468 protein-coding genes, 6 tRNA genes, 1 other RNA gene and 3 pseudogenes (1 of these 478 running past the window's edge) are annotated in these 449666 nt (G+C 63.0%); 258 read left to right on the top strand and 220 right to left on the bottom strand.

The features are described 5' to 3' along the window. The coding region (locus tag C440_RS12590; protein WP_008320875.1) for a phosphotransferase family protein at window positions 1-886 on the top strand (886 nt) is incomplete at its 5' end. A gap of 21 nt (window positions 887-907) precedes the next feature. Here the strand turns inward: C440_RS12590 and C440_RS12595 are convergent. Together C440_RS12595 and C440_RS12600 are read right to left on the bottom strand one after the other, a co-directional pair. Further along, window positions 908-1267, bottom strand: coding sequence for a hypothetical protein (locus C440_RS12595; protein WP_008320876.1), 360 nt, complete (start codon window positions 1265-1267; stop codon window positions 908-910). A gap of 20 nt (window positions 1268-1287) precedes the next feature. Then, window positions 1288-1605, bottom strand: a complete 318-nt coding sequence (locus C440_RS12600; protein ID WP_008320877.1) for a YbjQ family protein — start codon at window positions 1603-1605, stop codon at window positions 1288-1290. A gap of 54 nt (window positions 1606-1659) precedes the next feature. Here C440_RS12600 and mce point away from each other — a divergent pair, with 54 nt between their 5' ends. The 6 genes from mce to C440_RS12630 all read left to right on the top strand — a co-directional run bounded on the left by mce (window position 1660) and on the right by C440_RS12630 (window position 9176). Next, window positions 1660-2043: a methylmalonyl-CoA epimerase gene (mce, locus tag C440_RS12605; RefSeq protein ID WP_008320878.1), complete on the top strand. Its 384-nt coding sequence runs from the start codon at window positions 1660-1662 to the stop codon at window positions 2041-2043. A gap of 78 nt (window positions 2044-2121) precedes the next feature. Further along, the gene (gene menE / locus C440_RS12610) at window positions 2122-4422 is read left to right on the top strand and encodes an o-succinylbenzoate--CoA ligase (protein WP_008320879.1); all 2301 of its coding nucleotides are present in this window, start codon (window positions 2122-2124) and stop codon (window positions 4420-4422) included. Window positions 4423-4509: 87 nt separating this feature from the next. After that, the gene (locus C440_RS12615) at window positions 4510-6171 is read left to right on the top strand and encodes a long-chain fatty acid--CoA ligase (protein ID WP_008320880.1); all 1662 of its coding nucleotides are present in this window, start codon (window positions 4510-4512) and stop codon (window positions 6169-6171) included. A gap of 90 nt (window positions 6172-6261) precedes the next feature. Further along, a complete protein-coding gene (locus C440_RS12620) occupies window positions 6262-7413 on the top strand; it encodes an acyl-CoA dehydrogenase family protein (protein WP_008320881.1) in 1152 nt (383 codons plus the stop codon). Between the two features lie 96 nt (window positions 7414-7509). After that, window positions 7510-8172: an AIM24 family protein gene (locus C440_RS12625; RefSeq protein ID WP_008320882.1), complete on the top strand. Its 663-nt coding sequence runs from the start codon at window positions 7510-7512 to the stop codon at window positions 8170-8172. Window positions 8173-8372: 200 nt separating this feature from the next. Then, complete coding sequence (locus C440_RS12630) at window positions 8373-9176, top strand: N-acyl homoserine lactonase family protein (protein ID WP_008320883.1); 804 nt, start codon at window positions 8373-8375, stop codon at window positions 9174-9176. A 96-nt stretch (window positions 9177-9272) separates the two neighbouring features. Here C440_RS12630 and C440_RS12635 read toward each other — a convergent pair whose 3' ends face one another. Next, window positions 9273-9848: a DsrE/DsrF/DrsH-like family protein gene (locus C440_RS12635; protein WP_008320884.1), complete on the bottom strand. Its 576-nt coding sequence runs from the start codon at window positions 9846-9848 to the stop codon at window positions 9273-9275. Continuing rightward, the gene (locus C440_RS12640; RefSeq protein ID WP_049915821.1) at window positions 9845-10096 is read right to left on the bottom strand and encodes a sulfurtransferase TusA family protein; all 252 of its coding nucleotides are present in this window, start codon (window positions 10094-10096) and stop codon (window positions 9845-9847) included. The genes C440_RS12635 and C440_RS12640 overlap by 4 nt, the downstream gene beginning before the upstream one ends. Window positions 10097-10365: 269 nt before the next feature. Between C440_RS12640 and C440_RS12645 the strand changes: the two genes are divergently transcribed. The 8 genes from C440_RS12645 (at window position 10366) to C440_RS12675 (ending at window position 15332) form a co-directional block, all read left to right on the top strand. After that, window positions 10366-11553, top strand: a complete 1188-nt coding sequence (locus C440_RS12645) for an MBL fold metallo-hydrolase (RefSeq protein ID WP_008320886.1) — start codon at window positions 10366-10368, stop codon at window positions 11551-11553. Then, the gene (locus tag C440_RS12650; RefSeq protein ID WP_008320887.1) at window positions 11554-12045 is read left to right on the top strand and encodes a YeeE/YedE family protein; all 492 of its coding nucleotides are present in this window, start codon (window positions 11554-11556) and stop codon (window positions 12043-12045) included. It begins immediately after the preceding gene. Then, the gene (locus C440_RS12655) at window positions 12042-12506 is read left to right on the top strand and encodes a YeeE/YedE family protein (protein ID WP_008320888.1); all 465 of its coding nucleotides are present in this window, start codon (window positions 12042-12044) and stop codon (window positions 12504-12506) included. The genes C440_RS12650 and C440_RS12655 overlap by 4 nt, the downstream gene beginning before the upstream one ends. A 389-nt stretch (window positions 12507-12895) precedes the next feature. After that, window positions 12896-13045, top strand: a complete 150-nt coding sequence (locus tag C440_RS17830; RefSeq protein WP_008320889.1) for a DUF7512 family protein — start codon at window positions 12896-12898, stop codon at window positions 13043-13045. A gap of 2 nt (window positions 13046-13047) precedes the next feature. Beyond that, window positions 13048-14091 (top strand): sulfite exporter TauE/SafE family protein, encoded by a 1044-nt coding sequence (locus C440_RS12660; RefSeq protein ID WP_008320890.1) that lies wholly within the window; start codon window positions 13048-13050, stop codon window positions 14089-14091. 83 nt (window positions 14092-14174) lie between these two features. Next, complete coding sequence (locus tag C440_RS12665) at window positions 14175-14555, top strand: helix-turn-helix domain-containing protein (RefSeq protein WP_008320891.1); 381 nt, start codon at window positions 14175-14177, stop codon at window positions 14553-14555. Window positions 14556-14655: 100 nt separating this feature from the next. Continuing rightward, window positions 14656-14862 carry a DUF7835 family putative zinc beta-ribbon protein gene (locus C440_RS12670; RefSeq protein ID WP_008320892.1) on the top strand — a complete coding sequence of 69 codons (207 nt, stop codon included), beginning with the start codon at window positions 14656-14658 and terminating at the stop codon, window positions 14860-14862. Between the two features lie 77 nt (window positions 14863-14939). Continuing rightward, on the top strand, window positions 14940-15332 hold the full coding sequence (locus tag C440_RS12675; protein ID WP_008320893.1) for a response regulator: 393 nt from the start codon (window positions 14940-14942) through the stop codon (window positions 15330-15332). Here the strand turns inward: C440_RS12675 and C440_RS12680 are convergent. Next, window positions 15329-17074, bottom strand: coding sequence for a bacterio-opsin activator domain-containing protein (locus tag C440_RS12680; protein WP_008320894.1), 1746 nt, complete (start codon window positions 17072-17074; stop codon window positions 15329-15331). The two genes, C440_RS12675 and C440_RS12680, sit on opposite strands and share 4 nt — an antisense overlap. A 104-nt stretch (window positions 17075-17178) precedes the next feature. Further along, on the bottom strand, window positions 17179-19197 hold the full coding sequence (locus tag C440_RS12685; RefSeq protein ID WP_008320895.1) for a sensor histidine kinase: 2019 nt from the start codon (window positions 19195-19197) through the stop codon (window positions 17179-17181). A gap of 402 nt (window positions 19198-19599) precedes the next feature. Between C440_RS12685 and C440_RS12690 the strand changes: the two genes are divergently transcribed. Next, entirely contained in the window at window positions 19600-19902 is a 303-nt protein-coding gene (locus C440_RS12690) for a UPF0058 family protein (protein WP_008320896.1), read from the top strand. A gap of 91 nt (window positions 19903-19993) precedes the next feature. Then, window positions 19994-21736, top strand: a complete 1743-nt coding sequence (locus C440_RS12695; protein WP_008320897.1) for a DNA mismatch repair protein — start codon at window positions 19994-19996, stop codon at window positions 21734-21736. A gap of 48 nt (window positions 21737-21784) precedes the next feature. Here the strand turns inward: C440_RS12695 and C440_RS12700 are convergent, their stop codons facing one another. After that, entirely contained in the window at window positions 21785-22006 is a 222-nt protein-coding gene (locus C440_RS12700; protein ID WP_049915825.1) for a DUF7511 domain-containing protein, read from the bottom strand. A gap of 195 nt (window positions 22007-22201) precedes the next feature. On the opposite strand from C440_RS12700, the gene C440_RS12705 reads away from it, so the two are divergent. Continuing rightward, on the top strand, window positions 22202-22390 hold the full coding sequence (locus C440_RS12705) for a DUF7576 family protein (protein ID WP_008320898.1): 189 nt from the start codon (window positions 22202-22204) through the stop codon (window positions 22388-22390). A gap of 199 nt (window positions 22391-22589) precedes the next feature. Here the strand turns inward: C440_RS12705 and C440_RS12710 are convergent, their stop codons facing one another. The 3 genes from C440_RS12710 to C440_RS12720 all read right to left on the bottom strand — a co-directional run bounded on the left by C440_RS12710 (window position 22590) and on the right by C440_RS12720 (window position 26697). After that, window positions 22590-24944 (bottom strand): ATP-dependent DNA helicase, encoded by a 2355-nt coding sequence (locus C440_RS12710; RefSeq protein ID WP_008320899.1) that lies wholly within the window; start codon window positions 24942-24944, stop codon window positions 22590-22592. Window positions 24945-25058: 114 nt separating this feature from the next. Continuing rightward, the gene (locus C440_RS12715; RefSeq protein WP_008320901.1) at window positions 25059-25448 is read right to left on the bottom strand and encodes an ArsR/SmtB family transcription factor; all 390 of its coding nucleotides are present in this window, start codon (window positions 25446-25448) and stop codon (window positions 25059-25061) included. Between the two features lie 58 nt (window positions 25449-25506). After that, the gene (locus C440_RS12720; protein ID WP_008320902.1) at window positions 25507-26697 is read right to left on the bottom strand and encodes an MFS transporter; all 1191 of its coding nucleotides are present in this window, start codon (window positions 26695-26697) and stop codon (window positions 25507-25509) included. Between the two features lie 314 nt (window positions 26698-27011). Here C440_RS12720 and C440_RS12725 point away from each other — a divergent pair, with 314 nt between their 5' ends. Together C440_RS12725 and moaC are read left to right on the top strand one after the other, a co-directional pair. Further along, on the top strand, window positions 27012-28448 hold the full coding sequence (locus tag C440_RS12725) for an NAD(P)H-hydrate dehydratase (protein WP_083894020.1): 1437 nt from the start codon (window positions 27012-27014) through the stop codon (window positions 28446-28448). Beyond that, window positions 28445-29014, top strand: a complete 570-nt coding sequence (gene moaC, locus C440_RS12730; protein ID WP_008320905.1) for a cyclic pyranopterin monophosphate synthase MoaC — start codon at window positions 28445-28447, stop codon at window positions 29012-29014. Before C440_RS12725 ends, moaC begins: the two co-directional genes overlap by 4 nt. 20 nt (window positions 29015-29034) lie before the next feature. On the opposite strand, the gene hflX is transcribed toward moaC, so the two are convergent. Then, window positions 29035-30336, bottom strand: a complete 1302-nt coding sequence (gene hflX / locus C440_RS12735; protein WP_008320907.1) for a GTPase HflX — start codon at window positions 30334-30336, stop codon at window positions 29035-29037. A 240-nt stretch (window positions 30337-30576) separates the two neighbouring features. Here hflX and C440_RS12740 point away from each other — a divergent pair, with 240 nt between their 5' ends. Together C440_RS12740 and C440_RS12745 are read left to right on the top strand one after the other, a co-directional pair. Continuing rightward, complete coding sequence (locus C440_RS12740) at window positions 30577-30906, top strand: FUN14 domain-containing protein (protein ID WP_049915827.1); 330 nt, start codon at window positions 30577-30579, stop codon at window positions 30904-30906. A 338-nt stretch (window positions 30907-31244) separates the two neighbouring features. Further along, entirely contained in the window at window positions 31245-31514 is a 270-nt protein-coding gene (locus C440_RS12745) for a hypothetical protein (RefSeq protein WP_049915829.1), read from the top strand. A gap of 71 nt (window positions 31515-31585) precedes the next feature. Here C440_RS12745 and C440_RS12750 read toward each other — a convergent pair whose 3' ends face one another. Beyond that, window positions 31586-32302 (bottom strand): ribosome assembly factor SBDS, encoded by a 717-nt coding sequence (locus C440_RS12750; protein ID WP_008320910.1) that lies wholly within the window; start codon window positions 32300-32302, stop codon window positions 31586-31588. 126 nt (window positions 32303-32428) lie between these two features. Between C440_RS12750 and C440_RS12755 the strand changes: the two genes are divergently transcribed. Next, window positions 32429-32743 (top strand): NifU family protein, encoded by a 315-nt coding sequence (locus C440_RS12755; RefSeq protein ID WP_083894021.1) that lies wholly within the window; start codon window positions 32429-32431, stop codon window positions 32741-32743. A gap of 63 nt (window positions 32744-32806) precedes the next feature. Here the strand turns inward: C440_RS12755 and trxA (C440_RS12760) are convergent, their stop codons facing one another. After that, entirely contained in the window at window positions 32807-33142 is a 336-nt protein-coding gene (gene trxA / locus C440_RS12760; RefSeq protein ID WP_049915944.1) for a thioredoxin, read from the bottom strand. A 194-nt stretch (window positions 33143-33336) separates the two neighbouring features. Then, window positions 33337-33996: a 2,5-diamino-6-(ribosylamino)-4(3H)-pyrimidinone 5'-phosphate reductase gene (locus C440_RS12765; RefSeq protein WP_008320914.1), complete on the bottom strand. Its 660-nt coding sequence runs from the start codon at window positions 33994-33996 to the stop codon at window positions 33337-33339. A 122-nt stretch (window positions 33997-34118) separates the two neighbouring features. Here C440_RS12765 and C440_RS12770 point away from each other — a divergent pair, with 122 nt between their 5' ends. Continuing rightward, entirely contained in the window at window positions 34119-35159 is a 1041-nt protein-coding gene (locus C440_RS12770) for a glycosyltransferase family 4 protein (protein WP_049915946.1), read from the top strand. Window positions 35160-35190: 31 nt separating this feature from the next. Here C440_RS12770 and C440_RS12775 read toward each other — a convergent pair whose 3' ends face one another. After that, on the bottom strand, window positions 35191-35577 hold the full coding sequence (locus tag C440_RS12775) for a DUF7510 family protein (RefSeq protein ID WP_008320917.1): 387 nt from the start codon (window positions 35575-35577) through the stop codon (window positions 35191-35193). Between the two features lie 173 nt (window positions 35578-35750). On the opposite strand from C440_RS12775, the gene C440_RS12780 reads away from it, so the two are divergent. The 3 genes from C440_RS12780 to C440_RS12790 are packed head-to-tail and all read left to right on the top strand — an operon-like array spanning window position 35751 to window position 39721. Continuing rightward, window positions 35751-37031, top strand: coding sequence for a Single-stranded DNA binding protein (locus tag C440_RS12780; RefSeq protein WP_008320918.1), 1281 nt, complete (start codon window positions 35751-35753; stop codon window positions 37029-37031). After that, entirely contained in the window at window positions 37028-38935 is a 1908-nt protein-coding gene (locus C440_RS12785) for a hypothetical protein (protein WP_008320919.1), read from the top strand. The genes C440_RS12780 and C440_RS12785 overlap by 4 nt, the downstream gene beginning before the upstream one ends. Window positions 38936-38938: 3 nt before the next feature. After that, the gene (locus tag C440_RS12790; RefSeq protein ID WP_008320920.1) at window positions 38939-39721 is read left to right on the top strand and encodes a metallophosphoesterase; all 783 of its coding nucleotides are present in this window, start codon (window positions 38939-38941) and stop codon (window positions 39719-39721) included. A gap of 50 nt (window positions 39722-39771) precedes the next feature. Here C440_RS12790 and C440_RS12795 read toward each other — a convergent pair whose 3' ends face one another. The 3 genes from C440_RS12795 to C440_RS12805 are packed head-to-tail and all read right to left on the bottom strand — an operon-like array spanning window position 39772 to window position 40618. Then, window positions 39772-40050, bottom strand: a complete 279-nt coding sequence (locus tag C440_RS12795; RefSeq protein ID WP_008320921.1) for a hypothetical protein — start codon at window positions 40048-40050, stop codon at window positions 39772-39774. After that, window positions 40047-40337 carry a hypothetical protein gene (locus C440_RS12800; protein ID WP_008320922.1) on the bottom strand — a complete coding sequence of 97 codons (291 nt, stop codon included), beginning with the start codon at window positions 40335-40337 and terminating at the stop codon, window positions 40047-40049. The genes C440_RS12795 and C440_RS12800 overlap by 4 nt, the downstream gene beginning before the upstream one ends. After that, window positions 40337-40618, bottom strand: a complete 282-nt coding sequence (locus C440_RS12805; RefSeq protein WP_008320924.1) for a hypothetical protein — start codon at window positions 40616-40618, stop codon at window positions 40337-40339. Before C440_RS12805 ends, C440_RS12800 begins: the two co-directional genes overlap by 1 nt. A gap of 90 nt (window positions 40619-40708) precedes the next feature. Between C440_RS12805 and C440_RS12810 the strand changes: the two genes are divergently transcribed. Continuing rightward, window positions 40709-43549 (top strand): DEAD/DEAH box helicase, encoded by a 2841-nt coding sequence (locus tag C440_RS12810; protein ID WP_008320925.1) that lies wholly within the window; start codon window positions 40709-40711, stop codon window positions 43547-43549. A gap of 27 nt (window positions 43550-43576) precedes the next feature. Here C440_RS12810 and C440_RS12815 read toward each other — a convergent pair whose 3' ends face one another. Then, window positions 43577-43966, bottom strand: coding sequence for a DUF7522 family protein (locus C440_RS12815; protein ID WP_049915831.1), 390 nt, complete (start codon window positions 43964-43966; stop codon window positions 43577-43579). A 166-nt stretch (window positions 43967-44132) separates the two neighbouring features. Between C440_RS12815 and C440_RS12820 the strand changes: the two genes are divergently transcribed. Then, window positions 44133-44840: a class I SAM-dependent methyltransferase gene (locus C440_RS12820; protein ID WP_008320927.1), complete on the top strand. Its 708-nt coding sequence runs from the start codon at window positions 44133-44135 to the stop codon at window positions 44838-44840. 64 nt (window positions 44841-44904) lie between these two features. On the opposite strand, the gene C440_RS12825 is transcribed toward C440_RS12820, so the two are convergent. Together C440_RS12825 and C440_RS12830 are read right to left on the bottom strand one after the other, a co-directional pair. Beyond that, entirely contained in the window at window positions 44905-45222 is a 318-nt protein-coding gene (locus C440_RS12825; protein ID WP_193788408.1) for a hypothetical protein, read from the bottom strand. A gap of 67 nt (window positions 45223-45289) precedes the next feature. Continuing rightward, entirely contained in the window at window positions 45290-47470 is a 2181-nt protein-coding gene (locus tag C440_RS12830; protein ID WP_008320930.1) for a CDC48 family AAA ATPase, read from the bottom strand. A 78-nt stretch (window positions 47471-47548) separates the two neighbouring features. On the opposite strand from C440_RS12830, the gene C440_RS18145 reads away from it, so the two are divergent. Then, window positions 47549-47683, top strand: coding sequence for a DUF7128 family protein (locus C440_RS18145; protein WP_008320931.1), 135 nt, complete (start codon window positions 47549-47551; stop codon window positions 47681-47683). A gap of 50 nt (window positions 47684-47733) precedes the next feature. On the opposite strand, the gene C440_RS12840 is transcribed toward C440_RS18145, so the two are convergent. Both C440_RS12840 and C440_RS12845 read right to left on the bottom strand, forming a co-directional pair. Continuing rightward, entirely contained in the window at window positions 47734-47970 is a 237-nt protein-coding gene (locus C440_RS12840; protein WP_008320932.1) for a DUF7508 domain-containing protein, read from the bottom strand. Next, window positions 47970-48398, bottom strand: coding sequence for a DUF5796 family protein (locus tag C440_RS12845; RefSeq protein WP_008320933.1), 429 nt, complete (start codon window positions 48396-48398; stop codon window positions 47970-47972). The genes C440_RS12840 and C440_RS12845 overlap by 1 nt, the downstream gene beginning before the upstream one ends. 136 nt (window positions 48399-48534) lie before the next feature. Here C440_RS12845 and C440_RS12850 point away from each other — a divergent pair, with 136 nt between their 5' ends. The 4 genes from C440_RS12850 to C440_RS12865 all read left to right on the top strand — a co-directional run bounded on the left by C440_RS12850 (window position 48535) and on the right by C440_RS12865 (window position 51644). After that, window positions 48535-49425 carry a shikimate kinase gene (locus C440_RS12850; protein ID WP_008320934.1) on the top strand — a complete coding sequence of 297 codons (891 nt, stop codon included), beginning with the start codon at window positions 48535-48537 and terminating at the stop codon, window positions 49423-49425. Then, window positions 49422-49730 carry a chorismate mutase gene (locus C440_RS12855; protein WP_008320935.1) on the top strand — a complete coding sequence of 103 codons (309 nt, stop codon included), beginning with the start codon at window positions 49422-49424 and terminating at the stop codon, window positions 49728-49730. Before C440_RS12850 ends, C440_RS12855 begins: the two co-directional genes overlap by 4 nt. Before the next feature lie 121 nt (window positions 49731-49851). After that, window positions 49852-50454, top strand: a complete 603-nt coding sequence (locus C440_RS12860; protein ID WP_049915833.1) for a class I SAM-dependent methyltransferase — start codon at window positions 49852-49854, stop codon at window positions 50452-50454. A gap of 317 nt (window positions 50455-50771) precedes the next feature. Then, window positions 50772-51644 (top strand): oxidoreductase, encoded by an 873-nt coding sequence (locus C440_RS12865; RefSeq protein ID WP_008320938.1) that lies wholly within the window; start codon window positions 50772-50774, stop codon window positions 51642-51644. Window positions 51645-51679: 35 nt separating this feature from the next. Here the strand turns inward: C440_RS12865 and C440_RS12870 are convergent, their stop codons facing one another. After that, window positions 51680-52081 (bottom strand): cupin, encoded by a 402-nt coding sequence (locus C440_RS12870; RefSeq protein ID WP_008320939.1) that lies wholly within the window; start codon window positions 52079-52081, stop codon window positions 51680-51682. A gap of 275 nt (window positions 52082-52356) precedes the next feature. Here C440_RS12870 and C440_RS12875 point away from each other — a divergent pair, with 275 nt between their 5' ends. Both C440_RS12875 and C440_RS12880 read left to right on the top strand, forming a co-directional pair. Beyond that, a complete protein-coding gene (locus C440_RS12875) occupies window positions 52357-53061 on the top strand; it encodes a helix-turn-helix domain-containing protein (protein WP_241432044.1) in 705 nt (234 codons plus the stop codon). 87 nt (window positions 53062-53148) lie between these two features. After that, window positions 53149-53616, top strand: a complete 468-nt coding sequence (locus tag C440_RS12880) for a GNAT family N-acetyltransferase (RefSeq protein WP_008320941.1) — start codon at window positions 53149-53151, stop codon at window positions 53614-53616. Between the two features lie 98 nt (window positions 53617-53714). On the opposite strand, the gene C440_RS12885 is transcribed toward C440_RS12880, so the two are convergent. Beyond that, entirely contained in the window at window positions 53715-54110 is a 396-nt protein-coding gene (locus tag C440_RS12885; RefSeq protein WP_008320942.1) for a CopG family ribbon-helix-helix protein, read from the bottom strand. A gap of 124 nt (window positions 54111-54234) precedes the next feature. Between C440_RS12885 and C440_RS12890 the strand changes: the two genes are divergently transcribed. Then, window positions 54235-55194, top strand: a complete 960-nt coding sequence (locus C440_RS12890) for a hypothetical protein (RefSeq protein ID WP_049915836.1) — start codon at window positions 54235-54237, stop codon at window positions 55192-55194. Window positions 55195-55304: 110 nt separating this feature from the next. Next, complete coding sequence (locus C440_RS12895) at window positions 55305-55526, top strand: hypothetical protein (protein ID WP_008320945.1); 222 nt, start codon at window positions 55305-55307, stop codon at window positions 55524-55526. 75 nt (window positions 55527-55601) lie between these two features. On the opposite strand, the gene C440_RS12900 is transcribed toward C440_RS12895, so the two are convergent. After that, window positions 55602-56039, bottom strand: coding sequence for a hypothetical protein (locus tag C440_RS12900; RefSeq protein ID WP_008320946.1), 438 nt, complete (start codon window positions 56037-56039; stop codon window positions 55602-55604). Between the two features lie 212 nt (window positions 56040-56251). On the opposite strand from C440_RS12900, the gene C440_RS12905 reads away from it, so the two are divergent. After that, entirely contained in the window at window positions 56252-56677 is a 426-nt protein-coding gene (locus C440_RS12905; RefSeq protein ID WP_008320948.1) for an OsmC family protein, read from the top strand. Window positions 56678-56760: 83 nt separating this feature from the next. Here C440_RS12905 and C440_RS12910 read toward each other — a convergent pair whose 3' ends face one another. Both C440_RS12910 and C440_RS12915 read right to left on the bottom strand, forming a co-directional pair. After that, complete coding sequence (locus C440_RS12910) at window positions 56761-57192, bottom strand: OsmC family protein (protein WP_008320949.1); 432 nt, start codon at window positions 57190-57192, stop codon at window positions 56761-56763. A 54-nt stretch (window positions 57193-57246) separates the two neighbouring features. After that, window positions 57247-58053, bottom strand: coding sequence for an aminoglycoside N(3)-acetyltransferase (locus tag C440_RS12915; protein ID WP_008320950.1), 807 nt, complete (start codon window positions 58051-58053; stop codon window positions 57247-57249). A gap of 136 nt (window positions 58054-58189) precedes the next feature. Between C440_RS12915 and C440_RS12920 the strand changes: the two genes are divergently transcribed. Then, complete coding sequence (locus C440_RS12920; RefSeq protein WP_008320951.1) at window positions 58190-58432, top strand: hypothetical protein; 243 nt, start codon at window positions 58190-58192, stop codon at window positions 58430-58432. 38 nt (window positions 58433-58470) lie between these two features. On the opposite strand, the gene surE is transcribed toward C440_RS12920, so the two are convergent. From surE to C440_RS12935, 3 genes are all read right to left on the bottom strand, one after another. Continuing rightward, window positions 58471-59262 carry a 5'/3'-nucleotidase SurE gene (gene surE, locus C440_RS12925; protein WP_008320952.1) on the bottom strand — a complete coding sequence of 264 codons (792 nt, stop codon included), beginning with the start codon at window positions 59260-59262 and terminating at the stop codon, window positions 58471-58473. 72 nt (window positions 59263-59334) lie between these two features. Beyond that, window positions 59335-60738, bottom strand: coding sequence for a small ribosomal subunit Rsm22 family protein (locus C440_RS12930; protein ID WP_008320954.1), 1404 nt, complete (start codon window positions 60736-60738; stop codon window positions 59335-59337). A gap of 82 nt (window positions 60739-60820) precedes the next feature. Continuing rightward, window positions 60821-61606 carry a prephenate dehydrogenase/arogenate dehydrogenase family protein gene (locus C440_RS12935; RefSeq protein ID WP_008320955.1) on the bottom strand — a complete coding sequence of 262 codons (786 nt, stop codon included), beginning with the start codon at window positions 61604-61606 and terminating at the stop codon, window positions 60821-60823. A gap of 165 nt (window positions 61607-61771) precedes the next feature. On the opposite strand from C440_RS12935, the gene C440_RS12940 reads away from it, so the two are divergent. Both C440_RS12940 and C440_RS12945 read left to right on the top strand, forming a co-directional pair. Beyond that, window positions 61772-62617, top strand: a complete 846-nt coding sequence (locus C440_RS12940) for an SDR family oxidoreductase (protein WP_008320956.1) — start codon at window positions 61772-61774, stop codon at window positions 62615-62617. A 169-nt stretch (window positions 62618-62786) separates the two neighbouring features. Then, window positions 62787-63305, top strand: coding sequence for a hypothetical protein (locus tag C440_RS12945; RefSeq protein ID WP_008320957.1), 519 nt, complete (start codon window positions 62787-62789; stop codon window positions 63303-63305). Between the two features lie 176 nt (window positions 63306-63481). Here C440_RS12945 and C440_RS12950 read toward each other — a convergent pair whose 3' ends face one another. Then, on the bottom strand, window positions 63482-64657 hold the full coding sequence (locus C440_RS12950; RefSeq protein ID WP_008320958.1) for a M24 family metallopeptidase: 1176 nt from the start codon (window positions 64655-64657) through the stop codon (window positions 63482-63484). Between the two features lie 325 nt (window positions 64658-64982). On the opposite strand from C440_RS12950, the gene aroA reads away from it, so the two are divergent. Then, window positions 64983-66275, top strand: a complete 1293-nt coding sequence (gene aroA / locus C440_RS12955) for a 3-phosphoshikimate 1-carboxyvinyltransferase (RefSeq protein ID WP_008320959.1) — start codon at window positions 64983-64985, stop codon at window positions 66273-66275. A gap of 69 nt (window positions 66276-66344) precedes the next feature. Next, a complete protein-coding gene (locus C440_RS12960; RefSeq protein WP_008320961.1) occupies window positions 66345-67583 on the top strand; it encodes an alkaline phosphatase family protein in 1239 nt (412 codons plus the stop codon). Here C440_RS12960 and C440_RS12965 read toward each other — a convergent pair. After that, a complete protein-coding gene (locus C440_RS12965; RefSeq protein ID WP_008320962.1) occupies window positions 67572-68069 on the bottom strand; it encodes a DUF6653 family protein in 498 nt (165 codons plus the stop codon). The two genes, C440_RS12960 and C440_RS12965, sit on opposite strands and share 12 nt — an antisense overlap. A gap of 124 nt (window positions 68070-68193) precedes the next feature. Between C440_RS12965 and aroC the strand changes: the two genes are divergently transcribed. The 5 genes from aroC (at window position 68194) to dinB (ending at window position 74458) form a co-directional block, all read left to right on the top strand. Beyond that, complete coding sequence (aroC, locus tag C440_RS12970) at window positions 68194-69351, top strand: chorismate synthase (RefSeq protein WP_008320963.1); 1158 nt, start codon at window positions 68194-68196, stop codon at window positions 69349-69351. A 205-nt stretch (window positions 69352-69556) separates the two neighbouring features. Beyond that, the gene (locus C440_RS12975) at window positions 69557-71452 is read left to right on the top strand and encodes a 2-oxoacid:acceptor oxidoreductase subunit alpha (RefSeq protein WP_008320964.1); all 1896 of its coding nucleotides are present in this window, start codon (window positions 69557-69559) and stop codon (window positions 71450-71452) included. A 3-nt stretch (window positions 71453-71455) separates the two neighbouring features. Then, on the top strand, window positions 71456-72394 hold the full coding sequence (locus C440_RS12980) for a thiamine pyrophosphate-dependent enzyme (protein ID WP_008320965.1): 939 nt from the start codon (window positions 71456-71458) through the stop codon (window positions 72392-72394). A 118-nt stretch (window positions 72395-72512) separates the two neighbouring features. Further along, on the top strand, window positions 72513-72941 hold the full coding sequence (gene lrpA1 / locus C440_RS12985) for an HTH-type transcriptional regulator LrpA1 (protein ID WP_008320966.1): 429 nt from the start codon (window positions 72513-72515) through the stop codon (window positions 72939-72941). A 149-nt stretch (window positions 72942-73090) separates the two neighbouring features. Continuing rightward, complete coding sequence (dinB, locus tag C440_RS12990) at window positions 73091-74458, top strand: DNA polymerase IV (protein ID WP_008320967.1); 1368 nt, start codon at window positions 73091-73093, stop codon at window positions 74456-74458. Here dinB and C440_RS12995 read toward each other — a convergent pair. Continuing rightward, a complete protein-coding gene (locus tag C440_RS12995; RefSeq protein WP_008320968.1) occupies window positions 74431-76272 on the bottom strand; it encodes a hybrid sensor histidine kinase/response regulator in 1842 nt (613 codons plus the stop codon). The two genes, dinB and C440_RS12995, sit on opposite strands and share 28 nt — an antisense overlap. A gap of 148 nt (window positions 76273-76420) precedes the next feature. Between C440_RS12995 and C440_RS13000 the strand changes: the two genes are divergently transcribed. Further along, on the top strand, window positions 76421-78271 hold the full coding sequence (locus tag C440_RS13000; RefSeq protein WP_008320969.1) for a helicase HerA domain-containing protein: 1851 nt from the start codon (window positions 76421-76423) through the stop codon (window positions 78269-78271). A 39-nt stretch (window positions 78272-78310) separates the two neighbouring features. On the opposite strand, the gene tpiA is transcribed toward C440_RS13000, so the two are convergent. The 10 genes from tpiA to C440_RS13055 form a co-directional block, all read right to left on the bottom strand. Next, on the bottom strand, window positions 78311-78955 hold the full coding sequence (gene tpiA, locus C440_RS13005; protein ID WP_008320970.1) for a triose-phosphate isomerase: 645 nt from the start codon (window positions 78953-78955) through the stop codon (window positions 78311-78313). Between the two features lie 131 nt (window positions 78956-79086). After that, a complete protein-coding gene (locus C440_RS17155) occupies window positions 79087-79614 on the bottom strand; it encodes a multiprotein bridging factor aMBF1 (RefSeq protein WP_083894022.1) in 528 nt (175 codons plus the stop codon). An 83-nt stretch (window positions 79615-79697) separates the two neighbouring features. Further along, a complete protein-coding gene (locus C440_RS13020) occupies window positions 79698-80135 on the bottom strand; it encodes a hypothetical protein (protein WP_049915841.1) in 438 nt (145 codons plus the stop codon). A gap of 35 nt (window positions 80136-80170) precedes the next feature. Beyond that, window positions 80171-80773, bottom strand: coding sequence for a CDP-alcohol phosphatidyltransferase family protein (locus C440_RS13025; RefSeq protein WP_008320976.1), 603 nt, complete (start codon window positions 80771-80773; stop codon window positions 80171-80173). After that, window positions 80770-81279 carry an adenylate kinase family protein gene (locus C440_RS13030; protein WP_008320977.1) on the bottom strand — a complete coding sequence of 170 codons (510 nt, stop codon included), beginning with the start codon at window positions 81277-81279 and terminating at the stop codon, window positions 80770-80772. The genes C440_RS13025 and C440_RS13030 overlap by 4 nt, the downstream gene beginning before the upstream one ends. After that, the gene (gene hisC / locus C440_RS13035; protein ID WP_008320978.1) at window positions 81276-82361 is read right to left on the bottom strand and encodes a histidinol-phosphate transaminase; all 1086 of its coding nucleotides are present in this window, start codon (window positions 82359-82361) and stop codon (window positions 81276-81278) included. Before hisC ends, C440_RS13030 begins: the two co-directional genes overlap by 4 nt. A 45-nt stretch (window positions 82362-82406) precedes the next feature. Next, window positions 82407-83375: a substrate-binding domain-containing protein gene (locus C440_RS13040; RefSeq protein ID WP_049915843.1), complete on the bottom strand. Its 969-nt coding sequence runs from the start codon at window positions 83373-83375 to the stop codon at window positions 82407-82409. Window positions 83376-83445: 70 nt separating this feature from the next. Next, window positions 83446-85038 (bottom strand): GMC family oxidoreductase, encoded by a 1593-nt coding sequence (locus C440_RS13045; protein ID WP_008320981.1) that lies wholly within the window; start codon window positions 85036-85038, stop codon window positions 83446-83448. After that, window positions 85031-85618 carry a gluconate 2-dehydrogenase subunit 3 family protein gene (locus tag C440_RS13050; protein ID WP_008320982.1) on the bottom strand — a complete coding sequence of 196 codons (588 nt, stop codon included), beginning with the start codon at window positions 85616-85618 and terminating at the stop codon, window positions 85031-85033. Before C440_RS13050 ends, C440_RS13045 begins: the two co-directional genes overlap by 8 nt. A gap of 356 nt (window positions 85619-85974) precedes the next feature. Next, window positions 85975-86706, bottom strand: coding sequence for a fumarylacetoacetate hydrolase family protein (locus tag C440_RS13055; protein WP_008320984.1), 732 nt, complete (start codon window positions 86704-86706; stop codon window positions 85975-85977). Window positions 86707-87014: 308 nt separating this feature from the next. Here C440_RS13055 and C440_RS13060 point away from each other — a divergent pair, with 308 nt between their 5' ends. The 3 genes from C440_RS13060 (at window position 87015) to C440_RS13070 (ending at window position 88525) form a co-directional block, all read left to right on the top strand. Beyond that, the gene (locus C440_RS13060) at window positions 87015-87236 is read left to right on the top strand and encodes a hypothetical protein (RefSeq protein WP_008320985.1); all 222 of its coding nucleotides are present in this window, start codon (window positions 87015-87017) and stop codon (window positions 87234-87236) included. A gap of 73 nt (window positions 87237-87309) precedes the next feature. Then, window positions 87310-88026 carry a metal-dependent hydrolase gene (locus C440_RS13065; RefSeq protein ID WP_008320986.1) on the top strand — a complete coding sequence of 239 codons (717 nt, stop codon included), beginning with the start codon at window positions 87310-87312 and terminating at the stop codon, window positions 88024-88026. Between the two features lie 100 nt (window positions 88027-88126). Beyond that, window positions 88127-88525 carry an OsmC family protein gene (locus C440_RS13070; protein WP_008320987.1) on the top strand — a complete coding sequence of 133 codons (399 nt, stop codon included), beginning with the start codon at window positions 88127-88129 and terminating at the stop codon, window positions 88523-88525. Window positions 88526-88649: 124 nt separating this feature from the next. On the opposite strand, the gene C440_RS18150 is transcribed toward C440_RS13070, so the two are convergent. From C440_RS18150 to C440_RS13080, 3 genes are all read right to left on the bottom strand, one after another. Then, window positions 88650-88784, bottom strand: a complete 135-nt coding sequence (locus C440_RS18150; protein WP_008320989.1) for a hypothetical protein — start codon at window positions 88782-88784, stop codon at window positions 88650-88652. 75 nt (window positions 88785-88859) lie between these two features. Continuing rightward, entirely contained in the window at window positions 88860-89456 is a 597-nt protein-coding gene (locus C440_RS13075; RefSeq protein ID WP_008320990.1) for a DJ-1/PfpI family protein, read from the bottom strand. Window positions 89457-89583: 127 nt separating this feature from the next. Continuing rightward, a complete protein-coding gene (locus tag C440_RS13080) occupies window positions 89584-90363 on the bottom strand; it encodes an HAD-IIA family hydrolase (RefSeq protein ID WP_008320991.1) in 780 nt (259 codons plus the stop codon). Window positions 90364-90441: 78 nt separating this feature from the next. On the opposite strand from C440_RS13080, the gene C440_RS13085 reads away from it, so the two are divergent. The 5 genes from C440_RS13085 (at window position 90442) to C440_RS13105 (ending at window position 94058) form a co-directional block, all read left to right on the top strand. Then, complete coding sequence (locus tag C440_RS13085) at window positions 90442-90699, top strand: hypothetical protein (protein WP_008320992.1); 258 nt, start codon at window positions 90442-90444, stop codon at window positions 90697-90699. A 121-nt stretch (window positions 90700-90820) separates the two neighbouring features. After that, window positions 90821-91606: a GTP cyclohydrolase III gene (locus C440_RS13090; RefSeq protein WP_008320994.1), complete on the top strand. Its 786-nt coding sequence runs from the start codon at window positions 90821-90823 to the stop codon at window positions 91604-91606. Window positions 91607-91609: 3 nt separating this feature from the next. Then, window positions 91610-92608 (top strand): zinc-binding dehydrogenase, encoded by a 999-nt coding sequence (locus tag C440_RS13095; RefSeq protein ID WP_008320996.1) that lies wholly within the window; start codon window positions 91610-91612, stop codon window positions 92606-92608. Window positions 92609-92614: 6 nt separating this feature from the next. Continuing rightward, window positions 92615-92992, top strand: a complete 378-nt coding sequence (locus tag C440_RS13100) for a 6-pyruvoyl trahydropterin synthase family protein (RefSeq protein WP_008320998.1) — start codon at window positions 92615-92617, stop codon at window positions 92990-92992. A 1-nt stretch (window position 92993) separates the two neighbouring features. Further along, complete coding sequence (locus C440_RS13105; RefSeq protein WP_008320999.1) at window positions 92994-94058, top strand: glycosyltransferase family 4 protein; 1065 nt, start codon at window positions 92994-92996, stop codon at window positions 94056-94058. Between the two features lie 59 nt (window positions 94059-94117). On the opposite strand, the gene C440_RS13110 is transcribed toward C440_RS13105, so the two are convergent. Together C440_RS13110 and C440_RS13115 are read right to left on the bottom strand one after the other, a co-directional pair. Then, complete coding sequence (locus tag C440_RS13110) at window positions 94118-95398, bottom strand: MFS transporter (protein WP_008321001.1); 1281 nt, start codon at window positions 95396-95398, stop codon at window positions 94118-94120. Window positions 95399-95479: 81 nt separating this feature from the next. Next, window positions 95480-95965, bottom strand: a complete 486-nt coding sequence (locus tag C440_RS13115) for a dihydrofolate reductase (protein WP_049915848.1) — start codon at window positions 95963-95965, stop codon at window positions 95480-95482. A gap of 196 nt (window positions 95966-96161) precedes the next feature. On the opposite strand from C440_RS13115, the gene C440_RS13120 reads away from it, so the two are divergent. From C440_RS13120 to C440_RS17160, 3 genes are read left to right on the top strand one after another with little or no spacing between them, the layout of a single operon-like run. Continuing rightward, window positions 96162-96635 carry a hypothetical protein gene (locus C440_RS13120; protein ID WP_008321003.1) on the top strand — a complete coding sequence of 158 codons (474 nt, stop codon included), beginning with the start codon at window positions 96162-96164 and terminating at the stop codon, window positions 96633-96635. Further along, window positions 96632-97474, top strand: coding sequence for a hypothetical protein (locus C440_RS13125; RefSeq protein ID WP_008321004.1), 843 nt, complete (start codon window positions 96632-96634; stop codon window positions 97472-97474). The genes C440_RS13120 and C440_RS13125 overlap by 4 nt, the downstream gene beginning before the upstream one ends. Next, a complete protein-coding gene (locus C440_RS17160) occupies window positions 97471-98739 on the top strand; it encodes an outer membrane protein assembly factor BamB family protein (protein ID WP_083894023.1) in 1269 nt (422 codons plus the stop codon). The genes C440_RS13125 and C440_RS17160 overlap by 4 nt, the downstream gene beginning before the upstream one ends. Before the next feature lie 258 nt (window positions 98740-98997). Here C440_RS17160 and C440_RS13140 read toward each other — a convergent pair whose 3' ends face one another. Next, window positions 98998-99267: a DUF7571 family protein gene (locus C440_RS13140; RefSeq protein WP_008321009.1), complete on the bottom strand. Its 270-nt coding sequence runs from the start codon at window positions 99265-99267 to the stop codon at window positions 98998-99000. A gap of 255 nt (window positions 99268-99522) precedes the next feature. Between C440_RS13140 and C440_RS13145 the strand changes: the two genes are divergently transcribed. Further along, a complete protein-coding gene (locus C440_RS13145; protein ID WP_008321011.1) occupies window positions 99523-99747 on the top strand; it encodes a hypothetical protein in 225 nt (74 codons plus the stop codon). A gap of 291 nt (window positions 99748-100038) precedes the next feature. Further along, complete coding sequence (locus C440_RS13150; RefSeq protein ID WP_008321014.1) at window positions 100039-100233, top strand: hypothetical protein; 195 nt, start codon at window positions 100039-100041, stop codon at window positions 100231-100233. 703 nt (window positions 100234-100936) lie between these two features. On the opposite strand, the gene C440_RS17430 is transcribed toward C440_RS13150, so the two are convergent. The 4 genes from C440_RS17430 to C440_RS13165 form a co-directional block, all read right to left on the bottom strand. Next, a tRNA-Trp gene (locus tag C440_RS17430) sits at window positions 100937-101113 on the bottom strand. 56 nt (window positions 101114-101169) lie between these two features. Then, window positions 101170-101397: a DUF5795 family protein gene (locus tag C440_RS13155; RefSeq protein WP_275040245.1), complete on the bottom strand. Its 228-nt coding sequence runs from the start codon at window positions 101395-101397 to the stop codon at window positions 101170-101172. 103 nt (window positions 101398-101500) lie between these two features. Then, complete coding sequence (locus C440_RS13160; RefSeq protein ID WP_008321018.1) at window positions 101501-101887, bottom strand: secondary thiamine-phosphate synthase enzyme YjbQ; 387 nt, start codon at window positions 101885-101887, stop codon at window positions 101501-101503. A 40-nt stretch (window positions 101888-101927) separates the two neighbouring features. Next, on the bottom strand, window positions 101928-102857 hold the full coding sequence (locus C440_RS13165; protein WP_008321020.1) for a DUF5794 domain-containing protein: 930 nt from the start codon (window positions 102855-102857) through the stop codon (window positions 101928-101930). Between the two features lie 751 nt (window positions 102858-103608). Between C440_RS13165 and guaB the strand changes: the two genes are divergently transcribed. From guaB to C440_RS17835, 4 genes are all read left to right on the top strand, one after another. Then, window positions 103609-105105 (top strand): IMP dehydrogenase, encoded by a 1497-nt coding sequence (gene guaB, locus C440_RS13175; RefSeq protein WP_008321023.1) that lies wholly within the window; start codon window positions 103609-103611, stop codon window positions 105103-105105. Window positions 105106-105367: 262 nt separating this feature from the next. Continuing rightward, window positions 105368-106441, top strand: a complete 1074-nt coding sequence (locus tag C440_RS13180) for a TrmB family transcriptional regulator (RefSeq protein ID WP_008321025.1) — start codon at window positions 105368-105370, stop codon at window positions 106439-106441. Window positions 106442-106628: 187 nt separating this feature from the next. After that, window positions 106629-107210 carry a HalX domain-containing protein gene (locus C440_RS13185; protein WP_008321027.1) on the top strand — a complete coding sequence of 194 codons (582 nt, stop codon included), beginning with the start codon at window positions 106629-106631 and terminating at the stop codon, window positions 107208-107210. 170 nt (window positions 107211-107380) lie between these two features. Next, the gene (locus C440_RS17835; RefSeq protein WP_169317797.1) at window positions 107381-107521 is read left to right on the top strand and encodes a DUF7503 family protein; all 141 of its coding nucleotides are present in this window, start codon (window positions 107381-107383) and stop codon (window positions 107519-107521) included. Here C440_RS17835 and C440_RS13190 read toward each other — a convergent pair whose 3' ends face one another. From C440_RS13190 to C440_RS13210, 5 genes are all read right to left on the bottom strand, one after another. Next, window positions 107522-109624 carry a CHAT domain-containing protein gene (locus C440_RS13190; protein WP_008321030.1) on the bottom strand — a complete coding sequence of 701 codons (2103 nt, stop codon included), beginning with the start codon at window positions 109622-109624 and terminating at the stop codon, window positions 107522-107524. A 50-nt stretch (window positions 109625-109674) separates the two neighbouring features. Continuing rightward, window positions 109675-110382 (bottom strand): DUF7504 family protein, encoded by a 708-nt coding sequence (locus C440_RS13195; RefSeq protein ID WP_008321032.1) that lies wholly within the window; start codon window positions 110380-110382, stop codon window positions 109675-109677. 137 nt (window positions 110383-110519) lie between these two features. Beyond that, complete coding sequence (locus C440_RS13200; protein WP_008321034.1) at window positions 110520-110945, bottom strand: universal stress protein; 426 nt, start codon at window positions 110943-110945, stop codon at window positions 110520-110522. Window positions 110946-111075: 130 nt separating this feature from the next. After that, window positions 111076-112227: a pyridoxal phosphate-dependent aminotransferase gene (locus tag C440_RS13205; RefSeq protein WP_008321036.1), complete on the bottom strand. Its 1152-nt coding sequence runs from the start codon at window positions 112225-112227 to the stop codon at window positions 111076-111078. Further along, entirely contained in the window at window positions 112224-112709 is a 486-nt protein-coding gene (locus tag C440_RS13210; RefSeq protein ID WP_008321038.1) for an Lrp/AsnC family transcriptional regulator, read from the bottom strand. Before C440_RS13210 ends, C440_RS13205 begins: the two co-directional genes overlap by 4 nt. 152 nt (window positions 112710-112861) lie before the next feature. On the opposite strand from C440_RS13210, the gene C440_RS13215 reads away from it, so the two are divergent. Beyond that, on the top strand, window positions 112862-113581 hold the full coding sequence (locus C440_RS13215; RefSeq protein ID WP_008321039.1) for a PH domain-containing protein: 720 nt from the start codon (window positions 112862-112864) through the stop codon (window positions 113579-113581). Beyond that, window positions 113578-114165: a PH domain-containing protein gene (locus tag C440_RS13220; protein ID WP_008321042.1), complete on the top strand. Its 588-nt coding sequence runs from the start codon at window positions 113578-113580 to the stop codon at window positions 114163-114165. Before C440_RS13215 ends, C440_RS13220 begins: the two co-directional genes overlap by 4 nt. A gap of 30 nt (window positions 114166-114195) precedes the next feature. Here the strand turns inward: C440_RS13220 and arcD are convergent, their stop codons facing one another. Next, entirely contained in the window at window positions 114196-115653 is a 1458-nt protein-coding gene (gene arcD, locus C440_RS13225) for an arginine/ornithine antiporter ArcD (protein ID WP_008321045.1), read from the bottom strand. A 205-nt stretch (window positions 115654-115858) separates the two neighbouring features. On the opposite strand from arcD, the gene C440_RS13230 reads away from it, so the two are divergent. The 7 genes from C440_RS13230 to C440_RS13260 all read left to right on the top strand — a co-directional run bounded on the left by C440_RS13230 (window position 115859) and on the right by C440_RS13260 (window position 124851). Next, on the top strand, window positions 115859-117658 hold the full coding sequence (locus C440_RS13230; protein WP_008321047.1) for a vWA domain-containing protein: 1800 nt from the start codon (window positions 115859-115861) through the stop codon (window positions 117656-117658). Beyond that, window positions 117658-120060, top strand: coding sequence for a vWA domain-containing protein (locus C440_RS13235; RefSeq protein WP_008321050.1), 2403 nt, complete (start codon window positions 117658-117660; stop codon window positions 120058-120060). The genes C440_RS13230 and C440_RS13235 overlap by 1 nt, the downstream gene beginning before the upstream one ends. Continuing rightward, window positions 120057-120656: a chromosome partition protein gene (locus tag C440_RS13240; protein WP_008321051.1), complete on the top strand. Its 600-nt coding sequence runs from the start codon at window positions 120057-120059 to the stop codon at window positions 120654-120656. Before C440_RS13235 ends, C440_RS13240 begins: the two co-directional genes overlap by 4 nt. Continuing rightward, window positions 120646-121614, top strand: a complete 969-nt coding sequence (locus tag C440_RS13245) for a DUF7502 family protein (protein WP_008321053.1) — start codon at window positions 120646-120648, stop codon at window positions 121612-121614. Before C440_RS13240 ends, C440_RS13245 begins: the two co-directional genes overlap by 11 nt. Beyond that, on the top strand, window positions 121607-122629 hold the full coding sequence (locus tag C440_RS13250) for an AAA family ATPase (protein ID WP_008321054.1): 1023 nt from the start codon (window positions 121607-121609) through the stop codon (window positions 122627-122629). The genes C440_RS13245 and C440_RS13250 overlap by 8 nt, the downstream gene beginning before the upstream one ends. Next, window positions 122626-123516, top strand: coding sequence for a DUF58 domain-containing protein (locus C440_RS13255; protein ID WP_008321056.1), 891 nt, complete (start codon window positions 122626-122628; stop codon window positions 123514-123516). The genes C440_RS13250 and C440_RS13255 overlap by 4 nt, the downstream gene beginning before the upstream one ends. 96 nt (window positions 123517-123612) lie before the next feature. Continuing rightward, window positions 123613-124851 carry an MFS transporter gene (locus tag C440_RS13260; RefSeq protein ID WP_049915854.1) on the top strand — a complete coding sequence of 413 codons (1239 nt, stop codon included), beginning with the start codon at window positions 123613-123615 and terminating at the stop codon, window positions 124849-124851. Between the two features lie 27 nt (window positions 124852-124878). On the opposite strand, the gene C440_RS13265 is transcribed toward C440_RS13260, so the two are convergent. Next, window positions 124879-125058 (bottom strand): hypothetical protein, encoded by a 180-nt coding sequence (locus C440_RS13265; RefSeq protein WP_008321060.1) that lies wholly within the window; start codon window positions 125056-125058, stop codon window positions 124879-124881. A gap of 165 nt (window positions 125059-125223) precedes the next feature. Here C440_RS13265 and C440_RS13270 point away from each other — a divergent pair, with 165 nt between their 5' ends. Further along, a complete protein-coding gene (locus C440_RS13270; protein ID WP_008321062.1) occupies window positions 125224-125673 on the top strand; it encodes an ester cyclase in 450 nt (149 codons plus the stop codon). Between the two features lie 80 nt (window positions 125674-125753). Here C440_RS13270 and C440_RS13275 read toward each other — a convergent pair whose 3' ends face one another. Next, the gene (locus tag C440_RS13275; RefSeq protein WP_008321063.1) at window positions 125754-125951 is read right to left on the bottom strand and encodes a DUF7501 family protein; all 198 of its coding nucleotides are present in this window, start codon (window positions 125949-125951) and stop codon (window positions 125754-125756) included. Window positions 125952-126160: 209 nt separating this feature from the next. Between C440_RS13275 and C440_RS13280 the strand changes: the two genes are divergently transcribed. Together C440_RS13280 and C440_RS13285 are read left to right on the top strand one after the other, a co-directional pair. Further along, entirely contained in the window at window positions 126161-126586 is a 426-nt protein-coding gene (locus C440_RS13280; protein WP_049915951.1) for an EamA family transporter, read from the top strand. Window positions 126587-126652: 66 nt separating this feature from the next. After that, window positions 126653-127216, top strand: coding sequence for a thioredoxin family protein (locus tag C440_RS13285; RefSeq protein WP_008321067.1), 564 nt, complete (start codon window positions 126653-126655; stop codon window positions 127214-127216). Between the two features lie 70 nt (window positions 127217-127286). Here the strand turns inward: C440_RS13285 and C440_RS13290 are convergent, their stop codons facing one another. Both C440_RS13290 and C440_RS13295 read right to left on the bottom strand, forming a co-directional pair. Further along, window positions 127287-127715, bottom strand: coding sequence for an RNA-binding protein (locus C440_RS13290; protein ID WP_008321068.1), 429 nt, complete (start codon window positions 127713-127715; stop codon window positions 127287-127289). Window positions 127716-127748: 33 nt separating this feature from the next. Further along, complete coding sequence (locus tag C440_RS13295) at window positions 127749-127955, bottom strand: hypothetical protein (protein WP_049915859.1); 207 nt, start codon at window positions 127953-127955, stop codon at window positions 127749-127751. 159 nt (window positions 127956-128114) lie between these two features. Here C440_RS13295 and C440_RS13300 point away from each other — a divergent pair, with 159 nt between their 5' ends. Continuing rightward, window positions 128115-128684 carry an NUDIX hydrolase gene (locus tag C440_RS13300; protein WP_008321071.1) on the top strand — a complete coding sequence of 190 codons (570 nt, stop codon included), beginning with the start codon at window positions 128115-128117 and terminating at the stop codon, window positions 128682-128684. A gap of 67 nt (window positions 128685-128751) precedes the next feature. Here the strand turns inward: C440_RS13300 and C440_RS13305 are convergent, their stop codons facing one another. Further along, window positions 128752-129222, bottom strand: a complete 471-nt coding sequence (locus C440_RS13305) for a 2Fe-2S iron-sulfur cluster-binding protein (protein WP_008321073.1) — start codon at window positions 129220-129222, stop codon at window positions 128752-128754. 108 nt (window positions 129223-129330) lie between these two features. Here C440_RS13305 and C440_RS13310 point away from each other — a divergent pair, with 108 nt between their 5' ends. The 3 genes from C440_RS13310 (at window position 129331) to C440_RS13320 (ending at window position 131473) form a co-directional block, all read left to right on the top strand. Then, window positions 129331-130050 (top strand): DsbA family protein, encoded by a 720-nt coding sequence (locus C440_RS13310; protein ID WP_008321074.1) that lies wholly within the window; start codon window positions 129331-129333, stop codon window positions 130048-130050. Window positions 130051-130184: 134 nt separating this feature from the next. Then, window positions 130185-130787 (top strand): TlpA family protein disulfide reductase, encoded by a 603-nt coding sequence (locus C440_RS13315; RefSeq protein WP_008321075.1) that lies wholly within the window; start codon window positions 130185-130187, stop codon window positions 130785-130787. Further along, window positions 130787-131473, top strand: a complete 687-nt coding sequence (locus C440_RS13320) for a cytochrome c biogenesis CcdA family protein (protein ID WP_008321076.1) — start codon at window positions 130787-130789, stop codon at window positions 131471-131473. Before C440_RS13315 ends, C440_RS13320 begins: the two co-directional genes overlap by 1 nt. A gap of 93 nt (window positions 131474-131566) precedes the next feature. Here the strand turns inward: C440_RS13320 and C440_RS13325 are convergent, their stop codons facing one another. Continuing rightward, window positions 131567-132865 carry a DUF7405 family protein gene (locus tag C440_RS13325; protein WP_049915952.1) on the bottom strand — a complete coding sequence of 433 codons (1299 nt, stop codon included), beginning with the start codon at window positions 132863-132865 and terminating at the stop codon, window positions 131567-131569. A gap of 142 nt (window positions 132866-133007) precedes the next feature. Here C440_RS13325 and C440_RS13330 point away from each other — a divergent pair, with 142 nt between their 5' ends. From C440_RS13330 to C440_RS13340, 3 genes are read left to right on the top strand one after another with little or no spacing between them, the layout of a single operon-like run. Next, window positions 133008-133673 (top strand): SCO family protein, encoded by a 666-nt coding sequence (locus C440_RS13330; RefSeq protein WP_008321078.1) that lies wholly within the window; start codon window positions 133008-133010, stop codon window positions 133671-133673. Further along, window positions 133673-134734: an iron transporter gene (locus C440_RS13335; RefSeq protein WP_008321079.1), complete on the top strand. Its 1062-nt coding sequence runs from the start codon at window positions 133673-133675 to the stop codon at window positions 134732-134734. Before C440_RS13330 ends, C440_RS13335 begins: the two co-directional genes overlap by 1 nt. A gap of 50 nt (window positions 134735-134784) precedes the next feature. Continuing rightward, entirely contained in the window at window positions 134785-135993 is a 1209-nt protein-coding gene (locus tag C440_RS13340) for an MFS transporter (protein WP_049915861.1), read from the top strand. Here the strand turns inward: C440_RS13340 and C440_RS13345 are convergent. Together C440_RS13345 and C440_RS13350 are read right to left on the bottom strand one after the other, a co-directional pair. Further along, window positions 135969-136463, bottom strand: coding sequence for a hypothetical protein (locus tag C440_RS13345; RefSeq protein WP_008321082.1), 495 nt, complete (start codon window positions 136461-136463; stop codon window positions 135969-135971). The two genes, C440_RS13340 and C440_RS13345, sit on opposite strands and share 25 nt — an antisense overlap. 37 nt (window positions 136464-136500) lie before the next feature. After that, window positions 136501-137475 (bottom strand): aldo/keto reductase, encoded by a 975-nt coding sequence (locus C440_RS13350; protein ID WP_008321083.1) that lies wholly within the window; start codon window positions 137473-137475, stop codon window positions 136501-136503. Window positions 137476-137642: 167 nt separating this feature from the next. Here C440_RS13350 and C440_RS13355 point away from each other — a divergent pair, with 167 nt between their 5' ends. The 3 genes from C440_RS13355 (at window position 137643) to C440_RS13365 (ending at window position 142004) form a co-directional block, all read left to right on the top strand. Continuing rightward, complete coding sequence (locus tag C440_RS13355) at window positions 137643-138761, top strand: bactofilin family protein (RefSeq protein ID WP_049915953.1); 1119 nt, start codon at window positions 137643-137645, stop codon at window positions 138759-138761. 64 nt (window positions 138762-138825) lie between these two features. Next, a complete protein-coding gene (locus tag C440_RS13360; protein WP_008321085.1) occupies window positions 138826-140433 on the top strand; it encodes an acyl-CoA synthetase in 1608 nt (535 codons plus the stop codon). A gap of 74 nt (window positions 140434-140507) precedes the next feature. After that, on the top strand, window positions 140508-142004 hold the full coding sequence (locus tag C440_RS13365; RefSeq protein WP_008321086.1) for a cryptochrome/photolyase family protein: 1497 nt from the start codon (window positions 140508-140510) through the stop codon (window positions 142002-142004). Window positions 142005-142126: 122 nt separating this feature from the next. Here C440_RS13365 and C440_RS13370 read toward each other — a convergent pair whose 3' ends face one another. The 3 genes from C440_RS13370 to C440_RS13380 form a co-directional block, all read right to left on the bottom strand. Continuing rightward, on the bottom strand, window positions 142127-142321 hold the full coding sequence (locus C440_RS13370) for a cold-shock protein (RefSeq protein ID WP_008321088.1): 195 nt from the start codon (window positions 142319-142321) through the stop codon (window positions 142127-142129). Window positions 142322-142409: 88 nt separating this feature from the next. Then, window positions 142410-142991, bottom strand: coding sequence for a peroxidase-related enzyme (locus tag C440_RS13375; RefSeq protein WP_008321089.1), 582 nt, complete (start codon window positions 142989-142991; stop codon window positions 142410-142412). 66 nt (window positions 142992-143057) lie between these two features. After that, window positions 143058-143552, bottom strand: coding sequence for a metal-dependent hydrolase (locus C440_RS13380; RefSeq protein WP_008321090.1), 495 nt, complete (start codon window positions 143550-143552; stop codon window positions 143058-143060). Between the two features lie 94 nt (window positions 143553-143646). Here C440_RS13380 and C440_RS13385 point away from each other — a divergent pair, with 94 nt between their 5' ends. After that, the gene (locus C440_RS13385) at window positions 143647-144855 is read left to right on the top strand and encodes a mechanosensitive ion channel family protein (protein WP_008321091.1); all 1209 of its coding nucleotides are present in this window, start codon (window positions 143647-143649) and stop codon (window positions 144853-144855) included. Window positions 144856-145085: 230 nt separating this feature from the next. Then, window positions 145086-145223, top strand: a complete 138-nt coding sequence (locus C440_RS17840) for a hypothetical protein (protein ID WP_008321092.1) — start codon at window positions 145086-145088, stop codon at window positions 145221-145223. Between the two features lie 82 nt (window positions 145224-145305). On the opposite strand, the gene C440_RS13390 is transcribed toward C440_RS17840, so the two are convergent. The 3 genes from C440_RS13390 to C440_RS13400 all read right to left on the bottom strand — a co-directional run bounded on the left by C440_RS13390 (window position 145306) and on the right by C440_RS13400 (window position 150300). Further along, entirely contained in the window at window positions 145306-147759 is a 2454-nt protein-coding gene (locus tag C440_RS13390; protein WP_008321093.1) for a DUF5059 domain-containing protein, read from the bottom strand. Between the two features lie 219 nt (window positions 147760-147978). Next, window positions 147979-149571, bottom strand: a complete 1593-nt coding sequence (locus tag C440_RS13395; protein WP_008321094.1) for a uracil-xanthine permease family protein — start codon at window positions 149569-149571, stop codon at window positions 147979-147981. 258 nt (window positions 149572-149829) lie between these two features. Beyond that, window positions 149830-150300 carry a chemotaxis protein CheW gene (locus tag C440_RS13400; RefSeq protein ID WP_049915863.1) on the bottom strand — a complete coding sequence of 157 codons (471 nt, stop codon included), beginning with the start codon at window positions 150298-150300 and terminating at the stop codon, window positions 149830-149832. A 250-nt stretch (window positions 150301-150550) separates the two neighbouring features. Between C440_RS13400 and C440_RS13405 the strand changes: the two genes are divergently transcribed. From C440_RS13405 to C440_RS13420, 4 genes are read left to right on the top strand one after another with little or no spacing between them, the layout of a single operon-like run. Further along, window positions 150551-151642 (top strand): protein-glutamate methylesterase/protein-glutamine glutaminase, encoded by a 1092-nt coding sequence (locus tag C440_RS13405; RefSeq protein ID WP_193788409.1) that lies wholly within the window; start codon window positions 150551-150553, stop codon window positions 151640-151642. A gap of 2 nt (window positions 151643-151644) precedes the next feature. Next, window positions 151645-153873 (top strand): chemotaxis protein CheA, encoded by a 2229-nt coding sequence (locus C440_RS13410; protein WP_008321097.1) that lies wholly within the window; start codon window positions 151645-151647, stop codon window positions 153871-153873. Continuing rightward, complete coding sequence (locus C440_RS13415; RefSeq protein WP_008321098.1) at window positions 153873-154712, top strand: CheR family methyltransferase; 840 nt, start codon at window positions 153873-153875, stop codon at window positions 154710-154712. The genes C440_RS13410 and C440_RS13415 overlap by 1 nt, the downstream gene beginning before the upstream one ends. 3 nt (window positions 154713-154715) lie before the next feature. Then, on the top strand, window positions 154716-155582 hold the full coding sequence (locus C440_RS13420; protein WP_008321099.1) for a CheF family chemotaxis protein: 867 nt from the start codon (window positions 154716-154718) through the stop codon (window positions 155580-155582). 447 nt (window positions 155583-156029) lie between these two features. On the opposite strand, the gene C440_RS13425 is transcribed toward C440_RS13420, so the two are convergent. From C440_RS13425 to C440_RS13455, 7 genes and pseudogenes are all read right to left on the bottom strand, one after another. Next, on the bottom strand, window positions 156030-157142 hold the full coding sequence (locus tag C440_RS13425) for a CheF family chemotaxis protein (protein WP_008321100.1): 1113 nt from the start codon (window positions 157140-157142) through the stop codon (window positions 156030-156032). Further along, window positions 157139-158881 carry an archaellar assembly protein FlaJ gene (gene flaJ, locus C440_RS13430; RefSeq protein WP_008321101.1) on the bottom strand — a complete coding sequence of 581 codons (1743 nt, stop codon included), beginning with the start codon at window positions 158879-158881 and terminating at the stop codon, window positions 157139-157141. The genes C440_RS13425 and flaJ overlap by 4 nt, the downstream gene beginning before the upstream one ends. Window positions 158882-158885: 4 nt before the next feature. Continuing rightward, entirely contained in the window at window positions 158886-160550 is a 1665-nt protein-coding gene (locus C440_RS13435; protein WP_008321102.1) for a type II/IV secretion system ATPase subunit, read from the bottom strand. After that, the gene (locus C440_RS13440) at window positions 160551-161303 is read right to left on the bottom strand and encodes an ATPase domain-containing protein (protein ID WP_004572450.1); all 753 of its coding nucleotides are present in this window, start codon (window positions 161301-161303) and stop codon (window positions 160551-160553) included. Next, the gene (locus C440_RS13445) at window positions 161300-161749 is read right to left on the bottom strand and encodes a fla cluster protein flaG (protein ID WP_008321103.1); all 450 of its coding nucleotides are present in this window, start codon (window positions 161747-161749) and stop codon (window positions 161300-161302) included. The genes C440_RS13440 and C440_RS13445 overlap by 4 nt, the downstream gene beginning before the upstream one ends. Then, window positions 161750-162187 carry a fla cluster protein flaF gene (locus C440_RS13450; RefSeq protein WP_008321104.1) on the bottom strand — a complete coding sequence of 146 codons (438 nt, stop codon included), beginning with the start codon at window positions 162185-162187 and terminating at the stop codon, window positions 161750-161752. Next, window positions 162171-163631, bottom strand: a pseudogene (locus C440_RS13455) (flagella accessory protein C). The gene C440_RS13450 and the pseudogene C440_RS13455 overlap by 17 nt, the downstream one beginning before the upstream one ends. A 294-nt stretch (window positions 163632-163925) precedes the next feature. On the opposite strand from C440_RS13455, the gene C440_RS13460 reads away from it, so the two are divergent. Continuing rightward, window positions 163926-164666 (top strand): RAD55 family ATPase, encoded by a 741-nt coding sequence (locus C440_RS13460; RefSeq protein WP_008321106.1) that lies wholly within the window; start codon window positions 163926-163928, stop codon window positions 164664-164666. 233 nt (window positions 164667-164899) lie between these two features. On the opposite strand, the gene C440_RS13465 is transcribed toward C440_RS13460, so the two are convergent. The 3 genes from C440_RS13465 to C440_RS13475 all read right to left on the bottom strand — a co-directional run bounded on the left by C440_RS13465 (window position 164900) and on the right by C440_RS13475 (window position 166760). After that, the gene (locus C440_RS13465; protein ID WP_049915865.1) at window positions 164900-165520 is read right to left on the bottom strand and encodes an archaellin/type IV pilin N-terminal domain-containing protein; all 621 of its coding nucleotides are present in this window, start codon (window positions 165518-165520) and stop codon (window positions 164900-164902) included. A 10-nt stretch (window positions 165521-165530) separates the two neighbouring features. Further along, a complete protein-coding gene (locus tag C440_RS13470; protein WP_008321108.1) occupies window positions 165531-166208 on the bottom strand; it encodes an archaellin/type IV pilin N-terminal domain-containing protein in 678 nt (225 codons plus the stop codon). A 213-nt stretch (window positions 166209-166421) separates the two neighbouring features. Beyond that, window positions 166422-166760: an ArsR/SmtB family transcription factor gene (locus C440_RS13475; RefSeq protein WP_004043733.1), complete on the bottom strand. Its 339-nt coding sequence runs from the start codon at window positions 166758-166760 to the stop codon at window positions 166422-166424. A gap of 140 nt (window positions 166761-166900) precedes the next feature. On the opposite strand from C440_RS13475, the gene C440_RS13480 reads away from it, so the two are divergent. From C440_RS13480 to C440_RS13505, 6 genes are all read left to right on the top strand, one after another. Beyond that, window positions 166901-167545: a DUF7500 family protein gene (locus C440_RS13480; RefSeq protein ID WP_008321110.1), complete on the top strand. Its 645-nt coding sequence runs from the start codon at window positions 166901-166903 to the stop codon at window positions 167543-167545. A 157-nt stretch (window positions 167546-167702) separates the two neighbouring features. Next, a complete protein-coding gene (gene cheY, locus C440_RS13485) occupies window positions 167703-168071 on the top strand; it encodes a chemotaxis protein CheY (protein WP_004572459.1) in 369 nt (122 codons plus the stop codon). Beyond that, window positions 168068-169255, top strand: coding sequence for a chemotaxis protein CheC (locus C440_RS13490; RefSeq protein WP_008321112.1), 1188 nt, complete (start codon window positions 168068-168070; stop codon window positions 169253-169255). The genes cheY and C440_RS13490 overlap by 4 nt, the downstream gene beginning before the upstream one ends. 24 nt (window positions 169256-169279) lie before the next feature. After that, window positions 169280-169789, top strand: coding sequence for a chemotaxis protein CheD (locus C440_RS13495; RefSeq protein WP_008321113.1), 510 nt, complete (start codon window positions 169280-169282; stop codon window positions 169787-169789). Window positions 169790-170102: 313 nt separating this feature from the next. Further along, on the top strand, window positions 170103-170633 hold the full coding sequence (locus tag C440_RS13500) for a FlaD/FlaE family flagellar protein (protein ID WP_008321114.1): 531 nt from the start codon (window positions 170103-170105) through the stop codon (window positions 170631-170633). A gap of 112 nt (window positions 170634-170745) precedes the next feature. Beyond that, complete coding sequence (locus C440_RS13505; RefSeq protein WP_008321115.1) at window positions 170746-171810, top strand: acetate and sugar kinases/Hsc70/actin family protein; 1065 nt, start codon at window positions 170746-170748, stop codon at window positions 171808-171810. A gap of 194 nt (window positions 171811-172004) precedes the next feature. Here C440_RS13505 and C440_RS13510 read toward each other — a convergent pair whose 3' ends face one another. After that, complete coding sequence (locus C440_RS13510; RefSeq protein ID WP_008321116.1) at window positions 172005-174116, bottom strand: histidine kinase N-terminal 7TM domain-containing protein; 2112 nt, start codon at window positions 174114-174116, stop codon at window positions 172005-172007. Window positions 174117-174442: 326 nt separating this feature from the next. Here C440_RS13510 and C440_RS13515 point away from each other — a divergent pair, with 326 nt between their 5' ends. Then, window positions 174443-174889 (top strand): FlaD/FlaE family flagellar protein, encoded by a 447-nt coding sequence (locus tag C440_RS13515; protein ID WP_008321117.1) that lies wholly within the window; start codon window positions 174443-174445, stop codon window positions 174887-174889. A 10-nt stretch (window positions 174890-174899) separates the two neighbouring features. Here C440_RS13515 and C440_RS13520 read toward each other — a convergent pair whose 3' ends face one another. Beyond that, window positions 174900-176042, bottom strand: a complete 1143-nt coding sequence (locus C440_RS13520) for an acyl-CoA dehydrogenase family protein (protein ID WP_008321118.1) — start codon at window positions 176040-176042, stop codon at window positions 174900-174902. Between the two features lie 147 nt (window positions 176043-176189). Here C440_RS13520 and C440_RS13525 point away from each other — a divergent pair, with 147 nt between their 5' ends. Together C440_RS13525 and C440_RS13530 are read left to right on the top strand one after the other, a co-directional pair. Then, the gene (locus C440_RS13525) at window positions 176190-176627 is read left to right on the top strand and encodes a universal stress protein (protein ID WP_008321120.1); all 438 of its coding nucleotides are present in this window, start codon (window positions 176190-176192) and stop codon (window positions 176625-176627) included. 38 nt (window positions 176628-176665) lie between these two features. Further along, window positions 176666-177463 (top strand): RIO1 family regulatory kinase/ATPase domain-containing protein, encoded by a 798-nt coding sequence (locus C440_RS13530; RefSeq protein WP_008321121.1) that lies wholly within the window; start codon window positions 176666-176668, stop codon window positions 177461-177463. 60 nt (window positions 177464-177523) lie between these two features. Here the strand turns inward: C440_RS13530 and C440_RS13535 are convergent, their stop codons facing one another. From C440_RS13535 to C440_RS13545, 3 genes and pseudogenes are all read right to left on the bottom strand, one after another. Beyond that, window positions 177524-178261, bottom strand: coding sequence for an ABC transporter ATP-binding protein (locus C440_RS13535; protein ID WP_008321123.1), 738 nt, complete (start codon window positions 178259-178261; stop codon window positions 177524-177526). Further along, window positions 178258-179067, bottom strand: a complete 810-nt coding sequence (locus C440_RS13540; protein WP_008321124.1) for an ABC transporter ATP-binding protein — start codon at window positions 179065-179067, stop codon at window positions 178258-178260. The genes C440_RS13535 and C440_RS13540 overlap by 4 nt, the downstream gene beginning before the upstream one ends. Then, window positions 179064-179660 (bottom strand): annotated as a pseudogene (locus tag C440_RS13545) (branched-chain amino acid ABC transporter permease); the annotation flags it as partial. The pseudogene C440_RS13545 and the gene C440_RS13540, both read right to left, overlap by 4 nt. Between C440_RS13545 and C440_RS17435 the strand changes: the two are divergent. Next, window positions 179655-179777: pseudogene (locus C440_RS17435) on the top strand (proline dehydrogenase family protein); the annotation flags it as partial. The pseudogenes C440_RS13545 and C440_RS17435 overlap by 6 nt on opposite strands. Before the next feature lie 15 nt (window positions 179778-179792). Here C440_RS17435 and C440_RS13550 read toward each other — a convergent pair. Beyond that, on the bottom strand, window positions 179793-180512 hold the full coding sequence (locus C440_RS13550; RefSeq protein ID WP_008321128.1) for a helix-turn-helix domain-containing protein: 720 nt from the start codon (window positions 180510-180512) through the stop codon (window positions 179793-179795). Between the two features lie 171 nt (window positions 180513-180683). On the opposite strand from C440_RS13550, the gene C440_RS13555 reads away from it, so the two are divergent. After that, entirely contained in the window at window positions 180684-182207 is a 1524-nt protein-coding gene (locus C440_RS13555) for an aldehyde dehydrogenase family protein (RefSeq protein ID WP_008321129.1), read from the top strand. Window positions 182208-182678: 471 nt separating this feature from the next. On the opposite strand, the gene C440_RS13560 is transcribed toward C440_RS13555, so the two are convergent. Genes C440_RS13560 through C440_RS13570 form a run of 3 tightly spaced genes read right to left on the bottom strand, consistent with a single transcriptional unit; the run spans window position 182679 to window position 183611 of the window. Continuing rightward, a complete protein-coding gene (locus tag C440_RS13560; RefSeq protein ID WP_008321130.1) occupies window positions 182679-183110 on the bottom strand; it encodes an SRPBCC family protein in 432 nt (143 codons plus the stop codon). Window positions 183111-183153: 43 nt separating this feature from the next. Continuing rightward, window positions 183154-183378, bottom strand: coding sequence for a DUF7123 family protein (locus C440_RS13565; protein ID WP_004572478.1), 225 nt, complete (start codon window positions 183376-183378; stop codon window positions 183154-183156). A gap of 50 nt (window positions 183379-183428) precedes the next feature. Then, window positions 183429-183611, bottom strand: coding sequence for a DUF7525 family protein (locus C440_RS13570; protein WP_008321131.1), 183 nt, complete (start codon window positions 183609-183611; stop codon window positions 183429-183431). 346 nt (window positions 183612-183957) lie between these two features. Between C440_RS13570 and C440_RS13575 the strand changes: the two genes are divergently transcribed. Both C440_RS13575 and C440_RS13585 read left to right on the top strand, forming a co-directional pair. Continuing rightward, entirely contained in the window at window positions 183958-185166 is a 1209-nt protein-coding gene (locus C440_RS13575; RefSeq protein WP_008321132.1) for an LEA type 2 family protein, read from the top strand. A gap of 209 nt (window positions 185167-185375) precedes the next feature. After that, window positions 185376-185759 carry a DUF7528 family protein gene (locus C440_RS13585; RefSeq protein WP_049915867.1) on the top strand — a complete coding sequence of 128 codons (384 nt, stop codon included), beginning with the start codon at window positions 185376-185378 and terminating at the stop codon, window positions 185757-185759. 20 nt (window positions 185760-185779) lie between these two features. On the opposite strand, the gene C440_RS13590 is transcribed toward C440_RS13585, so the two are convergent. The 7 genes from C440_RS13590 to C440_RS13620 all read right to left on the bottom strand — a co-directional run bounded on the left by C440_RS13590 (window position 185780) and on the right by C440_RS13620 (window position 191690). After that, on the bottom strand, window positions 185780-186811 hold the full coding sequence (locus C440_RS13590; protein ID WP_008321135.1) for a phosphate signaling complex PhoU family protein: 1032 nt from the start codon (window positions 186809-186811) through the stop codon (window positions 185780-185782). A gap of 152 nt (window positions 186812-186963) precedes the next feature. Next, on the bottom strand, window positions 186964-188028 hold the full coding sequence (locus C440_RS13595) for an ATP-NAD kinase family protein (protein WP_008321137.1): 1065 nt from the start codon (window positions 188026-188028) through the stop codon (window positions 186964-186966). Window positions 188029-188267: 239 nt separating this feature from the next. Then, window positions 188268-188972 carry a competence/damage-inducible protein A gene (locus C440_RS13600; RefSeq protein WP_008321139.1) on the bottom strand — a complete coding sequence of 235 codons (705 nt, stop codon included), beginning with the start codon at window positions 188970-188972 and terminating at the stop codon, window positions 188268-188270. Between the two features lie 118 nt (window positions 188973-189090). Further along, a complete protein-coding gene (locus C440_RS13605) occupies window positions 189091-189849 on the bottom strand; it encodes a DUF5803 family protein (RefSeq protein ID WP_008321141.1) in 759 nt (252 codons plus the stop codon). 4 nt (window positions 189850-189853) lie between these two features. After that, window positions 189854-190531, bottom strand: a complete 678-nt coding sequence (locus C440_RS13610; RefSeq protein WP_008321142.1) for a DUF2110 family protein — start codon at window positions 190529-190531, stop codon at window positions 189854-189856. Then, entirely contained in the window at window positions 190532-191062 is a 531-nt protein-coding gene (locus tag C440_RS13615; RefSeq protein WP_008321143.1) for a transcription factor TFIIE subunit alpha, read from the bottom strand. An 85-nt stretch (window positions 191063-191147) separates the two neighbouring features. Next, window positions 191148-191690 carry a tRNA (cytidine(56)-2'-O)-methyltransferase gene (locus tag C440_RS13620; RefSeq protein ID WP_008321144.1) on the bottom strand — a complete coding sequence of 181 codons (543 nt, stop codon included), beginning with the start codon at window positions 191688-191690 and terminating at the stop codon, window positions 191148-191150. A gap of 113 nt (window positions 191691-191803) precedes the next feature. Between C440_RS13620 and C440_RS13625 the strand changes: the two genes are divergently transcribed. The 4 genes from C440_RS13625 (at window position 191804) to C440_RS13640 (ending at window position 195068) form a co-directional block, all read left to right on the top strand. Beyond that, window positions 191804-192703 carry an SDR family oxidoreductase gene (locus tag C440_RS13625; protein ID WP_152417881.1) on the top strand — a complete coding sequence of 300 codons (900 nt, stop codon included), beginning with the start codon at window positions 191804-191806 and terminating at the stop codon, window positions 192701-192703. Window positions 192704-192785: 82 nt separating this feature from the next. Further along, the gene (locus C440_RS13630; RefSeq protein ID WP_008321147.1) at window positions 192786-193733 is read left to right on the top strand and encodes an NAD-dependent epimerase/dehydratase family protein; all 948 of its coding nucleotides are present in this window, start codon (window positions 192786-192788) and stop codon (window positions 193731-193733) included. Window positions 193734-193814: 81 nt separating this feature from the next. Then, complete coding sequence (locus C440_RS13635; protein WP_008321148.1) at window positions 193815-194561, top strand: DUF2797 domain-containing protein; 747 nt, start codon at window positions 193815-193817, stop codon at window positions 194559-194561. An 87-nt stretch (window positions 194562-194648) separates the two neighbouring features. Continuing rightward, the gene (locus C440_RS13640; RefSeq protein ID WP_008321149.1) at window positions 194649-195068 is read left to right on the top strand and encodes a hypothetical protein; all 420 of its coding nucleotides are present in this window, start codon (window positions 194649-194651) and stop codon (window positions 195066-195068) included. Window positions 195069-195093: 25 nt separating this feature from the next. Here the strand turns inward: C440_RS13640 and C440_RS13645 are convergent, their stop codons facing one another. Next, on the bottom strand, window positions 195094-196200 hold the full coding sequence (locus tag C440_RS13645) for a glycosyltransferase family 4 protein (protein WP_008321150.1): 1107 nt from the start codon (window positions 196198-196200) through the stop codon (window positions 195094-195096). Window positions 196201-196298: 98 nt separating this feature from the next. After that, window positions 196299-197360, bottom strand: a complete 1062-nt coding sequence (locus tag C440_RS13650; RefSeq protein WP_008321151.1) for a glycosyltransferase family 4 protein — start codon at window positions 197358-197360, stop codon at window positions 196299-196301. A 99-nt stretch (window positions 197361-197459) separates the two neighbouring features. Between C440_RS13650 and C440_RS13655 the strand changes: the two genes are divergently transcribed. The 3 genes from C440_RS13655 to C440_RS13665 all read left to right on the top strand — a co-directional run bounded on the left by C440_RS13655 (window position 197460) and on the right by C440_RS13665 (window position 199023). Beyond that, entirely contained in the window at window positions 197460-197735 is a 276-nt protein-coding gene (locus tag C440_RS13655; RefSeq protein ID WP_008321152.1) for a ribonuclease P protein component 4, read from the top strand. A 134-nt stretch (window positions 197736-197869) separates the two neighbouring features. Then, window positions 197870-198118 (top strand): YhbY family RNA-binding protein, encoded by a 249-nt coding sequence (locus C440_RS13660; protein ID WP_008321153.1) that lies wholly within the window; start codon window positions 197870-197872, stop codon window positions 198116-198118. Then, window positions 198115-199023, top strand: coding sequence for a mechanosensitive ion channel family protein (locus C440_RS13665; protein WP_008321154.1), 909 nt, complete (start codon window positions 198115-198117; stop codon window positions 199021-199023). The genes C440_RS13660 and C440_RS13665 overlap by 4 nt, the downstream gene beginning before the upstream one ends. Before the next feature lie 55 nt (window positions 199024-199078). Here C440_RS13665 and C440_RS13670 read toward each other — a convergent pair whose 3' ends face one another. Beyond that, window positions 199079-199891 (bottom strand): HD domain-containing protein, encoded by an 813-nt coding sequence (locus C440_RS13670; RefSeq protein ID WP_008321155.1) that lies wholly within the window; start codon window positions 199889-199891, stop codon window positions 199079-199081. Window positions 199892-199966: 75 nt separating this feature from the next. Then, on the bottom strand, window positions 199967-200467 hold the full coding sequence (locus C440_RS13675) for a redoxin domain-containing protein (RefSeq protein WP_008321156.1): 501 nt from the start codon (window positions 200465-200467) through the stop codon (window positions 199967-199969). 267 nt (window positions 200468-200734) lie between these two features. On the opposite strand from C440_RS13675, the gene C440_RS13680 reads away from it, so the two are divergent. The 9 genes from C440_RS13680 (at window position 200735) to C440_RS13720 (ending at window position 211147) form a co-directional block, all read left to right on the top strand. Continuing rightward, the gene (locus C440_RS13680) at window positions 200735-201010 is read left to right on the top strand and encodes a Sec-independent protein translocase subunit TatA/TatB (protein WP_008321157.1); all 276 of its coding nucleotides are present in this window, start codon (window positions 200735-200737) and stop codon (window positions 201008-201010) included. An 87-nt stretch (window positions 201011-201097) separates the two neighbouring features. Then, window positions 201098-201170: transfer RNA gene (locus C440_RS13685), tRNA-Arg, on the top strand. 580 nt (window positions 201171-201750) lie between these two features. Then, window positions 201751-205140 carry an ATPase, T2SS/T4P/T4SS family gene (locus C440_RS13690; protein ID WP_008321158.1) on the top strand — a complete coding sequence of 1130 codons (3390 nt, stop codon included), beginning with the start codon at window positions 201751-201753 and terminating at the stop codon, window positions 205138-205140. After that, window positions 205141-207189, top strand: a complete 2049-nt coding sequence (locus C440_RS13695) for a type II secretion system F family protein (protein WP_008321160.1) — start codon at window positions 205141-205143, stop codon at window positions 207187-207189. Further along, a complete protein-coding gene (locus C440_RS13700; protein ID WP_008321161.1) occupies window positions 207186-207641 on the top strand; it encodes a DUF7287 family protein in 456 nt (151 codons plus the stop codon). The genes C440_RS13695 and C440_RS13700 overlap by 4 nt, the downstream gene beginning before the upstream one ends. After that, a complete protein-coding gene (locus C440_RS13705) occupies window positions 207638-208267 on the top strand; it encodes a DUF7288 family protein (protein ID WP_008321163.1) in 630 nt (209 codons plus the stop codon). The genes C440_RS13700 and C440_RS13705 overlap by 4 nt, the downstream gene beginning before the upstream one ends. Continuing rightward, window positions 208261-209178 carry a hypothetical protein gene (locus C440_RS13710; RefSeq protein ID WP_049915871.1) on the top strand — a complete coding sequence of 306 codons (918 nt, stop codon included), beginning with the start codon at window positions 208261-208263 and terminating at the stop codon, window positions 209176-209178. The genes C440_RS13705 and C440_RS13710 overlap by 7 nt, the downstream gene beginning before the upstream one ends. Then, the gene (locus C440_RS13715) at window positions 209178-210449 is read left to right on the top strand and encodes a PKD domain-containing protein (protein ID WP_008321164.1); all 1272 of its coding nucleotides are present in this window, start codon (window positions 209178-209180) and stop codon (window positions 210447-210449) included. The genes C440_RS13710 and C440_RS13715 overlap by 1 nt, the downstream gene beginning before the upstream one ends. Next, entirely contained in the window at window positions 210446-211147 is a 702-nt protein-coding gene (locus tag C440_RS13720; RefSeq protein WP_008321165.1) for a DUF7289 family protein, read from the top strand. The genes C440_RS13715 and C440_RS13720 overlap by 4 nt, the downstream gene beginning before the upstream one ends. Before the next feature lie 77 nt (window positions 211148-211224). Here C440_RS13720 and C440_RS13725 read toward each other — a convergent pair whose 3' ends face one another. Further along, window positions 211225-213315 carry a vWA domain-containing protein gene (locus C440_RS13725; protein ID WP_008321166.1) on the bottom strand — a complete coding sequence of 697 codons (2091 nt, stop codon included), beginning with the start codon at window positions 213313-213315 and terminating at the stop codon, window positions 211225-211227. Window positions 213316-213671: 356 nt separating this feature from the next. After that, window positions 213672-213743 (bottom strand) — tRNA-Ala (locus tag C440_RS13730). Window positions 213744-213889: 146 nt separating this feature from the next. Here C440_RS13730 and C440_RS13735 point away from each other — a divergent pair. After that, window positions 213890-214099, top strand: a complete 210-nt coding sequence (locus C440_RS13735) for a hypothetical protein (protein WP_008321167.1) — start codon at window positions 213890-213892, stop codon at window positions 214097-214099. A gap of 208 nt (window positions 214100-214307) precedes the next feature. Here the strand turns inward: C440_RS13735 and C440_RS13740 are convergent. Next, window positions 214308-214379 (bottom strand) — tRNA-Ala (locus C440_RS13740). A gap of 226 nt (window positions 214380-214605) precedes the next feature. On the opposite strand from C440_RS13740, the gene C440_RS13745 reads away from it, so the two are divergent. From C440_RS13745 to C440_RS13760, 4 genes are read left to right on the top strand one after another with little or no spacing between them, the layout of a single operon-like run. Further along, entirely contained in the window at window positions 214606-215073 is a 468-nt protein-coding gene (locus tag C440_RS13745; RefSeq protein ID WP_008321169.1) for a 30S ribosomal protein S15, read from the top strand. 4 nt (window positions 215074-215077) lie between these two features. Continuing rightward, complete coding sequence (locus C440_RS13750; RefSeq protein ID WP_008321170.1) at window positions 215078-216199, top strand: hypothetical protein; 1122 nt, start codon at window positions 215078-215080, stop codon at window positions 216197-216199. Between the two features lie 2 nt (window positions 216200-216201). Beyond that, entirely contained in the window at window positions 216202-216444 is a 243-nt protein-coding gene (locus C440_RS13755; RefSeq protein WP_049915956.1) for a KEOPS complex subunit Pcc1, read from the top strand. Continuing rightward, window positions 216437-217093, top strand: coding sequence for a 30S ribosomal protein S3ae (locus tag C440_RS13760; RefSeq protein WP_008321172.1), 657 nt, complete (start codon window positions 216437-216439; stop codon window positions 217091-217093). Before C440_RS13755 ends, C440_RS13760 begins: the two co-directional genes overlap by 8 nt. Window positions 217094-217176: 83 nt before the next feature. Here C440_RS13760 and C440_RS13765 read toward each other — a convergent pair whose 3' ends face one another. Beyond that, entirely contained in the window at window positions 217177-217896 is a 720-nt protein-coding gene (locus C440_RS13765; RefSeq protein ID WP_049915873.1) for a hypothetical protein, read from the bottom strand. Window positions 217897-217992: 96 nt separating this feature from the next. After that, the gene (locus C440_RS13770; RefSeq protein ID WP_008321174.1) at window positions 217993-218439 is read right to left on the bottom strand and encodes a cupredoxin domain-containing protein; all 447 of its coding nucleotides are present in this window, start codon (window positions 218437-218439) and stop codon (window positions 217993-217995) included. Window positions 218440-218547: 108 nt separating this feature from the next. Here C440_RS13770 and C440_RS13775 point away from each other — a divergent pair, with 108 nt between their 5' ends. Further along, on the top strand, window positions 218548-219219 hold the full coding sequence (locus C440_RS13775) for a protein sorting system archaetidylserine synthase (RefSeq protein ID WP_049915957.1): 672 nt from the start codon (window positions 218548-218550) through the stop codon (window positions 219217-219219). Window positions 219220-219256: 37 nt separating this feature from the next. Here C440_RS13775 and C440_RS13780 read toward each other — a convergent pair whose 3' ends face one another. After that, the gene (locus tag C440_RS13780; protein WP_008321176.1) at window positions 219257-219532 is read right to left on the bottom strand and encodes a DUF7111 family protein; all 276 of its coding nucleotides are present in this window, start codon (window positions 219530-219532) and stop codon (window positions 219257-219259) included. Window positions 219533-219645: 113 nt separating this feature from the next. On the opposite strand from C440_RS13780, the gene C440_RS13785 reads away from it, so the two are divergent. Then, window positions 219646-219960: a DNA-binding protein gene (locus C440_RS13785; RefSeq protein ID WP_049915958.1), complete on the top strand. Its 315-nt coding sequence runs from the start codon at window positions 219646-219648 to the stop codon at window positions 219958-219960. A gap of 69 nt (window positions 219961-220029) precedes the next feature. Here the strand turns inward: C440_RS13785 and C440_RS13790 are convergent, their stop codons facing one another. Next, window positions 220030-221172, bottom strand: coding sequence for an acyl-CoA dehydrogenase (locus C440_RS13790; RefSeq protein ID WP_008321178.1), 1143 nt, complete (start codon window positions 221170-221172; stop codon window positions 220030-220032). A gap of 103 nt (window positions 221173-221275) precedes the next feature. Between C440_RS13790 and C440_RS13795 the strand changes: the two genes are divergently transcribed. Both C440_RS13795 and C440_RS13800 read left to right on the top strand, forming a co-directional pair. Beyond that, complete coding sequence (locus C440_RS13795; RefSeq protein ID WP_008321179.1) at window positions 221276-222352, top strand: phytoene/squalene synthase family protein; 1077 nt, start codon at window positions 221276-221278, stop codon at window positions 222350-222352. A gap of 169 nt (window positions 222353-222521) precedes the next feature. Further along, window positions 222522-223370 (top strand): cytochrome c oxidase subunit 3, encoded by an 849-nt coding sequence (locus C440_RS13800; protein WP_008321180.1) that lies wholly within the window; start codon window positions 222522-222524, stop codon window positions 223368-223370. Between the two features lie 352 nt (window positions 223371-223722). Here C440_RS13800 and C440_RS13805 read toward each other — a convergent pair whose 3' ends face one another. Next, a complete protein-coding gene (locus tag C440_RS13805) occupies window positions 223723-225381 on the bottom strand; it encodes a potassium channel family protein (protein WP_008321181.1) in 1659 nt (552 codons plus the stop codon). Between the two features lie 53 nt (window positions 225382-225434). On the opposite strand from C440_RS13805, the gene C440_RS13810 reads away from it, so the two are divergent. Genes C440_RS13810 through C440_RS13825 form a run of 4 tightly spaced genes read left to right on the top strand, consistent with a single transcriptional unit; the run spans window position 225435 to window position 229470 of the window. Continuing rightward, entirely contained in the window at window positions 225435-225794 is a 360-nt protein-coding gene (locus C440_RS13810) for a hypothetical protein (RefSeq protein ID WP_241432046.1), read from the top strand. Window positions 225795-225852: 58 nt separating this feature from the next. Continuing rightward, window positions 225853-228270: a penicillin acylase family protein gene (locus tag C440_RS13815; protein WP_008321183.1), complete on the top strand. Its 2418-nt coding sequence runs from the start codon at window positions 225853-225855 to the stop codon at window positions 228268-228270. Then, complete coding sequence (locus C440_RS13820; RefSeq protein ID WP_008321184.1) at window positions 228267-228605, top strand: hypothetical protein; 339 nt, start codon at window positions 228267-228269, stop codon at window positions 228603-228605. The genes C440_RS13815 and C440_RS13820 overlap by 4 nt, the downstream gene beginning before the upstream one ends. Next, window positions 228598-229470, top strand: a complete 873-nt coding sequence (locus C440_RS13825) for a CDP-alcohol phosphatidyltransferase family protein (protein WP_008321185.1) — start codon at window positions 228598-228600, stop codon at window positions 229468-229470. Before C440_RS13820 ends, C440_RS13825 begins: the two co-directional genes overlap by 8 nt. A 67-nt stretch (window positions 229471-229537) precedes the next feature. Here the strand turns inward: C440_RS13825 and C440_RS13830 are convergent, their stop codons facing one another. Continuing rightward, entirely contained in the window at window positions 229538-230443 is a 906-nt protein-coding gene (locus C440_RS13830; protein ID WP_008321186.1) for an SAM-dependent methyltransferase, read from the bottom strand. A 164-nt stretch (window positions 230444-230607) separates the two neighbouring features. Between C440_RS13830 and C440_RS13835 the strand changes: the two genes are divergently transcribed. Further along, window positions 230608-232815 carry a DUF7527 domain-containing protein gene (locus C440_RS13835; RefSeq protein WP_008321187.1) on the top strand — a complete coding sequence of 736 codons (2208 nt, stop codon included), beginning with the start codon at window positions 230608-230610 and terminating at the stop codon, window positions 232813-232815. 195 nt (window positions 232816-233010) lie between these two features. Next, window positions 233011-234369, top strand: coding sequence for a hypothetical protein (locus C440_RS13840; protein WP_008321188.1), 1359 nt, complete (start codon window positions 233011-233013; stop codon window positions 234367-234369). 187 nt (window positions 234370-234556) lie between these two features. Here the strand turns inward: C440_RS13840 and C440_RS13845 are convergent, their stop codons facing one another. After that, on the bottom strand, window positions 234557-234862 hold the full coding sequence (locus C440_RS13845) for a hypothetical protein (RefSeq protein ID WP_008321189.1): 306 nt from the start codon (window positions 234860-234862) through the stop codon (window positions 234557-234559). Between the two features lie 232 nt (window positions 234863-235094). Between C440_RS13845 and C440_RS13850 the strand changes: the two genes are divergently transcribed. The 3 genes from C440_RS13850 to C440_RS13860 all read left to right on the top strand — a co-directional run bounded on the left by C440_RS13850 (window position 235095) and on the right by C440_RS13860 (window position 237330). After that, window positions 235095-236426, top strand: a complete 1332-nt coding sequence (locus C440_RS13850) for an adenylosuccinate synthase (protein WP_008321190.1) — start codon at window positions 235095-235097, stop codon at window positions 236424-236426. Between the two features lie 93 nt (window positions 236427-236519). Continuing rightward, the gene (locus tag C440_RS13855; RefSeq protein ID WP_049915875.1) at window positions 236520-236705 is read left to right on the top strand and encodes a methytransferase partner Trm112; all 186 of its coding nucleotides are present in this window, start codon (window positions 236520-236522) and stop codon (window positions 236703-236705) included. A 43-nt stretch (window positions 236706-236748) separates the two neighbouring features. Continuing rightward, a complete protein-coding gene (locus C440_RS13860; RefSeq protein WP_008321192.1) occupies window positions 236749-237330 on the top strand; it encodes a DUF7524 family protein in 582 nt (193 codons plus the stop codon). 132 nt (window positions 237331-237462) lie between these two features. On the opposite strand, the gene C440_RS13865 is transcribed toward C440_RS13860, so the two are convergent. Together C440_RS13865 and C440_RS13870 are read right to left on the bottom strand one after the other, a co-directional pair. After that, complete coding sequence (locus C440_RS13865; RefSeq protein WP_008321193.1) at window positions 237463-238557, bottom strand: DR2241 family protein; 1095 nt, start codon at window positions 238555-238557, stop codon at window positions 237463-237465. Between the two features lie 2 nt (window positions 238558-238559). Further along, window positions 238560-239438: a CbiX/SirB N-terminal domain-containing protein gene (locus C440_RS13870; protein WP_008321195.1), complete on the bottom strand. Its 879-nt coding sequence runs from the start codon at window positions 239436-239438 to the stop codon at window positions 238560-238562. 140 nt (window positions 239439-239578) lie between these two features. Here C440_RS13870 and C440_RS13875 point away from each other — a divergent pair, with 140 nt between their 5' ends. After that, the gene (locus C440_RS13875) at window positions 239579-240073 is read left to right on the top strand and encodes a DUF7523 family protein (RefSeq protein ID WP_008321196.1); all 495 of its coding nucleotides are present in this window, start codon (window positions 239579-239581) and stop codon (window positions 240071-240073) included. A 282-nt stretch (window positions 240074-240355) separates the two neighbouring features. Then, window positions 240356-241840 carry a cysteine--tRNA ligase gene (gene cysS, locus C440_RS13885; RefSeq protein WP_008321198.1) on the top strand — a complete coding sequence of 495 codons (1485 nt, stop codon included), beginning with the start codon at window positions 240356-240358 and terminating at the stop codon, window positions 241838-241840. On the opposite strand, the gene C440_RS13890 is transcribed toward cysS, so the two are convergent. Both C440_RS13890 and C440_RS13895 read right to left on the bottom strand, forming a co-directional pair. Next, window positions 241841-243880: a histidine kinase N-terminal 7TM domain-containing protein gene (locus C440_RS13890; protein ID WP_008321199.1), complete on the bottom strand. Its 2040-nt coding sequence runs from the start codon at window positions 243878-243880 to the stop codon at window positions 241841-241843. Window positions 243881-243939: 59 nt separating this feature from the next. Continuing rightward, the gene (locus C440_RS13895) at window positions 243940-244224 is read right to left on the bottom strand and encodes a DUF357 domain-containing protein (RefSeq protein WP_008321200.1); all 285 of its coding nucleotides are present in this window, start codon (window positions 244222-244224) and stop codon (window positions 243940-243942) included. 177 nt (window positions 244225-244401) lie between these two features. Between C440_RS13895 and C440_RS13900 the strand changes: the two genes are divergently transcribed. Next, window positions 244402-245451 (top strand): NAD(P)/FAD-dependent oxidoreductase, encoded by a 1050-nt coding sequence (locus tag C440_RS13900; protein ID WP_008321201.1) that lies wholly within the window; start codon window positions 244402-244404, stop codon window positions 245449-245451. A 13-nt stretch (window positions 245452-245464) separates the two neighbouring features. Here the strand turns inward: C440_RS13900 and C440_RS13905 are convergent, their stop codons facing one another. From C440_RS13905 to C440_RS13920, 4 genes are all read right to left on the bottom strand, one after another. Beyond that, window positions 245465-245707, bottom strand: a complete 243-nt coding sequence (locus tag C440_RS13905; RefSeq protein WP_008321202.1) for a hypothetical protein — start codon at window positions 245705-245707, stop codon at window positions 245465-245467. Window positions 245708-245819: 112 nt separating this feature from the next. Beyond that, window positions 245820-246005 (bottom strand): hypothetical protein, encoded by a 186-nt coding sequence (locus C440_RS13910; protein ID WP_008321203.1) that lies wholly within the window; start codon window positions 246003-246005, stop codon window positions 245820-245822. Between the two features lie 50 nt (window positions 246006-246055). After that, window positions 246056-247252: a TIGR04347 family pseudo-SAM/SPASM protein gene (locus C440_RS13915; RefSeq protein WP_008321204.1), complete on the bottom strand. Its 1197-nt coding sequence runs from the start codon at window positions 247250-247252 to the stop codon at window positions 246056-246058. Next, a complete protein-coding gene (locus tag C440_RS13920; RefSeq protein ID WP_008321205.1) occupies window positions 247249-247551 on the bottom strand; it encodes an Htur_1727 family rSAM-partnered candidate RiPP in 303 nt (100 codons plus the stop codon). Before C440_RS13920 ends, C440_RS13915 begins: the two co-directional genes overlap by 4 nt. A 100-nt stretch (window positions 247552-247651) precedes the next feature. On the opposite strand from C440_RS13920, the gene C440_RS13925 reads away from it, so the two are divergent. Beyond that, the gene (locus C440_RS13925) at window positions 247652-248161 is read left to right on the top strand and encodes a halocyanin domain-containing protein (protein ID WP_008321206.1); all 510 of its coding nucleotides are present in this window, start codon (window positions 247652-247654) and stop codon (window positions 248159-248161) included. Window positions 248162-248207: 46 nt separating this feature from the next. On the opposite strand, the gene C440_RS18155 is transcribed toward C440_RS13925, so the two are convergent. Then, window positions 248208-248342, bottom strand: coding sequence for a DUF7560 family zinc ribbon protein (locus C440_RS18155; protein ID WP_008321207.1), 135 nt, complete (start codon window positions 248340-248342; stop codon window positions 248208-248210). A 92-nt stretch (window positions 248343-248434) separates the two neighbouring features. After that, entirely contained in the window at window positions 248435-249076 is a 642-nt protein-coding gene (locus C440_RS13930; protein WP_008321209.1) for a helix-turn-helix domain-containing protein, read from the bottom strand. A gap of 184 nt (window positions 249077-249260) precedes the next feature. Here C440_RS13930 and C440_RS13935 point away from each other — a divergent pair, with 184 nt between their 5' ends. Next, window positions 249261-249611 (top strand): winged helix-turn-helix domain-containing protein, encoded by a 351-nt coding sequence (locus tag C440_RS13935; RefSeq protein WP_008321210.1) that lies wholly within the window; start codon window positions 249261-249263, stop codon window positions 249609-249611. Continuing rightward, window positions 249608-249808, top strand: coding sequence for a DUF7511 domain-containing protein (locus C440_RS13940; RefSeq protein ID WP_049915876.1), 201 nt, complete (start codon window positions 249608-249610; stop codon window positions 249806-249808). Before C440_RS13935 ends, C440_RS13940 begins: the two co-directional genes overlap by 4 nt. 83 nt (window positions 249809-249891) lie before the next feature. Here the strand turns inward: C440_RS13940 and C440_RS13945 are convergent, their stop codons facing one another. The 3 genes from C440_RS13945 to btuC all read right to left on the bottom strand — a co-directional run bounded on the left by C440_RS13945 (window position 249892) and on the right by btuC (window position 253264). Beyond that, window positions 249892-250590, bottom strand: coding sequence for an RNA ligase partner protein (locus tag C440_RS13945; RefSeq protein WP_008321212.1), 699 nt, complete (start codon window positions 250588-250590; stop codon window positions 249892-249894). A 143-nt stretch (window positions 250591-250733) separates the two neighbouring features. Next, window positions 250734-252173, bottom strand: coding sequence for a heme ABC transporter ATP-binding protein (locus C440_RS13950; protein ID WP_008321213.1), 1440 nt, complete (start codon window positions 252171-252173; stop codon window positions 250734-250736). Further along, complete coding sequence (btuC, locus tag C440_RS13955; protein ID WP_008321214.1) at window positions 252170-253264, bottom strand: vitamin B12 ABC transporter permease BtuC; 1095 nt, start codon at window positions 253262-253264, stop codon at window positions 252170-252172. The genes C440_RS13950 and btuC overlap by 4 nt, the downstream gene beginning before the upstream one ends. Before the next feature lie 60 nt (window positions 253265-253324). Here btuC and C440_RS13960 point away from each other — a divergent pair, with 60 nt between their 5' ends. After that, on the top strand, window positions 253325-254467 hold the full coding sequence (locus C440_RS13960; RefSeq protein ID WP_008321215.1) for a PGF-CTERM-anchored ABC transporter substrate-binding protein: 1143 nt from the start codon (window positions 253325-253327) through the stop codon (window positions 254465-254467). A 59-nt stretch (window positions 254468-254526) separates the two neighbouring features. Here C440_RS13960 and C440_RS13965 read toward each other — a convergent pair whose 3' ends face one another. Beyond that, window positions 254527-255474: a hypothetical protein gene (locus C440_RS13965; RefSeq protein ID WP_008321216.1), complete on the bottom strand. Its 948-nt coding sequence runs from the start codon at window positions 255472-255474 to the stop codon at window positions 254527-254529. Between the two features lie 115 nt (window positions 255475-255589). Between C440_RS13965 and srp19 the strand changes: the two genes are divergently transcribed. From srp19 to C440_RS13980, 3 genes are read left to right on the top strand one after another with little or no spacing between them, the layout of a single operon-like run. Further along, a complete protein-coding gene (gene srp19, locus C440_RS13970) occupies window positions 255590-255868 on the top strand; it encodes a signal recognition particle subunit SRP19 (protein WP_008321217.1) in 279 nt (92 codons plus the stop codon). Beyond that, a complete protein-coding gene (locus C440_RS13975; protein ID WP_008321218.1) occupies window positions 255868-256092 on the top strand; it encodes an H/ACA ribonucleoprotein complex subunit GAR1 in 225 nt (74 codons plus the stop codon). The genes srp19 and C440_RS13975 overlap by 1 nt, the downstream gene beginning before the upstream one ends. A gap of 48 nt (window positions 256093-256140) precedes the next feature. Further along, window positions 256141-257181, top strand: coding sequence for a presenilin family intramembrane aspartyl protease PSH (locus C440_RS13980; protein ID WP_008321219.1), 1041 nt, complete (start codon window positions 256141-256143; stop codon window positions 257179-257181). 79 nt (window positions 257182-257260) lie between these two features. Here C440_RS13980 and C440_RS13985 read toward each other — a convergent pair whose 3' ends face one another. Beyond that, the gene (locus C440_RS13985) at window positions 257261-257743 is read right to left on the bottom strand and encodes a PUA domain-containing protein (RefSeq protein ID WP_008321220.1); all 483 of its coding nucleotides are present in this window, start codon (window positions 257741-257743) and stop codon (window positions 257261-257263) included. A gap of 119 nt (window positions 257744-257862) precedes the next feature. On the opposite strand from C440_RS13985, the gene C440_RS17845 reads away from it, so the two are divergent. Together C440_RS17845 and C440_RS13995 are read left to right on the top strand one after the other, a co-directional pair. Next, a complete protein-coding gene (locus C440_RS17845) occupies window positions 257863-258030 on the top strand; it encodes a hypothetical protein (protein ID WP_169317795.1) in 168 nt (55 codons plus the stop codon). 274 nt (window positions 258031-258304) lie between these two features. Further along, window positions 258305-259204 carry a DUF7847 domain-containing protein gene (locus C440_RS13995; protein ID WP_008321222.1) on the top strand — a complete coding sequence of 300 codons (900 nt, stop codon included), beginning with the start codon at window positions 258305-258307 and terminating at the stop codon, window positions 259202-259204. 18 nt (window positions 259205-259222) lie between these two features. On the opposite strand, the gene C440_RS14000 is transcribed toward C440_RS13995, so the two are convergent. Then, window positions 259223-259720 (bottom strand): LabA-like NYN domain-containing protein, encoded by a 498-nt coding sequence (locus C440_RS14000; protein ID WP_008321223.1) that lies wholly within the window; start codon window positions 259718-259720, stop codon window positions 259223-259225. Window positions 259721-260100: 380 nt separating this feature from the next. Between C440_RS14000 and dapA the strand changes: the two genes are divergently transcribed. The 11 genes from dapA (at window position 260101) to psmA (ending at window position 269208) form a co-directional block, all read left to right on the top strand. Then, window positions 260101-261018, top strand: coding sequence for a 4-hydroxy-tetrahydrodipicolinate synthase (gene dapA / locus C440_RS14005; protein ID WP_008321224.1), 918 nt, complete (start codon window positions 260101-260103; stop codon window positions 261016-261018). Beyond that, window positions 261015-261776, top strand: a complete 762-nt coding sequence (dapB, locus tag C440_RS14010; protein ID WP_008321225.1) for a 4-hydroxy-tetrahydrodipicolinate reductase — start codon at window positions 261015-261017, stop codon at window positions 261774-261776. Before dapA ends, dapB begins: the two co-directional genes overlap by 4 nt. Then, entirely contained in the window at window positions 261773-262615 is an 843-nt protein-coding gene (locus C440_RS14015) for a 2,3,4,5-tetrahydropyridine-2,6-dicarboxylate N-succinyltransferase (RefSeq protein WP_008321226.1), read from the top strand. The genes dapB and C440_RS14015 overlap by 4 nt, the downstream gene beginning before the upstream one ends. Continuing rightward, window positions 262612-263880 (top strand): diaminopimelate decarboxylase, encoded by a 1269-nt coding sequence (gene lysA, locus C440_RS14020; protein WP_008321227.1) that lies wholly within the window; start codon window positions 262612-262614, stop codon window positions 263878-263880. Before C440_RS14015 ends, lysA begins: the two co-directional genes overlap by 4 nt. Continuing rightward, window positions 263877-264743, top strand: a complete 867-nt coding sequence (dapF, locus tag C440_RS14025; protein ID WP_008321229.1) for a diaminopimelate epimerase — start codon at window positions 263877-263879, stop codon at window positions 264741-264743. The genes lysA and dapF overlap by 4 nt, the downstream gene beginning before the upstream one ends. Then, window positions 264740-265846: a M20 family metallopeptidase gene (locus C440_RS14030; RefSeq protein ID WP_008321231.1), complete on the top strand. Its 1107-nt coding sequence runs from the start codon at window positions 264740-264742 to the stop codon at window positions 265844-265846. The genes dapF and C440_RS14030 overlap by 4 nt, the downstream gene beginning before the upstream one ends. A 38-nt stretch (window positions 265847-265884) precedes the next feature. After that, window positions 265885-266463, top strand: coding sequence for a BGTF surface domain-containing protein (locus C440_RS14035; protein ID WP_008321233.1), 579 nt, complete (start codon window positions 265885-265887; stop codon window positions 266461-266463). A 183-nt stretch (window positions 266464-266646) separates the two neighbouring features. Beyond that, window positions 266647-267342: an RNase P subunit p30 family protein gene (locus C440_RS14040; protein WP_008321234.1), complete on the top strand. Its 696-nt coding sequence runs from the start codon at window positions 266647-266649 to the stop codon at window positions 267340-267342. Then, the gene (locus tag C440_RS14045; protein ID WP_008321236.1) at window positions 267326-267952 is read left to right on the top strand and encodes a class I SAM-dependent methyltransferase; all 627 of its coding nucleotides are present in this window, start codon (window positions 267326-267328) and stop codon (window positions 267950-267952) included. The genes C440_RS14040 and C440_RS14045 overlap by 17 nt, the downstream gene beginning before the upstream one ends. A gap of 5 nt (window positions 267953-267957) precedes the next feature. Then, window positions 267958-268437, top strand: coding sequence for an Rpp14/Pop5 family protein (locus C440_RS14050; protein ID WP_008321237.1), 480 nt, complete (start codon window positions 267958-267960; stop codon window positions 268435-268437). Between the two features lie 6 nt (window positions 268438-268443). Next, on the top strand, window positions 268444-269208 hold the full coding sequence (gene psmA, locus C440_RS14055; protein WP_008321239.1) for an archaeal proteasome endopeptidase complex subunit alpha: 765 nt from the start codon (window positions 268444-268446) through the stop codon (window positions 269206-269208). Between the two features lie 215 nt (window positions 269209-269423). Here psmA and C440_RS14060 read toward each other — a convergent pair whose 3' ends face one another. The 6 genes from C440_RS14060 to purH form a co-directional block, all read right to left on the bottom strand. Beyond that, a complete protein-coding gene (locus tag C440_RS14060) occupies window positions 269424-269777 on the bottom strand; it encodes a helix-turn-helix transcriptional regulator (RefSeq protein ID WP_008321240.1) in 354 nt (117 codons plus the stop codon). Window positions 269778-269802: 25 nt separating this feature from the next. Next, a complete protein-coding gene (locus tag C440_RS14065) occupies window positions 269803-270555 on the bottom strand; it encodes an NRDE family protein (protein ID WP_008321242.1) in 753 nt (250 codons plus the stop codon). A gap of 67 nt (window positions 270556-270622) precedes the next feature. Continuing rightward, window positions 270623-270826 carry a hypothetical protein gene (locus tag C440_RS14070; protein WP_008321244.1) on the bottom strand — a complete coding sequence of 68 codons (204 nt, stop codon included), beginning with the start codon at window positions 270824-270826 and terminating at the stop codon, window positions 270623-270625. 38 nt (window positions 270827-270864) lie between these two features. Further along, entirely contained in the window at window positions 270865-273363 is a 2499-nt protein-coding gene (folP, locus tag C440_RS14075; protein ID WP_008321246.1) for a dihydropteroate synthase, read from the bottom strand. Window positions 273364-273426: 63 nt separating this feature from the next. Beyond that, window positions 273427-273855, bottom strand: coding sequence for a universal stress protein (locus tag C440_RS14080; protein ID WP_008321248.1), 429 nt, complete (start codon window positions 273853-273855; stop codon window positions 273427-273429). A 193-nt stretch (window positions 273856-274048) separates the two neighbouring features. Continuing rightward, window positions 274049-275626: a bifunctional phosphoribosylaminoimidazolecarboxamide formyltransferase/IMP cyclohydrolase gene (purH, locus tag C440_RS14085; RefSeq protein ID WP_008321249.1), complete on the bottom strand. Its 1578-nt coding sequence runs from the start codon at window positions 275624-275626 to the stop codon at window positions 274049-274051. A gap of 189 nt (window positions 275627-275815) precedes the next feature. Here purH and purB point away from each other — a divergent pair, with 189 nt between their 5' ends. The 9 genes from purB (at window position 275816) to C440_RS14130 (ending at window position 284257) form a co-directional block, all read left to right on the top strand. Further along, window positions 275816-277207: an adenylosuccinate lyase gene (gene purB / locus C440_RS14090; RefSeq protein WP_008321250.1), complete on the top strand. Its 1392-nt coding sequence runs from the start codon at window positions 275816-275818 to the stop codon at window positions 277205-277207. 296 nt (window positions 277208-277503) lie between these two features. Beyond that, on the top strand, window positions 277504-278577 hold the full coding sequence (locus C440_RS14095) for a glucose 1-dehydrogenase (RefSeq protein WP_008321251.1): 1074 nt from the start codon (window positions 277504-277506) through the stop codon (window positions 278575-278577). Further along, window positions 278574-279206: a transcriptional regulator GfcR gene (gene gfcR / locus C440_RS14100; protein WP_008321252.1), complete on the top strand. Its 633-nt coding sequence runs from the start codon at window positions 278574-278576 to the stop codon at window positions 279204-279206. Before C440_RS14095 ends, gfcR begins: the two co-directional genes overlap by 4 nt. A 104-nt stretch (window positions 279207-279310) precedes the next feature. Beyond that, window positions 279311-279655 (top strand): glutaredoxin family protein, encoded by a 345-nt coding sequence (locus C440_RS14105; protein WP_008321253.1) that lies wholly within the window; start codon window positions 279311-279313, stop codon window positions 279653-279655. A 144-nt stretch (window positions 279656-279799) separates the two neighbouring features. Then, window positions 279800-280363, top strand: a complete 564-nt coding sequence (locus C440_RS14110) for a DUF7110 family protein (protein WP_049915880.1) — start codon at window positions 279800-279802, stop codon at window positions 280361-280363. Window positions 280364-280496: 133 nt separating this feature from the next. Continuing rightward, on the top strand, window positions 280497-281468 hold the full coding sequence (locus C440_RS14115) for a phosphoadenosine phosphosulfate reductase family protein (RefSeq protein ID WP_008321255.1): 972 nt from the start codon (window positions 280497-280499) through the stop codon (window positions 281466-281468). A 314-nt stretch (window positions 281469-281782) separates the two neighbouring features. Then, a complete protein-coding gene (locus C440_RS14120; protein ID WP_049915961.1) occupies window positions 281783-282736 on the top strand; it encodes a phosphoadenosine phosphosulfate reductase family protein in 954 nt (317 codons plus the stop codon). A 35-nt stretch (window positions 282737-282771) separates the two neighbouring features. Further along, window positions 282772-283434, top strand: coding sequence for a hypothetical protein (locus C440_RS14125; protein WP_008321257.1), 663 nt, complete (start codon window positions 282772-282774; stop codon window positions 283432-283434). Between the two features lie 112 nt (window positions 283435-283546). Then, a complete protein-coding gene (locus tag C440_RS14130; protein ID WP_008321258.1) occupies window positions 283547-284257 on the top strand; it encodes a diphthine--ammonia ligase in 711 nt (236 codons plus the stop codon). 125 nt (window positions 284258-284382) lie between these two features. Here the strand turns inward: C440_RS14130 and C440_RS14135 are convergent, their stop codons facing one another. Continuing rightward, the gene (locus C440_RS14135; protein ID WP_008321259.1) at window positions 284383-285351 is read right to left on the bottom strand and encodes a sugar phosphate nucleotidyltransferase; all 969 of its coding nucleotides are present in this window, start codon (window positions 285349-285351) and stop codon (window positions 284383-284385) included. Window positions 285352-285464: 113 nt separating this feature from the next. Between C440_RS14135 and C440_RS14140 the strand changes: the two genes are divergently transcribed. Further along, window positions 285465-285764: a transcriptional regulator gene (locus C440_RS14140; RefSeq protein ID WP_008321261.1), complete on the top strand. Its 300-nt coding sequence runs from the start codon at window positions 285465-285467 to the stop codon at window positions 285762-285764. Window positions 285765-285815: 51 nt separating this feature from the next. Here the strand turns inward: C440_RS14140 and C440_RS14145 are convergent, their stop codons facing one another. The 10 genes from C440_RS14145 to C440_RS14190 all read right to left on the bottom strand — a co-directional run bounded on the left by C440_RS14145 (window position 285816) and on the right by C440_RS14190 (window position 296072). Further along, window positions 285816-286661: an HNH endonuclease gene (locus C440_RS14145; protein ID WP_008321262.1), complete on the bottom strand. Its 846-nt coding sequence runs from the start codon at window positions 286659-286661 to the stop codon at window positions 285816-285818. 78 nt (window positions 286662-286739) lie between these two features. Beyond that, on the bottom strand, window positions 286740-287423 hold the full coding sequence (locus tag C440_RS14150) for a type 1 glutamine amidotransferase domain-containing protein (protein ID WP_008321263.1): 684 nt from the start codon (window positions 287421-287423) through the stop codon (window positions 286740-286742). Between the two features lie 93 nt (window positions 287424-287516). Next, window positions 287517-288818 (bottom strand): ABC transporter ATP-binding protein, encoded by a 1302-nt coding sequence (locus C440_RS14155; protein ID WP_008321264.1) that lies wholly within the window; start codon window positions 288816-288818, stop codon window positions 287517-287519. Beyond that, window positions 288815-289885 (bottom strand): ABC transporter ATP-binding protein, encoded by a 1071-nt coding sequence (locus tag C440_RS14160; RefSeq protein WP_008321265.1) that lies wholly within the window; start codon window positions 289883-289885, stop codon window positions 288815-288817. Before C440_RS14160 ends, C440_RS14155 begins: the two co-directional genes overlap by 4 nt. Continuing rightward, window positions 289882-291051: an ABC transporter permease gene (locus tag C440_RS14165; protein WP_008321266.1), complete on the bottom strand. Its 1170-nt coding sequence runs from the start codon at window positions 291049-291051 to the stop codon at window positions 289882-289884. Before C440_RS14165 ends, C440_RS14160 begins: the two co-directional genes overlap by 4 nt. Then, window positions 291051-292025: an ABC transporter permease gene (locus C440_RS14170; protein ID WP_008321267.1), complete on the bottom strand. Its 975-nt coding sequence runs from the start codon at window positions 292023-292025 to the stop codon at window positions 291051-291053. Before C440_RS14170 ends, C440_RS14165 begins: the two co-directional genes overlap by 1 nt. 16 nt (window positions 292026-292041) lie before the next feature. Then, window positions 292042-293901 (bottom strand): ABC transporter substrate-binding protein, encoded by a 1860-nt coding sequence (locus C440_RS14175; RefSeq protein WP_008321269.1) that lies wholly within the window; start codon window positions 293899-293901, stop codon window positions 292042-292044. Window positions 293902-294138: 237 nt separating this feature from the next. After that, the gene (hpt, locus tag C440_RS14180; protein WP_008321270.1) at window positions 294139-294705 is read right to left on the bottom strand and encodes a hypoxanthine/guanine phosphoribosyltransferase; all 567 of its coding nucleotides are present in this window, start codon (window positions 294703-294705) and stop codon (window positions 294139-294141) included. Window positions 294706-294982: 277 nt separating this feature from the next. Continuing rightward, the gene (locus tag C440_RS14185) at window positions 294983-295384 is read right to left on the bottom strand and encodes a hypothetical protein (RefSeq protein WP_049915883.1); all 402 of its coding nucleotides are present in this window, start codon (window positions 295382-295384) and stop codon (window positions 294983-294985) included. A gap of 346 nt (window positions 295385-295730) precedes the next feature. Next, a complete protein-coding gene (locus tag C440_RS14190) occupies window positions 295731-296072 on the bottom strand; it encodes a winged helix-turn-helix domain-containing protein (RefSeq protein ID WP_008321272.1) in 342 nt (113 codons plus the stop codon). 376 nt (window positions 296073-296448) lie between these two features. Between C440_RS14190 and mbhE the strand changes: the two genes are divergently transcribed. Genes mbhE through mnhG form a run of 7 tightly spaced genes read left to right on the top strand, consistent with a single transcriptional unit; the run spans window position 296449 to window position 302627 of the window. Further along, window positions 296449-298854: a hydrogen gas-evolving membrane-bound hydrogenase subunit E gene (gene mbhE, locus C440_RS14195; protein WP_008321273.1), complete on the top strand. Its 2406-nt coding sequence runs from the start codon at window positions 296449-296451 to the stop codon at window positions 298852-298854. After that, window positions 298851-299324, top strand: coding sequence for an MnhB domain-containing protein (locus C440_RS14200; protein WP_008321274.1), 474 nt, complete (start codon window positions 298851-298853; stop codon window positions 299322-299324). The genes mbhE and C440_RS14200 overlap by 4 nt, the downstream gene beginning before the upstream one ends. After that, window positions 299321-299665 carry a sodium:proton antiporter gene (locus C440_RS14205; RefSeq protein WP_008321275.1) on the top strand — a complete coding sequence of 115 codons (345 nt, stop codon included), beginning with the start codon at window positions 299321-299323 and terminating at the stop codon, window positions 299663-299665. The genes C440_RS14200 and C440_RS14205 overlap by 4 nt, the downstream gene beginning before the upstream one ends. Further along, complete coding sequence (locus C440_RS14210; protein ID WP_008321276.1) at window positions 299662-301365, top strand: Na+/H+ antiporter subunit D; 1704 nt, start codon at window positions 299662-299664, stop codon at window positions 301363-301365. Before C440_RS14205 ends, C440_RS14210 begins: the two co-directional genes overlap by 4 nt. Continuing rightward, window positions 301362-301958: a Na+/H+ antiporter subunit E gene (locus C440_RS14215; RefSeq protein WP_049915886.1), complete on the top strand. Its 597-nt coding sequence runs from the start codon at window positions 301362-301364 to the stop codon at window positions 301956-301958. The genes C440_RS14210 and C440_RS14215 overlap by 4 nt, the downstream gene beginning before the upstream one ends. Continuing rightward, a complete protein-coding gene (locus C440_RS14220) occupies window positions 301951-302244 on the top strand; it encodes a monovalent cation/H+ antiporter complex subunit F (RefSeq protein WP_008321278.1) in 294 nt (97 codons plus the stop codon). Before C440_RS14215 ends, C440_RS14220 begins: the two co-directional genes overlap by 8 nt. Next, on the top strand, window positions 302241-302627 hold the full coding sequence (gene mnhG / locus C440_RS14225) for a monovalent cation/H(+) antiporter subunit G (RefSeq protein ID WP_008321279.1): 387 nt from the start codon (window positions 302241-302243) through the stop codon (window positions 302625-302627). Before C440_RS14220 ends, mnhG begins: the two co-directional genes overlap by 4 nt. A gap of 7 nt (window positions 302628-302634) precedes the next feature. On the opposite strand, the gene coaBC is transcribed toward mnhG, so the two are convergent. The 3 genes from coaBC to C440_RS14240 all read right to left on the bottom strand — a co-directional run bounded on the left by coaBC (window position 302635) and on the right by C440_RS14240 (window position 305680). Then, complete coding sequence (gene coaBC / locus C440_RS14230; protein ID WP_008321280.1) at window positions 302635-303807, bottom strand: bifunctional phosphopantothenoylcysteine decarboxylase/phosphopantothenate--cysteine ligase CoaBC; 1173 nt, start codon at window positions 303805-303807, stop codon at window positions 302635-302637. Window positions 303808-303908: 101 nt separating this feature from the next. Beyond that, complete coding sequence (locus tag C440_RS14235; RefSeq protein ID WP_008321281.1) at window positions 303909-304688, bottom strand: FAD-dependent oxidoreductase; 780 nt, start codon at window positions 304686-304688, stop codon at window positions 303909-303911. 71 nt (window positions 304689-304759) lie between these two features. Continuing rightward, entirely contained in the window at window positions 304760-305680 is a 921-nt protein-coding gene (locus tag C440_RS14240) for a DUF7551 domain-containing protein (RefSeq protein ID WP_049915888.1), read from the bottom strand. 115 nt (window positions 305681-305795) lie between these two features. Here C440_RS14240 and C440_RS14245 point away from each other — a divergent pair, with 115 nt between their 5' ends. The 3 genes from C440_RS14245 (at window position 305796) to C440_RS14255 (ending at window position 309588) form a co-directional block, all read left to right on the top strand. Beyond that, entirely contained in the window at window positions 305796-306332 is a 537-nt protein-coding gene (locus tag C440_RS14245) for a type II toxin-antitoxin system RatA family toxin (protein WP_008321284.1), read from the top strand. A 103-nt stretch (window positions 306333-306435) separates the two neighbouring features. Beyond that, window positions 306436-307773 (top strand): Trk system potassium transporter TrkA, encoded by a 1338-nt coding sequence (gene trkA, locus C440_RS14250; RefSeq protein ID WP_008321285.1) that lies wholly within the window; start codon window positions 306436-306438, stop codon window positions 307771-307773. A gap of 210 nt (window positions 307774-307983) precedes the next feature. Continuing rightward, window positions 307984-309588, top strand: coding sequence for a TrkH family potassium uptake protein (locus C440_RS14255; protein ID WP_008321286.1), 1605 nt, complete (start codon window positions 307984-307986; stop codon window positions 309586-309588). Between the two features lie 26 nt (window positions 309589-309614). Here C440_RS14255 and C440_RS14260 read toward each other — a convergent pair whose 3' ends face one another. The 4 genes from C440_RS14260 to gatC form a co-directional block, all read right to left on the bottom strand. Further along, entirely contained in the window at window positions 309615-311276 is a 1662-nt protein-coding gene (locus C440_RS14260; protein WP_008321287.1) for a TrkH family potassium uptake protein, read from the bottom strand. Beyond that, window positions 311276-311956, bottom strand: a complete 681-nt coding sequence (locus C440_RS14265) for a potassium channel family protein (RefSeq protein ID WP_008321288.1) — start codon at window positions 311954-311956, stop codon at window positions 311276-311278. Before C440_RS14265 ends, C440_RS14260 begins: the two co-directional genes overlap by 1 nt. A gap of 539 nt (window positions 311957-312495) precedes the next feature. Further along, complete coding sequence (gene gatA / locus C440_RS14275; RefSeq protein WP_008321289.1) at window positions 312496-313767, bottom strand: Asp-tRNA(Asn)/Glu-tRNA(Gln) amidotransferase subunit GatA; 1272 nt, start codon at window positions 313765-313767, stop codon at window positions 312496-312498. Continuing rightward, complete coding sequence (gene gatC, locus C440_RS14280) at window positions 313768-314046, bottom strand: Asp-tRNA(Asn)/Glu-tRNA(Gln) amidotransferase subunit GatC (RefSeq protein WP_008321290.1); 279 nt, start codon at window positions 314044-314046, stop codon at window positions 313768-313770. Between the two features lie 205 nt (window positions 314047-314251). Between gatC and C440_RS14285 the strand changes: the two genes are divergently transcribed. Both C440_RS14285 and C440_RS14290 read left to right on the top strand, forming a co-directional pair. Then, window positions 314252-315250, top strand: coding sequence for a transcription initiation factor IIB (locus C440_RS14285; protein WP_394324853.1), 999 nt, complete (start codon window positions 314252-314254; stop codon window positions 315248-315250). Window positions 315251-315301: 51 nt separating this feature from the next. Continuing rightward, entirely contained in the window at window positions 315302-315775 is a 474-nt protein-coding gene (locus tag C440_RS14290; RefSeq protein ID WP_008321292.1) for an NUDIX hydrolase, read from the top strand. A 58-nt stretch (window positions 315776-315833) separates the two neighbouring features. On the opposite strand, the gene C440_RS14295 is transcribed toward C440_RS14290, so the two are convergent. Then, window positions 315834-316925: an asparagine synthetase B family protein gene (locus tag C440_RS14295; RefSeq protein ID WP_008321293.1), complete on the bottom strand. Its 1092-nt coding sequence runs from the start codon at window positions 316923-316925 to the stop codon at window positions 315834-315836. Beyond that, window positions 316925-317608 carry a PHP domain-containing protein gene (locus C440_RS14300; RefSeq protein ID WP_008321294.1) on the bottom strand — a complete coding sequence of 228 codons (684 nt, stop codon included), beginning with the start codon at window positions 317606-317608 and terminating at the stop codon, window positions 316925-316927. The genes C440_RS14295 and C440_RS14300 overlap by 1 nt, the downstream gene beginning before the upstream one ends. 228 nt (window positions 317609-317836) lie before the next feature. Between C440_RS14300 and C440_RS14305 the strand changes: the two genes are divergently transcribed. Both C440_RS14305 and purL read left to right on the top strand, forming a co-directional pair. Then, window positions 317837-318271, top strand: coding sequence for a CBS domain-containing protein (locus C440_RS14305; RefSeq protein ID WP_049915962.1), 435 nt, complete (start codon window positions 317837-317839; stop codon window positions 318269-318271). Window positions 318272-318376: 105 nt separating this feature from the next. Next, a complete protein-coding gene (gene purL / locus C440_RS14310; RefSeq protein ID WP_008321296.1) occupies window positions 318377-320485 on the top strand; it encodes a phosphoribosylformylglycinamidine synthase subunit PurL in 2109 nt (702 codons plus the stop codon). Between the two features lie 152 nt (window positions 320486-320637). On the opposite strand, the gene C440_RS17850 is transcribed toward purL, so the two are convergent. After that, window positions 320638-320811, bottom strand: a complete 174-nt coding sequence (locus tag C440_RS17850) for a DUF7550 family protein (protein ID WP_169317798.1) — start codon at window positions 320809-320811, stop codon at window positions 320638-320640. A gap of 138 nt (window positions 320812-320949) precedes the next feature. Then, entirely contained in the window at window positions 320950-321573 is a 624-nt protein-coding gene (locus tag C440_RS14315) for a hypothetical protein (RefSeq protein WP_008321298.1), read from the bottom strand. Window positions 321574-321732: 159 nt separating this feature from the next. On the opposite strand from C440_RS14315, the gene hisF reads away from it, so the two are divergent. Both hisF and C440_RS14325 read left to right on the top strand, forming a co-directional pair. Beyond that, window positions 321733-322545 (top strand): imidazole glycerol phosphate synthase subunit HisF, encoded by an 813-nt coding sequence (hisF, locus tag C440_RS14320; protein ID WP_008321299.1) that lies wholly within the window; start codon window positions 321733-321735, stop codon window positions 322543-322545. Between the two features lie 203 nt (window positions 322546-322748). Then, window positions 322749-323348 (top strand): DUF1684 domain-containing protein, encoded by a 600-nt coding sequence (locus tag C440_RS14325; RefSeq protein ID WP_008321300.1) that lies wholly within the window; start codon window positions 322749-322751, stop codon window positions 323346-323348. Window positions 323349-323468: 120 nt separating this feature from the next. Here the strand turns inward: C440_RS14325 and C440_RS14330 are convergent, their stop codons facing one another. Next, window positions 323469-323759 carry a DNA-directed RNA polymerase subunit L gene (locus tag C440_RS14330; RefSeq protein ID WP_008321301.1) on the bottom strand — a complete coding sequence of 97 codons (291 nt, stop codon included), beginning with the start codon at window positions 323757-323759 and terminating at the stop codon, window positions 323469-323471. A 26-nt stretch (window positions 323760-323785) separates the two neighbouring features. Beyond that, window positions 323786-324772: an MBL fold metallo-hydrolase gene (locus C440_RS14335; protein WP_008321302.1), complete on the bottom strand. Its 987-nt coding sequence runs from the start codon at window positions 324770-324772 to the stop codon at window positions 323786-323788. Window positions 324773-324909: 137 nt separating this feature from the next. Here C440_RS14335 and C440_RS14340 point away from each other — a divergent pair, with 137 nt between their 5' ends. Beyond that, the gene (locus C440_RS14340; protein ID WP_008321303.1) at window positions 324910-326034 is read left to right on the top strand and encodes a DnaJ domain-containing protein; all 1125 of its coding nucleotides are present in this window, start codon (window positions 324910-324912) and stop codon (window positions 326032-326034) included. Between the two features lie 557 nt (window positions 326035-326591). Here the strand turns inward: C440_RS14340 and C440_RS14345 are convergent. Next, entirely contained in the window at window positions 326592-327218 is a 627-nt protein-coding gene (locus tag C440_RS14345) for a uracil-DNA glycosylase family protein (RefSeq protein WP_008321304.1), read from the bottom strand. Between the two features lie 87 nt (window positions 327219-327305). Continuing rightward, a complete protein-coding gene (locus tag C440_RS14350; RefSeq protein ID WP_008321305.1) occupies window positions 327306-327779 on the bottom strand; it encodes a DUF5793 family protein in 474 nt (157 codons plus the stop codon). A gap of 108 nt (window positions 327780-327887) precedes the next feature. Between C440_RS14350 and C440_RS14355 the strand changes: the two genes are divergently transcribed. The 9 genes from C440_RS14355 to C440_RS14395 all read left to right on the top strand — a co-directional run bounded on the left by C440_RS14355 (window position 327888) and on the right by C440_RS14395 (window position 337082). Further along, window positions 327888-328385 carry a DUF7549 family protein gene (locus C440_RS14355; protein ID WP_008321306.1) on the top strand — a complete coding sequence of 166 codons (498 nt, stop codon included), beginning with the start codon at window positions 327888-327890 and terminating at the stop codon, window positions 328383-328385. An 88-nt stretch (window positions 328386-328473) separates the two neighbouring features. Continuing rightward, a complete protein-coding gene (locus C440_RS14360) occupies window positions 328474-330168 on the top strand; it encodes a type II/IV secretion system ATPase subunit (protein ID WP_008321307.1) in 1695 nt (564 codons plus the stop codon). A gap of 1 nt (window position 330169) precedes the next feature. Beyond that, window positions 330170-332272: a type II secretion system F family protein gene (locus tag C440_RS14365; RefSeq protein WP_008321308.1), complete on the top strand. Its 2103-nt coding sequence runs from the start codon at window positions 330170-330172 to the stop codon at window positions 332270-332272. A 215-nt stretch (window positions 332273-332487) separates the two neighbouring features. Then, a complete protein-coding gene (locus C440_RS14370; RefSeq protein ID WP_008321309.1) occupies window positions 332488-333141 on the top strand; it encodes a class I SAM-dependent methyltransferase in 654 nt (217 codons plus the stop codon). 149 nt (window positions 333142-333290) lie between these two features. Continuing rightward, complete coding sequence (locus C440_RS14375; RefSeq protein WP_008321310.1) at window positions 333291-334319, top strand: NAD(P)/FAD-dependent oxidoreductase; 1029 nt, start codon at window positions 333291-333293, stop codon at window positions 334317-334319. Between the two features lie 83 nt (window positions 334320-334402). Continuing rightward, window positions 334403-335644, top strand: a complete 1242-nt coding sequence (locus C440_RS14380) for a DUF4382 domain-containing protein (protein ID WP_008321311.1) — start codon at window positions 334403-334405, stop codon at window positions 335642-335644. A 148-nt stretch (window positions 335645-335792) separates the two neighbouring features. Then, window positions 335793-335863: transfer RNA gene (locus C440_RS14385), tRNA-Gly, on the top strand. A gap of 100 nt (window positions 335864-335963) precedes the next feature. Beyond that, complete coding sequence (locus tag C440_RS14390; RefSeq protein WP_008321312.1) at window positions 335964-336731, top strand: SDR family oxidoreductase; 768 nt, start codon at window positions 335964-335966, stop codon at window positions 336729-336731. 96 nt (window positions 336732-336827) lie between these two features. Further along, a complete protein-coding gene (locus tag C440_RS14395) occupies window positions 336828-337082 on the top strand; it encodes a Sec-independent protein translocase subunit TatA/TatB (protein ID WP_008321313.1) in 255 nt (84 codons plus the stop codon). A 307-nt stretch (window positions 337083-337389) separates the two neighbouring features. Here C440_RS14395 and ffs read toward each other — a convergent pair. Both ffs and C440_RS14400 read right to left on the bottom strand, forming a co-directional pair. Continuing rightward, an RNA gene (ffs, locus tag C440_RS17180) (signal recognition particle sRNA) lies at window positions 337390-337701 on the bottom strand. A gap of 206 nt (window positions 337702-337907) precedes the next feature. Continuing rightward, window positions 337908-338321 carry a DUF7548 family protein gene (locus C440_RS14400; RefSeq protein ID WP_008321314.1) on the bottom strand — a complete coding sequence of 138 codons (414 nt, stop codon included), beginning with the start codon at window positions 338319-338321 and terminating at the stop codon, window positions 337908-337910. A gap of 108 nt (window positions 338322-338429) precedes the next feature. On the opposite strand from C440_RS14400, the gene C440_RS14405 reads away from it, so the two are divergent. After that, window positions 338430-339581 carry a thiolase family protein gene (locus C440_RS14405; RefSeq protein WP_008321315.1) on the top strand — a complete coding sequence of 384 codons (1152 nt, stop codon included), beginning with the start codon at window positions 338430-338432 and terminating at the stop codon, window positions 339579-339581. Next, window positions 339581-339955 carry an OB-fold domain-containing protein gene (locus tag C440_RS14410; RefSeq protein ID WP_008321316.1) on the top strand — a complete coding sequence of 125 codons (375 nt, stop codon included), beginning with the start codon at window positions 339581-339583 and terminating at the stop codon, window positions 339953-339955. Before C440_RS14405 ends, C440_RS14410 begins: the two co-directional genes overlap by 1 nt. A gap of 114 nt (window positions 339956-340069) precedes the next feature. Here C440_RS14410 and C440_RS14415 read toward each other — a convergent pair whose 3' ends face one another. The 3 genes from C440_RS14415 to C440_RS14425 all read right to left on the bottom strand — a co-directional run bounded on the left by C440_RS14415 (window position 340070) and on the right by C440_RS14425 (window position 342887). Further along, a complete protein-coding gene (locus tag C440_RS14415; RefSeq protein WP_008321318.1) occupies window positions 340070-340915 on the bottom strand; it encodes a DUF7547 family protein in 846 nt (281 codons plus the stop codon). Window positions 340916-340969: 54 nt separating this feature from the next. Beyond that, window positions 340970-342058 carry an NADH:flavin oxidoreductase/NADH oxidase gene (locus C440_RS14420; RefSeq protein WP_008321319.1) on the bottom strand — a complete coding sequence of 363 codons (1089 nt, stop codon included), beginning with the start codon at window positions 342056-342058 and terminating at the stop codon, window positions 340970-340972. A 64-nt stretch (window positions 342059-342122) separates the two neighbouring features. Next, window positions 342123-342887 carry a carbon-nitrogen hydrolase family protein gene (locus C440_RS14425; RefSeq protein WP_008321320.1) on the bottom strand — a complete coding sequence of 255 codons (765 nt, stop codon included), beginning with the start codon at window positions 342885-342887 and terminating at the stop codon, window positions 342123-342125. Between the two features lie 125 nt (window positions 342888-343012). Here C440_RS14425 and C440_RS14430 point away from each other — a divergent pair, with 125 nt between their 5' ends. Both C440_RS14430 and C440_RS14435 read left to right on the top strand, forming a co-directional pair. After that, window positions 343013-344275 carry a HEAT repeat domain-containing protein gene (locus C440_RS14430; protein WP_008321321.1) on the top strand — a complete coding sequence of 421 codons (1263 nt, stop codon included), beginning with the start codon at window positions 343013-343015 and terminating at the stop codon, window positions 344273-344275. A gap of 81 nt (window positions 344276-344356) precedes the next feature. Next, window positions 344357-345913, top strand: coding sequence for a phospholipase D-like domain-containing protein (locus tag C440_RS14435; RefSeq protein ID WP_008321322.1), 1557 nt, complete (start codon window positions 344357-344359; stop codon window positions 345911-345913). A 42-nt stretch (window positions 345914-345955) separates the two neighbouring features. Here the strand turns inward: C440_RS14435 and C440_RS14440 are convergent, their stop codons facing one another. Both C440_RS14440 and C440_RS14445 read right to left on the bottom strand, forming a co-directional pair. After that, window positions 345956-347857: a DHH family phosphoesterase gene (locus C440_RS14440; RefSeq protein WP_008321323.1), complete on the bottom strand. Its 1902-nt coding sequence runs from the start codon at window positions 347855-347857 to the stop codon at window positions 345956-345958. 150 nt (window positions 347858-348007) lie between these two features. Continuing rightward, window positions 348008-348856 (bottom strand): fructosamine kinase family protein, encoded by an 849-nt coding sequence (locus tag C440_RS14445; RefSeq protein ID WP_008321324.1) that lies wholly within the window; start codon window positions 348854-348856, stop codon window positions 348008-348010. Window positions 348857-348960: 104 nt separating this feature from the next. On the opposite strand from C440_RS14445, the gene C440_RS14450 reads away from it, so the two are divergent. Both C440_RS14450 and C440_RS14455 read left to right on the top strand, forming a co-directional pair. Next, window positions 348961-349446: a Mov34/MPN/PAD-1 family protein gene (locus C440_RS14450; RefSeq protein ID WP_008321325.1), complete on the top strand. Its 486-nt coding sequence runs from the start codon at window positions 348961-348963 to the stop codon at window positions 349444-349446. A gap of 10 nt (window positions 349447-349456) precedes the next feature. After that, complete coding sequence (locus tag C440_RS14455) at window positions 349457-349885, top strand: adenylyltransferase/cytidyltransferase family protein (protein WP_008321326.1); 429 nt, start codon at window positions 349457-349459, stop codon at window positions 349883-349885. 113 nt (window positions 349886-349998) lie between these two features. On the opposite strand, the gene coxB is transcribed toward C440_RS14455, so the two are convergent. Then, window positions 349999-350793 (bottom strand): cytochrome c oxidase subunit II, encoded by a 795-nt coding sequence (gene coxB, locus C440_RS14460; RefSeq protein ID WP_008321327.1) that lies wholly within the window; start codon window positions 350791-350793, stop codon window positions 349999-350001. A gap of 162 nt (window positions 350794-350955) precedes the next feature. On the opposite strand from coxB, the gene C440_RS14465 reads away from it, so the two are divergent. From C440_RS14465 to C440_RS14480, 4 genes are all read left to right on the top strand, one after another. Beyond that, the gene (locus tag C440_RS14465; RefSeq protein ID WP_049915964.1) at window positions 350956-352371 is read left to right on the top strand and encodes a heme o synthase; all 1416 of its coding nucleotides are present in this window, start codon (window positions 350956-350958) and stop codon (window positions 352369-352371) included. A gap of 55 nt (window positions 352372-352426) precedes the next feature. Next, window positions 352427-353083, top strand: a complete 657-nt coding sequence (locus C440_RS14470; RefSeq protein ID WP_008321329.1) for a DUF7546 family protein — start codon at window positions 352427-352429, stop codon at window positions 353081-353083. 69 nt (window positions 353084-353152) lie between these two features. Continuing rightward, complete coding sequence (locus C440_RS14475) at window positions 353153-353389, top strand: SelT/SelW/SelH family protein (protein WP_008321330.1); 237 nt, start codon at window positions 353153-353155, stop codon at window positions 353387-353389. A 26-nt stretch (window positions 353390-353415) separates the two neighbouring features. Then, entirely contained in the window at window positions 353416-353820 is a 405-nt protein-coding gene (locus C440_RS14480) for a hypothetical protein (protein ID WP_008321331.1), read from the top strand. A gap of 117 nt (window positions 353821-353937) precedes the next feature. Here C440_RS14480 and C440_RS14485 read toward each other — a convergent pair whose 3' ends face one another. Then, a complete protein-coding gene (locus C440_RS14485) occupies window positions 353938-354960 on the bottom strand; it encodes an aldo/keto reductase (protein ID WP_008321332.1) in 1023 nt (340 codons plus the stop codon). A gap of 178 nt (window positions 354961-355138) precedes the next feature. On the opposite strand from C440_RS14485, the gene C440_RS14490 reads away from it, so the two are divergent. Beyond that, a complete protein-coding gene (locus C440_RS14490; protein ID WP_008321333.1) occupies window positions 355139-356137 on the top strand; it encodes a Gfo/Idh/MocA family protein in 999 nt (332 codons plus the stop codon). Between the two features lie 82 nt (window positions 356138-356219). Here C440_RS14490 and C440_RS14495 read toward each other — a convergent pair whose 3' ends face one another. Next, on the bottom strand, window positions 356220-357608 hold the full coding sequence (locus tag C440_RS14495; RefSeq protein ID WP_008321334.1) for a PQQ-dependent sugar dehydrogenase: 1389 nt from the start codon (window positions 357606-357608) through the stop codon (window positions 356220-356222). A 142-nt stretch (window positions 357609-357750) separates the two neighbouring features. Here C440_RS14495 and C440_RS14500 point away from each other — a divergent pair, with 142 nt between their 5' ends. From C440_RS14500 to C440_RS14510, 3 genes are all read left to right on the top strand, one after another. Further along, window positions 357751-358698: an ABC transporter ATP-binding protein gene (locus tag C440_RS14500; RefSeq protein ID WP_008321335.1), complete on the top strand. Its 948-nt coding sequence runs from the start codon at window positions 357751-357753 to the stop codon at window positions 358696-358698. Continuing rightward, the gene (locus tag C440_RS14505; RefSeq protein WP_008321336.1) at window positions 358695-359450 is read left to right on the top strand and encodes an ABC transporter permease; all 756 of its coding nucleotides are present in this window, start codon (window positions 358695-358697) and stop codon (window positions 359448-359450) included. Before C440_RS14500 ends, C440_RS14505 begins: the two co-directional genes overlap by 4 nt. Before the next feature lie 125 nt (window positions 359451-359575). Further along, window positions 359576-359860 (top strand): DUF7545 family protein, encoded by a 285-nt coding sequence (locus tag C440_RS14510; protein ID WP_008321337.1) that lies wholly within the window; start codon window positions 359576-359578, stop codon window positions 359858-359860. Between the two features lie 117 nt (window positions 359861-359977). On the opposite strand, the gene C440_RS14515 is transcribed toward C440_RS14510, so the two are convergent. Further along, a complete protein-coding gene (locus tag C440_RS14515; RefSeq protein WP_008321338.1) occupies window positions 359978-360775 on the bottom strand; it encodes a ZIP family metal transporter in 798 nt (265 codons plus the stop codon). A 274-nt stretch (window positions 360776-361049) separates the two neighbouring features. Further along, window positions 361050-361802, bottom strand: coding sequence for a mechanosensitive ion channel family protein (locus C440_RS14520; protein WP_008321340.1), 753 nt, complete (start codon window positions 361800-361802; stop codon window positions 361050-361052). 465 nt (window positions 361803-362267) lie between these two features. On the opposite strand from C440_RS14520, the gene C440_RS14525 reads away from it, so the two are divergent. The 3 genes from C440_RS14525 to C440_RS18095 all read left to right on the top strand — a co-directional run bounded on the left by C440_RS14525 (window position 362268) and on the right by C440_RS18095 (window position 366032). Continuing rightward, the gene (locus C440_RS14525) at window positions 362268-364361 is read left to right on the top strand and encodes an acetate--CoA ligase family protein (protein WP_008321342.1); all 2094 of its coding nucleotides are present in this window, start codon (window positions 362268-362270) and stop codon (window positions 364359-364361) included. 26 nt (window positions 364362-364387) lie between these two features. Further along, window positions 364388-365482 carry a phosphotransacetylase family protein gene (locus C440_RS14530; protein ID WP_008321343.1) on the top strand — a complete coding sequence of 365 codons (1095 nt, stop codon included), beginning with the start codon at window positions 364388-364390 and terminating at the stop codon, window positions 365480-365482. A 274-nt stretch (window positions 365483-365756) separates the two neighbouring features. Next, window positions 365757-366032, top strand: a complete 276-nt coding sequence (locus C440_RS18095; protein ID WP_241432050.1) for a hypothetical protein — start codon at window positions 365757-365759, stop codon at window positions 366030-366032. Between the two features lie 312 nt (window positions 366033-366344). On the opposite strand, the gene C440_RS14545 is transcribed toward C440_RS18095, so the two are convergent. Beyond that, window positions 366345-367451 (bottom strand): M24 family metallopeptidase, encoded by a 1107-nt coding sequence (locus tag C440_RS14545; protein ID WP_008321346.1) that lies wholly within the window; start codon window positions 367449-367451, stop codon window positions 366345-366347. 160 nt (window positions 367452-367611) lie between these two features. On the opposite strand from C440_RS14545, the gene C440_RS14550 reads away from it, so the two are divergent. Continuing rightward, on the top strand, window positions 367612-368643 hold the full coding sequence (locus C440_RS14550) for a DUF7544 domain-containing protein (protein WP_008321347.1): 1032 nt from the start codon (window positions 367612-367614) through the stop codon (window positions 368641-368643). Window positions 368644-368688: 45 nt separating this feature from the next. Here C440_RS14550 and C440_RS14555 read toward each other — a convergent pair whose 3' ends face one another. After that, a complete protein-coding gene (locus C440_RS14555) occupies window positions 368689-370005 on the bottom strand; it encodes an MFS transporter (protein WP_008321349.1) in 1317 nt (438 codons plus the stop codon). A 101-nt stretch (window positions 370006-370106) separates the two neighbouring features. On the opposite strand from C440_RS14555, the gene C440_RS17855 reads away from it, so the two are divergent. Then, window positions 370107-370280 carry a hypothetical protein gene (locus C440_RS17855; protein ID WP_169317799.1) on the top strand — a complete coding sequence of 58 codons (174 nt, stop codon included), beginning with the start codon at window positions 370107-370109 and terminating at the stop codon, window positions 370278-370280. Between the two features lie 30 nt (window positions 370281-370310). After that, entirely contained in the window at window positions 370311-370541 is a 231-nt protein-coding gene (locus C440_RS14560; RefSeq protein ID WP_008321352.1) for a DUF7543 family protein, read from the top strand. A 126-nt stretch (window positions 370542-370667) separates the two neighbouring features. On the opposite strand, the gene C440_RS14565 is transcribed toward C440_RS14560, so the two are convergent. Both C440_RS14565 and C440_RS14570 read right to left on the bottom strand, forming a co-directional pair. Beyond that, the gene (locus C440_RS14565; RefSeq protein ID WP_008321354.1) at window positions 370668-371450 is read right to left on the bottom strand and encodes a CBS domain-containing protein; all 783 of its coding nucleotides are present in this window, start codon (window positions 371448-371450) and stop codon (window positions 370668-370670) included. Between the two features lie 43 nt (window positions 371451-371493). Then, the gene (locus tag C440_RS14570) at window positions 371494-372951 is read right to left on the bottom strand and encodes a DHH family phosphoesterase (RefSeq protein ID WP_008321355.1); all 1458 of its coding nucleotides are present in this window, start codon (window positions 372949-372951) and stop codon (window positions 371494-371496) included. A 90-nt stretch (window positions 372952-373041) separates the two neighbouring features. Here C440_RS14570 and C440_RS14575 point away from each other — a divergent pair, with 90 nt between their 5' ends. Next, window positions 373042-373425: a DUF7522 family protein gene (locus C440_RS14575; protein WP_008321356.1), complete on the top strand. Its 384-nt coding sequence runs from the start codon at window positions 373042-373044 to the stop codon at window positions 373423-373425. 48 nt (window positions 373426-373473) lie between these two features. On the opposite strand, the gene C440_RS14580 is transcribed toward C440_RS14575, so the two are convergent. The 14 genes from C440_RS14580 to C440_RS14645 all read right to left on the bottom strand — a co-directional run bounded on the left by C440_RS14580 (window position 373474) and on the right by C440_RS14645 (window position 387774). Beyond that, window positions 373474-374994, bottom strand: coding sequence for an NADH-quinone oxidoreductase subunit N (locus tag C440_RS14580; protein ID WP_008321357.1), 1521 nt, complete (start codon window positions 374992-374994; stop codon window positions 373474-373476). Then, window positions 374995-376524 (bottom strand): complex I subunit 4 family protein, encoded by a 1530-nt coding sequence (locus C440_RS14585; protein WP_008321358.1) that lies wholly within the window; start codon window positions 376522-376524, stop codon window positions 374995-374997. After that, a complete protein-coding gene (gene nuoL / locus C440_RS14590) occupies window positions 376521-378542 on the bottom strand; it encodes an NADH-quinone oxidoreductase subunit L (protein WP_008321360.1) in 2022 nt (673 codons plus the stop codon). The genes C440_RS14585 and nuoL overlap by 4 nt, the downstream gene beginning before the upstream one ends. Before the next feature lie 4 nt (window positions 378543-378546). Continuing rightward, window positions 378547-378849 (bottom strand): NADH-quinone oxidoreductase subunit NuoK, encoded by a 303-nt coding sequence (gene nuoK / locus C440_RS14595; protein WP_008321361.1) that lies wholly within the window; start codon window positions 378847-378849, stop codon window positions 378547-378549. Then, the gene (locus C440_RS14600) at window positions 378849-379217 is read right to left on the bottom strand and encodes an NADH-quinone oxidoreductase subunit J family protein (RefSeq protein ID WP_008321363.1); all 369 of its coding nucleotides are present in this window, start codon (window positions 379215-379217) and stop codon (window positions 378849-378851) included. Before C440_RS14600 ends, nuoK begins: the two co-directional genes overlap by 1 nt. Next, the gene (locus C440_RS14605; RefSeq protein ID WP_008321364.1) at window positions 379214-379474 is read right to left on the bottom strand and encodes an NADH-quinone oxidoreductase subunit J; all 261 of its coding nucleotides are present in this window, start codon (window positions 379472-379474) and stop codon (window positions 379214-379216) included. The genes C440_RS14600 and C440_RS14605 overlap by 4 nt, the downstream gene beginning before the upstream one ends. 105 nt (window positions 379475-379579) lie before the next feature. Beyond that, window positions 379580-380041 (bottom strand): NuoI/complex I 23 kDa subunit family protein, encoded by a 462-nt coding sequence (locus tag C440_RS14610; RefSeq protein ID WP_004572690.1) that lies wholly within the window; start codon window positions 380039-380041, stop codon window positions 379580-379582. Continuing rightward, entirely contained in the window at window positions 380038-381090 is a 1053-nt protein-coding gene (locus C440_RS14615) for a complex I subunit 1/NuoH family protein (protein WP_008321366.1), read from the bottom strand. The genes C440_RS14610 and C440_RS14615 overlap by 4 nt, the downstream gene beginning before the upstream one ends. Beyond that, on the bottom strand, window positions 381090-382766 hold the full coding sequence (locus C440_RS14620) for an NADH-quinone oxidoreductase subunit D (protein WP_008321367.1): 1677 nt from the start codon (window positions 382764-382766) through the stop codon (window positions 381090-381092). Before C440_RS14620 ends, C440_RS14615 begins: the two co-directional genes overlap by 1 nt. After that, entirely contained in the window at window positions 382763-383464 is a 702-nt protein-coding gene (locus C440_RS14625) for an NADH-quinone oxidoreductase subunit B (protein ID WP_008321368.1), read from the bottom strand. The genes C440_RS14620 and C440_RS14625 overlap by 4 nt, the downstream gene beginning before the upstream one ends. Then, the gene (locus tag C440_RS14630) at window positions 383461-383877 is read right to left on the bottom strand and encodes an NADH-quinone oxidoreductase subunit A (RefSeq protein ID WP_008321369.1); all 417 of its coding nucleotides are present in this window, start codon (window positions 383875-383877) and stop codon (window positions 383461-383463) included. Before C440_RS14630 ends, C440_RS14625 begins: the two co-directional genes overlap by 4 nt. 191 nt (window positions 383878-384068) lie before the next feature. After that, the gene (gene purE / locus C440_RS14635) at window positions 384069-384683 is read right to left on the bottom strand and encodes a 5-(carboxyamino)imidazole ribonucleotide mutase (protein ID WP_008321370.1); all 615 of its coding nucleotides are present in this window, start codon (window positions 384681-384683) and stop codon (window positions 384069-384071) included. A gap of 67 nt (window positions 384684-384750) precedes the next feature. Further along, window positions 384751-385902, bottom strand: coding sequence for a 5-(carboxyamino)imidazole ribonucleotide synthase (locus C440_RS14640; protein ID WP_008321371.1), 1152 nt, complete (start codon window positions 385900-385902; stop codon window positions 384751-384753). Window positions 385903-386025: 123 nt separating this feature from the next. Further along, window positions 386026-387774 carry a flippase activity-associated protein Agl23 gene (locus C440_RS14645; protein WP_008321372.1) on the bottom strand — a complete coding sequence of 583 codons (1749 nt, stop codon included), beginning with the start codon at window positions 387772-387774 and terminating at the stop codon, window positions 386026-386028. A 186-nt stretch (window positions 387775-387960) separates the two neighbouring features. On the opposite strand from C440_RS14645, the gene ribH reads away from it, so the two are divergent. The 3 genes from ribH (at window position 387961) to C440_RS14660 (ending at window position 390170) form a co-directional block, all read left to right on the top strand. Next, complete coding sequence (gene ribH / locus C440_RS14650; RefSeq protein ID WP_008321373.1) at window positions 387961-388365, top strand: 6,7-dimethyl-8-ribityllumazine synthase; 405 nt, start codon at window positions 387961-387963, stop codon at window positions 388363-388365. Next, a complete protein-coding gene (locus C440_RS14655) occupies window positions 388362-389516 on the top strand; it encodes a pyridoxal phosphate-dependent aminotransferase (protein ID WP_008321374.1) in 1155 nt (384 codons plus the stop codon). The genes ribH and C440_RS14655 overlap by 4 nt, the downstream gene beginning before the upstream one ends. Window positions 389517-389732: 216 nt before the next feature. Beyond that, window positions 389733-390170 carry a type IV pilin gene (locus C440_RS14660; RefSeq protein ID WP_008321375.1) on the top strand — a complete coding sequence of 146 codons (438 nt, stop codon included), beginning with the start codon at window positions 389733-389735 and terminating at the stop codon, window positions 390168-390170. Window positions 390171-390241: 71 nt separating this feature from the next. On the opposite strand, the gene C440_RS14665 is transcribed toward C440_RS14660, so the two are convergent. From C440_RS14665 to C440_RS14675, 3 genes are read right to left on the bottom strand one after another with little or no spacing between them, the layout of a single operon-like run. Further along, complete coding sequence (locus C440_RS14665) at window positions 390242-391387, bottom strand: ABC transporter permease (RefSeq protein WP_008321376.1); 1146 nt, start codon at window positions 391385-391387, stop codon at window positions 390242-390244. After that, window positions 391384-392049: an ABC transporter ATP-binding protein gene (locus C440_RS14670; RefSeq protein ID WP_008321377.1), complete on the bottom strand. Its 666-nt coding sequence runs from the start codon at window positions 392047-392049 to the stop codon at window positions 391384-391386. Before C440_RS14670 ends, C440_RS14665 begins: the two co-directional genes overlap by 4 nt. A 6-nt stretch (window positions 392050-392055) precedes the next feature. Next, the gene (locus C440_RS14675) at window positions 392056-393507 is read right to left on the bottom strand and encodes a COG1361 family protein (protein ID WP_008321378.1); all 1452 of its coding nucleotides are present in this window, start codon (window positions 393505-393507) and stop codon (window positions 392056-392058) included. A 303-nt stretch (window positions 393508-393810) separates the two neighbouring features. Between C440_RS14675 and C440_RS14680 the strand changes: the two genes are divergently transcribed. The 3 genes from C440_RS14680 (at window position 393811) to rbcL (ending at window position 398034) form a co-directional block, all read left to right on the top strand. Beyond that, entirely contained in the window at window positions 393811-395730 is a 1920-nt protein-coding gene (locus C440_RS14680) for a DEAD/DEAH box helicase (protein ID WP_008321379.1), read from the top strand. A gap of 42 nt (window positions 395731-395772) precedes the next feature. Further along, complete coding sequence (locus tag C440_RS14685; protein ID WP_008321380.1) at window positions 395773-396693, top strand: sodium:calcium antiporter; 921 nt, start codon at window positions 395773-395775, stop codon at window positions 396691-396693. Window positions 396694-396789: 96 nt separating this feature from the next. Next, complete coding sequence (gene rbcL / locus C440_RS14690; protein ID WP_008321381.1) at window positions 396790-398034, top strand: type III ribulose-bisphosphate carboxylase; 1245 nt, start codon at window positions 396790-396792, stop codon at window positions 398032-398034. 29 nt (window positions 398035-398063) lie between these two features. Here rbcL and C440_RS14695 read toward each other — a convergent pair whose 3' ends face one another. After that, a complete protein-coding gene (locus C440_RS14695) occupies window positions 398064-399737 on the bottom strand; it encodes an NADH-quinone oxidoreductase subunit D (RefSeq protein WP_008321382.1) in 1674 nt (557 codons plus the stop codon). Between the two features lie 96 nt (window positions 399738-399833). On the opposite strand from C440_RS14695, the gene C440_RS14700 reads away from it, so the two are divergent. Then, window positions 399834-400496 (top strand): helix-turn-helix domain-containing protein, encoded by a 663-nt coding sequence (locus C440_RS14700; RefSeq protein WP_008321383.1) that lies wholly within the window; start codon window positions 399834-399836, stop codon window positions 400494-400496. 38 nt (window positions 400497-400534) lie between these two features. On the opposite strand, the gene C440_RS14705 is transcribed toward C440_RS14700, so the two are convergent. From C440_RS14705 to C440_RS14740, 8 genes are all read right to left on the bottom strand, one after another. Next, window positions 400535-401488: a ribose 1,5-bisphosphate isomerase gene (locus tag C440_RS14705; protein WP_008321384.1), complete on the bottom strand. Its 954-nt coding sequence runs from the start codon at window positions 401486-401488 to the stop codon at window positions 400535-400537. An 89-nt stretch (window positions 401489-401577) separates the two neighbouring features. Continuing rightward, on the bottom strand, window positions 401578-403056 hold the full coding sequence (locus tag C440_RS14710; protein WP_008321385.1) for an AMP phosphorylase: 1479 nt from the start codon (window positions 403054-403056) through the stop codon (window positions 401578-401580). Between the two features lie 95 nt (window positions 403057-403151). Then, window positions 403152-403577 (bottom strand): thioredoxin, encoded by a 426-nt coding sequence (gene trxA / locus C440_RS14715; RefSeq protein ID WP_008321386.1) that lies wholly within the window; start codon window positions 403575-403577, stop codon window positions 403152-403154. A gap of 174 nt (window positions 403578-403751) precedes the next feature. Beyond that, a complete protein-coding gene (locus tag C440_RS14720; RefSeq protein WP_008321387.1) occupies window positions 403752-404042 on the bottom strand; it encodes a DUF7521 family protein in 291 nt (96 codons plus the stop codon). A 1-nt stretch (window position 404043) separates the two neighbouring features. Then, window positions 404044-404418, bottom strand: a complete 375-nt coding sequence (locus tag C440_RS14725; protein WP_008321388.1) for a winged helix-turn-helix domain-containing protein — start codon at window positions 404416-404418, stop codon at window positions 404044-404046. A 27-nt stretch (window positions 404419-404445) separates the two neighbouring features. Beyond that, the gene (locus C440_RS14730) at window positions 404446-405792 is read right to left on the bottom strand and encodes an oxidoreductase (protein WP_008321389.1); all 1347 of its coding nucleotides are present in this window, start codon (window positions 405790-405792) and stop codon (window positions 404446-404448) included. 41 nt (window positions 405793-405833) lie between these two features. Continuing rightward, entirely contained in the window at window positions 405834-406337 is a 504-nt protein-coding gene (locus C440_RS14735) for a macro domain-containing protein (RefSeq protein WP_008321391.1), read from the bottom strand. Between the two features lie 2 nt (window positions 406338-406339). Beyond that, the gene (locus tag C440_RS14740; protein WP_008321392.1) at window positions 406340-407194 is read right to left on the bottom strand and encodes an aldo/keto reductase; all 855 of its coding nucleotides are present in this window, start codon (window positions 407192-407194) and stop codon (window positions 406340-406342) included. Between the two features lie 120 nt (window positions 407195-407314). Here C440_RS14740 and C440_RS14745 point away from each other — a divergent pair, with 120 nt between their 5' ends. Next, window positions 407315-408001 (top strand): YqjF family protein, encoded by a 687-nt coding sequence (locus C440_RS14745; protein ID WP_008321393.1) that lies wholly within the window; start codon window positions 407315-407317, stop codon window positions 407999-408001. 54 nt (window positions 408002-408055) lie between these two features. Here the strand turns inward: C440_RS14745 and C440_RS14750 are convergent, their stop codons facing one another. Beyond that, window positions 408056-410197 carry a S9 family peptidase gene (locus C440_RS14750; RefSeq protein WP_049915899.1) on the bottom strand — a complete coding sequence of 714 codons (2142 nt, stop codon included), beginning with the start codon at window positions 410195-410197 and terminating at the stop codon, window positions 408056-408058. Between the two features lie 136 nt (window positions 410198-410333). On the opposite strand from C440_RS14750, the gene C440_RS14755 reads away from it, so the two are divergent. The 9 genes from C440_RS14755 to C440_RS14795 all read left to right on the top strand — a co-directional run bounded on the left by C440_RS14755 (window position 410334) and on the right by C440_RS14795 (window position 420671). Beyond that, entirely contained in the window at window positions 410334-410795 is a 462-nt protein-coding gene (locus C440_RS14755; RefSeq protein ID WP_008321395.1) for a hypothetical protein, read from the top strand. 216 nt (window positions 410796-411011) lie between these two features. Further along, entirely contained in the window at window positions 411012-412010 is a 999-nt protein-coding gene (locus C440_RS14760) for a metallophosphoesterase family protein (RefSeq protein ID WP_049915901.1), read from the top strand. Then, on the top strand, window positions 412001-412762 hold the full coding sequence (locus C440_RS14765) for a DUF7260 family protein (RefSeq protein ID WP_008321398.1): 762 nt from the start codon (window positions 412001-412003) through the stop codon (window positions 412760-412762). Before C440_RS14760 ends, C440_RS14765 begins: the two co-directional genes overlap by 10 nt. Window positions 412763-412839: 77 nt before the next feature. Further along, a complete protein-coding gene (locus tag C440_RS14770; RefSeq protein WP_008321399.1) occupies window positions 412840-413304 on the top strand; it encodes a PH domain-containing protein in 465 nt (154 codons plus the stop codon). Further along, a complete protein-coding gene (locus C440_RS14775; RefSeq protein ID WP_008321400.1) occupies window positions 413301-415028 on the top strand; it encodes a PH domain-containing protein in 1728 nt (575 codons plus the stop codon). The genes C440_RS14770 and C440_RS14775 overlap by 4 nt, the downstream gene beginning before the upstream one ends. A gap of 45 nt (window positions 415029-415073) precedes the next feature. Beyond that, window positions 415074-415556, top strand: coding sequence for an Lrp/AsnC family transcriptional regulator (locus C440_RS14780; RefSeq protein ID WP_008321401.1), 483 nt, complete (start codon window positions 415074-415076; stop codon window positions 415554-415556). Window positions 415557-415918: 362 nt separating this feature from the next. Then, the gene (locus tag C440_RS14785) at window positions 415919-417406 is read left to right on the top strand and encodes a proton-conducting transporter transmembrane domain-containing protein (protein ID WP_008321402.1); all 1488 of its coding nucleotides are present in this window, start codon (window positions 415919-415921) and stop codon (window positions 417404-417406) included. Then, window positions 417396-419882 carry a DUF2309 domain-containing protein gene (locus tag C440_RS14790; protein ID WP_008321403.1) on the top strand — a complete coding sequence of 829 codons (2487 nt, stop codon included), beginning with the start codon at window positions 417396-417398 and terminating at the stop codon, window positions 419880-419882. Before C440_RS14785 ends, C440_RS14790 begins: the two co-directional genes overlap by 11 nt. Before the next feature lie 93 nt (window positions 419883-419975). Next, window positions 419976-420671, top strand: a complete 696-nt coding sequence (locus C440_RS14795) for a carbonic anhydrase (protein ID WP_008321404.1) — start codon at window positions 419976-419978, stop codon at window positions 420669-420671. 13 nt (window positions 420672-420684) lie between these two features. Here the strand turns inward: C440_RS14795 and C440_RS14800 are convergent, their stop codons facing one another. After that, window positions 420685-421344 carry a bifunctional 4-hydroxy-2-oxoglutarate aldolase/2-dehydro-3-deoxy-phosphogluconate aldolase gene (locus tag C440_RS14800; protein WP_008321405.1) on the bottom strand — a complete coding sequence of 220 codons (660 nt, stop codon included), beginning with the start codon at window positions 421342-421344 and terminating at the stop codon, window positions 420685-420687. 207 nt (window positions 421345-421551) lie between these two features. Here C440_RS14800 and C440_RS14805 point away from each other — a divergent pair, with 207 nt between their 5' ends. Both C440_RS14805 and C440_RS14810 read left to right on the top strand, forming a co-directional pair. Then, complete coding sequence (locus tag C440_RS14805) at window positions 421552-422607, top strand: S1C family serine protease (RefSeq protein ID WP_008321406.1); 1056 nt, start codon at window positions 421552-421554, stop codon at window positions 422605-422607. Between the two features lie 46 nt (window positions 422608-422653). After that, entirely contained in the window at window positions 422654-423058 is a 405-nt protein-coding gene (locus C440_RS14810) for a hypothetical protein (protein ID WP_049915903.1), read from the top strand. Window positions 423059-423095: 37 nt separating this feature from the next. Here C440_RS14810 and C440_RS14815 read toward each other — a convergent pair whose 3' ends face one another. From C440_RS14815 to C440_RS14840, 6 genes are all read right to left on the bottom strand, one after another. Continuing rightward, window positions 423096-423527, bottom strand: a complete 432-nt coding sequence (locus C440_RS14815) for a universal stress protein (protein WP_008321417.1) — start codon at window positions 423525-423527, stop codon at window positions 423096-423098. 137 nt (window positions 423528-423664) lie between these two features. Beyond that, entirely contained in the window at window positions 423665-423886 is a 222-nt protein-coding gene (locus C440_RS14820; protein ID WP_008321418.1) for a hypothetical protein, read from the bottom strand. A 206-nt stretch (window positions 423887-424092) separates the two neighbouring features. Continuing rightward, window positions 424093-424287 (bottom strand): hypothetical protein, encoded by a 195-nt coding sequence (locus tag C440_RS14825; RefSeq protein ID WP_008321419.1) that lies wholly within the window; start codon window positions 424285-424287, stop codon window positions 424093-424095. Continuing rightward, on the bottom strand, window positions 424284-426053 hold the full coding sequence (locus tag C440_RS14830) for a b(o/a)3-type cytochrome-c oxidase subunit 1 (protein ID WP_008321420.1): 1770 nt from the start codon (window positions 426051-426053) through the stop codon (window positions 424284-424286). Before C440_RS14830 ends, C440_RS14825 begins: the two co-directional genes overlap by 4 nt. Beyond that, a complete protein-coding gene (locus C440_RS14835) occupies window positions 426053-426595 on the bottom strand; it encodes a cytochrome c oxidase subunit II (protein WP_008321421.1) in 543 nt (180 codons plus the stop codon). The genes C440_RS14830 and C440_RS14835 overlap by 1 nt, the downstream gene beginning before the upstream one ends. Before the next feature lies 1 nt (window position 426596). Continuing rightward, complete coding sequence (locus C440_RS14840; protein ID WP_049915965.1) at window positions 426597-426824, bottom strand: hypothetical protein; 228 nt, start codon at window positions 426822-426824, stop codon at window positions 426597-426599. A 168-nt stretch (window positions 426825-426992) separates the two neighbouring features. On the opposite strand from C440_RS14840, the gene C440_RS14845 reads away from it, so the two are divergent. From C440_RS14845 to C440_RS14875, 7 genes are all read left to right on the top strand, one after another. Next, window positions 426993-427223 (top strand): hypothetical protein, encoded by a 231-nt coding sequence (locus C440_RS14845; RefSeq protein WP_008321423.1) that lies wholly within the window; start codon window positions 426993-426995, stop codon window positions 427221-427223. Window position 427224: 1 nt separating this feature from the next. Continuing rightward, a complete protein-coding gene (locus C440_RS14850; RefSeq protein WP_008321424.1) occupies window positions 427225-428019 on the top strand; it encodes a sulfite exporter TauE/SafE family protein in 795 nt (264 codons plus the stop codon). Between the two features lie 2 nt (window positions 428020-428021). Continuing rightward, window positions 428022-430505, top strand: coding sequence for a heavy metal translocating P-type ATPase (locus C440_RS14855; RefSeq protein WP_008321425.1), 2484 nt, complete (start codon window positions 428022-428024; stop codon window positions 430503-430505). A gap of 76 nt (window positions 430506-430581) precedes the next feature. Next, on the top strand, window positions 430582-430905 hold the full coding sequence (locus tag C440_RS14860) for a hypothetical protein (RefSeq protein ID WP_008321426.1): 324 nt from the start codon (window positions 430582-430584) through the stop codon (window positions 430903-430905). A 30-nt stretch (window positions 430906-430935) separates the two neighbouring features. After that, a complete protein-coding gene (locus C440_RS14865; RefSeq protein ID WP_008321427.1) occupies window positions 430936-431412 on the top strand; it encodes a universal stress protein in 477 nt (158 codons plus the stop codon). A 74-nt stretch (window positions 431413-431486) separates the two neighbouring features. After that, window positions 431487-431927: a pyridoxamine 5'-phosphate oxidase family protein gene (locus C440_RS14870; protein ID WP_008321428.1), complete on the top strand. Its 441-nt coding sequence runs from the start codon at window positions 431487-431489 to the stop codon at window positions 431925-431927. A gap of 52 nt (window positions 431928-431979) precedes the next feature. Further along, the gene (locus C440_RS14875; protein WP_008321429.1) at window positions 431980-434766 is read left to right on the top strand and encodes a cation-translocating P-type ATPase; all 2787 of its coding nucleotides are present in this window, start codon (window positions 431980-431982) and stop codon (window positions 434764-434766) included. On the opposite strand, the gene C440_RS14880 is transcribed toward C440_RS14875, so the two are convergent. Beyond that, on the bottom strand, window positions 434741-435457 hold the full coding sequence (locus C440_RS14880) for a TVP38/TMEM64 family protein (protein ID WP_049915904.1): 717 nt from the start codon (window positions 435455-435457) through the stop codon (window positions 434741-434743). The genes C440_RS14875 and C440_RS14880 overlap by 26 nt on opposite strands. 75 nt (window positions 435458-435532) lie before the next feature. Between C440_RS14880 and C440_RS14885 the strand changes: the two genes are divergently transcribed. After that, window positions 435533-435976 (top strand): universal stress protein, encoded by a 444-nt coding sequence (locus C440_RS14885; protein ID WP_008321431.1) that lies wholly within the window; start codon window positions 435533-435535, stop codon window positions 435974-435976. 42 nt (window positions 435977-436018) lie between these two features. On the opposite strand, the gene C440_RS14890 is transcribed toward C440_RS14885, so the two are convergent. Further along, window positions 436019-436681 carry a helix-turn-helix domain-containing protein gene (locus C440_RS14890; protein ID WP_008321432.1) on the bottom strand — a complete coding sequence of 221 codons (663 nt, stop codon included), beginning with the start codon at window positions 436679-436681 and terminating at the stop codon, window positions 436019-436021. 259 nt (window positions 436682-436940) lie between these two features. Between C440_RS14890 and C440_RS14895 the strand changes: the two genes are divergently transcribed. From C440_RS14895 to C440_RS14905, 3 genes are all read left to right on the top strand, one after another. Next, complete coding sequence (locus C440_RS14895) at window positions 436941-437924, top strand: class I SAM-dependent methyltransferase (protein ID WP_008321433.1); 984 nt, start codon at window positions 436941-436943, stop codon at window positions 437922-437924. 93 nt (window positions 437925-438017) lie between these two features. Further along, window positions 438018-438090 (top strand) — tRNA-Thr (locus C440_RS14900). A gap of 429 nt (window positions 438091-438519) precedes the next feature. Continuing rightward, a complete protein-coding gene (locus tag C440_RS14905; RefSeq protein ID WP_152417882.1) occupies window positions 438520-438948 on the top strand; it encodes a hypothetical protein in 429 nt (142 codons plus the stop codon). A gap of 151 nt (window positions 438949-439099) precedes the next feature. On the opposite strand, the gene C440_RS14910 is transcribed toward C440_RS14905, so the two are convergent. Continuing rightward, window positions 439100-439300: a DUF7542 family protein gene (locus C440_RS14910; protein WP_008321435.1), complete on the bottom strand. Its 201-nt coding sequence runs from the start codon at window positions 439298-439300 to the stop codon at window positions 439100-439102. Window positions 439301-439432: 132 nt separating this feature from the next. On the opposite strand from C440_RS14910, the gene dph5 reads away from it, so the two are divergent. Continuing rightward, window positions 439433-440239: a diphthine synthase gene (gene dph5, locus C440_RS14915; RefSeq protein WP_008321436.1), complete on the top strand. Its 807-nt coding sequence runs from the start codon at window positions 439433-439435 to the stop codon at window positions 440237-440239. Window positions 440240-440299: 60 nt separating this feature from the next. Here the strand turns inward: dph5 and artA are convergent, their stop codons facing one another. From artA to C440_RS14930, 3 genes are all read right to left on the bottom strand, one after another. Then, complete coding sequence (gene artA / locus C440_RS14920) at window positions 440300-441232, bottom strand: archaeosortase A (RefSeq protein ID WP_008321437.1); 933 nt, start codon at window positions 441230-441232, stop codon at window positions 440300-440302. A gap of 221 nt (window positions 441233-441453) precedes the next feature. Beyond that, window positions 441454-444030 carry an ArtA-dependent S-layer glycoprotein gene (locus C440_RS14925; RefSeq protein WP_008321438.1) on the bottom strand — a complete coding sequence of 859 codons (2577 nt, stop codon included), beginning with the start codon at window positions 444028-444030 and terminating at the stop codon, window positions 441454-441456. 222 nt (window positions 444031-444252) lie between these two features. Further along, window positions 444253-445032 (bottom strand): VOC family protein, encoded by a 780-nt coding sequence (locus tag C440_RS14930; RefSeq protein ID WP_008321439.1) that lies wholly within the window; start codon window positions 445030-445032, stop codon window positions 444253-444255. Between the two features lie 137 nt (window positions 445033-445169). Between C440_RS14930 and C440_RS14935 the strand changes: the two genes are divergently transcribed. Further along, window positions 445170-446618, top strand: a complete 1449-nt coding sequence (locus C440_RS14935; protein WP_152417883.1) for an MATE family efflux transporter — start codon at window positions 445170-445172, stop codon at window positions 446616-446618. Between the two features lie 203 nt (window positions 446619-446821). Here C440_RS14935 and C440_RS14940 read toward each other — a convergent pair whose 3' ends face one another. Together C440_RS14940 and C440_RS14945 are read right to left on the bottom strand one after the other, a co-directional pair. Continuing rightward, the gene (locus C440_RS14940) at window positions 446822-447310 is read right to left on the bottom strand and encodes a TIGR04206 family protein (RefSeq protein WP_008321441.1); all 489 of its coding nucleotides are present in this window, start codon (window positions 447308-447310) and stop codon (window positions 446822-446824) included. After that, a complete protein-coding gene (locus tag C440_RS14945) occupies window positions 447307-448416 on the bottom strand; it encodes an OBG GTPase family GTP-binding protein (protein WP_008321442.1) in 1110 nt (369 codons plus the stop codon). Before C440_RS14945 ends, C440_RS14940 begins: the two co-directional genes overlap by 4 nt. Before the next feature lie 211 nt (window positions 448417-448627). Here C440_RS14945 and C440_RS14950 point away from each other — a divergent pair, with 211 nt between their 5' ends. From C440_RS14950 to C440_RS14960, 3 genes are all read left to right on the top strand, one after another. After that, window positions 448628-448831, top strand: coding sequence for a VNG_1110C family protein (locus C440_RS14950; protein WP_008321443.1), 204 nt, complete (start codon window positions 448628-448630; stop codon window positions 448829-448831). 45 nt (window positions 448832-448876) lie between these two features. Beyond that, on the top strand, window positions 448877-449242 hold the full coding sequence (locus tag C440_RS14955; RefSeq protein WP_008321444.1) for a DUF7541 family protein: 366 nt from the start codon (window positions 448877-448879) through the stop codon (window positions 449240-449242). Window positions 449243-449330: 88 nt separating this feature from the next. After that, window positions 449331-449666, top strand: the 5' portion of a protein-coding gene (locus tag C440_RS14960) for a DUF6684 family protein (RefSeq protein ID WP_049915905.1). The gene runs 24 nt beyond the window's last position; the window shows 336 of its 360 coding nt (coding positions 1-336); its start codon is at window positions 449331-449333; its stop codon lies beyond the right edge, outside the window.

Raw genomic sequence — 449666 nt, forward strand, 5'->3', positions numbered from 1 at the left:
GTGGAACGAGAAGAACAGCACGGTCCGCGTCGAATTCGCCGACGGCGGGGAAACGTACCTCAAAGTTGCGAGCGACGGCGACGGTTCTCGCATCGCCCGCGAGCGCGCCGTCATTCCCTACGTTGCCGCCCACACTGACGTTCCCGTTCCAGCACTCGCGGCGAGTGCTACTGGCGGGGCGGTCCCGTATCTCGCTACTGCCCCGGTTGATGGGCCGAATCTCATCGAGGTATGGGCGGATGCGCCCGACTCACGGAGAGTAGAACTCGCCCGAGAAGTTGGCGCGTCTCTCGCTCGTGTGCACGACTTGCGATTCGAGACCCACGGCGTCATCACGGGCGGCGATGCAACGTCCCTCGAACTGGACTCCGGGCCGTGGACCGACGTGTTGGTTGAGACGATTGCGGACATGCGGGACCTCGCCCCCGCCGAGCGTTTCGACCATCACTTCGACGAAGTGACTCAGGCGGTCGTCGAGAACCGTGAGACACTCGACAGCGCACCGGCCGCGTTGCTCCACGGTGACGTCGCCCAACCGAACTGCTTCCACACCGAATCCGGAGTCGGCGTTCTCGACTGGGAAATCGCACACGTCGGCGACCCGGCCAGAGACCTCTATCGGGCCAAAGTCCAACTCTTCGACTCACTCCGATCTGTGGGTCCTGCGGCGGTTATCGACGCGTTCTACGACGGGTACCGATCGGTCGCAGGTGGGCTTCCGAACGGCTACGAAGCCCGAAAGCCCATCTACGAGGCCGTCAGGTTCCTCGGCGTCTCCGGCTTTTTTGACAAGTACGCGGAGTTCCGCGACGAGGACGAAGAAGCGCTCGCGGAGTGGGTCGCTGTGGAGATGACCCGATTGCTCGGGCGAATCGAACCCCAATAGCGTCATCTCGACGAGCGACACTTACGTGTCGGTCTCGGTTCGGGAACGCCTGCTCACACGACGCCCCCATCGGACGACAGCCCCGACGACCATCGCCTCGGCGTAGCCGAAGACGACGAGTGCGGGGTAAAATACGGTCCGCGCCCGAATTCCGAACTCGTTGAACGCGAGCGTGTCGAGGAAGAACGCGACAGCGAGGGCGGGGGCGTTCAAAATCCAGACTTCCTTCGGCAGGATACCGACGAAGCCGCCGACCCACGCAACTGCGAGGAGCGCGAACGCGACGACCGTCTCGGAGGCCGTCGCAACCCGTCGGGCGCGGCGAATCGTGCCGACACCAACGCGAGCGCCGTCACCACTGGGGTCGTCGCCGGAGGGCATCTTTGTTTCGTCCGATTCGGTCAGTCGGCGAGTTCGACGGCGGTTCCGTAGGTGAGAATCTCCGCAGCGCCCTGCGTCACTTCGGACGTCACGTAGCGAACACCGACGATGGCATCGGCGTCCACAGCCTCGGCCTCCGCTATCATTCGCTCTGTCGCCTCGTCGCGGGCGTCGGTCATCAACCCGGTGTAGGATTTGAGTTCGCCACCGACGATATTTCGAAGCCCCTGTGTGATGTCCCGGCCGACGTTTCGGGCGCGAATCGTGTTCCCGCGGACAGTACCGAGTGTCTCAGTTATCTCTCGCCCGGCGATTGTCTCCGTTGTAGTCACTAACATGACACTACTATCGAACCGTTTGGGTTTATCCGTTACGCCTGACGAACAGGAGACATGCACTTCGACCACATCGGAATCGCCACGCCGGACGCCGGCGGACTGGCCGCGTTGTTCGAGACGCTGTTCGACGCGCCGGTGGCTCACGAGGAGACGTTCGACGGGATGACCGTCGTCTTCCTCGAACTCGAAGACGGGTACTTCGAACTCCTCGAACCGCACGAGAGTGGAGCTATCTCGAAGTTTCTCGACAAACGCGGGGGCGGCATCCACCACGTCGCACTCGAAACCGACGATATCGAAGGCGCACTTCAGACCGCACGGGAGACCGGGGTAGAACTCATCGACGAAGAACCGCGCCCGGGCGCGTGGGGACACGACGTCGCATTCTTGCACCCGAAATCCACAGGTGGCGTGCTGGTCGAGTTCGTCTCTCACTGACCGCTCTATGTCTCTTCACGATACGTCTTTCAGACGAACGGCACAGTCGCACCAACCGACGCCGACACACGCCGACCGATGACCGACGATACAGCAGACGACGCCGGACCGAACGCCGCGAGACATGGGTTCGCCGGCCCGATGCGGGATTGGCTCTCGCACCGCGTCGCCGCGACGCCCGAACGGGAGGCACTCATCCACGCGCCGACGGGTGACTCGTGGACGTTCCGCGAGCTCGACGCGCTCGTCACCGAGACGGCCGGGCAACTCGCCGCACTCGGCGTCGAGGCCGGCGACCACCTCGGCGTCGTTCTCGACCCCGGCATCGACTACGTTCGACTCATTCACGCGGCGACGCGACTCGGCGCGGTTCTCGTACCGCTCAGCGAACGGTTGACGCCGAACGAAATCAACCGCAATATCGAACTCGCGGACGTGACGACGCTCGTGTGCGGTGAACCGACCGAATCGACGGCCGTCGAAGCCACGACCGACGTCCCCGTCGTCTCCGTCGATGAACCCCGTTGGGAGGGCGTCATCAACCTCTCGGCCATCGCACCGAAGCGAATCTCACCCGCCGGATGGCGTCTCTCCGAGACGATGTTACTTCTGTTCACGTCGGGGACGACCGGGACGCCCAAAGCCGTTCGGCTCACCATGGGGAATCTGCTTGCGAACGCGGTCGCCGGGTCGTTCAGACTCGGTCTCTCCCCGGACGACCGATGGCTCGTGACGCTGTCGTTGCACCACATGGGCGGTATCGGCCCGATTTTCCGCAGTCCGCTGTACGGAACGACGGTCGTCCTCCGCGAGGGATTCGACGCCGGTGGGGCCGCAGACGACATCGGAAAGTACGACGTGACCGGCGTCTCGGTCGTTCCGACGATGCTCACGCGGATGCTCGACAGTCGGGGGACGCTGTCTGATTCCCTACGGGTCGTGCTTCTTGGCGGCGCGCCCGCCTCCGACGAACTCATCGAGCGCTGTCGCAACTACTCGGTCCCGGTCTATCCGACCTACGGGATGACCGAGACGGCCTCGCAGGTCGCAACGGCGACACCCCGGGAGGCGTTCTCCGCTGTCGGCACCGTCGGGAGACCGCTCTACTTCACCGACCTCTCCGTCGTTGACGAGGGTGGCTTCATCGTCGAACCCGGAACGCCCGGGGAAATCGTCGTCTCCGGGCCGACGGTCTCACCCGGTTACTATCAGAACCCGGACGCGACGGCCGAGACGTTCACCAGCGAGGGACTTCGAACCGGCGATATCGGCTACAAAGACGAAGACGGGTTGGTGTACGTCCTCAACCGCAAAGACGACCGTATCATCACCGGCGGCGAGAACGTTGACCCCGGCGAGGTGGTCGAAGTGCTTCGCCAGTACTCCGCCGTCGATGACGCGGTCGTGTTGGGTCTCCCCGACAGCGAGTGGGGCGAACGCGTCTCCGCGCTTCTCACCCTCTCGGACCCGGATACGTCGCTCGACCGCGATGCCCTCGACGCGTTCTGCCGCGACAGACTCGCCGGATTCAAAGTTCCGCGACTGGTCGAGACGACGGCAGAACTCCCGCGGACGGTCTCGGGGACGATAGACCGCGAGGCGGCCCGCGAACAACTGGAGGACGCCCGGCCGGTCGCCGAAGCGGAACCGGAGTGGAGCGAAGACGACGCAGACGAGGCGTCTTCCGATGTCGCAGACGCCGACTCGCTCGTCGTTGACGACGCCGAACGCGCTACGGCGGACGACGAGACCGACGACGCCGAACTCGTTGACGACGGTGACTCGGACGCCACCGACGCTTCTGACACTGACGGCGACCTCGATGTCGGGGCCGGCGACGACCGCGAATCCGAGTCCGAAGCCGCTGGAGAAGCCAGCGCGGACGGCGCGTCGGCGGGTGACGAAAGTGAGAGAATCGTCGGCTCCGGAGACGAAGCCGACGACGCTGTGGACGAACAGACGGTAGACGTCGTTGCGGACGAACAGACGGAAGACGGCGTTGCGGACGGACAGACGGTAGACGTCGTTTCGGACGAACAGACGGTAGACGTCGTTTCGGACGGACAGACGGATACCCCCGAGTCCGATACGTCTACGGACACCGAATCTGCCGCGTCCGACGAGGCTGAAGACGCCGAAACCGACGCGTCCGAAGACGCGGCTGACGCCGAAGACACCACGACCGACGACTCGGGAGACCGAGAATCTGAGGCGGTCGATTCCGACGAGAGACCCGATTCTCCCGACGAGGACAACGCGAACGGCTCCGTCAACGGCGAAAGCGGCGACGAGACGACCACCGAAGCGGCCACTTCCGATGGTGATTCTGACGCCAGACCCGACGCTACGAACCACACCGGTTCCGACGGCGACGAGTGAACACGGTTGGTGTGTGTTTCGAATTCGTAGCCGGCGGCCCGCTGTTTCAGCCCAAACAATCATTGTGTTTTACGCTAAGGGAATGTCATGGTAGGCACTACCAATCAGACGCTTCGGCCGTTTTTGTGGCGTGCGGGCAAACTCTTTCCCGACCGCGAAATCGTCTCGCGGACCGCCGAAGGACTCGAACGGTACACGTATTCGGAGTACGAAAGCCGGGTTGCACGGCTGGCGGGGGCACTCGCCGATGCCGATATCGGTGACGGCGACCGGGTGGCGACGTTCTGTTGGAACCACAACCGACACTTCGAGACGTACTTCGGCGTGCCCTCGATGGGCGCGCAGTTGCACACCATCAACCCGCTACTTCCAGACCATCACATCCAGTACATCGTCGAGAACGCGGCGGACCGCATCATCTTCGTTGACCCCTCGCTCGCGCCGAAACTCGCCGGAGCAGTCGATGAAGACGCGTTCGAGTCCGTCGAGCAGTTCGTCGTGATGGCCTCGTCGGTCCCGGGCGAGACGGCACTCGACCCGGTGACGGACTATGAGTCGTTCATCGCCGACCAGCCAGACGAGTACGATTGGCCGGACCTGCCGGAAGACCAACCGGCGGGGATGTGTTACACGTCGGGGACGACGGGGAAACCGAAGGGCGTCGAGTACTCCCAGCAGATGCTCTGGGCGCACACGATGGCGACGCTCCCCAAGTCGGGACTCGATATCGGCGCGGCGGACGTCATCATGCCCGTCGTTCCGATGTTCCACGTCAACGCATGGGGCCTGCCGTTTTCGACAACCGCGGCGGGCGCGAAACACGTCTATCCGGGACCGTCGCCGACGCCCGAGGACCTCGCCAAACTCATCGAAGAAGAAGGCGTGACGATGACCGCGGGCGTGCCGACGGTATGGCTCGGTCTCCTGGAGTATCTCGACGAGAACGACGCCGATATCTCGTCGCTCGAACGCATCATCATCGGTGGGTCGGCCGCGCCGAAGTCGGTCATCCGCCGCTTCGACGAGGAGTACGACGTGGACGTGCTCCACGCGTGGGGGATGACCGAGATGTCGCCCGTGGGAACTGTTGCCCATCTCAAACCCGGGATGGAAGACCGCCCGGCCGAAGAACAGTACGACAAACGCGCCAAGCAGGGCCTTCTCGCACCGGGTCTCGAAATGCGCGTCATCGACGACGACGGCAACGAAGTCCCGTGGAACGGTGAGGACTTCGGCGAGTTGTGGGTCCGCGGGCCGTGGGTCACGACCGAGTACTTCGAGCGCCCCGACGCGAACGAGCAGGATTTCGAAGGCAACTGGCTGAAAACGGGCGACGTGGTGACCGTTGATGCGGACGGCTACGTCAAAATCGTCGACCGCGCGAAAGACGTCATCAAGTCCGGCGGCGAGTGGATTTCGTCGGTCGAACTGGAAAACACCATCATGGCCCACGACGATGTGGCCGAAGCGACCGTCATCGGTGTCCCGCACGAGCGCTGGCAAGAACGCCCGGTCGCGTTTATCGTCCCGAAAGCCGGAACCGACGAGGACGCGCTCAAGGCGGCAATCGCCGAACTGGTCGAAGACGAGTTCCCGAAGTGGTGGACACCCGACGAAGTCGTCGTCATCGAGGAAGTGCCGAAGACGGCGACCGGCAAGTTTGACAAGACGGTGCTCCGCGACCAGTACGACGACTCGTCGCTCATAGAGGGGAAGACGCCGGACGAAGACGCACCGTCGGGAGACTAACACGACGTATCGGCCGGTACAATCACGAACTAATTTGAAGTTTATACTGGTTCCATACACTATTTTTACTGTACAACCCCATGGCATCGTATGGAGCTTCTCGACGAGTCCATCGTGCCCGAGCGCGCCCGTGCCATCAAACAGGAGGCACGCGAGTTCGCCGAAGCACACATCGAACCCGTCGCCGAGGAATATTACGAATCCGGCGAGTACCCCCACGACGTCCTCCAAGCGGGGATGGACGCGGGACTTGTTGCACAGGACATCTCCGAAGAGTACGGTGGGAAAGGTCTCGACCTCACCCAGATTCTCGCTATCTCCGAGGAGTTTTACCGCGCCGACGCCGGTATCGCGCTGACCCTCCAACTCGCCTCGTTCGGTTGTGAGATTATGGAGCACTACGGGAGCGAAGAACAGAAAGAAGAGTGGCTTCGCCCGGTCGCCGAAAACGAGCAAATTTCGGGTCTCGCCGTCTCCGAACCACAGACTGGTTCCGACATGGCCGGCATGGAGACGACCGCCGAAAAGACCGAAGACGGCTACGTCCTCAACGGCGAGAAGTACTGGGTCGGAAACGCCGTCGAAGCCGACTGGCTCACCGTCTACGCCAAGACCGGGGACTCCGAGGACCGCTACTCCAACTACTCGATGTTCATCGTCCCGACGGACACACCCGGCTACGAGGCCGAACACATCCCCGAAAAGATGGGCATGCGCGCGTCGAAGCAGGGACACATCGTCTTCGACGACTGCGAAATCCCCGAAGAGAATCTCATCGGTGCCGAGGGCGGCGGCTTCTACATGCTCGCGGACTTCTTCAACCACGGCCGCATCGTCGTCGGCGGACACAGTCTCGGTCTCGCCGCCGCCGCCATCGAGGAAGCGTGGGACTTCGTCCACGGCCGGAAGGCCTTCGGTCGAAACGTCTCGGAGTTCCAGGCGGTCCAGCACATCCTCGCGGACATGCGCATGGAGTTCGAGTCGGCCCGCGCACTGAACTGGCGCGCCGCAGAGAAGGTCGCAAACGGCGAGGACGCCGGTTTCTGGGCCGCCTCCGCGAAGACGAAGTCCACCGAGATGGCCGTCGATGTGGCCGAACGCGGTATGCAACTCCACGGCGGCCGCTCGGTCCTCAACGAGTACAAGATTTCCCGCGTCTACCGCGACGTTCGCATCCCGGTCATCTACGAGGGCGCAAACGAGATTCAGCGCAACCTCATCTACCGACAAGGTAGCATCTAAAACAAGACTGGGTTGTCATTTTCTGGCGGATAGAATTATAGCCGAGATAGATAGTCCTCTATGTAGAGTCGTCTCCGCTACGACTCGGTGACTCCAATGGACCTAGACGAATTTGTCGATACACACGCACCGAACGAAGGTGGCGACGCCTTCGAACTCGAACACTCGAAGCTCCTCGACGTGGCGCTCGACGGCACGATCATGGCCAAAGCCGGGTCGATGGTCGGATACACCGGCGATATCTCCTTCGAACGAAAGTCCGCCGGCGGGCTGAAAGGCATGCTGAAAAAGAAGGCGACCGGCGAGGGGACGGTCATGATGGAAGCGACCGGCTCCGGGCACCTCTATCTCGCCGACCAAGGAAAGGAGGTCCAGATTCTCGAACTCGACGCCGGTGAGGAAATCAGCGTCAACGGCAACGACGTATTGGCGTTCGAAAACACCATCGAGTGGGACATTCGGATGATGAAGAGCATCGCGGGTGCCTCGACCGGCGGCCTGTTCAACGTCTTCCTCGAAGGCCCCGGACACGTCGCCATCACGACTCACGGAGAGCCAATCGTGCTCCAAACACCGGTCACGACCGACCCGAACGCGACCGTCGCGTGGAGCGGGAACGTCTCGCCGTCGTCGAAACGCGACATAAACCTCAAGGGACTCCTCGGCCGCTCGTCCGGCGAATCCTATCAACTCGAATTCGCTGGCGCAGACGGGTTCGTCATCGTTCAACCGTACGAGGAACTCCAACCCGGCCAGTAGTCACTGTCCGCGGTTGCCCTCCTGCGAAGCCGGACGAACACCGTTCCGATTCATTTTTCGCGGTCACGACCGCTCGGAGCCGAGCAGTCGAGCGTATCTGATTCCAGCCCAAACAGCCCAAATTGTGCGCTAGCAGTAGTGCCCGACGATAATATATTACTTGCCTGAATGGTTATGTTCGCTCCATCCTAAGGCCGGTTATGGGTGACATTAGCGTCCACCTACTCGACCGCGGCCGAATCTACGCAGACATGGGCTACGTCCTCGATGGCTACTCGATGGGGAGCGTGTCAACCCCCAATCCGGACCACGAGATGGCCGAGTTCGTCGTCTGGAACGCCGTCATCGACGGTCCCGACCGGACGGTGTTGTGGGATACCGGCTCGAATCCCGACGCCGGAAACGGCTACTGGCCCGAACCGCTGTACGAGGCGTTCGCACACGTCGATGCGGCGGAACACACGTTGGAGACTGACCTCGAAGCGGCTGGATACAGCCTGTCCGACATCGACGCCGTGGTGATGAGCCACCTGCACCTCGACCACGCCGGTGGATTGGCCGAGTTCGCCGGAACTGGCGTGCCGATATACGTCCACGAGGAGGAGTTGAAGTTCGCGTACTACTCGGCGAAGACGACCGAAGGCTCCATCGCCTACCTCGCGTCGGATTTCGACCACGACCTCGACTGGCACGTCGTCCACGGCGACGAACACACCGTGTTCGACGGATTCCGAGTACACCACCTGCCGGGTCACACGCCCGGAGTTCTTGGTGCGCACATCGAAACGCCCGCCGGTGACGTGCTCATCGCCGGTGACGAGTGCTACGTCGAAGGCAACTACGCGGACGAGGTTCCGCTCGGTCCCGGCTTGCTCTGGAGCGACCGAGACTGGTTCGAGAGTCTTCAGAAGATCAAGGAACTCGAACGGCGAACCGGCGCGGACGTGCTGTTCGGACACGACCTCGACCGGTTCGAATCGTTCGACGGCGGATGGAACGTCTGACGGAGTGAAAATCAGTGGGGAGCGTTGGAGACGACGAGCGGTCGTGTCTGCCGAGGGTGTGGGGGGGAACGGAGTCGCGGCGGCGCGTTGACCGACTCAAATCATGAGTTGCACGTCGGCGCCAGCCATGTGCTGGAGGGCCGTCGCCGCACCGACGCCGGTGGTGACGCCGTCGTAGAACTCGGTCTCGTCGTAGCCCATTAGTTCGATGGTCATCTGACACGCCTGCAGGTCCACGCCCATATCGAGCGACGTCTCGATGAGTTCTTCGATGGTCGCGGTGCCGTTTGCTTCGATTTTCTTTTCCATCATGCTCGTCGCCACGTTGTCCATAAATGGCAGTGCGGCGACGGCGTTGGGCATCGGCATGCTCGGGTTGCCCACCGCGCTGAGTTTGAGGTTCTTCGACTTCTCTTCGTGGAGGATTTCGAGCCCCCAGAACGTGTGGAAGACTACGACGTCCCAGCCGAAAGCGGCCGCCGTGCTTGCGAGGATGAGCGGTGGGTACGCCATGTCGAGCGTTCCTTTCGTTGCGATGATGGTCATCGACTTCTGACCGTCGTCGGCCGCCTCGCGGAGGTCCGAAACCTCTGTTTCGAGGGCTTGCACCTGCGCCCGAAGTTCTTCGACGGAGGTCGTCGTCTCGACGGGCGCGTCAGCGTCGGAACTCATTCCTTCTGGATGAAGTGGCGGAAGACGGGTTCGCCGCCCGCTTCGGATTCTTCCTGTTCGAGCATCGAGACGCCCTCGGTCGAGTCGGCCCAGCCCTTCAGGTCGCTCATACTGCCGGAATCGGTCGCAACGACCTGTAGAATCTCGCCGGACGACAGGTCATCGACCGCGCCACGGGTCTTGACGACGGGCATTGGGCAGGACAGTCCTTTCACGTCGAGGGTATCGGTAGGTTCGTACTCACTCATGTTTCTGGTTCACCTGTGTTGGGTGTATACCACAATATCCAGATGAGAAATAAAAGTGTGTTGGTTCTTGGGCTTCAAGCACAATACGGATCAGTCGAGAAGTAAGGAGGCGAATAGACGATTATAAGCACGCGTTTTGAGACAGTGCTCGGGTTCTATCGGTGGATTCCTTCGTTTAGAGTGCCATCTTCGTCCAATCGGTATTGCATCATTTTAGAACAACCATCCGAAAGCTTAAGTCTGCGAATTCAATAGTGGATGTTGAATACATGACTGCACCAGACTTGCCCGAACTCGACATCGAATCACCCGTCATCGAACCCGAAGCGCTCAAATCCCGAATCGACGGCGGTGAAGCACTCACCATCCTCGACAACCGCGTTCCGTCGGAACACGAAAAATGGCGCATCGACGGCGAGAACGTCTCCCACATCAACATTCCGTACTTCGAGTTCCTCGACGACGACCTCGACGAATCGCTGTTCGAGAATCTGCCCGAAGACGAGGAGTTCGTCGTCCTCTGTGCGAAGGGTCACTCCTCGGAGTACGTCGCCGGTGTCCTCATCGAGGAAGGCTACGACGCGGTCGCCCTCGAACGCGGGATGAACGGCTGGGCTGGTATCTACGAGTACACCGAACTGGAGACCGACGGCGACGCCCTCGTCGCGCAGTACCAGCGCCCCTCCAGCGGTTGTCTCGCCTATCTCGTCGTTGACGGCGACGAAGCCGCGGTCATCGACCCGCTTCGGTACTTCACGGACGAGTACGTCGCGGACGCGAAGGCGCTCGGCGCGGACCTGACGTACGCCATCGACACGCACATCCACGCCGACCACATCAGCGGCGTCCGCACGCTCGTCGAAGACGCCGGCGTGACGGGCGTCATCCCCGAGGCCGCCGAGGCCCGCGGCGTCGAATACGACGTCGCGTACGAGACCATCGGCGACGGCGACGTGGTCACCGTCGGAGACACCGAAATCGAAGCGATTCACACACCGGGTCACACGACCGGCATGACGACCTACAAGGTCGATAACGTGCTTTTCACCGGCGACGGTCTGTTCATCGAGTCCGTGGCACGACCCGACCTCGAAGACGGTGACGAGGGCGCGCCGGACGCCGCGGGCATGCTCTACGACACCCTTCAACAGCGCGTCCTTCCGCACGAAGACGACACCATCGTCGCGTCCGCGCACTTCAGCGACGCGGCAACCCCTGCCAGCGACGGTAGCTACACCGCCACGCTCGGTGAACTCGAAGCGACGATGGACGCACTACACATGGACCGCGACGAGTTCGTCGAGTTCATCCTCTCGGACATGCCGCCGCGCCCGGCCAACTACATCGACATCATCGAGACTAACCTCGGTGTCCAAGAGTCGGACGACGACCGCGCGTTCGAACTCGAACTCGGCCCGAACAACTGCGCGGCCAGCAACGAAGCCCTGACGAACTAAATGACGGGTTTGACGCCGCTCTTCGCCGAGAGCCTCTTTCCGAACGGTATCACGCACTACGCGCTCGGTGGTCTCCTCATCGGTCTCGGGACGGCCATCATCTACCTCGGAACGGGCATCATCGCGGGTGCGAGCACCTTCCTCGAATCGACGCTCTCGTACGTCTCCGACCTCCCGCGGTTCAACAAGGTGAAGTACGTCACCTCGCGCAACTGGCGGGTCGTCTTCACGTTGAGCATCGTCGCCGGTGCCGCACTCTACACCGTCACGCTTGGTGACGGTTGGTGGGTCTCGTCGGTCCAACCGTGGCGCTTCGCCGTCGGCGGTGTCCTCGTCGGCATCGGCACGCGCATCGGCAAGGGGTGTACCTCCGGCCACGGCGTCTGCGGTGTCGGGTCGCGCTCGCGCACCTCGTTCGTCAACGTTGCGACCTTCATGCTCGTCGCTATCGGGGTCGCACAGCTCCTGAGCGCGCTGGGGGTGTCGCCGTGAGTGACGAGGAACGCGGACTCGGGTTCGTCCTGCTCGTCGTCGTCGGTGGCCTGATATTCGGATTTGGTCTCGGTGTGAGCAACATGGCCCGGCCGGAGGTCGTCCTCGACTTCCTCCAGTTCGACGACTTCGGTCTCGTCTTCGTCATGGGCGGGGCCGCGGTCGTTACGGGTGTCGTCTTCGCGCTCGCCGAGACGTTCGGCAACCGCGCGCCGCTCACCGGCCGCGACTACGGCCGCCGACTGAAATCCTTCGACAAGAACGTCGTCGTCGGTGGCGTCATCTTCGGCGCTGGCTGGGGCATCTCGGGTATCTGCCCCGGCGCGGCTTACGCCAGTCTCGGCGTCGGCAACTACCCGATTCTCGTCGCTATCGGCGGGATGTTCGTCGGTGCGTATCTCCAGGGACTGTGGCGCGCCCGCCGCGCTGACCACGCCGCTCGCAGTACCTCGGCCGACTGAACCACCGTTCCCAGACCATCACCCGTTTTTTGTTGACCAACGCCCGCGCGTTCGAGACGCATCGCTGTACTTCGTTGCGGCCGGAACCCCCATCGCGTCTTGGAAGCGTCTCCGTCTTTGTGATATCGCTCACCGAGTATTGCACAACAAATAGATTACCATTTCGTCATAGATGGCGGCCATATTTGTTTGTAAGGAACTGAAATACGAATCTTGGCATCTATTAGACGTATATCTGTTGTCGATCCATAACTTATGGATATCCTCTAACGATATAGTATTGTTCAATAGTCCCAAAAGCGTTATATCCTCACTCCGGTTAGCCAGCACTGTGCAGGAAAGTATGATTCGCACAAGACACACTCGGCACTCGTCGGGGTGCTGGTAAGATGTTCGGAATCGAAACGCTGACCGGGAACGTACAGGCGGCAGTGCTCGTCGGCATCGTGCTCACCGAAGCGATGGTGCTGTACGTCGGCTACGGTGCGATGACCCGCGCGCTCGGGCCGTCGGTCAAGAAAGCAATCGGTGGCGAGTAACCATGTTCGAACTATTCGGCGTCTCGGCCGGACTGTTGGGTCTCTTCGTCGCGTTCGGCGTTCTCATCGGCATCCTCTTCGGTTTCTTCGGGATGGGTGGTTCGTTCCTCGTGACGCCCGCGCTTCTCGTGATGGGATACCCCTCGCGCGTCGCTGTTGGGTCCGGACTCGCGTTCGTCTTCGGGACGTCAGTCATTGCGACGCTCAAACACCGCGACCTCGGACAGGTTGACTACAAACTCGGCGTCTCGATGATTATCGGGACCACCGTCGGTCTCGAAGTGGGGAAAGAAATCGTCCTGTATCTCGAAACGCTCGGGCTCGCTGGCAACATCATCAGCGTCACTTACGTCCTGCTTCTCGGCGGTATCGGCCTGTTCGTCACCTACGAAGCACTGAACCGTGGCGACGGCGACAGCGACGGTGGCGTCAGCCACGACGTTGACGCCGACGCCGACATCGACGCCGACGACATCCCGGAAATCGCAAAGAAGATCCAGAGTTACTCGTTACCCCCGATGATTACCCTCCGCGGCGGGATTCAGGTCTCGTTGTGGATGGTCCTTCTCGTCGCGTTCGTAACGGGACTGCTTTCGGGGTTCCTCGGCGTCGGCGGCGGCTTCATTCGCATGCCCGCGCTGTTCTACCTCATCGGCGTCCCGGTGCCTATCGCAGTCGGAACCGACCTCTTCGAAATCATGTTCTCGGGCGGTATCGGCTCGTTCCTCTACGCCCAATCCGGCGGTGTTGACCTCTCTATCGTCGTCCCACTCTTGGCCGGCTCCGCGCTCGGTGCCCGCGTCGGCTCCGCCGCGACCTCCATCGTCAACGAGGACGAAATCAAGATTTACTTCGGGCTGATGTTGCTTCTCGGCGCGCTCGCAGTCGCCGTTCGGCAGGCTGGCGACTACCTCGGTATGGGCGTCCTCGACTACGTCAGTCTCGCGCTCATCCTCGGGTCGGCGCTCATGGTCTCTGGCGCGGTGCTCTACAGCGCCGTCAAGTCCATTCGCGCGCCCGCGAGCGCCGGGTCGATGGCTGACTGACGCCCGCGAGACCGGTGTTGTGCAAAGCATACAAACTCTTTTGCGTGCTGACCTCGTAGCCCGAACTGATAATGGCTAGCTCGATGGTCGAATATCTGCAATCCGACATGCAGTGCGAGGGACTCCTCGAATGTCTCCACGGACTCAAGCAACTCGACCGACGGTGCTTCGAGGTCCTCGTCGAAAGCGAGGACCACCTGACCGTCGATGAAGTCGCCGAGGCCGTAGAGCGCGAGCGCTCGACTGCGTACCGCTCGATTCAGCGATTGCTCCAGGCGGGACTCATCCAGAAACAGCAGGTGAACTACGAACACGGCGGGTACTACCACGTCTACCACCCGACCGACCCCAACGAAGTCGCAGACGACATGCAACGGATGCTCAACGACTGGTACGCCCAGATGGGCACGCTCATTCAAGAGTTCCGCGACAAGTACGACGAGAAAGTACTCCCCGCTGAGTAGCCCGAATCGGCTGACGGCTCGACGCATTTTCTAGCGGACCAAACCAATTAGGTTCCGTATTCAATCACGTCCGGTCCATAGCTTTTGTTACGACCGCTCCATGTCGAAGAGTAAAAGCAGTCCCCGAAACAACGAGTTCGTCGAAGAGTGTCCCTCGTGTGAGTCACGGACGCCTCACGACGTCTCCATCGAAATCAAGACCGAAAGCCGAAAACGCGAGAACCGCGAGTTCTCCCGCGAACCGTACCGCGTGACGACGTGTTCCCGATGCGGCAACACGCGGTCCCAACGAATGAACGACGCGTAACCGACGTCCCGACGCAGATTGGTATTCGACCACCCCGCCCACGGACAGGTGACATCGACCGACCACGGATTCGATAGATGACACAAGCCACTCCACAAGACGCGCCGACCGTCCTCCTCGTTGACGACGAGGTAGCACTCGCTGACAGCCTCGCCCTCTGGCTCGAACGACGGTACGACGTGCGAGTCGCCTACTCCGGGCGCGATGCCCTCCAAGAATTCGACGACGATATCGATATCGTCTTTCTCGACCGCAACCTCCCCGGTCTCTCCGGTGAGTCGGTCCTCGAAGAACTCCACAGACAAGCCGACGCGGACGACTTCGCGGTCGTCATGCTGAGCGCGACGCCCGATTCCGAACTCTCAGACCTCCCCGTTGACGACGCGCTCACCAAACCCGTTACGAAAACACAAATCTTCGATGCAGTCGCCCGATTCGTCGGCGACGCCCCCGAAGTGACGGTCGATTAATCGTCGGTCGCCGTCGGCGTTATCTCGTCGAAATACGTCTCGATGAGCTTTCGCTCCGCCGTTCGTAGGTGCTCGTGAAGCGTCGGCGGAGAGATATCGAGCGCGTCGGCGACTTCCTCGGCCGTGCTTCCTCGGGGCCACTCGAAGTATCCAGAGACGAGTGACGTTTCGAGGACGGTCTTTTGTCTGTCCGTCAACTTCGAATCGAGTTCTCGCCGGAATGAGTCGGCCGACTGAACCGCCCGCTCGACCTCTCGTTTTGCGACGACGGAGACGCCGGGCGCGGCGTTCGTCACCGTCTCGACGATTGCGCCGTGGTCCGCGTCGGCCGCGACGTGAAGCGCTAACTTCCCGCTCCCGTCTGCGAGGTCTAACCGCTCGATGCTCGCACCGTGGTCGATTGCGGTCGTCAACACGGCTTCGTCGTCCGCTCGAAGCTCTAACACGGCTTCGTCGTCGCCGTCAGAGACGAGTCGGGCGCGCGAAATCGCCGTGTATTCGACCGCGGCTTCGACCGCTTCGGACCCCGACGCGCCGTGGACGGTGACAAAGCAGGTCACGCCGTCGTCGAGACGAGTCACTCCGTCGAGCGAGAGCCTACAGCCGAGATTACCTGCGAGCGCCGCGATAGTGCTGGCGTCCCGAGAGAGCTGAAACTCCAGTTCGACGACGCTGTCGCCGTTGAGCAAACGCTTGCTCTGTGCCGCGTTGATGCCGTTTCCGACCGTCGCGCCGAGGTCGGAAAACAGCGCGGCCGACTCGCCGTCGAATCGCCCCGATTCGTCGTAGACGACGAGCGCGCCGTACACCGTGTCGCGGTAGCCGATTGGCACACAGAGCGCGGCGGTATCGTCCGTATCGTCGCCTGCTCCGAACACCGCGGCCCGGTGCTCGTCGGAGATGGGGTCGAAGATGTAGCCGTCGCCGACGACGCCGTCCGTGTCGAACGCCTCGTCCACAACACTGGGGTCGATCGCGTCCGTGCCGACAGGGAGTTCCGACTCGGCGGTACATCGGAGCGTCCCGGCGGCGGTCCGTCTGAGAATGTACGCGCCCTTGTGTGCCGATGCGACCGCGTCGCAGACGGTCTGTTCGATTTCGTCTCGGGTTCGGGCGTCGATAAGTGCCCGGTCGATGTCGCGGATAAGAGCGTTGACGCGATTGAGACGGTCGAGTTGCGTCTCTCGGTTCTGAATCGCCGCTTCGTGTTCGGCACGGACCGCTTCGAGTCGCCCGCGAAGGTCATCGAGCGCTTCCGGCTCGCGGAGCTTCTCGACTTCCCGGGTTTCGAGGGCCGCCTCGGTCGATTCGAGGGCGAAATATTCGCGGACTTCGGAGTCGAATTCGGACCGAACGAGGAGTTCTTCGACCGTCTCTTTGACCTCCGTCTTCGAGACGGGTTTGACGAGATAGGCGTCGAACGCCATATCCACGATGTCGGTGTCGGGTTCGACCGCGGTCATCATGGCGACGCGGCAGTCGAAGCCGCGGCCTCGAATCTCTTCGAGGACGTCGTCACCGGTGACGTTCGGCATCCGGCGGTCGAGCAAGACGACATCGACGTGCTCGTCGATTCGAGAGAGCGCCGCCTCGCCGCCGTAGGCCGTTTCGACGGTGAAACGCTCGCCGTCGAGCCAGTATTGACAAGTATCTGCGAGGTCTTCGTCGTCGTCAACGACGAGAACGACTTGCTCGGCGGCCCGCTGTCGAGGGCGTTCGTGCGCCGAGCGTTCTGAGACCATCGTATCGAACACACAGTCTCGTTGGACAGTAATATATCTGCCCATCGTGGAAATGGAGTTTAGCCCTCGATACGCGCGATGGCCGCGGTCTCGGCGAAAAACGACTATGCCTGCGGAAGCGTTACTACGAACGTCGCACCGCTCGGTTCGTTGTCTTCGATGCGAATCTCCCCGCCGTAGCTCTCGACGATTTCGCGGACGAGAAACAGGCCGAACCCGTTGCCCGGATTCGATAAGTCCTCGATCCGCTTGTCAACAATTCGGTGTTTCTCCGCGTCCGGAATACCGGGACCGTTGTCGGAGACGCGAAGTTCGACGCCGTCGTCTCCAGATTCGGGGACGACTTCGACGGTCACCTCGGGGTCAGGTTTGTCGTTGTGTTGGACGGCGTTTTTCAGGAGGTGTTCGATGACCTCGTCCAGCAGGTCGTCGGCGACCACCGAGCGTTCCGGCAGTCCGTTGACCGTTATCGACACGTCGTGCGTGTCGGTTCTGAGCGTCTCGACCCCGTGTTCGACGGCTTCGTGAATCGGTCGCGGGCGGAACTCGTGGGACTCGCGTTCGACGATGACCTTCATGAACGTCCGCATCGTCCCCACGAGGTCCGTCATCTCTCGAACCCGGTTTTGTATCGTGTCGAGGTGCGTCTGGCCCGCGGGTTCGACGAAGTCCCCGACGATATCGGCGCGCGCGCCGACCACGTTGAGTCCGTTGAGAAGGTTGTGCCGGATGATTCGGTTCACGAACTCAAGTCGCTCTTGCTCGCGGCGAAGTTCGCGCTCTCGTTCCTTTCGCGTGGTGATGTCGTGGCCTTCGAGGACGAGAAGTGACACCTCGTCGTCAACGGAGACGGGCGTCACAGAGAAGTCGATAACCGCCGCTCGCTCCCCGGTTGTGCGGTCGATTTCGACCTCGTAGCGGACGAAATCGCCGTCGCTTGCGCGGTCGAGGGCGTCCTTGAGGTCGGCCACCCGCGACTCGTCGCCGCTCCACCATGGCGTCTCCCACGCGAGCCGGCCGACGAGTTCGTCGCGGTCGGCGTCAACGAGGTCGAGCGCCGCATCGTTGACCTTGAGGACGGTCCCGTCGGGGTCGGCAAGCCCGATGTACTGGAAGGTACTGTTGAACACCGCGTTCAACTGTTGCTCGCGGCGCTTTCGTTCCGTCATGTCGCGGGTTACCTTGGCGAATCCGGTGAGTTCGCCGTCGTCGTCGGTCAGGGCGGTGATGGCGACGGCGGCCCAAAACCGGGTGCCGTCGGCGCGGACGAGCCATCCTTCGTCTTCGACGCGGCCCTCGCGTCGCGCCCGTTCGAGGAGTCGGTCCGGACGGCCGTCCTCGCGGTCCGCGTCGGTGTAGAACTCCCGGATGTGCTCGCCGAGGATTTCGTCCGTCGAGTAGCCTTTGATGGCCGCGGCACCGCGATTCCAACTTTCGACGCGTCCGTCCGTGTCGAGTCGGAAGAGTGCGTACTCTTCGATATCCTCGACGATGCGGGAGAATATCTCCTCGTGGCGTTCGAGTTCGCGCTCGCGCTCGCGGCGGACGTGCGTGTCGATGCCGTGTGCGACGGCGTGGCCGAGATTCGCAATCGGCTCGACCAACTCGGGTGTGAACGCCCCTTCGTGTTCGGCGTACATCGTGAGCACGCCGTAGCGAGTGTCGTCGTAGACCAGCGGCACCGACGCGGCAGAGCGGTAGCCACGTTCGAGCGCGGGGTCCCGAAACGGTCCGAAATCGGAGTCGTCGCGGATGCTGTGTGTCGTCTGCACCGAGTTCGACCGAATCGACCGTCCGACGGGACCATTTCCGCCCGGGCGAGACGCCGCAACGGAGGCGTCAACCGCGTCCAGATAGCCGTCTTCGACGCCCGCCCACGTCCGCGGGGTCACGTCGTCGGTCTCGTCGTCAACGACGCCGACCCACGCGAACCGGAGCCCGTCGGTTTGGACGAGTCGCTCGCACACCCGTCGCTCGATGTCCGCCCGGGCCGAGGCGTCAACGATCGTTTCGTTCACGTCTGCGATGACCTCGTTGAAGCTTGCGAGGATACCGAGTCGCTCTCGAAGTTCCCGTTCGGTAGTCGGCGACGCATCGCCCGGCGGCTGTGACTTACCTGTCATGTTCGTCCCCCACCCCCTTCGAACTCCGTCCGTGGTTCATACTCCGACTCGACACCCCACGAACTTGTGCGTTTCCAGGATGGACGAGTTCGACCCTAATGGAATAGGGACGCGAATTAGTAGCAACTGGTCCCTCGTCGTAGATGGCCACAGTGACCTGCCCGGGTCACTCGTCGTGCCCGCACGTCCCGCTGGCGGATTCGACAACCCTTCCCCCCCTCTTTCCCGCCTGGGGACGTGTCCCTGCCCAAACCCAACTCCCTTTCCGCGTACTCGACTGTTGAGCTGTCGGACTTTTGTCCATGTTCTTCGACCGTACATTCATTTCTAGGCGGGGCAGATATAAGACAAAAAGTGGGTTCACCGCGCCATTTACGCTGGATAAGCACATATGTGCACTACATGAAAAAGAACGAACTAATCCACCTGCACACACTGCTCGTGGAGCTCGCAACAGAGTATCTCGACGAGGAAATCGCCTCGCGCGACGACCTCGAATCGTACTACCAACTCGAAATCGGTCCCGTAGCGCTCCGGTCTCGTCGCGCGGACCACGAACGCGCGGTCCGAACGCTCATGACTGCGCTCGCGGTGTGCGCCGCTCGTGACCTCGGCCGCGACTCCGCGGCGGTCCCCGGACAACACCTCCTTCGTTCCGACGACACGGCGACCGAAAGCACAGACCAGCGCGTTACGTCCCACTGAGCCCTCCTCTCTGCAATCGCATCCCCCGAGAGCGACAGCCACGCCGTCGGCCGACGAGAGAACCTAAGACGACCCAGTGAGACGCCCCGATATGCGACTCGAAGATTACTGGGGGGTCGGCCCGAAAACGTCGGCTCGGCTGGAGGCGGCGCTCGGTGCGGACGGCGCGGTCGCCGCCATCGAGTCTGCCGACGTGCGGGCGCTCGTTGACGCCGGCGTCACCCGCGGACGAGCGGTTCGAATTCTCAGGCGTGCCGACGGCAACGACGGTATCGACGTGCTCGCAACGCGCGACGCTCGAAACGTCTACGACGACCTGTTGTCGCTTGCGAGCGACTGCGCACTGACGGCGCATGCCGCGGACCGAATCCGCGTGTTGACGCCGCTTCCGACCGTGGAAGCGCGCCGCGCGCGACTCGACCGCGTCCGCGACGCCGCGGCCGCGTGGGACGCTCTCGACACCGACGCCCGCGAAGCCGTCGAAGCGGCGTTTCGCGCGTACGACGACGCGGGGGAGACGGAACGCGCCGCCGTTCGGGCCGCACTCGAACTCCGCGATGCGGGCCTCCGCGGTGAGACCTTCGACGCGCTCGACGAGGCCGACCCGGACGCGCTCCGCGACGCGCTGGGCGCACTCGGATACGTCGCCAACGACGGGTCGGTCGCCTCCGGCGCGGACGACCGCCTCGACCGCATGCGCGACCGTCTCGAAACCGTTCGGGACCTCGAATCGGGGTCGTTCGACGTCCTCGAAACCATCCAGTCGCGCGGCGTTCGGTCGCTCGACGACTTCCGGGCCGCGTTCGTCCAGTACGTCGCACAGGAGACCGACCTCTCGCGCGGCGAAGTCGAATCCACCGCCGCGGAAGACGCCAGAAACGCGACGGACTTCGTGAGCACGTCGCTTCGGGCGCTCGTAGAAGAACTCGAAGCCGACGTGGCCGACCGCGAGGCGACCGTCGCCGAGGAACTCCGCGACCGCATTTGGGCCGCCCGCGACGACGTTGACCTCGCGGTCGAGACGGTCGATGAGGTGGCGCTGTCGCTGTCGCTCGCGCGGTTCGCTCTCGAATACGACCTCACGAACCCTGCGATTTCCGAGACGGGACTGGCGGTCTGTGGTGCGCGCAACCTCTTTCTCGACGACCCGCAACCCGTCTCCTATGCCGTCGGCGACCACGACCTCTCGTGTGCGTCCGGACCTGTCCCGCCGTCGGGCGACCGCGTGTCGGTTCTCACGGGGGCCAACAGCGGCGGGAAGACGACGCTGTTGGAGACGCTCTCACAGGTCGCAGTTCTCGCGTCGATGGGGCTTCCGGTTCCGGCCGACGCGGCGCTCGTCGGCCGATTCGACTCGGTCGTCTTCCACCGACGACACGCGAGTTTCAACGCGGGCGTCCTGGAATCGACGCTGAAATCTATCGTCCCGCCGCTATCCGGTGATGGGCGGACGCTGATGCTCGTCGATGAGTTCGAGGCGATTACCGAACCCGGCCGCGCGGCGGACCTCCTCAACGGGTTGGTGAACCTCACCGTCGAGCGCGACGCGTTCGGCGTCTACGTCACGCACCTCGCGGACGAACTGAGTCCGTTGCCGCCGGAGGCGCGCATCGACGGTATCTTCGCGGAAGGACTCACGGACGAATTGGACCTCCGCGTCGATTACCAACCGCGGTTCGGAACTGTCGGCAAATCCACGCCGGAGTTCATCGTCTCGCGGTTGGTGGCGAATGCCCGAGACCGCGCTGAACGCGCCGGGTTCGAGGCGCTGGCGGCGGCGGTGGGCGAAGAAGCGGTACAAAAGACACTGTCCGACGCCGAGTTCGTCGGGTAGGCTGGCGAGTCGCGCGTCTCGGGAGGCGCTATGGCGACCGCCCGGACATCAACACATCTCGTCGAGTGAGACGAACGCGTCGATGTCGGCGGTCAACCACGCCTCCATCTGGTCGCAACAACTGTCACGGCGGGGGTAGACGGTGACCTTGTCGGGACTTCCTCGGTAGGTTACGACGACACTATGAAGATGGCAATCACCGGCGGTATCGACGCCGGGGCGGTCAACAGTCCCTGCAACCGAATCTTGAGAGGCGGGCACTTCGGACATTCGCCGTCACATATACAAACGCGACCGTGATTACATAACCTTCACTAAGTGTGGTACACATTGCCAATATCTGCAGGTACTAACACGTTCCACGTGGAGGGGGCGGGGTGAGATACATAGTCGGGGCGAGCGCTGTCGGGCGACTTCTGCCGCTGGAGGCGGCTTGAAGTGTTCGGCCGCGTCATCTGCGTGTCGATGGTTGATCCCACGTCCGATTTAGAAGCTGACGTAGCCCCCGAAGACGCCCCAACCTGTGCGACGTGTGGCGAGACAATCGTCAATGCCGCGACCCATCGGGCCGTCACGTGGATCGAAGACGAGACTGTCCGACACCGACACTTCTGCGACGACGACTGCCGAGACGCGTGGGACGACGAACGATAAGCGGAGGTCCTCGGCGCTGTGGGTGCGATTGGCTCTGTCAGGACTCTCCGTCTCTCAGTTGTGTCGGTGTTTCCGGTGTTGCCGTCGTACCATCGTTGTCGGCGTCGTCGGTGTTGTCACCGCCGTCGCCGAGTCGCAACTCCCTCGCGCTCGCTCACCACTCTCCCGCACTCGGTCGCCGCATCCCCGCGCCAAGTCGCTATTCGATGGTCGACCAGAACTGGTCGAGTCCGAACCCGAGCATATCGGGGCTGACCGGTCTGAACTCCTCGCATTCTTGTTCGGGTAGATAGTCGCGGACGCCGTTCCAAGAGTCACGCGCGTATCGAGCATCGACGAAGACGCGGACGCCGACCTCGTCGGTGCCGCGGATGACGCGCCCGATTGCTTGCCGCGCCTTGCGGACGGCAGGCACGGTGAGCGCAGTTTCGAATCCCGAGCCAAATTCTCTGTCGTACGCCGTCTTCACCGCGCGGGTCCGCGGCGACGACGTGTTGATGAGCGGGACGCCGCAGACGACGGCGGCCGAGAGTTTGTCTCCGCTGTAATCGACGCCCTCGGTGAGCGTCCCGCGGAGACTCGTGACGAGCACTTTCCCGTCGCCGCCGAAGAAATCGCGTTTGAGTTCCTCAGTCGCGCCGTCGTCGGAGGCTTCGTCCAGGAGTACGGGCTTGTCGGTTCGCGCTTCGAGCACGCCGGCCATCCACTCTGCTTCGGCGTAGTTCGGCATGCCGACGAGGACGTTTCCGGGCGACCGCTGGCACACTTCGGCCGCGGCGTCCGTGTACGCCAGTCGCGTCTCGTTTTCCTCGCCCGGCGGCCCGCGGTTGCTGTGTGTGAACTTCGGTACGTCCACGGCGAAACTCGCGCGGTTCGATTCGGGAAACCCGAGTCCGAAGGTCCGCTCGGCTATCGGTCGCCCGTCGTCAGCGAGGGCGTCGAGTCCGGTCACGCGCCGGAACACGTCTATCGGTTCGAGCGTCGCGCTCATCAGGACGCCGCCGCCGAAATCGCCCAGTCGCTCGGCGATTGCTTCGCCGGGCACGCAGTTGTGGACCGAGAGCCGAGCGTTGTAGGCGCGTCGCCACGACTCGGGCGGTTCCATCTCGTCCCACGTCCGTTCGAGGTCGATTTCGCGGAAGTGCTTTTCGTGGTCGGCGTAGGCCCACGTCGAGAGCGCGCGACCCGCCGCGGGGGCCGCTCGGCGCTTGTCGTCTTCTTCGACCGAGTCGAGGATGCGAGCGACCGCCGAGCCGGTCGCCTCGGCGCGGACCCACGTCCACTCGTCGTAGCCGTTCTCGTCGGCCCACTCGGTGAGCGCGTCCACGCCCGGCGATTCGGGGTCGCGGAGCGGTATCTCTTCGTCCGCGAGTTCGGTTAGGTCGGCGCGCCAACCGGTGTACTCGCTATCGAGGTGTGCCGTCACGCGCCGGTCGAGTTCCTCGCGGAGGTCGCGGACGAAATCGCGCGTCTCTTTCAGTTCGCGCAGGGTTACGTCGGCTTCCTGTAACTCACCGCGGACCAACTCGGCGTCGGCGGTCGATTTGCCCGCATCGTCGAACTCGACGGGTTGGATGACGCGCGTGAACTCACTTTCTGCGTCCCGGAGGGTTCGGTCGCCGACGCCGACAGAAACGAGGTCCCGGACTCGCGGTTCGAGCATGTGCGCCTCGTCGCAGATGACGAAGGTCGAATCGTCCACGAGCGCGCCGGTGAACGTGCCGACCGTCGTCGGGTCGAACGCGTGGTAGTAGTTACCGACGACGACCTCGACGTGGGGCAACAGCGCGCCCATCACGGAGTGCGGACACGACCCCGCGCCCGCGGCGAGCGAGACGAGGTCGTCGGTGGTGATGAGGCCCTTGTCGTCGAACTCGAAGGGGACGGCTTCGATCGGGTCGCCGTCGTCGGGAAGGTCCGCGAGGAAGTTCGCGTAAAATGGGCAGTACTCAACGTTCTCGTACTCGGGCATCGATTTCGGATACGGCGTCGGTTCGCCCGCTGTTTCGAGATAGGAGGGACCGGCCGTCGCCGACCCGGTGTTGAGGAGACCGGTCTGTTGTTCTCTCGCGTCCTTGGCGAGCGCCTCTGCACTCGTTCGCCCGCCGTCGCCGACGAGACCGCGAGTTCGGTCGCGGAGCGCTTCACAGCGGTCGTAGACGGTCGAATCGTCGATACCGCCACAGCGCTGTCTGCTGTAGGGACAGACGTCGGCCTTGCCAACGAGTGTGAGTCCGGAGACGGGGTTCCACTCGTTGGGGAGGTTTTCGTTGATAGTGCGGAGGTCGGCCTCGAACTGCCGGAGTTGCTGTTTGACGCTCGTGAGGACGAAGACGCGTTCGTAGTCGGAGTCGGGGTCGCGCACGAGGTCGATACCGGCGGTGAGCGCTAACATCGTCTTGCCGGTCCCGCACGCGCCTTCGACGACGGCAAACCCGTTGTTTCGAGCGGTCGCTATCGCGGTTTCGATTCCATCGGCTTGCTCCGGATACGCCTCCGGGTGGCCGAACACCTCCTGCCAGGTCACGCTCTCAGGTCCAGTTGCGACGGCCATAGGGGTGTCGGTGATGGCCGCGGATTCGTACTTGAAGTTTCGTTCGAGGTGAAGTTTCGTCCGAGGAAACGTCGAGTGTGCGAACGGCGCGTCGAGAGTGCCGTGTACCGACTGTTATTCGAGGAACGAGGAGATAGCGTCCGCGAACCCCTCTCTGTCGTCTTCGTCGCCGCCGACACAGACGACGAGCGGTGCGCTCACCGAGGCGTACACCTTCATCTCGCGTCCCTTCTCCGAGTACCGGGTCCCGGCGACGCGAACCAAGTCGGCGTCGAGGAGGTTCCCGAGGTGGTGTCGCGCGTTTTGGATGGACGTATCGACCATCTCGGCGAGTTCGGTCGCCGTCGCGGGCGACTCCTGTAGACACGACAGTATCTCGCGGGCGGTATCACACGAGAGGCTCCCGAGGAGTTGCTCCGTCTCGTCGTCGTTGAGCCAGTGGACACGAGGAGCACTCTCACCGCTTGTATCGACGTCCCCGTCGGACGGTAGCAACCCTGACATGATACTGTCAATCAGTGGGAGAAAGTAAACCGTTTCGGACGGTCACGATAAGGTACAGTTATACCGATGCGTTCTCCCCGCGACTGACTCCGGGGAGGAGGTTCGTCGCGTAGAGGACGGTGAGCACCGCGACGACGACGAACAGCCCGCCAGCGAGCGTCTGATACACGATTTCGAATTCGTAGCCGGCCTCCTTGAGAAGGCCCACAGCGCCGCTTCCGTTCGCCTCCAAGAGGAGTGCAGTCCCGCTGAAGACGGCGTATGCGCTGCCGCGGGCGTCGTTCGGGAGCGACGAGAGCATGAATGTGTCCAGCGCGGGAAACAGACTGTGGACGACGTAGCCGAGCACCGCGACGACGACGGCGACGGCGACGAATCCCTGTGCGAACGTGAGCGCGACGAGCGACCCGATGAAGGCGACGAGCAGGCCGAGAATGTAGGGCACGTGCGGGAGTTTATCCGCGAGTTGCCCCGAAAGCGAGAACGCCGGGACGCCCGCGGCGAAGACGATAGTCAACATCGTCCCCGCTTCGGTGGCGCTGAATCCTTTTCCGAGGTCCATGTAGACGACGAGGAAATTGAACAGCCCCTGCCAGACGAATCCCGCGGGCGCGATGAATAGAACGCCGGTGAGGATGAGTTTCCAGTGGCCGAGCGCGGCCGAAAAGTTCCGGTCGGTGCCGGTTCCGGCGCTGGCACTGCCGTCGCGGGAGACGGCGTATAGTAAGAGCGTCACGACCGCGGCGGCGACGGCGAGCGTTTGGAACGTCTCGCGCCACGTCGTCCCCGCTAAACTGAGGATGAAGACGACGGCCGGCGCGGCGACGACTGCGGCAATCTGGCTCGCAGAGCCGTGGATACCGACCATCCGACCGACGCGTTCGGGGAACAACTCGCCGACGAGCGGGACGGCGGAGACGAAGTACGCACCCGATGCGAGACCGATACCGAACGCGCCGATTTGGAGCGTCAGAAGCGACGTCGCGCTCGCGGTGAACGCCGAAGCGACGACGAGGAGCGTCCCTGCGCCGAGGACGACGCGTCGTCTCGACACCCGCGTCAGCAGGTAGCCGACCGGAATGCGTGGAACCGCGGTTCCGAGCCACACGAGCGTCATCACGATGCCGATAGCCCCAGAACCGACGGCGAAGTCGCTTTGGAGCGTCTCCACGAGCGGTGGGAACGCAACGCGACCGAAATTGACGAGGAAGACGAGTCCGCAGAGCGTGCCGAAGAGACGACGGGTCACTGAACGGGGTTTCTTGGCCCACGAGTCAAGCGTTGCGGAAGCGGACAGCGACGACACACGTTGGCTCGGGTGGCCACGTCCACAAATCGGTTATCACACGTTCAATCCGACTGTTCAGTCGTCGGTCCCGCGATTCGACCGTATCCGACTGCGTTCAACTGCGCCCGCCCGCATCCGGACTCGTCCAACCAGACCAACCGCACTCGGTCGAGCCTAACTACCGTCCGACCCTATCCGACCGCATCCAACCGGACCAGCCGGACCAGCCACGCCCGACCACATCTGTTAACGCGAGGCCGGGCGAACGACACGCTATGATAACGAGCAGACGCATGGCCGCGGTCGATGTGAACGCCGAAGCGCTCGGCGTCCCGCGGAAGCAACTCATGGAATCGAGCGGAAACGCCGTCGCTCGGGTCTGCCGCGACCTCGTTGACCCCGGCGCGACGGTCGCTATCGTCGCCGGACGCGGAAACAACGGCGGCGACGCGCTCGTCGCCGCACGGTTTCTACAGGTCTACGACGTGACCGTCCACCTCCTCGGTCGCCCCGAGACGATTGCGACCGACATCGCCCGCGAAAACTGGGACGCGCTCGTCGCCAGCGAACTCGACCACCGGACCGTCACTGACTCCGCCGCCTTCGACCTCGGCGACCCGGACCTCGTCGTGGACGCGATGCTCGGGACCGGCGTGACCGGTTCGCTCCGCGAACCAGAGGCGACCGCCGCGAAGGCCATCAACGACGCCGACGCGTCGGTTCTCGCGGTTGACGTGCCGTCCGGTATCGACGCCGACACCGGCGAGGCCGCGGGCGACGCCGTCGATGCAGACCACGTCGTCACCTTCCACGATGACAAACCCGGACTCGGCGACCTCGATTGCGACGTGACCGTCGCCGACATCGGCATTCCGGCGGCCGCAGAACGCTTTACCGGCCCGGGCGACCTGCTCGCCCTCCGGCGCGACGCACAGAGTCACAAAGGCGACCACGGCGACGTGCTCGTCGTCGGCGGAGGTCCGTACACCGGCGCGCCGGCGCTGGCCGCGCAGGCCGCACTCCGCGCTGGGGCCGACCTCGCTCGCGTCGCGTGCCCCGAACACGTCGCACGCGAGGTACAGGGATACTCCGAGAACCTCATCGTCCGCGGCTTCGCGGGCGACCGACTCGCACCCGAGCACGTCCCCGACCTCCTCGGGTTCGCCGCCGACCGCGACGTCGTCGTCTTCGGACCCGGACTCGGAGACGACGACGACTCACTCGATGCGGTCCGAGCCTTCCTCGACTCCTACGACGGTACCGCCGTCGTCGATGCCGACGCGCTCCAAGTCGTCCCCGACGTTGACACCGAAGCCACGCTCATCTGCACGCCGCACCAAGGCGAATTGCGACAGATGGGCGGCGAGACCGACGCCGACTGGGACGTGCGCCGCGACCTCGTTTCGGACTTCGCGGCCGACCTCGGACACACGCTTCTCGTGAAAGGCGCGTACGACGTGATTGCCGGCGGTGACGAGAGCCGCGTCAACCGAACCGGGAACCCCGGTATGACCGTCGGTGGAACCGGTGACGTGCTCGCGGGCGCGACCGGCGCGCTCGCGGCAGTGCTTCCGCCCCTCGATGCGGCCGCCGTCGCGGCCTACGCAAACGGACGCGCGGGCGACCTCGCGGCCGACGAATTCGACGGCGGACTGGTCGCAACCGACCTGCTCGAACGACTCCCCGAGGCCCTCCGAGGGGTTGACGAATGAGCGACGAAGCGGACACAGACGCCGAAGTCGAGACGGACACAGACGCCGAAACCGAGGTGGAATCCAACGCAGACGAGACTGCAGACGACGGGCAAGCACTGACACACGTCGATGACGACGGGACCGTCCAGATGGTCGATGTCGGTGCCAAACCAGACACGCGCCGTCGGGCGGTCGCCCACGGGACGATTCACCTCCGAGCCTCGACGATTCGGGCCATCCGCGAAGACCAAATCGGGAAAGGAGACGTGCTCGCAACCGCCCGAATCGGCGCGATTCAGGCCGTCAAGCACACGTGGGAGACGATTCCGATGTGCCACCAGATTCCCATCACGAACGTCGAGACCGTCTTCGACGTGGCCGACGAGTCGGTCACGCTCTCTGTCACCGTCGAGACGACCGGGAAGACGGGGTGTGAGATGGAGGCGCTCGAAGGCGTTACGACCGGTCTCAACGTCGTCTGGGACATGGTGAAGGCCGCCGAGAAGGACGACGCCGGCCAGTATCCGGGAACGAAGATTTCAGACGTGGAAGTCGTCACGAAAGAAAAAGAGACGCTTGGCTGAGCGCGTCTCGGGTCGAACTCTCAGGCCGAATCCGCGGGCACCGAGATGTCTGCGGCCTTCGCTCGCGCTTTTTCGACGATAGCCGGGCGCGCTTCGAATTCGACGTGGACCTGTTCGCCCTCGTAGTCTTCGCGCTCGACGTGCGCGTGGTCGTAGAGCCACGAGACGAGACTCATCGTGTCGTCGGCCATCGGTAGCAAGAGTCGTTCCTGCTCCCACGCGGGCAGTTCCCGCTCGACGCGCTCGGCCAGCGCTTCGACGTTCTCGCCGGTGAGACCCGAGACGGCGACCGGATTCGGTGCGAGCGCCGAGAGCGCGGCGCGTTTTTCTTCGAGTTCCGCGTCGGCCACCTTGTCCACCTTGTTGAACACGGTGACGATGGGGGCCTCGTTGCGCTCGTAGAGCGTGTCGTGGCTGGTGATGAGCTTTTCGCGCATCTCTTCGAGCGGTTCCGATGCATCAACCACGAGCAACACGAGGTCCGCGCGATAGACGGAGTCGAGTGTGGATTTGAACGACTCGACGAGCCAGTGGGGAAGGTCGGAGACGAAACCGACCGTGTCGGTCAGAAGGACGTCTCGCTTGCCCGTTTCGGCCCGCCGAGTCGTCGTTCCGAGGGTCGTGAACAGTTTGTCTTCTGACTCCGCGGTCGGGTCGAGGTCCGGATGCAAGTCGTCGTTTTGGCCGACCTCCAAGTCCGCGGCGAGTCGTTGCATCAGCGTCGATTTCCCGGCGTTCGTGTAGCCCGCGAGGGCCACGAGGTCGAAGCCGGATTCGCGGCGCTGTTCGCGTCGTGTCTCTTCTTTCTCCGCGATGGCGTCGAGTTCGTTTTTGATGCGCGAAATCTGCGCTTTGATGTCGCGCTCGCGGCTCTCGTCGTACTCGCCGAGACCCATGAAGCCGGGGCGCTCGTCGCGTTTCGCTAGCGACGCCTTCGCCTCGGCACGCGGGAGTTCGTACCGGAGTTCGGCGAGTTCGACCTGTAGCTGCGCCTTGCGGGTGTTCGCCCGCTGGCCGAAGATTTCGAGGATGAGCGTGAAACGGTCGATGACCTCGACATCGTTCGGAAGCTTCTGGCCGATGTTGTACGTCTGGTAGGGACCCAGTCGGTTATCGACGATAACGGCCGCGGCGTCTTCTCGTGCGACGAGCGACGCTAATTCGCCGACTTTCCCCTCGCCGAAGTGGAACGCGGCATCCTCTTCGCGGGTCTGTGAGAGGCGCGCGACTACCTCGTAGCCCGCCGCGCGGGCGAGGTCCGAAATCTCCGTGAGGTCGGCGTCTCCGCGGTCAACGCGCTTTGCGACGACGACGCGCGTCATCGCCACACCTCGGATGTGAAGTTCGTTGCCTGCACTGTATCAGTCGGTACTAGCCGCCGGAGCCACTTAAGCCCCGTTCGGCCGGGATTACACGTCGAGATGGCGGCTCGTCACCTCCCATTCCATAACCGCGTTTGGTCGCCGGGACTCTTGTAGATTGCCCGCGCCGGCGGCGAATCTGCCGAGTCTCACGACTGTCCCCCACAAGTAACTTATATGATCACGTCGGATGTTGGCGGTATGGACCCCTTGCAACTAAGCCTCGACCCGCAACAACTCGGGTTCGAATTCGGTAGCGGGGCCGTCGTCGGCGGTATCATCGGCTTCGCCGCCAAGAAGGTGGCAAAGATTATCGCCGTCATCGTCGGTCTCGAACTCGCTGTGTTCAAGTTCCTCGAATCGCGCGGCATCCTCTCAGTCGATTGGGAACGCCTCACCGGCGGCCTCGTGAGTGCGACCCAAGACGCCGCGACAGGTGCGCCACCGGACTGGATTTCGACGATTCTCTCCACGCTTTCTATCTCCGCCGGCTTCTCCGGTGGGTTCCTCGTCGGTTTCAAGAAGGGATAACCGCTGGTTAGCGTTGCGCGGATGTCTCACAGCACTGTCGTTGGACTCCTGAATTCCGTGCTTCTCGTCGTGATGGGCTATCGAACCACCCAGTACAGAGACGCCATTGCGGACCGTCTTTCGCCGAAAATATACGCCCATCTGAACGGTCGAAGACGAAGTGAGTTTATCGTCGGGTACTCTCGTGGTATCTCCACTGGAATCCGTACATTTTCTGCGTCCTATTTCCTGTTTGCGGCGGTCGGAGGCGTTACCACGGTCCTCGACGGCCTGTCGTCCCCGTACTCCTACGAGTACACAGCATTCTGCTCGTGCTGGTCGGTGGGTTGTTAATCGCAGTGGACTCGATTGTCCCGCCGTCACTCGTTTCGACGCCGGAATCGACGGGTATCGTTCGAGCCACTGTCCACACTGGCGTGGTGTTCTTGTTCGGTGCCGCGTTCATCCAAATCTCGGCTCTCTCCTCGTCGTTTCTCCCCATCCAGCATGCGAGTGAACTATCGGCTCCGGTAGCACTCGCTATCGAGGTCTCGGCAACGGCGGTGCCGACCCTCGCGCCGTTCGTCGTCAGTTACGTCCTCATACTGGGTCTGGCTAACGGGCAGTGAAAAAGACAGACTGAGTCGTCCCTCAGTCGTTACAGGTTGTCACCCAGTCGTTGTCGGTTGTCTCTCGGTCGTTATAGGTCGTCTTCGTCCTTTACGATGCGCGTTTCTGCGGTTCCGCTTGTGATGTTGTTCACCTTGTCGTAGAAGTCGTTTTGCATCCCTGCGGGGAACGTGATGACGCCGACCCACGACCCGTCGCTTTGCCACTCTTCGCGTTCGAGGTCACCGTAACTTCGAATCTGTGCCTGTCCGCTACCGGCGTATTCGGCGGGCAGTTGGACGGCGACGGTGACCTCGGCGAACTTGATGGGCAGGACGGGACGGAGCGCGTCGAGCGCGTCGTCAACCTGCGATTCGACCGGCTCCATCGGGTCGATTTTGAATCCGGCTTCTTCGAGCGCGCGCTCGATTCGCTCGGGCGGGTGCGGCGAGTCGTTCATCTGTGGGTTGACCGCGTTGCGGGCGATGCGGTTGATGAGCGACCGGCGCTTTTGTTCCTGCATCTCGCGGCGCTGGTCGGCCGTAATCTGGATTTCCCCTTTCTTGACGACCTCGGGGATAATCTCCATCGGGTCGGTCGTTCCGAACACCTTTTCGAGGTCGTTTTCGGCGGGGCGGTCACCGCGAGACGCGTCTTCGAACACGTCTTCGGCGGCGATGACCGCTTCGAGGTCGCCGTCGAACTCGTCGCGCTTGATTGCGAGCGCCGCATCGGGGTCGATGAGCACCTCGAAACGCGCGCCGTGAGATTCCAGGCGGGCCGTGACTGCCTCGTCGAGTGAAATCATAGGTTGCGATACTCTCTCCGTGCTAAAAAGCCCTCGCCGACCGGATGACCGTCGCGGCGTCCCGCGAAATTCGCCGTCTTCGACGGTGAAGAAACCGTTATGCTGGCCTGTCACCCATCTCACGGTATGACCGAACAATCGTCGGAGAAGTCCCTCGAAGCACGCATCGAACTGTTCATGCGCCGAAACTTCCCGCAGATTCAAATGCACGGTGGGAACGCGGGTATCGAGGCGCTCGACGAAGACACAGGAGAGGTGTGGATTTCGCTCACCGGCGCGTGTTCCGGGTGCGGTATCTCGCCGATGACGATTCAGGCGCTCAAGTCCCGGATGGTCGCCGAGTTCGACGAAATCGACGCCGTACACGCCTCGACCGGCGGCTTCTACGACGACGAATCAGGCGCGAGCTTCGAACCTGACGTCTCCGACGTACCGTTCTAAGCGTCGAAATTACACCGCGGGTTCGGTTCGGGAGACAGCGTCTCCCGGACTCTGACGCCTCGGTTACGCCGCGGCGTCGATGATGTCAACGAGGTCTTCTTTGCTCTGAACGCCGATGACCTGCTTCACCTGCTCGCCGCGAGCGTAGAACTGGAGGGTCGGGACGCTTCGAATCTGTTTTTCGCGGGCGAGGTCTTGGAGTTCGTCGATGTCAACTTTCGCCACGACGGCGTTCGTCTCCTCGGCGATTTCCTCGACGGTGGGTTCGAGCATCTTGCACGGGCCACACCACTCGGCGTGGTAATCGACGAGGACGACGTCGTGGTCGGCGATGAGTTCGTCGAGGTGGGCCGCGCTCTCGACGTGGATGGGGGCACTGGTCGCGTCTGGTGAACTCATGCACACACATACCGGCGCGACACTCTTACCCATTGCGCCTGTTTGCGTGGGACCGCACGACCGCGAAACGGCGGGTTCGCGCGTCGTCGACTGCGCGTCGGTACTCGACAGTCGATAGTCGGCAGTCGGCACTCGATAGTCGCTACTCGACAACCGGTAGTTGGCAACCAGCACAGCAGTCGGCGCGAGCCGACTCAGCAGTCGTACGTCAAGAGCACGCCGTCGTCAACTCGCTCTACCGCGCGCAACGAGAGGCTCGGAAAGTCCGCGACGAAGCCGTCGCCGTCGGCAAGCGTCGGCGCGTCGCGTCCGCCGATGACCATCGACCCGACGTACAACGAGAGTTCGTCCACGAGACCGTCCGAAAACAGCGAGAAGATGACTTCGCCGCCGCCTTCGACCATCAGCCGCTCGACTCCGCGCGCTTCGAGCGCGTCGCAGGCTTCGGGAAACGAGACGCGTTCTTCGCCCGCCTCGACGATGACTGCGCCCGACGCTTCGAGGTCGGCGCGGCGGTCTGCGGGTGCGGCCGCCGAGACGAGGACGTACGTCGTCGCCTCGTCGTCGAGGATTCGGGCGTCTGTCGGGGTTCGCGCCCGCGAGTCGGCGACGACTCGGGCGGGGTGCGGCGGTTCGCCTCGGGCCTCGCGGGCCGAGACGAGTTCGTCGTCGTCGAGCGTCAGGTGTGGGTCGTCGGCGAGCACGGTGCCGACGCCGACGAGCACGGCGTCCGTGGTCGCTCGGATTTCGTCCACGCGGGCGAAGTCGTCGTCGCCACTGATTTTGATTTGCTCGCGGCGGCGCGAGGAGAGTTTGCCATCGACGCTCGTGGCGGCGTTGACGTGGACGTGCATGGCCGTCTGTCGGTGGGGGCGGCGAAAACGCCTTTCGATGGCCCGTCGTCGCAACATTCCCCGGACAGGAATTAAATAGGCATCTGTGGTACATTGTGCCATCAATGTCTGCGAAGGTCCTCATGTTGGGTTGGGGGTTCCCGCCGAACGTCAGCGGCGGTCTCGACACACACGTCGGCGAGTTGTTCGAGCGACTGGAAGCGCGCGACGACGTCGAGATAGAACTCGTCTTACCGGCGGAGTACGCGCCCGACCGCGAGAATATCGTCGGCGTCCCGACGGGCGAGGGCGACATCATCACGCGAATCGGTCGTCTCGGCTCGGCGTTTGCAGAGCGGGCCGCAGACGCCGACATCGTTCACACACACGACTGGTTCGGCTACGGTCCGGGGTCGCGCGCGAAGTCGAACAACGAGGACATCGAATGGGTGACGACCTTCCACTCACTGTCGTCGGACCGCAACATCGACCCGCCACAGCGGGAAGTCGAGACCGAACGCCGCATCGCCGAGCGCTGTGACCATCTCCTCGCGGTGAGCAATCTCCTCGCAACGAAGGTCAAAGACGAGTACGGCGGCGACTGCCACGTCATCTACAACGGGTTTTCGGAGTGCGAAACGACCGGCCGCGACATCAAAGCCGAACTCGGTATCGACGGGAAGATGCTCTTTTTCGTCGGACGCCACACGGACCAAAAGGGAATCTCACACCTCGTCTACGCGCTGGAGAAACTCGGCCGCGAAGACGTGACACTCGTCATGGGCGGGTCCGGCCATCTCACCGACCAACTCAAGCGATTCGCCGAACTGCTCGGTGTCGAGGACCGAATCGAGTGGGTCGGCTACGTGCCCGAACCGGAACTCGGCGACTATTACGCCGCCGCGGACCTGTTCGTCTCGCCGTCGCTTTCCGAACCGTTCGGTATCACAATCGTCGAGGCGCTTTCGACCGGCACGCGCGTTGTCGCAACCGAAAGCGGCGCGGCAGAGGTGCTCCCGGACGACTGCGTTATCGAAGTCGAACCCGACTCGCAGTCTATTGCCGACGGCATCGAATACGGGCTTTCGCTCGACGGCGAACCGGAGTACGAACCGTACACGTGGGACCGAGTCGTAGACGAGACGGTCAAGTTCTATCACGAAATCATCGACGAGACGGACTGACGGGACTGAGAGCGGCGACGTGCTGACGAGGTCACCGAAGCAGACGAATGTCGGTTACCGGCTCGGGGTGGCGAATCCGGTAGCCGCCTCTCGTCGGGACCATGCCCTCGCGGGGCATCGTCCCGCGTGCGGACTGATACGGCGAATCGTCGGTTTGGACCGACTGGTACGACGAGTCGCCCCCCGATTGGTACGGGCTGTCCGACCGCTGGTACGCGCTGTCGCTCGACTGTCCGGCATCGAAGTCTTCCGGAGGCAGATAGATTCGCTCGCCCGATGCCGAGCGGACGACGACCGCCGTGTCCTTGTCGCCGGCCATCACGATGGTTGTCCAGCCGTCTTCGATAGTTACTGAGAAGGACACGTTTCCGTCCTCGTTCCCGTCTTCGCCCACACCCGTGGTCTCGTCGTTCGTCATACGCTTCAGACGGGCGCGAGCACACTTAGTGATTCGCACACACACTACTGCCGAACACGCCCCGTCTCGCTGACGACGGGGTCGCCCTCGGCGGCTTCTGAGTTGCGGACGCTCGTCGTCACGTTCGTCGGGCCGGCAACCCTTTTTATTCGATGGGGGCGAATGCCCCACCGATGGAACTCGACCAGCATGCCGAGGAGCTTGCCTCCGCCCTCGGTGTCGATAAAGAGGAGGTCAAATCCGACCTGCAGAACCTCCTGCAGTACAGCGTCCCGCTTGACGAAGCGAAACAGAGCGTCCGCCGAAAACACGGCGGCGGCACGTCGGGGGGCGACGCTCCGCCGTCTTCGAAGCAAATCGCCGACATCGACCCCGACGACGGGAACGTCTCGGTGACGGTTCGCGTCCTCACCGTCGGCACGCGCTCTATCGTCTACCAAGGCGACGCCCAAACCATCCGCGAGGGCGAACTCGCCGACGAATCGGGCGTCATCTCCTACACCGCGTGGCAGGACTTCGGCTTCGAACCCGGCGACTCCGTGACCATCGGCAACGCTGGCGTCCGCGAGTGGGACGGCAAGCCCGAACTCAACATCGGCGCGTCTTCCACCGTCGGCGTCGAGTCCGAACCGGTCGAGACGCCATACGACGACCGCATCGGCGGCGACGAGTCACTCATCGACCTCGACGCGGGTGACCGCGGCCGCACCGTCGAAGTGCGCGTTCTCGAAGTCGATTCGCGGACAATCGACGGCCGTGATGGCGAGACGACCATCCTTTCGGGCGTCGTCGCCGACGAGACCGGCCGACTGCCCTTCACCGACTGGCAACCCCGCCCGGACGTCAAAGAAGGCGCGAGCCTCCGTCTCTCGGACGTGTACGTCCGCGAGTTCCGCGGCGTCCCGCAGGTGAACATCTCGGAGTTCACGTCGCTCGAAGTGCTCGACGAGCCGGTCGCCGTGACTGACGCCGCGCCGCGACTCACGATTGGTGAAGCCGTCGATGCGGGCGGCATGTTCGACGTCGAAATCCTCGGCAACGTCCTCGAAGTACGCGACGGGTCCGGTCTCATCGAGCGCTGTCCCGACTGCGGTCGCGTCGTCCAGAACGGCCAGTGTCGCCAACACGGCGACGTTGACGGTGAAGACGACATGCGCGTGAAGGCGATTCTCGACGACGGAACGGGCACGCTGACGGCGATTCTCGACCGCGACCTCACGGAGGAACTCTACGGCGGGACAATGGCCGAAGCGATGGACGCCGCCCGCGAGGCGATGGACAAGGAAGTCGTCGCCGACGAAATCGCGTCGAAAGTCGTCGGCTGTGAGTACCGCGTCCGCGGGAACCTCTCGGTTGACGAGTACGGCGCGAACCTCGAAGCCGACGAGTTCGAGGAGACCGACGACGACCCCGCTGAACGTGCCGCGACCCTTCTTACGGAGGTGCGCGCATGAGTTCCTCGCCGGTCGTCGGCACCCGCGAAGTCGCCTACCGCCTCTTTGCCGTCGAGTTCGACGACGCGTCGCTCTCGTACTCCGAAAGCGACGAAGAACGAGCACCGAACTTCGTGGTCTCCCCGACGGGCGCGCGCCTGAATCGCACGTTCGTCGCTGGCGTCCTCACCGAAGTCGAACGCGTCAACGACGAAGTGCTCCGTGGGCGAATCGCCGACCCGACGGGCGCGTTCGTCACCTACGCCGGGCAGTACCAACCCGAACCGATGGCGTTCCTCGATGGGACGACGCCGCCGGCGTTCGTCTCGCTCGCCGGGAAAGCCCGAACGTACGAACCCGACGACGCGGACGTGGTGTACACGTCGGTCCGCCCCGAGAGCATCAACACCGTCGATGCCGACGTGCGTGACCGCTGGGTCGTCTCGGCCGCCGAAGCGACGCTCCGGCGAATCGCGGTGTTCGACGAAGCGCTGTCGATGCCCTACCGCGGCGACGACCTGACCCGCGCGCTCGAAGCCCGCGGCGTTGATTCGACGCTCGCCGCCGGGATTCCACGCGCTATCGAGCACTACGGAACGACCCGCACGTACCTCGAAGCGCTCCGCGAACTCGCCGTGCAGGCGCTCGAACTCGTCGCCGGCGACCGCGACCAAGTTGACCCGCTGTCTGTCGCACCCGACGAAGGCGGCGACGCGGTCCTCGGCTCGCTTCCTGCCCCCGACCTCGAACCGGTCGAGAGCATCGACGTGACGGCTACCGAGACCGAGTCGGAAGCAGACGGCTCCGCCGAGACGGGTGAACTCACAGCGAGTGCCGATTCTGCGGACTCCGACGGGCCGGAAGCCGTCGCGGAGACCGACGACGCGTCCGAATCGAAGTCCGAACCACGGACAGCCGACTCTGCGCCCGAGGCGACAGCCGAATCGACGGACGCACTCGGAGACGACGTTGCGACCGAATCGCAGACGGCCGCGGCTGGCGCCGAAGCCGACGCCGACACAGCCGCCGAGTCCAAGATTGAGGCGGCGAGTAACTCCGAGCCTGAACTGGCATCCGAGCCTGAACCGGCTCCCGAATCGGTATCCGGTTCGGAACCAGCAGTCGAATCTGAGTCGGAACTGGAATCGAAGCCAGAGCCGGAATCGGAATCGGAACCCGAATCCTCGTCTGACTCGTCCGGCACTCTCGGCGACTTCGGGGACGACCCAGCCGAACACGACTCGCTCGATGCGACCGACGGCGAACTTGGCGATTTCGAGGACGACTTCGGCGACATCGACTCGTCGGAATCCGAGGACACATCGGCCGACACAGAGGCTGGCGATTCGGACGCCGACAGCGCGTCTTCGACCGACCCGAACGGGATGTACGAACTCGGCGACGACGAGCGGGCCGAAATAGAGTCCGAGTTCGGCACGGAGTTCACTTCCGGGACCGACGTTGACCCCGCCGGCGAGGCGGATATCGACGTTCCCGACGCGAACGAACTCTCCGAACAACTCGAAGACGAACCGGTCTCGAAGTCGGAAGCAGAAGCAGAACCTGCCTCGGAACCTGTGTCTACAACGCCATCCGAACCTGCCTCGGGGTCGGAAGCGGCCGCCGACCAAGACGCCGCGCCCGCGCCCGAATCTGGCGCAACTTCGGATACCGCAACCGACGAGACGGCCGACGACGGTGACGGCGACGACGACACCGCCGCCGAAGACATCGACCTCGAATCGGTCGTCGTAGACACCATGGAAACCCTCGACGACGGCGACGGTGCCGCCCACGACGACGTGCTCGCGGTCGTCGTCGATGAGCACGGCGCAGACCCCGGTGCGGTCGAAGACGCGATTCAGGAGGCGCTCCTCGGCGGCCGGTGCTACGAACCGCAGGACGGCGTGCTGAAAGCGATCTAAGTCGTGTCCGACTCCCTCGTCGAACCGGTTCCCGGCCACCCCGCCGCCGTCGCCCAAACGACGCGCCGCGGGTTCCCGGAGCGTTCGCTCGTCGTCGCCGACTACCACGCCGGTATCGAGTCCGGACTGCGCTACGAGCGCGGCGTCGAACTGCCGTCGAACGCCGCCGTCCGACGCGAACGACTCCTGTCGCTTCTCGACCGAACCGAAGCCGACCGACTCGTCGTCCTCGGCGACCTCGGCCACCGCATCGGCGACCCGAAAGGCGACGAAGCCGGGGAGCTACGGGACCTCGTTGCCGCCGTGACCGACCGCGCCGAGATGACGCTCGTCCCCGGGAATCACGACGGCGGTCTCACGGACTTCTTCGACGACTGCGTCGAGGTAACGGACCGCGCTGGCGTCCGCCTCGGCGACGTGGGATTCTGCCACGGCCACACGTGGCCCGCCCGCGACGTCCTCGCGGCCGACGTGGTCTGTTCGGCCCACGAGCACCCGGCGGTCAGACTGGAAGACGAAGTCGGTGGCGGGCGAAAAGAGCGCGTCTGGCTTCGCGGGTCGCTCGCGGTGGAGGTGTTCGCCGACCACTTCGACGTGGACGTATCGGAGTTAGAATGGCACGACCCCGAATTGGTCGTGTTTCCGGCGTTCAACAACACCTCCGGCGGAACGTGGGTCAACGTCCCCGGTCAGGGGTTTCTCTCGCCGTTCCTTCCAGATGGGCTGGTGGATGGGGAGGCGTACCTGCTCGATGGGACGCGGTTGGGTGACTATCGGAACGTCTGAGCGGAGCAGTTGTCGGGGTCGTCAAACACGGTCTCCGTTTTCTGACTCGACTACGCGAAGGCGAACGTGAGGCTACCGAGGACAAACACAGCGACGGCCGTCACGCGAGCGAGTCGCTGCCAGCCGGTCCACTCGCGGAAGAACGCTGGAACGCCTTTCTCTCGTTCCCGAACAGCATAGACGACGAACCAGAGAGTCGAAAGCACCAGCACTGCGGCGAAGACCAGTTGCCACGCCGCGAGGTCGCCTCGCTGGGTGCCGAGTGCGATAAGCAGGTTCCCAGCAGTGAATCCCGCCTGCGACAGCCAGAACGTCCGTTCCGGGGTCACGGCCCAACTCCACTCTCGAAGACAAGCGACACCACTTGCGCGAGCAAGAAGGTTGGTCCAGTGAGTGTGATTCCGTAGACGCCCAACGACCAGTCCGCAGGTTGGTTCGACTCGTCGCGCCGACCGAGCGCGAGGACTACAGTCACAAGCGCGAGCGCCACGAGCGCACCGCCAATGTAACGAACGGTTGGTGGGAACAATCCGTCCGTGGCGTTGACGAGGGCGACGGCAATCCCGACCTGAAACGTCGCCCAACAAAACTGCTGTGCGCGTGCTGGCGAGAGCATCAGGTGACCACCGAATAGAGGTGGTCCACCGCGATCAGGGCGGTGTAGAGAACTGCGCTCCCGGCGACGAAATAGACGAGCGGGCCCCACTCTGTCGCTACACTGTCGTCGCCAGGATACCAGAGCGCGGCCACTGCAATGAGAATCACAACACCCCCCACCAAAGCCGCCGCGACGGTTGCGATAGCGGTCGATCTCTCAGTGAGTGTCAAGCCGACATTGGCGGCTGTGACGAGTCCGCAAAACACGAACGAGACCCAATAGACACGATTCGGGGACACGCCCAGAATTGATTCACATTCGACATGAACCTGCCGGAGACGACCACTCCGAGCGGTGCGTTTAATCGCGTTCACTCGTAACCTCGGGCGATGCCAGACGGCGAGGCCGCCGCCGGAATGGACGCCTTTACGAGGCTCTCACAACCCGTCCGCAACGCCCTCTCGGAGCGCGGATTCACGACGCCGACCGAGCCACAGCGCCGGGCGATACCCCCGCTCGCCGCCGGGGAAAACGGTCTCATCATCGCGCCGACCGGGACCGGTAAGACGGAGACCGCGATGTTGCCCGTCTTTTCGGCCATCGCCGACGCCGACGAGCGGTTCGGCATCTCAGCACTGTACATCACGCCGCTTCGGGCGCTGAACCGCGACATGCGCCAGCGCCTCGATTGGTGGGGCGAGCACCTCGGAATCGACATCGACGTTCGCCACGGCGACACCACGCAGTACCAGCGCCAAAAGCAGGCCAACGACCCGCCGGACGTGTTGGTGACGACGCCCGAGACGTTGCAAGCGATGTTGACCGGAAAGAAGCTCAGAAAGGCGCTTTCGGACGTAGAACACGTCGTCGTTGACGAGGTTCACGAACTCGCGTCGGCCAAGCGCGGGGCGCAGTTGACCGTCGGCTTGGAGCGACTTCGGGAACTCGCGGGACCGTTCCAGCGAATCGGTCTGTCGGCGACCGTCGGGTCACCGGCGGAAGTCGGGAAGTTCCTGACCGGCGACCGCGACTTCGAAATCATCGAGGTTGACGTGGACAACCGCGTCGAGTTCGAGGTCGTCAGACCGGTGGTGACGAACGAAGACGAGCGACTCGCCGGGAAACTCGCCACCGACCCGGAGATAGCGAGTCACGTCCGGACGATACGCGACATCGTCCGGGACCACCAATCGGTGCTCGTCTTCGTCAACACCCGCCAGACCGCGGAGGCTCTCGGCTCCCGATTCAAGGCGCTCGACGACCCCATCGAGGTCCACCACGGGTCGCTCTCGAAAGACGTCCGAATCGACGTGGAAGACCGCTTCAAAGCCGGCGAGTTGGACGCGCTCATCTGTACGTCGTCGATGGAACTCGGCATCGACGTGGGCCGTGTAGACCACGTCGTCCAGTACAATAGCCCGCGAGAAGTCGCCCGCCTGCTCCAACGAGTCGGGCGGGCGGGCCACCGACTTGGCGCCGTCTCGCGCGGCACCATCGTCACCGACCACCCGGACGACACGCTCGAAGCACTCGCAATCGCTCGCCGCGCCGAGTCGGGTGAGGTCGAACCAGCCCGCGTCCACCACGGCAGTCTCGACACCGTCGCAAACCAAATCGTCGGCGTCGTCATGGACTACGGCGACGTGTCGGCCCGGCGAGCCTACGAAATCGTCACGCGGGCGTACCCGTTTTGCGACCTCTCGGAAGACGACTTCCGCGCCGTCGTCCGCGAACTCTCTCGCAACCGCCTGCTCTGGTTGGACGAGAAAGCGGACAGCCTCGAAAAGTCGGGCGGCACGTGGCAGTACTTCTACGCCAACCTCTCGATGATTCCCGACGAGGAGACCTACGACGTCCACGACATGTCTTCGCGTCGGCAAATCGGTACCTTGGACGAGAAGTTCGTCCGCAACTTCGCGTCGCCGGGCGCGGCGTTCATCCAGCGCGGCGAGATGTGGCGCGTCAACGACGTTGACGACGAGGAGGCGCGCGTGAACGTCTCGCCTATCGAAGACCCCGGTGGCGAGGTTCCGTCGTGGGTGGGGTCGGAGATTCCGGTCCCCGCGCCGGTCGCTGGTGAGGTGGGCGACCTCCGCGACGTGGCCGCCTCGCAGTTCGACCCCGGGGCGGACCGCGAGCGCGTCGCCCGCGACATCGCAACGCGGTATCCGGCCGACGAGGAAACGGTTTCGTCGGCGCTCGCCCCCACCGAGCGTCAGGTCGAGGCCGACGCGCCGATTCCGACGGCCGACAGACTCGTCCTCGAAGGGTCGCCCCGACAGGTGACGCTCAACTCCTGTTATGGCCACCGCGTGAACGAGACGCTCGGCCGACTGCTCGCTGCGCTTATCGGCCAGCGAACCGGCTCGTCGGTCGGGATGGAAGTTGACCCCTACCGGGTCGAGTTCGACGTGCCGGGGTCGGTTCGGCCGACCACGTTCGCAGAGGTACTTCGTGAGACCGACCCCGGACACGTCGAAAGCCTGCTCGAACTCGCGCTGAAGCGCTCCGAGTCGCTGAAATTCACGCTCGCACAGGTCGCCGCGAAGTTCGGCGCGCTCAAGCGGTATCAGGGTAAGGGCCGGTTCGGCGGTGACCGACTGCTCGCCGCGCTCGAAGACACACCGGTCTTCGACGAGGCGGTCAGAGAAGTGTTCCACACGGACCTCTCGGTCGAAGCCACGGTCGAACTTCTCCGTCGCATCCGCGACGGCGATGTCGAACTCGTCGTCGCCCGCGAACCGACGCCAATCGGAACCGGCGGACGCGGTTCTGGAACCGACCTGCTCGTGCCCGAAAACGCCGATGCGAGCGTCATCGAGACGATTCGAGAGCGAATTCAAAACGACCGGGTGCTCCTTGCCTGTCTTCACTGCAAGGAGTGGACGCGGAAGACGAAAGTGAAACGCGTACGCGACCCGCCGACGTGTCCGAACTGCGGTGCGACTCGCGTCGCCGCGCTCAACCCGTGGGACGAAGAGACCGTGACGGCAGTTCGAGCGCCCGAGAAAGACGACGAGCAGGAGCGCCTGACGAAACGCGCGTATCGCTCGGCGAGTCTGGTGCAGGCGCACGGGAGGAAAGCCGTCGTCGCGCTCGCGGCCCGCGGCGTCGGCCCGCACAACGCGGCGCGCATCATCAACAAACTCCGCGACGACGACGCCGACTTCTACCGCGACATCCTCGAACGCGAACGCGAGTACGCCCGAACGCAGTCGTTTTGGGACTGATTCGGCGTCGCCACCCGTGACTGTCGCTTACTCCGCTATCGCCCAGTCGTCGAGAATCTCTGTCGTCGCGCTGGCGAGCGCCTCGAAGTCCTGCATCGAGATGCCGTCGGTCGTGACGAACACGCCGATATCTTCGAGCGTGATGCGGACGAGATAGCCGTTTTCGAACACGCGAATCGTGTACTGGTAGTCGCCCAGTTCGGACCCGTGGTAGGCGTCTTGGGTCATCTTGAAGTCGTGCCACTCGTTGCCGATAAAGGAGTTCAGGTCTGCCTCCTGTTCGAGGTCGTCGCGGAGGTAGACCTGCACGTAGTCGAAGCGGTTGAAGTACGTAATCGACCGAAGGCTGTCGCCGACGGCGGTTCGGCAGACGGTGACGAGCTTTTCTTGTGCTTCGTCGGGGAGGAGATTTGACATCATCTTCTGGTGTGTCATGGAATGACAAATAGGCGGCGTCCGCGGCAGGTGCCAGGTGACCAATCGCCCGCCGGTGTCGTGGTTCCTATCGGCTATCACAGCGCTCGTTATTCGCTACCGAACAGCCAATTAAATTCAATTCATTCGAACCCAATACTAATTTGTCATGCCCGACGACGCACTCGGACTGGCGATGCTCGACCGGTTTCGCGGCGGCCTGCGCGCACCGTGTGTCTACCGCGACGACGCGATGGTCGGCGATGCACACGTCTACGAGCATTATCTTGTCCCGTCCAAGCGGTGGCCCGAGGCGAAGTGGGACTTTCTCGGCTCGCTTTCGACGCCCGTGTTAGACGTCGGATGCGGCGCGGGCCAACACGCGCTCGCCGTACAGCAACGCGGTGAAGTCGTCGCGTTCGACGTGAGTCCGAACGCGGTTCGAACCGCCAGCGAGCGCGGCGTCGAGACCGCGTTCGTCGGCGACATGTTCGATCCACCGGTCGAGTTCGAACGGTTCGAGACGGTTCTCGCAATCGGGACGCAAATCGGACTGGCGGGGGCGCTCTCCGACCTCATGGACTTACTCGCGTTACTCTCTGAGTACACCACCGACACGGGCGAACTCGTGGTCGATTCGTACGACCCGACTCGAATCGACCCCGCGGAGTTCTTCGGTTACAGACCCGACTCGCGCGCCGGACTCGCCCGCCGGCAGTTCCACGTCGAATACGGCGACCTGCGTGGACCCGACCTCGACTTCCTGCTCGTCTCACCGGAGCGACTGCGTGCGGTCGCCGCTGACGCCGGTCTCAGCGTTGCCGACGTGGCGTACTCAAACCCCGAATCGAGTTACTACCGGGCGCGACTACGGTAGTTATCGCCGACCGAATCCGCTTTCGAGTCACCCGTCCCCGTCACCGCGGCGGCCTGTGTAGCGTTTACTCCCAGCGGTTCGTCGCGCGATTCCGCCTCGGCAGAAACGGAAGCAAGAGGGCGACGACGAAGACGATGCCGGCGATGGCGAGGTAGTCTGGCGTCGTCGAGACGAGCACGACGAGCGAGACCACAGACGCGTCCCCGCTGTTGACCGCCTCGATGGCCGCCATCTCGCTGTTCAGTAGCACGAGACCCATGAAGACGACTTCCGCGAACACCACCCTGAGTCCCGCTTTGATGAGCCACCACCCGGCAGAGAGCGGGCCGCCGGTGAGCGCATTCCACTCGCGGCGGACCTTCCGCCGCCACGACGCACTCACGACACACCACTGTTGCAAGAGAACATGCAACATGGTTGGTGCCGAAGGAAAATAATGTCGTCTGCGCTCAGGCCAGCGTCGGCGAGACCGATTCGAGCGCCGCGTCGAAGTGTTCGCGGGTGATTCGAATCTCGTCGGCGTGGTCGTTTGCGGTGGTTCCCTCGTAGGCGTTGGCGACGTCTTGAATCGCTCTGAGCGCGGCCTCGCGGCAGACGGCGGCGACGTCAGCGCCGGTGTACCCGTCCATGTGGGCCGCCACGTCGTTCAGGTCTACGTCGGAGCTGAGCGGCTTGTTTCGGATGTGTACGTCGAGAATCGCGCGGCGAGCTTCGATGTCTGGTGCGGGGACTTCGACGTGCGTCTCCAGTCGGCCGGGACGGAGCAGTGCGGGGTCGAGCACGTCGCGTCGGTTGGTGGCCGCGAGGACGACGAGGTTCGGATTGTCGGCGGCGTTGTCCATCTCCGTCAGGAGTTGCGAGACGACGCGCTCCGTGACTCCCGAGTCGGAGCCCATGGTGTCACGGTTGGTGGCGAGTGCGTCGATTTCGTCGAAAAAGAGGATGCTCGGCGCGGCCTGCCGGGCGCGGTCGAACACCTCGCGGACGGACTTTTCGGACTCGCCGACGTAGCGGTCGAGCAGTTCCGGCCCGGCGACGTGGATGAAATTGACGCCGCTTTCGGCCGCGATTGCACGGGCGAGAAGCGTCTTGCCGGTCCCTGGCGGGCCGTACAGGAGGACACCGGTCGGCGGGTCAGTCGCGGCCGCCTCGAAGAGTGGCGCGTACGTCAGCGGCCACGTCACCGCGCGGTCGAGCGTCTGTTTCACGTCGTCGAGTCCGCCGACGGCTTCGAATCCGTCGGTCGGTTGTTCGGCGACGTACTCGCGCATGGCCGAGGGTTCGACCGAGGCCATCGCCGTCTCGAAGTCCGCGCGAGTCACCGTCATCTCGGTGACAGAGACATCGTCGCCCCCGCGGCGAACCCGACGGAGCGCAGTCATCGCCGCCTCTTTCGCAAGCGATTCGAGGTCGGCACCGACGAAGCCGTGGGTTCTGGCGGCGAGACGTTCGATATCAACGTCCTCCGCGAGCGGCATCCGCCGGGTGTGAACGTCGAGAATTTCGCGGCGGCCGGTCTCGTTCGGAACACCGATTTCGATTTCGCGGTCGAAGCGGCCGCCGCGGCGGAGCGCGGGGTCGAGGCTATCGACGCGGTTCGTCGCGCCGATGACGACCACGTCCCCACGGGCGTCGAGACCGTCCATAAGTGAGAGGAGTTGGCCGACGACGCGGTTTTCGAGGTCGCCGCCGTCGTCGCGCTTGGCGGCGATAGAGTCGATCTCGTCGAAGAAGATGATACTTGGAGCGTCCTCCCGGGCCGACTGGAACACCTCGCGGAGCTTCTCTTCGGATTCGCCTTTGTACTTCGAGAGAATCTCCGGGCCGGAGATGGTCGTAAAGCTCGCGTTGACCTCGTTGGCGACGGCTTTGGCGATGAGCGTCTTGCCGGTCCCCGGCGGGCCGTGCAGGAGCACTCCTTTCGGCGGTTCGATGCCGAGATGGGCGAACACCTCCGGTTCCGAAAGCGGGAGTTCGATCATCTCGCGGACCAAATCGAGTTCGTCGTCGAGACCGCCGATATCCTCGTAGGTCACGCCAGTCGCATGGCCGCGACCGGGTTCGGCGTCGTCGCCGCCGGTCATGCTTTTGACGGCGTCGCGGACGGCCTCGCTCGCACCCTTCGAGCTTTCTGCGGTGACGGTCACTCGGGTCGAATCGGTGACGCGAACCACGCCATCCGGTTGGGACTCGCTGACGACGAGGGCGGCCCCGCCGAGTCGTTCGATACGAACCCGGTCGCCGGATTGAAGCGGGCGGTTTCGAATCTCCGCTTTGACCACTTTTTCGATGGTCTCGCGGTTCACGCTGGTTCGTTCGAACGCGCCCGGACCGGTCAGCGTCACCGCCTGCGCGTCCTCGACATCGATCTTCCGCACGCGAACCTCGTCACCAATTTTCACGTCGGCGTTCGCTCGCGTGTCGGCGTCGACGAGGAGTTCACCGGCTTCAGCGCCGGGGCGGGCGGGCCACATCTTCGCAACCGTCTCGCGGGACCCTTCGATGACGACCGTTTCACCGCTCAGCACACCGAGTGTTCGGCGCGCCGCTTCTGGAAGGCGGGCGATGCCGCGTCCGGCGTCGCGTTTCTCTGCCGCGCGGACGACGAGCGTCACCCCAGTTTCGGACATGGCTGTCGATTTGGTGGCTCGGCCCTTGAGCATTCGCCCGGGGTAATCGTTTTCCCGTCCCGCGCGGTAGCACTACACATGGTTGCCACGACGGAGAAAGATGGTGCGACGTGGTACCGATGCGAGGAATGTGGGATGCTGTTCGACGTCGAGCAAGACGCGAAGGCACACGAAGACAACTGCGACACGGATAGTCCGTCGTACTTACAGTAGCGAGAACTAACAGACGAAAAATCGCCGATAGCGCGTCGGTTCAAACGCGGCTACGACGGGTCGTTTTCGGCCGCGATGCGCTCTGCGTGTTCGAGCGATGTCGCTCGTTCCCATCGGACCTGTTCGCCGTCACCGTACGCGAACGCCTCTTTCAACTCGTCGCGCAGGACGCCGACGCCGCGACCGACGAGTTCGCCGTCGCCATCGCCGAGTTCATAGTAGCCGTAGGCTTCCGGCGCGCTTCCAATCGTTCGTTTTTCCAGCGGCTTCCAGGCTTTTCGAAGCATCACTCGGAGACGAACTCGTAGGAATCTTCGCCCCAGTCGTCTTCGACGAAGGCGAAAACGCGCCCGCGAGCGACCGCTGGGTCGGCTTCGAGTTCGAACTGGTGGCCGGGAACTCGCCGCGCGACGACGCCGGGGAACAGTTCTTCTTCTTCGCCTTCGGCGAGAATGACCCGGCCGACGCCGCTCGATTCGAGCACTTCGTCGTGGGTTTTCAGGTCGTTGACGTACATCATCACGCCTTCGGTCTCAGTCGGGTCGGTGACGAGTACGTGGACCTCCTTTCCGGGACCGGTCGATAGCGTGCCCGTGACCGCTTCCGGGACGCCCCGGTAGACCGTCGTTCGGTTGTCGATGTACTCCACTTCGACGCCGAAGTCGTGGAGTTCGACGCCGAGGGTGCTCGGAGCAACGTCGTTTCGGGCGCTCATACGCCACCGTAGCCGCGGGGACGGGAAAAACGTCGCGTCTTGGCCCCCGAGCAGTGTCTCGACCATCCCCACGAGACTGCGGGCGAAAACGGCATGGACCGCCACACATAACACCGTGTGCCAACCTCCGGCAAGTATGCACGGCCGAGCCACCGCCCTCGGGGCGGGCACCGTCTTGAACGCCCTCGCAACGGGCACCGGCTCCGCGTTCGCAATCGACGTCGAGACCACCGCGTCTGTCGAACTGGACGGTTCGAACGACGTTTGCGGGTCCATCGCGGACGCCCCAGACGCCGACACGCGACTCATCGAGCGATGTGTCGAACTCGTCGTCGAGGCGTTCGGCAACGACGAAGGCGGCACCGTCGAGACCCGAAGCGACGTGCCGATGGCCGCCGGACTCAAGAGTTCCAGCGCCGCCGCCAACGCGACGGTGTTGGCCGCTCTCGACGCAGTCGGCGCGTCGGTCGGGTCCGGCCCGGACGACGACATCTCTCGTCTCGACGCCTGCCGACTCGGCGTCCGCGCCGCCCGCGACGTCGGCGTCACCGTCACCGGCGCGTTCGACGACGCGGCGGCGTCCATGCTCGGCGGCGTCGTCGTCACCGACAACACCGACGACGAACTCGTCGCCCGCGACGAACCCGACTGGGACGTCCTCGTCTGGACGCCGCCGGAGCGCGCCTACAGCGCTGACGCCGACGCGAGTCGCTGTGCGAACGTCGCGTCGATGGCCAACCTCGTCGCCGACCTCGCGCTCGAAGGCCGGTACGCCGAGGCGATGACCGTCAACGGACTGGCCTTCTCGGCCGCACTCGACTTTCCGACCGACCCCGCCGTCGAAGCGATGCCGCTCGCCGACGGCGTTTCGCTCTCGGGAACCGGTCCGAGCGTCGTCGCAATCGCACAATCGAACACCGCGGCCGCCGACGGCGCGAACCTCGAACGCGTCCGCGACCAGTGGGACGCCCGCGACGGCAACACCAGACTGACCACCACACGAGCTGACGGAGCACGAATCCTATGACAGACGACGCACCAGACACAGACGCATCGGTTCAGAACATGTCTCTCGACGAACTCCGCGAGGAAATCGAGGATATCGACCGCGGTATCGTCGAACTCATCGCTCGCCGAACCTACGTCGCCGACACCGTCGCGCAGGTCAAAGCCGAAAAAGACCTGCCGACGACCGACGAGACCCAAGAAGAGCGTGTGATGGAACGCGCCGAAAAGAACGCGGCCCACTTCGAGGTCGATTCGAACCTCGTGAAGGCGATTTTTAGATTACTCATCGAGATGAATAAGGCCGAACAGCGCGAGAATAGATAGCAAGGGACTCGATATTCGGTAATGCTTACCACTGGACCACCGTTACGACTCTCCTTCGCAGAACTGTCAAGGATAACTCTTGGAACCCTTATCTTTCCACCGGCGCTACGGCTGAGTACCCATGAACGAACCAGAGGAAAGCCATCAAGGGTATACGCCGATGGACTACGACGAGGACAGTGCGACGGACGAGGCGTACCAAACGTGCGTTTCGTACATCGTCGAGCATGCACCAGTCGAACGTGACGATACGGTGGTTGACATGGGGACTGGAACTGGAACTGTCGCGGTAGAACTTGCATCGAAGTGCGAACGCGTCCTTGGCCGAGACATCAACGACGAGTGGCTTCGATATGCTCGGAAGAAGACTGCAGAGAAAGGCCTAGAAAACGTCTCATTCGACCACGGTTCGTTTCAGGAACCGAACGTTGAGGAGGCGGTGGATGTCGTCGTCACAAGTTACGCGCTCTACATGGCGTACGACGAGGATGGCGAGGAGGCGTTACGGGCCGCAATCGAGGGAATTTCGTCGCTCAACCCCAGTCACCTCGTCATTGCCGACAAGATGTTCTTCGGGCCACCGGAATCTCGTGGCGACTACGAGACACTCCCGCAAATGGGGGTCGTTGCGAACCTGCTCGCTGATGCGGGCTTCACGCTCACCGACGTGAAAATCGTCAGTGGCTCCGTAGGTGTCCTCGTTGCTACTCGAACGAGTGGGTGACCAGACGAACGAAATAGCCTCCGAGCGAAATTACTCCGTCCGACGAGACGGAAGCGGCAAAGTAGACGAAATCTGTAACATCAGTCCGCAACCTGGACAAAGCCGAACAACGACAGAATCACTGAGGGTCGCTCTTCTGCTGACCCGCTCAGGGAGGCGGCGGGAGGATGTTTCGTTTTAATCGGAGCAGAACTCTCCGAGTGCACTGTTCCGTGTTGGAAACGTTCACACGACGTTCGGAGACTCGTCCAGAACGACGTTCGATACGTCCTCTGGTAACATATATCATTCTGGCGCGACGTAGCTATCGAGATACAATGTCCGAACGAACAGGGTCGGGAGACAGTGCTCGAAAGCGCAGTCGCCCCGCCAAGAAAACCGCAATCGTGACCGGCGCGTCGTCCGGCATCGGCGAAGCGACCGCCGAAGCGTTGGCTACCGACGGTCTCGCAGTCGTTCTCGCGGCCCGCCGCGTCGAAAAACTGGACTCACTCGCCGCGCGAATCGAGTCCATCGGAGGCGACGCGCTCGTCGTCCCGACCGACATGACCGTCGAATCGGACCTCGTCTCGCTGGTCGAAACGGTCATCGACGAGTGCGGCCGAATCGACGTGCTCGTCAACGGCGCTGGATTCGGTCTCTACGGCAGTGTCGAGGAGACGCCCATCGACGAGGCTCGCCATCAGTTCGAGGTCAATCTGTTCGGTCTCGCTCGCCTCACCCAACTCGTTATCCCGCACATGCGCGAAGCGGGCCGCGGTACAATCATCAATATCAGCAGTATGGGAGGGAAAATATGGACACCATTTGGTGCGTGGTATCACGCCACTAAACACGCCTTAGAAGGATGGAGCGACTGTCTGCGCTACGAAGTCGCACCGCACGGTATCGACGTCGTCGTCATCGAACCGGGGTCTATCGACACGGAGTGGGGCGACATCATGTTCGACGGCCTCCTCGAACGCAGTGGAGACGGCCCGTACGCCGAGTTGGTCCACGAGTTCGTCAACTCGAACCGAGCAGGTTCCGGGTCCGACCCGACAGTCGTTGCGACGACGATACGGAACGCAGTTCGTGCCACCAATCCGAATCCGCGCTACGCCGTCGGCGCGTACGCCAAGCCACTCATCGGTCTCCGTCGGTTCGGCGGCGACCGTGTCTACGACCGCGTCGTCGAGTACCTGCTGTAACCGAGTCGCGGGTGACCGAGCCGCGCCGGATTCGCTTACTCCCGTATCGGTGGCGTTTCGAACGTCGCCGTACAGTGCTGACAGACGACGACCGTCTCCGCCGTCTCGCCGAGTGTGAGTTGGAGGTCGTCGTGGCCGCAGTCGGGACAGGGTGCCGGTACGTGTTCGGATTCACAGCTCGGGCAGACGAACGTTACACCGTCTACTGCGATATCTAACCGCACGTTCTCATGACCGCAGTCGGCGCAGACGACGGGAATTCGAACGTCCTCGGTGTCGCGGGGCGCACCCATCGAAAACGCCACGAGGTCCGTCTCCGAGTCATTTCTCCCCGATTGAAACTCACCGGGCGCGAACCGAATCGCCTCTCCTTTGCCGACGGAAACCTCGCCGTCCATCGTCTCGAAGGTCGCTTCTCCGTCGAGGACGACGAACACCTCTTTTGGTCCACGTGGGCGTGTAAACCGCCGGGAAAGCCCGCACCGGGAGGGATTCGATAGTGATTGAGTGCGAAATCAGTCGTCTCTACGGCGTTCGATAGGTCGCGCCGAGAGACGTCTCCGGTAGTCGTAACCGGTTCCACGTCGCCGATGGCGACTTTCTTCATGGGCGTTCATCCAGCGCGTTCGACAAGTAATTCGGTGAACGGGGTCGAATCGTGGCGCGTGTCGCTGTAACGCGGTCACTTATCACCGGCACTCTACTACATTCCATGAGTGATGTACTCATGGGGTCAGTTATCGCCGAACTTCGCGTCTCCGGACCGAGTGCGATACTCACGGAAGATGCACTCCGAGAGCTTCCGGAGGCCGACGTTAGGATACAGTATCAGGGAACGTCCGAGAAAGCGGGACTCGTCGTCCAGGACTGCGACTTCGACGACTTCGAGGCGGCGATTCAGTCGGACCCGTCGATCGGCTCGTACGAGTGCGTAGCCGACTTCTCCGACGTACGGGTCTACAATATCACAGCGGGCTCGGTTTCGACGCTCGTCTCGGAATTCTTCGCCGACAGAGACATCCAAATCCTCAAAGCGACGAGTCCGCCCGGCGATTCGAAGTGGCGACTCCGCACCCGGTGCCCGAGCCGGGAGAACCTCTCCGAAGTCATCGCGGAGTGCCGCGACGCCGACAACACGGTCCAGTTGGACACGCTCTACTCCGAGGGTAACTCATCTGAGACGGACGTTTCTGGTTGCCCCGCGATGACGCGGCTAACCGACGAACAGTACGACGCGCTGGTGAAAGCCCACGAGATGGGCTATTTCGAAATTCCGCGGGACACCTCACTCACCCAGTTGAGCGACACGTTCGATATCGGGTCGCAGGCGATGTCGGAACGACTGCGCCGCGGAGTGAACACGCTCATCGGCGCGCACATCCAGCGGGGGCAAGGGACGGCAGAAGCCAAAAATTAGTCGCCGAGGCAAAACAGTTCCGTCCGTCTCGTCGTCTCAAAAAAGACAGGTGCTACCGCGTGCAACCACAACAGAGACAGCCGACTCATGCGCCTCGAAAAAGCAACAGCGGACGACATCCCCACTCTCGTCGAGTTCTGGTACGCGCTCGCATCGGAGATGGAACACTACTCTGAGTTCAATGTGCTGGTTTACGACGACAGTTCTGCGGTCCCCGAAGACGGCTTCAGGAGACATCTCGAACGCGACGAGTTCACTGACTATCTGATCGAAGAGGGGGACGAGTTAGTTGGCCTGCTGACGACCCGAATCGGTGAACATCCGTCGAGAGAGTACAGCAACTATCTCTCCGTCGTCAATCTATTCATCACCGAGCGCCACCGGAATCAGGGCTACGGTTCGGCCGTGATATCGCGGGTCAAACAACTCGCCCGCAAAGCGGGATGCGACCACCTCAAAGTCTCCTGCGAGTGGGAGAACGACGGCGCACGCCGGTTCTACGACGAAAATGGCTTCGAGGAAAAGCAGGTGACGTTCGTTCAGCAGGTGGAGTGACCGCTTTGCGATTTTCCGACACCACCTCAGTCTCACCCAACGAGCGCCACGGTTCGAGAAGAGCCGAGTGGTGTGTCACCGCCGAATAGCACCTCCGGTCACAACCCGCTATCGCGGATGACCATCACCTTCACCCGCCGAACCGAATCGAAATCGCGGAGTTCGTACGTCAGCTCGCGGACCCGCTCTGCCGGCCCACGACAGAACAGCGATTCGAGACACCACTCGCCTTGATGGGTGTGGCTCGTGTTCAGGATGATGTCCTGAAACTCGTGTTGCGTGCCGTGAAGCGCCCGTATCACGTCGTGGTGGCGGTAGTCGAAGCCGACGAGTGCAACCACCTCGCCGGTCGTCTCTTCGAGACGGGAATGTGATTCGATGAACTCCTGCATGGCCTCTCGAACGGCCCGCGAGCGGTTTTCGATGCCTTCGTCCTGCCACACCCGGTCGAACTCCGCGACTAATTCGTCGGGGATATTGAAGCTCGTCCGCATCGATTCAAACTGATTCGCACAGCTACAAGATTCCTCTCTCTCGCCGACCCACCGTTATGACGATTGCCTCGATTCGGTATTAAAAACCGCTAAACGGCGTGTTTTCCAACGTACAGACAGAACCGTGTTTACTGGTGACACAGTTGGGTTATTCGCCGGGGCGGTGGCACTCGGAGCGATTCACGGCATCGAGCCGGGCCACGGGTGGCCGGTTGCGGCGTCGTACGCGCTCGACCAAGCGAACAAGTGGCTCTACGGGTTCGCGGCGAGTTTCATCCTCGGCGTCGGCCACCTCGTGAGCAGTATTGCGATGGTCGCGGTGTTCTTCCACGCGAAAGCGTACTTTAACCTCACGCAGGTCAACGACCCGATTACGCTCGCACCCGGCGTCCAACTCGGCGGCCCGGTGAGTCTCGTCGCCGGCGTATTACTCGTCGCGTTGGGCGTCCGCGAATACACACAGGGTCATTCACATTCTCATGGGAATTCACACTCTCACGAGAGTCCGCATTCCCACGGAACCTCGCACTTCCACGGGACCTCGCACTCCCACGGAACCTCACACTCCCACGGGACCTCGCACTTCCACGGGACCTCGCACTCCCACGAGAACTCACACACTCACGAGAAACCGCACTCCGCCAAGAGCCACGGCCGCGACGATGGGCGCAGTCACAGCCACCGCGACGACGGACACTCGCACGTGGAGACGGCCGACGGACTGACCGCTCGACTCAAACGGGTCGTGCCGTTCGTCGGCGGGCATTCGCACGACTACGGCGCGGGAGAATTGGAGACCGACCGCGGTCTGTTCGGTATCGCGTGGTTCGCGTTCGTGCTCGGGTTCGCACACGAAGAGGAGTTCGAGATTATCGCGCTCTGTGCCGGGTCGAACTACTGTCTCGAACTGATGAGCGCCTACGCCGTCACGGTCATCGCCGGCATCGTCGGCTTGACCATGCTCCTGCTCGCTGGCTACCAACACTACGAGACGAAGGTCGAACGGTACACGCCCTATCTGCCGGTGTTCTCGGCGGTTGTTCTCGTCGCCATGGGTGTCGGGTTCCTCCTCGGTCTCTTTTGACCGCGGGGGTGGCCCGGCTGTTCGGCCCCTGTTTGTGGAGATACTCGGACACAACAACGTATTGATTACGACAATGGTTGTCAAATTATGCTCGGGCGACGGAACAATAGGTGCGTGGTTCCGGGGAGGATGGCCACGAATCGGATTCGAGAAAACACACGACCATTTTCGTCGGGACCGACGAGGAACTCAGTGAGATTGCGTTCCTCGCCAGTTGGACCGCGCGCTACAGCGCAATCATCCACGGCATGGACTACGATATGGATACGTTCGAAGACGAATTCGGGCGGATGGCCGCGCACCTCGAAGAACAGATGGCCGACGACGACTGACCAGTCGAAAAACACGCGGGCAGAAGCGTCCTTCCTCTTTTTTTGTTCCTCGGGTTTCGAAACGCGACTCGCGCGTTACGGTGACGTTGCTGAGTCTGCGTGTGCTTTTGTACCTGCACGAGCGCGCCACGACAGCCCCGACGTGACGACGACCGCCACTGCGAGCAGGACGTACGCAACCGGACCGACCGGATTCGTTTCGGTCCCCGCGGTCCCGAACAACCCGAGTACGACCAGACCGACAACGATGACGACGAAAAGACCGGTCAGTGCGGCCAACGCGTAGCCGAGCGTGTCGTCGCTGGACAACAAGAGGTAGCTAACGACGCCCGCAGTCGCCGCGACGAGAAAGAGCGCGGCCGTCTCTGGCGGTGGGTCCAATCCCGGCGTCTGAACCACGGCGATGTGGAAGAACATCGCGCTGGCGGCCGCTAACCCGCCGACGAACGCCCGCGTGAGGTGGTGCCAGCCCGATTCGGTCTCTGTTTGGGGTGTCGCTGTCGCGTATGTCATAGCTAACACGTGCTAGCATATTGCATAGATTCATAGATAACCTACTCGCTCGCCTCGGACGCGGCGTCTTCAGTTCTAACACGACAGTTTCAACCCCGCGACTTCGTCCCACTGCGTTCCGCTTCGAGGCACGACTGAAAATTGTTGCTATCTTATCAACTAATTTCCTCGCCGACATTTCCATACTGGTGGAGTCCGTACCACCTCGTGGAATGCCTACAAACCGAGCAGAAACGACGTGGACAGGTGGAAAGAGCGGCCGCGGTGAGTTCGAGACGGAAAGCGGCGCGGTCGAGGGGACGCTTACGTTCCCCACGCGGTTCGAAGACGAACCCGGCACGAATCCCGAGGAACTCATCGGCGTCGCCCACTCGGGGTGTTTCTCGATGCAACTGACGGCCTTCCTCGAAGACGAAGGCTACACCGCGAACAATCTTCACACGGTTGCTGACGTACATCTCACCCCGGCCGACGGAGGGGGATTCGAAATCTCACAGATCGACCTGACGTTGGAGGCCGACATCCCCGACATCGACGACGAGACGTTCTCGACGCTCGCCCAACGGGCCAAAGAGAACTGTCCTGTCTCGAAAGCACTCGCCGGTCCCGAAATCACGTTGGACGCGACGCTCGTCTAACGCCACCCGTTTTCAGCGACTGAGACCCATTATTTTTGACCTCTCAGCGTTCCGTTCAGAACCGACAGCGGTCGCCATAGCGTTTAGGACTCGCGCGTGCTCAGCGCGGTAATCGACGGGGTCGATTCGAACACGTTGTCGCAGACCGGACAGCGCTTTTCGACCATCTCGACCCAGTTGGCCACCGTCTGGTCGTCGATGTCGGCGTCGATGTCGAGGACGACCCGAATCTCTCGGTAGCCCGCCCGTCCGCCGTCGTGTTCGCCCTTGTAGACTCTCGGGTCTACATCACCAGCAACCGAGACGACGAGGTCGGCCAGTTCGAACCCCATCTCGTCGGCGACCATGTGGCCGACGGTGTTGTAACAGGCCGCGAGCGAACCGAGCATGTACTCGCCGGGCGTCCCGTCACCGCCGATGTCGAACTCGTTTCCCCCCGACGTCTCGAACCGCATCTGCGAGTCATCGACCCGCGACCCCTCGACAAACGTCGTCTTGTTGTGTTCGGTGCTCATAATAGTACTCAATAGGTTGACGGGATTTGTAGTTATGGTCGCTCAGTACCGCCCTTAGCGATTCGCCTCGAACCACTCGACGGCGAAATCGATGAGCGACGGTTGGTCTGCGAGCATGGCCGTCGCGGCCGCGACGCGTCCCTGCGTGGCACCGACTTCGGCTTCGAACTCGGCACCGAGTGCTCCGAAATCGTCGGTGTCGTGTTCGATGTCCTCGTACTCGAAGACGACTCGCTCGCCGTCGCGGAGGAGCGGCGCGGTGCCCTGCGTCCGTTCTGTTTCGACGTCGGCGCGGTATTCCGCGAGGTGGAGCGACGTGTTGCTTCCGTGGCCGACACCGAGAAGAAGCACGTCGCCGCCGCGGTCGTAGAGGCGGGCCAGCGGTGACTCGTCTCCGAGACCGTCGTCGAGGCTGTGGTCGGAGGTGATGTCCTCGGCCGCCGAACCCCACGCGGCAAACGAGTACAGCGGGTGTTCGCTCCGGACGACGCCGGGGTAGTTCCGGAAGCACTCCGGTATCGCACCCATACCTCGGGTCGGCGTCACCGCGGGCCGAAACGGCGGCATCGACTCCCCGATGCGCTCGACCCAGTGGTCAGGAACCGGCGGGTCTTGCCAGACCGACGGGTCGGTGTACTGCGTCGTGTGCGTCGGCATGACGAGCGTCCCAGACGCTGTCAGCACGTCTTGGAGAGCGTCTACGACGGCCTGCGGGCCGCCAGCGACCCACCCGAGCGACTGCAGAGAGGCGTGAACGATGAGAGTGTCACCCGCCTCGACACCGAGGTCGCGGAGGTCGGACGCGAGCGAGGAGACGGTTCCCGGTTCGTCTACCTGCTCGACGGCGTCTGCTTCTGACATACGCCGGCTGTCGGATGGATTCGGATTAAACGTTTGTTTGCGCGGTCTCGACGCCCCGAAATCGGCAGTTTTGCTCGTATCGTTGTACCGTGACACATTCCAAAACTGTCAAGTACCAACTCGATATGTGTCAGCTATGACATCTGTTTCGGCGCGAGACGCCCTCCGCTACGCAACCCAAGACGCAGTCGTCGGACTCTTTTTGGTCATTTTCGGCGGCTGGCTGTCCGTCACGCTTGGTGGTGTCCTGTTCGGCGGCCATCTGCTCAGCATGGTGTCGTTTATCGGTCTTCTCGTGTCCGTCGCCGGCGCGTTCGCAATGTTCGTCGGTCTCGTCGCGCTGGCGTACAAGCTCCTGGTCGATAGCCGAGCCGCCTAATCGCGGACGAACGTGGCGGTTTCGGCGCGATACTGTTTTCAGTCCCGATACGTCTCGGCGAGCGCGTCGAGCGCCTCGTGGTGGTGCGTCGTGTGCGGGGCGGTCAGCGGTGACACCGAGACTCGTCCCTCGACGACGGCCCGGCGGTCGGTTCCGTCCGGGTCCGGAATGTCGCCGGTTTGCATGCGTTCCCACACGCCGTCGTGGAGTCTCACGCTTCCGTTTTCGTACTCTGCGGTCATGTCGTAGAGTTCGGAGGGGTAGGTCACCTGCATGTCCGCCGGGCCGCCGTCCGGACCGGTCATCGGCGCGTTGACGTTGAGGTAATCGCACTGCTTGAAGACGCCCGCGGGTTCGGCGTGTTTGACGAGATACGCCGCCGCTTGCGTGGCCTCGCGGAAATCCTCCGGTTCGGTCGCCTTCTCCTGCCACGCGCGGTCGCCGTCGGCGGGGACGTACAGCGAGAGCGCGATGGCGGGCACGTCGAAGAACGCGGCTTCGACGGCGGCGCTGACTGTTCCCGACCGGCCGAGGACGTACGCCCCGATGTTAGCGCCCTTGTTGATACCCGAGACGACCATATCGACGTCGGGACAGAGCGCCTCTAATCCGGCGACTGTACAGTCGGCGGGCGTCCCCTGCAGGGCGTAGCCGAGTTCGTGCTCGGAGACGACGGCGTCGGTGGACATCTGCCGACCGACCGCGCTCTGGTCGCTCGCGGGCGCGACGGCGGTCACGTCGGCGAACGTCGAGAGCGCGTCGTAGAGCGCGCGAAAGCCGACGCTCTCGATACCGTCGTCGTTAGTGAGGAGAATTTCGGGTTCGCTCATGGTCTCGTCTCCGGACGGAACCCGCAAAAAGCCATCCGTCGCGGGTGTCCGCCGGACCCAGCCGGGACCGAATCAGGCCACGCGGTCAACGAGTGTTTCTTCGTCGGCGACGAGGTTGTACGCTTCCTCGTCGTCGTTCCAGAGCACGAGGATGTTTTCGAAGACGAGTACGTCGCCGTAGTCGGCGTCAGCAAGGTCGGCGTTCAGTACGGTCGGATGCGTTCGGACCGCGTAGTGGTCTGTCTCCTCGCTCCCGTCGCCGATTTTGAACACCTGATTGGACCCCTCCGAGAGGTCGTGGCTCAGTTTCACCGCAAGGAGGTCGATGCGATTCGTGACGTGGCGCTCCATCTCGGCCATCTTGGCGAACTGCGACGGATTCCCACGAACGTCGAGACGTCGCTCTCCATCGGTTCGGAGGATGCTGTAGGAGTACTGTACGTCCACGTTGACGAAAGTGCCTTCGTCCTCGTCGTCGCCGCGCCCGTCGTCAAGTCGGCGCTGGAATCCCGGTACGTCGAGGTCGGGTTTTACGTCGAACGACCATCCGCGGTCGGCGGGCGCGTAGCCGTCCCAAAGCCGGAGCGTCGGCGAGTACACGGTCACGTCGCCGTTCGCGGGCGCGACCTCGCGTTCGACGTCGCGGAGACCGATACTCGTGTTTCGGTCCGCGGGCGCAAGCGCGACGAACGCGCCGTCGTCGGCGAGCGCGTCGAGATACTTCCGAACGACCGCGGCGGGGTCGTCGAGTTCGCTTAGGACGTTCCCGAAGAGAATCACGTCGTACTCGCCCGCCGGGTCGAAGGCTTCTGCGGTCTCGCGGTGAATCGTCGTGCGGAAGTTCCGTCGGGTCTCGCCGAGCAATCGCTCCAGCACATCGGCGGAGGCGCTCGGTTCGAGTGCGTGATAGTCGACGACCGACTCGTCGGGGAGGTAGTCGTGGAGTCCGAGCGCCGGGCCGCCGGTTCCGGCACCGACGTCGAGAACGCGGAGGCTCCGAGAGAGGAGTTGTCGCTCCGTGAGGTCGGACAGCACGTAGCCGACGGCGGCGTAGTAGTCTGGAAGGTGGTAGATAGCGTAGCCGAGCGCGGCGTCTTCGTCGTACTCGACGGGGTTGCCGCGGTAGTAATCTTCCTTCAGTTGGCGCACGCGCTGGCGGAGTCTGTCGCCCGAGTCGCCGACGTGCCAGTTCGCGCCGTAGCGCTCTATGAGCATGTCTTCGAGAGCGAACGAGTACGCTTCGGGGAACCTCGTCGGCGACCACGCGGCGGGAGGAACCGGGTCGTCGCTCACGGGGACGAACGTCCCGTCGTCGCGCTCGAAGAGACCGAGGTCGGCGGCCTCCTCGCGGAGCGTCTGTTTCACTACCGCGGGGTGCGGTCTGCCCTCGATGTACTCGGCGATTTCGTCGGGGTCGATGGGGCGAACGTTTCTGAGGTACTTCGCGTTGTCGCGGACGGCGTCTCTGTCTATCATCGTAACCTGTGGAGTGGCGGGCGTTCGAGGTCGAATTCGGGGAGTCGATTCGGCACCCGACGGCTGTCTCTCTCCTCACTCATCACTCGACGGGGTCGTGCTTGTCGGTCTCGCCTTCGAGTTCGGTTTCGATGCCGTTCTCGCGCGCGACGGCCCGGTAGAGGTCGGCGAACGTCTCTTCGTCGGCCATTTCGAGGGCGCGGGCGGCGTCGGCGACGCGCTCGGTTCCGCCTCCGAATGCCGATTGGATGTCGGTGTACACCCGCGGCGTGCCACTCGACACCGACGCAACGAGTTCGTCCAACGCGGCCGAAATCGGCGTGGCGAACTCGTCTCGAACGTCCTCGGCGGCGAGACCGAACGCGAGGACCGCGGCGTGGGCCGCAGACTGGACGGTCTCCATCGCGCCATCGTGTTCCGCCGGCGTCGTCTCGAAGACGTGGTTACCGGCGGTTTCGAGGTCGGAAAGAATCGCGTCGGTGAGCGGTCCCGACTCGGCCCTGACCGCGGCGACGTTTCCGGGACCGTTCTGCGGGGCGAAAAGCGGGTGGAGGCTGAGGCGTTCCTGTCCGTCGAGGTGGTCGCGCATGGCCGCAATCGGCGCGGCCATCGCGCCGGTTACGTCGCACATCGCGGCGGTCGCCCGGTGTGCGTTCGCCTCGACGGCCTCGGCGGCGAGTCGCATCGGAACGGCGAGACACACCACGTCGAACTGCTCATCGCCGTCCAGCGGGACGGCGCGACCGCCGAGGTCGTCGGCGACAGCAGTCGCTCTCTCGGGGTCTGAATCGGCGAACGCGAGGTCGGCATCGACCGTCCGGCCGAACCAGCGACCCATGTCGCCCGCACCGACGATGAGCAGGTCCATCGGTAGCGTGTGGACGGGGACCGGCAAAAAGAGAATCGGTGCTGGCGGGGATGGCGAGTCGCCGACAGCCACCGCTGCACCGAGCCATTCACCGCATCCCAGAAACCGTGTTGAACGGAGTGTCGGTGTACGAAACGTCAAGTGGCCAATTGACAATGTTTCTCTATGGTATTCGATGATGTAGATTTCGACGGTCGGACGGCCTTCATCACCGGCACGAGTCGCGGTATCGGCAAGCAGATTGCGCTCGAACTGGCTGACCGTGGGGCCAACGTCGTCTCGACGGGGAAGACCGTCGAAGAGCGCGACGACCTGCCCGGAACCATCGTGGAGACGACAGAAGAGATCCGCGAGCGCGGCGGGTCGTCCATCTGGTGCCAACTCGACGTGCGCGACGATGACTCCGTACAGCGAGCCATCGACGAGACGGTTGACACCTTCGGCGGCATCGACTTCGTCGTCAACAACGCCGGCGCGATTCACATTGCGAACTTCGAGAACACGCCGCCGAAGCGCTTCGACCTGCTCATGGACGTGAACGCTCGTGGCTCGTACGCGACCACCCACGCCGCGCTTCCGCACCTCCGCGAGAGCGACCACGCACACGTCGTGACGTTCTCGCCGCCGCTTCCGGCCGAACCCGCCCCCGGCAAAGTCGCCTACGCGCTGTCGAAATACGGCATGACGTTCATCGCCCAGTCGCTCGCACAAGAACTCGCCGCCGACGATATCGCCGTGAACTCTCTGTGGCCCGTCGCGGCCATCGAGTCCGAGGCGACTCGTCACTTCGGGATGGGCACGCCCGAAGACTGGCGAACGCCGCAGGTCATGTGCGACGCGCTCGTCGAACTGTTCTCGCGCGACCCGACGTCGTGTACGGGCAACACCTTCTACGACGAGGAAATCCTGTCCGAGGCGGGCATCGACGACCTCTCGCAGTACGCGGTCGTCGAGGGTGGCGACCCCGGTCCGATGTCGGCCCAACTGTTCGATGCCGACTACGAACGGTAACAGCTAATTATCGGGGCTGAGACTCAGTCCCGGACGTTTATGCGGTATGAACTCCAATTTACGGAAAATGTGTTCCCGTGTCGCCGGTGCTGTGGAAACATTCCGCATGCGGCGATATTTTTGTGAATCGGCAATTAGACTTAACTGTCGGTGGGGGTTCGCCTAATCCATGGAGTTTCCCCGCCTCCCGTCACGAGATACGAGCGGCCAGAAGGTCGTCCTTCCGGACGACCTCGACGGTGAGCAAACGCTCGTACTCATCAGTTTCGACCGCCGCCAGCAGTCGCTGGTCGGGTCGTGGCGAGGATTCGCAAAGGAGCTATGCGAAACCTACGGCCACTTCGAATACTACGAAGTTCTCGTCCTCGGGAGTCGAAGCGGCATGATGCCGTCGCTCGGCGGCGGCATGTCCCCGAGTACCGCGCGGAGTCGCCCGCACGAAAACGCGCTCATCGCTCGGGTCAACAAGACCGCCCTCCAGCGCCGTCTCGGTCTCCTCGGCGAGGGGAACATCTACGCCCTCCTCATCGAAGATGGAACGGTCGTCCGGAAGGCGGCCGGCGTCCTCACGCCCGAAACCGGCGACGCGCTGGAGGACCTCCTCCAACAGTGGCGCGAAGCGAACTCCGGCTGGACCGACGCCTCCGGAATGCCCGGCTCAACCGGCGATAACGCTCTCGACAGTTAATTTTCCACCCTGCGGTCGCACCGGCACTTCCCTCCCGTGTCGGGCTTCGTTCCGAGTCCGCCGCCGTTCTACGTCGGCAATACGTCTGAGTGGCCTTCGTCCCGAGTTGACAGTACTTCCGCGTCGTCTCCGTTCGGAGTCCGCGACGAAAACAGTCGAGTTGGGTCGATACCGTTCTATTCGAGGACGAGTTCGACCGGGTAGTCCGTCAGGTTCTCGTAGCCGTCTTCGGTGACGACGACGAGGTCTTCGATTCTGACGCCGCCGATGTCGGGGTCGTACAGCCCCGGTTCGATGGTGATGACGTGACCGGCTTCGAGTTCCTCATCGGCTTGACTCACAGACGGGAGTTCGTGCACGTCGAGACCGACGCCGTGGCCTGTACTGTGGATGAAGCCGGTCTCGGCGGTGGGGTCGGCGCGGAGCGTGTTCTCGCCAGCGTCTTCGTACACGTCACAGACAGCGGCGTGAACGTCCGCTCCGGTTGCGCCGGCTTCGATAGCGTCGAGCGCGGCGTCGAACGCCGCTTCGGTCAGGTCGTACCACTCGCGGATTTCGGGTGTCGGCGTCCCCTTGACGAAGGTCCGGGTCATGTCACCGTTGTACTTCGTCTCCTTGTCTCGCGGGAAGATATCGACGATGATGGCTTCGTCGGCGCGAAGCGGGCCGCTTCCGCGGTCGTGCGGGTCGGCGGCGTCGGCACCGCAGGCGACGATTGTTTCGTCGAGCGCACAGCCGTTTCGGAGCAACGTAATCTCGATTTCCTCTCTGACGCGCTCGCTCGTCAGCGTCTCGCCCTCGTAGCTGAGGGTGCCGTCGTCGGCCACGGCGGCGGCGCGGATGAGGTCCTCTGCGGCCCGCATCGCGGCCTCGTTCGATTCCTGTGCGTCGCGGATGTGCTCGATCTCCTCGTCGGTCTTCACCGCACGGATTTTCGTCAGTACGTCTTCGGTTTCGGCTTCGACCGAGAGACCGTCCTCGCGGAGGGCGTCGCCGATTGCAAGCGGGAAGTCCGCGGGAGTTGCGACCGACGTGACGTCGTGGTCGGCGAGGAACTCGGCAATCGTCTCCGCCTTGCCGGCGATTGGACCGTACTCGGTGTACTTGTCGCGGAAGTCGTAGTCGGCGAGCCGGGAGATGGTGTCGGCGCGGCTTTCCTTCTTCGCGCGGCCGTACTCCAGCGTCGAGACGAGGAGGTGGATGCCGTCGGGCGTGTAGAGCGTCGTGTACGGGTCGGGGGCATCGAACCCGGAGAGGTACAGCTGGTTCGAGTCGCTTCCGTCGGCAGAGATGAGATAGCCGTCGAAGTCGTCGCCGAGGAACTCGTCCAGCGGTGAGAAATCAGGTTCCATAATCCCGGGTTCGGCGGGTTGGTAGTAAAGCCCTTGCGTCGCGGGTGACGGTTTCCGGTATCGGCTCCACAACGCGACACCTCGGGCGGGATGACACGCCGTGGATGTGCCGCCGGAGCGCCTCAAAAGACGGGCAAGAGCGACTGTTACGACGTCTCCCAGTCGGCTGTCCGAACGACCACACCCGACGTATTGGGGGTCCTATCTAAAGGAGATATTTACGATTCTAACATGTCGGGAACCGAAGTCGAATCCGACAGCGGTCTTCGCGGGTGAACGTCGCCGCGTCCGGTACCCTGATACCGTCCCCTGACAACCCCCGGATATGGACGCCCACGTCTCTCCCGCTCGTGTTGGCGGGCGAACCCGAGCGCCGCCATCCAAGAGTTACACACACAGAGCGATTCTCGCGGCCGGTTACAGCGACGAAGCCGTCGTCCGAGACGCGCTCGTCAGCGCCGACACCAAAGCCACCATGCGCGCGGTGCGGGCGTTCGGCGGGACGGTCGAACGTGACGGCCAGACAGTCGATGTCGTCGGCTTCGACGGCCGACCCGGGACCCCCGACGACGTGGTTGACTGCGGCAACTCGGGGACCACGATGCGCCTCGTCACGGGGTGTGCCGCCCTCGGCGACGACCTGACGGTCCTCACCGGCGACGAGTCGCTCCGGTCGCGTCCCCACGGCCCGCTTCTCGACGCGGTGTTCGCTCTCGACGGCCGCGCCGAGAGCACGCGCCGAAACGGGCAGGCACCGCTCGTCGTCGGCGATGGCATGTCCGGCGGCACCGTCGAAATCGCTGGCGACGTGTCGTCGCAGTTTATCACGGCCCTCCTGATGGCGGGCGCGGTGACCGACGAAGGTATCGACATCGACCTGACTACGGAACTCAAATCGTCGCCGTACGTCGATATCACGCTCGAACTGCTCGCCGACTTCGGCGTCGAAGCGACCCGGACCGACGCCGGGTTTTCGGTTCCCGGCGGACAGTCGTACGCCCCCGAAAGCGGCGCGTACAGCGTCCCCGGCGACTTCTCGTCTATCTCGTATCTCCTCGCCGCGGGCGCGGTCGCGGGCGACCCGGACGACCCGGTCGTCGTCGAGGGCGCGCGCCCGTCCGCACAGGGCGACACCGCCATCGTGGACATCGTCCGCGACATGGGTGCCGAAGTCGAGTGGGACGAAGACGGCGGCGAACTCACCGTCCATCCCGCGGCGCTTTCCGGAACGACCGTTGACGTGGGGGACACGCCCGACCTGCTTCCGACAATCGCGGTGCTCGGCGCCATCGCCGACGGCGACACGGTCATCGAGAACTGCGAGCACGTCCGCTACAAGGAGACCGACCGTGTGACCGCGATGGCCGATGAACTCGCCAAGATGGGCGCGAACGTCACCGAACAGCAGGACCGCCTCACGATTCACGGCGGACAGACCGACCTCGTCGGCGCGGCGGTTGACGGCCGCGGCGACCACCGAATCGTGATGTCGCTCGCCGTCGCCGGTCTCGTCGCGGAGGGCGAGACGACCATCGCCGGGTCGGAACACGTCGATGTGTCGTTCCCGAACTTCTTCGAGACGATGGCAGACCTCGGCGCGAACGTCACCGAGAACTAACGCGCGATTTACCTGACAGACGTACAACCTAACAGAATCTTTTTCACCACGCCGTCCGGCGACTGTGCCATGCAGTTATCCGACCTGTCGGCACTGCGGAAGCGCCAGCAAGACGGGGACTACCTCCTTCCTGCCTACGAGGACTGGTGCTTCTCCCGTATTCCGGGTACAATCGCCGACTTGCTTGGAGCCGACATCGGGCCGCGACTTCCCGACGCGGCCACGGACGGATACGACGACATCTCTCGGGTCGTCGTCTTTCTCGTCGATGGATTCGGCCTCGCTCAGTGGGACGGCGAGCGCGAGCGAATTCCGTTCTTGCGTCGGTTCGAGCGTGCCGGAACGGTGACACCGCTCACGACTGTCTTTCCCTCGGAGACGGCCGCCGCGTTGAACACGTTTCACTCCGCGACCCTCCCATCTGAACACGGCGTCATCGGGTGGAACGTCTACGACTCCGACGCCGACGAGATGTTCGAGGCGCTTCCGTTCTTGCGAAAAGACGGGTCGGAACCAGAACGAATCGACTTCGAGGACGTGGCCGACGCAGAGTCCATCTATCCGGAACTCTCGACGGCAGGCATCGAGACCCACCACGTGACGCCCTTTCCCTCGGCATCCGCGATTCCGCACACGTACGACCCGGAAGACCTCTCGACGTTTCCCGACGCCTTCGCGGAGGCCGTCGAGGGTACGACGGACCCGTCGTACATCTTCGCGTACCTCCCGCAGACCGACGCCATCGGGCACGCCGAGGGCGTCGATTCCGCCGCCTACCGCGAGACGGCTGACGAGACGTTCGCTCGTATCTCTGACGCTATCGACACGCTCGCGGAGGCACCCGACGACGATGCCGGGGGGACCCTCGTCTGTATCACCGCCGACCACGGCCTCATCGACACCGACCCGGAGCGAAACGTCGATCTCTCGGCACCCCGGTTCGACCTCGTTTCGAAGCTCCGAACGCTGACAGATGGGACGCCGATTCGCTTCGCTGGTAGTCCGCGGAACGTCCACCTCCACCTCGAACCGGGCCACATCGACGCGGTGTACGACATGCTCACAACGGAACTCGATGCGAGGGTCTTCCGGAAACAGGAAATTCTGGACACGGACCTCTTCGGACCGAATCCGTCGGAGGCCTTCGAGCGCCGACTCGGCGACCTCGTCGTCGTCCACCGCGACCTCGGCGTCTGGTTCGGCGACGAAGAGCCGTCGAGTCTTCGATTTATCAGCATGCACGGTGGACTCCACCCCGACGAGATGCTAGTTCCCTTTGCGACGGCGACGCTGGAGTCACTCCGCTGAGACTGAGTTCTCGCCGGGGGCGCGTCCGGTCACGCTCGTCTCCTTCACGATTGCGTCGGTCCACCAGAGTTTGAGCACCATCACGCCGAGCGTTCCAAGCACAGTTCCGACTGGTTTACGGCGAATCGCGGCGGCAAAGGCGTAGACCGTCACCGGGACGTTGAGAGTGTTGAGGACGTTCGGGTAGTCGAGACCCATCGTTTCGTTTCCGTCGTCGAGCCACTCGCGCTCCGCGAGGACGATTCTGCTCAGGTAGTTGTCCGTGCGCTCGGGTCGCGGAAACAACACGGGATTGACGGCCATGAACGCGACGGTCGCCGCAATCAGTCGTCGATTCCGCGTGTAGATGGCGTACATCAACACCGGATAGACGAGGATTCGCGTCCCGGCGCTCCACGGGTTGGCGTGTCGTTCCCAGAAGGTGGCTTCGAGGCGGTCGCGGAGACCGATGTGTCCCGCTTTCTCGTCGTGGGTCGTGGGTTCCATACCGGGCGTTCGTCGCCGTCGAGTATGAATGCCGGTTCGCCGAGTCGGATTTTCGACGCGGGGATAGTGCCCACGATTGCACCTTTCTACAAACACTAAATGGGCGGCCACCCGAGGTCGGGTAATGAATGGGAACGAATTCGGTCGCCTCTTTCGGGTGACCACCTACGGCGAGAGTCACGGCGACGCGATGGGGGTCACCATCTCGGGGTGCCCCGCGGGCGTGGAACTCTCGGTCGAAGACGTGCAGGCGGAACTGGACCGACGAAAACCGGGCCAGTCGATGATTACGACGAGTCGCGGCGAACCCGACGCCGTCGTCGTCAACTCCGGCGTCCAAGACGGCTACACGACGGGCACGCCCATCGGGATGGTCGTCCAGAACAAGGACGCCCGGTCCGGCAAGTACGAACCGTACGTGACGGCTCCGCGGCCGTCGCACGGCGATTTTACCTACTCGGCGAAGTTCGGGACACGTAACTGGGGCGGTGGCGGACGCTCGTCCGCGCGCGAAACGGTAAATTGGGTCGCCGCCGGTGCCGTCGCCAAGCAAGTTCTCGAACAGAGCGACTACGACATCGAGGTCAAAGCGCACGTGAACCAGATCGGCGACGTGGAAGCGCCGCCGGTCACCTTCGAGGAAATACTCGAACATTCGGAGGAAAACGACGTTCGCTGTGGACACCCCGAGACGGCCGAAAAGATGCTGGAACGAATCGAACAGTATCAGGAGGAAGGCGACTCTATCGGCGGGGCTATCTACTTCGAAGCGCAGGGTCTCCCCCGCGGACTCGGCGCGCCGCGCTTCGATTCATTTTCGGCACGGCTCGGACAGGCGATGATGGCGGTCCCGGCGGCGACGGCCTTCGAGTTCGGACTCGGCCGCGAGGCCCGCGAGTGGACCGGCCACGACCGAAACGAAAACTGGGAGTTCGACGACGAGGATGACCCGCGACCCGTCGGCAACAAACACGGCGGCGTTCAGGGCGGCATCACCACCGGCGAACCGGTCTACGGCGAAGTAACGCTCCACGCGCCGACGTCGATTCCGAAGAAACAGCGGACCGTAGATTGGGAGACTGGCGAGGAAAAAGAGATTCAGGTCGTCGGCCGTCACGACCCCGTACTGCCGCCGCGCGGCGTGCCAGTCGTCGAGTCGATGCTGTACGTGACCATCCTCGACTTCATGCTCCTCGCCGGCCGTATCAACCCCGACCGTCTCGACGGGCGGGTCGGTGCGTACGACACCCCATACCATCCGTCCAGTCCCGGAAACGAGTAGGCAGTCGTCACTCGAACCCGAGTTATCGTTTACCGCATACATCGTTTCAAGCTATCCGTTCGTCCAATTTCGATTGTGGGTGTCCTGCCCAATTTAACAATATTAAGTCCTTCATTATCTTTTCTTGTTAATCCATAGCAAAGTCTTTAATCGGACCCTCCCCAACTTTTCAGATAGCGCCCCAGCGGGGCCGTGAGCTCAAAATATGACTGACCACGAACTTATCTGGCGCATCGCAGGGGGTTCCGGGGACGGCATCGCCTCGACCAGCCAGAACTTCGCTAAAGCCCTGATGCGAGCGGGGCTACACGTTTTCACGCATCGCCACTACCCGTCGCGCATCCGCGGCGGTCACACGTACACGGAAGTACGCGTGAGTGCTGATCCCGTCAAATCTCGCGGCGACGGGTACAACTTCCTTCTCGCCCTCGGTGACTCCTTCGCTCGCAACCCGAGCGAGGGTGCCTACTACGGTAACGAGGAAATCAAGCCGCTTTCGGAGAACCTCGACGAACTCGTCGAGGGTGGTGTCATCGTCTACGACTCTGGTCTTCTCGACCCCTCCGAAATCGAGGACTTCGACGAGCGCGTCGAAGAGAACAACTGGCACGTCTACGATATCGACCTGCGCACGATTGCCCGCGAACACGGCCGCGAGGTCATGCGCAACACCGCCGGTGTCGCCGTCACGTGCGCTATCGCGGACATCGAACCCGACGTCATCAAGAGTCTGATGTCTGACGCGATGCCGGACAAGATTCTCGAACCCAATCTCACCGTCTTCGACGACGCGTACGAGATGGTCCAAGAGGAGTTCGACGTCGAAGCGCCGGACATTCAGGCGCCGACGGGCGAACACGACGAAGAGCAGGTTCTCATCTCCGGGTCCGACGCCATCGCCTACGGTGCCATCGACGAAGGGTGCCGTTTCATCGCGGGCTACCCGATGACCCCGTGGACGGAAGTCTTCACCATCATGACCCAGAACCTCCCCGAACTCGGCGGTATCTCCGAGCAGGTGGAGGACGAAATCGCCGCCGCCGCGCTGGCAATCGGTGCCTCGCACGCCGGCGCAAAGGCCATGTCCGGCTCGTCCGGCGGTGGCTTCTCGCTTATGTCCGAGCCACTCGGTCTCGCGGAGATCACCGAGACGCCGCTCGTTCTCGTCGAAGCCATGCGCGCCGGTCCTTCGACGGGTATGCCGACCAAGCCCGAGCAGTCCGACCTCGAACACGTCCTGTACACGTCGCAGGGCGACTCCCACCGCGTCGTCTTCGCCCCCGGCACCGCCGCCGAGGCGTACTACCAGACGCGCAAGGCGTTCAAGCTCGCCTACGAGTACCAGATTCCGTCTATCGTCCTCTACGACCAGAAGCTCGGCGGCGAACTGTCCAACGTCCCGGCGTCGGTCTTCGACGAGGAACCGAACGCCGACCTCGGCTCGGTCCTGACGGAAGCGGAACTCGAAGAGGCACCGCACGACGACTCCGGGAAGTACCAGCGCTTCCAACACGACACCGAACACGGTGTCTCGCCGCGCTCGCTTCCCGGCCAGAAGGGCGGTCGTTACCTCGCTACGGGTAACGAACACATGCCCGCCGGCCACATCTCGGAATCGCCCGAGAACCGCGTCGCCCAGATGAACCGTCGGATGCAGAAGGTCGATACCATCCGCGCCGAACTCAACGACGACGACGAGTTCAACACGGTCCACGGCGACGAAGACGCCGACCTCGGTCTCATCACCTTCGGTAGCCAGCAGGGCACCGTCGAAGAGGCCGCGGACGTTCTCAACGAGAAGGGCCACTCGGTGAAGGTCCTCGGCGTCTCCGAGATGATGCCCTTCCCGAAACAGCAGGTCACGGACTTCCTCGACAGCGTCGATGAAGCGCTCGTCGTCGAGATGACGGCGTCCGCGCAGTTCCGCGGCCTCATCCAGAAGGAACTCGGCGGCTACGGCGACAAGATGTCGAGTCTCCTCAAGTACAACGGCAACCCGTTCGAACCGCTCGACATCGTCGAAGGGTTCGAGACGGCGCTCCTCGAAGGCGAGGAGCTCCCAGACAACCGCACGAAGTTCGTCCCCAAGGTGGGTGAATAAATCATGAGTGCATTCAGCGCAATCGGAGAAGAAACGGAAGAGGACCAAAACGAGTTCACGCCCGGACTCGAACCCCAGCCGACGTGGTGTCCGGGCTGTGGTGACTTCGGTGTCCTCAAGGCATTGAAGGGTGCGGCGGCCGAACTCGGCCTCTCGCCCGAAGAGATGATGGTGACGACCGGTATCGGCTGTTCCGGCAAGCTCAACAGCTACTTCAACAGCTACGGCTTCCACACCATCCACGGCCGTTCGCTCCCCATCGCTCGCGCCGCAAAGCTGGCGAACCCCGGGCTGACCGTGGTCGCCGCTGGCGGTGACGGCGACGGCTACGGTATCGGTGGCAACCACTTCATGCACACCGCCCGTGAGAACCACGATATTACGTACATCGTGTTCAACAACGAAATTTTCGGCCTCACGAAGGGACAGACGTCCCCGACGTCGCCGATGGGTCACAAGTCGAAGACCCAGCCCCACGGGTCGGCCAAGACGCCGCTCCGTCCGCTCTCGATGTCCCTGAACGCGGGTGCGTCGTACGTCGCGCGGACGGCCGCCGTCAACCCGAACCAGGCGAAAGACATCATCGTCGAAGCCATCCAGCACGACGGCTTCTCCCACGTTGACTTCCTGACGCAGTGTCCGACGTGGAACAAAGACGCACGACAGTACGTCCCGTACATCGACATCAACGAGTCCGAGGACTATGAGTTCGACAAGACGAACCGCTCGGAAGCCTCCGAGATGATGTTCGAGACGGAGAACGCACTGCACGAAGGTACCGTCCTCACCGGCCGGTACTACGTCGATTCGGACCGTCCGTCCTACCAACAGGAGAAAAAGCGCATCGGCGAGATGCCCGAGGAACCGCTCGCAGAGCGGTACTTCGACGACTCCTACGAGTGGGAGCGTTCCTTCGACAACTTCCTCGACAAACACAAATAACGCCAGCCGCCGGTTCGCCGGTGGCCGTTTTTTGACTGCTCTACCGTTGGGTTCAGCGTGACGGAGAACCGTTTTCTGATTCGCAAGATATTTTTCTCCCGTAGTAAAATCAATGGGCATGGAATCTACGTCCACGGAGGGACGAATCCTCTCGGTCCTGGAGGAAGACGCGAAAGCGTCGTACGCCGAGATTGCCGACCGGGCGGGTGTGTCGAAGCCGACGGTCCGAAAGTATATCCGAAAGCTCGAAGAAGACGGCGTCATCATCGGTTATTCGGCCGATATCGACCCGAAGAAACTCGCCGGGCAATCGATTGCGATGGTCGGCATCGACGTTGCGAGCGAGCGCTACGTCGAAGCGACGCGGACGTTGAAGGAACTCGACGCTGTCGAGGCGCTGTACACGTCCTCCGGAGACCACATGCTCATGGCCGAGGTTCGCGCCATGGACGGCGACTCACTCGGCGACGTCATCTCCGACGATATTCTCTCTATCAACGGCGTCGAAGCCGCACACCCGTCGTTCTTACAAGAGCGACTCAAGTGACTGCCAGCGAGCGTCGATACTCGCATCGTTCCTCCTCTCCGATTCGATTTGGGTCCGCAATATTCGCCGACGTTTGTCCGCACCTGCCGCGTGTCCACTTTCACGACGCTACCTGAACGTTCAGGTATGTCGCCCACGTCCCTCCGATAATGGCGGAAGAGACACTGCCGGGAACGACGAGCGACGACCGTCCCGACAGAATCGTCCTCCACGTCGATATGGACTGTTTTTACGCCGCTTGCGAACGCCTCCGAGAACCGTCACTCGCCGACGAACCCCTCGTCGTCGGGATGGGGTACGAATCGGGCGAAACCCACGGTGCCGTCGCCACGGCGAGTTACGAAGCCCGGGCGTTTGGCGTCGAGAGCGCCCAGCCAATCTCCACCGCACTCGACCGACTCCCCCGACGCGCCGACGTCGGTCCCGGCGACGACCCGGCCGAGACGGGCTACTACCGCACCGTCGACCTCGAATTCTACAAGTCCATCGCCGCCGAGGTCAAATCGATTCTCCACGACTGCGCCGACGTCGTCCGCGAGGTGAGTATCGACGAGGCGTATCTCGATGTCACGGACCGAACCGCGTGGGACCTCGCGCCCGCTGGCGACCGGACGCTCGCGGAGGGTTACGCCCGCTACGTGAAACAGCGAATCGACCGCGAAGTCGGTGTGGCGGCTTCGATTGGCGTCGCGCCGAACATGTCCACCGCGAAAATCGCCTCCGATTTCGACAAACCCGACGGACTCGTCGTCGTCCGCCCCGGCGAGGTCCGGTCGTTTCTCGAACCGCTCCCAGTCGAGGAGGTCCACGGCGTCGGTCCGGTGACGGCCCGCGAACTCGGCTCGCTCGGTATCGAGACGGCGGGTGACCTCGCGGCGGCCGACTCGTCGGTGCTCGAATCCAACTTCGGGTCTCGCGGCCGCGAACTTCACGAACGAGCGCGCGGTTACGACAAACGAGAAGTCACCCCGACGGGACGACCGAAGAGCCTCTCGCGTGAATCGGCGTTCACCGAGCCAACGACCGAGGCGGAAGCGAAACGCGAGGTCGTGCGCGCCCTCGCGGCCGACGTAGCGGACCGCGCTCAGTCGCGCGGCGCGATGTACCGAACCATCGGCATCAAGGTGGTCGTCCCGCCGTTCGACATCAGCACCCGCGCGCGTTCGCTCTCTGGTCCCGTGGACGACCCGGACCTCGTCGAGTCGGTCGCACTCGACCTGCTGGACGCCGAGTTCGGCGACGCCCGCGTCCGAAAGCTCGGCGTTCGCGTCTCGAACCTCTCGTTTTCGGACGCCGACCAGTCGAGTCTCGACGGATGGGAGACGAGCGATTCCGACACACCTTCGCCTTCGGGTGCGGAGTCGGAAGCGAAAACAGAACACGAGCGGGAAACACCGGATGCGAGAGCAACCCGAGACGGGGTGAAACAGGACACAGAGGCGTCGAACCCGGGTGATTCGCGGTCCGACGGGTCGAAAACGCGGCGCGGTCAGTCCTCGCTGGTCGAATTCGACTGAGCCTCGCCTTCGGCGGCACCGCCGCCGCCGGTGAGGATTTCGATTCGCACCCCGTCGCCGTCGGCATCTCGAATCCGCGGCGTCCACCCGTGTGCGTCAGCGATGTCGGCGACGATAGACAGCCCGTAACCGGTTCCGTTTTTGCCGGTACTGAATCCTTGTTCGAACACCAGTTCGCGCGCCTCGTCGGGGATTCCCGGTCCGTCGTCGATGACGACGAATCCGACTTCGTCTTCGAGTCGTCGGACGGTGACTATCGGGGCGGTGGACCCGTGTTCGACGGCGTTTCGAAACAGGTTCTCCAGTAGCCTGACGAGGCGGACGCGGTCGCAGTGGACGGTGCCGAGTCCGTCCGGCATCTCAAGCGTCGCGCCGGGGTCGCCGATGGTCTGCCACGCCTCGGTAACCGCGTCGTGGAGACCGACGTACTCTCTGTCGAGAACAGCGGGGCCGTCACGGGCCATCGAAAGCACGTCGTCTACGATATCGTTGATGCGTTCTAACGCGTCGGCGACCGTGTCGAGTCGGTCGGCATCCTGCGTTTCGCGGGCGAGTTCGAGATTCCCGGTTGCCACGTTCAACGGTCCTTTGAGGTCGTGCGAGACGATATTTGCGAATTCGCTGAGCCGCTCGTTCTGCCGAACGATCTCCCGTTTCTGGTGTTTTCGCTCGGTGATATCCTGCGTGATTCCGATGATGCCGACCACGGTTCCGTCGTCGTCGGTCCACGGGACTTTCGACGTGAGATTCCATCGGTCGAGAGTCGGGAGATACTCCTGTTTGTCGAGAATCGGCTCGTTGGATTCGAGCACTCGGCGGTCGTCTTCGAACGACGCGCGACAGTGTTCGAACGCCGGTCTCGATTGCAGTTCGAGGTCCGTCTTTCCCACGACTGCGTCGGGGTCGTCGATATGCGCCGAACTCACGCGAACGTGCCGGGCTTCCTCGTCTTTTACGAACAGGTGGATGGGTATGCTCTCGAACAGCGAATCGAGAAGCGACTCTTTTTCGCGGAGTTCGCGCCGACGCTCACGTCGCTTCGTCACGTCGATGACGTAGCCTTCGACTGCGGCGACGTCTCCGCGCTCTGTCACGCCGAGTCCGTGTTCGCTGACCCACTTCGTCTCGCCCGCTCGGGTTTGGATTCGGTAGGTTCGTTTGTACCGTTCACCCGCCTCCACGGCCGCGACGATTTCGTCCCACCCGTCACCACGATGGGCCGGATGGACGATATCGCCGCCCCACGAAACCTCGCCGGATTCGAGTTCGTGGCGGGCGTAGCCCGTGAGTTCGCGGCATCCCTTGGAAACGAACGAAATCGGCCACCTAGGGTCGAGCGGCGAGCGGTACGCGACGCCCGGCATCGCTTCGATGAGCGTCGAAAAACGCCGGTCGGCCTCTTCGCGGGCGGCGAGCGCCCGGTGTTCGCGGACCGCGCGCTCGACGCGATTCGCAAGCAAGAGCCACTGGTCGTCGCCCGTGTGTTTCTGTACGTAGTCCGTGACGCCGGCGGAAATCGCGTCGCTTGCGACGTCTTCTGAGCCGTGGCCGGTAAACAGAACGAACGGAACCGCAGAGCGTTCGCGGACCGACTCCAGCAGTTCGACGCCGGTCAGCCCCGGCATTTGATAGTCCGAGACGATGCAATCGACGCCGCCAGCTTCGAGGCGTTCGAGCACCGCGGAGCCTCGCTCGTACGTCTCAACCTGTGCCCCCTCGACCCGACGTTCGAGATTGATAGCGACAAGTTGGGCGAACGCCGGGTCGTCATCCACGTGCAAGATAGTAACGTGGTCGGTTCCCCCGTGCGTCATCGACCGGAACTAACCTTTAGACAGGATAAATCTTCGGCGTGAGACGGCGACGAACCGCGCGAATCGTGTTTCTCGACGAACGTGTTAGCGCCCTTGTCGGTCGAAGAGGGGGAGGAACTATGACCCCCGAGGCAGTCCACCAAACCGGATGACGGATTCGGACACGGAAACCATCTCGGTTGCCGAGATCAGCGACGGTCCAGGGGGAGAGGGCACGGAAGACCCGGGAACGACTGTTGACCTGCCGGTGGTCGATATTCTCACGGGACGAGGGTTCGTCACGGGAAAGTCCGGGTCGGGCAAGTCGAACACGGCGTCGGTCATCATCGAGAACCTGCTGTCGTCGAACTTTCCAGTACTCATCGTCGATACCGACGGGGAATACTACGGTCTCAAACAGGAGTTCGAACTCCTTCACGCGGGGGCGGACGACGAGTGCGACATTCAGGTAAGTCCCGAGCACGCAGAACGCCTCGCCACGCTCGCGCTCGAACAGAACGTCCCCATCATCCTCGACGTGTCCGGCTACCTCGACGACGCCGCGGCCGACGAGTTGGTGACGGAGGTCGCAAAGCACCTCTTCGCCAAAGAAAAGAAGCTCAAAAAGCCGTTTTTGATGCTCATCGAGGAGTGCCACGAGTACATCCCCGAAAAAGGTGGGATGGACGAAGCGGGCAAGATGCTCATCAAAATCGGCAAGCGCGGGCGGAAACACGGCCTCGGTGTCGTCGGCATCTCACAGCGCCCTGCCGACGTGAAAAAGGACTTCATCACCCAGTGTGACTGGCTCGTCTGGCACCGTCTCACCTGGCGAAACGACACGAAGGTCGTTGGCCGCATCCTCGGCTCCGAGTACGCCGACGCCATCGAGGATATGGGCAACGGCGAGGGATTTCTGGTCACCGACTGGTCCGAGTCGATTCGCCGCGTCCAGTTCCACAAAAAACAGACGTTCGACGCGGGCGCGACCCCCGGACTCGACGACTTCGAGCGCCCCGACCTGAAATCTATCGACGGCGACCTCGTCTCCGACCTCAAGGAGATTTCGGACGAGAAGGCGCGCCAAGAGAGTCGCATCGCCGACCTCAGACAGAAGTTGGACAAGAAAGACGCGAAAATTCGACAACTCGAACGCGAGTTGGAAGAGGCTCAAGACCTCTCTCGGATGGCAGACCAGTTCGCACAGGCGATGTTCCAGAAAGCCGAAGCGCCCTATCGCGGCGGAAGCGGGCGGAACCTCGACCGACCCACGGAGAAACAGGCCGCGCTCGCCGAGTACGGCGAAGCCGAGGCAGACCTCGTCGCAGACGAACGCCGAGCGGACACACGCGCCGCGGGCGACACCGATTCTCCGGACGGCAACACCCAGACCGAAGGCGAGCAACCGAACCGCCCGCGTCCCGCGCTCGAAGCCCCAGACGGACCGCCGTGGCCGACACACGGCTACGACATTTCGGCGAGCGAATCGGCGTCGCAGGCGGCGTCCGACGACGCCGACGAGTCGTGGGCCGACCGGGCCGAGATGGGCGATTTCGAACCTGCCGAACTCCAACCGGCACCGGGTGCCGAAAGCCGCCGCGATGTCGTAGACCGGATGACCGCTATCGTCAACGCGCTCGGTGACGCCCACCACGGAATGCTCGCACACTACCGCGAACAGGGCATCTCCGACCCGCTTGCGGCCCACGTCGCGGCGGGCGAGACCGGCGACCAACACCTCGCGTACGGACGAAACCGCTCGCTCCGACGAGCGGGGTTCATCCGCCACGCCGGGCGCGGCAAGTACGAGTACGCGCTTCCGGACCTCGTGAGCGACGAGTACGCGGACCTCTTGGACGCGGCCGAACTCGCGGAGACGGTCGCGGCTATCGAAGCCGCGTTCATCGACGACGCTGGCGACGACACCAGCGGTGACACGAACGCCGGGTCCGAGACCGATACCGACGCGAAAGCCGACACGTCGGGTACGGAGACGACCGACGTCGGCGACGAAGCATAGCCCGCGGAGACGCGGAAAACGAGTTTTGATCGCGGTCGCTTATAGTCCGGAGACGAGGTCTTCGAGCGCCGCCCGCGGGTCGTCGGCTTTGGCGACGCCGGAAGCGAGAAGGATGCCGGACGCGCCGAGTTCCTCGGCGGTCACGACATCGTCGCCGGTCGAGATGCCGGCACCGCAGTACACGTCAACGTCGTCGTCAACGTTGGCCGCGGCATCGACGGCGTCGGTGACGATTCCGGGGTCGGCGGTTGCGACGGAGACGTCGCCGCCGATGAGTTCCGGCGGTTCGACGGCGACCGAGTCGGGACCGAGCGCGGAGACCGCGCCGATTTGTGCAGGGTTGTTCGCACAGACGCAGGTTTCGAGACCAGCTCGCTCGGCGGCCTGTACGGAGCCGTCGATGTCGGCGAGTTTCAGGCGCTTTTCGGAGTGGTTGATGAGCGTTCCGACGGCACCGGCCTCGGCGACTGCCTCGGCGAGGGTGCTCCCGGTGTGACTTCCGTGACCGTTCGGGTCAACGTGCTGTGCCCACGTCTCGACGCCGGTGTCGGCGACGCGGGAGATGTCGGCGGCCTGCGGCGAGACCGCGATGCGGACGCCGGACTCCTCGGCGACATCGCGCGCGGCGGTGGCGACTTCGATTGGGTCACACGGGTACGCCTTGAGGTTGACTAGGATGAACACAATCGAAGTCGCACCTGCCGAGACTAATAAATTGGTTTTCCGGGCCGAGGTTGCCACGAGACGGCTTTTTCGGGCAGAAAATCGTGATAAACACGGAGCGTGTCGAACGACGAGTGGTCGTCCGTTCGGTCTCAGTCTTTTCGCTTGACGACGTCGCCGAGGGTCGTCGTGGTGTTACCGCCGCTGGACCACTCGGAGTCGTCGTCGCTCGCGCCCTCGACGAGCGTGATGTCGAGTTTGCGTTCGAGCTTTTTCCGGACGGTGTCCGGCGGGAGGATGTCGCCGCGTTCGAGTTTTCGAATGAGGCTCGCTTTCTCGTTGAGCGACTGTGCAAGTTCCTCTTGGCTCTGGCCGCGGGCTTCGCGCGCCTCGCGGATTCGGCTGTCGTAGTCGCTCGCAATCTCGTCCATGTCGTCGAACATGTCGCGGCGTCGGCGCGTTGACGACGAGGACGAAGACGACGAAGACGACCCCGACGAGCGAGACGCCTTCGAACTCGACGACGACGTGGAGTATTTCGTGCTCGCGCTGGAAGTCGATTCGGTGCGGACCTCCGTGCCGAACTCGGCGCAGTCGTCACAAAGCTGCAGTTCTGCGCCTTCGACCTTCACCGTCTTCAACGAGGCTCGGTCGGAGCCGCACATCTCGCACTGAGGCATACCCTCACGTACCGGCCCACCGCGTATAAAAGGCACGCCACCGGCCACCACCCGTGCGCCAGACCGGCACGCAGTCGTTCGGTTTACTCGCGGCCGAACTGCGCCCGCACGCGACGAACGACCGGGCGTGTCACGACTCGATAGCCGCGCCGATAGACGACGAGATACGAGACGGGGAGGAGTCCGGCAAACGCGACGATGAGCCAGCGGCCCTGTGAGTACGGGTCCGGCGGGAGCGTAATCGCGCCGACGGAATACGACGCGGTACCCGCACAGAGGACGGTGAGTGCGCCTCGTTCGGCTCTCGTCGGTGGCTGTTGCCTCGGATTGCGACCGACAAATACGAGCAGATAGGCGACGAGTCCGATGGGAACGAACGCGGTAATCGCGCCGAGGGCGTTCGGGAACCCGTGTCCGCGAGCGGCGGCGTTCTGTGACACCCAAAGCGACGTTGCGACGAGGACGACGAACGGGACGAACATGAACACCGCTTCGGACGGTGATGGGAGCGGGGAGGGCACACATCGACGCCCGTCGCGTCAAAAATTAGTCTTTTCTATGCCAGGTCGCCCCACGCACCCCAAAACCGCTGGACTGCGGTGAGGTGGCCGACGACAGCGAAGAATACCAACAGCCAGCCGACGAGCGTGAATCCGCCGAGCGGATCGGTGTACGCGGCCGACGCAACCCCGGCGATACCGATAAGCGCCAGTCTGTCGGCGCGGCCGACGAGTCCGCCGTAGGCGCGTCCGAGACCGACCGCCTGAATCTGCGTTCCGAGGTAGGAAGTCATCAGAACGCCGGTGACCGCCGCGAGGCCGAGTGCGAACGAATCGACGCCGGCGGCGAGACCGACGAGGATGACGATGTCGGCGTAGCGGTCCAGCACGTGGTCGAGCAGGTCGCCGGCCTTCGAGGAGACGCCCTGTTCGCGTGCGAGTGCGCCGTCAACGAGGTCGAGCCAACCGTTGCAGAAGACGAACACCGCGCCGAGACCGTACCAAAGCGGGTCGGCGAGTCCGAAGGCGACCCCGGCGGCGACGGCGAAGCCGAAGGCGATGACGCTCACACCGTTCGGCGAGAGACCGACGGTGTCGGCCGCCGAGACGAACGGTGCCAGAAGCTTGTCTGCCGTGTCGCGGTATTGGTCGAGCGTCATAGATACTCGATGAAATCAACGGTCCCCGCGGACGGTTCGCGCTCGCCCGCGACGACTGCCGCAATCTCGTCGGCGACGGCGTCGGGGTCGCGGTCGGTCGTGTCGATTTCGTACACGGCGTCCTCGCCGTGGAACTCGACTGCCTCGCCGAGAACAACGTCTAAAGCCTCGGACTCTCGATTCTCTCGGGCTTTGGCTTCGGGTTCGCCCCGGTCGAGTAGTCGCTGTTCGAGGATGTCCGGGCGGCAACGAAGGACGACGACGCGGTCGGCGTCGAGGTGGTGTGCGAGGTGGCTCTCGACGAGACCGTCCCAGTCGCCGAGACGGTCGCGGACGGCGTCGAGGTCAACGACGAGCGTGTCCCGGTCCTCGTCGCGTTCGGACCAGAGACCGTCTTCTTTGACGAGTTGGTTGAGGTGAATCACGTCGCAGTCGAGGTCGTCGGCGACGCGGTCTGTCGCCGTGGTCTTCCCGGTTCCGGGCGTTCCGGTGACGACGACTCTCACGCCGTCGGCACCTCCGAGATGACGCGATTGAGGACTTCGACGGCGTGCTCGGTTTGGGCTTCGGTGCCGCAGGAGATGCGAATGCACTCGGGCAGGCCGAAACTGCCGCAGTCGCGGACGATGACGCCCTCACGTTGGGCGGCCTGCGAGACAGCGGTTGCGTCGCCGACCTCTGCGAGAACGAAGTTACCGGCGCTCTCCCACGTCGGTACGTCGAGTTCTTCGCGGAGGTAATCGCGGGCCCACCGCGCGGTCTCGACCGTCTTTTCGACGTGTTGTTCGTCGTCGAGCGCGGCGAGTGCGGCGCGGCAGGCCAACTCGCTGGCCGCAAACGGCGTGTTCACGCGAGCGTAGGCGTCCGCCCACGACTCGGGAACGCAGGCGTAGCCGACTCGGAGGCCCGCGAGTCCGTAGGCCTTCGAGAAGGTGCGCATGACCGCGATGTTGTCGTACTCGGCGAGCAGGTCGATTGCGGACGGTTCGTCGGCAAACTCGGCATACGCCTCGTCTACGACCAGAAGCGTGTGGTCTGCGACCGATTCGGCGAGTTCGACGAGTTCGTCGCGCGGGACGACAGAGCCGGTCGGATTGTGCGGCGTCGTGAGGTAGACCATTCGCCCACCGTCGTAGGCGTCGAGCACGCGGTCGGCAGACTGCTCGAAACCGTCGGCCTTCGACACCTCGTACTGGGCGGCGTCGCCGTGATGGTACCGGGCGCTCATCGAGTAGTACGAAAAGCCGGGCGTCGGTTCGAGGATTTCGTCGCCGGGGTTGAGCATCGCGCGGGTCAGGTAGTCGATAGAGCCGTCGGCACCGGGCGAAACCCACACCTGCTCGGATTCGAGACCCCACTTGTCGGCGAGGGCGTCGGTCAGGTCGGTGTGTGCGGTCTTCGGGTAGACGCTCACGGTCGGCGCGGCGTCTTCGATGGCCGCGACGGCCTTCGGACTCGGGCCGTGAGGGTTCTCGTTCGAGGAGAGTTTCGTCAGGTCCTCGGGGTCCATCCCGAGTTCGCGGGCGACCTCCTCTGTCCCGCGACCGGGTACGTAGGGAGCGTGCGCGGAGAGGTCCCGTGGTTGCATGGTCGGAAGATGCGGGTCGCGGTTCTTAAGGATGCGTACTCTGGCTTAGGCCGCCCCGTCAGTCGGCCCGTACTCGTCGAACGACGGGGATTCGTCGAGCGCGTCGGGGACGAAAAGCGTCGTCTCGCCGAACTCGCGGATTATCGACTGTCCTTCGCGCCCGGTGAGGTAGCCGACGTACGCCATCGCTAGCGAGTAGTTCACGTCGTGTCGCGCGGGGTTCGTCGGGATGACCGCGTAGTCGTTTCGCAACACGTCGGGACCGCCACCGAGCGGTCCCTCGACGAACGCCGAAAGCGAGGTCGAATCCGCCATCACGTGGTTGGTTCCCCTATCGACGAGCGTGTACGCGCCGCGCCGACTCGCCTGTCTGAGCGTGTCGCCCATCCCGTCACCGGTTGCCTGATACCACCGGCCACCGCGGTCGGCGTCGGCGCGGTCCCACAGCGACTGCTCTTTGAGATGGGTTCCGGAGTCGTCGCCACGGGAGAGAAACAGCACGTTCGCGTCGGCGATGCGTTGGAATGCCGCAACCGGGTCGTTTCCGACCGCGTCGATGCCCGCCGGGTCGTCGTCGGGACCGACGACGAGGAAATCGTTGTGCATCAGGTCGCGTCGGTTGATGCCGTGGCCGGCGCGGAGAAACTCGTCTTCGGCGCTTCTGGCGTGGGTGAGAACCACGTCGGCGTCGCCGTCGGCCGCGGTTCGAAGTGCCGCGCCGGTCCCTTGGACCAGCGTCTTGACCCGCACGCCGAACGCGTCGTCGAATCCATCGTGGAGCGCGTCGAGAAGCCCCGTGTCGTAGGCGGTCGTCGCCGTGGCGAGGACGAGGTCGCCGCGGCCGGAGTCTACGGACGCATCCGCCGCGTCGGTCCCGCCGGTCCTACCGGTCGCTGAGCCACCCGAACCGGCGTGTGTTGTGGATTCCTGTCTCCCCGAACCGTCGCCGAGACACCCCGCGACGCCGAGCGCGCCCACCGCCCCGAGTGCCCGTACGTATCGTCGCCGACGCATTGGCTCTCCTTTCGCGTCAGCGACGTAAACCTCTCCGGTGTCGCGCTCGACGACTCGCAACCGGGGTCGATTACGAGAGGCGGGCGCGGAGCGACGACGCGAGTCGGACGGCGAGCGCGGCGATGGTCAGCGTCGGATTCATCGCCCCGCCGGTCGGGAAGACGCTCGACCCGGCAATCCAGAGGTTTCGTACGTCGTGGGTTCGGCACTCCGCGTCAACGACGCTCGAATCGGGGTCGTCGCCCATCCGCGCCGTTCCCATGTGATGGAACGCCGGGCCGGTATTGTCGGGACCGACGGTCCACTCGACATCGACGCCGAGTTCGTCCAGTACCGACGCCTGCACCTCGTTCGCCCGCGAGAGCGCGGTTTTCGTCTGGTCGTCGATGGACCAATGAACCTCCGGTACCGGGTCACCCAAGTCGTCCGTCGTCTCCCGGTCGAGTCCGACGTAGTTGTCCGCGCGGGGGAGCTGCTCGACGAGCGCGCCCATCGAGATGTGCGTCCCGTAGCTCTCGTCTAACTGTTCGAGCAACTCGTCGCCCCACGTGTCCGCGTGGAGTGCGTCGATGACCGGTGACGGGCCGGCGTAGTTGAGAAACTCCAGTTTGACGCCGTTGACCGGCTCTGTGTCGTCGTAGAACTGGTGACACTCGCTGGTGTTGAAGCCGACGTGGTTCTGTCTGGTCGGGCGGTCCAAGCGGCCGCCCATCCCAGCGAAGAGGTGGTCCATGAAGTACCGGCCGAGGACTCCGGAGGAGTTTGCGAGACCGTTGGGGTGGCGGTCGGATTCGGAGAGCAAGAGCAGTCTGACGGTCTCGACGCCGCCGCAGGCGACGACGAACTGGTCGGCCGCCTGCCGGTGGGTTTCCCCGTCAGGTGTCGTGTACGCGGCGGCGACGACTCGCTCGCCCGACTCGTCGTGTTCGAGTCTGCGAACGCGTGCCCTGTCGATAACGCGTGCGCCCGCCGCTTCGGCCTTCTCGACGTGCGATTCGGCGGTGTACTTCGCGCCCGACGGACAGACCGGTTTACATGTTCCGTAGCCGACACACGGTGAGCGACCGTCGTACGGTTCGGCGTTGCGGGCGCTCGGAACCGAGTGCATGTCGAGTCCGAGTCGTTCACAGGCTTCCGCGAAGATGGAATCGGAGTGCGACGGCGGGAACGCGGTCATCGGAAACGGGTCGTCGCGCGGCGGCGCGTACGGGTTGTCCATCGCGCCCGCGACGCCGAGTTCGCGCTCTGCCTCGGCGTAGTAGGGTTTGAGGTCGTCGTAGTCAAGCGGCCAGTCGGCACCGACGCCGTGACGCGAATCGAGTTCGAAATCGCGCTCGTGGAGGCGCATTACCATGCCCTGCCAGTGGAGCGTGGTTCCGCCGACACCTTTCACGCGGGCCGCGTTCAGCGGGTAGAACGACTCGCCGGACGACGAAAACGCGTCGCGCGGGCCACCCATCTCCCACGGGCCGTCGAGACCGGGGCGGACGTGTGCTTCCAGTTGTTCCCGACGGTCGCCGTCGAATCGCGGTCCCGCTTCGAGAACGACGACGTTCTGCCCCGACTCCGCGAGCCGATGGGCGACGATGCCGCCGGCAGGCCCGGCACCGACGATACACACGTCGGCGTCGGCGACCGGCGCTCTCGCTCGTTCGTCAGCCATCGTTCTCCCCGGCGTTCACGTCGCTCTGACCGCCGTCCATCGCCGCCCGCTGGTAACTGTCAGTTCCACCGGCGTGTCCGATTGGGTTCTCGATACCGACGAGGCGGCCGCCGGTGGGCGAGGCGTAAAACGCATAGAGGAGTTCGTTCACGACGTAGAACCTGACTCGCTCGGAGACGTTGCCTTCGGGGACGGGTTCGGAGTCGGCCACGCCGAGTTCGCGCAGGAGGTCGTCCCGGTCGTCCGCGGCGAGGTCGGCAAACGGTGCGCCGTGCCAGTCACGGGCGATTTCGTCCAGTTCAGAGACGACGGTTTCCATGGCGGCTTGCCGCGATGCATCGCGTGAACGGCCCGTAACGTACGTTTCGACGAACTCACCGACGCCAGTCACTTGGCTCGGATAGACGACTTCCGCCGCGGCGGTCATCGTCGCCAGCAGGTCCGTCTCGGCGGGGTCTCTGTCGCCGGACGAACCATCTCCGTCGGCGGCCGTCGGGTCGAGCGTGCTGAGACCGAGCGCACCGCCGGTGATGCCGAGTCCGGCGAGCACCGCGAGAGCGTCTCGTCGCGTCAGTCGCATTCGGCGGGAGTTAGGCGAGCCTAAACATATGGCTTGTCCTCCGCAGGCATTATCGTTGGACGACGAACACGACGACGAGGTGGTATTTCTCTGGGGTCGAAGAAGAAACATCGGCGGCGCGACCGAATACCTTGCTTCGGTCGAACTGCTAGGGTCGGTCATCTCGGGAGTGTGTTCGGTTATCCCGTGTCAACACCAGCTTCGATTCTCTCCAGAAAGAGCATCGATAGCCAGTCGGCCACGACGATGACCGCCGAAAAGCCGATGACGACCCAGATGAGGTTGTCCGTTGACAGTCACCGTAGTGCTCCGAAGCTGAACATTCCAACGACTGCAAGGAGACCCCCGAGTATCGCTCAGACCTGCTGAACGTCGTGTTCGAGGACGCCAACGCCTTCGACTTCGACTTCGACGCGGTCGCCGTCTTCGAGCGACCCGACGCCCTCTGGCGTCCCCGTCGAAATCACGTCGCCGGGTTCGAGCGTCATGTAGGCCGTGATTTCGGCGACGAGTTCCGGAACCGAGAAAATGAGATGGTCGATGCTGGAGTCCTGTCGTACCTCGCCGTTTACGCGGAGCGAGATACTGGCGTCGTTAGCGAGGTGCTCGGGGTCGGCGAGCACCGGACCGAGCGGGGCCGCGCCGTCGAACGCCTTACCGCGAACCCAGTTGGTCTCGATATCTTGGTCGTCGCGGTTGGAAACGTCGTTCATGACGGTGTAACCTGCGACGACTGTCTCGGCGTCTTCGGGCGCGACGTTCCGGCACTGCTCGCCGATGACGACGGCGAGTTCGGCCTCGTGTTCGATATTCTCCTTTCCAGCCGGTAGGGACACGGTGTCGCAGTGGCTGGCGACCGCGTTCGGCGGCTTGAGGAACAAAAGCGGGCGGTCGGGAACCGACTCGTCTCGCTCTTCGGCGTGCTTGGCGTAGTTCCGACCGATACAGACGATTTTCGTCGGTTCGCACGGCGGGAGCACGTCCACCTCTTCGAGGTCGTACGTCTCACCGCCGAAGGAAACCGACTCCCCGTGCCACTCGCCCCGTCGGACCGCCCCGGCCGGGTCGCGGAATCGAACGTGGTGCATAGCCGACGGGTTGGGATGGGTCGTGATAGGTTTTTGCATCCCACTCCGTCTGGCCGGTGTATCAGGGTGCGCGGAGAACTGTCTCACTTCGTGTCTCTACGCCCCATGTTGTGTGCGATTATATTGCACGATTCGCATCGTTTTTCTAGCCACGTACTAACCGAGCAGTATCGGTCGTCCCGGCAGGTTCGTTCGAGTGGACTCAGGGGCGACCGATTTTGTGGTCTCACTCACCGAGAGAGTGGTGTGTTCGCGCCTCAAACACATCGGACAGAAGACATATACTAGGTCACTGTTGACCGGCTTCCATGCACGTAACGCGACGTTCAGCACTTCGTCTCTGCTCGGCGACGGTACTGTCGAGCATCGCCGGCTGTCTTTCTGCGGGGAACGGCCTGGGAGAGCAGTGTACGGCGGCAAAACACGAGTCCGACGTCGAACTCTCCGAGGACTTTTCGTGGCCGACGACTGGATACGACCTCGGAAGCACAGCTACGGACGTGTCGGCGTCGCTGTCGGTTCTCGTCTGACCCCGCCCGTTCTCGGTCAGACCACCCGACGCGAATAGGTTTTTGTGTATTTCGCTACTATCGTCTGGGTGCGATGGAACTCATCTGGCACGGTCATTCGACGTGGCGCGTAACGGTCGGCGAGACATCGATTCTCATCGACCCGTTTTTCGACAACCCGGAGACGGCGCTTGACCCGACGGACGTGGAGACGCCGGACTACGTCCTCTTGACGCACGGGCACGCGGACCACATCGCCCACGCGGGCGAATTCGACGGCGCGACGGTCGTCGCCACGCCCGAACTCACCGGCTACGTCGAAGCCGAGATGGGCGTCGAAGAGACGATTGGAATGAACATCGGCGGGACCGTCGAACTCGGTGACGCGTTCGTCTCGATGGTTCGCGCGGACCACACGAACGGCATCAACACGGGCTACGAACACGACGCGGGCGTGCCCGGCGGCTACATGATTAGCGATTCGAAGCCGACCCAGCAGTCCGACGACGAGGCGACGACGTTCTATCACGCCGGCGACACGGGACTCATGACCGACATGCGCGAGATTTTCGGACCCTACTACGAGCCGGACGCCGCCGCGCTCCCGGTCGGCGACCACTTCACGATGGGTCCGTGGCAGGCCGCAATCGCGGCGGACTGGCTGGACGTAGGCCGCGTCTTCCCGATGCACTACAACACGTTCCCGCCGATAGAAATCGACGTGCGGGACTTCGAACGCGAGGTCAAAGCCGCGGGCGCTCGCGCCGAGGTCACCGTCCTCGACGGCGACGAAGCGGTCACGCTCGACTAATCGCACGTCTGCGTCGCGCACTCGTATTTTTCCGTCGCTTGTGCACACAATCATCCGATTGAGGAACTTTTAGGGTCGGGTGCACCTTCCAGTCCGATGGATGTCCGATATTCAAACTTCGACAGTCAGTGAGGAAGGTTTCGCAACCACGAGTCAGGTCGGCGACTTCGACCTCCAGATCGACGCGCTCGACGAGACTGGCCCGAACCCGAATGCGACGCTCGTCGCAACGTACGCCTCCTGTTTCCTCCCCGCGTTCCGCGTCGGCGGACAGAAGACCGGCAACGACGGTCTCGGCAAGATTCAGATCGACGCCGACGCCGACCTCAACGACGACGACGACCTCGAACGCATCGGATTCGACGTCTACGTCGAAGCCGACCTCTCGGACGAGGAGTTCGCCGAGATTACGGACCTCGCCGAAGACATCTGCCACGTCCACGACGCGCTCCGTTCGGAACTCCACGCTGACGTGAACGTCGTCGGCGACGCGTTCTAACCGCCGCGCTCTCTACGCTCGTTCTTTTTTCAAAAAACACCGTCTGACCGCGCGCGTGAGCGTCGCAGACGGCGGTGAAACCGCGGTGAACCCGTAGACAACAACCCGTACAGACGCCCCGTGGCTAGTCGCGGCGCTTTCTGTAGCTTCGAAGGCTCATTGCTGTTCCCTCCACGATGATGACTTCCCCGTCTTGGGGGGACGATTCGACGCCGCTGTCGATCTGCTCGCGGAAGTATGGGCTGTTCGGCTCTTCCATACCAGTCCCTTCGTCTCCCCTGATAAAAACCTTTGTCAGACATTCTCATGCTTGATAGCATGAGAAAAACGCGGTTTAGTCGTCTGCGGCGGCCGCAGTCGGTCCGTGGCTGATTTCGGTTCCGAGCACGTCGAGGAACGCCGCGAGCCACTCTGGGTGGTCCGGCCACGCCTGTCCGGTGACGAGGTTGCCATCGACGGTCACCTCATCGACCCACGAACAACCGGCACCTTCGACCTCCGCGCGAACCGCCGGGTACGAGGTCATTTCGTAGCCGTCGAGGACGCCCGCGGCGGCGAGAATTTGCGGCCCGTGGCAGATTGCGGCGACGGGCTTGTTCTCGTCGAAGAAGTGTCGGACTGTGTCGAGTACCTCGTCGTAGCCGCGGAGATACTCCGGCGCGCGCCCGCCGGGAACGACGAGCGCGTCGTAGTCGGCGGGGTCAACGTCTTCGAACGTCGCGTTCAACACGAAGTCGTGGCCGCGCGTCTCCAGGTACGTCTGGTCGCCGCGGAAGTCGTGAATCGCGGTCTTACACCGGTCGCCGTCCGCTCTTTCGGGGCAGACCGCGTGTACCTCGTGTCCCACCATTTCGAGCGCCTGAAACGGTACCATCACCTCGTAGTCCTCGACGAAATCGCCGGCGAGGAGCAGAATCTTCTTTGCGGACATGGAGTTCACCCACGGCCTAGTTGTCGCGTGAGAACGATAACGATTGTGCAGGTACCGATACGCCCCATTCGAATTTCGTTTGGGTGGTTTCTGCGGAGGCGTTCGGGTGCTCTCCGGTCCGTCTCGTCTACGAGATGAGTCGGTAGACGTCGCCGAGTCCGTCGAGCACGTGGTCCGGTTCGTACTCGCTTCGGGCCAGCGCCGCGTCGTCGGTCACGCCGGTTCGAACCACCGCGGTCTCCATGCCGGCGGCGAGACCGAATGCGATGTCCGTATCGAGCCTGTCGCCGACGATGAGCACGTCTTCCGGTGGGAGTCCGAGACGGTCGAGCACGTACTCGCGGGCGACCGACGACGGCTTCCCGAGAATCGCATCCGGGTCGCGCTCGGCGACGCCCGCGACGGCGTTGATAATCGCGCCGGAGCCGGGAATGTCGCCGTCGGCGGCGGGGATGAGAATGTCCGGGTCGGTCCCGTAGAAGGCGGCACCGTCTCGGAGCGCGACACCGGCGTCCCGAAGGTCGTCGTAGTCGAACTCCCTGTCGATGGCGACGACGACGACTTCGGGGTCGTCGTGCGCGCCGACGAGTTCGAGACCCGCCGCACTGAGCTGGTCGCACAGGCCGGATTCGCCGATACAAAAGGTTCGCGCTCCGGGGTGGCGGTCGGCGAGATACGCCGTCGTCGTCGTGCCGGACGTGACGATTTCGTCGGCAGACGCGTCGATGCCAGCACGGCCGAGGCGCGCTTCGTACCGTTTGGGCGCTTTCGTTGGGTTGTTCGAAACGAACAGGCGGTCAAGCCCGGCGGCGTCGATAGCCGCGAGACCGTCGAGCGCGCCGGGAATCGCTTCGTCACCACGAACGACCGTTCCGTCCACGTCGAGGACGACTCCTCGGTATTCCATCGTCTTCGGTAGGGAGCCGCCCCTGTTGAACGTTCGCCCGAGAGAACAATTATGGTATTTCATATCATATGTCACGGCATGGGTGTCTCTGCAAAACAGCTGGTTGGGTGGCTTCGCGGTCCCGCGACCGGAAACAGCGCGATGGGAGTCTACGGGTTGCTGATGGCGATTGTCGCGCTGTTACTGACGTACACCATCGTCGCCACGCTCTCGGTCGTCGTGCCGCTACTTTCGACGACGGTTATCGTTCTCACGATGATCACCGTCTGGGTCGTCACGTGGGCGCTTCTCGATATTATTGCGAGTCGTACGCTCCGCGAGTCGGAATCGTCGTAACGCGGATTCGACCGGTACTGACGGCGCTCCCAAGAGCCGTGCTACCGGGGGGTACGTTCGGGTATCGGCGGTGGCGTCTGAGAACCAAAGAACGATATGCGCGTCACCCTACTCGTCTACCGTGACGAATACGCAGCTGACACTCGTCCAAATCGACAACTACGGGCCGTGGACGGTCACTCCGGACCCGCGACGGGAGATGGACCTTCAGACGCTCCAATCGCGGCTCTTCGCCGACTTGGCCCAGTTCGTCGGGTCTCGTGACGGGTACGTCTTTTTCACCCGCTTCGACAACATGGTCGCGGTCACGAATGGACTCGACCGCGAAGACCACGAACTACTGCAGGAATCCATCGCCAACCGATACCCGGTGACGCTCAGCCTCGGTATCGGGACCGACCGCTCGCCCGCGGTCGCGCTCGAACGCGCGACCAACGGCGTCCAACGCGCCGGGAGCGCACAGGACGGGGACCGCCGAGAAGTCCTCTCGGGAGAGACGCTCGACGAAGCCGACCGGTCCGACAGCGACCTCCAAATCGCACACTTCGACGTGAACGACGCCACCGGCAAGTACACAGACCGCCTCAACGAGTTCGACACGTTCATCCAAATCGAACAGGGCTACGCGTCGCTCATGCAGTATCTCCGCGAGGAACACGGCGCACTGTCGTTTTTCGTCGGCGGCGACAACATCATCTCCGTCATGCCCGAGCTCTCGGAGACGCAGTACCGCGCCGCCATCGACCACGTCGAAACCGACGCGGACGTCGAGCTCAAAGTCGGCGTCGGCACGGCCTCGAACGCGCACGAAGCCGGCTTCGCCGCCAAACACGCGCTCGAAGACTGCCGCCACCGCGGGACGACAGTCGAATTTGCGGACGCATCCGTCGAGACCGCAGACGACTGAACGATGAAGGGACGTGCGGTCTACTTCGTCGCCCCAGAACGCATCGACGTACGCGACCGCGATGTTCCGACTCCCGGACCCGACGAGGTCCGCGTCCGAACGCAGACCTCCGCCGTAAGTTCCGGGACCGAACGACTCGTCTACCGTGGCGAGGCTCCCACCGACCTCCCCGCAGACGAATCTATCGCCGCGCTCGAAGGCGACCTGTCGTTTCCGCTTCGATACGGCTACGCCGCCGTCGGTACGGTCGAAGCCGTCGGCGACGACGTCTCGTCGTCACTTCTCGGCCGACGCGTCTTCTCGTTCAACCCTCACGAGAGCCACTTTCTCGCCTCGCCGGGCGAACTCATTCAGATTCCGGACGACGTGAGCGATGAACAGGCCGCGCTCTTGCCGACGATGGAGACGGCGCTCAACTTCGTGATGGACGGTCGCCCGCTCATCGGCGAGCACGTCGTCGTCTTCGGGCAGGGTGTCGTTGGTCTCGTGACGACCGCGCTCCTCAGCCAGTTTCCACTCGGAAGCCTCACGGCCGTCGATTGCATTCCCGAGCGGCGCGAACTCGCGTTGCGTCTCGGTGCCGACGCGGTCAGCCATCCGTCGTCGCTCGACGCGCCCGCCGACGGCGCTGACCTCACCTTCGAACTCTCGGGCGACCCGTCCGCGCTCGACGATGCGCTAGCGGTGACGCGATACGACGGCCGCGTTATCGTCGGGTCGTGGTACGGCACGAAGTCCGCGACGTTGGACCTCGGCGGGCGATTCCACCGCTCTCGGATTCGCGTCGAAAGTAGTCAAGTGAGCACTATCGACCCCGAACTCCGTGGACGGTGGGACACAGAGCGGCGCTTTTCACTCGCGTGGACGCATCTCCGTGACCACTCGTTCGACTCGCTCATCACACACCGCATCGACGTCGAAGACGCGGCCCGCGCGTACCGACTCCTCGAAGACGACCCTGACGACGCCGTCCAAATCCTCTTTACCTACGCGGACGGTTGACAGGTTATGTACCGCGTTTCGGTCAAGCGGGAGCTTATCGCACAACACTATCTCACGGTCCCCAATCCCGGACCTGAAGGTGAACTGCACTCTCACGCGTTCACCGTCGAAGTCGAACTCGCCGGCCCCGAACTCGACGAACACGGCTATCTCGTCGATATCGACGACGTGAAAGCCGCGTTGGACGCGACGCTCTCTCGGTACCGCGACGAGACGATGAACGACCTCGTGGAGTTCGCCGGACAGAATCCGAGCGTCGAGCGATTCGCCCGCGAAGTCTGCTCGCAGTTCGTCGAGGCGGCGAATCTCACGACTCCGACGCGTCTGTCGGTCCGCATTTGGGAAGACGACGTGGCGAGTGCGACCTACGAGACCCCGATTTAACGTGCAGGTCGGTCTCGTCGTCTACGGCCCGCTCGATGACCGGTCCGGTGGTTACCGGTACGACCTCGAACTCGTTCGCGGTCTGCGCGCCGCCGGTGACGACGTAACCGTCATCTCGCTCCCGGAGCGGCCGTACCGACACAGACTCCGCGACAACGTCACCGCACACGCTCGCCTGCGCTCGCTCGACGTGGACGTACTTCTCCAAGACGAACTGTGTCATCCGTCACTCGTCGCCGTGAATCCACGACTCGACGACGACACGCCGGTCGTCTCGATTGTGCACCACCTCAACTCTCTCGAAAACCACAACGCGTGGCGACGGTCGTTCCGGCGAGCGGTCGAAACGCGGTATCTCCGTTCTGTCGATGGGTTCGTGTACAACAGCGAGACCACCAAAGAGACCGTCGCGGCCGTCACGGACCCCGAACCCAGCGTCGTCGCACACCCAGCGGGCGACCGGTTTTCGGACCATGGGACGCCCGTCGATGACGAGGAAATCCGCGCCCGCGTCGCTGGCGAGGGACCGTTTCGCGTCGTCGCCGTCGGGAATATCGAACCGCGGAAGAACATCGACGGCTTGCTCCGCGGGCTTTCGCGCGTCAGAGGCAACTGGCAGTTGACCGTCGTCGGCGCGGTAGTCGATGCCGCGTACGCCGAATCGCTCCGGCAACTCGCCGCCGAACTTGGGGTTACCAGTCGCGTGACGTTCACCGGCCGACGCTCCGATGCCGAGTTGGCCGCGTCGCTCCGCGAGTCGCACCTGTTCGCACTCCCGTCGCACTACGAGGGGTTCGGTATCGCCGCCGTGGAGGCGATGGGGTTCGGTCTGCCGGCGCTCGTCTCGTCGGCAGGCGGCGCGAGCGAACTCGTCACGCACCGCGAGAACGGCTTTGTCGTGGACCCGGACGACCCGTCAGCGATTACCGACGCCGTGTCGCCGCTCTGCCGAGACCGGCAGTTGCTCGTGCCGCTTTCGCTCGCGGCCCGCGACCGGTTCGTTGGTCACACGACGTGGGACGAGACAACAGAGGCAGTACGCGAGTTCCTGCTCGGACTCGTCTGAGTGCGTCCCGCTTCGGCTCGCACGCCACGCGGTTCGTATTCAATCACTCAGTCAATCACTCAGTCGCCGCTGACGGGCATCGGCGTCACCGTCTCGACGACCTGTGTGACCACCAAGTACAGTCCAATCGAACCAAGCACCGTGGCGGCGACGAACGGGACGGCGAAACCGAAGCCGACGAGAATCCCCGAGAACAGCGTCCCGAAGGCGATTCCGAGACCGAACCCCATCGTCAATACCGAGAGGGTCGACCCCGACTGCCCCTCTTTTGCGAGGTCACCGGCGAGTGCGAGCGACGGCGCGAAGACGGCGGCGACGGCGACGCCCTGCAGGAAGCGCGCGAGTATCATCAGCTCTGACGACAGGATGTACCCCTGTGCGAGCGTCGTCGGCAACAACAAAAGAAAGCCGCCGATCAAGAACGGTTGTCTCCCGTACCGGTCGCTCAAACGGCCAATCGGATATTGGAAGACGACGTTGGCGAGGACCGTCGCGCCGAACTGGACCGAAAACAGGAACGTCCCCTGGTCGAGTCGCTCGTTGATGACGTTAGCGAGCGGCGCGTACATGGCGATGCTCAGCGCCATCACGATGGTAGCGAGACCGAGCGCGAACACCGGGTCTAAGCCCGGTCCATCGGCGTTCCGAATCGTTATCGAGATGTCGTCCGCCGCTTCGCTTTCGGTTCGCTCCGGGTCCTCGATGAGCAGGGCGACGAGTACGAAACTGATAACCGCGCCAGCGACCGCGACGAGGAAGGCGGCGTCGAATCCGGTGATGTCGATGCCGCCGAGCGTGTACGGTCCAGCGGTGACGACGACGCCCGCAACGAGCGGGCCGGTTCCAAATCCGAGCAGTCGAAACGTGTTGTACAACCCGAAGTTCCCGCCGCGTTCGTTCTCCGGCGAGAGTTCGTTGACGAGCGCCACCGTCACGGGAATCGTAAACGCCGCGCCGATTCCCTGGAGCGCGCGCATGACGAGAATCGAGAGGTAGTCGGTGAAAAAGAGGTAGCCGGCGCTTCCGACGGCGACGAGAGCGAGTCCGAACAGTAAAAACGCGGTTCTGCGGCCGGTTCGGTCCGACAGCGACCCCGTAAAGGGTTGGCTGAAACTATTGAGAAATCCGAACAGCGACAGCACGATGCCGATGAGCAGTTCCGGCGTGAGGGCGAACTCGGTCACGCCGAGCGGAATCGTCGTCCCGACGAACGCCGGAAGCGACACCAGTTGGCTCCCGATGTACAGCGGCAACACGACGACGAGAAACGAGTTGGCGAGCGCATCGACCATCCGCGCCAACGCGAGCGTCAGAATCCGTGTGTCGAGGGTGAAGCCCATCACCACCCGGTACGGACCTCCGTTCCATCAATCTACCCGACGGCAGACCCGAGTGACCCGGCAGACCCGAGAGACTCACCGTCAGTCGCGGTCTGTTCGTACCCACTCTTGGAGCGTGAACCGCTCGTAGGGCGTCTCAGATTCGAGTTGCCAGTCGGCCGTGCTCCACGCCGGATAGTACGTGTCGCCATCGTACTCGCCGGGAACGCGGCTCAGGACCATCCGGTCGAGATGCGGTTGGAAGAGTTCGTAAATCGCCGCGCCGCCGATGACGTAGGCCGTCTCGGCACCCAGCGATTCCGCGAGTTCGATTGCCTCTTCGACGTTTCTCGCGTGGTGAGCAGTGACGACGTCGAACTCCTGTTCGCTCCGACTCAGGACGATTTGGTCGCTCCCGGGCAGGTCGTCGAGCATCGACTCGAACGTCCGACGGCCGAGGATGACTGGGTCGTCTGCGATTCGCGCGCGGTACTGTTTTTTGTCCTCGGGGATGCTCGGCCACGGCAGTTCGCCATCGCGTCCGATGGTGTGGTTCTCGGCGAGCGCGGCGACTGAGACGAGTTCCATGACGATTTCACTCGGGCCGTCCGACAAAAACCGTTGTGCTGTCGTTGTCGCGGGTAACGACCTTCGGTGTCTCCGCGTCAGGGACCAAGTCGGGACTGAGCTTGAAACGGTTTTCAGTCACACATCTGTCTTTTATTAATTATTTAAACAGTAGTTATATGTAGTCCGTAGCTAGTCAGAAGTCAATAGCGACAACATGTCTACTCTCGTTCTCGATTATCCCCCGGACAGTGCCCGGATTCTCGTGAAAACAGCCTTCGAACTGACAGACGGTATCCAGACGTATCACGACGCTGGAGTACAAATAACCGGTAAAACCGGCGGTGGTCTTTCCAGTTACGGTGAGGTACTCACCGTCGAGATTCCGGAGCAACAGCCGAGCGCCGAACAGACGACTCTCAGCGTCCGCGCACGCCGCGAAGTGTCTGTCAACGTCACCGCACAGCCGGAACGGTACAAAGAGCGGTATCTCGAAACCCTCAACGACTTTCGGGGCCAGTCCATAGAGCGCATCTTCGAGTCGGCGGGCCGACATCTCGCCGCGAACGGAAGCAAAGAGGTGATTTCGGAACGTGCGCAAGCCGACGGGACCAGCAAACTCACGCTGGTCGTCCTCGCAATGGTGGTTCTCTCCCTGTTTACGGTCTTCTTGCCGTTGGTACTGCTATGAGTGCCGGACGAACAGTCAGCATCGTGGTACTCGCTATCGGCGGCTTGCTGTTGCTCGCGGGACTCAGCATGCCGGCGACGCAGACCCAGACCGCACAGACCTGCGTGGATTCGGCACTCGGCTACGGGCAGAGTTGCGTCGAGTCGAGCTATCGAGCGCCGACCGCGAAAGGACCGGTTCTCGGCGGAGCTGTCACTCTCATGTTTGTCGGAGGGATTCTCTGGGTGGCGAGCAGTCGCGGTGGCTCGCAGACTACGCAATCGCAACCGTCACAACCCACTCAATCATCCCAGCCAGCACGACAACCCCAACCGTCGCAAGCCGCCCAACTGTCGCAGTCATCCCAACCCGGCAGTACGACGGCCAACACGAACGAGCGCAAACAATCAGACGAACTGACACAGCACGTCGAGATGGATACTCGAACGGATTCGACGGGTGACCACGGTCCCAACACGTTGCTCGGTCAGGTCGAAGCACACCGCCGCCACAACCGCGACTCGGATGCGACTTCTGATTCGACGGGAACGGATACCGAGTCGTCGAAGGCGACGTCCGACTCTCTCCCGAACGGATTCCAACAAGCCTCCTCGAAAGTGGACACCGCCACGACGGAGACGACGAACGTGACTGTATCCGGTGTCGGGACGGCCGCCGGAATCAGTGCCGTCGGCGGGCTCGTCATCTCGAGCGTGCTCGCCGCCTTCGTCGGGAGCCTTTCGGGAGCGGCCGCGTGGCTCACCTACCTACTGGGTGGGCTTGCCTCCGTGGCCGTCTGGCACCGGTACAGTAGCGATTCCGAATTAGACTCAGTCTCACCCAGCGAGGAAGACCGATGACACGACGACGAACATTCATTCACTACGGCGCGGCCGCGCTCGCAAGCTCGATTGCTGGTGTTTCACCACTGAACCCACTTCGCCGTTCACGACAACGCAGTTCAGCGGATTCCACCGATGTGACTCCCGAGCCGACACCGACGCCGGAACCAACACCGGAGCCGACTCCGGAGCGGTGGCACACCCGTGTCGGCGAACCCAGGTGGTACCCAGTAGGGACTGACGAGGGCGTTCTCGTCGGCCGTCGAAGAGAGTTCTTCGTTCTCGATTCGAAAGACGGTGCTGTCGTGTGGCGCTACGAGGCCGACGACGAAGTCGCCGACGTCACCGTCGAAGATGGGTCCCTGTTCGGTGTCACCGAGGTTGGTGACGTGTTCCGAGTCGCGCTGGATTCCGGCGACGAACTGTGGGAACGCGAGGTTGATGTCCTTCACTCGCCCGAAATCGCCGTTCACGACGGTTCCGTCTTCGTCGGTGAGTACTCGCTGTACCAACTTCGCGCGGACGACGGCGGCGTAGAACACACGTTTGATATCGACGGCGACAGAATCCGGGGAATCACTATCGACGCACAGCACATCTACCTCCCCCGGCACAACGCGCCACTACTGGCGATTTCACGAACGTCGGGAGAGACGAGGTGGAAGTATCTGGGCGAGCGTCGATATACCAGTCCGGAGATGACGGACGTCTTCACGGCGGGCGACCAAGTCTTCGCAACCAACGGCCGCAGAAACGTGTACGCGCTGACGGCCGGAAGCGGCGAAAAGCAGTGGGCTATCGAGACCGATGTCGCAGTCTCGGTCGAGACGGTTACCGAAGACAACGTTCTCGTGGAAGCGTACGACGACCAGCGCGAGGAAAGCACGTTGTTCGCGTTGGACCGCTCGTCCGGCGAAGAGAACTGGCGGTTCGAGCGTGACGAACACACCTTAGGACCGGTCGTGCTCGCCGGTGGACACGCGCTCGTTGAAGCCGCCGACCGAACGGGTACAGTGTTCGCGCTGGACCCCGCGACAGGAGAGATACACTGGCAGTTCGAATGTGACGCTTCTCTGTCCGACGCGCCGTTGGTCTTCGACGGAAAGGTGTACCTCGCATCGCAGTCCGGGACGATTCACCGCTTGGAGCTTTCATCTGGAACCGAGACGCGAAGCTATCAAACGGAGTCGTCAGACAACAACCTCACACACAACTCGGCCGGACTCTACTATTTCGACGGTGCTGTCGTCTACGGGATTACGAGGTCTCTGAAGCCCGCCTGACGACGGTATACGTATCCAGAAAACTAGCGTAATCGAGCGTGCCTCTGACGACCGCAAAATGTAATTCGTTAACGAGTATATTATGTTTTACGTGAGATGAGTTCACTCAGTTCGTGACGCGTAACCTCGGTTCTCGGGAGTAGAACGCTATCAAAGGAGTTGTCTCCATGTCACGTGGAACACCACGCCCGAAAATACGGAGATAGGGCGACTACCCACACCCTACCGGGTCGAATACAGTCTGCGTGTCGATTTCGTTCAGGTCGAGATGGTGTCGCAGTTCCATCCGGGGTCGTGTCCGGTGCGCTCGATGAGGTCCGAACGACACGCAGGGCAGTAGTCCGGGACGGTCGAAAAGCCCCGTGGAACGTACACACCGCCGCCGCACTCCACGCACGCGTCCGAAACAACCGTCGTGCACTCCGCACAGACGTTGAAGTTGTCTACTGTGAGGTCCCGTAGGGGTTCGAGTTGTTTGTCTAAGGTGTACTCGTCGATAACCGCCTGACAACTGTTACATGGCTTCATAGCGATACACCACGACACATGGTGGCACCCTACATATATCTATTCCCTCAGCGCTTCTCAGCGTGTCACTCAGATATTATGTCACTCACGGGCGGTCAGTTGGCGGCCATCATGCAGTCGAACAACCGCTCTCAACTCGGAGTAGCCACCTGTCAGGGGGTTCAACCCAATTGGGGTTCGTCTGTAACAAGTAGGTGTCAAACGGACTCTAGTGCGTTCCAGATGGTTTATGTGAGAATAAATTGACTATATTGTATGGTTCCCCTCCAATTCGGATTTCCAGGATTTGGCGTTCTGCTCGTGTCGGTCGCCGTCCCAGTGTTACTTGGGTTCGCTTTAGCCTACTTGGTGTACAACGATGCAGAGAAACGCGGTGATGAGAACGCCGTACTCTGGGCGCTCGGTGTCGGTGTCCTCACGCTCACGACGTTCTTTGGCGGGTTACTCGTGGTCGGAGTTTACGTCTGGCAACGTGAGTGATACGAGACGGGGTGACCCGAGCGACCTATTTTCTGTCACACCGACTGAGAGTTGGCCACCAAGGTGCGTCCTGTGTGTGCCAGCACACAGCAACCACGTATCGACAGCCCCCAACAGCGTTTGGTGACTGGAATAGTATCACGTCTCGAATATCTATGGGCGTGGTTGCCGGGAATGGAACGCTATCGAGCTGTTAAAAAGGAGAGTATATCGAAAGGGACCTGTCCCGGTTTGTCGAGTCGGAAAGGACAAATCTGTTAATACCATTATCTCTGTACATTCTTACAACAGATGGCCGCAGACAAACAAATCTCTGTGACAAAAGAGACTCAAGAAGAACTGCACGAACTCAAAAAACCGGGACAGACCTACGACGACCCGCTCAAGGAACTCGTCCACAGTCGCCGTCGTGAAGTCCTTAAAAAGCGATTCCAAGAATTGGAAGGCGCAGATGGTGACAAATTGACGTCTCTTGAGGTTCTTTGAGGATGACCACACTGTTCTCCTTGCTGACTAATCACGCAAGTTCTTGAGGTTGCCGATGAGAAGGTAACGCACATTGCAAGGGGAAACTGGGGTACTTGGTGAGAATCCGTATCCGAGGAGGGTCGTGGTGGTAAAGAGGAACTACCCTACGAGAGATTCCAGATGGATGTTTCACGGAGTGGCACTGAGATTTACGCCGTCTTGGAAGACACAACAGAAGTTCAGGTGCTCGAGATACCGCTAACCGACGACGCTCACACGGTTTTTGATACGATGTGGTGTTTCACGTCAAAATTATAAGTGGTTGAATACAAATGACTGTGTTAGTTCAAATGAAAGGGGAAGTGATTTGTTTTTATCAATAGATTGACAAGGGCTTCAACTACCCTCTCCCAAGCAGTCTGTTTGTCGGATTGGCTTCTGGTGCTGGTGTATTTGTCGCCAGCGAAGTAGCTACATCGCTCTTTGAGAGCACTATTGCTATCTTCTTACTTGTTATTCTCGGCTCAGTGACCTATGCTGTAGCGGCGTATTATGTATTGATCAAGCTAGGAATGTGACTTGGTTGGGCGGTCGTTACAATCGGGTCTCACCAGTCGTTTCGAGAACGCTTAGCCGATTCGCCCCCAGTTGGAGACGAACGTGAGGTTATTGGAGCACTGTTCCTCCTTGATTAACCCACACGAAAATGATATGTTAGGAATGGGGCCGGAGGGATTTGAACCCCCGATCGACTGATATCTCCGGTGTGCGCCTCGGAACTCCAGAGGGTCGTCAACACGACCGATGATCAGTCGGTCGCTCAGTATATCAGCTGGAGTGTCGTCCCGGGCGCCAAGCCTCTGGAGTCAGTCGCCATGCCGGGCTTGGCCACAGCCCCGATTCGATCTATCTGCACTCTCTCGTATGGCGATTTTTCTTAAAGGAGTTTCGATTCTATTCGTCTCGGTCGTCGTCGGCCCAGTCGCACTCTTGGCACTTGTAGGCGGTCACGAACTCCGTCACGCTCGGCATGTAGCCGACCTGAATCACGTTTTCGCCGCAGTCGGGGCACTCGAAGTCGGCGTCTTGAATCGGCTCGGCGTCCATCGGGCGCTCGCCTTCGACGAGTTCGGCGAGCGTCTCGGGCGTGACCATCCGTCCTTGTACGACACGGTTGCTCATATTCGTGGAATCGTCCCGAGGTAAGTAAGCCCTCCGCCAGCGCCGTGCCATCTTCTCTTTTTTTGCCTTTATCTCACTTTTTTCGCTGTCGTCCTCTGCGACCTCACGGTGTCGCTACGGTCACGGTTCGCGTCCGCGGGCCGTCACACTCGACGAGGAGCACCGACTGCCACCGCCCGAGGTCGAGCTCGCCGCCGAGAACCGGAACCGAGACACCGTTACCGACGAGCAGTGCGCGGAGGTGCGCATCCGCGTTGCCGTCGAGTTCGTCGTGGGTCCAGCCGTCGTCTGGAACCGCCGAATCGAGCATCGTTTCGATATCTTCGAGCAGTCGTGTTTCAGCCTCGTTGACGCAGATTCCCGCGGTGGTGTGTTTAGAAAAGACCGTACAAACGCCATCGTAGCCGGCAGGGAGTGCGTCGGCAACGTGGCCGGTCACGTCGAGGGCTTGGAGACGCGTGTCTGTTCGAACGTCGAACGAGTGGCGCATACGAGTGATTGAATCGCGGCAGGAAAAAGTCGTCCGGCGGTTACAGCCAGGGCGCGCGGGAGTCTTCTTCACCGGGATAACCGTAGCCCGGCTTCGATGCGCTCTCCTCGTCGTCTTGTGCGAGACCGGCGTCGGGGAGGTCGTTCGAATCGGCGTCTGCGTCTTCGTACGCCTCTATTTCGGTCGCGTCGTAGGCGGCTGACTGTGCGATGTCGTCCCCACCGTCGGCAACAGCACCGTTTGCCGCGGGGCCCTCTGGGGCCGCAACGTCGCCACCGTCGGGGACGTCTACGTCCTCGTCCGAGTCGGGGTCGAAGGCGAACAGCGCGGTGACGCCGAGGACACCCAGTGCAACGGGTGCCTTAGTCGGCATCAGACCGAGCACGTCGAGTGCCAGCATACCGAGTGCGACCGAACTCCCGAACCGGAAGAGATTGATATCGACGTTTCCGCGGAGGCGGGGAGCGAACAGCGCGATAGCGCCCGCAAAGCCGACGCCGACCCCAGCGGCGGAACCGGCGCTCACGAGGCGCGTCATGCTTGGGTTGACGACGAAGTCGAATCCGGACGGGTTGAGACTCGCCACGAGTCCGAACCCGATGATGATGCTCGGAGAGGGGAGATACTCGCCGACCTTCGAAGAGGCCGTCTTCGCGGCGACCGCCAGAATGACGAGGCCAGCGAAGCGGTGGAAGGTCTCGAACTTCAGCACCGTCTCGATAGTCTCGGCGACGGCGGCCTCGGCGACCGCAATCGGGATGAGAATCGCACCGAGTATGAGGATGGACGTGAGCTGTTCGCGGCGCGTGCCGTCCATCTCGGCGAGGATGACCGCGACGGTAGCCGATCCACCGAAGATGAGCAGGCCGGTCTCGAGAATGCCCGTGACCGACAGGCCGCCTGCTTTAGTCGTCAACGCCCCCGCCATAATGAGTGCGGGGAAGATACCATCGACGAGCGGCAGTGCCATAACCGTTGCCAGCAGGCGGGTTGCGCCACCGACCTGCTGCTCAAGGCGAAGGGCGACTGGGTGGCGTGAGACACTCATTCGATATTACTGGCCTTCACCATGGCCCAAACGGCGATAAGGACGCAATTCGGACGACAACCGAGTACGAAGATGTCGTACTCCTAGTCCCGGCCCATTGTGTCCATTATTGAACTCCCGTTTAAATGTCTGCCACATAGGTGCAAAGAGAATGCCGGAGTCGGAGGTCATTTGACCGGCAATGCGCGATGCGGCGGGACACGTGGAGTCCATACACGATAGAATTGGTACGGGAGTATTAAACGTTGTGTGGGATACGACCGCATACAACATGTGTATCTTCGCCACCAATATAAAAAGGGCCTATGGATTCTTGGTTTCCTCGATAATTCCTGACGATATTGTGATGCACGTTCGTGAATATGGCGATTATTCACAATGGAACAATAAGGGATATTCGCCGGTGGTGGCGATGGTGACGTGGTGCGCGCGGGTGCCCAGCGTCAGATTCGTAGTCCGTATCGCCTCGCGCGGTGCCCCGCACGTCGTGTAGACTTGGAGTCGGTCTGCGCGTTCGCGCTTGAGTTCGTACCTGTAAGCTGGTGTACTCGTCATAGTCGTATGCCGGCGAACATAACCACGCCCGTGTATATCTCGTTGCGAGTCTTTGCCATACATCGACACGCCCGTGCTATCTCGCAACCCTTTTGTTGCCGCCGAAACCACGCTTGATATGGCGAACGACGTTCCTGACGAAGACCCCTTCTCCGAGAAGCTACGGGTACCCGAATCCCTCACGTTCGACGATGTACTGCTCCGTCCGATGGAAAGTCGCGTCGAGCCGGACGACGCCGATGTCTCCACGCGTGTCTCGAAGAACGTCGAACTCAACATCCCGATCCTCTCTGCGGCGATGGACACCGTCACCGAGAGCGGGATGGCAATCGGCATGGCCCGCGAAGGCGGCCTCGGCGTCCTCCACCGAAACATGGACGCAGAACAGATGGTCCACGAAATCGAGCGCGTCAAGCGAGCCGACGAACTCGTCATCCGACGCGAAGACGTGGTCACCGCGCAACCCGGCCAGACGATAAGCGAGGTTGACGAGATGATGGAGCGCGCTGGCGTCTCCGGCGCACCCGTCGTTGACACCGAAGACAGCGTTCTCGGAATTATCTCCGGCACCGACATCCGCCCGTACCTCGAAGTCGGCGAGTCCGACGAAGTCCACGAGGCGATGACGGACGAGGTCATCACAGCCACCCGCGACGTGACTGCCCGCGAGGCGCTCGAACTGATGTACGACCACAAAATCGAGCGCGTCCCCATCATCGACGACGAGAGCCACCTCGTCGGTCTCGTGACGATGCAGGGAATTCTACAGCGCCGCGAGTACGAGAACGCCGCCCGCGACGACGACGGCCGTCTCGTCTGCGGTGTCGCAGTCGGTCCCTTCGACCGCGACCGTGCCCAGATGGCGGACGACGCTGGCGTCGATGTCATCTTCATCGACTGCGCCCACGCGCACAACCTCAACGTCATCGACACCGCCCGTGAAATCAAGGAGTCCGTCGATGCCGACGTCGTCGTCGGCAACGTCGGCACCCGCGAGGCCGCCGAGGAACTCGTCGATTTCGCCGACGGCATCAAGGTCGGCATCGGTCCCGGGTCTATCTGTACGACCCGCGTCGTCTCCGGGTCCGGCATGCCGCAGATTTCCGCCGTCGCGGAGGTCGCCGACGTCGCCTCGCAGTACGACATCCCCGTCATCGCCGACGGTGGCATCCGTTACTCCGGCGACGCCATCAAGGCCGTCGCCGCCGGCGCAGACGCCGTGATGCTCGGTTCGTACTTCGCCGGCACCGACGAGGCACCCGGCCGCGTCATCACGATGAACGGCAAGAAGTACAAACAGTACCGCGGTATGGGTTCTGTCGGTGCAATGCGCTCCGGCGGTGCCGACCGCTACCTCAAAGAAGACAACGAAGATGAAGAGTACGTCCCCGAGGGTGTAGAGGCCGCGACGCCGTACAAAGGCTCGCTCGCGTCTGAACTCCACCAACTCGTCGGCGGCATGCAGTCTGGAATGGGCTACGTCGGCGCGGAGACGATTCCCGAGGTCAAAGAACGCGCCCGCTTCGTTCGCGTCTCCGCCGCTGGCCAGACCGAAGGCCACCCCCACGACGTGATGATTACCGACGAAGCGCCGAACTACAGTCCGAGCGAATAACCCCCGGGTTCCGTCCGTGGCTCGGCTGTTTGGGTTGTAATCGTCCGGCGTCGAACTTCCGGTGTTCGGTTCCGGGATTCGGTTTTCAACGTTTGATTCTCAGCGTTTGATTCCTGCATTTGGCTCCCGGCGTTTGGTCCCGCTTGTGTAGACGGCGAAACTGTTGTCAGTGTGTAAAGAAACGTATGAGCGCGTGGAGAGCTTGCGTCTCGCCGAAGACATGGGATAATTAATAGGGATGTATATCGTGCATCCACAAGCGATGGATACCGCGGAGCTACGCACCGCCCTTCGAAACGCTGGGTTATCACAGTACCAAGCCGAGGCGTACGTGGCCCTCCTCCAGCTCGGAGCGGCGAGCGCAACCGAATTAGCCGACGCCTGTGCTGTCCCGACAGCACGCATCTACGACGTTCTCAGAGACCTCGAAGCGAAAGGCTACATCGAGACGTACGAGCAAGATAGCCTGCACGCACGAGCGTGCGACCCGCAGTCGGTGATGGAGGACCTCCAGAACCGAGCTGTACAGCTCGACGAGGCGGCGACGGAAATAGAGACGCGCTGGCAACAGCCAGCGGTCGATAAACACATGCTGAGTATCGTCAAGCGGTTCGAGACCGTGTTCAACCGCGCAGAAGAGATGATTCGGGACGCGGACGGCGAGGTCCAACTGTCGGTGACGCCCGAGCAGTTCGAGGAACTCAAACCGGCGCTCACGACGGCGTACGAAAACGGCGCGCTGGTGAAGGTCTCAGTTCACTGCGAGCAGGCGACGAAACTCGATACGATTGCCGACGACGAATATCACGGCGTGGCGACCGAAGTCCGACACCGCGACCTGCCGACGCCGTTCGTCGCTATCGTCGATCGAACCGGTGCGTGTTTCGCTCCGCACGAGAACTCGGTGAACCAGTACGGCGTTCTCGTGGACGACTACACCTTGGCCTACGTCTTCCACTGGTACTTCCAGACTGCGCTCTGGGAGGTCTGGGACGTCGTCTACACCGCACAGACGGCCGAACCGCCGATCGTTTACTCCGACATTCGGCACTTCGTGCAGGACGCGGAGCCGCTTCTCCACGACGGAAAGCGAATCGTCGCCCACGTCAACGGATACGAGACCGGCGACCGCGAACCGACCGAGTTCACCGGGGAAGTAACAGATGTGTATCACACGTCGGTCTCGTCACCCGACGACACGCTTTCGTTTTCCGAACTCGCCGGACAAGTGTGTATCACCGTCGAGACTGATGAGGAGACGTACTCTGTCGGCGGTTGGGGTGCGATGTTGGAGGACGTCGAGGCAAATCGAATCACTGTCGAAGCAATTTCTTGAACTGTTCACCACACGTGAACTGTTTGACGACGTGGAACTGTGCGATTCGCCGGAATGTATAACAACTAAGGGGGGTAATTACAGGCCACAAGCGTAGTTCCGGGTCACGTTTGACAAGGGGTATTTTGATATACCACCACACGACATTGAATTTCGTGAGCGTCTCCGGAACACCACTACACTACCAATGAGTGCAGAACAGCCACTGGTGCTCATCGTAGAAGATGAGCCTGACCTCGCCGATCTGTACGCAACCTGGCTTAGGAACGACTATCGCGTTCGTGTCGCCTACGGAGGTCGAGAGGCACTCGACGAGCTCGACGACGAGGTCGATGTCGTCCTCCTCGACCGTCGGATGCCCGACCTCTCCGGCGACGAAGCGCTCTCCGAGATTCGGGACCGTGGCTTCGATTGCCGCGTTGCGATGGTGACTGCGGTCGAACCGGATTTCGACATCATCGCTATGGGCTTCGACGACTACCTCGTCAAGCCCGTCTCGCGCGAAGCGCTGACGGACACCGTCTCTAACCTTATCTTGCGAAATGCCTACGATGTGGGGATTCAAGACCTGTTTTCCCTCGCATCGAAGAAAGCACTGCTCGAATCAGAGAAGGACGAAGCGACACTCGAAGAGAACGAAGAGTACCAGCAACTCACCGAGCGGCTCAACGCGCTCCGGCGCGAACTCGACGAGACGCTCAGTCAACTCGACGATTCAGAGGGTATTTCAGCAGTCTACCGCGACCTCGGCGACACCGACGATTCCTAACACGGACCCGCTTTGGGAACCGCGCGTTTTCTACCCGCTTAGCCACGCGTCCAGCAGAGATTCACAGCGAGACGACTTTCCTCCAAGAATAGTTAGATTAATTAAGTTAATTTCGTATCAAATATTCACGAAAAATTATATTTTGGCGTCGTGCCATGGTTTAGTTGCACATGTCCGAAGCATCCAATCAGATGGTTTCGTACCTCCGACAGAACCCCCGCATGATGGGCGTCCTCTTCACGCTCATCCTCCTTCTCTCGCAAGCAGGGAGCGTTGCGGCTGGCACGGCGGGATACATCTACGGTCCGTAATCACGACAGAAACCCGTCGTCCCAGTACAACCGTTCGTCGTGAAATACCGGCAACTGTTCTAACGAGAGAAACTCGATAAGCTCGTCTTCGTTCAGTTCGATATCCGTTATTCGCTGAGAGGCGAGATAGTACTGGTCGTTGCGCGGGAATGCAGGAATTATCAGCGAGCCTGGACCGCACCGAGATGTGGGGTACGCATGATACGAGAGGGAATACCGGTCGTCTCCGGTCTGTTCGACCTCACAGAAAACCGCAACACCACTCTCTGCTTGGACGACCGAAAGACTGCCATCGCCGACGACGACGTATTGGTGACCGATGTCGCTATCCTTCTGGACGATATCGAGCGATGTTTGCAGTGGAAAGCCGATATTCAGTAGTCGCGCAATCGTTCGGCCGACACCGACGGCTTGGCTGTTTACGACTTCGCTGAGTGTGACGATTCCGCCGATAGCACCCGCTTCCACGAGTTCGAGACCCTGCTCGTACGACTGACACGCGTTGAGGAGGAACGCACCAGCGTTGACCTCCGTGAGTCGTCTAGCATCGAGCTTTCCGTCACGGCATTGGAACCCACCGTCGTCGATATGGCCGATATAGTGGAGGAAATCAGTCGGCTCTGCGAGCACCGCTCGTAACTCCGAACGGGTGAGATTGTAGTGTGCATCGACGTCGAACGTTAAGTCCTCGCGCGACCCGTACACGTCGTCTACGATGTCGCTCTCGTCGAGCATCTCTTGGTCGTTGCAGACGACCGTTATCCCGATATCACCCGTCGTCGGTTTGCGCTGGAGTCGATTGCGGTACGCGGTGGGTGTGGCCTTGCTTGCGCCGACCGGCGTCCCCTCGCCGACCCACGCCTGCTCGACCGAATCGGCCGAGTGAGGCCGAACGTACGTCTCGTCGGTCGTCGTCGGACCCGTGCTTCTGACGAACTCGTCCCGCAGGAAATCATCGACGACGGCGGCTTGCACCTCCGACTTCGGGACTTCGGTTCCGGACGGAGTTCGAACGACGGCGAGGTCGTTGGTGACGAACGGGAGCAGTTCGATGTTGTCCGGTTCCGGGGCGACGTGCGTCGTCAGTTTCCACTCGGGGACGAGGTCCGAGATGGTTTCGTAGGGCACGTCGAAGTACCGCGATAGTTGCTCACTGAGCGGTGCATCGTACAGCGCCGGAACGTCGATGTCGATGCGCGATTCGACGGTCTGTCGTTCGTGGAGGGCGACGTTGTAAATCCCCTCCGTCCGAACGACGCAATCGAGGAAGAACGTTCGTTTGAGTGCTTGTGCGACCGCTTTTTCGAATCCGTGTGGCCCGTCGAACTCGTGGACGAAGCCGCTGTCTGTGACCAATCTCGGGGACGTGCCGGGAACCAGTGGTGCGCCGAGATAGTACGCCAGCGGCGTCGCAACGAAGATGTGGCGCAACGTCGGCGGCAGTTCGATTCGAACGCCGGTCTCGGGGGTGCGGAGACCGTCGGGGATGCGGAGTTCGTCGCCGAGTTCGAGAAGTGGCGGGTGGCCGCGGAGCGTCGGGTACGACCGCTCGACGCTCGTCGTTTTGAGCGCCGAGCTGAACGCCGAGACGCCTCGCATCACGTCGTACGGGTTGCCCGTCGTCGTAATCGTCGTCGCCGGACTCTCGTGTGACGAGCGAGCGCCGACGTGGACGACCGTTTCGTCCTCGAACGAGAGGACGGTCTCCAGCGGTTTCGGGTCGATAGTGAGGGAACCTGCGACCTTGAGATACGTCTTGACCGCGCCGAAGAGTTCGAGACAGTAGGTTCCGTCGTCGAGTCGCTCAGTTTCCTCTTGATCGACTTGTGCGAGCATCGACCCGGTTTCGTCGCGGACGCAGACGACGGTGTTCGCGGCGACGCCAATCCGGTCCGTCTGGATGCTGACCGCGGCGTCAGTCGGGAGCGAAAACCGAGCGATGTCTGTCGGCGTCGGCGCGACCGGCGACGGCGTTTGCAACTTGAACTGATGGCGTTCGACGTTATCTCGAACGACCAACCCCGCGCCTTCTGAAGGGACCGAAAAGCCGACCTCGAGGGTGGAGGACGCGTCGGCCCGTTCGTTCTGCCCGGACGGTTGCATTGAGTACATGTGACACGATTAGAGTAAAAAACGTATTGGTCGGCTGAATTTCACGGCCTTAGTGGAAACCACCCGGACGAGACGTCTTTCTGCTTGAGATGCCAGCGTTGTTGTGCATCGGTTCCTTCGACATCGAGTTCGACGACGGCGTCGAAAAGCGGTTCGAGAAGCCGGTTTACGTCGTCGGAGCGGTGTCCCGGTGACCACACGTGGACCATCCCGTTTTGTGCCCGGACGTGCGCCGTCATGGTGTGGAGAAACCGGAAGACGTGGTTGCGGTCGTACTGCGACAGAAGCGACGGGAGACAGTCGAACGCGACGCGCAGTTCGGCGGGTGAAAGCACACCCGCGAGGCCGCTGAACTCCGACACGTCGTCGGCAATCTCGGCACCCAATCGACCGAGTCCACCGTTCACCCGGCGCTCGTAGGCTGGTTTCGCGTGGTTCGTCGCCGACGGGGGGGCCGCCGTTGCACTGCGTTCGAGCGTCGTGTACCGAATCGCTCGCGTCCACTCCATCGACCGCTGAATCGAGGGGCGAAGCCGGTCGTCGAGCGACGTGGAGCCGTTGACGACGAGCAGGCGTCTCCGGGGTTCGCTCGGCGACCCGAGCATCTGTTTCGAGGCGCGTGCGTAGAGTTCAGTCGGAACTGACCCGACGACGAGGAGCGCGCTTCCGCGTCGCTTGAGGTCGTCCAAACCGAGTTGGAACGTAGACGGGTTCTCGGTCACGGCACCGCTGTCACCTCCCGAATCCATTCACGTTGCACGACGAAACCAGATTTAATAATACTTTGCGTGTTATTCTCTCGAAATATGCCATCGAGTGACATTATTATATGGTTGGTCACCCCAACGAGCAGATTCCGTCGTCGAGGATAGACTCCATCGACGTGTCACTCCGAGGCGCGAACCGTGAGCACCGGAACGGGAGACGTTCGGACGACGCGTTCGGTGACGCTCCCGAGAAGCACGCGTTCGACACCCGTCCGACCGTGGGTCGCCATCACGATGACGTCGATATCGTTGTCTTCTGCGTACTCGATAATCGCCTCGTGTGGCGACCCGCGTATCACGTCGCCGACGACTTCGATACCGCGTTCGTTCCCGCGTTCGACGACTTCGTCTACGACTTGTTGGCCCTCCTGTTCGAGGGCGTCGAGGACGGTTCCGCCGATAACGCCGACGGTGTCTCGGTTGGTGTTGACGACGAACAACACGTGAACTGTCGCGTCGTACTGCTCCGCGAGACCGAACACGTGCGGAATGGACTCTTCGGCGGCCGGACTGCCATCGACGGGCAAGAGAATATTGTCGTACATGGCTCAATATTTGTGTCTCAATCGTGTTAGTCTTTCTCACGCCCAAATAAGTAACAAATACTATCCGGAATACCCGTTCGAATCGGACGCCCGCGCTAGCAGGCGTCGGTGAAAAATCGGCGTCGCTGACTTATTCAGCGATGTACGTTTCGATCCGGTCCATCGCTTCGCGGAGTTCTCGCATGCCCGTCGCGTACGAGACGCGGAGGTGTCCCTCACCGCCCGCGCCGAAGACGCTTCCGGGGACGAGTGCGACGTTCTGTTCTTCGAGGAGCCCTTCAGCGAAGGCCTCGTCGTCGCCATCCGGCGCTTCCGGGAAGACGTAGAACGCGCCTTTCGCTTCGAAGCAGTCTAGTCCCATCTCGTCGAAGCGGGCGAGAACGAACCGACGGCGACGGTCGTACTCGCGTCGCATCTCTTCGACGGCGTCGTCGCACGCTCGCAGGGCTTCGAGCGCCGCGTACTGCGCGGTCGTCGGAGCCGAAAGCATCGCGTACTGGTGGACTTTGTTCATCGCGTCGATTGCCTCCGGCGGTCCCATCGCGTAGCCGAGGCGCAGACCGGTCATCGCGTAGGCCTTCGAGAAGCCGTTGAACACGATTGTTCGCTCGCGCATTCCCGGATGGGTCGCAATCGAGGCGTGGTCGTCTTCGTACCGGAGGGCGGCGTATATCTCGTCCGAGAGGACGAGCAGGTCGTGTTCCCTGACGAACGACGCCACGTCGGCGAGTTCGTCGTCGGTCATCACCGCACCGGTCGGATTGTTCGGGTAACAAAGCACCAACACGTCGGCTTCGTCGGCACCCGCGGCTTCGAGCGCTTCGGGCGTGAGTGTGAACTCGTCTTCGGCGCGGGTCGGGACGGGAAGCGGTTCGCCGCCGGCGAAGACGGCACCCGGTGTATACGAGATGTACGACGGTTGCGGAATGGCGACGACGTCGCCATCACCGACGAAAGCCCGGAACGCGAGGTCCACGGCTTCGCTGGCACCGGTCGTGACGATAATCTCGTCTTCGGGGTCGTACTCCTGTCCGTAGCAGGTGACGCGCTCCGAGATGGCCTCGCGGAGTTCGCGCATGCCGCGGTTCGAGGTGTACGAGGTCTTCCCGCGTTCGAGCGAGTCGATAGCGGCGGTTCGGGCGGCCCACGGTGCGGAGAAGTCGGGTTCGCCGACGCCGAGAGAAATAACGTCGTCTACCTCCTCGGCGAGTTCGAAGAACCGCCGGATTCCGGAGGGTGGAACCTGCTTGACGCGGTCCGAAAGGTGGTCCCCGAACGTCATGGCGACACGGAGAGTCGGTCGTCGTCGTCGCCGTTGCCGAGTTCGATGCCCTCCTCTTTGTAGGAGTCCATGACGAAGTGCGTCACCGTCTTGGTGACCTCGGGGATGGGGGCGATGCGCTCTGAGACGAAGTTCGAGACGGCGTGCATGGACTCGCCTTCGACTTCGATGAAGAAGTCGTACGTGCCGGAGACGAGCCGCAGGGACCGCACCTCGGGGAACCGCGCGATTCGACGGGCAATCTCATCGTAGCCCGTCTCGCGGTCGAGTTCGACATCGACTTCGACCTGTGCGCGGACGTGTTCGTCGTCAACCTGCCGCCAATCGACGACGGCGTGGTAGCCGCGAACGGCCCCCTCGGATTCGAGTTCGTCGAGCGCTGCTGCCACTGCGTCGGCGTCTGCGCCCAGTTGACGGGCAATGTCATCTACACTCTGACGAGCGTCGTGACGGAGCAGGTCGAGCAGTGACTGCTTGTCCATGGACACTCCGTTGCGGGCATCATTAAAATGGTTTACCCATGCGGGGCCACTTGTCGTGATTCGTGTGTTCACACACCATTGTTCCACTCTCATTCGACGACGGCGTCGTCCCGCGGTAAACTATTTCCAGTGCGCGCCGAGACGTGCCAGATATGGAAAACGAGTTCGATTGGCTCACGCTCGACGGCGACGAGGAGGTCCTCTGGGCTGACACCCCGCACCCGTACAGTCTCGTGCCGTCGTTTGTTATCGGCATCCCGCTGTCGCTGATTATCATCGGGATTCCGCTTCTCGTCGGCACGTATCTCACGCACAAAAACACGAACTACGTCGTCACCTCGGATGCGTTGTACCGCAAAACCGGCGTCTTCTCGCGGAGCGTCCAGCGAATCGAGTTCGATAAGGTCCAAGACACCTCTTACGGGCAGACGTTCCTCGGCGCGCAGTTCGGCTACGGCGCTGTGAGTATCAGCACCGCCGGCGGGAGCGGTATCGAGATGAGTTTCCAGAACGTCGCTGAACCGCAGTCCCTCCAGACGCTCATCAACGAGCGACTCAAGCGCGAGCGACGCGGTGAAGGGAGCGCCGATTCGAAGGGGAAAGCCGCCGTCCTTGACGACATTCTCGTCGAGCTTCGCGCCATCCGAAACGCGGTCGAAACTGACGGTGTGAACGCGACTGACTCGACTAAGACGCCGGGCGCGACTGACTCGACTAAGACGCCGGGCGCGACTGACTCGACTAAGACGCCGGGCGCGACTGACTCGACTAAGACGCCGGGCGCGACTGACTCGACTAAGACGCCGGATTCGACCGACTCGGTCGAACCGAGCGACTTCGAGTTCGACGCGACCACGACCGACGACCGATGACGTTCGACGACCCGACGAGCGCGACGGAGACCGGTCTCGGCTCCGTTGACCCCGCAGATATCGACGAGTGGATGGTCCGCGAGAGCGACGAAACCATCGTCTGGGCGGGTGGACCGCGGATTCAGAAAGTCATCCCCGCCGCCGTGGCTAGCGTAGCTATCGTCGTCGGCGCGGCGGCCACCGCAGTCAGCGTCGGCGACTCCTTCGTCGGTCTGCTCGGTCTCACCGGATTTCTCCCCGTGCTGTGGTCGTACCTCCGCGTCACCAACACGGCGTTCGTGATCTCTGACCGAGCGCTCTACCGTAAGACCGGCATCCTCTCGCGGCGCGTCCGACGCGTCTCGCTCGAACACGTCCAAAACAGCACGTTTTCGCAAGGAATCACCGGGTCGCTGTTCGGATACGGGACCGTCTCTGTCGAAGTCGCGGGCGGCGGCGGCATCCGATTCGAGAGCGTGAACAACCCGCAGGATATCCGCGACCGAATCGACAGCCGACTCGGCGGTGACGAGATACCGGGCACCCTCGAACAGTGGACCGCCGTCCTCGACGAGGCCCGGGCGCTCCGAGCGGCGCTGGAGTAGAAAAAACGTGTTCGGGTGGTGGGACCCAACTCAGTCGTCGTCGGCGGTCGGGGCGGCGTGTCCGGGCGTGGTCGGCGGCGTTCCGGCAAAGCCGATTCCGGCGAGGATGAAGACGAACAGGACGAGCGGTGAGAGGTAGCCGAACAGGTAGTACGGCGCGTAGCTGAACGTCGCAACGCCGAGCACGCCGGACATGTACGCGCCGCCGGCGTGCCACGGGAGGAGCGCGCCGGTCGGCGTCCCCGCGGACTCGATGGCCTGCGAGAGGTCCGAACTGTCGAGACCGAACTCGTCGTAGGTGTTGCGGAGCGTCATGCCCGGCACGACGATGCTCATGTACTGTTGTGCGGTGAGCGCGTTCGTCAAAATCGCCGAGAGACCAGTCGCGGCGACGAGCGACCCGGTACTGCGGACGCCGCGTTCGAGACGGTGTGCGAGTACGGCGAGTACGCCCGTCTGTTCGAGCAGTCCACCGAGCGTGAGCGCCGCGACGACGATAGCAATCGTCCACGCCGACCCGGAGACGCCGCCGGAGGCGAGCAGGCTATTGACGAGTTCCGACCCCGTTTCGGGTCCGGTGCCGCTCATGAACGTCTGCCACGCGGTGACGAAGGAAGCGCCCTGCACGAGAATGCTCGTGAACGCGCCTGCGAAGGCACCGGCGAGAAGTACCGTTAGCGCCGGGTACCCGGCCGCCGCGAGACCGAACGTGACCGCAAGCGGGAGGAACGCGAGAAGCGAGATGTCGTACGACGACGCGAGCGCACCCTGAATTTCGGCGATTTGTCCGGCCGGAATCGTACCGGAGATGCCGAGGCTAAGAACGACGAAGCCGACGATAGAGAGTCCGAACGCGACGAGCGTGCCGGTTCGCATCGCACGGATGTGGTCGTAGAGGTCGGTGTTCGTCACGGCCGCGGCGAGGTTCGTCGTGTCCGAAAGCGGCGATTGCTTGTCGCCCGCGTACGCGCCGGTGAGAATCGCCCCGGCGGTCATCGGTTCTGGGACACCGAGTCCGGAACCGATTCCGATGAACGCGACGCCGAGTGTCCCGACGGCGGTCCACGACGACCCGATGGCGAACGTGGCGATGCCGACGAGAATCGCCGTCGCGGGAAGGAACACCTGCGGCGTCAGTAAGTCGAGACCGTAGTACATCAGCGTTGGAATCGTCCCGGCGGCGATCCACGTCGAGACGACGCCGTAGATGGTAAACAAGATGAGAAGCGCCTGCAGGCCCATCGAGAGACTTCGTTCGATGCCGCCGTAGAGGTCTTCCCACGTGTACCCCCACACGAACCGGCCGAGGAGACCGACGAGTGCGATACTCCAGATGAGCGGGATGTGCGGGTCGAGTTTCAACCACGCCGACCCGAGACCGAGGAAAGCAACGAGTCCGAGAACCGGGACGAGCGCCTGCGAGAAAGTGGGGCGTTGCTCCGGCGAGAGGTCGTCGAAGGACCGCGGTGTATACCTATCAGTTCCCATTGTGCCCAATGAATTACCTTAGAGCATAAAATAGTATCGTATTATGCATTTAGTGCATTGTTATGCAATGACGTAGTTATTCTTGACACTAAAATGCACAGAAGTAATTTATTCGAACGTGTTCACGCCGTTTGACACGTCTACATTCGATAACGTGTCAACAGATAGGGAAACATCCATACCCGATGCGTGCCACGAAGGGGGTATGGTCCTCGACGAGTTCTTCTTGTTCCCTCTCGGGCTCGTTGCCCTGTTGGGCGCGGTCCCCCTCGTCGTCCTCTATCTATTACGCCCGGAACCGGTCCGTCGGACGCTTCCGACGTTCCGATTTCTCGCGGAATCGACGGGACGGAACGCATCGAACCCGATATTCGACCGCCTCCTTCGGAGCCTGTTGCTTCTCATCCAGCTCCTCGCAATCGTCGCGCTCGTCGGCTCGCTCGCCGCACCGTACGTACTCGTCCCCGAGTCGGAGACGGTGTCCGAGACTGTCGTCGTCGTCGATACGAGCGCGAGCATGGCCGTTCGAGACGGCGACGCGACTCGATTCGACAAAGCGGTCTCGGCCGCGCGCGACGAAGTGACCGGAACCACGTCGGTCGTCGCGGCCGGCGAGAGCGCCGACGTCGTTCTCCGGCGCGGAAGCGACGCTGACAGTCGCGCCGCACTCGACGGTCTCAGCGTGACTGCCGCCCCGGGCGACCTCCGATCGGCGATTACGACGGCCGCCTCGATTGCCGGAGAAGACGCCCGCATCGTCGTCCTCAGCGACTTCGCCGACGACTCGCCGTGGGCCGACGCGGTCCGAGAGTCCCGCGCTCGCGGTCTCGTCGTCGAACTCCAGCAGTTCGACGGCGGCGAACGGAACAACGTCGGCATCATCGACCGTCGTTTTTCGGGGACGAACGTCACGGTGACGGTGAAAAACTACGGCGACGCGTCTGTCACCCGGTCTGTCGAACTCGGCGGCGTCTCGCGGCAAATTCAACTCGGCGCGGGCGACGTCGGCACTACGACTCTCCCCGTCCCCGCGGGCGGCGGGCGAGTCAGCCTCTCGCCGGGTGACGGGTTTCCCACCGACGACACGACGTACGTCGCCGCTCCGGAGGACCCGACGGTTGACGTGCTCGTCCTCACGAACGACGAAAACGAGTTCCTGACGACGGCGCTTTCGGTCATTCCGGAGGTATCGCTGACGGTCGATAACCCGCCGACAGCCGTCTCGTCGAACCACGACGTGATAATCTACAGTAACATCAACCCCGAACGGTTGCTCTCTGGGAACGTCGCGGCCGGCCGCGAGACGATAGAACGCGGCGGTGGTGTGGCGATTCAGGCCCAAGCGGAGTCGCCGAACTACGGCGACCTCCTGCTCGTCTCACCGGCCCAAATCGGGACGAACCCGACTATCGGCACCGTCGAAGACCACGAACTCACCCGCGATATCACCTTCCCGCCGCCGACCGAGTACGTCTCCGGACCGCTTCGGTCGGGCGAGTCGCTCGTGAGTACGACCAACGGCACGTCCCTCGTCGCCACCGACACCCGCGGACCGGGGCGTGTCGTCTACTACGGCTTCGTCGAAGACCAGTCGGCGTTCAAGTACAACTACCAGTACCCGGTGTTCTGGAAGCGAACCGTCTTCTACCTCGCCGGGCGCTCGACGCTCTCCGAGTTGAACCGGGCGACCGGACAGTCGCTCTCGGCGGGCGCGAACCAGACGGTCGAGACGCCGACTGGGCAGGCGACTGGTCCCGAAGTCCGACTCGCCGACGCCGGATTCTACCGCGTCGGCGACGAGCGATTCGCGGCGTCACTTCTCAGCGAATCCGAATCAGACGTCGTCGCGGAGTCGCTGGACAGCAATACGACGGCGTCCAGCACCGCGCCCTCACGGGTCGAAGACCAGGTCGTTCCGGACCCGCTGACAGAATGGGCGGCGCTCGTCGCGCTCGCCGTGACGCTCGTCGAACTCGCCTATCTGCGCCGACGGGGTGACCTCTGATGCTGGCCGACCTCTCGACTGCGGCGTTGACGCCCCTCGCGTGGACGGTCGATGTCGCCGGACGAACCGTCGGCTTAGAGCGGCCGCTGTTTCTCGCCGTGTTCCCCGTAGTGGCGCTTCTCGCGTGGGGACTCATCTACCGCGGCGCGTCCGGAACCGCCGGGAGTCGGTCGCGTCGCCTGCTGTTCGCGTCGCGCCTGTTCGTCGCGCTCTTGTTGGTCGTCGCCGCGGCGGGACCGTACACCGTCATGACGAGACAGACCGACGGCGACCCGCAGGTGACGATGCTCGTTGACGACTCCGACAGCATGGCGGTCTCCGAGAACGTCGCGTCCGACCTCGCGGAGGACATCGAAGCCGAGGGCGTCCCGGTCACGATGGCGACCGTCGCCACGGGTGACGAGTCGCCGCTCGGGGACGCGGTGGCCGCGAATCTCAGACCCGACGGCACCGTCGTCCTCGTCTCCGACGGCCGCGTCACCTCCGGGCGAAGTCTCGCGTCGGCGACGACGCTCGCCCGTGACCTAAACGCGACCGTGAGCGCCGTCGCACCGGACCCGAAAGAAGCCGAGCACTACGTCGCCGTCAGCGGTCCCTCGAAGACCAGCGTCGGCGTCGGAAATGCCTTCCTCGCGCAGGTCGGTGGGGTCGCACCCGACGAGACGGCGAGCCTCGACGTCGTGGTCGAAATCGACGGCAACGAAGTCACCCGAGAAACTGTCGATTCGCCGAGCGGCGTCGAGTTCTCGCACACGTTCGAAGACACTGGAACACACCGGATTACGGCCCGAATCGAGGGCGACGACCGCTTCAGCGACAACGACGTGTTCCGGAAGACCGTCCGCGTCGTCGAACCGCCGAAGGTGCTCTACGTCTCGCGGGGCGCGTTCCCCTTCCGGGAGTACCTCTCGCAGTTGTACGACGTCGAAACCGCCGAGTCGGTGCCATCGGACCTCTCGTCGTACCACGCCGTCGTCCTCCAGAACATGCACGTAGACGACGTGGGTAACGTCGATTCGCTTCAACGATTCACAATCGACGGTGGCGGTCTCCTCGTCGTCGGCGGCGAGAACGCGTTCGAAAACGGCGGCTACGACGAGTCCAGCCTCGCGTCGATGCTCCCCGTAACGACCGGGGAGGGTACCTCGAAGCAGACGAACCTCGTCTTCGCAATCGACGTGTCCGGAAGCGCCGAAAAGGGCATGCGTGTCCAGAAGTCGGTCTCGCTCGACGCGCTCGACCAACTCGGCGACGAGAACAACGTCGGCATCGTCGGCTTCAACTACCGCGCCTACGAGGTGTCACCGCTCCGACCGCTCGGTCCGAACCGCGCGGAGACGGCCGACCTGATTCGCCGACTCCAACCCGGTGGCGCGACCGATATCGCCGTCGGTCTCAAGGGAGCCGAACAGCAACTCGGCGACCGTCGCGGGACGATTATCCTCATCAGCGACGGCCACGACCGGTTCGAAGACGCGGCGACCGTGGCAGACCAACTTGGGCGCAGTGGCGTCCGTGTCATCACCGTCGGGACCGGGCCGAATCCGAACGAACGGACGCTTCGGTCGATTGCGCGAGCCTCCGGCGGAAACTACCTCCGGGCCGACGAGACCAACCGGCTCCGAATCCTCTTCGGCGGGTCGAACCGCCAGTACGCCGGTGACGGACTCACCATCGTTGACCAGAACGACTTCGTCACCTCGGGCGTGGAGTTGACCGCGAATCCCGGAAGCGCCAACGACGTGTCGGTCAGAAACGGCGCGAACTTCCTCGTCGCGGCCGACGACGGCACGCCCGCGGTCGCCTCGTGGCGCTACGGACTCGGCCGCGTGGCGACCATCACGGCCTACGGCAACGACGGGTCGCTCGACGGTCTCCTCAACAGTCCGGACTCGCTGTTGCTCACGAAATCGACGAACTACGTCATCGGCGACCCCGAACGGAAGGCCGCTGGCGTCACCGATGTCAGAGACACCCGCGTCGGCACGCCGACGACCGTCGTCTACCGCGGCGGCGAACGGCCGAGAGACACGGGGGACCTCACGTTCGCCAGCGTCGGTGACGGCGTCTACGAAGCGACTATCGTGCCGCAAGAACAGGGCTACCGCGACGTACTCGACACCTCGCTCGCGGTGAACGCCCCGGCCGAATACAGCGGCTTCGGCCAGTCCGCGGCGCTCGAAGCCGCCGTCGCGGACAGCGGTGGGACGCTCTACGGACCGAACGATGTCACCGAAATAGCAAGGTCCGCCCGCGACAATGCATCCGGCGTGCAACCCGTCCGTGACGACTGGGCTATCGCCTTCGTCCTCGCCGCGTTCCTCCTGTACCTCGCTGAAGTGCTCGTCCGGCGAGTTCAAGTGTATCGGGGTCGAACCCAAAGTGAAGGTGGTCTGATATGAGTTTCCTCGGTCGGTCCCTGAACCTCAGCCTCGTCCTCATCGTGGTCCTCTTAACCGCGGGAACGGTCGGCGCAACGATGTTTTATCAGTACTCGGTCGATTCGCTCGACCAACAAAACGAGCAGTTGCGCGAGCAGAACGAGGAACTCAAGTCTGACCTTTCAGAAAAACAACAACAGTTATCGGAGACCCGGGGGAAACTGCGCGAGTTGAACAGCAGTCTCCAGCAGACGAAAGGCGACGTTTCGCAGGTCTCGTCCGACCTCGAACAGACGGAGTCGCAACTCGAATCGACACAAGAGACACTGCACACGACCCGAAGCGACCTCGAAGAGACGAAAGACCAGCTCAGCGAGGCCCGCAACAGAGTCTCTGACCTCCAGGCGAACCTGGACAAACTCGAAGAAGAACGGAAGGAACTCGAAACCGAAAACGAGGACCTCGAAGAGACGAACGCCGAACTCGAAACGCAGATCGAGGCGCTCAAAGACGATGTCGCGTCGCTCGAAGACCGGGTCGTGGAACTTGAAAACGACCTGCGCAACGCGTGTGCTGAGATCGACGGTGCCGAACCAGCCGCCTGCAATGACGTCTGATACCTCATCCGACGGGTCTGATAGCCCGTCCACGACGGCCGCGAACTACCGCGCGGAGATGGCCGGCGCAATCCGGCAAGTCCGCCGCGAGGCGAAGAAAGCCGCGGTCGTTCCGAGCGTCGTCGATGCCGCGGTCGTGACGCTCCTTACGAACCTCGTGTTGCGACTCTTCGCGTTGCCGATTCCGTCGTCGGTGTCGCTGGCTTTGCTTCCGGGTGTCACCACCGATGTGACGGTCCACGTCGCCCTTCCGATTGCGCTCGGTCTCGGCGTCGTCGTCGCGGTCGCCGAGTACGGCATCCGCATGCGAACTCCGCCGGTCGAGCAGTTCGAGACGGTCAACCCCTCGGTCTCGGAAGCCCTGCGGACCGCCCGCGACGTACTCAGAAACGACACCGACGCGGACGACGCCGGTGACGACACGAGCGTGGAACACGCCGATGCCCATGCCGACGCCGGAGCGACGAGTGACGCCGCCCGGATGACGCGTGCACTCTACGAAGACGTTCTCGAACGCCTGCGAACCACCTCGTCGGTGGAGTTGCTCCCGACGCGTCGCGTCGTCGGCGCGCTCGTCATCGCGCTTCTCCTCTCGGCGGGCAGTATTCAGGTTGCGATCACCGATATTCAGATAAACACGCTCGGCGACGACCAGGCCGTTAGCGGCGACCTTCCCGAAGGCTCCGACCGACAGACCGACCTCCAAAACGGGAGCGAAATCCTCGGCGACGCGGAAGATATCGCCGCGGGGTCGGAGGAAGTAAACGCGACGCTCTCCGGAACCAGCGGCGACGGCGACGGGCCTGATTCGTCGGCGGCCGCGTACGATTCGACCGGCTACGAGGGTGATACCGGAGTCGAGAGCCAACGCGCCGGCTACCTCGACGACGACACCCTCGAAGAAGCCGAACTAATCCGCGATTACACCTTGAAGATACGAGAGCAAGACGATGAGTGACGACAAGAATTGGAACCTCTCTGACGACGGTAGCCCTGCTAGCCAGACGACCGACGCCGACGCGCCGACGGTCGACCTCTCGGAGCTGAGTATCGAAGACCTCCAATCGAGCGTTTCGGCGGTGAAAAAAGAGGTCGGAAAACGAATCATCGGCCAGCACGACGTCGTCGAGCGACTGCTCGTCTGCGTGCTCTGTGATGGCAACGCACTCCTCGAATCGAATCCCGGTCTCGGAAAGACGACGCTCGTCCGCGCGCTCACGGAGGCGACCGACCTGCAGTTTTCGCGCATCCAGAACACGCCCGATTTGATGCCCTCTGACATCACGGGAACCGAAATCATCCGCGAGTCGTCGGAGGGACGCGAGTTCGTCTTCGAGCGCGGCCCCATCTTCGCTAACGTCGTCCTCGCAGACGAAATCAACCGCGCGACGCCGAAGACGCAGGCGGCGCTCCTCGAAGCGATGCAGGAAAAGCAGGTGACGGCGTCCGGCGAGACCTACTCGCTTCCCAAGCCGTTTTTCGTGCTGGCGACGCAGAACCCTATCGACCAAGGCGGGACGTATCCCCTTCCAGAAGCGCAGACCGACCGCTTCCTGATGAAGATACTCGTCGATTACCCCGAGTTCGACGAGGAGCGAACGATCGTCAAGCAGTACGCCGAAGGTGGCTCGCTTCCCGAGGTCGAACGCGTCCTCCCGCGTACGCACCTGCTTGCGGCCCAGCGACTCGTCCGCCGGGTCCCCATCGCCGACGATATCCGTGACCGAACCGTCGAACTCGTCCGGAAGACCCGCGACGACGACGCTATCGAGTTCGGCGCGAGTCCCCGAGCGAGCATGGCGCTCGTCCTCGCGGCGAAGGCGCGGGCGTTCATCCACGGGCGAAGCCACGTCTCGTGGGAAGACGTCGCCGAGATGGCCGCGCCCGTGATTCGCCACCGTATCATCCTCGACTTCCGCGCCGAGCGCGAGGGACTGTCGCCCGACGACGTCGTCACCCGACTCTTGGAATGATCGACCCCGGTTTCCTCGACGAACTCGACCGGTTCGACACCTCGTTGAAGCGCGTCTCGAACGCGATGTTGCAGGGCGACCAGCGCTCGCCGGACGTCGGCGAGGGACTGACCTTCAGCGACCACCGACGGTACACTCCCGGCGACGACCCGCGACTCATCGACTGGAAGGCGTACGCCCGGTCGGAAGAACTCTTTATCAAGCGATTCGAGGCCGAGAGAAACCTGACCGTGCACGTTCTGCTCGACGCGACCGCCTCGATGGCGTTCGGCGAGGGCGACCTGAACAAGTTCGATTACGGCGCGAAACTCGGACTCGGATTCTGTCACCTCACCGCCGAGGACAACAACGACTTCCGGTTTTCGCTCCTCGGTGACATGCCCGACCGCATCGACACCGACGCATCGAGTCGCGGTGAGGTGCTCCGCCTCGTCGATCAACTCAACGAGACGACACCGAGCGGCGACGGCGACATCACCGCCGCGCTGGAGGAGTACGCGAACTCGATTCACTCGCGGTCGCTCGTCGTCGTCGTCAGCGACCTGCTTTTCGACCCCGACGACGTCGCGGCCGGACTCACGGCGCTCGCGCGCAACGACGTGGTCGTCGCACAAGTGCTCACGCCGGAAGAAATCGGCCCAGAGACGACCGGCGACGCGATTTTCGAGGACCCCGAATCTGACGCGGTTCGCCGGACCTATTTCGGCGGGACGGCCGCGCGGAGATACAACGACAGGCTTCAGTCGCACCTCGCAGACCTCGAAGAGCGGTGCCAAGCGCTGGCAATCGACCGGGAACTGGTCGATACTGGCGGCGACTTCTTCGACACGTTCGCCGACCTCTGGCTCGGTGCGCGACTCGGCGACGAGCGCCGCGGACGGTCGTAAGCCGGCGCCGGAGTGAAAGCTACTGCACGACGCGCGACCCTGATGCGGTCTGCCGCGGACGGCGCGTTTTTCACCGCCGCACGTGATTGCACGGCCGTGACCGAGAGACAGGAGCGCCGGGTCGTCGGTCTCGTCGCCGCGTCCCACGTCGTCAACCACGCCTATCTGGTCGCGCTCGCGCCGGTCATCGGCGTCGTCGCGGCCGACCTCGGTGTGAGTATCGCCGCCGTTGGGCTCGCTATCGGCGTACAGGGCGGGGTCGTGACGCTCTTGCAACTCCCCTTCGGCTACCTCTCGGATTCGCGGAGTCGAACGCTCGTGCTCGCGCTCTCGCTCGTCTGTGGCACCGTCGGAATCGTCATGACTGCCGTGTCACCCACGTACCGGTGGCTCCTCGTCTCGCAGGCCGTTCTCGGCGTCGGTATCGCGGGGCACCACCCGGCGCACTACCCGCTTCTCGCAACGGCGACCGCGGAGACGAATCGAGGGCGAGCGTACTCGTTGCACGCGCTCGGCGGCGCGCTCGGATTCGCCGTGCCGTACGCAATCGCCGCCGGAATCGACACACTCGGACTCGACTGGCGCTGGACCATCGCCACCGTTTCGGTCCTCGGCGCGGCCGTTTCGCTCGTCGTGGTGCCGCTCGCAGTGGGCCTTCCAGCGACGCTTCGAAAGCCGACGGCAGACGCCCGCCCGGCGACTCGCCCGTCGCTTTCGGACGTTCGGCGCGGTGCGGCGGCCCTCCTCTCGTCGGCGGGGCTGATGGGACTCGCGTTCCTCTCGTTTCTCACGTCGGCCGCCGCGTGGTGTATCCGGACCTACTCGCCGCAACTCCTCGCCGACGGCTACAATCTCCACCCGAGCACGGCTAACCTCCTCGTCTCCGGGATGCTCGTCACGGGCGCGGGAACGATTCTCCTCGGTGGCGCGCTCACCGACCGTATCGGTCCCGGACGCGTCGCGCTCGGCGGTTACGCGGCCCTCGCGGGACTGGCCACACTGCTCGCAAGCGGGTCGCTCCCGGTCGCACTGCTCGTGGTCGTCCTCCCGTTCAGCGGGACGATTAGCGTCTCTCGCCCCGCGCGTTCGACGCTGGCGGACCGTCTCTCGACGCGGGACGACCTCGGGAAAAGCTTCGCCGTCGTCACGATTGGTATCTCACTCGGTGGGGCGGTTGCACCGCCCGCGTTCGGCGCGCTCATCGATGCCGCTGGCGTCCGCGTCGCGTTCAGCGTCGTCGCCGCTCTCGGCGTGGTCTCGTTCGGCGTCACGCGGTGGCTTCTCGGTCGGGTCGATGGCTCTGCCCGCGACCCGGTGGCGACGCCGAGCGACTGAACTCGACTCACGGTGGGCCGCCGTGACTCACAGCGATTCGCCGCGACTCACCAGCACACCGATAGCGATGCCGAAGACGACACCGAGACCCGTACTGACTGCGACCAACCCGGTTCCCGCACCCACCATCGTGAAGCAGATGAAACCGAACCCGCCGAAAACGGCCGCGGGGGCGAACACCGCAATCGGCGAAACCGTCCCGTCCATGCCCAAAAGTAGTAGGTGAATTGGTATAATTGCCGTGACTCGCGGCGTCCCCCGTGGCGCGTCTCACTCGTAACGTCGGGCGTGTTTCAGTTCCCGTTCGACGTTCGTGATGGCAAGAATCCATAACTAAGCCGCTGGTTCGCGTTGGTTCGAACGGTGGTGGAGATGTCAGCAACGACCGACCAAGAACAACAGAACCGGGACACGACAATTCGAATCGCAGAGGAACTGTGGAACGGGCGGAACTACGACGTCATCGACGAGGTGTACGACCCGCTCGTCGAGACACACGCGTTCTCCGAACCGGAGGACATCGTCGGGACGAAGGCGATGAAAGAGTGGGCCGAGAAGTTCCACGACGCCTTCTCGGACTTCCACGTCGAACTCCACGACGTGAAGGCGAAAGACGAGTTCGTCTACGCGCGCTACCGTCTCACCGGGACGCACGACGGAACGCTCCGACAGGCAGTGGGCGACGATATTCCCCCGACGAACCGCGAAATCGACACGTGGGGCCTCGTAGAAGCTCGCTTCGACGGCGGACTCTGCGTCGAAGAGTGGAACAGCACCGACGTCATGACGATGCTGTCACAACTGGGCGTCGCGCCCGAGTGAACCAACTTTTTTCGAATCGCGCCGCTGGGGTGGCGCGATAGAACCGGAGCATTTGCTCGTTCGACGGCCGATTCGACGGCTTACCCGGACCACTCGCCGCCGACGTCGTCGACGACTGCGTCGCGCCACATGCCGAAGCCCTGCCGACAAATCGGGCTCTCGTCGATGTGGTCGATAAAGCCTGCACCTTCGCTTTCCAGTTCGGCGAGGCAGAACGGACAGCGGGTCGGGTCGTCCCACGTGTGCGCGGTGACCGATGGGGATACGTCCTGGGACATGGACAGTAATATGCGAAAATAGTTGATAAAAGTTTGCACTAGAGAGATTGTAGTAACCATATGTTCTCCTAATATTCTATTCAGTATTCAATCCTAAATCGACTCCCGGTGCCGTCATCGAATCGGTGACGGTTCGAATCGCGCTCTCGGCCAGCCGAATCGTAACCCTATACACGGTTCGGACCGCCTGTTCGAACGGTGAATTATCCGTGAACTACGTCTCTTGGGCTGTCATCGCACTCGGCGCGTACTCCCTCGTCGCTCCGCTGATGAAGGTTGCGACGACGGGGCAAGGAAAGATACCGAGCGACGTCGCCGCCCTCGTCGCAAACGGCGTCCTCGTCACCGCGACTATCGGCGTCATCGTCGTCTCCGGACAGAACGTCTCCGATTCGGTCGTGAGCTCGAAACTCCCGTACGTCCTCCTCGCCGGGGTCTGTCTGGCCGTCGGTATTCTCTCGTACTACCGGGCGCTCGCGCTCGGTCCGGTTTCCATCGTCGCGCCCATCTTCGGGATGTTCCTCGCCGTCTCCTCTGTCGTCGGCATCGTCGCGCTCAACGAACCAGTAACGATTCGGAAGGTTGCCGGTATCGCCTTCGCCGTCATCGCCGTCTTTCTCGTTTCGGTCGAGTAGTTCCCGCCGTTTTTCGCCTCCGTCGTGAGGCAACCGCTTTTGTCCCTCGCGGGCTAATTCCGCGGTATGGTTCTCTTAGAATCCGACTCGGAACTCGAACACGGCGACGCCGCACCCGACTTCGAACTCCCCGGAACCGACGGTGAAATCTACACGCTGTCGTCGTTCGACGACTACGACGCCCTGCTCGTGGTGTTCACGTGCAATCACTGCCCGTACGCGAAAGCGAAGTTCGAGGAACTGAACCATCTCGCCGACGCCTACGACGACCTCGCGGTCGTCGGCATCAACCCCAACGACGACGAGGAGTACCCTGACGATTCGTTCGCCCGGATGAAAGAACTCGTCGCGGACGGCACGATTCGGTACACGGCGTATCTCCGCGACGAATCGCAGGCCGTCGCCGCCGCGTACGGGGCCGTCTGTACGCCCGACCCGTTCCTCTTCGAGCGCACCGACGATGGCTTCGAACTCGCGTTCCACTCCCGTATCGACGACGCGATGACCCCCGACGACGAGGTGACGGCCTACGAGATGCGCGAGGCGGTCGAAGCCCTCCTCGCAGACGAGGACATCCCGGTCGAAGCGTATCCCTCGCAGGGCTGTTCTATCAAGTGGACGGACGACTGACGGACGCTATCGTCGGCGGGCGACTTGCGGCCGAGACCGAACGGCGGGTCCCGAGGAAAAAGATTCCGTCCTACTCGTCGCCGAGCAGAGCGTCACGGGCGTTTTCGACCGCCGCTTCCTTCTTCGCCGGGTAGGCTTCGACCTTCGCACGAAGCGTGAGACCGCCGCCGCGTGCGACATCGCCTTTGAAGGCCGCCTGTTTGTCCAGTCGCAAGAAGAACTCGGTGTTGTCGGTGACTCGTTGGTCGAGTTCCTCCAAGAGCGCCTCGAAGTCGTCGAGGTCGCGGATTTTCGAGAGCACGTACCGAAGGTCATCCGCCCGCTCGACGCGTGCGGAGAACACGACGATTCGGTCGCCGTGGTGGCCGGTACTCTCGATACGGTCGAGTTCGAAGTCGTCGGGGAGGAACGTCCGAAGCGCCTCCTCGACCCGTTTTTCGTCTTCCGTCTCGTAGCAGAACGTTCGGAGGTCGATGTAGTGGAACGGAACGCGTGGCATTGGTGGGTCTCTCGGAGGCGTCGGTTGTCGTCGTTATTCGTCGTCTTCGTCGGCCGCGTCCTCGTCGGCGGCTTCGAGCTGGTCCTCGGCGATGCCGACTTCCTGTCCTTCGTCGAAGCTGATGGTGTAGGTCGGCTCGCCGAACATGCTCTCGATGACCTGCGTGACCGTCCCGGTCTCGCCGTCGAACTCGCTGTGTTTGTCGTTCAGAACGACCTTGTCGTCTTTCTCGAAGCTCATACACACAGGTTCCTCGCCACCGAATAAAAGGGCGATGGTTGGTCGTGAGTCGAGACGGACACCCACACCGTTCCCGGGTCGAAGCCGATTTGTGGAGCCACGCCGAACGTCGCGTATGCCGAGTTGCCAGCTCGCACATCGTCTGCCGCGCGCGTTCCGATGACGATGGACGACCTGTGGTTCCTCGCCGACGAGGCTCGCCAACGCGCCGAACAGGCGTATCATCGCCTCCGACGAGACCACACCGACTTCATCGAACCGGTTCATTCCCGCCGCGTCTCGCGCCCGCGCTTTCGAACGCTCGCAACGCGAGTCAAAGCGACCGGGACGCCCTACGGCGTCCACACCGTCGTCCGCCGCCGCGACGACGAGATACTCCTCGTCCGCCACGAGGGCGTCGATATGTGGGTTCTCCCCGGCGGCGAAGTTGACGACGACGAGCGATTCACCGAGGCGGCCCGCAGGGAACTCGCCGAGGAAGCCGGTATCGACGCCGATTACGGCGGGCTTGCGATGGCGACCCGCGTCGATATTCGCTGTGACGGCCACCAACTGTGGGGCGTGATGCCCGTCTACCGCGCCCGCGCCGACTTCGACGTCGAACTCAGTGTCAACGACCCCGATGACGAGATTTCTACGGCGCGGTGGTTCGACGTGGGCGACTTACCCGCCGACACCCGTGACCGAGACGACCTGTTAGCGTGGCACGGTCACGTCACCGGCGATTGAACGGTCGAGTGAGTCTATCGGGGTCAAAGAATCGAAGAGTCGAGTCGGAACCGAAGCATCTCGCCCCTCACTCGGGCTGGTTTTCGGTGCTGTCGCAGTCGCCGGTGGTCTCGTCTGCGTCGGTCCCGTCGGTGTTGTCTTGAGAGTCATCGTCGGCGTCGATGTTGCTGTTTTCGTCACCGTCGGCGTCGATGTCACCGTCACCGACACTGTCGCCGTCGGCATCGACGTGGTGTCCCCAAAACCCCGGATACTTCTCCACCCAGATGTCGCCGAGGACGAGGGTTTGACACGCGAGTCGAAGCCCGGATTCGGCGTCGTGCGGCGGGAACCTGAGCCGTTGTGTCTCTTTTTTCGTTCGGTAGGTGACGGGGCCTCGGATACAGACCGCACACGTCCCGCACGACCCTCTGCCGAGGCAGTTGAACCACGACGAGCGGCCGTTGTGCGGCGACTCGTCGGCCGCTCGAAGCACGTCGCGGAGCACATCGCCCCGGTCGCACTCGATTTCGCGGCCGCGAAAGTGGACGGTTGGCACGGCGGAGGGGAGGAGACACAGCGGTTAATCGCTATCGTTCGAGACGCCGCGCCGCGAGACGCGTCGAAACCTCGGTGCACATAAGTCCGTTCGTTACTCATTCGGTGTATGCGCCAAACACGACGCGCGTACCTCGCCGCCGCGGCGGGTGCGTTGACCCTCGGCACCGCCGGATGCCTCGGGGGCGGCGATGGGTCGGACGCCACCGCGACCGATACCGGTAATTCGACTGGTACGGAGTCCGACGTCATCGCAACGATTGGTTGTGACGTCTCCGAGCGCGATGCAGTCAGTTCCCTCCCAACCCCGTCTCTCGGTTCCGACGACGCGGCCGTCGTCGTGGACGTGTGGGAAGACTTCGCGTGCCCCCACTGTGCGACGTTCTCGCTCGACGTCTTCCCGAAACTCCAATCGGAGTATATCTCCGAGGGCGTCGTTCGATACCGACATCACGACTTTCCTCTCCCGGTCGATGAGTGGTGGTCGTGGAAGGGTGCGTCCGCCGCGCGGGCGGTCCAAGACGAGACCGACGACGAGACGTTCTTCGAGTTCGCGCACACGCTGTTCGAAAACCAGTCCGAACTCAGCGGCGGTTCCCCCGAGGAGTCGCTCACGACGCTCAAGAACCTCGCTACCGACGCCGACCTCGACGGCTGTTCGGTGGCCGCGGCCGCCTCGCGCGAACGCTACCGCCCGGTCGTCGAGGCGGAGCGAACGAACGCCACCGACGAACGCGAACTTCGAGGGACGCCGACCGTCCTCGTCAACGAGTCGAAGGTCAAGCCGACGTGGGACGCCCTCCAGACCGCCGTCGAAGACGCTCTATAAGCCGTATTCGACGCGCACACTATCTCTCGCGCATGATTCGTGCACGACACCAGCGGTTCTTTACGGCGAGATTGACTAGCGGCGGGTATGGATACGACGCGACGGTCGCTCCGAAGACGCCGAGGTGCTGAACGGTGAGGCGGCGCGACCTGCTCGGCGTTCTCGCGGGTGCGGGAGTCACCGGGTTTGCGGGCTGTCTCGGCGACGGCGACGGTACCGGTTCGTCCGGGTCCGGGTCCACATCGACCGACTCGAACACTGGAACGGCGACGTCGAACGCGACCGTTGACACGGACAGCACTGGCGACAGCGGCGACCTCCCCCTCACTATCGACACCATCGACGCACAGGGGTCCGCCGAAGGCGACGTTCGCGTGCCCGTCGAGGGGTCGCCGATGGTGCTCGACCTCTTTGCGACGTGGTGTGCGCCCTGTGTCGCACAGATGGAGTCGCTTCGCACCCTCCACGACGAGTTCGGCGACGAGGTCGCGTTCGTCTCGGTCACGAACGAACGACTCGGCGGCGGTCTCACCATGGACGATATCCGCAACTGGTGGGCCGAACACGACGGGTCGTGGACTGTCGGCCACGACCCCGAAAGCCAACTGATGCGTGCCGTTCGGGCGAATGGGCTACCCTACCTCGTGGTCTTCGACGCCGACGGGTCGATAACGTGGACCCACCGCGGACTCGCCAGCGAGGAGAACCTCAGGAGCGCAATCGAGGACGCGACGTGATGGTCGGGGTTGGTCTCGGTCTCGGCCTCGACCCTGCGTTCACCGGCACGCTCGTGTTCGCCGTCACCGCCGGTGTCGCTACGTTCTTCGCGCCGTGTGCGTACCCGCTGTTGCCGGGCTACGTCGGCTACTACCTCTCCCGCGAGGAGGCCGACCTCGGTGGCGCTGTCACCCGCGGCGCGGTCGCCTCGCTCGCGGCGCTCGTCGTCCTCGGCGCTATCGGGAGCGTTCTCAGCGTCGTCGGCAATCGAATCGCCGCTCAAGTGCAACTTCTCGAACCGGTTATCGGCGCGGCGCTCGTGGTCTTCGGCGTCCTCCTGTACACCGGCCGCGCGCCGAGTCTTCACGTCGTCCTGCCCGAGTACCGCGCTTCGGTGGCCGGATTCGGCGTCTTCGGGGCGGTGTACGGACTCGCCGCCGCGGGCTGTGTCGTCCCGATTCTCTTCGGCGTCGTCACGCAGTCGCTCGCGCTTCCGACCGCGCAGGCGATTATCTCGCTCGGTGCCTACGCCGCGGCCGCGGCGCTCCCGCTCGCTATCGTGACCGTTCTCACCGCCGTCGGCGGCGGTCTCGTCCGCTCGGTTTCGGGCTACGTCGGGCGGATACAGAAGGTCGCCGCCGGCGTGATGATTTTGGCCGGTGCGTGGCAAATCTGGCTCGCACTCGGGTTCCTCGGATACGTCTGAGTCGCCTCGGCCGCCCGTTGCCGGAACGCGCAGTAAGTGTTGAAGACCGCACGCACGGAAAACGCCGAACGCGCTGAGGCCTCCCTTCGATGGCTACTCGTTCGGCATCGGCGCGTCACCCGTCGGCGTCGGCAACGCGCGGAGTCGCCGCGGCGGCACGAGGAAGTTCCCGCGATGCTTGACGAAGATGTACTCTAAGATGCCGTTGTTGACGCGCTGGCGGATGGTCGGAATCTCGGTCAGGTCCGTCCCGTTCATCGCCTCGCGGACCGCTTCGAAGTCGGAGATTCCGCGCTGGAGCGACGGGAAGTGGAGGGCCGCCACGTCGTCGTCGGCCGACTCGAAGTGTCGCCGAAGGAGTTTGACGTTCCCGTCGGCGTCGCGGTTGGCGCGGGCGGCCTTCTGCGCGTGACCGACGTGCCCGAACGCTTCGGCGTCGTCGCGGATGCGGTCGAGCATCGTGTCGATACCACTGTCGTCGCCGAGGTTCTCGCCGATTCCTTCGACGAGTCCCTGCTCGGCGTGTCCCGGCGAGAACAGTTTCATGATGCGGTGGTACTGGTCTTCTTCGTCGTACCAGTCACGGAGTCGCTGTCGGAGGTTCGCCACGTGTTTGGTGGTGCCGCCCGCAAACGGCCCATCCGCGATGGTGACGTAGTCTTCTGTGGCCTGGTTCTTGGCGAATCCGGCTTTGAAACCCATGAAAAGCGGTGACTGCTCGGGGACGGGGTTGCCGTCGGGAATCCCGTTCAGGTCGGACTGGTGTTTCGCCGGGAGTCCCGCGCCGACGAATCCGGTTCGTCTGTCGGCGACCGAGAACACACCCGAGAGGTCGGTCTCGACGGCGACGCCGTTCGCCTCGTCACGCTCGCCCAAGAGCGCCTGCTCGGCTTCGAGCACTACGTCGGCGCGGTCGGCCGCGAGGTGGACGAGCGCGTCCTGACGGTCGAACTCGGGCGTCTCAAACGGCGAGAGCGCGCGCGGTTCGGGCAGGTCGATTTCCGCTGGGAGCGACTCGTCGAATCGCTTGAAGTATCGCGGTGAGTAGCCGACCGACCAAATGAGGCCCTCGTGGGTTCGCTCGTACGCCCGGTCGAGGACGTGAAAGGCGCGCTCTACCGTCGCTCGCTCGGTTTTAGTCGGCGGTCCCGAACCGGACACGTCGAGATACAACAGTACGTGGTGGTATGGGACCTCGACGTTTCCGTGCTCGTCAGTTGCACACACGTCGTTCCACGCGTGTTGCCTGTCGGGGAGCGTGTCGAACTCGGCCGTCCCCGAAGGGACGGGGTCGGCCGGTGCCCGGTCGAGACACGCGGAGAGCGCCGCCGCGCCTCCGGCCGCGACTGCGGCTTTCAGGAACGCCCGGCGTGACGGAGACCCGTCGAACATACTCCGGCTAGGGACCTCAAAGTCAAGTCCGTTCTGGTGTACCAGTCGAAGTTTTGGTTCGAGCGTCGATTCCGAATCCGATAGTTCGGCGTTCGAAACGCACACCAAACGGCATTTGAGTGCCCACCCGATAGTACGCACAATGAATCGGCGAACCTATCTTCGGGCTGTCGGGACGGGCGCGGCAGTCGGACTCGCAGGCTGTCTTGGCGGTGGAAACCCGAACGTCTCGCTTCCGAAGCCGGAACGCGAGAACGACGTGACGAGCGAGGACCTGCCGTATCCTGCGTGGGGCCAGCAGGTGCCCGATGTGACGCTCACGGACCCAATCAACGAGACTGAGGTCTCGGTCCGAGACATCGACGTCCCGCACTTCCATACGTATATCTTCACGAACTGTATGAGCGTCTGTCCGGTTCTCGTCAGTGCACTCCGCGAAGTGCAGATTCACTCCGTGTCAGAGGGCTACGCCGACGACGTGGCGTTCTACCCGGTTACGTTCGACCCCGCCCGAGACGACGCGACAGCCTTCCGGAACGAGGCGGACCAACTCAATATCGATATGGACGTGGGCAACTGGCAGTTCCTCCGCCCCGAAGACGAGGCCGAAGCGAAGGACGTCGTCGAGGACAAGTTCGGCGTCTTCTTCGAGAAGGGCGAACCCGACGAGGACGGAAACTACATGTTCACCCACCTCGGTCTCGTGACCCTCGTCAACGGCGACGGCTACGTGGAACGAACCTACCGCGGGAACCAGCCGGACGAACAGACGCTGATAGACGACTTGACCGCGCTCCGAGACGCGTAATGGACCGCCGTCGGTTCCTCACAGCGGCCGGAACCGTCGCGGCCGCCGGTCTCTCTGGCTGTCTCGCCGACCTCGGGCGACTCTACACGTCGAACGAACCACCGGTCCTCTCGAACCGGCCGGACGAAGTGTACGTGCCGACCCATACGGAAGGGATGCAGATGGTCGGAACGGCCGACGCCGGCGACCTCCGTGTCGGCGTCTTCTACAGCTACGCACACCGATTTTGGGTCATCGACGACGAATCAGACGGCTTTCAGACGACGAAGATTCCGCACACTGCCGACGACGACATTCACCTCATGGTGTCCGCGTGGGACCCTGAGACGGGCGTCGCCGTGCCCGATACCGGACTGTCCGTCGAACTCACGCGCGACGGTGACCTCGTCAGCGAGGACGTCGTCTACGCGATGCTCTCTCAGCGGATGGGCTTTCACTACGGGTCGAACTTCGGACTCGACGGCGACGGCACCTACGAGGTGACGGTCGATGTCGGCGCGCCGTCCCTGAACCTGTTCGGCGACGTGGCGGGGAAGTTCGACTCGCCCGCGTCAACGACGCTCGAATTCGACTACAGCGAAGCCGAGCGCAACGAAATCACCTACGAACTGCTCGACGAAACCAACGGCGAATTGGACGCTGTCGAACCCATGACCATGGGTGCCGTCCCGCTCGGCGTCGCGCCGGACTCGCTTCCCGGGACCCCGCTCGGTACCGCCATGACTGGCGGTCTCAGACTGGCCGGAACCGTCGTCTCGGCCGACCGCTTCGGCGACGACCCGTATCTCGCCGTCTCGCCGCGAACGCCCTACAATCGGCTCGTCGTCCCCCGGATGGGACTCTCTGCGACCGTCTCGGCTGACGGGGACACCCAGTTCGACGGCGGTCTCGAACCCGGGTTGGACCCCGAACTCGGGTTCCACTACGGCACGCCGGTTTCGGGTCTCGACGGGGTACCCGAGAGACAGGCAACTGTGACGGTCGATGTGCCGCCGCAGATCGCTCGCCACGAGGGCTACGAGACGGCCTTCCTCGAATTCGACCCAGTTCGGCTCGGCTGACGACACAACAAGAACAGGGCTATTTTGATTCGGAGCCACCGATAGTGTATATGGACTCGACACGCCGAGAGCGGATGACGCTCGCCCTCGCGGTTTGGGGGGTGCTCGTCTCGCAGGTCCTTCTGTACCCAGGCGTTTCGGACCTCGTCCAGCGACTCGGCGGCACCGAGGACATCGCCGCCGGAATGCTCTTTCTCGCCGCCGAGTTCACGGCGTTCGTCGTCTTTTCCAGCGTGTGGGGTGCGCTCTCCGACGCGGTCGGCAGTCGCACGTGGCTCATCGTCGTCGGCGCGTTAGGCGGCGCGGCGAGTTATCTCGTGCTCATCGCGGTCGCCACGGTCTCGGGCCTGCACGCGGCGTTCGGGGTCGTACTCCTCATTCGACTGCTCGGCGGCGCGATGACCATCGGTGCGTTCTCGCTTTCGATTACGATGCTCGCCGACCTCGCTGGCGGGAACGGCCGCAACATGGGTGCCGCCGGAATCGCCATCGGACTCGGGGCCGCCCTCGGGTCGGTCGTCGGCGGGCGACTCACGACCATAGACCCGCTTGCGCCACTCTACGCGGCGGCGGCAGTGCTCATCAGCGTCGCGCTCGTCGTCACGACCGTCCCCGACCGAACCCCGGAGACGACCCGCGTCGGAATCGGCACCATCCTGCGGAAGTTGACCGCGAGACCGGCGTTCGCCGTCCCCTACGCCTTCGGCTTCATCGACCGCATGACTGCCGGCTTCTTCGCGCTCGTCGGCGTGTTCTACTTCCGCGATACGTTCGGCGTGAACGCGGCCGTCGCCGGGGGCGTGCTCGCACTCTTTTTCGTCCCCTTCGCGCTCTTGCAGTACCCCTTCGGGTCGCTTTCTGACCGCGTCGGTCGGTTCGCGCCGGTCGTCGTCGGGTCGATGCTGTACGGCGTCTCCATCATCGCGGTCGGCGTTGCCGGGTCGTTCGAACTCGCGGCCGGACTGATGGTTCTCGTCGGCGTCTTCGGCGCGCTCGTCGCGCCCGCGACGATGGCACTCGTCACCGACCTCGCCCCCGCGAGTGAGCGTGGCGCGGCGCTCGGCGGCTTCAACGTCTTCGGGAGCCTCGGCTTCCTCGCCGGCTTCGTCATCGGCGGCGTCGTCGCCGACGTGGTCGGCTACCTCCCGTCGTTCCTCGTCGTCGGCTTCGCCGAGGTTGCGATTGCGATTGTCGCGGTTCGCGCCGTCAGACGAATCGACAGCCTCGAACCGGGTCAGTCAGCGCCCAGTGCGGACTGAATCTCGGCGTCTACGACGAGCCACATGCCGCGGAGACAGACGATGACCGCCAGCCCGACGCCTGCGAGGATGAACGCATAAAAGAGACCGACGAAGACGCCGCCTCCTGCCGGGCCGGGACCGGCCGGGTCGAACGCGCCGAGTTGCGCCGCGAACGCGACGATACCGGTGACGAAGAAGGCGAACATCGCTTCGAGCAGTCGCCAAAACGACTCGATTTCGAGCCCTCCGCGGCCGGTGACGAACCGGACGATGCGCCGCGAGGCGGCGAGCAAAGAGACGACCGTGAGAGCGGCAATTGCGACTGTCGCAATTTGAAACCCGAGGTCGGCGAGAAACGCCGCGGAGAGCGTCGGTGAGACGAGCGTCGCCGCGACGCCGACGAGCGTGACCGCCGCGAAGACCAACTCGACACCGAGGACTGCTCGGTCGGGGTCGTCGCGGACGAGTCGGGCGAAGTCGTCGTACACGGTCGAAGGTTTCGAGGGGAGTCTGAAGTGTTTTCCTTTAGTCGTGACCCGAGACGCGAACCGGTTGGTACGGCTCTTCGAGGTAGTCGATATCGGAGTCCGAGAGCGTGATGTCGAGTGCTTCCACGGCGTCTTCGAGGTGTTCGATGCTCGTCGTCCCGACGATGGGTGCATCGACCCACTCTTTGTGGAGCACCCACGAAAGCGCGATTTGCGCCATCTTGACTCCCTTCTCGGCGGCGAGTTCTTGGACGCGTTCGTTCACCTCGCGGCCGCCGCCGTCGAAGTACGGGTGGTTTTTCGCGTGTTCGTCTGACTTCCCGCGAGTCGTCGCCTCGAACTGCTCGTGCGGGCGGGTGAGATAGCCGCGAGCGAGCGGCGACCACGGCATGACGCCGACGCCCTGTTTCGCACAGAGGGGTAGCATCTCGCGTTCTTCCTCGCGGTACAGCAGGTTGTAGTGGTTCTGCATCGTGGCGAAGCGGTCGAGACCGAGCGAGTCCGCGGTGTACTGTGCCTCGGCGAACTGGTGTGCCCACATCGACGACGCGCCGATATATCGGGCCTTCTCGCGGCGAACCGCGTCGTCGAGGGCGCGCATCGTCGTTTCGATGGGTGTGTCGTCGTCCCAGCGGTGAATCTGAAGCAGGTCGAGGGTGTCCATCCCGAGGCGGTCGAGGGAGTTGTCGAGTTCTTGCTCGATGGCTTTCCGCGACAGACCGCCCGAGTTCGGGTCGTCGTCGTCCATCTGGAAGTACACCTTCGAGGCGACGACGTTCTCGTCGCGGCGGCCCTCCAATGCCTTCCCGAGAACTCGCTCCGACTCGCCGTTCGAGTACATGTTGGCAGTATCGAAGAAGTTGATTCCGAGGTCGAGCGCGCGCTCGACGAGTTCGAGACCGGTCTCTTCGTCTACGACCCACTCGCGCCAGTCGGGGGTGCCGAAGCTCATACAGCCGAGGCAGATTCGGGAGACCTCCATGCCGGTGTTCCCGAGCGTCGTGTACTCCATGCACACACCTCTCGGGCAATCGGCAAAAAGGTGGATGAACCGGACGGTTTCGGTCGTGTTTCCGAATTCCACGCACTCGACACATTCTCCGTTTCCGGGAGTGTCACGCCCGATTTATGATTCGAGGCGTCGTATCATCGACCCGAGGCGTAACCTCGGTGATTCCGATGTTCACAACGAAGCAATTGGGCGCAGTCCTGCTCGCAATCCTCGTCGTAGGGTCGCTGGCGGGCGTTGCGGCCGCACAACAGGGCCCGTCCGCAGGCGGTACCATCGTCGTCGATGAAGGGGAGACCTACACCGGCGACCTCGAATCCGTTGGCGGAACGGTCGTCATCGCCGGCACGGTCGATGGCAACGTCGAAACGACCGCCGGGACGGTTCTCGTGACCGAAACCGGCGAAATAACTGGGTCGCTCGAAGGTGTCGCAGGCTCGGTCACCATCGAAGGCGCAGTCGGTGACGACGTGAGCCTCGCCGCGGGCGCGATTCTCGTACGCGACACGGCGACCATCGACGGGTCGTTGGAGGCCGCCGGTGGCGACGTTAGACTCGACGGCACAGTCACCGGCGACGTGACGGTCGGCGCTGAAGAACTCACTGTCGGCCCGAACGCCCGCGTCGGCGGGGCGCTCGAATACGACGCTGAGAGCGCGACAATCGACTCGGCGGCCGTCGTTGACGGCGGCGTGACGGAGGTCGATGCCGTCACCATCGAGGGACCGTCAATCGTTGGTGTCCCGTTCGAGTTCGGTCAGTTCGAAGGTCCCGTCATCCCGGCCTGGGTGGTCTCGGGCTACTGGTTCCTCGCAAACTTCGTCCTCGGCGCGATTATCGTTCTCGCCGCACCCGGGTTCGCCCGTCGGGTGACGGGTCTCGGAACCAAGAAGGCCGCCAGGAGCGGCGGCGTCGGCCTACTCACCATCGTCGCGGTGCCCATCGTCTTACTGGTCATACTCCTGACCATCATCGGTATCCCGCTGTCGCTCGCCGGCGGTGCCGGGTTCCTGTTGGTCCTCTGGGTCGCGGGCATCTACGGCGCGCTCGTCCTCGGGACGTGGCTCCTCTCGCTTGGGGACTACGACAACCGGTGGGCCGCGCTCTTCGTCGGCCTGTTCATCCTCGCGCTCCTCGACTTCGTGCCCCTCGGCGGTATCGTCGAATTCGTCGTGCTCCTCGTGGGTCTCGGTGCGTTCGCGCTGGCACTTCGCGGTGAGTCCGGTGACGAAGGCGACGACATGGGCGCTCCCGACGAGGGATCACAAGAAGACGCGCCGGTGGTCTGAGACGGGACCACACCCATCAAATATTGGACAAACAATTATTACAATACTTGTTCTCTGTCGTTCCATGGCAGTCAGTTACACGGACGAGAGAGACTCGTTCGAGTGGGACATTCCGGCGGCGTACAACATCCCTGCAGTCATCGAATCACACGCCGATTCGTTCGGCGACCGAATCGCACTTCGGTTCCTCGATTCGGACGGGAGGCGAGCCGAGCGGACGTACGACGACCTCCGACGTGACATGAACCGGTTTGCCAACGCGCTCGAATCGCTGGGCGTCGAGAAAGGCGACCGCGTGATTCACCTGCTCCCACGAGAGCCTGACGTGTTCGCCATCCAACTCGGCGCGCTCAAGCGCGGTGCGCTTCTCGTCCCGAGTTCGTCGATGCTCAAGCCCAAAGACATCGAGTTCCGTGCGAACGACTGCAACGCGACGACTGCCGTCGTCCACGAATCGCTTGTCGGGATGGTTGACGAGGTGCGCGATGACACACCGCTCGAACGGTTCGTCGTCCTCGGCGGCGACGCCGACAGGTGGACGCAGTTTGCCGAGTTAGTCGATGGCGAGTCGGACCGCCACGACGGTCCAGCCCTCGCCGCCGAGGACCCGATGTCTATCAACTACACGTCGGGGACGACGGGCAAGCCCAAACCGGTTCTCCACCGACACCGCTGGATGCGCTGTTTCGAACTCGTCAATGCACCTTACTGGTGGGGTGTCACGGCCGACGACGACCTCTCCGACGAACTCCTGTGGGCGACGACCGGCACCGGCTGGGCCAAGTGGTTCTGGAGTCCGGTCGGCGTCGGTCTGACGACGGGCGCGACCCAGTTCGTCTACGCCGGCGAGTTCGACCCCGGAACGTTCCTCAATATCATGGAACAAGAGGAAGTCACCCGACTCTGCGCCGTCCCGACGCAGTACCGGATGTTCGCCCAACACGACCTCGGGTCGTACGACCTACAACTGCGCGAGGCGCTGTCGGCGGGCGAACCGCTCAACCGCGAGCCAATCGAGGCGTTCCGCGAAGCGTTCGACGTGACTCCCCGCGACGGCTACGGCCAGACCGAGACGGTGGCACTACTGACGAACTACCCCGGTATCGACGTGAAGCCCGGTAGTATGGGCAAACCGACGCCGGGTCTCGGAACGACCATCATCGACGAGGACGGCGCGGAGGTCGGCGTCGGCGAAATCGGCGAAATCGCCGTCCCGGTCGATTCGCCGGGCATCTTCGACGGCTACTACGACAAGCCGCATCTGGACGAACAGACGTTTCACGGCGACTACTACCGCACCGGCGACCTCGCATCCCGCGACGAGGACGGCTACTTCTTCTTCGAGGGCCGCGCCGACGACATCATCATCTCCGCGGGCTACCGCATCGGCCCGTTCGAGGTCGAAGACGCACTCGTCTCCCACGAAGCGGTCGCCGAGGCCGCGGCGGTCGGGAGTCCACACGAAGAGCGGGGAAGCATCGTCAAGGCGTTCGTCGTCCTGACCGACGGCTACGAGGGGTCTGACGACCTCGTCGCCGACCTCCAAGCGTTCATGAAAGCGGAGACGGCACCGTACAAATACCCGCGCGAAATCGAATTCGTCGAAGCACTGCCGAAGACCTCGTCGGGGAAGATTCGGCGTATCGAACTGCGCTCGCAGGAACGCGAGTAGTCTCGGACGCCGCCAGTCCGGCCACCACCCATCGCGGCCGACACCCTCTTTTCGTCGCCAGCGAAGCATCACGCATGACCGTCTGGGTTCTCGGGGACCAACTCGACCCGGAGACCGCGCCGCTCCAGCACGACGACCACGTGCTCATGATAGAGGCGCACGCCTTCGGCGACCGGATGCCCTATCACCCCCAAAAGCTCGCGCTCGTCTTTGCCGCGATGCGGCACTTCCGCGACGACCTCCGCGACCGCGGCTACGAGGTGACGTACATCCGAGCCGAGACATTCGGCGACGGACTCGACCGCTTTTTCGATGCCGCACCGGGAACCGACCTCGTAGCCATGACCCCGCCGAGCCACGGCGCTGGCGAGCGACTCCGTGAACTCGTCGAAGCGCGCGGCGGGTCGCTCACGCTCGTCGAAAACGACCTGTTTCTCACGACGCCCGACGATTTCGACGACTGGGCGGGTGACGCCAAGAGCTACAGGCAGGAACACTGGTATCGCCACGTCCGCCGGGAGACGGGCATCCTGATGGATGGCGACGAACCCGCGGGCGGCGAGTGGAACTACGACGACCAAAATCAGGAGACGCCGCCCGAAGACTGGACGCCGCCTGCAGTCCCGATGTTCGACCCCGACGAGCTGACCCGAGAGACCATCGAGTTCGTCCGCGAGCGCTATCCCGACGCGTGGGGGTCTGCCGACGAGTTCCGCTGGCCCGTGACGCGTGTGGAAGCGCGGCAGGCGCTCGACCACTTCGTCGAAGTTCGACTCGCGGAGTTCGGCCCGTATCAGGACGCCATGCTCGACGGCGAGTGGACGCTGTGTCACTCGCTTCTTTCGGCCGCTATCAACCTCGGCTTACTCCATCCGCGCGAGGCTGTCGAAGCGGTCGAAGACGCCTACAGAACGGGCGACGCGCCGCTCAACAGTGTCGAGGGGTTCATCCGACAGGTCGTTGGCTGGCGGGAGTTCGTGCGGCACGTCTACCGACGAGCGATGCCCGAGATGGCCGACGCGAACCAACTCGACCAGACCGAGGCGCTTCCGGAGGCATACTGGACAGGAGAGACGGAGATGAGGTGTCTCTCGGAGGCAGTCGAGCACGTCTACGACCGCGGTTACGCCCACCATATCGAGCGTCTGATGGTGCTTTCGAACTTCGCGCTACTGTACGGCACCGACCCGGCGGAACTCAACCGGTGGTTCCACCTCGGCTTCGTCGATGCCTTCCACTGGGTGACGACGCCCAACGTGGTCGCTATGGGCTCGTTTGCGACCGACGTGCTCTCGTCGAAGCCGTACGCGTCCTCCGGAAATTACGTGAACAAGATGTCCGATTACTGCTCGTCTTGTCGCTACGCGGTGTCGAAGACGACCGGCGAGAACGCCTGTCCCTTCAACGCGCTCTACTGGGACTTCCTGCAGGAAAACGAAGCCCTGCTTCGAGGGACGGGCCGCATGGGTCTCATGTACGCACACGTCGATAGAAAAGACGAATCCGAGTGGGACGACATCCGAGCGCGGGCCGACGACGTTCGGCGGATGGGTCGGTCGGGAACGCTCTGAGAGGGTCTCGAACGAACCGAACCCACCGAGTGTTGTAAATCAAAGCCGGTGCGTCGCTCTCCGGCTGAATATGAAAAATTCTGTTCTCGGTCGAGTCGTCGTCGGTCGAAACGTTCGCAGACTCAGAGTCGCGTGACGTTGACCGCCCGCGGGCCTTTGTCGGCCTGCTCGATGTCGAACTCCACTTCCTGACCCTCTTCGAGGTCCGGGCCGCCGATGTCCTCCATGTGGAAGAACACGTCGTCGTCGTGTTCTTCTGTCTCGATGAAGCCGTAACCGCCGGAGGACTTGAAGAATGCAACCTTGCCTTTCGCCATTGCGTGTCGAACGTCACCGGACGAGGCCATAAGAGTTCCGCTGGTTGACAACAATCTGCCGAAGTTACCATTTACCATGGTGCGTCCGTTAGTCGTCGCGTGGTTCGCGGCCGAGCGTGTGGAACTCCTCGTTCGGACGCATATCCGCGAACATCGCCATCCGGTTGCTGAGGTTGAAGAAGGCAGTCACAGCGCCGATATCCCACACGGCCTCTTCGGAGAAGCCAGCGTCCCGGAGCCGTTGGAGGTCGTCTGCTCCGACTTCCACGGGGTTTTCGGTGAGTTTGACCGCCACGTCGAGCATCGTCTTGTGTTTCTCGGGGATGTCGGCGGTGCGGTAGTTGGCGACGAGTTGGTCCGCGAGAAGCGGGTCTTTCGCGTAGATTCGGAGGAGCGCGCCGTGGGCGACGTTACAGTAATAACAGTGGTTGACGCCCGAGACGGCGACGATGAGCATCTCGACTTCGTGGCGTTCGAGCGCCGTGTCGTCTACGAGCGCGTCGTGGTACTCGAAGAACGCCCGCCAGTGGGATGGCTTGTACGCCATCGCGGCGAAGACGTTCGGTGTGAAGCCGGCGCGTTCGGTCTCTTCGTCGATTCGCTCGCGCAGGTCGTCCGGAAGGTCCTCGGCGTCGGGCACCGGGAATCGTCGCATCGCGTCGTCGTCCATGCATCGCCTCACTCCCGGACGGACCTTAACGATTCCTCAGGTTCGATGGGTGCTACGAACTGCCGCTCAGAGCGCGACCGAGAGGTACGCGGTCGCCGCAACCGCGAAGACGCCGACCGCGAAGAGTCCGTAGTTGGCGATGCTGTTGTCTGCGGTCCACAGTGAGAGGGTGATTTTCCGGGACGAAATCGGCCACAGCGGGCGGATTCCGGCGGGCGTGAGCGCGTCCGCGAGGAGGTGCGCGACGATGGTGAGCGTGCCGACGACGAATCCGAACGCGCCGAGCGTCGTCGCCGTCGCCTCGGGTTGGCCGACGTTGTTCGCAACGAAGAAAGCGCTACCGCCGCCGACGCCGCCGACGAGAAACGCAAACAAGAGCGTGTGCGTCGGCCCGCGGTGAGAGATACCGGGAATTTGCATGTCGTAATCGGGGAGCATCGCCAGCCAGCACATCACCGCACCGGCGACGAACGCGAGTTCCGGGTGGCCGGTTCGAACCAACGCAAACCCGAGTGGGGCGAACACGAGGAGCGAGACGCCCCAGTGGCCGAGTCGATACATTTGCTTCGACCTCGCGGGTGCGTCGAACAAAACCTTTCGGCTGTGGTTCGCTCCCGGAGCAATCGTTATCCCCGGCGGCCGCGATTTCCGCGGCATGAGTCAGCACCTCTTCGAATTCCTCTCGGGGCTGTCGGCGGCGGAGGCAACGCTCCTCGTCTTGCTCGTCTCCGTCGTCGGCGCCTTCCTCATGGAGGCGGTCGTCATTCGCCTCCTGTTACAGTACACGAGACGGACGGAGACATCGCTCGACAACATCGTCGTCCAAGAGCTTCGGTTGCCCATCGTCGTCACCGTCTCCCTGACCGGTATCTTTCTGTTCGTGCAGGTTCCGGCGGTCGCCGAAGCGCTCGTCGTCGATTCGGCGGTGCTCAAGACGTTCTTCGGGAAGCCGTCGATTTCCGTCGGTATCGTCGTCTGGGCGTGGGCGCTCAACCGCCTCGTCAATCGACTGGTCGAGGCGGTCAAAGACCGAGGCAGTCAGTACGACTTCGCACCGGTGTTTTCGAACGTCTGGACGATTCTGGTCGCTATCGGGACCATCGGCGCGCTCCTGTACCTCTGGGGTATCGAAATCACACCGCTTTTCGCGGGTGCTGGCATCGCCGGTATCGCGGTCGGGTTCGCCGCCAAAGACACCGTGGCCAACTTCTTCGGCGGTATCGCGCTCTACTTCGACGACACGTACAAAATCGGCGACTACGTCGTCCTCGACTCCGGGGAAGCGGGTACAGTCGTCAAAGTGGGGATTCGCTCCACGACGCTTCTCACCCGCGACGAACTCCTCGTGACCGTGCCGAATTCGGTGCTCAACGCCGCGAAGATAATCAACGAGTCCGCCCCGAACCGACGCCGCCGCCTCAAAGTCCCCATCGGCGTCGCCTACGGCACCGACATCGACACGTTCGAAACACTGCTCACTGACCTCGCGCTCGACGAACCGCTCGTCCTCGACAGCCCCCGTCCGCGACCGCGCTTCCGCAAGTTCGGCCCGGACGCGCTGGAGTACGAACTCGTCTGTTGGGTCAACAGCCCGCTCAAGCGCGGCAAAGCGACGCACAACCTCAACCGTGAGATATACACTCGGCTGAACGACGCGAACATCGACATTCCGTACCCGCAACGCGACGTCCACGTCCACGCCGCCACCGAGTCCGAGACGCCCGACCAGTCCATGATGCGGGGATTATCGAACGGCGGCAACCGACGGCAAGATGCGACGGACGCCACGGACGCGACAGGTGAGAGAGAAAGAAGCGCGAGAGAGACGGACGCCGAAACTGTGGACTCTCCCGACGACGAGTAATTACTTCGAAAATACGGATTTGGCTCTTTCACGCCCTGAATCAGCGTTCCAATGAGCGTGCTATCGTCTATCGTTCTCGTGCCCAGAATCCAACGTCCCCCACCGAACCGGCACACACCATGCGAGACACGACGGACCCTCGATACCGGGACCCGACAACCGGAATCGACGGCGGACCGCGACAGTCCCCGCGCCGGGAAGGTTAACTTCGGCGGGACCGTCCGTCGAATATGCTCCAACTTGGGCCGATAGACGGACTCATCGAAGTGTTCGGCCCGTTCGTGATTCCAGTGCTCTTGTTCGCCGCGGGGTTCGTAGGCTATCTCGTCCTCGTCGCGCTCGGACGAACCGGACCGGACGGAGACTGACCAAGAACCGCCCGCCGGTCGCCGGAGACACGACGGATGTCCCGATGCCGACTGCCCCGCGTTCTGTGTTCGTTCTGCGAGCTTACTCTTCGACGACGATGGCACCCGTCATGCCCGCGGCCTCGTGCGGGATACAGAGGTAGCTGTGTTCGCCGGCGGTCTCGAAGGTGTGCGTGTAGGACTGGCCGGACTGCACCGCGCCCTTCCCGTCTTCCCACCCAGACTCGGCGGCGTCCTGCGATTCGAAGCCACCGGAAGCCCAGTACGCCGCGCCCTCCGGAATCTCGTCCTGATAGGCGGTCACCGAGTGCGCTTCGCCGCCGGCGTGCTCGAACGCGACCGTGTCGCCGACGCGCACCGTCAGTTCAGCGGGTTCGAACGCGACGGCGGTCATCTTCACCACGTGGTCTGCGTCCTCGGGGACGCCTTCGACGACGCTCGGCCCACCGGTGTACTCGGTCTCGGAACTGCCGCCGTGCTCGTGGCCGCCGTCCGCGCTCGGTGCCTTGTCGATTGCGCCGACGACCGCAAACTGGGCGCGGGCGGTCGCAACCGCGTATCCTTCTGCGGCGGTCTCCACGTCGCTTCCGTCTTCGAGCGCGCCGACGTAGGTCGAAAGCGCCGACTCGAAGCCTTCGTAGGCATCGTGGTCGGCTTCCTCCAGCGCCTCGTGAACACGAGCCCCTTCGAACGTCTGGAAGACGCCGCTCATGCGCTCGGACGCGGCGGCCGCGAGACCCGCGTCGGCGGCGGCGGTTGCAACGACGGCGTACATCGAATCGACCGCTTTCTGACCGTAGGTTTTCGCCGCGTCGTAGGCGTCGCCGCCGTCTTCGGCCGCGGTGCGGACGTTGCCGAGTGCACCTTCGAACGACTCATAGAGGTCGTGGTCGGCTTCCTCCAGCGCCTCGTGGTAGCCGCCCGCACCCTCCTCGAAGAAGGTGAACGTCGATTGGACGACCGTCGCGGCGCGGTCGGTGGCGCCGACCTGTGCGAGCGCGGCGGCGTCGAAGCCGCGGGCACCGAAGAACGCCGCTTCGGCGGCCGACACTTCGGCGGTCGTTCCGACGGCCGTTTCGAACTCGAAGAGCGCGTCCATCGCACCCTCGGCGTGCGTCGCGGCCGCGTCGGTTTCGCCAGCCGTCGCCGCATCGACGAGTCCGGCGAGGTGTTCCTCCTCGAAGCGGTGGTAGAGTTCTTCAGACTCGTGTTCGACCGACTCGTGGATGTCGGCTTCGTTCTCCTCAAAGCGGGCGAACAGCCCCTCTGCGACGGTGGCGGCTCGGTCCGTCTTACCCTGTGCGACGAGTTCGCGGGCGTCCGCGAGGCGGGCGCGGAAGAACGCCGCTTCGAGCGTCGTCGCCGACTCGCCGCCGACGAGCGCCGTGACGCCGGTGAGAAGGTTCTCGTCAACCGTCGCAAGCGCGTCTTCGGTCGCCGCGGCGTCGCCGGACTCGGCGGCTTCCTTCAGCGATTCGAGACCGCCCTCGAAGCCTTCGTAGGCGTCGTGGTCGGCTTCCTCCAGCGCCTCGTGAGCGCGCGCGCCCTCGAAGTGCGCGTAGACGTCGCCGGCGAGCGTCGCGGCGAAGTCGGTCTCTCCCTGCGCGACGAGTCGAGTCACGTCGGCGGCGCGGGCGCGGTAGAGCGTGAGCGCGGATGCGTGTGCGTAGTCGTCGCCGGGACCGCCGAGTCCGGCGAGCACTTCGGCGTCGAAGCCGACCGACTGCATGAGCGCGAGGTGGCCGGCACCGGCGACCGACTCGGGGACGAGTTCGTAGGTCGCTTCGACTGTCGCGTCCGCGGCAGAGCGCGCAGACGAGACGATGCTGTCGGCGTCAGACGCGTCGGCCGCGCCCTCGACACCGGCCTCGAACGTCTCGTAGAGTTCCGACGAGGCGTCTTCGAGCACCGAGTGAGCCGGTGCCTCTTCGAACGATTCGTAGACGCCGTTGGCGAGTTCGGCGGCGGCCTCGACCTCGCCAGCGGCGGCGAGCATCTCGGCGTCTCGGGCGCGCGCACCGAACAGGAGGACGTTCATCGCATCCACGACAGCGGTATCGACGCGACCGCGCTGGGCCGCAAGAAGGTTGGCGGACGCCTGTGCCGCGAGGTCGATACCGGCGTCGGTGTTCCCGTTCGCAAACTCGTCTTTTGCGCCGCGGAGGTGTTCTTCGAACGTCTCGTAGTTCTCCTCGTTCGTCTCTTCTAACTGCTCGTGGGTTCCCCACTCGCTCGACGCCTGTTCGAAGCGCGCGAAGATGTCTTCCGTGACGCGGGCCGCGGTTCCCAGTCGTCCCGCCCCAGCGAGGGCGATAGCGTCGTACAGACGTGCACGCATCACGTTCCACTCGGCCGCGACGGCGACGGTCGCATCGACGGTCACGGACATCTCGCCGGTGGCGGTCGTCTCCGACCCGTCCGTCTCGTTTCCGGCCGTCGTGGATTCGTCGGAAGACTGTGCGCTACATCCTGCGAGACCGGCAGTCGTAACCGCCAGCCCCGTCGTTTTCAACAGACTCCGTCGGGAGTAGTTCATACTTTTAGGCACACCTAAGATGATAAAAGGACTTCGATTTTTAGGTTACCCAAAAACTAACAAATTAGGCGGACTGATGGCTGTTACCACGCGTTTTCTGTTTCTATACATTTATAAAAAAGTCAACTCATCGGGGGAGTTCAATCGTCGCCGACGGCGAGCGACGGTATCGAACAATAGGACTTCTGTCGAAGCAGGAATCGTCTCGGGGAGACGGGGTTAGTCCGCGGTCGTCGCGTCGTCACCGCGGAGTCGGTCGAATGCCGATTCGAACTCCTCGTCGTCTTCGACCGTCTCCTCCCACTCTTCGAGACCGCGCTCGACGCGGGTTCCCTCGATGGTGTTATCGAAGAAGAACGCGAACAGGCCGCCGACGGCCATACCGGTCGAGCCGATGACGAAGATGGTGTCGGCGACGAGTTGGTTCCCGAGGACGGGACCGACGAGGGCGACCTGACTCATGCCCTGACGGAAGGCTTCGGCGGAGCCGACGTTACCCATGTACGCCGGAATCGCAAGCCCGGCGAACAGGGCGATACCGATGACGAAGCCGTTCCGCGAGGAGTCGAGGTCAACGTACTTCAGGTTCGAGAGACCGACAGCGACGATTTGGCCGAACATGGCGACGTAAAGCCCGCCGACGATGGGGTCAGGAATCGTTGCGATGAGTTGGCCGAAGTAGCCGACGAAGCCCATGATGAGCATCACGCCCGCGCCGACCTGCACGACGTAGCGGGAGGCGACGCCCGTCAGACCGATTGCGCCGATGTTCTCGGAGTAGGACGTCGAGCCACTCCCGCCCATGAGCGCCGAGAAAACGTTCATGACGCCTTCCATTCCGATACCGTGGTTGATGCGGCGTTCGGAGGGTGCGCCGATGCCGGACAGGCGCGCGACCGCGTGGTAGTCACCGAACGACTCGACCATGGAGGCGGCGACGCCAGCGAGCATGCCGATGATGAACGACGTCGAGAACTGCGGAATGCCGAAGGCGACGCTTCCGACGAGCGGAAGCGAGACGGTCGTCGTTCCGGCCCCACCCGCAAAGCCCCACTGGAGCGGGTAGATGGGCACGAACGCCGGCGCGTCGATGACCGTCTGGAGATTCACGTAGCCGGACGCACCGGGTGCGATAACACCCGTAACCGACAGTACGGTGGCGACGACGTACGAGGCGATGACGCCGAGAAGCACCGGGAACAGCTTGAACGCCGGGTGTGCGGTGTCGAGGTACTGCGAAAAGAGCACGATGAGCGCGAGCGTCAGACCGAGAAGCCACCAGTTGTTGGCCGCCGAGGTCACCTGCGGCGCGTTGAAAAGCGAAAGGCCGATGAGTGCGATAGTCGGCGCGATGACGACCGGCGAGATGAATTTCCGGAGTCGTCCGAGCAGGCCGAAGTAGCCGACGAGGACTTCGACCAACGCGGCCACGATGATGGCACCTTGGAGTTGCAACAGCGCGCTTTGCCACGCGACACCGGACGGGTCGGTCGCCTTTGCGACGCCGACGACGGCAATTGCGGGTGCGAGCATCGAGAACGGCGCACCCTGCACGATTGGGTAGCGGTTGCCGAACGTCGTCTGCATCAGCGTCGCAATCCCGGAGACGACGAAGAAGGTCCCGACGAAACGCGGGACGATATCGGCGGGCATTCCCAAGGCACCGGCGAGAATGAGCGGGACGGCGATGTTCGCGCCGACCATGGTGAGGTAATGTTGGGCGCCGAGAAGAAGAGCGGTTGGAAGGGGTGGTTTATCGTCGATACCGTACTGCACGAACGAGGCGGAAGAGGAGTCGTCCGTCACGACCATCCCCCCGTATGCGGTGGTTCGCTTCCGAACATGGTTGTTCGAGCATACTAGTGCGGATATATATGTCCTCCTTTTTCGCGCGCGAAGGCGTGCCAGCAACTTTGATTTATCGGCCCTCACATGGGATTTGTCAGCCCTCTCGTGTCACATGTGCACACAGAACTTGGTGAGAACTCTCGGCAGTCACAGCGGGAAACGAAGTGAGCCGTCCGACGGCGGACGACTCGAAAGCGGGACCGGTTGCTCGAAAAGTGGCCGTTACTCGATGGCGTGCACCGGCGAAATCCAGACGACGAGTTCGCCGTCTCGCTTGATGACGCCCTCGATGGAGTCGTCTTTTTCGAGCGGCGGGTCTTCGACGTCGTCCATCGAGATACGGACGACCTGATACACCTCATCGACGAGCCAGCCGGTCGCGGCCTCGTCTTCGAACTTGTTCGGGTCGAAGATGACGATACGCTTCGATTCGCCTTCCTCGTCGATGCTGAGAAGCGACTTGGGATTGATAATCGAGGTCGTCCGACCGCGAAGGTCCATCACGCCTTCGACGTGATTCGGCGCGTTCGGAACCGCCGTCAGCTGTCCCTTATCGACGATTTCGCTCACGTACTCGATATCGACGCAGTACGTCTCCGGCCCGAGTTGGAATTCCAGTACCTGTACTTCCTCCGCGGAGTCCTCCTCGACGTCGTCCGCGCCCATCTCTGTCGTGATTGAATCTTGTCGCATGGTGAACCCCGGCGACGACACGCGCCGCCCTGTCTGCTTCAGAGTGGTGAGATTCAGCGTATAAAGGTACGTACCCGATTATCAGCCGTGATTCTTCTCGCCGAGCGTTTATATATCCGATTTCCGAACCTCGGAGGTAGATGAGCGGTCAACGAAACGGCACACTGACGACTCCCTCTCCGCACCACCGGTGGGGGACTGTATCGACGCTCCCGGTTCCACCTCGGCGTCGCCGCGCTGGGTGTGGGCGATGAGTTCCGCTTCCGAACCGACGCGTGCGGTCGTCGTTGACGACTCGCGGTTCATGCGGACTCTCATTCGTACGCTCCTCGAAGACGCCGACGTCGAGGTTATCGCCGAAGCGAGCAACGGACGGGAAGCGATTTCGGTGGTCTCCGAGCATCGCCCGGACGTCGTGACGATGGACATCGAGATGCCCGAGATGAACGGTCTCGATGCCGTCGAAGCCATCATGGACGAGTGTCCCACGCCCGTCTTGATGCTCTCGGCACACGCCGAGGAGGACGCGGACGTGACGTTCGACGCACTCGACAGAGGCGCAGTTGATTTCGTCACCAAACCTGGCGGCGAGGTCACCTCTGAGATGCCGCGTGTGAAGCGCGAACTGGTCGAGAAGATTCGGTCCGCCGCGGCGGTTGACCTGTCGGCGACTCAGCAAACATCTCGCCCCCCGAAGACCAAGGCGAGACAACAGACTTCCGCGACGTCGCCCGATTCGGGCGTCGAATCCGAGTCGCTCCCCGAAGAAGGGACGACGCTCGTCGTGGGCGCATCGACCGGCGGCCCGAACGTCGTCGAGCGCGTCCTCGCGGCGCTCCCGAAGGAGGCCGGTCTCCGCGTGCTCGTGGTTCAACACATGCCAGCGGGCTTCACAGAGCGCTTTGCGGCGCGTCTCGACGCACGTTGTGACTACGAGGTCAAGGAAGCCGACGACGGCGAACGTATCGGTCCGGGTCAGATTCGCGTCGCACCGGGCGGCTCGCATCTCTTGGTCACACGCGACAGCGGCGGAAAGCTCAAACTCGAACTCTCCGACGACGACCCGCTTCACGGCGTCAAACCGGCTATCGACCTCACGATGTCGTCCGCCGCCAAAACGGTCAACACACCGCTTGCCGGCGTGCTCCTGACCGGCATGGGCCGCGACGGCGTCGATGGAATGACCCGAATTAGCCGGGCGGGTGGCCACACGGTCGCACAAGACGAAGAGACGTCTGCAATCTTCGGGATGCCGAAGCGCGCAATCGAGGCCGGCTACGTCGATACCGTCGCACCCGACGGTCGCATCGCCGAGGAAACACTTCGCGGGCTTACTACCTGACCATGGACGACGAACTCTACCAAGCATTCATCACCGAAAGCGAAGAGAGCATCACGCAGTTAAACAACTCCCTGCTGTCGCTGGAGTCTAATCCGGAGGACACCGACGCAATCGACGACATCTTCCGGCAAGCGCACACGCTGAAGGGGAACTTCGGCGCGATGGGCTTCGACAACGCCGCGACGGTCGCACACGCTGTCGAGGACCTCCTCGACGAGATTCGACACGAACGGCTCGAAGTCACGCCCGAACGGATGGACCTCGTCTTCGACGGGATGGACCTCATCGTCGAAATCCTCCACGACATCGAGGAAAACGGCGAATCCACCATCGACCCCGCAGACACCGTCGAAGAGATTCGCGCCGCCGTCGAGACCGGTGGTGACGCGGGAAACTCGAGTCCGGCGGCGCCTGACGAGGACGACTCCGATGACATCGACCTCACTGCTCTCGCCGCCGACACCGTCGATACCGACGCCATCGATGCGACCACGCTGACGCACGCCCACATCGAACTCGACGCGGGTGACATGAAGGGCGTCGATGCGGGTATCTTCCTCAGTAGCATCCCCGAAGACATCGACATGGTCGGTGCGGCACCGTCACGAGACGACATCGAGGACGGCGAATTCGACGACGGATTCGACCTGTTCATCGCGGAACTCGACCCCGACGGCGTCGAAACCGAGTTCAAAGGACTCTGGAAAGTCGTTACGGTCGAGACGACCGACGTTTCGGACGCGCTCGACGGCGCGGTATCGACCGGCTCCGACGCGTCGGCGGACGCAGACGACGCGTCCGAAGGCTCTGACGCTGACGCCGACACCGAACAGACGGCCGCTGACGACGCGGAGACTGCCAACGAGGAAGACGACGACGACAACACGGAGTCGGACGCCGACGAGACGAAGGAAGACGCGGAGGCGGACGAGACGACGACTGACTCCGGGGCAGACGATAGCTCGGCGGACGAATCGGCAAAAAAGAAGAAGGAAGAAAAGAAGGAAGCGCGCTCGATTTCAGCGGTCAAGTCCGTCCGCGTTGACGTTGACCAACTCGACGAACTCCACGAACTCGTCGAGCAACTGGTAACGAGCCGAATCAAGCTTCGGAACGCGATTCACGAGGAGCAAAACACCGCGCTCGATACGCTCGACGAACTGGACAAGATTTCGTCGAACCTCCAGAACACCGTCATGGACATGCGGCTCATCCCGCTGAAGAAGGTGTTCGACAAGTTCCCGCGGCTCGTGCGTGACCTCGCACGCGAACAGGACAAGCGCATCTCGTTCAAAGTCGAAGGCGCGGACATCGAACTCGACCGCACCATCCTCGACGAGATTTCCGACCCGCTGATGCACGTTCTTCGGAACGCCGTCGATCACGGCATTGAAGAACCGGACGTGCGCGAGGCGAACGGCAAGCCGCGGACGGGGACCGTCAAGCTCTCCGCCCGGCGGCAACACGACACGGTCATCGTAACCGTCGAAGACGACGGGACCGGCATCGACGCCGACGGCGTCCGCGACAAAGTCGTCGCCGAGGGCGTCGAGACCCGCGAAGAAGTGAACAAGATGTCGGACTCGGAGATATACGACTACATCTTCCACCCCGGTCTCTCGACCAACGACGAGATTACGGACGTGTCCGGCCGCGGCGTCGGCATGGACGTGGTCAAGACCACCGTCGAATCGCTCGACGGGTCGGTCTCGGTCGAAAGCGAACCCGGCGAAGGGAGCACGGTCAAGATTCGCCTCCCCGTCTCGGTGGCGATTATCAAGGTCCTGTTCGTCCAAGTCGAAAACCGCGAGTTCGGCGTGCCAATCAAGTACATCGACGAAATCAGTCGCCGCGACCGGATTCAGACGGTCAACGGCGCGGAAGTCATCGTCCACGAAGAGACGATTTTCCCGCTGATTCGACTCCGCGAGGCGCTGGAAATCGACGCGGAGGACCCGGACCACGGGATGGTCGTCCGCATCCGGCCCGACGACAGACAGGTCGCACTACACTGCGACGGCGTCACGAAACAGGAGGAAGTCGTGGTGACGCCGCTTCAGGGACCGCTCTCCGGCGTCGATGGACTGTCCGGAACCGCCGTCATCGGTGACGGGAACGTCATCCCGATTCTGGACGTTTCGACCCTCGAACTCCCCGATACGGGGAAACAAGCGATGCGAGAGTTCGACCCGAGCCAACTGCCCGGCACGTCTGAGGAGGCGGCGGACTAATGGCGTCACCAACTGACGACCCGACGTTCGACGAACTCCTCGACTACGTCGAAAACTCGCTTCACTTCCAGACGAGTTCGTACAACGAGGCCTACCTCGACCGGCGAATCTCCGCACGGATGCGTCGCTGTCGCACCGACGACTACGAGGAGTATCACTCCATCTTACGCGACGACGACGACGAACAGCAGGCGCTTCTCGATGCGCTCTCTGTCAACGTGACGAGCTTCTTCCGGAACCCGAAGGTTTGGGAAGCGCTCCGTGAGGTCCTCCGCGACCTCAGTTCGAAGGGGAGCCGCCGCGACCCGATCAAAGTGTGGAGCGCCGCCTGTTCGGACGGCCGTGAAGCGTACTCGCTTGCGATGCTCGCCCACGACGACGACCGCGTTGACGAACGACGAATCGAAATCGTCGGGACGGACATCAAACGCGAGATACTGCGCGCCGCCCGAAAAGGCGAATACCGCGCCTCGGAGACGAACGACGTCTCGGAGCAACTCGAACCGATCGGACGCTGGGAACGGTTCGTCGAACGCGACGGCGACATCTTCCGCGTGAAAGACTCGATTACCGATATGGTTCGGTTCGACAGGCGCGACCTCATCCGCGAGGACCCGCCGGGGACGTTCGACTTAGTCGTCTGCCGAAACCTGTTTATCTACATCAACACCGAGTCGAAACGCGCCGTGTTCGAAACGCTTGGGTCGGCGCTCAAACCCGATGGCTATCTGACGATTGGGATGACTGAGACGATTCCTCCGACGTGCAGACAGCAGTTCGACCCCGTCGAGAAACGACTTCGAATCTACCGTGCGAACGACGAAACAGCACAGAGGTAAGAGATGAAACCCGGTGAACAAAAACTTGGAGACACACGCGGGCGGTTCCTTCAGGTTATCAAGAACGGCCGGGAGATTCACGACGTTGACTGGACGAGCGGTCGAATCTTGCTTTCCAACCAGCGACTCATCCTCGCTGGGACGGCCGGAAAGCGGACGATAAACCTCTCACAGATCAAGAAGTTCGGCGGACGCTACGACGTCAACCAACGGATTGCGACCGTCTCGGACTACTTCAGTATCCACATCCCGTCCGGCGTCGTACTCCTCGCCCCCGTCGAGTACGACGAGTTCGAGACCGACTTCTTCGGTGCGCTCTTGAACTCCGAGCAGTTCCTCGCTCGCCACCCTGCGGTCGCCGGTGGCGTCGTTCAGAACACAGAGTGGGAGAAAACCCGGTTGAAAGTCGAAGAAGAGGCTGTGAGCATGGCGACCGTCGGCGGCAAGTTCGTCGAGATTCGCCTCGACGACATCGGCGAGGTGAACACGGGCGAACGGACGATCATCGACAAACAACGAAGCGTCATCGAAGTTGAACACTCAGACGACGAGGGAACGAGTCTACAGACGTATATTTCCGGGTCCGAGCGGTCCATCGGATTCCTCTACACGCTCTTGCGCGAGGGCGAAGAGCTCTCGGAGACCTCGATAGAACTGAGCGAGACCGACAAGCAAGTTCTGACGGCGCTTTACTCGGGCGTCTCACCGTTCGACATTCCAAACTTCCTCGGACTCGATATCGACGAAGTCGAGGAACTCTTCCAGCGTCTCATCGACCACAACGTCGTCGAGGAGATTCGCGTGCGACGCGAAGTCCAACTCAACGCTCGCGGCCGTAGTATCGCATCAGACGCTATCAACGAACAATAGCGTCTTTTCAGCGAAGTACGGGGACACGCGTTACGTATTTCTACGAACGAACGTCTGACTACTACGTCTACTCGACCGTTCCACGCTGGTCGGGGCGGCGGAGACAGAGACCCACGCATAGTCTCGCGCTTCGTGGCCACGTTGTGCTTGTGGTCCCGAGGCAGTCTTGAAACGCTTCTGAGACGTTCATAATGTCCCCCGTGACGCTCCCAAGACGTTCCTGGCGCGCTTGCAATGCACTTCTGATGGACGGGCGTGTAACGAGAACAAGGCAGTCGTGGCCGGTGTGCGCGGTAGACTCTCGGCTTCCGGTTCGGAGACGCGCATCACAGGTGTTTGAGACGGGCCGGTACGAAGGCGAAACCCAAAATCAGACGGAAACACGGGCGGATGAACCACCTCGCATCGGGTACACGACCGCTTGCGTGGTTCTCGTGTGAAACGCGCTCAGACGTTCACGTCTTCGATTTCTTCGTTCACGATGAACCGACCCTGCGGCGTGAGCGCGGTCGGCAACTCTTCGTCTTCGATGAGACCCTCTCCGTGGAGTTCTTCTAACTCCGCATCGAGGACTGCCTCTTCGACGCCGAGGAGTTCGCTGAAATCGACTTCTGCGGCCATCTCCCCAGCGGAGTAGAGACCGACGAGGACTTCGAGACCCTGTTCTGTGACCTCGATGTTGCGAACCTCCGATTTGATCCAGTGGTAGACGAGACGGAGGTAGCGTCCGAGGATGTTCATCTTCCGGCGTGAGTCGAGCGTTATCTCTGAGGTAACGGTCTGTCCCTGCTTGACGTGTTGTACAGAGAGGACGAGTCGCTTTTCGTCGTCGATGGTCCGTTCGAGCACCTCGAAGAAGATGACACTCGCCAAGTCGATGTGGAACGGTTCGCCGTTTTCGGTGAGCGGGCCGCCGTCGTCGGGGAACGTCACCGCCTCGTAGTCGAGGTGGAGACCGGACGGTCGTCGCGGCGTGTCGAGGACACGGCCACCGATGCGAGCCGGATGTGTGACCTGCGTCCGAGAACCGTTGAGTGCCGCGCGGAACAACAACAGCGAGAACTTCTCGATGGTCTCGCGGTCGCCACCGATGACGGTCGTCCGGCGCTGTCGTCCGGTGATGTAGCCGACCATCACCGTGTAATCGAAGAACTCCTCGACTTCCGGTGGGACCTGCCCCACCGCGATGTCGAAGATAGACGAGATAGAGATGTTCGTCTTTCCCTTCGCCGTGGCGAGGATGAGCCGCCGTTGGCTCATCAAGACGCGCCCTTTGACCGGGTCGAAAGACGCGTTTCCGCCGGCAACGAAGTTAGCGACGAAATCGACGACAATCGATTCGTTGTCTCCGATTTTCTTTATCCGCTTTTGCTCCGAGCGCTCGCGTTCTCTTTGTTCGCGGTCGTCGTCCGGTTCGGATTTCTTCCGGCGGTACGCTTGGAGAAGGTCACTTTCTGCAACGTCACCCCCCTCCGGCGCGCGAGACCGGGCCTCTTCGGGGCTCTGTTCACCTGCCTGTTCACGTGTCGAATCTTGGGTCTGTGTTCCGTCTTCCGTCATATACTGATCAGCGCTCCTGCGAGCGACGAGGTAGCGACTGCCATCAGAGAGCCAACCCAGACGAGCATCACGAAGTGGAGGTATGCGTTCGCTTTGTGACCTCCGTCTACCATCCGGATCATCAGCGATGACAACAGCGCGTTGAACAGAATAATAAGTGTTAGCATGTACTCGATGAAGGGAACGTCGTAGACGCCTGCGTAGATGAGCGTCCCGAACTGAAGGCTGTCGAGGTTCATCTCCGTCGAGAACGACGCGAGGATTTCGACGACTTCGAGTCCGATAAAGAACGCGAACGACGCCGAGGCCGTGATGCCGTAGAGGACCCCGATGAGCGTCACGGTTGACTGCTTGCGCTGTCGGCGGAGTTTAATAATCTCGTTCATGTTCCGGCTGATAAGCTCCCCGAGGAGCTTCGGTTTCCCACCCATCGACCGTCCGACGTTGTACATCTCGGAGAACTTCTGAATGAGATACGAGTTCGTCTCGGCAGTAAAGAAGAACCACGACCGGTCGGGGTCCAGACGCATCCGAAGGCGGGTGTGAAGCCGACCGATTTCGCGGGACAGGACGCCGAAGTCTTTCGTCTTCAGCGTCGCAAGCACGGCAGTCGTCGTGCTCTGTTTTGCCGTCTCGGAGGCACCGAGCGCACGAATGAAGCCGGGGTATTCCTCGTCGCGGTCGCCAATGCGTTTCTCGTGGCGACGAGCCACGATTCCGGGGACCGCAAGCGGCGTCAGCGGGGTGGAGATGAGAAGCGGAACCGGCAGGTCGAGCATAATCGGGCGGACGACTTCGCCGACGACGGTCAGGTTGAACGTCCCCAGCGCTAACACGAGAATCATGACGATGGAGAGTCCGACAGCGCCGTACAGCGTGATGTCTATCTGCCGGTCGGCCTTCGTCCGGTATTCGCGCTGGTGGAACCACAGCGGGTCGTACGGCGACATCGTCCGGATGACGAAGTAAAAGCCCAGTTGGACGAAGACGAAGAGCACGATGACCGCTCCGATAGTCATCGTCGCGTCGGTCCCCGTCAGAATCGGAAGGACGATGGCGTTGATGATGGCGAACGTCATCGACAGAATCATCGAGAGGTAGAGGTCTTTCATGACCTCTAGGTTCCCGAGTGCGCTCTCGTAGACGGTGATGTACTTCTGAATCATCGCGTTCTGCTCGCCGAGCAGGAAGTCGTCGATGCTCTGCCCGGCGTTGATGGAGTACGCGAGGCGGTCGAGGAAGTCAGCGAGAGGTTTCGATGGTACTTCGCGCGCGCGACGTTGACAGGCGTCGTCGAGCGATTGGTTCCACGCATCGACGAGTTGGACGATTCTGTTCATCTCCGTCGCCAACTCGCCGTATTCATCTTCGCGTGCGAGGGTCCGGAACACGGCGACGCGGTCGATATTCGTCGTGGAGAGGACCGTCATGTGCGTAATCAGCAGGTGTATCTGGTTCTCGAGGCTCCGTTTCGTCTGTTCGACGAGCAACCGTGGGTAGAGCACGGCACCGCCGAGGAGCAGTGCCCCGAGGAGGAACACGGGAATCCGCACGAGTAGGGGGAACGGAAGCGCAATCGCGCCGGCCAGACAGAGGATGAAGAACACGATGGCGGGGCCGAGAACGAAGAGGAGATACCGCGGTAGCTCCATCGGCATCTTCTCGTAGGACTCGATGACTTCGCTAATGAAGTCCCGAATTTGAACCCCTTGTATCGTCGTGTTCGCTTCCTCTGTCATTTGGTTATACCCGTGCCATGTCGAACGGCAGTCCTTCGACGCCGTCGCGCTGGTAATCTTCGATGAGTTCGTTCACTTCGTGGTAGCCGAGGACGTTCTCCTGAATCGCCCGCCGAACGAGTTCGGCGCGGAATTTGATGTCGTCGTAAATCTTCCGCGTGTCGTCGTACCCCAGAAGGGTAGCGACTTTCTGCTCCATGATGAACGAGTTGTTCATTCCCTGGAAGACGATCTCGTCGTTGACTGGGTCCCAGTAGAACGCCTCACGAGTGACGACGCCGCCCATCTCCTTCGAGTAGCCTTCGATTTCCTGCACACTCGTCACCCGGCGCAGGATGTCGTTTCCACGACGAACGCGGTTCTGGAACAGCGCGATGTCGCAGTTGTCCATGAACGTCTCGGGGACGTTGATGGGGTCACCGGTGAAACGCTGAATCATCGAAACGATGTCGGATGCGTGGAACGTGAGCATGACCGGGTGACCCGTCTGGGCCGCCTGGAACGCCATCCGGCCCTCTTCACCACGAACCTCCCCGACGATGATGTAGTCGGGACGAGAACGAAGCGCGGCCGCCACGAGGTCGAACATGTCCACCTCGGAGTCGGAACCACGACCCTCACGCGTGAGGAGTTGTTGCCACGTGTCGTGCGGCGGCAACACTTCGGCCGTGTCCTCTGCGGTGTATATCTTCGAATCCTGCGGGATAAACGAGAGAATCGCGTTGAGCGTCGTCGTCTTCCCGGATGCCGTCTCGCCGACGACGAAGATCGTCCGCTCGTTTTCCAGCGCAATCCAGAGGTACGCCGCCAACTCCGGCGAGAGCGTTCCCCACTTCGTAATCTGGAAGATCGAAAGCGGAACGTCGTCACCCTGACGAATCGTCAGTGACGAGCCTTTGAGCGACACGTCGTCGGAGTAGATGATGTTGATACGCGAGCCATCGGGGAGCGTCGAGTCCACGATGGGGTGTGCGTCGGAGACGGGGTCGCCGATACGCTCACCCATGTTACGAAGCCAGTTGTCGAACTGCTCTTCGTCGTCGAATTCGACGCTCGTCTCTAACAGGCCGAACGTTCCGTGATCGACGTCAACCTGCCGCGGCCCGATAACGTGAATGTCCTCGTTCTCGGGGTCGCGCATGATGGGTTCGAGCGGGCCGAGTCCGACGATGTCACGGGTGAGTCGGTACTGAATCTTGTCGTAGGTCTCCTGTGGGACCTCGATACCGGCGACATCGAGTCGCTTCGCAACGGACCCAAGCGGGCCGCGGTCGTTACCTGTGATATGAACGATTTCGCTGAGGAGTTCTTCGATGCGCTCTTCGTAGTCGGCGCTTTCCTCGGGTGCTGGCTTCGAGACACTGCGTTCGAGCAGTTTGTCTTTCACCCGGCTGAACACCTCCAGTTCTTCGTCGTCCATCTCCGGTTCGATGGTGTAGTACTTCGTCGTCTCGCCGAAGTTGCCGTATATCTGGCAGAACACGGGACCGCCGAGCGGATAGATGATGTTGGGTCGCCGTGACTCGTAATCACCCGGCTCATCGACGAGCATCGGGAACTCACCCGTAATCTGTCGGAACCGCTTGAGGTGTTCACGGAGGTGTGGCCACTGCATTGCGAGGCGCTTGAGGTCGTCCGACAGTTTGGCAGAGCCGTGTTCGGTCGCCATCTATGCCACACTCCTCGACTCGATAACGAGTCCGATGCCGGAACGGACCGAGAAACCGACACGGTCTCCGACCTGTTGGCCCATCCCCGCAAAGCGTTTGACGAAGATGTTCCGTCGAACGTCGTTTCCGACCTCGACCATCTCCAGTTCGAAGTACACGTCAGCAATCGACCGGAACGGACCGATAGAACCCTCGTCAACCGACGATGGGTCTACAGTGATGATGATGGTCTTTCCTTTCGTCGTCAACTCGCGGAAGAACGAGATGATTTCGAGCGCCGCTTGCCGTTCGTCGTTTTGCCGGACCAGCGCTTCGAACTGCGGGTCGTTACGCAGGATGGCGTCGAACGTATCGATGATGATGACGTCCGCATCCCACAGGGTTTCTGCGTCCATCAGGCGACGGAGGAGCTGTTTTCGCTCTTTTTGGCTACTACTACCTCCGGAAAGCGCCCCACTACTGTCGATTTCGGCCTGTAAGAACAGGATTTGTTCGTCTAAGAGGGGCTTGACGATGTCGTACGACAGCGAATGCATCTGGTCGAGGAATCCGCGGACGCCCAACTCTGTCGAGACGAGCGTAACCACCGTTTCCTCCTCACAAAAGCCGTAGCTGAATCGCTGCGATAGCACGCTCTTTCCGGCTCCGTAGTCCCCTTCGATGAGGACGATGGCACCCTTCGGGATGCCACCACCGAGTTCCTTTTCGAGACGGTCGTGCCCCGATAGTCCGAGAGAGAATTGACTGCTCATGGTACGTGGAATTCGAACACCTCTTCGTCACCGTCAACGACGATCTTCATCCGGTAGTCGCCCGAACTGAGCTGGATTCCAGTCACGTCGATTCTGACGACGTTGCTCGGACGCCACTCGGTGCCGTCAACGACGGTTACCGAAACACTGCTTTGATACTTTGCGCCGACGATGATGTCGAAGCCATCGCTCGTTGCGGGAAGCGACCGGAGGCCGGTGTTTTTGACGTACACGGAGAGGTTGTCGTTGGTGTCGTCGTACACACCACCTTGCGGATCGCTTATCACTTCGATATCTGTTCTGATTTCTGTACTCACGTCTCCGCCGCGGTCGTCAACCGAACTGCTGATTCCGGTGACGGTGTCGATGAGAACACCGGACACACCGGCGGCGACCACGATACTTGCGATGAACAAGATGAGACTCGGAATCGAAATGTCCGCCATCTAGCTCACCACCTCAGTCGCGGCGACACCGGTTCCAGTGACGACCTTTACACGTGGTGGCTCGGAACTGACGCCGACGACGATCGAGAGATTCTGGCCGGCGTACCACAGGTCCGTCGTGGTGTCGCCCTCGACGCTCGAATTCGCATCCGGAACCGTAACGTGCGCGTTGTCAACCAGCAGCGTCGTCTCGTCAACAGAGAGCGTCTCGGCACCCGTGTTCGTCACGTTCACCGTGAGGTTCGACGTCCCCGTGTCGTACGTCGCGTTCGTGATGCTGATGTCGGTGTTCATGCGTTCGAGCGCGCGCTCCGAGTTGGCGTCTCGGGCTTCGAGCACGTTCTCGGTCGCGTTAGACGTCGCTGTGTAAAGCGTCCCCGTTGCGATGAGGACGCCGAGGAAGATGATGGCAGTTGAGCCGCTAACACCGAATCCCATCGGGGTTCCCTCCGTAGGCGACCAACTCTTGGAACAGTTGTCCCTTCGGAACGTCTTCGGCGAGACGACTGACGTATGCGAGGCTCGTTTGGTGGTCGTCGATGCGGAACTCGTGGTCGTCTACGTCGTCTATCGCCGCCGAAATCTGTCCAACGTGCGCGTTCAGTTCGCTCTCGACGGTGCGCGAAATCCAGTCCTGCTCCCGGTACTGGCGGAGTGCGCGTGATGCGCCGAGCGCGCCACCAACGGAGACGAGATGCTCGACCCATTCGAGGACGAGCACTTCCGAGACGTAGTTCGCGGGCAGATGCGTGAGATACGCATCCGACGCCGGTTCGCCGGTCGAATCGGCTTCAGCTGGCGGCTCGGGGTCGTCGGCCGCGTCTTCGGCTTCGTCCGCCAACTCTTCTTTCGCCATCGCCGCGGACGCGTACTCGGCTTCGAGTTCGTCGAGCGTCTTCCGAACGTTCTCCGGTTCGTCCTCCGCTTCTTCGAGGTCGTCGGCTTCGTCTTCGACATCGCCGAGGCCGAACGCTTCGTCTGGCTCGTCTTCTGTTTCCTCTTCGACGTCCGTCTCGGTTTCGCCGAGGTCGTCGGGGTCGTCAAGGAGTTCGTCCGCGTTGTCGGCTTCGACATCGCCGAGTTCCTCGGTCGCATCGAGGTCCTCGACGACATCCGCCGCCGCGTCGTCGGGTTCGAGTTCGTCTTCTTCGTCTTCGTCTTCCCAACCACCTTCGTCTTCGTACTCCTCTTTGAGGTCGTCGAAGCTCGAACCGCCGCCACCGGAGTCGTCGGTATCGTCTACGTCGTCCAGCGCGTCAGCTGGACTCTCTCGTTCGGCTTCGGCGAGTTCGTCTTCAGCGGCGAGTTCGGCTTCTTCTGCGCCTTCCTCGGCTTCGAGTTCGCCGAAGTCGTCGTCGAAGAACGACTCCGCCTCGGCGTTTGCCACTTCGGGGTCGAGATGCTCTTCGTCTTCGGCTTCCGCCTCGAAGAGACCGAACGAACCGCCGCCGTCGATACCACCCATCTCGCGGGCGTCATCGACGAACGGGTTGATACCGCGGGTAACCATCTCATAGATGTCGAGGAGCTTCCGAATCGTGTCGTCAAGCTCTTCGACGGTTTCTCCGATTTGTTTGTTCTCTTCGCGGACGGTGTTCATCCCCGACGAGATGGCGCTTACTTCGTTCTCGAGCTCGCCGATGCGATCTTCAAGCTCTGCGAGTTCCTCGCTGTTGTCGTCGTCGAATCCGCCGAAATCATCGTCGAATCCGTCGTCGAGGTCGTCGCCGAAGTCACCAAACTCGTCGGAGAGATCGTCGATACCCTCCTCGAATCCAAGTCCATCATCTGATGACATATGTTATCTTTCAGTGTCCGTTTCGTTCCCGGCGTCGGCCGTATCTGAGCCGTCTATTAGTACTATCATGCCCGGTGTGAGCACCTCCGTACTGCTCGCGGGGTGACCTGTTCGTGCGACTGCCTGTCACCCGTCCGAGCGTCAGACGGGCCGGGGTGGGCTGACGGGCTCGGGGGAGCAGGTAACATTAGTGCAAGGTACGTAAGTCGATACAAGAAAGTTCCCGTCCCGTTATCAGAGAAGATATTCGAAAAGTGCGGAATTTTCGATAACCCTGCATGTAATAAAAGTCAGACAACGGCGTAGCGGCGGTAAGAAGAATTATCCGGCGCCAGCACCGATGGTCGTCCGACAGTCAACACTCGCGTCAATCAAATCATGACAGAACTAGTCAAGACCGGTGTCGAAGGGCTCGATTCCATCCTGAATGGCGGTATCGTAAAGAACGCCGCGGTACTCATCAGTGGCAACCCCGGGACGGGGAAGAGTATTCTCGGGTTGCAATACCTCTACAACGGCGTCGATCAGTTCGACGAAGGAGGGTTGTACCTCACCTTCGAAGAGACAGAAGACGACATTCGTCAGGCGGCGGAGTCTATCGGCTTCGACCGCTGGCACGAGTACGTGGAGTCTGGCCAGATCAAAGTCTACGACAAGCGGACGCTCCTCCGAGACGGCGACTTCTCCACGACGCTCGACCGTATCCTCGGCGACCTACAGGATACGAACTACGACCGACTCGTCTTGGACTCGCTTACGATGTTCCAACTTTTCTTCGACGAGGAGAAAGAACAGCGTCAGTACCTCCTGAAGTTCATCGATATTCTGAAAGACAGCGGCCTCACGTCGCTGTTGACGACCGAACAGTCGGCTATCTTCCCCGAGACCGACATCGGTCTAGAGAACTTCCTGACCGACGGGAACATCTATCTCATCCAGAGTCCTGCGGGCGCGACGAGCAACCGATACGTCTGGGTTGCGAAGATGCGGAAACAGAGTATCAAGAACTCGATGTTCCCGCTGGAAATCGCCCACGGTGGTATCAAGATATACGAACAGGCCGCCGGCTTCTCGATGGTCGGCGAGTCGCCGCCGTGGTTCGGCGAAGAAACAGAGTAGCGTCCACACTCTTTTATTCGGTTCTGGTCGTTCACGGCGTCGCCGCGGAGCGTAAGCGACACTCGTCGGTACCGGAGAACACGGACCGTCAGAGCCGAGCCACTGCCGTCGTTTTGTTACAGACTTGACGGACGCATCGTCTCCGTACTGACCACCCGAAGTACCGCCAGGATAGTGCAACCGCTCTGCGGGTGAGTGCTATAAAATGAAATGAGAGTCGCTGAACAGTCCCGTTACAGTTCGACCGGCTCGCCCTGCGTCTTGCCAGCGAGCTGCTGCGGCATCGTCAGCATTACCTGCGTCGTGCCACCAGTACGGGAAGTGATTTCGAGGGTGACCTTTTCGCCAGTCGAGAGACCGCCGGTGAGGTCACCGGACGGGTTCTCGATGTCGGAGGTGTTGATGCGGACCTCGTAGCGGTCGTTCATGCTGTTGAGAACGCCGAAGGAGCCGTCGTCGTCAGTAACCTTCGAGAGGTTGAAGTTCGTTTTGTTGGCGTACGTGAGGCTCTTTGAGCTGTTCGTCAGCGTCTGGACCTGCGTATCGCTGAGGTACTTGATCGAGGTCTCGTTCATATCGACGCTGCTGGAACCTGCGGCGAGGCGGACGGTCATCGTAATGTTGTCGATGTCGTTTTCACCGCCGACCGTACCGTGGGTGTTCAGCACTTCGACGCGGTTCGTGACCTTGTTCACGCTCTCTTGACCGGCGTCTTCAGCAGTCGCCTGGAGGAATCCAGCGGTGTTCACGAGAACACCCGCCGCAATCGCTGCGACGAGGACCATCGCGATGAAGACGATGAGCGTACCGATACCAACCTGACCGCGGTCTTCGCTGTTGAATTTATCGAACATTTGAATCACTTTACAGGGCAACCGGGTTGTTGTCCGACTTGCCAGCGAGCTGCTGCGGCATCGTCAGGATAACTTGCGTCGAACCACCGGAGCGGCTCGTGATGTCGAGCTTGACGGTATCGCCAGTCGTGATACCCTTGGCGTTATCTTCGACGACAGAGGTGTTGATGACGATCTCGTAGCGGTCTGCCTGGTTGTTCAGAACGGGGAACGAGGTGTCGCCACCGTCTTCGAGCTTGTGCGCGGTGAATTCAGTGGAGTTGAGTCCAGTGTCTCCACCAGTGCCACTCTCCCACTTGTTCACGCTTCCGAGGTCTGCGCCCGCAGCATCCGTCGTGGCGTTGTCGTAGACGAGGTTCTGCGCAGTCTCACCGCTCAGGTACTTGATGCTCGTATCTTCGAGCGAAACACTCCCGGAGCCGGCTGCGAGACGCACAGTGAGGTTGATGCTATCGACTGCCAGCTCACCACCGGTATCGTTGACGATACCGTGAGTGGAGACGACGTCGAGACGGTTCGTAACCTTGTTTACACTTTCTTGTCCGGCGTCTTGTGCGGTCGCCTGCAGGAAGCCTGCAGTATTGACCAAGACACCAGCCGCGATTGCGGCGACCAAAACCATCGCAATGAAGACGATAAGGGTCCCGATACCGACCTGACCCCGGTCTTCTTTGATGTTGTTGAACATGGGTTGTCGTAGGTGTGGTCCCACGCTCGGCGAGAGCGGGAACCGTCATTCTTCATCTTGAGTAGGTGGTACATAACGGTACGGCCCTCAATATCAAGACTGATATTGGTGGCCGGTACGTCCATATGCAACAATCCTTCGTGCGCTCACGCGTGGGTGGCAGAAGCTAATCGTTTCAGAAAACGTAAGAAAAGGATACGGAGTCGGGCCAGCTCAGTCCTGCGTAATCTTCCGCCAGACGTCGTCGAGCTTGTTTTTCACTTCTGGCCGCTCTGTCACGCTCACGGTGTAATCGTCACCCTCGAACCGAACGACGATCTCGTCAACCTCACGACGGTAGACGTTCGTCCGCCGATGTTCGTCCGAGAGTACCCGGTCGTGAAGTTCGAGAAGTCCCGCCGCCGTCAATTCTTCAATTCTGCGATAACAGGTCGCAATGGGTATATCTAACATCTCGCTGAACTCCTGTGCCGAGTGAGGTTCGTCCGCGGCACGGAGGATATCAGGGTTGTACTCGTTTCCCAGTGCGGAAAGGGTCCTGTCAGACTCCATAGATGGAAATTCATCGGTTCGCGCGGCTTGTCAATGTGTTGGTTATATATTTGGCACATTCTCAGTCATAGTAGTGAGTTCGGGCGCCGAGTCGTATCGGCGGCGATGGGATTATATGTTGCCCCACCGAGCATCCGGCGATGGACGAGGCCGACGACGAGCGTCCAAAGAGCCACCCGCGAGAGCAGGGGGTGGTCGGGACAGAGGACCTCGATATAAGTCACGATAAGAACGTAGCCGAGATTGACTCCGGCCGGTTCGTTATCTCGACGGACAACGACGAAACGCCGAACCCGAGCGAGGAGGCACTGAATGAGCGTTCGACGAGCGCCGAACCGGAACAACAGTCCACGGCGAGTGCCGACTCGACCGAGTCGGACGCGAAGCCCAAACTCGTCCTTCCGGAAGACCCGAGAAAGCGCGCTATCGTCGCGCGCCGACTGCTCGCCGAACGCGTCGGCGCGATTCAGTCGGACCACGCGTTGGTCACGACCGCGCTCGTCGATGGGTCGGTCGAACAACACGAGACGGTCTCGAACGACGTGACCGACGTGTTTCACTCGCTGTTAGAGTGGTACGCGGACGCCGTCGGAAGCGACGACACGCCCTCGGACGAGGTGCTCGGGATTTTACTGCTCGCGTCCGAAGTCCGCGTGACGTACCCCGGTCGAGCGATTAAGGCGCTCGCCGCCGCTCACGGACTGGACCGGGACGATTCGATTGGAAACCTCTTCGATGCCGTCGAGGCGTCGGGGGCGTCGTTCCCACCGCGACGCCAAAAATAGGTTTATAATATGGTGTTATTGGCTTCCTAACACACCGTACGCCCGGAATTTGATTTTTGTGTCGCGTGTTTATTACGACGCTCATCGTTCTGTATTCGTATCAGCCTTGATAATGGGGTGGAAGGGTTTATAGTGTGATTTTCGGAAATCTGGAGGTATGGCAAGCAAGGTACTGGTCGTGGACGACTCTGCGTTCATGCGGAACCTCCTCAAGCAACTCCTCGAAGGAGAACACGAAGTCGTCGGCGAAGCCGAAAACGGCGTCGAAGCGGTCGAACTCTACCGCGAACTCGACCCCGATGTCGTCACGATGGACGTTGTCATGCCGATTCGAAACGGCATCGAAGCGACGTCCGAAATCAAGTCACTGGACTCCGGCGCATCGGTCATCATGTGTACGTCGGTGGGACAAGAAGAGAAGATGCGCGAGGCGGTCGAAGCGGGCGCAGATGGCTACATCACGAAGCCGTTCCAGAAGCCCAACGTGCTCCAAGCTATCGCTGACGTCATTCAGGCAGAGGCATGAATCTCGACGTACGGTCGCTTCGAACGTTTAGTCGCCTTGCCCACTCGGGCGCCGAGAAGGCGGCAGGCTCGTTGACTACGCTCGCCGGAATCGACACGTACGTCAACGTCACCAAAGTAGAGCTGGGAACGAAGTCGGACGTCGAAACCGAGTTCGCAGAACGTGACCTCGTAAGCGTCCATATCGGATTCAACGGCGGCTTGGACGGTCGTACGGTACTGGCGTTTTCGCCGGAATCGGCCGAACGCCTCGTTGACGCGCTGATGCCCGGTATCGACGCGACCGACGCCGACGGCGAACTCGCGGCGAGCAGTCTCAAAGAGGTCGCCAACATCATGCTCGGCGGCTTCATCGACGGGTGGGCGGATTACCTCGACACGAGCGTCGATATCACGACGCCGACGTACGTCGAAGACGACGACAGCGGCCCGCTGAAGGAGATCGAAGCGAGCGGCTTCGAACACGGCGGGACTGACGAACACGTTCTGGTCTTCCGGAACCAACTCGAAGCGGCGGATAACGCAATCGAATTCGACCTGTACATGGTTCCGACGCCCGACTCTATCGGCACCATCGTCGAAGCGAGCGGCGAGGACGACGCGCTCCCCGTGGAGTCGTTCGCCGCCTTCTCAGAGATGGTCAACGACGGTGCGAATCAGGCGTCGGCCGACATCACGTCCATGACGGGAATCGACACGACTGTCGAAGTGAGCCGTCTGAGCTTCGTCCCAATCGAAGGCGTCCCGATGTCCTTGACCGACGCCGTACGGCGCGGTGTCGTCCTCGAATTCAGCGGAACGCCGAGCGGGTACATCGCAATCCTGTTCGACGAACCGTCCGCAGAGAACATTGCGAGTAGCCTGCTTCCGGGCATGGAAGGTGACGAAGCAATGCGACAGAGTGCAATTCAGGAGATCGGAAATATCGTCACCTCGGGATTCCTCGACGGCTGGGCGAACGCGCTGGAGACGACGATCGACATCTCGCCGCCGAAGCACGTTCACGACCTCGGGTCCGCAATCATCGACCCGCTTGCGACCGACCTCGCACAGTCACAGGAGTACGCGTTCCTCATCGACTCGACCATCCGAACGGACGACGACGAGTTTACCTGTGACATCTACGCGCTCCCCGACGAAACCGAGTTGCGCAAGGCGCTTGAGCAACTCTCACCCGCCGCGTGACAACGCTGCAGAGGCACCCCAGAAATGCAAGTTTACACCACGGATACGTCCTCGCCCCAGTCCGGGCGAACGAAGGTCGGAATTGCCGACTACGCTGTCTCTAGTGACCAGAGTACGTTGACGACGAGCGGGCTCGGTTCCTGTATCGGCGTCGCACTCTACGATCCAGACACATGCGTCTCTGGGCTCGCACACGCGATGCTCCCGGAAATCGAACCGGGCGGCGAACCGGCGAAGTTCGCCGACAGTAGTATCGAATTGTTGCTCTCGGAGATGGAGGCCGCCGGTGCCAACATCGACAGAGTGGTTGCAAAGATAGCAGGTGGCAGTACCATGTTCGACTTCACGTCTGCCAACGGCGACGGGAGTATCGGCGACCGAAACGTCGAAACGACCCGCGAGACGCTCGCTCGATTCGGCATCGAAATCGTCGCGGAAGACATCGGCGGCTCCCACGGGCGGTCGTTGGAACTCGACGCACAGACTGGAGACCTTCGCGTGCGAAGTGCGAAGACCGGAAACAGCGTGCTCTGACCGTCAGGGTACATCCGTTTTTCACGCGGCGTCCACCGGGCAACCGTAGCCGAGGTGAGAGAGTGGGGACAACTAGTTTCTCCTTCGATACGTCGCGGTCGATTCGAACGTTGGTGAACCGTTCTGAGATGTCTCTCTGGTACGGTCCAATATCACGTCTGATAACGTCTCGGGTAGTTTTATATCGCCTGCTTCGAATTCTCTCACCGAAACGGTACGATATTCGCGTGTGACACCACGGATAGCGCTCTGCGCTTTCCAACCCAAGTCGGGGGACTTGGGGGAGTCGTACCGTCCCTGAATGAGGTGACCCATGTACTTGGACCCGGACGAATACGACCCAGACGAACTTCGACGCATCGCCCGCGACACGGCACGACCACGACGGAACGGGAGTTCCCGGTTTGAAGACTCCCGGTTTGAAGACGCTCGGTTCGACGACCGGAGTCCCTTCCGTTTCGATAACCCGGTTTTCGACCGAAGCCGACAGGAAGCGTCGGAAGCACTCCGGTCGAGCCAACTTGAGCACCTGCTCATGCACCAGTCCCGCGGTGAGGAAGACGGCGTCGAAAAGCCGTATCTTCGCTCGCTCCCAGACAAGTACGGCGCGGAACGCGTCGTCTTCGATTGGCTGGAGTTCCTCGTCCTCAAAGGCGGTTTCAAGCGAGCGATGGACGCACTTCGCTACTACCAGACGGTCGATTGGCTGACAGAAGACGTCGAACAGACCCTCCGTAACTACCTTCTTGGGTTCTCCGCTGACGTTGACGAACCGACCGAACTCGACGTTGACGACCACCTGCTGAGTCTGGTCTACGTCGCTCGTCTCGCCTCGATGGTGTGACGGCCGACTACCGGGTCTCGAATACGAACACAGTCTCTCCTTCCGATAACCCAGTGTATCCAATGATCGCGTACACGACGCGCCCGTCGAATCCGAGCCGAGTTGATACCGTATGACGACCGACCCCGCCAGTTCGAACGCGGTCGAGACGCCACAGAAACCGAAACCGGTCGGCGCGAAACTTGGAAGCGCCAGAACCGCGCTCGTGTACGACACCGACGCTGGAGACCGCGAGACGGTCCAGACGCTCTCTTGTCTCGCAACGTACGAAGACACACTCACCGAAGACGAGCGCGTCCTCTACGGCGAGGAGGCTGCCCGACAGTACCCAGATCGCACGTCGTTCATGCTCCGGTCGGGCCTGCCGACAGACGCCGCGAGCGCGGAGCTAACGGCCCAGTTTTTCGGCGAGGTGTGCGACGGCTACGCGCTTCCCGAAGAAAGCGCGGTGGTGTACGCGATTCCGACTATCGGAGACGAGGTCGGACTTGCGAACCTGACCACCGTCATCGAAGAGAGCGCCGTCGGAGAGACGCTCGTCCGTGGCTTTCCCGAGTCGCTTTGCGCGTCGATTCCGGCGATTGGCGACGACTTGGAAGCGGTCGAAGAGATATTTGTCGCCGTCAATCTCGGTGCGACGACGCTCGAAGCGTGCGCGTATCGCCACGGCGAGCAACTGTTGCCTTTCGTCTCAGAGGCGGCGACCGGCAACGATGTGGACGAACGCATCGCCGACGCCGTCGAAAGCGAGATTGACGGGCGAATCGGTATCGACCGAACCACCGCGCGCGAGTACAAAGAAGAACACGCAGACTTCGACGACTTCGAGTCGTTCACCGACGTCGTGCAACGGCCCGACGAGGGCTCACACGAGTTCGCAGTCGAACGAGGCATCATGGAACCGCTCGACGAGTACCTCGACGACGTCGTAGACGAACTCGTGGCGTTCTTCTCGAAGTTGGCGAACGCCCACATGCGAACCTATCAACTCTCTCGTACGCGCCCGCTCGTCGTCACGGGCGGTATGGCGTGCATCCCCGGACTCATCGCCGAACTCGAAACACGACTGAGCGAGGCACTCGACCGCGAGGTCACGCTGTGCGTTCCCGAGAACCCCGACACTGCCGCGGCCGAGGGTGCCTACCGAATCGCAACCCGATTGCTCGAACAGCACTAACGGGCTCGAAAACCGCGTCCTGAAGTTTCTACATTCCACATCAACCACTGCTCAGCTACTCGGTTCTCGAATGGTGACTGCTGAGCCACGCTGAACGTTCTGCGGTGCTCTCGGTCTCGCTTCGGGAGTCAAAGACCAACGGACTACACAGCGCTCCGCCGCGCGTCGGGTCGGTTCGTCCTGGTCTATGCGTGTCAGTCTGTCTCGCTTTCGACCGTCCCGCCGTCGCTGACAGAAATCGTCTGGTCGGCTCTCCGGAGTCCAATCGTTGCGATAGTCCCGCGGGGTTCGTTCTCGTCGAAGTGCAGGCGGCCGTCGGAGCGGTCGATAATCCAGTGGACCAACCAGAGACCGAGACCGCTGATGTGTTGCAACGGCGTCTCGGTGCCCGATTTGAGAACGGAGATTTCGGCGTCCGGGACTCCCGGGCCGTTGTCGGCGATCTGAATCTCGACGAAGTCACTCGACGTCGCAGTCGGTTCGACGGTGACGCTGACCTCGGGGATGACTCGGTCGTTGTGTTCGAGCGCGTTGTCGATGAGGTTCTTGATGGCCGACTCGACGAGATCGTCGGCGTAGACCCACATCTCGTCAGGGAGGTTCCGGCGGACGATGGCGCTCGGATAATCCGATTCGATACTGTCGAGCTGGGCTTCGATTCGGCTGATGACTTCGACCGATTCGAGACCGCTCGCCTCGCGGTTGAGCGTCGTGTCGATGTGGCGCGTCTGCTCGCCCAACTCGACGAGCGACGACGCTTTTCGTTTGATGGTTCGCGCGTGGTCTTTCGACTCCGCGGGGATGCGCTGTTCGAGAAGCAGGTCCGCGTGGCCCAAAATGACGTTCATGTCGTTTCTGAGGTCGTGACGAAGGACACGATTGAGCACTCTGAGACGCTGTTCGTACCGGTAGCGACTCGTCACGTCCCGAGAGTTCAACACGATTCCGTCCACGGCCGGGTCGTCGAGCAAGTTGATTCCAACCGTCTCGAACCGCCGCCACGTGCCGTTTTTGTGGCGGATTCTGAACTCGGCTCGTACCGGGTCGTCACCGTCGATAACCTCGGTGAGGCACGCTTCGACACACTCTCTGTCGTCCGGATGGACCAGATTGAGCACGCGTTCGCCGACGAGCGAATCGGTCGAGTAGCCGAGGACGTCGGTCATCGACGGACTCGTGTACTTCCGGACGCCGCGTTCGTTGATGACGGTGATAACGTCCCTCGAATTCTCGATGAGCGCTCGAAACTCCTCTTCGGTCCGCCGCCGCTCGGTCACGTCGTAGAAGACGAGGAGCCTCGCGCGGTTGCGAGACGCTTCGCCGACGGACTCCGACCGAATCTCGAAATATCGCCGTCGGGGTCCCTCCCCAACGACCGCCTCCGCTCTGTCGCTTCCGTGGAGGACGGCCCGTACCTCGGTGGGAGTGCGAACGACTTCGAGCACCGACTCGCCGATGCACTCCGAGACCGGTTCGGTGAGCAGTTCGGACGCGGCACCGTTCGATTCGACGATTCGGTCGTGGTCGTCGAGGACGACGACCGCGTCGCGCATCTCCGAGAGAATCGCATCCCGCGCGATAGGGGTGATGTCGAACAGTCGATACTGAAAGAGCGCCCAGAGGACGATTAGTGAACTGAGACCGAGCGAAATCGGAACCGGATTGATCCACAACTTCTGCCAGAATAGCTTACCGGCGAACGCGACAAGCGGAATCAGTCCCACGACGATGAGGACGCCCGCCTGTCGCCGATGGATCCCCGAGGTTCGGAGGTAGGTCTTTCCGAGGACACTCAATCCGGTGATGCCGATACCGGATGCGTACACGACGTGTGCGATGAGAAGCGGTCCCGGGCCGGGCCCGGGCGGACCGGCGAACTCTATGCCAACGCTCGTACTCGTCCACAACTCCATTGGGGATGCTAAGAGTCCGTGTGCGTGGTTCGTGAACGCGAGCGCGATTGCGAGCGCCGGCTCGACCGAGAGAAACGAAAGCATCCGTCGCGTGAGAAGTTGGTCTTCTCCAGCGTAGACGAGCGCGAAGACGAGCCAGAGCGTCGGGAGAATCGCGGCTCCGACCAGTGCGAGGCGAGCGTAGAACAACTCCGCGCCGGGAATCGGGGCGAGAAAGATGAATCCGTACGCAGTTGACCAGATGCTCCCAGAGAGAGATAGGAGCGCGAACGGAACCCGAACACGGCGCGAATAGAGTCGAAAGCGACCGAGAACCACAAGCGTCACGATTCCGGAGAGGATACCGGCGGCGAACAGCGCGTACGCGTACGGGAACTGCTCAGCACCCATCATGAAGTGGTCGTGAGTTGCATGTGTGACTCTCTCGTTAGCTGTTCTTTCCGATGAATGTCACATCGGACAGTATCAAACGTCTATTCGGTTTGGGACTTAAGCCGTTCGTCTCGAATATCGAAATTGATAGCAAAATCGCCGAACCTGGGAACCATCTCGAAATTGGACTGCGAAAGTTCATACATCTGGTATGGTAGTCGAATTTTCCACCGCGATTATCAGTGCTACTTGTAGACGGGTCAATAACCAGTTGGTGTAGAACAACTGTCAGTGGTTCGAACTACGCCCGAACGCTTAATTCGGATGGATGCACACGCAGGGATAACATGCCGCGCGACCCGCGCCACTACGAGATATCCGACCGGCGTCGTTCCGGAGATGTGAGGAGCGACGCGCGGTTCGATTGGGCCGACGTCCCGACAGACCGCACGTGGAGCGGCGTCGCTCGGAAGCGACTACTCACGACGACCGCGGCGGTGACGGCAGACGGCGACCCGTTTCTCGAAACGATTCCGCGGACGCCCGCCGCAGAACAGGTACTCCTCGATTGGTGTGTGCACCTCGTCGAACGACTCGGCGGCCGTGGCGCAATGGAGATGGTCTCGTACTACCGCGACATCGGCTGGCTCGGCGACGACCCACACGACACCATCCACGAGCGGCTCCTCTCGTTTACCGTGCCCGAAGATTTCGAAGACGCACCAACCGAAGACGACCACGTACAGAGCTTCTCGTACATCGCGCGCTTGTCGGCGATGGACGACTCGGAGTGACCGTTCGGAATTAGAGTCCGAGTTGGCGGCCGATGATGAGGTGCTGAATCTCGCTCGTTCCTTCACCGATTTCCATCAGTTTCGCGTCGCGGTAGAACCGCTGTGGCGCGAAGTCTTCGGTGTAACCGTAGCCACCGAGCACCTGCACCGCGTCTTCGGCGACTTCGCGGGCGGCTTCCGAGGCGTCGAGCTTCGCCAGTGCGGACTCGCGGCTGACTCGCTTGCCGTTGTCGTACAGGGTCGCCGCCTTGTGCGTGAGAAGGCGGGCACGCTCGGTTTTCCGGTGCATCGAGACGAGTTTGTCGCGGATGGCGTCGAACTTCGAAATCGGCTGGTCGAACTGCTCGCGCTCTTTGGCGTATCTCTTTGCGTGACCGTACGCGCCCTCTGCGAGTCCGACCGAGAGCGCCGCGATGGAGATTCGGCCGCCGTCGAGGGTCTTCATCGTCTGTTTCCACCCCTCACCCTCTTCGCCGAGCAGTCGGTCCTCGGGCACCCAGCAGTCGTCGAACGAGAGTTCGCACGTCGGCGAGGAGTTGAGTCCCATCTTGTCCCACTCGGTAGTCACCTCGAAGCCGTCGTCGTTTTCGGGGTCAACGATGAACGTCGAGATACCGTCGTAGCCCGCAGTCGGGTCGGTGACTGCTTTCACGAGCACCGAACCGGCGACGCTCGCGTTCGTGATGAACTGCTTCGTGCCGTTGATGACGTAGCCGTCGCCGTCCTTCTCGGCGATTGTATCCATGTCGCTCGCGTCGCTTCCGGAACCGGGTTCGGTGAGCGCCCACCCGCCCATGTGCTCGCCCGTCGCAAGCGGCGTCAGCCACGTTTCTTTCTGCTCGTCGGTCCCGAACAGTTCCAGCGGCTTCGACGCGAGACTGACGTGTGCGGCGTACGACAGGCCGATACCGCCCGAGACGCGGCCGAGTTCCTCGACGACGAGCGCGTACATCAACTGGTCGCCGCCGAGTCCACCGTACTCGGCGTCGATTGGGACGCCCATCACGTCGAGGTCGGCCAACTGGTCGAATATCTCCGTGGGGAACCGGTGTTCGTCCTCGATGTCCTGTGCGATAGGAGCGATCTCTTCGTCGCAGAACTCGCGGACGGTGTCACGAATCATCCGGTGTTCCGCCGGAAGGTCGAAGTCCATGCGACCAAGTATCGCCGACCGAGACATAAACTAATCGAACGACCATGTAGAATACCGCCGAGAGCGCTGTCGGTCGGCCACCACGCGACTCCCACCGAGTGAGAACGGACGGATAGCTCTTTTCCCGGCGACCCCCGAGATGTTCGTATGTACTCTCAAATCCTCTTTCCAACCGACGGAAGCGAGTGTGCGGACGCGGCGTTCGACCACGCGCTCGAACACGCAAAGACGTACGACGCGTCGATTCTCGCGCTGTACGTCGCTGACATCCGGGAGGTCGGCCACGCCTCGCCCGCGATTTCGCTCGACCGAATCCGAGATGCACTCCACGAAAGCGGCAACAACGTGCTCAGCCGAATCGAGTCGCGGGCCGCTGACGCCGACGTGGAAATCGAGACCGTCGTCTCCGAGGGAACGCCCGCCAGCGAGATTCTCCGCCACGCCGACAAGGACGGTGTAGACCTCGTCGTGATGGGGACACACGGTCGAAGCGGTCTCGACCGCTACCTCATCGGAAGCGTCGCCGAGCGGGTGGTCCGAGGGTCGTCGGCACCGGTGTTGACCGTCCGTCAAGAGTCGACGTAGGCCCACGACGTTAAGCCGCCCCTCGTCATACGGGGACCATGGACCTCCGCCGGCTCGTCCGCGGCCGCGTCGAGTGGCCGCGTCTGGAGACTGTCGCCCGCGAACTCGTGGACCGGTACGACCGCGACAGCCTCACCATTCGATTTCTCGAAGCGGACAACTGGCTTTCTACGCCGATGGTCGTCAACGACGAGTGGTTCGTCAAGGTCATCTCCCGACAGAACTCGCTCGTTCACGCCCTGTTTACGACCGGCCGAAACCTCGGTGCGTTCTCCAGCGGCACTGAGGGATTTTTCCAACACTTCGGGACGCCCTTCGAGATGGCCGAACACGAGTTAGTGGCGACAAAGCGCCTCCGCGAAATCGGCCTCAACGCGCCCGCTCCCGTCGAAGCCTTCGAAATCGATGGCCTCGGTATCCTCGTGTTGGAGTATCTGCCGAACTTTCACACGCTCGATTCGGCCCCCCACGACGAGGTCGTCTCGCTCGCGCCCGACCTCTTTGCGGCCCTCTGTCAGATGCACGAAAACGGGCTAGCACACGGCGACCTGCGCGCCGAAAACGTCCTCGTCCGCGACGACGGCATCTACTTCATCGACGCAACGAACGTCAACGAAGCAGGGATGCACGACGCCCGGTCGTACGACCTCGCGTGCGGACTGGCGGCGCTCGAACCCCTCATCGGTGCGAAACAGGCCGTCTCGGCGGCCGTCGAATCGTACGACCCGGACGACCTGCTCGCCGCCGTCGATTTCCTCGATTTCGTCAACATCAGGCCCGACCACGACTTCGATGCCGCGGCGCTCAAAGGCCAGATAGAGACGCGCGCGTCCTGACGACTCGCCGGGAGCACCACGCACGGTTCCTAAAAAATTGGTCGCGGCCGGGGATGTTCCTTACAGGTCTTCAATTCCCTCGTAGTCCGCACCGCCCATGTAGAGGCGCGAGACTTCGGGGTCGTCGAGGAGTCCGTCGGCGTCACCCTCGTAGGCGACCGTCCCTTGGTCGAGGACGTAGCCGCGGTCGGAGATGGCGAGGCCCTCCCGAGCGTTCTGTTCGACCATGAGGACCGCCGTGCCGAGTTCGTTCACCTTCTGTACGTCTTTGAACACCGACTGCACGATGTTCGGTGCGAGGCCGGCGGACGGCTCGTCGATGAGGAGCACGTCGGGTTCCATGACGAGTGCACGCGCGAACGCGAGCACCTGTCGTTGGCCACCCGAGAGTGTCTTCGCCTTCGCGGTCCGCTTCTCGTCGAGAATCGGGAACTGATCGTACAGTTCCTCGATTCGCTCGTTGAGACCTGTGGAGCGAGCGACGCCGCCCATCCGGAGGTTCTCCTCGACAGTGAGCGACGAGAATACGTTGTCGACCTGCGGGACATAGCCCATGCCGGTTCGGACGAGGTCCGCAGGGTCTTCGCCAGTGATGTCTCTCCCGGAGAGGTCTACCGACCCAGTCCACGGCTTCAGGAGGCCGAAGACGGTCTTGAGGACCGTCGATTTCCCGGCACCGTTCGGGCCGATGATACAGACGATTTCGTCGTCGTCGAGGTGGAGGTTGAGGTCGCGGAGGACCTGCACTTCTCCGTACCCGCTGTCGACGCCGCTCACGTCGAGTGCTCGCTCGGTCATGGGCCCGCACCTCCGAGGTACGCCTCGATAACGCGGTCGTCCGTTCGAACCTCCTTCGGCGAGCCTTCCATCAGTACCCGTCCCTGGTCGAGGACGATGATAGGGTCGGCGAGGCCCATGATGAACGGCATGTCGTGTTCGATGATGAGGAAGGTCTGACCCTCCTCGTTGAGTTCGCGGATGAACCGTTTGATGTCGTTCGCGAGCGTCGGGTTGACACCGGCGACAGGCTCGTCGAGGAGCAGGATGTCGGGGTTCGTCGTGAACGCCCGTGCCAACTCGACGAGCTTCAACTGACCACCAGAGAGGTCTGTCGACGGCTGGTCGATGAGATGGGAGATTTCGAATCGTTCGAGCAACTCTTTGGCCCGTCTGAGGTTCGCGCGCTCTTCTCGGGTCACGTCGTCAGCCGAGAAGAAAAGCGGGAAAATCGACTCACCAGTCTGTGGACCGGGGCCGACGAGCATCGCTTCGCGGACACTCATCCCTTCGAGACGACGCGGCGTTTGGAACGTCCGAACGAGTCCTTCGTGGGCGCGCTCCGGTGGTGTCATGTCGCTCACGTCGGTCTCGTTGACGAAGACGCTCCCCGCGTCGGCCTCGTAGAACCCGGAGATGAGGTTGAAAAGCGTTGACTTCCCCGCGCCGTTCGGGCCAATCATCCCCGTGATGGTTCCGCGCTCGATTTCGATGGAGACGTCGTCGGTGGCGACGAGTCCACCGAACGCCTTTTCGAGTCCTCTCGTCTTCAACACCGGGTCGTTCTTTTCGAGGTGTGCACCCTCGTAGACGCCGTCTTCGCTCATTGGTTCTCACCTCCGTCGGACGGTCCGCCCGACGTGGTGCCGTCTGTGACGACACCGCCGTCGGTCGCAGTCGCACCGCGCGACGCGGAACTGGAATCCTCCTTCGCTGCGGGCCAGATAAGCTCGTCCTTCGGTGGGAGGAGACCATCCTGCCGGTAGCGCATGATGAGGATGATGAGGATGCCGACGAACAGCAACCGAAGCGGTGCCACGTCGAGCCCCAAGTTGCCGATGAAGGCGATGTCGTTGAGGAAGCGCGTCCCCTCGCGGATGGCGATGACGACGGCCGCGCCGACGACCGCCCCGCGGTTCGACCCGGTCCCACCGAGGATGACGGCAATCCAGATGTAGAACGTCGTCAGGGGAACGAGGTCAGTGGGGTCGATGTCGAGGTTCAGATGCGCGTAGAACGCGCCGGCGATGGCCATGACGACGCTGCCGACGACGAACGCCTGCATCTTGAACCGGTAGGTGTCCTTGCCGAGGGCCTTTGCGAGGTCCTCGTCTGACCGGATGGTCCTGAGGACGCGTCCCCACGGTGACCGGTGGATGCGCCGGAGGAACAGATACACCAGTCCGAGGAGGACGACGACGTCGAGATGTGGCAGTACGTCCCCTACGGTGACAAGTGGTTCCAGTACTTCTACCGTCGCGTGCGCGAGCGGAAGGAAAACGCGCTGTTCGCGCTGCGCGCAGTCACCGGTATCTAAGCGGTCGATTCGACGTTACTGAGGGTCCAGTAACTTCGCTTCCGCTTTCCTGAGGTGTTCGAGTAGCGTGGTCTTCGAGATGTCCATCTTGGACGCGAGTTCTCTGGTCGATATCTCGCGGGGCCACCTGTAGTACCCCTCCTCTCGGGCCAGTTCGAACGCCTCACGCTGACTCCGGGTGAGCGTGTCTAATCGCCGGCCCCGCTCCGGCTCTGCGCCTTCTGTCGAAGAGATGGAGTCGACGCGGATGTCGGCGTTCGTACAATCCATCACCTCGTCGATTCGTCCCTGTATCTCGGTGCGCTCGCCGGCGAACCAGACCTGCCACTTCTCACGACCCCCCTCGATTTGTGTGGGTTCGCTGTGGACGAACCCCTGTTCGAGGAGTCGCGGGCAAATCATGTCGCTCGGGTCGTATTCGAGGAAGAACTCGCGTGCGACCGACCCGGGTGCGACCCGCCGACCGCGGGGGTCGAACCGCTCTTGGAGTTCGAGAACGTCACCCGTCAATTCGGAATCGGCAATCGTATCGAGAAGCGTCTCAACCTCGTCTATCGATTCTCCGTACGCCGTGAAAAGCCCGTTTGCCCGTTCGATTCCTGCCGTCGGTGCGTCGTAGATTGCGTGTGCCAGTATGCCGCCTCTGTGATCTTCTGTGGCCTCTATCGCCCAACAGTTCGGATGCCAGAGGTCGAGCGTCAGGCGCGTGCCCTGCCCAGCCATGCGCTCGCTCATACGGTCGCATTGTAGACGAGAGTGTAAGATGTCATCTATACTCATGGAGACAGTAGTTGCTGAACGAACAAGACTCGCCAAACCATAATGATAATATATCACAATAGAAAACGCTTCCCTCCCATGGACGGTGACGGGGTTATTAATGTAAGTTCTGCAAATATCACCACTATGGCGCAGGACGAATATCGTCACTACATCAACGGCGAATGGACAGACGGCACCGGCGACGAGACGTTCGTGAGCGAGAACCCCGCGACGGGCGAGACGCTCGGAACGTTCCGACGCGGCACTCCGGAAGACATCGACGTGGCGGCCGAAGCGGCCGACGAAGCCTACGAGGAGTGGCGCGAACTCTCGCACATCGAGCGCGCGGAATATCTCTGGGATATCTACCACGAACTGCGTGACCGAACCGAAGAACTCGCGGAAGTCGTCACCAAGGAGTGCGGAAAGGAAATCTCCGAGGGACGCGCCGACGTTATCGAAGCCTACCACATGGTCGAGTGGGCCGCAGGCGACGCTCGCCACCCCAAAGGCGACGTGATTCCGTCCGAGATTCCGGCCAAAGACGCCTACATGCGGCGTAAGCCCCGTGGCGTCGTCGGCTGTATCACCCCGTGGAACTTCCCGGTCGCCATTCCGTTTTGGCACATGGCCGTCGCGCTCGTCGAGGGTAACACCGTCGTCTGGAAGCCCGCCGAGCAGACGCCGTGGTGCGGTCAGATCATCGCCGAGATGTTCGAAGACGCCGGCATTCCGGACGGCGTGTTCAACATGGTACAGGGCTTCGGCGACGCTGGTGCCACCATCGTTGACGACGAGCGTATCGACTCGGTTCTGTTCACCGGGTCTGCGGAAGTCGGCCACGAAGTCGCAAGCAAGGTCGCTCAACAGCCCGGCAAGCTCGCCGCGTGTGAGATGGGTGGCAAGAACAACATCGTCATCACCGAGAAGGCGGATCTCGACATCGCCGTTCACTCCGCCGTCATGTCCTCGTTCAAGACGACCGGTCAGCGCTGTGTCTCCTCCGAGCGCATCGTCGTCCACGAGGACGTCTACGACGAGTTCAAAGAGCGCTACGTCGAGATTGCGAAGGACGTCTCAGTCGGAAACCCCCTCCGCGAAGACACTTTTATGGGGCCGCTCATCGAGGCCGAACACAAAGAGAAGGTCCTCAAGTACGCCGACCTCGCAAAGAAAGAGGACGTGAACGTGCTCGTTGACCGGACCGAACTCGACGACGACGAGATTCCGGACGGTCACGAAGACGGTCACTGGGTCGGTCCGTTCGTCTACGAGGCCGACGCGCACGAAGACCTCCGCTGTACGCACGAAGAGGTCTTCGGGCCTCACGTCGCTCTGCTCAAGTACTCCGGCGACATCGAAGACGCCGTCGAGATTCAGAACGACACCGACTACGGTCTTGCCGGAGCCATCATCTCCGAGGACTACCGCGAAATCAACTACTACCGCGACCACGCCGAAGTCGGTCTCGCCTATGGCAACCTCCCGTGTATCGGTGCTGAGGTGCACCTGCCGTTCGGTGGCGTGAAGAAGTCCGGCAACGGCTACCCGTCCGCCCGCGAAATCATCGAGGCAGTCACCGAGCGCACCGCGTGGACGCTCAACAACTCCAAGGAAATCCGCATGGCACAGGGTCTCTCTGCGGACATCAAGACGAAAGACGAGTAACGAGACCGACCGGTCTCACGACGACTGCGGTCCCGCTTTCTTCTCTTTGTGCGTTCCCGGCGCGAGACGTCACGTCGAGCGCGTCGCTTCCGACGCGACCAAAACAGTATCCGACGTGACCAAGACAGCTTCTGACGCGGCTAAGACAGCGTCTAAACCAAAATCCCCGCCGCTACGCGGTTAGTCATCAAAAGGCGGAGGCGAATTCGCCTCCCGCCGAATCTCGTGTCACCAGTTGGCGAAGTGAGACGAGGGGAGTGCACCCCCACCGGGCTTGGGAGTGCGAAACGACGTGGCCACGTCGTTGAGTGCCACAACGGACCCCGAAACGTTGCGGCGGGTGCGGCGGATGTGGAGTCGCCGACGTCTGGCGAGAAAAGCGCCTATTGCGTCGGCGAACAAGCGTTAGAAGCCACGAAGTATAAACCCACCGCAACACGAAGTTCGCGGTCGGAAGCGGGGATTGTCGATTCAGGCGGTCGCTTCGAGGTCACGCCGGAGCGCCGCTTCGAGGTTGTCGAGTTCGGTATCGAGGTTCCGTTCGAAGAACGTCTCGACGCCGGGAAGCCGGCCGTCAACGACGAATTCGTTTATCAATCGACAGCCACCGTCGGTCGGCTGGATGGTGTGTTCGCCCGTGACTCGTAGCACACGCGACTTGCCGACGAATTTGACGTGTGTCGGTTCCTCGACGACGATGTCCTCGGTTTCGACGGTCGCGGTGGATTTGACGAGCGGAATCGGCAATTCGAGATGCCACGTCGCGTGTCGGCCGTCCTCGGCGACCTCGAATCGATCGACGACGCTGATAGCCCCCGCTCGTTTCGCGGGGTCAGCGATGAACTCCCAAACGCGTTCCCCGGCGGCGTCGAACTCGAACGTTCGTTTCACGCGGACGGTCATGAGATAGCATCACACCTCGATAGTAAAAAGCCGTGGAATCGCCTCAACTGCGTGTGACGCGCCACGTGGTCGAGCGGGCGCGCCCCCACTTTTCGATTTCGACGTCTTCGGATTTCTCGGCCAGTTGCGGCAGGCGCGAACCGACCTGCTTTGCGGTGAGACCGATAGCTTCGGCGATGTTTTTCGCCCGGAAGTACCCCTCCCCGCGACTGACGCTGTCGCGGAGGTAGGCGAGAATGCGTTGTTCCTCGTCGGTGTACTCAGTCATCCTCGAACCGTCTAGGGAATGGGCGTTCTTAACGGTTACTCGTCTGGGATTTACTGAAACAGATGTGCGCCGCAGACCGCCAGCGACGCGGCGATGATGGCGACAGCAAACCCGAGCGCCTTCGTCAACTGGTCCGGTCCGCCAACCATCAGGCCTGCACCGACGAGCGTGAGCACGCCGAACAACGCCGCAAAGCCGATGGACTTGTCGGATTGCACCGTCTTCGTTTCCATATCTGCGACTTTTCGGGCGCGTACTTAGTTCATTCGACACCGCGTCTCGTGCGTCTAACTACCACGACCGTAGACGCGCACAATCAGAGCCGAGGACACCGTGTCCGACCACAGTCACGTACGACCGCAGACGTGTTCAACCTCGGCGTGTCTCGGCGACGACCGACACAGTGATGTCGGATATCGTCTCGTTTGTGAGTCAGTACACGCTCGGCCGAACGCGTACCCAGTTGCAAACGGTACTATGGGCGACCTGGACGCGTTGCACGTCCGTCTGGGGTACTATGTGGCAATGTCGGCGCAGGCCGTTCGACATTTGTACCAGTAGTCTCGTCACTCCACAACGATGGGACTCACAGCAGTACTGTTTGGTGGACGGCTCCGAATCGCACTCGTTGCGCTCTGTTTCGTCGGCGCGGCCGTCGGCGGCGCGTACGCGACCGGCGTCATCGGCGTACCGAGCGTCGAGGGCGTCGATAACCGCTTTGCAGACGTCAATCAGACGACGACGGTCATCGAGACCGACCTCCGTGTCTCGAACCCGAACCCGATTTCGGCGAACCTCTCCGGACTCGCCGTTGATTACGCCGTCGGGATGAACGACATCGAGATGGCGACCGGGAAGAAAAAGGGCATCTCCGTCGGGCAGGGAACGACGGGGGTTCCGCTCCGAACGACGCTCTCGAACGAGCGCATTCCTGCCTGGTGGGTATCGCACATTCAAAACGGCGAACACACGACGCTCCGCGTCAACGCCACGGTCTCCTCCGAAACGCTCGGCCGCTCGTTCGAGGCCCCGAAGATAGCCCGGTCTATCGATACAGACCTGCTTTCGGCGTTCAATTCGACCGAGACACGCGAGGTAGACGCTGACGCGCCGCTCGTTTCCGACCCGGTGTTGTACATCAACGAGACGAGCGCCGAGTGGGGCGAATCCACGAGCGAGCGCACGGCACTCGAACTCACCTTCGTCGTGCACAATCCTAATGCGTACCCGGTCGCCGTCTCCGAACTCGGCTACAACATCTCGATGAATGACGTTGACGTGGGCGAGGGGACGACGCAGTCCGAGTACGTCATCCCGCCGAAGGCGACGAAGACCATCGAAGCGACGACCTACATCGAAAACGACAGACTCGACGAATGGTGGGTGACGCATCTCGACCGGAACCAGACGACCGACCTCCGCATCGACTTCTACGCGAAACTCGACGCCGGGGGCACGACGCTCACCGTCCCGCTCGACGCCTTGACGTACGAAAAGACGTTCGAGACGGACATCTTCGGCAACAAGGCGGCGTCGGATACGAACGCGTCGGCGACTGATTCGTCCACGAACGAGACGGAGACGGCCGACGGGAACACGACGCAGTCGTCCGGAAGCAAGACGACGACAACGACGACTGAAACGACATCGACCGACACAGCCACAACGACGACTGAAACAACCGATACGGCGACGACCACGACGGCCGAACCCACGACGACCACGACGGCGGGTGACACCACGGGTATCGGAACCAACGAGACCACCAGCGACGACGGGTTGTTGTAACCCGAGCGGTCGGCATCTACCACCGACTCGGGTTGCCGCGGTCAATCCTGACTCAGCCGACAAGACTTTACACCGAGCCACAATACGAGTTGGTATGACACGGAGTACCCACGCTCCTGATCGAGTTCTTCTCCCGCGATGAGAACCCCGTAACCGTCGAGAGCGACGACGAGACGATCGTCGTCTCCTTCGGCGACCGGACTTGCGAACTGTCCCGTGATGCCGCCGCCGACTTGCAAGATGCCATCGGCACGGCGCTGACCGAGAAACAAGAATTCTTCCGCACGGCAGGTGAGTACCGGCGGGACGGCAGTTACGTCGTCTCCCGACGCGGCGCTGATTCGACCGGCAACGCCAAGGTGTTCACTAGTTTCGACGAACTGCACCGCCTGTACGACAGGTTGCCGGAGCGCTTTACGGCCGACGATGTCGGTCGGACCGGTATCACTGGCTCTCGTCGCCACATGATAATCCGTCACTTCGGCGAGCACCCGGCGTTCGACTGCCGTATCGCCAGTCGGAATCCGCTGGCGGGCGAAAAAGAGTCGGGCGATTCGGACGCGACCGAGACGATAGAACTCGTCGCCGACTGAGGCGTCGAGTCGCCGCCGTCTCAGTCGAGCGTGACGTGTTCAGACTCCTCGTTGAGCGCGAGGTTCGCCGCGATTTCGGCGTTCCGCATCGCGTACTGCGCGGTCTGCTGGAGGCTCACGAGCACCTCGCGGATTTGGAGGAGCTTCTGGTTTTCCATCTCCGGCAGGTCGTTGAGAATGTCGCGCTCGCGGTCACGAATCTCTCTGAAGAGTTCACGACACTCGATGGTGTGGTCGTAGTTGCGCTCGACGACCGCCCGCACCGCGGTGGTCGTAATCTCGTCTACGTGGTCCGTAAACTCCCGGATACGCCGCATCGTCGACTGGTCAACGTCGAGCGTGTGGCCGTCGGCGTCCATGACGATGTTGGCGATATCCTCGGCGTTGTCGGCGGTGAGTTCGAGGTTCTTCGCCACAGACCGGTAACCGATGAGCGGGAATCCCGAGTCGAGACCGACGGCGCGTGCGAGGTTGGGGTTCTGGTACGACGTGAAGATGAGACGAAGCAGGAGAACGAAAATTTTGTTCGCCTGCCGCTCGCGGTTGAGCGCCCGTTGTGCGAGGTCCGGATTGCCGTGAGCGAGCGCCTTTACGGCCTCGCCACGCATCGTACTCCCCGTGTTCTCTAGGCGCTTGAGGAGGTTGTCGAGGCTGAAGTCCTCGGCATCGACCGAACAGCGAATCGCGATTCGCTCGGGTGTCTCCTCGATGACGCCGAGACCCATGAGCTGTGTCTCAGCCTTGTAGACGGCGTTGATGTGGTCGGAGTCGAGCGCACCCTCACTTTTTTCGATGTGGATGACGCGCCGCCCGAGCACGTACTGTGCGACGATGGCGCGTTCGAGCGCCTCCGCATTCAGATTGTCTGCACGTATCGTCGCCTTCGAGTCTTCGGTGTTGACGGACTCGGGAAGCACAGTCAGGGTTCCCTTGCCACTGGTTCGAATCGTCACCTCGTCGCCCTTATCGACGTTGTGTTCTTTGGCCCACTCCGCTGGAAGCGTCATCGCCAGCGTGGAGGGACCGAGACGCTGGACTTTCCGGGTCTCCATGCCATGGTGAACCCATCCAATGACCTTAAAGGCCACTATATGTTACTCTCTGCCAATAATAGTTATAGACTTCACTGGAATTTCTTTCAGAACCCTAAATGACGTCGAAGTCGGTCGATTCGCCCTCTCACCGTTCGACACCGGCGAACCAGTCACTCGATTTTCATCATCCGTCGCTCCACGCGACCGACGCGAACTTTGGTCCATCCACGGAGTTCCTCGTCGAGGTCCGTATCGTCGGTATCGACGCGAAGGACCGGAATCGAGTCGAGTTTCGAGCGCGAGGCGACGACCGAGACGTCACACCGACGAATCACCTCAGGAGAGAGTTGCGGGTTGCCGCGACCGAAGATGAACCCTTGTCCGCCGATGGGCGTGACGACGATGACGTTTTCGTCGCCGAGATTGGCGAGGATTTCGTCCGCCGTCGCGTCGCGGGCGAGCACGTCACCGTCGCGGTACACGTCCACGCCGAGCGCCGAGCCGTCGATTCCGAGTTCGGATTTCACCGCGCCGACGGTGCTTCCGGGGCCGAGAACGTAGGTCACTCCGTCGCCGCTGTTGATATCGTCGGCGACCCCGGCGGCGAGCGCTTCGACCGTCCCGCCGCTCGTCTGCTTGGACGATTGGAGGTCTTCCGCGACGGGGACGTGTGCGACCGCCCGGAGTTCGGGATGCACTTCGCCCTCGCGGTAGTCGTCCTCGTCGATGTCCATGACCTCGCGGGCCTCGGTTCGCTCGAACGAGGTGACGATGTGTGCGGCGTCCTCCGGAGAGACGGCGAACACCGACGAATAGACTTTCACGCCCGCGGGGACCCCGAGCATCGGCACGTCGCTTCCGTCGAGCGCTTCGGCGACGTCGGCCGCGGTGCCGTCGCCGCCGACGAACAACACGAGGTCAACGTCGGCCTCGGCGAACGCCTCCGCGGCGGCGATGGTGTCTGCGGCGCTCGTCTCGTCGGCGTCAGGTTCGCCCAGCACGGTCGGGTCGAAGCCGACGTCGCGGGCGATAGACGCGCCCATGCCACCACCCCACGCGAGGATTTCGGCGTCGGGAGCGGCGTCGAAAAGTTGTGAGAGCGCCCGCCGCGCGCGATTCGGCGACCGCGGCTCGGCACCGCGCGCTCTGGCTTCGGCGACTTTTCCGTCGGTTCCTTTCAGTCCGACCCGGCCGCCCATCCCCGCGATGGGATTGACGACGACACCGATTCGCATAGCTGAACGAATCCGCGCCCGCATGAAAAGCACCGCGGTAGCCGACGCCACCGCCTCTCTCGACCGTCGAACTCTGTGACTGTCGCCGGAACCTTACCGTTTAAGGACGGGTCGGGGTAACTGTCATCTATGATTCCGTTAGAAACGACCGAACAGGTGTTTCCGACGTCGGAAATGGCCGCGACCGTCTTCATCGTGGGTATCCTGATGACCGCCGGGTGGCTCTGGTACCTCCAGCGCTAACCGGTCTCTGCTTCCTCGATACCTTCGACCCGCGCTTCGAGCCACGCGGCCGCGGCTTCGACGGTCGCCTCGTCAGCGCCCGCCAGTTTGACCCGAACGTGGTCGCCGGGATAGCTTCCCACCGTGACGTCGAACGCCTCTTGTAGCGACGTAAATCGCCCGATGAGCGAACTCTCCGGTTCCGACGTTCGGACGAACCGGACGTGTGTCTGTTCGCCCGCGAACTCGTCTGCAATCTGTCCGAACATCGTCTTCATCTCGTCGGGGACGCCGGGGAGGACGTAGACAGTCCCGATGACGGCACCGGGTGCGACACCCTCCTCGTTAGGGAGCATCTGCGACCCCGCCGGGAGGTCGGTCGTCCCCTCCACGAGGTCTGCGGCCGAATAGCCGCTGTTCGCCGCTAACCACTCCGCGGCGTCCTCGCTTCGCTCCAAGGACCGCCCGAACGCGGCGGCGACTGCCTCCATCGTCACGTCGTCGTGCGTCGGTCCGAGTCCTCCGGTGACGACGACGGCGTCGTATTCGGCGTGGTATTCGTTGACTACGCGGGCGATGTCGGCGACGCGGTCGGGGACCGTCGTCACGCGCTCGACGCTGACGCCACGAGCTGTCAACTCGGTACACAACCACGTCGCGTTCGTGTTCACTGTGTCACCGGCGAGCAGTTCGTCTCCGACGGTGACAACGGCGGCTTGCATATCCACGGGTACGGACGTAGCGGGCAAAAAAGCGTCCGTACCGACCGACCGCGCGGGTTAAACAGTAGTCGGAAACGGGCCGTGAACTGTTCGGAGCCGACTCGACGACGGTCCGGCCTCAGCGGTCGTTGTCGTCGAAGTCGAGACCGAGTCGCTGTCGGCGTTCGCGGAGTTCCGTTATCTGCCGTCGGTAGTAGAGGATTCCCGACCCGCCGATGAGCACCGAGACGGCCGCGACGACACCGAAGATAGTGAGGTCGCGCTGGAGATAGAACTGCACGGACACGTTACCGTCGGTGAGTGCCTCGTTCCACGTGATGTGGACGCGGTTATTGACGACTTCGGTGTTGTAGCCGCCCGGTCGGACAGTGCCAAAGATGGGGAACTCGACGCGGCGGTCTTCGGGCAAGACGACCTCGTAGGTGCCTTCGACGAGGATGGGAAGCGAGAACCGCTTCGGCGTCGAGACGGACGAGAAGGCGATTTTGCCCGCACTGTTCGCGTCCGCGGGAAGCGTAATGTTCGTGATGCGGTCGTTCTGCGTCACGTCGCCGCCCCGCGCTTTCAACTCGCTCCCGTCGATAACCGTCCCGTTGGGATACTGGTACCGAACTGCCTCGACGGGAAGCGGCGTCCGACTGCCGAATCCGTCGAGTCGGTAGAGTTCGACGAATGACGAGTTCATGTCGTAGACGGCGCGGAACTCGCTGTTGTTCTGGACTGTGATGTGCGCGTCCGTCTCCGCGTCCCACGCGTACTGGCTGTCCGGCGCGCCGTCGAGGCGCTGGTCCGAAACGCTGGACGTGCCACCGAGACACCCGGCGGTAACGAGAAGGAGGGCGAGTCCAGCGATGCCAACGAGGAGTCGCTTGTTCATCGTCTTACTGGCCGATGACGCACTTGAGTTCCGCCGGCAGGTACGACCCGATGCTCGCAAGAAGTCCCGGCGAGTCGGTTTCGTCTCGACAGACGATACTCTGTTCGAGCAGGCCGAGTCGCTCGACCGTCACGATGTCGTTCGCGTGGCCCGCACGGTTCACGGTCGCACGAACCTCGCCGCGGGTCGCGCTGTTGACGTTGACGCGGCCGCTTCCGCGAGTCCACTCGTAGAGGTTGTCGATTTCGTCCTCCGCCAACCGCGACGGTTCGTCGTCGCCACCGTAGACGAAGCGAAGCGGCATGTGCTGGACGAGACCGAAGCGGTCTCGAATCTGCGTCGCGGACCCGCGGCCTAGACCGAGTTCGTCGGTCGGGATGCGAATCTCCTGTCCGGCGTCGAGGACGAAGCCGTCGTCGTCCCAGTGTTCGAGCGTGCCGACGTAGGTTTCGCCCGCGGAGAGGTGCGGTGTCACTTCGCCCCACTGCTCGCGGAGCACGTTGCGTGCGACGGTTTCGTCGTCACCCGTGATGGTCACGGAGATGAAGTCGTCGTCGCGGACGCCGATGTTGTACTCGACGTCGAGGTCGCCGATATCGTTTGCGACGAGCGACGTGAGACTGTCGAGAGCGCGTTCGCGGGCGTCGCCGTCGATGTAGCACTTCGTTGCGAGAACGACCATTTAGTTGGTACCCGTCACTTCGACGTTCAGTTCGTCTCGAAGCTCTTCGATTCGTTTCTCCATCGCCTCGACGAGGTCGGCGTTGTCCATCGGTTCGAGTGGCGCGCCGGTCTCGGGGCACTGGAAGCCGAGTTCCATCGCCTCGGAGAACTCGAACCGGATGCCGGCGGGTTCAGAGAGATAGAACTCATGGTTTCGCTCGTAGTCGAGGCGCTCTTCGAGCGCTTCGAGCAGTCGATACATCTCCTCTTCGAGATTGTCCGGGATATTCTCGTAGTGGAACGTCCAGAGATACGTGAGCCAGCCAGAATCCTCGTCGCGGACGCGACGGTACGACGCGAGGTCGTTCTCGTAGAGGATAAAGAGCGCGCGGCGAACGTCGTTGAGTTCGAGTCGCAACTCCTCGGCGAGTTCCTCGTCAGTGACCTCGCCGTCCGGGGGGGCCGCGGCGACCGGCATCCCGGTTGGTCCGACCAACTCGTGGAGGTACTTCTGGATAACAGGGTCGTTCAGTAACTCCTCAAAAGCCATTGTGCGAATTGGCGTCAGGAACGCCATTAAGTCTTATCACTCCCGCGTAACGGAGAACCGCCCGCGGGCGCGCTGACTGTTGCGATTACTCCTCGTCGGCAGGAACGACTTTCTTGCCCGTGGCCATCGGGACGACGCGGTTCTCGGCGTCTTCCCACTCGCGGTCGAGTTCGCGGCCGTCGAACAGGCGGTCGAGAAAAACCGCGAGTCCGGCGACTTCCGAGTGCGGTTGGTTCGTCACGCCGACGTTCCAGTCCGCCTCGTCGTACACTTCGAAGGGGACTTTCTCCCCACCGACGACGACGAGCAGTGGCGCTTCGGTGTGCGCCTCTCGGATGTCCGCTTGCACGTCCTGTACTCGCTCGCCGTACATCGTGAGGTGGACGACTGCGCCCTCCCAGTTGCGGATAACACCGTTGAGTCCCGCCGTGAGTTCGACCGAGAAAGGGCCGCCGAAGCGACCCGTAATGTCTTCGACCGTGTCCATCGAGTGCCCGGCGTTGTCCGGGAGGATAACCCGGTCGGCACCGAGCGCGCGGGCCGTCAACCCGACGTGTGTCGTCATCCGGTCGTCGCGTCCCGGCCGGTGCCCGTACCGGAGGACGGCGACTTCGGGTTCGTCTTGCATGCCTCTTCGAAGACGACGGGGGAAGGTGGTGCTTTCGGAACGCGGTCACCGCGAACGCGACCAAAATCGTCACACAGCCGAACTTTATGCTCGACGGCTCCCCAACACGAACCATGAGTTATCACCCGGAAGTCGGTGCCGGTGTCGCCGACATCGACCTGTCGGAGCGGACCGCACTCGTCACGGGAGCCACGTCTGGCGTCGGCCGCGAAACGGCCCTCGCACTCGGGAGACTCGGTGCGACCGTCTTCGTCCACGGCCGGGACCGAGACGCCGGCCGCCGCACCGCCAGCGCCATCGACGACACGAGCGGTAACGCGGTCTTCTTCCGCGCAGACCTCGCGGAGACCGACACCGTCCGCCGCCTCGCTGACGAGATACGCGCGCGAACCGACCGCCTCGACGTGCTCGTCAACAACGCCGGCGCGCACTTTTCGGACGGGCAACTGACCGACGACGGCGTCGAAAAGACGTTCGCCGTCAACCACCTCGCGCCGTTCGTCCTCACCCACGACCTCCGCAACCTGCTTTCCGACGACGGTCGCGTCGTCACCGTCTCGTCGGCGGTCCACCGCCGCGCCGACGGGACCTTCGACGTGACGACTCTCGACGGCTACGACGGGCTTGACGCCTACGCCCAGTCGAAGTTAGCAAACGCGCTTTTCACCATCGGGCTTGCGCGCCGACTCGACGGCCCGACGGCGAACTGCTGTCACCCCGGCTTCGTCCCATCCAGCGGTCTCTGGCGCGACGCGTCGGTTCCCGTCCGTCTCGGCGTCGGCGTGCTCGCGCGACTTCCGCACCGACTCGTCAGCGGGTTCGTAGACACCTCGGCGACGGCCGCGGAGACGCTCGTCTATCTCGCCGCATCCCCTGACGCCGCGGACGTAAACGGGCGGTACTTCTCGGACTGCAAACCCGTCGAGCCGTCGGCGGCCGCGACGGACGACCGACTCGTCCGTGAGCTATGGAGCCTAAGCGAGGAGCTGACCGATGTCTCGTGGCCGGAGTGACCACGATTTGTGAGCGGTCACGCCTCGAATGACGTTCCAACGGAGGGAAACGGACTTACCACTCGGTCGAATCATCTGAGCTATGTCGTTGGAACTCTCCGACAAGCGCGTCCTCGTGACCGGGGGCGCAGGTCTCGTTGGCTCTCATCTCGCGGCCCGTCTCGCCGAGGACAACCACGTCGTCGTCGCGGACGACCTCTCGAAAGGTACCCGCGAGCGCGTCCCCGACGGCGTCGAATTCGTCCGAGCGGACATGACAGACCCCGACGAAGTCGCCGAGGCCGTCACCGAAGACCTCGACATCGTGTTCCACTTCGCGGCCTACACGGACACGAACTACAGTAACCCGCGCCAGTTGTTCGAGGAGAACACCGAGATGACGTACAACGTCCTCGAACGGATGCAAGATGTCGGCGTGACGAACATCGCCTTTACCTCCTCTTCGACGGTCTACGGCGAGGCCCCGCGCCCGACGCCCGAAGACTACGCCCCCCTCGAACCTATCAGCATCTACGGCTCTTCGAAACTCGCCGACGAGGGCCTGCTCTCGACGTTCGCACACTCCTACGATTTCACCGTCTACATGTACCGCTTTGCAAACATCGTCGGCCCGAAACAGCGCGGGAACGTCATCCCCGACTTCATCGAGAAACTGCTCGAAGACCCCGAGACGCTCGAAATCCTCGGCGACGGCCGACAAGAGAAATCCTATCTCCACGTCGAGAACTGTATCGACGCGATGTGCCACGTGGTCGAACACGCCGACCGCGACTTCAACGTCTACAACCTCGGCACCCGGACGACCACGTCGGTGACGACCATCGCTAACATCGTCTCCGACGTGATGGGACTCGACCCCGACTACGAGTATACCGGCGGTGACCGTGGCTGGACCGGTGACGTTCCGAAGATGCGTCTCTCCATCGAGAAACTGTCCGCACTCGGCTGGGAACCGGACAATTCGAGCGACGACGCCGTCCGGCGGGCCGCCGAAGAACTCTCCGACGAACTGCGAGCGGAGTACGAGTAACCCCGGTCTGGCTCGCCCGAGAACCGTCGAGAACCGCCCGGGAACGAGCCACCTTTCTACCGCGACGGCGTATCCCGGTTCGTGCAGGTCGTCGGCTACGATACCGGAACGCCAGCGCTGTTCGTGAGCACGAGCGACGGCATCGACTCGGTCGCACTCGACCCCGGAACCGAACTCGAATACCGCCTCGGCGACCGTCACTGTGCGGGGTCCATCCACGACGACCGCCACATCCCGTGTGACAACGACGGCGCGCCGTACTGCCCGGACCACCGGAGCACGTGGGTCTGTGCGAAGTGCACCGGGTCGTGTCTGAAAGACGAGATGGACTGCTACGAGGACCACGCGGTTTACCTCGCCGCCTTCGCACCGGCCACGTTCAAAGTCGGCGTCACGCGCCACTGGCGACTCGAAACACGGCTCCGAGAGCAGGGTGCTGACCGCGCGGCACACATCCGAACGCTCTCCGACGGCCGCATCGCCCGCGAGTACGAAGCCGAACTCGCAACCGACATCTCGGACCGCATCCGCGTGCCGGCGAAGGTTTCGGGCTTCGGACGCGACGTTGACGCCGATGCGTGGGCCTCGCTCGTGGGCGACTTCGACCCGATAGAGACGTTTTCGTTCGAGTACGGACTCGTCCTCTCGGAGAGTCCGGTCGCCGAAACCATCGCCACGGGGACGATTCGCGGCGTGAAAGGACGCGTCCTCGTCCTCGACCACCGCGGAACGACCTACGCGGTCGATATGCGCGACCTCGTGGGACACGAACTCGAACGCGGCGGGACCGACCGCGACCTCCAGTCGAGTCTCGGCGCGTTCGGATGAGCCACCAGTGCCGTCCGAATAAAGACAGCAGTCTGACACACTTTGAAGACCGTCAGCACTTTCCGGGTGGACGGCTAATCCGCGACCATGGCTGACGACGAACACACAGACGAGACGCAGGCACCGGACGAAGGCGGCGACGGCGACGAAGAAAAATCGTTCCGCGAGCGCGTCGAAGAGATTCGCAAGCGGCGCGAAAAAGAGCGCGAAGAGGGCGACCGCCCGAGTCCCGAAGAGATGATGGGCGGCGGCGGTCCCGGCGGCATGGGTGGCGGCGGCAACCCCTTCGCGCAGATGATGAGCGGCATGATGGGCGGCGGCGGCCCCGGCGGTGCCGGTGGCATGGGTGGCGGTCCCGGCGGCATGGGCGGAAGCCCACGAGACCCAGAACAGGGAAGCGGCAGTGACGAACAACTCGTCCGAGAGGTCCGACAACTCCGCGACGAAGTTCGTGACGTGAACCGCGAACTGCGCCGCATCGCCGACGCGCTCGAAGACCGCGACTGAGTTCGCGCCGCAGTCCGCGTTTGTTTTATCGCGCCATAACCCGGTCGTAGAGCGCCGCGAGTTTATCGACCGAGTGTTCGACGCTCACCTCGTCGCGCCGGGCGAGACAGTTCTCGCTGAGGTCGTCGTGCTCGGTGAGGGCGCGCCGGATGCCGTGGCGAAAGCCCTCCAAATCGCCTGATTCGTAGTGGTACCCCGTCATGCCGTCAGCGACGGTATCCTCTAATGCGCCCTCGTTGACGCCGACGACCGGGGTACCGCAGGCGTTGGCTTCCAGCGCGACGAGTCCCTGTGTCTCGACCGGACTCGGGAAACAGAACACGTCGAGCATCGAGTAGAACGCCGGGAGGTCCTCGCGGTCCAAGAACCCGAGGAAGCGGGCGTCAACACCGAGGGTGTCGGCGAGTCGCTCTAACTGGTCGCGGGCGGGTCCGTCGCCGCCGAAGACGAGCGTCACGTCGAGGTCCGCCGCGGCGCGAACGAGTTCGTCGAGGTGCTTTTCGTAGCCGTGGCGACCGGTGTAGCCGATAATTGGCCCGTCGCCGAGACCGTGTCGCCGACGGAACGCGTCGCCTTCGACCGGCGCGAACTGCTCCGTGTCGATGCCGTTCGAGAGGACGGCGATGTCGGCATCGACGCCAACTTCGTCGGTGAGGCGGCGTTTAGCGTCTTCGCTCGGGACGATGACCGCGTCGGCGCGGTCGAAGAACCAGCGCTCGTAGCGCGCTGCGGTTCGCTCGACGCCGCGTTCGATAGCGCCGACAGAGCTGAGATACTCGGCGTACTCCGCGGTCGGCGTGTGGTAAGTCGCAACTAGCGGGAGGTTGCGGCGGCGGGCGAGTCGAAGCCCCGCCAATCCGAGCCCGAACGGCGTGTGTGCGTGGACGATATCTGCGCTCTCGACGGCCTTCGGTATCCGCGGCGCACCGATTCGCAATCCCTCGTAGAACGGGAACGGAAGGCTTCTGACGGCGTACTCACCTGCTTCGGGGTCGTACGTGTCGTCGTCGGGGAAGATGACGTCCATGCGGCCACCGCGACGTTGCCATCGCTCGCGCCACGTCTGTATCGTGTAGGTGACGCCGTTGACGGTCGGTAGGTACGTGTCGGTGAACGCGGCGACCGACTGCATGCCCGGTCGTGTGACCCGGATGGGATAAACCGTTGTGACTTCGTGCCAGCGTGTGGTGTGTCAGCAAAAGACTCGAACCGGCCGCGAGAAATCGGCGTTCAGTCGTCGAGCGACCCGTCGAGCGCGTCCTCGTAGGTCTCAACGAGCCTGTCGCCGACGCGGGCGAGGTCGTGTTCGGCGGCCGTCTCTTTCGCGTTTTCGCCGAGCCGACGGCGGAGGTCGGGGTCGCGGTCGAGTAGTTCGATTGCGCGGCGGAACTCCTCGTCGGTCTCGCACTTCAAGCAGTCGTGGCCGTGAGTGTAGAACTCCTCGAACACGGGGATATCGCGGACGACGACCGCCTTTCCACATGCCATCGCTTCGAGCACCGCGATGCCCTGATTCTCGTTTTTCGTCGGGAAGAGATACACGTCACCGGCACCGAACGCGCCGCGGATATCGTCTATCCAGCCGGTGAAGGTGACGTTCTTCGGAGGGTTGTTGACCCAGTGTTTGACCGTCTTCGAGGCGTGCGGGCCGGTGTCGTAGGGACCGAACCACGCGAAGTCGTGGGCGGTCTCGGTTGCGACGTTACAAAACGTGGTGAGTCCCTTCCGCTCGAAGACGTTTCCGACTGCGAACACGACCATGCCGTCGAGGTCGTACTTCTCGCGGTACTCGTCGCGGAGGTCCTCGAAGCCAGCCAGTGCCTCAGCATCGACGCCGTTCGAGATGGGCCGAATCGGGGCGTCTACCGGATAGGATTCGAGGATGCCCTTCGTGTACTTCGAGGGGCAAAGAACCACGTCGGCCTGCGAGTAGAACCACCTGAGATACTTGCCGAGGAAGGGCGCGACGGCGGTCGAACCGCGGAAGCTCTCGGCGAAGTCTTCGCGCGTGACGTGCGAGTGGAGTACGAGCGGGATATCGTTTCGTTTGGCGTGTCGGGCGACGGCGACGGAACCCGGGCCGATGAGGTTGCAGTGGGCCACGTCGTAGTCGCGGAACACGCCGTCTCCTCGCAGGAGTTCGGCGGCACCCGAGACGGACGGCTCGGGCCACGGGGACGTGACGACCTCCACGTCGGTCGTAGCGAGGGCCGCTCGCTGTTGGTCGGTGGCGGTTCCGATGCCACTCCGTTCGAGTTGCGAGGAGAACTCGAGATAGTTCAGGACGCGCACAGTCGCCCGTTTTCTCGGGTGGGATTTGACCCTACCGGCTTCTGGTTCCGACGACTGCGGTTCGGAACGTCTTTGTTCGGGCCGCGCACCCCAAGGTGTATGAGCATCGCGGAAGAGCGCATCGACAGACTCCACGAACTCGCCCGCGAAGCGGCGAGCAATCGGGACCACGAACGCGCTCGTGAGTACGTTCGTCTCGCGCGACGGGTCGCAGAGCGGAACCGGTGCGGGCTTCCGAAGGAATTCCGCCGGTTCGCCTGTGACGAGTGCGACGCGTATCTTCGCCCGGGCGTCAACGCTCGCATTCGGACGCGCGCCGGCGGTCACGTCGTCGTCAGGTGCGACTGTGGCGCGACCAAACGCTACCCGTACTAACCTGTGTCGCACCTCGTCAGGTCGAAAAACGCTGTCATTGCTTCGGGTTCGCCGGCACGTCGCGTGTGATTCACCCCCAAACGGCCGCCAAAGCCTTACTATTGAAGCCCTCTCGCACATAGTGGAGGCCACACATGAACAAACAGGACCTGCGGAAGGAAGCACACGACCTCGACGTGACCGTCTGGGTGGGTAAGAGTGGTATCGAAGCGGTCGTCGGCGAACTGAACGACCAACTAGCCGACCGGAACCTCGTGAAAGCGAAGTTCCTTCGCGCGTCACTCGGCGGCACGACGATTGACGAGGCCGCGGCCGACCTCGCCGAACGAGTGAACGCGGACTTGATAGAGACCCGCGGCAAGACCGCAGTCTTCCACAGATGAACACCCTCGCGCTCCCGCTCCAGTTACAGGGCGACGGCGGCGCAATCGGTCGGTTCCTCGCAACGCAGAACATCCCGTACGCGCAGTTGCTCGGCACGATTCTCGGCTTCGGTATCGGCTTCGCCGTCGTCTACATCGTCGGCAAGGCCGTGCTGTCGTCCATCGTCAGTCGCATGCTCGACCGACGCGGAGCCGACACGCACGCGAAAAAGCCCCTGATGAAAATCGTGACGCTCGTCACGGCCTTCGTCGCACTCGGGGCTGGATTCGGCTTCGCCGGGCTCGGGAACTTCCTCCAGTCGATTGCGACGATTGGCGCGGCGGCGACGCTCGCAATCGGCTTTGCGATGCAAGACGTTATCGCCAACTTCGTCGCGGGCATCTTCATCTTCACCGACCGTCCGTTCCGCATCGACGACTGGATCGAATGGGACGGCAACTCCGGCGTCGTCGAGGACATCTCGTTTCGCGTGACGCGAGTCCGGACGTTCGACAACGAACTGCTCACCGTGCCGAACTCGCAACTCACGAACGGCGTCATCAAGAATCCCGTCGCAAAGGACAAGCTTCGCCTGCAGGTCCCGTTCGGTATCGGATACGACGACGACATCGAGCGGGCGACAGATATCATCCTCGAAGAGGCCGACGCCCACGACGGCATCATGGCCGACCCCGAACCGTCCGTTCGGCTGACCGAACTCGGCGACTCGGCTGTCGTCCTCAAGTCGCGCATCTGGATTACGGACCCCAGCCGCGCCGACTTCGTCAAGACTCGCGGCGAGTACGTGACGGCGGTGAAAGCGCGCTTCGACGAGGAGGGAATCGACTTCCCCTACCCGAACCGCGCGCTCAGCGGCGAACTGTCCGTCTCCGGCGTCGAACAACTCGCGCAATCGAACGACTGAAGAACCCCGGAGTTCGAGGGGGCCGCCCCCTCGGGCGTCGCGGTCACCGACTTTACTAAAGTTCGATGCGCTCGACCAGACGGTCTTCCGACTTCGTGTTGACTGCGACGATTCGCACGTGGTCTTCGAGTCCCGACCCCTGTAGCTTCGCTTTCAGCAGGTTATCGACCTGATAGACGCCCGCGGCGTTGACCATCTCGATTTCCACGAGGACGGCGGATTCCTCGCCCGGTTTCAACGTGACGTTCCTGATGGCGCGACTGGAGAGCGTGTTGATGCCGCGACCGCCTTTCTCGTAGGGGATACGCGACCGCCCGCGCTCCATGTCGAGTGCGTCGGCGACGCGGATAACGCCCGCTTCGAGCGTCAGTGGGTCTTCCTCGCGGTGGTGACAGAGAATCGCGTGGAGGACTTCGGCCTTGATTCGAACCGCGTCGGCGAGGTCGTAAAACTCCGAGAGGAATCGGTCGAGCACGTCGGAGGCGAGCGGAATCGAGTAGTACGCGTGGTTGTCGCGGTGGACGATGTGGCCGATGTCGTGTAACTGCGCCGCGAGCGCGATGATGACCGCTTCGTCGGCCTCGTCGAGACCCTGGTCGGCCGCGCCGTTGAACACACAGCCACCGTCTTTGAGGAGATCGTAGAGCCTGAGTGCGCGGTTGAGGACGATTTCGATGTGCTTCGGCCCGTGGTCGTTGTAGCCCTTGCGCGTCACCGCGTTCACGTTCTGCGCTTCGAGAAGCGTCTCTACTTCCTCGTCGTCGAGTAACGCGGGAAGAACCTCGTTGAGTTTCTCGTCGGGGAACGCGTGGTCCGCGTCGGGGTCGTAGACTCGGCCGCCGTTGAGGGCCTCTTCAGAATCACTCATGCGACAGATGGCTTCCTTAGCGGATAAAAAACACTAGGGCGAAACTGGTCGCGGAGTTACAACTTTTGGAGACAGTTACGCGGCTTCGGTCGTCTCTTCGAGCGTTTCGGCCGCCGCCTCGACGGCGTCGTAGTCGGGTTCGACGCCGGGGTTGTCGCTGACCCACGCGTAGGTGATTTCGCCGTCGGCGTCTACGACGAAGACCGACCGCTTGGCGAGACGGTTGACACCGAGGTCGGCGAAGTCCATCGACACGTCGTAGGCGTCGATGAGTTCGCGGTTCGTGTCGCTAATGAGACCGAAGTTGAGACCGTTCGTTTCGGCGAACGCAGAGAGGGTAAACGGCGTGTCGATGCTGATGCCGTAGACCGTCGCGCCGACGCCCTCGAAATTCGCCATCTGGTCGCGGAACGTACACATCTCGGTCGTACACGTGCCGGTGAACGCCGCGGGGAAGAACGCGAGGACGATGGGCGCTTCGTCGAGGTGTTCGGAGAGCGTGAACGACTCGATGTCGCCGTCGATGTCAGTCTTCGGGGCGGTGAAATCGGGTGCGCTGTCGCCAACAGATACCATGTCTTGTGGTACGCACGGAGCATCATTATCTCTGCGTTAGGTGACAGTCACGACGCGCGCACTCCCAGCACACCGCGTCAGTCAGGCTGAGTGACATTCAACACCGCCGGATTCGACCACTCGGCCACAAGGTATTCGTAGGTTGTTGGTCCGTTTGCCGGCCGATTCGTGCGTTTTCGAGATATCCGTCGCGCCGATATTCTGTCATTCCTGAGGCCGTAGAAGGCAAAAAGCCTATAATTAACACTGGGTAAGGCAGAAACAGCGATGTTCGAGACCATTACCCCCCTGTTCCCGGGGCTCCCGGGCGGGCCGGAGCTGCTCATCGTCCTCCTCGTGCTCGTCCTGCTGTTCGGCGCGAACAAGATACCGAAACTTGCTCGCTCCACCGGGCAGGCCATGGGCGAGTTCCAGCGTGGACGCAACGAAATCGAAGAAGAACTGAAGGATATGGAAGCCGGCGACGAGGATACGACGGCCGACACGTCCTCGGAGACGACAACGTCCACCGAGACGGCGACGTCCACCGAGACAGAGGCGTAATCGCAGCTCTTTCCTCGATTCTCTCTTCCGGCCCAAACAGGGTCGAACCACGCGATTTTTGGGTATCCCCAAAGAGAGGCGTCCGCAGGGCGTGTGGCCTAGTGGACAGGGCGAGAGGTTCCTAACCTCTCGATCGCGGGTTCGAATCCCGTCACGCCCGTTCTTGTGGCGAACGAAGTGAGACCAAGAGCAAACCGTACGGGATTCGAATCAGGGAGCGAACGGAGTGAGCGACCGAGGTTCGAATCCCGCCGCGCTCGCTTCTCTCACGTGCGTTCGTTCAGCTCTCGCGGCGGACTCCCACTCACTGCGTTCGCGGGAATCCCGTCACGCCCGTTATCGTGACGAGCGAAGCGAGTCTCGGTCTGGTTCGAACCCCGTGAACTCCATTACGGTATGCGGCACACGGCGCGTATTCCCGTCATGACCGTCCAATCACTATCCCGGTGCGGAGGGTCCTGCGCCCCTTGCTTCGCCCGCCATCTCTCACCGTCCTGCACTGCACGAACGGTAATCGAACTAGTATCAACTCCGGGCCGTACAACGATAGAAAAAGACGGTCCCATCAGCGCCGCGAAACGTCGGGGTCCGTTCACTAAATCCACCATTAAGCAGTGAGGGAGCGTAACATACCTGTTTGCTAGCTAATAAATACCTATAAAAACAATACTTAAACAGTTTTTAAACTGTGAATTGGCTGAGAAAAAGACTTTTCCATCGGCCCGAATACCCGGAGGACAATGGCAACCGAAGACGCCGACGGAGCAGACCACAAGGCGTTAGCCGGTGAAACCGAACCACCGGCGGATGGTAACACCGCTCCGGAACAGGCGTCGAACGCTCGTGTCGGTGCGTACTCGTGGGCCGATTTCCTCGACGAATACGGAACTGACGGCGATATCGAGGCTCTCTACGGCTTCGACCCGCGGGTTCGCAGTGACGCACCGGGAACGTCCCGATGGGAAGACGACGAGGAGCGCGAGATTCCCACGCCGACTCGGAGCGATTGGGACGACGTGGGTCTCGACCCCGAGACGTATCTCGATTTCCACCCCGTCGATGTCGCGGATTTCGTCGGCAAACGCGGCGCACACGCGGTCGATATCCACGGGCAGTTCGAAGCGTTTTGCGACCCCGAGACGACGCCGGTCGTCAAAGACGAGTGGCTGTGGGAACATTACAAACGCGAGTATTACTACGAAGACGACGGCTCTCGCCCGCGCGACGAGGACGACGAACTCGTCCGTTTCGACGCCGAAGACGCGCTCGGCTTCGACCCCGAGTACATCGAGAACGCGCTCGCACGCGGTGGACAGCGGGCAGACGAACTCGACGCAGTCATCGAAACGCGAACCGTCGATGTCAGCTCCGACCTCGACGAAGACGCGTTCTTTTCGAGCGCGGACGGGACGACGACGCTGGTGAACCGCTACGACCTCGAAAAGGCGGTTCCGATCGAGAAAAAGACGCATTTCCGCGAAATCGAGCGCTACTGGGTCAACAAACCCTACGCGTTCGTCATCCTCTTTCATTCGGTCAAAGAAAACGAAACGAAGTACTACGTCGTCGAACCGCACCTAAATCGAATCGAAGACGACCTGACGGAGTTCCTGACGAGCAAGCTTCGGACGGCGATCAAATACGACGACGACAGCGTCGTCGAAGGGGGGTCGGACAGTCGCAGCAAGGTCATCGAGGCACAGACGTACGACCTACTGTCTCGGTACGACCTCTACGACGCGCCCGAGACGAGTGCGTCGAGTGCGAAAAGCGACGACCAGTCCGACGCGTCGGGTCTCACTTCCCGACTCGGGTTAGACGGACTGTTCGGCGGTGACTCGGCCAAGTCGGCGGCGACGGACGCGTCGAGCAACCGATTCGCTGGAATCGCCGCTCGTCTCGGACTGGACGGCGTCTTCGGCGGGAAACGGACGTATACGAGAGACGACGACCCTCTCGGCGGAATCGACGGCATCGCGGCCCGTCCGGAACCGGCGGTCCTCGCGGACGACGCCGACGGGCTGAACGACTATCAGGTCCGGAAGCTACAGTACTTCCTCCGGCGCGATTTTATCGGCTACGAGCGCATCGACGGCATCAAACACGACATCAACGTCGAGGACATCTCCTGTGACGGCTACAACTCACCGGTGTTCGTCTACCACTCCGACTACGAGCAGATCATCTCGAACGTCTACCACGGTGAGCAGGAACTCGACGATTTCGTCGTCAAACTCGCCCAACGCTCCGGAAAAGGAATTTCGAAGCGGCGACCGCAAGTGGACGCCACGCTCCCCGACGGGTCGCGCGCGCAACTCACGCTCGGCCGCGAGGTGTCGGACCACGGAACCAACTACACTATCCGGCAGTTCAAGGACGTGCCGTTCACGCCAATCGACCTCATCAACTGGGCTACCTTCTCGCTCGAAGAGATGGCGTTTCTCTGGCTCTGTATCGAAAACGACAAGAGTCTCATCTTCGCGGGCGGCACGGCGTCCGGGAAGACGACGTCGCTCAACGCGGTCTCGCTTTTCATCCCCTCGAACACGAAAATCGTCTCCATCGAAGACACCCGCGAGGTCGAACTCCCCCAACGGAACTGGATTGCCTCCGTCACGCGGCCGTCGTTCGCAGACGACGACAAAGGTGACGTAGACGAGTTCGACCTGCTCGAAGCCGCGCTTCGACAGCGTCCGGACTACATCGTCATGGGCGAGATTCGCGGCGAAGAAGGCCGGACGCTCTTTCAGGTCATGTCAACTGGCCACACCACCTACACGACGTTCCACGCCGACTCCGTGGGCGAGGTGCTCAAGCGGTTTACGACCGCGCCAATCAACGTCTCGAAGACGATGTTCACCGCCCTCGACCTCGTGTCCATCCAGACTTCGACGCGGGTCGGTGGCAACAAAGTACGGCGGAACAAGTCGCTCACCGAAATCAACCACTACGACCCCGAGAACGACGAAATCAACGTTCAGGACGTCTATCAGTGGCAAGCGGAGACCGACGAATTCCTCCAGATGGGGTCGTCGAACACACTCGAAGAGATAAAGTTCGACCGCGGGTGGAACCAAGAGACGCTCGAACTGGAGATATTCAAGCGACAGGTCATCCTCGCGTACCTCATCGACCGCGGTCTCAACACGTACACGCAGGTCGCGGCGACGTTTCAGGCGTTCATCAACGACCAAGCCACCATCATCGGCCTGATGGCGACCGACGACCTCGAACGCAGTCTGGAAGACCTCCGCGAGATGGAGTCGGTCCACATCGACATCGACGCCGAAAGCGAGGCGATGGTCCCGCGACCGGAGCCACCGGAACACGTCAGAACGCTCGCACGGCAGATTCTCAGCCGGGCGGAGTCAGAACTCTTCCCCGACTACCGCGACCGCGACGTGGGCGACGTTGCGGACGCGCTCGGACACATGCGCCCCGACCCCGACGTCGAAGCCGAACACGACGACCACGACGAACTTGACGCGCTCGACGCGGCGACGACAGACTCCGAACTCGACGCTAGCACCGACCGCTCTGAACTCGACACGGGCGACGAAACGCCCGAAATCGAAGGCGAAGACGGGCCGTCGTCGCTCGACAGCGAAGACGAGACGCCGGCGCTCGAATCCGGAACGGACACTGACGCCGAGGATGCGGTCGAAGACGCCCGCAACGACCTCTGGCAGGCGATTCAGGAAGCGGACGACGATGCCGCCGACCACTTCGATTTCGACGGCAACGCGCCGTCGGTTCCCGACCCGAACGACGACGATGCCGATTTAGACGACTTCTTTGGCGCGTTCGGTCTCGGCGAATCAGCGAGTGGGGACGCGGGTCGCGCCCAGTCGGCGTCGGACGCGCCCGATGCGACTGACGACTCGACTCCCGACGCGTCGGCTGTGTCCGACGACTCGGACACGACCGACGAGCAGTGGGGCGGGTTCGAAACCGCCGAAACTGATTCACGGCGAGCAGACGGCCGGAAAGACACCGAACAGACCAACGAGGGTGCTTCGACTGCTGGTGAGGAGACCGCGGCTACTAGTGAGGAGACCGCGACTGCTGACGAAGCGGGAGCAACCGGAAACGGAAGCGAGCGGCCGACCGAAACCGACGAGGACGAGTAGATGAGCAACATCGACTCAGACACTTCCAGTGGACTCGACCGCGACACCGACACGCTCGGTGACGCCTTCTATCCGCTGTTCCAACTCCTGTTCGACGCAGACGGCGAGTTCGTCGCCGACATCGAAACGAAACTCCAGCAGGCGCGGATGCCAAACACCGTCGAACTCTACCTCTCGCGGGCGCTCGCTATCGGCGTGCTCGTCGGTCTCGTGCTGTGGCTCGTCGGTATGCTCGTCGGCTACGGCATCTTCGCGCTCGGCATTCTCTCGGCCGACTCGCTGAGCCTCGGGATTCCGGTCGCAAGCGAGTCGATGGCGAGCCTCCTTCGGTCGTTAGCGATGCCCGCCGCCGTCGTCGTCTCCGGAATCGTCTTCGGGTCGATTGGCTTCGGCGCGGGCTTTGGGACGCTCGTCGCGGTGCCGTACTCGAAAGCGTCGGCCCGCAAGCGCGAAATCAACATGCTCCTGTCGGATTCCATCTCGTTTATGTATGCGCTGTCCGTGGGCGGGTTGAACCAACTGGAGATTCTGGAGGCGATGGCGCGGGCCGAAGACACCTACGGCGAGGTGGCGCGGGAGTTCCAGAGCATCGTCCAAGAGACGGAGTACTTCGGCACCGACTACCGAAACGCCATCCAACAACAGGCGATGTTGACGCCGTCGGACGAACTCGCGCAGTTCCTCACCGACATGCTCTCTATCGTCAACTCGGGCGGCGACATGCAGGGCTTTCTCGACGACAAGAAGGACAAACACCTTCGAACGGCCAAACAACAGCAAGAACAGACGCTCGAAACGATGGAGCTGTTCGGCGAGATGTACATGACGCTGTCGCTGTTTCCGCTGTTGCTCATCATCATTCTCGTCATCATGAGCATGCTCGGAAAGGCACAACAGGAACTCCTCTATGCGACCGTCTACGGTCTCATTCCGCTCACCGGTGTCGGCTTTCTCGTCCTCGTCTCGACGGTCAAACAAGACGAGACGGGCGACGGCTTTCTCAGCCCCGAAGACGAAAGCGACCGTCTCCACGGCCAACAGCACGAAGGACTCGTCCACATGGGTCTCGTCGAGTCGTACGTCGGCGATTTCAGCCTGTTTTCGCGCATCAAATCCCGAGAAGGGACGTTCAAGACGAAGGCGCTGTTGCGCAAGCCGCACCTGTTTTTCAAGCGTCACCCGCTTTTCACGCTCGCGCTGACGGTGCCCGCGGCCCTCGTTCTCCTCGCTATTGGCGTCGTCGGCGGGGCGGCCCCAACGACGTGGGACGGCATGATTGCCCGGCCCGTCTGGGGGACGTTCATCTGGTTTTACGTCCCGGTCTACCTGATTGCGGTCCCCCTGACGGCCTTCCACGAGTGGAACGTCCACTCTCGGTCTGCAATCACGGGGAAACTCTCCGACAACCTCCGAAAACTGTCGAGCGCGAACGACACCGGACAGACGCTCCTCGAATCCATCAAGACCGTCTCAGACACGTCGTCCGGCAAACTCGCAGACGAGTTCGACGTGATGTACGCAAAGGTCCACTACGGAATGAGCCTCAAGGAGGCGCTCGTCGAGTTCAACAACAAATACCACATTCCGCGTCTCGCCCGGACTGTCAAGCTCATTACGAAGGCACAGGAGGCGTCGAGCCAGATTACGGAAGTTCTCACGACGGCGGCTCAAGCGTCCGAAAATCAAGACGACATCGAGCGCGAGCGCATCTCGCGGACCCGGATGCAGGTCGCCATCATCCTCATGACCTACATCACACTGCTGGCCGTCATGGCAATTCTCAAGACGCAATTCCTCGACGTGATGGCCGGTCTCACGGCGCAGGCGTCGGGGTCGGGGTCGAGCAGTGCGGCGACCGGCGGCCCCGACTTCGGCGGCGGCATCGACCCGGACCTGCTTTCGCTCCTGTTTTTCCACGGCGTCACCATTCAGGCGATGCTCTCAGGGTTCATCAGCGGCTACATCCGCAACGCCGACCTCCTCGCGGGAGTCAAGTTCGTCGTCATCCTGCAGACGCTCGCACTCGGCGTGTGGACGGTGGTCGGATGACGACCCGCGGCCAGACCACGCAGGACTTCGCCGTCGGCGTGAGCGTCTTCTTGCTCACGGTCGCGTTTCTCTTCGCGTTCCTGCCGAGCGTGCTCACGCCGTTCGAAGCGGGACCGACGGCATCGGAATCGGCGCAAGCGGGTCGCGTCGGGACCGCAGTCCACACGAATATCACCATCGACGGCTACGGCAACGAACTGGACCGGGACGCGGCCGCGACGTTCTTCGGACCGACGCCGACCGGTGACGAACTTCGGACGCGGTTATCACTCCCGACCAGCGCCCGACTCAACGTCACGGTTCGGAACGAGAACGATTCTATCGTCGCGCTCTCCGAGTCCGGCATCGAACTCCGCGGTGGCGAGCAGTACGCCGGACAACCCGCCGCTCGGGCGACGCGACTCGTCAGAGCCGACGCCGAAACGTACCGTCTGGAGGTGCGCGTCTGGTGACCGACCGCACTCGCGGGCAGGCGTTCACGCTCGAAGGCTTCGTCGCCTCGGCGTTCCTCCTCACGGCGCTTCTGTTCGCGCATCAATCGCTCGTTCTCTCACCGTCAACCGGGGGGACCGTCGATGCCGAGACGCAGACGCAACTCCGCCAGCAGGCACAGGACGTGTTGTTGGCGGCGTCGAACGCCGACTCGCGCGACCTCTCGTGGACCGTCCGACACTGGAACCCGGACCGAGCGTTGTTCGTCGGTGCCGACAGCCGAACGGCGGGCTACGGAAACGGCAAGGACGTTCCGGGGGAACTCGGTGGACTGCTCGTCACCGTCTTCGGCGAACAGGGCCGCTCGTACAACGTCGTCATGGTGGCTCGGAATACGACTTCGGACAAGCCGCCAGTGAGAGAACGAATCGTCTGGCGCGGGCCGCCGGGACAGACCGCGGTCACAGCGAGCTATCGGCTGACGCTGTACGATAATATGACCCTCACGGGCGACCAAGCCCCGATAACCGAACTGCGGACCTACAGCGCCAGTGACACTGGCGCGAACAACGGATACTATCCAATTCCGAACGTCGCTGACGGGCCGGTGTACAACGTCGTGGAGGTGCGATTGACCGTATGGTGAGAGACGAGCGCGCGCAGTTGTTGCTCGTCGCCGCTATCACCGTCGCGGTCTTCATCGTCTCGTTTTCCGTCGTGTTCAACGGCGTCATCTTCACCGAACAGCGGACCGGCGGCGACGCCGACATCGCCGCGAGCGGTGCCGAACAGTTCAGTTACGAGGTCCGCGAGACGACGGCGAACCTGCTCGTGCGAGTCAACCACGCGACCGTCTACGGAGGCGGCGGGTTGCCCGACGCACACGATGCGGCGCGAACTAACATCCAATCGAACTACGGACCTATTCTCGCCTCCTCCTACGGTGCGTCGTCGCCCGTGGCGGTGAACGTCACGTACGACGAGACGAACAGCACGCTTGGGAGCCGCGTCGTCCAGCGTTCGGACGGCGGTTCGACGACGAGCGCGAACGTCGCGGGGCGGGCAGTCGGGTGGTTCACACTCAACGTGAACGCGTCTGAGACGGACGGGTTCACCGTCAGCGTCGAAAACCAGACCGAAACCGTGACGTACGACATCGAGCGGAACAGTCACGGTCCCGGTCTCAACGTCACCGTGAGTGGCGACGTTTCGCAACCCGCAGTGACGTGCGAACAGACCGGTGACCGGGTTCTCATCGACCTCGTCGCGGGGACGGCGTTCGGTGATGACTGCGAGTTTCCGTCGTTTCGTGACGAACTCGTCGGCCCCTACGACGTGACGTTCGAAGACGAGAACGACGCGAGTCTTCGGTACGAACTCGTCGTCAACGGAACCGGAACGGGAGTTTCCGCACCCGACTGCACCGGTGCGAGCGGGCGAGACGTTCCCTGTCGCTCAGACGCGGTGTGGGTCGCGCACGTCGAGACGCAGTACGACCGGGCGCGTGTGTCATATCAGGACACACAAAACGTGAGCGTCTACGGAGGTGGCGTCTGATGTTCCGACGGGATACGCGGGCGATTTCCTCGGCGATTACGCACGTCCTCGCAATTGCCATCGTCACGGTCCTGATAAGCGGGCTCGTGGTGAGCGCGAGCGGCGCGCTCGAAAACGAACAGGAGCGTGCGGCCAAACAGGAGCTTCGGACTATCGGGGACCGAATCGCCGCCGGTATCACGAGTCTCGATTCGGTCGCCGAGACGGGAAGCGCCGTCTCGCTCGAACTGCGCCTCTCGCGGCGTGTCGGCGGTGAATCATACACCGTCTCTCTCGACACCGGTTCGGTGTGTTCGGACGTTGCGGTGAATCCGGACGCTTGTCTGTCGCTTCGGGCGGCATCGAGCGACGACGCCGTGGTCGTTCCCGTGATGAATCGCTCTCCGGTCAGCCTCGAAGAACGCGCTCCGGGGCAGTTTCTGCTATCGGTCGAACCGGGGACCGGCGACGCTCCCCCACGAGACCGCCGCACCAGCGTCAAAGTGGCACCGAATATCGGCATCGGATCGGACGTGACGCGTTCGGTCGTGGCCCAAGAACCGGCGGAACAACCACGACCGATAGCCGGGTTCGCCTTCGAGCCGACCGCGCCGGTGCCGGGTGAATCGGTCGCGTTCGATGCGACCGTCTCGGAGGGACTCGGAACCACGCTGAGCGACTACGACTGGACGTTCGACGGCGGCGCGCCGAGTTCCGGCGTGAGCGTCTCACACACGTTTGCGACGCCCGGCGTCCACACGGCTAACCTCACGGTGAGTGACGAGGACGGACGAAGCGACAGCATCGAGAAACCGGTGAAGGTGACCGGACTCGTGTACAATGGCGACGCGACCACGACCGACCTCGACGCCGACGGAACCGACGCCGGTGTGGAATTGAGCTTCACGAACGACTTCGGCGACAGCGTGTCCGTCAAGCAAATCCAAGTGAACACGAGCGACGACGTTGACGTGCTGACCGACGGCCTGTTCGAACCAGCACCCGAAGGTGTCGAAGTGTACGCGACCGCGAGCGGGCGGGACCGTCAGTTGGACTACGGCGGGGGTAAATCCATCCCGCGCGCCGGGGTTATCGTTGACCTCGAAGCGCGCGAAGACGACGATTCCGAAGGCTCGCTCCGAGTCGATACCGGCGACGACCTCACCCTGTACTTCAACGAATTCGCCGACGGCGGCGGCGACGTCGATATGTCCGGCGAGACGGTCGTCATCACCGTCCGGTACGAACACGACGGGACAAACTTCATCACCCGCGTCGAGGTGACGCCATGAGGTCCGAACGCGGCGTGAGCGAGGTCGTTTCGTTCGTCCTCGTGTTCGCGCTCGTTACGACTTCGGTCGGTCTCGTCTCGACGCTCGGCTACGCCACGCTTTCGGACCTCCAGTCCGCCGAACAGGCCGACAACGGGGCGCTCGCGTTCGAGGTGCTCGCGGCTGACGTCGATGCTATCGAGTCCGGCCGGGCCGAGACGCAAAGTGCAGACGTCGGAACGAGCGGCGGAACGTTCGGCGTGACGCCGGCGGAGACGGTCACAGCCACCGTCAACGGCGAGACGTGGAACGCGAGCGGGACGTTGTTCTTCCGGAGTACGGACACGAAACTGACCTACGAAAGCGGTGCGGTCGTCCGACGGTCGGGCGACGACGGCGTGATACTCGCGCCGCCGGATTTCACGTGCCGTGACGACGTTGCCGTCGTCTCTCTCGTGAGCATCACGTCCACGTCGTCGTCCAGTATCTCCGGGGATACCGTTCGCGTACTCACGCGACGACAGTCGAACGACCTGCTGGCATCGACGACAGACGAGACGGTGACTGTCGCGCCACAGGGCGACACACCAGACGCGTGGGCACAGTACTTCCGAGACCAGAACGACTGGTCCTACGATACGGGAACCGGTGAAGCTACCTGTACTGCTGAGCACGTCATCGTCAGAGAGACCACGATTACCGTGGACTTCAGAGTGTAGTCGGTCGCCTGCTCAGCGTGGGGGGTGATTCTCGCAGGTGGATGTGGCCGGCCTGCAACCGCCCGACTGCGCGACGCTCATTTTCCGAGTCGGACGTTCGTGACGGTCACATCCACGATGTAGTCCAGTCGGGTCTCCTCGTCTGGAAGACCGATTCGGTACAACACGGCGATTCGGTTGTAGGTCTCGTCGCCGTCGGGGTATTTCATCACGGCGACGACCTCGTTGCTCTTGAGGTCGAGCGTGTCGTTATCGTGTAGGAGCCCGTCGAACGTGTCGTTTCGGAAGTCATCTTGCCACCACGCCGACTCCTCGTCGAGAAGTGAACTCACGTCGTCGCCATCGCGGTACAGCGTGAGCGTCGCCTCGCCGAGTGGGTCGGCCGTTCCGGTTTCGACCTCCGTACACCGGACCTCCCTATACGTTTTCGTCCCGTTCGAGTGGACGACGTTCGTGAGTTCTAGCGCCTCGGGGGCACAGTCCATCGTCACCGGTCTAAGCGTCGTCAGTTCGCCGTCTGCGACCGATTCGGTGAAACTGAACTGGCTCGGGGCCGCGGGGTCGTTTACGTTGCGGACGGTCTGTCCGTCTTTCGTGATGTTCGCAACGTGGTCGGAATCGCCCACGATTCGCGGGTAGTACGTCTCTCCGCTCACGTCGTAGGAGACCGAGATGGGCGGTCTAACGATTTGATTCGACTCTGCGATGGTTTTGAAAATTTCGCGGAAGACGCTCTGGAGGTCCGCTGGGTCGTCGGCGTAACTGTAGGTCCCACCCGTCGCGTTGGCGATTCGCATCATCAGCGACTCGTCGGCGTCGCCGGTCCCGACGGTGTAGACCGTCACGCCGTCGTCACCGATCTCTTCGGCGATTCGTTCGAGTTCGTCAGGGTCGGTTTCGCCTTCCGTCGGCTCACCGTCGCTGAGAAGGATGGCAACTCGTTCGTGTGACGGGGTACCTTCGAGGTCGAGAAGCGCGTGTCCGCGTCGAAGTCCGTCTTCGGTGTTCGTGCTTCCACCGGCCGAGAGCCCGTCGATACTCGTGTTTACGGCGTCGTAATCGTCGGTCAGGTAGCGCGCTTGGGACGACTCAGAGAGGTACTCGGCCTCGTCGTCGTAGCCGACGACACCCGCCCGGTCCCGAGTGTCGTTCATCAGACCGACGAACGAGCGCGCGGCGTCTTTCGTATTCGACATCTTCGAACCCGACATCGACCCGGATTCGTCGATAACGAACACGACGTCGATTGGCTCGCGGAACGTCACGTCACCGGGAATCGACTCGATGCGGCTCACTTGCGGTCCGCTCCCGAGCGGTTCGACGTAAACGTCGTATTCGATGCCCGTCTGCTTATCGACGCTCACCGTACCACCTTCGACGGTCAGATTGGCCTCCGGAACGACCTCGTTTCGCTGGTCGTTCGCCTCCGGCGGGAGGTCGTCTTCGGTGAGACGCAGTTCGACGACGCGGTCGGTCGGCCGCGTCAGTGCGCCAGCGTCGGGGTCGAACTCGGTTCTAAAGTGTTGTTCCCACGCGTCTGCGAAGTCACTCTCGACGCGAATCCTCACTGTGTTGGGCCGTCCGCAGTCCTCATTCGTATCGAACAGCGTGTCGGAGACGTTCTCGGTCGCCGCGTTCGAGGTGTCGAGGTTCTTCGTCACTTTCGTCTCCGCGCCCGTGATTTGTCCAGTGAGGTTCACCAGTGAGATGTCGATTGTCTTGTTCGCGTACGTCACGTCCGGCGGCGAGAGAATCGCCGCGGTATCGCCCTGCGAGACTTCGAAAATACCACCGGCCTCGTAGGCGACCGTTCGGTCGTCGTCGGTCGCGTACCTAACCGACGAGAGCGGGAGAGTCTCCGTACATTGGTTGTTGACGCTCACCGTCAGATTCCCGTCGCGTTTGGTATCTGCCCGTTCGCCGACCTCGGTACCGATTCGTATCTCGCCGCGCGTCGCGGCCTCACCGCGCGTGAGCGACGTCATCTGTACGTCGAGTTCCGAAAACGCCATCGAGACCGATTGCCCCTCGTTTTGTGCTGTCAGCTCAGTTAAAAGTCCGCCACCGAAGACGATGACACTGGTCATCCCGGCGAACACCATTCCGAGAAGGAGGACGTAGCCGACGACCTCGGAGACGGCGCGGTCGTCCGCTCGAAGTCCCGTCATTTGGGCACAGTACCATAGAACATAGGTTAAATCTGCCGTCGAAGAATATCAGCCATTTTAGAATTTTGGCGTTGATTTAGATGACAACCTCGTTCTGTGGCCAATATCGCAAGAACAGAACTAGCCGAAGCAATATCAATTCTGACAGTTGATGCTTGAAGACGTGCTCGCTCACGCCGTTCGCTGTGCTCGACTTCCGGGATTTCAAATCCGCGCGCTCGCAGTGCCGAGCGCTCGGCTCGCCAGTTTTTCACTTCGTTCAGAGATGGACTCGCCGGGAGTCACGTGAGCGGAGCGAACGTGACGTCGGCGAGTCCACGAACGACTGACGGAGCGAAGCGACGGAAGGAAGTGAGTGGACTCGCCGGGATTTGAACCCGGGGCCTCTCCCATGCCAAGGGAGTGATCTACCCCTGATCTACGAGCCCTCAAACGCATCCAACCATTTCCCGGTCGAATAAATAAGGGCTTCGAATCGTTTGACGGCTGTGGGGTGCTCGCGTGAAGCGCATCGCACGCTGGACGCGAAGAGCGAACCGACCGTATTTTTCAGTCGCTCGCCGAACTGAGGGGTATGACGGACAACGTCCTCGAAGTTCCAGTGGTGTGTGACGTGTGTGATACGACGACTCGTGTGCCGCTTTCCGACCTTCCCGAGGCGGTTCAGCGACACAACGACCAGCAACACGATGGGGACGATATCGCGCAGGTCGATCCTGAAATCGTCCAGCACGTGACCGACCTCGCGGCCAAAGACATCGGCGTAGCAGAAGACGAGGCGTAATCCAAGGGATACCGACGGAGACACTGCTCATGGGCGGTGTCGAGAAATATAGCGACCCCCGGTCGCCCGCAGACGTAGCGAGCGCTCGGCTCGTCAATTTCTTCACTACGTTCAGAAATGGACTCGCCGGGAGTCACGTGAGCGGAGCGAACGTGACGTCGGCGAGTCCACGAACGACTGACGGAGCGAAGCGACGGAAGGAAGTGAGTGGACTCGCCGGGATTTGAACCCGGGGCCTCTCCCATGCCAAGGGAGTGATCTACCCCTGATCTACGAGCCCGCACCAACCAGTAGCCGCCACCCGTTTAGAAGCCCTTCGATTCTGACGCGCGTCGAGTCGAAACGGTTTAACCCGCCGCGTGTGCAGATGTCGATGGGAATCTAGCACGGCCGCAAATCTGACTCGCCCGCGTTTGTGGGCTTGGGATTGCGGTAGTGCCCCAGTAGTCGTGTATGCGACTACGGGGTACTCGTTTCTGCGGTCAGTGCGGTTCCAACCCGCAACAATGGCACGAATGCACACCCGCCGCCGTGGCTCGTCCAGCTCGGACAAGCCGGTGGCAGACGAAGCACCGGAGTGGAGTGACGTCGACGAAGCAGACATCGAAGCACGCGTCGTCGAACTTGCTGAACAGGGGAAGGACCCCAGCCAGATTGGCCTTGCACTGCGCGACGAAGGCGTCAAGGGCGTTCCGATTCCGGACGTCAAACTCGCCACGGGCAAGAAGGTCACCACCATCCTCGAAGAGAACGACGCCACCTCGGACCTTCCCGAGGACCTCCGTAACCTCATGGAGCGCGCCGTCCGCCTCCGCGAGCACATGGAAGAAAACCAGCAGGACAAGTCCAACCGTCGTGCGCTCCAGAACACGGAGTCGAAGATTCGCCGTCTTGTCTCCTACTACCAGGGGAACAAGCTCGACGACGACTTCACGTACAGCTACGACGTCGCTGTCGAACTCCTCGAAAAGTAACTAAATGTCCGTGAGCCCCGCCGCACAGACACCCGCCGCCGACGCCGCCGCGACGCTCCGCGAGGCGACATTCGTTCGTCTCCGCGTGCACACTAGCGGTGCCGCCGTCGCCGCCGCGGGCGTCATCGGGCGGGCGCTCAGGACACGCAATATCCCCTTCCGCATCCGAGCGACCAACGCCCCCGACACAGCCGCGAACGACGACGTCGTGGCCGTCGTGGGCCTGTCGGACGCCGATGCAGACCTCGAAATCGACCCGCGTGACGCCGTCGCAGTCGTCCGCGAACTCGATGTCGCCCCTGACCCGGTGGTCGCACTGGCCGGTCTCCACGCCGCCGGTGTCTCCCCGGCAGAAGACAGCGAACTCGCTGGCGCGGCGACCGACGCGGGCATCGAATCCCGGCCCGGCGTGGCCGTCCCGACGGACGACCTCGCAGATGGGTTGGCGCATTCGACGCTCGTTCACGCACCGTTTTCGGCCGACAAAGAGCACACACAGGCGGCGCTTGCCGACCTGTCGCTTCCGGCCGAACTCGATGCCGACGCACACCAGCGGGTCGCCTCCCTCGTCGCTATCGACGCGACGACCGGCGAGGCGATTTCGCGGGCGGCGACTGCGGTCGAACGCGTGCTTCACCCGGACGCGGCCCCGAGCGGACCGTTTGCGACCGTCGGCGGGTTTGCCGACGTGCTCGACGCGGCCGTTCGGGAGACGCCCGGTGTCGCCGTCGCACTGGCGCTCGGTCACGACGTTCGTGACGCGGCGCTGGAGGCGTGGCGCGAACACGCGCAATCGACGCACGATGCACTCCGCGAGGCGACCACGGGCCGCTACGAGAGCCTCTATGCGCTCTCCTGTGATCTGTCGTCGCCCGGGAGACTCGCAACCGTCGCGCGTCTCGCCCGCGACTTCCGGTCGCCGGAACCGACCGTCCTTGCAGTTGGCGTCGGTGCCGCGGCACTCGTTTCGACCGGGTCGGCCGGTCTTGACGAACAACTCGCCGCGGCCGCGACCGAACTTGCGGACGCGTCCGCAACCGGCACGGCTGAGGAAGCGACGATGACCTTCGACTCCGATGTGGAGTCGAAAGCGGTCGTCACGGCCGTCAGGGAGGTGCGCCGATGACGATGACTCGGCGCACAACCCTGCGGACCACACACGACGACCCAACGGTCGTCGCCGCCGCACTCGCCCCGGACAACACGGAGTCGATGCACACGAGCGTCGAAGGGGACGAACTCGTCACGACAATCGAACGCGATTCGACCGGGGGGCTTCACTCCACGGTCGATGATTACGTCGTCAACGTGACGGTCGCAGAGACCGTCATCGAAGCAACACGAACGCACACAGATACTAACCATGAGTGAACGATCCGTCTCTAAGCAGAAGCGCGGAAAGCGATGGTACACCGTCATCGCTCCCGAGAATTTCGACCGTGAGGAACTCGGCGAGACCTTCGCCGACGAACCTGAGAAAATCTACGGTCGCACCGTCGAATCCACCCTCGGCGAACTCAACAACGACCAGGGTGCGAACAACGTCAAGCTCACGTTCAAGATCAACGACGTCGGCGGCGACGCCGCTTACACCGAGTTCATCAAACAAGAGCTGACCCGCGACTACCTCCGTAGTCTCGTCCGCCGCGGCGCGTCGAAGGTCGAAGCCAACGTCACCGCCGTGACGAAGGACGACCACCGTGTCCAGCTCCAGCCCGTCGCCTTCACCACGAAGAAGGCAGACCGGAGTCAGGAACACGAAATCCGTCGCATCATGATCGACCTCACCCGCGAGGCAATCACCGAGCACACCTACGACGCGCTCACCGAGAGCGTCGTCGAAGGCCGTCTCTCGTCCGCTATCTACGGTGACGCGAAGCAGATTTATCCCCTGCGCCGCGTCGAAGTCAAGAAGTTCTCCCTCGAAGCCCGCCCCGAAGAGATCGAGGCGGAAGAGGAAGCCGCTGTCAGCGTCGATGAGGACGACGTTGCAGTCGATGTTGACGAAGACGAAGCGTAACTCCGTCACACAGACGGTCTGACTTCGGTTTCAATTTTCGATTTTTCGCGTCACCACAAGCCTGCAAGTGATATCGTCGGGTCTCACACGGCGCTGGTTTCGGCCCGTCGAAGTCGGAATCGACGCACGAAGCTCAAGGCCGCGAATATGACCAGTACGACCGCCGGAACGACCACTGCGTCGGTGAAAAAGGCCTCGGGACCGTGAAGCGACCAGATACCAACAAACGACCCGAGAACCGCAATCGGGGTCCCGAAGACGCGAAGTCGAATCATATCGGATGCCGACGCCAACGAATCGAACTCACGGACAGAGACGTCGAGACCGACCCGTTCGAGTTGCGAGGCGAACTCGGGAACTCGTGCGGCGGGCACCGTCGCCGACACCGGTTTCGAGACGGTCCACTTGGAGTAGTGCAGTCGCACGAGCGCGGTGTTCGCAAACCGAATGACGGTCACGCGTTCGAGGTCCGAAACGTCGATTGTCGAGGTATTCCCGGAGTCGTACGATTTCGACGTTGTCAGCGTTCCGGTCTCGGTATCGACGGTCAGACACGGAGCGACGAATTCGTGGCTCATCGTCTGGAGCCACAGACAGATTGCGACCGGAACTCCGGCGGCGAACGAGACGAAGACGTGGTGGAGGCGCGTCGCAAGCAGTAACACGGTCGGGAGGACGACAACGAACCCCGTCCAAAACCGGTCGCTTCCGACCAGCGCTGCGAGAGCGAGCCGAGTCGGTGTGTCACGGCTCCGGACGAGTTGGACACCAAACCGGGTGCTATCGTCAGTGTGTTGTGGCACTCGTGGAACCACGGAGAGCACTAGTTAATAGCTGACTGTTACGATTGGGCCGTGCCTCACGACGCCGGTTCGAACCGGGGCTGTCGCCGGATTCGACTACGCTTCGACGATAATCGTGCCGACCATCCCTTGCTGTTCGTGCGGAATACAGAGATACTCGTATTCGCCCGCGACTTCGAACGTGTAGGAGTAGTCCTCGCCGCCTTCGATGAGTCCGCCGAGAGAGTTCGAGTAGGCGTTTCGGGCGGTTTCTTCGTCTTCGAAGCCACCGCTGGCGAAGAACTCGGCTTCCTCGGGGAGAACACTCTCGTAGGCGGTGACTGTGTGGCCGCGCGAACTCGTGTTTCGCCACACGACTTCGTCACCGACTTCGACGGTCAGGGTCGGCGGGTCGAACGCGACGGCAGTCATTCCGATGTCGAAGTCGCCGTCGGCCGCCAGCGAGGTCGAACAGCCCGCGAGGCTGGCGGTCACCGCCGTCCCGGTCGCCGCAAGAAATCGACGCCGTGTCTGACGACCGTCTGAGGACCCATCGTCTCGCATACCCGACCCTCAGGACGCGACCGATAAATGTCGCATGGTTCGCCCGCCGAACGCGCGTTCGGCGGGGAGAACGTAAGAGCGAAAGGGCAGGTGCGCAATCGCATCGGTATGAAACCCCGATTCGTCGGTCGGTTAGGCCCCGCCGACGCGGTCACTGCCGGAAATGCGGCACTCGGGTTCGTCGCGTCGGTGTTGACCGCAATCGACGTACGCCTCGCGGCCAAGGCGATTCTACTCGCCGCGATGGCCGACGGTCTCGACGGCGTCGTCGCCCGACGCTACGGCGGGACCGACGCGGGTCCATACCTCGACTCGCTCGCCGATGTCGTCTCGTTCGGTGTCGCGCCGGCCCTCCTCGTCGTCTCGCTCGTCCGCGCGGAGTGGGGATTCGACCGACTCCGCGTCGTCGGTGCCGTCACCGTCGCGGCGCTGTTCGTGGCGGCCGCCGTCGTTCGTCTGGCACTGTACACAGCCTACGACAGCGGTAGCGACGAGACGGTCGGCGTTCCGACGACGCTCGCGGCGACGATTCTCTCCGCCGGCGTCCTGGTTGGCTTCGTAGACCCGATGCTTCTCGTCGTCCTCTCGGCAATCATGGCCGCGTTGATGCTCTCGGACGTGACGTATCCCGACCTCCACGCCCAAGACGCGCTCGTGATGGGCGTCGTACAGGGACTCGCTATCGTGCTGTCCGGCACGCTCGGAGAAGGATTCGCGTTCGGCCTGCTCTTTTTGGCACTCGGCTATCTGTTTTTGGGGCCGCGATTCTACTGGGGCTAACGCGACACGGCCGACGGAAAAGCGTTTGAAACGGGTCTTACATCCCCATGTCCGCCGCGTCCTCCGGGACGGGGAGGTCGTGCGGCGAGACACCGAGGAGTTCCGCGGCGTGGTCGAGCGCCATGTCGAAGCCGTAGTATCGCTCTAATTCGTCGCCATCGACGGTCGGTCGCACTTTCAACATCGCGTAGCCGTCGATGTTCTGTGCGAGGGCGGCGGTACGGCCCTCGCGGTCGAATTCGAGGACGCGCTCGGAGTCGGTGACGTAGTACCGCGCGGTGATGTCGGCGGCGGTCGCCTCCTGCTCACTCATGAGCGACGCTACGGACTGGGGTGTGTCTAATGTACCGGTTCTATCGAGGACCGCCGTGCGAGTCCGACCCCGAGAACGAAAGTGACGTGTCGCTCCTTCGAGGACCAGAAGGTATGTGGTTTCAGAGCGGCCGTCGGCGCGACCTGTGTGCTATCCTCTACGATGCGGGCGAACTCCGGGGACAGAAGGCGAAGACGCGATTAGAGCGCTACTACGACGTCCGAATCGACCCGCAGTCGTTCTACGCCACCCTCGACGCACTTGTGGAGTCGGGGCACCTCGAACGGCGGACCGAGGGGATACACGACGTGTACGGACTCACCGAAGCGGGAGCGAGTCGTGTCGAATCGTACTTCGCGTGGCTCACGGAACGCGTAGAAAACAGCGAGCGGCAGGTTTCCGACGCGGGCGGCCGCTCGCTCGATTGAGGCTGTTTTCGTCTGGCACCTCGATTGAGACTGCTATGTGTACTTCCACTGCCACCTCTATTGCTACGCCTACTTCTGTACCCAGTCGCCGATGGTGTTGCGGAGAATCTCGCTCGTGCCCTCGTAGATTTCGTTGAGTTTGGCGTCGCGGTAGTAGCGCTCGGCCGCGAAATCCTTAGTGTAGCCGTAGCCGCCGTGAATCTGGATGCCTTCGTTTGCGACTTCGCGGCTAATCTCGCTGGCGTAAAGTTTCGCCTGTGCGGCCTCCTTGATGAACGTCTCGTCGCGTATCTTTAGGTCCGCGGCCTTGTGCATGAGAAGCTTGGCGGCCTGTACTTTCGTGTCCATGTCGGCGAGTTTGTGCTTGATCGCTTGGAAGTCGCCGATGGGTTGGTCGAACTGCTCGCGCTCGCCGGCGTACTGCACGGCGTCGTCGAGGGCGGCGCGGGCGATACCGATAGAACGCGCCGCGATGGTGATTCGACCGCCGTTGAGTGTCTTCAGTGCGTGGACGAAGCCGTCGCCTTCGTCGCCGAGGAGTCGGTCTTCGGGAATTCGCATGTCGTCGAAGCGGAGTTCGGCCGTCGGACAGCCTTTGTCACCGAGTTTGTGCTCGGTGCCTTCGACGACGAACCCGTCGTCTTCCTCGGGTCGGACGATGAACGAGGAGATTCCTTTGTTACCCGCGTCGGGGTCAGTCTTGGCGAAGATGATGACCGTGTCGGCGACAGAGCCGTTCGAAATCCAGAGCTTGCCGCCGTTGACGACGTACTCGTCGCCGTCTTTCACGGCCGTCGTCTCCATCGCGGGGACGTCGCTTCCCGCGCCCGGTTCGGAGAGCGCGAACGCGCCGATGTCCGTACCCTCGTTGACCGGCGTGAGGTACGTCTGTTTCTGGTCTTCGTCGCCGAACGCGTAGAGCATGTTGCCCGCGAGACTCGTGTGCGCCGCGACGATAGTTCCCAGTCCGCCGGAACCGCGAGAAATCTCTTCGAGACCGATAGCGTAGGAGTGATAGTCGAGACCCGCACCGCCGTACTCCTCGGGGAACGGCATGCCCATCAATCCGAGTTCGCCCATCTCGCGGACGAGGTCTGCGGGGAACTCGTCGGTTTCGTCGATTTCCGCTGCGCGAGGTTTGACCTCCTCGTCAACGAACTCCGAAACCATCTCCTTGATCTGCTTTTGCTCTGCTGTGAGCGCGAAGTCCATACAGGTTCTTACATTGACTATGCTTATGATTTTCTCCTGCGGCGTTGCGGCGTGTAGCCCACGAAACTTTTTATCCCCCCTTCCTAATACCGGTACGCTTCGAATGTCTCGACACGCCGATGCCCGGCCACCGGCAACTGATGACGACCTCGACTGGTGTCACGATGCAGTTCAGGGTGTCTCTCGCACCTTCGCCCTCACTGTGGATGTCCTCGACGAACCGATGGCATCCCACATCTGTATCGGCTATCTCCTCTGTCGAATCGCCGACACCGTTGAAGATTCGTCGTCTATCGCCCCCGACGAGCAGGCTCGCCTCCTTCGACTCTACGACCGCGCGCTCGACCCCGACGATGACACCAGCGTCGATGCGTTCGTCGCCGCGGTCCAGTCTCATCTCCCGCCCGAAGACGAGCGGTCCGACGACTGGATGGTCGTCGCCAACACCGCTCGCGTTTTCCGGACGTTCGAGTCACTGCCGACCGATGTCCGCGAAGCGGTGACGCCGCCGGTCCGAGAACTGGTCTCGGGCATGGCGATGTTCGTCGAACGGTACTCGAAGACCGGGGGACTTCGCATCCAATCGCGGGAAGAACTCGAAGAGTACTGTTACTACGCCGCCGGAACCGTCGGCAACCTCATCACGAACCTCGTGACGCGCGGAAACGTGGACAGCGAGCGCCGCTCGCGGCTCTACGACACCGCCGAGGAGTTCGGACTGCTCCTCCAACTCGTGAACATCGCAAAGGACGTTCACGACGACTACACGTCCGAGAACAACGTCTATCTCCCCGCCGAGTGGCTCGAAGACGTCGGCGTCCCACAGGAAGATGTCGTCAAGCCGGAACACAGAGACGAGACGGCATCGGTCGTACAACGGACCGCGGACCACGCCAAGTCGTTCCTCGACGACGCGCAGATGTACCTCGAAACGGTGCCGCTCCGCGAGGGCAACACGCTCGCCGCGTGGGCGATTCCGTTCCTGCTCGCGGTCGGGACGCTCCGCGAACTCGTCGCCAATCCCGAACACGCTGTGACCGGCGAGGGTGTCAAAGTGTCGCGCCAGGAAGTGTTCGCCGTCGTCACCGCGATGAACGACGCCAGTTCCGACTCGCTCGCTGAGATGCGAGAGATCATCTCTAGCCAGCCGTTCCACCGCGCGACGACCAGCCTCGACTGAACGCGCGCTTCGAGCGGCCGGGAATCGTATTTTCGAACTCGTTTTCGGTTCGTCTTCCCCAGTTACCGATGGCCGGACCGCCGCGCGCGGCGATTTTCCCTCCCCCGTGTCGTCGCGTGACGGGCGCAGTTTGGGAGGATTTTTAGTAACCCAACTATAACGGGCGCCTATGAGTACCGAAGAAGCACACGACGACCACGGCCATCACCTGCCGGCGGTTCAGGACTGGCCGCGCGGCTTCGGCGAGGCGAGTTGGTGGCCGTTCGTCACCGCCGTCGGGGGCGCGGGTATCTACACCGGTGCTGGTCTGTACGTCATGGGACAGGACGGAATCGTCGGGGAGATGCTCGGCCCAGCCGTGTTCATCGGCAGTATCTTCCTCTTCCTGGCCGGTATCTACGGCTGGTTGTACCACGCCTTCGTGAGCCACTTCTGGTCGCGCGATGCGAGCCAGAAGAGTGCATCGAAGCTTCGATGGGGAATGATCGCGTTCCTCGGGTCCGAACTTGCGACGTTCGGCGCCCTGTTCACGTATTACTTCTTCATCCGCGCCGGGACGTGGCCGCCACAAGAACTGCCACACCTAACCGGGTCGCTCGTGATAGCCAACACGGCGCTCCTGATTGCGTCGAGTTTCACGCTCCACTGGGCGCACGTGGCCATCCGTAACGAGAACCGACGGAACTTCATCCTCGGACTCGCGGTCACGCTCCTCCTCGGTACCGTCTTCATCGGGGGGCAGGTCTACGAGTACTACGAGTTCATCGTCCACTCCGAATTCTCGCTCACGACGGGCATCTTCGGCTCCGCGTTCTACGGTCTCACCGGCCTGCACGGACTGCACGTCTCGCTCGGTGCGGTGATTCTCGGTATCGTCTTCGTTCGCGCACTTCGCGGTCAGTACTCCGCCGAACGCCACGTCTCCGTGAGCACGGCTTCCATGTACTGGCACTTCGTCGACGTGGTGTGGATTTTCCTCGTCGTCGTGCTGTACGTCGGCGCGGAAGTCGGCGCGTAATCGACGGAACGCCCTCGATACGCAGACAACGCCGCGACCGGTTCTTTTTATACGACTGCTCCGAGACCCACTGGTGCCGGCGCGTCCTGTCTGAGGATGGCTTGCGAGCGTCCACTGCCATGGGTTGTTCGGACCGCTGTCCCCGGACGAATTGACGCGTCTGGCTTCTCGCAATCGAAGTTCCGAGTGTTCCACAGAGCCAGAGCCGGACACGGATTGGGAGGACAGACCGCGATAGGCCGGAGCCGACTCCGTGATGCAAAAGGCGAGCACAGACAGTGCAGTAACAGACAGTGCAGTAACAACAGGGTCGCACGGAGTCGGAGCGACGAAAATCGCTTCCGGAAGCGCCTCAGCCGAACTGTTCGTTGAACCGGTAGATATCTTTGTCCACGCCCGCGACGACGAGGTCGTCCTGTGCCTTGACGCGGAAATCCGGGCCGATTTCGGTCACGAGCGTCCCGTCTCGCTCGACGGCGATAACGGTGCAGTTGGTTCTGGCGCGAACGTCCGCCTCGGCGAGTGACCGCCCCACGAGATTCGGGGCGTTCGTTCGGACGATTTCGATTTGCGATTGCGGCGCGATGACCTCCTCGTCGAGGACCGTCGAAGCGAGCATTCGACCCGCGACGGTCGAAAGCGCAAGCACGTAGTCGGCCCCCGCGCGGTAGAGTTTCGCAATGCTCTCGGTTTCGTTCGCCCGCGCGATGACCTCTGTCTCCTCCGAGACGCGCTCGGAGACGAGCGTAGCGAATACCGCCGTTGTGTCGTTGTCGAGCGCGAGAAGCACCCCGCGAGCCTCCGTCACATTGGCCGCAGAGAGCGTCCGCGGGTCGGTAATGTCGCCGACGACATCGACGCCGGGTTTGTCCGTTTTATCGACGACGAGGTGCGGAACACCGGCGCTCGCCAGCGTCTCGGCCGCGGTCGAACCGACTTCGCCGTAGCCCGCGACGATGACAGTGCCGCGGCGGAACCGGCGGGCCGACGAGAGCGTGAGTCCGCGGAGTTCTTCGAGTTGTTTCTCCCGGCCAACGACGAGCAGGATGGTGTGTTCGTCGATGACGGCGTCCGGCGCGGGCGGGGAAACGAACTCGCCGGAAAACCACGCTCCGATGACGTTGACGCCGGCCGTCTGGCCGATGCCGCTTTCGGCTATCGTCTCGCCTTCGACCGGACTCCCGCGCTGGACGAGGAGTTCCGCGACCTCGAAATCCTCGCCGATTTCGATGGCGTCGCCGAGTGCCGATGAGATGGAGGTGGTCGCCTTCCCGGCGAGGCTCTCACCGAGCAGACGCCGGGGAGAGACGACGGTATCGGCACCGGCGTAGCGGTGGTAGTCGGCGACGCTCGGGTTCTCGATGACGCTGACGACGCGGGCGTCCGGCGCGGCCTGCTTCGCGGCGAGGATGATGCTCGCGTTCGTCTCGTCGTCGTCGTCGGCGACGATAGCGAGTGAGTCCGTGGCGTTGGCCGCCTGTAGCGCCTCGACGGATTCGGGGTCGCCGTGGATGACCTCGTAGTCCTCCGCGTGGAGTTTTTCGGCGTAGTCGCGGTCGGATTCGATGACGACGTACGGAACGCCCATCGAGTCGAGTTCGTCCACGAGCGCGTCTCCTCGGGGGGTGAACGTACAGATAACGACGTGTTCTACCAACTCGGATTCGGACGGCGGTGCCGTCCGGAGTGCGTCTTCGACGAGCGGGACGATAAACAGCGGAAGCGTGAGGAAGACGGTGGTGACGCCCGCGAGTTGCATCACGATCGAAAGCAGGAGAAGCGGCGGCGAATCGAGCCACAGCCCAGTCTGTTCGCCGTAGCCGTTCGTCGTGAACGTCTCGACGACGAAGTGGAGCGCAAGAAGAAACGACATGTCCTCGCCGGCGTACCGCCCGACTGCCCACTGATAGACGACGGTAAATGCGAGCATCAAAAGCGCCGCGCCAGCGAGGTACCGGCCGAGACGCTGTTTGGCTTTCGACAAACCGGAGCCGCCGCCCGAAATCGACATACTCCCGCTATGACCGTCGGTGTTTAAAAATGGACCCGCCCGGTATCAGATATATGGGTCGCCACAGAGACGCCGCGGTCGCAGTCGTGTGCCTCCTTTTCGTCGGTGTCGGTCTCGCGGTCTTCCGCCCACGAATCCCCCTTTCGGTGGTTCTCGTCGGGCTATTCGGCACGCTCGCTCTCGAAGCAGTGCTGTCGCCGAGGCGGGTCCGAACGCGAGTCCGAGCGGTGTGGGAACGAACGGTCGTGCAAGTCATCAGCGTCGGAGCACTGCTCGTCGCGGTCGCATCGACCGTCGCTCTCGTCGGCCCGAGCGTGCTCGTGGCCGTCTGCTCCGGTCTCGTCACGTACCTCCTGTTGCTCGCGGCCGACGAATACCGCGCCCGGCGCGCCAACACTCCGAACAACTCGTAGCCCGTTGAGAATCGTCACGTGAGCAACGCTTATCCGACGACCGGCCACCATTGTGGGTATGAATACCACGACCCGAACAGTCGTCGCCGTCGGGTGTGCGGCGGCGCTCGTGACGGCCGCACTGCTCGGGGGGTCGTATCTCGGTCTCGCCGCGCCGCTGTCTGGGGAACTCTACGACAGCGTCTCGCCACCGGACGCGACGCAGGTCGAGAGTCCCTACGGCTCGGCGAGCGTCTGGTACGACGAGACGGGCGTCCCGCACATCGAAGCCGAAAACGAGGAGGCGTTATACTTCGCCGTCGGCTACGTGCAAGCCCGCGACCGCCTCTTCCGGATGGACCTCCAGCGCCGACTCATCGGCGGCGAACTCTCGGCGCTCGTCGGCGAGCAGACGCTCGATTCGGACCGCTTCTACCGCCGTCTCGACTTCGAATCCGCCGCCGAAGCGTCGTGGGAGTCGGTCCGAGACACCGACGTTGGCCCGTCCATCGAAGCGTTCTCCGCTGGCGTGAACCACTACGCCGACACGGGAGCGACACCGCCGGAGTACGCTCTCATCGACGCCGAGTTCGAGGCGTGGACGCCGACCGACACGCTCCTCGTCGGGAAACTCATCTCGTGGCGACTCTCGGGGTCGTTTGCCGACCTCCGGACCGAGACCGCTCGCGCCCGACTCGGCCCGAACGCATCGGCGCTCTACCCCACGAGTCTCGACCACGAGGTCCCGATTATCCGCGACGTGGATGCCTCCGACGCGACACCGTTCTCGCCCGCGTCGGTCGTCGAAAACGCGTCGGACCCGACCGCGTCGGTGGAAGGCGACTTCGGCGCGCTCGCCGAGTGGACCGACGCCTACGACGCGGACCCGACCTATGGGTCGAACAACTGGGTCGTCTCCGGCGAACACACCGCCTCCGGCGACCCGATTCTCGCCAACGACCCGCACCTCGGACTCAGCGTCCCTCCCGTCTGGTACGAGATGCATCTTTCGACCCCCGAGACGGACGTTCGCGGCGTCGGCTTCCCCGGCATCCCGTTGGTCATCATCGGGCGGACCGCGGACGCCGCGTGGGGCGTGACGAACGTCGGCGGCGACTTCACCGACCTCTACACCTACGACCGCCGCGACGGCGGCTACGTCTACGAGGGCGACGTTCGGGCGTTCGAAACCGAGACGGAGGTAATCGAAGTCGCCGGCGGCGACGACGTGGAACTCACCGTCAAGAAATCCGTCCACGGCCCGGTCATCGAACGCGGCGGAAAAACCGTCGGCGTCGCGTGGCCAGGTTTCTCGGCGACGAACGAGTCGCTGGGCGTCTATCGACTCAACCGCGCCGAGTCAGTCGCTGACGTCCGTGACGCGCTTCGCATCTGGGACGTGCCCGCACAGAACTTCGTCGCGGCCGACAGCGCGGGTAACACCCTCTACTACCCGGCCGGGCGTTATCCGGTTCGGGTGACAGACGGGACCGTCGTACGCGGCGATACCGTGTTTAATGGCTCCACCGGCGAGGGAGAGTGGCCCGGCTACGAACCCTACGGTCGGTCCTCGTGGGACGGCTTCGTCCCGTTCGAGTCGATTCCGCACGTGGACAACCCGGACGTGCTCGCGTCCGCCAACCAACGAACTATCGACGACCCGCCGTTCTACATGGGTACGCCGGCGACCTACGCCGACCCCTACCGCGGCCAACGTATCTACGACCAACTCGACGACGCGGCGTCGGACGGTGAGATAACGGCGGAGACGATGAAACGACTCCAGCGCGACGTTCGCTCCGAGGCCGCGGCGTCGTTCGTCCCGTACGCGACGGCGGTCGAAGCGACCGAACAGATGTCGCCAGACGCGCGCGAACTCGCCGCCGAACTGGACGGGTGGGACGGTCGGATGACCGCCGATTCACGCGCGGCGCTCGTCTACCGCATCTGGCTGGACGAGTTCCGAACCGCGACGTTCGCCGACGAGTTCGAACCGGCGGGCATGGACGAGGACTACTACCCGCGGCTGTTCGTCCTCCAGCGACTCGACGCCGACTCGCAGTGGTACGACAATCGACGGACGCTCGACCGAACCGAGCGCCGAGAGGCCGTCGCCGCACAAGCGATGAATCGGACGGCGGCGCGCATCGAGCGCGAGGGCTGGGACACCTACGGCGACTTCAACAGACTCGAACTGGCTCACCCGTTCGACCGCGAGTTCCTGAACTACCCGGAGCGACCGATGGATGGTTCGCGGTTTACCGTGTTCAACTTCCGCGCGTCGGGAGAGACCCAAGTCGGCAGTAGTTGGCGGATGGTCGTTGACTTCTCCGAAACAGACGACTCGGTCGGCGTCATCCCCGGCGGCCAGCGCGGCGTCTTCTGGTCGGACCACTACCACGACCAACTCGACTCGTGGGCCGACGGACGGTACAAGCCGCTCACGCTCGACCGTCCCGAAGGCGAACCGGATATCGTGTTCGGAGGCGAGCGATGAGTGTCGTCTCCGAACTCCGTCGCGGCCGCTACGCCGAACTCGCGTTGGTCGTCGCCACGATAGTCGGTCTCGCGGCCGCGGCGGTCCACTGGATTGGTCTCGCCGTCGGCGGCGCGCTGGTCGGCGTCCTCGCCACCTCACTCCGCCGTGCCGTTCCGCAGGGACTCACCTTCGGTGGAGTGGCGGTCGCACTCCACGTTGGCATCGTCTGGTGGCACGGCGCGCTCGACGCGCTGTTTTCGACGGGCATCCTGTTCGCGCTCACGGTCGGTATCGGCTTCGTATTGCCAGTACTCGCCGCGGTCGGGGCGCGTGCGCTGGTCAGCGATGACTGAGCGCCCATCCCGGTCGTCGTCCGCGGAGTCGTCGTCGGAGGGGACGCGGCACACTCGACGGCGGGTTCTCGCAACCGGCGTCGTCGCGGCCGCGGTCGTCGTGGCCACCGGCGAAATCCTCGTCGCCGACGTGCTCGCTGTCACCGCCGCGTGGACAGTCCCGACGGTGCTCGTCGTCGCGGGCCTCTGGTGGTACACGTACGCGAACGCGGCGGAGAATTCGAGCGGCGACACCGCAGGGAGTGGCGAAAGCGACGGGGGTGAGACGGCCCGGGCGTACGCTACGCTGGGACTTCCGACTGGCGTGACACTCTTTCGCGGCACGGTTATCGCGGGCGTCGCTGGCGTCGCGGCAGTCGCCGCGGTGGGAGGGTACTCGCCGGTGTGGGCGTGGGCGGCCGCAGTCGGCTACGGCGTCGCCGCCGCGCTCGACGCTGTCGATGGCTTTCTCGCCCGGCGACTCGACCGCGTGACCCGACTCGGGGGCCGTCTCGACACCGCGGTCGATGCTTTCGGACTCCTCGCCGCCCCCCTCGCGGGCGTCGTTCTCGGCGAACTGGCGTGGTGGTACCTCTCGGTCGGTGCCGCGCGGTACGTGTTCGTCGCCGGGAAATGGTGGCGCGACCGAACCGACAAACCGACGTTCGACCTCCCGCCGCGGGCCTCACGGCGCGTCCTCGCGGGTCTCCAGATGGCGGTCGTGCCGCTCGCGTTGGCACCCGGTGTCTTCGACGCGTGGATGCCACTTGTCACCGGCGTCGCCGCGGGCGGGTTGCTCCTCGGATTTGGCCGAGACTGGCTGTACGTCTCCGGGCGATTGCGTTCGGCGGCGACGCGGCCGCAGACGAGTTCGGCAGAACATTAAGGGCGCGGCGTCAGACGAGTCCGGCGTCCCGGACGCGTCAACTCCATCGAGCGCGCCGACAGCGTTCTCACTCGCGTTGGGCGAGCACGTCGATGTTGTGTGCGATGTACGACAGTTCGTCGGACGCCAACTGCTCGTGTCGGGCTTTGAGCCAGTCGTCGAGCGGTTCGTCGGCGACGCGGTCGGCGTCGGTGAGCGACTCCTCGACGAACCCGAGGATACGGTCGAGGAAGATTCGTTCGTCGTCTTCGTGGGGTGGGTGGACGACCCAGTCTGCGCCGCCGGCGGCGACGACTGGCGCGCCGAGCGCCGGCAGAACCGAAAAGAGGTCGGAGCCGGTGTCCGGACCGGAGCGCTCGTCGTCGCGCATCGTGTCGTGGTAGGCGTCGATAATCTCGGTGTCGGCCTCGTGCGCCGGCCGGAACGAAGTCCGCCCGTCGAAAGTGACCGGCGCGTAGAGGAGACCGCCGTCTGTCAGCCGCGAGAGAAGCGCTTTGACGGCGCGGCGGAGCGGCAGGATGTCGAGCACCGCGTGCGCGATGACGAGGTCGATAGCCTGCGGCAGGACCGTCATCGCATCGAAGAGGTCGCTTGTGACGTACGTGAGAGAGACGCTCCGGCCGTGGCGTTCGATTCTGAAGCCGTCGGCTGTCGGTTCGGCGGTCCAGCCGGCACCGTGGGACCACTCTGCGAAGGCGGCCGCCGCTTGGTCGGCCATACCCTGCTTTCGGTCAACCATGATGTACTTGATTTCGTCGTGCGTGTCGAAGACGCCCCACGACAGGAGTCTGCGGCACATCGCGCCGGTTCCCGACCCGACCGAAACGACACGAAGCGGTTCGTCCGGACGCGACTCTGCGCGCGCTTCGAGCGAGTCGATGAGATGCGCAAGCGTCGGTCGGTGGAGTGCGCGGTCGTCCACCGATTCCTTTGCGCGGAGGTAGCGGACGAACTGTTCGTCGTGTCTGGTCACGACGGACCTGTCACGGCGGGACCGTATAGTCGTTCTCCCGAGCCGAAACGTCCGGCTCCGTCGGCCGAAACTGTCAATTCGGAACACAGAAACGGGGTATAGATGGACTATTGACTCGATTCGCCCGGAAAGTATTTGATTCGCTTCCGGTGATGTAACCCCAAATGGATAGCGAGATTATCGACGCGGTGACTGGGTGGGACTCCGCACCTACGGACCGAGGATACGGGGGCCTCAGGTCACTCGCAGACGACGGCTTCACAGGCGCCGTCGTAGCCGGCATGACGTGGGGATTCATGCTCAACGGCCGGCTCCTCGGCGTCTTCGATGGGGACTTAGCTGACTTCGACGACGAATCGTTCGAGGCGTACCGCGCGCCCGACCCGTCGCTTCCGCTTCTCTACGCGATGCAGGAACGCGGCGGCGACGTTCGCGCGCAGTACTACACGCAAGAGACACCGCTGAAGGACGCCGATGGAACGCTCTCTGCGGGCGGCTTCACCGGCTACGTCGAACTGTCGGAGAACGTTCTGTCCGGCGACTACTACATCGTCTACCACGGGGGGAAGTCGATGAGCGCCGCCTTCGTCGGCAACAGCAAGCGCCTCATCACCGATGACGAGGCGTTCGAGCGTGCACAAGACGAGATTGGTATCTACAAGGTCATTGACGTAGATATCGACCTCGTCGAGATTCCGGAAGACGACACCGACGACGCGTCGGCAAGCGACGACGAGTCGGCGGCCGTTGTCGGCGGGGTCGCGGACGCGGACGACGCCGAATCCGGAACAGACGCGACTACCGAGGGGAGCGCCAGCGACGCGAGTGATGACGCCACTGAAAACGGCCCGCAGACCGAACCGCACGGCGAAGGGCCGGCGTCGGCCGGGGCGGAAGCGCCCGAGACGCCCGAGACTTCGAAGCCGGTCGAGTCCGCCGAGTCGGACGGAAAGTCCACCGAATCGACTGCGTCGAACCCGGCCGACACACCGTCATCGCCGAAAGGGAACTCCGCACCGAACGCGTCGTCGCCCGACGCGTCCGCGACCGAACGGCGCACGAACCCGGACGAATCTTCGCCCCCCGAATCGGCCGAGCCGAACGCTTCTTCGGCACCGTCGGCCGCGGACAGTACACCCGACGCGAACGCGGCGGCGAAGAACGGCGAGCCGGCGGCGGACCCGCTCGCGGAAGACGCCGCGCCCGGTGACGACGTGTTTTCGGCCGAAGCGGAGTGGCGGAACGCCCGTTCTATCCCTTCGCTCGACCCCAAGGACGCGAAAGGCGAAACCGTCGGTGACAAACCGAGAGCGACGCGACGCCGGCGACAAGCCGCGAAACAGGCGACGCGACCGCAGAAGAAACAGAAGCGAGAGCCGAGCCAACAGACGCGGCAGTCGGAGCAGTCGGCTCCCAAACAACGACAGCAGTCCGAAACGGCCGACTCCGAGGAAGCGGCGACGCTGGAAGAAAAACTGTCGTCGCTCAAATCCGAGCGCGACCGCCTCGAATCCGAACGCGACGCGCTTCGAAACGAGCGTGACGAACACCGCAGTCGCGCAGAAGAACTCGAAGACCGTGTCGCAGAACTCGAATCCGAAGTGGACCGACTCCGGGGCGAACTCGAAGATGCCGGCGTCAAATCGACCGACCGGTCGATGTCGGCCGACGAAGCGCTCCGGGGAACCAACCTGTTCGTCCGCTACGCCCGGAAAGGCGAGGCGACGCTCGAAAAAGCGCACGCCGGACAGGCGAAACGCGAGGAAGTCATCGAGAACCTCCGTCTCGAACACCACACGACGTTCGACACCGAGGGACTCGGCATCGACGGCCAACCCTACGAGGAGTTCCTCCACGAGACGCCGGAGTACGGCTTCGCAAAGTGGGTCGTCACCGACCTGCTCTACGAAATCGGCGAGACGGACAACCGGTCGAGTCTCGCCGGCGTCTTCGATTCGATTCCGGAGGCAGACCGTATCGAGCTATACGGGACCGTCTCGGTCCCGATTGGCGAAGACGAGACAGAGCCTAGAAACTTCGACGTCATCATCCGCGACCAGATGGGCGAGCCGCTGTTCGTTGCGAACCTCAACGACTCCCGCGACCCGGCGACACAGCCGATGGTCACGCAACTCATCAAGGACTCGAAGTCGGTCGCAAACGCGAAAGAGACGCTCGGGTCGGCGTTCGTGGTCACGAAGAGCTTCTTCGAACCCGAAGCCCTCGAAGCGGCCACTGCCGAAACCGGCGGCGGTCTGCTCAGTCGGTCGAAACGCAAGAGCTTCATCAAACTCTCGCGCAAGCAGGGCTACCACCTCTGTCTGGTCGAAGCGCGGAGCGGCGAATTCCACCTGAACGTCCCCGACCTGTAAGGGGGCGGTCTCGGGATATCGGCTTCTGGTTCGACGCGACGCAGACCACCGACTTTCGGTTCGACGCGGTGCGGCCAGACTCGATTCGAACTGGGCTGGCCCACAGACGCGCTTCGCGGTGGAGACCGAGATGTGAACCGAGACGCCTGCACGGGTAGTCAGTAGTATTAACGGACCGCAGTTCGGACAGCCACCGTGAATCGGTCTCCAGTCCCGCGTTTCGCCGCGCTCGGTGTCGAACTCGTCGCGGCGGCCGCGGTTGTCACGGCCGCGCTCCCGCTGTACACGGTCACTGTTCTCTACTGGCTCGACCTGACCGCGTCGTTGCTTCGACGGACGTGCCAGACGCTTTTCGCCGCGCCGCGAGAGACGGTCTCACCGACCGGAGCCGACCTCGCGCCCGAAAGCGGAAATTCGACGCTCTCGCCGTACGAACAGGGGTTGTTCCGCTTTCTCTCACCTAAGGTAGGGACTGTCTCCGTTAGCGGTCGGCTTCCGCCTGTGGCGCTCCACAACGTGCGACCCTTCGTGACTCTCGTGTGTCTCTGGGTGGCTTTTTGCCTCCCAGTGGCGGCGCTCGGAGTGTCGTCCACCGTCTTTCCGACGCCGGTGTACGACGAGTTCTGGTCATCGCCGACGCCGGTGCTTCTCGCCGGTGGCGCGCTCGCCGTGGCGGGAAAACACTGGGCACTCGTCCGACACCACGCGCGGACAGCGTGGCCGACCGCAGGCAACGTCGCACCGCAGTGGCGGCTCGGCGTGTGGACGGCGTACTGGCTTCCGTTGTGGTTTCTCACCTCCCTGCACGCCACGGGTCCCGAGGTCGGGACGCTACTGAGTGTTGTTACGGCGCTCGTCGTCGTCGGCCGGGCGGTCCGCGAGGTTCGTCCACTCGTCGGTTCGGCGGAACGAGACGCCCCAGCGCCGCCCGCAGAGACGGCGCGTTCACGGATTGCGGCTCAGACACCACCGCCGGTTGGAAACCACCACGCGTCGGTTCGACCGAATCGGCGCGCCGTCCGACTCGCGGGCGCGATTGACAGCCTGTTCCCGTTCGGCAACGCGGCGAGCAGTGTCCGTCGAATCGAGGGGCAGTACGCCGTCGCGCTCGTCCTCCTCGTGGGCGTGCCGCTCGTCACGAGAGAAGTCTGGGAAGTCACGTCGCTTCTGCTACTCGGCGGGGTTACGGCGGCAGTGCTCGGCGCGTTCGTCGGTCTCGTCGCGCTCGTCGGCGCTGTTCACTTCGAACTGGCGTTCGGCGCGGTCGAGTACCAACTGGCGGACGATGCACTCGTCGCGTACGACCGCCGTCTCGACGCCGCGCAGTGGCGCGTTCCGCTCGACGCCATCCGAGATGCGACCGTCGAGCGAGGGCTATTCGATAGCCCGACGACGACGGACGCCGCGATAGTCGCACTCGACCGCACGGACGACCCCGCCGAAGCGGAGCCGTATCGCTTCTATCGGCGGACGCTCGCGTACGTCAACGAACCGAACACGGTCGCAGAGCGACTCACTGCGGCGCGAACCGACCCCGACCGAGAGCGTAGATAGCCGCGGCTCACGGTCAGCTCTGCTTCGGCGGAACGGCGACGGCGCTCGTCGGCTCGGGTATCGACGTGACGAACAACTGCGTCGCTAACGCGGTCAGTCCAGACGCGCCCGGAGAGACTCGTCGTACGAACCGAGAATGAAGAACTCGTCGTACGAAACTGGAGAGAACGACCGCGCGTACGAGAGATTAGTTTTCGACTTCAGCGGCTTCTTCGATCTTCATCGATTCGAGCTTTCCGACAATCTCGTCGAGCTTGTCGTCGAGTTCATCGACGAATTCCTGTGTGCGCTCGGTCGTGATTGCACCTTGGCTGGAGGGTTCGATGAGGTTCTCTTCTTCGAGAACGCGGAGAGAGTACCGAACTTTGTGGTGCGGATACCCCGTCTCGTTGGACATCTTGACGATGCCGATAGGCTCGCTCTCGATGACCATCTTCAGGACCTGCAGATGGCGCTCCAACATATCAACTTCTTTCTCAAGTCGGTCTATCATGCCATTTGTTAACTCTTCTTGGTAGGCTTTAAGCCTTACCCTCCGAGCCAGCGAAAAAGTGGGTAGCGCGACCTTATCGAGGCCACTAAATAACCGTTGTGTTATCGGCCGCCACGTTAATGCGTGTTTGTGGCAGAATCCCTACTATCAATCAGTGATATATTCACGTACGTGTATTCGTCATCGACGGCGACCGTAATCTGTTTAGTGCGGCGCGGGGAACGGCCGACGTATGACTGTTACCATCGTCGGTTCGCAACTCGGCGACGAGGGCAAAGGCGCGCTCGTTGACCTGTGGGGCGGCGACGCTGACATCGTCGTTCGCTATCAAGGCGGCGATAACGCCGGCCACACGGTCGTCGAGGACGGCGAAGAGTACAAGCTTTCGCTCGTCCCGAGCGGTGCCGTCCGCGACAAGGTCGGAATCCTCGGGAACGGCTGTGTCATCAACCCTCGGACGCTCTTTTCCGAGATCGACGACCTCCGCGAGCGAGGTCTCGAACCGGACGTGCGCCTCGCAAAGCGCGCGCACGTCATCATGCCGTACCACCGCCGCCTCGACAACATCGAAGAAGAGGCGAAAGCCGACTCCGACCTGACCGTCGGCACGACCGGTCGCGGTATCGGCCCGACCTACGAGGACAAGGCAGGCCGCCGCGGTATCCGCGTCGGTGACCTCCTGGACCGCGACGTGCTCCGCCAGCGACTGGAGTACGTGGTGCCCAAGAAGAAGTCGCTCATCGAGGACGTCTACGGTCTCGAAGCAGGCGAGGAGTGCGACATCGAGGCGCTCATCGACGAGTACGCCGAATTCGGCCGTCGCCTCCGCGAAAACGACATGGCGGTCAACTGTGGCGACTTCCTCGCCGAGCGGCGCGAAGCCGGCGAGAACGTGATGTTCGAGGGCGCACAGGGGACGCTCATCGACATCGACCACGGAAGCTACCCGTACGTGACCTCCTCGAACCCGACCGCCGGCGGCGCGGCCACAGGCTCCGGTCTCGGCCCCACCGTCGTCGGACAGGGCGAAGTCGTCGGCATCGTCAAGGCCTACCTCTCGCGCGTCGGCGAAGGCCCGATGCCGACCGAACTGAAAGACGACGACAGAGAGGAAGAACTCGCAGACTACATCCGCGAGAAAGGCGGCGAGTTCGGGACAGTCACCGGTCGCCCGCGCCGTATCGGCTGGCTCGACATCCCGATGCTCCGCCACGCCGCACGCGTGAGCGGCTTCACCGGCATCGCCGTCAACCACCTCGACGTGCTCGCCGGGCTGGACGAAATCAAGGTCGGCCATGCCTACGAACACGACGGCGAAGAACGCCTCACGATACCCGCGACGACAGAAGAGTGGGCCAAATGCGAACCCGTCCTCAAGGAGTTCGAACCGTGGCCGGACGTAGACTGGTCCGAGGTCGCCGAAGAGGGCTACGACGCCATCCCGGACGCCGCACAGGACTACCTCGATTACCTCGCCGAGGAACTCGACGTGCCGGTCTACGCCGTCGGCGTCGGCCCGGACCGCGAACAGACGGTTCAGCTCACCAACCCGTTCGACGAGTAACTCCGACCTGACGAGACGCGTTCGACTCGCAGTCGCCGACGTGGCGGCGTCGAACCCGTACGCTTTTACTTCGCGCAACCCACCGTCAGGACGATGAAAGAATCCCTGATGGACATCCTCTGTGACCCCCTCGACAAGAGCGAACTCGAGCTGGAAATCGATGAGCGCGACGGCGACGAAATCATCGAAGGGCGCCTCATTGGCACGGTCACCGGCGAGGTGTACCCCATCGAGGACGGTATTCCGAACCTCCTGCCGCCGGACATGCGAGACAACTGAGCCGACCTGAACGTTTTTCTATTCCCGCTTCGACGGTGAAACCGTGTCGAACGCGCCGCTCTCCGTTACGCTAAACGACGAGCGACCTCACGACCTCTCGGTAGCGCCATCGTTCTCGACGGTCGATACGTTCGCGGTCGAACTCGAAAACCGTGGACAGGCGGTCCACGTCCATCTCCACGTCGATGACGAACTGTCTCGGGTGGCGTCTCTCACCGAAGGCAATCACTTCGTGAGCGCCGGCCAGACCAAGTTAGTTGACGTGTTCGTCTCGCCGCCGCCGGAACCGGTGACGGGAAAGCTCAAAATCGTCTCCGGACACGGGTCGGAGACGGTCTACGTCGATGTAACAGTCTCGCCGCGCGAGGGTGGAAAACCGCCGGTCGAAGTGGACGAAACCCTCTCGAAACCGAGGTCGCCAGAACCGGAACCGAGCGTGACCGAGCGCCTCGCAGACGCCCTTCCGAGTATCGACGCGCGGGCGGTCCCGCTCGTGCTTCTCGCCGTCGTCGCGCTCGCGCTGGCGGTCGGTGTCGCCTCGCTGTTGGAGAGTTTCGTCATCACGCTGGGTGCCGGGGTCGTCGTCGGCGGCGTCCTCGCCGCGTTAGTGTTGACGGTCTGGTAGCGCACATCCGTATTCTTAGCAGACTCTTTTGAGCGTCGGCGCTGTCGTCGTCTTCACCGTCTTCAGCGCACTCGACAGTCGCTTCGACGCCGCCTACACCGGGACGAATAAGCCGCCTCGCCTCCCGAGGCGCTATTCGTCGTCCGTCGGGACGCCGCAGAGATTCCCGTCGTCGAACAGTTTCGCGCGGAGGAACCGCGCCCGGAAGCGGTTCGCACCCTCGTACACGTCGGCTTCCCGGATGTCGTCGGTGCGGTCGTCCGCGACCGCCTCGATGATGTCTTCGACCTGCTGTTTCTCCGACGGCGTGAGTTCGAACTCGTAGGTGTTCGTCTCTTCTGCTTCGAGTCGCGTCCACTTGCGCGAGGCCGCGACGACGAGCGAACACGGTTCGCGGCAGGGGAACGCGCCGTCACCGCCATCGACGTCGAGGTCGGTCTCGTCGTCGTACTGCCACTCGCGCCGCTTTACGCACTGCGAGTCGTCACAGCAGGCCTCGGCGACCCAGTTGACGTGCTCGTGTCCGTCGCCACGGTTCCACGTCTTGATGACGCCGTACATGCCGGTCTGGCGGCCGATGGCGTCTTGCCAATGGGTGATGTCGAGGTCGCCCTCGCGCTCGCGGTACCAGTTCGGCACCGTCGCGGGATAGAACGTCTCGACCGTTTCTACGAGGTCGCGGCCGTCGAGGTCGGGAAAGACCCAGCCACCGGCGAGGTTGTTGCCGGTTTTCAGCGGCCGATACCGGCCTTTCTCGTCGTAGGTCGCCAACTGCCGCGCCGCGAGCGGTTCGTGGTACGAATCGAGGGTAGACGCGTCGCGGTCGGCCTCGTCGGCGTGGCGCAGTTCGTAGGTCCGGTCGCCGTCGTCACCGAGCGTCACCGTGACGAGAAGTTGGCCCCACTCGCGCTTGTGGCCCCGTCGAAGAGCGTCGTAGCGCTCCGGGAGCGACTGGGTCTCGTCGTCAGCGCCTTCGACCCACCGAAGGAACGCCCGGCGTTGCGGACTCGACTCGCCGACGGCACGCGTCCAGAAGTGCCAGTTGGTCGCGTAGTCGTCGTGGTCGGCGAGCGCGTCGCGGAGTTCGTTCTCGGAGAGGCCGTCTTGCCGCGCGTCGGGCGTCTCCAGTCGGTAGCCGTCGTCGGTTCGTTCGACGTGCAGTCCGTCGAGATGGACGCCGTCGTCGGTCGCGGCGGCATCGATGAGGGCGTCGAGATGGTCCTCCATCGTCAGTCACCCGCCAGTGGCGTCTTTCGGGTTCGTTCGCGGACGAGTTCGAGCGCATCGCCGATGTCGGCACCGGCGTCGGCGGCGCGTTCGAGCACTACGTCGGCCATTAAGCCCTCGGTGCCGACCGCACCCGCATACCAGATGCGGTGGCCCTCGACCGATGCTGGAACGTCGTAGCCGTTGCGGTAGTCGTCTGTGAGACCCATGTCTTCGGGGATGTCCTCTTGGGTGTGAAAACCGTCCGCAATAAACAGCGGGACGACGACGATGTCGTCGGACTCGAAGAAGTCGGCCACGTCGTCAACCTCCGGTTCTTCGTCCATGTAGAGCGCCTGCACCTCGTCGAAGCGGTCCAACTCGCGGATGCGGTCGGCGTGGTACTCGATCGCCTTCGCGGAGTTCTCGTTGCGCTCGGTGCCGTGACCGACGACGGCCAAACCGAACCCGTCGCCGACATCCGGGTCGCCCGTGACGGTCTCGGCCCGCCGGACGATGACGTCAGTCATCGCTCCGTGCGTTCCGACGGGGCCGCAGTAGTGAACCGTCTTTTCGGACACGTCGTCAGCGGTGAGCGTGACGTGCGACGCGGACAGTCCGTCGGAGTCCCAGTCGGATACGTCCCAGCCGTCGAGGCGAAGTTCTCGCGGAATGACCTGCTCGGTGAAGTAGCCCTCGCTGATGAAAAGCGGGACGACGTACACCTCGTCGGACTCAACGGTTCGAAGGACCTCACGAATCGACGGCTCTTCCTTCCAGAAGCCGGTTCGAACCTCGTCGAACGCGCCGACCTCGCGGATGGTGTCCGCGTGGTTGTAGGTAGGTGCGCTCGAATCCGGGTTCAGGTGCGACCCGTGCGCCACGATGACCAGCGCTTGCATGTCCGGGGGTTACGACGGCACTGTCTTATGAACTTCGCATCCAGAAAAGGAATCTTGGTGTTCGGCCAACTCGCGTTCACCACTCGTTCACGAAGCGTCCATGGCGGCGGTTTTTTGCACGCGCCCGACGACCCCCAGGCATGTCTCTCGCCGCTGACGCACGCGATGCCGTTCGTGAACGACCGTTCCTTCTGACCGCCCTTCGCGCGGGCGTCGTCAACTACGCCGCCGCCGCGGCCGCCCTCGACCTCGGAGACGACGAGGCGGTCGCGGCCGCACTCCGTCGCTTCGCCGAGGACCTGCCCGAACTCGAAACGGAGTCCCGCGAGGCGACCGTCACGATGCGGAGCGGAATCGGTCTCGTCGGCGAAGATATCGACGCGACGGACGACGAACCACTGCTCTCCGTTGCCGGCGTTGACCTCGCCGCGGGCGGCCCGCTCACCGCGATTATCGCCGAGGGCGAAGTCGATACGGCGGCGCTCGGAACGGTCCTCTCTCGCCTCGACGCCGAATCCATCGTCGTCGATGCCGCGGGCGTCGCGGGCGACGCGATGTTGGTCGTCGTCCCACGCCGACAGGGGGCCGCCGCGCTCCGCGTCGTCGAATCCGCCGTCAGCCATGTATACATCTAAGTGTCTCAATATCAGACACGACATTCGGTTGTGGGCGCTTAATACGACACACCCGATCAGAATTGCGATGGTTTCGTCCAGCCCCAGCACCGCAGACGGAAATGTCACACTCTCATCTACTGACCTTCGCCACGAACTCGATTTGGATGCCGACGAGTTGATGGCGTCAGTCGTTCGTCGGCTTCGACGACGAGGACGCCGTTCGACTCGCCGACCGCTCGGTCGCCCGCCCCGACACTCGTTCCGACGGGTTGAAAATCCTCCCACGAGTAGCCGAGAGCGATGACCCTGTCCGTGACCAACACCCTGACGGGAGCGCGCGAGGAGTTCGAGTCGCACGGCGACGAAGTGCTGCTCTACGTCTGTGGACTGACGGTCTCGGACGACGCACACCTCGGCCACGCTCGCCTGTGGATGCACGCCGACCTGATGCACCGCTGGCTCGAATACGAGGGCTACGACGTCCGCCACGTCGAGAACTTCACCGACGTAAACGAGAAAATCGCCGCGCGAATCGGCGAAGCCGACCTCGGCGACGACGAAGCGACCGTCGCAAACCACTTCGTCAGCGACGTTATCCGTGACATGCGCGGTCTCAACCTCAAGCGAGCGGAGGTCTATCCGCGCGTCTCCGAACACATTCCCGAGATTATCGACCTCATAGAGACGCTCGTTGACCGCGGGCACGCCTACGAGTCGAACGGCTCGGTCTACTTCGACGTCTCCACGTTCGACGACTACGGCAAACTCTCGAATCAGAAACTCGAAGAACTGGAGTCCCACGCCGACGACGGCGAACGCTCCGAGAAGCGAAACCCGACCGATTTCGCGCTGTGGAAAGCCGGTGCCGTCACGCCGGAGACCGCGGCGGAACACCGTCACGCCGACCTCGACCCCCTCACCGACCCGTGCGGCCAGACGTGGGAGTCGCCGTGGGGCGACGGTCGCCCGGGATGGCACATCGAGTGCTCTGCGATGTCGATGACGCACCTCGGCGAAACCATCGACATCCACGTCGGCGGCCGCGACCTCGTCTTCCCGCACCACGAAAACGAAATCGCCCAGTCGGAGGCCGCGACCGGCGCGCAGTTCGCCCGCTACTGGCTCCACGTCGGACTGCTCCAGACCGACGGCGACAAGATGAGTTCCAGTCTCGGGAACTTCTTTTACGTCGCCGACGCGCTCGACGAGTTCGGTGTTGACGTGATTCGAACGTTCTACCTCTCGACCGCCTACGGCTCTGAACAGACGTACTCCGAGGAGACGATTTCCGAGGCCGAAGAGCGCTGGAACCGTCTCGAACGCGCCTACGAGGCGGCCGCCGAGGCGTGCGACAGCCCCGACGCGCGGACGAAAGTTGAGTCCGAGACGCTCCGCACCGCGGTCGCGGAGACCCGCGAAGACTTCCGCGCGGCCATGAACGACGACTTCAACGTCCGCGAGGCGATGGCCGAACTGCTCGGTCTCGCCAGCGCAGTCAACCGTCACGTCGCGGACGTCGACGAGTACGACTACCGCGCGCTCCGCGAGGCCATCGAGACGTTCGAAGACCTCGGCGGCGACGTGTTCGGTCTCTCCTTCGGCGCGTCGGGCGACGGCGGCGACGTGTCGGTCGCAGAAGACCTCGTCCAACTCGTCTTGGACGTGCGCGAGGCCGAACGCGAGGCGGGCAACTACGAGCGCGCAGACGACCTCCGCGACGAACTGACCGCCCTCGGCGTCGAAGTCGAAGACGGCGAAGACGGCGCGACGTTCCGCTTCGAGTAATCACGTCCGCGACGCTGTCTCGCCAAGCGTGACCGATGCCCCGCTCACGACGAACCGCGCGCCGCCGTCTCTTCCGGTTTCGACGCGTATCTCCCATCCGTGAGCGTCGGCGATTTCGGCGACGATAGCGAGTCCGAGACCCGTTCCGCCGCGATTCGTCGAAAAGCCCGACTCGAAGATGTCGTCTCGCCGGTCCGCCGGAATCCCCTCGCCGGAGTCTTCGACGTAGAATCCGTCGTCGGTCACGCCAACCCAGAGTGTGATGTCGTTGCCGCCGTGTTCGAACGCGTTGCGGACGAGATTTTCGAGGAGTCGGCGGAGTCTATCGGGGTCGGCGGCGACGGTTCCGTCCGACTCCACGGCAAGTCGCGCGTCGTCCGTGACCACACCGTCCCACGCGAGCGACGCGATGTCGCCGAAGCGGACCGGTTCCGGGTCCTCGACGAGTCGGCCGTGTCGCGCGAGGCTGAGCGCGTCCTGAATGATATCGTCCATCCGGTCGAGCGCGTGTTGGGCGGTCTCGGCGTGACCGTCGTCGCCCGTCTCGCGCGCCAGTTCGAGGTGGCCGGAGGCGACGTTGAGCGGGTTCCGAAGGTCGTGTGAGACCACGCTGGCGAACCGTTCGAGCCGTTCGTTCGCGCGGGCGAGTCGTCGCTCGCGCCGCTTTCGGTCGGTGATGTCACGGAGGTTCAAGACGACGCCCTCGACGAACGGTTCGTCGAGCAGGTTCCGGCCGATTCCTTCGACGACCACCGGTTCACCCTCGGGACCGGTAATTCGCGCTTCGAACCGCTCTGCTCCGCCGGGGTGTTCACAGATGCGGTCGAACGTCCGCTTCACCGAGTCGAGGTCCGAGTCGTCTCCGAGATTGAAAATAGATTCGCCGACGATATCCGACGGCGCGCGCCCGGTCAACGCTTCGATTGGGGGACTCACGTACTCTGTCGTGCCCTCCGCGTCGAGGACGGCCACGACATCCGATGCGTGTTCGATAGAGGACTGAAACCGGCGCTGTGCGCGCTGTCGTTCCGTGGCGTCTCGGATGATGACGACCGTTCCGTCGTCGGCATCCGTGAGCGGAGACGACCGAACTTCGAGATAGCGGTGGGTCCCGTCGCCGTCGGCGTCGAAGACGACCGTCGAATCCCGCTTGTCGCCCGACTGTTCGTCATCGAGCAGGTCGTCGATGGCCGGAGCCAGCGTCGAAAGGTCGCGCCCGATCGAGTCGTCGGCTATCGAGAGGAGTCGCCGTGCCGCCGGGTTCAAATCGACCACGCGGCGGTCGCCGTCGAGGACGACGTAGGCGTCGCGCATCTCTTCGACGACGGTGTCTCGGGCGACCGGAACGAGGTCGAACAGCCGGTACCGAAAGAGCGCGAGCGCGAAGAGCACGCCCGAGCCGGCGAACGCGATAGACGTGTAGTTGAGGACGGAGCCGCCGAGAACCCAGTAGACGTTCGCGCCGAGCGAAATCGCAACCCCACCGAGGACGGCAAGTCCCTGCGTTCTGAGGATGCGACGCAAGCGGACGACGCGCCGGAACAGAATCGACATGCCGAGGAGGATCAACAGGTACGAGTAGACGACTTGGACGTAGTAGCCGACCCGGAAATCACGCTGGACGACGACAATCGGAACGTCCGTGACGCTCGCCGTCGTCCACGCGAGTCCGTGCAACGGGTTCGTCGCCACGGCCGCCGACAGGAGCACCGACGGGATTGTGACTGCCGCGATTACCCGGCGTGTGACCGGAATTCGAGAGTCGGCGTACTGGAGCGCAAAGACGAACCACGCGGGCGGGAGGACGGCGACGCCGACGTACGAGAGCCGAACCCAGAACAACTGCCACTCGACGCCGGTGCCCACGAGTTGGACGAGATACAGTGCGGACCACCACGCGGAGGCGGCGGTAATCGCGCCGAGCGCGTTCGACCCGGGCGTCGAGCGATAGCGAAACGAGTACGTGGCGATTGTCCCCGCTAACAGAACAGACGCGATGAGGGGCACGAAAACTGGATGAAACTGCCACGCCTCGTGCATCGTCCGAACACAAACAGACTCGTGTTATAATGATTGGCCGTACTGTCACTCGGCGAGAACTACATCGTAAAGAGATGTGAGTCGTCCGGAACGTCGAACAGGCCCATTCTGACGCCCGCATCGAGCCACCCGTACCCGTAGGAAAACGAGGCGAGCGCATTCACCCAGTCGTCCGCGTCCTTGAAGTGTCGGCCGTCTTCGAGGTAGGATTCCGCCATCTCCAGACAGTCGGCCGCGGCGTGGCCGAGGTGCGTCTCGGACGGGACGGCTTGGACGGCTTCGGCCAGTGCGTCCGCGAGCATGCGTTCGTATCGGTTCGTCTTTTCGTGGAGGTCGGCGGGCATGTTCGGACGTGCGTCGGCGACGGATACCGGTCTTTCGCTCCGAGTCGGCGTGGGCGGTACTCTGTCATCGTCGCGGTTGCGAGCCGCGCCGCCGTGATATGTCGTCTCGTGGCGGTCTTGTAGCAGTTCTCGCAATACAGCGAAACCTTAAGACACCGCTGTAGCGAACTACGACCAATGACAGAAGACGCCGACTCGTTCGTAGAGCACAGGAAGCTCATCATCGCTGGCTCGGGCATCTCCGGTCTATCTGCGACCATCTACGCCGCCCGGTCCAACAACGAACCGCTCGTTCTCGAAGGCGACGAACCGGGCGGACAACTCACCCTCACGACGGAAGTCGATAACTACCCCGGCTTCCCCGAGGGAATCTCCGGTCCCGAACTCATCAACAACATGAAAGAGCAGGCCGAGCGATTCGGCACGGAGATTCGCCACGGCGTCATCGAAGACGTAGACGCGAGTGAGCGACCCTTCACCGTGACGCTGAAAAACGGCGACGTGTACACGACCGACGCGCTCATCTCCGCGTCCGGCGCGTCGGCTCGGACGCTTGGCATCCCCGGCGAGGAGGACCTGATGGGCTACGGGCTTTCGACGTGTGCGACCTGTGACGGCGCGTTCTTCCGCGGCGAGAAGATTATGGTCATCGGCGGCGGCGACGCCGCGGTCGAAGAGGCAAACTTCCTCACGAAGTTCGCATCGACGGTCTATCTCGTCCACCGCCGCGAGGAGTTCCGCGCCGAGGACTACTGGGTTGACCGCCTGATGGAGAAGGTTGACGAGGGTGAAATCGAACTCATGCGCAACACCGAAGCAACGGAACTCCACGGCTCGCCCGAAGCGGGCGTAGACCACGTGACGCTCGTCCACAACCCCGACGGTCACCCGACGGACAAACTCGACGACCCCGAGACTGAGACGTTCGACTTCGACGTTGGCGCGGTGTTCTACGCCATCGGCCACACCCCGAACGCGGACTATCTCGAAGGCACGGGCGTCCAGCGCGACGACGACGGCTACATCATCGCCAAGGGCGGCTCTGGCGGCGGCCAGACGGCGACCGACGTGCCCGGCATCTTCGCCGCGGGCGACGTAGTGGACTACCACTACCAGCAGGCCGCGACCGCAGGCGGCATGGGCGTGAAAGCCGCGCTCGACGCCGACGACTACCTCGAAGAACTCGAACGCGAAGAAAAGCAGGCGGCCGCGAGCGCGGCCGAGTAAGCGAGTCGGCGTCTCAAGAGTCGCGTTTTTCGGGTGGTTCTCTGCTGTCCACAGTGTCAGCCGGCACGAACGCTTGGTGGACGAGGCTCAAGACGAGGTAGCCAGCCCCGGCGAAAAAAAGCGGGAGCGTGATGAACGTCGCAATCGTCTCGCCGCTACCCTGAATGTCGTGTAATTGGGCCGACATTACGCTAAGCTGAATGATGACGACGGCGAATCCGCGGCGAACCGTCCGGTGGAGGGCTGTAATCGGCATACTGCACCGACACACAGATAAGACACTAATCGGTTCTGCTTTCGAGGGCGAAGTCGGTGCCAGACGCGTCACGACACGCCGTCGCCTTTTGGTCGTGTTCCGCCGTTTCGCCTCACGTGAGCCTGACGAGAATCACCCCGAGAGACGCGGTGATGACGCCGAATACGGCGTAGATACTCGCAAACAGCGGCGCGTGGAGAACACCGAAGAAGTCTGCGACCGCGACGGCGAAAAAGAGGAGACTGACACCCATCGTACCGCCGCCGAGAATGTTTGGGACACCGCGTTCGGTTTCCATATCGGTGAGTCGTCGCCCGGCAAAATAAGCGGTCGGAACTCGACCCGAAGTCAGTCTGCGGGTTCCGCGCTCACGCCGCGCTCTTCGGGCGTCAAGTAACACTGTGGGTCGGGACCGAACAGTTCGCCCGTCGCCGCGAGCGCCCGAAGCCGCGACGACCCGCGGCACACGTCTTGGTACTGGCACGTCACGCACTTGCCGGTGAGGTGTTCCTCGCGCTCGCGCAGTTTGGCGAGAAGCGGATTCGACTCGTCGTCCCAGATGTCGCCGAAGGGGCGGTCGCGGACGTTCCCGAGGCTGTAGCTCTGCCAGAACTGCGTGAGGTGGACGTCGCCGCGGTAGTCAACGTCGGCGACGCGCTCGCCGGTCGGGTCGCCGCCGTTGACGCGGAGATACCGGTGAATCTCGTCGGCGTGTTCTTGGCCGAGTTCGTCTGCGGCGTACTCGACGACGTACGCGGAGTCGGCGTAGTTGCCGACGAGAAGCGTTTCGATGTCCTCGCCCGCGTCGTGGTACTCGCGGGTCATATCGAAGAGGCGACGGACGGCCCGCCGCTGTGCCGCGTCGTCGAGGTCGGCGTCGGCGATGTCGCCGCCGCGACCGCCGTAGTCGAGGTGGTAGAAACAAAAGCGGTCTACGCCCACGTCGTACAGCAGGTCCACCACGTCTTCCATGTCGGCGGCGTTGTGCTCGGTGATGGTGTACCGAAGCCCGGTCTTGAGTCCCACCGAGAGGCAGTTTTCGATGCCGCGGACCGCGGCGTCGAACGCGCCGTCTTTGCCGCGGAAGCGGTCGTTTCGTTCGCGGAGTCCATCGACGGAGACCCCGGCGTAGGAGAGTCCGGCGTCGCGGAGGGCGGCCGCTTTCTCCTCCGTGATGAGCGTTCCGTTGGTCGAGAGAACGGCGCGGATGCCGGCGTCGGTCGCGTACTCGACGAGTTCGACGAGGTCCTCACGGACGAGGGGTTCGCCGCCGGAAAAAAGCAGGACTGGCACGTCGTAGGCGGCCAAATCGTCGATAAGCCCCTTGGCCTCAGCCGTCGAGAGTTCGCCCTGCGCCGGGTCGAGGTCGGCACCCGCATAACAGTGTTCGCAGTAGAGGTTGCACCGCCGCGTCGTGTTCCAGACGACGACGGGGCGTTTCTGTTTTTCCTCTCGAATCTGGTCGTAGTTCTCGTCGGGGTCGTCGTAGCGAAGGCCGTCGCCTTCGGCGCTTCGCCCGCACAGGAGTTTGCTGATCGAAATCATTCCGTGGACACCTCCGGGTCCGCCGCGTCTGTCGCGCCCGTCGCGTCCACCGGCGTTCGCTCCGGTGCTCGCAGGTTGTTGCCGCCGAGTCGAACGATTTCGTCCGCCGGGCAGAGCCACAGTGACTCGCTGTCGTCACCGAACAAGGTTCTCGCCTGCTCGACTGCGATATCGAGCGACGGCGCGGTCACGCCCCCGACGTGACGCATCGGGTCGGCCGATTGCTCCCGATAGAACACCTCCCACTGGCGACTGCCGTCGATTCGCGCTTTCCGCCGCGGGTCGTCGTCACGGTCCATAGGTTCGCTTTCGAAGTGAGACGCTACGCGCGTTTCGCACGTTTTCAGCGCGCGGGAATCGAAGCAGTAGACTTGCTTGAGGACATAGAAGCGCCGAACGATGACTGAGCGATTCTCTCGACGGCGGTTTCTGCACGCGACAGTTGCTTCCAGCGGACTTGCGCTTCTCGCGGGGTGTACTGCCGGCGGTAGCCAAAGCGGAGACGAGTCCGGCGGGAGCGGTGACGGGAGCGAATCGACCACGACAGCCGACGTCGAAAGCCGAGACTTCGATGGCTGGTTCGACCGAACCTCCAACTACGAGGGCGTCTACGACATGACCGACAAGGACGCCGTCACTGTCGCTGTCGGGGTGAGCGGAAACAGCGGTGCCTACGCCTTCGACCCCGCCGCAGTGAGGGTTGCGCCGGGAACGACGGTCACGTGGGAGTGGACGGGAAGCGGCGGCGCACACAACGTCGTCGAGCGCGAAAACGACAGCTTCCAATCCGAACTCACTGCGACCGAGGGACACACCTTCGAGTACACGTTCGAGGACTCGGGAGAGTACCGCTACGTCTGTGTGCCGCACGAAACGTTCGGCATGGTCGGCGCTGTCGTCGTCGAATAGCGGCCGTTCGAGCGGCTACCGCCCGTAGCCAACCCCTTCTGACGTGTTATACAGTGTGTTCGCTCTCACTCAGCGACGCCGTACACAGGACACAGCCCGTTTCGCAGAGCGTCTGTAACATCGGCTCGTTGACCCGATACCGCTCGCCGCACTGCGGGCAGGTCACGTCGAACTCGTGCATTCCAGGGTCACCATCTAATGATTGGAGTCTCGAACCCGAGGGGAGACGCCCTCAATTCACGGGGTACTGATAGGTCTCCGAGCGGTTGCATCTCAGTCCTGCAGGATGGCACCCATGAGCTTTTTCTGTGCCATCGCAAGGTGTTCGGAGAACGTCGAGGTCGTGATACCGAGTTCGGTCGCAACCTCGCCTTTGTTGGCGCGCCGCGGGTGGTCGAAGTATCCCATCTCGTGGGCCTGCTCTAACACCTCGCGCTGGCGGTCGGTGAGTTGCCCGCGTTCGACTAACACGAGGTCGCGGGACTCGTCAGACGACGACTGGAGGAGTCGGCGCACGTCCACGGACCCCGATGCCTCGCGCAGTGCGGACACGACGTTGCGGAGCGTCTCCACGTCGGGCGCGTGAAACGTCAAAAAGAGCGCGCCGTCGCGCGTCTGTACGTCAACGACGGGACAGCCGAACGTCTCGACTTGCTCGCAAGGACAGCCTACACCACCCTCGCGTTCGAATCGGTAGACGGTGCCGTCGCCGTAGTCGAACAGTTGGTCCATCTCGTCGGGAACGCTGTCGGCGTCGTCGAAGACGAACTCCTCGGTGACGGCACCGTCCGCGTTCGGTGCCATGCTCCGGGAGAGCGCGTACCCCGCCGTGTCGCCCTCGGAGACCGATGCGACGGGACAGTCCGTCGGCCCGGTGACCTTCAACTCCGCTCTGATGCCCGTTGCACTCATCATATCAGTACACAGCGCCCCCACGGCCTGATATAAACACCCACGATACACCGGGCCTTTATATTGCGGCCACTGTCCACCGGCCGTCGAATACGCGGACCGTAGGTCTCCTCGATGGCCCGTATAAACTGCCCCGCATATTCGGGGTGACCTTCGACGGACTCTGCGGCCAAACCAACAGGTGAGCATGCAGACCGGCCTCAGACGCACCCAGACCGACGCCGCTCTCGCCGAAACAGAGGCAGAGCAGGTTCTCGAAGCGCTCTCGGACCCGGCGTGTCGTCGGATACTCACGACGCTTCGAAGCGCGGCCGACCCGATGACGGCACAGGAGCTTTCGAGCGCGTGCGACGTGCCGCTCTCGACGACGTACCGAAAGCTCGAACAACTCTCCGAGGCGAGCCTGCTCGAAGAGACGCTTCAGTTGCGCGCCGACGGGACCCATACCCACCAGTACTGGACGGACGTGGATTCGGTGACGGTCCACCTGTCCGGCGAGGACGGACTCGACGTTGTCGTCCCGGGGGAACACCGATGAGTTCGGAATCGTCCCACACGATGGATTCAAACGTCGGACGGCCGTCCCGCCCGCACCTCACCTCGCGTATTATCACCCGCGACGACGGCCGCGAAGAGTGTACGATTCACCCGTCGAATGCGGGACCGAACGAACTCCTGACGACGTGGGTGACTGCGCTCGACGGGACGTTCGTTGACCTCGACACGATGCGGTAGCGGGTCGTACACGGGAGCGTAAAGGGTTCAGTCCAGAGCGGTCGATGCGGGTCGAATAGGGTCGTCGTACCGAATATAGTTGCTTACAGCCGACTGTGGTCTGTCGGGTCGCGTTCTTCGTCCCGCGGATAGAGGCTATCGAGCGCCATCAGGTACTCTTCGAGAAGCGTCGGAAACGCCCGGCCGCGGAGGTTCCGAAGGCCGAAATCGGCGGCCCAACTGATGATGCCAGTATCCTCGGTGACGACGCCGGCGTTGAGTTCGCGGGCGAGGATGAGCAGGTCGAAGTCCTCGCGCGAGTCGAGTACTCCCTGTCTGAGCGCGCCGCGGTAGTCCTCCCGGAGGTCGGAGATAACCTTGTCAACGTCCGAGAGTTCTGACCCACCATCAGACCGCCGTTTGGACTCTTCGGCTTTCCGCACGGCTTTTTCGGAGACGCGAAGCCCGCGGTTGACGCGGTCGGACATCTCGTCGATAAAGCGGTAGACGATTTCGGCCGGGATATAGACCTCGTAGCGGTCAGGGTGTTTCTTGATGACCCACGTGTCGAGTTTGCCGAGCACCGCTTCGGAGACGCCGCGCTCGCGGAGCACGTGTTCCAGTTCGGCGGCGATAGACGGCGGCATGTAACACGAGATGTTCAGGTCTAATCGCGCCGCGGCAATCGTATCCAGAAGCCGCTCGATGCCCTCCTCGAACGTCTCGTCGTCGGCCCGAATCTCCTCGGAGAGAAAAAGCGAGGTGTCGAGCACGAACCGTTGTTTGAGCGGGTACTCGGCCATTGGTTGGATGTTCGCACTCACGCACTATGACGCTTCCCCGTGTCGCACCCCCCGAAACGCGACGCGAACGAGCCTCGACGAGAGTACACGACGAGCCAGTGACACAACCAGTGACTCGGACGGTGGCGCTTCCGAACTCTCGGTCAGTGCTCGAACGTGGAGTCGGTATCGAAGTCGGAGCCGGATTCAGCCTCGTCCGCACGTGCACCGACCGACTCGCAGGCGAGTTCACCGACCGTCGAGAGCAACTCGTTCGAGTCGATGACGTGCCCGCGTTCGCGGAGTCGTTCGTAGACGGCGCGGCCCGCGTCGCCGGCGTAGTTCCGCGCGGAAAACGGGCGTTCCTCGATGAGCACGAGATGCTCGGCGGTCGTCGCGGCGTCGAGGTTCGGGAGGTTGCCCTCGCCGACTTCGACGTCCGCGACGACGGTCACGTCGGCGGCTTCGACCCGCGAGTCGATAGCGGCCTTCGCCGCACCATCGACCGGGGCGTACGGCGGGACTGTCACGAGGTCCGCACCGACCCGTCGGGCCGCCTCAGCGTCGGTGTCGCCCTCGTTGAGCGCACCCGTAGAGAGCGCGTATCCTGCCGCAGAAAGGACGTACAGCGTTCGAGCGCCGGTTCCGCCGCCGCCGATGACGTGGACGCGACCGTTTGCGTCGTCGGCCGACTGCGGGAGGGCGGTCACGTACACCGACCCGGTTACGGGGTGCCGCGAGACGACCGCCTCGGCGTCGAACGCCGCCTGTAAATTGGCTTCCGTGAGCACCGTTTCGGGGTCACCGGCCGCGAGGATTCGGCCGCCCGACAGGAGTATCAACACATCGCAGTAGTGCGCCGCGAGGTTCAGGTCGTGGATGGCCGCGACCGCAGTCGTGCCGTCGGCGACGAGGTCGGAAACGAGTTCGAGCGTGCGAACCTGATGGTTGATGTCGAGGCTGGCGGTCGGTTCGTCGAGGAGCAAGACGGGCGTCTCCTGTGCGAGCGCGCGGGCGATGAGGACGCGCTGTCGCTCGCCGCCGCTGACCGCCGTGACGGGGCGGTCGGCGAACGCCGCTACCGTCGTTCGGTCCATCGCTTGCTCGACGGCCGCTTCGTCGGCCGCACTCCAGCCGTCGAATCGGCCGCGGTGAGGCGTTCGACCCATCTTGACGACCTCGCGGACCGGGAAATCGAACGCGACGTTCGTCGTCTGTGGCACCGTCGCCACCAGTCTGCTCGCCGCCTTCGAAGAGAGCGCGTGGATGTCTTGGTCGGTGATGGTGACGCGCCCGCGCTCCGGGGAGAGCGCGCCGTTGAGCGTCCTGAGAAGCGTCGTCTTCCCCGCGCCGTTGGGACCGATGAGACCGACGAACGTCCCGTCGCCGATTTCGACCGAGATGCCGTCGAGTATGCGGGAGCCGCCGAGCGAGACCGCCACGTCGTCGAGTTTGATTGCCGGGTTGGCATCGCTGAACGGGTCGATAACGGACGAATCTGGTCGTTCGGGCGACTCTGACGATTCGGGTGACTCGGGCGACTCGGACAAGTTGGAACCGCCCGAATCGTCGGTCTCGGGCGTGTCCTGCACGGAGTCGCTCATGGGGAATGCACCTCCCGCGTGCGAAGCAGGTAGAGGAAGAAGGGCGCGCCGACCGCGGCGGTCACCACGCCGACCGGAATCTCCGCCGCACCCGACCGTGCAATCGTGTCGGTGGCGACGAGGAACGACGCGCCCGCCAGCGCCGACGCCGGGAGGAGCACCCGGTGGTCGGGACCGACGAGAAGACGGAGCATGTGTGGAACGACGAGACCGACGAAGCCGATGACGCCCGAAACGGCGACCGCGGCGGCGGTGATGATGCTCGCGGTGGCGAGAAGGAGTTTTTTCGTCCGCTCGACTTCGATGCCGAGCGCGTGCGCGTCGCCCTCGCCGAGGAGGAGCACGTTCAGGTCGCGGGCGTGAACGAGCACCAACAAGAACGGAAGCGGTAAGACGAGCGCGAGCATCCCGACTTCGTCCCACGTCGCGCCCGAGAGGTGGCCCATCAACCAGAAGACGACCTGTCGGAGGCTCTCACCGCTCTGTAACAAGAGAAACGAGATGACTGCCCCGAGGAACGTCTGGACGGCGACTCCGGCGAGAAGCAGAGTTGCGACGGGCGTCCGACCGTCTTCGGTCGCAATCAGGTAAACGACGAACGCGGTGACGACCGCGGTGACGAACGCCGCGCCTTCGAGTCCGAACGGAACCGAAAGCGAGAGCACGATAGTCGCAACCGCACCGACCGCGGCACCCGACGAGACGCCGACGATAGACGGGTCGGCCATCGGGTTTCGGAAGAATCCCTGCATGACGGTTCCGGCGGTTGCGAGGGCGAACCCAACGAGCGCCGCGAGGAGAATCCGGGGAAGCCGAACCGAGAGAACGATGATTCGGGCGGGCCGCGAGGCGGCGAAGTCGAACGGCGAAACGAACTCGACACTCGGTGTCGGGACCGACCCCACGAGCGGCAGAACGGTCGAACCGCCGGTGGAGACGCCGACCGGAACCGGAATCGCGTCCACGAGAATCGCGGCGACGGTCCGCGGTTCGATGGTGACGGCCCCGATACCGGCGCTCACCACGACGACGAGGGCTAAGAGCACGGTGAGGCCGACCGACCACGCGGTCGCCCGAGTTCGAACACTCATCTAACACAATCGCGCTTTCAGTAGGCAAATATTTATTGAACTACCGATGAGGCCACTACCGTGAACTACCGATACGTTGCCGCGTTGTTGGCACTCGTGACCGTGTTCGCCGGCGTTCCGGCACCGGTCGCGGCCGCAGACCAGACCACACAGTGTACGTTCCCGATGACGGTTACCGACGCCACGGGGACCGAAGTGAACATCACAGACGACCCGGAGCGCGTCGTCACGACGAACCCGAGCGCCGCCCAAACGATGTGGGAAATCGGCGCGAAAGACGAAGTCGTCGGCGTCTCGCGGTACGCGATGTACCTCGATGGGGCGAGCGACAAGACGAACGTCTCGGGGTCGAACGGTCTCAACGTCGAGGTCGTCATCGGTCTCGAACCCGACCTCGTTCTCGTTCCGAACTCGTCGTACTCCGCTGACCCGGACCGAATCGCACAGCTCCGTGCTGCCAACCTCTCCGTCGTCGTCTTCGAGTCCGGCGAGTCGCTCGAAGGCGTCGCTAACAAGACCGAACGAATCGGTAGATACACCGGCAACTGCGACGCTGGCGTCGAGCGCGCCGACGAGATGCGTACGTCCATCGAACACATGGAACAAGCGCTTGAAGGCGAGGAGCGCCCGGTCGGTCTCAACTCTTTCTTCGGCTACACCTCCGGAGCCGGAACGTTCATCTCCGACGTGATGACGACCGCCGGACTCCGGAACGGGGCCGCCGAAGCCAACATCACCGACTTCGCACAGATTAACGAAGAACTCGTCGTCGAGATGAACCCCGAGTACATCGTCATTCCTTCGCACGCCCAAGTCCCGAGCGGTCCGGCCTACAACAGCACGACCGCGATACAGGAGGGGAACGTCATCGTCGTCGAGAACAACAAAATCCAGCAACCCGCACCGCGCGCAATCGAAGCGAGCGAGGATATCATGAACGCGGTCCACCCCGACGCGTACGAGCGGTATCTGGCGCTCCAAAACGAGTCGGCGGCCGGCGCTACCGACTCGACCGATTCGACTGATGCAACAGATTCGACGAACGAGACGGCCACGTCGGAACCCACAAGCGAGAACGCTACCGAAGCACCCGAGACGACCGCGACAGCCGAACAGACCACCGAAAGCGATGCACCCGGATTCGGTGCAGTCGTGAGCGTCATCGCGCTCGCCGCCGTGGTGCTTTTCGCCCGGTTCCGATAAGGAATACACACCCGACGTTTTTTCGCACGTTTCGCCGCGAGTCCGTCGCACACCAGTAGTCACAGCGCCGAAAGCAGGGCTGTGAAACTCGCATCGGACAGCCAGAACGCCAAGAGCTGTCCGCCAAAAATCAACACGACACCGACGATGCCGAGCCGGTAGACGCGCTCGTGCATCGCGTGCTGTGCGCGTTCGATGTCGCCTCGAATCAAGGCCGCTTCGGACGAACCATCGATACAGACGACGCCGGGGTCCGAGGCCTGCGTCGCATTTCCGACGACGGTGACAGGGCCGTCGGTGGGGATGTATCGCTCGGCGAATCGGAGGTCGTCGTCCGACGACCCGGGAGCCGGGAGGTCCGGGTGTTCGCTGAGGGACGTGGCCGCAGGCTCCGGAACGTCCTTCGAGAGGTCGATACTGAACGTGTGTTCTTTTTTGTTGAACGTGTGGGGGTTCTCTGTAGCGACTTCGACTGCCCCGTCCCCGAGCGAGAACTCGACTTGCTCGGTTCCGTAGCCGAGATGCGCCCACTCTCCTCTCGAACCGCTGAAACTCCCCTTCCGAACGGTCCAATCGGTGTAGACAGACTGACGACCGGAAAACGGTGTTGTGGGCTGGCCTTCCCGGTCGTCTGCGGTCGGTGTCGGCCGACCCGAAGTAGCGACGAGTGAGCCTGTATCGCTCGGGGAGATTGATCCGGGTTCGACGACGGTCGCACGCCGCAACAGGCGATAGGCGTCTCTCGAACTCACCGAAACAGCCACGAACAAGAACCCAACCCCGACGGCCGCGGAGCCGAAAAACCACAGGTCGTTGCCCATGTCTGCGCCCGCGAGAACGGGGAGATACGCCCACAGGAACGCCGCGATAGCGAACACCCAGCCAACGTGGCGTGGAATGCCGAACTGCTGAGACATGTGCGATGTCGCTCCCGGGTCGAGCCACCGGACTGAAAACGCCAACACGGCCGTGGCGACAACCACTGTAACGTACCCGGCGACACTCATGTTAGTTGGTTTTCAATCACCATTACAATAAGTATCCGACTACGGAATTGGCAGGCCTCCGCGTCCCGCCTCGAAGACCACAACCGTATTACCGTCGGATGGCGGAAACACGAGTATGGTCGAGAACGTCATCTACCCCGCCTACCTCGACGCCTCGCTTTCGCGGAGCGAAGGCCGGCGGGTCTCGCAGTCCGCCGCAGTCGAAGACCCGACCGTAGACGAAGTTGCGAAGGCCGTCCAGCAGGTCGGCTACGACGCGGTCATCGAACGCGACAAACGGTACTCTCGTGAGTTCGAGACGCGCGGTCGCGTCCTCGTGAACAACGCCGACGACGCCACGAAAAACGATATCGTGCAGGCCGCCGCCGCCTACGTCGGCATCCTCCGCGACTGATGCGCCGAATCGGCACCGTCTCTCGGACGGCACAGGGACTCGCAATCGTTCGCCTCGGCGACGACGACCACCCCGACATCGGGACGATGGTCGTTGACGAATCGCTCTCGACAGTCGGCCGCATCGTTGACGTGTTCGGTCCCGTGGGCCGCCCGTACGTCGCTATCACGGCCGATGACGGCAACCCGGCGCGACTCGTCGGGAGCAAGCTCTACGCTCGCTGACGAATCCAGAGCGCAATCCCCAAAGCCTTCGGGCGGAAACGCCCCTTCATGTCACGCCGCGCCTATCGAGGGGTCGCCCTCGCCGCCCTCATCTTCCTCGTCGTGCAGGTGGGTGCGCTCGCCCTCGCTCCGACGTTTTCTGAACTCGGCTATCAGACCTTCGACGACCCGAGCAACCCGACGAACAGCCTCGTCTACATCGCCGCGATTATCGGCATGACGGCGTTCATGCTCGCCGCGTTCAAATACGACCTCGACCAGCTTATCCGCGGGATTATCGTCCTCACGAGCGGGTTGCTCTCGTGGTACGTCTTTTCGGCCGTCGTTCCGAGCGACCCCGTCGCCATCGCCCTCTCGGCGGCCGTCGCCATCGCGCTTTTCGTCTACCCCGAGTGGTACGTCATCGACACGTCGGGGGCACTCATGGGCGCGGGTGCGGCGGGGCTGTTCGGAATCAGTTTCGGACTGCTTCCCTCGCTCGTCCTCCTGTCGGTTCTCGCCGTCTACGACGCGATTAGCGTCTACAAGACGAAACACATGCTCGACCTCGCCGAGGGCGTGATGGACCTCCGAATCCCGGTCGTCCTCGTCATCCCGACGACGTTCTCGTACTCGCTTCTCGACGACGACTTCGCGCGCGACGCGAACGACGTGGGTGAAAATGCGCCGGACGCAGACGTAGGCGCGGACGCGGAAGATGCGGGCGGTGAACTCGAAGCCGGAGACGAACACGAGTCCGAGGACGAACACGACGACGACCACGAAGCGGACGACCCGTCCGACCGCGACGCGTTTTTCATCGGTCTCGGCGACGCTGTGATGCCGACGGTGATGGTCGCCTCGGCGGCGGTCTTCTCCGAGGCTCCATCACTCGGCTTCTCGGCGCTTCCGGTGTTGAACCTCCCCGCACTGCTCGCCATGGTCGGGACGTTCGTCGGCTTTGCGGGACTGATGTGGGCCGTGATGAAAGGCCGCGCACACGCCGGTCTCCCGCTTCTCAACGGCGGCGCTATCGGCGGCTATCTGGTCGGAACCATCATCGCTGGGATTCCGCTCGTCGAAGCGCTCGGTCTAGCGCAGTACCTCTAACTCGACTTCGAATTCGCTGGGTACCGGTACTGGGAACACCGCTTCGTCGGTGCTCGACGACAGAATTCGACGCTTCTTCTTACTCGTCGCTTCCCGCGCCTTCGCGGACTCGTACGGCCATCCCGGTCTCGAAGTCGAGCATGGCATCCGCCGAGAGTTCCGCGCGGCCGACGCCGAGAAGGTTGCCCTCGGGTCCGACGACGCACACCTCGTCGCTCGACCGAACGTCGGGGTCTACGTCGGTCACGAACTTCGCAAAGACGTTCTTGCCGTCGCGGACGAACGGAACCGATTCGTCGCCCACGCGGACGACGTACGCGTCGCCGTCGAGTCCTTCACGGAGTCGTCGCCCGCCGGCAACGCCGAGGGTGAATCGGCCGTCGGTCCCGTAGGAGGTGACACGGTCGCCTTCGACGTACACCTGTCTCGGTCGGCCGCTTCGGGAGCGAGAGAGTTCGATAGCCGCGTCCGTGGGGAACAGCGCGTCGCCCGCGCCAGCCCCGAACTGGTAGTCCGCGACGACCCGGAGGTCCGTCAACCCGGTCGCATTGGCTTCGGTCATGGTCGGCCGTACAGGCCGCCCGGTAAAGTGGCTCGCGGTCGCGGCCGACCGCGTGCCGTATGTTGCCACAACAGTTCGAGACGGAAAGTCATAAGTACCGGAACGACCGCCGTCGGAGTATGACTGTGGACGTTCGACTCGCCGGCGTGGGGACCATCTTGCTCCTCGTGAGTAGTGGTCTACTCACGCAGACAGCAATCGACGGGCGGCTATCGCTTGTTCTCGCCGCCATCGCTACGCTCGGCGCGTTCGCAACCGTGCTTCGCGTGTCGTCGCCGACGGCCTGAGGCAGGGTCCTATCGCCACGTCGGCGTCCCGACTGTCGAAGCGCGTTCGTTTTTCTCGAACATCGCGGGCGTCCGTTTTTCTCCGGCATTTCGATTTGAGATACCGAGGGTTGCAGTCGGGTCTGCGTTTAGTCTCTGGACGTATTGTGAGTGATTTCCAGTAGATTCGGCGAGAGACTCGCGTCTAACCGGACGACAAGGAGTGAGTCGTAGATGGAACGTGTCCCCGCAAAACCCGTCGCATTTACGTATTACCACTCCGACACATCGAGGTATGGCTGTTATTAAATCCCTCCAGACCGCCCTAGAGGGAATCAAAACCAACCCGGTTTTATTCCTCGGTGGGCTTATCCTCGGTCTCATCGTCCTCCCGCAGACCGTCGCCCAGTTGGCGGAGATTCCGTTGCTCCCGCTTGCGTTGCAGGTGCTGACGTTCTTCATCACGCCGTTCATCCTCGCTGGAATCTACGGCATGGCCGACGAGGCGGTCGAAAGCGACACGTCGCGGACCTCGTTATCGACGCTGAAACGGGTCGGCCGCGACAAGTACATCCCGCTCCTGTTAGCGACCATTGTCGACTTGGGGATTATGATTCCCTTCATCTTCGTCTTCACCATCCTCGGTATCGTAGGCGTGTTTGCACTCGGCTTCGGGACTGTCGCCACTGGTAGTGACCTTGCCCTCAGTGGCGGTGTCATCGCCCTTCTCCTCTTCGTCGCGGTGGTCTTGTTGGTGTATCTTATCGTCATGCTCGTCATTCAGTTCTTCCCGGTCGCCGTCGTCGCCAAGGACGCCGGCGCAATCGAGTCGTTCGGCAAAAGCTACCGACTCGTCAGGGAGAACATCCTCGCAACGATTGGCTACTCACTCGTTCGGTTCACGGTTGGATTCATCCTCTCGCTTCCGACTGTCGGACTCGGAATCTTCCTCTTCATCCAAGAGACGCAGTCACTACAATCCGTTGGGGGTACGCCCGAAACGATGTCGGCGGCAACGGGCCTCTCAATGGTCGAAATCGCCGGCTTCGCGGCCATCTCGCTGGTGACACAGATGGTTCTGACCGCCTTCAACACGACCTACGCGGTCGCCTTCTACGAAGCGCACGACTCGGGGTCGTCTACACCGTCCGGTCCCGACATCGATGGTGACGCGGCGATTCCGCAGTTCGAGTAGAACAGTGACGCGCTGAACTTACAACAAGAACGTCTCTTTTCGCTCCGAGAGGTCGATAAAGGCGTCAGCCGCATCGACGAGTTCGGTCGCGGTCGATTCTTCGAATGCCATCACCTCGACGCGCACGCCCTCGTGACGGAGGTGCGTACAGAGTCGCTCGAAGTCGCCGTCGCCAGAACAGAGGACGACGGTATCGACGTGGTTCGCAAGGCTGACTGCGTCCAGCGCGATGCCGAGGTCCCAATCGGCCTTCTTCGACCCGTCGCCGAACGTCTTGATGTCCTTTATTTTCGTCTCGAATCCGATGTCAACGAGTGCGTCGAAAAAACGGTCTTCGTCCGGGGAATCCGCTCGGATGACGTAGGCGATTGCCCGCGTGAGCGACCGCTGTGCGGTCCCCTTCTTCAGTAACGACGAATAGTCGATGTTTCGTGAGTACAAGCTCTGTGCTGTGTGGTATAGGTTCTGCGCGTCGGCCAGAATGGCGACGCGTTGACCGGGGTGAATCTCAGTCATTCGTTCGACGATTGTACGGCCCGGGCTAATAACCGTCCGGGAGCGACAACCGACGACGTTGTTACAACTCGAACGAATCGTCTCCGCCGTGAGACGTGTGGCGACGCCGACACCCGCCGGACGGCAGGACCTGCTGACGACGCAAGTTATATTACGCTTCCAGTTCCCACATCGAGTGTGAACGACGCGACGCCGGATTCGCTGACCACAACACGGTCAACAGCGTCGCGTACCGCTTTCTTTTCGAAAAAACGCGTGTATTGAATCGCTCGTTGCGGGTGTAGCGAACCCGTCTCGGGCGGCCTTCGGCTGACGCGCACTCGGTTTGACGACCGTTTCCCACGCAGGACTACATCGGTTCCGACACCACACAACGACACATGACAACACTTGACTTTCGCGGCGTCTATCCCGCGATACCAACCCCGTTCGACGAGGACGGGCGTATCGACTTCGAGCAACTGCAATCCGACGTTCGGCGACTGGAGACCGCCGGTGTCGATGGGGTCGTCCCCGTCGGGTCCACGGGCGAATCGGCGACGCTAACCCACGACGAACACGTCGAGGTCGTCGAGGCCGTCGTCGAGGCGGTCGAAGACATCCCCGTCATCGCCGGGTCCGGGTCGAACTCGACCCGCGAGGCGCTCGAACTGTCACGACGCTCCGCCGACGCCGGTGCCGACGCGTTGCTCCTCATCTCGCCGTACTACAACAAGCCCGAACAGGCGGGTATCGTCGAACATTACCGCACCATCGCCGACGAGGTTCCCCTGCCGCAAATCGTCTACAACGTCCCCGGACGGACCGGAAGCAACATCCTGCCCGAGACGGCGGCGACGCTCGCCGAGCACCCGAACATCGTCGGCTACAAGGCCGCAAGCGGCGACCTCGGCCAGATATCTGAGGTCGTCGAACGCACCCGCGACGAGGACTTTGCGGTACTCTCGGGCGACGACGGATTGACGCTACAGACGCTCGCTGTCGGCGGCGACGGTGCCATCTCGGTCGTGGCGAACGTCGAACCCGCACGTACGGGCGCGATGGTTCACTCAGCACTACAAGGCGACTACGACCGTGCCCGGGACCTCCACCACGAACTCGGCCCGCTCTGTCGGCACCTGTTCGTGGAAACGAACCCCATCCCGGTTAAGGAAGCGATGGCAATCCGAGGGTACGGTCCCGCACACCTGCGCCCACCGCTCACGCGGCTTTCGGAACCCTACGCCGACGAACTGCGCCGCATCCTCGACGAACTCGCCGCGGAACCGACGGTCCCGGACGGAGGGTCCGACGCGTGACCGTTACCGTCGGCGTCGCGGGCGCGACCGGACGAATGGGCGAAGCAGTCATCGCCGCGGCCGCCGACCGCGACGACATCAACGTCGCGCTCGCCGTCAGTCGCTCGCCCGGAGCACACGTCGAAGGCGTCGAAGTCGAAGACGCGGCCGACCTCCCGGGGTTGCTCGAACGCCGCACCCCGGACGTACTCGTCGATTTTACCGGTCCAGCCGCTTGTATCGAGTACGCGGCTACCTGCGCCGACGCAGGCGTCGCCTTCGTCTCGGGGACGACCGGACTCAGTGAGGGCGGATTCGACGCGCTCCACGAGGCCGCCGCGGACGTGCCGGTGCTCTACGCGTCGAACTTCTCGCGCGGCATCGCGGCGCTTCGCCGGGCGGTCCGAGAGGCGGTCCCCGCGCTCGACGGCTACGATATCGAACTCACCGAAACGCACCACAACGCCAAGCGAGACGCGCCCAGCGGGACGGCACTGACGCTTCTGGACGATATCGACGACGCGCGAGGGGAGTCGCCTCGTGTCCACGGCCGCGAGGGTGAGGCCCCGCGAGACGAGCGCGAAATCGGCGTCCACGCTCGGAGAGCGGGGGATATTGCCGGTGAGCACGAGGTATTACTGGCTGGCAATCACGAGTCACTATCACTCACGCACCGCGCGGGGTCGCGGGGTGTCTTCGCCGCCGGCGCGCTCGACGCCGCGGCGTGGGTCGCGGACCGCGACGCCGGATGGTACGATTTCACCGAGGTACTCGAATGAGTCTTGAATCCGACATCGAAACCCTGTGGCAACGATACGACGACGGCGACGTAGACGCCGCGTCCGCAACCGTTGACGAACTCGATACGCTCGACGCGTTCCTCGACGCTCTCGAAGCGGGCGCGGTTCGCGCGGCCGAAAAGACCGGCCCCGACGTGACCTCGTGGGAGGCAAACGAGTGGGTCAAACGCGGCATCCTCCTCAACTTCGGCCTGCGTGAGACGCTCGTCCGCGAGTACGGCGACGTTCGCTACCACGACGTGCTCCCGCTCCGCGACACCGACGACCTCGGCGACCGCGGCACCCGAAACACGCCCGACGGAACCGTCGTCCGCCGCGGCGCGCACCTCGGCGCGGACTGCATCATGATGAGTCCCTCGTTCGTCAACATCGGCGCGTCCGTCGGCGACGACACGCTCGTCGATTCTTGTGACACCGTCGGCTCTTGTGCCCAAATCGGTGCGGACGTAAAGCTCGGAGCGAACACGCTCATCGGCGGCGTCCTCGAACCCGTCGAGGACGCTCCAGTCGTCGTCGAAGACGGAGTCGCACTCGGCGCTGGCTGTCGCGTCACCTCGGGTTTCGTCGTCGGCGGGAACTCCATTGTCGGCGAGAACACGCTTCTTACGCCGCGTATTCCCGTTTACGACCTCGTGGACGAGGAGATTTACTACGGCCATCTGCCCGCGAACCGCCGGGCGTTTACCCGCTTCGTGGAGTCTTCGCTCGGCGACCACGACCTGTTTGCGGGCGGCGCGTACAAGCCCGCCGTCGTCGCCCTCGACATCGAAGATGACACCCTCGACGCGACCTGTCGGGAGGAGGCACTCCGCGAATGAGCGACGGAGGTCCGGCCGTCCGGCGACTGGCCGACTGGAACCGCGAGCGCCTCCTGTCGCTCGCCGACGAGTTCGGCTCGCCGCTGTACGTGACCGACCTCCAGCGCGTCCGCGAGAACTGTGCTCGTCTTCTGTCGGCGTTCCCCGACGCCCACGTCAGCTACGCCGTCAAGGCCCACGCCGGGCGAGCGGTCCTCGAAACCGTCCGCGAGACCGACATCGACGCGGAATGCGCCTCGGCAGGCGAAGTCGAGCGCGCACTGGCCGCTGGATTCCCGGGTGACCGTATCCGCTACACCGCGGTCAACCCGCCGGCGGCCGACCTCGACCACGTCGTCGAACGATGGGAAGAGAACCCCGAACTGACCATCACCGTCGGCGCGACAGACACCATCGACCGTCTCCGAGAACGTGGATTCGACGGGCGACTCTGCCTTCGAGCGAATCCCGGTATCGGCGCGGGCCACCACGAGAAGGTCCGAACCGGTGCTCACGCGAAGTTCGGGATTCCAATCGACCGCGTGTCCGACCTCGCCGCGGGCGTCCGCGACGAGTTCGACCTCGTCGGCGTCCACGCCCACGCCGGAAGCGGTATCTCAGGCGACGACCTCTCGGCGCACCGCGAACTCGTCCGCCGGATGGGCGACCTCGCTCGCTCTGTCGGCGACCTCGAATTCGTGGCTGTCGGCGGCGGGTTCGGCGTCCCGTACCGCGAGGACGAACCGGCGCTCGACCTCGCCACCGTCGCCGACGCGACCCGCGAGGCACTCGGCGGGACCGACGCCCAATTGGCCATCGAACCGGGTCGCTACGTCGTCGCCGACGCGGGCGTGCTTCTCTCGCGGGTCAACACGGTAAAGGCCGTGCCCGAAACGACCGTGGTCGGCATCGACGCTGGTATGACGAGTTTACTCCGACCGGCGATGTACGACGCGTACCACGCGATTTCGAACCTCTCTCGCCCCGACACCGAGACGGTTCCGACCATCGTCGCGGGCCCCGTCTGCGAGACGAGCGACGTGTTCGCCGACGGGCGACCGCTCTCCCGCCCCGAACGCGGCGACCTGCTCGCACTCGGCAACGCCGGCGCGTACGGTTACGAGATGGCGAGCACCTACAACTCCCGTCCGCGCCCCGCAGAAGTCGTCCTCGACGGCGACGAGTTCCGACTCGCTCGTCGCCGCGAGACCCTCGACGACGTCACGTCCCTCGAACGAACCGCATCCGAACATCCTCACACTGACCAAGCACCACACAATCTATGAGCGTACTCAACTCCGTTCCGTTCGAAAAGTACCACGGCACCGGAAACGACTTCGTCGTCGTCGATGCCGAAGACCCAGTCCCGGACCGACCCGCATTCGCGCGAACGCACTGCGACAGAGACGCCGGTATCGTCCCCGCCGGAAGCGACCGACGCGGTGCTGACGGCGTGCTCTTTCTCGCACTCGAATCCCGATACGACCCGCCGCGGGTCGTCATGACGCTCGTCCAACCAGACGGCTCCGTCGCCGCGATGTGCGGCAACGGCGCTCGCGTGGCCGCCGCGTGGGCCGCCGAGCGAACCGACACGGACGAAATCATGATCGACACGCCCGCGGGAACCCGACGGGCGACTATCGACGGCACCGACGTACACGTCGAGATGGGCGTCCCGTCGTTCAGTCCCCGCGACGTCCCGCTCGACAGCGGCGGCGAACTCGTCGAGACCGACGTTGGCGAGCTGTCGATTACTGCCGTCAACACCGGCGTTCCGCACGCCGTCGCGTTCGTTGACGACGTAGACGACGTTGACCTCGAATCCGTCGCGCCGTCGATTCGGCACGCGCCGTTGTTCCCCGATGGCGCGAACGTCACCGTCGCCTCGCCCGACGGCCGCGGCGGATTCCGTCAGCGAACCTTCGAGCGCGGCGTCGAAGGCGAAACGCAGTCCTGCGGGACCGGCGCGGTCGCCGTCGTCGCCGTCGCCAAGCGACTCGGCCTCGTCTCCGGTGACGACCCCGTGTCGGTCTCGCCGCCGGGTGGCGCGCTTTCGGTCGTCGTTCCCGACGACGAGACGGCGCTTCTCGGCGGTCCAGCCGTCTACGAGGGCGACGGCGAAGCCGACATCGTCTTCCGCGGTCGATGAGCGGCGAGCGATTCGACCCAATCGAGTTCCTCGAACGGGCCGTCCCCATCGCCTCGAACGAAGACGTCGGCGAGATGCGCGACCGACTGGTCGAGACGCTCGAATCTCGCGGCGTCGAAACCGTCGTTGACGACGCGGGCAACACCCTCGCCGCGAAGGGTGCGGCCGACCCCGAAAGCCACCTCGTCCTCAACACGCACATCGACACTGTCTCGCCGCACGTCGCGTACGAACGCGAAGACGGAATCATCCGCGGGCGCGGCGCGTGCGATGCGAAGGGACCGCTCGCGGCGCTTCTCGCGGCCTTCTTCGCGGTCGAACCAGCACCCGACGCGCGGGTGACGCTGGCGGTCACGCCCGACGAAGAACTGCGTTCGACCGGCGCGGCCGCACTCGACGTTGCCGGCGACTGCTACATCGTCGGCGAACCGACCGGTCTCGACGTGTGTACGGCCGCGAAAGGGCGCTTCGAAGGGACGGTCACACTCTCCGGTGTCGCCGCCCACGCCGCGGAACCGGACTCGGGTGCCAACGCTATCGACGCGCTCGCGCCCGTGCTCGGCGCGATTCGCTCGTTCGACGACGACCGCGACGACCATCCCGACCTCGGAGCGGCGACCCTGACACCGACGATGGTCGAAGGCGGCGAGAACTCGAATCAGGTGCCAGCGGCGTGCCGACTCGTCGTTGACCGCAGAAGCGTGCCGCCGGAGACGGCAGACGGCTTCCGCGAAGCGCTCGAATCGACCCTCCGAGAGTCAGTTCCGGACGGTGTCGGCGTCGCGTTCGCGCTTACCGAGCGGCCGACGCCGTTTCTCGAAGCGTTCGCAACCGACACCACTCACGAACTCGTGACGACGCTCGCACAGGCGTCGCGGGACGCCGGCGGACGAGGCGACGTTCGCACGTTCACCGCGGCGACGGAAGCGTCGTACTTCTCACCTGCTCCCGTGGTCGTCTTCGGTCCCGGCGAACTCGCAGACGACGACGGGGCCGTCGCACACGCGGACCGCGAGTACGTGACCACGACCGCTGTCCGAACCGCGGCCGATGCGCTCGAAACCACCGTCACAGCCCTCGTTGGTGCGTCAACTGTCGATTAATCAAAACGTACTTGTCACCCGAAGATATATTTTGGGTGATGCGTCCTCCCCAGTCGCTCGCCGTCGTCTTCGTCTTCCTCCTCCTTTCGGCATCCGGAGCCGTCATCGCTGACGGTGGGACCGTCATCGACCACCAAGGCGAGAGGCTCATCCTCGACGCCGCGGAAGGCCAGCACATCCACGGAACGACTCCGTTCGAAGCCGGGACCGTCATCGGCGTCCGGGTGCAGGCGGTCGGCGGCACCCATCCGTTTCTCGTCTCGAACATCGTCCGCGTCGGTGAAAACGGAACGTTCGACGCCTCGTTCGACTTCTCGGAGTTAGCGCCGCTTCGAGGCGGGCCGGTGCAAATCTCCGTTCGGCACAACGAAACATCAGTTCACCAGACAAACGGAACGCTCGTGACGAACAACATGCCCGAAGACTCGACGTTCACGCCCGTATCCGGCACCGACGAGACGATGACCACGACCGCCCGAATTACGACGGTGCGCGCGACGAGCGATTCGATGTCCGGGTTCGACGTTCCCGGGTTCGGAGTCGAAACCGCTCTCACCGCTCTTACCGCCGTTGTCTCGGTCGTTTGTGCGGCACTGGTCGCTCGCGGACGCTGGTAGTGTCGTCACGGCCAGCACGTTTTTGCCACGTTCAGCACGTCGGTTTGCCGTCCACGTGGCCGTTCGCGCTTTCATCTCGTCTCCGCACGTGGCCGTTCGCGCTCGCTTCGAACCCAGCTGTACGCGGTAGTCACGCGACGCCGGAACGCAACGCCCTTTTTCCACCCCGCCTATCGTCGGCGTATGTACGAGGCGGTCTACGCACACCCCGACGGTGAGAGCACGGCCAGTCGCGTCGCTACCGCCGCCGGGCGATACGGTTACGACGGTATCGTCGTGCGCGGTCTCGACGCCAGCCCCGACTACGACCGCCTCCGCGACGAACTCGACGTTGACTTCGTCGATGCCGTCGAAATCGACGCTCCCGACCCGGAACGCGCGAGCGGCGCGGTCGGGAACTACCGCCCCCAGCGCGAACTGCTCATCCTCCGCGGCGGGACGAACGCGCTCAATCGATTCGCCGTCGAACAGCCGCGGATAGACGTGCTCTCGCGGCCGATGCACGGGCACGGAAACTTCAATCACGTCCTCGCAAAGGCCGCCCGCGACAACGGCGTCCGCATCGAGTTCGACCTCGGGCCGGTCCTCAGAAGCAACGGCGGAACCCGCGTCCAAGCGCTTTCGGACCTTCGAAAGCTCCGCGAACTCGTCGAATACTACGACGCGCCGTACGTCGTCTCGGCGCGACCGAGGTCGCACCTCGAACTCCGCGCGCCCAGAGAGTTGGCCGGACTCGGCGAAGTCATCGGCTTCGACCGCGAGCAGGTTCTCGACGGACTCCGCGAGTGGGACCGCCTCGCGGCGCGAAACCGCGAGCGGATGTCCGAGTCGTTCATAGCCCCGGGTGTCGAACGTGGCAAATATGAAAAAGACGATTGAGGAACACGCGGACCGATTTTCCGACATCGCCACCGACTACGACGACTCACAGGACAGCGAGGAGTATCGCGCCTGCGTCTCGCTCGTGGTCCACTACGCCGACCCCGCGGACGACGACGTGGTACTCGACCTCGGCACCGGAACGGGCGCTATCGCGCTCGCGCTCGCACCCGACGCAAAGCGCGTCGTTGGCCGCGACATCAGCGAGGGGATGCTCGAACAGGCCCGCAAGAAAGCCGCCGACGTTAGCATCGAGAACGTCGAATTCGGCGAGGGCCGCTTCCGTGACCCGAACGTAGACGAGACCGAACAGGTCGATATCGTCGTCTCCAACTTCGCCATGCACCACCTCTCGGACGAAGAAAAACGCGAGGCAATCGAGGCCATCGCCGCGCTCGAACCGCGGCGGTTCGTCCTTGGCGACGTGATGTTCTTCGGCGAACCCGACCCGGAAGAGCCGTACTACTCGCCCGAAGTCGATGACCCCGCGACGGTCGGCTATCTCGCGGACGCGCTCACAGACGCCGGATTTGTCCTCACGGCCGTCGAATCGGTCCACGAACAGGTCGGCGTGCTCGTCGCCGAGCGAGCGCCGGATATCGACGAATAGGCTCGATGAAACACCTGCCAAAACACCTTCGGCCGCGGTGGCGATACCTCGCGGTCGAAATCGAGGCGTGGCCCGACGCGAGCCTCAATCGCGGGGCGTTCCAACGCGAACTCTGGTACGCCGCCCAGAACCTCATCGGCGACTCGGGGAGTGCAGACGCCGATTTGACGGTTCTCGGGTTCGATTCCGCGGACGGTGTGGCCGAAACCATCGTTCGCGCCCGTCGCGGCACTGTGGACGATGCTCGGGCCGCAATCGCCTGCATCGACGAACTCGGAAGCGACCCCGTCGGGGTGAGAGTGCGAGGCGTCTCCGGGACGGTGCGTGCCTGTTCGGAAAGGTATTTACACGGCCGGGCCGGAATTTCTGAGGAGAGAGACGTCGTGTTCGAGAACGAATCACGGACCGCCGCCGTCCGCAACTCCCTCCTGGACGTTCGCGGTCCGGACGGGTTCACGGGCGCGACGCAACTCGATTTCGAGTGATATTCCATGCAGGGACAAGCGCAACAACAGGCGTACGACCGCGGGATTACGATCTTCTCGCCGGATGGTCGGCTCTATCAGGTCGAATACGCTCGTGAGGCCGTCAAGCGCGGCACCGCGAGCATCGGTGTGCGAACGCCCGAGGGCGTCGTCCTCGCGGCGGACAAACGTTCTCGCTCGCCACTGATGGAACCGACGAGTGTCGAGAAGATTCACAAGGCGGACGACCACATCGGCATCGCAAGCGCCGGGCACGTCGCTGACGCGCGTCAGCTTATCGACTTCGCCCGCCGCCAGTCGCAGGTCAATCGCCTCCGCTACGGCGAACCCATCGGTATCGAGACACTGACCAAGGAAGTTACGGACCACATCCAGCAGTACACGCAGGTCGGTGGTGCCCGCCCGTTCGGTGTCGCGCTCCTCATCGGCGGCGTCGAAAACGGCACGCCGCGCCTCTACGAGACGGACCCCTCGGGGACGCCCTACGAGTGGAAGGCGGTCTCCATCGGTGCCGACCGCGGTGACCACCAATCCCACCTCGAAGAGAACTACAGCGACGACATGTCCCTCGAAGACGGTATCGAGTTGGCGCTCGAAACCATCGCGTTGACGAACGACGAGGGCACGTCGCCCGAAGGTGTTGACGTTGCGACGGTCTCTGCCGAGACCGAAGCGTTCGTCGAACTGTCGAACGACGAAATCGAGTCGTACCTCGAAGCCAACGACCTGTTGGTTTCCGAGGAAGACGAAGAACAAGAACCCGAAGAGTAAGCCGCGTCCCGCGGTTTCGCGTTTTCTTCTTTGAGTCAGTGGACTATACGTAGCGGTTGCGCTGGATTCGACGACGGAGATTCAGCTATCGCTGTTCGACGACGGGTTCGACGACGAAGATACGAAAGACGCTGGAAAACGCTTCAGGTCAGTGTTTCTGCGACGCGATGCGATGACGCAAGCGTCGGGTCAGTGTTTCGACGATGTGAGTGTCGTCAGTACTCCTCGTAAGCGAGGTTCATCAACCACTGCGAGAAGGCGTTGCTGTTCGCGTTGATCTCTTCTTCGCCGATGAACGGCGAGAGCATGTCCCCGGCCATGAGCATCGCAAATTCGAGGTCGCGGGCGGCGGGTTCGAGGTAGTAGGTCGTGTGGCCGCTGTAGACGGTCTGTGTGCGCTTGATGAGACTGAGCGACTCCAGCACTTCGGCGATGCGGCTTCCCTTCCGGGACGAGATATCGAGTTCCTTCCAGAAATCGCTCTGATGGATGCCGCCCGACTCGCGGATAAGTTCCAGTCCCGCGCGCTCATCGGAAGAAAGATCGGCTTCGGCTTCGCTCGCACTCATACCACGTACACGTCGGGCGAGTGGTTTAATCCTGACGTTCGACCGGTTCGAAGGCGGTCTGACACGGCGGCCCGTCGGCGAATTCGTACGTGAATTCGTCCGCGCCGAGCGTGATGATGGACGACGAACGCGTCCCGAATCGGCCCTCGGAGTCGTGGACGCAGACGCCGAAGTCGTGGTCGCCGAGTGCGTCACGTGCGCGGTCGCGCCACGCGGCCAGCGGCTCGCTCGCCTCGGGTTGGAGCGTTTCCCACAGTCGCCGGGCGTTGTCGGCTTGTCGTTCGCCGACTTCGGGACGTTCCGGCGGGACGAACCACGAATCCGGCGTGCCGACGTTCACGACGACGTGGACGCCGGGTTCGAAGTTCCGAACCGAGAGACCGCCGTCCCACTCGAAAAAGAGCGCGGCGTTCTCGTCGGCGACGACGAGATTGAAGCCGTCGTAGGTGCGGTCGGCGACCGCGTGCTCGACGAACCGAGCGGCGTCCTCGGCAGTCTCGTGACGAAGCGCGTCGCGGACGAGGTGGCCCCGAGACTGCTCGCCGCCGCCATCGACTTCGACCCAGCGGTTCGTGATGCCGACGAAGACGCCGGCATCGTTGTAGCCGACCCACGTGCCGCCCGCGTCTGCGTCGCGGGGGGCGACGATTTCGGGACCCTCGCCGTCGGTCCAGTGCTGTGGCGGTTCCGCGGGTCTATCGAGACGCTCGTCACGGTTGGCGGCGACGACGACGGGCGCGTCTTCGAACACCTGCCACGCGAGGATGAGTGTGCACACGAAGTGTGGTAGGGTCTCGGAGTGCAAAAATGCACCACGCCGCACTGCCACTGTCACCGGGTCACCGTTAGTCGCCGCGGTCGTCTTCGAGTCGCGTTTCCAGTCTCGCAACCTCGTCTTCCAACTCATCGACGCGCTGTTCGAGTTCGCGTCGGGAGGTGCGAATACGCCTGACGAACACGCTCACCGGGAAGACGACGAGGACACAGAACAGAAGAGCCGCTGGAACAGCAACGACGAGTACCGCCGGAAATGCGGTCGAGAGGTACATACACCATCCAACCGACCATGGTGTCAAAGTGTTATTGTCTACGCTCCGTCTTCGAACCGATTCGCGTCGCGGGACGCGAGCGCGACGTTCACGGCCGCGACGTTCTCCGGCACGTCGTGGACGCGGACGATGTCGGCTCCGCGGTCGGCGGCGATAGCCGTCCCGGCGATGGTCGCCGCGAGGTTGTCGCCGGCCTCCTCGCCGACGAGCGAGAACATCGATTTGTGCGAGTGCCCGACGAGCACGGGACAACCGAGCGCGCGGAACTCGTCGGCGCGGCCGAGCAGTTCGAAGTTCTCGGCGTTCGACTTTCCGAAACCGAGACCGGGGTCGATGATGATGTTTCGGCGGGGGACGCCCGCTTTTTCCGCCAGCAGAACGCGCTCTGTGAGTTCGTCGATAACGTCTTCGACCACGTCGTCGTAGTCGATGTCCTTGTCCGGAATCACCGGCGCGTCGATGCTGTGCATCACGATAATCGGCACGTCGCGCTCGGCGGCGAGAAACCGCATTTCGGGGTCTTCGAGACCGGTCACGTCGTTGAGGATATCGGCACCGGCGTCGAGAGCCGCCTCGGCGACCGCCGCTTTTCGGGTGTCAACAGAGACGAGCGCGTCGAGGTCGGAGATAGCCTCGATGACGGGCGTCACGCGCCGGATTTCTTCATCGACGGGAACATCGTCGGCACCGGGTCGGGTGCTTTCGCCGCCCACGTCGATGATGTCAGCGCCCGCTTCGACCATCGCGGCCGCCTGTTCGGCCGCGTCGTCGATGTCGTAGAACTCACCGCCGTCGTGGAAACTGTCCGGCGTGACGTTGAGAATGCCCATGACGGCGGTTTTGTCTTCCCACGGATAGCCACTCTCGGCCGCGGGAGACGTTTTGAGACTCGATTCGAGTTCGGCCGCAACTTCGGCCAGCGCGTACGGTCTCTCTCGGAGATTCGTCGTCAGTCGGTCGAACTGGTCGAGCGTCCCCATGAGCACGACATCGACGAGTTCGCCGCCGGATTCGTGGCCAGAGACGGCGCAGTCGCCGCCGAGCGAGAGCAGTTCTTCTCTGAGATGTCTCGCCTGCCGCCGTTGGACGCGCGTGTGAATCGACCGGTGAACTCCGGTCGCCGCTCGTTCGCGCCGGCCGCCTTCGTCGGCGACGTTGGCCCGTTCGAGCGTCGCTCGGGCGTCGTCGAGGGTGCGGTGTGTCTTCGGAATCATCGTCCGCGTCCACGTCGTTCGCGCCTCGGCGACGACGTACAGCGAGCCAACGACGAGCACGCAATCGTTCGAGTCGGCGCGCGCTCGGGTGCGCTCTAACGCCGCGGCAACCGCGTCACCGGTTTCGACGTCGGGGACGCCGACGCGCTCGAACACCGACGCGAGGATTTCGGGGTCTTCGCCCCGAGAGATGTCCGCGTGGCAGGTGGTGACCGAAGACACGTCGGGCAACGCCGCGACCATCTCGGCGTGGTCCTTGTCGTGCATCGCGCCGTAGACGAGATGCAAGTCGTCGTAGTCGAACTCGTCGAGCACGGTTGCGACCTGCGCACAGGCGTCGGGGTTGTGTGCGCCGTCTAAGACGACCATCGGAGCGGTCCCCATGACTTCGAACCGCCCCGGCCAGTGGGCGTTTCGAAGGCCGCGGTGAATCGCCGCGTCCGAGATATCGGGTCGAACCTGCCGCGCCAGTGCGACGGCGATTCCGGCATTCTTCGCCTGATACGCGCCTAAGAGTGGGATTCGAAGGTCGAGCGTCTCGTCGTCGGTTGCGACGGTGACGGCCGCCTCCTGGTGGTTGACGCGGCCTTCGTAGGTGGTTCGAACGTCAGCATCGGAATCGGTATCGGTGTCGTCGGCAGTGTCGCTGTCGGCACCGCCATTCGAGCGAGCGCCGCCGACAGTCAGCACCGCACCGGATTCTTCGCGGATGACGGCGAGTGCCTCGCCCGTCGCGCCCGTCACGAGCGGGTTGTCGGCGGGGGCGACGGCGGCTTTGGTGCGCGCGATTTCCTCGATAGTGTCGCCGAGGACTGCCGTGTGTTCGAGCGAGACGTTAGTGACGGCGCTCGCAACGGGGTCAACCGCGCTCGTCGCGTCGAGTTCGCCTCCCATCCCGACTTCGAGGACGGCCACGTCTACCGCTGCGCGGTCGAAATACCAGAGCGCGAGCGCGGTCACCGTCTCGAAGAACGTGAGCGGCTCGCCGTCAGCGGCGCGCTCGACCAGATACGGTTTCGCCTCGGCGACGAACGCCGACACCGCGGACTCCGGAATCTTTCTCCCATCGACGCGGACGCGTTCGCGGACGTCGTCGAAGTGCGGCGACGTGTACAAGCCGACGCTCAGTCCTGATTCGCGGAGCGTCGAGTCGAGCATCCGGGCGGTGCTTCCCTTGCCGTTCGACCCTGCGACCTGCACGAACGAGACTCCCTCGTGCGGGTCGCCGAGGTGAGAGAGCAACCGCTGAATCGACTCAGTCCCCGGCTTGACCTGAAACCGCCGGAGGTCGAAAAGGAAGTTCACCGCCTCGTGATACTCCATACCGAAGCAAACCCGCACGGTGGGCTTAGGCCTAACGTTCCGGTCTCACCGGCCGGCCTCGGACTACTCGTCGATGTGGACGACGAGAACCGGGCGGCGTGCGTTCTCGACGACGCGTTCCGTGACGCTCCCCAGCGAGGCGAGTTTGTCGCGGCCGGTCCGCCCGTGGGTTCCCATCACGATGACGTCGATGTCGTGTTCGTCCGCGTATTCGAGGATGACTCGGTGCGGGACGCCCTCTCGAATCGCCGTCGTCGTCTCACAACTCCCCTCGCACTCGTCGGTGCACTTCTCGACGGCGCCGACGGCGTCGTCTCGAAGCGACTGAATCACCGCGTCCTGTTGGTCGCCGCCAGCCGCGAGATAGATGCGCTGGTCCACGACAGACAGCGCGTGGACTGTCGAGTTCGGTCCCACGAGTTCAAGTGCGTGCTCGACCGCCTGCGTCGTTCCCGGGCTTCCGTCCGTCGGCACCAGAACGTGTTCGTACATACTCCTGTGTTCGACTCGTTAGCACTTGAAGGAATCCGTCAGTGTTAGTTGCTGAGAATACGCGTCGGGCGGAGTAGTTGTTAAATACCGGTTGGGCAGACTTTGAGGTGCGAGCGAACAACGCGAGCGAGTGCCCGACGGCGCGTCTAAAATCGCGTGAGACTCGCGTCGTTCGTCTCACTGACTGCCGTCACTAATCGTGGCGGAAGCACCGCTCTCCGGTGAACACCATCGCAATCCCACGCTCGTCGCAGGCTTCGATAACGTCGTCGTCGTTCACCGACCCACCCGGCTGGATGACCGCCTCGATACCCGCATCGGCCGCTTTCTCGACGCCGTCCGGGAACGGGAAGAACGCGTCGGAGGCCATGATGGCTCCCTGTGCGTCCTTGCCTTCGGCGTGTTCTTCGGCCTTCATCGCGGCGAGTTCGACCGCGTCAACACGGGAGACCTGTCCCATGCCGACGCCGACCGTCTCGGTGCCCTTGGCGAAGAGAATCCCGTTTGACTTCACGTGTTTCAAGACCTTCCACGCAAAGAGCATCGTCTCTAACTGCTCGTCGGTCGGTTCGGTCTCGGTGACGATTTCGATGTCGTCGCGCGTCGGCGTCCACAGGTCACGCTCTTGGACGAGTCGCCCGCCGACGAGCGCCTTTTCGGTGTGGGTCTCGGTTCGGTCGCCGAGTTCACCCACGTCGAGCACGCGGAGGTTCTTCTTCTCTGTGAGCACGTCGAGCGCGTCGTCGGTGTAGCCGGGCGCGACGACGACTTCCTTGAACGAGTCGATTATGAGTTCAGCTGTCTCGGCGTCGCACTCGCGGTTGAGCGCGACGATGCCGCCGAAGGCACTCATCGGGTCGGTGGCGAGGGCGTCGGCGTAGGCCTCGGCGAGTGAGTCAGCCGTGGCGCATCCGGCCGGGTTGGTGTGTTTGATGACCGCGGCGGCGGGGTCGTCGAACTCCTTGATGAGGTTGAGCGCGCCGTCTGCATCGTTGTAGTTGTTGTACGAAAGCCCCTTCGCGCCCTCGTTGAGCTGGGGTGCGCCGACGACCGACGCCTCGTCGCACGTCTCGTCCACGTAGACGGCGGCGTCCTGATGCGGGTTCTCGCCGTACCGGAGCGTGTCGTAGCGGTCTTCGGAGGTGACCCGGCGCTCTGGAAGCTCGGCGTCAACGTCGCCCTCGACGGTGGCGGTCCCGTCTTCGACGGTCACGCGGTCCTCGGCGAACCAGCGGACTGCGCGGGGGTAGGCTTTGAACTCCGCGTCGGAGAGAACACGCGATTTGAGGTCGTCCGCGTCGTCGTCGCCGTAGACGGGGACGGCTTCCTGCGTGACAATCGGCCCGGCGTCAACTTCCTCGTTGACGACGTGAACCGTACAGCCGGTCGTCTTCACGCCGGCGTCGAGGACCTGTTCGTGGGCGTCCATGCCGGGGAACGCGGGGAGAAGCGACGGGTGAACGTTGAGCGTCGTTGGCGCGGCGTCGAGGAACGTCGGCGTGAGAACACGCATGTAGCCGTCGAGACAGACGAGGTCGAAGTCGTAGTCGGAAAGTGCGTCGAGAACGCGTTCTTCGTGCGACTCACGGGACTCGTCGTCGCCGCGCTCTACGACTTCGGTCGGGATGCCGCGTTCCGCGGCGGCGTCGAGAACGGGCGCGTCGGCGTGGTTCGAGACGACGACGCCGAGTTCCGCCCCGCCGGGGGCGCGGTCAGCGATGTTGCGCAGATTTCGTCCACGATTGCTTGCGAGACCGGCGATGGTGACCATGTGATGAGAGCGTGTCGCAGTCCTCAAAGTGGTTGCGGTCCACAACGTCCGGAATGTGCACGAATATGGTTGTTTTTGGAGTTCGAAGGCTGGATGTCGGCGTTAGTATTCACACTCGTGCTCAAAAGAGTGGCTCGCGGCGGGCGCGAACCCCCGCCGTTTAACCTACCCGACGGAGACGGGTCAGATATGACCGACGCCGACCGGAACGACCCGCTGTACGCGGTGTCACCGCTCGATGGGCGCTACGCCTCTCGAACCGCCGCGCTCGCGCCGCACGTGAGCGAAGCCGCGCTCATGCGTGCCCGCGTCCACGTGGAGGTCGAATACCTCGTCGCGCTCGCCGATTTGGACGCGACGCCGCTGGAACTCGACGACGCGGCACACGAATCCCTGCGGGCGCTCTACGAGACGTTCGATGCCGACGACGCCGACCTCGTAAAACGCCTCGAAGTCGAGGGCGCAGAAGGGTTCTCCGCGACGAACCACGACGTGAAGGCCGTCGAGTACTTCATCCGCACCGAGACTGACGAGTCGGTTCACCCGTGGATTCACTTCGGGCTGACGTCTGAGGACGTGAACAACCTCGCACAACGCTTGATGGTCAAGGGGGCCGTCGAGGACGTCTTAGTTCCCGAACTCCGCGAGATGCGCGACGAACTCGTCTCGCTCGCACAGGAGTACCGCGACGTGCCGATGCTCGCGCGAACCCACGGCCAACCCGCGACGCCGACGACGTTCGGCAAGGAGATGGCCGTCTACGCCGCCCGTCTCGGACGCACGCTGGCCCGCGTCGAGGCCGCGAACGACGACCTCGCCGGAAAACTCGCCGGTGCGTCGGGGACGTACGCGGCCCACGTCGCCGCCTACCCCGACGTCGATTGGCGGGCGTTCTCCCGCGACTTTGTCGGCTCGCTCGGACTGGAACACACCGCGCTGGCGACGCAGGTCAACCCCTGTGACGACCTCGCGGCGCTGTTCGACGCCTTCCGCGGCGTCAACAACGTCATCGTTGACCTCGACCGCGACGCGTGGCTCTACGTCTCCGACCGCTATCTCGGTCAAGAGGCCGTCGAGGGCGAAACCGGCTCTTCGACCATGCCGCACAAGGTCAACCCTATCGACTTCGAGAACTCCGAGGGTAACCTCTCGAAGGCGAACGCCGACCTGACGTTCCTCGCCGACTACGTGACGACTTCGCGCCTCCAGCGTGACCTCTCTGATTCGACCGTCAAGCGCAACATCGGTGCCGCGTTCGCTCACTGCCTCATCGGCTACAAGAAGACACAGACCGGTCTCGGAAAGGTCGTCCCGAACGAACACGTCATGCGCGACGAACTCGACGACATGCCGGCCATCATCGGCGAGGCGGTCCAGACGATTCTCCGGCGCGAGGGCGACACCCAGGCGTACGAACGCGTGAAAGAACTCACTCGCGGCCGCGACGTGACGCTCGACGACTTCCACGACCTCTTTGCGGACCTCGACGTGGACGAATCGACCCGCGAAGAACTCCTCGCGCTCACGCCCGCGACCTACGTTGGTCTCGCGGACGAACTCGTCGGCGATATCGACGACTAACCGCGCCGACGGCGGACCCTGTTTTCGACGGGAACGCGTTGCTCGATGGTCAGTCGCGTTTCTCGGCGACGGTACTCAATCAGGAGAAAACCGCAGATAGAGACCGGTGGGCACGGACCGACGGTCTCGTCGCGGTCGGGCACGGGCAGGTGAACGCCGACACGGATGGGCTGGAGTGGCGGTCCGCGTGGCGGTGCGTCGTGGGCTGGTACGACGACGCCGGGGCGTTCACCGTGTTCAAATTATTTACTCATCATAGAATAAGTCTTTTGGTGGGGTGGGTCCTTGATGAACGTATGAAAGCAATCGCCGTCACGCGCGGGGAAGATAGACCGGTCGTTATCGAGAAACCGCGACCGGAACCCGAATCCGGAGAAGCGCTGATTCGGACGCTTCGGGTCGGTGTCGATGGGACCGACCACGAGGTCATCGCCGGTGGCCACGGCGGGTTTCCCGAAGGCGAAGACCATCTCGTGCTCGGTCACGAGGCGGTCGGCGTCGTCGTTGACCCAAACGACACCGAACTCGAAGCAGGCGATGTCGTCGTTCCGACCGTGCGACGACCGCCCGCCTCGGGCACGAACGAATACTTCGAACGCGACCAACCCGACATGGCTCCAGACGGGATGTACGTCGAGCGCGGCATCGTCGGCGCACACGGCTACATGTCGGAATACTTCACCAGTCCGGAGAAGTACCTCGTCCGCATTCCACAGTCGCAGGCTGAACTCGGCTTTCTCATCGAACCGATATCTATCACCGAAAAGGCGCTCGAACACGCCTACGCGAGCCGGTCGGCGTTCGATTGGGACCCCTCGTCGGCGCTCGTACTCGGCAACGGCAGTCTCGGACTCCTGACGCTCGCCATGCTCAAGGCGGACGACAAGGGCTACGAGAACCTCTACTGTCTCGGTCGCCGCGACCGGCCGGACCCGACTATCGACATCATCGAAGAACTCGGCGCGACCTACGTCGATTCCAGACAGACACCGGTTGAGGATATCCCGGACGCGCACGAAGAGATGGACTTCATCTACGAAGCGACCGGCTTCCCGAAACACGCGATTCAGTCGGTCCAAGCGCTGGCACCGAACGGCGTCGGCGCACTGCTGGGCGTTCCGAGCGACTGGGCCTTCGAGGTCGATGCCGGCGCGTTCCACCGCGAGATGGTCCTCCACAACAAGGCGCTCGTCGGAAGCGTCAACTCACACGTCACGCATTTCGAGGCCGCGACCGTGACGTTCACCAAGCTTCCCGAGTGGTTCCTCGAATCGCTCGTCACCGGCGTCCACCCGCTTTCGGAGTTCGAAGCAGCATTCGATGACGACGACACCACTATAAAAACCGCCATCGAATTCGGTACTGTATGAAGAACGTCGATGACCTCATCGCCAGCGCGGCGGAGCTTGCGGACCGTGGACTCTCGAAAGGCGAAATTGCCGACGAGCTGAACGTCTCCCGTGAGACCGCGAGTTGGTTGGTCGAACGAAGCGGCTCGGCGGCAAAGCCCGAACCCGACACCAAGCCCGAAGGCCCCGACGACATCCACGTCGATTGGAACGCCATCGGGAGCGGCGGCAAACGCCTCACCTACGTCGGGCGCGCGCTCGCGGACCTGCTGATGGAGACCGGCGAGACGGCCGATGTAACCATCGGTATCGAGAAAGCCGGTGTCCCGCTCGCAACGTCTGTCTCACGCGAACTCGAAACGACACTCGGCGCGTACGCGCCCGCGAAACACCAGTGGGAGGAAGGCGACATCGAGGACCTCGGCGGCGGGTTCTCGCGTAACTTCGCGCCCGTGGACGGTCGCCAGTGTTTCATTGTCGATGACACGGTGACGAGCGGGACGACTCTCCGCGAGACCATCGACTCGATCCGTTCCGAAGGCGGCGAACCGCTCGCGTGCGTCGTCATCGTAGACAAGCAAGGTGTCGAAGAAATCGACGGCGTTCCGGTGTACTCTCTCATCAACGTCGTCCGCGTCGGCGAGCAGTAAGCGAACGCCATCGGCGCACTCTCTCAGTGGCTCAGTCTCGTTTCCGGTCGCATCGAGCGATTTGCGACGCAACTCCTTTGTCCGCCCGGCCGTTACCTGCGTGCATGACATTCCAACCGGAGAGCGAGGACCCAGAAGCGGTACAAGAACGCGTCAGCGCCGCCATCGAGAACAACGACGTCGTGTTGTTCATGAAGGGCAACCGCCTGATGCCTCAGTGTGGCTACTCCGCGAAGGCGCTCGAACTCATCTCGCAGTACGTCGAGGAGTTCGAGACCATCGACGTGCTCCCCGCACTGCCGCACTACCGTGAGGCGCTCGACGAGAAAAGCGGCTGGGAGACGATTCCGCAGACGTTCGTTGACGGTGAGTTCGTCGGCGGAAGCGACATTCTCGAAGAACTCGACGAGCGAGGGGAACTCGAAGCGACGCTGACCGGCGCGAACTAATTACCCGACTGCGGTCGGACTCGACATCGTATCTACGGACCAACGTGAAGGGGAGGCCATTTAAGCCTCCAACTCGTACATGCACACAGGTATCGCCAACCGCGTGCGCCCGCACCGTGGCTCTCGTCGATACCGAAGCCAACAATGTCAGGCCGCGTATATCGACTTCATTCGACGTTGGAACTGCCACTCGAAGACGTAATGGACTACTTCGAGAATGACCCCGACCTCCCACCGGAGGTCGAAACCGTAGACATCACGCGCCGTAACAACACGCTCATCATCAAAGCCGTCTCCGCTGACGACAATCTCAGCAAGTACACGCCGACGGCACAACTGAAAGCGAGCGTGACGGAAAACCGCGTCTACGAAGAAGAGCCGCCCCGTGCGGGCGCGCCGAACTGGGGAGAAGAAGAAGAGGAGATTCCTTCGGAACTCGTCGAGTTCGCCTGTTTCAAAGGCGACCTCGAAACCGTTCTGCAGAACACCGCGCTCCAGTACCCGATGTTCCTCGTCCTCCGCGAGATTGCGATGCTCTCGGAGAAGGGGACACTCACCGCGATTACCGAAGAAAGCAACGAACTGCAAGCGACGCGCATCGTCGAAGGAGAAGTCCGCGCCGCATCCGTCGAAGTCGTCGAGAACCCACAACAGAACGGGTCGTCCGACAGCGGCGTCAACTGGCGCGACAACAAGTTCATCTCCTGAACGCGTCTTTCCTCTATCCCCGCCGCCGAACCACGTAAGTCTGCGGCCAACATCGTGATTCGCGGTGTCATCCGACACACCGTTCCGCGGGCAAAAAGCATTTACACCACCTAATTAGATGTAATTACGAACAATGTCGGAAGCCTTCCCAGACTATCTCGACGTCGATTACACCGACGGCGAAGGTGAAACGCCCGAGGACTACCCGAGCATCGAGGACAAAATCGAGAAGGCCATCGAGGTCACCAAAGCGGGTCTCGAACAGTACGAGAACCCCGCGGTCATGTGGACCGGCGGCAAGGACTCCACGCTCACGCTCTACTTCATCAAGGAAGTCGCCGAGCGCTACGACCTCGAAGTCCCGCCTGCGGTCTTCATCGACCACTATCAGCACTTCGACGAAATCATGGAGTTCGTCAAGCACTGGGCCGACGAGTGGGACCTCGACGTTATCTGGGCTCGCAACGAGGACGTCGGCGCGTACGTTGACGAGAACGGTCTCGAACCCGGCGACGACATCCCGGTTTCGGACCTCTCCGAACACAACCAGCACCACGTCCGCGAGATTCTCGAATACGAGGAAGACACGTTCCCCTTCCTGCTCGACACGTACGTCGGCAACCACCTCCTGAAGACCGTCGCGCTCAACGACACGCTCGAAGAACACGACATCGACGGCGTCATCTCCGGTGTTCGCTGGGACGAACAGGAAGCCCGCGCCGACGAGACGTTCTTCAGCCCCCGCCACGACCCCGACATCTACCCGCCGCACGACCGCATTCAACCCATCCTCCAGTTCGAAGAGAGCGCCGTCTGGGACGCCTTCTGGTACTTCGCGGTCCCGGACACCGTCGAGAACTACCCCGACGACGGCTACGTCCCCGAGAGCGACACCGACCTCCCCGAGGGCGTCGAGCAGGAAGATATCCCAGTCTCGCCGAAGTACTTCGCCGGCTTCCGCAGTCTCGGAAGCGAAGTCTCGACCGACAAGTCCGCCGAGGAACCGGCGTGGCTGCAGGACATGGCGAACACGACCGAGCGCGCGGGCCGCGCCCAGGACAAAGAAGACCTGATGGAGCGCCTGCGCGACCTCGGCTACATGTGAAGTCGGCCGACGACTACAGGAGCGTTTGCACGGTAGCGCGCGTTCGACAGAACGCCGTCGTTCGGTCGGCCGTGTAACCTGCGACGGATGCTCCAATAACACGAACATCGCTACGCGGCCACTTTTTCGCGGCCCTAACTCGCCAGCGATAGCCGCACACACAACGTCGATAGCCGTGTCCGACGCGATGCGTGTCTGACGGTAATATCGCCTCGACGGCGATAACTGACAGCGATAGTGCGTCCGATACCGTCGGTGATAGCGACTGATACACAGCGGAAACAGCGATGGTCTCCGGCGACGATACACATCACATGGTTCACAGGTTCCCCGACTACATCGACGTCGAGTACGCGAACGGCAGAACGCAGACCGCCGCCGACTATCCGACGCTCGAAGACAAACTCGAAAAGGCGGCCGAAGTCACCGCGACGGCGCTCGAACAGTACGAGCGCCCGGCAATCATGTGGACCGGCGGGAAAGATTCGACGGTCGTCCTCTACGTCGTCCGCGAAGTCGCCGCCGACATGGGAGTCCCTGTCCCCCCGGTCGTCTTCATCGACCACTTCGAACACTTCGACGAGACCGAAGCGTTCGTCCACCGGTGGACTGAGACGTGGGACCTCGACCTCGTCGTCGCCCGCAACGAGGACTTCGCCCGACTCGGTGCCGAACCGGACGACGAACTCGCCCTGTCGGACCTGAGCGCGGAGACCCGGCGCGAACTCGACCGCCTCAGCTACGAAGGTGACACGCTCGTCCTCGACGCCGACACCTTCGAAGGCAACCACCTCTTGAAGACTGTCGCCCTCAACGACGTGATTTCGGACCACGGGTTCGACGGCATCTTCTCGGGCGTCCGCTGGGACGAACAGGACGCCCGCGCCGACGAGACGTTCTTCAGCCCCCGTCACGACTCTGAGAAGTACCCACCGCACGACCGCGTCCACTCGATTCTCCAGTTCACCGAGGCGGACGTGTGGGCGGCGTTCTGGCACTACGTCGTCCCTGATTCGGTCGAGGGGTTTCCGGCGGGACACGTCCCCGAAACGTCCGACGACCTTCCGGACGGAATCGCCCCGTCCGACCTCCCCGTCTCGCTGAAATACTTCGAGGGCTACCGCTCGCTCGGCACGGCATCCGGCTCTGCCAAATCTGACGACCGACCCGCGTGGGTGCAGGACCTCGGTGCGACCAAGGAACGCGAGGGCAGAGCGCAGGACAAAGAGAATCTGATGGAGCGGCTTCGGGACTTGGGATACATGTAGAAAAGAATTCATAAAATCGCTTGCGAGGTACACCTGTGCCCTCGCTTGACCCTCCACAACGACGCTTCGTTGTCCTCACGCTCGGTATCGCAGTCCTCTTCGCAGTGGTATTCGCACCGCTTGGGTCTGTCTTTTGGACCTACGAGTACACTGCCGAACCCATCGAACCGACCAATTCAAAACTCGATGGATGGCTATTTTGGCCGGAGAAGACTGTCTCGTGTATGGGTCATTGCAGTCTCGCGTCAGCTGTCAAGGACGACGGTCCGCGCGTCGTCTCGGATTCGACCTACGAGGGTGCGAACGCGTTCGACAGGGAGAAGACGCTCGTCGTGTTTCCGAACGGCGGCCACGCGTTCTACCGACCGAACGCCACGCACTACGAGAACGGTACGGTTCGTGTTGCACTCACTCCGGTTTCGAACGCTACCGCGCTCGAACTCGCGTCCACTCCGGCCAGAGAATTCCCGCGAGGTGTCCGGCGAATCGTTCGAGAGGGGACGGTCCGAACGAGTCACCAGCTCATCGGGACCAAAGTTTGGAGACATACCGACGCCGTCGTTTCGTACGAGGGTTCGTACTATCGAGGCTACGAGACCACAGACCGCGAGAGCACGGGTGGCCTGTTGTTCATGCTTCGGGTTATTCTCCTTACCGTCGGGGCTAGCATCTGCTATTGGGCCGGTCGAATCGACTGACTCTCGGTCCCTACTCGAACGCGAGCGATACATCACGATTGCGCCATGTGTCCCCGAGTAGGCCGAAACTCCACACCGTAGCGCCTATCTTTCCCAACCCGCTATCGCCTCCATGACATCCGAGTGGGTCAGCCTCTTCTCCGGCGGGAAGGACTCCTCGTGGGCGCTCTACCGCGCGCTCGAAGAAGGACTGAACGTCTCCCGTCTCCTGACCGTCCACCCGAGCGACGACTCGTACATGTACCATGTCCCCGCGACGGACCTCGCCTCGCTCGCCGCCGAGAGCACCGGTATCGAACTCGTCGAGGTTCGCCCGGGCGACCTCGAAGCGACCGACGTTGACGACTCCGGCGCGCAGGGCGACGCGGAACTCGAACCGCTCGAAGCGGCCATTTCGGACCTACAGTCCGAACTCGACCTCGCGGGCGTCACCGCCGGCGCAATCGAAAGCGAGTTCCAGACGAACCGCATCGAGGGGATGTGCGACCGCCTCGGAATCGACCTGTTCGCTCCGCTGTGGCAGGAAGACCCACGCGAACTCGGCGACGCGATGCTCGACGCCGGATTCGAAATCACACTCATCCAAGTCGCCGCCCACGGTCTCGATGAGTCGTGGCTTGGGCGCACGCTCGATGCTGACGCGCTCGACGAGTTAGACGCGCTCAACGACCAGTACGGCGTCCACATCCTCGGCGAAGGCGGGGAGTTCGAGACGCTCGTCACCGACGGCCCGCACATGGACCACCCCATCGAACTGGAATACGAAACCGAGTGGGAGGGGACCCACGGCAGACTCCGGATTACGGACGCGTATCTCGGCTGAATCGCGGTTGAGACCGGCTCGTTGGAGTCGGTGATGAGGCCGGTACTCAGGTAGAAAATAACGGCCGTCCAGTCACCCGACTGTCCGACTGTCCGACTGTCCGGTTGTCCGGTCGCCGACGCGGGTTACTGGCCGTTCGTCAGTTTCGAGTGCGCGCCGATGAGCGCGTTCGAGAGGTCGAGGTTCTCGATGTGCGTCTCCTCGTCTACGATAGAGTTCTTGACTTCGGCGTTTCGGATGACCGCACCGGGGAAGACGACCGACGATTCGAGCGTGGAGTCTTCGACCACCGCCTCGGCCATGACGTGGACGTTCGTCCCGAGTTCGGTGTTGGTCAGCGTCGCTGTCTCGTTGACGTGGTTCTCGCCGTCGAGATACCACGAGACTGCATCGAGATAGCTCTGGGGTGTGCCGATGTCGAACCACGCGCCGTCGAACGTGTACGCGAACACGTCACCGTTCTGCTGGAGCCACTGCATGAACCAGCCGGGTTCGTCGGGATTGTTGTCGCCGTCGAGGTATTCGTCGAACTTCGGCAGGTCCTCGGCCGGGAACGCGTAACACGCGATAGAGACGAGCGTGCTCTTCGGGTCGTCGGGTTTCTCTTGGAAGTTGACGACGCGGTCGCCGTCGAGTTCCACCAGCCCGTAGGATTTTGCCCGCTCGCGGTCTTTGACGTCGTAGGCGGCCAGACACGGCTCGTCTTTCTCGTAGAAGAAGTCCACGAAGTCCGCAACGTCGAAACTGATGAGATTGTCGCCCGCGATGACGACGAGGTCCTCATCGACACCTTCGCGGTCGATGAGTTGTTCGAGCGCGCCGACGACGCCGAACTTCTCGTCTTCGGCGCTGGTGTCTTCGACAGAGAGCGTCGGCTTTTCGAACGGTGAGTCGGCGAGGTACTCCTCGAACGAGTCGGCGAATCGCTCGTTCGTACTCACGAACACCTCGGAGACGCGGTCGTCGGCTTCGAGGTCTTCGAAGATCGTATCGATAACGGTCTGGTCACCGACGGGTAAGAACATCTTCGGCCGGTGTTTGGTGATGGGCCACAAACGCGTCGCGTAACCACCAGCAAGGACGACTGCCTTCATACCCTTGAAATCCCACCACGTAGTCAAGTCCTTTTTGCATCCTCTCTACATCTCTGACACGTCTGCGACGGGACGGCGGAAGGGATTTTCCCCTCGCCTCCTAAGCGGACGATATGACAGACCGGGAGTCCGCCGCGACGACACGCCAGCGCATCGCCGACGCCCTCCGGGCCGACCCCGCGACCGCCTCCGAACTCTCGACCGACGTCGGCGTCTCGGTGTCGTCGGTGTACGGGCATCTCCAGCACGTCGCCCGCTCCGTCCACGGCGACGACGGCGAACAGTTCCTCGTCGCGCCGCCGGAGTGTCGAAACTGCGGCTTCAGCGCGTTCGACGACCCCGTAAACTACCCGTCTCGCTGTCCGGAGTGCCGGAACGAAGGTATCGACGAAGCCGTGTTTAAAATCGAGTGACACGTCGGACGGACCGCCGTCTGGAACCGTCCCGAGCCATGCGGTCTCGGCTCAGAACGATGCGATTTCTCTGTTGTGGTAGTCGAGAAACGAGCCATCGAGGTCGTGGTCCGCACGGACGAATAGCTCTGTGCCGTCGATGTCGCGTTCGTACGCGTGTGCGATGGTGTACGTTTTCGGGTCAACAGCGAGCATGCCGTAGTCGAAATCGGCGTGATGGTCCGGGCAGAGAACGACGATGTTTCCCTCCGTGTCCGGCCCGTCGTGCGGGCGGCCGAGCGGTCTGAGGTGGTGAGCCTCCGCGTATCCCTCATCGACGCCCCGGCGGCGACGCTCGCCGCAGACTTGACACGTGTGCGAGTAGCGTTCTTTGAGGTCGGTTGCGAGCGTCGTGTTTCTGATGACGCGACTTCGCGTCGTCTCGACTCGCTCGGCCGCCGAGAGGTCCGGTGTCGCTTCCGCGTCGTCAACCTGTTCTCCGTGTTCATAGTGTCGTTCCAGAACGAACCGGTACACGGTCCTGTCGCCGGTATCGAACGGTCCCGAGTCGTAATCGACGACCGAAACCCGGCCTTGGTATTCCCAGTCGTCGTCACCGTCCGACCGGTGGAAGAAAAAAATCGGAAGCGGTCGGTCCTTGGCGTTGGCTAAGAATCGGTTGCCACCAGTGAGCGTTTGGTCACCCGTTTGGCCCTCACCGATGTACGTAAACTGCCCGCCGGTTACGTCGTCCGCGTACGGACCAGTGTCGCTCGAAAAGAGTCGCAGATAGCGCTGGTCATCGTCGTCGTAGCAGATTTCGATACCGCGTCCGGTCATCCCGCGGTCGAAGCGGTCTCGTAAGTCCGAACTGCTCAGTCGCTCGCCCGACTCTAGCGAGAGGTCTGCCAGTTTCACGAGAGTACCCGACGACCGACCGCGAAAAAGAGTTTCTCGTCTATGTGACGGGCAGTGAGTGCGGCGAGAGTGTGCTGGTTATACCGAATCCAACTCATCCAGAAGCGTCCGTGCCGCCGCGGCCGACGATTCGGGACCGCGCGCGGTGATGAGGTCGCCATCGACGGTGACGCTCGTCTCACTGTCGAGTTCGGCGTCCCAGACGCCGCCCACGGCTCTGACCTCGTCTTCGACCCAGTACGGGAGTTTCCGCCCGTCGGGCATCAGGTCGTCGTCGTCGAGGATGTCCGCTTCCCACTCGTTCGGGAACCCGGTGACCTCGCGGCCGTCCACGAGGAACGAACCGTCTGCCTCGCGGGTGAATCCGAGGATACCGACGGCGTGGCAGACGACGAGCGCCTTGCTTCCATCGCCGGCGACGGCCTGCAAGAGCGCCTGCCGAGCGTGCCGGTCTTGGTTGATGTCCCATGCGGTTCCGTGACCGCCGGGGAACACCACGGCGTCGTAGTCGCCGGCATCGACCTGTGCGAGCGGCTTCGGATGCTGGAGTCGCTCGTCGGTTTCGTGTATTTCGAGGACGTGCTCGGCCAGTTCCTCGCCGACGGAGTCGGGATCGACGGACCGCTCGTCGATGACCGGCGGCGAACCGGTCGGCGTCGCCACCGTCACGTCGATACCGGCGTCTGTCAGGGTTGTCAGTGGCTCGATGCACTCTTCGCCCCAATAGCCTTCCTCGCTGACGATAAAGAGCGCTTCTGTCATCACCCCCGCGTACGCCCTGGCTACAAAAAGGCCCCGTGGAGGCGGAAATCCAACGCGGGTACTCGACCGCTCGACAGGATGTTTGCGGGCGTTTTAGCTGGTCGGTGGCGGGTCGATTCGACGCTCGGTATCGACGCGGAGACACGCCGCCGACGTTCCCGCGCTGGTCGATTCCAGTTCGGGATGGTCGCGCTCGCAGACGCTCGAAAACGAGTCGTTGAGCGTGCGACGCGCCTCGTCGTGTTCGCCCTCGACGAGCGCCGAAATCGCGTCGGAGAGAACCGTCTCCGCGTTCGGGTCCGAAAGCGTCTGCGGAACGTCGAACTCCCGGCGTAATTCGCGTGCAACCGCCGCGTCGGGAACCTCCTCGGGGGTCGGTGCTTCGCCCTCGGCGACGAGGAACTCACGAATGTCGCTGGCATCGACGCCACGTTCGACGCGGAGGCGCAAGTCGAGCACGTGTCGCCACTCCGCCTGTTCGAGGTCGAACGCCTCGGGTTGGATGACCGCCGGACAGCGCGTGTGGAACCGACAGCCTGACGGCGGGTTCGACGGACTCGGCACGTCGCCGGAGAGTTCGACGCCCTCGTTTCGGCGCGAGGGGTCGGGCGTCGGAATCGACGACAACAGCGCCTTCGTGTACGGATGCTTGGGGTCCGAAAAGAGAGTCTCCGTGTCGGCGACCTCGACGATTTCACCGAGGTACATCACGGCGACGCGGTCGCAGACCTCGCGGACGACACCGAGGTCGTGGCTGATAAAGACGATAGAGAGACCGAACTCGGTCTGAAGGTCGCGCATCAGCGAGATAATCTCGGCCTGAATGGAGACGTCGAGCGCCGAGACGGGTTCGTCGGCGACGACGAGGTCCGGGTTGAGGACTAACGCCCGCGCGAGCGCGATTCGTTGTTTTTGCCCGCCGGAGAACTCGTGCGGATAGCGGTCGTACGCGGCCGCCGACAGTCCGACGCGTTCGAGGAGGTCCTCTACGATGCGTCGGCGTCGCGCTCGGTCGCGCATGCCGTGGATGGCGAGCGGTTCGGCGACCGATTCGCCGACGCTCATCCGCGGGTCGAAACTCGAAGACGGGTCCTGAAACATCATCTGTGCCCGGCGGCGGAACGCTTTGAGGTCCGCGTCACCGTGCTCGACGATGTCGTCACCGTCGAACAGTATCTGTCCGTCTGTCGGCTCTTCGAGCCTGAGCAACGACGTTGCGGCCGTGGACTTCCCACAGCCGGATTCGCCGACAAGTCCGAGCGTCTCGCCGGGCGCGACGTCGAAGGAGATGCCATCGACCGCTTTGACGCGGCCGACTTCCTTTTTCAGGATGCCTTTGGTAATCGGATAGTGTTTCTTCAGGTTTCGAACCGAGAGCAGTGGGTCGGCACTCATCGTGAATCACCGTGAGAGTCGTGAGAATCGTCGCGGCCGCCGTCGGTGGCGCGGGTCTCCGCTTCGCCGTCGCCACGAATGGCCGACACATCGTAGCCCGGCCCGTAGTAGACACACGCCGCGCGGTGGTCGGATGCCGCTTCGAGCAGTTCCGGGTGGCTTCCACTCCGGCAATCGGCCGTCGCGTGCGGACATCGCGGATGGAACCGACAGCCTTCGGGCGGCGCGGTTAGGTCGGGAAGCGACCCGCCGATAGGCTCCATCGACCGGCCGATTCCGGGCAGGCATTCGAGAAGTGACTTGGTGTATGGGTGCGACGGTCGCTCGAACACGTCGTGGACGCTTCCGGTCTCCATCACCTTGCCCGCGTACATGACGACGACGCGGTCGGCGACCTCGGCGACGACGCCGAGGTTGTGGGTGACGAAGATGATGCTCATGCCGAACTCGTCTTGGAGGTCTCGCAGGAGGTTGAGAATCTGTGACTGGATGGTCACGTCGAGCGCCGTCGTCGGTTCGTCGGCGATGAGCAGGTCCGGGTCGGCCGCGAGCGCCATGGCGATGACGACGCGCTGTTTCATGCCGCCAGAGAACTCGTGGGGGTAGTCGTCGACGCGGTTCGTCGCCTCCGGGATTCCCACGCGGTCGAGGAGGTCGATTGCGCGGTCGCGCGCGGCCGCCTTCGACACGTCGCTGTGGAGGCGAACTGCCTCGGCGATTTGTGCACCGACGGGATAGACCGGGTTGAGCGCCCCTTGTGGGTCCTGGAAGATGTGTGCGATGCGGTCGCCCCGAATCGACTGTAACTGTTTTTCAGACGCGTCGGTGAGGTCGTCACCGTCGAAGCGAACCTCGCCGCCGGCGATTTCGCCGGGCGGCATCGGGATGAGTTTCGTAATCGACTCGCAGGCGACGGTCTTGCCGGACCCCGACTCACCGACGACACAGACCGTCTCGCCGGGCGCGACGTCGAAGGAGATGCCGTCAACCGCTCTGACGACTCCCTCGTCGGTGTTGAACTGGACGCGAAGGTCGCGGACGGACAACAGCGGAGCAGTGTCGCTCATGCGTCTCCCTCCGAGCGCGGGTCGAGCGCATCGCGCAGTGCGTCGCCGACGAAGTTGAACGCCAAGACGGTACAGAACAGGAAGACGCCGGGGATAGTCGCAATCCACCACGCGCTGTCGAGGTCGCCGCGGCCAGACGCGATGACCTGTCCCCACGAGGGCGTCGCGGGGTCCGTCAGGCCGAGGAACGCGAACGTCGCTTCGAACAGGATGAACGAGGGAATGAGAAGCGTCGCCGCCGTGATGACCGTGTTCGACACGTTCGGCATGAGATGTTTGCGGATAATCCACCCGTCCGACGCGCCGGCGTTCTCCGCGGCGCGAATGTACTCTTCTTCCCGGCGCTGGAGCGCCTCGGAACGGACGAGGCGGGCGATACCACCCCATCCGAGGAAGCCGAATATCGTGATGAGTAAGAACAGACTCGGCTTGAACAGGTACGTCACGATGAGGAACAGGAAGAACGTCGGGAAGGTCTGTTGAATATCGACGTAGCGCATCAACACCTCATCGACGAGGTCGCCGAAGTACGCCGCCGACGTGCCGACGACGGTGCCGATGCTGATGACGATAAGCATCGTGATGAGACCGACCTGCATGCTCACGCGCATCCCGAAGACGACGAGTTTGGCGATGCCTTTCCCCTCGCTCGTCGTTCCGAGCGGGTATTTCCACGTCCCGTGGCACATGCCGTCGGCGACGGCACCGGCGCACGCCGAGGGCACGCTGGAATCGACGCTGACGAACACGGGCGGTTGGTACGCCGCGATGACGTTCAGTTCGGGTTTGGCGATCAACCACGGACCGACCGTTCCGACGGTGAACACGACGAGGAGGTAGATGGCGCTCACCACGGCGGCGCGGTTCTTTTTGAATCGCCGCCAGTAGTAGGCGGTCAGCCGCCGGTTTTCGGCCAGCGGCCACGCCACGAAAAACGCCCCCACGAGGAGTGTCAGGACGAACAGCCAGTCGGTCCCCGAGAGGACAGACCCCTCGGTGAGGAACACGTCGGTCGTGACGACAAGCGCGTAGATGGCGCTCACGGCGACTAGCAACCCGGTACGGAGCGGAAGGCCAAGACCGCCGAGGTCGTCCCAATCGACATCTTCGAACCGGTCGGTCGAACCGGCGGCCGTCGTCGAACCGGATGGCGTGTCGGCCGCCATCATCGACCTCCGTAGTCGATACGCGGGTCCAACACGGTGTAGGCGATGTCCTGTAGCAGGTTCCCGACGATGGCGATGAACACCGGAATGAGCGTCGTCGCCATGACGAGCGCCGTGTCCTGTTGGACGATAGCTTTGTAGCTCAGCAACCCGAGACCGGGTATCTGGAAGACCACCTCCGTGATGTACGCCCCGGCGAACAGCAAGCCGAGGATGTCGGCGACGAGGATGGTCATAAGCGGCACGAGTGCCGGTCTGAAGATGTGTCGAACGAGGACGCGCCAGTCGTCCGCACCTTTCGCGCGCGCCGTCTTGACGAAGTCGGCGTGGACGTATTCGAGGGCTTCAGCGCGGGAGTAGCGCATGTTCCCGGCGATAGCCCCCGTCGAAAGGACGATAATCGGTAAGATGAGCTGTTTCGCGTTGGCGAGCGTCCAGACTCCTTTCCCGGTTTGGTAGTAGCTGGGAAGCCAGCCCAAATCGACTGCGAACACCAGTATGAGCATGATGCCGAACCAGAAATTCGGGATACTGATGCCGAAGAAGGCCGTGAACGTCCCGAAATAGTCGGTCAGCGTGTACTGGTGTGTCGCCGAGTACAACCCGATGGCGTAGCCCAAGACGATAGAGATGAGCGTCGCCGGCAAGGCGTACATGAGCGAGTACGGATACGCCTCTGAGATGGCCGTCAACACCGGTTGGTTCCGAGTGTACGACCACCCCCATTCGAGCGTCGCCATGTTCACCATGTAGTTCTTGTAGCGGGTCAACATCGGTTCGTCGCGGCCGGTTATCTCGTCGAACGTCTCTTTCGCGTCGTCAACGTTACCGCCCTGTGTGGCGGCCTTGAACGCGAACGCTGTTTGGCCGTCGCCCGGCGCGACCACGAGCAGTCCGAACGTGAGACTCAAGATGAGATACGTCGCAATCACCGCCCACGCGACGCGGCGGGAGACGTACCAGAGCATACTCATCGGCGACCCTCCAGCATCATTCGAACGAGTAGTCGCCGGACAGGTTGTCGGCGAGCATCTGTTTGGCCTTCGCAGTGTCGTAGTGCTCGCCGACGCCGGTCTTTTCGACCTTGGTGTCGTCGAACCAGTCGGAGAACGCTGGCTGGTGGGTGTGTGCGACCGAGGCGTATCCGCGGTCGATGTTCTCGACGATGGTCTTTTTGTTCACACCCATCGAGAGCGCGTGCCGAACCTCGCGGGTGCGCAGTTGGTCCCAGCCGTTTGCACGCTGGTTGTACGCGAGAATCGAACAGAACGCGTTCGGCGTCTGAATGACCTTCGTGGAGTCGAGGTCCTCGAACTTCTTCGCCTTCGACGACGGGAGCAACAGTTGGTCGATTTCACCGGTTTCGAACGCCGACAAGCGCGTCGATTGCTCACCGAACACTTGGAACTTGTACTCCTCGAAGTTCGGCGTCTCGTCGTAGCCCGCCACGTCGCGCAGGTAGTAGTCTTCGTTTCGTTTCGCCACGAACACCGATTCGCGGTCCCAGCGGTCGAACGTGTACGGACCGAGGTTGCCGGAGTAGGTAATCTCCTGAATCGCGTTCGACTGGTTGAGCTTGTTGCCGCCGTCTTCCACGTCGCGGTACTGCTCGACGAGACCTTTCGGTAGACACATCGCCCCCCACATGATGGGTTTCTTGACGAACGACGGGTCAACCTCGGGAAGTTGGATTTCGAAGCTCAGTTTGCCGGTCTTTTCCACCGGGATGGGTTCGTCGTTGCGGAACCAATCTGACTGGTTCACGTCACCGGCCCAGTTGTCTTCTGCTTGGTGGACCTCTTTGATGTAGTACACCCAGTCGTCGGCGGTCATCTGGCCGTAGTCGCCGCCCCACTGGAGGTTGTCGCGGAGGGTGAACTCGTAATTTTGCTTGTCGTCGGTGTCGATAGACTCGACCCAGAGGTAGACGACCTCGTTGTCGTTGTCGAACGTGTACGCTCCGTCGAGAGTGAGCGCGAGACGGTCCGAAGACGACTCGTCGTTGATGCGAATCGGGTTGAGCGTCTTCGCGTCCGTGCCCTCTCCGTAGCTGTAACCACCTGACATCGAGGCCGAGCCACCGGAATCACCGCGAAAGTACTGCTGGTAGTTGTAGTCGATGTTTTGTCCGGGTTTGATACCCTGCACGTCTTTCTGGAACCCGTTGAGGTCGACCGAGAACTCGTAGAAGTTCACCGGTTGGTCGTGGCTGAGAACACCAAACACATCGGCGAGGAGTTCCTGTCGTTTCGCCTCGTCTGTCTGTTTGGACGCCTCATCGAGCATTCCCGCGATGTTCTCGCTCGGGCGGTAGCCGTAGAAGTTAGTCGTCGATTGTTTGCGCTTTTCCTCGCTCGTCCAGAACGGACGAATCGACGTCGGTGTTCGCGGGTAGGAGTTGAAACCGATACCGAGCATCAGGTCCCACTGTTCCGTGCTCGTCGCCTCGTCGCGGGGACCGGCGTTGAACGACGACCGCTCTTCGCCACCCTCGGGCGAGTACGTGTTCTGTGCGTACTTTGAGAGCATCGTGTTGAACGGCACGCCGGTCAACTCGACACCGATTCCCAGCTTTCCGTACTCCTGTTTGATGAACTGGGCGATGGTTTTGGTCGTCTGGCCCCCGGTGGAGTAGACCATGCTGAGCGTCACCTGTTCGCCGTCGGGACCGAGAAGCGTGCTTCCGAGGTCGCCGCCGTCCGCCGAGTCGGTCCCACCCCCACTTCCGTCGTCACCGGAAGCGTCCTCGTTGCGTTCGCCGGTGCACCCCGCAAGTCCGGCGAGACCACCTGCACCGAGCGTTTTCAAAAGCGTTCGTCGATTTGGCTGGATAATGTTACCGCGAACCATGAACTGTGTGAACGACTACATATATAAATAAATTCCGATTAACTGACATTGTTTCGAAATCACCCCGCCGCAGTATACGAAAATAAATAAATAGTTTAGAAGTTGTTTTCTGTTCGACGCGGCACGAACACTCATAAAGGGAGCCGAGCGCGCCCACAGCAACGGTTCGAACAGCGGCGCTGTGGCTGGCGTCGAACGCAGTTGCCCGGGAAAACAGCGAGTTGGTTTCGAGCGTCGTCAGTCGTCGCCGTGTTCGTCAACGATGACGACTTCACCGTCTTCGACGGTCACGTTGATGAGCGTCTTGACGTGATGGTCCGAATCGTCGAGTTCGGTCGGGCCGGCTTTCTTGATGATGGCGACGGTGTCAACGACATCCGCGCCGATGTGGTCGAGCGCGTCGAGGACGGCTTTCATCGTGCCGCCGGTCGAAAGCACGTCGTCGAGAACGAGCACGCGGTCGCCCTCGTTGACGTCGTTGATGAACATGTCGCCTTCGGAGTATCCGGTCTGCTGGTGGAGCGACACCTCGCCGTCGAGTCCATACTCGCGCTTGCGGATGACGACGAGCGGGATGTCGGTCATGAGCGACACTGCGGTCGAGATGTGGATACCCATGGCCGCAGGCGTGACGATTTTGTCCACGTCTTCGAGGTCCGCCTTGCGGATGATTCTGATGACAATCTCACGAAGGAGTCCCGGCTTGAGCATCGGGACGCCGTCACTGATGGGATGAACGAAGTACTCGTAGTCTCCTTTTTCGATGATCGGCGCGTCGAGAAGGGACTGCCGCAACTGGTCCATGACGCCCGTTTCCCGGGTTAGACATAAAATGTGGCGGTTCGAAGCCTGTCGGACACGGCGACCCACGATGCGCGGTATCGACTCCCGAGGGCGTGGCTCCCGAAGACGTTCGTGGCCGCGTTGTCACTCGACGCGGTCGGCGTCGTCACTCGAACATAAGAGTCGCGTTTGCAATTGGGTACACAGCCGACCGCACGACGGCGTTCGATGGAGTGTGCACTACCGTGCAAACGCTACGATAGGTTGTCGCCTCGGGACAGCACGGTCCCGAGTACGGTTACATACCGCCGAGGAGCTGTGAAGCCGTCCGCACGAGCGGTTCGACGGGTTCGTCCGGTTCGACGAAGAGCAACATGCCACGACCGCCACAGTACACCTGCAAGACACCGTAGTCGTCACGCTCTTTGAACCGGTATTCGACGCTGTTCTGAACCGGACTGAGTCCGGAGAACAACCCCCGTTCCATGAACTCGCGCCGAGTCTCCTCGGCGAGCGAACTCAAGTGTGCGACGAGTTCGTCGCGGCTCCCGAAGGCCTCACGGACCGTCCCCCCGACGTGAAACAGATCGAACGCTGTCGCACCGTAAACGGCGACCAACGAGACAGCCCCCTCAGACGTGTCCCGAATCGCCTCCATTGCGACATCACTGTCGGGTCCCGGTCCGTTTACGGATGCCATCCGTGCCGGGTCGATTATCATTCGCTTCCCCCCACGCCCTGACGCTGCGCGTCTCCCTGCCCGGAGCGCGCGCCTGGACACTTCATGGAATTCAGATAGTCTCTCGATGCTATAAATGTGGAGGTGGACTTTCGCTCGCTGAAAAATAGACGACCGCGCGGTGTTATTATGTTCTTCAACGATAATTTGAGAGTGATTGTCTAGTACTGTTGAACTGACAAAATTGCGTTTGAATGCAAATATCACTCTCGGCTCGAATGTGAGGAAAGACCGCTTTTAGCCGGGTTTTACAAGGGACGTGCTCTCGGTCTCGAAACGAGAGCGCTGAGACGGAAGCGACGACGATTTACTCGGTGTCTGCGTCGCGGTGTTCGCTACCGGCCGATTGGTCGTCCGAGACGACTTCGACGAAAAATCCCTCTTCCGACAGCGAAACCATCGTCCGGTCGAACGTACACTCGTACTGGCGGTAGTGCGTGCCGTCGTCTCGGACCCTCGTGGTCGATGCGACGAGACCACACCCACACAGTTGGTCGAGTCGCCGGTACACTGTCGGAAGTGAGCGGTTGAGTGTCTCACCGAGTTCTTTTGCGGACCGCGGTTCCCGACGGAGCGCCACGAGAAGCGCTCTCGACTCAGTATCCCCGAGCACGTTGAGTAGTTCGTTGCTCGCCACACTTCCATCCATCCTGGTCAAAGCGTCCGAATGTGTGTATAAAGTAGTTGCGACCCCGTGACAACCACCCGCACAAGAACGGGTTTTTCCCGCCGGAGTCGAAGACGCACAACCGGTATCTCTGACTGCTCAAATCGCCAGTGCTCCGGGTCGTCGGGACCGAGACCAATCACAGTGGTCCCACCTCAGACGAGTGCTATCGTGAGACAGCCGCTGTCACCGGCAGTTCACAATCGCAAAGTGAGTTGCCAATCATTTACGTTCAAATTTGAATATCAATCAATATACCGGTTTTATTTGGAATACGGACAGCTTTTTGAGTTGATTCGACAGCGAAGGGCCGATGGGTTTGACAACACCTAAGTCTGCGCTACCCACAATTTCTCCCGTGCAACCCACACCGGAAGTCGTCCTCGCGGTCGTCTTCCTGCCGTTTCTCGCCGCGGCGTTCACCCCTGCCGTCTATCGGCTCCTCGGTGAGCGCACGGCGTACTTCGCGGCCGCCGTCGCGTTGGTCACTCTCGGCCTCGTGACGGACCAGTATCTCGCGGGGGCAGATGGAACCGTTGCGTTCGAATGGATTCCCTCGCTCGGCGTCTCGCTGGCGTTTCACGTAGACGGGTTGGCGCTTCTCATCGCCTTCCTCGCCAGCGGTGTCGGCGTGCTCATCCTTACCTACTCGGGAGGCTACATGCACGGCGAGCCGGGCCAGGCGAAATACTACGCGACGCTGTTGGCATTCATGGGGTCGATGCTCGGGGTGGCCCTCGCAGGCGACCTCATCGCCCTCTTCGTCTTCTGGGAGCTGACGAGTCTCTCGTCGTTCATTCTCATCGGTCACTACACCGGGGAGAAAGCGTCCCAGTACGCCGCCCGGAAGTCGATGCTAATCACCGTCTCCGGTGGCCTGTTCATGCTAGTCGGCTTCCTCCTTTTGGTCTGGGCGTCCGGACAGACGACGGCCATCGAGGGGACGACCTACAGCATTCAGACACTCATCGCGCACGCGGACGCGATCCGCGAGGTGCTTTCCGCCTCCGGACTGCTCGTTCCCGTGCTCGTTCTCGTCGGTCTCGGCGCGGCGACGAAGTCCGCGCAGGTCCCGTTTCACGTGTGGCTTCCGAACGCGATGGAAGCCCCGACGCCGGTCTCGGCGTTCCTTCATTCCGCGACGATGGTCAAAGCTGGCGTCTACCTCGTCGGCCGCTTCCGACCGCTGTTCCTTCCGGAGGACGCGGCGGTCCTCGGCGAGTGGACGCTTATTTTCGCCGTGCTCGGCCTGCTGACGATGACCGTCGCGGCCATGCTCGCGGTGAGCGCGACCGACATCAAGGAACTGCTCGCGTACTCCACCGCCTCGCACCTCGGTCTCATCATCGCCGCGTTCGGCTTCGCAAACAGCTACGGTGCCGAAGCCGGCGCGTTCCACATCCTGAACCACGCGAGCTTCAAGGCGGCGCTGTTCATGGTCGCCGGAATCATCGCTCACGAGGCCGGAACACGGAAGATTGACCGCCTCGGCGGGCTTCGGAAACACCTCCCAATTACGGCGGTTATCGCGGTCGTCGCATCGCTTTCGATGGCCGGGTTCCCGCCGTTCAACGGCTTCTACTCGAAGGAGCTGTTGTTCGAATCGACCTACTACGCCGCAAAACACATGGGAGGTATCGCGTGGGTCTTCCCGGTCGTGGCGGTGTTCGGGAGCATCTTCACGTTCCTCTATTCCATCAAGTTCGCCTCGCTGTTCTTCGGCGACGAACCCGACGGACTGGGTCACGTCCACCGCCCGCCGATTGCGATGCTCGTTCCGCCGGCCATTCTCGGCGCGCTCGTGCTCGCAATCTCGGCACAGCCGAACCTCTTCATCGAGGGTCTCGTCGGCGAGGTCTACGGGAGTGTCGTCCCCGGCGACGCGCACTCGTTTTCGGTGCACTTCCCCACTGAACTGACGCCGTACGTCATCATGAGTATCATCACAATCGTCGTCGGCGCGGTGTCGTTCCCGTTCTACGACACCCTCCACGACGGTATCAACGCGGCCCTTCGCGGTCCGACTCGCGCCAACTGGTGGTACGATAACTTCGTCGAAGGCCTGACGACTACGAGCGTCGCGGTCACACCGAAGGTTCAGACCGGTCTCCTTCGCACGTACGCGACGTGGAGTCTCTTCGGCTTCGTCGCGCTCGCACTCGGCGGCTACGCGGCCGCCGGCCTGCAGATACCGGCCATCGACGGACTCAGCGTTTCGATCCCCATCGTGCTCGTCTTACTCGTGGCGCTCGTCGCCGCGTTCGCGGTGGACATCGCGCCGTCGCACGTCGCCGGTGTGCTGACGCTCTCTATCGTCGGCTTCATGGTCGCAATCTTCTACATCCTCGCGGACGCGCCCGACCTCGCGTTGACGCAACTCGTGGTCGAGACGCTCGTGTTGGTCATCTTCCTGCTCGTCTTGGACCGCCTTCCGGCGTTCTACGGCGACGCACCCGACAGGACCGTCTCCATCCGAGACGGGCTTCTCTCGTTGGCCGTCGGCACGACGGTGGCTCTCACCGTCCTCTTTTCGACGGATGCATCGCCAGACCCGCTCCTACAGCGGTTCTTCATCGAACGCGGGGGCGTCCCTGCCGAGCATCCGCCGTTCTTCGCGGACTTCGGCGGTGGGTCGAACATCGTCAACGTCATCCTCGTTGACTTCCGGGGAATCGATACGATGGGTGAGATTTCAGTCGTCGTGATGGCGTCACTCGCCATCTTGACGCTGGTTCGCATGCGTGGACAGGGTGAGACCCAATGAGCGGCTCGTCCGGTCGTACGACGGTCATCTCACGGACCGTCGCGCGCATCGTCGTCCCGATCATCTTGGTGACGGCGATTGCGCTTTTGTTCCGCGGACACAACCTGCCGGGCGGCGGTTTCATCGGGGCCGTCCTCGCCGCCGCCGCCTTCGCGCTCGTGTACGTCATCTTCGGGCTGGAGTTCATCCAGCGCGAGATTCTCGACATCGCCCCCGACGGGTCAGAGCGACACCAACTCGTCGAGAGCTATCGCTGGATGGCCTCGCTCGGCCTCGCGCTCGCGGTCGCATCCAGCCTCGCACCGCTCGCATTCGACATGCCGTTCCTGACGCAGGGCGTGTTGTTCGTGGAGGGCATCCCGATTTACCACGAACTCGAAGTTGCGAGCGCGTTCGCCTTCGACATCGGCGTCTTCTTCGCCGTCGTCGGTGGCCTTCTCACGATTGTCGCGGAGGTCGGTAACGAATGACACAAGTATTCCTCGCCGTCGTTCTCGGCGTTCTCTTCACCATCGGCACGTATCTCGTCCTCCGTCGGGACGTCGTACGCGTCGTCTGGGGTATCAGCATCATCAGTCAATCGGCGAACGTCTACCTCGTCACCATGGGCGGGTTCGACGGTCTCGCGCCCATCCTCTCCGGTCACGGTGGCGGCGATGTTGCGGCCACGTCGGACCCAATCGTTCAGGCGTTGGTGCTCACCGCCATCGTCATCGGATTCGGGACGACGGCGCTGGCTCTCGTCTTGACCTACCGGGTGTACGAGGAACACGGAACTATCGACATGTACGAACTCGGAGGTAGCAGATGAGTACGCTCGTCATCGCACCGCTCCTCGTGGCCCTCGTGACAGCCATTCTGACACTGCTCACGCGCCCGAGCGACATACTCCAGCGGACGGTCAGTCTGCTCGGCGCGGTCGGCTATCTCGTCGCCGTCGTCGCGCTGTTCGACGAGGTGATTCTCCCCCTCGGGAGCGAACCGGCCACGCTCGTCTATCAAGTCTCTAACTGGGCCGCGCCGTTCGGTATCTCGCTCGTCGCCGACGCGCTCTCGGTGTTCATGCTGGCGCTCACCGGCTTCGTGTCGCTTCTGGTGCTCGTGTACTCCATCGCCTCGGTCGATGGGTTCGGCCAGCGACTCAGCTACCACCCGCTGTATCACTTCATGGTGGTCGGTGTGACCGGCTCGTTCCTCACCGGCGACATCTTCAACCTGTTCGTCTGGTTCGAGGTCATGCTCATGTCGAGTTACATCCTCGTGTTGTTCTACTCCGGGCGCGAGCACACCCGCGCGGCGCTCAACTACGTCGTGCTCAACCTCATCGGGAGCGCGGTGATGCTCATCGCCATCGGTGGTCTCTACAGCACGACCGGCACGCTCAACATGGCCGACTTGGCCCAGCGACTCGCCGCGCCCGGCGCGTACGACGTTGCGCTCCTCCCGACACTCGGTCTCTCCGCGGTGTTGTTTTCGGTCTTCGCGCTGAAGGCCGGTCTCGCACCCTTCCAGTTTTGGGTGCCGGCGGCCTACCGCGCCGCTCCGTCACCGGTGACTGCGATGCTCGCTGGTGTCGTGAAGAAGGTCGGCGTCTACGCCATCATCCGGCTGTACTTCACCATCTTCGCCGCGGCCGCTATCGACCTCTCGTTCCTCGGCATCTCCGGAAACTCCTTCCTCGGCTTCTTCGGCCCGGTCATGTTCGTCATGGCCGCGGTCAGCATCATCCTCGGCGGTATCGGGGCCGTCGGCCGCGACGACGTGGATGGTATCCTCGCGTTCTCCTCTATCAGCCAGGTGGGCTTTATCGTCCTCCCGCTTGCGGTGGCCGCGACCGCACCGTCCGAGACCGTTCGCGTGCTCGGCGTGACCGCCGCGCTCGTCTACGCGTTCAACCACGGTCTCGCCAAGAGCCTGCTGTTCCTCGCAAGCGGCACCATTCAGGACACCATCGGAAGCGACCGCATCTCCGACCTCGGCGGTCTCGCAAACCGCGCACCGGTGCTCGCGGCGGGCTTCCTCCTCGGTGCGCTGACGCTCATCGGCGTCCCACCGCTTTCGGGCTTCTTCGGGAAGTACCTCGTCTTCCAAGCCGCCGCGGAGGCGTTCGCCGCCGGGGCCGCCGGTGCCGGACTCGCGCTTGCAGTCGCCCTCGCCGGTGCAATCTTGACCATCGCCTACTACACCCGCGCGTGGAACGCGGTGTTCTGGGGCCGCCCGAGCGACCTCGTGAACGCGGCGCTCCCTGACCGCTGGTCGATTGGCTCGCGTGACGTGGCGATGACCGACGGTGGCGACGGCAACCTCGAACGACTCGAACTCACCACGCAGGTGACGGTGGTCGTTGCGCTCGCGGTCGCCGCCATCGGCTTCGGCATCGGTTTCGAGGCGCTTTTTGCCACGGCCGACGCCGCGGCCCACGCCGCGCTCGATACGAACGGCTACATCGACGCCGTGATGAACGGTCCAGGCGTCGGTCTCGAAGCCGCGACTGGAGGTGGCCACGCATGAGTCGCCGCTGGCCAATTTCAGGGGTCGTCATGGCCATCCTCTGGCTGTTCGTCCGCGGGACCGAACTCACGCCGGTGCGACTCTTCGAAGAGTTCCTCATCGGACTCGGCGTCGGGATGGGTATCGCGTACTTCTTCCGGCGATTCTACGCGGACGAGACGTCTGTCCGACGGAGCGCCCAGGCCGCACCCTACGCGGTGTTGTACCTGACGACGTTCCTCTGGGAACTCCTCACGGCGAACATCGACGTGGCTCGACGGACGCTGTCGCCGTCGATGCCTATCGACCCGGCCGTCGTGGAGGTCCCGCTCCGCGTGCGTTCGGCCGTCGCCATCACGACGATTGCGAACAGTATCACCCTGACTCCGGGGACGTTGACCATGGATTACGACGACGACACGAACACGCTGTACGTGCACAGCATCGACGGGAGCGACCCCGACGGCATCCTCGAACCGATTCGCCGGTGGGAAGATTACGCGCTCGTCATCTTCGACGAAGAACTGAAGCCCGGCGACCCTGCGCCACAAGTGCAGGCCGACGGGGAAGACGGACAGACCGCGGCTGTCGCGGGAGGTGAGCAACATGGCTGACCCGGCGTACCTCTCGTTGTTGGACGACGCGTTGTTCGCCGGACTCGTCCTTGCGGCGGGGCTGACGCTCCTCGTGAGTTACCGCGTCATTCGCGGGCCGACGGTTCCCGACCGCGTCGTCGCACTCGACACGATTGGGACGAACGTCGTCGCCATCGCCGCCCTGTACGCTATGTTCTCCGGGCAGGGCTTCTTCGTCGGTGTGAGCCTCGTGCTCGCCATTATCGGGTTTATCAGCACGATTACCGTGGCTCGGTACGTCACGGAGGGGGACATCATCGAATGAGCGCCGAAGCCACCGCCGCCGTGACGGTCGGTCCCGTCCGCGCGGCCCTCGTCGGCCTGCTTGTCCTCGTCGGAGGGTTCTTCCTCGTCGTCGGGACCATCGGCCTGCTTCGGTTCCCCACCATCTACAACCGGATGCACGCCACGTCGAAGGCGACCACCCTCGGTGCGGCCTCTATCGCCCTCGCCGCGTCGGTGTACTACCTGCCGCACGGTGACGGACTGATGGCACTCGTGACGGTGCTGTTTTTGTTCCTCACCGCCCCGACCGGCGCGCACATGATTTCGCAGGCCGCCCAACGGATGGGCGTCCCATTCGTCGATGGCGTCGAATGGCCCGGTGACGAAGACGACCTGATGACCGAAGCCGACGCCGACGACTAATCGTCGGTCAATCCTCGGTCTCTTGTACGAGTACTGTTTTTAGTTCGGCCGCCACGCGAGCGCCGAGTCCGTCTTTCGAGCCGACGAACTCGCCCGTCTCGCCGTCGTGGACAATCAGTGCGCGCGTCTCCTCGGCACCCATCACCGAGGCGTCGTTGGCGACGACGAACGCGAGACCGACGCGGTCCATGATGCGTCTCGCCTCGCCGACCATCGCGTCGTCGTCCCCCGTCGTCTCAGCCTTGAAGCCGACGATGGGCAGGTCCGGATGCGACTCACGAACCGTGTCGATGAGCTTCGGCGTGGGTTCGAGGTCAAGCGTGCGGGCCTCACCCGAGCGAATCTTCTGGTCGGCGGCATCGACGGTGAAATCAGAGATGGCCGCCGCAGAGACGAGCGCGTCCGCGCCGGCTTCGACCGCCGCCTCGACCGCATCGAGCATCTCGGCCGCCGATTCGATACCGAGCACGTCCGCGTAGTGAACGTCGCCGCCGTCGTGGACGAGCGTCACGTCCGCACCGCGGATGGCGAGCGCGCGGGCGACTGCGCGTCCCGTCCGGCCCGACGCGCGGTTCGACAGGGTTCGAATGGGGTCGATAGACTCCGTCGTCGCACCGGCGGTGACGACGACTGATTTCCCGGCGAGCGTCTGTTCCGACGTCGCCTTCGCAACGCCGGTGATGACGGCCTCCTCGGTGGCGATTTTGGCTTTCCCCTCTTCGAGACGCGGGGTGACGAACTCGACGTCCCACGACCGCACGCGGTCGATGGCGTCTGCGACGCCCGGATGGTCGTACATCGGCTCGTGCATCGCAGGTGTGACGACGACCGGGACGCCGGCCCCGAGCGCAGTGGTCGCACAGGTCGTGACAGGCGAGTCGTCGATGGCGCTGGCTATCTTCCCGACCGTGTTGGCCGTCGCCGGCGCGACGAGAAAGACGTCCGCCCACCCGTCGCGGCCGCAGAGTTCGACGTGTTCGACGCGACCGGTGATTTCTGTCACCACGTCGTGTTCGGTGGCGAACTCGACGGCCCACGGGTGGATGATTCCCGTCGATGCGTCGGTCATCACTGCACGAACCGACGCACCGTGCCGACGGAGTTCGTGCGCCAACTCGACGACTTTCACGGCCGCGATACTACCCGTCACCCCGAGCGCGACGTTCACACCTTCGAGCATTCACTCGTCTCTGCGCCCGCTAGCGGTTAAAAGGATTCGCGTCCGCGAACACGGACTCGCACACGAGCACGAGCGAGGACTCAGAGCCGGATAGCGGCGAACTACTCGTCTAGTCGTCCGAGTTCGTCGTCAACCAGGCTCGGATGTGTCCGCTGTGGTTCGGCGTGCGGTTCTGCGAAGAACGATTGCATGACTGCGCGCGATTCTGCCTCGCGGCGTTCGCGCTCGTCGGCGTCGATTTCCTCACACGCCGGCGGGACCTCTCGCCCGCGGTCCGTGAAGTAGCCGGTCGGCGTCACCCAGTCGTTGTAGAACGGCGTCTCAGAGTCGTGGACGAGCGTGATGGCCGTTTCCGCGGCGTCGCCGGCGGCGACGACCGTCTGGTGGTAGATTTCGGTGATGCGGCCGGCGGCGTACAGTCCGGAGACGGCGGTTCGACCGCAGTCATCGACATCGACGTACGTTTTCGACCCGGCGTCTCGGAGTTCGACACCGGTCCCTTCGAGATACGACGCGTCAGACCACGAAGCGGCGACGACCCGCGTGGCGGTAATCGATTCCTCGCCGGCTTCGGATTCGACCGTCGCACGGAACCTCGGGTCGTCCGCGTCACCGAGGACGTCGAGCGCGACGACGCGCCCGGTCTGCCTGTTCGCGCCGCTCCGGTCTGCCTGCTCCGTGAGGAGGTCGGTGAACAGTCGGCTGTTGACGCCCGCGGGAAAGCCCGCCACGTTTTCGAGGTGCGCGTTTCGGCGGACGATAGACTCGCCTTCGTTCACGACGAGCGTATCGAGACCGGCACGTGCGAGAAACGTCGCCGCGGTAAGCCCTGCGACGCCACCGCCGACGACGAGGACATCCCGTGGTTGTGATTCGCTCATATCCGGAGATAGCCAAGCGGCGACTAAAGCCGTATGGGTGTTGCGAGCGACCGGCGTGGCGTCGGCGACCGTTACAGCTGTTGTGACGCGCCAGTGTCGTTGAGCCAGCGGTTTTCGATGGCTTCGACGCTGACGAGCCCCGCCGAGTCGCCGCCGGGGACGAGTTGCACTCGAAGCCGCCACCGGCCATCAGAAAGCGCCTCACCGCCGATGAACCGAACCCCGAACTCCGGCGCACAGCGGCGCAGACAGACCGCAACTGGAAGCGTCGGGATGCGGCCGGTTCGCTCCGCGAGCGCGTACTGACCAACCGTGAGTTCCCACGTCTCGCCTGCGGTCTCCGGCGGGTCCGCGCCCGCTCGTCTCTCGTCCGTTTCGCACACCGAGCGCATCGAAAAGCCGTCGATGAACCCGACCGATTGAAGGGTTCGAAGCGTCACACCGACCGGATTTGGCGTTGTCCGCGGCGCAAAAAACGACGCGGCCGTCTCGATAACCGTCGTCTGTTCCGCCTGGGAGAGACGAACGTCGAGTTCGCTCATCAGACTCCACAGCATGGTCAGACAGAAATTGTCGTGGTCTTCGACGACCTCAGTCAGCGTGAGATACGTCTCCATCGCCGCCGATTCGACGACTCGGTGGCCCGTCTCCGCGAGCGCTTCGAACAGCGCCCCCGAGATATCGTGACAGAACGCGCTGTACCGAGCGTGTCTGTCACCCGAGTCTATCTCGAGCGGTTGCATCGGCCGCTCAGACAACTCGTTGACCAACGGCTCGTGGTACGGTACTCCGGGGTCGTACCGTCGAAGGACAGCACGGTAGTCACTCACCAGCTCCGCGGCCTCGCCGGCGCTGTGCCGGTCAGGAAACTGTCGCCCAATTACCGCACCGGGTTCTGTCCCGGTCCGTCCGCACACAACTATGTAGTCGCCATCGGAACATGCCAGCGCCCGAATTTCGGACCTGATGTCCCGCAGCGTCCCCCCCACCATTCGGCTGTAGGTCTCGACAGGGGCCGATTATATGTTGCGATTGCGATGATGTACGGGACGGGTCACCGAACCGCCAGCCCACAAGGCTTAGTTTACCCCGAGCAAATGCTGGTTCGTGGACGAGATAGCCGTCAGCACCGTCGTCTACCTGCCGCCTGAGGAGGTATACGACTTCCTCGTGGACTTCCCGCGGTACGCCAACTACTCGAAGCATCTCCGGGACGTACGGCAGTTTGGCGACGGATCGCCGGGGACGAAATACGATCTCCACTTCTCGTGGTGGAAACTTACCTACACCGCGAAGTCGGAGGTGACGGACGTGACGCCGCCGACGCGAATCGACTGGTCGATTATCAAGGACATCGACGCGGTGGGTCGCTGGCGCGTCGAGTCGCTCGACGAACTGCCGGAGCACGCACCGTCGGACGCCGAGACGGCCTGTCGCGTCTTTTTCGAGGTCGAGTACGACACACAGAGCGTCTCGGCTGGCGATATCGACCTGCCGCGGTTCGTCTCTCTCGGCTGGGTCGTCGAGAAAGTAAAGCCCGTCCTCCAGAAGGAAGCAGAGCGCATCGTCGAGCGAATCGTCGCCGACATCGAAGGCCGCCCCCGGCGGGTCGAACTGACGATACACACGAATCGCAATACGTGACCGACACACTGCTTTTCGACGTCGAAACGGCTCCGCGTGTCGAAGGGAAATGCACATACGCGCAGGCAGTCCAACGAAGACGTATGATAGGGGCTGGTCACTCGTGCGCGTGATAATCATCGGCGCTGGGCAGGTGGGGTCGTCGATCGCGGCCGACCTGGACAACTCCCACGAAGTCGTCATTATCGACTGCGACCCCGAGCGAGTCGACGAACTGAACTACTCGCTCGACGTGCTCGCGCTTCACGGCGACGGGACGTCCGTCGATACGCTCGAAGAAGCGGACGTCGAGCGCGCCGACATGGTCATCGCATCGACCGACGACGACGAGACGAACATCGTCGCGTGCGCGACGGCCAAAGCCATCTCCAACGCGTTCACCATCGCCCGCGTGAAAAACACGGAGTATCTCCGGACGTGGCAACGCTCTGAGAAGGCCTTCGGCATCGACTTCATGGTCTGTACGAACCTGCTCGCCGCGGAGTCTATCGTCCGCGTCGTCGGGCTTCCGGCCGCCCGCGACGTAGACCCGTTCGCGGGCGGACAGGTTCAGATGGCCGAGTTCGAAGTTAACGAAGAAAGCCCCGTTGCGAACCAGACCGTCAGCGAGGCCGACCGGTTCGACGCGCTCACGTTCGCGGCGATTCTCCGAGACGGCGAGGTGACGATTCCACGCGGTGACACCGTTATCGAACCGGGCGACCGCGTCGTCGTCATCGGTAGTCCACAGAGCGTTCAAGGCTTTGCGAGTTCGGTTTCACCGGACGAGCCGCCGGGCACGGCAGAAGAGGTCGTCATCGTCGGCGGGAGCGAAATCGGCTACCACGTCGCCAGACTGCTCGAAGAACGCGGGTTCAAGCCGCGACTCATCGAACAGGACGCAGATCGTGCCCGCGAACTCGCCGAAGAGCTACCCGGAACCATCGTCATGGAAAGCGATGCGACCGACATCGACTTCCTCGAACGCGAGTACATCGGCGACGCCGACCTGCTCGTCTCCGCGCTCGACTCCGACGAGAAGAACCTGCTTGTCTCGCTTTTAGCCGCCCGACTGGGCGTCGAACGAACCGTCGCAGTCATCGACACGACGCCGTACGTGGACCTCTTCGAGGCCGTCGGCGTCAGCGTCGGCGTCAGCCCCCGAGAAGTCGTCGCCGAGGAGATAACGCGCTTTACCCGCGACGGCGGCGCGGAGAACGTCGCACTCATCGAATCGGACAAGGCCGAGGTGCTCGAAATCGAAATTGACGCCGAAAGCATACTCGCCGGGAAACCCATCCGCGAGTCGATTGCGTCGCTCCCCGAAGGCGTCGTCATCGGCGCAATCACGCGACGACGCGAGTTCATAACGCCTCGTGGTGACACCATCATTAAACCAGGCGACCACGTCGTCGTCTTCGTCGATAGCTATGTCACCGACGAAGTGTCGCCGAAACTGTAAGCGACTCTGACCTGATTTTCTGTCTTCCTATTCCGCGTCCACGCGTCCCTGTGTCCCCGTGTCTCTCCTCGGTGCCGTGCGCGCGCTTAACTGCTGTTACTGCGGTACAACGCCCGTTTAGGCGTGCTCGGAGCTATTTTTGGGTCGTTCTCTGACGCGCAGGCGAACCCGAACAGGGAAGAACCCGGCGCGCAGTACGTTAGTCCACGGATGAAATTGCGGGTCGATTACAGAGCCAGCCTGCGTCTCGTCGGGACCGTACTGAAGTATCTCACAGTCCCGCTTTGTTTCCCTCTCGTCGTCGCACTGTACTACGGTGAGTCGGTGTTACCGTTCGTCGTCACGATGGCCGTCACGGTCCTCGTCGGGACGGGACTCGAACGTCTCGCCGAAGACCCCGACATCGGGACCAGAGAGGGCTTCCTAATGGTCGCAACGACGTGGTTTGCCGTGACGCTCGTCGGTACTATCCCGTATCTCATCGAGGCCCACGGCATCCCGTTTCTCTTCGAGCCGATTCATCCCGGATCGACCCTCGCCAACCCGGTGAACGCACTCTTCGAGACGATGAGCGGCTTTACGACGACCGGAGCGACGGTTCTCGGTGACATCTCGTTCGACTCGCACACACGTGGCATCATGATGTGGCGGCAACTCACCCAGTGGCTCGGCGGGATGGGTATCGTCGTCCTCGCGGTGGCGATTCTGCCCGAACTCTCGGTCGGTGGCGCACAACTGATGGACGCGGAAGCGCCCGGCCCCGGCATCGAAAAGCTCACGCCGCGCATCGCCGAGACGGCCCGCGCGCTCTGGGGCGCGTATCTCGGCCTCACGGTCCTCGAAATCGTCCTCCTCTACGGACTCAACGTCACCGGCCACGCCACGAACATGGGCGTCTACAACGCTATCGCCCACGGGTTGACGACGATGCCGACCGGGGGATTCTCACCGGAAGCAAAGAGTATCGAGGCGTTTTCTGCCGCGGCGCAGTGGGTTATCATCCCCTTCATGCTCGCCGCGGGGACCAACTTCGCGCTCTTCTGGCACGTCCTCACTGGCGACCCGAAACGCCTCGTCCGCGACACCGAATTCAAGTCCTATCTCGGCATCATCGGCGTTATCTCGGCCATTCTCGCGGGATTACTCTTCCTCGGTGACGGACTCATGTCCGTCGCTCCTGCGGGCGAAACCTACGACCAAGTGTACCTCGAAGGCATCCGCACGGCCATTATCGGCAACGTCGAACCGGCGGTTCGCCAGTCGCTGTTTCAAGTCGTCTCCATCGTCACGACGACCGGCTACGCGAGCATCGACTTCAACGCGTGGAGCGCGCCGACGCAGTACCTGCTCTTGTTCGCCATGTTCATCGGCGGGTCCGGCGGTTCGACCGGCGGTGCCGTCAAAATCGTCCGTTGGTACGTCATCCTGAAATCGCTCCGCCGAGAACTGTTTACGACGGCGCACCCGGAGGCGATTCGTCCGGTTCGACTCGCCGGCCGCGCGGTCGATGAACGCGCTATTCGCGGTATCTACGCCTTTACGCTCCTGTATCTCGTGTTGTTCTTCATCTCGGTAGGACTGGTCCACCTCGACGCCGCTCGCGTCGGCTTCGACGTGAGTATCCTCGAAACGATGAGCGCCGTCGCCGCGACGCTCGGAAACGTCGGCCCGGGCTTCGGCATCGTCGGTCCGATGGGGAGCTACCTCGACTTCTCCAACAGTTCGAAACTGTACATGGTCCTCCTGATGTGGGTGGGACGACTGGAGATTCTACCGGTGCTTGTCATCTTCACGCCGGAGTACTGGCGGCGATAGAACCAACCACACGCCGAAAGCCGGTACTACGGGTTCAGGCCGTAGATAACCGCCCGGAAGAACACCAACACGGGAATGATTTCGAGCCGTCCGATCCACATGTTGAAGAGGAACATCGTCTCCGCGATCGGATGCATGGACGGTCCCGTGATGCCCGTCGAGATGCCGACGTTGCCTTGCGCCGATGCGACTTCGAACAGCGCGTCCGCGTAGGTGAACCCCTCCGGGGCGAGGTTCACGAGGAGAACGCTCGACGCGACGAGCAAGAGCACCCAGAGCATCGACACGATGGCCGCCTCGGAGAACTCGCGGTCCATCTCGGGCCGAGACAGTCGCCGACCGTTCATCTCGATGTTCACGACGGCGCTTTCGGGCAGGAACACGCGAGAGAACTGCCACTGAATGCCGCGAGAGATAGTGTATCCGCGGATGATTTTGATGCCGCCGACGGTCGAACCGGCCGCACCGCCGAGCGTCATCGCTCCGGAGAGAAGCAGTTTCCCGCCGTCCGACCACTGACCGAGCGGGGCGGCCTGAAAGCCGGTACACGAAAGCGCGCTGACCCAGTGGAACGCCGAATCGCGGACGACGTCGGCTTCCAGGCCGCCGGCGAGCGTCGAGAGTCCGAAGTAATCGGCCGTTTCGACGAACGCCGTGCCGGCGGTCGCGGGAAGCGAAACGAGATTCTGAAGCGCGAGTACGACACCGCCGACGGCGAAGATGACGAACAACCACCGCGTCTGGAGGTCTGTCCACAACTTGTCGATGTCGCGGTTTCGGAGGATGGTGTAGTGGATGGGAAAGGCGATTGCGCCGAGCGCCATGATGGGCAACAGAATCGTCTCGATGAGCGGCGAGTTGTACGTCCCGATGGAGTTGTCGGTGACGGCGAATCCGCCGGTCGAAAGCCCCGTCATCGCGTGGTTGAGCGCCTGCCAACCGGCCTCCCACAGGGGAAGCGCCGCGCCGTAGTCGCTCGTTCGGATGGCGACAAAGAGGACAGCGACAGAAAGCAACGTGTAGCCGACGAAAATCTTCCAGACCGTCCGAACCGTCGAGACGACGCTCGGGTGAATCTTCTCCTCGCGGGCCTCACCGCGATAGAGGGCGTAACTCCCGCTTCCGGGCCGCGAGAGAATCGAGACGGTGAGGACGATGACACCCACGCCGCCGACCCACTGGATGAGAGAACGCCACCACTGAATCGTCCGCGGAAGCGACGGTTCGTGAATCCCCATCGTCAGACCACTGCCGGTCCAGCCGCTCATGCTCTCGAAGAGCGCGTGCAACGGGTCTCGGAAGTAGACGAGACTCGACTGGCTGTATTCGACGCCCGCCGGGACGAGCGCGGTAAACACCGACTCGGAGGCGAAATGGGCCGTCAGGAAAAACGGGAGCGAGCCGAACGCGGCCGTAGCGAACCAGCCCGCGGCGGCGATTATCATCCCGTGTTTCATGCGCGGTACGGGCGCTTCGTCGAACGCGCTTCGCGCACCGAGACCGACTCCGGCGGTCGCACCCGCGGCGGTGAAGAACGCGAGCGCGGCGTACCACTCACCGAATCCGACGGCGACGAGAACCGAGACGGTCATTAGCAACGATTCCATGGCGAGAAGCGACCCGACGTCGCGGCCGATAACCGCGAGGTCGGCGGGCCACCCGGCGACCAACCGTCCGCGCCGCGTCATCAGTGGTCCTCGTAGTGGCCGAACACGTCAGTCACGTCCGGCGTCGCACCCTTCGCGGAGTAGACAGTCAACAGGTCGTCTGCGCCGATAACCGTGTCTCCGCGTGGCGTAACGGGACCGTCGCTCTCCTCACGCTCGATGGCGACGATGAGTGTATCGCCGTCGAGGAGACCGTCCTGTGCGGCTTCCTGAATGGTCCGCCCCTCGATTGGTGCCTCCTCTTCGACGCGGATTTCGAACACCTCGGCGCGGTCGCCGATGCGCATGTAATCGACGATAGAGGGCCGTTTGACCGCTCGGTAGAGATACTCCGCGATGAGTCGCTGTGGGTTCTCCATCGTGTTGACGCCGATTTGCCGATAGAGACTCATGTGCTCGGGGTTGTGGACGACAGAGACGATATCCGGGATTTCGAGTTCCTTCGCCAACAGACAGACCATGATGTTGGTGGCGTCCTTGTCGGTCGTCGTGATGATAGCGTCGGCGCGGTCCGCGCCGGCCTCTTCGAGCGTCCGTTTGACCGTGGCGTCGTCGTTGAGCACGAGACAGTCGAATTCAGACGCCGCGGCCTCGGCTTTCGCCTCGTCGCGCTCGACGACGACGACCTCGTTACCGCCCTCGGTGGCGATTTCGATGAGCGGCGTCCCGATGTTGCCGGCGCCGACGACGATGATATACATGACGTTCCGGCGTGCGCGTCGGGTCGTGGAAAAACTATCGGCATGTCGGTTCGACTGTCGAATCCAAAATTAGTGAACGATATATTACTGACTCAGTATTCATCCCCCCTATAATTCGGTATTTAGTGCGCCCAGTGGGCATGCGTTCATTGTGGCTGTCACTGTCGTTTTGGCGGCGAGCGGCTCAAGAGTTAGTACTACAGTGCTCACTAGGCCTTTGTCACCTCATAACACATTTGGAAAAAAGTCTGCGGCGGACGTCGAATTCGGACGCCGAACGAGGGGTCGGTCGAGGGGATGTTCGTTGGAGCGCTCAACCGCTCCGGACCGTACACTGCATACCGGCCGGTCGGTCGCGTTTCGCTCGAATCGCGCCCGGTGAGTCGAAAACGTGGACACACGCGTACACGCCAACTCTCGACGACCCGGAGCACGGGGGCGGGATGCAGTACCACATCAGATGGCGCGACGGCTCGGAGTCGGTCGAGATATCGGTCGAACCGTCGTCGTAACCTGTCCCGCGAAAATAGTCGCGTCGCTTAATTTTCGACCGCGGACGCGGCCCGGACGATAGTCTCTTCACCGAACTTCGGTCCGATGAGTTGAAGACCGACCGGTAGGCCCTCGGTCTCGCCCGCGGGGACGGAAATCGCGGGGAGGTTTGCGAGGTTCACCGGCACGGTGTTCGCGTCGGCGAGATACATCTGGAGCGGGTCGTCGAGGCTCTCGCCGAGTTCGAACGGCGGCACGGGCATCGTCGGCGACGCGAGCACGTCAACGTCCTCGAACGCCGAGTCGAAGTCCTGTTTGACCCACGCGCGGGCGTCTTGAGCCTTCGCGTAGTACTTGTCGTGATACCCAGCCGAAAGAGCGTACGTGCCGAGGAGGATGCGACGTTTGACCTCGGAACCGAAGCCTTCCTCGCGGGCGCGAGCGAAGGCGTCGTTCCAGTTACCCTCGTAGCCGCCGGATTTGCCGTATCGGACGCCGTCGAAGCGCGCGAGGTTCGAAGACGCTTCGGACATGGCGATGACGTAGTAGGCGGCGACCGCCTTCTCGATAGAGGGCATGCTCACCTCGTGGTACTCCGCGCCCTGTGCTTCGAGTTCGTCCAGTGCGTCCCAGAAGGCTTCTTCGACGCCTTCGTCGGCACCTTCGACCAGTTCGGTCGGGACGCCGATAGTCAATCCTTCGACGTCGCCGTCGGCGGCCGAGGCGTAGTCGGAGTCCGCACCCTCGTCGTGGGTCGTGCCGTCTCGGTCGTCGGGACCGGCGATAACGTCGAGGAGTGCGGCGGCGCCCTCTACGGTCGGCGCAATCGGGCCGATCTGTTCGAGGGAGTTCGCGTAGGCGATGAGACCGTAGCGCGAGACGAGACCGTAGGTGGGCTTGATGCCGACGACGCCGCAGAACGCGGCGGGACAGCGAATGGAGCCACCCGTGTCGCTTCCGAGCGCGAGGTCGGCCTCGCCGGCGGCGACGGCGGCCGCAGAGCCACCGGAGGACCCGCCGGGGACGCGCGTTTCGTCAACCGGGTTCTTGGTCGCGCCGAACGCGGAGGTCTCGGTGGTCGTCCCCATCCCGAATTCGTCCATGTTAGCCTTGCCGACGATAGTCGCACCGGCGTCTTTCAGGCGCTCGACGACCGTCGCGTCGTACGGCGGGACGTACTCTTCGAGCATCGCAGACCCGCAGGTCGTCCGCAGACCTTCGGTCGAGATGTTGTCCTTCACGGCGATTGATTTCCCGGCGAGCGGGCCGTCGTCGTCGCTTTCCAGCGTCTCCTTCGTGATGAATGCGTTCAGCGACATTTAGGACACCCGCGGACCCTTGAAGAAGCCGTCTTCGGTCTCTGCGGCGTTCGAAAGCGCCTCTTCCTGTGTCAGTCCGTCGCGGACCTCGTCGGGGCGCATCACGTTCACCAGTTCGTCCTCGCGGTTGACTTCGGGTACCTCGTCGAGGGCGTCGAAGTATTCGAGGATGTCCGCGAACTGCGTCGTGAACTCCTCGACCTCGTCCTCGTCGAGGTCAACCCGCGCCAACTCGGCGACGTGTCGTACCTCGTCGGCGTCAACGGGCGTATCGCTCATGTATCGGAGGTAACGGAGACCGGGAGTAAGGGTTTCGGTGTGCGACGTTTCGTCTTTGTTGCGTTCTCCGAATTTCCGGACCTACTTCGGCCGCGCAATCGGAAATCTACCCAATTTCGTCCTCGACTCGCCGTCAGATATAAGTAATCGCCCTCAATACGAATAGATGGAGAACGACCGTTCCCAGTTGCTTCTCTCGCACACAATGACAGAAAGTGTCCGACGTTTCACGACCGACAACGCGCGCGTGCGCAATCAGAAATCTAGAGATACCAAGCAGAGCGAAAGCGACCGAGAGCAGACGCTTTCGTGTCCCGAATGCGGCTCGGAGGCTCTCGTCTCCGATTCGGAACACGGAGAGACAGTCTGTGACGAGTGTGGTCTCGTCGTCGAAGAAAACGAGATAGACCGCGGGCCGGAGTGGCGCGCGTTCAATTCCTCGGAGAAAGACCAGAAGTCCCGTGTCGGTGCGCCGACCACCAACATGATGCACGACAAGGGGCTTTCGACCAACATCGGCTGGCAGAACAAAGACGCCTACGGCCGGTCGCTGTCGTCCCGACAGCGCGAAAAGATGCAACGGCTCCGCACGTGGAACGAGCGGTTCCGCACCCGCGACTCCAAGGAACGGAACCTGAAGCAGGCGCTCGGCGAAATCGACCGCATGGCATCCGCGCTCGGTCTCCCCGAGAACGTCCGCGAGACAACCTCGGTCATCTACCGGCGTGCACTCAACGACGACTTGCTCCCCGGCCGTTCCATCGAGGGCGTCGCCACGTCCTCGCTGTACGCCGCGGCCCGCATGGCCGACACCCCCCGCTCGCTCGACGAGATTACGAGTGTTTCGCGCGTCGAAAAAGACGAAATCGCCCGCACCTACCGCTACGTCGTCCGCGAACTCAAACTCGAAATCAAGCCCGCCGACCCCGAACAGTACGTGCCGCGGTTCGCCAGCGAACTCGGCATCTCGGACGAATCAGAGCGTCGCGCGCGTCAACTCTTGAAAAACGCCAAAGAACAGGGTGTCCATTCAGGGAAGTCGCCGGTCGGTCTCGCCGCCGCCGCAGTCTACGCGGCCTCACTTCTCACCAACGAGAAGGTGACTCAAAACGAGGTCTCCGATGTTGCGAACATCTCCGAAGTGACGATTCGCAACCGCTACCACGAACTCCTCGAAGCCGAAGAACAGACGCAGATTCCCTAACCGGCCCGGTCTTTTCGTAACACGGATATCATGCCGACCGTAGCCACGGGTATGGAGACCACCCGACATTTTACCGCCACAGTGTACATCGTCAACGACGGCGCGGTCGCCCTTCACCGACACGAACGCCTCGGCATCCGTATCCCGCCGGGCGGCCACGTGGACCGCGACGAACTCCCGCACGAGGCCGGCCTGCGCGAAGTCCGCGAGGAGACGGGTCTCGACCCCACGCTCGTCGACGATACCGACTCGGTTCCGGCACCCGACGGCGAGGTGCTTCCGCACCCGCGATACCAGATGCTCTACGACATCAACGTTCACGGCGACGGGTCGGTCGGCCACCAACACATCGACCACGTCTACTACGCCCGCGTCGGCTCCCGCGACATCGACCCTGCACCGGGTGAAGCCGACCCCGACGTGTGGGGCTGGTACGACCCGACCGACCTCCGCGAGAGCGACCTCGACGAAGACACAGTACAAATCGCGCTGGACGCTATCGAAGTCGTTTCAGACGGTCGCTAACTCGCCGCTCTTGGCCCGTCTCGGGTCTGTCGGCCCGTCTCGGGTCGCATCAGCCGCCTCACTCCAACAGCGACCGCACGTATTTTTCGACGTGATTGTCCATCCGGCGTTTGAACCCCGCCTGCCGGGCGAGGCGGTCGAGTTCTCTGGACGCGTAGGTGCCGTACTGCACCGCCTTCTTGTCAGCCTCGGCGACCGACGACGGGACGAGACCGCTCGCGGCCGCTCGGAGGGCGACCTTCCGACGGTCGCCGTCTACGAGTAAGTCGTCTGGAAGCGGGAGTGCGGTTTCGACGACACGGTCGTGGAGAAGCGGGCAAACCGGCTCGACGCCCGCCGCGCGAAGTGCGAGCACGTCGCGTTCGAGTTGGTCGGGGAGAGTCTGAATCATCTCGCGGGCCGCGCCGCGAACCGTCTCGGCCGCGACGCGGGGGTCGTCCGGTGCCTTGGCGACCTTGGCGTAGCCGCCGAACAGTTCGTCTGCACCCTGTCCGACCGCGAGGCGGTCGTAGCCGTCGGCGGCGACCCGTTCCGCGAGCAGGTACAGCGGCAGGACGATTTGGATGTCCATCGGGTTCGTCCGCCCGAGCGCATCGACGAGTTCGGGGACGGCGCGTTCGAGGGCCTCGTGAGAGAGTTCGACGACGCGGAGGTCTCGACCCATCGCATCGGCGGCGTCGCGGGCGGCGGCGACGTCGTGTGAACCTTCGAATCCGGCGACGTAACACGGGGCGTCCGGGACGCCCGCGGCGACGACCGCGGAATCGACGCCACCGGAGAACGCGACTGCGAGGCCGTCGTCGTCAACCGACCGAACCGATTCGGCGACGGCGGTTCGGACGCGTTCGAGGGCATCCTCGCGGTTCGGTTCGACGGGTGGGTCGGGGAGCGTCCAGACGCGTTCGTCGTCGCCCGCGGAATCGCCTGTCAACCTGCGAGCGTGCCCCGGCGGAAGCGAAACTGGGTCGGTGAGGTTGCGGTGGTCGAACGACCACGTTTCGGGGTCGTCGCGCTCAAAAAAGAGCGGATAGCGTCCGAGTACGTCACGAACCAGACGGTCGTCGATGCCGCCGGCGAACCCCGCGGTTCCGGGAAGCGGGTCGCGGTCGGCGAGTGCGCGGTGAACGACCGACGTGTCTGCGCCGTGCATCAAAACAGGTCAGAGAGGGCGTGTTTCACGCGGCGCTTCGCTCCACCGGCGGCCTGCTGGAACGAGATGCGCCACGGGGTCTTGCTGCCGACGACGCTCGTTTGGCCCTCGGTGATAGCGTCGAGGATGGCGTCGGCGGTTCGCGTGTCGGTGCCGACTTCGGTGACGGCTTGGCCGACCATCTCGGCGATGTGGGCGTCGCTTCCGGCGGTCATCGGGAGGTTCCGACGCTTTGCGAATCGCTCCGCGCGCTGATTTGCAATACCGGTCAACAGTCGAGAGTTGTAGATTTCGATGGCGTCGGCCGCGGCGAGTTGGTTCCGAGTGATGTGCGGTGCTACGCCGTGGCGCGACTTCTGGAAGGGATGGGGAATCACCGCGATTCCGCCAGCGTCGCGGATGCGGTCGAGCGTCTCATCGTACGAAAGCCCCGCTGGAATCAGCTCTTCGACACCGAGCGCGAGAACGTGCCCTGCGGCGCACGTAACCTCCATACCCGGGATTCCGACGAGGCCGTACTCCGACGCGAGGTCGGCGGCTTCGAGACTGGCGTCGATTTCGTCGTGGTCGGTCACGGCGAGGGCGTCTAAGCCCACCGCGACCGCCTGTTCGAGGAGGTACTCGATTGGGTCTCGTCCGTCGTACGAAAGCGACGAGTGCGAGTGCAACTCGACCGATAACACAACGTCTCCTAACGAGGGTGGCTAAAAAAGCGCCCCGGTCCCGGTGTGATTGGGGATGGTACACCACGCACAGTTCGACTCGCGTGAGCACTCGGCTTACGAGACGGTCCGCGTGCGGCGACCTACTGTTCGAACGTGAAATCGTGTGCGAATATAGATATAATACAGAGCATGACAATTATTAACATGGTGGCGAGCCGAATGTGGTGGACCACCGGAGAGAGAACTATGACCGTACGAGACATCGCCCGACCGAAAGACGAGCTAGTGACCGCGACACCAGACACGTCAGTTCAGGAACTGGCGAAGATGATGGAAGACCGGATGGTCGGCTCCGTCGTCGTCGCCGATGGCGATTCGATCGAGGGTATCGTCACAGACCGCGACATCGCGCTCAAGTGCGTCGGTTCAGGGGACGATATCTCGGAAACGACGGCGAAAGACGTGATGACTGAAAAACCGTTTACCGTGGACGCCAATACCGGCGTCTACGAGCTATTCCGGCTCCTTCACGAACACGGCGTCCGGCGCGCGCCAATCGTGGACGACGGAAAGCTGAGCGGCATCGTCACGACAGACGACCTGCTCGTGCTTCTCGAAGACGAGATGCACGAACTGACAGAGATTATCCGCGCCGAGTCGCCGCCGTACACGCCCGCGTAACCCGTCGGTGACGGTGTTGCCGGGCGATTCGCGGCGACCGACTTATTTGAGCACATTCATGCATATAGAAAGGGTTTACAATGTGCGTTCTGACCATACCAATGAATGACGCTTCCCGACGCGGACCGCGACCTCGTCGTCGCCGAACTCGGTAGAGACCCGACGCCGGCCGAGGAGATACTCTTCGAAAACCTCTGGAGTGAACACTGCGCCTACCGGTCGTCCCGACCGCTCTTGTCGGCGTTCGACTCGGACGGCGAGCAGGTCGTCATCGGTCCCGGTGACGACGCCGCAGTCGTCGCCGTAGACGACGACACGTACATCACGCTTGGTATCGAGAGCCACAACCACCCGTCGTACGTGGACCCCTACGACGGCGCGGCCACGGGCGTCGGCGGCATCGTCCGCGACACCCTCTCGATGGGCGCGTATCCCATCGCCCTCGCCGACTGTCTCTACTTCGGTGATTTCGACCGCGAGCACTCGCGGTATCTCCTCGACGGCGTCGTCGAGGGCATCGCCGACTACGGTAACGCCATCGGCGTCCCGACGGTCACGGGCGCGACCGCCTTCCACGAGAAGTACGAAGGAAATCCCCTCGTCAACGTCGCCTGCGTCGGCCTGCTCTCGGCCGACCGCCTCGTCACCGCCGAAGCACAAAAAGCCGGGAACAAACTCGTCCTCGTCGGCAGTTCGACCGGCCGGGACGGTCTCGGCGGCGCGTCCTTCGCCAGCGAAGACCTCGCCGAAGACGCCGAAACCGAAGACCGCCCGGCCGTACAGGTCGGCGACCCGTACACGGAGAAACTCCTCATCGAGTGCAACGAGGCGCTCATCGACGAGGGTCTCGTCGAGTCCGCCCGCGACCTCGGTGCCGCCGGTCTCGGTGGTGCATCCTCCGAACTCGTCGCCAAGGGCGGCTTCGGCGCGCGAATCGACCTGAACGCGGTCCACCAGCGCGAACCCGACATGAACGCCTTCGAGATTCTCCTCTCGGAGTCCCAAGAGCGCATGTGCTACGAGGTCGCGCCGGAGAACGTCGAGCGCGTGCAGGAAATCGCCGACAAGTTCGACCTCGGAAGCGAAGTCATCGGCGATGTCGCCGAGGGCAATTACGTCTGTACGTTCGACGGCGAGACCGTCGTTGACGTGCCACCGGAGTTCCTCGCCGAGGGCGCGCCGATGAACGACCTCACCGCGACCGACCCCGAACCCGCCGAACGCGACCTCCCCGACGCGGACCTCGCCGAAGCGTTCGAAGCGGTCGTCGCCGACCCCAATACGGCCTCGAAGCGCTGGGTCTACCGCCAGTACGACCACGAAGTCGGCCTGCGGACCGTCCGCCGCCCCGGCGACGACGCCGCGCTCCTCGACGTCCCCGAAGCGGACACGAAACTCGCGTTTACCGCCGGTTCCGACCCTAACTGGACGAATGCGGCCCCCTACGACGGTGCCCGCGCGGTTGCCCTCGAAAACGCGACCAACCTCGCCACGAAGGGCGCGACGCCCCTCGCAACCGTCGATTGCCTGAACGGCGGCAACCCCGAAAAGCCCGGCGTGTACGGCGGCTTCAAGGGTATCGTAGACGGACTCGCCGACATGTGCCGGGCGCTTTCGGTGCCGGTCGTCGGCGGCAACGTCTCCCTCTACAACGACTCCGTCTCCGGGCCGATTCCGCCGACGCCAACGCTCGCAATGGTCGGCGAAGCGGCCGGCCGGTCGCCCGGTCTATCGCTTACGGGCGAGGGCGACCTGTTCGTCGTCGGCACCGCGGGCGACGCGCTCGGCGGCTCGACGTTCCTCGCAAACGCAGGCGGCACGGACGCGTTCCCGGCGCTTCCCGACGCCGAAGACGCCGCGACGGCGGTCGAAACGATTCGAAGCGTCGCCGCCGCCGACTCGACGCTCGCCGCTCACGACGTGAGCCACGGCGGTCTCGCGGTCGCGCTGGCCGAGATGGTCACCGACGAAGTGGGTGCCGACGTCGCGGCCGACGACCTCGTTTCGTTCTTCGACGAAACGCCCGGCCGTGTCGTCGTCGAAACGACCGACGAAGACGCACTGCGCGACCTCGCGGGCGACGTGCCAGTCATCGAACTCGGGACGACGACCGACGATGCGACGCTCTCTGTCTCCGTCGGCGACGACGACCTCGCCTACGGTGTGGGCGACATCGCCGACCTCCGCGACGTTCTCACCCGCGAACTGGACTGACTCACTCCCGCGACGGCCGCACCCGCAACGCACCTCGCTCCCCGCTCGCTTTTTTGGCTCGTTCGCACCGATAGCGGTGACTATCGAAGAGAGAACTGAGACCTAAAAAACGGGCGTTCGAGTATATCCGGAGAGCGTCGTCGGTTGTAGGCCTATGCGAGAAAGAGCGGCAGGCCGAACGTGACGGCGAGGCCGACGGCGAGGACGACGATGCCGGTCGTGACCTGTCCCATACTGAACTCCTGCATCGGAGACGTGACTCGTCCGCTCTCGTCTGCGTGGTGGTCGTCGTGGCCGTGGTCGCCCGCGTGGTGGTCGTCGCTCATACGCGACGCGACGGGTTCGCGGTACAAAAACGCACCTAACCGTCGTCCTCGTGAATCACACGGCAAGCTGAGGTTCGTCACTGGCGGCGAGCGAGGATTTCTCACCAGTGGCGAACCGAGTCCCCCACTGCCCGGTCGTCACACGCTCGGTTCCGAGCCGAGCGACGACATCTCGAAGTGCGGGTCTTCGACGCGCCGACCGGTTAGCGTCGCCTCTCGAACCGCGGGGTCTGCATTCGGGCTGGAACGAACGCGAAGGGTAGAAACCTCGCCGACGACGGCCCGAATCCCGGTTTCGACCGCCTCACGAATGTCGTCAGCGACGACGAGCGAAACCGACTCGAACCGGCAGTCGTCAGCCGGCCCGAGTTCCGAAACGACATCGCTGTCGGCCGACTGGAGTTCGATTCGGAACTCCCACGGTGTGACGAGAAACGTGCGACGTTCGTTTTCCGTCACGGACCAGCCGCGCTCTGTCGCCCGCGAAACGACGGCCGGGAGGTCGGCGACGACGACGCCGAGGTGGTCGAACGCGACGTGCGGCCCGGGCGTCAGCGTCACGTCCACTGCGCCGCCGCGGTTCGTCTGCAACCGGAGTCGAAAGCCGTCGGGGACCGCGTCGGCCGGCGACAGCGCGCGCGAGTCGCCATCGACCGAGCCGAACCGCGCGACCGGGTCGATTCCGTGGAGTTCGAGCGCCGTCGCCGCGGTATCCACGTCGGGAACGTGGTAATGGAGGTGGAATATCTCGGGAGCGTGCACGGCGTAGTAACGCCCTGCCCGACGTATTAACTCTCAGTTCGCGGCGCGTTCGGTTCTCGCGGGACACCGTGTGGTCCAATCGGAGACATCGCGCTTTGTTTCGGCGTCTGCCGTAGTCGAAACGGTGAAACGGCTCTTGCGCCAACGGTTCAGTAGCGAATGCTCACGAAGCGCATTATCCCCTGTATCGACGTTGACCTCGACGAGGACGGAAATCCGGCCGTCTACACCGGGGTCAACTTCGAGGACCTGACGTACACGGGCGACCCGGTCGAGATGGCCAAACTGTACAACGAGGCGGGCGCAGACGAGTTCGTCTTCCTCGATATCACGGCCTCCGCGGACGGCCGCGAGACGATGCTCGACACCGTCTCGAAAGTCGCAGACGAGGTATTCATCCCGCTGACCGTCGGCGGCGGTATCCGCACCCGCGACGACATCAAAGAGACGCTCCGCGCCGGGGCCGACAAAGTCTCTATCAACACCGCGGCACTGGAGAATCCCTCGCTCATCGAAGCGGGAGCACGCTCGTTCGGAAGCCAGTGCATCGTCATCTCGGTTGACGCCCGCCGCCGCTACGACGAGGCAGGCGAGTACTACGCCGAAGTCGATGGCGAGTCCTGCTGGTTCGAGTGCACCGTCAAAGGCGGCCGCGAGGGAACCGGCGTCGATGTCGTCGAATGGTCCCGCGAGGCCGAGTCCCGCGGTGCCGGCGAACTCTTTATCAACTCTATCGACACTGACGGGACGAAAGACGGCTACGATATCCCGCTGACGAAAGCCGTCTGTGACAACGTTTCGACGCCCGTCATCGCCTCTTCGGGGTGCGGCGGTCCCGAAGACATGTACGAGGTCTTCACCGACGCCGGTGCCGACGCCGGTCTCGCGGCCTCTATTTTCCACTTCGACGAGTACTCGATTCAGGACGTCAAACAGTATCTCGACGACCGCGACGTGCCGGTTCGGCTGTAACCGACCGGGTCGCCAATACCGATTAACGACCGGCCCACTCACACGGATCGACGACTGAGTCGCAAACACCGATAGACGGCCGGGTCGTCCACGCCGGCGGTCGGTTCGCCTACGCAGACACGCCACTCGCCCGCCGCGGTCGTGCGCCTCTCACGCAGTCGGAACCTACCTTCACCTCGTCAGACGACGAACTTCGGGCCGCTATGAGTGACGACGAGTCTTGGCTCTCGGCCCTCCGACGGCACCGCGAACAGAAGGACCGCTATTTGGCGACGGACCAACACTCGCCGATTCCAGCCGACCAGCGCGAGGCGTTCGACGGCTTGGCGTACTTCGACCCTGACCCGGACCTCCGGTTCGAACTCGCCCTCGAAGAGTACGACGACCCTGAGACGATTACCATTGGCACCACGACAGACGGAGAGCGCGACTACCTCGTCTGGGGGCGCTTCGAGTTCGACCTCGACGGGGAGACGTACTCGCTCGACGCCTACCGCGCGACTCCCGACGAGGACCGTCTGTGGGTTCCCTTCCGCGACGAGACGAACACGACCGAAACCTACGGTGCCGGTCGGTATCTCGACCTCGACGCCGCCGACAGAGCGGACGACGGCCGATGGATAGTCGATTTCAACTACGCGTACAACCCGTTTTGTGCGTACTCGCCCCGGTACGAGTGCCCGCTCGTGCCGGTGGAAAACTGGCTCCAGACCCGCATCGAAGCCGGTGAGATGGATTACGACGGACCCGGTGGAGATGGGGGAAACGGCTCGAACGCCCACGGGCACGGTCACGCCGACTAAGCGACGACGCGGCGCTGTGAGGGTAAAGGGGAGGCAAAACTGCGAGTCGGTGAGAGTCGCCGAAAAAGGAGAAGTATCACTTGCCGGCCGAGAACGTAACGAGAGGTTCGCAGATGCAGATTACGCGTCGATACCGGCTTCGTAGGCCGACGTGATGTCGTCGGCGGTGGTCTGTACGCCGCGGGCGGCCTCGGCGAGGGCGTCGAGGGGGTCAACGCCGGATTCGGTCTTGATAGAGAGCACCGGGTCCGTCTGCCCGCCGGACTGTTCGGGGTTCACGTCGTAGGTTGCCGCCGTGACGCTTTCTGTTTCGAGGAGTTCACCCTTCAGCACGTTCATGAAGGTGTGGTCCTCGCCGCCGATTTCGATGCGGAGTTCCTCGTCGGTCTTGTCGATGACCCGCAGTTCCATGGCTCTCCGTTCCCTCCAGCGGCGTTTTAACGTTTCGTCTCGGGTACAGGGACGAGTTCGTCCACGTCGATGTCATCGACGGTGGTTGCGTACTCGGTTCCGTCGCGTTCGACGACACCCTCGGCGGCGAGGTGGTCGAGGTGAGCGAACGCCTCTCCCGGCCCGTGGAGGATGTGGATGTTCGAGAGGTCGCCGAAGAGGTGGGCGCTCACGGTCCACGCGTCTGCCGGGCCGTGTTCGTTGAGCACCGAAAGGACGCGCCGGGTTCTGTCGCGGTGGTGTTCGGCGATCGCGCGCGCCCGTGCCGCCGGGTCGTCGATTGGGTCGCGGTGGCCGGGCCACACGCGGTCGAACCCTCGGTCGGCCAGGCGGGCGAGGCTGTCGAGATAGGTTTCGAGCGGGCGGTCAACGCGGAGGTCCGCACCGCCGACGTTCGGGGTGTACTTCGGGAGAATCACGTCGCCGACGAACGCTTCGCGGCCGTCGGAGGCGTCGAACGAGAAGGCGCTCAAGCCGGCGGCGTGACCGGGGAGGTGGACGACTTCGAGTTCGCCGTCACCTGCGGTGATTCGGTCGCCGTCTTCGACCGGCGTGACATCGACGCGCTCGCCTTGGAGTTCGTCGTGGCCGTCGAGAAACGAGGTCAGTTCGTCGAGCGGGCCGTCGGGAATCCCCCACTCCTCGAAGCGGCGCTCGCGGATATCGCGTTCCGCGGCGACTGCATCCGGGTCTCCGGAGACGATACCGGCGTCGGCCGCGTGGACGTAGACCGATGCGTCGCTTTCGGCTTGTAGTTCGCCCGCCAGTCCGGTGTGGTCTGCGTGCCAGTGCGTGAGGACGATTGCATCGAGGTCCGCGATTTCGTACCCGACCGCGTCGAGACCGCCTCGAACGTCCCGCCGAACCGACGCCGTTGCGACGCCGACATCGACGAGTGTCGGGCGGTCGCCGGGGATGAGATAGGCGTTGTTCCGGCCTTCGAAGACGGTGTTTCCGAGCCGAATTCGTTCCATGCGGCCACCTGGCCGTCGAGGTTCATGATTATTCCGAAGCGACCCGACTACCTCTCTCACGTCGGACACCGCACACGGGTGTCGGCCGAGTCGCCCGGTACATTCAAAACCCGCCGTTACATCGAATCGCACGTCGAATGCCGGTGGACTTCTACGAACTTCTCGGGGTCGAACGCGACGCCGAGACGAGTGAAATCAAGCAAGCCTTTCGTCAGAAGGCACGGGAATATCATCCCGACGTCAACGACGACGAACGAGCACCGGCGCAGTTCACCGCAATCAGGAAGGCCTACGAAATCCTCACCGACGAGACCGAACGCGCCGACTACGACCGAATGGGCCACGGAAAGTACGTCGAAACGCGACTCGACGGCCTGACGAAGTTCAAATTCCCTGGACAGGCCGGGACGGGAGACGGTACCGACGACGAGTCGAGCGGGCGGTCGTCGGCTCGCTCTTCCGGGTCGGATCGGTCGTCGTCTTCATCGCGGTCGTCTCAGGCCACCGAATCGTCGTCTCGGCGGTCGTCACGACGACGGTCGTCGAATCGCTCGTCGCGGACGGCTTCGTCCCGAAGTTCGTCGTCTCGTTCGTCCGCGTCTTCGGGGACTTCGTCCTCGCGGTCATCCTCATCTCGAAGTTCGTCCTCGCGGAGCGCGTCGTCGGCAACGACGTCGTCCCGCGGGACCTCACAGAGCGCCCGCGGCTCGGGAACTGGCGGCACGACCGGTCGGTTCGAACGCGAATCGAGGGCGTCTCAATCCGCGTCCGCGGCGAAACGAGAGTCGAGAAATCCGCTCTGGTACGGGTGGGCGCTGTCGCTCCTCTCGCTTCTGGTCTACGCCGGCGGGTTCGGCTGGCATCTCGTCGGTCCCGGTTCGTCGTTCCTGTCGGCGCTCGCGTCGATTGAGATGTCGGCACCGACACAGACGCTTTTCGCGTCGTCGGCGCTCTCGCTTCCGACCACCGACGCGCTCCAAGTCGCAGTTTCGTCGTCGCCGACGACGCTCGTTTTGCCGGTCGCATCAGTTCTCCTCGCAACCTCGCTTCTCGCCGTCATCGCCCGGTTCGGTCACACGTGGACGACGTGGCTCTACGCGGTGGCCGCCGTCGTGCCGGCGGCGATTATCGCCGCAGGAGCGCTTGGATACGGTCGCCCCGTCGCCGTTGACCTCGTCGGACTCGTGGTCTGTCCACTCGTCGGCGCTGGTGGCTTCGTCATCGACGCCGGCCGCTATCTGTTTGCGTCGCGGTCCCGGTAGCGCCACCACGGCCGACTGCCGACCGAATGCGACGCGGTCTCTACATTGCCGACCACGGTCTCGACATACGGGGAGTGGTCTCGGCATGCGAATAGCGGCTCTGGCCTTTCGGACCGCAGTCTCTGCGTGGATACCATCGACCCGTGTTCGTGACTCGACTGTTGCCCGTGCGACACCGCAACGGTAGTAACGGCGACACCGAGCTGTCGCTCTGGAATGGAGTAAGAGCGGGGACCGCGGCCGAGCGCGAGTCCCCGGACTGACCAAGCCACTGCGAGGAGCACCAGTCTCACAGTTGCCTGACGCGCCCGGCGGAAATGAATCGAACCACGCGCGTCAACACCACGTTGGATGCTTGTTGTAAAAAGTCCTTTGTTCTCGCCAATTAGAACCATGGCATCCAGAACCACTGGATAAATATGGTCTTATGTGATGCATTTAGCCCCATTTACTGAACAAACAGTAACCCTAATGGTTCTTACTGGACGAACGAACGGCAGAATCGTGAAGAATTCAGAGAATCGAACGGCTACGGTCGAATACGGCCGAAAAAAGCGCTATCTGACCAGATACGGGTCAGCTCCGGGCATGAACCGACCAAGGTCGGATTCGCGCCGGAAGTCGGTCGATTGGAGTTCCAACAGACCGGCCACGAGGTCGTCGTGGTCGTCGTCGTGCCACTCCACCGGAGCCTTGATAGGCATCACGAGGAAGCCACTGCCGCGGAGTTCTGTGCCGTGGAGGTCCTCCATGTCGATGTCCGTCTTCCAGCCGACTGACGTGTAGTTGTCCAGGACGTGTTTCGTCGCCACCGCACCGACCGGGAGCAATACGTGGGCCGCAATCGCGCGGAGTTCCGCGTCGAAAAAGCGCTCCATATCGGTGTAGTCGGCGGCCGTCGGGGTCCCGTCCGGCACGCACATGTGGAGATACGAAAAGAACGTTCGGTTCACTGTCGGTTCGTCGCCCGTCGTCTCCAAGAGACCCGCCGCTTCGAGTGCCGTCTGGAAGCCGAGGTTCGCGTCACCGGTAAAGGGGACGCCGGTTTCGACGCCGCCGTGGACGCCGGGGTGGTCGCCGATGACGTGAAAATCGGCGTTCGCGTCGCCGTATCCGGGGACGAACCGGTCACACGACGGTCGCATGTCGAACGGGTTTCTCGTGCGGTCGGTTACGTTCCTCACGCTACGCTCTGGGTCGTCTGCCGATAAAGAACACGTGGTTCGGGCCGAAATTATACACGAACAACCATTATCGTCCGGATATTCGACTCAGAGTTCGACGCCCGATGGGATGAGACTCTGGCCGCGAAGCAGGGTCCCATCCCCGTCGTAGACGAGGAACGTCGATTTCTCGAAGGTCGCAAAGTGCTCGCCTTCGATGGACACATCCACGCGGTAGCGCCCGTTGATGTCGTCGGCGGTTCGGCCGTACTCCCGGGCCGCACCGATGAATTCGAGAACGTCCTCCGCGCGGGCATTGAGTTCCAGCACGTAGTCGCCGGTCAGTCGGTCCGTCACGCTCACGACACCCCGCGCATCGGGTTCGTCGATGGCGCTTTGGAGTCGGAAGGTGACGTCCAACTCCTCGGCGGCGAGAACCTCGCCACCGGGGGCCGTAAAGCGCGCTCGAAGTTCTTCGGGAGGGCCGTAGAAGTCGATAGAGACCGTCGGTTGGCGAGGCTCGTCGTTGTCCTCGTACCAATCGACGTCACGTACGTCGAGTTCGAAGTAGTCACGCCGCATTCCGTACCTCCCGTTGTACTGCGCTACGTATTAACGTGACGCCCCTTCGACCCCCAGTTTACGAGTTCCGTCGGTAGTTTTTACCCGTCTCCCTGTGCCGATTACGGCATGGTTTGGGTCCGGTCCGAGCACGCGGGCGCACTGGCAGTCGTCTCGACGTGGCTCTGTGCACTCCTCCCGTGGAACGTCACGTACACGTCGAGCGTCGCCGGCGTGAGCCTTCTGTACGTCAGATTCCCGTTCGTCGAAATCCAGTACGCGTGGGGGATTTCGCAGGGCGTCACCGTCCGCGACCCGCTTTCGGCGATGGCACTCCAGTCGGGACAGACCGTCGCTGTCGCCTATCAGGCGTGGGTCGTCGGCGCGGCACTCATGGCGGCCGCGCTATTGTTTTCTATCGTCTACTACCTGCGCGAAGCGCAGGTTGAGTCTGGTCCTCTCGACCCGGTTCGCCTCGTCGGCGGCCTACTCGGTCTCATCGGTGTCGTCCTCGGAATTTCGACGTACCTGCTCGCAACGCGGGGTATTCCGGGTATTCCGCTCCCGCTCGGTGTCGTCATCGCGGTCGTCTTCGCCGGCGTGTTGTTGACGGTTGACCGGACGTGACGCCGCGTCGTGTGGAGTATTCGTTCTGGATTCGCGGACCATTTAAGTACTGACCAATCTTACCATCCGACCAACTGACCGGGTGACGATGGCACGAGAATCTACGAGAGACGTGAGACCGCCGGCCGGCTCCCCACCCGACCGAGGGATACTCCGACTGCTTCGGGACGGCGAGTTCGACAGCGCCGCGTCCGAGACCCGTCGAATCCTTCGCCGGACCGCGGAGATGCTCCGCGGCTCGAATCTCGACGTGCAACCGTTGACCCCGGACGAGACCCCGCTCGGGACGTACGATGTCCCCGACGGCCACAGGGAAGTCGAATGCTACTGGGTCAACGCTCCGTTCGCGTACGTGGTCGTCACCTACGACACCGACGCGACCGCCCACCGATACCACACCGTCGAACCGGACCTCGACGAGTTCGAAGCATCGCTACTCGAACGCGTCCGAACCGATATCCGCGACCCGCTTTTGTATCGCCGAGACGCCTCCTCGAACACCGAGACGGTGCTCATCGAGGAGTTACAGTCGCTTCTCGAACAGTACGGGTTAGAACTCGGGATGGAGTCGTTTCACACGCTGTTGTACTACCTTCAGCGGGATTTCCACGGGTACGGCCCGCTCGACGCCCTGATGAAGGACCCGCACATCGAAGACATATCCTGTGACGGCTACGACCTCCCGATTTTCGTCTATCACGACGAGTACACGGATATCTCCACGAACGTCATCTTCGGCAAGGACGAGCTGGACAACTTCGTCGTTCGTCTCGCACAGCGGTCGGGCCAACACATCAGCGTCGGTGACCCCGTTCTCGGGACGACGCTTCCGAACGGCGCTCGCGCGGAGTTGGCGCTGGGCGAGGAAGTCACCCCGCGCGGGTCGGCGTTCACCATCCGACTGTACGCCGAAGAACCGTTCACACCAATCGACCTCGTGAAATACGGGACGTTCTCAATCGAGCAAATGGCGTATCTCTGGCTCTGTATCGAACACAACAAGAGCCTCATCTTCGCCGGCGGGACCGCATCGGGGAAAACCACGTCGATGAACGCGGTGTCGATGTTCGTCCCGCCGCGGTCGAAAGTGCTCTCTATCGAGGACACCCGCGAACTCGCGTTGTATCACGACAACTGGCTGTCGTCTGTCACCCGCGAGCGCCTCCACGAAGGGACCGATATCACGATGTACGACCTGCTTCGCTCCGCGCTCCGCCACCGCCCCGAATACATCATCGTCGGGGAGGTCCGCGGCGAAGAGGCCGTGACGCTGTTTCAGGCGATGAACACGGGACACACGACGTTTTCGACCATGCACGCCGACAGCATCGAGACGGTTATCAACCGCCTCGAAAACGAGCCGATCAACGTCCCGCGCGCGATGGTGCAGTCGCTCGACCTCCTCTGCGTTCAGACGCTCACCCGCCACGGCGGCGAACGCGTCCGTCGGTCGCAGGCCATCGGTGAAATCGGCGATATCGACCAACGGACCGGTGAACTCGACTACTCGTCGGCCTTCTCGTGGGACCCCGAAAACGACACCTTCGACCGAAACGATAGCTCGCTGTTGGACGAGATTCAGCGCGAAAACGGCTGGTCGCGGACGCAACTCCGCCGCGAACTCCGACGACGCAAGCAGTTCCTTCAGTATCTTCTCGACAAAGGAGTCTCGGACTACCGCCGCTTTACCGCCCTCATCAACGAGTACTACGCCGATTCCGACGACGTGATGGCGCGCGTCGAAGCCGACGAAAATATCGTTGACGCGAATTCCGGGGCCTGAGATGCGTCTTCTCGTCTCTTTGCTCCCGCTCGTTGCCGCGTTCTGCCTCGTGTTGCCGATGCTCCTCTCGCCGGTAAGCAGACGGGCGAGTCTCCTCGTGACGCGGGTTGCACTCCCTCTGTTCGGCTTTTACGTCGCACACGAGAGTTCTCGACGAAGAGAACAACAAAAACGGCTCAACGCGGCCCACGTGAGTGTGACCCACCGCGTGTACGCCTCGCGGACGCTTCTCATGGCGGGCGTGTTCGGCATCTCCGGAAGCATCTTCGGCGTCTATCTCGTCGTGGGGGCGTTTGAATTGCTCGCCATCTCGGCCGAGACGATTCGGCCGATGCTCCCCGGCGTGTTGCAGTTTTTGAGCGGTCTCACGAGTATCCAGCAACTCTCAGCGCGCGACCTGTTTCTCACGCTCTTGTTTTCCAGTGCGACCCTCGGCACGATACTCGCCCGCGGGGTCTACTGGCTCCGGTGGTACTACCTCGTCGAAACGGCGCGCACCCGGTCGTCGGAAATCGAGGCGACGCTCCCGCGGACGGTGGCGTTTACCTTCGCCCTGTCGCGGTCGGGAATGCCGTTCCCGAAGGTGCTCGAAACGCTCGCGCGAAACGAGTCCATCTACGGCGAAGCGGCCAGCGAAGTCAGTGTCGTCGTCCGCGACATGGACGCGTTCGGCACCGACGTCATCACCGCGTTACAGTCGATGTCAGCGTGGACGCCGAGTCCGAGCCTCGAAGAGTTCGCCGAGAACCTCGCAAGCGTCCTCGGAAGCGGCCGCAACCTCTCGGTGTTTCTCCGCGAACAGTACGAGCGGTTTCAAGAGCAGGCCGAAGCCCAACAACAGCAGTATCTCGACCTCCTCTCGACGTTCGCGGAAATATACGTCACCGTCCTCGTCGCGGGACCGCTGTTTCTCATCACCGTCCTCGTCGTCATCGGACTTGTCCTCACGGACACGCTAACTGCCATCCGAGTCATCGGCTACCTTGGGATTCCGCTGGCGAGTTTCGGCTTCATCGTCTACATCGACAGCATCACCGAGTCGCTTCGGGGGACGGTCACCGTGAAAAGGGAGGCGGCGGGGAACGCCGCGGCGCAGGGGGACCTATCCTCCGGGGCGTCACAACCGGCCACCGACGGTGGCGATATGGCGGGGAACTGGCAGGTAAACCACGAACGACTCGCCGCCTACGACCGCCTTAGCTGGCTCCGCCAGTGGCTCGACCGCCCGCTCGAAACGCTCGGTCGGCGACCCTCGCTCACGCTCGTCGTTACGGTCCCGCTCGGTCTCCTCTGGGTTGCGCTCCGGACGACGTTTCCCACGGACCCGTCGCTTCTCGAAGCGGCTAACGCTATCGACCAACACGTCGTGGAGGCGACTATCGTCGTCCTCATCGTCATCTCGCTGTTCCACGAGATTCAAAAGCGCCGTATCCGCTCGATAGAGCGAAACATGCCGGACTTTCTCGACCGGCTTGCGAGCGTCAACGAGGCGGGTCTTACGGTCGTCGAAAGCCTTCGTCGGGTGTCGCGGTCTGACCTCGGGCCGTTGAGCGACGAGGTCGAACGCGCCGTCCGCGACATCGACTGGGGAGCGGACGTACAATCCGCCCTCCGCCGGATGGACCGCCGGACGACGAGTCCGATGGTCTCGCGGGCGGTCACGCTCATCACGAACGCGATGACCGCCAGCGGCGACCTCGGACCGGTGCTTCGAATCGCCGCCAACGAGGCACAGGACAGTCGCCGCCTCGCCCGCGAACGGAGACAGGAGATGCTCACCTACCTCCTCGTCATCTACATCTCGTTTTTCGTCTTTCTCGGCATCGTCGTCGCCCTGACGGTCTCGTTTATTCCGGCTGTCGAACAGGCGAGCACCGGTGCAGTCGGGTCCAGCGAGGTCGCTGGCGTCTCGACGGGGACCTTCTCCGGACTTCGTGAGGTGAAGACCCTCGCGTACACGGTCCTGTTCTTCCACGTCACGACGATTCAGGGCCTCTGTTCCGGTCTCATCGCTGGCCAACTAGGTGAAGGCCAAGTTGCGGACGGCGTCAAACACGCCGCACTGCTCCTGACGCTCACCTACGTCGTCTTCCTCGTCATCTGAGCATCCGACGACGGTTCACTGAGAATCCAGGGAGCATTCGATGGTGCCCCAGTGAGTGTTCGAGAGCCTCGATGGCGAGCCAGTGAGTAATCGGGAACACTCGACGACGGCCCAGTGAGTACTCGGTGAGCGCCCGGTGCCCATTCAGTTCGGAGCGAAGCAGTTCGGGCGGACCGACCCGTGCGGTCTTTGTGCCGCCGCAACGACCGACCGACATGGACGACCCCGACCCGCAGACGGCGGTCCGCGAGACGTACGACCGCATCGCGTCGCACTTCGCGTCCACCCGCGAGTACCCGTGGCCCGAAGTCGAGTCGTTCGTCTCGGAGACCACGGCAGACGGTCCGGCCGCACGCGCACTCGACCTCGGGTGCGGAAACGGCCGCCACGTCGAACTCCTCTCGGCACACGCCGACGAGGTGGTCGGACTCGACGTGAGCCGCGGGCTACTGGACGAAGCGACGGCCCGAGCGAGCGACCGCGGGTTCGACGCCGGACTGGTACAGGGCGACGCTTCTCGACTCCCGTTTACCGACGACGCCTTCGATATCGCCGTCTACGTCGCCACACTGCATCACCTCACTCCCCGCGAGGCGCGAGTCCGGAGTCTGAACGAACTCGCTCGCGTTCTCAGCGCCGGCGGCCGCGCGGTCGTCAGCGCGTGGAGCACCGCCCACGACACCTTCGACAGGGATGACGGCTTCGACACGACCGTCGATTGGACGCTTCCGGGCGGCGAAACCGTCCCACGTTTCTACCACATCTACGGTCCCGACGAGTTCGACGCAGACCTCGACGCGAGCGAGCTTTCCGTGGTCGAATCGGTGGTTTCGAGCGGGAACTGCTACGCCGTCGTCACCGGCCGGTGAGCCGGGCAAGCCCCTGAATTTCGGAATACCATCAGTGGGTTGTAACGACTTCTCCGGCATTTTGAATGTGCCATGATACCGCATGACGGCTGGATACTGCGAGCGCACAGGGGATGTGGTCTTAAGGCCATTCCGACGAATCGACGTGTATGACCGATACCGACGGACGGCAGGAGTACGAAGTCGTCGTCGTGGGCGGCGGCCCCGCGGGATTGCAAAGCGCCCTCTACACGACGCGGCTCGGTCACGACACCGCGCTCGTAGACCGTGGCGGCGGCCGCGCGGCGATGATGCTCGACACCCACAACGTCATTGGTGTCACAGAAGACCAGTCCGGAAACGAGTTCCTCGCAACGGCGCGTCAGCAACTCGAAGAGTACGGCACTGACATCTACCGCGACTTCGTGGCCGACGCCGAGCAACTCGACGACGGGCGATTCCGTCTCGTCGGCAACGAGGGTGAGTTCGTCGCCGAACGCATCGTCCTTGGCGTCGGCTTCAACGACAAACGCCCCGACCCACCGCTTCCCCGCACCGGGAAGGGACTGCATTACTGTCTTCACTGTGACGCCTACATGTTCGTTGACGAGTCGGTGTACGTCATGGGCCACTCCGACTCCGCGGCCTACGTCGCCATGATCATGCTCAATTTCACCGACGAGGTCGATATTCTCCTCCGCGGCGAGGAGCCGTCGTGGTCCGACGAGACGGACGAACTCGTCCGCGCGCACCCCGTCGATATCATCGACGAGGAGATTTCCGGCATGACGAAGCGCGACGACGGGTGGTTAGAGAGCTTCGAGTTCGAAGACGGGACGGTCCGCGAGTACAAAGGCGGCTTCGCCATGTACGGCTCTGAGTACAACACTGCGCTCTTCGAGCAACTCGGTGTCGAACGCAACGACGACGGCACGGTTCCGGTTGACGACCACGGCCGGACCAGCGTCGATGGGGTCTTCGCGGTGGGCGACATCACGCCCGGCCACAACCAAATTCCAGTCGCCATGGGCAAGGGTGCGCAGGCGGGCATTGCCATCCACATGGAACTCCGCGAGTTCCCGAAGAACCGCGACGAGATTCGCGCGGACGGCGAGGTCACTCTTGAGGAGGTACCCGGCATCTCGACCGGTCTCCTCGATAAGGCAAAACAGTTCAATCAGTCGCACGCCGACGACTGACACCGTAATTCGGCGAAATTCGGTGAAATCCGGGGTCTAAAAGTACCCTTCTCAAGTTCCCCCGAGCGGTATGGTCTTCCACGATGAACCGTACCGTATTTGCGACTGTTCTGCTCGCACTCATGGTCGCGCTGGCCGGGTGTGCGGGTGGCACAGGGTCGCTAACCGACGCGTCGCAGTCGGAGAATTCGACTGGGACGACCGAGACGACGGCAACCGACGGACGTAGCACCGAACAGACGGGGACGATGAAGTTCTACGTGAGCGACGAGCGAAACGCCATCGCCGACTTCGAACACCTCAACGTCACTATCGAACGCGTGACGCTCGTGCGTGCAAGCGGCGGTGCCGACCGCGACACCGACGCGGACGGTGACGCCGGAGTCGACGAAAACGAGTCGGCCGCTCGCACCGCCGAAGACGACGCGACGGTGAACGTGACCGGAAACACGAGCGTCGAGGTCGAAGCGGAGGCGAACGCATCGAACGAGTCGATTTCGGTGGACGCGTCCGTCGAAGCCGATGTCGAAGGAGAGACCAGCGGTGACGCGAACGCCAACGAGAGCGACTCGGCAGACGAAACGGCCGAGACGGTTACCTACGAGGTAGACAACGTAACCGTAGACCTAACCGAACTGCAAGGCGATAACGCCAGTCTCGTCGGCGAGTACGACGTCCCCGAGGGCAACTACACCAAGGTCTTCGTCCACGTGGGGACGGTCAACGGGACGTTGACGACCGGCGAGCAGGTGACGGTCAAACTCCCGAGCGAGAAGCTCCACCTCAACTCGAACTTCGAGGTCGAACGCGGCTCTTCGGTGGACTTCGTGTTCGACATCACCGCGTTCAAAGCGGGCAAAAGCGGGACGTACATCTTGAAACCCGTCGTCAGCGAATCCGGGATAGACGTGCCTATCACTGACGTAGCTGCCGGAGAAGGCCGTCTCGACACCGACGCTTCTGACGAGCGCGACGAAGACGGAGACGTTCGCGGTGACCAAACGAACGCCCGCGAGAACGGTCGTGACAACGCGACCGCGAACGCAACCGTCGAAAGCGAAAGCGACCTCGTCGTAAACTTCGGTGGGGAGATTGCACCCGACGAGACCGCGACGCTCGTCGCCACACAGAACGGGACGCCGGTCGAAAACGCGACGGTAACCGTCAACGGTGAGGTCGCGGCCACGACGAACGCCGATGGCGAAGCCGTCGTCGATATCCCGGACACCGAAGACGTGGCGGTCGTCGTCACGCGCGGCGACACCAAGACCGAACTGGAGTTCGAATTTGTCGTCAGCGCCACAGAGAGGCTCGATACTGCCTAAAAACTGGACAACACCGACAGCTAATCGAAAAAGTAACATCCTTATTGGGGCGTCGAGAATGAACGGATAGACGCTGGTTCGACGCGCCGGTATCTCGGCCGAACAGAGTGAGGCCGAGTCCCGGTGCGCGAGTGAGGGTCGAACGAGCGCACCGGTGGTCTAATGGTAAGACATTGGCCTTCCAAGCCAATTATCTGGGTTCGATTCCCAGCCGGTGCATCTTCTTCCGACGGTTCACACACGTAGCAACGGCTTTTCTCCGTATTACCACCCATTCTTAACTAATTTTACAACAATTATCTACTGAGGTGTTCGAGATATGAGCTTGCTCGACGGCCACGTTGCGGTCGTCACAGGTGGGAGTTCCGGCATCGGACGAGGAATTTCACTGGCGTATGCGGAAGCGGGCGCAGACGTGGTGGTCTGCGACATCCGCGAGGAACCGAAAGAAGGCGGTCGGCCGACGCACGAAACGATCGAGTCGGAGACCGACGCGTCCGCGACGTACGTCGAACTCGATGTGACCAACCCGGCGGCGTTCGAGGACGCGATGGACGCCGCGGAAGCGTTCGGCGGCGTCGATGTGATGGTCAACAACGCGGGCATCTGGCGGCCCGAGGAGTTCCTCGAAGTCACGGAAGACGAGTTCCAGCAGATGATGGACATCAACCTGAAAGGTGTCTACTTCGGCGCGCAGGCGGCCGCCAAGCGCATGGTCGAAACCAGCGGCGGAAGCATCATCAACGTCTCCAGCGTCAACGGCATCTTCGGAAACGGCGGCTACCCGTCGTACACCGCCTCGAAGGGAGCCGTGCGGACGCTTTCGTACTCGTTAGCACACGGTCTCGGTGAGCACGGTATCCGGGTGAACGCAGTCCACCCCGGCGCGATTAAGACGAAAATCGGGCCCGAAGAGATGGAGACGAGTGACGAACAAACCGCGCAGTTAGAACAGATGATTCCGCTCGGTCGGCAGGGCGAACCGGACGATGTCGCGGGCGTCGCCGTCTTCCTCGCAAGCGACCTTTCGAAGTACGTCACCGGCGAATCACTCGTCGTTGACGGCGGTTGGACCAGTTGGCGGTAACCGTCTTCGAACCCGGAAACGGCGACAGGGGCGGTTCGATACCGTCTGCACACCGGACCGTCTCCCTTATCTTCCCCCCGGCCATATGTAACCGTAATGCTCAACCCTATTCCACTGTTCCCCGGTCTTCCGGGCGGTCCAGAACTACTTATCGTCCTGCTCATCGTCGTCCTGTTATTCGGCGCGAACAAACTCCCACAGCTCGCTCGGTCGTCCGGCCAAGCGATGGGCGAGTTCCGCCGCGGTCGGCAAGAGCTTGAAGAAGAGCTGAAACAGGGCGCAGAGGACGAAGAGACCGATTCGGAGGCGGACGAAGAAGAGACCGCCACCGAAACCGAACCCGAACAGTAACGCGCACTGCGAGGCGACACCGCGCGGACGCTTTTTACGGACACAACACGCCGAGTCGAGCCAAGCGTGACGAATCGCCGAGCGACGCACGTCGCTGACACAGACGTTCGATGACCGTGGTCTGAAACCTGACGTGAGTGTCTAGTGCGTCAGCGGCGGGCGTTGCGGGCTACGAGTTGCAAGCCGAGCGTTTCTCGAACGCGCGGACGTAAACGACGCGAGTCAGACGGCTCTCAGGTCACGTCCTGTTTTGTGGGAACGGGCCGACGCTAATACCCGTCGCTCGCCGTCTAAATGAAGTATGAATGGGTGGACAGCGAGGTTGCCTGGCGTTCCGACGTGGGGAATCCCGGTTGCCTCCTCCACCCCGCGATCCTCCGAGCGACGCACGTCCGACAGTCCGCTGCTCGCTTCCGCGCCTGACGGGGTACTACCGATGAACCACGCAAACCCTTCCCTGCGGAAGGGGTACGTGGAACCGCTGTCCCCGAAGGACGAGGTTTCTACGTTGGCTTCCGGGGCCCGCGCCGGTCTGACCGGACGCGCCCGTGTTCGGTCCCCGCTAAAGACCTATTTCGCGGGTGAAGAGCAGGGCCTAACTGCCCGACCTAGTCCACTCCCTCATAATCCATCGACTGTTAAGGGCCTTTCGACTCGCGGGAGAGAAAACCGGCGGACGCCGTCGGGGTGGTTCGGCTCACGAACGAAGCAGGCGACTTCAGGGCGAACGGCGTCGCGGCACCGCCGCCGCGACATCGGCGACACAAGACACCGGGGAGACGAGTGAAGACCGAGAAAAGAGCGTCCGAAGCGGGTGAATTCTGGCTACAGGACGCTCCGGGCGTAGCCAGCACCGCCGACGAACGTGACGCCGGCCGCACCGAGAACCGCCCACCGGTGGTAGGTGAGCCACGTGTACTGTTGTTCGAAACTGAACAGCACGGTCGGGTCGATAGAGACCGACCACAGCGTGGCGAGACCGAGCATCGAAAGCGACAGGACGACGCCGAGGCCCGACGCCATTGCCGGGTCGGTCCGCGCTTGCTTTCCGGAGAGAAAGACGATGACTTCGAGCAGTGCGAGCATGCCGACGATGGAGATGCCGACCGGGCCGGAAGCGTAGTACGCGGCCACCTGTCCGTCCGCGGCTTCGACGGTGACGGCGGGCACCGCGACGGCAATCGCAAGGAGCATCGACCCGACGATTCCGACCGTCGGTGCGAGGCGTTCGGTGTCCATGGCCGGTGGTTCGGGTGTGCGTGTGATAAACGGTTTGAGATGTGCTCGCGGGGCGTCATCGCCGGGGAGGGACCGGTTTTAAATCACGGTGCAACGACGTGTGAGTATATGGACCGCGTAGCGATCATCGGTGCATCGATGACCCAGTTCGGCCAGCGAGACGCGTGGATTCGTGAGTTGCTCGCGGAGGCAGGCCAAGCCGCACTCGCGGACGCCGAGGTCTCGCCCGACGAAATCGAGCACCTCTACGTCTCGAACATGGCGAGCGGCGAGTTCGAGGGACAGACGGGCGTTCCGAACGCGCTCGCGCACGACCTCGCGGCGATGCCCGCCTACACCGCTCGAATCGACCAGACCTCTTCGTCCGGCGGCGCTGGCGTCTACGCCGCGTGGCAGTCTGTCGCCTCCGGCGCGTCCGACATGACGATGCTCGTCGGCGGCGAGAAGATGACTCACCGCTCGACGGCAGAGGCGACGGACGTTATCGCGTCTCTGACCCACCCGGTGGAGTACAAACACGGCGTGACCCTCCCGTCGTTTGCGGGACTCACCGCACGACTCTACCTCGACACCTACGACGCCCCCCGCGAGTCGCTCGGGAGAGTCGCCGTCAAGAACCACAAAAACGGTCTCGACAACCCCCACGCGCAGTTCCGCAAGGAGGTCGACCTCGAAACGGTTCTCGACTCGCCCATCGTCGCCGACCCGCTTCGACTCTACGACTTCTGTCCGATTACCGATGGCTCCGCGGCGCTCGTCTTCTGTCCGGAATCGGTCGCCCGCGAGTACACGGACGAGTACGTCGTCGTCTCGGGTATCGGCGGTGCGACGGACACCCACGTCGTCCACGAGCGCGCCGACCCGACCACGATGGGCGGCGTGGTCAACTCCTCCGAAATCGCTTACGAGATGGCCGACCTCGAACCCGACGACATCGACGTGGCCGAACTCCACGACATGTTCACGATCCTCGAATTCCTCCAGTCCGAAGACCTCGGCTTCTTCGAGAAAGGCGAAGGCTGGAAAGCCGTCGAGGAAGGCGTGACGGACCGCGACGGCGAGCTACCCATCAACACCTCCGGCGGCCTGAAATCGAAGGGCCACCCGCTCGGCGCGTCCGGCGTCGCACAGGTGTACGAGATTTACAAACAGCTCATCGGTGACGCAGGCGACCGGCAGGTCGATGCCGACGTCGGGCTTGCATGCAACGTCGGCGGTTTCGGCAACTGCGTGACCACGACCATCATGGAGTCCCGATAATGTCCGACGAAAACCCCCCAATGGAAGCGAACCGCTACCCCGACGGGAGCATCACCTACCCCGGCCACCCGGTCGGTCCCGACGGCGAAGAGCCGGTCGGCACTGTCGATTTGAGTGCGTACACCGCGACGGTGCTGACGTGGACGACTTCGACCGCGACCCCGCCCGGTGTCCGACAGCCCAACACGCTCGCCATCGTCGAGTTCGACGTTGACGGCGAGCCGGTCCGCGCTATCGGACAGGTCACGACCGAGGAAGTCGAGATTGGCGACGAAGTCGAACCAGTCTACTGCGAGGAACTCCGCGACCCCGACGCGGGTATCCGCGAGCACGAAAGTCAAGAGTGGGACGGCTACCGGTTCGAACCGGTCTAACTTCGACACGCGCTCACGTTCTCTCGAACATCCGATTCGTCGTCTATCGTCGTCCGGTGACTCGCCAGTGTTCGGAATCGAGCTGTGGAGAGTAACGTCTCTGCCGGAAACCGCTCAGGGGTCGCTCGGCTCCGCGCCGTCGGTGTCGTCGCCTTCCTCGCCGTCGCCGTCGTCCGGCCCGTTGACATCGCGCTTTATCGACTCCAGTTCGGCGTCAACGTCGACCGTCGTGCTGTCGGCGTCTTGGGTTTCCCCGCTCGCATCGTCCACCGCCGTCCCTGAGGCCTCTTCGACATCGATTCTGACCGGCCCAGACTGTCGAGTGCGACGCATTTGGCCCGACTCGCGTCGTCCGCCTCGGTCGGCGCGCGTCTCGCTGGTATCGCGGTCGGCGCGTCGTTGCCATCCCGACTCGGATCGACGCTCGTCCTCGCGCCAGCGTCGCTCGCGGTCGGTCCGTTCGTCCCGTGCGTCGGCGATTCGCGCGTCGAGTTCGTCGGTGAGAGAGCTGGCGCGGTCCATGATGTCTCGCGCTTCTGGATTCGACGGCATGTCCGCCTCAGAGAGCGCATTCCGAAGTTCGTCGAGGGCGCGCTCGACGCCCGAGACGGCGCTACGTGGCACGTCGCGCATTCGGGCTTCGGTCTCGCTTCGTGCGTCTTCCATCGCTCGACCGGGGTCCGAAAGGCGCATGAGACGGCGGAGAAGTTCGAGCGAGGAAATCGTCGCTTCGAGAACGGCGATAACGGTCGGGATGGTGTACGACTCGGTGAACCGCATCACCTCGCCGAACGTCGGCGGGCGCGGCGGTTCGAAGCGGTCGCGGCGGCCGCGTCTGTCGTCGCGTCCGTCCCCGCGTCGCTCGCGCTCGTCGCGGAGCTCGGTTCCGAGTTCGTCGAGCGTCTCCCCGAGATCGTCGAGCAGGTCGAGGATATCGTCGTCCCGTCGTCGGTCGCTCATAGCCCACGGTTGGGTCGCCTCGGGGATAAGCCTTCGAGGGACGGCCGTCGAACCCTACCGACGCGGAACCGCTCTGTTGTACTGCGGCGGCCACTCGGCGTCCGCATCGAGGTCCTCTGCGGCGTGGAGCGCAAAGTAGGGGTCACGAAGGTGTTCGCGGCCGACGATAGCGAGGTCGGCACGGCCGTTGCCGACGATTTCGTCGGCGTGGCGGGCCGTTCGAATCCCGCCGACTGCGCCGACACGAACATCGGTTTCGTCGCCGATGACCTCCGCGTACGGTACCTGATAGCCGGGACCGGTGTTCGGTATCTGTTGGTCCGGGTGAATGCCGCCGGCGCTCACGTCCACGAGGTCAACCCCGAGACTGTCGAGGTCGTCGGCGAGGCGGACGGACTGTTCGAGGTCCCACGAGTCGCGGTCGTCCAGCCAGTCGGTCGCCGAGATACGGACGAACACGGGTTTGTCGTCCGGCCACACGTCGCGGACCGCCGCCGTCACTTCGCGGACGAGTCGCGTCCGGTTCTCGAAAGAGCCACCGTAGTCGTCCTCGCGGCGGTTCGTCACCGGTGAGAGGAACTCGTGAAGGAGATAGCCGTGTGCGGCGTGGACTTCGGCGATTTCGAATCCGGCGTCGAGTGCGCGCACTGCGGCCGCACGGAACGCCTCGATGATGCCGTCGATGTCGTCGGTCGTCAGTTCGCGGAGTTCCGGTGGTTCGTCCTCGTAGGGCCACGGAATCGCACTCGGCGCGACGGTCGTCCACCCGCCGTCGGCGGGCGAGACCGGGATGCTCCCCTCCCACGGCCGGGACTTGCTCGCCTTGCGGCCCGCGTGGGCGAGTTGAATCGCCGGGACGCTCCCCATGGACTCGACGAACGAGGTGACTCGTTCGAGCGATTCGACGTGGTCGTCGCGCCAGATGCCGAGGTCGTGAGGCGAGATGCGCCCTTCGGGCGAGACGGCCGTCGCTTCGGTCATCACGATACCCGCGCCGCCGACGGCGCGACTGCCGAGGTGGACGAGATGCCAGTCGTTGGCGACGCCGTCGGTCGAAGAGTACTGGCACATCGGCGAGACCATGATTCGGTTCGGGACGTCCGTCTCCCGCATGGAGAGCGGACGAAAGAGCGTGTCCGTCATCGAACGCGATTAGTCACCGCGGGAAAAACCCCCCTCGCTTCCGGAGATGTGGACCGGTTTCCGACTACTCGACGGAGCCGATGAAGCCACGCTGTTCTGTGACCTGCTCGCGGTCGAGCGTCCACACGAGGTCTCGGTTGCCGCGGTTGAGCGCGGCGGCGGTCGCGCCGTCGGGCCTGACGACGACCGAGCGACCGGCGTACTCCTTTTCTTGGGACCCGGGAAGCGTTCCGGTTCCGGTTCGGTTCGCGCCGACGAGCCATCGAACGCCATCGAGCGCGCGGGCGCGACAGAGCAGTCGCCAGTTTTCCGAGTGGGCCGCGGGCCACGCGCCGACGACGAACAGCGCGTCCACGCGCTCGTCGGTCATGGCCGCGCTGTCGCCGACGAAGTTCAGGTCGTAGCAGGTGAGGAGACCGGTTTTCCCGGCCGGGGTATCCACGATGACCTGCTCCGTCCCGGGTTCGAGGACGGCCGATTCGCCGCCCCAGAGGTTGCGTTTTCGATAGACGGAGGCCGACCCGTCGGGGCGAACGTACGCCGCGGCGTTGTACAGCGACCCGCCGTCGCGTTCGAGGAACCCCGAGAGGACGTCGAAGTCGTTGTCGGCGGCAACATCGGTGAGAAACGCTGTCGCGTGGGCACGTGAAACCGCGCCGCTGTAGGCGCGACTGTCGGCGACGAAACCCGTGAGCGCGTACTCGGGAAAGAGCGCGATATCGACGTCGTCGGGGAGTTCGGCCGCGCGCGCTCGTATCGTCTCTTCGTTCTGTGCCACATCGAGATCGGAGACCGAAAGTTGCGGAACGGCGACGGTGGGACCAGTCACACCCCGACAGACGGGGTCGCGGCGAAAAATACCCCCACATAGAGGCAACCGCGTGCGGGCGGTCCCGCGCGACGGCGCGAAGCGAAGGGAAACGCTCTTTTTACAGACGGACGGACTTCCGGCATATGAGTGACGGGGACGACGATACGACAGAACTCTCGCCCGAGAGCTTCGACGAGCGCCTGAACGAGGCCGAAGAAGCCCTCGAAGCGGCCGAAACCGAAGCCGACCTCGACGACGTCGAGGCGACGCTCGACGAGATCGACGCTGACATCGAGTCCGCAGAACTACCCGAACCGGACGACGAAGACGAAGACGACCCCGCCGAGGAACTCGAATCGCGCCTCTCGGACCTCCGAGACGACCTCGAATCCCAGCGCGGTCCGTACGCCCAAGACGCCGTCGAGACGCTCGACGGGGCGAAATCGACTATCACCGACACCCGCTGGACCGAGCAGGGCGAAGGCGAAATCGTCGCCGCCGTCGAGACGTTCGCAACCGAGTTCAACGACGTGCTCGACTCGTCGGTCGCAGTTGACGGCGACGCCGAATCCGACCTCACAGCCGCCATCGACGACGCTATCTCGGCGGTCGAATCGGCCGGTCTCGACGCCGACGATGACGCGGAGACGATTGCGGACCTCATCGCCGTCGCCGACGGTCTGGCCGACGGACTCGACGACGCCCAAGAGTGGGACGACCTCGAAACCCGAGAGAAACTGCAGGTTCAGGGCTTCTACGACGTTCTCGGCCACTACAAGGACTACCCGCCGGAACTGTCCGCGCTCAAGGAACACGAACAGCGCGGCAACGTCGAGATGATTGCCCTCGCGTTCGACAGTTTCCAGTCGGACTTCATGCAGGAGTACTGCATCGAGGCCTTCACGCGCATGAACGACGACCGCGCCTACGAAACCATCGAAGGCCAAGCCAAGCGCCGCGACAAAGGCGTCATCAAGGCCATCGGCAAGATGGCCGCCGAAGCGGGCGTCGAGATGCTCGTCGATTACGTCGATAGCGACAACGACCCGGCGCTCCAGAAGGTCGTGTTCAAAGCGCTCGGCGAAATCGGCTCCGAGGAAGCGACCCAGCCGATTGCCAACAAACTCGTCACCGAGAACGAAAACGTCCGCTCGGCCGCCGCGCGCGCGCTCGGACTGCTCGGTGACACGCGAACCGTCGAACCGCTCACGGACGTGCTCGCAGACGACGACGTGGACTCCGTGCGCGCCAGCGCCGCGTGGGCGCTCCGGCAGATCGGAACCGAAACCGCACTCGAAGCGGCCGCCGAATACGCCGACGACCGTTCGTACCTCGTCCAGCGCGAGGCCGAACTCGCCGCCGACTTCCTCGGCGAGGGAACCGCAGAACCCGACGCGACCGTCTAAGACGCTCGACCGTTTCGCAGTTCGTCCCGCGTGACCGACCCGGACGAACGTTTTTGTAACAGTACGGGACCACCGAGTGATGTGTCTCGTCGCTTCGCCCTCGTCGTTCTCGTGTTCGTCGCCGTCGGAGCCACGCCGATAGCGACCGCGGACGCGACCGACGCGAGCCTCGTCGCCGCCTTTCCGGACCCGACGACGCCCGGCGACGAAGGCGAGTACGTTACCATTCGCGCACCGGCCGGCGCGCACGTCTCGCTCGACGACGGTGAAGAACGCGTCTCGTTCGTCGCGCCCGGTGGTCGCGTCGCCATCGCTTCGGACCCGGCCGCCGCGTCGAATCTGACGAACGATACCGTCGTCTCGCCCGGTCTCGACCTCGCAAACGGCGGTGAGACCGTCACGCTCCGCGTCGCCGGGCGCGTCACCGACCGACTCGCGTACGCCCGAAGCCACGAGGGTGAACTGCTCGAACGGCGCGACGGCGAGTGGTCGTGGTGGCCGCGGACGCTCCCGCGCCGAAACGTCACGACGCACGGTGCCGCGAATGCGACGCTCTTCGTCCTCCCAGATTCACCAGCGGTCCCGCTCGAAACCCTCCGCAGTGCCGAAACGCGACTGCTACTCGCCGGCTACGTCGTCTCGTCGTCCCGAGTCGCGGACGAACTTGTCGCCGCCCACGACCGTGGCGTTCGCGTCGAAGTACTCGTCGATGACGCGCCAGTCGGTGGCATGCCGCGCCGCTCGGCGCGCGTTCTCGACCGCCTCGCAACCGCGGGCGTATCAGTCCGGGTCGTCGGCGAACCCCACTCGTTTCACCACGCGAAGTACGCCGTCGCCGACGAGCGTGCGCTCGTCATGACCGAAAACTGGAAACCGGCCGGAACCGGCGGCGCAAAAAGCCGCGGCTGGGGGGTCGTCGTTGACTCGCCGAGCGCGGCGGCCGACCTCGCCGCGACGTTCGACGACGACTCGTCGCTCCCCAACACGCGTTCGTGGAACTCGTTTCGCGTTGGTCGCTCGTTCGTCACCGCGGACGCCGCAAACGGGTCGTATCCGTCGCGCGTCGCGCCCGAGCGAGTCCGCGTTCGAAACACCTCGATACTGCTCGCGCCCGACAACGCGGAGGGAGCCACTATCGACCGACTCGACGCCGCGGAGCGTCGTATCGACGTGGTACAGCCGACGGTCGAAGCAGACGGCCCATTCGTCCGCGCACTCAAGCGCGCGGCGACGCGGGGCGTTCGCGTCCGCTTGCTCCTCGGCAGTACGTGGTACGTCGATGACGAAAACAGAGCGTTGGCGACGCGGCTGAACGACTGGGCCGACAGAACCGGGAACCCATTGTCGGTCCGACGTGCCCGCCCCGCGGGGCGATACGGTGCGATTCACGCGAAAGGCGTCGTTGCCGACGATACCGCCATCGTCGGGAGCCTCAACTGGAATCGGCACTCGGCCCGTGAGAACCGCGAAGTCGTCCTCACACTCGATAGTCCCGACGCGGCCGCGTACTACCGAAGCGCGTTCGAAGCGGACTGGCGCGCGAGCAACCGAGGGGCTCGTCCGGGACTCGTCGCCGCGGCGGTCGGCGCCGTGCTGGCCGGGGTGGTGGCGCTCAAGCGACTGGAGTTCGAAAACTAAACGTTCGGTTCGACTGCGGCGGGCGCGACGCTGAACGTCGGATTACGCCGTCGTCGAGAGCTCTTCGTCGATGTCGGCTTCGGCCATCTTCTCGACGAGGCTGTCGATAACCTCGGCGCGCATGCCGCTGACGAACTTGATGGACCCGACGACGAGGTGGCCGCCGCCGGAGACGCCGCCGCCGACGACCTCCTCGTTCAGTTCGGCGACCATCCGTGGAATGTCGAGGCGGACGCCGTCGGAGCGCAGGACGGCGAAGTCGGGTCCGTAGCCGATGGTGATGACCGGCTCGCCCGTCTCCGTGACCTTCCGGTCGTGAAGCTTGCCCGTCGTCTTCCCCGGTGCGGGGTAGGTAAAGCGGTGTGCCCACTTGTCGAGGTCGATGCGGTAGAGGTTCGCCCCGCTTTCGAGACGCTCGTGTTCGAGGTGTGGTTCGGCAGATTCGAGCTGTCGTTCGACGTCGCGCTCGGCGCGCGTCGAGAGGAATTCGACGAGTTCGCGGTGGCGAGATTCGTCGTCACAGCCGACGTTGAGCACGTCGTTGACGATGGACGCGCCATCGTTGTAGCGAAGCCAGTGAGCCGCATAGTCGAGTGCCTCGCCGACGTCGAGCAGTTCCTCGCGGTCGTAGCCCTCGGCTTTGGCGAGTTCGATGTACTCGTCCATGACCTCTGCCTTCGAGCGGTCCGAGAGACCGGCGACGGCAGGGACGTGACGCAGGTCGTCGCTCACGTCGGGGTGAATCATCCGCGCGAGTTCGACACACATCATGCCCGTCGTGATGCGGTAGTCCTCGCCGTGGAGGTACGGATTGACGTGCGCGTCCAAAAGCGGGTCAACCGCTTCGGGGTCGGGGTGGTGGTGGTCAACGACCGCGATAGGGACGTCGTAGTGGGCGAGATTCTCGTAGGCGGGGACGTCCTCTTCGGTCGAGCCGTTGTCGAGCATGAGGAGGAATGGGAGCCGCTGGCCGTGGCGCGCGCGCCCCTCCAAGGCGAAATTCAGGTCGCGGGTCACGTCCTCCATCTCGTAGAACGGGGCCTTGCTCGGCAGGCGCTTGAACAGGTGTCTCGGCGCGTCAGGGTCGTCGTGGACCTCGGTGATGAGCCGTTCGAGAGCCAGTTGGACCGGAACGGACGCGCACATGCCGTCACCGTCGGCGTGGTGGCGGACGCGAATCGGGCGGCCTTCGAGGACCGTCCGGCGAAGCAGGCGCGCGACGTCTTCGAGGTCGTCACGAAGCTTTTCGAAGGCGGGCCACTCGACGAGCGGTTCGACGGATTCGGGTTCGGCGCGCTCGTCCAGCGCGGCGTCGATTCGATCGTGGGCTTCGGCGGCCGCGTCGTCTTCGAGAACCGTGAGACCGTCAACTTCGAGTTGGCGGGTGCCTTCGTGGTCTTCGACGGTGCCGGTCATGCGGACGACGTCGTCGAGTTCGACGTGGGGGAACGCGCGGACACCGGCCTCTTCGAAGGCGGCGGCGGCGACGATACCCGAATCGTCGGCGATGCGGAAGACGGTCGGGCCGCCGGTCTGTTTGATTTGGGAGACGACGCCTTCGATGGTGACAGACTCACCGACCGTGAGACGAGAGATAGGTGTGATGGTCGGTTCGTGGTCGATTGTCAGTGTCCGGTAATCGTCCGGTGTGTCCTCCGCGAATGCGATGTCGCCGTTCTCGCGGATGGAGTCGAGGCGGACGACCAGTCGGTCGCCGACCTCGTAGTCGGCCGAGAGGTTGGACTCGTGGATGAGACCAGAGACGGAATCAGAGATATCCACGAAGATGCCGTACTCGACGACGCCGTTGACCACGGCGTGGTAGTACGCGCCAGTCTCGACGTCATCAACGGTACAGTTCGGTGCCAGATCGTAGACGGTAGGTCGCGCGTCCGAATTCGGACCCGAGTCGTCGCCGGAATCCCCGGCGTGCTCGTCGCTCATAGTCTGGCTAGGTTAGGGGGTGGTGTTAAGCTTTACAAAAGTATCTCGTGAGCGCGACGGGCGAAGACGCCACCGAGAGAGCCGAGACGTGAAAAATGCGTCCCGTCAGCGAACGCCCTCAAAGAAATGTCGGTTACGATAGATTCGTGGTTAATACCCGACTTCGTCCAACGCGTCGTTGACAGCAGGCACGTACTCCGACCCGAACACGCGAACGTGTTCGAGAAGTGGGAACAACGCGTAGACGGGCGACCGCTCGTCGAAGAATCCCGAGTCGATGCCCCGGTGTTCGTCGTAGGCATCGAAGAACGCGTCACCGGCCCCGTCGAACCAGTCGATGTACGCGAGTTCGACTTCCGGGTGACCGTAGTAACACGCCGGGTCGAGGAAGGCGACGACCCGGTCGTCACGCACTCGAAGGTTCTTCTCCCACACGTCGCCGTGGACGAGTCGCGGGGCAGACGGCTCGGAGACGAGACTGTCGAGGTCGGCGGCGACGTCGTCGATTCGGTCCGCGACCGCCGCCGGAAGCCCGTTCGACCGCGCCGCGTCGCACCACGGACGGAGTCGTTGGTCGCGGAAGAACTCGACCCACGAGTCGGTCCACGGATTCGGCTGTCGGTAGGGACCGGAGAGCGTGTCGAACTGGAAGCCGAACGCCGGAGCGGTAGTCTCGTGAAGCGCCGCGAGGTGTCGGGCGAGGTCGCGTTCGGCGCGGTCGGTGAGTTCGGATTTTCCCTCGACGTAATCGAGGACGAGGAGGTCGAAATCGGCGTGATAGACGGACGGAACCGGTAGTCCCGCGGCGTCGAGTGCGTCGAGCATCGCGCCTTCGACATCGAGCGGCGTGTCACCGACTTTGACGACGACGGGACGCCGACGGGCGAAGTCGAGTCGGTAGACGTGTCCGACGTGGCCGCCGTCGAGTTCCGTCGTCGCCGTGGGTGCGTCGGCATCGAGCGCGCTCGTCACGCGGTCGGCGAGTTCGGGGGAAAGCATACGTGATATTGACGCGACAGGCCCCCTCAGTATACCGATTCAATGTCTCGGTCGGGACTCGCGGTTTCGGAACGCTTAGATGGAGCGCCCGCCGACGACTCGGTATGCGACTCTTCCGGTCGCGGGAGGTCATCGGCATCGCCGCCGACGCCCTCGATTTCGCGCTCGAAGCATCTGCGGAGACGCATCCGAACGAGTACATGGGTCTGCTCCGCGGCGAGGACGCCGGACGACTCGGTCTCGACCGAGATGGACTCGTGGTGACGGACGTGCTCATCATTCCGGGTACCGTCTCGGACCCCTACAGCGCGACCGTCAGAAACGACCTCGTTCCGAACGACTTCCGCGCCGTCGGGTCGGTTCACTCGCATCCAAACGGCGTCATCCGCCCGAGTGACGCGGACCTCGATACGTTCGGAAGCGGCACCGTCCACATCATTATCGGCGCGCCGTACGGCATCGACGACTGGGAAGCGTTCGACCAGTCCGGCGAGGGCAGAGACTTGCCAGTCCTCGACGTGGACCTCCCGGACCCCGAATCGTTCTTCGATTTTACTCAGGAAGACATCGACGCGGAGTTAGACAAATGAAGGGTGACATATGAGACGAGTTATCGCACAGGGGACCTTCGATATTCTCCATCCGGGCCACGTCCACTATCTGTCGGACGCGGCGGCGATGGGCGACGAACTACACGTCATCATCGCGCGGGGCGAGAACGTGACTCACAAGCCGAGTCCGATACTCGACGACCGCCAGCGGCGTGACATGGTCGCCGCCCTTGACGTGGTTGACGAGGCCCATCTCGGCCATGCCGACGACATCTTCGTTCCGATCGAGGAAATTTCTCCCGACGTAATCGTTCTCGGATACGACCAACACCACGACGAAGACGGCATCAAAGCCGCGCTCGAAGCCAGAGATATCGACTGCGAAGTCGCCCGTGCGACGCCGCGAGAACCCGATTACGACGACGAACTGCTCTCGTCGGGGCGCATCATCGAACGAATCGTCGAGCGGCGCTGTTGACGCAGGAGCGAATCACGGCAAACTGAAACTGACGGTCACTGTTTTCGATATTCACCGCGGACACACCAGCGTCGCCACTCAGAGATTGACGAACCGAAGCGGATGTAGACGCGTTACTGCGAAGCGTTGGCCGCGGTGGTGTTGCTCGCAGTCGCGTTGGTTGCCGTGGCGCTGTTCGAAGACGACTCCGAGGAGTCGCTGTTTGCCGCTTTCTGCTCTTGGAGCCACGACTCGTACTCGTCGCCCGAGACGACTTCGACGGTGAAGTACATCTGCGAGTGAGCGACGCCGCAGTACTCAGTACAGTAGCCTTGGTAGGTGCCTTCCTCGTACGCGACCGTCTTGATAGTGTTCGTAGACTGCGGCATCGCGTCCTGTTTGAGACCGAGCTTCGGGACGTGGAATCCATGTATCACGTCCGTTGATGTCACCTGGAAGTAGACCGGTCTGTCGGCGGGGATGACGATTTTGTTACCCGTCGTGAAGTTCCCTTCTTCGGGGTAGTACATGTTCCAGCCCCACTGATACGCTTCGGCGGTGACGACGACCGGGTCGTTGTCCGCGGCGATGTCGTTGCCCTGGTGCGTGATGTTCTCGTTAGCCAGCACGCCGTAGGAGGCGACGCCGACGAACAGAAGGATAATCGCGGTTGCGATGGTCCACGTAATTTCGAGTCGGCGGTTCTCTCTGGTCGGCAGTGCGCGCTCGCTGTTGCGGAACTTGATAACCGTATACAGGAGGATGACCTGCACCAGCACGGTAATCGGGATTGCGACGTACATCAGCTTCCCGTTCAGCTGGTTGATAAGTTCCGACGAGGCAGACGCCTGCGCGGCGGCGGGGGTGGCAACGAGCGCCATTACGACCGCCGCGAGCAGGGACGCGAGCGCGAAACGCGTCTTTCTCATGCTAATCGACGGTTAGGAACAGCCGCATAAATGCATACCGACTCTTAGCCCAGCACTCTTGTAGGCACCCCCGCCATACTTCGGGTCGTATCGCTGGTTCAGAGGGGGCAAAAGCGCGGGTCCTAAATATGGGACGGACTAAACCAGCCGTAGGTGAATTCCGTGGCCACGACGCGCGATTCGAACACATTTCACGGCCTGCTCGCCGCGACGGCGATGGGTGTCTACCTTCTGCTCATCGTCGGCGCGACGACGGCGCTTACTGATGCGACCGCCGCGTGCGCCGCGTGGCCCGCGTGCGGTGACGGGTTCTCGCTACCAACCACGACGGACGGTTGGGTCGCACTCGGTCACCGTCTCGCGGCAGTAGCCGTCGGACTGCTCACGCTCGCAACGCTCGTGATGGCGTGGCGAGCAGACACATCCCGTCGAGTCAAAGCAACTGTGACCGCATCGGCCGTGCTCTACCCGGTTCAGGCCGGCATGGGTGCGGTCGTCGCAACGACCGACACCGGAGCATCGCTCTCAACGGTCCACCTCGTCATCGGGATGGCGATTTTCGGCGGTCTCGTCGCCGCCCTCGCGTGGACGCTCGAAGCGGCAACCGGCGACCCCGACGACCAACCGGCCGGGATGCCCGAGATGAACGACCGACCGACTTCCGACAGCGAACGCCCGCCCATCCCGACCGACCCAGTCGAGCGGGCGAAGGCGACTGTCGGCGCGTACTTCCGACTGATGAAGCCCCGCCTGATGTGGCTTCTCTGTCTCGTCGCTTCGGCGGCGATGGCGCTCGCGGGGACGGTCTCTGGTTCGACGGCGCTGACGCCATCGATTATCCTCGCCACGCTCGGCGGCGGCGTCCTCTCTATCGGTGCGTCCGGCACGTTCAATCACGTCCTCGAACGCGACGTTGACCGCCGGATGCAACGAACCAGCGACCGCCCACTGGCGGTTGACCTCGTGCCCGTCCGCAACGCCGTCGCGTTCGGACTCGTTCTCGCCGCCGGGTCGGTCGCGCTCTTCGCGTCCGTGAACTGGCTGGCGGCCGTCCTCGGCGTCGTCGCAATCGCCTTCTACAGCGTCGTCTACACCCTCATTCTCAAGCCAAACACGGTGCAGAATACGGTCATCGGCGGCGCGGCAGGCGCGCTTCCCGCTCTCATCGGGTGGGTCGCAGTCACCGGCGAGGTCGGACTCGGCGGCATCGTCCTCGCCGTCGTCATCTTCCTGTGGACGCCCGCGCACTTCTACAACCTCGCGCTTGCGTATAAGGACGATTACGCCCGAGGCGGCTTCCCGATGATGCCCGTCGTCCGCGGCGAGACCGAGACACGAAAGCACATCCTCTGGTGGCTTGGGGCGACGCTCGTCGCCGCCGCCGGACTCGCGGTGATGGACGCGCTCGGCGTCGTCTACCTCGTGACGAGCATCGTCTTCGGCGGCGCGTTCCTCTATTTCGTCGTACGCCTGCACTACGAGCAAGACGACACGGCGGCGTTCCGAGCGTTCCACGCCTCCAACGCGTATCTCGGAATGTTGCTCCTCGCTATCGTCGTGGACACGCTCGCGCTCTGAGACCCGCCGTACCGACCGCAATCGACTTCCAACCCGAACCAACGACTCTCCAATTATGGCAACGACATCCGCACTGTCACGTCCGACGCGAGGAGACCTGCTTAGAGCCGCGCTCGCCGTGAACACGACACTAATTTTGACGTTCCTCTACTTGCTTTTCACCGAGGCGAGCCTCGGCGCACCGCGATACGCGCTCTACGGCGTCGTGTGGGTCGTCGTCGGACTCTGGATACTGTTCGACAGCGACGTGACGCCGGCATCGACGGCGACAAAGCGGAAAGCGGCCGCGGTGGCAGTCGGCTACTTTGCGATTTTGGCTGTCGCCGGCGGGCTTATCACCGCGCCCGTTCCGGGTGGGGGTGACGGCCTTCGCGTCGCGTTTCTCCCGCCGGGGTGGGGACCGGCGCTCATCTACGGCGGCGACCTGTTCAACCTCATCCTCATGCCGGCGCGCGTTGTCGGCTACGCCGCCCTCGCGTTCCTCGTCTACGAGACGGTCATCGAAGCCGCGGGTGCGGCTGTCTCGGGCGTCGTCGGTCTGTTTTCGTGTGTCTCGTGTTCGTGGCCTATCCTCGCATCGCTCACGACGAGCGTCTTCGGGTCGGGGACGGCCCTCGCGGCGACGGTGACGACGCTCTCGTACGACCTCTCGACGCTCGTGTTTCTCGTGACCGTGGTCTTGCTTCGGTGGCGGCCCGGGTTCGGAAAGTAGTCCGCGGGCGTCGCTACGCCGACCCTATTCGCCGCCTCGTTTTTACTCGTCCGCCGTGTAGGGACGCGTATGACCGACGTCGAAATCGAGTACTGCGTTCCGTGCGGCTATCTCGACCGCGCCGAGACGCTCCAGCACGCGCTCCTCGAACAGTTCGGTGACCGACTGGACCGCGTGTCGCTCGTGACTGGCGACCACGGCGTCCTCACCGTTACCGTCGACGGCGAGCGCGTCTGGGATAAATCGGAAGACGAGTTCGACCCGGACATCGTCCTTCGTCGAGTCCGGCCGCACGTCGGACGGTAACTTCGAATCGTGGAGTCACGCGAGTCGTGAAGTCACTCGAACACGCCGCCGTCGGTGGCGCTGTCGGCGGGGTTGTGGCGGTCACGCCTGACCCGCCGGGGAGCGTGGCGTTTCTCGTCGTCGCCGCGGCGTTTCTCAGCGTCGTCATCGACCTCGACCACTTCGTCATCGCCCGCATCGAACGTGGCGACTGGGACAACCTCAAACTCGCCGTGACGAACCCGCGGGTGGGCCTCCTCGACCAAGAACAGGTCTTCGAAGAGTTCGGTGGCGCGTTCAATCGAAAGCGACTCCTGAGCCACCACCTTCTCGGGGGCGTCGCAGTCGGCGGTCTCGCACTCTCGGGCGCGGAGTCGCTCGCCGCGTTCGTCGCAATCGTCCTCTACGTGCACGTCGTCTGCGATTACCTCAGAGACCTCGGATTCGCATAGGCAGAGTGGGAGGTGATGCGGAGTAGTGGGTACGGTGCGAAGTGAAGTGGATAGAGTAGACTGGACTGCCCCGAATGAAATGAAGGATACGTGGGTGTCGTGGCCGCTATCGAAGCCTCAGTGACCCCAACGACGCCCCTCTTCGTCGTATCGGGCGTTCATGATGCGCTCCCACTGGGCGGTCGAGAGGTCTACGTCGGCCGCGCCGATGTTCTCGTCGAGTTGGTCGGTCGTCCGCGCACCGACGATGGGGACAACGGTCGCATCCGGATAGTCCATCAGCCAGCGGAGTGCGACCTGTGCGGGACTGGCGTCCACTTCGTCGGCGACGGCGCGAATCTCGTCGAGGACGTGCCAGCCGCGCTCGGAGACGTAGAACTGCTCGAAGCGGTCGTCGAACGACCCGCGCGCGCCGTCGGGCGCGACGTACTGTGCGGGGTCGTCCGGGTCGGCGCGTTCGTACTTTCCGGTGAGGAAGCCGCCGGCGAGCGGCGAGTACGGACAGACCGCGAGGTCTTGGTCACCGCACACGTCGAGGTACTCCTTCACGTCTTCGTAGTAGCCCGCGTGGAACAGCGGTTGGGTCACGTCGAAACGGGCGTACTCGTTCGCGTCGGACTTCCAGAGCGCCTTGGTGAGTTGCCACGCCGCCATCGTCGATGCGCCGAGATAGTTCACTTTGCCCTCCTCGACGAGCGCGTTCAGCGTCTGGAGCGTCTCCTCGATGGGTGTCTCGTCGTCCCAGCGGTGGATGTAGTAGAGGTCGAGGTAGTCGGTGTCGAGGCGGTCGAGTGTCCCCTCGATTTGATTGCGGATGTGCGTCCGCGAGAGCCCGCGGCCGTTCGGGTTGTCCTCGTCGAAGGGAAAATACACCTTCGAGGCGAGGACGTACTCTTCGCGGTCGCGGTCGGCCAGCCAGTTACCGATGTACGTCTCCGAGGTGCCGTTGGGGTTGCCGTAGACGTTCGCGGTGTCGATGAAGTTGCCGCCGCGCTCCTCGAACGCGTCGAGGAGTTCGTGGGCGTCCGATTCGTCGGTTTCGAGGACGTCGTTGGTCCGCCGCCCGAACCGCCACGTGCCGAAACACAACTCCGAGACGCGGGTGCCGGTGGACCCGAGTCGCCGATAGTCGAGGGTCATACGTGACATGACGGCGGCCAACGACAAAATACTCCGAGTTGCGGCGAGGCGTTCAGTGCTGGTCGTCGGTGTCGCGTCGGTGCGGGAGACGTGGTCTACACCTCACCGAGCCGTGTCTATTATATGCAAATTGTGACCTTCCCGCACGCTTTTCCGCGCTCCGTACGATATATAAATCATGTTTAGAGCCGCAGGTATCGGACTCGGCACGCTCGGATTCATGGAGTGCGGTCTCCTCGACGAGTTAGACGGCGTGCGCGTCGTCGCCGGGGCCGACCCCGACGAAGGGAGCCGAGAGCGCTTCGAAGCCGAGTTCGACGTTCCGACGTACGAGTCGGTCGAGCAGTTGCTCGACGGAGAGTTTCTCGACGCGGTAACGGTTGCGTCGCCGCACACGGCGCACTTCGACCACGTGCTCGCGGCGCTGGAAGCCGGTGTTCACGTTCACGTGGAAAAACCGATGGTGACGGACCTCGGCGGCGCGCGGGCGCTCATCGACCGCGCCGACGAGGACGGTCTCACGCTCGCGGTCGGCTACCAACGACACTTCGACCCGCGATACCGCGAACTACGCCGCATCGTCGATTCCGGCCGCATCGGTGACCCACACATGGTCGTCTGCCACCTCGAACAGGAGTGGATTCGGTGGACGAAAGACGAGTGGCGCGGCGACCCCGCCAAATCGGGCGGCGGCCAGCTGTACGATTCCGGGTCGCACCTCCTCGATGCGATGCTCTGGGTGACGCGCTCGAAGCCCGTGACGGTCGCCGCCGCGGTTGACCACCGCGGCTACGACGTGGACGTAAACACGGCGCTTTCGGTCGTACTCGATAGAGACGGCGACCGACTCACAGCCAGCGTTGCGGTCTCCGGCGACGGAGCGAGCGTTCCGGACCCCGGCGAGTCGCTCCGAATTATCGGCACCGAGGGGATGGTCGTGTTCGACGGCGAGACCATCGCGGTGACGGAGGCAGGAACGACCTATCGAGCGACGCCGCCGGTCCCCGACTTCGAGGAATTGACGCGGAAGAAACTTCGGAACTTCGTCGATGCCGCCCGCGACGAGGCCGACCTGTATATTCCGGCGAGAGATGCACTCCACGTCACGGCGCTGACCGAAGCGGCGTACCAGTCCGCGACGACGGGCCGCCGCGTCAACGTCGATGGCGACGCCTGACCCGACCTGCGAGAGCGGCAGGTGAGAACTGCGGCGGTGGCAGGTGAGAACTACGGCGACAGCCTGCACTGCGTGGATGGCGTCAAACCTTCCGTAGACGGTTGAGCGTTCCGGACGTGCCGCCGACGCGGGAGTTGTCGCTGGTGCAAACGTAGAGTTCTCCGGCTGGGTCGCGGCCGAACGCGAGGACGAACCGACCGCCGTCGTCACGGACGGCAATCGGAATCTCGGTGATGTCCCACGGCCGCGACTCCTGCGGACGAGCGGCGAACAGTCGACCGCCGGATTGCCAGTCGGCGAAGACATACGCACCCGAGAGCGCGTCGATTTCGGCACCACGGTAGACGTGGCCGCCGATGACGGCGATACCCGAGGGACCGTCGCCGCCGTGGGGGTATTCGAGAACCGGGTAGAGGAGTGGCTCTCCCTCAGGCGTCGCCGTCGGGCAGTCGTCCCGCCGGAAGCAGTGTGTGCCCTCGTGGACGTTCCAGCCGTAGTTGCCGCCCCGGCGGAGAAGGTTGACTTCTTCCCACCGGTTTTGTCCCACATCGGCGACGTAGCAGTCCTCGCCGTCGAACGACAACCGCCACGGATTTCGGAAGCCCCACGCGTATTGCTCGTCGAGACCGTCGCGGCCGACGAGCGGATTGTCCGCTGGGATGCCGTAGGGCCGGTCGCCGTCCCCTTCGGAATCGACGTCGATTCGGAGGACGCTCCCGAGGAGATTCGAGGTCACGTCTTGTCCGTTTCCACCCGAGACGGCTTCGTACCAGTCTTCGATGTGACCGCGCCCCTCGTCGTTTGCGCCGCCGCCGTCGCCGACGCCGACGTAGAGGTAACCGTCCGGGGCGAACGCGACGGTGCCGGCGTTGTGGTTCCCCTGCGGTTGCGGCAGTTCGAGCAGGACCCGCTCCGAATCGGCGGTGACGGTCGTTGCCTCCGGTTCGACCGTCAACTCGCTCAGGACGAACGTGTGGCTGTCGTTCGAGGGCGTCCCGGACCGATGCGGCGCGCTGTACCGGAGGAAGAGACGACCGTTGTCGCCGAACTCGGGATGGAAGGCAATCCCGAGAAGCCCGCGTTCGTCGTAGCCGCCGACATCGACGACGCGGTCCGCGATATCGAGGTACGGGTCGCTCCGTAGCCCGGCGTCGTCGTGTAACCAGATTCGACCGGGTTGGTCCGCGACGAATCGTTTCGTCCCGTCGAACGCCGCCGGAATGGCGATATCGACCGGCGACGTGAAGCCGCCCGCGAGGGTTTCGTAGCCGACTTCGACACCGGACAGAGAACCGGATCCGTTGGAGTCGTTACCCCCGTCGGCGTCGGAGTCGGGCGATAGTGTCGCGGCGTCTCCGCCATCGGTTCCGGTGTTGTCCCCATCTGTACCGGGTTCGCCCGCACAACCGGCGAGTCCGCTGAGAACGGCCGCGCCAGTCGCGGCGAGAAAGTCGCGTCGGGAACCATCCATGCACCCTGTTAGCACTGCATTAGGAGTAAGGCTTACTGCGGTTTCGGCGGCCAGAGAGTGTGTGATGTGGTCGTCTTGGTAGCCTTCGAATCGGGTGTCGATTCCGAATCCCTTACCACCCGATGGGTCCGTCGAATAGGACATGGACGAGGTACTCGTCGCCGACGACCTCAGGAAATCCTACGGTGACACGGAGGCGCTTTCGGGCGTCTCGCTGTCGGTCGCCGAAGGGGAGGTTTTCGGTCTCATCGGTCCGAACGGCGCGGGGAAGACGACGCTGGTTCGCGCCCTCACAGGGACGACAACGGTCGAATCCGGGATGGCAACCATCCTCGGCGGCGACCCGACGGCGGTCAACCGCCAGCGACTCGGGTTGCTCCCGCAGGACTTCACGCCCGCAGGGCGACTGACCGCCCGCGAACTCGTCGCCTACTACGCCGGTCTCTACGACGACGCGCGCAGTCCCGACGCCGTGCTCGACGAAGTCGGACTCGCCGACGCCGCCGACACGTGGTACGAAAACCTCTCCGGCGGCCAACAGCGCCGGGCCTGCATCGCCCTGACGCTCGTCAACGACCCCGACGTGCTCTTTTTGGACGAACCGACGACCGGCATCGACCCCGCCGGTCGCCGGTCGCTCTGGTCGCTCGTCGAATCCCTCGCCGACAGCGGGACCACGGTGTTTCTCACCAGCCACTCGATGGCGGAAGTCGAACGACTCGCCGACCGCGTGGGCTTGCTCAACGAAGGACAACTCGTCACGGTCGGTCGCCCGGACGAACTCGTCGCGGAATACGGCGGCGAGAGCCGACTCGTCGTCCGGACCGCGGGCGACGCCGACCTCGACCTCGAATCCGTGACGCTCGCGCCCGCGCTCCGAACCGAGACGACCGAAGACGGCGTCACCGTCTACGGTGTCGGCCCGCGTGAAATCGGCGACGCGGTTGCGGCCTTCGACGAGGCCGGCGTCGTCTACGAATCGCTCGTCTGGAAGCAACCCGGTCTCGAAGAGGTCTACCTCTCGTTGACGGGCGAGCAGTTCGAAGCGGCGCGTCCCGCGGCGGCCGCGGCCATCGGAGGGCACCAATGAGTTCGCTCGCTCGCGTTCGCTCGGAGTTCGTCGCCTCGTGGCACTCGTTTCTCCGCCGACGGACGGCCGTGTTCTTCACGTTCTTCTTCCCGGCGATTATCGTCGTCATCTTCGGTGCGCTCGTCCAGACGCAACCGACCGGCGGCGGTCTCTTCGCCGAGCCGAAAGAGTACTATATCGCTGGCTATCTCGCCGTCGTCGTCCTCTTTACGCCGCTGTCGCGGGTCGGAAGCACCATCGCCCGCCACCGCGACGGCAACCGCTTCGAGAAGTTGGCGACGACGCCGCTTTCTCGCTCGGAGTGGCTTCTCGCGCACTCGCTCGTCAACGTCGTCGTCATCGGTCTCGCGGCGCTGTTGCTCCTCGGACTTTCGGTCCTCGTGACCGGTGCGTCGATTCCGCTTTCGGCACCGACGCTGGCTATCGTTCCTTTCGTCGCGCTCGGTGTGACGTTGTTCTGCGGTCTCGGCGCGATTATCGGAAGCGTCGCCGACTCTCAAGACGGCGTTATCGCCGCGAGCAACGCCATCGCGCTTCCGCTGTTGTTCCTCTCCGAGACGTTCGTGACGCCCGACTTGCTCCCGTCGTGGTTCGTGCCGGCGCTGAATCTCTCGCCGCTCACGTTCTTCGCTCGCGGCGTCCGGGCGCTCACCTACACCGGCGGCGACTGGACGACGAACCTCGGTATCCTCGCGGCGCTTTCGGTCGTGTTCTTTGCGGCGGGGACGCTGGCGATTCCACAGACTGACTGACGAAACACGGTCACCTTTTCGAGCCGTTTCCCGACCGTCGCCGCGCGGTTTTGGTGCTTTCCGGCAGGGCACTGACGACGCCCGCAAACTCAAGCCTTAACCCGCGGCCGACCCCACGTGGGGGCATGGTCGAAACTGAGACATACACCATCGAAGGACCGAACGGTGACACCGAAGACGTCGAACTCCCCGCCGGTCTCGTCGATATCTTCTCGGAGCAGGGCGAGGAACCGACCGACGTCGTCGCCGACGTCGTCGTCCAAGCGTTCGCACAGCAGGCTCACGTCGTCGCACACCACAACGAGGGCGGCGCGCCGGCTGACATCGCCGAAATCAACGAGAAGATGGAAGAACTGTTCGAAGAGCGCTTCGGCGTCGCACTCGCCGACGCACTCGGACACTCGCACTAAGTCGCGGCCGCGACCGTCGGTGCAACGCACGTTGCATCCGCGCCCGACCGATTTTCTGTGTATCGTAGCGGGCTGGAAGCGACGCCGCCGTCTCTCGACTCGTGGCGTCGCCCGTTCTCAGATGAATGCGAGCGGGACCATGACTGCGAACCCGGCGGCGAGTCCGGCGGCCAGTTCGACTTTCCCACCGCGGGGGAGACGCTCGCCGAGTTCCAACGCTTCCGGAATGAACTCCGTGAGGACGAGAAACACCATGGCTCCCGCCGCAAAGCCGAAGCCGAACGGCAGGAACTCGCGGGCGACGCGCACGAAGTAGAACGCGACGACCGCGCCGATAGGCTGTGGCAGACTGGAGAAGATAGCCCACCAGACCAGTTTCCAGTTGGGAACGTCCATCGACCGAAGCGGGATGGAGACGGCGAGACCTTCGGGAATGTTGTGAATCGAGATTGCGAGCGTCATGAACACCGCCAAGAGTGGGACGACGAAGCCGAAAAGCTCGAAGCCGCCTTCGAGACCGAGGTCGGCAAAAGAGACGCCGACGGCCACACCTTCGGGGAAACTGTGGACGGTGAGAATGCCGAGAATCAACACGAGTTTTCTGAAATCCGCCTCCTCGTATTTCTGTGGGTGCACCTCTGCGCCCTCGATGAAGTAATGTGCGACGAGGACGAGAACGACGCCCGCCCCGAGACCGATACCGAGTTCCACCGGCGTCCCGTTAGCGAGACCTTCGAAGATGAGACCGAACAGCGACGCAGAGACCATAATCCCCGAGGCGATACCCCAGAGCGCCACGTTCCAGCGGTCGCTCACGTCCGACACGAAAAAGAACGGAATCGCGCCGAGACCGGTTGCGATGGCCGTGATAAGCCCCGCGACAAAGACGAACGCGAGGGCGGCGAGTTGCTCCATACGAACAGTAGCGTTTCGGCTCCGATAAATATTATCATATTTCAGATAGTTTTCGGCTACCCTAAATCCAAGTACCGGGCCGAAGCCGCGTCTGTGGTTTCGTCGCGCCAAAAAATGAGAGCGATGAGCCAGTGTATTTAAATTGATATATTCTGCGTATGGTGGCACGAATCGTCCGTCAGCGTGACCGAGACACTGTCGTCGGACTCACCGTTTGGGACCCGATTCGTTGGTTCCTGACTTTTCGTGAAAAACAGCGACTACGGCGGACTACTCAGTCGTCCGCGGCAGACGCGCTGTCCGGCGAATCGGTGTCGCTTCCCATCGGAGAGACCGGTGTCGCCGCGACGGCGCGGGCCGAACCCATCCACCGTTCGACGTTGGCGGCGACGTAGTCGCGGGCACCGAAAGCGACCGCGCCGCCAACACCGATAGCCAACGCGGCCGCGAGACCCCACGCGAACGCTTGGGCGATGGTAAAGAGAATCTCGACGTCGATGCCCATCGTGCTCAGACCGATGACGACCGCCGTGAAGTACAAGAACAGTCGCGCACCGATTGCGAAGATGCTCGTGTAGGACGTTTCGGTCGCCGCGCGAGTCCGCATAATCGCGTCACCGATGAAGTCGGCGACGACGAAGCCGAGAACGATGACGAGCAGTCCAGCGACGAACGACGGGGCGTACGAGGCCGCCGTCGAGACCCATTCGGAAAACAGGTCAACGGCCAGTACGTCCGCCGCGGCGAGGACCGCAATCGCGTAGACGAACCATCGACCGAGCGTCCCGAACGCCCGCGAGACCGTCTTTTCGGTGCCGCCGAGAATTTTCCCGACCGGCGTTTCGAGCACCGCCCTATCGACTTCGATTCGGTCGGCGACGCGCGCGATGAGACGCGCCGCGATACTGCCGACGAACCAGCCGACGAGCAGGATGAGAATCGCGCCTGCAAGTCGCGGTAAGAAGGCCAGTACGGCGTTCGTCAACTCTGCAATCGACTCGGTTAGTGTGACTTGTAACGGGTACATTGCCGTGCATACATTCGCGCACACGAACGATAGTTAATCGCCAACAAACCACGTACAAAACACTCTCGTAAACGATATCCTCCGATTTCTTCGACAATCGGCCAAAACGGACGTACCGACCGACCGAGAGCGGTCTCACCGGCGTTCGTTCTAACGAGACGCCGGACGAGAGAGTCACTCGTTCCGAGCGATTTGTGGCAATTTAATCTCATTTTCAGTCGTCGTCGCGTGGCGCGTCCGACCGTGTGTCGGCGAGCAGACCCAACCGTGTTGCAATCTGATTGGTTGCGACCCAAACTGAGTCTCGGCCACGACTCGTGTACTAATTCCAATATGTTCGGCCCGAATCTAGGTGAATAAATAACGAACCATAGCAATTAATTGCGGCACTGTAGCGTGCCACCACAGGCCGTGAGACGGCCCACACCACCGAGTTTATCAGGCAATGCCGGAAATCAATTGCTAATGGGAGAGCTATCCGAATTGTTCGCGCCGAACCAGATTGCGGTGGTCGGTGCGACCGAGCGTGAAGGAGCGATCGGCCGGGCAATCATGGACAACCTCATCGAAGACTTCGACGGTGAGGTCGTTCCGGTCAACCCCAAGTACGACGAACTGTTCGGCCTGCAGTGTTACGGCGACGTCGGCGAGACCAACGCCGACCTTGCGATTATCGTCGTTCCCCCGAAGGTCGTCCTCCCGGCGCTGAAGTCCGCGGGCGAGGCCGGCATCAAGAACGTCGTCGTCGTCACGGCTGGCTTCGGCGAAACCGGTAGCGAGGGCGCGGCCCGCGAACAGGAACTCCGCGACATCGCGGCGGAGTACGACCTGAACGTCGTCGGCCCGAACAGTCTGGGCGTCATGAACACGGACGTCGGAATGAACGCGACGTTCGGTCCCGAGATGGCCCTCAACGGCAACATGTCCTTTATGAGCCAGTCGGGCGCGTTCATCACGGCCGTCATCGACTGGGCCAACGACGAGGATATTGGCTTCAAGGACATCGTCTCGCTCGGTAACAAGGCCGTCCTCGACGAAGCCGACTTCATCGAAGCGTGGAACGACGACCCCGACACCGAAGTCATCATCGGCTACCTCGAAGGCATCTCTGCGGGCCGCGAATTCATCGACTCCGCCCGCGAGGTCACGAAGGACACGCCGATTGTCCTCGTGAAATCCGGGAAGACTGACGCCGGCGCGCAGGCCGCCTCCTCGCACACCGGCACCATCGCCGGTTCGGACGCGGCGTATCAGGCCGGTCTCGAACAGGCTGGCGTCATCCGCGCCGACTCCGTCCAGCACCTTTTCGACACCGCACGTGTGCTCGGTGACCAGCCGCTTCCCGAGAACAAGGACGTGGCGGTCATCACGAACGCCGGCGGCCCCGGCGTCATGTCCACCGACGCCATCGGGGAATCGAACCTCGAAATGGCCGACTTCACGGACGAGACGCTCGAAGCGTTCTCCGAAGCGCTCCCCGCCGAAGGGAACATCTACAACCCCGTAGACATCGTCGGCGATGCCGACAACGCGCGCTTCAAGAAAGCACTCGACGTCGCACTCGCCGACGAGAACGTCGGCAGTGCCATCGTCCTCACGGCACCGACGGCCGTCCTCGACTACACCCAACTCGCCGAGGACACCGTCGAACTCCAGGAGAAACACGACAAGCCAATCGCGGCCTGTTTCATGGGCGGCGAGCGCGTCAACGCCGCCTCCGACGTGATGAAAGACGCGGGTATTCCGAACTACTTCGACCCCTCGCGCGCTGTCGACGGTCTCGAAGCCCTCGCGCAGTACGCTGACATCCGCGAGCGCGACTACGACGAACCCACCGAGTTCGACGTGGACCGCGAGCGCGCCCGCGAAATCCTCGAAAGCGTCAAAGAGCGCGACGAGACGCGTCTCGGCGTCGAGGCCATGGAACTGCTCGACGCCTACGGCATCGAGACGCCCGAAGGCGCTATCATCGACGACCCGGCCGACGCGCTGGAAGTCGCCGAAGAGATCGACGGCAACGTCGTCATGAAAATCGTCAGCCCCGACATTCTCCACAAGTCCGACATCGGCGGTGTCAAGGTCGGCGTCTCGAACGAGGACGTCTACGACGCCTACGAGGACCTCATCACCCGCGCCAAGAACTACCAGCCCGACGCCAACATCCTCGGCGTACAGGTCCAAGAGATGGTCGACCTCGACAACGGCGTCGAGACCATCGTCGGCATGAACCGCGACCCACAGTTCGGTCCGCTCATGATGTTCGGTCTCGGCGGCATCTTCGTCGAGATTCTCGAAGACACGACCTTCCGCGTCGCGCCCGTCGCCGAATCGGAAGCCGAAGACATGACGAAAGAGATCGACGCGGCACCGATGCTTCGCGGCGCTCGCGGCAACGAACCGGTCGATATCGACGGTATCACGGAGACGATTCAGCGCCTCTCGCAACTCGTCACCGACTTCCCGGCGATTCTCGAACTCGACATCAACCCGCTCGTTGCGCTTCCCGACGGCGTCAAAGCGGTTGACGTTCGACTCACCGTGGACCCGGACGAACTTTAAACACCCCTGCGACCAACCACTCAATAATGAATACGGTACTCGTCACCTCGACCGGAGAAAGCACCGGGAAAACCGCAATCACGCTCGCACTCGGCCTCCTCGCAAGGGAGCGCGGACTGGACGTGGGCTACATGAAGCCCAAAGGAACGCGCCTGCAGTCCAGCACCGGCAAGACCCTCGACGAGGACCCGATGCTCGCCCGCGAACTCCTCGACATCGACGCGGAGATGCATCAACTCGAACCCGTGGTCTACTCCCCGACGTTCATTCAGGGAGCCATCCGCGGTAGAGAGAACACGGACGAACTCTCCGAGGTCATCTCGCACCACTTCGAAGATATCTCGGCCGGAAAGGACCTGATGCTCGTCGAGGGCGGTGGCAACTACCGAACCGGCGGCATCATCGACCTCACCGACGGTGACGTCGCGGACCTCCTCGGTGCCGAAGTCATCCTCGTCGCCGACTACCAAGATTCGAGCGACCTCGACGACGTGGTCGCGGCCGTCGAAGACATCGGTTCCGACCGCCTCGCCGGCGTCGTGTTCAACCGCGTGAGCGACGCCACCTACGACGAAGTCGAATCCGAGGTCGCGCCGTTCCTCGAAGCGCGCGGCGTTCCCGTCCTCGGTGTCGTCCCGAACGAAAAGGACCTCGCGGGCGTCACCGTCTCCGACCTCGCTAACGAACTCGGCGCGGAACTCGCAACTGACGCCCCCACCGACGCCTTCGTCGAGCGGTTCCTCGTCGGTGCGATGGGCGGCGACGCGGCGCTCCGTTACTTCCGCCGCACGAAGGACGCCGCGGTCATCACCGGCGGCGACCGCGCGAACATCCAGCGCGCCGCGCTCGAAGCCCCCGGAGTCAAGTGTATCATCCTCACCGGTGGTCACCGACCCGTCGGTGCCGTCATCGGCAAGGCCGAGGAGAAGGGCGTCCCCGTCCTCCTCGTCAACGGCGATACGCTCTCCGTGACCGACCGCGCCGAAGACATCGTCAGCACGGGCCGCACGCGAGATGAGCGCACCGTCCAGCGCATGCGCGACCTGCTCTACGAACACGCGGATATCGACACGCTCATCGGCGACGCCGTGCCGTCCGGTGACGCGGAAGCAGACGAATAACACCCAATACCGCCTACTAACGCGGTACGTCGGCTCGGTACCGTCCCGAAGCGGTTTTTACTGAAGTAGTAATCGAGGTGAGACCCACCGAAGCAGTAATGTCACCATAGCCAAACATCCCCGCAATAGCTGGTGTGCCACCAGCACCAATCGTACTCTGGCCGTCAGCGGGGTCGCACTGGTCGTCGCAAAGTCCTTCGTCGAGCGGTGGCGAGACCGGCCGGGAGCGACCGAACTCGGGATTTGTATCGTCGCGGTTCCGCCGCTTTGGTTCCTGTTCGCGTCCGCGTACACCGGAAATCGAACGCTCTCGCTCGCGGGATGGCTCGTCGCGGGCGTCATCTCGATTGGATTCTTTCTCGGCACGTTGCTGTGGCCCGAAACGTCGTTCGTCTGGACCGGCGTGAGCACCACCACGCTGGGACTTGCGTGCGCTCTCGCTCGACAAAAGGCCGTGTTCTACGTCTTCATGGGCTACGCTTACGTGCTGTTGCTTTGGGGCGCGGTGAGAATCGGACGACACGCTATCACGAAGCACGAGCCGCTCTGAGACCAAAACCGAATCCTCGCCTTCGCGCTGTTTACCGCCTTGGTTCTGAACGTGGCGTTCAATACCGGACTCGCCCCATTCGAGTTCGACCCCACGCCGTTCGTGTCTACCATCTCGATGCTCCTGTTTATCCCCGCCGACGTGCAGTATGGGATGTTCAGAGCGCACCCGCTCGCCCGCGACATCGCCCGCGAACACGTCATGCAGACTGATTTTGCGTCGAGTCCGGGCCTGGTTTCGACTCCGACTCCGACTCTGAGTTCGGGTTCGGGTTCGGGTTCGAGTCTGACTCCGAGTCCGAGTCAGAATCCGTTAGAGTTGCCAGCCGCGGTCGGTGTCGTTTAGCAATTCCGCACCGTCTTCGGTGACGACGACGAGGTCTTCGATTCTGACGCCGAACTCGTCAGGGAGGTAGATTCCGGGTTCGATGCTGAACACGTTGCCAACGTCGAGTTCGCGGTCGTTCCCGGCGACGATGTACGGTTCTTCGTGGACGTCGAGACCGACACCGTGGCCGGTTCGGTGGATGAACCGGTCGCCGTGTCCAGCCTCCTCGATTACCTCGCGGGCCGCGCGGTCAACCTCACCAGCGGTGACGCCGGGTTCGACGACCTCGACGGCGGCGGTCCGGGCGGCCTGAACGACCTCGTGAACGTCCGCGAACCCCTCTGGCGGGTCGCCACCGAAGACGACGGTTCGCGTCTGGTCGCTCGGATAGTGGTCAACGCGCGTCCCGAAGTCGAGGACGACGGGGTCGCCGGACTCGATGACGCGGTCGCCGTGGGTGTGGTGCGGCATCGCACCGTTCGGTCCCGATCCGACGAGCGGCCCGAAGGGGATACCCTCGCCGCCTTCGTCTGCGAGGAGGTGCTCGATTTCGGCGGCGAGTTCGGTCTCCGTCATCCCGATTGCGTCCGGTCCCATCTCGCGGAGGCGGGTGACGACGCGGTCGGCGACCGCGCCAGCGCGACGTAACGCGTCGAGTTCCGCGTCGTCCTTGCGTACGCGGAGCGGTGCGAGAGCGTTGCTCGCAAGCCCGAAGTCGGCGTTCGGAAGCACCGCTCTGAGGTCTTGGGTAAAGCGTGCCCACATCGTGTCGTCAACGAGGATGCGACCGTCGTCGAGTCCGAGGTCGGAAACGACGGCTTCGAGCGCGACGACTGGGTCCTCGTCGTCACTCCACGTCCGCACGTCGGAGACCCACGACTCCGCGCGAACCTGTGTCTCGTAGAGGTCGGGGACGAGAAACGCCGGGTCGCCCTCCTGCGGGACGAACAAAAGCAGGTGACGCTCCGCAGGTTCGTCCTCGAATCCGGAGAGGTACAGCAGGTTCGGACTGGGGAACAAGACGACTGCGTCGGTGTCGGCGGCCGATAGTCGCTCCTGACAGGCGCGGGTGCGTCGTTCGAAGGGCGTCATGTGGGGTGATACGCAGGATGATAGAAAAGGGTACGCGGTCCGGGTCGAGTTCGCGGATTCGAGCGGACAACCGAACAGAGAGCCACGAGACAGCACCACTTCTGGGATGGCACCTCGTTCGTCGAACACCTTTATCTGTTGAGCCGTTGCAACTTCACGCATGAGTTGGAAGGCAATCGACGCCCTCGACGACGCTCGTGACGCGACAGCGTCGCTTCTCCTCCCGTTCGACGCAGAACGATGGGCGCGCCTCGCGTTTATCGCGTTTTTCGTCGGCGGGTTCGGAAGCGGTGGCGGCGGCGGTGCCGGTAACACGGGCACGTCGGTACCCAGCGGCACAGGAGACGTTCCCGTTGACTCGCTTCCCGAGTTCGTGACACCGGAGAACGTATTCATCGCAACGGTCGGACTTCTGGCCGTCATCGTACTCCTCGTACTCGGGTTCTTTTTCGTCGGCTCCGTGATGCAGTTCGTCCTCGTTGACGGCGTAGTCTCGAAGGACATCCGCATCAGAAAGCCGTTCCGCGAGCGCTTGGGACTTGGACTTCGGGTGTTCGTCTTCAAGGCCGGTCTCGTACTCGCCGTGGTACTCGTGCTTACCCTCCCGGTTCTCGCACTACTCTTCGGCGGCACCCCAGTCGGAGGGTTAGTTCTCGTCGTAATCCCGCTTATTTTCCTCGCTATCCCCGTGTTATTACTCCTCAGTGCCGTCCTCCAGTTGACCACCGATTTCGTCGTTCCGACGATGATCGCCGAAGACCGGTACGTCCTCTCGTCGGTTCGTCGCGTCCTCTCGGTGTTCCGGTCCGAACTCGCCGAGTTCGGTCTCTACGTCGTCGTCCGACTGTTTCTCGGCTTCGCCGCCAGTATCGCCGTGGGAATCGCCGCGCTCCTCCTCTTGTTTGTGGCCGCTATCCCGTTCGTCATCGTCGGTGGCGGACTCGCTATCGCGTTCTCGGCCGCAGGAGTCCCGCTGTTCTCACTCGCTGGCGGCGTCGTCTTCGGCATCATCGGGGTTCTGTTCCTCCTGACGACGTTCGCGGTCAGCGCGCTCGTACAGATGCCCGTCGTGACCTTCTTCCGGTACTACTCGCTTTTCCTCCTCGGAAGCGTAGACGAGTCGCTCGACCTCGTGTCGAGTTTCCGCACCGACGACGACTCGCCAGCCCCGGAGGGACCGACGCCAGCCTGACCCGTCCGCGTCAGTGCTGAGTGTCGTTATTCCGACCGAGTAGTTTCACGCCGTCGTCGCGGTGACAGTCTTGCGGTCGAGTCGTCCGAGTAAGACGAGAATCGGAATCATCAGCGCGCCGCCGACGACGAACGGTGCCCAAAACCCGATTGCGGTGTAGAGTCCGCCGGCCAGCGCGGGACCGAAGGTCCGCGCGAGGCTTCCAGCGCTCTGTGTGAGACCGAACGCGCCGCCTTGTTCTTCGTCCCCCGCGGACCGCGAGACGAGAGTGTTTAACGAGACGTTTGTGAGAGCGTTTCCGAACGACAGCGGCGTCATGACGGCGAGAAGCGCGAGCACACCCGGGACGAGCGTCGGACCGACCGGTAACAGCCGTCCGACCTCGGGGACGAGCCTCCCGAGGACCGGCGAGAACGGAACGACAGCGAGCGTGACGACCTGAATCGCCGCTCCGCCGACGACAAGTCGGTACTCCCCGAAGCGGTTCGTCAGCGGGCCGACGAGACCGCCTTGTACGACTGCGAGGACGATACCAACGTACGTGAGAATGAGAGCGTTTTCGGTCGCACCGTAGCTGTACTGGTCGTTCGTGAGAAAGATGAACTGACTTTCGAGCGCTGAAAAGGCGAACGAGACGAGGAAAAACGAGACGACGAGCGTTCCGAGACCGCGCGTGCGAAGCGCCGACAAGAGGAGTTCGACGCGAGACTCGCGTGAGTAGCGGGGGTCCGGAGAGCGATCTCGCACTTCGGGTGGTCGAGACTCCGGAAGAACGAAAAACGCCACGACGAGGTTACACCCGGTGATGAGCGCGGCCGCGAAACTCGGCAGTGAAAACTCCGAGACGGGGACGAACGCCGGCAGAACGGACCGAGCCGCGGCGATAACTGGCTCGCTGGCGAAAAAACCGCCGAGTGCGGGGCCGAAGACGAACCCGAGACCGAACGCGGCTCCGAGAAGTCCGAGTCCCTTCGCGCGGTCCTCTGCGGCCGTGATATCGGCGATGTACGCCTGCGCGGTGGCGATGTTACCGCCCATCGCACCGGCGAGCATGCGGGCGACGAAAAGCACGGTGAGCGACCCGGCGACACCGAACAGTAGCCACGCAATAACGCTCCCCGAAAGCGACAACAAGAGCACGGGTCGCCGCCCGCGGGCGTCGGAGATTCGACCTAAAAACGGCGCGGCGAGGAACTGCATCGCCGAGTACGACGCGATGAGCAGGCTCCCGACGAACTCCGTCGCGCCGAACGAAAGCGCGTACAACGGAATGACGGGAATAAGGATACCGAACCCGAGGAGGTCGATGAAGACGATGAAAAAGACCACCCCAAGCGCCCGGCGCGGATTCTCGACTGTCATTGACTGTCCGTTAGCGTGGGCAAGAATAATCGCACCGGTAGGATACCATTTGGTGAAATAATCAGATACTAATTAATATGCTGACACTCGTGAGTCAGTGTATGGCCTTCGAATGGGTGTCATACTTCACGTGTGGGAACTGTGGGCTCGAACGGCCGTCTCCGAAGATTCCGTACGACCGACTCGGCTACGCGGTCTGTCCCGGTTGCGGCGTCGAGACGAGACCCGTGTCGGCGACGGCGGCGACGGACGCTTCGACGCTCGCGGATGGGTAGACACTTCGGCTCGGAACGCCTTCGTCCCGTATGAGCTGGACGGAAGTCCGTAGCGACGACCGTATCGTCGAGTGGGAACGAAGCGACGGGCACGCAACGATTCGACTCCGCCACGGGCCGACCGCGTGGCACGTCCGCTTCGACAGGCTCCACCAGTCACCGGAGGGCGGCGGCTACGACTCCGTGCGGTTCGACGACGAAGACGCCGCCCGCGAGACCGTTGCCGCGTGGAAACGCGAGTACGGCGTCGCCTCCGAGTAGTCGAACCTGCGGCACGTCTACGACGCACTACGAGACACGGAAACGTGGAGAGCTGAGACACGGAGATGTAGCGATATGGAGACACGGAGAACGGAGACCGGGAGCCACAGAAGTGACAGACCGTCGTTACTGAAGCCGTCGCGTGGTCTCCACGAGCGGATGCCGAGCGTAATCGACGATGTCGATGTCGGAAATCGAAGAGAGTCCTTCCTTTTCCGCGGTCCGTTGCATGCCGAGTTCGATGGGGTCGTCCACGACGATGACGTACGCTTCCATCTCCTCGATACCGATGCGGTCGGCCGCGAGGACGCGGTGGTGGCCGTCGGCGAGCAGTAGCGTTCCGTTGTTGTCGATGACGACGAGTGGCTCTGCGAGTCCGCGTTCGAGTTCGTAACGACGGCCGTCGAGTTCGTCGGCGTAGACGCGGGCCTGCGTCGGAATGAGGTCGGACAGCGAGACGGTGCGGCGCTCTTGGTGGACCGTGATGCCGTGAATCTGTTCGAGCGTCCGCATGAGTTTCCCCACCTTCTCGGGCGTCGCGCGCTCGATTTGGCTCCGGATGACGTCCGTGTTCGAGATGATGCCAACGAGGTTGCCCGTGTCGTCCACGACGGGGAGTTTTTGGATGCCGGAGCGGAGGATGACGCGGGCGGCGTCGTTTACGTCCATTTCGGGGTGTGCGACGACCAAGTCGGTCGCCATTACCGCGTCGATACGCTCGCCGTCGTTCGCAAGGAGGATGTCGCGGGCGGTGACGAAGCCCTCTGCTTTGCGCCCATCACAGACGGGAAATCCGTTGTGCCCGTCGCTTTCGACGATTCGGCGGGCCACGTCCGCGACCGTGTCGCCCGGAGAGACGGTCTGAACCTCGCGCGTCATGTACTCCTTGACGGTCGCTTTGGTACTCATCTTCCCCGAGATAAGGCGAGCGTCGGCAAAAACATGTGGGCACTCACTCACCGAGTGAGTACTCGAAGGCGACATCGGTGTCGAGTTTCGGCGTCGGCGTCGTGTGTTCTATCGTCTCGAAGACCCGGCCGGCGACGATATCGGTGACAATCGTTGCGAGCGACTCCCGAGAGTCGTCACCCACGTCGTCGAGGATACCGAGCGGTATCTGCGCCCCCGCCATGTCGGCGTGACCGCCGGCGCTTCCGATGGTCCCGAGTGCGTCTCGGAACGTCTCTCCGAGGTCAACCCGAGCACCGCGAGCGCGTCCAGAGACGTACACCGTCCCGTCCATCAAGCCATAGACGACGGTGACCTCGATACCCTCCATACCGAGGAGGTAGTCGGCCGCCTGCGCCAGCGCGTCCCGTTCGCGGATGTCGCCCACGTTCGTCGTGAGAATATCCCCGCGAACGTCGCGGTTCGAAATCGCGCGTGCGAGCGTTTCCATCGTCTCCGAGGTCATACTCGGCGTCTCGACGCGTTCTAAGAGGTCGGAATCGACGTGGGGGACGAGATACGCCGCGGCCTCGAAGTCGGCGGTCGATACTTCCCGCGTGAAGTCGTTCGTATCCACGCGAATCCCGAACAAGAGAGCAGTCGCAACTGTCGTGTTGGGGACCATCCCGAAGCGTTCGAGATATTCGGAGAGGAGCGTGCTCGTCGAACCGACGTCCTGACGGAGGTCAACGTAGGCCGCTTGGACCGGCCCGCGGGGCGGGTGGTGGTCGATGACGATATCGATGTCCGTGTCTTCGTGTAAGCGGTCGTTGACGCCGGGACGCGAGTGATCGACGAGCGCGTAGCCGGCGTATTCGTCCTCGTCCGGCACGTCGTCGAGGACGTTCAGGTCCAAATCGAGGAGGTTCACCAGCGCGCGGTTTTCTTGGTGAGAGATGTCGCCAAAGTAGCACACGTCGGCTTCGACGTTCGCTCGCTCGGCGATCGACTGCAACGCGAGGGCGGCGGCAATCGCGTCCGGGTCGGGGTTGTCGTGCATGATAACCGCGAGCGGGCCGTCGAGGTCTCGCAGGACTTGCATGAGACGCTTGAGGCGCTCTGTGTGCGACGTGCCAACGGCATCGAGAATCCGGTCCGAAACGATGCGACGCGAGTCGATGACTTCGTCTGCGATGCGTTCGATTGCCGTTCGGACCGACCTCTCGGCGTCGTCGGCGAGATACACGAGAAGCGACGCTTTTGCAAACCGGTCGTGTGCGGCAACTGCCGCGTCGAGGTTCGCCGCCGCCGACTCGCCGGCAACGATGACGGTGTCGATGTCGTCGGGGTAGTTTGTCGGGTCAGACGGGTCGCCAACCGATGCAGTAATTCCGTCCGCCCGGAGGTCTTCGACCCGCCGTTCCCGTTCACAGATAACAGTGACCGACCCGGGACTCGCGGCGAGCGTTCCGACAAGGTCCCCCCCAACGGAGTCACACCCGAGGACCAGTCGATGTACCATACGCTCACGGTGGGTCTCCGGCCGCAAAACCCTACCGTCATCCCATCCAGCGATGATATTATGTCGTGTCAATACATGACACATAACAAGATGGAACTCAAATCTCACTTGCTTCCCGAGTCACGCACCGAGTCGTTCGTCCGTGCGTGCCGAACCGTCGCCGGCGACGACGTCCGAAGTGTGACGTACTTCACGCACGACCGCTTCGAGCAGTTGTACCTCCGGACCGACCTCGAAGCGGACGCCGACCTCGCCGGGTTCGTCGAACACGAAACTGACGGCTTCCAGGCGCGGACCGCCTACCGAGGGTCGGAACTCGGCGACTACCAGTACACGGTCCGAGCGTTCGAACACGGCTACTTGACGCGCGTCACGAACGCCGAGGCAGGAGTGTTTGTCACCACCGACGGGCTAACGCTCCGACGGTCGGAAGAACTCGCGTCGGCGCTCGGAGAACTACTGCGTTCGAAATAAGAAAGAACGAAAGCGGTTGTGTCGGTTACAGACCGACCAGCAGTGCGCTCAGAAGAGCGCCGCGGCGACGGTCTGTGCGGTTTCGATGACCGGGCGGAATCCGGGCAGAAGCAGGACCGTCCCGACCGCGGCGAAGATGACCGCCACGTACAGGCCGACCGGCTGACTGCCGATTTCGAGTGGTTCCGACGGCTCTTCGATCCACATCGCCTTCACGACGCGGCTGTAGTAGAACAGCGACAGTGCGCTGTTGACCGCGCCGACGGCGGCGAGCCACCAAAAGCCGGATTCGATGGCCGAGAGGAACAGGAAGTACTTCGAGAGGAAGCCACCGAACGGCGGGAGCCCTGCCAGCGAGAACATGAAGACAGTCATCGCCGTGGCGGCGATGGGTGCCTTCGATGCAATGCCGTTGTAATCCGCGAAGGTTCGGCCGAGACCCCACTTTTCGACCATGGCGATGAACAGGAACGCACCCGTGTTCATGAAGCCGTAGACGAGCAGGTGGGCCATACTCGCGCCGAGGACGTGACCGTTTGCGGCACCACCGTCGGTGGTGATTGCCGCGAGACCGATGAGCGCGTACCCTGCGTGACCGATAGAGGAGTACGCGAGCATCCGCTTGACGTTTTCTTGGGTCGCCGCGGCGAAGTTACCGAGCGTCATCGTGACGACGGCGAGCACCGCGAACAGAAGCGACCAGTCAACGCCCCCGCCGTTGAGCGAGGTGACGGGGCCGAGCGGGAACGCAACGGTGAAGACGCGGAACGCGACCGCGAAACCGGCGGCCTTCGAGGCAGACGAGAGGAACGCGCTGACCGGTGCGGGTGCACCCTCGTACGCCTCCGGCGCCCAGAAGTGGAACGGAACGGAGGCGGTCTTGAAGGCGAAGCCACCCGCAATCATCAGCACACCGAGTCCGAGAACGCCGACGAGGTCGGACGAGACGGACAGGTTGGCCGCGATTTCCGGCAGGAGTAGCGTGCCGGTGACGGCGTACACGAGGCTGATACCGAACGCGAACACCGCCGACGACAGCGCGCCGATGAGGAAGTACTTCAGACCGGCCTCGATACTGCCGCGGTTCTTTTTGAGGAACGCGACGAGCGCGTACGACGGTAGCGACGCGAGTTCGAGGCTGACGAAGACGGTCGCAAGCGAGTTCGACATCGCCATGAGGGTCATCCCCGTGGCGGCGAACATGACGAGCGAGTAGAACTCGCCTTGGTAGCGGCGTCCTGCGAGGTAGTCGTAGGACGCGACAGAGACCATCGCGGCGACGCTCGTGAAGATGAGCGTGAAGAACAGGCTCATCCCGTCGATGACGAGCGCGTCACCGTACAGCGTGATTGCGCCGCCAGACGATTCCATCCCGGTTCCCTGAGTGAGGAACCAGCCGGCGACACCGCCAGCGGCGAGCGACCCGAGCGTCGAGAGTCCGGCGAGAAGGCCGTTGCTCGACGTGTCGGGGTCGATGGTGTCGATGAGCAGTAAGGCGAGACCCGTCACCGCGAGGATGATTGCGGGTGCCGCCGCCGTCCACTCGGGGGCGGTTTGGAGTGGCGTCATTTAGAACGCACCTCCCAGTTCGAGAATCGGATTAACCGCGTCCTGAATCATGGTGAAGAAGATGTCCGGAGAGACACCGAGCACGATGGTCAAGAGGAGAAGCACCGCGAGCGGCGCGACATCGTGGAACGGCGCGCTGGTGACGTCGTAGTCGCCATCGAACTCGAACGGTCCGAACAGAGTCCGCTGCATCGCGAACAGCAGGTAGCCCGCGACGATGACGATACCGAACATCGCCGCACCGGTAAAGAGCGGCATCGCCTCCATCACCGTGGACTCAAACGCGCCCTTGAAGATGAAGAACTCGGCCGCGAAGCCGGCCATGAGCGGGAGACCCATGTATCCGAACGCGCCGGCGACGAAGATACCCGCCGTGACGGGCATTCGGTCAGCAACGCCTGACATGTCCGTCACCATACGCGTGTGCGTCGTGTTGTAGATGACGCCGACGGCCATGAACATCAGACCGGAGATGAGACCGTGGGCGACCATCTGGAAGGTCGCACCGCCGACACCGTAGGTGGTGTAGGCGATGAGACCGAGGATGACGTACCCCATCGACGAGACGGAGGAGTACGCGACGATGCGCTTGAGGTCCTGCTGTGCCAACGCGAGCAGTGCGCCGTAGATGACGCTCGCAACGGCGAGCAGGGCGATGGGGAGCGCGAAGCTTCGTGCCGTCTCCGGGAGCATCGTGAAGTTGAACCGGAGCAGGGCGTAGGTACCCATCTTCAGGAGGACGCCGGCCAGCATCACGGAGACTGGCGTCGGCGCCTCAACGTGTGCGTCCGGGAGCCACGTGTGGAGCGGGGCGACCGGGACTTTCACCGCGAATCCGAAGAACATCGCAATGAACGCGACCGACGCGAGCGCGCCAGCCGAGAGTCCGGCGAAGCCGCCGAGTTGGCCCGCCTGCAACGCTTGTGCAATCTCGGGGAGTCGGAGCGACGAGATGGAATCGCCGAGACCGAACACCAGCGAGATGAAGCCGATGAACATCACGAGCGACGCGATGTTCGTGTAGACGAAGAACTTGATCGCCGCGTACTTGCGGCGGGGACCGCCCCAGACACCGATGAGGAAGTACATCGGGACGAGCACGGCCTCCCAGAAGATGAACCAGACGAAGAAGTCGAGCGCCGTGAAGACGCCGAGAAGGTTCGCCTCCATGAAGAGCATCAGGCCGAAGAACTGGGACTGACGCTCTGCGATGGGCGTCCACGCGCTGACGATTGCGAGCGTGGTGAGGATGGTCGTCAGGACGATAAGCGGCATGCTGATGCCGTCAACGCCGACCATCCAGTGGAGGTCGTACTGGCCGAGTTGGAGCCAGACGACGTCTGTTTCGAACGCGACCGTCCCGCCCAAGAGGGCGTTCCCGCTCGCGTCGTACTGTTGCCACATAAAGAGACTCCCGACGACGGGAATCAGACTCAGCGCGAAGGCCGCCTTACCGGCGTACCGGTCCGGTAGGACGAACGTGACCAGCGCGGCGAGGAACGTGACTGCGATGAGCGCTTCGATTATCATGCGAACCAACCTCCAATCAGACCGAGACCGATGATCAACGCCGTCAGTCCGAGCGTGAGCAGTGCGGCGTAGTTGCTCACCACACCAGTCTGGAGGCGCTTGATGCGGCCGCCAGCGAACAGGCTCACGCTGGAGAGACCGTTGACGACGCCGTCAACGATACCTTGGTCGAACTTATCGAGGGCGCGAGAGATAGGCTGGACGATGCCAGTGGCGATCCAGACCTGATACTCGTCCTGATAGTAGTTGTTGTACAGTGTGGTCTTGATGCCGCCGAGCTTGTCGGTGTGTTCGACAGGCTCGGGGACGTTGTACAGGCGGTGAGCGAGTCCGGCACCGGCGAGTGCGAGACCGAGGGAGACGGCCGCGCCAATCGCGACGGTTCCCGTCTCGCCGCCGATGTATCCCGAGCTGTACGGCATAAGCTCGGCGTAGTGGTGTGCGTTCAGCGAGCTGAAGCTCCCGTCGAGGAACTGGTGTAGGAAGTCGATTCCCTTGATGCCGAAGAGCTTCTCGACCGGGACCATGTTGACGAGTCCGGCCGTCGCGGCGAGCACGCCGAGGACGGCGAGTGGACCCTTGACGTTCCATCGAACGCCGTGGGGGTCACGCGCCGTTCCAGACCGCGGCTCACCGTGGAAGGTGAGGAACACCATCCGGAAGGTGTAGAATCCCGTGAAGAACACGGCGAGCAGACCCATCGCGTACGCGGCGAGCAGAATCGGACTGCCGCCGAGTCCGTGAATGAGCGTCTCGTACAGAACCTCGTCTTTCGACCAGAAGCCGGCGAAGGGGACGATGCCAGCGAGGGCGAGCGACCCCGAGAGGAACGCGTAGTAGGTCACGGGCATCTTGTCTTTGAGACCGCCCATGTCCCACATGTCCTCGTTGTGATGCATCGCGATGATGACCGAACCGGCACCGAGGAACAACAGCGCCTTGAAGAAGGCGTGCGTCATGAGGTGGAACGTCGCCGCGACGTAGCCACCGGCACCGAGACCGAGCATCATGTAGCCGTACTGGCTGATAGTCGAGTACGCGAGTACCTGCTTGATCTCCTTTTTGACGACACCCATCGTCGCCGCGAAGAGGGCGGTGAATCCGCCAATGAGGGCGATGATGGCGAGCGTCGTCGGCGTCAGCACGTAGAAACCGTACATCCGGGCGACGAGGTAGACACCGGCCGCGACCATCGTCGCTGCGTGGATGAGTGCGGAAACCGGGGTCGGACCTTCCATCGCGTCCGGAAGCCACGTGTGCAGGGGGAACTGCGCGGACTTGCCGACGACGCCTCCGAGAACGAGGAGACCGACGACAGTGAACCACGCCTGTTCACCCATTCCGAGGAACGTGTTGACCGAGTGTTCGCCGTGGAGCGCTTCCTCGGCGAGCACCGGGAAGGCGTCCGGTCCGGCGAAGGCGGCGGAGCCGAACGTCGCAAAGACTGCGACGACACCGATGAGGAAGAAGTAGTCACCGAATCGGGTGACGAGGAACGCCTTCTTCGCGGCACTCGGCGGACCATCCTGCCGGAAGTGGAATCCGATGAGCAGGTAGGAACACAGGCCCACCAGCTCGAAGAACATGAACGCCATGAGTAGGTTGTCGGCGACGACGAACCCGAGCATGGAGGCGGTGAACAGGCCGAGACCGGCGTAGTAGCGCGGCAGACCCGTCTCGCCTTCGTCGTTCATGTAGCCGAGACTGAAGACGTGGACGAGGAAGGCGACGAGCGTCACGATGACGAGCATCATCGCCGAAAGCGGGTCGATGAGCAGACCGAACGTCAGGTTGACCGCGTCGAGACCCTCCGCCCACGTGTAAATCGTTTGGTTGTAGTTCTGTCCACCACTGACGGCGAAGAACGTCGCCACGGAGAGTGCGAATGACCCCGCCGTCGCGCCGATACCCGCCAGCGCACCGCCCTTCGGCATGTACCGTCCCGCTCCAAGTGCGATCAGGAACGAGAGGAATGGGAGGAGGACGATGGCCGGAGCGAATTCGAGAATACCTGCCATAATGTTACCACCTCATCGTGGTCGCGTTCATCACGTCCACGTCGTCGAAGTTGCGGTAGAGTGTGAGTATGATACCGATACCGACTGCGACTTCGGCGGCGGCGAGCGCCAGCACGAAGAGACCGAACGTCTGGCCCGTCACGTTGCCCCAGTAGTAGGAGAACGCGACGAGGTTGATGTTCGCGGCGTTCAGCATCAGCTCGACCGACATCAGGAACAACAGCGCGTTCCGGCGGGTCAAGAGCCCGAAGATGCCGATACAGAAGATGGCCGCAGACAGCACGAGGTAGTACTGCGGTGGGACCATCAGTTCTCACCCTCCGTGTCGTCGAAGAGCGTCTGCTTGAGTTCGCGGCCGCCGTCGGTCAGAATGGTTCGCATTTGGCCGGCTTCGTCCTCGCGGCGTGCGAGGAGCACGGCACCGACGAGCGCCGCGACGAGCACGAGGTCGATGATTTCGAACGCGACCAGCATGCTCTCGCCCGCGACGTCTCCGAAGTCGAGATTGAACATCGAATAGCCGATGCTCGCGGTTATGTTGGCACCCTCTGCGAACCCTTGTGGGTCCGGGAACGATGCACCGAGGAACACGACTGCCATTACGACGAACAACGCGGCGGCAGCGAGTCCGGGTACGAGATGCGAACCGAGTTTCAGTTGCGGTTTCGTTGTCATGTACTACTCACCTCCGGCTCGATACGCGTCAGCATCACGGCGAACGTGATGAGAATCAGTACCCCGCCGACGTAGACGAGGACCTGCATGGCGGCGACGAACTCCGCCTGCAACATCACGTAATGCACCGCGACGCTCAAGAGCGCGCCCCCGAGCAGGAGTGCGGAATGCCAGATGTCCCGCACGAGGACGACGCCCAGGCTGCACCCTACGGTGACGAGGGCGAACAGCGCGAACGCGATGGTTTCATAAACCATTGTGTATGTCTCCTTGAGATATCCCTTTGAACATTTCGAGAACGTCCTCAGCGTCCGATAGCGGACGCAGGCTGACGGTACTCGAACGATTCACTCGCGGTCATGTTACTGATAATCGACCTCTCCTTCGCCCTCGCCGATCCACGCGTTGCGGTCGGGGTTTCGTGAGTTGAGCGGGTCGATATCCTTGTACCACGGGACGTTCTTGAGCTGTTCTTTGTTGTAGACGAAGTCGTTCTTCGTGTCCGCCGTGAACTCGAAGTTCTGTGTGAGCAGAATGGCGTCAACGGGACAGACCTCCTCGCACAGTCGGCAGTAGATACACTGGCCGATGTGTAGGTTGTACTGCTCGCCGTTGCGCTTGTCGTCCTGAACGATCTGAATCGTGTCGTTCGGACAGACGTTCTCACACTGACGGCACCAGATACACCGCTCTTGGCTGAACTTGTGGACGCCACGGAAACGCGGACTCACTTCGGGCGCGGTCTCGGGGTACTCGACCGTAAACGTCTGCCCGTCGAGTGCGTGCTTCAGCGTCACTGCCATGCCTTTCAGAATTCCGATCATGCAATCACCCCCACGATGATGGCCGTGAGAACCAGGTTGGCGAAGGACAACACGAGCATGCCCTTCCAACCGATGTCGAGGAACTGGTCAACACGAAGGCGCGGCACTGCGGAACGCGCCCACTGTGTGAACAGGAAGAACGCCCAGATTTTGATGACGAACCAGACGAATCCGGGCAGGAATGGCCCTGCTGGACCGCCGAGGAACAGCGTCGCCGCGAGCGCACCGCCGAGGAAGATGTGGATGAACTCACCGAGGTAGATGAGCACGAAGTACGCAGACGAGTACTCTGTCTGGTACCCAGCAACAATCTCGGTCGGCGCCTCGGGAATGTCGAACGGGTTCCGTCCGATTTCTGCGAGGTTCGCCACCATGAACAGCGCGAACGCGAACGGATTCACGAACGCGAACCACGTCGGAATCGTGATACCGGCGACGGAGACGAGTGGTTCTGCCTGCACGGCGACGATTTCGCTCATCCGAAGCGAGCCGGTGAAGATAACGACCGATGCGGCGGTGATAACGAGCGGAATCTCGTAGGCGATGTTCGCCGCGACCGCACGGAGCGCACCGATGAGCGAGAACTTGTTGTTCGACGCGTAGCCCGTCATGACGATACCGAGCGACGCGATAGACGCCACGGCGAAGGCGAACGCGAGACCGGTCTCGGGGTCGGCCAGTTGGATGCCGTTACCCATCGGGATAACAGCGAAGCCGAGCAACGCCGAGAACGGAATGACCATCGGAGCGATGTCCCATGCGGGACGGTCAACGCCTTCCGGAACGATGAGTTCCTTCGACAGCAGTCGCACAGCGTCCGTGACGATGGTCAAGAGACCGAACGGCCCGATACGGTTGACGGCGATACGGTCACCGAACGCGGCCGTGATTTTCCGCTTTGCCCATGGACCGGCGAACGCCGTCATGATGAGCATGATGTTGGCGACGAGGAATGCGCCAACGAGTCCACCAACGACATCTCCGATGACGCCGTCGAGACCGAGGAGACCGCTGATAGTCTCCGAGAGTGTCGTGGTTTGCAGATACATCAACGGTCCACCTCACCGAGGACGATGTCGAGACTACCGAGCGAGGCGATCATGTCGGGGATGTACTCGCCTTCGGACATCTCGGGGAGCGTCTGGAGATTCGAGAAACATGGGCTCCGAATCTTGAAGCGCGCCGGCTTGTCGGTGCCGTCGGCGCGGATGTAGATGCCGAGTTCACCCTTCGCGCCTTCGACGGCGCGGTAGATTTCGGTGTCTTCGTCCGGCTTGAGCGTGCGCGGCACGTTCGACTGGATGTTGCGCTCGTCTTCGGGCCAGTCTTCGAGCAGATCGACACACTGCTGGATAATCTTCGCCGACTCCTCGACCTCGCGCATCCGCACGAGCAGACGCGAGAAGTTGTCACAGCCGTCTTCGACGACGACGTCCCAGTCGAGTTCGTCGTAGTAGCCGTAGGAGTCGTCACGGCGAAGGTCGTAGTCGATGCCGGAGCCGCGGGCGACCGGTCCGGTCGCACCGTAGCTCTTTGCGACTTCCGGCGGCAGGACGCCCGTCCCGACCGTACGTGCCTGCAGAATTTCGTTCGAGGTGATCATGTCGTGGTACTCCTCGAGCGCTTCCGGAAGCCCGTCGAGGAAGTCACGAATCTTCTCGAAGAACTCTTCGCGGGGTTCGGGAAGGTCCCACACGACGCCGCCGAGCCGGAAGTAGTTGAACATCATGCGCTGACCGGTGAGGTCCTCCAGAATGTTCTGAACGATTTCGCGGTCCCGCATGGCGTACATGAAGATGGCGGTGAAGTCGCCGTAGACGTCCAGCGCAAACGTGCCGAGCGCAATCATGTGCGATGCGATACGGCACAGTTCGGCACCGAGCGTCCGGATGATTTGTGCGTATTCGGGGACGTCGATGTCCGCGAGGTCCTCCGCAGCGCGGGCGTAGGCCCACTCGTTCAGGAGACCGGCCGAGATGTAGTCCCAACGGTCGGGATACGGCATAATCTGATGCCGGTAGGTCCCCTGCTGGCACATCTGTTCTTCGCAGCGGTGCAGGTAGCCGATGTCGGGGTTGAGGTCAACGACCTGCTCACCGTCGACGACCGTCTCGACGTGAAGCACGCCGTGGGTCGCAGGGTGGTGCGGGCCGATGTTGACGTACATCGTGTTCCCTTGTTCTGCACGCTGGTCCTTTTCGAGCGGATTCGCGTGCTCGCGGAGCGTCGCAATCTGCGGCCGCTCTTGGTCGTAATCGAGACCCAGCGGGTGGCCCTGCCACGTCTCGGGGAGGAGAATGCGGCGGAGGTCCGGATGGCCCTCGTACTGGATTCCCACGAGGTCGTACGCCTCGCGTTCGTGCCAGTCCGCGGTCCGATAGACGGGTTCGGCCGACTGGCTGACCGGGTTGTCCTTCGACGTGGGAACGACGACGCTTACCTCGTCGGTTCGGTCGTCGAAGCTCGTGAGGTGGTAGATGGACTCGTATCGGTCCTCGTACTCCTGTGCGGTCAGACACGAGAGGTGGTCAAACCCGGCTTCGTCACGAAGCTTGAACAGCGCTTCTTGGACCTCGTCTGGGCGAACGACGAGACCCGGCGCGTTCATGTGTTCTTCGCGGCCGATGACGAGGTCGCCGAGCAGTTCGGCGAGTTCGTCGCCGCGACTAACTGCGGCTTCGAGTTCCGCGGGGTCGTCGTCGGGTTGTTGTTCTTCGAGGCTCATGGCGAATCAGCCCAGTTGTACCGCATGACGAGGTCGTCTTCGTCGATCTGTGCGGCGAGCTTATCGACGATTTCGTCGCGTTCGAGGTCGCCGAACTGCTCCAGTTCGTACGGTTTAACCGTCACGGGGCTGGACTCGCCGTTTGCGATTCGCTCTTGGAGCTTCGCAATGCCGTAGATGAGCGCTTCCGGGCGCGGCGGGCAACCGGGGATGTGGATGTCCACCGGGATGACCTCTTCTGCGCCCTTGATAACGTTGTAGCCCTCCTGGAACGGTCCGCCGGAGATGGTGCACGACCCCATGCCGACGACGAATTTCGGTTCGGGCATCTGGTCGTAGACGCGCTTCATACGCGGGGCGAACTTCGAAACGATGGTCCCCGGAACGATAATCACGTCCGCCTGCCTCGGCGACGCACGCGGGACACCGGCCGCGAAGCGGTCCAGGTCGTGCTTGATGGCGTACGTGTGCATCATCTCGATACTGCAGCACGCGATACCGAACTGCAGCATGAACATCGAGGACCCGCGGACCCAGTTCATGAACTTGTCGAACTTCGTGAGAATGAACGGTGACGAGCCGAACGCCTCCCGAAGCTTCGAGTTGAACCGGTCGTCCGCACCCGCCATGCGGGCGTCGCGGGTCTCGGTCTGTACCTGTGTATCGTCGGTGACGAATGGTTTCTGTTCGCTACTCATGCATCTTGCCTCTCTGTCTTACGACGGTTCGCCTGCGGGCTTTTGACCCACTTGACGGCGCCGTTGCGCCACGCCCAGACGAGGCCGACGACGAGGACACCGATGAACAGCAACATCGGCACCAGAACCGTCGCCAGCGACGCGCCCTGTTCGAGGGCGGAGCGGTAAATGACTGTCCACGGGAAAATGAGGACAGTCTCGATGTCGAACACGACGAACAGCAACGCGACCATGTAGTACTGAATGTTAAACTGGACGCGCGCTGTGCCGGTCGGCACCTCACCACTCTCGTAGGTGGCACTCTTTCCTTGTTCCGGTACGCTTGGGCGCAATAGCGCCGACACCGTCATCATCGCTAACGGTATGCCGACACCGACAAGCCCCATCGCACCGATTGCAATCCAATCACTCATGCCGTAGTCTCCCTGACGTGCGGCGGTTAGAAGCGCTCCCCTATAAACATTGATTTGTGTGTTTCGGGCGCGAGAAGGCTTCTATTTGGAAAATACGCGAGAGACGCCCGGAACCGTGCGCCGGGAGGGTTTCGCCCAGAAAAAACGGCCGCTCGGAACGGAAAAAGCAACCGCAGACGTGATGTGCTCGCCTATCGGGACGATTCTCTAAATCCCGCCACGCCGAGGTCGTGGAGCGCCGCGGAGGTCTCGGCCACGTCGGCGACGAGGGATTCGTGATACGCAACCAGTCGGGTTTCGAGTTCGGGGAAGCCGCGCGCGAGCATCTGGACCGCCGAGAGCGCCGCGTTAAACGACTTTCCGGCATCGACGGCGACGATTGGCGCGCCGGTGGGCATACCGATGACGGAATCGACCGATTTCTCTTGGACCGGCACGCCGACGACGGGTGTCGGATACGCGATAGACGCCGTCATGTTCGGCAAGTCGGCGGATTTCCCGCCCGCGCCGGCGATGATAACTTCGATGCCGCGGTCGGCGGCCGTCTCGCCGTACGCGTACAGCAAGTCGGGCGTTCGGTGGGCCGAGACGACGTACGTCTCGTAGGTAAAGCGCGCCTCGGGTGGGTTCTCGTACTTCGTCTGCTCGCCGAACCCGAGGGTGTCCAGCGCCTCGTGCGCGCCGGACATCACGTCGAGGTCGGAGTCGGACCCCATGATGATGCCCACGTCGGGCGTCGTCTCTGGGTCGCGGTCGGAATCGGCCTGTGCGTGCAGTTCGTCGATGAGGTCCTGTTCGGTCGTCATTGGTGTTGGTGTCAGGTTCGAAGGTGGCGTCGGTGTGTCGGTTCCGTTGGGAGTTGCGTGTGTTCGCTCAGTCGAATCGGAGACCGTCCCGGAGTTCGCTCGCACGGGCAAGCAGTGTCTCAACGTCGTCCGTCTCGTCGTCGCCGACGACGGTGAGATGACCCATTTTGCGAAGCGGTCGAGCCTCGTCTTTGCCGTACCAGTGGAGCGAGACGCCCGGTTCGGAGAGTGGTTCGTCCAATCCGCCGAGACGCGCCGGACGTGGTTCGGAAACAGTGCTGAGCACGTTCGTCATCACAGTCGGCGAGCGTCGTGTCGTCGCACCGAGTGGCCACCCGAGGACGGCGCGCACGTGTTGTTCGAACTGGGAGCAGAGTGCGCCCTCGATGGTCCAGTGGCCCGAGTTGTGCGGGCGCGGCGCGACCTCGTTTACGAGCACGTCACCGTCTGTGGTCTCGAACAGTTCGATGCCGAACACGCCGCGACCGGGGAGATGCGAAAGCACCTCGCGTGCGACCCGGTCGGCTTCGGCCCGAACGTCGTCTGTCGTCCGCGCCGGGACGACCGTCTCGCGGAGAATCTCCGCTTCGTGGACGTTCTCGCCGACGGGGAAGGTCCGAATCTCGTCGTCGCCGCGGACGCCGATAACGGACAGTTCGCGCTCGAAGTCGACGAAGGCCTCGGCCATCGCCGGGCCGCCGACGGCCTCGATTGCATCGGCCGCGTCGTCGGGGTCGGTGACGGGGACGTTGCCGCGACCGTCGTAGCCGCCAGTTCGGGCCTTCAGCATGACCGACCCGAACTCGTCGAGGGCGGCGCGAAGGTCGGCCGCATTATCGACGCGGTGGAACGGCGGAATCGGAATCCCCGCGTCGCCGAACGTCCGCTTCTGGACGAGTTTGTCCTCGATGGTCCGGAGCGCGTCGGGTGACGGGTGAACGTCGATTCCCTCCTCGGCGGCGAGTTCGTCGAGTAGGTCTGGCTCTGCGAGTTCGATTTCGAACGTCAGTGCATCGGCCCGTGCGGCGAGTGCTGCCATCGCCTCGGGGTCGTCGAAGTCGCCGACGATTTGGTCGGCGACAGCCGCGGCCGGGCAGTCTGGTGTCGGGTCGAGTACGACGAGTTCGACGCCGAGCGGAGCGGCGGCCTCGCCGAGCATACGCCCGAGTTGGCCCCCACCGACGACGCCGAGTGTGGGTCCGGGTACAGTGACGGTCACACCCGCCGATTTAGGATGTCGATGCATAAACGTTGCCACCCCACCCGATTAAATAGACACTATCGTGTATAGAGTGGGGTCGTCCCCGACGGCAGGCCGTGAAACTGTACGGCGAGATTCGACTCAGCCCTGCGTCGCGTTCGCCCTGTCGAGGGCGTCCCGGTCGATGAAGACGACGGCGTCTTCGTTCCACAGCTTGAACGCGTGCTGTCGGACGACGTAGCCGTCGAGTTCGGGTTCGATTTCGTCGCGGTCCCAGTCGTAGGCGACGACGACCGGCGGCGGGTTCTCTAACGTCTTTGTGACGTTCGCATCCGGTGGGCTACTGGTTCGGTTCACGTTGTCCCCTTCGAAGTACCACGGAAGCGGGAGGCGGCTGTGCCACGATGGCCCGCGAAGCGGATGCGACTCGTTTGCGACGTAGAAGTGCGTCTCGTCGCTGTTCGGCGGGTTCGTCCCGTACAACAGCACGTCCGTGCCGCTGTTCGTGGCGGCCACGCGGCTCACGTCGTCGAGCGTCCCTTTGAGGTCGTTTTCGGGTTGTGCCCACTGGAGGACGACATCGTCCTCGCCGGTCGAGGCGTTCCAGTAATCGACGTTTGCGGCCGCGACGCCGCCGACGGACGCGAGCAAGACGACCGCCGCGAGACCGACGCCGACCGTGTCTTTCGACGCTAACGCGGTCATCCCGGAGCGGAAGACGAACGCGGCCCCGACCGCGGCCGGAATCGCCAACGGGACGACCGCGTGCACGACGACCCACGGGGCCTGAATGTCGGTCGCAAGCGGGTAGCCGAAGATGCTCACGACGCCCCAGTAGGTTGCGAACGCGACGAGCCAGCGGATTCTGTCGGCGACGACGCCGTAGCGGTCAACGACGATGCCGACGAGGGCGAAGACGATGAGCACCGGCGCGCCGTAGACGAACGTTTCGAGGAAGTCCTTCAGATACGGGAGGTAGTCGTGAGACTGGTGTCCGCCACCAACCCAACTGCTCACCGTCTCCGAGACCGCGCCGATGGTTCCGGCTTCGACAACGCCGAGCAGTGCGGTCGCACTGTCGAACGCGCCCCAGATGTCCGGGCGCGGCGCGTAGAAGAACACGAAGACGGTGACGAACGCGAGGAGCCCGCCGAGGACGCCGAGAACGAAGCGCGCGGCGCCGTTTCCGAAACTCCCCGCGCCGCGTTTACGGAGACTTGCCTTCCAGTTCGACGGAATCTCGGTGAAGAGGATGTCGCGTGGCGACCCGCCGGCCGAGGTGCGCGCGAGCAGTCGGTGGTCGAAGACGAGAAACGCCGCGCCGAGGAAACACAGGAGGTAGACGACGTAGTTCTCTTTTGCCGCCGCGCCGGTGGCAAAGGAGGCCCCGGCCGGGATGAGATACGCGAGGCGCCCTGTGTCGTAGGCGCGGACGACGAACCCGAGCGCGAAGACCGAGAATACCGCCACGAGGATGTCGTTGCGCATGAACCGCGAGTAGTAGACGAGAAGCGGGTTCGCCGCGAAGAAGACCGCGAGCGCGACCATCTCGTCGCGGCGGAGGTGCTTGCGGAAGAGCCACACCGAAAGCGGGAGGAGTCCGCCGACGACGGCGACCGGGAGGCGGGCGCTGAAGTCGGTCGCCGGAAGCACCGCGAAGATGTAGTCGTTTACCACCGGCAGAAACGGACCGTGGATTATCGGGCGGTACGCGAACTCGTTGGTCTCGTGATAGCGGAGAATCCAGTAGCCGACGCGCCCTTCGTCCCAATGGAAAATCCGGCCGCCGAGAGAGACCAGACGGACGAGGAGAGCGCCGACGACAGTGACGAGGAGTGCCAGGAGGGCACGGGACCGGGTCACCGTCTCGGTCCCACTGTCAGTACTCATGTCCACCCATCCCCGCGCCGGCAATACAACTGTTATGTTTGTGGGTCGGCGGCACGGTACTGCTCACCGGCGGCACGATGCTGTCTGTCTGGTTGTCTGTCGGCGGCGCGTCGTTCGTCCATCGCCGACGCGGGTAATTTCGGTGGGTGTCGGTAGTTCTTTTATCCGGCACGGGAAGGGTCGGCTATGGTCTCTCTCGGACTCGTAGTGGCCCGATTCAACTCGTCGGTCACCGACCCAATGAAAGAGGCGGCGCTCGACGCCGCCGACGAACGCGACGCCGAGGTCGTCGAGACGGTGCGCGTTCCCGGCGCGTACGACTCCCCCCTCGCGGCCGACCGACTCGCCCGACGCGACGATATCGACGCCGTCGCCGTCGTCGGCGCAATCGTCACTGGCGACACCGACCACGACAACGTCATCGCCGACGCGACGGCCAAGTCGCTGACGGAGGTCTCGTTGAACCGCGATACGCCCGTCACGTTCGGTGTCTCCGGACCGGGAATGAGCGGCGCTGAAGCACGCGAGCGCGTCAGCAAAGGTGCGGAAGCGGTTTACGCCGCGACTGATATGGTGGAGGCGTTGGCATGAACTTCGATTTCAGTGACCGAGTTGGGCGGGTCGAACCGAGCGCGACGCTCGCCATCTCGAACCTCGCAAGCGAACTGGAGGCGCAGGGCGAAGACGTCGTTGACCTCTCGGTCGGGGCACCGGACTTCCCGACGCCGGACAACATCACCCAAGCGGCGAAAGACGCGATGGACGCCGGACACACGGGCTACACCTCGTCGAACGGAATTCCGGAACTCAAGGAGGCAATCGCGGAGAAACTCTGCGGCAACGGCGTCGATGCCGAGGCCGACGAAGTTATCGTCACGCCCGGCGGCAAGCAGGCGCTCTACGAGACGTTCCAGACGCTCGTCGGCGACGGAGACGAGGTCGTCTTGCTGGACCCCGCGTGGGTCTCCTACGAAGCGATGGTCAAGCTTGCGGGCGGGTCCCTACAGCGCGTTGACCTCGCACAGCACGACTTCCGTCTCGAACCTGCGCTCGACGAACTCGCCGAGACGGTCTCCGACGAGACCAAACTGCTCGTCGTCAACTCGCCGTCGAACCCGACCGGCGGCGTCTTCTCCGACGCGGCGCTCGAAGGCGTCCGCGACCTCGCGGTCGAACACGACATCGCCGTCATCTCCGACGAGATTTACGAGCGTATCACCTACGACGGGTTCGAGCACACCTCGCTCGGCTCGCTCGACGGGATGGAAGACAGAACAATCACCATCAACGGATTTTCCAAGGCGTTCTCGATGACGGGCTGGCGGCTCGGGTACCTCCACGCTCCGTCGGACCTCATCTCGCAGGCCGGTAAACTGCACTCGCATTCTGTTTCCTGTGCCGTGAACTTTGTCCAGCACGCCGGCGTCGAGGCGCTCTCGGAGCGCACCGACGACTCGGTCGAAGAGATGCGCGAGGCGTTCGAGGCCCGCAGAGACATGCTCGTTGACCTCCTCGCCGAACACGACGTTGACGTTGCCGTCCCGAAAGGCGCGTTCTACATGATGCTCCCGGTCGATGACGACGACCAGGCGTGGTGTGAGGGCGCGATTCAGGACGCGAAGGTTGCGACCGTCCCCGGAAGCGCGTTCAACGCGCCGGGCTACGCCCGCATCTCCTACGCCGCCAGCGAAGAGCGGCTCCGCGAAGCCGTCGAGCGCCTCGCAGAGCACGACTACATCTGAAGCGGCCGGTCCGGCCGACTTTTTCAGCGACTCGACAACCCCGAGCGACCAGTAAATGAAACACGATTGAACAATATTCGTGACAACACTGTAATAATTGTTGTACTTTCTGTGGTTAGATTTATACACTTCCAAAACCAAATACCGGTAGCACATACCGGTTCACGTTACTGGGTTAGTGGGTGTGGGCCGAGTATGGTCGCAACAAAGCTAATTATGAAACTTAGACAATTCCTTTCCGACGAAGACGCGGTATCGCCGGTCATCGGCGTTATTCTGATGGTTGCCATCACGGTCATCCTCGCGGCGGTCATCGGGTCGTTCGTCCTCGGACTGGGCGACCAAGTAAACGAGACGGCCCCGCAGGCGAGCTTCAGCTTCGAATACGAGACAGGAAGCCCGAACAACCTGACTATCACGCACGAAAGCGGCGATGCGATTGACGCCGCACGAGTGACAATCGTCGGTGGCGGTCTCGACGCCAACTGGTCCGACGGAACCGGTTCAGCCGGCCAGATTTCCGCGGGCGATTCGACCACGTTCGACAGTGACGGTGACCTCGACGTTAGCTCAGGAGACACCGTTCGCGTCGTCTGGACTTCCCAAAGCGGAAGCACGTCCGCGACGATCCAAAGCTGGACCTACGAAGGCTAACTGAAGCGACTCGACGGAACCCGAACGGAGTCGGGTTTGGACTCTTTTTATCGGTCGACGCTATCGAACCGTCACTTCCGAAGCGCTTCTACCGGACGCTCGTTGGCCGCTTTCCACGCCGGATAGAGTCCCGAGAGGACGCTCGTTCCGACGCCGAACACGACGGCGAGGAAGATGTAGACGAAGTTCGCCGCTTGGAACGTCGAAAGCGGGTCGTTCAGGACGACCGCGTTGAGCACGACGCCCGCGCCGACCGCGAGAACCGCCCCGATGAGACCTCCGGTGACACCCAACAGTCCCGCTTCGGCGAGAATCATCCGAACCACGTCGCCGCGCTGGACACCGACGGCGCGGAGCACGCCGATTTCTTGACGTCGTTCGATGGTGCTCATGAGCATGACGTTGAGGATGCTGACGCCCGCGACGACGAGCGAGATAGAGCCGATACCGATGAGGAACGTGTTCAGGATGCCGAAAAACTGGTTGATTCCCGACGTGATGGTCTGAAGCTCGAAGACCGAAACCCGCTCTTCGCGGTCGTTTAACGACTCGCGGATGGCGACCGCCGATTCGTTGGCGGCCTGTCCGGACTCGGCGTTGACGACGACCTGCGAGTAGCCGGTTCCGTTGACATCGTCGAGAGGGACGACGACCGCGTTGTTCGGGTTGACGAGCGAGAGGCCCTGTTGTTGGGCGAGAACGGCGCTGACGCGGTAGGTCCGGCCATCGACCGAGATGGTGTTTCCGGGTTCGACGTCGAGTAGCGTCGCGGTTCCGGACCCGACGAGCGCATCCTTTCGGAGTCGGTCGGGGACGCGGCCATCCTCCGCTTCGTATATCGCGCCGGGGTTTTCCATTCCGTACACTGTCGCCACCGTCTGTCGGTCTCCGCGGCCGACACGAAGCGTCTCGGAGCGGACGGGGACGACCGACCCGTCGGTGACGGCGCGACGTATCTGATCGACGTCGCGGTCGGTCAACTCCTCGACGCCTTCCTGCAGGTTCGGCGAGATGCTGATTTCGTTCCCGATATCGCCGAGTTGTTGGGTCGCACCAGCTCGAAGCGTCGTCCCGAACATGCCGAGCGACGCGATTGCGAGGACGCCGATGATGATGCCGAGAACCGCGAGACTCGTGCGGATACGGTTCCGCGAGAGGTTCCGTCGGGCCATCAACAGCGCCGGCACGCGCCGAAAGAGGTCGTCGAGTGGACTCACTGAATCCTCCCGTCGATGAGTTCGACAGTTCTGTCGGTGTAGTTGCTGAGTTGCGGGTCGTGAGTGACCGCGATGACCGCGACGTCGTCCTCGCGGCGAATCTCGTCGAACAGGTCGAGGACACTGCGGCCGGTCTCTTGGTCGAGGTTCCCCGTCGGTTCGTCGGCGAGCAGAATCTGCGGTTCGTTGATGAGCGCTCGTGCGATGGCGACGCGCTGTTTTTGCCCGCCGGAGAGTTGGTCCGGTCGGTGGTCGAGACGGTCGCCGAGACCGACCCGTTCGAGCAACTCGGTCGCTCGGTCGCGGGCCGTCGGGTCGTCACCGAACAGCGTCGGCACTTCCACGTTTTCCAGCGCGGAAAGCGTCGGAATCAGATGAAAGCTCTGGAAGATAAAGCCGATAAATCGCTTCCGTTGGGTCGTCATCTCGCGGTCTGAGAGGTCGGTGACGTCCTGTCCGTCGAGGAGGACGGTTCCCTCCGAAGGCGTGTCGAGCAGGCCGAGCACGTTGAGCATCGTGGACTTACCGCTCCCGGAGGGTCCCATGACGGAGACGAACTCTCCCGGTTCGGCGTGGAAGTGCACGTCTTTGAGCGCCTCGACCACTTCGCCACCGGTGTCGTACCGCTTCCAAACGTCTCGAAGTTCGATAATGTTGGACATCTCGAATCAGCGCCGTCGGTACGCGTAGATACTGACGCCGACCACGACGAGGAAGGCGAGTAGCCCACCACCGACGAGAAGCGCCGACACGATGCCACCGCCGCCGTTGCCGCTGGCGTTCTGTTCTGGCACCCCGGACACGTCGGAAACGTCAACCGAGGTTTCGACGGTCCGCCTGCGTCCGTCGGCGAGATACGACACTTCGACGGGAACGCTCGTCACGCCGCCTTCGACGGCGGCGTAGAGGTCGAACGAGGCGAAGTCGCTCGCGGGGACGGTCCCGACGAAGTACTCCTTGTACGGTCGCGCGGGAACGACGCCCTCGGCCGGGACGACGCGGACGATGACGCTCTGTGCGTCGCTGAGACCGACGTTACTCGCGCTTCCCGAGATGTGGATGTCGCCTTCTTCCCGTTCGACGTCGATGCCAGTCAACTCGATTTGGCCGGGTGAGGCGGTGTAGTCGATCGTCGTTTCCGCCGTCCCGTCTCGACTGCCGGTCTCGTAGGAGGCGACGACGTCGAGCGTCGCGCGGTCAACCGAAGAGACGTTCAACAGAATCGTTCGGTCGGACTCGGGGGCGACGGTTCCGGCCGGTTTTCCGAGGACCGTCGTATCGTCGTCGCGGAGCGTGAGAACGAGGTCTTCGAGCGGTGCGTTCCCGAGGTTCGTCACATCGACGCGGACGGGTGGGTGTGCGCCCTCACCGAGCGTCGCGTCAAGACGGACCTCCTCGCGCAACGCTTCTGCGACGATAGGAGCGGTCGCCGTCACTGTTCGCGCGTTGCCGTCGGCGGTGGTGTACTGGAGACTCGCAACGAGTTCCGACTCGGCGGTCTCGGGCGCGACGCTGAACTGGAACGTTTGGGACTGTCCGGAGTCGAGTTTCGGAACGACCCGCGTGTCGTTTTTCACCGGCGCACTGTCGGCGCTGACAGAGAGTCGAAGGTTTCGAGCGACGGTGTCCTCACCGTTCGAGACGGTGACGCGAACCGGCGTGTCGGTGCCGATAACGGCGTCACCGACCTCGACGGAGACCTGTGGGCCGCCTTCGCGGACGCGGACGATGACGGGGTATTCGAGTCGCTGGACCTTACCGTCACTTCGGCCGACGACCGTCACCCGGAGATTGTAGGTTCCCGCGTCTTCGAGTCGCATCGAGAGCGGAACGCGAAGGTCGCTTCCGGGCGGAATCGTCCCGAGGTCTTCGACGCGAGCGAGGTCTTTCGAGTTGCCCGCAGACCGCACGTACATGTCGGTTATCTTGAGATTCGACGGGCTGTTTTCGGCGTTCTGGACGACCGTGACGAGCGAGAATCGCTCGCCGGGCGTGGGTTGTGCGGGCGAAATCGTGACGTCGTCGATGTAGGCGGTCGCCTCTGCTCCGAGGGCGGGGACCGGAATCCCGGCGAGAACGACGACGAACAAAAGCGCGACTGGGAGAGCACGGGTAGTCATATTGGATACTAGTATTGGTAAGAGTACTCAAATATCTGCCGCGCACGCGTTTCTCACGCCCCGGTTGCCCCGTTTTCCAGTATCAGTTCGGGGACGCTTCTCGCCGCGACGTGGCACGAGGGTGGGGTGGGAGTTCGGTTCTACGGGTGTTTCGAGCGCTCCGGGTACGTGCGGGTTCGACATACGACTGCGTCTCTGTCGGGAGCGCGTATAGACGGCACACGCGTTTCTCTCCGTCGGAAAGTCGTCGACGACGCCGGTCGGCGAAGAGATTTATGTGAACACGAACCCAGTGTGTGGCAGATGCGCGTGAACGACCTTCCGCTTCCGGCGGGCCTCGTCAAACACTACGAGTCGAACGGTATCGAGGAACTCTACCCGCCGCAGGCGGCCGCCGTCGAGGCAGGCGTCGCCGAAGGCGGCCGGGTCGTCGCCGCGATTCCGACCGCCAGCGGCAAGACGTTCATCGCTGAACTCGCCATGCTCACTGCCGACGGGCCGGCGCTCTACATCGTTCCGCTTCGCGCGCTCGCCCGCGAGAAATACGAGACGTTCGACGAACTGCCTGGCGTGAGCGTCGGCATCTCGACCGGCGACTTCGACGCCGCAGAAGACGACCTCGGCGACCACGACATCGTCGTCGCCACGAGCGAGAAAGTCGATTCGGCGATTCGAAACGGCGCGTCGTGGGTCGAACGACTCGCCTGTGTCGTCGTTGACGAGGTGCACTTACTCGGCGCACTCGGCCGCGGGCCGACGCTCGAAGTCACGCTGGCGACGCTCCAGCGCCGCGTTCCCGACCTCCAACTCGTCGCGCTCTCGGCGACAGTCGATAACCCCGAGGAAATCGCCGCGTGGCTCGACGCCGAACTCGTCGAAAGTACGTGGCGGCCGGTCTCTCTCAGGACCGGCGTCTACGCCGACGAATCGGTCGAGTTCGACGACGACTCGACGCTCGGCGTTGCGGTGCCGCCGACCGGCCCAAACGACGACGAGGCGACCGAAGCGGCCGTCGCGCTCGTCGCCGACGCGGTTGAAAACGGCGGCCAGTGTCTCGCATTCGTCCGCTCTCGGCGCGAAGCGGAAGCACTCGCTGACCGACTCGCGGACGAAGACCTCTCGCCCGCGCCCGACCTCGGGGACGAACTGGCTGAACTGGGCGGGACGACCACGGGGCGTCAGCTCGCCGAGTGCGCCCGGACCGGCGTCGGCTTCCACCACGCGGGATTGCGAAGTACGCACCGCGTCGCGGTCGAGAACGCCTTTCGAGACCGCAAACTCTCGGTTATCTGTGCGACGCCGACGCTCGCGGCGGGCGTCAACGTCCCGGCGCGCCGCGTCGTCATCCGCGACCAGAAACGCTATACTGGAGAGTCGATGGCGTGGATTCCGGTCCTCGACGTCCACCAGATGTGCGGCCGCGCCGGACGCCCGCACCTCGACCCGTTCGGCGAGGCGGTCCTCGTCGGCGACGGCGACACGAAAGCCGAACTCGTCGAGCGATACGTCACCGCCGACGCGGAGGCGGTCGATTCCCAGTTCGCCGACGAGGAGGCGCTTCGAACGCACGTGCTCTCTGTCGTCGCGTCGGGCTTTGCCGACTGTCTCGACGGCGTCGCCGACGTGTTTTCTGCGACCTACTACGCCCACCAGAACCCCGACGTTGACCTCGCGGAACTCGTCGGCGACGTGGTGGCCGACCTCGAATCCATGGAACTGCTCGCCGTCGATGGCGACTCGCTTTCGGCGACGACGCTCGGCGCGCAAACCTCCAGACAGTACGTCTCGCCGACGACCGGCGCGCGAATCATCGCTGGCGTGCGAACCATCGAGTCGATGTCGGACGAAAACGTGACGGCTCGGACCGCACTGGAAGTCGTCTGCGACACGCCTGACATGCTCGACACCTACCTCGGTAACCGCGAGCGGGCAGACATGTATCAGTACGCCCGGACCCACAGCGCGGAGTTCACCACGGCGATGCACGAGGCGGACCCGTTCGAGGAGTGGCTGACGGCGGTCAAGACCGCCCGCATCCTCCACGAGTGGACCGATGGCTCGGACATCGAAACCCTCGTCGAGCGCTACCGAATCGGCCCGGGCGACGTCGAATCCCGCGTCGAACGCGCCGAGTGGCTCTTGGGTGCGGCGGACGCGCTCTGTGCCGCGCTCGATACGGGCGTTCCCGAGTTCCGCGAAGTTCGGGCGCTGTTGTCACCCTGAGGGAGCTTTTAGGTCGTCTCGCGGAGAGGTTCATACAACGACATGTTCGTCGAGGTCGCGCTCTTCGTCGTCGGACTCGCCGCGCTCGTCTTCGGTGCCGACAGAGCGGTGACCGCCGCGGCCGAAGTCGCCCGTTTCTACGGCGTCTCACAGTTCTTCATCGGCGTGACGCTCATCTCCGTCGGGACGTCGATTCCGGAGATGACGACCTCGATCTACGCGGCCACCTACGGTGCTGGCGACCTCGTCGTCGGCAACATCATCGGCTCCGAGACCTCGCAAATTACCCTCGCCATCGGCATCGTCGCGCTCGTCGCGCCCATCGTGGCGAATCGGCGGGACGTGATGGTCTACGGCGGCGCGATGACCCTTGCGATGATTATCATGCTCCTCACGCTCGAAGACGGCGTGGTCCAGCGCTCCGAGGGCTTTCTGATGATGCTCGCGTACGTCAACTTCATCTACACGCTCTACACTAACGAGGGCGGCGAGGAAATCGCCGAGGAGATCGTCGAAGAGGAAGCAACACCCGAACGCGGACTGCCGCGTGTTCTGTTCGGCTTGCTTCTCGTCGTGGTCGGCGGGCAGGTGATGGTGACAAACGGCGTGGCGCTGGGCCGACTGGTCGGCATCTCGGAGTACCTCGTCGGGTTTCTCACCGGTCTCGGAACGACGGCTCCCGAAATCGTCGTCGCCAGTATCGCCGCCAAGGAGGGTCGAAGCGGCATCTCCGTCGGGTCGATTCTCGGAAGCAACATCACGGACCCGGTGTTCTCGCTCGGCATCGGTGCGCTGGTCGCGGACGTGGTGGTGACGGACCTCACGTCGGTGACGTTTTCGGGGCTATACATGCTCGTCGTCTCGCTCGCCGTCTTGGCGCTGTTCTACTGGCGGGAAGGCATCGACCGTCGCGCGGCGATACTCTGTCTCGCGTTGTACCTTCCGACGTTCGTCGTGCTGTGATTGCCGGCGAACAACTCGAACCGTGTTCGTTCGCACTCTCCCCTGAAAACCGCTTCGGGATGCCGTTTTAAGCACTGTGGGGGCGTAGGCGAGGCTATGGGTATCACGTACGAAGACTTCCTCGACCTCGACTACGAACCGACTTCCGAGGACCTCGTTTGCACCTTCCGTATCGACCCCGCGACGGGCATGTCAACGGAGGCGGCCGCGAGTCGCGTCGCGTCGGAGTCCTCAAACGGAACGTGGGCGGCGCTCCAGACCGGTGCAGACTTCACCGACATGGGCGCGACGACCTTCGCTATCGACGGCGACAGTATTCAGGTCGCCTACCCAACCGGGCTGTTCGAACCCGGCAACATGCCGCAGGTGCTCTCCTGTATCGCCGGGAACATCATGGGGATGAAGGCGGTCGATAGCATCCGCCTCATGGACTGCGAGTGGCCCGAGTCCGTCGTCTCGTCGTACCCCGGGCCGCTTTACGGGTCGTCGGTCCGCGAGGAGGTGTTCGGCGTCAGCGACCGCCCAATCACGGCGACGGTGCCAAAGCCGAAAGTTGGTCTCTCGACGGCCGCACACGCGCAAGTCGGCTACGACGCGTGGGTCGGCGGCGTGGACCTGTTGAAAGACGACGAGAACCTGACCGACCAAGCGTTCAACCCCTTCGCCGACCGCCTCACTGAGTCGCTGTCGCTCCGCGACGATGCCGAAGACGAGACCGGCGAAAAGAAATCGTATCTCATCAACGTCACCGCCGACACCCAAACGATGCTTGACCGGGTTGACGAAGTGGCCGCACAGGGCGGTGAGTACGTGATGGTTGACATCATCACTGCCGGGTGGGCCGGTCTCCAGACCGTCCGCGAGCGCACCGAAAAACACGGTCTCGCAATCCACGCCCACCGCGCCATGCACGCCGCCTTCGACCGACTGCCGACTCACGGCGTCTCGATGCGGGTGCTCGCACAGATTTCGCGGCTCTGCGGTGTGGACCAACTCCACACCGGGACCGCCGGACTCGGAAAACTCGCAAACGAGGATACCGTCGGTATCAACGACTGGCTACGACGCGACCTCTACGGCGCGAACGACGTGCTTCCGGTGGCCTCCGGCGGTCTGCACCCGGGACTCCTGCCCGACTTGCTCGACGCGACGGGGACGAACGTCTGTATCCAACTCGGCGGGGGAATCCACGGCCATCCCGACGGCACCAAAGCGGGCGCAGTGGCGCTTCGGTCGGCCATCGACGCCTACGTCGAAGGGACGTCGATTACCGAGGCCGCCGACGAAACGCCCGAACTCGCGGTCGCCCTCGACAAGTGGGGCACCGAGACGCCACGATAGTCCCGGACTGACCGCTCCGAGCCGTTTTTTCAACGGTCAACTTCGCCCATAATCGCGTCCAGACTCCCGATTGCCGCGATGAGGTCGGGGATGTGTTCGCCTTCGGCCATCTCCGGGAGCGCCTGCAAGTTCGAAAACGACGGGCCGCGAATCTTGAAGCGCGCCGGCTTGTCGGTGCCGTCGGCGCGGATGTAGATTCCGAGTTCGCCTTTCGCCGCCTCGACGGCGCGATAGACCTCTGTGTCTTCGTCCGGCTTGAGCGTGCGCGGCACGTTCGATTGGAGCGTGCGCTCGCTTTCCGGCCAGTCTTCGAGTAAGTCGAGACACTGGTCGATTATCTTCGCCGACTCCTCGACCTCGCGCATCCGCACGAGCAGACGCGAGAAGTTGTCACAGCCGTCTTCGACGACGACGTCCCAGTCGAGTTCGTCGTAGTAGCCGTAGGGGTCGTCTCGGCGGAGGTCGTAATCGATGCCGGACCCACGAGCGACCGGGCCGGTGACTCCGTACTGCTTTGCGACCTCGGGTGGCAACACCCCCGTATCGACCGTCCGAATCTGGAGTATCTCGTTCGCCGTCAGCAGGTCGTGGTACTCTTCGAGCCGTTCGGGGAGACCGTCGAGAAATTCGCGCGCCTTCTCGAAGAACGCCGCGCGCGGTTCGGGGAGGTCCCACACGACGCCGCCGAGTCGGAAGTAGTTGAACATCAACCGCTGGCCGGTGAGGTCTTCGAGGATGTTCTGGACGAGTTCGCGGTCCCGCATCGCGTACATGAACGTCGCGGTGAAATCGCCGGTGATGTCGAGAGCGTACGCGGCGAGCGCGAGCATGTGCGAGAGGATGCGACTCAGTTCGGCGGCCATCGTCCGGAGAACCTGTGCGTACGCTGGAACGTCGATATCGGCTAGCGCCTCCGCGGTACGGGCGTACGCCCACTCGTTCAACAGTCCGCCGCCGCCCCAGTCCCAGCGGTCGGGATACGGCATGATTTGGTGTCGATAGGTCCCCTGCTGGCACATCTGCTCTTCACAGCGGTGGATGTAGCCGATGTCGGGTTCGACGTCTACGACCTGTTCGCCGTCGAGTGCGACCTGCAAGTGCAAGACGCCGTGGGTCGCGGGATGGTGCGGGCCGATGTTGAGTAGCATCGTGTCCCGCCCGTCACGTCCGTCTTCGTGGAGCGGGTTCGCGTTCTCGTCGTACCGGACTATCTGCGGGCGGTTCTGTTCGTAATCGAGACCCAGCGGATGGCCCTGCCACGTCTCGGGGAGGAGGATACGGCGGAGGTTCGGGTGGTCTTCGTACTGGATTCCCACGAGGTCGTACGCCTCGCGTTCGTGCCAGTCCGCGGTCCGAAACACTGGCGCGGCGGACTGGCTCACCGGGTCCGACCGGGCCGTCGGGACGACGACGCTCACCTCTCGGGTCGGGTCGTCGTAGGATTTGAGGTGGTAGATAGACTCGTAGCGGTCTTCGTACTCCTGTGCGGTCACACACGAGAGGTGGTCGTAGCCGAGTTCGTCGCGGAGCGTCGTCAGCGACGACTGTACCTCGTCCGGTCGAATCTCGATTGCCGGCGCGTGGACGTGGTCATCGACGGTGAGGACGGCGTCGCCGAGTGCTCGTCGCAGTGCGTCTATCGACGCTTGTCGGTCGCCGTCGTCGTCGCGCTCTCGTCTCGCAGGCGGGCGTTCGAGTGACATAGCGAGTAGTACGCAACTGTTCGCCCGAAACCGGGTTCGGCGTTCTGCCTCACAGGTGTGGTCGATTTTTATACCCACATCGGACTACATCGACTCATGAAATCGGTCGGACTGCGACTCACGCCCGACGAGGACCACATCCATCCGATGCACGAGTTCGTCGTCGAACACGAGGGCTTCGAACGGACCAAGTTGCATCACTGGAACCCGACGATGGGCGAGACGAACACCATCGTCTTCGAAATCGTCGGCTCCGACATCGATGCCTATCAAGCGGCGCTCGAAGCCACGCCGACGGTTCTGTCGTCCGAAGTGGCGCAGATGCCGGGCGACTCCTTTTTCATCGTCGTCAAAGAGCGACTGGACGCCGCGGGCGCGCGCCAAACGACGGCGTTCACGCAGGACGGTCTGGTCGTCGTCCCGCCGGTCGTCTTCGAGGGTGACGGAACGATTTCGGTCACCATCGTCGGCACTGACGCCGCCTTACAGTCGGCGGTTGACCAAACGCCGGGCGACATCGACATCGAAGTCAGAAAGGTGCGCGAGTACACCGGGCCGGGAGACTTCACGCCGGCGTCGTTGTCGCCGCGCCAACGCGAGGCGGTCGAGGCCGCGGTCGCGTGCGGGTACTACCACGAGTCGAGAGACGGGTCCGTCGCGGACGTGGCGACGCAACTGGACTGTTCGACCGGAACGGCCGCAGAACACCTCCGGAAAGCCGAGATGAAGGTCATGTCAGCGGTCGTCGAAACCCAGTAGGGCGGCGATGCACCGCGACTGAGCGGACCCCACCGCCCTCAGGGTTCGGCCCACGGTTCGGTCGTTCCCTCGCCGAACAGTTCGCGCATCAGGATGACGATGCTCTCCGGTGGGAACTGCCCGCGCTCGGTGACGATTGCATCGACGTAGCGCGGCGGCGTCACGTCGAACGCGGGATTTCTGACCGTCGGGTTGCCGAGTTCGGCGAGCGTGTCGGCGTCAAGTATCTCTTCGGTGTCTCGCATCTCGATATCGACGGTGTGGCCCGTCAGCGTGTCGGGGTGGAGTTTGAGCGTCTGTGCGGCGACCATGATAGGCGTCCCGCGGTCCCGGGCGTTGACGGCGAGTCCGCTCGTCCCGATTTTGTTGATGACGCTCCCGTCGGCCGCGACGGCGTCCGCGCCGACGAGTACGTGGTCTACGTCGTTGAGGTAGCGCCGGGCCGCCGAATCGACGACGAGCGTGACGGGGACCCCCATCTCGTGGAGTTCCTGCGCGGTGATGTGACCCTGATTCCGGGGCCGCGTCTCCTTGACGATGGCCTCGATGTGCTTTCCCTGTTTGACCGCGGCTTCGACGCACGCGAGGGCGTCCGTCGAGTGACAGTGGGTCATGATGGTGTCACCGTCGCGGAGGCGGTTCGCGCCGACCTGTCCGAGGTCCGCTTGCGCTCGTTCGAGTCGGTCGCAGAACTCGTCGGCCGATTCGACGACGTTCTGTCGTAGTCCTTCGACCGTCGTGTTCGACATACCGCGGAGGACGTACCGGAGCGCGTTGGGGAGGCTCACCGCCGTCGGACGCGTCTCGTAGAGCGTCCGCGCGGCGGCGCGGAGTTCTGATTTGAACGCCTCGGGCGTGTCGGCGTCGCTCGCCGTGGCCTGTCTCCGAAGCGCATGCGCGGCCGCCTCTGCGATGGTCGCCGCGCCGCGAATCTCCATCGTGTCGATTTCGTCCGCGGTGTCTCGAACCGCGGCGTGTACGCGCTCTTCCATGCCGGTAGCTACGCCCGTGGGATGCAAAAAGGGTCGCCGCGGCGGAACGCGGGTACGCGGGTGAAGGCGGTTCCGGCGGTTCCGGCGGTTTAGATTCGCTCGACGAGCGCCTCGTCGGGGTGTCGAACCCGAATCATTTCGACGCGTTCCAACAGGGCGACGGCGTCGGCGAGTTTGTCCGTCGATTCCGCGTGGACGGTGGCGAGCAGTTCGTCGGTCGTGGTCGTCTCGCCGACGCCGCGGTGGAGTTTGAGTCCTGCCCCGTGGTCTTTCGGCGCGCCGGCCCGTCTGGCGACTTCGTTGACCAACCGGTTGTTGATGTGCGTCACTACGCCGTCGCGGTCGGCGTGGACGGGTTGGGTGTGGCGGCCGGGCGAGAGGTCGGCGATTTCGACGCCCGGGTCGCCGTTCTGCGCGGCGAGTATCTCTCGGAACGTCGCGTCGGCCGCGCCCGAATCGAGGAGTTCCTCGGCGTCGGCATCGACGCCGACCGATTCGAACAGGAGGTCGGCGAGTCGAATCGCCTTCAGGCGCAGGTCGTTCGGACCGTCGCCGTCGAGTGTGGCGAGCACTTCGCGCGCTTCGAAAACCGGGCCGATAGCCGTGCCGACGGGCGCGGACCCGTTCGTGATGGCGCATTCGGTCGTCATTTCGAGGTGGTCGCTCACGCGGTTGAAGTCCTCCGCGAGTTCGCGCGCTTCCGCGAGGCTTTCGACCTTCGCGCCCTCGCCGTACGGGATGTCGATGACGATGTGGGTCGAACCGGCGCTCTTTTTCTTCGAGAGGACGGAGGCGATGAGTTGGCCCACGGGGTCGAGCGAAAGCGGCGTCTCGGCCCGGATAATTTGGTCATCGACCGGCGAGAGGTTCACCGCGCCGCCCCAGACGAGACAGCCGCCGGTCGTCTCGACGATTTCCCGAATCTCGCCGATGGAGAACTCGACGTCGCAGAGGACCTCCATCGTGTCGGCGGTTCCGGACGCCGAGGTGACCGCCCGCGACGACGTTTTCGGAATCTTCACTCCCGCGGCCGCGACGATGGGGACGAGTATCGGCGTGATTCGGTTCCCAGCGACGCCGCCGATCGAGTGCTTGTCGGCGATAATCTCGTCGTCCCACGAAATCGTCTCGCCGATGTTCGCCATACACGACGTGAGGTGCATCGTCTCTTCCATCGACAAGCCGTTCGTGTACATCGCAGAGACGTACGCGCCGAGTTCGATGTCCGCGAGTCGCTCCTCGTAGATGTCGCGGACGATACATTCGAGTTCCCGGCGTTCGAGTTCTATGTCGTCGAGTTTCTTGCGGATGTAGTAGACCGAGTTGGGTTGCGGCGCGACCGACACCGTAACCGTGCCGTCGATGTGCCCGAGACGACGCGTCACGCCGAGTGTTCCCTCCGGGATGAGTTCGTCTGTCAACTCCACGATGCCGATAGTCGTCTTCCCGTCGCGTCGCAGTTGGATGCGTTCGAGCGCGTGCACCCCGAGTTCCGCGGCGTCGGCCTCGTTGAGGAGGACTGTCGGCGCGCGCGTCCCGATGTCGATTGATTCGGCGACCAGTTCCATACTAGATAGTAAGATATGAGAGGCATAAACAGACACGAATCGAGGGGTGGCGTGGTTCGATCCCGAAAAACCGAGAACCGAATCAGTCGTCTCGCTTACGCGAGGTGCGAGTCGATGAGACCTTTCAGGTCGTCGTAGCCGCGGACGCCGACGATCTGTTCGACCGCTTCGCCGTCGGCGAAAAGAACCATCGTCGGTACGCCGCGGACCTGATACTGTGCGGCGAGTTCCTGATTCCGGTCAACATCGACTTTCGCAACCGCTGCCTCCGTGTTCGCCGCGAGCTTTTCGACCGTCGGTTCGAGCATCTTGCACGGACCACACCAGTCCGCGTAGAAATCGGCGAGCACGACGTCGTGGGACGAAACGATATCACCGAGTTCGTTCGACCCGTTTACGCCGACGGGCGAGTTGGGTGCAGACTGTGTCTCTTCCGCAGAAGTGCCGCCATCGACGCGAGCCTTCGATTCGAGCTGTTCGCGTTTCTGTTTCCGGATTTCGGATAGTTCGTCGTCGGACATACCTACTGGTACCGGCCGCACGGTAATAACAGTTTTGTGTATTTTGAACAATAGCAACTCGAAGTCTCAGCTGGGTTGGTCGCGGCAGACCCACCCGTTGCTAGCGAACGTGGGTTCGAGAGTCGATGTGGCTGAAAACGGGACTCGGGCGGTTCACATCGGGTGGCGCGGTGGCTACTCGACGTAGAGCGAGTAGGTGATGACGGCGAACCCGAGGAACGTCAGTATCGAGTCGATGAGGACGCCGGTTGCAAGATCGACGGAGAGAAGCACGTCGGACGCGCCGGCGAGCAGTGCACCGGTGGTGATGATGCCGAATCCGATTGCTAAGGCTCGAAGCGCCGGCGAGCCGGTGTTACGATACGCCTTGAAACTGAAGTAAGTGATGAGACCGCCGAGGACGAGAATCCCCGTCTTGACGATGATGATGAACGTGGCGACTGTGGGTGATGCGGTGTGTACCATATTACGTCTCCTTTCGGACTTGCGACCAGATGTCCGCGATTCGTTCGTCTGGCGACTTTTCGGGGCGACCGACGGCGACGTCGAAGTCTCGGTCCTCGTTGAGACCGATTCGAACCTCGTCGAAAGAGACCTCGTAGGTCGTCGCGTGGTGGCCGTCCGACCGAATCTGTGTCCCCTCCGAGAGAAGGCCCGCGTCGGTTAGTAAATCCAACTTCCGGTACGTCGTCGAAAGGGGAATATCACACGTTTCTGAAATTTCACTGGCCGTCATGGGTTCTTCGAGTCCTCTAATGATGGCTCGTGCGTCCGCGTCGTCGAGCGCGTTGAGCACCGCCGTCAGTTCGGCCGACTCCATCGCGGACCGGTCGCGCGCCATTACCCCGAGACTCTGTGAGGGACTTATTTAACCCTCTGGGTCACCCTTGGTTTCGCCAGCGTTTTCAGAGGTTCTAACGTACTCGCCCTGCTTTTTGAGCCGTCCTGCGCGAGACAACACCGTGGGCGTGCGACAGACGCCGCCCGCACCGGTCACCTGCGGGACGGCGCAGTTGTTGCAACTCTCACAGACGACGCGCACGTCTCGTTCGGTCTCGCGTCCGAGGAGCCGCGCCGGGAGTTCCGGCTCCGCGTAGAAGGGCCGCGCCATCCCGACGGCGTCGCAGGCGTCGCCGAGCAGTCGGTCCATCTCGCCACGCTCTCGAATGCCACCCTCGCAGAGTACCGGGACCGAAACGACCTCGCGGACGCGACGACACAGCGCCGCGTTCCACGCCGGGTCGAAATCGTACCACGCCGCTTCGAGTCGGTTCCCGAGTTCGACGAGTCGCGCCCGGAGCGGGCCGCCGAACGCCGCGGCGTAGCCGTCGCGGAATCGCTCGTCGTCCCACGCGCGGGCCGGAAACGACCCCCGAACGATGCTCGCGTCCCAAAACACCGACCCCGAGACCGGAACGAGCGCGTCGTACCCGGCGTCGTCCAATCGACGACATATCTCAACCGTCGCATCTTCGGTCAGGTGACGACGGATGCCGGGAGGTGCGGCCGTCTCTGCGGGCACTTTCGTCATCAGGGGCACGTCGCCCGCCCGCGCTCGGATTTCGTTGGCGACGACTTCGAGGAACCGAACGCCGTCGCCGAACTCGTCGTCGCGGTGGTTGTAGAACGGCGAGAGGAACTGGTGGATGATACCCATGTTCGCGCCGGCGAGGTGGACGATGTCGTAGCCGGCGTCGGTCGCCATCGCCGCGGCGCGCCCGAAGTCGGCCGCGAGGTCGTACACCTCCGCGGTCGTCATGACGCGCGCGTCGTAGTCGAGAAAGCCGAGACGGTCGAGCAGTCGGAGGAGTCGCGGCGGGCGCGACACGGCGAGTTGCCGGAGCGCCGGATGCTCGCGCCGGTACTCGGCATGCCACGTCTCCATGCTCCGGAGACCGCCGTGTTCCAACTGAATGGCGATGGCGGCGCCGTGGTCGTGAACGGTCTCCGTCACTGCCTCCAACGAGGCGACGAACTCCGGGTCGGCGACGCGGGTCATTCCCGGCGCGGCACACCCGCCCGTCTCGCGGACGATTGTCGCACCCTGACAGACGAGACCCGCGCCGGCCCGCGCGGCAGGTTCGAGTTCCGCGGCGAGGCGGCCCGGCGCGTCCGGTCCGGACCCCGCACATTCGAGGAGCGGCGCGCGGTACAGCCGGTTTCGAAGCGTCACCCCGCCGATTTCGACCGGGTCATCGAGCCGTGGGGAGGCCATACGTGACCAAGGGGTTGGGGCGACGTAAATCGACGCGCGGGCTAGGCAGTTTCCGTGGCAACCCGCGAGACCGTGTCGAATTCGTCGTCGTCGTAGGCGACGAACCGAACCTCGCGGAGCGACGCCGGGTCGAACGTGCGAATCGTCTCGCAGATGATTCGCGCGCCGTCTTCGAGGTCGAATCCGGCAACACCACAGCCGAGCGCGGGAACAACGAGCGATTCGCAACCGCGGTCGTCGGCGGCTTCCAGCGCGTTGCGGGTCGCATCGCGGATGCTCTCGGCTGTCGCCTGCCCGTCGCCGTAGTGGGGCATCGCCGCCGCGTGAATCACGACGTCGGCGTCGAGGTCGAACGCGTCGGTGACGGCGACGTCGCCGAGTTCGACCGGTCCCTTCGCCATCGCCGCCTCGTTCAACTCCGGGCCGCCACCCCGACGGAGCGCGCCGGCGACGCCGGACCCCATCCGGAGACTCGTTCCCGCGGCGTTGACGAGCGCGTCGGCCGATTGCGCGGCGATGTCGCCGCGGACGACGGTGAACTCCATCGTTACGAGTCGAGCGCGGCCATATCCTCGTCGTCGAGGTCGATGTGTGAGGCCGCGATATTGTCTCTGAGATGCGCGACGCTCGACGTGCCCGGAATGGGAAGCATCACGTCGGAGCGGTGGAGCAACCACGCGAGAGCGACCTGTTGTGCCGTCGCGTCGTGTTTCGTTGCGACGGCGGCCACGTCGTCCGCCTTGTCACCGAGGTCGCCGCCGCCGAGCGGGAAGTAGGGGATAAAGCCGATACCGTGTTTCTCGCACGCGTCGATGACCGCCTCGTCCTCGCGGGTTGCGACGTTGTAGTGGTTCTGTACGGTTGCAATCTCGACGATATCGCGTGCTTCGTCGAGGTGTTCAACCGAGACGTTCGAGAGACCGACGTGTCGAATCTGGCCGGCGTCTTTCAACTCCGCGAGGGCGTGAACGGAGTCTTCGAGAGAGACGTCAGGGTCCGGGTCGGGACAGTGCAGTTGATAGAGGTCGAGTGTATCCGTCCGGAGTCGGTCGAGACTCCCGAGAACCGCGTTGCGAAGGTAGTCCGGGTCGGCCCGTGGAATCCAGTCGCCGTCGGTGTTTCGGAGGAAGCCACCTTTCGTCGCAACCACGAGGTTGTCGGGGTAGGGTGCAAGCGCCTCGCCGATGAGTCGCTCCGAGACGCCGGGACCGTAGGAATCCGCCGTGTCAATGAAGTTGATACCGCGCGCGAGGGCCTCGTGGAGGACCTTTCTCGCGTTCTCCTCGTCGTCCGGCGTTCCGATAATCTGCTCGCCCGTGATTCGCATCGCGCCGAAGCCGAGCCGACGGACCGTCAGTTCCCCACCGATGTCGAACGTGCCGCTTGCGTTGTCGAGGCTCATACAATTTTGATTGATTCCCAACAAGATGGTCGTTTCGGCGGGCGGTGTGCCGTCGAGACGGCGGCACCGTTCGTCTCGAACCGCCGAAACCCACTCCCTGTGTGGGTTCGTAGGGCCGGTATGGACCTGCTTTCGATGCGCTGGCGGCACACGCTGTTCGCACACTGGCCCGTTGCCCCCGCGGTCGTGGACGCGCATCTCCCGGACCAACTCTCGGTAGCGACCGCCGACGGGTCGGCGTGGCTCGGCGTCGTCTCGTTCGACATGGTCGATATTCGTCCGCGCCGGTCACCCATCGGCTTGGCGTTTCCCGAGGTGAATCTCCGAACCTACGTCGAACCCACCGACGGCGGCGAGAGGGGCGTCTACTTCTTCACGCTCGAAGCCGCGGACCGCCTCGGCGTGTCGATGGCTCGATTGGGGTATCGGCTCCCGTATCACTACGCGTCCATGTCCGCGACCGAACGGGGTGAGACGGTCGAATTTCGGAGCTATCGCGCGCCGGCCGACGACTCGCCGGGTGCGCGGTTCGAAGCAACCTACCGGCCGACGGACGAGCCAGAACGCGTCGAACCGGGGTCGCTCGCCGCGTTTCTCATCGAGAACTACCGCTTTTACACCGACGACTGGCCGGTCGTCATCGGCGTCATCGACCACGACCCGTGGCCGGTACAGGACGCCGCCGTCGAAATCGAGGCGAATACGCTGTTCGAGGCCTGCGGCTTCGAACACCCCGGAGGTGACCCGCTCGTCCACTACGCGCGAGACCTCGAAGTCACCGCGAAGCCGCCGGCGATTCTTCACTGACGAGCCGGGCGGCCAGACAGCGGTCGCGTCGCAGACCCCGCGTCGGAGTCGGCTTCAGTCGTCGCTCTCCGTGGCCGGGTCGTGGCGGTCGTACCAGTCGAGAATCGCTTCGAACCGGTGTGTCGCGCGCTTGGGGTCCGTGATTCCGTGGTGTTCGTCGGGGTAGACGACGAGTTTGGCATCGACGCCCTGCGCCTTGGCGGCGACATAGAGCTGTTCCGACTGCGTCGGCGGGCACCGCCAGTCCTGCCCACCGGCCATGACGAGAAGCGGCGTGTCGATGTGTTCGGCGTCAGTGAGCGAGGAGGCGGCGTCGAACGTGTCCGGGTCTTCCCACGGGCGGCCGAACTCGTGTTCGTTCCAGAGGCGACTGTCACCGGTCCCGTAGTCCGAAGCGAGGTCGTAGATACCGTGTTCCGGGACGGCGGCGGTCAGGAGGTCGGTTTGGGTCACGAGGAAGCCCTGTGCGATACCGCCGTACGAAAAGCCGTACCCGAAGACGCGCTCGGCGTCGGTCCACCCGCGCTCGGCGAGAGATTCGACGCCCGCGGCGATGTCATCGACTTCGACCGTTCCCCACTGCCCGTGGAGTTCTTCGGTGAATGTACGTCCGTAGGAGGTTCCGCCGCGGTAGTTCGGCCGGAAGACGAGATAGCCGCGCGACGTGAAAAGCGAGTGTTCGAATTTGAACTCGGGTTCGTCGTAGGACATCGGCCCGCCGTGAATACCGACGACCGTCGGACGTGGGTCGGGGTCGTCGAAGTCGAAATCGGCGGGCGCGTAGACGATGCCTTCGACCTCCCACCCGTCGCTTTCGAACGTAACTCGCGTCGTCTTCGGTATCTCGTACTCGTCGGTGAGTTCGGTGTTGAGCGCAGAGAGCCGAACGAACGACTCGGCTTCCGTCTCGTCGGCCGCGTCGATGTCGTCGAGCGAGAGGCCGTAGATGTCCCAGCCGTCGGTCGGGTCCGAGACGAGGACCGCCGCGCGGTCGCCCGCGATGGAGAGCCGTTGAATGGCGCGCAAATCCCCCTGCGCGTCGAACACGCGTTCGGGGGCGTCGGCGCGGGGGTCGAGGCGGACGAGTCTGGACCGGCCCTCGTCGGCGACGAGCGCGTACAGTTCGTCGTCGGAAGCCCACTGCGGTTGTGCGAACCACGCGAGTGTCCGGTCCAACGACGCCGAGAGCGTCCGGGTCTCGTCGGTTTCGAGGTCGGCCACGCGAACCGTTTGCGGGATATAATAGTTCGTCGGGTGGCCGACCTGAAACGCGAGTTGCGTCCCGTCGGGTGACCATTTCGGCGACCGACATACGTACTCGCCGTCGGTCAACTTCTCCACGTTCGCGCCGTCGGGGTCAGTGACGAACACGTCCTGAACGAGCGTGTCGTCGGGTTCGTCGGCGTCGCACGTGACGTACGCGATTCGGTCGTCGGGTCCCCACGCCGGTTGCAGACCGCCAAGGTCGGCGAACGCGCCGGCCGCCGCCGCGTCGTCCAATCGCTCGGTCTCGCCGGTGTCGATGTCAACCACGAACAGGTAGGTCGTCACCGTGTCGGTCCAGCCGACGCCGTCTATCTTGTGTTGGAGGCGCTCTGTCTCGATTGGGCCGCCGTCCTCGCGTTGGTCGAGATACGCTCGTTCTTCGTCGGTCGGGTCGCGGGCGGAGACGACGAGACGGTCGCCGTCTGGAGACCAATCGAACTCCGAGATGCCCTCGTCGAAGTCGGTGTACTGTGTCGGGTCGCCGCCGAGTTCGAGGTCGAAACACCACACCTGCGACTTCGGGTCGTCGGACGCAGACGCCGCGTTCGCGTCGTCGCTGTCGTCGTCCGATACGTCGCCGCCCGTGTTCGCGTCGTCGTCTGCGTTCGCATCGTCGTCCGCGCTCGTTTCGGCTTCTGGGTCGGCTTGTCGCCCGACGCGACGCGAAACGTCCTCGTCGCGGGTGCCAATGAACGCGAGTCGATTTCCGTCCGATGACCACTTCGGCGACGACGCCCCCGGCAGACGTGTCAAGCGGTGGGGTTCACGAGAGCCGTCCGCAGGGACCACGTAGAGCGACGACAGCCGTTCGTCTTCGGCGGGGTCTGACTCCGAGACGACGAACGCAATCCAGTCGCCGTCGGGTGAGATTGCGACTTCCGACGGCATCGAGAGGTCGTAAAACGCCTCTACTGGAATTTCATCTGACATGAGTGGTAGGCTCTCATCCCACAAAGAAATATGTTTGCGTCGGCGACCCCGCTGTCGGTTTTCGAGACTGAGACGGAGTTCGAACGGCCGACCCGAAGGTGAAACCTTCAAGCATCGCTGAACTAACCCGACGAACATGGTACTCATCGATACTATCATGGCGACAGTTCACCTGCTGGTCGGGGGACTGTGGACCGGGAGCGTGCTCTTTTTCGCGCTTGCCGTGCTTCCGACCGCCCGCGCAGGCGACATTCGCGCCAGTGTCTTCGAGTCGATAACGTCCCGTCTCACGACGTGGTCGCGTCTCGCGTCGGTCTTGATGTTCGCAACCGGTGGCCACCTCGCCGGGAGTCGCTACACCGTCGGGAGCCTGTTCGGGTCGGGTCGCGGCCACCTCGTCCTCTCGATGCTCGCGCTCTGGCTCGCGCTCACCGGTCTCGTCGAAGTCGGCCGTGCGCGAGCGAAAGACGGGATTGCCGAGAAGAAAGTTCGTACGCCGGCCGAAAACGCCGCTCCGTTCTACCTCGGAGCCACCGGCGCCGCCGTCCTGTTGCTCGTGGTCGCCGGACTCCTCCTCAACCCGGGGCTTCTCAACTGACTATTGACGCCTCAATAGACTATACATAGCTACCTCATAAAATATATATTTTGTACGATATGTTTATTTCCCCGCTACCGGTGGGTAGACCTGTATGCAAGGGGACGAGTCACGCGTCACCGAGACGTCACTTCAAATCGAGTTGTGTCCCGAGACCGGGGAAATCCGCGTCCACAGAGCTACTGTATTGGGGACGTTCACGCGGACGATCGACCGATGAGAGCCGCTCGTCAGCAGTCGCCGGGACCGGTGCTCGCTCGTCTCGCGCGACCGGTGTCGCGGACGCCAACTCGGATTGCAATCGTCTCCGACCCGCACGTGACGCCGACCGGGACCGGAACGTGGAAAGTCTACCACCGGACCGAAAACAGACTTCGAACCGCCGTCTCGACCATCTCGGACCTCGACGCGGACGCGACGGTTCTCCTCGGCGACCTGACGCGGGACGGTCGCCCGGGTGAATACGATGTCGTTGACGAAATCCTCGCCGACCTGCCGGACCCGTGGCTCTCCGTTCCGGGCAACCACGACGTACCAAAGCGGTGGGACGACTACGAGGTCCCAACACCGGGACGGTTCGCCGACCGATACGCGACCGGCGAACTGCCGTGTACGCGTCGCGTCGGCGGCATCGACGTCATCGGTCTCGACTCGGCCAGTGGCGGATGCAACCTCGGACTCTACGAGTCCCACGAGGGGGTCATTCCCGAACCGCACCTCCGCTGGTTGGACGAACACCTCGCTGACGCGACGACGCCGCTCGTCGTCCTCCATCACAACCTCTACCACCCGCGCCAACACACCGGGCAGTTCCCCGACGGCGACTTCTACCAACTTCGAAACGCCGACGAACTCCGCGAGATACTCGCCAGCCACGGCGTTCCCCTCGTCTTTTCGGGCCACATTCACTGGCCGGCGACCGCGGTTCGAGACGGCGTCCGCGAGATAACCGCGCCCGCGACGTGTTCGTTTCCGCAGTCCTTCCTGCTCGTCGAAATCGACCGAAGCGGGACGACGATTCGACTCGTCCCACTCGCCGGTCCGAAAGGGATGGCTGAAGCCTACACACTCGCGTCGAGCGGGAGCGCCCACGGACAGGGAATCGCGGCGCACGCCGACCGCGGCCTCCTCTCGACGCTCCCGCTCGTCGACGAGCGGACGCCGCCCAGCCAGTCGGTCGGCGGAAACGTCTCGGAGGCGGTTCGATGGCGGTGAGTCTCGACCGGCTCGACGCCGCTCGTCAGAACCTCCGCGAAGAACGCCGGCGGTGCGTGGACGAACGAGCGGCGTTTCTCGCGTTCCAGAAAGACGTCGCGGCGGTGAAAGCGACCGCGCCCGCGGCGACGCCGATGGCCGTAACCGCTATCGGACGCAGACAGCACTCCGACGGCGCACTCGCTCGTGTCCGCCGCGCCTACGAGCGGACCGTCATGTCGGTCCCACATTACGACGAGGAGTACGACGACTCCTTCGAAGACAGCGTCTCGGCCGAGTTCGGTCCCGACGTTGCTACCGCGTTCCGGTCCGCGAGCGTCTTCTCGCCCGCGCTCCGGCAGACGGTGGCCTCGGCGGCCGCCACCGCGGTCTCCGAACGCGCCGAGTTCATTCGCGTCGTCGATGAAGAGATCGACTCCATCGAGTCGATGCACGACGACATCGCGTCGCTCACCGCACGGCTCTCCGAATTCGACGACACGCCACTTTCCGACCGCGGCTTCGACGAACTACTGGCGTTGCACGACGGGTTGGCGGACCTCCGTGGCCGGTTGGATGCACTCGTCGTGGAGCGACAGGCGACGATAGCGAATCATCGACGGGCGCTTTCCTCGCTTGACCACGACGTGACGGAGTTCCTGTACGAGAATCTCTCGGTTCGCTATCCTGTCTTGGCGACGGCCGCGGCTGTCGCGGCGGCCCTCGACACCGCCACGGGCCGGGTCGAAACGTGGCTCGCTTCGACACCGTAGCCCGATTCGGCCACAGTTATTTATCCGTTCACGGTGACGCCGGAGTATAGTATGTTCACGTTCTCGGAGGGATACCGATGAATCGCCTCCACCCCCGCATCCGTCTTCTTTGGGTCGCCCGCGCGGTCGTCTTCGCGCTCGTCGCTGGCGGCGTCACCGGTGCCGGCGTCGTGTTCGCGCCGATATCTATTCCGCCACTCGCACCCGTCGCGGTCGCTGTGACGCTCCTCGTCGTTGGTGTCCCCTACGCACTGCTCCGCTATCGCGCGTGGGGCTACGAGGTCCGCGACGACTCGTTGTACCTCCAACGCGGCGTCTTGACCAAGGTCAACACCGTCGTCCCGTTCGTTCGCGTCCAGCACGTCGATTCGACGCGGGGGCCGCTCGAACGACTCGTCGGTCTGGCATCGACTATCGTCTACACGGCCGGCTCACGCGGGGCCGACGTTGCGATTCCCGGCCTGACGCCTGACGGGGCCGAAGACCTTCAAGACCGGCTGAAACGCCTCGCAATCCGCGCCGAGGGCGACGACGCGGTATGACGAACCTGTCGCCACTCTCGGTGCCCTACCGAGCGGCACAACGGAGCGTCAGCATCGTGTTCGCGCTCGCGTTCATCGCCTTCTCTGGCGGGACCGCACTCGGTGGATTCGTCGGCGCGCTCGGAGGAGCCGCGCTTCTCGGTGTCGTCGTGCTCACCATCGGCGGGTACGAACTCGCGTACTATCGCCGCTTCGAGTACGAACTCACGCCCGATACGCTCGACATCCGGTCCGGCGTCTTCTCCCGACGCAACCGCGAGATTCCCTATCGGCGCATCCAAAACGTCGATATCTCCCGCAACGTCGCCCAGCGGCTCTTCGGGCTCGCCGCCGTCAACCTCGAAACCGCGGGCGGCGGCGAAACCGAGGGGAGCCTTCGGTTCGTCACCTACGAGGAGGCCCGTCGCATCCAGAAGGAGGTTGCTCGCCTGAAACGCGGCGACACGGAGGCAGATGCGTCGGAACCGGACCAAGAACTCCTCTTCGAGTTGAACCCGCGCGAACTCGCTATCGTCGGTGCGCTCTCGTTCGACATGCGACTACCCGGTCTCGTTTTCGTCTTCGGGTCGAGCATCTTCCCCGTCGTCACCTCGTTCGTTGACGTTCCAATCCCGACGAGCGGCGTCGTCGCGGCGACGCTCGGACTCGTCGGCTTCGTCCTTCTCGTCACGGCCGTCTCGTGGGCCACGGGCTTCGTCTCGGCGGTGGTGAACTACTACGGCTTCCGACTCACCCGCGTCGGCGACGAACTCCAGTACGAACGCGGCCTGCTCCAGCGATACAACGGCTCGATTCCCATCGACAAACTCCAGACGCTCACGGTCGAAGACAACCCGCTGAAGCGACGGTTCGGCTACGCCACGCTCCTCGTCGAGACGGCGGGATACGCACCGGGAGCCGAGAGTTCGAACGGTTCTGGTGCCGCCGGTCGAGGGTCGGAAGCGGCGATTCCGCTCGCCCGACGCGACCGCGTGTACTCCCTCGTCGAAGAACTCGAAGGCGTCTCGAAACCGACGTTCGAACGACCGCCGTCGCGCATCCGCCGACGCTACGCCGTCCGGTACTCGCTCGCGCTCGGCGCGGTGACGCTGGCACTCTACGGCGCGAACACGCTCCTTCCACAGCAGATTCCGTGGTACCTCCCATTGGTGCTCGTTCCCGTCGCGGCCGTCGCCGGCGTCTATCAGTGGCGACATCGCGGTCACGCCCTCGCGGACGACACCTTCGTCACCCGAAACGGCTTCTGGAAGCGCGAGATTCGGTTCGTCCCATACTATCGGGTACAGACCGTCATCGAGACGCGGACTATCTTCCAGCGTCGGTGGCGGGTCTCGACGGTCACGGCCGACACCGCCGGAAGCCTCTCGCTCGTCGGTGGCGATGCGAAAGCCGTCGATATCGAAGCGACGGCGGCGAGCGACCTCCGCGAGACGCTGAACGACCGGCTTCGGGCGTCGTTGGTCGCACGGCGAGAAGAGCGCCGCCGCGCACGACAGGCGGCCCTCGGTGTCGGCGCGACGGACGACCCCACATTGGACGACGACAGACCGACAGACTCCCCCACCGAGTCGGCAGACACGGATGACTCCTTTATCTGGGGCGACGCTGTGGTCGGACCCGATGAGAAAGACGAGAGTTCCGTCGAAGAGAACTCCGAATCCGATGAAGAGGGCCTCCGCGACGCCGACCCCGATAGTCACTCCGAGTCGGATGCCGACCGCTGACCGGCGGAGCAAAATACCTTTTTCCGGTCCTGCGTACGTACTGACATGGCTAACGACGACATCGACGACGTAGACCGCTCGATTCTCCACGCCTTGCAGGACGACGCTCGGAACATGTCGTCCGGCGATATCGCCGAGCGGGCGGGTACCTCGGGGAGTACGGTCCGAAAGCGAATCCAGCGCCTCGAAGACCACTCGGTCATCAAGGGGTACCGCGCCGAAATCGACTATCAGGCCTCCGGGTATCCGCTTCGGATGCTGTTGTTCTGTACCGCACCGATACCCGAACGCGGAGCCATAATCGACGACGTCCTCGCTATCGACGGCGTCGTCTCCGTGCAGGAACTCGTCACGGGTGAGAAGAACCTCCTCGTAACCGTCATCGGCGAAAACGACGACGACGTCACGCCGGTTGCACAGGAGTTGCTCGAACTCGGACTGACCGTCGCCGACGAGGTACTCGTTCGAAGCCACAAGACGACGCCCTTCGGCGGGTTCAACAGCGACCAGTCCTCGACGACCGAGTGACCGGGTTCTCGTCGCCACGGCAAACGACTACTTTCTCCTCCACTCTGAATCCAGCCGAACGGTTTGATTGCAGAATTCCAGAGGCACGAACAGTTTGTGAACCACGGGTCGGGTTGCTTTGAACGACGAGCGAGAGCGAGACGACACACCCCGGGTGAACCGTGTGTTCAGTCTGGAAACGCCGATATAACGTTATTCGGTAACATAGACCATAATGTTCTTCCATGCGCAATATAGAGAACAAATTGTTCGGATAGAAGGTTTTAATAGCGAATATGTTCGTTCTACAGGCGAGAAAAAACAGTCAGTGATTGGCCTACCCGCGTCGAGGGTGGCTCACGGACTGCGACAGCCCACAAACGATGACAGACGAGACGAAATTCACTCGGGTCGGATCGCTACCGAAGACGACGACGGCGACGTCGCGGCTCCCGCTCGTTCTCACGCGAATCGTGTGGGTCCTGTGGGCGCTGAGTCTCGTGGTTGCCACCCTCCGACTGTCTAGTTCCGAGAGCTGGTCGCTTTTGGGACTGTTCTCTATCGACGGCCTGACAGTCGTGATGTGGGTCGTCGTGACGTTCTTCAGCGGAATCGTCCACAGTTACTCGCGGCGCTATATGGCCGGCGATAGCGCGCTCGACAAATTCTTCGGCAACGTGTTCGCGTTCACGCTCGTCGTGATGGCGCTGGTTGCGACGGACTCGCTCGTCGTGTTCGTAGCGCTGTGGCTAACGATGGGACTGGTAATGTCCGCCCTCATCGGCCACGTGGACGCGTGGGACCACGCGCGGACGGCGGCTACACACGCACTTCGGTACTTTACGGGGAGCAGTGCACTGCTGGCGGTCTCCTTCGCGGCCTTGTGGTGGCAAACCGGCGCGTCAACGGTCTCTGCTGTCGCCTCGGCAGAAATTGAACCCTCCGGAGCCGTTCTGTTTGCGGTTGCGATGCTGTTGCTGGCGGCGATGATTCAGTCCGCACTGCTCCCGTTCCACACGTGGTTGCTGTCGTCGATGACGGCGCCGACGCCCGCGTCGGCGTTGATGCACGCCGGGTTCGTCAACGCGGGCGGCATCCTGTTACTCCGGTTCGCGCCGGTCGTTACCGCCGACGGTAGTTTCATGCTGGCAATCGTGGCCGTGGGCGCGACGAGTGCCCTCGTCGGAAAGCTCCTCAAATCCGTCCAGACGGACGTCAAGGGGAAACTCGGCTGTTCGACCGTCGGGCAGATGGGGTTCATGTTCATGCAGGCGGGACTCGGGTTCTTCGGCGCCGCCATCACCCACCTCATCGTACACGGATTCTACAAAGCGTATCAGTTCCTCTCCGCCGGCGGCACTGTCGAACACGCCAGTCCCGATGGGACGTACGCCGCGAAACAACCGGTGGGAGTCGTCGGGTTCGCGGTGACCGTCCTGACGGCACTCGCAGGCGGCGTCCTGTTCGCCGTCACAACTGGGGAGGGAACCGCCTTCGATAGCGGCGTACTACTCGCGGGACTCGTCGTGCTGACCACGATGCACGCCACCCGCGAGATGGTACGCCACGCGGCGCTTCCCGCGTTCCTTCGGTACGGAGCCATTCCGCTCGTGTTCCTGCCAGCAATCGGGGTGTACGCGCTGGTGTACAAGGCCATCGAGCACGCGTTAGTCGGGGTTCCGTTCGTCACGGCACCCACCGAACTGACACCCGTTCACGCCGTCGTCGCCGCGGCGTTCGTCTTGGCGTACGTCACCATCGAAAGCGGGGTCTACCGCCGTAGCACCCGCCTATATATGGCGCTCGTGAATGCGACGCGCCCCGCGTCCGGAACCATCGTAACAACCAGAGAGGAGTACAATGAGCACTAACGAAACAGTCCGCGACACCATCGAACAGGCAGCAACCAGCGTCGGGTCAGTCTGGCCGCTTCACTCCTTCGTGACGGCCAACCCGCTCAGCGGGTTCGAAGACCGCCCGTTCCACGAGGCCGTCCAACAGGCCGAACGCCTGTTCGGCGGCCGCGGCTATCCGAGTGCAGACGTGTTCCGTGCCGCGCTCGACACGGGTCAAATCGACCGGGAAACGCTTCGAAGCGAACTGCGCGCACACGGCTACGAGGAAGACCCATCGACCCTCTTGGCGCGCATGGAGACCCAATCGGAGTCGGCCACCGAGGACGACGAGTCGAGCGAACACGACGTCGTTGACGCGGTCTTGACGAAGTGGCTCGCCGCCTTCCTCGACGAGGGACACGCTTCGTGGTCGATGCCGAACCGCGACCACGGGTTCTACGCCGCGTTCCGTTCCGTGGCGCGCCACGACGGGGCGCTTCCTGACCCGAGCGCCGTCGCCACCTATCCGGACGACCCGACCGAAGCAATCGAACAGGTCGTCTCGGCGTATCCACGCGACCAGTTGGTGGACCTCTTCGAGTTCCACTTCGGCAGACTGCCGGGGTGGACCGGATTCGTCAAACAGCGGGCCAAAAGCGGAGGCGACTGGCAGGCGACGTACCCCATCACGCTCACTGAGTATCTGGCCGTCCGGCTGGTTCTCACGGACCTCTTCGACGCGCCGCTCGGCCCGACGGATTCCACGGAAGAATCGATAGGGACCGAACGTGGTCTCCACCGCGACGCCGAAGTCCCGCTTCCCGAACTCTGGTTGACCGCGTGGGAGACCACGTATCGCACCGAACTGGTCGAGGCGATTGCCGACCAGAATCAATCGACAGCCGCGTCGGAAGGCGGCGAGCCAGCCATCGCGCTCGAAGACGGTGGTCGCCCAGATGCACAGCTCGTCTTCTGTATCGACACGCGTTCGGAGGTCATCCGTCGGCACGTCGAGAACGCCGGTGCCTACGAGACCTACGGCTACGCGGGCTTCTTCGGCATTCCGATGCGCTACGAGGCCTACGACGCCGAGGTCACGACAGATGCTTGCCCACCGATTCTCGACGCACAACACTACGTCGCCGACCGTCCGTCCGAGGGATGCGACCACGAACACGAGCGGTACGACACGTGGTCGAACACGACCAGTGCCGCCGGGAACGTCCTCAAGTCACTCACCTCGAACGCGGCGACCGTATTCAGCTTCGTCGAGAGCACCGGCGTCGGCTACGGGGCCGCACTCACGGCGCGGACGCTCTTTCCGTCGCGCGTGTACGACTTCCTCACCGGTGCTTCAGAGCGGGTCCCATCCCACACAGACTTCTGCGAACCGGCACTCGACCACGACCCGACCGCCGACGGCGACCTGCCACGCGGCCTGTCCACGGCGGAGAAAGTCGAGTACGCCGCGACCGCGTTCGAACTGATGGGATGGGACGAATTCGCGCGCATCGTCGCGTTCGTCGGCCACGCCAGTCAGACCGCGAACAACCCGTTCGAATCCAGCCTTGACTGTGGTGCCTGCGCCGGAAACGCCGGCGGCCCGAACGCTCGTGTCCTCGCGGCCATCTGCAACGACGACGAGGTCAAGGCCGCACTCCGCGACCGCGGATTCGACATTCCCTCGGACACCATCTTCGTCGCCGGCGAACACAACACGACGACGGACGAGGTGACGCTCTTTACCGAATCTGTTCCGGAGAGTCACGAGGCCGACATCGAACAGCTTCGTTCCGACCTCGAAACGGCCCGGGACGGTTCGGCCGCAGAGCGGACTGAATCGATGGACACGTCGTCACCGGGAACTCGGGAAGTCGAACGCCGCGCCGCAGACTGGGCCGAGACGCGCCCGGAGTGGGGACTCGCCGGTAACGCCGGCTTCGTCGTTGGTCCCCGGTCGCTGACGCAGGGTTTCGACCTCGACGGTCGTTCGTTCCTTCACTCGTACGACTGGCGGGACGACGAGTCGGGCGAGGCCCTCGCGGCCATCGTGTCCGGGCCTATGGTCGTCACCCAGTGGATAAACATGCAGTACTACTTCTCGACCGTAGATAACGCGGTCTACGGGAGCGGGTCGAAAATCACCCACAACCCGGTCGGGAACGTCGGCGTCTATCAGGGGAACGGAGGCGACCTGATGACCGGACTGCCGCTCCAGTCGGTCATGGCGGCCGACGACGACCCGTATCACCAACCGCTCCGTCTCTCGGTGGTGATTCACGCCCCGGTCGAACGCGTGACGTCCGTCCTCGCGGAGAACGCCGCAGTCACCGAACTCCTGGACAACGGCTGGCTCTCGCTAACCGTCGTTGACCCGACACAGAACGCCACTGCGTTCGAGTACGACGAGGACCTAACGTGGGTGGCCACCGAGGCCGACGACAGACGCGACGGGGCCGAGACACCGGAACCGACCGCCGAACGTGTCGCGCCGCCTGCGGCAGACGACTGATTGGCTGGGTCATCGCCGCCCTTCAGCAGTGATGCCCTGCGGTGAACTGTTTCCCTCCGAGATATTTACCGCAGGAGAGCGTAGTCCGACACAATGGCGAATCCGGTACTAGAGTCGCTCGTGGCTGGAAACAAATACCACGTCGAGCACTTAGACGTAGACTACTTCGAAGGCGTTCGGGACACGCAAAGACCACAGATCGTCTCTATCGGGTGCTCTGACTCTCGGGTACCCGTCGAAGCACTCTGGAACACCAACAAGGCGGGGGAACTGTTCAAGTCGGTCAACGTCGCCAACCAGGTCTGGACAGCAGTCAACGACACACTCGTCGTCAACGACGTCGTCGGCTATGCGGTGGCCTCACTCGGCGTCTCGGATATCGTCGTCCTCGGACACACCGGGTGCGGCGGCATCAAAGCGGCCTACGAGTTCGTCGTCGGTGACGACGCGAAAGACCTCCCGGTGGCCCTCGAAGCCGCCGTCTCGCGTCTCGTTCCGCTGGTCAAAGAGGCACGAGAATTGGGCCTCTTCGACGAAGAGACCTCGACTGACGACGCCGTCAACCGACTGGTCGAGTACTCGGTCGTCCGCCAAGTCGAGTTCCTCGTCGAGAGCGACGAGGTCCCCGAATCCACCGACTGCTGGGGGTTCGTCTACGACTTCCAGCATGCCTACGGCGACGACGACGGCGCGGCGTACCTCGTCGCCGCGAACGGCGATTCGGACCCAGAAACTATCGTCGAGCGGGTCCCCGACGAGTTCGCTGACCGCGTGAAATCGCTTCGGTAGACCGTCGAATCGGTTACTCGGCTCGCGCGTCGTCGATAAGCCGCGAGAACTCGCGGGCCGTCTCGGTGATGGATTCGAACTCGCCGTTTTCGATTGCTTCGTCGTCCATGAGCGCGCCGCCCGCGCCGACGACGACCGCACCGGCTTCGATGTAGTCCGTGGCGTTGTCGAGTCCGACGCCGCCGGTCGGCATCATCGGAATCTGCGGGAGCGGGCCTTTCATGCTCTTGAGATGCCCCGGTCCGAGCGAGGATGCGGGAAAGACCTTCACGAAGTCCGCGCCCGCGGCGTAGGCGTCGGTCGCCTCGGTCGGCGTCATGATGCCGGGTGCGACGAGCGTCCCGTAGCGGTTGCAGGTCTCGATGACGCCCTCGTCGAAGTTCGGGCCGACGACGAACTCGGCACCGGCCTGGATGGCCGCATTGGCAGTCGGTGCGTCGAGGACCGTCCCCGCGCCGACGATGGCCTCGCGGTCCGAAAACGACGCCGACACCTCGCTGATGAGGTCCATCGCGTCCGGGTTGTCGGCGGTGATTTCGTAGGCCGTGATGCCGCCCTCGTAGAGCGCGTCAGCCACGTCGATGATGGTGTCGGCGTCCGCGCCGCGCATCACCGCGACGACGCCGCTGTCGGCGAGTCGTTGCATGTCCTCGTGTACGTCGAGTGCGACCATTGTCGGTTCGGTGTTTACTACATGCGTTAATAAATTTGGGCCTCGGAGCGGGCGATGCGAACGGCGTCCACGGCGAGTGCGGCCCGGTACGTCCGGAACCGCGGAACGTCTTGTATAATGATAACAGACGACATGTTCAAATTCGCTGAGTACTAACCCGAGGTAAGCGACGGTTGCGGAGCGTGTCGCCCGCACCGACGCACCACCATGTCTCTCGAACCCGACTTCGAAGCGCTGTACCGCGACGTTATTCCGTCAGTCGTCTCCGTCTACGTGGGCGGCCGCCATCGACGCGGCGGTGCCGGGAGCGCTTTCGTCTACGACGACAAGCATCTCGTGACCAACGAACACGTCTCCAGACTCGCCAGCGGGAGCGACGGCGGCCGCGTCGAACTCCGGTTCGCCGACGGGTCGTGGCGCGTGGGTGAGGTCGTCGGAGGCGACGCTTACACCGACCTCGCGGTCGTCGCCGTCGAGACGCTTCCGGCGGACGCGGCCGCGCTTCCGTTGGCGACCGAAAACCCCGCACCCGGCCGCGCCGTCGCCGCGCTCGGCAATCCGCTCGGACTCGACGGGTCCATCTCGGCGGGCATCGTCTCCGGGGCGAATCGGTCGCTTCCGACCTCTAACGGCTTTGCCATCCCAGACGTCGTCCAGACGGACGCCCCCATCAACCCCGGCAACTCGGGCGGGCCGCTCGTCGGACTCGTCTCGGATGCCGACGCCGAGCGCGGCGAAGACAGCACTGGCTCCTCGTACGAAGTCGTCGGCGTCAACCGAGCGAAACAGGGGGACAACATCGGGTTCGCTGTCTCACCCGTCATCGCCAACCGAATCCTGCCAGCCCTCGTCTCGGACGGCCGCTACCGCCACTCGTACCTCCGGGCGCGGACCCTGGACGTGACACCGACTGTCGCCGAAGCGAACAGGCTCGATGCACCGCGCGGCGTACTCGTCGTCGATGCCGCTGGTGCCGACACGAGCGACGAGTCCCTCAGCGGCTGTCACGGAACGGCCCGCCACCGCGGGTCAAACATTCCCGTCGGCGGCGACGTTATCGTCGCTATCGAAGGTAACTCGGTTCGAACCCACGAGGAGTTGATGCGCTATCTCATCACCGAGACGCGCCCCGGCGAACCGATTGCGGTCGATATCCTCCGCGACGGCGACCCCATGACGCTCGTCGTCCAACTGGACGAGCGACCCGCTACGGGGGGAAGGCGTGACGGCCGAGATGGTGGAAGCCAGATTCCAGTGGAGTAGTCGTTCCGGGGGTCAGTTATTTGTCAAACATTTTTAATTTAGTTCCGTGTCTCCTCACTCCGTCACTTCGACCGATGACCCGCTGGATACAATCCCACCGGAACAACCACTGTTCGACGCAACCGCTCCGCTACGGCTCGCCGCAGGTGTGTCTTCTGCGCATCCGCCGTCGGTCGGTCTGTACGCCGCCGGTTGGGTTTCGCCGAGGCTTCCGGCTGTCGTCGGTTCCGCGGCCCTCTGTCTCGCCACCCTCAGCAATGGATTCACCCCGTTTAACAGGACGTTGGCGCACCGTGCCGGGCTGTCGGCGGGATTCCTCGTCTGGGGAGGGCTCCGACTGTGGGTCGGCGGCCGCGGCATACTCCCGTGTTTCATCTGCGTACTCGGCACGATTGGACTGCTCGTCTACGGGCGGCGTGTACTCCACGACGGACTTCGGACGACGGCCTGAGTCGTCTCGCGTATCGCTCTCGAAGTCCCCGGCAAACTCACGCTCGAACCGTCAACACGGGCACATCAGAGAGTCGGACGACGCGCTCAGTCGTGCTTCCGAGAATCGCGTGTTCGAGTCCCGTCCGTCCGTGGGTTGCCATCACCACGAGGTCGGCATCGATGTCGTCGGCGACGGCGAGAATCTCCCGAGCTGGAACGCCGATTCGAACGTCGGTCTCACAGACGACGCTGTCAGCCTCCGAGAGCGCCGCGATTTCTTCGACCGCCGTCCGGGCGGTGTCTCGAAGTCCGTCCTGAACCTGTTCGACCGGCACGTCGGAGGAGGTCCATAGCCCGAGGTCGCCGGCGTCGATAACCGACAGCGCATGAATCGTCGCACCGTACGCGTCGGCAAGCGCGAGGGCGTGGCGAGCCGCCGTCCGAGCGCGGTCGCTCCCGTCAGTCGGAACGAGAATCGTGTCGTACATGTCACTCTGTTGGTGTTCCGGGCGTATGATGTTTCGCGTCAGCGGAACCGTACGACGCTTCGGTTGGGGCGTTGGTGCGGCCGCTCACGTTACTGAGTTCGAGAGAATGGAGGTGTTGGAACCGCCGCCGAACGCGCTCAAATACGGGTCCGCGGCTTGGGGGCGACTTTGCGGATTGCGGCCGCGGAGACGACCAGAATCCCGCCGAAGAGGACGGAGACGAAGAGTTCGGGCGCGACAGTCAGCCCGTCGATACCGCCGAACGTCGTTAGCAGGGCGTATCCGGCGACCGCCGTGAGAGCGAGTCCGATGACGACCGCAAGACCGATACCGGCTTTCATCAGGTCGAAGTTGCGCATGATCACGTGCAACTACGGTGGGGAGTTCAATATAGCCGGAGACTCCTTCCCAAAATTCGGGAAATTGCCAGCTGTGGCCCCCGATATGCGGGGGATATTATACGTCAGTCGAGCGACGACGACGGAGACCGAAACACCGGTGTGTCCCGTCGAAGCAGGTGAAAAATCAGTTGAGGCCGAAGCCGTCGAGACTGTCGCGTCGTCGCCTATGCCGGGGATTCCGAGCCTTCGCCGTAGAGTCCGTACAGGACGAACAGCAGGGCGAGGAACAAGAACTCGATCACCGCGACTGCGATGAGCGGCAACTCGACGTTGAAGAAGCCGGCAACCGTCCGCAGTTCGATGGCGAGCGGAACGCTGAACGCGATGAGGACGAGTGCTCGTGCCTTCGTGAACTTCATGCGATCACCCCCAGCAGGGTGTTGAACGCGCTCGAAACCGTCACGACCACGAAGTCGAGACCCGCCGAGAGCGTGGCGGGAACGGGCAGTCCGCCGCCGAACAGTCCGCCGCCGTTCTGGATGATACCAGCCAACGGAAGCGTGTAGGCGAGTATGACTAGAAGCGCGGCGATACCGGTCCACATGGCGAGGTTGTCGAGGATTCGGGGGCTTCCCTCGGGACCCGAGAGAGGTTCGGGAAGTGCCGCATCGACCGGGCGGTCCGATTCGTCGCCGAGGGAGGTCAGGAGGATGTTAAAGAGGAACAACACCACCGACAGGAACAACAGCGTGCCGCCGAGGGCGATCTGCACGCGGAGTTCGAAGATGCTCCCGATGGGCGTCAGGAACTCGAAGTTCTGGTACTGCGGTTCTGCGGTCCGGCGCGGGATACCCGCCAGCCCGGCGCGGTGCATCGCGTTCGACATGAACACCATGCCGACGAACCACATGATGACCTGCAGGAGACCGATCGGTCGGCTGTAGAGTTTTGTTCCAGTGACCTGCGGAACGAGCCAGTACGACCCCGCCATCATCGTCAGTGCGACGGCGGTCCCGACTGTCAGATGGAAGTGGCCGGGCACCCACAGCGTGTTGTGGATGAGGTAGTTGATGTTCATGCCGGCGTTTATCATGCCGGAGAAGCCGCCTGCGGCGAACATCGCACCGGCGAGGGCCATGCCCGTAAACGCCGGGTCACGCCACGGGAGCGCACCGAGCCATCGGACGTACCCCTTTCCGCCGCGCTGGCGTGCGCCGTGTTCCATGCTGGCGACGACAGTAAACGCCGTGAGAAGCGACGGCAACAGCAGGAACATCGTATTCGTCATGGCGATGAACTTGAAGCCCTCCGCGATGCCGGGGTCGAGATACTGGTGGTGAATCCCGACCGGCGTCGAAAGCAAGAGGAAAAGGAGGAACACGACACGTGCGAGCGGGTCACTGAACAGTCGTCCGCCGGCGAGTTTCGGCAGGACGGTGTACCACATGAGGTACGCCGGCATCAACCAGAAGTAGACGATTGGGTGGCCGAAGTACCAAAAGAGCGTCCGGGTGAGAAGCGGGTTGACGCTCTCGATGAGTCCGAGCGACCACGGGATGAGGAAGAACACGACCGAGACGGCGACACCGATAGTCGAGACGTACCACATAATCATGGTCGTCAGAACCATGAACGTCTGCAACGGGATGCGTTCACCGGAGTTGTTCGCCCGCCACGCGCGGTACGAGAGGAACCAATCGGCACCCGCGAGCCACGTTCCGACGATGAACATTGCCAGCCCGATGTAGAACAGCGGGTGTGCCTGAAGCGGCGCGTAGAAGGTAAACAGCACGTCCGCGCTCATGCCGAGGTTCGGGACGAGACCACCGAGGATGGCGACGGTCGTAAGGACCGTTCCGGTCGTCATCAACCCGACCCACGCCCACGAGAACAATCTGCTCTCTGCGGGGCGGTTGAGACTTCGTGCGACGGCCCAGTGGAAGACGCCGCAGAGGAAGAAGATGGTAAAGACGATGGCCAAGAGGACCCCGTGGCCCGTCAGCATCGTGTAGTAGTCCGCGGACTCGATGACCCGAAGGACGTTGGTCCGGTGAAGCGCCTGAATCAGTCCGAAGAACGCGCCGATGCCGAGGGCGACGAACGCGACGAGGAACGTCGCCTTGACGATGGCCGCCTCGTGGGGGAACTTATCGACGAACGCGCGGTCGCTCCGTGTGGTCGCCATCAGTTCTCACCCCCCGTCTGTTGCTCCTGTTGTTCGTACCAACTGTCGAATTCGCTCTGTTCCATGACCAGAATCGTTCCTTCCATGACGTGGTGGCCCGAACCGCAGTACTCGTTGCACAGAATACCGTACTCACCGGCTTCGTCGAATTCGACCGTAAACTCGGCCACTTGACCGGGAATCGCCATCGTGTTCGCGTTCGTGCCGACGACTTCGAAGCCGTGGATGACGTCGGCGGCCGTCACGTGGAACGTGACGGTGCTTCCTTCGGGCACGCGAAGCGGCTCCGACGTGCCGGGTTCGAAGACGAACTGTCTGGCGACGACGTACACATCGTACTGGTTCTCGCCGGTCTTTTCGATGCCGGGGTCACCGAACTTCGGGTGTTCGTCGAGCGTCGCCGGGTCAACGGTTCCGCCCTTGTCGTCTATCATGTCGATGCCAGGACCGGCTGACGCGCCGTACGCAATCGTCGCAATGAAGCCGACGATAAGAACGAGCGAGAGCGCCAGCCAAACCTTCTCGTAGGTGTGTATCTCCACGTTAGCCCACCACCGTTAGTCCCCGTCCGAGGAACTCGATGAAGTACATGAACACCCACATCCCGATGAGAATCGACATGTAGATGAGCACGAGTACGAGCGTCCCGACCGGGTCGAAATCGTCGTGTTCAATCTCGCGTACGATATCGTCGTCGGCCGCTCCGACGATGGAATCGGCGCGAGGGTCCGCCTGCCCAGAACTGCTTTGGGATGCCGCGTCTGCCGGCACGCCTTCGGTATCGGAGGCGTGTGACGCCGGGGCCGCGGCGGCTCCCTCAGCTGTCGAATCAACGGCCATACCCGGTCATGAGGAAGTATAAGACTTGAAGACAGCAGGCCATTCCCATTCCGTTGGAATCGACGAAATCCGAAACAGGGTGGTCACGAATCATCCGATATGGAACTCACGCCACGGCTCGCCGGAACCATCGCACTACTCGCGCTCCTACCGGCAATCGTCTTCGGTGTGACGAAAAACCCACTCGCAGGGGTCGTCACCGCCACCAACGTCCTTCTCATCTCGACAATCATCTACCTCTTGATGAGTCCGACCGAGGGCGGACACGACCACGACGCCGACTCGGAGACCGACCGCGACGCCGACCACGACCACGCCGACACCGCCTGAGATGGACGGCGGAGCGACACCACCCGCCGTTGACGCCGCCACGCCCGAGGCCGCGGCGTTCCTCCTCGTCGGCCTGCTCGCCGGTGCACACTGCCTCGGGATGTGCGGGCCGCTCGTCAGCGTCTACGCGGACAGACTGAGCAAACAGGACGGAACGAACGCACTCACGCTTCGCCAGGTTCGACAGCACGGGCTATTTAACCTCGGGCGGGCCGTGAGCTACGCGTTTATCGGCGGTCTCTTCGCGCTCGCCGGGACGTTGTTTTTCGGCGCGTTCGACTCGGTGACCGCCGTCGGAAGCGGCGTTCGGGCGACGACGGGACTGCTCGTCGGCACTGCGATTATCCTCACGGGAATCGGGTATCTCGTCGGGCGGTCGGCCGCGATAGACCGACTGACACCCGATGTGGTCACGCGTTTGTTCGGCCGCATCAGCGGGTGGGCGACCGCGCGCGTAGACACGCTCGTCGGCGGGCCGCGAATCCTCGGTCTCGGCGCAATACACGGTCTGCTTCCGTGTCCGATTATCTACCCGGCGTATCTCTACGCGTTCGCCACGGGTGCACCGCTTCGGGCGGCGGCGCTTCTCGGTCTCCTCGGTCTTGGGACGATTCCGACGCTGTTCCTCTACGGGACGCTCCTCGGGCAGGTGTCGGCGCGGCGGCGGGCGACGCTTCACCGCGCGCTCGGTGCGGCGTTCCTCGTTCTCGGGTACATCTCGCTGTCGCACGGACTGATGCTTCTCGGCATCCACGTCCCGCACCTGCACATCCCGTTCTACCAGCCGTTGGGGTAATCATGGCGACGAAAACGCGGACACGGGGGGCGGGCGGCGACGAAGACGGAGACGGCACTGACGGCTGTACGCTCTGTGGGTTGCCGACCCCGAATCCGCCCGTCACGGCCGACGACGACGTCGAAGGCGAGTTCTGCTGTCGTGGCTGTCTCGAAATCAGTCGCGTCCTCGGCGACGCCGTCAGCGCCGACCCCGAGACGGTCGAGCGAGAACTCGCCGGCGAGGAAGCGACCGTGCCGGACGACGCCGAGCGGACCTACATGGCGGTCGATGGGATGCACTGTGCCACCTGTGAGGCGTTCGTCTCGGGGACGGCACGGACCTGCGACGGCGTCTACGCCGCCGAAGCGAGCTATGCAAACGACATGGTTCGCGTCACCTACGACCCCGAATCCGCCGACCTCGACGACCTCTTGGGGACGCTCTCTCGCTACGGGTACGGCACCCGCGACCCCGAGGAGCGAAACGCCGCAGAGCGCGGTGACAACCAGGTCGCTCGGTTCGTCATCGGCGGCGGCGTCTTCGGGATGATGGTCATGATGTGGTACGTCCTGTTTTTGTACCCGACCTACGTCGGCTTCTCACCAGTTGTCGAACTCGGCGTCTTCGACGGCGTCTACATCCTCGGGAACATCTGGGTGATGACCTCGATTGTCCTGTTTTACACCGGCTTTCCCATCCTTCGCGGCGCGCTCGTCAGCCTCCGCGCCGGGCAACCGAACATGGACCTCCTCGTCTCGCTCGCGGCGACGAGCGCGTACGTCTACTCGACTGCCGCCGTCGTCCTCGGGGAGACGCACGTCTACTTCGACGTGACCGTCGCTATCATCCTCGTCGTGACGGTCGGCAACTACTACGAAGACCGAATCAAGCGGAAGGCCGCAGGAATGCTCTCGGACCTCGCGGCCTCGCGGGTCTCGGAGGCCCGCCGCCGAATCGCCGACGCCGACGAACGGACAGACGACATCGACGACACGGACGAGAGAACAGACGACATCGACGGCCGCGTCGAGACGGTTCCACTCGACGCACTCGAAGCGGGCGACTACGTCGAAGTCCGGCCCGGAGAGCGCGTTCCGGTGGACGGAACCGTCGCCGAGGGGACCGCCGCGGTTGACGAAGCGCTCGTCACCGGCGAGTCGATGCCACGGACGAAACGCCCCGGCGACGACATGCTCGGCGGTACCGTCGTCACGGACCGACCGCTCGTCGTCGAAGTCGGCGCGGACGCCACGAGCACTCTTGACCGACTCGTCGAACTGCTCTGGGACATCCAGAGCGCCCGCTCGGGCGTCCAACGTCTCGCGGACAAACTGGCGACCGTGTTCGTCCCGACCGTACTCGTCCTCGCGGTCCTCGCCTTTGGCTGGACGCTCTTCGGCGGCGCGTCGGCGACGGAGGCACTCCTCGTCGGTCTCACCGTGCTCATCGTCTCGTGTCCGTGCGCGCTCGGTCTCGCCACGCCGCTGGCGGTCGCGTCGGGCATCAAAGCGGCCGCGGGTCGCGGTATCGTCGTCGCCTCCGAAGCCGTCTTCGAGGCGGTTCCGGACGTTGACGTGGTCGTCTTCGACAAGACGGGAACCCTCACCGACGGCGACATGACCGTCCTCAGGGCCGTCGGTGAGCGCGCCGACGCCGCACCCGACGACGCGCTCGCGGCGGCCGCGGCGCTCGAACGCTTCTCGGCGCACCCGCTCGCAACCGCCGTCGTCGAGGCGGCCGAAAAAGCGGGCGTCGATGTGCCGGACATCGCCGCCGACGACGTCGCCGTCCACGACAGAGGCGTCTCGGGAACGGTCTCGGGCGACGAGTTCGTCGTCGGCCACCCTGACATGCTCCGCGAGCGAGGGCTGACAATCGACGCCGACCTCGAACACGAAATCGACGGCGCACGAACCGACGGCGCTGTCCCGGTCGTCGTCGGCCGCGGCGACTGCGCCAGCACGGTCCTCGTCGTCGGCGACGAACCCCGCGAGGCGTGGGACGACGTGGTTTCGGCCGTCGCCGACGACGGCAACCGAGACGTGGTCGTCCTCACGGGTGACTCGGAGCGTGCCGCGCGGCGCTTCCGCGACCACGCGGACGTGACCGACGTGTTCGCCGGCGTGCCGCCGGAAGCGAAAGCCGAGACGGTCGAACGACTCCGAAGCCGCGGCACCGTGGCGATGGTCGGCGACGGGAGCAACGACGCGCCCGCGCTCGCCGCGGCCGACATCGGTATCGCACTCGGCACCGGGACGGATATCGCCGGCGACGCCGCCGACGCGGTGCTCGTCGGCCGCGATATCGACGCGATTCCCGAGGTGTTTTCGCTTTCGGCCGGAGTGAACCGTCGCATCCGCGGGAACCTGACGTGGGCGTTCGGCTACAACGCGGTCGCCATCCCGTTGGCCGCACTCGGCGTTCTCAACCCGCTTTTCGCCGCCGTTGCGATGGGCACGTCGAGTTTGCTCGTCGTCGCCAACTCCGCGCGGTCGCTGGACTGACCCGCGACTGGTTTGCCCGTCGTGACCATCGCCGGGAACGTATCAGTCAAGTCACTTCGTCACGTCGGGGGAGACGATGACCGACGACCCCTTCTCGCTCACCATTCCGGAGGGGTGGACCGTCGAAACAGACGGAGACACCGACGACGCGAGCGCACAGACGATATACGAGTCACCGGACGCCGACTACCGGGTCGTAGTCACCGAGTTCGCGCGCGGCCTCACGCTCTACTGGTGGGTTGACATCTTCGCCCACGCGGACGGCGAGTGGCACCGACGCGAGGTCGGATTCGGCGACTCCTACCGCGACCCCGAGAAAGTCACTGCGGCCGCACAGGACGCGGTTGACCAGCTCGCACCGACGACCGACGGGCACCTCCAGTCGTTCGCTGACAACTGACTTATCATCCCCACCGAGTGACGTTCTAGTATGTATCTCGTCGCATACGACGGCTCTCAGTTGGCGAACGCGGCGCTCTCTCGGGCGTCGAACTTCGCAAAACAGGCAGGCACGGAGGTCCTCGCCGCCGCAGTCGTCCCCGACGACCCAAGGTATGCCGTCGAGGCGGGGTGGGTTCCGACGAAGGCATCGTTCGACCGAAGCGCCGTCGTGGGCGAACTCCACCGAACCGTCGTGAAAGTCGCGCCGTCGGCGTCGTTCCGAGCGGTTCCGACCAGACGGAACCCCGCACCGGGAAACATCGTTGCGAAGCTCAAAGACGTCGCTCACGAAAAAGATGCCACTATCGTGTTCGTCGGCAGTGAAAACGCCGGGCGGGTCGTCGTGCCGCTCGTCAGTATCGGTGGCAACGTTGCGAGCGACGACGACTACAACGTCCACATCGTCCGGCACGCGCCGCCGCACATCCGCGAGCGGTATCCGAAGTCTGAATTCTATCTTCCCTAACCGGGAGACCGAACACGGCTGAGTCACACAGAGACGCACCACCGTTTCATGTGACGAGAGCGCAAACTGCCCGTATGCGAGATATCAACTACGTCTACACCGTCGGGATGGACGACGAGACTGTCGCCGAGCGGTTGGCCGACGCGTCGTCCGGTGTGCTCTCACTCGCCGACGGGAACCGTTCGTACGCGATTCCGGCGCACGTCCACCACGACGCCGACGGCGGCCGACTCCTGTTTCGACTCACCGACGACGGAACGAGCGAGAAGTTCGCGTTCATCGAGGCGACCGACGAAGCGACGTTCGTCTGTTACGACGACGCCGGAGCGGACTCGTGGAGCATCCTCGCCCGCGGGCCGGTTCGTCTGATACCGGACGACGAGCGACCCGACGACGCGACCATCAACGAGCGGTACGGCGGCGTGCGCGTCTTCGACGAGGAAATCGACGACCTCGACATCCACATCGTCGAACTCGAACTCGACGAACTGACCGGCCGCGAAACGGCGCGGTAACTCGGGGTGGGACGTCCGTGTATCGCCGACTGCAACGACCTGAAAATCGCCGGTGGACATACGTCCCAGCGTGTCGTTCATCCGAACTGTGCACGAGCAGACGCCGGTCCCGGTGGCGGAAGACGACGACCGAGAGGACGTTCAGTGGCACGCTCTCGGCCCCGAGGCGGCGCTTTCGACACTCGACGCCAGTGCCGACGGTCTCGAAGACGACGAGGCCGCACGCCGACTCGACGCCCACGGCCCGAACAAACTGACCGAGGAAGACGGCGTCTCGCCGCTTTCGCTTCTCGTCTCGCAGTTCACCGGCCCGCTCATCCTCCTGTTGTTCGTCGCCGCCGGGCTGTCGCTGGCCGTCGGGTTCCTCCCCGGCCGCGAACCGGGCTACACCGACGCGGCACTCATCCTTCTCATTCTCTTCGGAAACGGGCTGTTCGGCTTCGTGCAGGACTTCCGCGCGGAACGGGCGCTCGCCGCACTACGGGAGATGTCAACGCCGGATGCAACCGTTCGACGCGGCGGAGCGATACGTGAGATTCCCGCCGACGAGGTCGTTCCGGGCGACATCGTCATCGTCGAAGCGGGTGACGCAGTGCCCGCAGACGCCCGGATTCTCAGCGCCGCGGACTGCCGCGCCGACGAGTCAACCCTGACCGGAGAGAGCGTCCCGGTCGGGAAATCCTCGGTCGCCGTCGATTCCGACGCGGCGTTGGGAGACCACGAAAGCGTCCTCCACGCGGGGACGACGGTGGTTCGCGGGCGGGCGGAAGCGGTCGTGGTCTCGACCGGGATGGACACAGAACTCGGAGCCATCGCAGACCAACTCGGGCAGGTTCGACAGCGCGAGACTCCGTTCGAAATCGAGGTTGACCGACTCGGACGCCGCATCGGCATCGGTATCGTCGCGCTCATCCTCGCCATCGCCGCGATTCAGCTGTTCGCCACCGCGACGGACCCCGTTATCGTCCTTCTCGTCGCCGTCACGCTCGCCGTCGCCGCCGTCCCCGAGGGTCTCCCCGCGGTCGTCACGCTCACCCTCGCGTTGGGGTCGCGGACGCTTCTCGAACGAAACGCGCTCGTCCGCAACCTCTCTGTCGTCGAGAGCCTCGGCTCGGTGGACGCTATCGTCACCGATAAGACGGGCACGCTGACCGAAAATCGCATGACTGTCACGCGGGCGTGGCTCCCCGGCGACCGGGCGGTCGAACTCGATGCCGACACCGTGAATCCCGATTCCGGACTGTCGGCGCTGATTGCCTGCGGGTCTCGCTGTAACGATGCCGGCGAACTCGCCGACGGCGGCTATCGCGGCGACCCGACCGAGGTGGCGCTCGTGCGCGTCGCGGCCGAACTCGGAGTCGGGCGCGAGGCCGGCGACGGACGCGTCGAGCGTGGAAGCGGACGCGACACCGACGACGACAGACTCAGAGAACTCTCGTTTACCTCCGAACGAAAGCGGATGACCGTCGTCGTTGACGCGTTCGACGCCCCCGGCGACGGCCCGTTCGCGCTCACGAAAGGCGCGCCGGAGGTGGTGCTCGACCGGTGTGACCGCGTGCTCATCGACGGCGCTATCGAACCACTCACAGAAGCACACAGACGCCACGTCGAGGCGGCGGTAGCCGACTTCGCCGCCGACGCGCTCCGGGTGCTGGGATTCGCCTACGCCCCGGACGCCGACCCGGACGCCGACGAATCGACTCTCGAATCCGAACTCGTCTTCCTCGGCCTGCAAGGGATGACCGACCCGCCGCGAGACGGCGTCGCCGAAGCGGTCGAAGACTGCCGAAACGCCGGGATTCGCGTGACGATGGCGACCGGCGATACGCCGCAGACGGCCCGCGCAATCGCACGCGAGGTCGGCATCGACGACTCGTCGGTCCGCACCGGCGTCGAAGTCGCCGGGATGAGCGACGACGAACTCCACCGTGCCGTCGCAGAAACGCGCGTGTTCGCCCGCGTCTCGCCCGAACACAAGGTCCGAATCCTCAGAGCGCTCCAAGACGCGGGCGACACGGTTGCGATGACCGGCGACGGCGTCAACGACGCGCCAGCACTCGGCAACGCGGACGTCGGCATCGCCATGGGCAAACGGGGCACGCAGGTCGCACAGGGCGCGTCCGACGTGGTGCTCCGAGACGACAACTTCGTCACCATCCGCGACGCCATCGCCGAGGGGCGCGGCATCTTCGACAACATCCGCAAGTTCGTCAACTACCTCCTCTCTGCGAACGCCGGTGAGGTGCTCGTCGTGTTCCTCGGGACGCTCCTCGGCGCGTTCTTTTTTCCCGACGCGTTCAGCACCGAATCCGCGCTCGTCATCACACCCGTCGCGCTCTTGTGGCTTAATCTCGTCACCGACGGCTTTCCCGCGCTCGCACTCGGCGCGGACCCGAAGTCGGACGACGTGATGAATCGCCCGCCGCGACCGCGACACGAGGGCGTTCTCGACGCTCGAACCATCGTCTCGATTCTTGGCATCGGCGTGGCGCTCACCGCGACTGGACTGGCCGTGTTCTTCTACGCGCTCGCCGAGACAGGCGACCTCGTCGTCGCTCAGACGGTTCTGTTTACGTTCCTCGTGACCGGCGAGTTAGTCCGCACTCAGTCGGTTCGGCTTCGGTATCGGCTCTCTCCGACCTCGAACCCGTGGCTTCTCGGTGCAGTCGGGCTTTCGCTCGCGCTCCAGCTCGTGTTGCTTTACACGCCGGCGGCGTCGATTTTCGGCGTCGTCCCGCTCGGACTCGAAGCGTGGGGGTGGATCGCCGGGGCGTTCGTCCCCTTCCTCGTCGCAAACCTGCTTCTCGTCCGCCTCAACGACCGAGTGTTCGAGTCGTGACCGTCGAGACGGCCGAGAGTAACTGGTCTCGATAGAGATACCCGAGGACCGAGGCGGCGACGAGAAGCGTGAGGAGGACGGCGGTCAAAAACGGGTCGCCGTCGGCGGCCGCGGCACCCGCCGAGTTGACGAGGAAAAAGCCCGGAAAGCGACCGATTGCGGCCACGAGAACGATTCGTCGAACCGGGATGTCGGTGAGTCCGGCGGCGAAACAGAGGGCGTCGTCGGGGAGTCCCGGGACGAGAAAGACGAGGAAGATGACGGCAAGACCGTGGTTGGCCATCATGCCGTCGAAGGACGCGAGCGCGTCGGCGGTGATGACGCGCTCGACGTACGGGCGGCCGAACAACCGGGCGAGACTGATAGCGAGGGCCGTGCCGACGACGATACCGACCATACTGTACAGCGTCCCCCATAGTGCGCCGAAGAGATACCCACTTGCGAATCCGAGCGCCTGTCCGGGGACGGGGGCGACGAGCACCTGCGCGATTTGCACCGCGATGAACGCGAGCGGAGCGACCGCGCCGTACCCGAGAAGCCACGTTCGGAGCGCACGCGGGTCGGCGAGAAACGGGAACTGCTCGACGAGCACCGACCCGCCGAGGACCGCGACGGCGACGAGAATCGTCGCAAACAGGATCGTCCGCCAGCGGTCGGCCGCCGACTCGAAGAGGACGGGTACGCGAAACACGGATGACATAACGACCGCCACGGGCAAAAATCCAACCGCGGGAACGTTTTGTGCCGAGCACACGTACCGTCTCCCATGGCAGAGACCATCCTCGTCGCCGTCGATGGGTCCCCGCTGTCCAAGCGAGCGTTCGAAAACGCGGTCGCTGACGCCGGCTCGACGGTCGTCGCACTGCATGTCATCGACCCGACCGGTCCGGGGTACAGCGCGCCAATCGACGTGGATGTGAGCATGGAACCGCTTCACGGGTCAGCGGCGTGGTACCAGAAGGCAGAAGCCGTCGCCGACGCGATATTCGAGGCACTCACGGCACTCGCCGACGGAACCGGCGTCGAAATCGAGACCGAAACCGTGCGGGGCGACCCAACCCGCGCAATCGTTAGACACGCCCGCGAGAACGACATCGACGCGATATACGTCGGCGGCCACGGCCGCTCCGGCGAGACAGATATCCTCTTCGGCAGCGTCGCCGAACTCGTCACCGAGCGGTCGCCGGTCAGCGTTACGGTCGTTCGGTGACCGACAGTCGGTGCCGAAACCACCGCCTCGGCGTGGTGGCCGTTAGCCGTCGGACAGACAATCGGACGCGAGCGTTGACGAGACCAATTGGTCGATGCCACGTCGGAGGCGTTCTGACGTCGATTGCGGCGAGATTCCCAGTTCCTCGGCGAGGTCTGAAAGCGCCACGTCACGCGGAACGTCGAAGTAGCCCTGTTCGGCCGCGAGAGTGAGTACGCGTCGCTGTTTGTCGCTCAGTCCGTAGCGCGTCGAATCGCCGCTATCGCCGCGATAGATTCGCCGAACGGACATCTCCAGCCCCATCTCTCCACAGAGTTCGCGGTATCGAATCAACGCGTTGCGGTCGGGAAACCGCATTCGTGTGTGGACGCCGTCGGATGTGACCGTCACGTCGAGACGCGAGGCACCGACCTCGACATCGTTCGGATAGATGACCGCTTCGGCGTGCTCCGAGACCTGTACGCGATACAGACGGCGGTCGGGGAACGACTCCAGCAGTTCGGGAGTGCCGACGGTTTCGTCGTCTTCCATCGCGGATTCGAAGTTATCGAAGTCGCCGCCGCACGCCCACACGAAAAGGAGCGGACGCTCCGGGTCGGTCGCGATGGTCTGCTCGACTTCGAGTCGCACCGCTGGAGCGCGCTCCATAGCGGCCGCCAGCGGCAGGTCCGGACTTCGAATGATAAAATCCGCGATACAACTCATCAGTATGATGGTCTCTCCCCGATGGTGTAAAAACCCATACATTAGAGTCGGAGAATGGAGGACCGAATGAATGGGCCCGGGCAAGGCCCAAAACGTTGTCAGAGGCACGCCCACTGGCACGACAATTGTCGTTTGGTTTGTGGGCAAATGAGGCTACTCGCTCGGGGAACCTATGCGTACGCCCTGACTAATCAGGGCATTATATGTCCCCCCACGCGTGAAGCGTCACGCTTACTCGGAGTCGCGGAGTGGTGAAACTATGAACGTCCCCTGCGTCCGCGTCGCCCGCGAATCCGGGGAAGCGACGCGCAGACGCCTCGCCGACGCCGACCTACTGGACCACGACCACGAGATAACCGTCTCTGAAGGCCACCTCTATATCCCTATCGTCGATGCCGACGCCGTACCGGCCGACTTCGAAGTCGTCGATTACGAGCCGCCAACCCGAGAGACACAGACCACACCCACCGACATTCTCGGATTCGAGCCGTCCTACGAGCGCCTCGGCGAGATAGTCATCCTCGACGAGGACGACCCCGAGCGCGCACGCGAAATCGCCAACGCAATCGTCGCCTCCGACCTCACGGCTGACACCGTCGTCAACCGCGCGTCGAAAATCAAAGGCGAGCTTCGTATCCGCGACTGGGACGTGCTCGTCGGCGACTCGACAGAGACGGTCCACCGCGAGTACGGCCACGAGTTCCACCTCGACATCGATACGGTCTACTTTTCACCACGGCTCGCAACCGAACGTCACCGCATCGTCGAACAGATTCACCCCGACGAGCGCGTCTTCGATATGTTCGCCGGCGTCGGTCCCTTCGCAATCCCGGCCGCGGCCGCCGGTGCCGAGGTCGTCGCCTGCGACCTGAACGCCGCCGCCGTCGAGTTCCTGCGCGAGAATGCGGTCCGAAACGACGTGAGTGACCGACTCACTGCGATTCACGGCGACGTCCGCACGGTCGCAGACGACTACGAAGGCTGGGCCGACCGTCTCGTCATGAACCTCCCGCACAGCGCCAACGAGTTCCTCGACACGGCCGTTCTGCTCGCCGGCGACGAGTGTCTCATCCACCTCTACGACATCCAGCACGAAGACGACCCGTTCGGACCCGGACTCGAAGCCGTCCGCGCCGCCGCCGAACCCGCCTACGAAGTTGCCGTCGTCGAAGAGCGAATCGTCCGCTCGTACGCCCCACACGAGTACAACGTCTGTTTGGACGTTCGCCTGACGAAAGCGTAGCGCCGCGTGCTGACGACCGGCAGACACCGGGTTGATTCGCAAGTCTTAATTACGTAACCGGGGTACGAGAGAATGCGTTCGAAAGCCCACCGCGCCGGTGTAGCTCAGCTGGCAGAGCGATTCCTTCGTAAGGAATAGGCCGAGGGTTCAAATCCCTCCACCGGCTTACTTTTCCCGCGAACTCACGTCCCGAGCACCCTGTGTGCTCGGCACTCGTGAGTGGGTGAGTCCGTGACTGGAGGAATTTGAACGAGGGGGCGACTGCAAGGAGCGACCGTAGTTCACAATCCTCTCTACCGGTTTTTCTAGAACTTAGTAACCACGAGTGAAACGAACAAAACGATCGTAGCTCACACCGAACCATCAATTTCAGTCAATTTCTTCACCATGCTATAACCCAACAGCCGAGAAACAGATGCTCGCTAGAAGCGGGCCCATCCTCTGAATCAGTTTGCAATGCTACAGTAAGATGAGGTTGCCGTCTCGGAGACTGCCAATAATATTGAAACCCACTACGTCTCGCTCGATGCGATTTCTGTCACGGGATAAGATTTATTAATTGACAGAATCATGCCAGGAATGGAGTCTGTCAACAATGAGAAGACCAAATGTAATACTACTCACCATCATGGTTATCGGAGGGTTACTCGTTGCCTCGGCCGCTCCAGCGGCCGCTGCCTCGGCAGACAGTAAGAAAGACGATATTACGTGCGAGTACAACCCTGGTTATACGACCGCAGTCATCGACTTCTCGGATGCGTCGAACACCGAACTATGGAACGACGCCAGAGCGTTCGCAAAGGCGAGTCTCGAAAAGTGTGGACTCGACGGTCGAGAGGAGACCGAACTCGCCGGTGAGGTCAGAGCCCACGCTCTCGGCGAACACGCGCCCGGGGACCTCAATCCCGGTCAGACGATCGATATGGCCGGGTCCGGACACGACCCACAGGAAGACAAATACGGCTGGTTGATGGGTGACGTTCCGGGATGGATTCCGATTCCAGGCGACCCGTCTACATCATAACCGCGCCAGCAGTTTCAATCGGACTGTTCGTTTCCGAACGGCGCGAACCACACGCAGTTACTTGACTGCTGTCGAACCAGTCTCAATTCGAACGCTTTTTTCACCGACCGGGTGTCTAAGAAGTCTGCCCGCGAGAACAACGACAAGTCGTTCAGTTATCGGGGATTCCGCACACGCCGGCTTCGTTGCCCATCTTCTCGACACCGGATGCGAACTGACCCAACTCCCAGACCGCTTCGTGTCCGGTCTCTTCACGGTGGTTCTCGATGCGCATCCGAGCCGCGGCGAGTTTCGAGAACGCCTCTTCGAGTTCGCACTCCGGGCACGAGACTGTCGCTCGGTGGGCCGTCATCGTCCGAACAGAACAGGGCCTGCGAGAAAACCTCGTCGGTCAGGTCGGTCGAGAGAAGTCGAACAGGCAAGCGTCACCTCACCCCTCATCCGAGGTCACGCCGCTTATGACCGCCCACGACAGAACACAGGCATGCTCACCTTCATCGGTCTCGGTCTGTACGACGAACAGTCGGTTACGGTCGAGGGCAAGGAAGCGCTGGCCGATGCCGACCGTGCGTTCGCGGAGTTCTACACGAGCCACCTCGTGGGGGCGACCGTAGAGGACCTCGAAACGTACCACGATATCGATATCGAGGTCCGCGACCGCGCGGGCGTCGAACAGGACCCTGAAGCGATTCTCGACGCCGCGGAAGACGAACATATCGCGTTCCTCACCGCCGGCGATACGATGATTTCGACGACGCACGTGGACCTCCGACTGCGCGCCGAAGAACGCGGCATCGAAACCCGCCTCATCCACGGTGTAACCGCCCAGTCCGCCGCAAGCGGGTTGACCGGCCTGCAAAACTACCGTTTCGGAAAGGCGGTCACGCTTCCGTTTCCGTACGTCCACGGCGGCGACCCAGTTCCAAAGAGCGTTATCGACTCGCTCGAAGCGAACCGCGAGCGAGGACTCCACACGCTCGTCTACTTAGACATCAAAGTCGATTGGGAGGGCCGCCGCGGCGTCGAAGTCGAGGGCGACAAATACATGTCCGCCGAGTACGCGGCCGACCTGTTCGCAACGCACTGGGACGCCGATGCTCTCGGTGTCGCAGTCTGTCGCGCGGGAAGTCCGAACCCCGTCGTCGTCGCTGACCGACTGTCCGAACTCGCCGAGCGAGACTTTGGCGAGCCGCTCCACATGCTCGTTATTCCCGGCGAGGTCCACCACGTCGAAGCCGATGCGCTGAGTGCTCTCGGCGGCGCATCCGAGTCGCTTTTCGACTACGAATAGAGAACGAGAGCCGAAACGCCCGCAAGAACGAAAATCAGCGTGAGGTGCCGAGCCAGACGCTTACGCGCGGCGGTTACGCGGTGCGTCGAGGCCAAGTTCGTTTCGGAGGTCGTACTCCTCACCAGTGACCATGTACAACACGTCCTCGATAATCGTGAGGAGCTCCGGTACTTCCTGGACGACTAAGTACGTGATACCGATGAGTGCGACGACGGCGAGCACCTGGCTGATGATGCGGTCGGAAATAAAGAACGACACCATGTACGGGTCGGACGACCCGAACAAGAACAGAATTTCGTCAACGAACAGGTGGAAGTACTGCTTTCCGACAGAAATCGTGATGAACGTCGTTCGGAGTAGGTTCAGCGCGTAGATAATCGGGACGGCAATAGCCAGTCCGCGAATCTTCCGCCGAATCGGTGCATCGACGGCCGCGATGAGGCCCGCAAAGATAGCGATACTTCCGAGACCGGTACACGCAAGGACGACCGAAATCTCGATTCGGTGCGAGCCTTGCATCCACAGGAAGGTGTTATCGTAGCCTTGCGACCCGATAATCATCTCCGGCGAGTACCCGAGTAGATTGATGAGGAAGTGCGTCTGTGCCGCGACGGTCTCCATCAGGATACCGCGCGGTGCAGGTATCGTCGTTCCGAGAAGTGTGAACGCAGGAATCGTCTCGAAGGGGAGGTAGACGACACCCATCGCCGCGACCGCTCGGGAGAGCACAAAGAGGGTGTCCCGCCCCGTAAACAGGAGCCAACCGGCGTAGAGACACGCCGGGACGGCCGCAATCGTCAGCAATCCCTCGACGTAGCTCTTGTGGACGAGCGTGAAGTGTGGGATGAGTTGTAACCAGAAGATAGCAAAAAGCACCCACGCCGCGGCCATCACCCGACGTCCGAGTTTGCGGTCACGCCCGCTGGCGACCGCACCCGCAACGAAGGTGGCGATGACTACCCACGCAAGGACATCGGAGAGTAGTCCGGGCATACATGTGGGAACACGTGGACCCAATAAATCCCTTGCCGTTCCGTGCGTCGAGGCTGCGAGACCGTCTGAGTATCCGAATTATCTGGTGTTAGTGACTATCCCGTCGGGTTCGAATATTGGATTCGACGAGAGAACCAGAGGTGGCGGCGCTATCGCTCGGGCGACAGCGTCAATAAAGAAGTTGAGGGGACCGGGAACGAACCCGGTAGTTAAGACGTATTTTAGTCGCGGCGGACGGCGAGGAGTGCCGCGGCGACGAGCGCGACGAGAGCGACCGAGATACCGAAGCCAGGCGTGCTGGACTCGGTGGTCTCTTCGGACTCATCAGTCGGCTCTTCGGTTGCGGTTGCCGTCTCCGTGGATTCCTCGGTCGTCGGCTCTTCGGTTGCGGTTGCCGTCTCCGTGGATTCCTCGGTTGCCGTTTCTTCAGTCGTCGTTTCTGCGACAGCACCGACGGTACCGTCAGCGGTGGCGTCCGATGCGGTGCCCTTGTCGGCAGAGACGGTCACTTCGAACGTATCGTTCAGCTTCTGCTCCGAGAAGTCAAATGCAGAGGAGAACGTACCATCAGCCTGGACGTAGACCGTCCCGGTCTTGAGGAAGCGCGGCTGGGTGTCGTCGGTAGACTTCACGCGGACCGTGAGCGCCGTACCGGGGGACACGGAGACCGTTCCCGAGATGGTCTGTTCGGCGGCGTTCTGGACGCCGAATTCGTCCTTGTCGAGGTTGAGTTCGGGCTTGACGACTTCGAATTCGGCGGACGTGGATTCGCCGTCTTCGGTGTCGGTCAGGTTACCGTCCTCTATGACGTGGAACGTCGCGTTGAACGCGTCGTCGTCCTCGACGAGAGACTGTTCGGATGCACCGTCGTAGTAGTCCGTACGGGAGGCAGAGACGTCATTCAGATCGTACGCGATGAAGTACGTGTCGTTCTCGCCGTCAGCGATGACCGTGGCGCTGGTGCTGTTGACGCCCAGGACCTTGGATTCGCGGTTTGGACCGGGGTTCGACTGTTCAACGGTGAGGTTGAACTCGTTGCCCGTGAGCGTGTCGAAGTCCTTCACGTCGAAGGCACCTTCGAGACCCGTCGCGCTGACCTGGTGGACGACGAAGTCGCCGTTTGCGACCTCGTCAGCTTCCGTCAGGTTCTCGTTTTCGATTGCCTCGTAGACGTCTTCGGAGTCAGCGAGGTCTGCGCCCGTCGGGGCCGTCCAGATCGTCTGACTGTTCGTGCTACGCTCTTCGAGGACGAGCGTTGCAACGTTGTCTGCTTCGCCGTCGGTTGCGACTTCGACACCGTAGTCACCGGCGTCGAGAAGAGCGCCCTTTGCGATCTCCGTCGTGATGTCGTCAACCGTGTAGTCGTCGTCGCCGTCATCAACGTCGAACGAGGCCGTCTTCTTCGGTTCGTACGTGTTGAAGAGGAGCGTGACGACGCCGTCGTCGTTACCGTCTTCGACGGTGATGTTAGCGCTGTAACCGAGCTTCGCTTCACCGACCGTAACCGTGGCGGTGTCCGTCCCTTCGAGGGTCACGTTGATTTCGGCGATGTCGCCGACCTCTTCGTTAATCACGGAGGACGTGAAGTCGGACGTGGAGTCCTTGGCCTTCGTGACGGAGACCGTGTCGGACTCGACGCTGACACCCGAGTAGGCGTCAGTTACTTCGACCGTGTAGTCATCTGCATCAAGCGTGCTGAGGTTGAAGTCGCCTTCACCCTGGCCGTTGAGCGTGATGGTTTCCGTTGCGCCGTCAACCTCGTCACCGTCGCTGTCGAGCGCGACAACGTCGATGGTTCGGCCGTTAGCCTGTGCGGCGACCGAGCCTTCGAGGGCGTCGTCGGTGGAGATGTTCAGGTCGTCAACGCTGACCTCGAGACCGAGGTCGCGGACGTCAACTTCAGCGTCCTGCGTGCCACCGATGGTGAAGTCGTAGGTGTCGAGCTGCTGGCCGTCGGTGTCGAAGACGAAGACCTGGCTGTTGTCGCCAGTGGAACCAGCGAACTGGTAGTTGCTGTCGTCGTCAGTGCCTTCAACTTCGACCGAAACGCCGGTCGAACCAGCATCGACTGCGACTTTCGAACCCTTGTACGCCGTGTTGTTGGACTTGCTAGCGACGTAGACGGGTGCGAACGTGACGTCTTCCGTGGCGGAGGCCGTGTTACCGGAGCCGTCCGTCACCTTGTACGTGACTTCGAGGTCGTCCGTGTAGACCTTCGAGAGCGTGACCACAAGCTGGCCACCGTTCTTGGTGAAGCTCTGCGTCAGGTTGGATTCGCCGTCCGTGACGTTCAGCTTGCTGACGCTGACCGTCTCGTCGAAGGCGACTTCAACCTTCGGCGTTCCGTCGTCGTAGTGAACTGCCGAAGAGAATTCCGGCTTCTCGGAGGCAGTGACGGTGAGCTCGGCACCCTTTTTAACACCAGCAGCAGCTCCATCAGTGAAGCTACCAGTCTCAAGAGCAGAAACGTTGTAGGTTCCTGTAGAGACATCGGCAAGGTCAAGAGCAGTAGGGAAGTTGCTCGCGTCACCAGAAGTGACATTCGGTTCAGATGTGTTATAGTAGCCATCACCGTTGATGTCTACCCACACTTGGAACGTTCCAGCAGAGCCGTCATTATCGTTAACAGACGTAACGCCGACAGACGCACTCGAACCTGCTTCAACAGAAGTGGTGTCGAGCGTAACGTCATCGACAGTCGCGGCAGCCGTACCCGTGAACGCGATGGACCCGGCAAAGACCGAGAAGACCATCAGCGCAGCGAGTAGGACCGCGCGGATTTGTTTGTTTTGTGTCATTGTTATAGATTGATCTATAAGCGGCGAAACAGCTTTCTGCCCTCGTGCCCGGGGGTAGGACCGGGCTAGGGATTACTTGCTGAGATCACCTTGGGTAGGGGTACGAAAGCGAGTCACTGGAGTCACGATAAATACTTTGTGGAATGTCTTGGTCACTAGAACGTCACGGGTGCCAAAATATCAAAATTAGAATACTACTCAATAGTTGTAGTATATATTACTCTATTCTGGTGACTCGAAATCGGCCGGGAGAATTTCGACTTCGTGTCCGTCTTGGTCTTTAGTAAACGCGAACATGTCGTCACACGACTCGGGAGTGCGGTACGCTTCGGCCTCGCGTTCCATGAGCGTCTCCCAGTATTCGTTGAGGTCGTCGGCACGGACAGCGAGATGCCCCCAGGCATCGCCCATCTCGTAGGACCGGCCGTCGTAGTTGTACGTGAGTTCGACCGCCATCGCCTCTTCTGCGGCGTCTTCCGGCTTCACAAAGTAGTTTGCGAAGGTATCGGATTCCCAGCGGCCGGTGTGTTCGTATTCGAACTTTCGAGTCCAGAAGCCGAGCGCTTCGTCGGCGTCTTCGACACGAATCATCGTGTGGTCGAGACTCCACTTGGCACCGTAGTCGCGCTTGACAATTTCGACTTCGTGCCCGTCTGGGTCTTTCACGAACGCGTAGCGGCCACCACATGATTCGGGGTCGCGGTAGTCGTCAACGCCTTCGTCCAACAACTGTTGATACGACGATTCCAGTTCGTCCTCGGGGACACGAACGGCGATGTGCCCCCAGGCATCGCCCATCTCGTAAGTGTGGTTGCCGTGGTTGTACGTGAGTTCGAGCACCGCGCCGTCCTCGTGAAGTTCTTCGGGACCGAGATAGACGTTAGTGAACGTATCGGCTTCCCAGCGGCCTTTCTCTTCATAATTGAGGTGGGTCGTGTACCAGTCGAGCGATTCTTCGAGGTCCTCAACACGAAGCATTACGTGGTCGAGCGTTCCGGACATATCCAACAGGTGAGGCGTACGGGCGAAAAAACGTACCGAACGCGGAACTCACCGTCGAGAGTTGTTACGGGGGTGTAAACCGGAAGAGACGGGTCGTTACGTGTCTCATAAGTACCCTGAACGATTACGAGTTGGTCGTGCCTTCGGTCCCCAACCCAGTCCGACTCCTCATTCTCGGTATCGGACTCGCGCTCTCACGAATTGGGTATCTCGACCGTGAGCGTGCCATCCGCATTTCCGACCTCGCGTGGCCCCGTGTCGTGACCGGTCTCGCCCGGATGTCGAAAAACGCCGTTGACGTGGCGATGGTCGGGATTGCCTCCGGAACCGGCGCAATCACGGGTGTCGGGATTGCCGGACCGTACTGGGGGCTCGCGTTCGCACTCGGCGGCGGTGTCGCAGGCGGAACAATCGCGCTCGTCTCACAACGATTCGGCGCGGACGCAATGGACGAGTTAGGGCTTGCAGTTCGGTCGAGCGCACTGCTCACCGTCGTTGCAACACTCCCCGTGATGGTCGTCTTCTGGCTGTTTCCGACCGAGTTAATTTCGCTCCTCAGCAACAATCCCGAGGCGATCGAACTCGGAGCTGAGTACCTCCGAATCGTCGGACTCGGTGTCCCGTTCGCCGGGTTAAACCTCATCGGCAGTCGCGTCCTCGTCGGGACCGACGACGCCTACACGGCGATGGTTCTCCGCGCGAGCGGCGCGGTCGTGAACATTGGTGTCAACGCGGTTCTCATCTTCGGCTTCGATATGGGCGTCGAAGGTGCAGCGCTCGGGACCGTTCTCTCCAACGTCGTCGTCACCAGTGCGTTCGCTATCGGCCTGTCGTACGGCTCACTGCCGGGAGTCGGTGCGTTCCCCGTCACCATCGACCCCTTCGGTTCGTTCGTCGATTTCGAGACGCTTTCCGACCTGGTCACAATCGGCCTTCCGGTGATGGGGCGCGGGCTCGTCTGGACCGTCGCCGAGTTTCCGATGCTTGCGATTCTCGATATGTTCGGGGCGGACGTGGTCGCGGCGTTCGTCATCGTCCGGCGCATCTGGGGGCTGATGAACACTCCCGGTTGGGGCTTCGGTCTGGCGTCTTCGAGTCTCGTTGGACAGGCACTCGGAAAAGGCGACGAGGAGACGGCGGAAGCCTACGGAAACGAAGTGATTCGCTTCGCCGTGGCAACGTACATCATCTCCGCGATTCTCGTCGCGCTATTCGCCCGACCAATCGTCCTCGGATTCGTCAAAGACCCAAGTACGAGCGGCATGGTTGTCTCGACTGCCGTCAATTTAGTCTACGTCGCCTGTATCGCCGTCGTGTTACAGGGTGTTTCGGGCGGTGCGGCGGGGCCGCTCGACGCGAGTGGCGACACCGCGTGGACGTTCGGAAGCCAGTTCGTCGGCATGTTCTTCTGTTCGATTCCACTCACCTACGTTGGGTCCGTGACCGAACTGGGAATCACCGGACTCTATCTGGCGTTCCTCGCCGAAACCACGATTCCAGCGGTGCTGAACTTCTATCGGTTCCGTACTGGGACGTGGAAGGTCGTCAGCCGAGGCTACCGACCAGAGACTGTCGCAGACGACTGAGTTCGAGCGTTCGTGGAAGGTGAATGGCGTGCTCACGGACGCGCGTAGACAAATACAACACGGGAGACCTCACAACGGGAGCAACACAGTAACGCGCCAGTACCCACAGCCCAACAACACGCAGTGATTTAACACGTGAAAATCGACGGCTCCGACCGATTAGGGCGACACGTCGAGTACTCGGGGCGGCGTCGAACAGGTGATTACACCTCAGACGCGTCAGTGTACGACCAGTAGAGGTAGGACGCAACAGCCCACAAAAAGACCGTCCCGACCGGCCACGCGGTTCGGTTCGGTTGAACCGAGAACCCACGAGCGACTTCTAATTGTGTTACACCCGCGAGAACGAGCCCTGCGACCGTAATCCGAACGTCCGAGCGCCCGAACAGATACCCCGAGAGCGCGCTCCCGAGAGAGACGAGAAAACACACGACTCCAAGCGGCCACGCGAGAATAAAGTCTGGAAGCCCCATCGTGAGATGAAAGAGGAAGTCGGTAATCGTCGTGACGCTCAGCGTGGACGGCGAGACGAGTCCCCACGGAAACAAAAGCGCCGTGGTACCCGTCGAGAACGTCTGGACAGACCACGGAACGAGTCCGAGAACTGAAACGAGGAGTAACGTGATTCGACGCCGACGCCGAATCGCGCCTGTGTGAAGACCGTCAGCGCGCTCCGGCGTATCCGACGTCACCGTTGGGAGATAATGCGAAGCACGTCTTCGTCGGCGAGTTCGTGGTCGCGGCCGACCTGTTGTTCGTCGTGTTTGGCGCTCGGTCCCGACACGCGGGCGAACCGGAACCGGTTGTCGAGTTTCGCGCCCAGTTTGTGTACGGCGTCGTCGATAGTGTCGCCTTCGCGGAGGATAAGCGGTTCTTCGTAATCGACGCCGCGACCGGGTTTATCCATGTAGATTCGGATAAGGCCGAGTGCCTCCCAAATCTCGTCTTTCAGCGCGTCAAGGCCCTTTTCGGCTTCGGCGCTGATGAACGTCACTTCGTCGGGGTTGAGACCGACTTCTCGAAGGTTCTCTTCGACCGTCGGAAGGTAGTCCTTGTCGATGAGGTCGGCCTTGTTGACGGCGACGATAGACGGCAGGTAGACGCGGTTTTTCATGATGCCGTCAACGAGTTCGTCGATAGTCGTCTCACCGCGAAGCGTCACTTCGGCGTTGACGAAGCCGTGCTCGCGGAGAATTCCCTTTATCGTGTCCTCTTCGAGGTCAACGCTGTCGCTTTTGGTCACGCGGATGCCGCCTTTCCCACGCTTCGTGATAGAGAGGTTCGGCGGCGACGTGTCCAGACGAATCTTGTTGGCGTAGAGTTCCTGTTGCAGTCGCTCGTAGCGCTCGATTTCGAACACGGACAACATGAAGACGACGAGGTCGGCGGTGCGAACGACAGATAAAACTTCTTTACCGCCGCCGCGACCGCCAGCGGCACCTTCGATGAGGCCGGGAACGTCCAGTATCTGGATGTTTGCGCCTTTGTATTTGAGCATTCCCGGATTCACGTCGAGCGTGGTGAATTCGTACTCGCCAGTCTCACTGTCCGCGTTGGTGAGCGCGTTGATGAGCGTCGATTTCCCGACGCTGGGGAATCCGACCAGGGCGACTGTCGCATCGCCGGTCTTCTCGACGGCGTAGCCTTGGCCGCCACCGGCCGAACTCTGGTTTTCGAGTTTCTCTTTCAACTCCGCGAGTTTCGCCTTCAACCGACCGATGTGCGCCTCGGTCGATTTGTTGTACGGCGTATTAGATATCTCCTCGCGGATATCTTCGATCTCCTCCTCCAGTCCCATCGTCAACAGTTCCGCCGCGTCAGTCGAAAAACCCTTTCCTTCCGCCGCGCAGATTCACATCGGAAGAAAACACGGACAGAAAGCGACAGCGCCCGGCACTATCGAGCGAACACCACTAGTAGTGCCTTTGACATGATTGGGTTTCGCACGCGTGCGCAGAGAACTTCCGGCACGATTATACAGGGGGCATCCGACCGGCCAATGGAGACTGATGTCGGACCCCAGAACGCTCCGCGACAGCACGCAAATCGTGCTTCCGTGTGCGGTTCTGGATAGTATACGCGACGAGATCGAAGCCGAGTTCGTCGTCTCTATCCACGCCCAGACCGAAGAGATGTGTCGAATTATCGGGAGTCCAGTGGAGATTCGGGCGGTGAGTGATTTTCTCACCCGTCAGGGTATCTCGCTCCGGTAGCCGTCGTTCCGAAGGGCTTGTTACGCCACAGGCCAACGGACCTGTATGGACGAAGCGCCGGGACTCTCCGACCAGTACCGCACGGCCAGTCCGTGGCCGGTGTTCATCGCGCTTGGAATCCCCATCTCGGAATTGGGTCTGCTTTTCGGCCTGTTTCCGCTCGCCGTTGGCGGACTGCTCCTCTTCGGCGGTAGCGTCGTCGGTATGCTCAGCGAATCCGGATACGTGAACTCGACGATGTGGGCATCGGTCGTGTTTTCGGTGCTTCTGTTCGCATTCGGGAGCGCACTGGCGTTCACCGAAGTCAACCTCGTCGTCCGCGGATACGCGACTATCGCTGCGGCCGCGTTGCTCGTCGTTGGTGGCGTCGTCTTCGAACTGTTCGTCCGCGAGCAACGAGACGCGTTCTAAGCCCGGAAGGCCGCTCGGTCACGCCGGTGGCTTCGAGACGAACGAGAAACCAACAATCTATTTGAACGGCGTCCCCGAGTGTCTCGATATGGCAACCAAGACGTTCGACAAGGAGACGCTCCTCGACTTGACGGTCAACATGGTACCGTTAGTCATCATCCTGTTCTTCGTGGTGGCATTCGCCATTGCCAACCCGTTCGGGTTCGAATCGCTCACCTCGGGGATTCAGTACGGCCTGTTAATCGCGCCGTTCGTTCTCTTGGCAGTACTTACGTACCTCTCGGGGAAGGCAATCGCTGGTGCCGAACAGTCCGGTACCGTCTACCCGCCGGGTCAGGCGACGGTTCCCGGCGTCGGTCCGCTCCACGAAGAGGAAGCGACTGAAGCGTCCGAACTCGAAGAATCGGACAGCCCCGGCGCAGTC

Origin of the sequence: Haloferax mucosum ATCC BAA-1512 (genome assembly GCF_000337815.1) — an archaeon.
Classification (GTDB): Archaea; Halobacteriota; Halobacteria; order Halobacteriales; family Haloferacaceae; genus Haloferax; species Haloferax mucosum.

Excerpts from the sequence above, each read along its gene's own strand:
- C440_RS13855 (WP_049915875.1), top strand. The coding sequence starts at position 236,520 with ATGAAAGAATCCCTGATGGACATCCTCTGTGACCCCCTCGACAAGAGC.
- C440_RS14430 (WP_008321321.1), top strand. The coding sequence starts at position 343,013 with ATGAGTGACGGGGACGACGATACGACAGAACTCTCGCCCGAGAGCTTC.
- C440_RS12740 (WP_049915827.1), top strand. The coding sequence starts at position 30,577 with ATGGACCCCTTGCAACTAAGCCTCGACCCGCAACAACTCGGGTTCGAA.
- C440_RS14865 (WP_008321427.1), top strand. The coding sequence starts at position 430,936 with ATGTATCTCGTCGCATACGACGGCTCTCAGTTGGCGAACGCGGCGCTC.
- C440_RS14550 (WP_008321347.1), top strand. The coding sequence starts at position 367,612 with ATGAGTTGGAAGGCAATCGACGCCCTCGACGACGCTCGTGACGCGACA.
- C440_RS14575 (WP_008321356.1), top strand. The coding sequence starts at position 373,042 with ATGGAACTCAAATCTCACTTGCTTCCCGAGTCACGCACCGAGTCGTTC.
- C440_RS14600 (WP_008321363.1), bottom strand. The coding sequence starts at position 379,217 with ATGACAACGAAACCGCAACTGAAACTCGGTTCGCATCTCGTACCCGGA.
- C440_RS12750 (WP_008320910.1), bottom strand. The coding sequence starts at position 32,302 with ATGATTTCACTCGACGAGGCAGTCACGGCCCGCCTGGAATCTCACGGC.
- C440_RS12815 (WP_049915831.1), bottom strand. The coding sequence starts at position 43,966 with ATGTCAAATCTCCTCCCCGACGAAGCACAAGAAAAGCTCGTCACCGTC.
- C440_RS14885 (WP_008321431.1), top strand. The coding sequence starts at position 435,533 with ATGGCAGAGACCATCCTCGTCGCCGTCGATGGGTCCCCGCTGTCCAAG.
- C440_RS13555 (WP_008321129.1), top strand. The coding sequence starts at position 180,684 with ATGGCGCAGGACGAATATCGTCACTACATCAACGGCGAATGGACAGAC.
- C440_RS13060 (WP_008320985.1), top strand. The coding sequence starts at position 87,015 with ATGCACGTAACGCGACGTTCAGCACTTCGTCTCTGCTCGGCGACGGTA.
- C440_RS13220 (WP_008321042.1), top strand. The coding sequence starts at position 113,578 with ATGACGTTCGACGACCCGACGAGCGCGACGGAGACCGGTCTCGGCTCC.
- C440_RS13350 (WP_008321083.1), bottom strand. The coding sequence starts at position 137,475 with ATGGAGTACACGACGCTCGGGAACACCGGCATGGAGGTCTCCCGAATC.
- C440_RS13365 (WP_008321086.1), top strand. The coding sequence starts at position 140,508 with ATGACCGTCTGGGTTCTCGGGGACCAACTCGACCCGGAGACCGCGCCG.
- C440_RS13235 (WP_008321050.1), top strand. The coding sequence starts at position 117,658 with ATGCTGGCCGACCTCTCGACTGCGGCGTTGACGCCCCTCGCGTGGACG.
- C440_RS14510 (WP_008321337.1), top strand. The coding sequence starts at position 359,576 with ATGGTCGAAACTGAGACATACACCATCGAAGGACCGAACGGTGACACC.
- C440_RS13925 (WP_008321206.1), top strand. The coding sequence starts at position 247,652 with ATGACTGAGCGATTCTCTCGACGGCGGTTTCTGCACGCGACAGTTGCT.
- C440_RS13615 (WP_008321143.1), bottom strand. The coding sequence starts at position 191,062 with ATGGCTTTTGAGGAGTTACTGAACGACCCTGTTATCCAGAAGTACCTC.
- C440_RS14870 (WP_008321428.1), top strand. The coding sequence starts at position 431,487 with ATGCGAGATATCAACTACGTCTACACCGTCGGGATGGACGACGAGACT.
- C440_RS14135 (WP_008321259.1), bottom strand. The coding sequence starts at position 285,351 with ATGAAGGCAGTCGTCCTTGCTGGTGGTTACGCGACGCGTTTGTGGCCC.
- C440_RS12930 (WP_008320954.1), bottom strand. The coding sequence starts at position 60,738 with ATGATAGACAGAGACGCCGTCCGCGACAACGCGAAGTACCTCAGAAAC.
- C440_RS13720 (WP_008321165.1), top strand. The coding sequence starts at position 210,446 with ATGAGGTCCGAACGCGGCGTGAGCGAGGTCGTTTCGTTCGTCCTCGTG.
- C440_RS14295 (WP_008321293.1), bottom strand. The coding sequence starts at position 316,925 with ATGCACGGCGCAGACACGTCGGTCGTTCACCGCGCACTCGCCGACCGC.
- C440_RS13675 (WP_008321156.1), bottom strand. The coding sequence starts at position 200,467 with ATGGTATCTGTTGGCGACAGCGCACCCGATTTCACCGCCCCGAAGACT.
- C440_RS14355 (WP_008321306.1), top strand. The coding sequence starts at position 327,888 with ATGGTTTGGGTCCGGTCCGAGCACGCGGGCGCACTGGCAGTCGTCTCG.
- C440_RS13180 (WP_008321025.1), top strand. The coding sequence starts at position 105,368 with ATGGATACCGCGGAGCTACGCACCGCCCTTCGAAACGCTGGGTTATCA.
- C440_RS14305 (WP_049915962.1), top strand. The coding sequence starts at position 317,837 with ATGACCGTACGAGACATCGCCCGACCGAAAGACGAGCTAGTGACCGCG.
- C440_RS13320 (WP_008321076.1), top strand. The coding sequence starts at position 130,787 with ATGGTCGGGGTTGGTCTCGGTCTCGGCCTCGACCCTGCGTTCACCGGC.
- C440_RS14705 (WP_008321384.1), bottom strand. The coding sequence starts at position 401,488 with ATGGAAGAGCGCGTACACGCCGCGGTTCGAGACACCGCGGACGAAATC.
- C440_RS13870 (WP_008321195.1), bottom strand. The coding sequence starts at position 239,438 with ATGCAAGCGCTGGTCATCGTGGCGCACGGGTCGCACCTGAACCCGGAT.
- C440_RS13310 (WP_008321074.1), top strand. The coding sequence starts at position 129,331 with ATGCGCCAAACACGACGCGCGTACCTCGCCGCCGCGGCGGGTGCGTTG.
- C440_RS12820 (WP_008320927.1), top strand. The coding sequence starts at position 44,133 with ATGCCCGACGACGCACTCGGACTGGCGATGCTCGACCGGTTTCGCGGC.
- C440_RS13150 (WP_008321014.1), top strand. The coding sequence starts at position 100,039 with ATGGCCGCAGACAAACAAATCTCTGTGACAAAAGAGACTCAAGAAGAA.
- C440_RS13300 (WP_008321071.1), top strand. The coding sequence starts at position 128,115 with ATGACGATGGACGACCTGTGGTTCCTCGCCGACGAGGCTCGCCAACGC.
- C440_RS12995 (WP_008320968.1), bottom strand. The coding sequence starts at position 76,272 with ATGACGCACGGGGGAACCGACCACGTTACTATCTTGCACGTGGATGAC.
- C440_RS14255 (WP_008321286.1), top strand. The coding sequence starts at position 307,984 with ATGAAATTGCGGGTCGATTACAGAGCCAGCCTGCGTCTCGTCGGGACC.
- C440_RS13200 (WP_008321034.1), bottom strand. The coding sequence starts at position 110,945 with ATGTACGACAATATTCTCTTGCCCGTCGATGGCAGTCCGGCCGCCGAA.
- C440_RS12840 (WP_008320932.1), bottom strand. The coding sequence starts at position 47,970 with ATGCTTCGAAAAGCCTGGAAGCCGCTGGAAAAACGAACGATTGGAAGC.
- C440_RS13550 (WP_008321128.1), bottom strand. The coding sequence starts at position 180,512 with ATGAGCGAGCGCATGGCTGGGCAGGGCACGCGCCTGACGCTCGACCTC.
- C440_RS13745 (WP_008321169.1), top strand. The coding sequence starts at position 214,606 with ATGGCACGAATGCACACCCGCCGCCGTGGCTCGTCCAGCTCGGACAAG.
- C440_RS13905 (WP_008321202.1), bottom strand. The coding sequence starts at position 245,707 with ATGCCGATTACAGCCCTCCACCGGACGGTTCGCCGCGGATTCGCCGTC.
- C440_RS18150 (WP_008320989.1), bottom strand. The coding sequence starts at position 88,784 with ATGGAAGAGCCGAACAGCCCATACTTCCGCGAGCAGATCGACAGCGGC.
- C440_RS13075 (WP_008320990.1), bottom strand. The coding sequence starts at position 89,456 with ATGTCCGCAAAGAAGATTCTGCTCCTCGCCGGCGATTTCGTCGAGGAC.
- purE (WP_008321370.1), bottom strand. The coding sequence starts at position 384,683 with ATGACGACCGAACAGGACCTCATCGACGAACTGCACGCACAGGCCGAT.
- C440_RS13415 (WP_008321098.1), top strand. The coding sequence starts at position 153,873 with ATGGCGTCACCAACTGACGACCCGACGTTCGACGAACTCCTCGACTAC.
- C440_RS18145 (WP_008320931.1), top strand. The coding sequence starts at position 47,549 with ATGGTTGCCACGACGGAGAAAGATGGTGCGACGTGGTACCGATGCGAG.
- C440_RS14955 (WP_008321444.1), top strand. The coding sequence starts at position 448,877 with ATGGACGAAGCGCCGGGACTCTCCGACCAGTACCGCACGGCCAGTCCG.
- C440_RS14950 (WP_008321443.1), top strand. The coding sequence starts at position 448,628 with ATGTCGGACCCCAGAACGCTCCGCGACAGCACGCAAATCGTGCTTCCG.
- C440_RS14185 (WP_049915883.1), bottom strand. The coding sequence starts at position 295,384 with ATGGCATCCGTAAACGGACCGGGACCCGACAGTGATGTCGCAATGGAG.
- hisF (WP_008321299.1), top strand. The coding sequence starts at position 321,733 with ATGCTCACGAAGCGCATTATCCCCTGTATCGACGTTGACCTCGACGAG.
- C440_RS13250 (WP_008321054.1), top strand. The coding sequence starts at position 121,607 with ATGAGTGACGACAAGAATTGGAACCTCTCTGACGACGGTAGCCCTGCT.
- C440_RS13575 (WP_008321132.1), top strand. The coding sequence starts at position 183,958 with ATGGGACTCACAGCAGTACTGTTTGGTGGACGGCTCCGAATCGCACTC.
- C440_RS12905 (WP_008320948.1), top strand. The coding sequence starts at position 56,252 with ATGCCTACAAACCGAGCAGAAACGACGTGGACAGGTGGAAAGAGCGGC.
- C440_RS12690 (WP_008320896.1), top strand. The coding sequence starts at position 19,600 with ATGAAAAAGAACGAACTAATCCACCTGCACACACTGCTCGTGGAGCTC.
- C440_RS12800 (WP_008320922.1), bottom strand. The coding sequence starts at position 40,337 with ATGCTCTCGCCAGCACGCGCACAGCAGTTTTGTTGGGCGACGTTTCAG.
- C440_RS12830 (WP_008320930.1), bottom strand. The coding sequence starts at position 47,470 with ATGTCCGAAACTGGGGTGACGCTCGTCGTCCGCGCGGCAGAGAAACGC.
- C440_RS12770 (WP_049915946.1), top strand. The coding sequence starts at position 34,119 with ATGTTGGGTTGGGGGTTCCCGCCGAACGTCAGCGGCGGTCTCGACACA.
- C440_RS13285 (WP_008321067.1), top strand. The coding sequence starts at position 126,653 with ATGGTTCTCTTAGAATCCGACTCGGAACTCGAACACGGCGACGCCGCA.
- C440_RS13665 (WP_008321154.1), top strand. The coding sequence starts at position 198,115 with ATGAACACCCTCGCGCTCCCGCTCCAGTTACAGGGCGACGGCGGCGCA.
- C440_RS12640 (WP_049915821.1), bottom strand. The coding sequence starts at position 10,096 with ATGAGTGAGTACGAACCTACCGATACCCTCGACGTGAAAGGACTGTCC.
- C440_RS13165 (WP_008321020.1), bottom strand. The coding sequence starts at position 102,857 with ATGGCACTGCCGCTCGTCGATGGTATCTTCCCCGCACTCATTATGGCG.
- C440_RS13040 (WP_049915843.1), bottom strand. The coding sequence starts at position 83,375 with ATGCGTCGGCGACGATACGTACGGGCACTCGGGGCGGTGGGCGCGCTC.
- C440_RS12980 (WP_008320965.1), top strand. The coding sequence starts at position 71,456 with ATGAGTGCATTCAGCGCAATCGGAGAAGAAACGGAAGAGGACCAAAAC.
- gatC (WP_008321290.1), bottom strand. The coding sequence starts at position 314,046 with ATGAGCGATACGCCCGTTGACGCCGACGAGGTACGACACGTCGCCGAG.
- C440_RS13510 (WP_008321116.1), bottom strand. The coding sequence starts at position 174,116 with ATGATGGGTGCTGAGCAGTTCCCGTACGCGTACGCGCTGTTCGCCGCC.
- C440_RS13530 (WP_008321121.1), top strand. The coding sequence starts at position 176,666 with ATGGACCTCCGCCGGCTCGTCCGCGGCCGCGTCGAGTGGCCGCGTCTG.
- C440_RS13680 (WP_008321157.1), top strand. The coding sequence starts at position 200,735 with ATGTTCGAGACCATTACCCCCCTGTTCCCGGGGCTCCCGGGCGGGCCG.
- C440_RS12850 (WP_008320934.1), top strand. The coding sequence starts at position 48,535 with ATGCACGGCCGAGCCACCGCCCTCGGGGCGGGCACCGTCTTGAACGCC.
- C440_RS14855 (WP_008321425.1), top strand. The coding sequence starts at position 428,022 with ATGGCGACGAAAACGCGGACACGGGGGGCGGGCGGCGACGAAGACGGA.
- C440_RS14625 (WP_008321368.1), bottom strand. The coding sequence starts at position 383,464 with ATGAGTAGCGAACAGAAACCATTCGTCACCGACGATACACAGGTACAG.
- C440_RS12695 (WP_008320897.1), top strand. The coding sequence starts at position 19,994 with ATGCGACTCGAAGATTACTGGGGGGTCGGCCCGAAAACGTCGGCTCGG.
- C440_RS12880 (WP_008320941.1), top strand. The coding sequence starts at position 53,149 with ATGCGCCTCGAAAAAGCAACAGCGGACGACATCCCCACTCTCGTCGAG.
- C440_RS14215 (WP_049915886.1), top strand. The coding sequence starts at position 301,362 with ATGAGTCGCCGCTGGCCAATTTCAGGGGTCGTCATGGCCATCCTCTGG.
- C440_RS13400 (WP_049915863.1), bottom strand. The coding sequence starts at position 150,300 with ATGCGACAAGATTCAATCACGACAGAGATGGGCGCGGACGACGTCGAG.
- C440_RS13835 (WP_008321187.1), top strand. The coding sequence starts at position 230,608 with ATGGATAGCGAGATTATCGACGCGGTGACTGGGTGGGACTCCGCACCT.
- C440_RS13900 (WP_008321201.1), top strand. The coding sequence starts at position 244,402 with ATGACAGAAGACGCCGACTCGTTCGTAGAGCACAGGAAGCTCATCATC.
- C440_RS12855 (WP_008320935.1), top strand. The coding sequence starts at position 49,422 with ATGACAGACGACGCACCAGACACAGACGCATCGGTTCAGAACATGTCT.
- C440_RS13725 (WP_008321166.1), bottom strand. The coding sequence starts at position 213,315 with ATGACGGGACTTCGAGCGGACGACCGCGCCGTCTCCGAGGTCGTCGGC.
- C440_RS14745 (WP_008321393.1), top strand. The coding sequence starts at position 407,315 with ATGGACCTGCTTTCGATGCGCTGGCGGCACACGCTGTTCGCACACTGG.
- C440_RS14265 (WP_008321288.1), bottom strand. The coding sequence starts at position 311,956 with ATGTATATCATCGTCGTCGGCGCCGGCAACATCGGGACGCCGCTCATC.
- C440_RS13340 (WP_049915861.1), top strand. The coding sequence starts at position 134,785 with ATGGACTCGACACGCCGAGAGCGGATGACGCTCGCCCTCGCGGTTTGG.
- C440_RS14175 (WP_008321269.1), bottom strand. The coding sequence starts at position 293,901 with ATGGTTCGCGGTAACATTATCCAGCCAAATCGACGAACGCTTTTGAAA.
- C440_RS14110 (WP_049915880.1), top strand. The coding sequence starts at position 279,800 with ATGTCAGGCCGCGTATATCGACTTCATTCGACGTTGGAACTGCCACTC.
- C440_RS13055 (WP_008320984.1), bottom strand. The coding sequence starts at position 86,706 with ATGCACCACGTTCGATTCCGCGACCCGGCCGGGGCGGTCCGACGGGGC.
- C440_RS13360 (WP_008321085.1), top strand. The coding sequence starts at position 138,826 with ATGGCAGTCAGTTACACGGACGAGAGAGACTCGTTCGAGTGGGACATT.
- C440_RS13085 (WP_008320992.1), top strand. The coding sequence starts at position 90,442 with ATGGGTGTCTCTGCAAAACAGCTGGTTGGGTGGCTTCGCGGTCCCGCG.
- C440_RS13395 (WP_008321094.1), bottom strand. The coding sequence starts at position 149,571 with ATGGTCGTGACGGACGACTCCTCTTCCGCCTCGTTCGTGCAGTACGGT.
- rbcL (WP_008321381.1), top strand. The coding sequence starts at position 396,790 with ATGGGTATCACGTACGAAGACTTCCTCGACCTCGACTACGAACCGACT.
- C440_RS12725 (WP_083894020.1), top strand. The coding sequence starts at position 27,012 with ATGATAACGAGCAGACGCATGGCCGCGGTCGATGTGAACGCCGAAGCG.
- C440_RS14910 (WP_008321435.1), bottom strand. The coding sequence starts at position 439,300 with ATGACGGCCCACCGAGCGACAGTCTCGTGCCCGGAGTGCGAACTCGAA.
- C440_RS14060 (WP_008321240.1), bottom strand. The coding sequence starts at position 269,777 with ATGAGTGCGAGCGAAGCCGAAGCCGATCTTTCTTCCGATGAGCGCGCG.
- C440_RS12775 (WP_008320917.1), bottom strand. The coding sequence starts at position 35,577 with ATGACGAACGACGAGACCACGGGTGTGGGCGAAGACGGGAACGAGGAC.
- C440_RS14670 (WP_008321377.1), bottom strand. The coding sequence starts at position 392,049 with ATGTCCAACATTATCGAACTTCGAGACGTTTGGAAGCGGTACGACACC.
- dapF (WP_008321229.1), top strand. The coding sequence starts at position 263,877 with ATGAGCGTACTCAACTCCGTTCCGTTCGAAAAGTACCACGGCACCGGA.
- C440_RS13290 (WP_008321068.1), bottom strand. The coding sequence starts at position 127,715 with ATGCCACGCGTTCCGTTCCACTACATCGACCTCCGAACGTTCTGCTAC.
- C440_RS13640 (WP_008321149.1), top strand. The coding sequence starts at position 194,649 with ATGGCTGACGACGAACACACAGACGAGACGCAGGCACCGGACGAAGGC.
- C440_RS14795 (WP_008321404.1), top strand. The coding sequence starts at position 419,976 with ATGGCGAATCCGGTACTAGAGTCGCTCGTGGCTGGAAACAAATACCAC.
- C440_RS12915 (WP_008320950.1), bottom strand. The coding sequence starts at position 58,053 with ATGTCAGAAGCAGACGCCGTCGAGCAGGTAGACGAACCGGGAACCGTC.
- C440_RS12780 (WP_008320918.1), top strand. The coding sequence starts at position 35,751 with ATGGAACTCGACCAGCATGCCGAGGAGCTTGCCTCCGCCCTCGGTGTC.
- C440_RS14610 (WP_004572690.1), bottom strand. The coding sequence starts at position 380,041 with ATGATCGGAATTCTGAAAGGCATGGCAGTGACGCTGAAGCACGCACTC.
- hflX (WP_008320907.1), bottom strand. The coding sequence starts at position 30,336 with ATGACGCGCGTCGTCGTCGCAAAGCGCGTTGACCGCGGAGACGCCGAC.
- C440_RS14755 (WP_008321395.1), top strand. The coding sequence starts at position 410,334 with ATGGTACTCATCGATACTATCATGGCGACAGTTCACCTGCTGGTCGGG.
- purH (WP_008321249.1), bottom strand. The coding sequence starts at position 275,626 with ATGGTCACCATCGCCGGTCTCGCAAGCAATCGTGGACGAAATCTGCGC.
- lrpA1 (WP_008320966.1), top strand. The coding sequence starts at position 72,513 with ATGGAATCTACGTCCACGGAGGGACGAATCCTCTCGGTCCTGGAGGAA.
- C440_RS14335 (WP_008321302.1), bottom strand. The coding sequence starts at position 324,772 with ATGGAACGAATTCGGCTCGGAAACACCGTCTTCGAAGGCCGGAACAAC.
- C440_RS13515 (WP_008321117.1), top strand. The coding sequence starts at position 174,443 with ATGCCGCGCGACCCGCGCCACTACGAGATATCCGACCGGCGTCGTTCC.
- C440_RS14660 (WP_008321375.1), top strand. The coding sequence starts at position 389,733 with ATGAAACTTAGACAATTCCTTTCCGACGAAGACGCGGTATCGCCGGTC.
- C440_RS14015 (WP_008321226.1), top strand. The coding sequence starts at position 261,773 with ATGAGTCTTGAATCCGACATCGAAACCCTGTGGCAACGATACGACGAC.
- C440_RS12810 (WP_008320925.1), top strand. The coding sequence starts at position 40,709 with ATGCCAGACGGCGAGGCCGCCGCCGGAATGGACGCCTTTACGAGGCTC.
- C440_RS17835 (WP_169317797.1), top strand. The coding sequence starts at position 107,381 with ATGTCCGAAGCATCCAATCAGATGGTTTCGTACCTCCGACAGAACCCC.
- C440_RS12885 (WP_008320942.1), bottom strand. The coding sequence starts at position 54,110 with ATGCGGACGAGCTTCAATATCCCCGACGAATTAGTCGCGGAGTTCGAC.
- C440_RS12660 (WP_008320890.1), top strand. The coding sequence starts at position 13,048 with ATGTTCGAACTATTCGGCGTCTCGGCCGGACTGTTGGGTCTCTTCGTC.
- C440_RS13100 (WP_008320998.1), top strand. The coding sequence starts at position 92,615 with ATGTACCGCGTTTCGGTCAAGCGGGAGCTTATCGCACAACACTATCTC.
- gfcR (WP_008321252.1), top strand. The coding sequence starts at position 278,574 with ATGAAGAACGTCGATGACCTCATCGCCAGCGCGGCGGAGCTTGCGGAC.
- C440_RS14420 (WP_008321319.1), bottom strand. The coding sequence starts at position 342,058 with ATGACGGACACGCTCTTTCGTCCGCTCTCCATGCGGGAGACGGACGTC.
- C440_RS13590 (WP_008321135.1), bottom strand. The coding sequence starts at position 186,811 with ATGGAGACCCGGAAAGTCCAGCGTCTCGGTCCCTCCACGCTGGCGATG.
- C440_RS12920 (WP_008320951.1), top strand. The coding sequence starts at position 58,190 with ATGACATCTGTTTCGGCGCGAGACGCCCTCCGCTACGCAACCCAAGAC.
- mnhG (WP_008321279.1), top strand. The coding sequence starts at position 302,241 with ATGAGCGCCGAAGCCACCGCCGCCGTGACGGTCGGTCCCGTCCGCGCG.
- C440_RS14545 (WP_008321346.1), bottom strand. The coding sequence starts at position 367,451 with ATGACGCCCTTCGAACGACGCACCCGCGCCTGTCAGGAGCGACTATCG.
- C440_RS13470 (WP_008321108.1), bottom strand. The coding sequence starts at position 166,208 with ATGTTCAACAACATCAAAGAAGACCGGGGTCAGGTCGGTATCGGGACC.
- C440_RS13810 (WP_241432046.1), top strand. The coding sequence starts at position 225,435 with ATGGGTCGCCACAGAGACGCCGCGGTCGCAGTCGTGTGCCTCCTTTTC.
- C440_RS13920 (WP_008321205.1), bottom strand. The coding sequence starts at position 247,551 with ATGGACCGTGACGACGACCCGCGGCGGAAAGCGCGAATCGACGGCAGT.
- C440_RS13570 (WP_008321131.1), bottom strand. The coding sequence starts at position 183,611 with ATGGAAACGAAGACGGTGCAATCCGACAAGTCCATCGGCTTTGCGGCG.
- C440_RS12600 (WP_008320877.1), bottom strand. The coding sequence starts at position 1,605 with ATGTTAGTGACTACAACGGAGACAATCGCCGGGCGAGAGATAACTGAG.
- C440_RS14530 (WP_008321343.1), top strand. The coding sequence starts at position 364,388 with ATGAATACGGTACTCGTCACCTCGACCGGAGAAAGCACCGGGAAAACC.
- C440_RS12755 (WP_083894021.1), top strand. The coding sequence starts at position 32,429 with ATGACCGAACAATCGTCGGAGAAGTCCCTCGAAGCACGCATCGAACTG.
- C440_RS13120 (WP_008321003.1), top strand. The coding sequence starts at position 96,162 with ATGTCTACTCTCGTTCTCGATTATCCCCCGGACAGTGCCCGGATTCTC.
- C440_RS13495 (WP_008321113.1), top strand. The coding sequence starts at position 169,280 with ATGCAAGTTTACACCACGGATACGTCCTCGCCCCAGTCCGGGCGAACG.
- C440_RS13335 (WP_008321079.1), top strand. The coding sequence starts at position 133,673 with ATGGACCGCCGTCGGTTCCTCACAGCGGCCGGAACCGTCGCGGCCGCC.
- aroA (WP_008320959.1), top strand. The coding sequence starts at position 64,983 with ATGGACGCCCACGTCTCTCCCGCTCGTGTTGGCGGGCGAACCCGAGCG.
- C440_RS13710 (WP_049915871.1), top strand. The coding sequence starts at position 208,261 with ATGGTGAGAGACGAGCGCGCGCAGTTGTTGCTCGTCGCCGCTATCACC.
- C440_RS14130 (WP_008321258.1), top strand. The coding sequence starts at position 283,547 with ATGACATCCGAGTGGGTCAGCCTCTTCTCCGGCGGGAAGGACTCCTCG.
- C440_RS14365 (WP_008321308.1), top strand. The coding sequence starts at position 330,170 with ATGCGTCTTCTCGTCTCTTTGCTCCCGCTCGTTGCCGCGTTCTGCCTC.
- C440_RS12910 (WP_008320949.1), bottom strand. The coding sequence starts at position 57,192 with ATGAGCACCGAACACAACAAGACGACGTTTGTCGAGGGGTCGCGGGTC.
- C440_RS12710 (WP_008320899.1), bottom strand. The coding sequence starts at position 24,944 with ATGGCCGTCGCAACTGGACCTGAGAGCGTGACCTGGCAGGAGGTGTTC.
- C440_RS14150 (WP_008321263.1), bottom strand. The coding sequence starts at position 287,423 with ATGACAGAAGCGCTCTTTATCGTCAGCGAGGAAGGCTATTGGGGCGAA.
- C440_RS14730 (WP_008321389.1), bottom strand. The coding sequence starts at position 405,792 with ATGGCCTCCCCACGGCTCGATGACCCGGTCGAAATCGGCGGGGTGACG.
- C440_RS14165 (WP_008321266.1), bottom strand. The coding sequence starts at position 291,051 with ATGGCGGCCGACACGCCATCCGGTTCGACGACGGCCGCCGGTTCGACC.
- C440_RS13050 (WP_008320982.1), bottom strand. The coding sequence starts at position 85,618 with ATGCGACTGACGCGACGAGACGCTCTCGCGGTGCTCGCCGGACTCGGC.
- purL (WP_008321296.1), top strand. The coding sequence starts at position 318,377 with ATGACGCTTCCCGACGCGGACCGCGACCTCGTCGTCGCCGAACTCGGT.
- C440_RS13095 (WP_008320996.1), top strand. The coding sequence starts at position 91,610 with ATGAAGGGACGTGCGGTCTACTTCGTCGCCCCAGAACGCATCGACGTA.
- C440_RS13795 (WP_008321179.1), top strand. The coding sequence starts at position 221,276 with ATGTCTCGACACGCCGATGCCCGGCCACCGGCAACTGATGACGACCTC.
- artA (WP_008321437.1), bottom strand. The coding sequence starts at position 441,232 with ATGCCCGGACTACTCTCCGATGTCCTTGCGTGGGTAGTCATCGCCACC.
- C440_RS13210 (WP_008321038.1), bottom strand. The coding sequence starts at position 112,709 with ATGGACAAGCAGTCACTGCTCGACCTGCTCCGTCACGACGCTCGTCAG.
- C440_RS14080 (WP_008321248.1), bottom strand. The coding sequence starts at position 273,855 with ATGTACGAACACGTTCTGGTGCCGACGGACGGAAGCCCGGGAACGACG.
- C440_RS13610 (WP_008321142.1), bottom strand. The coding sequence starts at position 190,531 with ATGGTCGTTCTCGCAACGAAGTGCTACATCGACGGCGACGCCCGCGAA.
- C440_RS12960 (WP_008320961.1), top strand. The coding sequence starts at position 66,345 with ATGCAGTTATCCGACCTGTCGGCACTGCGGAAGCGCCAGCAAGACGGG.
- C440_RS14555 (WP_008321349.1), bottom strand. The coding sequence starts at position 370,005 with ATGACAGTCGAGAATCCGCGCCGGGCGCTTGGGGTGGTCTTTTTCATC.
- C440_RS13785 (WP_049915958.1), top strand. The coding sequence starts at position 219,646 with ATGTGGTTTCAGAGCGGCCGTCGGCGCGACCTGTGTGCTATCCTCTAC.
- C440_RS12620 (WP_008320881.1), top strand. The coding sequence starts at position 6,262 with ATGGAGCTTCTCGACGAGTCCATCGTGCCCGAGCGCGCCCGTGCCATC.
- hisC (WP_008320978.1), bottom strand. The coding sequence starts at position 82,361 with ATGCAACCACGGGACCTCTCCGCGCACGCTCCCTACGTACCCGGTCGC.
- C440_RS14815 (WP_008321417.1), bottom strand. The coding sequence starts at position 423,527 with ATGTACGACACGATTCTCGTTCCGACTGACGGGAGCGACCGCGCTCGG.
- C440_RS12860 (WP_049915833.1), top strand. The coding sequence starts at position 49,852 with ATGAACGAACCAGAGGAAAGCCATCAAGGGTATACGCCGATGGACTAC.
- arcD (WP_008321045.1), bottom strand. The coding sequence starts at position 115,653 with ATGGGAACTGATAGGTATACACCGCGGTCCTTCGACGACCTCTCGCCG.
- C440_RS14395 (WP_008321313.1), top strand. The coding sequence starts at position 336,828 with ATGCTCAACCCTATTCCACTGTTCCCCGGTCTTCCGGGCGGTCCAGAA.
- C440_RS18155 (WP_008321207.1), bottom strand. The coding sequence starts at position 248,342 with ATGCACGAGTTCGACGTGACCTGCCCGCAGTGCGGCGAGCGGTATCGG.
- C440_RS13070 (WP_008320987.1), top strand. The coding sequence starts at position 88,127 with ATGTCCGATATTCAAACTTCGACAGTCAGTGAGGAAGGTTTCGCAACC.
- C440_RS14725 (WP_008321388.1), bottom strand. The coding sequence starts at position 404,418 with ATGGCGCGCGACCGGTCCGCGATGGAGTCGGCCGAACTGACGGCGGTG.
- C440_RS14775 (WP_008321400.1), top strand. The coding sequence starts at position 413,301 with ATGACGAACCTGTCGCCACTCTCGGTGCCCTACCGAGCGGCACAACGG.
- C440_RS13875 (WP_008321196.1), top strand. The coding sequence starts at position 239,579 with ATGTCTCTCGCCGCTGACGCACGCGATGCCGTTCGTGAACGACCGTTC.
- C440_RS14350 (WP_008321305.1), bottom strand. The coding sequence starts at position 327,779 with ATGCGGCGTGACTACTTCGAACTCGACGTACGTGACGTCGATTGGTAC.
- C440_RS13790 (WP_008321178.1), bottom strand. The coding sequence starts at position 221,172 with ATGGACTTCGCGCTCACAGCAGAGCAAAAGCAGATCAAGGAGATGGTT.
- C440_RS14845 (WP_008321423.1), top strand. The coding sequence starts at position 426,993 with ATGGAACTCACGCCACGGCTCGCCGGAACCATCGCACTACTCGCGCTC.
- C440_RS12675 (WP_008320893.1), top strand. The coding sequence starts at position 14,940 with ATGACACAAGCCACTCCACAAGACGCGCCGACCGTCCTCCTCGTTGAC.
- guaB (WP_008321023.1), top strand. The coding sequence starts at position 103,609 with ATGGCGAACGACGTTCCTGACGAAGACCCCTTCTCCGAGAAGCTACGG.
- surE (WP_008320952.1), bottom strand. The coding sequence starts at position 59,262 with ATGAGCGAACCCGAAATTCTCCTCACTAACGACGACGGTATCGAGAGC.
- C440_RS14800 (WP_008321405.1), bottom strand. The coding sequence starts at position 421,344 with ATGGTCGCACTCGACGTACACGAGGACATGCAACGACTCGCCGACAGC.
- C440_RS17160 (WP_083894023.1), top strand. The coding sequence starts at position 97,471 with ATGACACGACGACGAACATTCATTCACTACGGCGCGGCCGCGCTCGCA.
- C440_RS14140 (WP_008321261.1), top strand. The coding sequence starts at position 285,465 with ATGACAGACCGGGAGTCCGCCGCGACGACACGCCAGCGCATCGCCGAC.
- C440_RS14450 (WP_008321325.1), top strand. The coding sequence starts at position 348,961 with ATGCGACTCTTCCGGTCGCGGGAGGTCATCGGCATCGCCGCCGACGCC.
- C440_RS14630 (WP_008321369.1), bottom strand. The coding sequence starts at position 383,877 with ATGAGTGATTGGATTGCAATCGGTGCGATGGGGCTTGTCGGTGTCGGC.
- C440_RS14455 (WP_008321326.1), top strand. The coding sequence starts at position 349,457 with ATGAGACGAGTTATCGCACAGGGGACCTTCGATATTCTCCATCCGGGC.
- C440_RS13910 (WP_008321203.1), bottom strand. The coding sequence starts at position 246,005 with ATGGAAACCGAACGCGGTGTCCCAAACATTCTCGGCGGCGGTACGATG.
- C440_RS13405 (WP_193788409.1), top strand. The coding sequence starts at position 150,551 with ATGAGTTCCGCTTCCGAACCGACGCGTGCGGTCGTCGTTGACGACTCG.
- C440_RS13815 (WP_008321183.1), top strand. The coding sequence starts at position 225,853 with ATGAATACCACGACCCGAACAGTCGTCGCCGTCGGGTGTGCGGCGGCG.
- C440_RS13890 (WP_008321199.1), bottom strand. The coding sequence starts at position 243,880 with ATGCACGAGGCGTGGCAGTTTCATCCAGTTTTCGTGCCCCTCATCGCG.
- C440_RS13385 (WP_008321091.1), top strand. The coding sequence starts at position 143,647 with ATGAGTCAGCACCTCTTCGAATTCCTCTCGGGGCTGTCGGCGGCGGAG.
- C440_RS12875 (WP_241432044.1), top strand. The coding sequence starts at position 52,357 with ATGAGTGATGTACTCATGGGGTCAGTTATCGCCGAACTTCGCGTCTCC.
- purB (WP_008321250.1), top strand. The coding sequence starts at position 275,816 with ATGACCGACGCCGACCGGAACGACCCGCTGTACGCGGTGTCACCGCTC.
- C440_RS13295 (WP_049915859.1), bottom strand. The coding sequence starts at position 127,955 with ATGAGCTTCGAGAAAGACGACAAGGTCGTTCTGAACGACAAACACAGC.
- C440_RS13605 (WP_008321141.1), bottom strand. The coding sequence starts at position 189,849 with ATGAACAAGCGACTCCTCGTTGGCATCGCTGGACTCGCCCTCCTTCTC.
- C440_RS14825 (WP_008321419.1), bottom strand. The coding sequence starts at position 424,287 with ATGAAGTTCACGAAGGCACGAGCACTCGTCCTCATCGCGTTCAGCGTT.
- C440_RS13760 (WP_008321172.1), top strand. The coding sequence starts at position 216,437 with ATGAGTGAACGATCCGTCTCTAAGCAGAAGCGCGGAAAGCGATGGTAC.
- C440_RS14070 (WP_008321244.1), bottom strand. The coding sequence starts at position 270,826 with ATGTACCTCTCGACCGCATTTCCGGCGGTACTCGTCGTTGCTGTTCCA.
- C440_RS12950 (WP_008320958.1), bottom strand. The coding sequence starts at position 64,657 with ATGGAACCTGATTTCTCACCGCTGGACGAGTTCCTCGGCGACGACTTC.
- C440_RS13445 (WP_008321103.1), bottom strand. The coding sequence starts at position 161,749 with ATGGCGGACATTTCGATTCCGAGTCTCATCTTGTTCATCGCAAGTATC.
- C440_RS12680 (WP_008320894.1), bottom strand. The coding sequence starts at position 17,074 with ATGGTCTCAGAACGCTCGGCGCACGAACGCCCTCGACAGCGGGCCGCC.
- C440_RS13935 (WP_008321210.1), top strand. The coding sequence starts at position 249,261 with ATGCAGACCGGCCTCAGACGCACCCAGACCGACGCCGCTCTCGCCGAA.
- coaBC (WP_008321280.1), bottom strand. The coding sequence starts at position 303,807 with ATGCTCGAAGGTGTGAACGTCGCGCTCGGGGTGACGGGTAGTATCGCG.
- C440_RS12685 (WP_008320895.1), bottom strand. The coding sequence starts at position 19,197 with ATGACAGGTAAGTCACAGCCGCCGGGCGATGCGTCGCCGACTACCGAA.
- C440_RS13255 (WP_008321056.1), top strand. The coding sequence starts at position 122,626 with ATGATCGACCCCGGTTTCCTCGACGAACTCGACCGGTTCGACACCTCG.
- C440_RS14735 (WP_008321391.1), bottom strand. The coding sequence starts at position 406,337 with ATGGAGTTCACCGTCGTCCGCGGCGACATCGCCGCGCAATCGGCCGAC.
- C440_RS13410 (WP_008321097.1), top strand. The coding sequence starts at position 151,645 with ATGGACGACGAACTCTACCAAGCATTCATCACCGAAAGCGAAGAGAGC.
- nuoL (WP_008321360.1), bottom strand. The coding sequence starts at position 378,542 with ATGGCAGGTATTCTCGAATTCGCTCCGGCCATCGTCCTCCTCCCATTC.
- C440_RS13540 (WP_008321124.1), bottom strand. The coding sequence starts at position 179,067 with ATGAGCGAAGACGGCGTCTACGAGGGTGCACACCTCGAAAAGAACGAC.
- C440_RS14570 (WP_008321355.1), bottom strand. The coding sequence starts at position 372,951 with ATGGTACATCGACTGGTCCTCGGGTGTGACTCCGTTGGGGGGGACCTT.
- C440_RS13460 (WP_008321106.1), top strand. The coding sequence starts at position 163,926 with ATGACAGAACTAGTCAAGACCGGTGTCGAAGGGCTCGATTCCATCCTG.
- menE (WP_008320879.1), top strand. The coding sequence starts at position 2,122 with ATGACCGACGATACAGCAGACGACGCCGGACCGAACGCCGCGAGACAT.
- C440_RS13825 (WP_008321185.1), top strand. The coding sequence starts at position 228,598 with ATGACTGAGCGCCCATCCCGGTCGTCGTCCGCGGAGTCGTCGTCGGAG.
- C440_RS13915 (WP_008321204.1), bottom strand. The coding sequence starts at position 247,252 with ATGATTTCGATCAGCAAACTCCTGTGCGGGCGAAGCGCCGAAGGCGAC.
- C440_RS14105 (WP_008321253.1), top strand. The coding sequence starts at position 279,311 with ATGACATTCCAACCGGAGAGCGAGGACCCAGAAGCGGTACAAGAACGC.
- C440_RS12615 (WP_008320880.1), top strand. The coding sequence starts at position 4,510 with ATGGTAGGCACTACCAATCAGACGCTTCGGCCGTTTTTGTGGCGTGCG.
- C440_RS14035 (WP_008321233.1), top strand. The coding sequence starts at position 265,885 with ATGCGTCCTCCCCAGTCGCTCGCCGTCGTCTTCGTCTTCCTCCTCCTT.
- C440_RS14645 (WP_008321372.1), bottom strand. The coding sequence starts at position 387,774 with ATGAGTACTGACAGTGGGACCGAGACGGTGACCCGGTCCCGTGCCCTC.
- C440_RS13505 (WP_008321115.1), top strand. The coding sequence starts at position 170,746 with ATGACGACCGACCCCGCCAGTTCGAACGCGGTCGAGACGCCACAGAAA.
- C440_RS14235 (WP_008321281.1), bottom strand. The coding sequence starts at position 304,688 with ATGAGCGAATCACAACCACGGGATGTCCTCGTCGTCGGCGGTGGCGTC.
- C440_RS14000 (WP_008321223.1), bottom strand. The coding sequence starts at position 259,720 with ATGACTGAGATTCACCCCGGTCAACGCGTCGCCATTCTGGCCGACGCG.
- C440_RS13895 (WP_008321200.1), bottom strand. The coding sequence starts at position 244,224 with ATGCCCGCCGACCTCCACGAAAAGACGAACCGATACGAACGCATGCTC.
- C440_RS13560 (WP_008321130.1), bottom strand. The coding sequence starts at position 183,110 with ATGACCGTCCGCGTGAAACGAACGTTCGAGTTCGACGCCGCCGGGGAA.
- C440_RS13390 (WP_008321093.1), bottom strand. The coding sequence starts at position 147,759 with ATGAACTACTCCCGACGGAGTCTGTTGAAAACGACGGGGCTGGCGGTT.
- C440_RS13535 (WP_008321123.1), bottom strand. The coding sequence starts at position 178,261 with ATGACCGAGCGAGCACTCGACGTGAGCGGCGTCGACAGCGGGTACGGA.
- C440_RS13140 (WP_008321009.1), bottom strand. The coding sequence starts at position 99,267 with ATGAAGCCATGTAACAGTTGTCAGGCGGTTATCGACGAGTACACCTTA.
- C440_RS12785 (WP_008320919.1), top strand. The coding sequence starts at position 37,028 with ATGAGTTCCTCGCCGGTCGTCGGCACCCGCGAAGTCGCCTACCGCCTC.
- C440_RS13230 (WP_008321047.1), top strand. The coding sequence starts at position 115,859 with ATGGTCCTCGACGAGTTCTTCTTGTTCCCTCTCGGGCTCGTTGCCCTG.
- C440_RS13065 (WP_008320986.1), top strand. The coding sequence starts at position 87,310 with ATGGAACTCATCTGGCACGGTCATTCGACGTGGCGCGTAACGGTCGGC.
- C440_RS13820 (WP_008321184.1), top strand. The coding sequence starts at position 228,267 with ATGAGTGTCGTCTCCGAACTCCGTCGCGGCCGCTACGCCGAACTCGCG.
- C440_RS14740 (WP_008321392.1), bottom strand. The coding sequence starts at position 407,194 with ATGAGCCTCGACAACGCAAGCGGCACGTTCGACATCGGTGGGGAACTG.
- C440_RS12865 (WP_008320938.1), top strand. The coding sequence starts at position 50,772 with ATGTCCGAACGAACAGGGTCGGGAGACAGTGCTCGAAAGCGCAGTCGC.
- C440_RS14210 (WP_008321276.1), top strand. The coding sequence starts at position 299,662 with ATGAGTACGCTCGTCATCGCACCGCTCCTCGTGGCCCTCGTGACAGCC.
- C440_RS13480 (WP_008321110.1), top strand. The coding sequence starts at position 166,901 with ATGGACGAGGCCGACGACGAGCGTCCAAAGAGCCACCCGCGAGAGCAG.
- C440_RS14260 (WP_008321287.1), bottom strand. The coding sequence starts at position 311,276 with ATGACGCGGCGCGGACGGTTGGTCGCCGGGTGGCCCGCCGACCTCGCG.
- C440_RS13945 (WP_008321212.1), bottom strand. The coding sequence starts at position 250,590 with ATGGCCGAGTACCCGCTCAAACAACGGTTCGTGCTCGACACCTCGCTT.
- C440_RS14710 (WP_008321385.1), bottom strand. The coding sequence starts at position 403,056 with ATGGAACTGGTCGCCGAATCAATCGACATCGGGACGCGCGCGCCGACA.
- C440_RS14325 (WP_008321300.1), top strand. The coding sequence starts at position 322,749 with ATGAGTGACGACGAGTCTTGGCTCTCGGCCCTCCGACGGCACCGCGAA.
- C440_RS13380 (WP_008321090.1), bottom strand. The coding sequence starts at position 143,552 with ATGTATCGACTCGGCCACTGGGGCGTCTCGCTCCTCGTGTTCGCCCCA.
- C440_RS13190 (WP_008321030.1), bottom strand. The coding sequence starts at position 109,624 with ATGCAACCGTCCGGGCAGAACGAACGGGCCGACGCGTCCTCCACCCTC.
- C440_RS13205 (WP_008321036.1), bottom strand. The coding sequence starts at position 112,227 with ATGACGTTCGGGGACCACCTTTCGGACCGCGTCAAGCAGGTTCCACCC.
- C440_RS14565 (WP_008321354.1), bottom strand. The coding sequence starts at position 371,450 with ATGAGTACCAAAGCGACCGTCAAGGAGTACATGACGCGCGAGGTTCAG.
- nuoK (WP_008321361.1), bottom strand. The coding sequence starts at position 378,849 with ATGGTCCCACCGCAGTACTACCTCGTGCTGTCTGCGGCCATCTTCTGT.
- C440_RS13115 (WP_049915848.1), bottom strand. The coding sequence starts at position 95,965 with ATGGAACTCGTCTCAGTCGCCGCGCTCGCCGAGAACCACACCATCGGA.
- C440_RS13850 (WP_008321190.1), top strand. The coding sequence starts at position 235,095 with ATGACTGTTACCATCGTCGGTTCGCAACTCGGCGACGAGGGCAAAGGC.
- C440_RS17840 (WP_008321092.1), top strand. The coding sequence starts at position 145,086 with ATGCTCCAACTTGGGCCGATAGACGGACTCATCGAAGTGTTCGGCCCG.
- C440_RS13160 (WP_008321018.1), bottom strand. The coding sequence starts at position 101,887 with ATGCGCCACTCGTTCGACGTTCGAACAGACACGCGTCTCCAAGCCCTC.
- C440_RS13275 (WP_008321063.1), bottom strand. The coding sequence starts at position 125,951 with ATGTCCCAGGACGTATCCCCATCGGTCACCGCGCACACGTGGGACGAC.
- C440_RS12635 (WP_008320884.1), bottom strand. The coding sequence starts at position 9,848 with ATGAGTTCCGACGCTGACGCGCCCGTCGAGACGACGACCTCCGTCGAA.
- C440_RS12715 (WP_008320901.1), bottom strand. The coding sequence starts at position 25,448 with ATGTCAGGGTTGCTACCGTCCGACGGGGACGTCGATACAAGCGGTGAG.
- C440_RS14205 (WP_008321275.1), top strand. The coding sequence starts at position 299,321 with ATGACACAAGTATTCCTCGCCGTCGTTCTCGGCGTTCTCTTCACCATC.
- C440_RS14375 (WP_008321310.1), top strand. The coding sequence starts at position 333,291 with ATGACCGATACCGACGGACGGCAGGAGTACGAAGTCGTCGTCGTGGGC.
- C440_RS14930 (WP_008321439.1), bottom strand. The coding sequence starts at position 445,032 with ATGTCCGGAACGCTCGACCACGTAATGCTTCGTGTTGAGGACCTCGAA.
- trxA (WP_008321386.1), bottom strand. The coding sequence starts at position 403,577 with ATGTCCGACGACGAACTATCCGAAATCCGGAAACAGAAACGCGAACAG.
- C440_RS13975 (WP_008321218.1), top strand. The coding sequence starts at position 255,868 with ATGCGCCGAATCGGCACCGTCTCTCGGACGGCACAGGGACTCGCAATC.
- C440_RS13240 (WP_008321051.1), top strand. The coding sequence starts at position 120,057 with ATGAGTTTCCTCGGTCGGTCCCTGAACCTCAGCCTCGTCCTCATCGTG.
- C440_RS14340 (WP_008321303.1), top strand. The coding sequence starts at position 324,910 with ATGCCGGTGGACTTCTACGAACTTCTCGGGGTCGAACGCGACGCCGAG.
- C440_RS13620 (WP_008321144.1), bottom strand. The coding sequence starts at position 191,690 with ATGCAAGACGAACCCGAAGTCGCCGTCCTCCGGTACGGGCACCGGCCG.
- C440_RS13420 (WP_008321099.1), top strand. The coding sequence starts at position 154,716 with ATGAAACCCGGTGAACAAAAACTTGGAGACACACGCGGGCGGTTCCTT.
- C440_RS13000 (WP_008320969.1), top strand. The coding sequence starts at position 76,421 with ATGACGGATTCGGACACGGAAACCATCTCGGTTGCCGAGATCAGCGAC.
- C440_RS14890 (WP_008321432.1), bottom strand. The coding sequence starts at position 436,681 with ATGAGTTGTATCGCGGATTTTATCATTCGAAGTCCGGACCTGCCGCTG.
- C440_RS14190 (WP_008321272.1), bottom strand. The coding sequence starts at position 296,072 with ATGGATGGAAGTGTGGCGAGCAACGAACTACTCAACGTGCTCGGGGAT.
- C440_RS14470 (WP_008321329.1), top strand. The coding sequence starts at position 352,427 with ATGGCAACGACATCCGCACTGTCACGTCCGACGCGAGGAGACCTGCTT.
- C440_RS13700 (WP_008321161.1), top strand. The coding sequence starts at position 207,186 with ATGACGACCCGCGGCCAGACCACGCAGGACTTCGCCGTCGGCGTGAGC.
- lysA (WP_008321227.1), top strand. The coding sequence starts at position 262,612 with ATGAGCGACGGAGGTCCGGCCGTCCGGCGACTGGCCGACTGGAACCGC.
- C440_RS13995 (WP_008321222.1), top strand. The coding sequence starts at position 258,305 with ATGGCTGTTATTAAATCCCTCCAGACCGCCCTAGAGGGAATCAAAACC.
- C440_RS14515 (WP_008321338.1), bottom strand. The coding sequence starts at position 360,775 with ATGGAGCAACTCGCCGCCCTCGCGTTCGTCTTTGTCGCGGGGCTTATC.
- C440_RS12705 (WP_008320898.1), top strand. The coding sequence starts at position 22,202 with ATGGTTGATCCCACGTCCGATTTAGAAGCTGACGTAGCCCCCGAAGAC.
- C440_RS14675 (WP_008321378.1), bottom strand. The coding sequence starts at position 393,507 with ATGACTACCCGTGCTCTCCCAGTCGCGCTTTTGTTCGTCGTCGTTCTC.
- C440_RS12945 (WP_008320957.1), top strand. The coding sequence starts at position 62,787 with ATGGAGTTTCCCCGCCTCCCGTCACGAGATACGAGCGGCCAGAAGGTC.
- C440_RS13715 (WP_008321164.1), top strand. The coding sequence starts at position 209,178 with ATGTTCCGACGGGATACGCGGGCGATTTCCTCGGCGATTACGCACGTC.
- C440_RS13125 (WP_008321004.1), top strand. The coding sequence starts at position 96,632 with ATGAGTGCCGGACGAACAGTCAGCATCGTGGTACTCGCTATCGGCGGC.
- C440_RS12940 (WP_008320956.1), top strand. The coding sequence starts at position 61,772 with ATGGTATTCGATGATGTAGATTTCGACGGTCGGACGGCCTTCATCACC.
- C440_RS14770 (WP_008321399.1), top strand. The coding sequence starts at position 412,840 with ATGAATCGCCTCCACCCCCGCATCCGTCTTCTTTGGGTCGCCCGCGCG.
- C440_RS14095 (WP_008321251.1), top strand. The coding sequence starts at position 277,504 with ATGAAAGCAATCGCCGTCACGCGCGGGGAAGATAGACCGGTCGTTATC.
- C440_RS14655 (WP_008321374.1), top strand. The coding sequence starts at position 388,362 with ATGAACTTCGATTTCAGTGACCGAGTTGGGCGGGTCGAACCGAGCGCG.
- C440_RS13800 (WP_008321180.1), top strand. The coding sequence starts at position 222,522 with ATGAGTACCGAAGAAGCACACGACGACCACGGCCATCACCTGCCGGCG.
- C440_RS13270 (WP_008321062.1), top strand. The coding sequence starts at position 125,224 with ATGTCAGCAACGACCGACCAAGAACAACAGAACCGGGACACGACAATT.
- C440_RS12650 (WP_008320887.1), top strand. The coding sequence starts at position 11,554 with ATGACGGGTTTGACGCCGCTCTTCGCCGAGAGCCTCTTTCCGAACGGT.
- C440_RS13355 (WP_049915953.1), top strand. The coding sequence starts at position 137,643 with ATGTTCACAACGAAGCAATTGGGCGCAGTCCTGCTCGCAATCCTCGTC.
- C440_RS14680 (WP_008321379.1), top strand. The coding sequence starts at position 393,811 with ATGCGCGTGAACGACCTTCCGCTTCCGGCGGGCCTCGTCAAACACTAC.
- C440_RS14390 (WP_008321312.1), top strand. The coding sequence starts at position 335,964 with ATGAGCTTGCTCGACGGCCACGTTGCGGTCGTCACAGGTGGGAGTTCC.
- C440_RS13805 (WP_008321181.1), bottom strand. The coding sequence starts at position 225,381 with ATGTCGATTTCGGGCGGCGGCTCCGGTTTGTCGAAAGCCAAACAGCGT.
- C440_RS12845 (WP_008320933.1), bottom strand. The coding sequence starts at position 48,398 with ATGAGCGCCCGAAACGACGTTGCTCCGAGCACCCTCGGCGTCGAACTC.
- C440_RS13950 (WP_008321213.1), bottom strand. The coding sequence starts at position 252,173 with ATGAGCGACTCCGTGCAGGACACGCCCGAGACCGACGATTCGGGCGGT.
- C440_RS14040 (WP_008321234.1), top strand. The coding sequence starts at position 266,647 with ATGTACGAGGCGGTCTACGCACACCCCGACGGTGAGAGCACGGCCAGT.
- C440_RS13645 (WP_008321150.1), bottom strand. The coding sequence starts at position 196,200 with ATGCAGTCGGTCGCCGCGTTCACCGACACGTACCTACCGACCGTCAAC.
- C440_RS14790 (WP_008321403.1), top strand. The coding sequence starts at position 417,396 with ATGAGCACTAACGAAACAGTCCGCGACACCATCGAACAGGCAGCAACC.
- C440_RS14410 (WP_008321316.1), top strand. The coding sequence starts at position 339,581 with ATGTCCGACGAAAACCCCCCAATGGAAGCGAACCGCTACCCCGACGGG.
- C440_RS14905 (WP_152417882.1), top strand. The coding sequence starts at position 438,520 with ATGAGAAGACCAAATGTAATACTACTCACCATCATGGTTATCGGAGGG.
- C440_RS14620 (WP_008321367.1), bottom strand. The coding sequence starts at position 382,766 with ATGAGCCTCGAAGAACAACAACCCGACGACGACCCCGCGGAACTCGAA.
- C440_RS14285 (WP_394324853.1), top strand. The coding sequence starts at position 314,252 with ATGACAGAAAGTGTCCGACGTTTCACGACCGACAACGCGCGCGTGCGC.
- C440_RS14580 (WP_008321357.1), bottom strand. The coding sequence starts at position 374,994 with ATGACGCCACTCCAAACCGCCCCCGAGTGGACGGCGGCGGCACCCGCA.
- C440_RS13565 (WP_004572478.1), bottom strand. The coding sequence starts at position 183,378 with ATGACTGAGTACACCGACGAGGAACAACGCATTCTCGCCTACCTCCGC.
- C440_RS14380 (WP_008321311.1), top strand. The coding sequence starts at position 334,403 with ATGAACCGTACCGTATTTGCGACTGTTCTGCTCGCACTCATGGTCGCG.
- mce (WP_008320878.1), top strand. The coding sequence starts at position 1,660 with ATGCACTTCGACCACATCGGAATCGCCACGCCGGACGCCGGCGGACTG.
- C440_RS13215 (WP_008321039.1), top strand. The coding sequence starts at position 112,862 with ATGGAAAACGAGTTCGATTGGCTCACGCTCGACGGCGACGAGGAGGTC.
- C440_RS14330 (WP_008321301.1), bottom strand. The coding sequence starts at position 323,759 with ATGGAACTGCGGGTCATCGACAAGACCGACGAGGAACTCCGCATCGAA.
- moaC (WP_008320905.1), top strand. The coding sequence starts at position 28,445 with ATGAGCGACGAAGCGGACACAGACGCCGAAGTCGAGACGGACACAGAC.
- C440_RS13630 (WP_008321147.1), top strand. The coding sequence starts at position 192,786 with ATGTCGTTGGAACTCTCCGACAAGCGCGTCCTCGTGACCGGGGGCGCA.
- coxB (WP_008321327.1), bottom strand. The coding sequence starts at position 350,793 with ATGAGAAAGACGCGTTTCGCGCTCGCGTCCCTGCTCGCGGCGGTCGTA.
- C440_RS14615 (WP_008321366.1), bottom strand. The coding sequence starts at position 381,090 with ATGTATCTGCAAACCACGACACTCTCGGAGACTATCAGCGGTCTCCTC.
- C440_RS13265 (WP_008321060.1), bottom strand. The coding sequence starts at position 125,058 with ATGGACGGGACGGTTTCGCCGATTGCGGTGTTCGCCCCCGCGGCCGTT.
- C440_RS13735 (WP_008321167.1), top strand. The coding sequence starts at position 213,890 with ATGACGGACAACGTCCTCGAAGTTCCAGTGGTGTGTGACGTGTGTGAT.
- C440_RS13195 (WP_008321032.1), bottom strand. The coding sequence starts at position 110,382 with ATGGATTCGGGAGGTGACAGCGGTGCCGTGACCGAGAACCCGTCTACG.
- C440_RS14155 (WP_008321264.1), bottom strand. The coding sequence starts at position 288,818 with ATGAGTGCCGACCCACTGCTCTCGGTTCGAAACCTGAAGAAACACTAT.
- C440_RS13425 (WP_008321100.1), bottom strand. The coding sequence starts at position 157,142 with ATGACGGAAGACGGAACACAGACCCAAGATTCGACACGTGAACAGGCA.
- psmA (WP_008321239.1), top strand. The coding sequence starts at position 268,444 with ATGCAGGGACAAGCGCAACAACAGGCGTACGACCGCGGGATTACGATC.
- C440_RS13600 (WP_008321139.1), bottom strand. The coding sequence starts at position 188,972 with ATGCAAGCCGCCGTTGTCACCGTCGGAGACGAACTGCTCGCCGGTGAC.
- dinB (WP_008320967.1), top strand. The coding sequence starts at position 73,091 with ATGGCGGAAGAGACACTGCCGGGAACGACGAGCGACGACCGTCCCGAC.
- C440_RS12975 (WP_008320964.1), top strand. The coding sequence starts at position 69,557 with ATGACTGACCACGAACTTATCTGGCGCATCGCAGGGGGTTCCGGGGAC.
- C440_RS13655 (WP_008321152.1), top strand. The coding sequence starts at position 197,460 with ATGAGCATCGCGGAAGAGCGCATCGACAGACTCCACGAACTCGCCCGC.
- C440_RS14360 (WP_008321307.1), top strand. The coding sequence starts at position 328,474 with ATGGCACGAGAATCTACGAGAGACGTGAGACCGCCGGCCGGCTCCCCA.
- C440_RS17830 (WP_008320889.1), top strand. The coding sequence starts at position 12,896 with ATGTTCGGAATCGAAACGCTGACCGGGAACGTACAGGCGGCAGTGCTC.
- C440_RS13375 (WP_008321089.1), bottom strand. The coding sequence starts at position 142,991 with ATGGACGACGACGCGATGCGACGATTCCCGGTGCCCGACGCCGAGGAC.
- C440_RS14495 (WP_008321334.1), bottom strand. The coding sequence starts at position 357,608 with ATGGATGGTTCCCGACGCGACTTTCTCGCCGCGACTGGCGCGGCCGTT.
- C440_RS14405 (WP_008321315.1), top strand. The coding sequence starts at position 338,430 with ATGGACCGCGTAGCGATCATCGGTGCATCGATGACCCAGTTCGGCCAG.
- C440_RS14780 (WP_008321401.1), top strand. The coding sequence starts at position 415,074 with ATGGCTAACGACGACATCGACGACGTAGACCGCTCGATTCTCCACGCC.
- C440_RS14370 (WP_008321309.1), top strand. The coding sequence starts at position 332,488 with ATGGACGACCCCGACCCGCAGACGGCGGTCCGCGAGACGTACGACCGC.
- C440_RS13775 (WP_049915957.1), top strand. The coding sequence starts at position 218,548 with ATGAAACCCCGATTCGTCGGTCGGTTAGGCCCCGCCGACGCGGTCACT.
- C440_RS13930 (WP_008321209.1), bottom strand. The coding sequence starts at position 249,076 with ATGATGAGTGCAACGGGCATCAGAGCGGAGTTGAAGGTCACCGGGCCG.
- C440_RS14850 (WP_008321424.1), top strand. The coding sequence starts at position 427,225 with ATGGACGGCGGAGCGACACCACCCGCCGTTGACGCCGCCACGCCCGAG.
- C440_RS14520 (WP_008321340.1), bottom strand. The coding sequence starts at position 361,802 with ATGTACCCGTTACAAGTCACACTAACCGAGTCGATTGCAGAGTTGACG.
- C440_RS14445 (WP_008321324.1), bottom strand. The coding sequence starts at position 348,856 with ATGCTTTCCCCCGAACTCGCCGACCGCGTGACGAGCGCGCTCGATGCC.
- C440_RS13770 (WP_008321174.1), bottom strand. The coding sequence starts at position 218,439 with ATGCGAGACGATGGGTCCTCAGACGGTCGTCAGACACGGCGTCGATTT.
- C440_RS13845 (WP_008321189.1), bottom strand. The coding sequence starts at position 234,862 with ATGATAGACCGACTTGAGAAAGAAGTTGATATGTTGGAGCGCCATCTG.
- C440_RS12900 (WP_008320946.1), bottom strand. The coding sequence starts at position 56,039 with ATGACATACGCGACAGCGACACCCCAAACAGAGACCGAATCGGGCTGG.
- C440_RS12765 (WP_008320914.1), bottom strand. The coding sequence starts at position 33,996 with ATGCACGTCCACGTCAACGCCGCCACGAGCGTCGATGGCAAACTCTCC.
- C440_RS14220 (WP_008321278.1), top strand. The coding sequence starts at position 301,951 with ATGGCTGACCCGGCGTACCTCTCGTTGTTGGACGACGCGTTGTTCGCC.
- C440_RS13690 (WP_008321158.1), top strand. The coding sequence starts at position 201,751 with ATGGCAACCGAAGACGCCGACGGAGCAGACCACAAGGCGTTAGCCGGT.
- C440_RS12645 (WP_008320886.1), top strand. The coding sequence starts at position 10,366 with ATGACTGCACCAGACTTGCCCGAACTCGACATCGAATCACCCGTCATC.
- C440_RS14290 (WP_008321292.1), top strand. The coding sequence starts at position 315,302 with ATGGAGACCACCCGACATTTTACCGCCACAGTGTACATCGTCAACGAC.
- C440_RS14585 (WP_008321358.1), bottom strand. The coding sequence starts at position 376,524 with ATGATAATCGAAGCGCTCATCGCAGTCACGTTCCTCGCCGCGCTGGTC.
- C440_RS14820 (WP_008321418.1), bottom strand. The coding sequence starts at position 423,886 with ATGCGCAACTTCGACCTGATGAAAGCCGGTATCGGTCTTGCGGTCGTC.
- C440_RS13110 (WP_008321001.1), bottom strand. The coding sequence starts at position 95,398 with ATGGGCTTCACCCTCGACACACGGATTCTGACGCTCGCGTTGGCGCGG.
- C440_RS14925 (WP_008321438.1), bottom strand. The coding sequence starts at position 444,030 with ATGACACAAAACAAACAAATCCGCGCGGTCCTACTCGCTGCGCTGATG.
- C440_RS14240 (WP_049915888.1), bottom strand. The coding sequence starts at position 305,680 with ATGGTGGGGGGGACGCTGCGGGACATCAGGTCCGAAATTCGGGCGCTG.
- C440_RS14500 (WP_008321335.1), top strand. The coding sequence starts at position 357,751 with ATGGACGAGGTACTCGTCGCCGACGACCTCAGGAAATCCTACGGTGAC.
- C440_RS17155 (WP_083894022.1), bottom strand. The coding sequence starts at position 79,614 with ATGCCTCAGTGCGAGATGTGCGGCTCCGACCGAGCCTCGTTGAAGACG.
- C440_RS14525 (WP_008321342.1), top strand. The coding sequence starts at position 362,268 with ATGGGAGAGCTATCCGAATTGTTCGCGCCGAACCAGATTGCGGTGGTC.
- C440_RS14415 (WP_008321318.1), bottom strand. The coding sequence starts at position 340,915 with ATGAGCGACCGACGACGGGACGACGATATCCTCGACCTGCTCGACGAT.
- C440_RS14200 (WP_008321274.1), top strand. The coding sequence starts at position 298,851 with ATGAGCGGCTCGTCCGGTCGTACGACGGTCATCTCACGGACCGTCGCG.
- C440_RS14700 (WP_008321383.1), top strand. The coding sequence starts at position 399,834 with ATGAAATCGGTCGGACTGCGACTCACGCCCGACGAGGACCACATCCAT.
- C440_RS12595 (WP_008320876.1), bottom strand. The coding sequence starts at position 1,267 with ATGCCCTCCGGCGACGACCCCAGTGGTGACGGCGCTCGCGTTGGTGTC.
- ribH (WP_008321373.1), top strand. The coding sequence starts at position 387,961 with ATGGTCTCTCTCGGACTCGTAGTGGCCCGATTCAACTCGTCGGTCACC.
- C440_RS13695 (WP_008321160.1), top strand. The coding sequence starts at position 205,141 with ATGAGCAACATCGACTCAGACACTTCCAGTGGACTCGACCGCGACACC.
- C440_RS12630 (WP_008320883.1), top strand. The coding sequence starts at position 8,373 with ATGGGTGACATTAGCGTCCACCTACTCGACCGCGGCCGAATCTACGCA.
- C440_RS13780 (WP_008321176.1), bottom strand. The coding sequence starts at position 219,532 with ATGAGTGAGCAGGAGGCGACCGCCGCCGACATCACCGCGCGGTACTAC.
- dapA (WP_008321224.1), top strand. The coding sequence starts at position 260,101 with ATGACAACACTTGACTTTCGCGGCGTCTATCCCGCGATACCAACCCCG.
- C440_RS14505 (WP_008321336.1), top strand. The coding sequence starts at position 358,695 with ATGAGTTCGCTCGCTCGCGTTCGCTCGGAGTTCGTCGCCTCGTGGCAC.
- C440_RS13985 (WP_008321220.1), bottom strand. The coding sequence starts at position 257,743 with ATGACCGAAGCCAATGCGACCGGGTTGACGGACCTCCGGGTCGTCGCG.
- C440_RS14120 (WP_049915961.1), top strand. The coding sequence starts at position 281,783 with ATGGTTCACAGGTTCCCCGACTACATCGACGTCGAGTACGCGAACGGC.
- C440_RS14895 (WP_008321433.1), top strand. The coding sequence starts at position 436,941 with ATGAACGTCCCCTGCGTCCGCGTCGCCCGCGAATCCGGGGAAGCGACG.
- C440_RS14945 (WP_008321442.1), bottom strand. The coding sequence starts at position 448,416 with ATGGGACTGGAGGAGGAGATCGAAGATATCCGCGAGGAGATATCTAAT.
- C440_RS12700 (WP_049915825.1), bottom strand. The coding sequence starts at position 22,006 with ATGTCCGAAGTGCCCGCCTCTCAAGATTCGGTTGCAGGGACTGTTGAC.
- C440_RS14765 (WP_008321398.1), top strand. The coding sequence starts at position 412,001 with ATGGCGGTGAGTCTCGACCGGCTCGACGCCGCTCGTCAGAACCTCCGC.
- C440_RS13245 (WP_008321053.1), top strand. The coding sequence starts at position 120,646 with ATGACGTCTGATACCTCATCCGACGGGTCTGATAGCCCGTCCACGACG.
- C440_RS14685 (WP_008321380.1), top strand. The coding sequence starts at position 395,773 with ATGTTCGTCGAGGTCGCGCTCTTCGTCGTCGGACTCGCCGCGCTCGTC.
- C440_RS12625 (WP_008320882.1), top strand. The coding sequence starts at position 7,510 with ATGGACCTAGACGAATTTGTCGATACACACGCACCGAACGAAGGTGGC.
- C440_RS14030 (WP_008321231.1), top strand. The coding sequence starts at position 264,740 with ATGAGCGGCGAGCGATTCGACCCAATCGAGTTCCTCGAACGGGCCGTC.
- trxA (WP_049915944.1), bottom strand. The coding sequence starts at position 33,142 with ATGAGTTCACCAGACGCGACCAGTGCCCCCATCCACGTCGAGAGCGCG.
- C440_RS14605 (WP_008321364.1), bottom strand. The coding sequence starts at position 379,474 with ATGGTTTATGAAACCATCGCGTTCGCGCTGTTCGCCCTCGTCACCGTA.
- aroC (WP_008320963.1), top strand. The coding sequence starts at position 68,194 with ATGAATGGGAACGAATTCGGTCGCCTCTTTCGGGTGACCACCTACGGC.
- C440_RS13465 (WP_049915865.1), bottom strand. The coding sequence starts at position 165,520 with ATGTTCGATAAATTCAACAGCGAAGACCGCGGTCAGGTTGGTATCGGT.
- C440_RS13750 (WP_008321170.1), top strand. The coding sequence starts at position 215,078 with ATGTCCGTGAGCCCCGCCGCACAGACACCCGCCGCCGACGCCGCCGCG.
- C440_RS14115 (WP_008321255.1), top strand. The coding sequence starts at position 280,497 with ATGTCGGAAGCCTTCCCAGACTATCTCGACGTCGATTACACCGACGGC.
- btuC (WP_008321214.1), bottom strand. The coding sequence starts at position 253,264 with ATGAGTGTTCGAACTCGGGCGACCGCGTGGTCGGTCGGCCTCACCGTG.
- C440_RS14785 (WP_008321402.1), top strand. The coding sequence starts at position 415,919 with ATGACAGACGAGACGAAATTCACTCGGGTCGGATCGCTACCGAAGACG.
- cysS (WP_008321198.1), top strand. The coding sequence starts at position 240,356 with ATGACCCTGTCCGTGACCAACACCCTGACGGGAGCGCGCGAGGAGTTC.
- C440_RS13475 (WP_004043733.1), bottom strand. The coding sequence starts at position 166,760 with ATGGAGTCTGACAGGACCCTTTCCGCACTGGGAAACGAGTACAACCCT.
- C440_RS13980 (WP_008321219.1), top strand. The coding sequence starts at position 256,141 with ATGTCACGCCGCGCCTATCGAGGGGTCGCCCTCGCCGCCCTCATCTTC.
- C440_RS13490 (WP_008321112.1), top strand. The coding sequence starts at position 168,068 with ATGAATCTCGACGTACGGTCGCTTCGAACGTTTAGTCGCCTTGCCCAC.
- C440_RS14720 (WP_008321387.1), bottom strand. The coding sequence starts at position 404,042 with ATGGTACACACCGCATCACCCACAGTCGCCACGTTCATCATCATCGTC.
- C440_RS14760 (WP_049915901.1), top strand. The coding sequence starts at position 411,012 with ATGAGAGCCGCTCGTCAGCAGTCGCCGGGACCGGTGCTCGCTCGTCTC.
- C440_RS14805 (WP_008321406.1), top strand. The coding sequence starts at position 421,552 with ATGTCTCTCGAACCCGACTTCGAAGCGCTGTACCGCGACGTTATTCCG.
- C440_RS13435 (WP_008321102.1), bottom strand. The coding sequence starts at position 160,550 with ATGGCGACCGAACACGGCTCTGCCAAACTGTCGGACGACCTCAAGCGC.
- C440_RS17845 (WP_169317795.1), top strand. The coding sequence starts at position 257,863 with ATGACTGTGGACGTTCGACTCGCCGGCGTGGGGACCATCTTGCTCCTC.
- C440_RS13370 (WP_008321088.1), bottom strand. The coding sequence starts at position 142,321 with ATGGCGAAAGGCAAGGTTGCATTCTTCAAGTCCTCCGGCGGTTACGGC.
- dph5 (WP_008321436.1), top strand. The coding sequence starts at position 439,433 with ATGCTCACCTTCATCGGTCTCGGTCTGTACGACGAACAGTCGGTTACG.
- srp19 (WP_008321217.1), top strand. The coding sequence starts at position 255,590 with ATGGTCGAGAACGTCATCTACCCCGCCTACCTCGACGCCTCGCTTTCG.
- C440_RS13440 (WP_004572450.1), bottom strand. The coding sequence starts at position 161,303 with ATGAGCAGTCAATTCTCTCTCGGACTATCGGGGCACGACCGTCTCGAA.
- C440_RS13145 (WP_008321011.1), top strand. The coding sequence starts at position 99,523 with ATGGTTCCCCTCCAATTCGGATTTCCAGGATTTGGCGTTCTGCTCGTG.
- C440_RS14860 (WP_008321426.1), top strand. The coding sequence starts at position 430,582 with ATGACCGACGACCCCTTCTCGCTCACCATTCCGGAGGGGTGGACCGTC.
- C440_RS13520 (WP_008321118.1), bottom strand. The coding sequence starts at position 176,042 with ATGGACTTCGACCTTCCGGCGGAACACCGGATGATTCGTGACACCGTC.
- C440_RS13755 (WP_049915956.1), top strand. The coding sequence starts at position 216,202 with ATGACTCGGCGCACAACCCTGCGGACCACACACGACGACCCAACGGTC.
- C440_RS13325 (WP_049915952.1), bottom strand. The coding sequence starts at position 132,865 with ATGTTCGACGGGTCTCCGTCACGCCGGGCGTTCCTGAAAGCCGCAGTC.
- C440_RS17855 (WP_169317799.1), top strand. The coding sequence starts at position 370,107 with ATGGCCTTCGAATGGGTGTCATACTTCACGTGTGGGAACTGTGGGCTC.
- folP (WP_008321246.1), bottom strand. The coding sequence starts at position 273,363 with ATGGAGTATCACGAGGCGGTGAACTTCCTTTTCGACCTCCGGCGGTTT.
- C440_RS13660 (WP_008321153.1), top strand. The coding sequence starts at position 197,870 with ATGAACAAACAGGACCTGCGGAAGGAAGCACACGACCTCGACGTGACC.
- C440_RS13595 (WP_008321137.1), bottom strand. The coding sequence starts at position 188,028 with ATGCGAATCGGTGTCGTCGTCAATCCCATCGCGGGGATGGGCGGCCGG.
- C440_RS13045 (WP_008320981.1), bottom strand. The coding sequence starts at position 85,038 with ATGGCTGACGAACGAGCGAGAGCGCCGGTCGCCGACGCCGACGTGTGT.
- C440_RS14050 (WP_008321237.1), top strand. The coding sequence starts at position 267,958 with ATGAAACACCTGCCAAAACACCTTCGGCCGCGGTGGCGATACCTCGCG.
- C440_RS13450 (WP_008321104.1), bottom strand. The coding sequence starts at position 162,187 with ATGGGATTCGGTGTTAGCGGCTCAACTGCCATCATCTTCCTCGGCGTC.
- C440_RS13940 (WP_049915876.1), top strand. The coding sequence starts at position 249,608 with ATGAGTTCGGAATCGTCCCACACGATGGATTCAAACGTCGGACGGCCG.
- C440_RS12935 (WP_008320955.1), bottom strand. The coding sequence starts at position 61,606 with ATGGACCTGCTCATCGTCGGTGCGGGCGACATGGGTCGCTGGTTCGGC.
- C440_RS14045 (WP_008321236.1), top strand. The coding sequence starts at position 267,326 with ATGAAAAAGACGATTGAGGAACACGCGGACCGATTTTCCGACATCGCC.
- C440_RS14695 (WP_008321382.1), bottom strand. The coding sequence starts at position 399,737 with ATGTCACTCGAACGCCCGCCTGCGAGACGAGAGCGCGACGACGACGGC.
- C440_RS14830 (WP_008321420.1), bottom strand. The coding sequence starts at position 426,053 with ATGGCGACCACACGGAGCGACCGCGCGTTCGTCGATAAGTTCCCCCAC.
- gatA (WP_008321289.1), bottom strand. The coding sequence starts at position 313,767 with ATGTCGCTGAACGCATTCATCACGAAGGAGACGCTGGAAAGCGACGAC.
- C440_RS14485 (WP_008321332.1), bottom strand. The coding sequence starts at position 354,960 with ATGACCCTCGACTATCGGCGACTCGGGTCCACCGGCACCCGCGTCTCG.
- C440_RS14400 (WP_008321314.1), bottom strand. The coding sequence starts at position 338,321 with ATGGACACCGAACGCCTCGCACCGACGGTCGGAATCGTCGGGTCGATG.
- C440_RS13500 (WP_008321114.1), top strand. The coding sequence starts at position 170,103 with ATGTACTTGGACCCGGACGAATACGACCCAGACGAACTTCGACGCATC.
- C440_RS17850 (WP_169317798.1), bottom strand. The coding sequence starts at position 320,811 with ATGAGCGACGACCACCACGCGGGCGACCACGGCCACGACGACCACCAC.
- C440_RS13865 (WP_008321193.1), bottom strand. The coding sequence starts at position 238,557 with ATGGAGGACCATCTCGACGCCCTCATCGATGCCGCCGCGACCGACGAC.
- C440_RS14475 (WP_008321330.1), top strand. The coding sequence starts at position 353,153 with ATGACCGACGTCGAAATCGAGTACTGCGTTCCGTGCGGCTATCTCGAC.
- C440_RS14490 (WP_008321333.1), top strand. The coding sequence starts at position 355,139 with ATGTTTAGAGCCGCAGGTATCGGACTCGGCACGCTCGGATTCATGGAG.
- C440_RS13670 (WP_008321155.1), bottom strand. The coding sequence starts at position 199,891 with ATGAGTGATTCTGAAGAGGCCCTCAACGGCGGCCGAGTCTACGACCCC.
- C440_RS14160 (WP_008321265.1), bottom strand. The coding sequence starts at position 289,885 with ATGAGCGACACTGCTCCGCTGTTGTCCGTCCGCGACCTTCGCGTCCAG.
- C440_RS13025 (WP_008320976.1), bottom strand. The coding sequence starts at position 80,773 with ATGACGCTCGACCAATACCGCGACACGGCAGACAAGCTTCTGGCACCG.
- C440_RS13965 (WP_008321216.1), bottom strand. The coding sequence starts at position 255,474 with ATGAGTGTCGCCGGGTACGTTACAGTGGTTGTCGCCACGGCCGTGTTG.
- cheY (WP_004572459.1), top strand. The coding sequence starts at position 167,703 with ATGGCAAGCAAGGTACTGGTCGTGGACGACTCTGCGTTCATGCGGAAC.
- C440_RS12965 (WP_008320962.1), bottom strand. The coding sequence starts at position 68,069 with ATGGAACCCACGACCCACGACGAGAAAGCGGGACACATCGGTCTCCGC.
- C440_RS13625 (WP_152417881.1), top strand. The coding sequence starts at position 191,804 with ATGAGTTATCACCCGGAAGTCGGTGCCGGTGTCGCCGACATCGACCTG.
- C440_RS14750 (WP_049915899.1), bottom strand. The coding sequence starts at position 410,197 with ATGTCAGATGAAATTCCAGTAGAGGCGTTTTACGACCTCTCGATGCCG.
- flaJ (WP_008321101.1), bottom strand. The coding sequence starts at position 158,881 with ATGACAGAGGAAGCGAACACGACGATACAAGGGGTTCAAATTCGGGAC.
- C440_RS13330 (WP_008321078.1), top strand. The coding sequence starts at position 133,008 with ATGAATCGGCGAACCTATCTTCGGGCTGTCGGGACGGGCGCGGCAGTC.
- C440_RS14440 (WP_008321323.1), bottom strand. The coding sequence starts at position 347,857 with ATGAGCGACGAGCACGCCGGGGATTCCGGCGACGACTCGGGTCCGAAT.
- C440_RS13155 (WP_275040245.1), bottom strand. The coding sequence starts at position 101,397 with ATGAGCAACCGTGTCGTACAAGGACGGATGGTCACGCCCGAGACGCTC.
- C440_RS14560 (WP_008321352.1), top strand. The coding sequence starts at position 370,311 with ATGAGCTGGACGGAAGTCCGTAGCGACGACCGTATCGTCGAGTGGGAA.
- C440_RS12665 (WP_008320891.1), top strand. The coding sequence starts at position 14,175 with ATGGTCGAATATCTGCAATCCGACATGCAGTGCGAGGGACTCCTCGAA.
- hpt (WP_008321270.1), bottom strand. The coding sequence starts at position 294,705 with ATGGACCAGTTGCGGCAGTCCCTTCTCGACGCGCCGATCATCGAAAAA.
- C440_RS13080 (WP_008320991.1), bottom strand. The coding sequence starts at position 90,363 with ATGGAATACCGAGGAGTCGTCCTCGACGTGGACGGAACGGTCGTTCGT.
- C440_RS13525 (WP_008321120.1), top strand. The coding sequence starts at position 176,190 with ATGTACTCTCAAATCCTCTTTCCAACCGACGGAAGCGAGTGTGCGGAC.
- C440_RS12670 (WP_008320892.1), top strand. The coding sequence starts at position 14,656 with ATGTCGAAGAGTAAAAGCAGTCCCCGAAACAACGAGTTCGTCGAAGAG.
- C440_RS14170 (WP_008321267.1), bottom strand. The coding sequence starts at position 292,025 with ATGAGTATGCTCTGGTACGTCTCCCGCCGCGTCGCGTGGGCGGTGATT.
- C440_RS13185 (WP_008321027.1), top strand. The coding sequence starts at position 106,629 with ATGAGTGCAGAACAGCCACTGGTGCTCATCGTAGAAGATGAGCCTGAC.